This is a genomic window from Devosia lacusdianchii (assembly GCF_022429625.1).
Taxonomy (GTDB): Bacteria; Pseudomonadota; Alphaproteobacteria; order Rhizobiales; family Devosiaceae; genus Devosia; species Devosia lacusdianchii.
Genome location: NZ_CP092483.1, coordinates 1,819,913 through 2,267,772, shown reverse-complemented (window position 1 = coordinate 2,267,772; position 447,860 = coordinate 1,819,913). Strand labels below are relative to the sequence as shown.

The 447,860-nt window shown below is 62.6% G+C and carries 458 protein-coding genes, 6 tRNA genes and 4 pseudogenes (2 of these 468 running past the window's edge); 191 read left to right on the top strand and 277 right to left on the bottom strand.

The window, feature by feature from the left end; genetic code table 11:
- The 5 genes from cysW to rimO all read right to left on the bottom strand — a co-directional run.
- Positions 1–207: the 5' end (the start) of a sulfate ABC transporter permease subunit CysW gene (gene cysW / locus MF606_RS11045; protein WP_240229298.1), read on the bottom strand. It extends 609 nt beyond the left edge of the window; 207 of the gene's 816 nt are visible here — the first part of the coding sequence; it begins with the start codon at positions 205–207; its stop codon lies off the left edge, out of view.
- Positions 208–361: 154 nt separating this feature from the next.
- Positions 362–1,198, bottom strand: a complete 837-nt coding sequence (cysT, locus tag MF606_RS11040; protein ID WP_240229297.1) for a sulfate ABC transporter permease subunit CysT — start codon at positions 1,196–1,198, stop codon at positions 362–364.
- Positions 1,199–1,325: 127 nt separating this feature from the next.
- Complete coding sequence (locus MF606_RS11035; RefSeq protein ID WP_240229296.1) at positions 1,326–2,309, bottom strand: sulfate ABC transporter substrate-binding protein; 984 nt, start codon at positions 2,307–2,309, stop codon at positions 1,326–1,328.
- A 201-nt stretch (positions 2,310–2,510) separates the two neighbouring features.
- On the bottom strand, positions 2,511–2,762 hold the full coding sequence (locus tag MF606_RS11030; protein WP_240229295.1) for a GlsB/YeaQ/YmgE family stress response membrane protein: 252 nt from the start codon (positions 2,760–2,762) through the stop codon (positions 2,511–2,513).
- A gap of 148 nt (positions 2,763–2,910) precedes the next feature.
- Positions 2,911–4,242, bottom strand: a complete 1,332-nt coding sequence (gene rimO, locus MF606_RS11025) for a 30S ribosomal protein S12 methylthiotransferase RimO (protein ID WP_240229294.1) — start codon at positions 4,240–4,242, stop codon at positions 2,911–2,913.
- Between the two features lie 258 nt (positions 4,243–4,500).
- On the opposite strand from rimO, the gene MF606_RS11020 reads away from it, so the two are divergent.
- Positions 4,501–4,878, top strand: a complete 378-nt coding sequence (locus tag MF606_RS11020; RefSeq protein ID WP_240229293.1) for a DoxX family protein — start codon at positions 4,501–4,503, stop codon at positions 4,876–4,878.
- A 104-nt stretch (positions 4,879–4,982) separates the two neighbouring features.
- Here MF606_RS11020 and MF606_RS11015 read toward each other — a convergent pair whose 3' ends face one another.
- Both MF606_RS11015 and lipB read right to left on the bottom strand, forming a co-directional pair.
- Complete coding sequence (locus MF606_RS11015) at positions 4,983–5,516, bottom strand: DUF4282 domain-containing protein (protein WP_240229292.1); 534 nt, start codon at positions 5,514–5,516, stop codon at positions 4,983–4,985.
- A 27-nt stretch (positions 5,517–5,543) separates the two neighbouring features.
- Positions 5,544–6,308, bottom strand: coding sequence for a lipoyl(octanoyl) transferase LipB (gene lipB / locus MF606_RS11010; RefSeq protein ID WP_240229291.1), 765 nt, complete (start codon positions 6,306–6,308; stop codon positions 5,544–5,546).
- Between the two features lie 75 nt (positions 6,309–6,383).
- On the opposite strand from lipB, the gene MF606_RS11005 reads away from it, so the two are divergent.
- The 3 genes from MF606_RS11005 (at position 6,384) to MF606_RS10995 (ending at position 7,358) form a co-directional block, all read left to right on the top strand.
- Positions 6,384–6,617, top strand: a complete 234-nt coding sequence (locus tag MF606_RS11005) for a FliM/FliN family flagellar motor switch protein (protein ID WP_240229290.1) — start codon at positions 6,384–6,386, stop codon at positions 6,615–6,617.
- Between the two features lie 250 nt (positions 6,618–6,867).
- Positions 6,868–6,952 (top strand) — tRNA-Leu (locus tag MF606_RS11000).
- A 139-nt stretch (positions 6,953–7,091) separates the two neighbouring features.
- The gene (locus MF606_RS10995; protein WP_240229289.1) at positions 7,092–7,358 is read left to right on the top strand and encodes a hypothetical protein; all 267 of its coding nucleotides are present in this window, start codon (positions 7,092–7,094) and stop codon (positions 7,356–7,358) included.
- Positions 7,359–7,700: 342 nt separating this feature from the next.
- On the opposite strand, the gene MF606_RS10990 is transcribed toward MF606_RS10995, so the two are convergent.
- Entirely contained in the window at positions 7,701–8,081 is a 381-nt protein-coding gene (locus tag MF606_RS10990; protein WP_240229288.1) for an MmcQ/YjbR family DNA-binding protein, read from the bottom strand.
- Positions 8,082–8,214: 133 nt separating this feature from the next.
- Here MF606_RS10990 and mgtE point away from each other — a divergent pair, with 133 nt between their 5' ends.
- The 8 genes from mgtE (at position 8,215) to MF606_RS10950 (ending at position 15,312) form a co-directional block, all read left to right on the top strand.
- A complete protein-coding gene (gene mgtE / locus MF606_RS10985; RefSeq protein WP_240229287.1) occupies positions 8,215–9,630 on the top strand; it encodes a magnesium transporter in 1,416 nt (471 codons plus the stop codon).
- Between the two features lies 1 nt (position 9,631).
- Positions 9,632–10,192, top strand: coding sequence for a chloramphenicol phosphotransferase CPT family protein (locus MF606_RS10980; protein ID WP_240229286.1), 561 nt, complete (start codon positions 9,632–9,634; stop codon positions 10,190–10,192).
- 490 nt (positions 10,193–10,682) lie between these two features.
- Positions 10,683–11,360, top strand: coding sequence for a glutathione S-transferase family protein (locus MF606_RS10975; protein WP_240229285.1), 678 nt, complete (start codon positions 10,683–10,685; stop codon positions 11,358–11,360).
- A complete protein-coding gene (locus MF606_RS10970; protein ID WP_240229284.1) occupies positions 11,357–11,782 on the top strand; it encodes a DUF1489 family protein in 426 nt (141 codons plus the stop codon). The genes MF606_RS10975 and MF606_RS10970 overlap by 4 nt, the downstream gene beginning before the upstream one ends.
- A 68-nt stretch (positions 11,783–11,850) precedes the next feature.
- Positions 11,851–12,570 (top strand): VWA domain-containing protein, encoded by a 720-nt coding sequence (locus tag MF606_RS10965; protein WP_240229283.1) that lies wholly within the window; start codon positions 11,851–11,853, stop codon positions 12,568–12,570.
- Complete coding sequence (locus MF606_RS10960; RefSeq protein ID WP_240229282.1) at positions 12,567–13,265, top strand: DnaJ domain-containing protein; 699 nt, start codon at positions 12,567–12,569, stop codon at positions 13,263–13,265. The genes MF606_RS10965 and MF606_RS10960 overlap by 4 nt, the downstream gene beginning before the upstream one ends.
- A 196-nt stretch (positions 13,266–13,461) precedes the next feature.
- Positions 13,462–14,304: a division plane positioning ATPase MipZ gene (locus tag MF606_RS10955; protein WP_240229281.1), complete on the top strand. Its 843-nt coding sequence runs from the start codon at positions 13,462–13,464 to the stop codon at positions 14,302–14,304.
- Positions 14,305–14,409: 105 nt separating this feature from the next.
- Positions 14,410–15,312, top strand: a complete 903-nt coding sequence (locus tag MF606_RS10950; RefSeq protein WP_240229280.1) for a division plane positioning ATPase MipZ — start codon at positions 14,410–14,412, stop codon at positions 15,310–15,312.
- A gap of 39 nt (positions 15,313–15,351) precedes the next feature.
- Here the strand turns inward: MF606_RS10950 and MF606_RS10945 are convergent, their stop codons facing one another.
- The 3 genes from MF606_RS10945 to MF606_RS10935 all read right to left on the bottom strand — a co-directional run bounded on the left by MF606_RS10945 (position 15,352) and on the right by MF606_RS10935 (position 18,052).
- Positions 15,352–16,053 (bottom strand): hypothetical protein, encoded by a 702-nt coding sequence (locus MF606_RS10945; protein ID WP_240229279.1) that lies wholly within the window; start codon positions 16,051–16,053, stop codon positions 15,352–15,354.
- Positions 16,054–16,103: 50 nt separating this feature from the next.
- Positions 16,104–16,373, bottom strand: a complete 270-nt coding sequence (locus MF606_RS10940; RefSeq protein WP_240229278.1) for a hypothetical protein — start codon at positions 16,371–16,373, stop codon at positions 16,104–16,106.
- Between the two features lie 83 nt (positions 16,374–16,456).
- Positions 16,457–18,052, bottom strand: a complete 1,596-nt coding sequence (locus MF606_RS10935) for an SPOR domain-containing protein (protein ID WP_240229277.1) — start codon at positions 18,050–18,052, stop codon at positions 16,457–16,459.
- 718 nt (positions 18,053–18,770) lie between these two features.
- Between MF606_RS10935 and clpS the strand changes: the two genes are divergently transcribed.
- Entirely contained in the window at positions 18,771–19,187 is a 417-nt protein-coding gene (clpS, locus tag MF606_RS10930; RefSeq protein WP_240229276.1) for an ATP-dependent Clp protease adapter ClpS, read from the top strand.
- Positions 19,188–19,196: 9 nt separating this feature from the next.
- The gene (gene clpA / locus MF606_RS10925) at positions 19,197–21,536 is read left to right on the top strand and encodes an ATP-dependent Clp protease ATP-binding subunit ClpA (RefSeq protein ID WP_240229275.1); all 2,340 of its coding nucleotides are present in this window, start codon (positions 19,197–19,199) and stop codon (positions 21,534–21,536) included.
- A 79-nt stretch (positions 21,537–21,615) separates the two neighbouring features.
- Here clpA and MF606_RS10920 read toward each other — a convergent pair whose 3' ends face one another.
- Positions 21,616–22,560 carry an alpha/beta fold hydrolase gene (locus tag MF606_RS10920; protein ID WP_240229274.1) on the bottom strand — a complete coding sequence of 315 codons (945 nt, stop codon included), beginning with the start codon at positions 22,558–22,560 and terminating at the stop codon, positions 21,616–21,618.
- Between the two features lie 86 nt (positions 22,561–22,646).
- Here MF606_RS10920 and MF606_RS10915 point away from each other — a divergent pair, with 86 nt between their 5' ends.
- The 4 genes from MF606_RS10915 to dnaE all read left to right on the top strand — a co-directional run bounded on the left by MF606_RS10915 (position 22,647) and on the right by dnaE (position 28,867).
- The gene (locus tag MF606_RS10915; RefSeq protein ID WP_240229273.1) at positions 22,647–23,366 is read left to right on the top strand and encodes a helix-turn-helix transcriptional regulator; all 720 of its coding nucleotides are present in this window, start codon (positions 22,647–22,649) and stop codon (positions 23,364–23,366) included.
- Positions 23,367–23,498: 132 nt separating this feature from the next.
- Positions 23,499–24,236 (top strand): SDR family oxidoreductase, encoded by a 738-nt coding sequence (locus tag MF606_RS10910; protein WP_240229272.1) that lies wholly within the window; start codon positions 23,499–23,501, stop codon positions 24,234–24,236.
- Positions 24,237–24,386: 150 nt separating this feature from the next.
- Positions 24,387–25,079 (top strand): L,D-transpeptidase family protein, encoded by a 693-nt coding sequence (locus MF606_RS10905; RefSeq protein WP_240229271.1) that lies wholly within the window; start codon positions 24,387–24,389, stop codon positions 25,077–25,079.
- 332 nt (positions 25,080–25,411) lie between these two features.
- Complete coding sequence (gene dnaE / locus MF606_RS10900) at positions 25,412–28,867, top strand: DNA polymerase III subunit alpha (RefSeq protein WP_240229270.1); 3,456 nt, start codon at positions 25,412–25,414, stop codon at positions 28,865–28,867.
- A gap of 145 nt (positions 28,868–29,012) precedes the next feature.
- Here dnaE and MF606_RS10895 read toward each other — a convergent pair whose 3' ends face one another.
- Together MF606_RS10895 and MF606_RS10890 are read right to left on the bottom strand one after the other, a co-directional pair.
- On the bottom strand, positions 29,013–31,400 hold the full coding sequence (locus MF606_RS10895) for an autotransporter family protein (protein WP_240229269.1): 2,388 nt from the start codon (positions 31,398–31,400) through the stop codon (positions 29,013–29,015).
- A 348-nt stretch (positions 31,401–31,748) separates the two neighbouring features.
- Positions 31,749–32,086 (bottom strand): annotated as a pseudogene (locus MF606_RS10890) (FAD-binding oxidoreductase).
- 183 nt (positions 32,087–32,269) lie between these two features.
- Here MF606_RS10890 and MF606_RS10885 point away from each other — a divergent pair.
- The 3 genes from MF606_RS10885 (at position 32,270) to MF606_RS10875 (ending at position 34,063) form a co-directional block, all read left to right on the top strand.
- The gene (locus MF606_RS10885) at positions 32,270–32,632 is read left to right on the top strand and encodes an ArsR/SmtB family transcription factor (protein ID WP_240229268.1); all 363 of its coding nucleotides are present in this window, start codon (positions 32,270–32,272) and stop codon (positions 32,630–32,632) included.
- Positions 32,629–33,123 carry an SRPBCC domain-containing protein gene (locus tag MF606_RS10880; protein WP_240229267.1) on the top strand — a complete coding sequence of 165 codons (495 nt, stop codon included), beginning with the start codon at positions 32,629–32,631 and terminating at the stop codon, positions 33,121–33,123. Before MF606_RS10885 ends, MF606_RS10880 begins: the two co-directional genes overlap by 4 nt.
- Before the next feature lie 148 nt (positions 33,124–33,271).
- Entirely contained in the window at positions 33,272–34,063 is a 792-nt protein-coding gene (locus tag MF606_RS10875) for an alpha/beta fold hydrolase (protein WP_240229266.1), read from the top strand.
- A 24-nt stretch (positions 34,064–34,087) separates the two neighbouring features.
- On the opposite strand, the gene MF606_RS10870 is transcribed toward MF606_RS10875, so the two are convergent.
- Positions 34,088–35,107, bottom strand: coding sequence for a nitrilase family protein (locus MF606_RS10870; RefSeq protein ID WP_240229265.1), 1,020 nt, complete (start codon positions 35,105–35,107; stop codon positions 34,088–34,090).
- Between the two features lie 34 nt (positions 35,108–35,141).
- On the opposite strand from MF606_RS10870, the gene MF606_RS10865 reads away from it, so the two are divergent.
- The 15 genes from MF606_RS10865 (at position 35,142) to MF606_RS10795 (ending at position 50,051) form a co-directional block, all read left to right on the top strand.
- On the top strand, positions 35,142–36,014 hold the full coding sequence (locus tag MF606_RS10865) for a LysR family transcriptional regulator (protein ID WP_240229264.1): 873 nt from the start codon (positions 35,142–35,144) through the stop codon (positions 36,012–36,014).
- Between the two features lie 83 nt (positions 36,015–36,097).
- Positions 36,098–36,607, top strand: a complete 510-nt coding sequence (locus MF606_RS10860; protein WP_240229263.1) for a hypothetical protein — start codon at positions 36,098–36,100, stop codon at positions 36,605–36,607.
- 337 nt (positions 36,608–36,944) lie between these two features.
- Positions 36,945–37,718: a 30S ribosomal protein S2 gene (gene rpsB, locus MF606_RS10855; protein WP_240229262.1), complete on the top strand. Its 774-nt coding sequence runs from the start codon at positions 36,945–36,947 to the stop codon at positions 37,716–37,718.
- 72 nt (positions 37,719–37,790) lie between these two features.
- The gene (tsf, locus tag MF606_RS10850) at positions 37,791–38,717 is read left to right on the top strand and encodes a translation elongation factor Ts (protein ID WP_240229261.1); all 927 of its coding nucleotides are present in this window, start codon (positions 37,791–37,793) and stop codon (positions 38,715–38,717) included.
- 210 nt (positions 38,718–38,927) lie between these two features.
- Positions 38,928–39,647, top strand: coding sequence for a UMP kinase (gene pyrH / locus MF606_RS10845; RefSeq protein ID WP_420842204.1), 720 nt, complete (start codon positions 38,928–38,930; stop codon positions 39,645–39,647).
- Between the two features lie 120 nt (positions 39,648–39,767).
- The gene (frr, locus tag MF606_RS10840; RefSeq protein ID WP_240229259.1) at positions 39,768–40,322 is read left to right on the top strand and encodes a ribosome recycling factor; all 555 of its coding nucleotides are present in this window, start codon (positions 39,768–39,770) and stop codon (positions 40,320–40,322) included.
- Between the two features lie 28 nt (positions 40,323–40,350).
- A complete protein-coding gene (locus tag MF606_RS10835; RefSeq protein WP_240229258.1) occupies positions 40,351–41,112 on the top strand; it encodes an isoprenyl transferase in 762 nt (253 codons plus the stop codon).
- On the top strand, positions 41,109–41,969 hold the full coding sequence (locus MF606_RS10830) for a phosphatidate cytidylyltransferase (protein WP_240229257.1): 861 nt from the start codon (positions 41,109–41,111) through the stop codon (positions 41,967–41,969). The genes MF606_RS10835 and MF606_RS10830 overlap by 4 nt, the downstream gene beginning before the upstream one ends.
- Positions 41,970–42,002: 33 nt before the next feature.
- Positions 42,003–43,403 carry an RIP metalloprotease RseP gene (gene rseP / locus MF606_RS10825; protein ID WP_240229256.1) on the top strand — a complete coding sequence of 467 codons (1,401 nt, stop codon included), beginning with the start codon at positions 42,003–42,005 and terminating at the stop codon, positions 43,401–43,403.
- A gap of 139 nt (positions 43,404–43,542) precedes the next feature.
- The gene (gene bamA / locus MF606_RS10820; protein ID WP_240229255.1) at positions 43,543–45,726 is read left to right on the top strand and encodes an outer membrane protein assembly factor BamA; all 2,184 of its coding nucleotides are present in this window, start codon (positions 43,543–43,545) and stop codon (positions 45,724–45,726) included.
- 72 nt (positions 45,727–45,798) lie between these two features.
- Positions 45,799–46,827, top strand: a complete 1,029-nt coding sequence (gene lpxD / locus MF606_RS10815) for a UDP-3-O-(3-hydroxymyristoyl)glucosamine N-acyltransferase (protein WP_240229254.1) — start codon at positions 45,799–45,801, stop codon at positions 46,825–46,827.
- The gene (gene fabZ / locus MF606_RS10810) at positions 46,824–47,303 is read left to right on the top strand and encodes a 3-hydroxyacyl-ACP dehydratase FabZ (RefSeq protein WP_240229253.1); all 480 of its coding nucleotides are present in this window, start codon (positions 46,824–46,826) and stop codon (positions 47,301–47,303) included. The genes lpxD and fabZ overlap by 4 nt, the downstream gene beginning before the upstream one ends.
- Positions 47,300–48,109 carry an acyl-ACP--UDP-N-acetylglucosamine O-acyltransferase gene (gene lpxA, locus MF606_RS10805; protein WP_240229252.1) on the top strand — a complete coding sequence of 270 codons (810 nt, stop codon included), beginning with the start codon at positions 47,300–47,302 and terminating at the stop codon, positions 48,107–48,109. The genes fabZ and lpxA overlap by 4 nt, the downstream gene beginning before the upstream one ends.
- A complete protein-coding gene (lpxI, locus tag MF606_RS10800) occupies positions 48,110–48,928 on the top strand; it encodes a UDP-2,3-diacylglucosamine diphosphatase LpxI domain-containing protein (RefSeq protein WP_240229251.1) in 819 nt (272 codons plus the stop codon).
- Between the two features lie 7 nt (positions 48,929–48,935).
- On the top strand, positions 48,936–50,051 hold the full coding sequence (locus MF606_RS10795) for a lipid-A-disaccharide synthase (protein ID WP_240229250.1): 1,116 nt from the start codon (positions 48,936–48,938) through the stop codon (positions 50,049–50,051).
- 65 nt (positions 50,052–50,116) lie between these two features.
- Here the strand turns inward: MF606_RS10795 and gltA are convergent, their stop codons facing one another.
- Together gltA and gltX are read right to left on the bottom strand one after the other, a co-directional pair.
- Positions 50,117–51,406, bottom strand: coding sequence for a citrate synthase (gene gltA, locus MF606_RS10790; RefSeq protein ID WP_240229249.1), 1,290 nt, complete (start codon positions 51,404–51,406; stop codon positions 50,117–50,119).
- A gap of 155 nt (positions 51,407–51,561) precedes the next feature.
- Complete coding sequence (gene gltX / locus MF606_RS10785) at positions 51,562–52,980, bottom strand: glutamate--tRNA ligase (protein ID WP_420842203.1); 1,419 nt, start codon at positions 52,978–52,980, stop codon at positions 51,562–51,564.
- A 203-nt stretch (positions 52,981–53,183) separates the two neighbouring features.
- On the opposite strand from gltX, the gene MF606_RS10780 reads away from it, so the two are divergent.
- Positions 53,184–55,202 (top strand): ComEC/Rec2 family competence protein, encoded by a 2,019-nt coding sequence (locus MF606_RS10780; RefSeq protein WP_240229247.1) that lies wholly within the window; start codon positions 53,184–53,186, stop codon positions 55,200–55,202.
- Here the strand turns inward: MF606_RS10780 and MF606_RS10775 are convergent.
- From MF606_RS10775 to MF606_RS10760, 4 genes are read right to left on the bottom strand one after another with little or no spacing between them, the layout of a single operon-like run.
- A complete protein-coding gene (locus tag MF606_RS10775) occupies positions 55,171–57,132 on the bottom strand; it encodes a beta-galactosidase (RefSeq protein WP_240229246.1) in 1,962 nt (653 codons plus the stop codon). The genes MF606_RS10780 and MF606_RS10775 overlap by 32 nt on opposite strands.
- Before the next feature lie 10 nt (positions 57,133–57,142).
- On the bottom strand, positions 57,143–58,021 hold the full coding sequence (locus MF606_RS10770; RefSeq protein WP_240229245.1) for an SMP-30/gluconolactonase/LRE family protein: 879 nt from the start codon (positions 58,019–58,021) through the stop codon (positions 57,143–57,145).
- Complete coding sequence (locus tag MF606_RS10765; protein WP_240229244.1) at positions 58,018–58,629, bottom strand: 2-dehydro-3-deoxy-6-phosphogalactonate aldolase; 612 nt, start codon at positions 58,627–58,629, stop codon at positions 58,018–58,020. The genes MF606_RS10770 and MF606_RS10765 overlap by 4 nt, the downstream gene beginning before the upstream one ends.
- A gap of 12 nt (positions 58,630–58,641) precedes the next feature.
- Positions 58,642–59,562 (bottom strand): 2-dehydro-3-deoxygalactonokinase, encoded by a 921-nt coding sequence (locus MF606_RS10760; RefSeq protein WP_240229243.1) that lies wholly within the window; start codon positions 59,560–59,562, stop codon positions 58,642–58,644.
- Positions 59,563–59,856: 294 nt separating this feature from the next.
- Here MF606_RS10760 and MF606_RS10755 point away from each other — a divergent pair, with 294 nt between their 5' ends.
- Positions 59,857–61,668 carry an IlvD/Edd family dehydratase gene (locus MF606_RS10755; protein WP_240229242.1) on the top strand — a complete coding sequence of 604 codons (1,812 nt, stop codon included), beginning with the start codon at positions 59,857–59,859 and terminating at the stop codon, positions 61,666–61,668.
- Between the two features lie 389 nt (positions 61,669–62,057).
- Here the strand turns inward: MF606_RS10755 and MF606_RS21745 are convergent, their stop codons facing one another.
- The 10 genes from MF606_RS21745 to MF606_RS10700 all read right to left on the bottom strand — a co-directional run bounded on the left by MF606_RS21745 (position 62,058) and on the right by MF606_RS10700 (position 71,315).
- Complete coding sequence (locus tag MF606_RS21745; protein WP_476728692.1) at positions 62,058–62,477, bottom strand: nuclear transport factor 2 family protein; 420 nt, start codon at positions 62,475–62,477, stop codon at positions 62,058–62,060.
- A 17-nt stretch (positions 62,478–62,494) separates the two neighbouring features.
- On the bottom strand, positions 62,495–62,833 hold the full coding sequence (locus tag MF606_RS10740) for a hypothetical protein (RefSeq protein ID WP_240229241.1): 339 nt from the start codon (positions 62,831–62,833) through the stop codon (positions 62,495–62,497).
- On the bottom strand, positions 62,833–63,546 hold the full coding sequence (gene lexA / locus MF606_RS10735) for a transcriptional repressor LexA (RefSeq protein ID WP_240229240.1): 714 nt from the start codon (positions 63,544–63,546) through the stop codon (positions 62,833–62,835). The genes MF606_RS10740 and lexA overlap by 1 nt, the downstream gene beginning before the upstream one ends.
- A 107-nt stretch (positions 63,547–63,653) precedes the next feature.
- Positions 63,654–64,856 carry a molybdopterin molybdotransferase MoeA gene (locus MF606_RS10730; protein ID WP_240229239.1) on the bottom strand — a complete coding sequence of 401 codons (1,203 nt, stop codon included), beginning with the start codon at positions 64,854–64,856 and terminating at the stop codon, positions 63,654–63,656.
- Positions 64,853–65,329, bottom strand: a complete 477-nt coding sequence (gene moaC, locus MF606_RS10725) for a cyclic pyranopterin monophosphate synthase MoaC (RefSeq protein ID WP_240229238.1) — start codon at positions 65,327–65,329, stop codon at positions 64,853–64,855. The genes MF606_RS10730 and moaC overlap by 4 nt, the downstream gene beginning before the upstream one ends.
- A complete protein-coding gene (gene trpC, locus MF606_RS10720) occupies positions 65,329–66,141 on the bottom strand; it encodes an indole-3-glycerol phosphate synthase TrpC (protein WP_240229237.1) in 813 nt (270 codons plus the stop codon). Before trpC ends, moaC begins: the two co-directional genes overlap by 1 nt.
- Positions 66,138–67,160: an anthranilate phosphoribosyltransferase gene (trpD, locus tag MF606_RS10715; protein ID WP_420842202.1), complete on the bottom strand. Its 1,023-nt coding sequence runs from the start codon at positions 67,158–67,160 to the stop codon at positions 66,138–66,140. The genes trpC and trpD overlap by 4 nt, the downstream gene beginning before the upstream one ends.
- Positions 67,157–67,756, bottom strand: coding sequence for an anthranilate synthase component II (locus MF606_RS10710; RefSeq protein ID WP_240229235.1), 600 nt, complete (start codon positions 67,754–67,756; stop codon positions 67,157–67,159). Before MF606_RS10710 ends, trpD begins: the two co-directional genes overlap by 4 nt.
- A gap of 141 nt (positions 67,757–67,897) precedes the next feature.
- Positions 67,898–69,406, bottom strand: a complete 1,509-nt coding sequence (gene trpE / locus MF606_RS10705; RefSeq protein WP_240229234.1) for an anthranilate synthase component I — start codon at positions 69,404–69,406, stop codon at positions 67,898–67,900.
- A gap of 37 nt (positions 69,407–69,443) precedes the next feature.
- On the bottom strand, positions 69,444–71,315 hold the full coding sequence (locus tag MF606_RS10700; protein ID WP_240229233.1) for a peptidylprolyl isomerase: 1,872 nt from the start codon (positions 71,313–71,315) through the stop codon (positions 69,444–69,446).
- Positions 71,316–71,437: 122 nt separating this feature from the next.
- Between MF606_RS10700 and tpiA the strand changes: the two genes are divergently transcribed.
- The 7 genes from tpiA (at position 71,438) to MF606_RS10665 (ending at position 77,652) form a co-directional block, all read left to right on the top strand.
- Complete coding sequence (gene tpiA, locus MF606_RS10695; RefSeq protein ID WP_240229232.1) at positions 71,438–72,193, top strand: triose-phosphate isomerase; 756 nt, start codon at positions 71,438–71,440, stop codon at positions 72,191–72,193.
- A gap of 110 nt (positions 72,194–72,303) precedes the next feature.
- The gene (gene secG, locus MF606_RS10690; protein WP_240229231.1) at positions 72,304–72,798 is read left to right on the top strand and encodes a preprotein translocase subunit SecG; all 495 of its coding nucleotides are present in this window, start codon (positions 72,304–72,306) and stop codon (positions 72,796–72,798) included.
- Positions 72,799–72,909: 111 nt separating this feature from the next.
- A complete protein-coding gene (locus MF606_RS10685) occupies positions 72,910–74,538 on the top strand; it encodes a CTP synthase (protein WP_240229230.1) in 1,629 nt (542 codons plus the stop codon).
- A gap of 272 nt (positions 74,539–74,810) precedes the next feature.
- Complete coding sequence (locus MF606_RS10680; RefSeq protein WP_240229229.1) at positions 74,811–75,740, top strand: phytanoyl-CoA dioxygenase family protein; 930 nt, start codon at positions 74,811–74,813, stop codon at positions 75,738–75,740.
- Between the two features lie 133 nt (positions 75,741–75,873).
- Positions 75,874–76,746, top strand: coding sequence for a hypothetical protein (locus tag MF606_RS10675; protein WP_240229228.1), 873 nt, complete (start codon positions 75,874–75,876; stop codon positions 76,744–76,746).
- Positions 76,747–76,811: 65 nt separating this feature from the next.
- Positions 76,812–76,988 (top strand): DUF4169 family protein, encoded by a 177-nt coding sequence (locus MF606_RS10670; RefSeq protein WP_240229227.1) that lies wholly within the window; start codon positions 76,812–76,814, stop codon positions 76,986–76,988.
- A 64-nt stretch (positions 76,989–77,052) separates the two neighbouring features.
- Positions 77,053–77,652: a hypothetical protein gene (locus MF606_RS10665; protein WP_240229226.1), complete on the top strand. Its 600-nt coding sequence runs from the start codon at positions 77,053–77,055 to the stop codon at positions 77,650–77,652.
- Positions 77,653–77,655: 3 nt separating this feature from the next.
- On the opposite strand, the gene MF606_RS10660 is transcribed toward MF606_RS10665, so the two are convergent.
- A complete protein-coding gene (locus tag MF606_RS10660; protein ID WP_240229225.1) occupies positions 77,656–78,087 on the bottom strand; it encodes a VOC family protein in 432 nt (143 codons plus the stop codon).
- A gap of 175 nt (positions 78,088–78,262) precedes the next feature.
- Between MF606_RS10660 and eno the strand changes: the two genes are divergently transcribed.
- On the top strand, positions 78,263–79,540 hold the full coding sequence (gene eno / locus MF606_RS10655; protein ID WP_240229224.1) for a phosphopyruvate hydratase: 1,278 nt from the start codon (positions 78,263–78,265) through the stop codon (positions 79,538–79,540).
- Between the two features lie 189 nt (positions 79,541–79,729).
- Here eno and MF606_RS10650 read toward each other — a convergent pair whose 3' ends face one another.
- Positions 79,730–81,205, bottom strand: coding sequence for an AMP nucleosidase (locus MF606_RS10650; RefSeq protein WP_240229223.1), 1,476 nt, complete (start codon positions 81,203–81,205; stop codon positions 79,730–79,732).
- Between the two features lie 449 nt (positions 81,206–81,654).
- Between MF606_RS10650 and MF606_RS10645 the strand changes: the two genes are divergently transcribed.
- Together MF606_RS10645 and MF606_RS10640 are read left to right on the top strand one after the other, a co-directional pair.
- Positions 81,655–82,557 (top strand): bifunctional methylenetetrahydrofolate dehydrogenase/methenyltetrahydrofolate cyclohydrolase, encoded by a 903-nt coding sequence (locus MF606_RS10645; RefSeq protein WP_240229222.1) that lies wholly within the window; start codon positions 81,655–81,657, stop codon positions 82,555–82,557.
- A complete protein-coding gene (locus tag MF606_RS10640; protein ID WP_240229221.1) occupies positions 82,554–83,102 on the top strand; it encodes a DUF1643 domain-containing protein in 549 nt (182 codons plus the stop codon). The genes MF606_RS10645 and MF606_RS10640 overlap by 4 nt, the downstream gene beginning before the upstream one ends.
- Positions 83,103–83,174: 72 nt before the next feature.
- Here MF606_RS10640 and MF606_RS10635 read toward each other — a convergent pair whose 3' ends face one another.
- A complete protein-coding gene (locus tag MF606_RS10635) occupies positions 83,175–83,525 on the bottom strand; it encodes a hypothetical protein (RefSeq protein WP_240229220.1) in 351 nt (116 codons plus the stop codon).
- 4 nt (positions 83,526–83,529) lie between these two features.
- Entirely contained in the window at positions 83,530–87,303 is a 3,774-nt protein-coding gene (gene metH, locus MF606_RS10630) for a methionine synthase (RefSeq protein ID WP_240229219.1), read from the bottom strand.
- A 318-nt stretch (positions 87,304–87,621) separates the two neighbouring features.
- Here metH and MF606_RS10625 point away from each other — a divergent pair, with 318 nt between their 5' ends.
- From MF606_RS10625 to MF606_RS10595, 7 genes are all read left to right on the top strand, one after another.
- Complete coding sequence (locus MF606_RS10625; protein ID WP_240229218.1) at positions 87,622–88,665, top strand: septal ring lytic transglycosylase RlpA family protein; 1,044 nt, start codon at positions 87,622–87,624, stop codon at positions 88,663–88,665.
- Positions 88,666–88,723: 58 nt separating this feature from the next.
- On the top strand, positions 88,724–89,869 hold the full coding sequence (locus MF606_RS10620) for a D-alanyl-D-alanine carboxypeptidase family protein (protein ID WP_240229217.1): 1,146 nt from the start codon (positions 88,724–88,726) through the stop codon (positions 89,867–89,869).
- Positions 89,870–90,114: 245 nt separating this feature from the next.
- Positions 90,115–90,810, top strand: a complete 696-nt coding sequence (gene tmk, locus MF606_RS10615; protein ID WP_240233768.1) for a dTMP kinase — start codon at positions 90,115–90,117, stop codon at positions 90,808–90,810.
- Positions 90,807–91,835, top strand: a complete 1,029-nt coding sequence (locus tag MF606_RS10610) for an AAA family ATPase (protein WP_240233767.1) — start codon at positions 90,807–90,809, stop codon at positions 91,833–91,835. The genes tmk and MF606_RS10610 overlap by 4 nt, the downstream gene beginning before the upstream one ends.
- Entirely contained in the window at positions 91,832–93,382 is a 1,551-nt protein-coding gene (metG, locus tag MF606_RS10605; protein ID WP_240233766.1) for a methionine--tRNA ligase, read from the top strand. The genes MF606_RS10610 and metG overlap by 4 nt, the downstream gene beginning before the upstream one ends.
- 2 nt (positions 93,383–93,384) lie before the next feature.
- The gene (locus MF606_RS10600) at positions 93,385–94,164 is read left to right on the top strand and encodes a TatD family hydrolase (RefSeq protein WP_240233765.1); all 780 of its coding nucleotides are present in this window, start codon (positions 93,385–93,387) and stop codon (positions 94,162–94,164) included.
- Positions 94,165–94,167: 3 nt separating this feature from the next.
- The gene (locus MF606_RS10595; protein WP_240233764.1) at positions 94,168–95,004 is read left to right on the top strand and encodes an MBL fold metallo-hydrolase; all 837 of its coding nucleotides are present in this window, start codon (positions 94,168–94,170) and stop codon (positions 95,002–95,004) included.
- On the opposite strand, the gene MF606_RS10590 is transcribed toward MF606_RS10595, so the two are convergent.
- Entirely contained in the window at positions 94,994–95,680 is a 687-nt protein-coding gene (locus MF606_RS10590; RefSeq protein ID WP_240233763.1) for a phosphoribosyltransferase, read from the bottom strand. The genes MF606_RS10595 and MF606_RS10590 overlap by 11 nt on opposite strands.
- A 77-nt stretch (positions 95,681–95,757) precedes the next feature.
- On the opposite strand from MF606_RS10590, the gene MF606_RS10585 reads away from it, so the two are divergent.
- Positions 95,758–96,924 (top strand): M20 aminoacylase family protein, encoded by a 1,167-nt coding sequence (locus MF606_RS10585; RefSeq protein WP_240233762.1) that lies wholly within the window; start codon positions 95,758–95,760, stop codon positions 96,922–96,924.
- Here MF606_RS10585 and MF606_RS10580 read toward each other — a convergent pair.
- The 13 genes from MF606_RS10580 to MF606_RS10520 all read right to left on the bottom strand — a co-directional run bounded on the left by MF606_RS10580 (position 96,921) and on the right by MF606_RS10520 (position 112,185).
- On the bottom strand, positions 96,921–97,811 hold the full coding sequence (locus MF606_RS10580) for a nucleoside hydrolase (RefSeq protein ID WP_240233761.1): 891 nt from the start codon (positions 97,809–97,811) through the stop codon (positions 96,921–96,923). The two genes, MF606_RS10585 and MF606_RS10580, sit on opposite strands and share 4 nt — an antisense overlap.
- Before the next feature lie 92 nt (positions 97,812–97,903).
- Positions 97,904–99,238: an amidohydrolase family protein gene (locus tag MF606_RS10575; RefSeq protein WP_240233760.1), complete on the bottom strand. Its 1,335-nt coding sequence runs from the start codon at positions 99,236–99,238 to the stop codon at positions 97,904–97,906.
- Positions 99,235–100,296, bottom strand: coding sequence for an ABC transporter ATP-binding protein (locus MF606_RS10570; protein ID WP_240233759.1), 1,062 nt, complete (start codon positions 100,294–100,296; stop codon positions 99,235–99,237). Before MF606_RS10570 ends, MF606_RS10575 begins: the two co-directional genes overlap by 4 nt.
- 6 nt (positions 100,297–100,302) lie before the next feature.
- Positions 100,303–101,094, bottom strand: a complete 792-nt coding sequence (locus MF606_RS10565) for an ABC transporter permease (protein WP_420842254.1) — start codon at positions 101,092–101,094, stop codon at positions 100,303–100,305.
- Positions 101,091–101,915 carry an ABC transporter permease gene (locus tag MF606_RS10560; RefSeq protein WP_240233757.1) on the bottom strand — a complete coding sequence of 275 codons (825 nt, stop codon included), beginning with the start codon at positions 101,913–101,915 and terminating at the stop codon, positions 101,091–101,093. Before MF606_RS10560 ends, MF606_RS10565 begins: the two co-directional genes overlap by 4 nt.
- 177 nt (positions 101,916–102,092) lie before the next feature.
- The gene (locus MF606_RS10555; RefSeq protein ID WP_240233756.1) at positions 102,093–103,127 is read right to left on the bottom strand and encodes an ABC transporter substrate-binding protein; all 1,035 of its coding nucleotides are present in this window, start codon (positions 103,125–103,127) and stop codon (positions 102,093–102,095) included.
- 173 nt (positions 103,128–103,300) lie between these two features.
- Positions 103,301–105,163: an adenine deaminase gene (locus tag MF606_RS10550; protein WP_240233755.1), complete on the bottom strand. Its 1,863-nt coding sequence runs from the start codon at positions 105,161–105,163 to the stop codon at positions 103,301–103,303.
- Positions 105,163–106,110 carry an ABC transporter permease gene (locus MF606_RS10545; protein WP_240233754.1) on the bottom strand — a complete coding sequence of 316 codons (948 nt, stop codon included), beginning with the start codon at positions 106,108–106,110 and terminating at the stop codon, positions 105,163–105,165. Before MF606_RS10545 ends, MF606_RS10550 begins: the two co-directional genes overlap by 1 nt.
- Positions 106,107–107,222: an ABC transporter permease gene (locus MF606_RS10540; RefSeq protein ID WP_240233753.1), complete on the bottom strand. Its 1,116-nt coding sequence runs from the start codon at positions 107,220–107,222 to the stop codon at positions 106,107–106,109. The genes MF606_RS10545 and MF606_RS10540 overlap by 4 nt, the downstream gene beginning before the upstream one ends.
- Entirely contained in the window at positions 107,219–108,763 is a 1,545-nt protein-coding gene (locus MF606_RS10535; RefSeq protein WP_240233752.1) for an ABC transporter ATP-binding protein, read from the bottom strand. Before MF606_RS10535 ends, MF606_RS10540 begins: the two co-directional genes overlap by 4 nt.
- A gap of 57 nt (positions 108,764–108,820) precedes the next feature.
- A complete protein-coding gene (locus tag MF606_RS10530) occupies positions 108,821–109,864 on the bottom strand; it encodes a BMP family lipoprotein (protein ID WP_240233751.1) in 1,044 nt (347 codons plus the stop codon).
- Between the two features lie 19 nt (positions 109,865–109,883).
- Positions 109,884–110,840 carry a nucleoside hydrolase gene (locus tag MF606_RS10525; RefSeq protein ID WP_240233750.1) on the bottom strand — a complete coding sequence of 319 codons (957 nt, stop codon included), beginning with the start codon at positions 110,838–110,840 and terminating at the stop codon, positions 109,884–109,886.
- 1 nt (position 110,841) lies between these two features.
- Positions 110,842–112,185 (bottom strand): amidohydrolase family protein, encoded by a 1,344-nt coding sequence (locus tag MF606_RS10520; RefSeq protein ID WP_240233749.1) that lies wholly within the window; start codon positions 112,183–112,185, stop codon positions 110,842–110,844.
- Between the two features lie 175 nt (positions 112,186–112,360).
- On the opposite strand from MF606_RS10520, the gene MF606_RS10515 reads away from it, so the two are divergent.
- Genes MF606_RS10515 through MF606_RS10500 form a run of 4 tightly spaced genes read left to right on the top strand, consistent with a single transcriptional unit; the run spans position 112,361 to position 116,567 of the window.
- Positions 112,361–113,365 carry a LacI family DNA-binding transcriptional regulator gene (locus MF606_RS10515; protein ID WP_240233748.1) on the top strand — a complete coding sequence of 335 codons (1,005 nt, stop codon included), beginning with the start codon at positions 112,361–112,363 and terminating at the stop codon, positions 113,363–113,365.
- 3 nt (positions 113,366–113,368) lie between these two features.
- The gene (locus MF606_RS10510) at positions 113,369–114,124 is read left to right on the top strand and encodes a glutamine amidotransferase (RefSeq protein ID WP_240233747.1); all 756 of its coding nucleotides are present in this window, start codon (positions 113,369–113,371) and stop codon (positions 114,122–114,124) included.
- The gene (locus MF606_RS10505; RefSeq protein WP_240233746.1) at positions 114,124–114,705 is read left to right on the top strand and encodes an AAA family ATPase; all 582 of its coding nucleotides are present in this window, start codon (positions 114,124–114,126) and stop codon (positions 114,703–114,705) included. Before MF606_RS10510 ends, MF606_RS10505 begins: the two co-directional genes overlap by 1 nt.
- Before the next feature lie 5 nt (positions 114,706–114,710).
- Positions 114,711–116,567: an adenine deaminase gene (locus MF606_RS10500; protein ID WP_240233832.1), complete on the top strand. Its 1,857-nt coding sequence runs from the start codon at positions 114,711–114,713 to the stop codon at positions 116,565–116,567.
- Between the two features lie 164 nt (positions 116,568–116,731).
- Here the strand turns inward: MF606_RS10500 and MF606_RS10495 are convergent, their stop codons facing one another.
- The 6 genes from MF606_RS10495 to fgd all read right to left on the bottom strand — a co-directional run bounded on the left by MF606_RS10495 (position 116,732) and on the right by fgd (position 122,462).
- The gene (locus MF606_RS10495) at positions 116,732–117,733 is read right to left on the bottom strand and encodes a TIGR03842 family LLM class F420-dependent oxidoreductase (protein WP_240233745.1); all 1,002 of its coding nucleotides are present in this window, start codon (positions 117,731–117,733) and stop codon (positions 116,732–116,734) included.
- A 100-nt stretch (positions 117,734–117,833) separates the two neighbouring features.
- Complete coding sequence (locus tag MF606_RS10490; protein WP_240233744.1) at positions 117,834–118,619, bottom strand: ABC transporter ATP-binding protein; 786 nt, start codon at positions 118,617–118,619, stop codon at positions 117,834–117,836.
- Entirely contained in the window at positions 118,616–119,638 is a 1,023-nt protein-coding gene (locus tag MF606_RS10485) for a putative F420-0 ABC transporter permease subunit (RefSeq protein ID WP_240233743.1), read from the bottom strand. Before MF606_RS10485 ends, MF606_RS10490 begins: the two co-directional genes overlap by 4 nt.
- Positions 119,635–120,582: a putative F420-0 ABC transporter substrate-binding protein gene (locus MF606_RS10480; protein WP_240233742.1), complete on the bottom strand. Its 948-nt coding sequence runs from the start codon at positions 120,580–120,582 to the stop codon at positions 119,635–119,637. Before MF606_RS10480 ends, MF606_RS10485 begins: the two co-directional genes overlap by 4 nt.
- Before the next feature lie 3 nt (positions 120,583–120,585).
- Positions 120,586–121,422: a coenzyme F420-0:L-glutamate ligase gene (gene cofE / locus MF606_RS10475; RefSeq protein WP_240233741.1), complete on the bottom strand. Its 837-nt coding sequence runs from the start codon at positions 121,420–121,422 to the stop codon at positions 120,586–120,588.
- Between the two features lie 29 nt (positions 121,423–121,451).
- Positions 121,452–122,462: a glucose-6-phosphate dehydrogenase (coenzyme-F420) gene (gene fgd / locus MF606_RS10470; protein WP_240233740.1), complete on the bottom strand. Its 1,011-nt coding sequence runs from the start codon at positions 122,460–122,462 to the stop codon at positions 121,452–121,454.
- 193 nt (positions 122,463–122,655) lie between these two features.
- Here fgd and MF606_RS10465 point away from each other — a divergent pair.
- Positions 122,656–122,856, top strand: a pseudogene (locus MF606_RS10465) (hypothetical protein); the annotation flags it as partial.
- 145 nt (positions 122,857–123,001) lie between these two features.
- Here MF606_RS10465 and MF606_RS10460 read toward each other — a convergent pair.
- Positions 123,002–123,766 carry a phosphotransferase enzyme family protein gene (locus MF606_RS10460; protein ID WP_240233739.1) on the bottom strand — a complete coding sequence of 255 codons (765 nt, stop codon included), beginning with the start codon at positions 123,764–123,766 and terminating at the stop codon, positions 123,002–123,004.
- A gap of 35 nt (positions 123,767–123,801) precedes the next feature.
- Complete coding sequence (locus MF606_RS10455; RefSeq protein WP_240233738.1) at positions 123,802–124,059, bottom strand: hypothetical protein; 258 nt, start codon at positions 124,057–124,059, stop codon at positions 123,802–123,804.
- Positions 124,060–124,193: 134 nt separating this feature from the next.
- Between MF606_RS10455 and mazG the strand changes: the two genes are divergently transcribed.
- Positions 124,194–125,003, top strand: a complete 810-nt coding sequence (gene mazG, locus MF606_RS10450; protein WP_240233737.1) for a nucleoside triphosphate pyrophosphohydrolase — start codon at positions 124,194–124,196, stop codon at positions 125,001–125,003.
- Between the two features lie 20 nt (positions 125,004–125,023).
- Here mazG and hflX read toward each other — a convergent pair whose 3' ends face one another.
- The 4 genes from hflX to MF606_RS10430 form a co-directional block, all read right to left on the bottom strand.
- A complete protein-coding gene (hflX, locus tag MF606_RS10445; protein WP_240233736.1) occupies positions 125,024–126,397 on the bottom strand; it encodes a GTPase HflX in 1,374 nt (457 codons plus the stop codon).
- A gap of 9 nt (positions 126,398–126,406) precedes the next feature.
- The gene (gene hfq / locus MF606_RS10440) at positions 126,407–126,658 is read right to left on the bottom strand and encodes an RNA chaperone Hfq (protein WP_137151945.1); all 252 of its coding nucleotides are present in this window, start codon (positions 126,656–126,658) and stop codon (positions 126,407–126,409) included.
- Between the two features lie 185 nt (positions 126,659–126,843).
- Complete coding sequence (gene ntrX / locus MF606_RS10435) at positions 126,844–128,226, bottom strand: nitrogen assimilation response regulator NtrX (RefSeq protein WP_240233735.1); 1,383 nt, start codon at positions 128,224–128,226, stop codon at positions 126,844–126,846.
- Positions 128,226–130,562: a sensor histidine kinase gene (locus MF606_RS10430; protein ID WP_240233734.1), complete on the bottom strand. Its 2,337-nt coding sequence runs from the start codon at positions 130,560–130,562 to the stop codon at positions 128,226–128,228. Before MF606_RS10430 ends, ntrX begins: the two co-directional genes overlap by 1 nt.
- A 301-nt stretch (positions 130,563–130,863) precedes the next feature.
- On the opposite strand from MF606_RS10430, the gene MF606_RS10425 reads away from it, so the two are divergent.
- Entirely contained in the window at positions 130,864–131,766 is a 903-nt protein-coding gene (locus tag MF606_RS10425; protein WP_240233733.1) for a DMT family transporter, read from the top strand.
- Here MF606_RS10425 and MF606_RS10420 read toward each other — a convergent pair.
- From MF606_RS10420 to dusB, 4 genes are all read right to left on the bottom strand, one after another.
- Positions 131,763–132,197 (bottom strand): VOC family protein, encoded by a 435-nt coding sequence (locus MF606_RS10420; RefSeq protein ID WP_240233732.1) that lies wholly within the window; start codon positions 132,195–132,197, stop codon positions 131,763–131,765. The genes MF606_RS10425 and MF606_RS10420 overlap by 4 nt on opposite strands.
- Before the next feature lie 95 nt (positions 132,198–132,292).
- On the bottom strand, positions 132,293–133,741 hold the full coding sequence (gene ntrC, locus MF606_RS10415) for a nitrogen regulation protein NR(I) (protein WP_240233731.1): 1,449 nt from the start codon (positions 133,739–133,741) through the stop codon (positions 132,293–132,295).
- Complete coding sequence (locus tag MF606_RS10410; protein WP_240233730.1) at positions 133,738–134,874, bottom strand: two-component system sensor histidine kinase NtrB; 1,137 nt, start codon at positions 134,872–134,874, stop codon at positions 133,738–133,740. The genes ntrC and MF606_RS10410 overlap by 4 nt, the downstream gene beginning before the upstream one ends.
- A complete protein-coding gene (gene dusB / locus MF606_RS10405) occupies positions 134,871–135,872 on the bottom strand; it encodes a tRNA dihydrouridine synthase DusB (protein ID WP_240233729.1) in 1,002 nt (333 codons plus the stop codon). The genes MF606_RS10410 and dusB overlap by 4 nt, the downstream gene beginning before the upstream one ends.
- A 180-nt stretch (positions 135,873–136,052) precedes the next feature.
- Here dusB and MF606_RS10400 point away from each other — a divergent pair, with 180 nt between their 5' ends.
- Together MF606_RS10400 and MF606_RS10395 are read left to right on the top strand one after the other, a co-directional pair.
- Positions 136,053–137,243, top strand: a complete 1,191-nt coding sequence (locus tag MF606_RS10400) for a bifunctional 2-C-methyl-D-erythritol 4-phosphate cytidylyltransferase/2-C-methyl-D-erythritol 2,4-cyclodiphosphate synthase (protein ID WP_240233728.1) — start codon at positions 136,053–136,055, stop codon at positions 137,241–137,243.
- Positions 137,243–137,743, top strand: a complete 501-nt coding sequence (locus MF606_RS10395; RefSeq protein WP_240233727.1) for a CinA family protein — start codon at positions 137,243–137,245, stop codon at positions 137,741–137,743. The genes MF606_RS10400 and MF606_RS10395 overlap by 1 nt, the downstream gene beginning before the upstream one ends.
- A 123-nt stretch (positions 137,744–137,866) precedes the next feature.
- On the opposite strand, the gene MF606_RS10390 is transcribed toward MF606_RS10395, so the two are convergent.
- From MF606_RS10390 to aspS, 17 genes are all read right to left on the bottom strand, one after another.
- Entirely contained in the window at positions 137,867–138,310 is a 444-nt protein-coding gene (locus MF606_RS10390) for a type II toxin-antitoxin system RatA family toxin (RefSeq protein ID WP_240233726.1), read from the bottom strand.
- A gap of 149 nt (positions 138,311–138,459) precedes the next feature.
- Complete coding sequence (lipA, locus tag MF606_RS10385; protein ID WP_240233725.1) at positions 138,460–139,413, bottom strand: lipoyl synthase; 954 nt, start codon at positions 139,411–139,413, stop codon at positions 138,460–138,462.
- A gap of 15 nt (positions 139,414–139,428) precedes the next feature.
- Positions 139,429–139,686, bottom strand: coding sequence for a GlsB/YeaQ/YmgE family stress response membrane protein (locus MF606_RS10380; RefSeq protein ID WP_240233831.1), 258 nt, complete (start codon positions 139,684–139,686; stop codon positions 139,429–139,431).
- 110 nt (positions 139,687–139,796) lie between these two features.
- Positions 139,797–140,054, bottom strand: a complete 258-nt coding sequence (locus tag MF606_RS10375) for a GlsB/YeaQ/YmgE family stress response membrane protein (protein WP_240233724.1) — start codon at positions 140,052–140,054, stop codon at positions 139,797–139,799.
- Entirely contained in the window at positions 140,051–141,091 is a 1,041-nt protein-coding gene (locus MF606_RS10370; protein ID WP_240233723.1) for a Gfo/Idh/MocA family protein, read from the bottom strand. The genes MF606_RS10375 and MF606_RS10370 overlap by 4 nt, the downstream gene beginning before the upstream one ends.
- Positions 141,092–141,118: 27 nt before the next feature.
- Positions 141,119–141,382, bottom strand: coding sequence for a hypothetical protein (locus MF606_RS10365; RefSeq protein WP_240233722.1), 264 nt, complete (start codon positions 141,380–141,382; stop codon positions 141,119–141,121).
- Between the two features lie 20 nt (positions 141,383–141,402).
- On the bottom strand, positions 141,403–142,842 hold the full coding sequence (gene lpdA / locus MF606_RS10360) for a dihydrolipoyl dehydrogenase (protein WP_240233721.1): 1,440 nt from the start codon (positions 142,840–142,842) through the stop codon (positions 141,403–141,405).
- A 30-nt stretch (positions 142,843–142,872) separates the two neighbouring features.
- On the bottom strand, positions 142,873–143,523 hold the full coding sequence (locus tag MF606_RS10355; protein ID WP_240233720.1) for an SGNH/GDSL hydrolase family protein: 651 nt from the start codon (positions 143,521–143,523) through the stop codon (positions 142,873–142,875).
- A 12-nt stretch (positions 143,524–143,535) separates the two neighbouring features.
- A complete protein-coding gene (locus MF606_RS10350) occupies positions 143,536–144,900 on the bottom strand; it encodes a pyruvate dehydrogenase complex dihydrolipoamide acetyltransferase (RefSeq protein WP_240233719.1) in 1,365 nt (454 codons plus the stop codon).
- Positions 144,901–144,911: 11 nt separating this feature from the next.
- Positions 144,912–146,300, bottom strand: coding sequence for a pyruvate dehydrogenase complex E1 component subunit beta (locus tag MF606_RS10345; RefSeq protein ID WP_240233718.1), 1,389 nt, complete (start codon positions 146,298–146,300; stop codon positions 144,912–144,914).
- Position 146,301: 1 nt separating this feature from the next.
- The gene (locus MF606_RS10340) at positions 146,302–146,691 is read right to left on the bottom strand and encodes a hypothetical protein (RefSeq protein WP_240233717.1); all 390 of its coding nucleotides are present in this window, start codon (positions 146,689–146,691) and stop codon (positions 146,302–146,304) included.
- A 7-nt stretch (positions 146,692–146,698) separates the two neighbouring features.
- Positions 146,699–147,718: a pyruvate dehydrogenase (acetyl-transferring) E1 component subunit alpha gene (gene pdhA, locus MF606_RS10335; protein WP_240233716.1), complete on the bottom strand. Its 1,020-nt coding sequence runs from the start codon at positions 147,716–147,718 to the stop codon at positions 146,699–146,701.
- A 116-nt stretch (positions 147,719–147,834) separates the two neighbouring features.
- Positions 147,835–148,233 (bottom strand): FtsB family cell division protein, encoded by a 399-nt coding sequence (locus MF606_RS10330; RefSeq protein ID WP_240233715.1) that lies wholly within the window; start codon positions 148,231–148,233, stop codon positions 147,835–147,837.
- 238 nt (positions 148,234–148,471) lie between these two features.
- Entirely contained in the window at positions 148,472–148,762 is a 291-nt protein-coding gene (locus MF606_RS10325) for a Dabb family protein (protein ID WP_240233714.1), read from the bottom strand.
- On the bottom strand, positions 148,759–151,044 hold the full coding sequence (locus tag MF606_RS10320; RefSeq protein ID WP_240233713.1) for an NADP-dependent malic enzyme: 2,286 nt from the start codon (positions 151,042–151,044) through the stop codon (positions 148,759–148,761). Before MF606_RS10320 ends, MF606_RS10325 begins: the two co-directional genes overlap by 4 nt.
- Positions 151,045–151,173: 129 nt before the next feature.
- The gene (locus MF606_RS10315) at positions 151,174–152,775 is read right to left on the bottom strand and encodes an EAL domain-containing protein (RefSeq protein ID WP_240233712.1); all 1,602 of its coding nucleotides are present in this window, start codon (positions 152,773–152,775) and stop codon (positions 151,174–151,176) included.
- Positions 152,776–152,964: 189 nt separating this feature from the next.
- Positions 152,965–154,758: an aspartate--tRNA ligase gene (aspS, locus tag MF606_RS10310; RefSeq protein ID WP_240233711.1), complete on the bottom strand. Its 1,794-nt coding sequence runs from the start codon at positions 154,756–154,758 to the stop codon at positions 152,965–152,967.
- A gap of 199 nt (positions 154,759–154,957) precedes the next feature.
- Here aspS and rnd point away from each other — a divergent pair, with 199 nt between their 5' ends.
- Complete coding sequence (gene rnd, locus MF606_RS10305) at positions 154,958–156,127, top strand: ribonuclease D (RefSeq protein ID WP_240233710.1); 1,170 nt, start codon at positions 154,958–154,960, stop codon at positions 156,125–156,127.
- On the opposite strand, the gene MF606_RS10300 is transcribed toward rnd, so the two are convergent.
- From MF606_RS10300 to MF606_RS10285, 4 genes are read right to left on the bottom strand one after another with little or no spacing between them, the layout of a single operon-like run.
- The gene (locus MF606_RS10300; protein ID WP_240233709.1) at positions 156,124–157,659 is read right to left on the bottom strand and encodes a Ppx/GppA phosphatase family protein; all 1,536 of its coding nucleotides are present in this window, start codon (positions 157,657–157,659) and stop codon (positions 156,124–156,126) included. The two genes, rnd and MF606_RS10300, sit on opposite strands and share 4 nt — an antisense overlap.
- Complete coding sequence (locus MF606_RS10295) at positions 157,656–159,827, bottom strand: RNA degradosome polyphosphate kinase (RefSeq protein WP_240233708.1); 2,172 nt, start codon at positions 159,825–159,827, stop codon at positions 157,656–157,658. Before MF606_RS10295 ends, MF606_RS10300 begins: the two co-directional genes overlap by 4 nt.
- Positions 159,820–160,578, bottom strand: coding sequence for a P-loop NTPase family protein (locus MF606_RS10290; protein ID WP_240233707.1), 759 nt, complete (start codon positions 160,576–160,578; stop codon positions 159,820–159,822). Before MF606_RS10290 ends, MF606_RS10295 begins: the two co-directional genes overlap by 8 nt.
- Positions 160,544–161,635, bottom strand: a complete 1,092-nt coding sequence (locus MF606_RS10285) for an AI-2E family transporter (protein WP_240233706.1) — start codon at positions 161,633–161,635, stop codon at positions 160,544–160,546. Before MF606_RS10285 ends, MF606_RS10290 begins: the two co-directional genes overlap by 35 nt.
- Before the next feature lie 134 nt (positions 161,636–161,769).
- On the opposite strand from MF606_RS10285, the gene purM reads away from it, so the two are divergent.
- From purM to MF606_RS10260, 5 genes are all read left to right on the top strand, one after another.
- Positions 161,770–162,846 carry a phosphoribosylformylglycinamidine cyclo-ligase gene (purM, locus tag MF606_RS10280; RefSeq protein WP_240233705.1) on the top strand — a complete coding sequence of 359 codons (1,077 nt, stop codon included), beginning with the start codon at positions 161,770–161,772 and terminating at the stop codon, positions 162,844–162,846.
- Positions 162,843–163,451, top strand: coding sequence for a phosphoribosylglycinamide formyltransferase (gene purN, locus MF606_RS10275; protein WP_275693141.1), 609 nt, complete (start codon positions 162,843–162,845; stop codon positions 163,449–163,451). Before purM ends, purN begins: the two co-directional genes overlap by 4 nt.
- Before the next feature lie 106 nt (positions 163,452–163,557).
- On the top strand, positions 163,558–164,448 hold the full coding sequence (locus tag MF606_RS10270; RefSeq protein ID WP_240233704.1) for a DMT family transporter: 891 nt from the start codon (positions 163,558–163,560) through the stop codon (positions 164,446–164,448).
- 55 nt (positions 164,449–164,503) lie between these two features.
- Positions 164,504–164,695, top strand: coding sequence for a hypothetical protein (locus MF606_RS10265; protein WP_240233703.1), 192 nt, complete (start codon positions 164,504–164,506; stop codon positions 164,693–164,695).
- 77 nt (positions 164,696–164,772) lie between these two features.
- Entirely contained in the window at positions 164,773–165,357 is a 585-nt protein-coding gene (locus MF606_RS10260) for a carboxymuconolactone decarboxylase family protein (RefSeq protein ID WP_240233702.1), read from the top strand.
- A gap of 3 nt (positions 165,358–165,360) precedes the next feature.
- On the opposite strand, the gene gatB is transcribed toward MF606_RS10260, so the two are convergent.
- The 3 genes from gatB to MF606_RS10245 all read right to left on the bottom strand — a co-directional run bounded on the left by gatB (position 165,361) and on the right by MF606_RS10245 (position 167,881).
- Positions 165,361–166,860 (bottom strand): Asp-tRNA(Asn)/Glu-tRNA(Gln) amidotransferase subunit GatB, encoded by a 1,500-nt coding sequence (gene gatB, locus MF606_RS10255; RefSeq protein WP_240233701.1) that lies wholly within the window; start codon positions 166,858–166,860, stop codon positions 165,361–165,363.
- A gap of 184 nt (positions 166,861–167,044) precedes the next feature.
- Positions 167,045–167,557: a GNAT family N-acetyltransferase gene (locus tag MF606_RS10250; RefSeq protein ID WP_240233700.1), complete on the bottom strand. Its 513-nt coding sequence runs from the start codon at positions 167,555–167,557 to the stop codon at positions 167,045–167,047.
- Between the two features lie 12 nt (positions 167,558–167,569).
- Positions 167,570–167,881 (bottom strand): chorismate mutase, encoded by a 312-nt coding sequence (locus MF606_RS10245; protein ID WP_240233699.1) that lies wholly within the window; start codon positions 167,879–167,881, stop codon positions 167,570–167,572.
- A gap of 244 nt (positions 167,882–168,125) precedes the next feature.
- Here MF606_RS10245 and MF606_RS10240 point away from each other — a divergent pair, with 244 nt between their 5' ends.
- Positions 168,126–168,383 carry a YjhX family toxin gene (locus MF606_RS10240; RefSeq protein WP_240233698.1) on the top strand — a complete coding sequence of 86 codons (258 nt, stop codon included), beginning with the start codon at positions 168,126–168,128 and terminating at the stop codon, positions 168,381–168,383.
- Between the two features lie 36 nt (positions 168,384–168,419).
- Here the strand turns inward: MF606_RS10240 and MF606_RS10235 are convergent, their stop codons facing one another.
- The 6 genes from MF606_RS10235 to MF606_RS10210 all read right to left on the bottom strand — a co-directional run bounded on the left by MF606_RS10235 (position 168,420) and on the right by MF606_RS10210 (position 172,186).
- Positions 168,420–168,737 (bottom strand): hypothetical protein, encoded by a 318-nt coding sequence (locus MF606_RS10235; protein ID WP_240233697.1) that lies wholly within the window; start codon positions 168,735–168,737, stop codon positions 168,420–168,422.
- Between the two features lie 120 nt (positions 168,738–168,857).
- The gene (gatA, locus tag MF606_RS10230) at positions 168,858–170,342 is read right to left on the bottom strand and encodes an Asp-tRNA(Asn)/Glu-tRNA(Gln) amidotransferase subunit GatA (RefSeq protein WP_240233696.1); all 1,485 of its coding nucleotides are present in this window, start codon (positions 170,340–170,342) and stop codon (positions 168,858–168,860) included.
- Positions 170,335–170,799, bottom strand: coding sequence for a hypothetical protein (locus MF606_RS10225; RefSeq protein ID WP_240233695.1), 465 nt, complete (start codon positions 170,797–170,799; stop codon positions 170,335–170,337). Before MF606_RS10225 ends, gatA begins: the two co-directional genes overlap by 8 nt.
- Complete coding sequence (locus MF606_RS10220; RefSeq protein ID WP_240233694.1) at positions 170,796–171,278, bottom strand: GNAT family N-acetyltransferase; 483 nt, start codon at positions 171,276–171,278, stop codon at positions 170,796–170,798. The genes MF606_RS10225 and MF606_RS10220 overlap by 4 nt, the downstream gene beginning before the upstream one ends.
- Complete coding sequence (gene gatC / locus MF606_RS10215) at positions 171,278–171,565, bottom strand: Asp-tRNA(Asn)/Glu-tRNA(Gln) amidotransferase subunit GatC (protein WP_240233693.1); 288 nt, start codon at positions 171,563–171,565, stop codon at positions 171,278–171,280. The genes MF606_RS10220 and gatC overlap by 1 nt, the downstream gene beginning before the upstream one ends.
- A gap of 87 nt (positions 171,566–171,652) precedes the next feature.
- Positions 171,653–172,186 (bottom strand): hypothetical protein, encoded by a 534-nt coding sequence (locus tag MF606_RS10210; RefSeq protein WP_240233692.1) that lies wholly within the window; start codon positions 172,184–172,186, stop codon positions 171,653–171,655.
- Positions 172,187–172,255: 69 nt separating this feature from the next.
- On the opposite strand from MF606_RS10210, the gene ruvX reads away from it, so the two are divergent.
- Positions 172,256–172,717 carry a Holliday junction resolvase RuvX gene (gene ruvX / locus MF606_RS10205; RefSeq protein WP_240233691.1) on the top strand — a complete coding sequence of 154 codons (462 nt, stop codon included), beginning with the start codon at positions 172,256–172,258 and terminating at the stop codon, positions 172,715–172,717.
- Here the strand turns inward: ruvX and MF606_RS10200 are convergent.
- Entirely contained in the window at positions 172,703–173,662 is a 960-nt protein-coding gene (locus MF606_RS10200) for an AraC family transcriptional regulator (protein WP_240233690.1), read from the bottom strand. The two genes, ruvX and MF606_RS10200, sit on opposite strands and share 15 nt — an antisense overlap.
- 143 nt (positions 173,663–173,805) lie before the next feature.
- On the opposite strand from MF606_RS10200, the gene MF606_RS10195 reads away from it, so the two are divergent.
- The 7 genes from MF606_RS10195 (at position 173,806) to dprA (ending at position 179,752) form a co-directional block, all read left to right on the top strand.
- On the top strand, positions 173,806–174,630 hold the full coding sequence (locus tag MF606_RS10195) for an SDR family oxidoreductase (protein WP_240233689.1): 825 nt from the start codon (positions 173,806–173,808) through the stop codon (positions 174,628–174,630).
- A gap of 23 nt (positions 174,631–174,653) precedes the next feature.
- Positions 174,654–175,052 carry a DUF4345 domain-containing protein gene (locus MF606_RS10190; protein WP_240233688.1) on the top strand — a complete coding sequence of 133 codons (399 nt, stop codon included), beginning with the start codon at positions 174,654–174,656 and terminating at the stop codon, positions 175,050–175,052.
- An 11-nt stretch (positions 175,053–175,063) separates the two neighbouring features.
- Positions 175,064–175,558, top strand: a complete 495-nt coding sequence (locus tag MF606_RS10185) for an anthrone oxygenase family protein (RefSeq protein WP_240233687.1) — start codon at positions 175,064–175,066, stop codon at positions 175,556–175,558.
- A gap of 100 nt (positions 175,559–175,658) precedes the next feature.
- Entirely contained in the window at positions 175,659–176,645 is a 987-nt protein-coding gene (locus MF606_RS10180; protein WP_240233686.1) for an aspartate carbamoyltransferase catalytic subunit, read from the top strand.
- On the top strand, positions 176,642–177,940 hold the full coding sequence (gene pyrC, locus MF606_RS10175; protein ID WP_240233685.1) for a dihydroorotase: 1,299 nt from the start codon (positions 176,642–176,644) through the stop codon (positions 177,938–177,940). Before MF606_RS10180 ends, pyrC begins: the two co-directional genes overlap by 4 nt.
- A 54-nt stretch (positions 177,941–177,994) precedes the next feature.
- Positions 177,995–178,624: a glycerol-3-phosphate 1-O-acyltransferase PlsY gene (gene plsY / locus MF606_RS10170; protein WP_240233829.1), complete on the top strand. Its 630-nt coding sequence runs from the start codon at positions 177,995–177,997 to the stop codon at positions 178,622–178,624.
- A 48-nt stretch (positions 178,625–178,672) separates the two neighbouring features.
- Entirely contained in the window at positions 178,673–179,752 is a 1,080-nt protein-coding gene (gene dprA / locus MF606_RS10165; RefSeq protein ID WP_420842253.1) for a DNA-processing protein DprA, read from the top strand.
- A gap of 9 nt (positions 179,753–179,761) precedes the next feature.
- Here the strand turns inward: dprA and MF606_RS10160 are convergent, their stop codons facing one another.
- From MF606_RS10160 to MF606_RS10150, 3 genes are all read right to left on the bottom strand, one after another.
- Complete coding sequence (locus tag MF606_RS10160; protein WP_240233683.1) at positions 179,762–180,400, bottom strand: histidine phosphatase family protein; 639 nt, start codon at positions 180,398–180,400, stop codon at positions 179,762–179,764.
- 2 nt (positions 180,401–180,402) lie between these two features.
- Complete coding sequence (gene murB, locus MF606_RS10155) at positions 180,403–181,419, bottom strand: UDP-N-acetylmuramate dehydrogenase (RefSeq protein ID WP_240233682.1); 1,017 nt, start codon at positions 181,417–181,419, stop codon at positions 180,403–180,405.
- A 67-nt stretch (positions 181,420–181,486) separates the two neighbouring features.
- Complete coding sequence (locus tag MF606_RS10150; protein ID WP_240233681.1) at positions 181,487–182,518, bottom strand: aldo/keto reductase; 1,032 nt, start codon at positions 182,516–182,518, stop codon at positions 181,487–181,489.
- 292 nt (positions 182,519–182,810) lie between these two features.
- On the opposite strand from MF606_RS10150, the gene topA reads away from it, so the two are divergent.
- Together topA and MF606_RS10140 are read left to right on the top strand one after the other, a co-directional pair.
- Positions 182,811–185,429: a type I DNA topoisomerase gene (topA, locus tag MF606_RS10145; RefSeq protein ID WP_240233680.1), complete on the top strand. Its 2,619-nt coding sequence runs from the start codon at positions 182,811–182,813 to the stop codon at positions 185,427–185,429.
- A gap of 18 nt (positions 185,430–185,447) precedes the next feature.
- A complete protein-coding gene (locus tag MF606_RS10140) occupies positions 185,448–185,798 on the top strand; it encodes a VOC family protein (protein ID WP_240233679.1) in 351 nt (116 codons plus the stop codon).
- Between the two features lie 149 nt (positions 185,799–185,947).
- On the opposite strand, the gene MF606_RS10135 is transcribed toward MF606_RS10140, so the two are convergent.
- A complete protein-coding gene (locus tag MF606_RS10135) occupies positions 185,948–186,991 on the bottom strand; it encodes a dipeptidase (RefSeq protein ID WP_240233678.1) in 1,044 nt (347 codons plus the stop codon).
- Between the two features lie 242 nt (positions 186,992–187,233).
- On the opposite strand from MF606_RS10135, the gene rnr reads away from it, so the two are divergent.
- The 3 genes from rnr (at position 187,234) to rpmG (ending at position 190,175) form a co-directional block, all read left to right on the top strand.
- On the top strand, positions 187,234–189,519 hold the full coding sequence (gene rnr, locus MF606_RS10130; protein ID WP_240233677.1) for a ribonuclease R: 2,286 nt from the start codon (positions 187,234–187,236) through the stop codon (positions 189,517–189,519).
- 1 nt (position 189,520) lies between these two features.
- Entirely contained in the window at positions 189,521–189,913 is a 393-nt protein-coding gene (locus MF606_RS10125; protein ID WP_240233676.1) for a DUF983 domain-containing protein, read from the top strand.
- A 94-nt stretch (positions 189,914–190,007) separates the two neighbouring features.
- Positions 190,008–190,175 (top strand): 50S ribosomal protein L33, encoded by a 168-nt coding sequence (gene rpmG / locus MF606_RS10120; protein ID WP_056233989.1) that lies wholly within the window; start codon positions 190,008–190,010, stop codon positions 190,173–190,175.
- Between the two features lie 390 nt (positions 190,176–190,565).
- Here the strand turns inward: rpmG and MF606_RS10115 are convergent, their stop codons facing one another.
- A complete protein-coding gene (locus MF606_RS10115; RefSeq protein ID WP_240233675.1) occupies positions 190,566–191,936 on the bottom strand; it encodes a PleD family two-component system response regulator in 1,371 nt (456 codons plus the stop codon).
- A gap of 95 nt (positions 191,937–192,031) precedes the next feature.
- Entirely contained in the window at positions 192,032–192,403 is a 372-nt protein-coding gene (locus MF606_RS10110) for a response regulator (RefSeq protein WP_236897936.1), read from the bottom strand.
- Positions 192,404–192,502: 99 nt separating this feature from the next.
- Between MF606_RS10110 and MF606_RS10105 the strand changes: the two genes are divergently transcribed.
- The 7 genes from MF606_RS10105 (at position 192,503) to MF606_RS10075 (ending at position 198,161) form a co-directional block, all read left to right on the top strand.
- Positions 192,503–192,781 carry a DUF3572 family protein gene (locus MF606_RS10105; RefSeq protein WP_240233674.1) on the top strand — a complete coding sequence of 93 codons (279 nt, stop codon included), beginning with the start codon at positions 192,503–192,505 and terminating at the stop codon, positions 192,779–192,781.
- A 2-nt stretch (positions 192,782–192,783) separates the two neighbouring features.
- Positions 192,784–194,109 (top strand): DNA polymerase IV, encoded by a 1,326-nt coding sequence (locus MF606_RS10100; RefSeq protein ID WP_420842252.1) that lies wholly within the window; start codon positions 192,784–192,786, stop codon positions 194,107–194,109.
- Entirely contained in the window at positions 194,106–194,564 is a 459-nt protein-coding gene (locus MF606_RS10095) for a RidA family protein (RefSeq protein ID WP_240233673.1), read from the top strand. The genes MF606_RS10100 and MF606_RS10095 overlap by 4 nt, the downstream gene beginning before the upstream one ends.
- A gap of 63 nt (positions 194,565–194,627) precedes the next feature.
- A complete protein-coding gene (locus MF606_RS10090; RefSeq protein ID WP_240233672.1) occupies positions 194,628–195,389 on the top strand; it encodes a glycerophosphodiester phosphodiesterase family protein in 762 nt (253 codons plus the stop codon).
- On the top strand, positions 195,370–196,554 hold the full coding sequence (locus MF606_RS10085; RefSeq protein WP_420842260.1) for a GNAT family N-acetyltransferase: 1,185 nt from the start codon (positions 195,370–195,372) through the stop codon (positions 196,552–196,554). Before MF606_RS10090 ends, MF606_RS10085 begins: the two co-directional genes overlap by 20 nt.
- A 62-nt stretch (positions 196,555–196,616) precedes the next feature.
- Positions 196,617–197,741, top strand: a complete 1,125-nt coding sequence (locus MF606_RS10080; RefSeq protein WP_240233670.1) for a hypothetical protein — start codon at positions 196,617–196,619, stop codon at positions 197,739–197,741.
- Positions 197,742–197,744: 3 nt separating this feature from the next.
- The gene (locus MF606_RS10075; protein WP_240233669.1) at positions 197,745–198,161 is read left to right on the top strand and encodes an HIT family protein; all 417 of its coding nucleotides are present in this window, start codon (positions 197,745–197,747) and stop codon (positions 198,159–198,161) included.
- A gap of 118 nt (positions 198,162–198,279) precedes the next feature.
- On the opposite strand, the gene MF606_RS10070 is transcribed toward MF606_RS10075, so the two are convergent.
- From MF606_RS10070 to proS, 3 genes are read right to left on the bottom strand one after another with little or no spacing between them, the layout of a single operon-like run.
- Entirely contained in the window at positions 198,280–198,966 is a 687-nt protein-coding gene (locus tag MF606_RS10070; protein WP_240233668.1) for an ABC transporter ATP-binding protein, read from the bottom strand.
- Positions 198,959–200,344, bottom strand: a complete 1,386-nt coding sequence (locus MF606_RS10065; RefSeq protein WP_420842251.1) for an ABC transporter permease — start codon at positions 200,342–200,344, stop codon at positions 198,959–198,961. The genes MF606_RS10070 and MF606_RS10065 overlap by 8 nt, the downstream gene beginning before the upstream one ends.
- On the bottom strand, positions 200,341–201,690 hold the full coding sequence (proS, locus tag MF606_RS10060; protein WP_240233667.1) for a proline--tRNA ligase: 1,350 nt from the start codon (positions 201,688–201,690) through the stop codon (positions 200,341–200,343). The genes MF606_RS10065 and proS overlap by 4 nt, the downstream gene beginning before the upstream one ends.
- Before the next feature lie 327 nt (positions 201,691–202,017).
- Between proS and MF606_RS10055 the strand changes: the two genes are divergently transcribed.
- A complete protein-coding gene (locus MF606_RS10055) occupies positions 202,018–202,341 on the top strand; it encodes an MmcQ/YjbR family DNA-binding protein (RefSeq protein WP_240233666.1) in 324 nt (107 codons plus the stop codon).
- A 54-nt stretch (positions 202,342–202,395) separates the two neighbouring features.
- Here the strand turns inward: MF606_RS10055 and MF606_RS10050 are convergent, their stop codons facing one another.
- From MF606_RS10050 to MF606_RS09945, 22 genes are all read right to left on the bottom strand, one after another.
- Positions 202,396–202,644 carry a DUF1467 family protein gene (locus tag MF606_RS10050; protein ID WP_240233665.1) on the bottom strand — a complete coding sequence of 83 codons (249 nt, stop codon included), beginning with the start codon at positions 202,642–202,644 and terminating at the stop codon, positions 202,396–202,398.
- Positions 202,645–202,875: 231 nt separating this feature from the next.
- Positions 202,876–204,549, bottom strand: a complete 1,674-nt coding sequence (locus MF606_RS10045; RefSeq protein ID WP_240233664.1) for a ribonuclease J — start codon at positions 204,547–204,549, stop codon at positions 202,876–202,878.
- Positions 204,550–204,623: 74 nt separating this feature from the next.
- Entirely contained in the window at positions 204,624–205,454 is an 831-nt protein-coding gene (locus MF606_RS10040; RefSeq protein ID WP_240233663.1) for a biotin--[acetyl-CoA-carboxylase] ligase, read from the bottom strand.
- Entirely contained in the window at positions 205,455–206,906 is a 1,452-nt protein-coding gene (gene nuoN / locus MF606_RS10035; RefSeq protein WP_240233662.1) for an NADH-quinone oxidoreductase subunit NuoN, read from the bottom strand.
- A 4-nt stretch (positions 206,907–206,910) separates the two neighbouring features.
- On the bottom strand, positions 206,911–208,485 hold the full coding sequence (locus MF606_RS10030) for an NADH-quinone oxidoreductase subunit M (RefSeq protein WP_240233661.1): 1,575 nt from the start codon (positions 208,483–208,485) through the stop codon (positions 206,911–206,913).
- The gene (gene nuoL / locus MF606_RS10025; protein WP_240233660.1) at positions 208,485–210,536 is read right to left on the bottom strand and encodes an NADH-quinone oxidoreductase subunit L; all 2,052 of its coding nucleotides are present in this window, start codon (positions 210,534–210,536) and stop codon (positions 208,485–208,487) included. The genes MF606_RS10030 and nuoL overlap by 1 nt, the downstream gene beginning before the upstream one ends.
- A gap of 11 nt (positions 210,537–210,547) precedes the next feature.
- A complete protein-coding gene (nuoK, locus tag MF606_RS10020) occupies positions 210,548–210,856 on the bottom strand; it encodes an NADH-quinone oxidoreductase subunit NuoK (RefSeq protein ID WP_240233826.1) in 309 nt (102 codons plus the stop codon).
- Between the two features lie 15 nt (positions 210,857–210,871).
- On the bottom strand, positions 210,872–211,480 hold the full coding sequence (locus MF606_RS10015) for an NADH-quinone oxidoreductase subunit J (RefSeq protein ID WP_240233659.1): 609 nt from the start codon (positions 211,478–211,480) through the stop codon (positions 210,872–210,874).
- Between the two features lie 11 nt (positions 211,481–211,491).
- The gene (gene nuoI / locus MF606_RS10010; RefSeq protein WP_420842250.1) at positions 211,492–211,980 is read right to left on the bottom strand and encodes an NADH-quinone oxidoreductase subunit NuoI; all 489 of its coding nucleotides are present in this window, start codon (positions 211,978–211,980) and stop codon (positions 211,492–211,494) included.
- Positions 211,980–213,077: an NADH-quinone oxidoreductase subunit NuoH gene (gene nuoH, locus MF606_RS10005; protein ID WP_240233658.1), complete on the bottom strand. Its 1,098-nt coding sequence runs from the start codon at positions 213,075–213,077 to the stop codon at positions 211,980–211,982. Before nuoH ends, nuoI begins: the two co-directional genes overlap by 1 nt.
- A gap of 9 nt (positions 213,078–213,086) precedes the next feature.
- Positions 213,087–215,189 (bottom strand): NADH-quinone oxidoreductase subunit NuoG, encoded by a 2,103-nt coding sequence (gene nuoG / locus MF606_RS10000; RefSeq protein ID WP_240233657.1) that lies wholly within the window; start codon positions 215,187–215,189, stop codon positions 213,087–213,089.
- Positions 215,190–215,194: 5 nt separating this feature from the next.
- Complete coding sequence (gene nuoF, locus MF606_RS09995; protein ID WP_240233656.1) at positions 215,195–216,502, bottom strand: NADH-quinone oxidoreductase subunit NuoF; 1,308 nt, start codon at positions 216,500–216,502, stop codon at positions 215,195–215,197.
- Positions 216,503–216,511: 9 nt separating this feature from the next.
- The gene (gene nuoE / locus MF606_RS09990) at positions 216,512–217,822 is read right to left on the bottom strand and encodes an NADH-quinone oxidoreductase subunit NuoE (protein WP_240233655.1); all 1,311 of its coding nucleotides are present in this window, start codon (positions 217,820–217,822) and stop codon (positions 216,512–216,514) included.
- Positions 217,822–219,018 (bottom strand): NADH-quinone oxidoreductase subunit D, encoded by a 1,197-nt coding sequence (locus tag MF606_RS09985; protein WP_240233654.1) that lies wholly within the window; start codon positions 219,016–219,018, stop codon positions 217,822–217,824. The genes nuoE and MF606_RS09985 overlap by 1 nt, the downstream gene beginning before the upstream one ends.
- Positions 219,015–219,632, bottom strand: a complete 618-nt coding sequence (locus MF606_RS09980; RefSeq protein ID WP_240233653.1) for an NADH-quinone oxidoreductase subunit C — start codon at positions 219,630–219,632, stop codon at positions 219,015–219,017. The genes MF606_RS09985 and MF606_RS09980 overlap by 4 nt, the downstream gene beginning before the upstream one ends.
- A 12-nt stretch (positions 219,633–219,644) precedes the next feature.
- On the bottom strand, positions 219,645–220,226 hold the full coding sequence (locus MF606_RS09975; RefSeq protein ID WP_240233652.1) for a NuoB/complex I 20 kDa subunit family protein: 582 nt from the start codon (positions 220,224–220,226) through the stop codon (positions 219,645–219,647).
- Positions 220,217–220,582: an NADH-quinone oxidoreductase subunit A gene (locus tag MF606_RS09970; RefSeq protein ID WP_240233651.1), complete on the bottom strand. Its 366-nt coding sequence runs from the start codon at positions 220,580–220,582 to the stop codon at positions 220,217–220,219. The genes MF606_RS09975 and MF606_RS09970 overlap by 10 nt, the downstream gene beginning before the upstream one ends.
- Before the next feature lie 343 nt (positions 220,583–220,925).
- Positions 220,926–221,492, bottom strand: a complete 567-nt coding sequence (locus tag MF606_RS09965) for an outer membrane protein (protein ID WP_240233650.1) — start codon at positions 221,490–221,492, stop codon at positions 220,926–220,928.
- A 249-nt stretch (positions 221,493–221,741) separates the two neighbouring features.
- Positions 221,742–222,311 carry an outer membrane protein gene (locus MF606_RS09960; protein ID WP_240233649.1) on the bottom strand — a complete coding sequence of 190 codons (570 nt, stop codon included), beginning with the start codon at positions 222,309–222,311 and terminating at the stop codon, positions 221,742–221,744.
- Between the two features lie 312 nt (positions 222,312–222,623).
- Positions 222,624–223,172: an outer membrane protein gene (locus tag MF606_RS09955; RefSeq protein WP_240233648.1), complete on the bottom strand. Its 549-nt coding sequence runs from the start codon at positions 223,170–223,172 to the stop codon at positions 222,624–222,626.
- A 196-nt stretch (positions 223,173–223,368) separates the two neighbouring features.
- Positions 223,369–224,097 carry a peptide-methionine (S)-S-oxide reductase MsrA gene (gene msrA / locus MF606_RS09950; RefSeq protein WP_240233647.1) on the bottom strand — a complete coding sequence of 243 codons (729 nt, stop codon included), beginning with the start codon at positions 224,095–224,097 and terminating at the stop codon, positions 223,369–223,371.
- 113 nt (positions 224,098–224,210) lie between these two features.
- Positions 224,211–224,753, bottom strand: a complete 543-nt coding sequence (locus tag MF606_RS09945; RefSeq protein ID WP_420842249.1) for a flavin reductase family protein — start codon at positions 224,751–224,753, stop codon at positions 224,211–224,213.
- A 330-nt stretch (positions 224,754–225,083) separates the two neighbouring features.
- Between MF606_RS09945 and MF606_RS09940 the strand changes: the two genes are divergently transcribed.
- The gene (locus MF606_RS09940; RefSeq protein ID WP_240233646.1) at positions 225,084–225,638 is read left to right on the top strand and encodes a DUF1697 domain-containing protein; all 555 of its coding nucleotides are present in this window, start codon (positions 225,084–225,086) and stop codon (positions 225,636–225,638) included.
- 31 nt (positions 225,639–225,669) lie between these two features.
- On the opposite strand, the gene MF606_RS09935 is transcribed toward MF606_RS09940, so the two are convergent.
- The 5 genes from MF606_RS09935 to MF606_RS09915 all read right to left on the bottom strand — a co-directional run bounded on the left by MF606_RS09935 (position 225,670) and on the right by MF606_RS09915 (position 230,801).
- Positions 225,670–227,199 (bottom strand): tripartite tricarboxylate transporter permease, encoded by a 1,530-nt coding sequence (locus tag MF606_RS09935; protein ID WP_240233645.1) that lies wholly within the window; start codon positions 227,197–227,199, stop codon positions 225,670–225,672.
- Entirely contained in the window at positions 227,199–227,639 is a 441-nt protein-coding gene (locus MF606_RS09930; RefSeq protein ID WP_240233644.1) for a tripartite tricarboxylate transporter TctB family protein, read from the bottom strand. Before MF606_RS09930 ends, MF606_RS09935 begins: the two co-directional genes overlap by 1 nt.
- Before the next feature lie 9 nt (positions 227,640–227,648).
- The gene (locus MF606_RS09925) at positions 227,649–228,641 is read right to left on the bottom strand and encodes a Bug family tripartite tricarboxylate transporter substrate binding protein (protein ID WP_240233643.1); all 993 of its coding nucleotides are present in this window, start codon (positions 228,639–228,641) and stop codon (positions 227,649–227,651) included.
- Positions 228,642–228,717: 76 nt separating this feature from the next.
- The gene (locus MF606_RS09920; protein WP_240233642.1) at positions 228,718–230,091 is read right to left on the bottom strand and encodes a sensor histidine kinase; all 1,374 of its coding nucleotides are present in this window, start codon (positions 230,089–230,091) and stop codon (positions 228,718–228,720) included.
- 38 nt (positions 230,092–230,129) lie between these two features.
- Complete coding sequence (locus MF606_RS09915) at positions 230,130–230,801, bottom strand: response regulator (RefSeq protein WP_240233641.1); 672 nt, start codon at positions 230,799–230,801, stop codon at positions 230,130–230,132.
- 254 nt (positions 230,802–231,055) lie between these two features.
- Here MF606_RS09915 and MF606_RS09910 point away from each other — a divergent pair, with 254 nt between their 5' ends.
- The gene (locus MF606_RS09910) at positions 231,056–231,337 is read left to right on the top strand and encodes a hypothetical protein (RefSeq protein ID WP_240233640.1); all 282 of its coding nucleotides are present in this window, start codon (positions 231,056–231,058) and stop codon (positions 231,335–231,337) included.
- A 12-nt stretch (positions 231,338–231,349) separates the two neighbouring features.
- Positions 231,350–232,033 carry an SOS response-associated peptidase gene (locus tag MF606_RS09905; protein WP_240233639.1) on the top strand — a complete coding sequence of 228 codons (684 nt, stop codon included), beginning with the start codon at positions 231,350–231,352 and terminating at the stop codon, positions 232,031–232,033.
- A gap of 5 nt (positions 232,034–232,038) precedes the next feature.
- On the opposite strand, the gene MF606_RS09900 is transcribed toward MF606_RS09905, so the two are convergent.
- Positions 232,039–232,518: a hypothetical protein gene (locus MF606_RS09900; protein WP_240233638.1), complete on the bottom strand. Its 480-nt coding sequence runs from the start codon at positions 232,516–232,518 to the stop codon at positions 232,039–232,041.
- 3 nt (positions 232,519–232,521) lie between these two features.
- On the bottom strand, positions 232,522–232,719 hold the full coding sequence (locus MF606_RS09895; RefSeq protein ID WP_240233637.1) for a hypothetical protein: 198 nt from the start codon (positions 232,717–232,719) through the stop codon (positions 232,522–232,524).
- A gap of 77 nt (positions 232,720–232,796) precedes the next feature.
- On the opposite strand from MF606_RS09895, the gene MF606_RS09890 reads away from it, so the two are divergent.
- Positions 232,797–233,231, top strand: a complete 435-nt coding sequence (locus MF606_RS09890; protein WP_240233636.1) for a hypothetical protein — start codon at positions 232,797–232,799, stop codon at positions 233,229–233,231.
- A 162-nt stretch (positions 233,232–233,393) separates the two neighbouring features.
- Here MF606_RS09890 and MF606_RS09885 read toward each other — a convergent pair whose 3' ends face one another.
- The 5 genes from MF606_RS09885 to MF606_RS09865 form a co-directional block, all read right to left on the bottom strand.
- Positions 233,394–233,738 (bottom strand): hypothetical protein, encoded by a 345-nt coding sequence (locus tag MF606_RS09885; RefSeq protein ID WP_240233635.1) that lies wholly within the window; start codon positions 233,736–233,738, stop codon positions 233,394–233,396.
- Positions 233,722–234,096 carry a hypothetical protein gene (locus MF606_RS09880; protein ID WP_240233634.1) on the bottom strand — a complete coding sequence of 125 codons (375 nt, stop codon included), beginning with the start codon at positions 234,094–234,096 and terminating at the stop codon, positions 233,722–233,724. Before MF606_RS09880 ends, MF606_RS09885 begins: the two co-directional genes overlap by 17 nt.
- A gap of 89 nt (positions 234,097–234,185) precedes the next feature.
- The gene (locus MF606_RS09875; RefSeq protein WP_240233633.1) at positions 234,186–234,605 is read right to left on the bottom strand and encodes a hypothetical protein; all 420 of its coding nucleotides are present in this window, start codon (positions 234,603–234,605) and stop codon (positions 234,186–234,188) included.
- A complete protein-coding gene (locus tag MF606_RS09870) occupies positions 234,598–234,921 on the bottom strand; it encodes a type 2 periplasmic-binding domain-containing protein (RefSeq protein WP_240233632.1) in 324 nt (107 codons plus the stop codon). The genes MF606_RS09875 and MF606_RS09870 overlap by 8 nt, the downstream gene beginning before the upstream one ends.
- The gene (locus MF606_RS09865; protein WP_240233631.1) at positions 234,918–235,568 is read right to left on the bottom strand and encodes a phage tail tip lysozyme; all 651 of its coding nucleotides are present in this window, start codon (positions 235,566–235,568) and stop codon (positions 234,918–234,920) included. Before MF606_RS09865 ends, MF606_RS09870 begins: the two co-directional genes overlap by 4 nt.
- A gap of 603 nt (positions 235,569–236,171) precedes the next feature.
- Here MF606_RS09865 and MF606_RS09860 point away from each other — a divergent pair.
- Positions 236,172–236,378 (top strand): hypothetical protein, encoded by a 207-nt coding sequence (locus MF606_RS09860; protein ID WP_240233630.1) that lies wholly within the window; start codon positions 236,172–236,174, stop codon positions 236,376–236,378.
- An 88-nt stretch (positions 236,379–236,466) separates the two neighbouring features.
- Here the strand turns inward: MF606_RS09860 and MF606_RS09855 are convergent, their stop codons facing one another.
- On the bottom strand, positions 236,467–238,569 hold the full coding sequence (locus MF606_RS09855) for a hypothetical protein (protein WP_240233629.1): 2,103 nt from the start codon (positions 238,567–238,569) through the stop codon (positions 236,467–236,469).
- Positions 238,570–238,679: 110 nt separating this feature from the next.
- On the opposite strand from MF606_RS09855, the gene lptE reads away from it, so the two are divergent.
- Complete coding sequence (gene lptE, locus MF606_RS09850; protein WP_240233628.1) at positions 238,680–239,177, top strand: LPS assembly lipoprotein LptE; 498 nt, start codon at positions 238,680–238,682, stop codon at positions 239,175–239,177.
- On the opposite strand, the gene MF606_RS09845 is transcribed toward lptE, so the two are convergent.
- Genes MF606_RS09845 through MF606_RS09800 form a run of 11 tightly spaced genes read right to left on the bottom strand, consistent with a single transcriptional unit; the run spans position 239,174 to position 247,664 of the window.
- Positions 239,174–239,626 (bottom strand): hypothetical protein, encoded by a 453-nt coding sequence (locus MF606_RS09845; protein WP_240233627.1) that lies wholly within the window; start codon positions 239,624–239,626, stop codon positions 239,174–239,176. The genes lptE and MF606_RS09845 overlap by 4 nt on opposite strands.
- The gene (locus MF606_RS09840) at positions 239,627–240,004 is read right to left on the bottom strand and encodes a hypothetical protein (RefSeq protein WP_240233626.1); all 378 of its coding nucleotides are present in this window, start codon (positions 240,002–240,004) and stop codon (positions 239,627–239,629) included. It lies immediately after the preceding gene.
- Positions 240,004–240,426, bottom strand: a complete 423-nt coding sequence (locus MF606_RS09835) for a hypothetical protein (RefSeq protein ID WP_240233625.1) — start codon at positions 240,424–240,426, stop codon at positions 240,004–240,006. Before MF606_RS09835 ends, MF606_RS09840 begins: the two co-directional genes overlap by 1 nt.
- Positions 240,427–243,009, bottom strand: a complete 2,583-nt coding sequence (locus MF606_RS09830; protein ID WP_240233624.1) for a phage tail protein — start codon at positions 243,007–243,009, stop codon at positions 240,427–240,429. It lies immediately after the preceding gene.
- Complete coding sequence (locus MF606_RS09825) at positions 243,009–243,635, bottom strand: hypothetical protein (protein ID WP_240233623.1); 627 nt, start codon at positions 243,633–243,635, stop codon at positions 243,009–243,011. Before MF606_RS09825 ends, MF606_RS09830 begins: the two co-directional genes overlap by 1 nt.
- A gap of 6 nt (positions 243,636–243,641) precedes the next feature.
- Entirely contained in the window at positions 243,642–244,292 is a 651-nt protein-coding gene (locus tag MF606_RS09820; protein ID WP_240233622.1) for a hypothetical protein, read from the bottom strand.
- Positions 244,292–245,956 (bottom strand): phage tail length tape measure family protein, encoded by a 1,665-nt coding sequence (locus tag MF606_RS09815; RefSeq protein ID WP_240233621.1) that lies wholly within the window; start codon positions 245,954–245,956, stop codon positions 244,292–244,294. Before MF606_RS09815 ends, MF606_RS09820 begins: the two co-directional genes overlap by 1 nt.
- A gap of 12 nt (positions 245,957–245,968) precedes the next feature.
- Positions 245,969–246,244 (bottom strand): phage tail assembly chaperone, encoded by a 276-nt coding sequence (locus MF606_RS21710; RefSeq protein ID WP_420842248.1) that lies wholly within the window; start codon positions 246,242–246,244, stop codon positions 245,969–245,971.
- 59 nt (positions 246,245–246,303) lie between these two features.
- A complete protein-coding gene (locus MF606_RS09810; RefSeq protein WP_240233620.1) occupies positions 246,304–246,687 on the bottom strand; it encodes a hypothetical protein in 384 nt (127 codons plus the stop codon).
- 3 nt (positions 246,688–246,690) lie between these two features.
- The gene (locus MF606_RS09805; RefSeq protein WP_240233619.1) at positions 246,691–247,212 is read right to left on the bottom strand and encodes a phage tail protein; all 522 of its coding nucleotides are present in this window, start codon (positions 247,210–247,212) and stop codon (positions 246,691–246,693) included.
- A gap of 20 nt (positions 247,213–247,232) precedes the next feature.
- Positions 247,233–247,664 carry a phage tail terminator-like protein gene (locus MF606_RS09800; protein WP_240233618.1) on the bottom strand — a complete coding sequence of 144 codons (432 nt, stop codon included), beginning with the start codon at positions 247,662–247,664 and terminating at the stop codon, positions 247,233–247,235.
- Between the two features lie 18 nt (positions 247,665–247,682).
- Between MF606_RS09800 and MF606_RS09795 the strand changes: the two genes are divergently transcribed.
- The gene (locus tag MF606_RS09795; RefSeq protein ID WP_240233617.1) at positions 247,683–247,883 is read left to right on the top strand and encodes a hypothetical protein; all 201 of its coding nucleotides are present in this window, start codon (positions 247,683–247,685) and stop codon (positions 247,881–247,883) included.
- Here the strand turns inward: MF606_RS09795 and MF606_RS09790 are convergent.
- Genes MF606_RS09790 through MF606_RS09780 form a run of 3 tightly spaced genes read right to left on the bottom strand, consistent with a single transcriptional unit; the run spans position 247,861 to position 249,612 of the window.
- Positions 247,861–248,277, bottom strand: a complete 417-nt coding sequence (locus tag MF606_RS09790; RefSeq protein WP_240233616.1) for an HK97 gp10 family phage protein — start codon at positions 248,275–248,277, stop codon at positions 247,861–247,863. The genes MF606_RS09795 and MF606_RS09790 overlap by 23 nt on opposite strands.
- 12 nt (positions 248,278–248,289) lie before the next feature.
- On the bottom strand, positions 248,290–248,526 hold the full coding sequence (locus MF606_RS09785; RefSeq protein WP_240233615.1) for a hypothetical protein: 237 nt from the start codon (positions 248,524–248,526) through the stop codon (positions 248,290–248,292).
- Between the two features lie 54 nt (positions 248,527–248,580).
- Positions 248,581–249,612 (bottom strand): head morphogenesis protein, encoded by a 1,032-nt coding sequence (locus tag MF606_RS09780; protein WP_240233614.1) that lies wholly within the window; start codon positions 249,610–249,612, stop codon positions 248,581–248,583.
- Positions 249,613–249,669: 57 nt separating this feature from the next.
- Here MF606_RS09780 and MF606_RS09775 point away from each other — a divergent pair, with 57 nt between their 5' ends.
- A complete protein-coding gene (locus MF606_RS09775; protein ID WP_240233613.1) occupies positions 249,670–249,885 on the top strand; it encodes a hypothetical protein in 216 nt (71 codons plus the stop codon).
- Positions 249,886–249,896: 11 nt separating this feature from the next.
- Here MF606_RS09775 and MF606_RS09770 read toward each other — a convergent pair whose 3' ends face one another.
- The 10 genes from MF606_RS09770 to MF606_RS09725 all read right to left on the bottom strand — a co-directional run bounded on the left by MF606_RS09770 (position 249,897) and on the right by MF606_RS09725 (position 257,616).
- Positions 249,897–250,304 (bottom strand): hypothetical protein, encoded by a 408-nt coding sequence (locus MF606_RS09770; protein ID WP_240233612.1) that lies wholly within the window; start codon positions 250,302–250,304, stop codon positions 249,897–249,899.
- Positions 250,294–250,749 carry a hypothetical protein gene (locus MF606_RS09765; protein WP_240233611.1) on the bottom strand — a complete coding sequence of 152 codons (456 nt, stop codon included), beginning with the start codon at positions 250,747–250,749 and terminating at the stop codon, positions 250,294–250,296. The genes MF606_RS09770 and MF606_RS09765 overlap by 11 nt, the downstream gene beginning before the upstream one ends.
- Positions 250,750–250,772: 23 nt before the next feature.
- Positions 250,773–251,117 carry a hypothetical protein gene (locus tag MF606_RS09760; protein ID WP_240233610.1) on the bottom strand — a complete coding sequence of 115 codons (345 nt, stop codon included), beginning with the start codon at positions 251,115–251,117 and terminating at the stop codon, positions 250,773–250,775.
- Between the two features lie 80 nt (positions 251,118–251,197).
- Complete coding sequence (locus MF606_RS09755) at positions 251,198–252,289, bottom strand: major capsid protein (protein WP_240233609.1); 1,092 nt, start codon at positions 252,287–252,289, stop codon at positions 251,198–251,200.
- Between the two features lie 12 nt (positions 252,290–252,301).
- On the bottom strand, positions 252,302–252,790 hold the full coding sequence (locus MF606_RS09750; RefSeq protein ID WP_240233608.1) for a hypothetical protein: 489 nt from the start codon (positions 252,788–252,790) through the stop codon (positions 252,302–252,304).
- Positions 252,791–252,796: 6 nt separating this feature from the next.
- Positions 252,797–253,945 carry a hypothetical protein gene (locus MF606_RS09745; RefSeq protein WP_240233607.1) on the bottom strand — a complete coding sequence of 383 codons (1,149 nt, stop codon included), beginning with the start codon at positions 253,943–253,945 and terminating at the stop codon, positions 252,797–252,799.
- A gap of 13 nt (positions 253,946–253,958) precedes the next feature.
- Positions 253,959–254,345 (bottom strand): hypothetical protein, encoded by a 387-nt coding sequence (locus MF606_RS09740; protein ID WP_240233606.1) that lies wholly within the window; start codon positions 254,343–254,345, stop codon positions 253,959–253,961.
- Positions 254,346–254,356: 11 nt separating this feature from the next.
- Positions 254,357–255,763: an anti-CBASS protein Acb1 family protein gene (locus MF606_RS09735; protein WP_240233605.1), complete on the bottom strand. Its 1,407-nt coding sequence runs from the start codon at positions 255,761–255,763 to the stop codon at positions 254,357–254,359.
- Position 255,764: 1 nt separating this feature from the next.
- Positions 255,765–257,324 carry a phage terminase large subunit gene (gene terL, locus MF606_RS09730; RefSeq protein ID WP_240233604.1) on the bottom strand — a complete coding sequence of 520 codons (1,560 nt, stop codon included), beginning with the start codon at positions 257,322–257,324 and terminating at the stop codon, positions 255,765–255,767.
- Positions 257,218–257,616, bottom strand: a complete 399-nt coding sequence (locus tag MF606_RS09725) for a hypothetical protein (RefSeq protein WP_240233603.1) — start codon at positions 257,614–257,616, stop codon at positions 257,218–257,220. Before MF606_RS09725 ends, terL begins: the two co-directional genes overlap by 107 nt.
- 421 nt (positions 257,617–258,037) lie before the next feature.
- Here MF606_RS09725 and MF606_RS09720 point away from each other — a divergent pair, with 421 nt between their 5' ends.
- A complete protein-coding gene (locus tag MF606_RS09720) occupies positions 258,038–258,490 on the top strand; it encodes a DUF4145 domain-containing protein (RefSeq protein WP_240233602.1) in 453 nt (150 codons plus the stop codon).
- A gap of 184 nt (positions 258,491–258,674) precedes the next feature.
- Here MF606_RS09720 and MF606_RS09715 read toward each other — a convergent pair whose 3' ends face one another.
- The 19 genes from MF606_RS09715 to MF606_RS09625 all read right to left on the bottom strand — a co-directional run bounded on the left by MF606_RS09715 (position 258,675) and on the right by MF606_RS09625 (position 272,390).
- Positions 258,675–258,983 carry a hypothetical protein gene (locus MF606_RS09715; RefSeq protein ID WP_240233601.1) on the bottom strand — a complete coding sequence of 103 codons (309 nt, stop codon included), beginning with the start codon at positions 258,981–258,983 and terminating at the stop codon, positions 258,675–258,677.
- Between the two features lie 808 nt (positions 258,984–259,791).
- Complete coding sequence (locus MF606_RS09710) at positions 259,792–260,460, bottom strand: hypothetical protein (RefSeq protein ID WP_240233600.1); 669 nt, start codon at positions 260,458–260,460, stop codon at positions 259,792–259,794.
- 128 nt (positions 260,461–260,588) lie between these two features.
- A complete protein-coding gene (locus MF606_RS09705; protein ID WP_240233599.1) occupies positions 260,589–261,149 on the bottom strand; it encodes a hypothetical protein in 561 nt (186 codons plus the stop codon).
- Positions 261,149–261,502 carry a hypothetical protein gene (locus MF606_RS09700; RefSeq protein WP_240233598.1) on the bottom strand — a complete coding sequence of 118 codons (354 nt, stop codon included), beginning with the start codon at positions 261,500–261,502 and terminating at the stop codon, positions 261,149–261,151. Before MF606_RS09700 ends, MF606_RS09705 begins: the two co-directional genes overlap by 1 nt.
- Complete coding sequence (locus MF606_RS09695) at positions 261,499–263,886, bottom strand: AAA family ATPase (protein WP_240233597.1); 2,388 nt, start codon at positions 263,884–263,886, stop codon at positions 261,499–261,501. Before MF606_RS09695 ends, MF606_RS09700 begins: the two co-directional genes overlap by 4 nt.
- A complete protein-coding gene (locus tag MF606_RS09690) occupies positions 263,883–264,200 on the bottom strand; it encodes a hypothetical protein (RefSeq protein ID WP_240233596.1) in 318 nt (105 codons plus the stop codon). The genes MF606_RS09695 and MF606_RS09690 overlap by 4 nt, the downstream gene beginning before the upstream one ends.
- Positions 264,197–264,742 carry a GcrA family cell cycle regulator gene (locus tag MF606_RS09685; protein WP_240233595.1) on the bottom strand — a complete coding sequence of 182 codons (546 nt, stop codon included), beginning with the start codon at positions 264,740–264,742 and terminating at the stop codon, positions 264,197–264,199. Before MF606_RS09685 ends, MF606_RS09690 begins: the two co-directional genes overlap by 4 nt.
- Positions 264,739–264,927 (bottom strand): hypothetical protein, encoded by a 189-nt coding sequence (locus tag MF606_RS09680; protein WP_240233594.1) that lies wholly within the window; start codon positions 264,925–264,927, stop codon positions 264,739–264,741. The genes MF606_RS09685 and MF606_RS09680 overlap by 4 nt, the downstream gene beginning before the upstream one ends.
- Positions 264,920–265,606 carry a hypothetical protein gene (locus MF606_RS09675; protein ID WP_240233593.1) on the bottom strand — a complete coding sequence of 229 codons (687 nt, stop codon included), beginning with the start codon at positions 265,604–265,606 and terminating at the stop codon, positions 264,920–264,922. The genes MF606_RS09680 and MF606_RS09675 overlap by 8 nt, the downstream gene beginning before the upstream one ends.
- Complete coding sequence (locus MF606_RS09670) at positions 265,603–266,412, bottom strand: hypothetical protein (protein WP_240233592.1); 810 nt, start codon at positions 266,410–266,412, stop codon at positions 265,603–265,605. The genes MF606_RS09675 and MF606_RS09670 overlap by 4 nt, the downstream gene beginning before the upstream one ends.
- Positions 266,409–268,448 carry a DNA cytosine methyltransferase gene (locus MF606_RS09665; RefSeq protein ID WP_240233591.1) on the bottom strand — a complete coding sequence of 680 codons (2,040 nt, stop codon included), beginning with the start codon at positions 268,446–268,448 and terminating at the stop codon, positions 266,409–266,411. The genes MF606_RS09670 and MF606_RS09665 overlap by 4 nt, the downstream gene beginning before the upstream one ends.
- A gap of 199 nt (positions 268,449–268,647) precedes the next feature.
- Positions 268,648–269,181, bottom strand: coding sequence for a hypothetical protein (locus MF606_RS09660; RefSeq protein WP_240233590.1), 534 nt, complete (start codon positions 269,179–269,181; stop codon positions 268,648–268,650).
- A gap of 3 nt (positions 269,182–269,184) precedes the next feature.
- The gene (locus MF606_RS09655) at positions 269,185–269,637 is read right to left on the bottom strand and encodes a hypothetical protein (RefSeq protein WP_240233589.1); all 453 of its coding nucleotides are present in this window, start codon (positions 269,635–269,637) and stop codon (positions 269,185–269,187) included.
- Positions 269,634–269,780, bottom strand: coding sequence for a hypothetical protein (locus MF606_RS09650; protein ID WP_240233588.1), 147 nt, complete (start codon positions 269,778–269,780; stop codon positions 269,634–269,636). The genes MF606_RS09655 and MF606_RS09650 overlap by 4 nt, the downstream gene beginning before the upstream one ends.
- Before the next feature lie 14 nt (positions 269,781–269,794).
- Positions 269,795–270,163, bottom strand: coding sequence for a LexA family protein (locus MF606_RS09645; protein ID WP_240233587.1), 369 nt, complete (start codon positions 270,161–270,163; stop codon positions 269,795–269,797).
- On the bottom strand, positions 270,160–271,530 hold the full coding sequence (locus MF606_RS09640) for a DUF4942 domain-containing protein (protein ID WP_240233586.1): 1,371 nt from the start codon (positions 271,528–271,530) through the stop codon (positions 270,160–270,162). The genes MF606_RS09645 and MF606_RS09640 overlap by 4 nt, the downstream gene beginning before the upstream one ends.
- Positions 271,527–271,820 carry a hypothetical protein gene (locus MF606_RS09635; protein ID WP_240233585.1) on the bottom strand — a complete coding sequence of 98 codons (294 nt, stop codon included), beginning with the start codon at positions 271,818–271,820 and terminating at the stop codon, positions 271,527–271,529. The genes MF606_RS09640 and MF606_RS09635 overlap by 4 nt, the downstream gene beginning before the upstream one ends.
- On the bottom strand, positions 271,817–272,035 hold the full coding sequence (locus MF606_RS09630) for a hypothetical protein (protein ID WP_240233584.1): 219 nt from the start codon (positions 272,033–272,035) through the stop codon (positions 271,817–271,819). Before MF606_RS09630 ends, MF606_RS09635 begins: the two co-directional genes overlap by 4 nt.
- A 76-nt stretch (positions 272,036–272,111) precedes the next feature.
- Positions 272,112–272,390 carry a hypothetical protein gene (locus MF606_RS09625; RefSeq protein ID WP_240233583.1) on the bottom strand — a complete coding sequence of 93 codons (279 nt, stop codon included), beginning with the start codon at positions 272,388–272,390 and terminating at the stop codon, positions 272,112–272,114.
- Between the two features lie 92 nt (positions 272,391–272,482).
- Here MF606_RS09625 and MF606_RS09620 point away from each other — a divergent pair, with 92 nt between their 5' ends.
- The 17 genes from MF606_RS09620 to MF606_RS09540 all read left to right on the top strand — a co-directional run bounded on the left by MF606_RS09620 (position 272,483) and on the right by MF606_RS09540 (position 280,938).
- Entirely contained in the window at positions 272,483–273,145 is a 663-nt protein-coding gene (locus MF606_RS09620) for a LexA family protein (RefSeq protein ID WP_240233582.1), read from the top strand.
- Positions 273,145–273,552: a hypothetical protein gene (locus MF606_RS09615; protein WP_240233581.1), complete on the top strand. Its 408-nt coding sequence runs from the start codon at positions 273,145–273,147 to the stop codon at positions 273,550–273,552. Before MF606_RS09620 ends, MF606_RS09615 begins: the two co-directional genes overlap by 1 nt.
- Positions 273,549–273,995 (top strand): helix-turn-helix domain-containing protein, encoded by a 447-nt coding sequence (locus MF606_RS09610; RefSeq protein WP_240233580.1) that lies wholly within the window; start codon positions 273,549–273,551, stop codon positions 273,993–273,995. Before MF606_RS09615 ends, MF606_RS09610 begins: the two co-directional genes overlap by 4 nt.
- A complete protein-coding gene (locus tag MF606_RS09605; protein WP_240233579.1) occupies positions 273,992–274,312 on the top strand; it encodes a hypothetical protein in 321 nt (106 codons plus the stop codon). Before MF606_RS09610 ends, MF606_RS09605 begins: the two co-directional genes overlap by 4 nt.
- Before the next feature lie 343 nt (positions 274,313–274,655).
- Positions 274,656–275,012: a hypothetical protein gene (locus MF606_RS09600; RefSeq protein WP_240233578.1), complete on the top strand. Its 357-nt coding sequence runs from the start codon at positions 274,656–274,658 to the stop codon at positions 275,010–275,012.
- A 5-nt stretch (positions 275,013–275,017) separates the two neighbouring features.
- Entirely contained in the window at positions 275,018–275,383 is a 366-nt protein-coding gene (locus MF606_RS09595) for a hypothetical protein (protein ID WP_240233577.1), read from the top strand.
- On the top strand, positions 275,383–275,583 hold the full coding sequence (locus MF606_RS09590) for a hypothetical protein (RefSeq protein ID WP_240233576.1): 201 nt from the start codon (positions 275,383–275,385) through the stop codon (positions 275,581–275,583). The genes MF606_RS09595 and MF606_RS09590 overlap by 1 nt, the downstream gene beginning before the upstream one ends.
- Entirely contained in the window at positions 275,583–275,975 is a 393-nt protein-coding gene (locus MF606_RS09585) for a hypothetical protein (protein ID WP_240233575.1), read from the top strand. The genes MF606_RS09590 and MF606_RS09585 overlap by 1 nt, the downstream gene beginning before the upstream one ends.
- A complete protein-coding gene (locus MF606_RS09580; protein WP_240233574.1) occupies positions 275,972–276,685 on the top strand; it encodes a hypothetical protein in 714 nt (237 codons plus the stop codon). Before MF606_RS09585 ends, MF606_RS09580 begins: the two co-directional genes overlap by 4 nt.
- Positions 276,686–276,687: 2 nt before the next feature.
- Positions 276,688–277,563, top strand: a complete 876-nt coding sequence (gene bet, locus MF606_RS09575; RefSeq protein ID WP_240233573.1) for a phage recombination protein Bet — start codon at positions 276,688–276,690, stop codon at positions 277,561–277,563.
- Between the two features lie 5 nt (positions 277,564–277,568).
- Positions 277,569–277,955 (top strand): single-stranded DNA-binding protein, encoded by a 387-nt coding sequence (locus tag MF606_RS09570; protein ID WP_240233572.1) that lies wholly within the window; start codon positions 277,569–277,571, stop codon positions 277,953–277,955.
- An 11-nt stretch (positions 277,956–277,966) separates the two neighbouring features.
- Positions 277,967–278,431, top strand: coding sequence for a recombination protein NinB (locus MF606_RS09565; RefSeq protein WP_240233571.1), 465 nt, complete (start codon positions 277,967–277,969; stop codon positions 278,429–278,431).
- Positions 278,428–278,655 (top strand): hypothetical protein, encoded by a 228-nt coding sequence (locus MF606_RS09560; protein WP_240233570.1) that lies wholly within the window; start codon positions 278,428–278,430, stop codon positions 278,653–278,655. The genes MF606_RS09565 and MF606_RS09560 overlap by 4 nt, the downstream gene beginning before the upstream one ends.
- A complete protein-coding gene (locus MF606_RS09555) occupies positions 278,652–279,320 on the top strand; it encodes a hypothetical protein (RefSeq protein WP_240233569.1) in 669 nt (222 codons plus the stop codon). Before MF606_RS09560 ends, MF606_RS09555 begins: the two co-directional genes overlap by 4 nt.
- Positions 279,321–279,695: 375 nt before the next feature.
- Complete coding sequence (locus MF606_RS09550; protein ID WP_240233568.1) at positions 279,696–280,148, top strand: nuclease domain-containing protein; 453 nt, start codon at positions 279,696–279,698, stop codon at positions 280,146–280,148.
- Entirely contained in the window at positions 280,145–280,471 is a 327-nt protein-coding gene (locus MF606_RS09545) for a hypothetical protein (protein WP_240233567.1), read from the top strand. Before MF606_RS09550 ends, MF606_RS09545 begins: the two co-directional genes overlap by 4 nt.
- Before the next feature lie 2 nt (positions 280,472–280,473).
- The gene (locus tag MF606_RS09540) at positions 280,474–280,938 is read left to right on the top strand and encodes a hypothetical protein (RefSeq protein ID WP_240233566.1); all 465 of its coding nucleotides are present in this window, start codon (positions 280,474–280,476) and stop codon (positions 280,936–280,938) included.
- 2 nt (positions 280,939–280,940) lie between these two features.
- Here MF606_RS09540 and MF606_RS09535 read toward each other — a convergent pair whose 3' ends face one another.
- Positions 280,941–281,177 carry a hypothetical protein gene (locus MF606_RS09535; protein ID WP_240233565.1) on the bottom strand — a complete coding sequence of 79 codons (237 nt, stop codon included), beginning with the start codon at positions 281,175–281,177 and terminating at the stop codon, positions 280,941–280,943.
- 10 nt (positions 281,178–281,187) lie between these two features.
- On the opposite strand from MF606_RS09535, the gene MF606_RS09530 reads away from it, so the two are divergent.
- The 4 genes from MF606_RS09530 to MF606_RS09515 all read left to right on the top strand — a co-directional run bounded on the left by MF606_RS09530 (position 281,188) and on the right by MF606_RS09515 (position 283,647).
- Positions 281,188–281,481, top strand: coding sequence for a hypothetical protein (locus MF606_RS09530; RefSeq protein WP_240233564.1), 294 nt, complete (start codon positions 281,188–281,190; stop codon positions 281,479–281,481).
- The gene (locus MF606_RS09525; RefSeq protein ID WP_240233563.1) at positions 281,478–281,681 is read left to right on the top strand and encodes a hypothetical protein; all 204 of its coding nucleotides are present in this window, start codon (positions 281,478–281,480) and stop codon (positions 281,679–281,681) included. Before MF606_RS09530 ends, MF606_RS09525 begins: the two co-directional genes overlap by 4 nt.
- Positions 281,678–282,193: a MazG-like family protein gene (locus MF606_RS09520; protein WP_240233562.1), complete on the top strand. Its 516-nt coding sequence runs from the start codon at positions 281,678–281,680 to the stop codon at positions 282,191–282,193. Before MF606_RS09525 ends, MF606_RS09520 begins: the two co-directional genes overlap by 4 nt.
- Positions 282,194–282,372: 179 nt before the next feature.
- Entirely contained in the window at positions 282,373–283,647 is a 1,275-nt protein-coding gene (locus MF606_RS09515) for a hypothetical protein (protein WP_240233561.1), read from the top strand.
- 39 nt (positions 283,648–283,686) lie between these two features.
- On the opposite strand, the gene MF606_RS09510 is transcribed toward MF606_RS09515, so the two are convergent.
- The 6 genes and pseudogenes from MF606_RS09510 to MF606_RS09485 form a co-directional block, all read right to left on the bottom strand.
- Positions 283,687–283,763 (bottom strand) — tRNA-Asp (locus MF606_RS09510).
- 251 nt (positions 283,764–284,014) lie between these two features.
- A tRNA-Val gene (locus MF606_RS09505) sits at positions 284,015–284,090 on the bottom strand.
- Positions 284,091–284,217: 127 nt separating this feature from the next.
- Positions 284,218–284,490 (bottom strand): HU family DNA-binding protein, encoded by a 273-nt coding sequence (locus tag MF606_RS09500; protein WP_240233560.1) that lies wholly within the window; start codon positions 284,488–284,490, stop codon positions 284,218–284,220.
- Positions 284,491–284,694: 204 nt separating this feature from the next.
- Positions 284,695–285,894 (bottom strand): Tet(A)/Tet(B)/Tet(C) family tetracycline efflux MFS transporter, encoded by a 1,200-nt coding sequence (gene tet, locus MF606_RS09495; RefSeq protein ID WP_240233559.1) that lies wholly within the window; start codon positions 285,892–285,894, stop codon positions 284,695–284,697.
- A 191-nt stretch (positions 285,895–286,085) separates the two neighbouring features.
- Positions 286,086–286,364, bottom strand: a pseudogene (locus MF606_RS09490) (tetracycline resistance MFS efflux pump); the annotation flags it as partial.
- Between the two features lie 102 nt (positions 286,365–286,466).
- Complete coding sequence (locus MF606_RS09485) at positions 286,467–286,871, bottom strand: helix-turn-helix domain-containing protein (protein WP_240233558.1); 405 nt, start codon at positions 286,869–286,871, stop codon at positions 286,467–286,469.
- A gap of 66 nt (positions 286,872–286,937) precedes the next feature.
- On the opposite strand from MF606_RS09485, the gene MF606_RS09480 reads away from it, so the two are divergent.
- Positions 286,938–288,341 (top strand): MFS transporter, encoded by a 1,404-nt coding sequence (locus MF606_RS09480; protein ID WP_240233557.1) that lies wholly within the window; start codon positions 286,938–286,940, stop codon positions 288,339–288,341.
- A gap of 99 nt (positions 288,342–288,440) precedes the next feature.
- Here the strand turns inward: MF606_RS09480 and MF606_RS09475 are convergent, their stop codons facing one another.
- From MF606_RS09475 to MF606_RS09465, 3 genes are all read right to left on the bottom strand, one after another.
- Positions 288,441–289,202: a glutaredoxin family protein gene (locus MF606_RS09475; RefSeq protein WP_240233556.1), complete on the bottom strand. Its 762-nt coding sequence runs from the start codon at positions 289,200–289,202 to the stop codon at positions 288,441–288,443.
- Positions 289,203–289,420: 218 nt separating this feature from the next.
- On the bottom strand, positions 289,421–291,859 hold the full coding sequence (gene lon, locus MF606_RS09470) for an endopeptidase La (RefSeq protein ID WP_240233554.1): 2,439 nt from the start codon (positions 291,857–291,859) through the stop codon (positions 289,421–289,423).
- Positions 291,860–292,237: 378 nt separating this feature from the next.
- Positions 292,238–292,663 carry an Lrp/AsnC family transcriptional regulator gene (locus MF606_RS09465; protein ID WP_240233823.1) on the bottom strand — a complete coding sequence of 142 codons (426 nt, stop codon included), beginning with the start codon at positions 292,661–292,663 and terminating at the stop codon, positions 292,238–292,240.
- Between the two features lie 122 nt (positions 292,664–292,785).
- Here MF606_RS09465 and rocF point away from each other — a divergent pair, with 122 nt between their 5' ends.
- Together rocF and MF606_RS09455 are read left to right on the top strand one after the other, a co-directional pair.
- Positions 292,786–293,757 (top strand): arginase, encoded by a 972-nt coding sequence (gene rocF, locus MF606_RS09460; protein ID WP_240233549.1) that lies wholly within the window; start codon positions 292,786–292,788, stop codon positions 293,755–293,757.
- Positions 293,758–293,768: 11 nt separating this feature from the next.
- Entirely contained in the window at positions 293,769–294,809 is a 1,041-nt protein-coding gene (locus MF606_RS09455; protein WP_275693140.1) for an ornithine cyclodeaminase, read from the top strand.
- Positions 294,810–294,990: 181 nt separating this feature from the next.
- On the opposite strand, the gene MF606_RS09450 is transcribed toward MF606_RS09455, so the two are convergent.
- Positions 294,991–296,106 carry a citrate synthase gene (locus MF606_RS09450; RefSeq protein WP_240233821.1) on the bottom strand — a complete coding sequence of 372 codons (1,116 nt, stop codon included), beginning with the start codon at positions 296,104–296,106 and terminating at the stop codon, positions 294,991–294,993.
- A gap of 82 nt (positions 296,107–296,188) precedes the next feature.
- Here MF606_RS09450 and MF606_RS09445 point away from each other — a divergent pair, with 82 nt between their 5' ends.
- Both MF606_RS09445 and MF606_RS09440 read left to right on the top strand, forming a co-directional pair.
- Entirely contained in the window at positions 296,189–297,271 is a 1,083-nt protein-coding gene (locus MF606_RS09445; RefSeq protein ID WP_240233547.1) for a citrate synthase/methylcitrate synthase, read from the top strand.
- 52 nt (positions 297,272–297,323) lie between these two features.
- On the top strand, positions 297,324–297,725 hold the full coding sequence (locus MF606_RS09440) for an SMI1/KNR4 family protein (protein ID WP_240233546.1): 402 nt from the start codon (positions 297,324–297,326) through the stop codon (positions 297,723–297,725).
- Here the strand turns inward: MF606_RS09440 and MF606_RS09435 are convergent.
- The 4 genes from MF606_RS09435 to MF606_RS09420 form a co-directional block, all read right to left on the bottom strand.
- A complete protein-coding gene (locus MF606_RS09435) occupies positions 297,722–297,952 on the bottom strand; it encodes a hypothetical protein (RefSeq protein WP_240233545.1) in 231 nt (76 codons plus the stop codon). The genes MF606_RS09440 and MF606_RS09435 overlap by 4 nt on opposite strands.
- A gap of 71 nt (positions 297,953–298,023) precedes the next feature.
- Entirely contained in the window at positions 298,024–299,301 is a 1,278-nt protein-coding gene (clpX, locus tag MF606_RS09430) for an ATP-dependent Clp protease ATP-binding subunit ClpX (protein WP_240233544.1), read from the bottom strand.
- 171 nt (positions 299,302–299,472) lie between these two features.
- Positions 299,473–300,102: an ATP-dependent Clp protease proteolytic subunit gene (locus MF606_RS09425; protein ID WP_240233543.1), complete on the bottom strand. Its 630-nt coding sequence runs from the start codon at positions 300,100–300,102 to the stop codon at positions 299,473–299,475.
- 273 nt (positions 300,103–300,375) lie between these two features.
- On the bottom strand, positions 300,376–300,606 hold the full coding sequence (locus MF606_RS09420; RefSeq protein WP_240233541.1) for a hypothetical protein: 231 nt from the start codon (positions 300,604–300,606) through the stop codon (positions 300,376–300,378).
- A gap of 85 nt (positions 300,607–300,691) precedes the next feature.
- On the opposite strand from MF606_RS09420, the gene MF606_RS09415 reads away from it, so the two are divergent.
- The 3 genes from MF606_RS09415 (at position 300,692) to MF606_RS09405 (ending at position 302,749) form a co-directional block, all read left to right on the top strand.
- Positions 300,692–301,243 carry a GNAT family N-acetyltransferase gene (locus MF606_RS09415; RefSeq protein WP_240233539.1) on the top strand — a complete coding sequence of 184 codons (552 nt, stop codon included), beginning with the start codon at positions 300,692–300,694 and terminating at the stop codon, positions 301,241–301,243.
- Between the two features lie 69 nt (positions 301,244–301,312).
- Positions 301,313–302,569 (top strand): cytochrome P450, encoded by a 1,257-nt coding sequence (locus MF606_RS09410; protein ID WP_240233538.1) that lies wholly within the window; start codon positions 301,313–301,315, stop codon positions 302,567–302,569.
- 9 nt (positions 302,570–302,578) lie between these two features.
- Positions 302,579–302,749 (top strand): hypothetical protein, encoded by a 171-nt coding sequence (locus tag MF606_RS09405; RefSeq protein ID WP_240233536.1) that lies wholly within the window; start codon positions 302,579–302,581, stop codon positions 302,747–302,749.
- Between the two features lie 219 nt (positions 302,750–302,968).
- On the opposite strand, the gene MF606_RS09400 is transcribed toward MF606_RS09405, so the two are convergent.
- The 5 genes from MF606_RS09400 to MF606_RS09380 form a co-directional block, all read right to left on the bottom strand.
- Positions 302,969–303,925: a hypothetical protein gene (locus MF606_RS09400; RefSeq protein ID WP_240233535.1), complete on the bottom strand. Its 957-nt coding sequence runs from the start codon at positions 303,923–303,925 to the stop codon at positions 302,969–302,971.
- A 74-nt stretch (positions 303,926–303,999) separates the two neighbouring features.
- The gene (locus MF606_RS09395; protein WP_240233534.1) at positions 304,000–305,475 is read right to left on the bottom strand and encodes an NAD(P)H-hydrate epimerase; all 1,476 of its coding nucleotides are present in this window, start codon (positions 305,473–305,475) and stop codon (positions 304,000–304,002) included.
- A gap of 86 nt (positions 305,476–305,561) precedes the next feature.
- Entirely contained in the window at positions 305,562–306,941 is a 1,380-nt protein-coding gene (gene tig / locus MF606_RS09390) for a trigger factor (protein ID WP_240233533.1), read from the bottom strand.
- 45 nt (positions 306,942–306,986) lie between these two features.
- Positions 306,987–307,071 (bottom strand) — tRNA-Leu (locus MF606_RS09385).
- A gap of 321 nt (positions 307,072–307,392) precedes the next feature.
- The gene (locus tag MF606_RS09380; RefSeq protein WP_240233532.1) at positions 307,393–307,530 is read right to left on the bottom strand and encodes a hypothetical protein; all 138 of its coding nucleotides are present in this window, start codon (positions 307,528–307,530) and stop codon (positions 307,393–307,395) included.
- Positions 307,531–307,618: 88 nt separating this feature from the next.
- Between MF606_RS09380 and MF606_RS09375 the strand changes: the two genes are divergently transcribed.
- Entirely contained in the window at positions 307,619–308,383 is a 765-nt protein-coding gene (locus tag MF606_RS09375) for a Stf0 family sulfotransferase (RefSeq protein ID WP_240233531.1), read from the top strand.
- Positions 308,384–308,556: 173 nt separating this feature from the next.
- On the opposite strand, the gene MF606_RS09370 is transcribed toward MF606_RS09375, so the two are convergent.
- Complete coding sequence (locus MF606_RS09370) at positions 308,557–308,904, bottom strand: nuclear transport factor 2 family protein (RefSeq protein WP_240233530.1); 348 nt, start codon at positions 308,902–308,904, stop codon at positions 308,557–308,559.
- Positions 308,905–309,120: 216 nt separating this feature from the next.
- Here MF606_RS09370 and MF606_RS09365 point away from each other — a divergent pair, with 216 nt between their 5' ends.
- A complete protein-coding gene (locus MF606_RS09365; RefSeq protein ID WP_035079039.1) occupies positions 309,121–309,459 on the top strand; it encodes a P-II family nitrogen regulator in 339 nt (112 codons plus the stop codon).
- A gap of 54 nt (positions 309,460–309,513) precedes the next feature.
- Positions 309,514–310,923 (top strand): type I glutamate--ammonia ligase, encoded by a 1,410-nt coding sequence (gene glnA / locus MF606_RS09360; RefSeq protein ID WP_240233529.1) that lies wholly within the window; start codon positions 309,514–309,516, stop codon positions 310,921–310,923.
- Between the two features lie 66 nt (positions 310,924–310,989).
- On the opposite strand, the gene MF606_RS09355 is transcribed toward glnA, so the two are convergent.
- The 5 genes from MF606_RS09355 to MF606_RS09335 form a co-directional block, all read right to left on the bottom strand.
- Positions 310,990–311,685, bottom strand: a complete 696-nt coding sequence (locus tag MF606_RS09355; RefSeq protein ID WP_240233528.1) for a hypothetical protein — start codon at positions 311,683–311,685, stop codon at positions 310,990–310,992.
- Positions 311,686–311,804: 119 nt separating this feature from the next.
- Positions 311,805–312,452, bottom strand: a complete 648-nt coding sequence (locus MF606_RS09350; protein WP_240233526.1) for a PilZ domain-containing protein — start codon at positions 312,450–312,452, stop codon at positions 311,805–311,807.
- Positions 312,453–312,583: 131 nt separating this feature from the next.
- Positions 312,584–313,258, bottom strand: coding sequence for a glutathione S-transferase family protein (locus tag MF606_RS09345; protein ID WP_240233525.1), 675 nt, complete (start codon positions 313,256–313,258; stop codon positions 312,584–312,586).
- A gap of 92 nt (positions 313,259–313,350) precedes the next feature.
- On the bottom strand, positions 313,351–313,920 hold the full coding sequence (locus tag MF606_RS09340; RefSeq protein ID WP_240233523.1) for a PilZ domain-containing protein: 570 nt from the start codon (positions 313,918–313,920) through the stop codon (positions 313,351–313,353).
- A gap of 172 nt (positions 313,921–314,092) precedes the next feature.
- On the bottom strand, positions 314,093–315,613 hold the full coding sequence (locus MF606_RS09335) for an ATP-binding cassette domain-containing protein (protein ID WP_240233522.1): 1,521 nt from the start codon (positions 315,611–315,613) through the stop codon (positions 314,093–314,095).
- 340 nt (positions 315,614–315,953) lie between these two features.
- Between MF606_RS09335 and MF606_RS09330 the strand changes: the two genes are divergently transcribed.
- Both MF606_RS09330 and MF606_RS09325 read left to right on the top strand, forming a co-directional pair.
- A complete protein-coding gene (locus tag MF606_RS09330) occupies positions 315,954–317,336 on the top strand; it encodes a hypothetical protein (RefSeq protein ID WP_240233520.1) in 1,383 nt (460 codons plus the stop codon).
- Positions 317,336–317,941 (top strand): hypothetical protein, encoded by a 606-nt coding sequence (locus tag MF606_RS09325; RefSeq protein WP_240233519.1) that lies wholly within the window; start codon positions 317,336–317,338, stop codon positions 317,939–317,941. Before MF606_RS09330 ends, MF606_RS09325 begins: the two co-directional genes overlap by 1 nt.
- A gap of 297 nt (positions 317,942–318,238) precedes the next feature.
- On the opposite strand, the gene MF606_RS09320 is transcribed toward MF606_RS09325, so the two are convergent.
- Together MF606_RS09320 and MF606_RS09315 are read right to left on the bottom strand one after the other, a co-directional pair.
- The gene (locus MF606_RS09320) at positions 318,239–318,571 is read right to left on the bottom strand and encodes a hypothetical protein (RefSeq protein WP_240233518.1); all 333 of its coding nucleotides are present in this window, start codon (positions 318,569–318,571) and stop codon (positions 318,239–318,241) included.
- Positions 318,572–318,599: 28 nt separating this feature from the next.
- Positions 318,600–319,070 (bottom strand): hypothetical protein, encoded by a 471-nt coding sequence (locus tag MF606_RS09315; protein WP_240233517.1) that lies wholly within the window; start codon positions 319,068–319,070, stop codon positions 318,600–318,602.
- A 215-nt stretch (positions 319,071–319,285) separates the two neighbouring features.
- Here MF606_RS09315 and parE point away from each other — a divergent pair, with 215 nt between their 5' ends.
- The 4 genes from parE (at position 319,286) to MF606_RS09295 (ending at position 325,247) form a co-directional block, all read left to right on the top strand.
- Positions 319,286–321,307 (top strand): DNA topoisomerase IV subunit B, encoded by a 2,022-nt coding sequence (gene parE / locus MF606_RS09310; RefSeq protein WP_240233516.1) that lies wholly within the window; start codon positions 319,286–319,288, stop codon positions 321,305–321,307.
- A gap of 44 nt (positions 321,308–321,351) precedes the next feature.
- Positions 321,352–322,260 (top strand): metallophosphoesterase, encoded by a 909-nt coding sequence (locus MF606_RS09305; RefSeq protein ID WP_240233515.1) that lies wholly within the window; start codon positions 321,352–321,354, stop codon positions 322,258–322,260.
- A 305-nt stretch (positions 322,261–322,565) separates the two neighbouring features.
- The gene (locus MF606_RS09300; protein WP_240233514.1) at positions 322,566–324,032 is read left to right on the top strand and encodes a DEAD/DEAH box helicase; all 1,467 of its coding nucleotides are present in this window, start codon (positions 322,566–322,568) and stop codon (positions 324,030–324,032) included.
- A 147-nt stretch (positions 324,033–324,179) separates the two neighbouring features.
- The gene (locus MF606_RS09295; RefSeq protein WP_240233513.1) at positions 324,180–325,247 is read left to right on the top strand and encodes a GGDEF domain-containing protein; all 1,068 of its coding nucleotides are present in this window, start codon (positions 324,180–324,182) and stop codon (positions 325,245–325,247) included.
- Positions 325,248–325,338: 91 nt separating this feature from the next.
- Here the strand turns inward: MF606_RS09295 and MF606_RS09290 are convergent, their stop codons facing one another.
- The 9 genes from MF606_RS09290 to MF606_RS09250 all read right to left on the bottom strand — a co-directional run bounded on the left by MF606_RS09290 (position 325,339) and on the right by MF606_RS09250 (position 334,178).
- The gene (locus tag MF606_RS09290; protein ID WP_240233512.1) at positions 325,339–326,619 is read right to left on the bottom strand and encodes a 3-phosphoshikimate 1-carboxyvinyltransferase; all 1,281 of its coding nucleotides are present in this window, start codon (positions 326,617–326,619) and stop codon (positions 325,339–325,341) included.
- A 114-nt stretch (positions 326,620–326,733) separates the two neighbouring features.
- Entirely contained in the window at positions 326,734–327,114 is a 381-nt protein-coding gene (locus MF606_RS09285) for a HesB/IscA family protein (RefSeq protein WP_240233510.1), read from the bottom strand.
- Between the two features lie 51 nt (positions 327,115–327,165).
- Positions 327,166–327,561, bottom strand: coding sequence for an SUF system Fe-S cluster assembly protein (locus tag MF606_RS09280; RefSeq protein ID WP_240233509.1), 396 nt, complete (start codon positions 327,559–327,561; stop codon positions 327,166–327,168).
- Positions 327,562–327,576: 15 nt separating this feature from the next.
- Complete coding sequence (locus tag MF606_RS09275) at positions 327,577–328,797, bottom strand: cysteine desulfurase (RefSeq protein ID WP_240233508.1); 1,221 nt, start codon at positions 328,795–328,797, stop codon at positions 327,577–327,579.
- 155 nt (positions 328,798–328,952) lie between these two features.
- Positions 328,953–330,161: a Fe-S cluster assembly protein SufD gene (gene sufD, locus MF606_RS09270; protein WP_240233507.1), complete on the bottom strand. Its 1,209-nt coding sequence runs from the start codon at positions 330,159–330,161 to the stop codon at positions 328,953–328,955.
- 3 nt (positions 330,162–330,164) lie between these two features.
- On the bottom strand, positions 330,165–330,914 hold the full coding sequence (sufC, locus tag MF606_RS09265; RefSeq protein ID WP_240233820.1) for a Fe-S cluster assembly ATPase SufC: 750 nt from the start codon (positions 330,912–330,914) through the stop codon (positions 330,165–330,167).
- 53 nt (positions 330,915–330,967) lie between these two features.
- Positions 330,968–331,477: a cupin domain-containing protein gene (locus MF606_RS09260; protein WP_240233506.1), complete on the bottom strand. Its 510-nt coding sequence runs from the start codon at positions 331,475–331,477 to the stop codon at positions 330,968–330,970.
- Entirely contained in the window at positions 331,474–332,979 is a 1,506-nt protein-coding gene (gene sufB, locus MF606_RS09255; RefSeq protein WP_240233505.1) for a Fe-S cluster assembly protein SufB, read from the bottom strand. Before sufB ends, MF606_RS09260 begins: the two co-directional genes overlap by 4 nt.
- A gap of 50 nt (positions 332,980–333,029) precedes the next feature.
- Entirely contained in the window at positions 333,030–334,178 is a 1,149-nt protein-coding gene (locus MF606_RS09250; protein ID WP_240233504.1) for a cysteine desulfurase family protein, read from the bottom strand.
- Positions 334,179–334,465: 287 nt separating this feature from the next.
- On the opposite strand from MF606_RS09250, the gene MF606_RS09245 reads away from it, so the two are divergent.
- Positions 334,466–335,128: an alpha/beta hydrolase gene (locus MF606_RS09245; RefSeq protein ID WP_240233503.1), complete on the top strand. Its 663-nt coding sequence runs from the start codon at positions 334,466–334,468 to the stop codon at positions 335,126–335,128.
- A 133-nt stretch (positions 335,129–335,261) separates the two neighbouring features.
- Entirely contained in the window at positions 335,262–336,509 is a 1,248-nt protein-coding gene (gene tyrS, locus MF606_RS09240) for a tyrosine--tRNA ligase (protein ID WP_240233502.1), read from the top strand.
- Positions 336,510–336,674: 165 nt separating this feature from the next.
- Here the strand turns inward: tyrS and MF606_RS09235 are convergent, their stop codons facing one another.
- Complete coding sequence (locus tag MF606_RS09235; RefSeq protein WP_240233501.1) at positions 336,675–340,076, bottom strand: AsmA-like C-terminal domain-containing protein; 3,402 nt, start codon at positions 340,074–340,076, stop codon at positions 336,675–336,677.
- 232 nt (positions 340,077–340,308) lie between these two features.
- Here MF606_RS09235 and MF606_RS09230 point away from each other — a divergent pair, with 232 nt between their 5' ends.
- Both MF606_RS09230 and MF606_RS09225 read left to right on the top strand, forming a co-directional pair.
- Entirely contained in the window at positions 340,309–340,788 is a 480-nt protein-coding gene (locus MF606_RS09230; RefSeq protein ID WP_240233500.1) for a peroxiredoxin, read from the top strand.
- A 73-nt stretch (positions 340,789–340,861) separates the two neighbouring features.
- Complete coding sequence (locus MF606_RS09225; protein ID WP_240233499.1) at positions 340,862–342,010, top strand: M23 family metallopeptidase; 1,149 nt, start codon at positions 340,862–340,864, stop codon at positions 342,008–342,010.
- Positions 342,011–342,013: 3 nt separating this feature from the next.
- Here MF606_RS09225 and prfB read toward each other — a convergent pair.
- The 5 genes and pseudogenes from prfB to MF606_RS09200 all read right to left on the bottom strand — a co-directional run bounded on the left by prfB (position 342,014) and on the right by MF606_RS09200 (position 348,032).
- A protein-coding gene (gene prfB, locus MF606_RS09220) for a peptide chain release factor 2 (protein ID WP_240233498.1) occupies positions 342,014–343,139 on the bottom strand; the annotation gives its coding sequence in 2 pieces (ribosomal slippage) (positions 342,014–343,069 and positions 343,071–343,139; 1,125 coding nt in all).
- Positions 343,140–343,226: 87 nt separating this feature from the next.
- Complete coding sequence (locus tag MF606_RS09215; protein WP_240233497.1) at positions 343,227–343,541, bottom strand: hypothetical protein; 315 nt, start codon at positions 343,539–343,541, stop codon at positions 343,227–343,229.
- A 79-nt stretch (positions 343,542–343,620) separates the two neighbouring features.
- Complete coding sequence (locus MF606_RS09210; protein ID WP_240233496.1) at positions 343,621–344,118, bottom strand: peptide deformylase; 498 nt, start codon at positions 344,116–344,118, stop codon at positions 343,621–343,623.
- A 153-nt stretch (positions 344,119–344,271) separates the two neighbouring features.
- A pseudogene (locus MF606_RS09205) lies at positions 344,272–346,617 on the bottom strand (penicillin-binding protein 1A); the annotation flags it as partial.
- A gap of 173 nt (positions 346,618–346,790) precedes the next feature.
- Complete coding sequence (locus MF606_RS09200; protein WP_240233495.1) at positions 346,791–348,032, bottom strand: N-acetylmuramoyl-L-alanine amidase; 1,242 nt, start codon at positions 348,030–348,032, stop codon at positions 346,791–346,793.
- A 609-nt stretch (positions 348,033–348,641) separates the two neighbouring features.
- On the opposite strand from MF606_RS09200, the gene MF606_RS09195 reads away from it, so the two are divergent.
- Complete coding sequence (locus MF606_RS09195) at positions 348,642–351,329, top strand: Rne/Rng family ribonuclease (protein WP_240233494.1); 2,688 nt, start codon at positions 348,642–348,644, stop codon at positions 351,327–351,329.
- A 59-nt stretch (positions 351,330–351,388) separates the two neighbouring features.
- Here MF606_RS09195 and MF606_RS09190 read toward each other — a convergent pair whose 3' ends face one another.
- From MF606_RS09190 to MF606_RS09180, 3 genes are all read right to left on the bottom strand, one after another.
- Positions 351,389–352,153: an isocitrate lyase/PEP mutase family protein gene (locus tag MF606_RS09190; protein ID WP_240233493.1), complete on the bottom strand. Its 765-nt coding sequence runs from the start codon at positions 352,151–352,153 to the stop codon at positions 351,389–351,391.
- Positions 352,154–352,250: 97 nt separating this feature from the next.
- The gene (locus MF606_RS09185) at positions 352,251–352,853 is read right to left on the bottom strand and encodes a hypothetical protein (protein ID WP_240233492.1); all 603 of its coding nucleotides are present in this window, start codon (positions 352,851–352,853) and stop codon (positions 352,251–352,253) included.
- 75 nt (positions 352,854–352,928) lie between these two features.
- Complete coding sequence (locus tag MF606_RS09180; RefSeq protein ID WP_240233491.1) at positions 352,929–354,077, bottom strand: pyridoxal phosphate-dependent aminotransferase; 1,149 nt, start codon at positions 354,075–354,077, stop codon at positions 352,929–352,931.
- A 156-nt stretch (positions 354,078–354,233) separates the two neighbouring features.
- On the opposite strand from MF606_RS09180, the gene MF606_RS09175 reads away from it, so the two are divergent.
- The 5 genes from MF606_RS09175 to aat all read left to right on the top strand — a co-directional run bounded on the left by MF606_RS09175 (position 354,234) and on the right by aat (position 358,331).
- Entirely contained in the window at positions 354,234–355,106 is an 873-nt protein-coding gene (locus MF606_RS09175) for a DsbA family protein (protein WP_240233490.1), read from the top strand.
- 92 nt (positions 355,107–355,198) lie between these two features.
- Positions 355,199–355,636 (top strand): type II 3-dehydroquinate dehydratase, encoded by a 438-nt coding sequence (aroQ, locus tag MF606_RS09170; protein ID WP_240233489.1) that lies wholly within the window; start codon positions 355,199–355,201, stop codon positions 355,634–355,636.
- 34 nt (positions 355,637–355,670) lie between these two features.
- Positions 355,671–356,165, top strand: coding sequence for an acetyl-CoA carboxylase biotin carboxyl carrier protein (accB, locus tag MF606_RS09165; RefSeq protein WP_240233488.1), 495 nt, complete (start codon positions 355,671–355,673; stop codon positions 356,163–356,165).
- Positions 356,166–356,175: 10 nt separating this feature from the next.
- Complete coding sequence (gene accC / locus MF606_RS09160) at positions 356,176–357,522, top strand: acetyl-CoA carboxylase biotin carboxylase subunit (protein WP_240233487.1); 1,347 nt, start codon at positions 356,176–356,178, stop codon at positions 357,520–357,522.
- Between the two features lie 167 nt (positions 357,523–357,689).
- Entirely contained in the window at positions 357,690–358,331 is a 642-nt protein-coding gene (gene aat, locus MF606_RS09155) for a leucyl/phenylalanyl-tRNA--protein transferase (protein WP_240233486.1), read from the top strand.
- Here the strand turns inward: aat and MF606_RS09150 are convergent.
- The 4 genes from MF606_RS09150 to MF606_RS09135 form a co-directional block, all read right to left on the bottom strand.
- Positions 358,315–358,809 carry a GyrI-like domain-containing protein gene (locus MF606_RS09150; RefSeq protein WP_240233484.1) on the bottom strand — a complete coding sequence of 165 codons (495 nt, stop codon included), beginning with the start codon at positions 358,807–358,809 and terminating at the stop codon, positions 358,315–358,317. The genes aat and MF606_RS09150 overlap by 17 nt on opposite strands.
- Positions 358,810–358,871: 62 nt before the next feature.
- Positions 358,872–359,675, bottom strand: coding sequence for an SDR family NAD(P)-dependent oxidoreductase (locus tag MF606_RS09145; protein WP_240233483.1), 804 nt, complete (start codon positions 359,673–359,675; stop codon positions 358,872–358,874).
- A 75-nt stretch (positions 359,676–359,750) separates the two neighbouring features.
- Positions 359,751–360,155: a DUF2155 domain-containing protein gene (locus tag MF606_RS09140; protein ID WP_240233482.1), complete on the bottom strand. Its 405-nt coding sequence runs from the start codon at positions 360,153–360,155 to the stop codon at positions 359,751–359,753.
- 40 nt (positions 360,156–360,195) lie between these two features.
- Positions 360,196–360,579, bottom strand: coding sequence for an NADH:ubiquinone oxidoreductase subunit NDUFA12 (locus MF606_RS09135; protein WP_240233819.1), 384 nt, complete (start codon positions 360,577–360,579; stop codon positions 360,196–360,198).
- A gap of 134 nt (positions 360,580–360,713) precedes the next feature.
- Between MF606_RS09135 and MF606_RS09130 the strand changes: the two genes are divergently transcribed.
- Positions 360,714–361,655 (top strand): phosphotransferase family protein, encoded by a 942-nt coding sequence (locus tag MF606_RS09130; protein ID WP_240233481.1) that lies wholly within the window; start codon positions 360,714–360,716, stop codon positions 361,653–361,655.
- Here the strand turns inward: MF606_RS09130 and MF606_RS09125 are convergent.
- Positions 361,652–362,233 carry a TetR/AcrR family transcriptional regulator gene (locus MF606_RS09125; protein ID WP_240233479.1) on the bottom strand — a complete coding sequence of 194 codons (582 nt, stop codon included), beginning with the start codon at positions 362,231–362,233 and terminating at the stop codon, positions 361,652–361,654. The two genes, MF606_RS09130 and MF606_RS09125, sit on opposite strands and share 4 nt — an antisense overlap.
- A gap of 84 nt (positions 362,234–362,317) precedes the next feature.
- On the opposite strand from MF606_RS09125, the gene MF606_RS09120 reads away from it, so the two are divergent.
- From MF606_RS09120 to MF606_RS09105, 4 genes are all read left to right on the top strand, one after another.
- Complete coding sequence (locus MF606_RS09120) at positions 362,318–363,097, top strand: APH(3') family aminoglycoside O-phosphotransferase (RefSeq protein WP_240233478.1); 780 nt, start codon at positions 362,318–362,320, stop codon at positions 363,095–363,097.
- Positions 363,097–364,281, top strand: a complete 1,185-nt coding sequence (locus MF606_RS09115) for an MFS transporter (protein ID WP_240233477.1) — start codon at positions 363,097–363,099, stop codon at positions 364,279–364,281. Before MF606_RS09120 ends, MF606_RS09115 begins: the two co-directional genes overlap by 1 nt.
- 567 nt (positions 364,282–364,848) lie before the next feature.
- On the top strand, positions 364,849–368,574 hold the full coding sequence (locus MF606_RS09110) for a vitamin B12-dependent ribonucleotide reductase (RefSeq protein ID WP_240233476.1): 3,726 nt from the start codon (positions 364,849–364,851) through the stop codon (positions 368,572–368,574).
- A 118-nt stretch (positions 368,575–368,692) separates the two neighbouring features.
- The gene (locus tag MF606_RS09105; RefSeq protein ID WP_240233475.1) at positions 368,693–370,309 is read left to right on the top strand and encodes a winged helix-turn-helix domain-containing protein; all 1,617 of its coding nucleotides are present in this window, start codon (positions 368,693–368,695) and stop codon (positions 370,307–370,309) included.
- Positions 370,310–370,434: 125 nt separating this feature from the next.
- Here MF606_RS09105 and MF606_RS09100 read toward each other — a convergent pair whose 3' ends face one another.
- Positions 370,435–371,046, bottom strand: coding sequence for a hypothetical protein (locus tag MF606_RS09100; RefSeq protein ID WP_240233818.1), 612 nt, complete (start codon positions 371,044–371,046; stop codon positions 370,435–370,437).
- Positions 371,047–371,152: 106 nt separating this feature from the next.
- Here MF606_RS09100 and MF606_RS09095 point away from each other — a divergent pair, with 106 nt between their 5' ends.
- Together MF606_RS09095 and MF606_RS09090 are read left to right on the top strand one after the other, a co-directional pair.
- A complete protein-coding gene (locus MF606_RS09095; RefSeq protein WP_240233474.1) occupies positions 371,153–371,656 on the top strand; it encodes a nucleoside kinase in 504 nt (167 codons plus the stop codon).
- A 219-nt stretch (positions 371,657–371,875) separates the two neighbouring features.
- Positions 371,876–372,235, top strand: a complete 360-nt coding sequence (locus MF606_RS09090) for a hypothetical protein (protein ID WP_240233473.1) — start codon at positions 371,876–371,878, stop codon at positions 372,233–372,235.
- A gap of 317 nt (positions 372,236–372,552) precedes the next feature.
- On the opposite strand, the gene MF606_RS09085 is transcribed toward MF606_RS09090, so the two are convergent.
- The 6 genes from MF606_RS09085 to MF606_RS09060 all read right to left on the bottom strand — a co-directional run bounded on the left by MF606_RS09085 (position 372,553) and on the right by MF606_RS09060 (position 379,111).
- Positions 372,553–373,452 (bottom strand): carbohydrate kinase family protein, encoded by a 900-nt coding sequence (locus MF606_RS09085; RefSeq protein WP_240233472.1) that lies wholly within the window; start codon positions 373,450–373,452, stop codon positions 372,553–372,555.
- Positions 373,449–374,516: an ABC transporter ATP-binding protein gene (locus tag MF606_RS09080; protein ID WP_240233471.1), complete on the bottom strand. Its 1,068-nt coding sequence runs from the start codon at positions 374,514–374,516 to the stop codon at positions 373,449–373,451. Before MF606_RS09080 ends, MF606_RS09085 begins: the two co-directional genes overlap by 4 nt.
- The gene (gene argH, locus MF606_RS09075; RefSeq protein WP_240233469.1) at positions 374,516–376,024 is read right to left on the bottom strand and encodes an argininosuccinate lyase; all 1,509 of its coding nucleotides are present in this window, start codon (positions 376,022–376,024) and stop codon (positions 374,516–374,518) included. Before argH ends, MF606_RS09080 begins: the two co-directional genes overlap by 1 nt.
- Positions 376,025–376,026: 2 nt before the next feature.
- A complete protein-coding gene (locus tag MF606_RS09070; protein ID WP_240233468.1) occupies positions 376,027–376,875 on the bottom strand; it encodes a carbohydrate ABC transporter permease in 849 nt (282 codons plus the stop codon).
- Entirely contained in the window at positions 376,872–377,804 is a 933-nt protein-coding gene (locus MF606_RS09065; protein ID WP_240233467.1) for a carbohydrate ABC transporter permease, read from the bottom strand. The genes MF606_RS09070 and MF606_RS09065 overlap by 4 nt, the downstream gene beginning before the upstream one ends.
- Before the next feature lie 71 nt (positions 377,805–377,875).
- A complete protein-coding gene (locus MF606_RS09060; RefSeq protein WP_240233817.1) occupies positions 377,876–379,111 on the bottom strand; it encodes an extracellular solute-binding protein in 1,236 nt (411 codons plus the stop codon).
- A gap of 176 nt (positions 379,112–379,287) precedes the next feature.
- Between MF606_RS09060 and MF606_RS09055 the strand changes: the two genes are divergently transcribed.
- Genes MF606_RS09055 through MF606_RS09045 form a run of 3 tightly spaced genes read left to right on the top strand, consistent with a single transcriptional unit; the run spans position 379,288 to position 383,747 of the window.
- A complete protein-coding gene (locus MF606_RS09055; RefSeq protein WP_240233466.1) occupies positions 379,288–380,511 on the top strand; it encodes an ROK family protein in 1,224 nt (407 codons plus the stop codon).
- Between the two features lie 25 nt (positions 380,512–380,536).
- Entirely contained in the window at positions 380,537–382,891 is a 2,355-nt protein-coding gene (locus tag MF606_RS09050) for a PIG-L family deacetylase (protein ID WP_240233465.1), read from the top strand.
- 1 nt (position 382,892) lies between these two features.
- Positions 382,893–383,747, top strand: a complete 855-nt coding sequence (locus MF606_RS09045) for a DMT family transporter (RefSeq protein WP_275693139.1) — start codon at positions 382,893–382,895, stop codon at positions 383,745–383,747.
- A gap of 212 nt (positions 383,748–383,959) precedes the next feature.
- On the opposite strand, the gene MF606_RS09040 is transcribed toward MF606_RS09045, so the two are convergent.
- Positions 383,960–386,464: a PIG-L family deacetylase gene (locus MF606_RS09040; RefSeq protein ID WP_240233463.1), complete on the bottom strand. Its 2,505-nt coding sequence runs from the start codon at positions 386,462–386,464 to the stop codon at positions 383,960–383,962.
- A gap of 324 nt (positions 386,465–386,788) precedes the next feature.
- On the opposite strand from MF606_RS09040, the gene MF606_RS09035 reads away from it, so the two are divergent.
- The 7 genes from MF606_RS09035 to MF606_RS09005 all read left to right on the top strand — a co-directional run bounded on the left by MF606_RS09035 (position 386,789) and on the right by MF606_RS09005 (position 393,656).
- Positions 386,789–387,280 (top strand): GNAT family N-acetyltransferase, encoded by a 492-nt coding sequence (locus tag MF606_RS09035; RefSeq protein ID WP_240233816.1) that lies wholly within the window; start codon positions 386,789–386,791, stop codon positions 387,278–387,280.
- Positions 387,280–388,305 carry a beta-N-acetylhexosaminidase gene (gene nagZ, locus MF606_RS09030; RefSeq protein WP_240233462.1) on the top strand — a complete coding sequence of 342 codons (1,026 nt, stop codon included), beginning with the start codon at positions 387,280–387,282 and terminating at the stop codon, positions 388,303–388,305. Before MF606_RS09035 ends, nagZ begins: the two co-directional genes overlap by 1 nt.
- A 65-nt stretch (positions 388,306–388,370) precedes the next feature.
- A complete protein-coding gene (locus tag MF606_RS09025; protein WP_420842259.1) occupies positions 388,371–389,996 on the top strand; it encodes an ABC transporter substrate-binding protein in 1,626 nt (541 codons plus the stop codon).
- 86 nt (positions 389,997–390,082) lie between these two features.
- Positions 390,083–391,060 (top strand): ABC transporter permease, encoded by a 978-nt coding sequence (locus tag MF606_RS09020; RefSeq protein ID WP_240233461.1) that lies wholly within the window; start codon positions 390,083–390,085, stop codon positions 391,058–391,060.
- A 3-nt stretch (positions 391,061–391,063) separates the two neighbouring features.
- Positions 391,064–391,951: an ABC transporter permease gene (locus MF606_RS09015; RefSeq protein ID WP_240233460.1), complete on the top strand. Its 888-nt coding sequence runs from the start codon at positions 391,064–391,066 to the stop codon at positions 391,949–391,951.
- Positions 391,948–392,760, top strand: a complete 813-nt coding sequence (locus MF606_RS09010; RefSeq protein ID WP_240233459.1) for an ABC transporter ATP-binding protein — start codon at positions 391,948–391,950, stop codon at positions 392,758–392,760. The genes MF606_RS09015 and MF606_RS09010 overlap by 4 nt, the downstream gene beginning before the upstream one ends.
- Positions 392,757–393,656, top strand: a complete 900-nt coding sequence (locus MF606_RS09005; protein ID WP_240233458.1) for an ABC transporter ATP-binding protein — start codon at positions 392,757–392,759, stop codon at positions 393,654–393,656. Before MF606_RS09010 ends, MF606_RS09005 begins: the two co-directional genes overlap by 4 nt.
- 12 nt (positions 393,657–393,668) lie before the next feature.
- Here MF606_RS09005 and MF606_RS09000 read toward each other — a convergent pair whose 3' ends face one another.
- Together MF606_RS09000 and MF606_RS08995 are read right to left on the bottom strand one after the other, a co-directional pair.
- Positions 393,669–394,490 (bottom strand): C40 family peptidase, encoded by an 822-nt coding sequence (locus MF606_RS09000; RefSeq protein WP_240233457.1) that lies wholly within the window; start codon positions 394,488–394,490, stop codon positions 393,669–393,671.
- Positions 394,491–394,578: 88 nt separating this feature from the next.
- Complete coding sequence (locus tag MF606_RS08995; RefSeq protein WP_240233456.1) at positions 394,579–394,971, bottom strand: GFA family protein; 393 nt, start codon at positions 394,969–394,971, stop codon at positions 394,579–394,581.
- A gap of 405 nt (positions 394,972–395,376) precedes the next feature.
- Here MF606_RS08995 and MF606_RS08990 point away from each other — a divergent pair, with 405 nt between their 5' ends.
- The 5 genes from MF606_RS08990 (at position 395,377) to MF606_RS08970 (ending at position 399,788) form a co-directional block, all read left to right on the top strand.
- The gene (locus tag MF606_RS08990; RefSeq protein WP_240233455.1) at positions 395,377–396,168 is read left to right on the top strand and encodes a cytochrome c oxidase subunit II; all 792 of its coding nucleotides are present in this window, start codon (positions 395,377–395,379) and stop codon (positions 396,166–396,168) included.
- Between the two features lie 71 nt (positions 396,169–396,239).
- Positions 396,240–398,009, top strand: a complete 1,770-nt coding sequence (locus tag MF606_RS08985) for a cbb3-type cytochrome c oxidase subunit I (protein WP_240233454.1) — start codon at positions 396,240–396,242, stop codon at positions 398,007–398,009.
- Positions 398,006–398,725: a cytochrome c oxidase subunit 3 gene (locus tag MF606_RS08980; RefSeq protein WP_240233453.1), complete on the top strand. Its 720-nt coding sequence runs from the start codon at positions 398,006–398,008 to the stop codon at positions 398,723–398,725. The genes MF606_RS08985 and MF606_RS08980 overlap by 4 nt, the downstream gene beginning before the upstream one ends.
- The gene (locus MF606_RS08975) at positions 398,722–399,426 is read left to right on the top strand and encodes a heme-copper oxidase subunit III family protein (RefSeq protein ID WP_240233452.1); all 705 of its coding nucleotides are present in this window, start codon (positions 398,722–398,724) and stop codon (positions 399,424–399,426) included. The genes MF606_RS08980 and MF606_RS08975 overlap by 4 nt, the downstream gene beginning before the upstream one ends.
- Positions 399,427–399,431: 5 nt before the next feature.
- Positions 399,432–399,788 (top strand): cytochrome C oxidase subunit IV family protein, encoded by a 357-nt coding sequence (locus MF606_RS08970; RefSeq protein ID WP_240233451.1) that lies wholly within the window; start codon positions 399,432–399,434, stop codon positions 399,786–399,788.
- A 34-nt stretch (positions 399,789–399,822) separates the two neighbouring features.
- On the opposite strand, the gene MF606_RS08965 is transcribed toward MF606_RS08970, so the two are convergent.
- Positions 399,823–400,695: a DUF2189 domain-containing protein gene (locus MF606_RS08965; protein WP_240233450.1), complete on the bottom strand. Its 873-nt coding sequence runs from the start codon at positions 400,693–400,695 to the stop codon at positions 399,823–399,825.
- Positions 400,696–400,922: 227 nt separating this feature from the next.
- Here MF606_RS08965 and MF606_RS08960 point away from each other — a divergent pair, with 227 nt between their 5' ends.
- The gene (locus MF606_RS08960; protein ID WP_240233449.1) at positions 400,923–402,143 is read left to right on the top strand and encodes an MFS transporter; all 1,221 of its coding nucleotides are present in this window, start codon (positions 400,923–400,925) and stop codon (positions 402,141–402,143) included.
- A gap of 20 nt (positions 402,144–402,163) precedes the next feature.
- Here the strand turns inward: MF606_RS08960 and MF606_RS08955 are convergent, their stop codons facing one another.
- The 4 genes from MF606_RS08955 to MF606_RS08940 all read right to left on the bottom strand — a co-directional run bounded on the left by MF606_RS08955 (position 402,164) and on the right by MF606_RS08940 (position 405,304).
- The gene (locus MF606_RS08955; RefSeq protein ID WP_240233448.1) at positions 402,164–403,516 is read right to left on the bottom strand and encodes an MFS transporter; all 1,353 of its coding nucleotides are present in this window, start codon (positions 403,514–403,516) and stop codon (positions 402,164–402,166) included.
- 288 nt (positions 403,517–403,804) lie between these two features.
- The gene (locus MF606_RS08950) at positions 403,805–404,182 is read right to left on the bottom strand and encodes a YybH family protein (protein WP_240233447.1); all 378 of its coding nucleotides are present in this window, start codon (positions 404,180–404,182) and stop codon (positions 403,805–403,807) included.
- A 127-nt stretch (positions 404,183–404,309) separates the two neighbouring features.
- On the bottom strand, positions 404,310–404,897 hold the full coding sequence (locus MF606_RS08945) for an SOS response-associated peptidase (RefSeq protein ID WP_240233446.1): 588 nt from the start codon (positions 404,895–404,897) through the stop codon (positions 404,310–404,312).
- 56 nt (positions 404,898–404,953) lie between these two features.
- Complete coding sequence (locus MF606_RS08940) at positions 404,954–405,304, bottom strand: hypothetical protein (RefSeq protein ID WP_240233445.1); 351 nt, start codon at positions 405,302–405,304, stop codon at positions 404,954–404,956.
- A 77-nt stretch (positions 405,305–405,381) separates the two neighbouring features.
- Between MF606_RS08940 and MF606_RS08935 the strand changes: the two genes are divergently transcribed.
- On the top strand, positions 405,382–405,972 hold the full coding sequence (locus tag MF606_RS08935) for a 5'-methylthioadenosine/S-adenosylhomocysteine nucleosidase (protein WP_240233444.1): 591 nt from the start codon (positions 405,382–405,384) through the stop codon (positions 405,970–405,972).
- On the opposite strand, the gene MF606_RS08930 is transcribed toward MF606_RS08935, so the two are convergent.
- Complete coding sequence (locus tag MF606_RS08930) at positions 405,969–406,295, bottom strand: hypothetical protein (protein WP_240233443.1); 327 nt, start codon at positions 406,293–406,295, stop codon at positions 405,969–405,971. The genes MF606_RS08935 and MF606_RS08930 overlap by 4 nt on opposite strands.
- 182 nt (positions 406,296–406,477) lie before the next feature.
- Between MF606_RS08930 and MF606_RS08925 the strand changes: the two genes are divergently transcribed.
- Positions 406,478–406,810: a hypothetical protein gene (locus MF606_RS08925; RefSeq protein ID WP_240233442.1), complete on the top strand. Its 333-nt coding sequence runs from the start codon at positions 406,478–406,480 to the stop codon at positions 406,808–406,810.
- A 110-nt stretch (positions 406,811–406,920) separates the two neighbouring features.
- Positions 406,921–407,400, top strand: a complete 480-nt coding sequence (locus MF606_RS08920; protein WP_420842247.1) for a cell wall hydrolase — start codon at positions 406,921–406,923, stop codon at positions 407,398–407,400.
- A 3-nt stretch (positions 407,401–407,403) separates the two neighbouring features.
- Here MF606_RS08920 and MF606_RS08915 read toward each other — a convergent pair whose 3' ends face one another.
- Together MF606_RS08915 and MF606_RS08910 are read right to left on the bottom strand one after the other, a co-directional pair.
- Positions 407,404–407,877: a hypothetical protein gene (locus tag MF606_RS08915; protein ID WP_240233441.1), complete on the bottom strand. Its 474-nt coding sequence runs from the start codon at positions 407,875–407,877 to the stop codon at positions 407,404–407,406.
- A gap of 94 nt (positions 407,878–407,971) precedes the next feature.
- The gene (locus MF606_RS08910) at positions 407,972–408,526 is read right to left on the bottom strand and encodes a DUF2076 domain-containing protein (RefSeq protein WP_240233440.1); all 555 of its coding nucleotides are present in this window, start codon (positions 408,524–408,526) and stop codon (positions 407,972–407,974) included.
- A gap of 199 nt (positions 408,527–408,725) precedes the next feature.
- On the opposite strand from MF606_RS08910, the gene MF606_RS08905 reads away from it, so the two are divergent.
- Positions 408,726–409,118: a hypothetical protein gene (locus MF606_RS08905; protein WP_240233439.1), complete on the top strand. Its 393-nt coding sequence runs from the start codon at positions 408,726–408,728 to the stop codon at positions 409,116–409,118.
- A 52-nt stretch (positions 409,119–409,170) separates the two neighbouring features.
- Here the strand turns inward: MF606_RS08905 and MF606_RS08900 are convergent, their stop codons facing one another.
- The 4 genes from MF606_RS08900 to MF606_RS08885 form a co-directional block, all read right to left on the bottom strand.
- Positions 409,171–409,443, bottom strand: a complete 273-nt coding sequence (locus MF606_RS08900) for an EscU/YscU/HrcU family type III secretion system export apparatus switch protein (protein ID WP_240233438.1) — start codon at positions 409,441–409,443, stop codon at positions 409,171–409,173.
- On the bottom strand, positions 409,440–411,134 hold the full coding sequence (gene fliK / locus MF606_RS08895; RefSeq protein ID WP_240233437.1) for a flagellar hook-length control protein FliK: 1,695 nt from the start codon (positions 411,132–411,134) through the stop codon (positions 409,440–409,442). Before fliK ends, MF606_RS08900 begins: the two co-directional genes overlap by 4 nt.
- Before the next feature lie 93 nt (positions 411,135–411,227).
- The gene (locus tag MF606_RS08890) at positions 411,228–411,899 is read right to left on the bottom strand and encodes an exopolysaccharide biosynthesis protein (protein ID WP_240233436.1); all 672 of its coding nucleotides are present in this window, start codon (positions 411,897–411,899) and stop codon (positions 411,228–411,230) included.
- A gap of 105 nt (positions 411,900–412,004) precedes the next feature.
- Positions 412,005–412,748, bottom strand: coding sequence for a glycosyltransferase family 2 protein (locus MF606_RS08885; RefSeq protein ID WP_240233435.1), 744 nt, complete (start codon positions 412,746–412,748; stop codon positions 412,005–412,007).
- A gap of 92 nt (positions 412,749–412,840) precedes the next feature.
- On the opposite strand from MF606_RS08885, the gene MF606_RS08880 reads away from it, so the two are divergent.
- On the top strand, positions 412,841–413,782 hold the full coding sequence (locus MF606_RS08880; RefSeq protein ID WP_240233434.1) for a FecR family protein: 942 nt from the start codon (positions 412,841–412,843) through the stop codon (positions 413,780–413,782).
- A gap of 2 nt (positions 413,783–413,784) precedes the next feature.
- Here MF606_RS08880 and MF606_RS08875 read toward each other — a convergent pair whose 3' ends face one another.
- Positions 413,785–414,285 (bottom strand): DUF1993 domain-containing protein, encoded by a 501-nt coding sequence (locus MF606_RS08875; RefSeq protein WP_240233433.1) that lies wholly within the window; start codon positions 414,283–414,285, stop codon positions 413,785–413,787.
- 82 nt (positions 414,286–414,367) lie between these two features.
- On the opposite strand from MF606_RS08875, the gene MF606_RS08870 reads away from it, so the two are divergent.
- A complete protein-coding gene (locus MF606_RS08870; RefSeq protein WP_240233432.1) occupies positions 414,368–415,186 on the top strand; it encodes a potassium channel family protein in 819 nt (272 codons plus the stop codon).
- On the opposite strand, the gene MF606_RS08865 is transcribed toward MF606_RS08870, so the two are convergent.
- From MF606_RS08865 to MF606_RS08850, 4 genes are read right to left on the bottom strand one after another with little or no spacing between them, the layout of a single operon-like run.
- Positions 415,183–417,888 (bottom strand): sensor histidine kinase, encoded by a 2,706-nt coding sequence (locus MF606_RS08865; RefSeq protein ID WP_240233431.1) that lies wholly within the window; start codon positions 417,886–417,888, stop codon positions 415,183–415,185. The two genes, MF606_RS08870 and MF606_RS08865, sit on opposite strands and share 4 nt — an antisense overlap.
- Positions 417,888–418,115, bottom strand: coding sequence for a hypothetical protein (locus MF606_RS08860; protein ID WP_240233430.1), 228 nt, complete (start codon positions 418,113–418,115; stop codon positions 417,888–417,890). Before MF606_RS08860 ends, MF606_RS08865 begins: the two co-directional genes overlap by 1 nt.
- On the bottom strand, positions 418,099–418,482 hold the full coding sequence (locus MF606_RS08855; RefSeq protein WP_240233429.1) for a response regulator transcription factor: 384 nt from the start codon (positions 418,480–418,482) through the stop codon (positions 418,099–418,101). The genes MF606_RS08860 and MF606_RS08855 overlap by 17 nt, the downstream gene beginning before the upstream one ends.
- A 60-nt stretch (positions 418,483–418,542) precedes the next feature.
- A complete protein-coding gene (locus MF606_RS08850) occupies positions 418,543–420,165 on the bottom strand; it encodes a helix-turn-helix domain-containing protein (protein WP_240233428.1) in 1,623 nt (540 codons plus the stop codon).
- A 190-nt stretch (positions 420,166–420,355) separates the two neighbouring features.
- Between MF606_RS08850 and MF606_RS08845 the strand changes: the two genes are divergently transcribed.
- From MF606_RS08845 to MF606_RS08825, 5 genes are all read left to right on the top strand, one after another.
- A complete protein-coding gene (locus tag MF606_RS08845; protein ID WP_240233427.1) occupies positions 420,356–421,711 on the top strand; it encodes a substrate-binding protein in 1,356 nt (451 codons plus the stop codon).
- 164 nt (positions 421,712–421,875) lie between these two features.
- On the top strand, positions 421,876–422,907 hold the full coding sequence (locus tag MF606_RS08840; protein WP_240233426.1) for a branched-chain amino acid ABC transporter permease: 1,032 nt from the start codon (positions 421,876–421,878) through the stop codon (positions 422,905–422,907).
- Between the two features lies 1 nt (position 422,908).
- Positions 422,909–424,051 carry a branched-chain amino acid ABC transporter permease gene (locus MF606_RS08835; RefSeq protein WP_240233425.1) on the top strand — a complete coding sequence of 381 codons (1,143 nt, stop codon included), beginning with the start codon at positions 422,909–422,911 and terminating at the stop codon, positions 424,049–424,051.
- A gap of 10 nt (positions 424,052–424,061) precedes the next feature.
- Positions 424,062–424,826 carry an ABC transporter ATP-binding protein gene (locus MF606_RS08830; protein ID WP_240233424.1) on the top strand — a complete coding sequence of 255 codons (765 nt, stop codon included), beginning with the start codon at positions 424,062–424,064 and terminating at the stop codon, positions 424,824–424,826.
- Between the two features lie 14 nt (positions 424,827–424,840).
- On the top strand, positions 424,841–425,596 hold the full coding sequence (locus tag MF606_RS08825) for an ABC transporter ATP-binding protein (protein WP_240233814.1): 756 nt from the start codon (positions 424,841–424,843) through the stop codon (positions 425,594–425,596).
- 225 nt (positions 425,597–425,821) lie between these two features.
- Here MF606_RS08825 and MF606_RS08820 read toward each other — a convergent pair whose 3' ends face one another.
- The 10 genes from MF606_RS08820 to MF606_RS08775 all read right to left on the bottom strand — a co-directional run bounded on the left by MF606_RS08820 (position 425,822) and on the right by MF606_RS08775 (position 432,853).
- Entirely contained in the window at positions 425,822–426,592 is a 771-nt protein-coding gene (locus tag MF606_RS08820; RefSeq protein ID WP_240233423.1) for a 5-oxoprolinase subunit PxpA, read from the bottom strand.
- The gene (locus tag MF606_RS08815; RefSeq protein ID WP_240233422.1) at positions 426,589–427,488 is read right to left on the bottom strand and encodes a 5-oxoprolinase subunit C family protein; all 900 of its coding nucleotides are present in this window, start codon (positions 427,486–427,488) and stop codon (positions 426,589–426,591) included. Before MF606_RS08815 ends, MF606_RS08820 begins: the two co-directional genes overlap by 4 nt.
- Entirely contained in the window at positions 427,485–428,120 is a 636-nt protein-coding gene (locus MF606_RS08810; RefSeq protein WP_240233421.1) for a 5-oxoprolinase subunit B family protein, read from the bottom strand. Before MF606_RS08810 ends, MF606_RS08815 begins: the two co-directional genes overlap by 4 nt.
- A gap of 204 nt (positions 428,121–428,324) precedes the next feature.
- Positions 428,325–428,501, bottom strand: coding sequence for a hypothetical protein (locus tag MF606_RS08805; RefSeq protein WP_236897807.1), 177 nt, complete (start codon positions 428,499–428,501; stop codon positions 428,325–428,327).
- Positions 428,502–428,683: 182 nt separating this feature from the next.
- Entirely contained in the window at positions 428,684–429,679 is a 996-nt protein-coding gene (locus MF606_RS08800; protein WP_240233420.1) for a saccharopine dehydrogenase family protein, read from the bottom strand.
- A gap of 128 nt (positions 429,680–429,807) precedes the next feature.
- Positions 429,808–430,044 (bottom strand): G5P family DNA-binding protein, encoded by a 237-nt coding sequence (locus MF606_RS08795; RefSeq protein ID WP_240233419.1) that lies wholly within the window; start codon positions 430,042–430,044, stop codon positions 429,808–429,810.
- A gap of 163 nt (positions 430,045–430,207) precedes the next feature.
- The gene (locus MF606_RS08790; protein WP_240233418.1) at positions 430,208–430,654 is read right to left on the bottom strand and encodes a hypothetical protein; all 447 of its coding nucleotides are present in this window, start codon (positions 430,652–430,654) and stop codon (positions 430,208–430,210) included.
- Between the two features lie 200 nt (positions 430,655–430,854).
- Positions 430,855–430,944, bottom strand: a tRNA-Ser gene (locus tag MF606_RS08785).
- Positions 430,945–430,988: 44 nt separating this feature from the next.
- The gene (locus MF606_RS08780) at positions 430,989–431,960 is read right to left on the bottom strand and encodes a quinone oxidoreductase family protein (RefSeq protein WP_240233417.1); all 972 of its coding nucleotides are present in this window, start codon (positions 431,958–431,960) and stop codon (positions 430,989–430,991) included.
- A complete protein-coding gene (locus MF606_RS08775) occupies positions 431,957–432,853 on the bottom strand; it encodes a TerC family protein (RefSeq protein WP_338084439.1) in 897 nt (298 codons plus the stop codon). Before MF606_RS08775 ends, MF606_RS08780 begins: the two co-directional genes overlap by 4 nt.
- Positions 432,854–433,002: 149 nt before the next feature.
- On the opposite strand from MF606_RS08775, the gene MF606_RS08770 reads away from it, so the two are divergent.
- From MF606_RS08770 to MF606_RS08760, 3 genes are read left to right on the top strand one after another with little or no spacing between them, the layout of a single operon-like run.
- A complete protein-coding gene (locus MF606_RS08770; protein WP_476728695.1) occupies positions 433,003–433,491 on the top strand; it encodes a YeeE/YedE family protein in 489 nt (162 codons plus the stop codon).
- A complete protein-coding gene (locus MF606_RS08765) occupies positions 433,491–433,961 on the top strand; it encodes a DUF6691 family protein (protein ID WP_240233415.1) in 471 nt (156 codons plus the stop codon). Before MF606_RS08770 ends, MF606_RS08765 begins: the two co-directional genes overlap by 1 nt.
- On the top strand, positions 433,958–435,118 hold the full coding sequence (locus MF606_RS08760) for an FAD-dependent monooxygenase (RefSeq protein WP_240233414.1): 1,161 nt from the start codon (positions 433,958–433,960) through the stop codon (positions 435,116–435,118). Before MF606_RS08765 ends, MF606_RS08760 begins: the two co-directional genes overlap by 4 nt.
- A gap of 57 nt (positions 435,119–435,175) precedes the next feature.
- On the opposite strand, the gene MF606_RS08755 is transcribed toward MF606_RS08760, so the two are convergent.
- The 4 genes from MF606_RS08755 to MF606_RS08740 form a co-directional block, all read right to left on the bottom strand.
- A complete protein-coding gene (locus MF606_RS08755; RefSeq protein WP_240233413.1) occupies positions 435,176–435,919 on the bottom strand; it encodes an invasion associated locus B family protein in 744 nt (247 codons plus the stop codon).
- A 144-nt stretch (positions 435,920–436,063) separates the two neighbouring features.
- Positions 436,064–439,549, bottom strand: coding sequence for a transcription-repair coupling factor (gene mfd, locus MF606_RS08750; RefSeq protein ID WP_240233412.1), 3,486 nt, complete (start codon positions 439,547–439,549; stop codon positions 436,064–436,066).
- Positions 439,546–439,824 carry an FAD assembly factor SdhE gene (locus MF606_RS08745; RefSeq protein ID WP_240233411.1) on the bottom strand — a complete coding sequence of 93 codons (279 nt, stop codon included), beginning with the start codon at positions 439,822–439,824 and terminating at the stop codon, positions 439,546–439,548. Before MF606_RS08745 ends, mfd begins: the two co-directional genes overlap by 4 nt.
- Before the next feature lie 86 nt (positions 439,825–439,910).
- On the bottom strand, positions 439,911–441,038 hold the full coding sequence (locus MF606_RS08740) for a hypothetical protein (RefSeq protein ID WP_240233410.1): 1,128 nt from the start codon (positions 441,036–441,038) through the stop codon (positions 439,911–439,913).
- 92 nt (positions 441,039–441,130) lie between these two features.
- Here MF606_RS08740 and recG point away from each other — a divergent pair, with 92 nt between their 5' ends.
- Positions 441,131–443,239: an ATP-dependent DNA helicase RecG gene (gene recG / locus MF606_RS08735; RefSeq protein ID WP_240233409.1), complete on the top strand. Its 2,109-nt coding sequence runs from the start codon at positions 441,131–441,133 to the stop codon at positions 443,237–443,239.
- Positions 443,240–443,280: 41 nt separating this feature from the next.
- On the opposite strand, the gene glmS is transcribed toward recG, so the two are convergent.
- A complete protein-coding gene (gene glmS, locus MF606_RS08730; RefSeq protein ID WP_240233408.1) occupies positions 443,281–445,107 on the bottom strand; it encodes a glutamine--fructose-6-phosphate transaminase (isomerizing) in 1,827 nt (608 codons plus the stop codon).
- A 1-nt stretch (position 445,108) separates the two neighbouring features.
- Positions 445,109–446,461, bottom strand: coding sequence for a bifunctional UDP-N-acetylglucosamine diphosphorylase/glucosamine-1-phosphate N-acetyltransferase GlmU (gene glmU, locus MF606_RS08725; protein ID WP_240233407.1), 1,353 nt, complete (start codon positions 446,459–446,461; stop codon positions 445,109–445,111).
- A 141-nt stretch (positions 446,462–446,602) separates the two neighbouring features.
- Between glmU and MF606_RS08720 the strand changes: the two genes are divergently transcribed.
- From MF606_RS08720 to MF606_RS08710, 3 genes are all read left to right on the top strand, one after another.
- Positions 446,603–447,379, top strand: a complete 777-nt coding sequence (locus MF606_RS08720) for a hypothetical protein (RefSeq protein ID WP_240233406.1) — start codon at positions 446,603–446,605, stop codon at positions 447,377–447,379.
- Positions 447,380–447,455: 76 nt separating this feature from the next.
- Positions 447,456–447,530 (top strand) — tRNA-Lys (locus tag MF606_RS08715).
- Between the two features lie 29 nt (positions 447,531–447,559).
- On the top strand, positions 447,560–447,860 hold the 5' portion of the coding sequence (locus MF606_RS08710) for a hypothetical protein (protein WP_240233405.1). 227 nt of this gene lie beyond the right edge of the window; 301 of the gene's 528 nt are visible here — the first part of the coding sequence; it begins with the start codon at positions 447,560–447,562; its stop codon lies off the right edge, out of view.

The following is a 447,860-nucleotide window of genomic DNA, read 5'->3' as shown; positions in this document are numbered from 1 at the left end:
CACGACGATCAGCGCGGTGAGCACGGTGAGGCCGATGGCGTGGAGGGTCGTGGGCTCGGCGATGTTGGCGAGATAGGTGCCCACACCCTCGCGCAGGGCGAAGGCGAAGATGACCGCAAGCGGCACGACCAGCATCAGGCCGGAGAGGATGAAGGCCAGGGCGATGAGGGCGATTTCGGACGGGGAGCGAGCGAGCTTTGTGGTCATGGCGAGATACCCCCACCCTCATTCCCTCCCCACAAGGGGGAGGGAAGCCTGGCCAGTGACTGCGGCTGCATGGTGCCACCGAGCGATGCCCCATCGCCTCCCTCCCCCTTGTGGGGAGGGAATGAGGGTGGGGGTGCTTCGGTAACCCACCGCATCACCGGCTCCGATCCGCGTAGCGCACTTGCCAGGCTTGCAGTGCGTTGGTGATGGCCAGGGTGATGAAGGCGGCGAGGAGCAGGACGAAGGCGAGGGCGGCGGCGCCTTCGTAATTGTATTCGTCGAGGCGGATGAAGATCAGTAGCGACACGATCTCGGTCAGACCGGGCAGGTTGCCGGCGATGAAGACGACGGCGCCGAACTCACCCAGTGAACGGGCGAAAGACAGCACGCAGCCAGCCATGAAGGCGGGGAGGATGGTGGGCCAGATGACGCGGGCGAAAATCTGCCAGCGGGTGGCGCCGAGGGTACGCGCGGCTTCCTCCAGATCGATCTGGATGTCTTCGAGCACGGGCTGAACGGCCCGCACGACGAAGGGGATCGAGGTGAAGGTCATGGCGATAATGATGCCAATCTGGGTGTAGTTGACCTTTAGCCCGTTAGGCTCGAGGAACTGGCCATACCAGCCGGTCTTGGCGAACAGGGTGACGAGCACCAGGCCAGCCACGGCGGTGGGCAGCGCGAAGGGCAGGTCGACCAGGGCGTCGAGGATGCGCTTGCCGGGAAAACTGTAGCGCGTCAGCACCCAGGCCAGCAGCAGGCCGAAGGCGCCGTTGAAGGCGGTGGCCGCCAGCGCCGAGGTGAAGGTGATGCGATAGGCTGCGAGGGAGCGGTTGGAGGCGACGATTCGCCAGAATTCCTCCCAACCCATGCCGGCGACCTTGAGCAGCATGGCCAGCAAGGGCAGGGCGATGATCACCGTCAGATAGAGCATGGAGATGCCAAGCGTCAGCCCGAAGCCGGGCAACAGATGCTTGCTGCGTTTCGATGCCATCAGGTTTCCTCGAGATGCCTATTCAAAACGTCATTGCCCGGCTGGTCCGGGCAATCCATGGTCAACAATGGATCACCGGGACAAGCCCGGTGATGGCGAGGGTTAGGAGCGGTCGGCTCGCGGCCACCTACTGATTGAGAAAAACCTTGTCGAGCAGGCCGCCGTCGGCGAAGTGCTCCTCGGAGGCCTTCTTCCAGCCACCATAAGCGTCTTCCACCGTCACGAGGCGAACCTCGGGGAAGTCGGCGGCGTGGGCGGCGAGGACGGCGGCGTCCTGGGGACGGTGGAAATTGGCGGCTGCGACTTCCTGGCCTTCCGGCGTGAAGAGGAAATCGAGATAGGCCTTGGCCAGATCGCGGCTCCCGCGGCTATCGACGACCTTGTCGACGATGGCGACCGGGAATTCGGACAAGAAGCTCACGGACGGAATGACGGCATCATATTTGTCAGCGCCGAGCTGCTTGCGCACGCTTAGTACTTCGGCCTCGAAGGTGACCAGCACGTCGCCCAGTTCACGCTCGGTGAAGGCGGTGGTGGCAGCGCGACCGCCGGTCTCGAAGACCGGAACGTTCGAGAACAGCTTGGTGAGGAATTCCTCGATCTTGGCCTCGTCGCCGGCATATTCCTCGGTCGCCCAGGCGCGGGCCGCCAGATAGGTGTAGCGGCCATTGCCCGAGGTCTTGGGGTTGGGGAAGATCACCTGCACGCCATCGGCGGCCAGATCGCCCCAGTCGCTGATGCCCTTGGGATTGCCCGACCGAACCAGGAAGGCCGGGAAGGAGTAGAAGGGCGCGGCGTTATTGGGGAACTGCGTGGACCAGTCGGCTGCGACGAAGCCGCCTTCGACCAGCTTGTCGATATCGGTAACCTGATTGAAGGTCACGACGTCGGCGGCCAGGCCTTCGAGCACGGCGCGGGCCTGCGCGGACGAGCCGGCATGGGACTGGTTGATGGTCACCGTCGCGCCTGACGCGGCATAGGCCGCGTTCTCGGCTTCGAACAGCTCACGGGCAATGTCATAGGAGGCGTTGAGGATATCGGTCGGCTGGGCGAAGGCCGGGGTGCCGCCGAGGGCGAGGGCCGCAACGGCGGCGGCGAGGAGCTTGTTCATTGACGCTGGTATCCAACGATTGAAAGAGACGTTGGTGGTCAGATGCAATGGCAGTTCTACAGGCGTCCAGCGGTAAAGCACTGTTTCGGATGAGTAATTTACGGGTGGCTGGGCGGTCGAAAAGAGATTGCCTAAACCAGCCCGGCGGCGCGATTTCGTTTCCGAAGACGGGCGGCCACGTGGAGGTGGCCGCCCGGCACGCTAACGCGCTACGGCGCGCCCGACAAAGATGATAATGCAGGCGCCAATGAAGCCGGCAATCAGGTAGCCAATCCAGCCGCCGAATGAGATGCCGAGCAGACCGAAGACCAGGCTCGCCAGGACGGCGCCGACGATACCCAGAATAACATTCTTGAGCACGCCGCCACCGGCATTCATGAACATGCTGGCCAACCACCCGGCAAGACCGCCGATGATGATGGCTGCCAGCCAACCTACGCCGTCAAAAGCCATATTCCATTCTCCTCAAAATGGACTCGCAACACGAGGAGCGTGTCACAGGTCCGGTGGAATGCAAAATGGCAGGGCCGGACAGGCAAAAGGCGCCGCGAGCGGCGCCTTCAAAATGATTCCGAAAATAGCCGTAAGGCGTTGGAAACGCTTAGTTCAGCGCCTTCGCGGGCTCGGCAAACAGGTCGTATTCGTCGCTGTCGGTGACGACGACGTCGAGCATGTCGCCGGGCTTGATGCCATCGGCGTTGCTGATGATGACCTGGCCGTCGATCTCGGGCGCGTCCCACTTGGAGCGGGCGATGGCCTTGTTGGCTTCGGGCTGGACGTCGTCGACCAGGACCTGAATGGTGCGGCCGACCTTCTTGGCGAGTTGGCCGGTGGAGACGTTCTGGGCGACTTCCATCAGGCGCTCGAAGCGGTCCTGCATGACGTCATCAGGGACGATGCCTTCCAACTCATTGGCCGGGGCGCCAGTGACGGGCTCGTATTTGAAGCAGCCGGCGCGATCGATCTCGGCTTCCTCGATGAAGTCGAGCATCATCTCGAAATCTTCCTCGGTCTCGCCGGGGAAGCCGACGATGAAGTTGGATCGTACAGTCAGATCAGGGACTTGGCGCTTCCAGTCGAGAATTCGATTCAGGGTCTTTTCCTGATGGGCCGGGCGGCGCATGGCCTTCAGCACCTTCGGGGAGGCGTGCTGGAAGGGGATGTCGAGGTAGGGCAGCACCAGGCCATCGGCCATCAGCTCCATCACCGCGTCGACATGCGGGTAGGGGTAGACATAGTGCAGGCGCACCCAGGCGCCGAGCTGGCCCAGTTCCTTGGCGAGATCGTAGAACTTCGCCTTGACCGGCCGTCCGCGATAATTGCTCTCGGCATATTTGATGTCGACGCCATAGGCCGACGTGTCCTGGCTGATGACCAGCAGCTCCTTGACGCCGGAGCGGATCAGGCCTTCGGCTTCGCCGAGGACGCCCGCGGCGGGGCGGGAGGCGAGATCGCCGCGGATCTGGGGGATGATGCAGAAGGAGCAGCGATTGTTGCAGCCTTCGGAAATCTTCAGATAGGCATAGTGGCGCGGCGTCAGCTTGAGGCCGGTCTCGGGCACGAGATCGACGAACTTGTTCGGCACCGGCGGCAGATGCTCGTGAACGGCGCTGACGACGTTCTCGTATTGATGCGGGCCGGAAATGGCGAGCACGGAAGGATGGGTCTTGCGGATCAGTTCTTCTTCGACGCCCAGGCAACCGGTGACGATGACCCGGCCGTTCTCGTTGAGGGCTTCGCCGATGGCTTCGAGCGATTCCTGCTTGGCAGAATCGAGGAAACCGCAGGTGTTGACGAGGACGATATCGGCGCCGGCATAGTCGCGGCTGAACGAATAGCCCTGCGACCGGAGCGTCGACATGATGCGTTCGCTATCGACGAGGGCTTTGGGGCAGCCGAGGCTGACGAGGCCAATTTTTGGCGCTTGGCTCATGTGAGCGAAAATATCCGATGTGGGAATTGTTGCGCGCGTCATACAGAAAGTTTGACGGTTACGCAATGTGACTGCCTCCCGCATGGGGCAAAGCAGGCCTTCCAATTATGGCGAACACGCAGACTTGAATGTTCACAATGGCGAACAGTGCGTCCGCTGTTTGTCCGGTATTGGCCCGCAATCTATTGCTTTAGTGGGCTTTTGTCCGATGCGCCGGTTGGGGTGGCGCGGATCTCAAAGCTCAAAGGAGCACACAACATGTTCGATCGTCTCTCCGCCTATGCGCCGCAGGCCCTCGCCGTGCTGCGGATCGTCACCGCCCTGCTGTTCATTGCGCACGGCACGCAGAAGCTGCTGGGCTTCCCCGCCACAGACATGCAGCCGCCGCTGATAAGCATGTTTGGCGCAGCCAGCATTATCGAGATCGTCGCCGGTCTAATGATCCTGGTCGGGTTCTTCACCCGTCCGGCAGCGTTTATTGCCTCGGGCACCATGGCTGTGGCCTATTGGATGATCCACGCGCCGATGAACACCTTCCCAGTGAACAATGGTGGCGACGCCGCCATCCTGTTCTGCTTCGTGTTCCTTTACCTGGTCTTCGCCGGCCCGGGCGCCTGGAGCGTCAACAAGCAGTAGATTGGTTCGCAGAAATGAGAAGGCCGCCGTGATGGATGTCACGGCGGCCTTTTTGTTTGTAGGTGGTTTGGGTGTGGCGGTGGATGGGGTGTGGCGCAGAACGCTCAGCTCACATCCTTGGGCGGAGGCGTGCGGCGGGCGGTGCGGCGGGGCTTGAACACTTCGCCGGGGCCGGTGGCCGGAGTGCGGATGGTTTCGCCAGATGGAGAGACATATGGCGCCGGATCGGTTGCAGGGGTGATGTATTCGTCGGCCTCGGCATAGTCGACGCCGTCGCTGCCTTCCTCGGCGAGGTCGCGGATGGCGTCGCGGACTTCATCGAGCAGCGAGGCCGAATAGCGCGAGCGATTGACGGTCTCACCACTCTGCTCGTGGGTCTTGAACCAGACCAGCAGACCCTCGCAGGTGATGCGCAACGCTACCAGCGACAGCAGGCCGAACACGGCGATTTCGAGCAGGCCCCAGAGGCCGTTGCCGAAGCCGAAGCCGAAACTCCAGAAGAAGTGGCTGACGGCCCAGAGCAGTATGCCCGCCAGTCCGAGCGCATAGAGGATGGGCACCAGCTTGGGCGACAGGATGGCGTCGAGCCGGAACAGGGTTTGCCGGGTGAAAAGGCGCTTCAGGTCATCCAGGGTCATGTCGTCCTCCAGAGGGCGATTCGATCTTTACGCAACTTGGCCATGCGGGGCAGTGCTGACAAGGCCTTGCTCGCTTGCGGCAATGGTGGGGCCGAAGCGGCGTTCGAAGGTGGCGCGCAGCACCGAATCGACTTCGGGCATGGAGACGAGCTGCCCCAGATCCTCGAAGCTGGTGACGCCCTGGTCGGTGATGCCGCAGGGGACGATGCCGTCATAATGGGTCAGGTCTGGCGCAACGTTGAGTGAAATGCCGTGGAAGGTGACCCATTTGGAGACCCGGACGCCGATGGCGGCGATCTTGTCTTCCTTCTGCGGGCCCTTGTCCGGACGCTGTACCCAGACGCCGATGCGGCCGTCGCGACGTTCGCCGGTGACATTGTGCGCCGCCAGCGTGTCAATCACCCAGCCTTCGAGGCCCTGGACCAGGCAGCGGATATCGCGGCCGCGCTGGGTCAGGTCGAGCATGACGTAGGCCACACGCTGGCCGGGGCCGTGATAGGTGTATTGGCCACCGCGCCCGGCATCGTAGACCGGGAAGCGGTCGGACAGCAGGTCCTCGGGCACAGCCGAGGTGCCAGCGGTGTAAAGTGGTGGGTGCTCAATGAGCCAGATGGCCTCTTCGGCTTCGCCGGCCGCGATGGCGGCCGCACGCGCCCGCATGGCCTCAAGGGCAACGGGGTAGGGCACCGGGGTGGATGAAATGATCCACTGCACCGGGCGGCGATCGCTCCGTGCCAGTTTGTTACTGGTTTCGCAGCCGATCGGCTCTTGCGTTAACGCTTCCATAACCATGCTTGCCAGACAGTTACCCTTGAGAGATTCAGCGGCCGCACTCTTGCGTGCCGGGCCGAGGTTGCAGACTTATCTATGAGCACATTAGACAATATTGAAGTGGACATCACGGTCGAACTCGGCGCGACGACCATGCCGATCCACCATTTGCTGCGCATGGGCCGCGGCGCGGTGATCGAGCTGGACGCGAACGAGAACGATCCGCTGAACGTCTACGCCAACAATACGCTGATCGCGCATGGCGAAGTCAGCGTCGAAGACGGGCATTTGCGCGTGCAGATTACCGAAAAGGTTCTCCGCCGCGGCTAGGGGCACCGCCTTTCCGGTAATGCCGGCCTGCAAGACGCGGTGTGCTGCGCTTCCGGCCTCACGTACTTGGGCACGCTCCGCTCCGGTTCTCGCACACCACGCCTTTTGACTCGGCCTGACCGGAAACTCGACGTCCCTAGTGCTCCTTCCGACCATCGAATGGGAAATCTCGATTTAAGCGCTTGAGGTTGTGGGAGACCTTTGCTACATCCCCACTCGCTTCGCCCCCGGGCGTGGCTCTACCAAGCGTGCGGTCGTGGCGGAATTGGTAGACGCGCAGCGTTGAGGTCGCTGTGTCGCAAGACGTGGAAGTTCGAGTCTTCTCGACCGCACCAATAATCGAAAAAGCCGTGCAATCCCTGGGATTGCGCGGCTTTTCGTTTTCGGGCCAGTTGCCGAGCATTGATGGGCCTTGCGAACTCTTGCGATGGGGTGTTCCATCGGCCGCTGGCACTGTCTTGTGCGGAGGTGGTTATGAGCAGCAGGCACTTTGTGGTTTCGCAGCGGGAATCCTGGCAGTTCAGCTACAAAGGCGAGATCGAAGCGCCTTTCCCGTCCAAGAAAGCGGCCATCACCGCTGCTATTGCGGCCGCTCGGGAGTTGGGCGAGGACGATGTCGAGGTTCTGGTCCGCGATGGCGAGATGAAGACCGAGACGGTCTGGCGCCCCGGCTCGGGAGCGATATCAGAGGCGGAGAGCGCCGAGCTGGCGACCGAAATCGAGAGAGAACGCGACGCCTGAAGGCACATCGCCCCCAGCAAAAGGCCGCCCTTTCGGACGGCCTTTTGTTTATGGAGTGGTCGTTGGAGCCGCGGGGGCCGCGGTATCTGCCGGTGGGGCTGCGGTGTCGGTGGCCGGAGCCGCAGAATCGGCAGGGGGTGCGTCCGCGCTATCGGCCGGAGCGCTGCCGCCACAGGCGGCCAGCGCCAGGGCGAGAACAATCGCGACGGGGGCGAGCAAAGTCTTCGACATGAGATTACCTCGGTTTGGTTCTTTGCGTTATTGCGGTCTTCAAACGTCCGTGAAGCTAGGGTCGCAATGGGGCAAAGATGGGGAGGCGAAGTTTCGGAGGACGCCGGCTGGCTAGTCGTCCAATCCCGGCGTGACCAGAGGGCGCTGGGCGGCCAGGGTTTTCGGTGCCTTGAAGCGCCAGGCATCCTCGAGACGCAGCGCGAGTTCCTCGTCAGCTATGGCGGCAAGGCGGATGAGTACTGCGGGCCAGCCGACATAGTGGTCGGTCTCGAAATAGGTATCGGGCGAGATCTCCATCAACAGTGTCTTCTGCTCGGACGGGCAGAGCAGCACCAGGGTCTGGGCATCCTTGAGGCGGACGAAGGATTTGTCCTTCACCTTGAGGGCCGGCGTGCCGTAGCTGGTCGAACGGGACACGCCGGGCAGACCGCGTATCTCCGCGAGCGTTTCGATGCGAGTAAACACCTGGTCGAGATCGGGATCGGCGCTCATGGCTCGCATCCTCCACACGGTTGCGAAGTTTTCCGGGTAACCACCTCAAATCGCGCTTCTTAGTCTGGCGCATCGCCAAGCGATTGGCTACAGCTTGATTGCCCCCGAAACCCGGACACACAAAGGGCTCCCAATGAGCATAGACGTCGAGACCGAGCCCGGTGCTGTTCCGGGGATTGATCCCAATGCGCTTCGCGACAGCGAAGATCGCATCAGTCCGCTCTGGCTTGAACGTCTGCGCGCCTATTTGGCTGCCGGACGGAACGACGACGTCGCGACGGTCATGGAGCCGCTGCATGCGGCCGACGTGGGCGACGTGCTGGAATCGCTCGACGCGGATGAGCGCGTAGAACTGGTGCGCGTGCTCGGCGACCGGTTCGACTATTCGGCGCTGACCGAGGTCGACGAAAGCGTTCGCGTCGACCTTATGGACGCGCTGCCCAATGCGGAAATCGCGCGCGGCGTGACCGGCCTCGATAGCGACGACGCCGTGGCCATTCTCGAAGACCTGGAGCAGGAGGATCGCGACGAGGTTCTGGCCAAGCTGCCGACCTTCGAGCGGTTGAGCCTCAAGCGCAGCCTCGATTTTCCTGAAGAATCCGCTGGCCGGCGGATGCAAACCGACTTCATCGCCATTCCGCCATTCTGGACGGTGGGGCAGACGATCGACTACCTGCGCCGCGAGAAGGACCTGCCGGACGAATTCTACCAGATCTACGTGGTCGACGCATCCTACCAGGTGCTGGGGACGATCCCGCTGGACCGGTTCCTGCGCTCGCAGCGCGCGACGGCGATCGAAGCGCTGATGAACACCAACTTCGTGCTCGTCGACGCCGACGAGGACCAGGAAGAGGCGGCCCGCGACTTCGAGCGCTACGACCTTGTCGAAGTCGGTGTGGTGGACGAGAGCAAGCGGCTGGTCGGCGTGCTCACCATCGACGATATCGTGGACGTGATCCACGAGGAGGCCGACGAGGATATCAAGCTGCTCGCCGGCGTGGGCGACGAGGATATTTCCGACTCCACCATCGACACCGTGCGCAGCCGCGTGCCGTGGCTGGTGGTCAATCTTTTCACCGCGCTGGCCGTATCCTTCGTCATCGGCCTGTTCGGCGCCACGATCGACCAGATGGTGGCGCTGGCGGTGCTGATGCCGATCGTCGCCTCGATGGGCGGCAATGCCGGCACCCAGACCATGACGGTGACCGTGCGCGCGCTGGCCATGCGCGAACTCGACGGGCGGCGACTGCGCCGGCTGATCGGGCGTGAAATGGTCGTGGGCTGGGCCAATGGCGTGATTTTCGCCATACTGATCGGTATTATCACCTGGCTGCGATTCAACGACATGCAACTGGGCATCGTCATTGCGCTGGCGATGATCATTAACCTGGTGGTGGCCGGCACGGCCGGCATCCTTATCCCGCTCACTCTCGACAAGTTCAAGGCCGACCCGGCCATCGCGTCCGCTGTATTCGTGACCACCGTCACCGACATGGTGGGCTTCTTCGCCTTCCTCGGCATTGCGGGGCTGTGGTTCGGGCTGTTCTAAGGTGACGGAAGCCAAGATCATCTTTGTCCACGGCGCGTCGAGCAGTGGCAAATCCACCATCGCACGCGGCCTGCAGGCTCGTTTGCCCGAGCCGTTCTGGCATATCTCGATCGACCATTTGCGCGATTCCGGGGTGTTGCCGATGGCGCGGTTCAAAAGCCGCGAGTTTGCCTGGCGCGAGGCGCGGAAACCGTTCTTCGACGGGTTTCATCGCTCGCTGGCGGCTTATGCCGGGGCCGGGAACAATCTGGTGCTCGAGCACATACTCGACACGCCGGGCTGGCTCGAAGAACTGGCGGTGCTGTTCGCGCCGTTCGATGTGTTCTTCGTGGGCGTGCATTGCAGCCTGCCGGAGCTGATCCGGCGCGAGGCAGCGCGCAAGGACCGGCCGGCAGGGAGCGCCGAACAGGACTTCCACACGATACACCGCGACATGCGCTACGATTTCGAGGTGCAGTCCGAGCTAGATGCCGATGAAAACGTGGGGCGGATCATCGCGGCGTGGCAGGGGCGGCAGGCGCCTTCGGCTTTTGCGCAGTTGCGGGCGGAGCGAGGCTTCTAGCAAGTTGCTGTGGATTGTCCGTGGTTGCAGAAAATGCCGCCTTTTACGCACAGGTCCCTTTAACCCTCGCGGTCCAGTGTGGGCGCGTCATTGGGCTTTGCCTGCGGCGGGGCTATGCCATTTGGGCGTAGCCCTCATGGCCTCCGCAGCAAAATCGCTCCGCGGAGCGATTTTGCCGATGGCCGCTGTGGAGTGTGGCAACTTCGCCGCTTGCAAAGCATTTATGACACGGTTAACGATTTGATACCGGGTGCAGCAGGTGCACAACACTAGCGGGTGCCCGGAGTGAACGGCTGACAAGGAGCGATCATGCGAAGTCAACCGAAGGCCACTATCTGGCGAGCAGCGACCTGGACTCTGGTCTGCCTGCTCTCAATGGGACTGGTTTTCTCCGTCGTTGCTGGCGTCTAGCGCTAGAGTTCTTCACTCACCAATTTAGAAGGGCGCCCGGGCCACTGGGGCGCCCTTCTTCTTTCCAGGGGTATTCACGATGAAGCTGCTGATCGGCAATCGCAACTATTCGAGCTGGTCGATGCGGCCCTGGCTGGTGCTGAAGCATTTCGACATTCCGTTCGAGGATGAGGTGCTGCAGCTTTCGGGCGAAGGGTTCCGCGATGTGCTGGCCCAGCGTTCGCCGACGGGCAAGGTGCCGGTGCTGTTCGACGGGGGCGTGGTGATCCCCGAGACTATCGCCATCATCGAGTACGCGGCCGACCTCTATCCGGAGCGAGGCATCTGGCCTCAAGATATCGGGCTGCGGGCGCAGGCGCGGGCGGCGGCCGCCGAGATGCACTCCGCTTTCCAGGCGCTGCGCAGCCATGCGCCGATGAACCTGCGGGCCTCGCATCCCGGCAAGGTGGCGATCGACACAGTGGCGCGCGACCTGCACCGGCTGGAAACGCTGTGGGGCGGGTTGCTGGCAGCTTCTGGCGGGCCTTTTCTGTTCGGAGCTTTCACTGGCGCCGATGCGATGTTTGCGCCGGTAGCGACGCGGATACGCACTTATGGATTGCCAGTGTCGGATCTGCTTGGCGAGTATGTCGAAGCGATCTATGCCCTGCCGGCCTTCCAGGAGTGGCGGGCGATGGCGTTGAAGGAGCCGTGGGTGGTGGACGACGACGAGATCGATGTGATCCAGGGCCGGGTAAAGCCGGGGACGCTGGCATGATCCACATGATCAAACTCTGCGTGGGGGTTTCGAGCTTCGAGGAGCTGGAAGGCTACCGCGACGAGCGGGCACATTGGTGGGACGCTGACTATGGCGAGGATGTGCATGTGCATCGCACGCGCATGATGCCCAAGCGCGCCGAGGAGATGGAGGGGCAATCCTCGATCTATTGGGTGATCTCGGGGCAGGTGGTCTGCCGGCAGCCTATCCTGCGGCTGGCCAAGTATACCGATGCCGAGGGCAAGGATTACTGCGACATCATCATGGCGCCTGACCTAGTGCGGACGGTGCCCTATCCCAAGCGACCGTTCCAGGGCTGGCGCTACCTGCGCCCGGAAGATGCGCCACCCGATATCGGCGCCAACGAGAATGCCGATTCCCTAGCCTTGGCTGCCGATCTGGCAAAGCTTGGCCTGATCTGAGGATCACGTCTACGCGCGGCGGGCAGGGTGGCCTTGCGGCCCTGTCGGCCCGGCCACATATTAGGCGCATGGCAGAGAAAGTCCCAAGCGCGACGCCCAAACCGGGAGTGCCGCAACAAGGCAAGGTCAGTGGCGATGTCGCGGCTTTCGTCGAGAAAGTCGGCGCGATGGCGCGGCCGAATGCTGCGCAGGATGGTCGGCTGCTGTTCGCGCTGGACGCGACGATGAGCCGCCAGCCGACCTGGGACCTGGCTTGCTCGCTGCAGGGCGAGATGTTCAAGGCCATTCCCAAGGCGAGCGCCTTGCAGGTGCAGTTGCTGTATTTCCGCGGGTTCGGCGAGTGTCGGGCCTCGAAATGGGTGGTGGATGCCGGAGCTCTGGCAAAGCTGATGACCGGCATCGACTGCCGTGGCGGCAATACCCAGATTTCCAAGGTTTTCGCGCATGCGCGGGCCGAGCATGCCAAGCGGCGGATCAATGCCGTGGTCTTTGTCGGCGACGCGATCGAGGAGAATGTGGACGAACTGGCGGACAAGGCCGGGCAACTCGGCCTGCTCGGGTGCCCGTTGTTCATTTTCCAGGAAGGGCGGGACAGTCGGGTCGAGGCGGCGTTCCGCGAGTTTGCCCGGCTGACCAAGGGCGCCTATGCCCGTTTCGATGCGTCGGCACCGCAGGAGCTGGCGGCACTCCTCAAGGCCGTTGCGGCCTATGCCAGCGGTGGCAAGGACCTGCTGAAATTGCAGGGGAGCAGCCACGCTCAGGTCCTGCTCGCGCAGTTGCCCAAATGACTTATGTGTTCGTTGGCGCGGCGGTGCTGCTGGCGGGGCTGGCGGCCTATCAATATCTTCGCCAGTTCGACCGACACAGTCTGATGCAGGGGATGCGCTGGGTGGTGGGCGGCGGCGCGGCACTCTTGGCCGCGGGGCTGCTGTTTGCGCGGCGCATCGATATCGCCGTATTCGTCGGGGCGGCGGCGTTCTCGATCTTGCGCACCGGGCGACTGGGGCCGTTCTCGTTCGACGGCGGGGCGGTGGACGCGGGCAATATCTCGAGGGTCAAGAGCCGCTATTTCGCGATGGAACTGGACCACGATACCGGCGCGGTGGCCGGTCGCGTGGTTACGGGCAAATTCTCGGGCGCTGATCTGATGGCGCTGGGAGAGCAGGATACCCGTGCTCTCATTGCCGAGGTTGAGTGGGACCCAGATAGTCTCAGCCTGCTCGAAAGCTGGCTCGACGCCAACAGAAGCGGTTGGCGGGAGTATTTTGCCGAGACCGCCGCCGGCGAGGCTGCAGCGGCTGAGGCGGCGACCGACCCGCTGGCAGAGGCGTACGCCGTGCTCGGCCTGGAGCCCGGCGCATCCGACGAGGATATCAGAGCGGCACATCGCGAGCTGATGAAAGGGGTGCATCCCGATCATGGCGGATCGAGCTATCTGGCGTCCAAGATCAACGAAGCACGGGACCGACTGCTGAAGCGCTAGGCCCTTGGACCAATCGGTTCAGATGGCGGCTATGTTGCCGCGACCTCGTGGTTCGACAAGCTCACCATGAGGCCCAGTGCGTGACAGCCCACGATCACCTATCCAGGCAGTTCGGACTACCGATGTTAACGCCCTGTTAACCATGCGAGCCGTTGGTAGCACGGGGCGTGATGCACACTGATTTGGGGGGGCAGCGATGGCGCGTGATGGTGCGCATGTCATTGTAGTGGGGAACGAAAAGGGCGGGTCGGGCAAATCGACCACGGCGTTTCACCTTGCCATCTACCTGCTGCATGCGGGCTATCGGGTTGCCACTGTCGATGTCGACAGCCGGCAACAGACGTTCACGCACTATGTGCGCAATCGGCGCGCCCATATCCAGGAGCGCGGGCTGAGCCTGCCCAATCCCAAGCATTTTCATCTGCCATCAGCCTGGGGCGACTCCATCGCCGATAACCACAAGGCTGAGTTCGAGGTCTTCCGTCGTGCCGTGGGCGAAGTCGAGGACAGCGTCGATTTCCTCGTTATCGATACGCCAGGCTTCGATACGAACCTGACGCGGCTGGCGCATTCGCTGGCCGATACGCTGGTGACGCCGGTCAATGACAGCCTGATCGACATCAATGTGCTGACGCGGATCGATCCGGAGAGCGGACTGCCGATCGAAACCGGCCATTACGCCCGATTGGTGCAGCGTGCCCGTTCGGAACGTCTCGCGATCGATGGCGAGAGCGTCGATTGGGTGCTGGTGCGGAATCGCATATCGATGCTGGCCTCGCGCAATGCGCGACAGGTGCAAACGACGCTGGACGCCATCGCGACCCGCTTCGGCTGCCGGGTGGCGGACGGCATAGCCGAGCGCGTGATCTTCCGCTCGCTGTTTTCGACGGGAATGACCGTGTTCGATCCGCTCGATGACGATGGTGGCGCTGAGAGTGCGACGGTGTCGCATGTGAGTGCGCGGCAGGAATATCGCAATCTGGTGGCGGCGCTGAACCTGCCGCTGGACCGCCTGGAACCGGTGCGGTTATCGGCCTAGGACGGCCGCGCCACGCGTTAAGCGTTTAACCATTATTCACCATTCCCGCCTTGCCAGCGTCACGTGGAGGCCGGACAATCCACGTAGTTGTACTGGAGTCCGCTCGTGGCCGGGCAAGGCGTGCATGTTATCGTGGTCGGCAATGAGAAGGGCGGGTCGGGCAAGTCCACGACGGCCTTCCACTTGGCCATTTTCCTGCTGCACCAGGGATTCAAGGTCGCTTCCATCGATGTGGACAGCCGCCAGCAGACGCTGACGCATTATGTGCGCAACCGGCGCGATTGGGCCAAGGCGCGCGGTCTCGCCGTGCCGCACACAACCCATTTTCATCTGCCGCTGACGCGAGGAGACTCGGTCAAGGAAAACCACCGGGTTGAGTTCGACCTGTTCCGGCAGGCGATCGGAGAGGTCGAGCACGATGCCGACTTCCTCGTCATCGATACGCCGGGCTTCGATACCAACCTCACGCGGCTGGCGCATTCGCTGGCCGATACGCTGGTGACGCCGGTCAATGACAGCCTGATCGATCTCAACGTCATGGCGCAGATCGATCCGGTGACGGGCGAGCCGCGCGAGATGAGCCATTATGCCCGGCTGGTGCAGCGCGCCCGCTCCGAGCGCCTGCAGATCGATGGGCGCACGATCGACTGGGTGCTGGTGCGCAACCGCATCTCCATGCTGTCATCGCGCAATATGCGGCAGGTGCAGACCATGCTGGAGCGGATCGCCGTCCGCCTGGGGTGCCGGGTGGTCGAAGGGATTGCCGAGCGCGTGATCTTCCGGTCGTTGTTTCCCACGGGAATGACGGTGTTCGATCCGCTGGATGACGAGCTGCTGGGCGGGTTGCCGTCGATGTCCCACATGAGTGCGCGGCAGGAGTATCGAAGCCTCGTTTCGGCGCTCAACCTGCCGATCAGCCGGAAAGCAGCGGCGCGCAAGGCACTGGAGGCGTCGCGGGCGGCCAAGGACAAGGCTCCGCATTTCGAGCACATGGCGGACGGCGACTAGCTCAAATCGCGTGCGGGCTGGGTGCGAAGGTTGTGGGATTTACGGGCTGGTTCCGGGCTGGCGAGCATAGACGCCGGTGAAGCTCACGTTCATCCCACCGCAGAGGTCATTGTCCGCGGCAAGCAGAAATTCTCCGGCGAGCCAGAGTTGGACGCTGCAGTCGGTGGATGCTGGGTCGAAGGGCAACGTGTTCCACTCGTCGTCGAAGCTGAAGGCCAGCCGGTTGGTCTTGGGTTTGGCCACGGCGCCGAAATTGCCGACATTGATCGCACCCTTGGCGACCCGCTCCGGATCGGACATACCCCAAGTGGCGGTTCCGCTCAGGCTGACCATCCCGTTGCCCTTGTGAATGGCGATGAATTGCTCGCTGCCTGATTGCCAACTGCCGCTCCAATCGGTGGCGATCTCCCGGTCCGGCTCGACGAGGTCCGTGAGGACATTGCCGCTTTCCATCGCGTAGCCGGGCGCCGGGCCGATGCGGACCGCGCAGGCGAGGCGCCGGTCGAGGCCGGAGGTGATGACGATGCGATCGCCGGTCCGCAGCGGTTCACTGTCAGGGCATTTGCCGCCCGCAGAGCACTCATTGATGAGGTGGAAGGGGGCCGGCGTATTCACGGTGGCGGCGACCGGAGAAAATCCGGGGGCCATCATATCCACCCGCGGATCGCACTCGGCAGCAAGGCTGGTTGCGAGCGGAAGCGCGAGGCAGGCGGCAAGGGCGAGGGCGGCGCGTCTGGGCATGGGACCTCCGGGACCGAAGCTCTAACCCGGTGTGGCGCCGCGAGGAAGCCTTAGCGCCTGCCGAAGCTCATGCGGAGGGCGCGGGCGCCGCCGGGGGCAAAGACGTCGATATCGATGCTGACCGGCTCCTGCACCATGCGGCGGGTGCGGGCCGAAAGCGCCAGGACGACGCCGAGCAGGTCGCCGACCGAGCGCTTGCGCGGGAGCATGCGCTGGGTCATGCCTGATAGCACGCGGTTGCGCGCGGCCATGTCAGCTGACGAGAGCGGTGAGCGGCCGACGAAGTTGGCCAGCTCGGTGAGGGCAGTACGTTCGCTCATTGGGCTACTCCAAACACAGGCACCAATTTGCTTCCCCGGGGCGGCCGGTGGTCACGTGGACCCCGGCTCATGTTGTCGTCGCGTTAGCTCTGCATCGCCAGGCAGGAGAGGTTCTGCTGCTTGAGCTGGTTGCACATGGCGGTGGCATCGTCGCGTCCGCCGAAGCCGACGAAGCGGGCGCGGTAGAACACCTGGCCGTTCTTTTCGAAGCGCTCGACATAGGAGCGGAAGTCGCTGAGGTTGCCGGCCTTGCCGGCGGCATCGGCCAGCATGGCGCGGGCGCTGTCTTCCGACGGACCGGCGCCGATCTGCACGACCCAGCCGCCCGGCATGACGCTGGTATCGGCCGTTTGCACGGAGCCCGAAGTCATCAGGTCGACCGGCTGTTCCGCATTGCCATTGACGGCGGCGGGCGGCTCGAAGCCGAGCGGGGTGGACGGCGCGGTCTGGCCAAGGGCGGATGGCGGGGCGCCCAGATTGTAGCTTTCGCTGAGCCACGCGCCGATGACGTCCTGGCTCGGATAAGCCGGCTGCGGCGCCTGCGATGGGGCGGCGAGGATATTGGCGGCCTGCACGGCCGGCTGCAGGCCCAGATCGGCCGGCATGGGCGCAGGGACTGGTGCGGCGCTAGCCACGACGGCTGCGGGCATCTGCTGGAGCGGCGCCTGAGGTTGCGCGCCATTGGCGGCCACGAGCTGGGCGAGGCGGAAGCCGGGAAGGGGCATCGGCATAACAAAGACGGGTGTCGACGACGGCGACTGCGCTACCGCGACCTGGACATTGCCCTGGCGGCCCGGCTGCGGAATCATGGCGGTCTGCAGATAATCGCCGCGACGGCCTTTGGGCAGGTAGTTGGCGACCAGCTGGCGAACCTTCTCGTCGCGGGCGCCGGCCGAGTTGAAGCCGAAGGCGACGACGACGATGTGGCGGCCATCTTTGCGGGCAGCAGTCAGCAGGTTGGAGCCGGCGGCGTTGATATAGCCGGTCTTGATGCCGTCGACGGCGCCCATATAGCCCAGCACGCGGTTGTGGTTGCCGTAGGTGTTGCGGCCGTAGCTGAAGCTGCGGGTCTGGAAGAATTCGTAATAGCTCGGGAAGTGCTGGTAGATGGCGATGCCGAGGATCGCCTGGTCGCGCACGGTGGTGATCTGGCCACCATCAGGCAGGCCCGAGGCATTGCGGTAGGTGGTGTTGCGCATGCCCAGGGCGCGGGCCGTGGCCGTCATGCGTTCGGCGAATTTTTCTTCTGAGCCGGAAATGTGCTCGGCGATCACGCGGGCCATATCGTTGGCCGACAGGGTGACCAGCGACTTGATGGCGTCTTCGACGGTGATTTCAGCACCGGCGCGCAGGCCGAGCTTGGTCGGCACAGCGGCAGCCGCGTGACGCGACACGGTCATCTTGGTCGAGAGGCGGATATTACCGGCGCTCAGCTCCTGGAACAGGACATAGAGCGTCATCACCTTGGCCACCGATGCTGGGTAGCGGCGGCTATCGGCAGCTTCTTCGTAAAGAACCTGGCCGGATTTGGCATCGACGACGATGCCTGCATACTTGCGTAGATTTTCAATGGCCTGGGCGGGCGCTGCCGTGTGGGCGCTGACCGCGAGGGCGACAAGGACTGCGGCAAAGGCGCGAATGAACACTACGCGCCATGGGGTTTTCGCCTGAGAAGCCACCCGGTACTCCAACTCTTACTCTCGGACGCTTCTGCGGCCGTACGCAACAACACTGGGAGGATGGTTTCGGGGAGCCCCACGCGCCCGGATCATCCAGTAACGCGATGAGCTTACGTCCAGCCCGTTACCATTCCGTAAAATGCAAACGATTTTGGCGTGGGTGTGGAGATGGGGTGACGGATGAGGGGCGGGGCTCTTGCGGCGCTGTTTCCTAGACCTCTTGGTGAGCCTGTCGAACCACGAGGTCGCGGGCACCGATGGTCTTCACCGTCTACATTCTGGAATGCTCCGATGGGTAGTATTACACCGGTTTGACCAGGCGGTCCGTGGAGGAGCGGGTGTGGGGGCACATTGCGGGTGTTGTCGAAGAGGACATCACTCGCGACGCCCTGTGGTCCTGAAATGCACGGAGGGTATTCGAGCGGGTGACCGCTGCCATAGTGCGGGAGCAGCAGATCAAGAAATGGTCTCGACGCAAGAAAGAAGCGCTGATTGCCGGTGACTACGAGCCGCGGTTCACGGATGAGTGAGGAAATGGCCCATCACCCCGGGAAACCCCGCCATTCGGGCATAGCCCTCATGGCCTCCCCGCCTAAAATCGCTCCACCGGAGCGATTTTGCCTGCGGTCGGCTTGGAGCCCCTTAACAGTGACGATCTTTTGCCTACATAATGGTCCTCACCATGCTGCTTCGTTTTCTCTACGACAGATGTTTGCCCATGATTGCCACTGACCTCCTCGCTTTGACCGATGAGGCCCCAGCCGCGCTGCGTCTGGAGCCTGTGCCCGCCCATGCGGGGCCAAAGGAGGACGACGCCGACAAGGGTGGCGGGAAGGGTGGAACCGAAACCGGGACCATCACCAAGACCCGCCCCAAGACCAAGCGCCCGAACCTCTATCGGGTGCTGCTTCTCAATGACGACTACACGCCGATGGAGTTCGTCATTCTCGTTCTGCAGGACGTCTTCAACAAATCGCGTGAAGAGGCCGTGCAGATCATGCTGCATGTTCACCAAAAGGGGGTGGGTGAGTGCGGCGTATATCCATACGAAGTGGCCGAGACCAAGGTCACACGGGTCATGGATACGGCACGCAAGAACCAGCATCCGCTGCAATGCGTGATGGAAAAGCAATAGGAACATCATATGCCCTCATTTTCTCGCGGACTTGAAAAGGCTCTGCATCAGGCGATGAACCTGGCGCGTGAGCGCAACCATGAGTTCGCAACGCTCGAGCACCTGCTGCTGGCCCTGACCGACGACCGCGAAACGATCGCCGTGCTCACCGGCTGCGATGTCGATATCGACGCGCTCAAGAGCGACCTCGAAGATTTCATCAATGAAGAGCTGGACAGCCTGATCGTGGCCAATGGCCAGGATGCGCGGCCGACCGCCGCGTTCCAGCGCGTCATCCAGCGTGCCGTGATCCACGTCCAGTCATCTGGCCGCGAAGAGGTCACCGGTGCCAATGTGCTCGTAGCGATCTTCGCCGAGCGCGAAAGCCATGCCGCCTATTTCCTCGAACAGCAGGATATGAGCCGGCTCGACGCGGTCAATTTCATCAGCCACGGGATCACCAAGTCCGGTCCCAGCGAGGAGCGCAAGGTGCGGGGTGCCGAGGATGGCGAGAGCCATGGCGAAGGCGGCGCAGAAGCCAAGAAGAGCTCTGCTCTGGCCGATTTCTGCGTCAACCTCAACGAGAAGGCGCGGGCCGGCAAGATCGACCCGCTGATCGGGCGCGATGCCGAGCTGCGCCGGACCATCCAGGTGCTGTGCCGCCGCTCGAAGAACAATCCGATCTATGTCGGTGATGCCGGCGTGGGTAAGACCGCGATTGCCGAAGGCCTGGCTCGCAAGATCATCGAGGGCGACGTGCCCGAAGTGCTCAAGGAAGCGGTGATCTACGCGCTCGACATGGGCTCGCTGCTGGCCGGCACCCGCTATCGCGGCGACTTCGAGGAACGCCTCAAGGCCGTGATGAAGGAGCTCGAAAAGCTCCCGAACTCGGTGCTGTTCATCGACGAAATCCACACCATGATCGGCGCTGGCGCAACCTCCGGCGGTGCGCTCGATGCGTCGAACCTGCTCAAGCCGGCTTTGGCTTCGGGCGCGATCCGCTGCATCGGCTCGACTACCTACAAGGAATATCGCCAGTTCTTCGAGAAGGATCGGGCGCTGGTCCGCCGGTTCCAGAAGATCGACGTCAACGAGCCGTCGATCCCTGATGCCATCGAGATCATCAAGGGCCTGCGGCCGTATTACGAAGAGTTCCACAAAATCAAGTTCACCGACGATGCCCTCAAGGCGGCGGTGGAGTTGAGCGCGCGGTATATCAATGACCGCAAGCTGCCGGACAAGGCGATCGACGTGCTCGACGAAACGGGTGCCAGCCAGATGCTGGTGACCGAGGACAAGCGCAAGAAGGTGATCGACGTCGAGGATATCGAGGCGACCATCGCCACGATCGCGCGCATTCCGCCAAAATCGGTCTCCAAGTCCGATGCCGAGCTGCTGTCGAGCCTTGAGCAGAGCCTCAAGACCGTAGTGTTCGGTCAGGATGCGGCCATCACGGCGCTGTCGTCGGCCATCAAGCTGGCGCGTGCCGGCCTGCGCGAACCGGAAAAGCCGATCGGCTCGTATCTCTTCACCGGCCCGACCGGTGTCGGTAAGACCGAAGTGGCCAAGCAGCTCGCCGATACGCTCGGCGTGGAACTGCTGCGCTTCGACATGTCCGAATATATGGAGCGCCACACGGTCAGCCGCCTGATCGGTGCCCCGCCGGGCTATGTCGGGTTCGACCAGGGCGGCCTGCTGACCGATGGCGTGGACCAGCATCCGCACTGCGTGGTGCTGCTCGACGAAATCGAGAAGGCGCATCCGGACCTCTACAACATCCTGTTGCAGGTGATGGACCACGGCAAGCTGACCGATCACAACGGCAAGTCGGTGGATTTCCGCAACGTCATCCTGATCATGACGTCGAATGTCGGCGCCATGGAGCTGGCCAAGAGCCCGATCGGGTTCGGACGCAAGCGCGAGCAAGGCGATGACGAAGAGGCGATCAACCGCCTGTTCACGCCGGAATTCCGCAACAGGCTCGACGCGATCATCTCGTTTGCCCCGCTACCGCGCGAAGTCGTGCGCCGCGTGGTCGAGAAGTTCGTGCTGCAGCTCGAAGGCCAGTTGGCCGAGCGTGGCGTGACGATCGTGCTGCAGCCTGAGGCCGCTGATTGGCTGGCCGAACGCGGTTACGACGAACGCATGGGCGCGCGCCCACTGGGTCGCGTGATCCAGGAGCACATCAAGAAGCCGCTGGCCGATCAGGTGCTGTTCGGCGAATTGGTCAATGGTGGCACGGTGACCGTCGCCGTGGTTGGCGAAGGCAGCGAGGCCAAGCTGGAGCTGATCGCGGTACCACCGCGCCCAGCCAAGCCCAAGGCCTTGCCCAAGCCCAAGAAGCCAAAGGCAACCGCCGACAAGAGCTAATGAAAGGGCCCGGAGCGATCCGGGCCTTTTTTTGTTGGTGGCAGTCTGTGGCTGTTGGAAACGGCTGCGTGCTGCGGAGCTAGGCGGTGGCCTGCCGCTCCAGCCATGCGAGGATTGCGCCGTTCGTTTCCTCCGGCTTTTCTTCCTGAATCCAATGGCCTGTATCCAGCGTGACCACGTCCGCATTCGGAACAAAGGTCGTCAGTCGTTCGGATGGCGGGATGGTGTCGCGCGCGCCATAGATCATGAGCGTGGGGTGCTTGATGACGGGGTCTGCGTCCGCCAGCAGGTGCCAGTTGCGGTCAAGATTGCGGTACCAGTTGATGCCGCCCGTGAACCCGGATTTCTCGAAGGCCGAGACGAACACGGCCAACTCGTCGTCGCTCATCAGGGGCTCGCCGAGCGGCGTGTCCGTCTGGGCAAGGTTGATCATCATCATGCCCGGTTCGGGCGCCCGCTGGGGCTCGTTTTTGCGGTAGAGGTTGCGCAGGAAGCGGGCCGTATTCTGGTCTAGCATGGTGTCGGCCACGCCCGGCTGCCGATTGAAGTGGACGAAGTAGTAGTCGCTACCGAGTAGCTGCTCCAGGAACTCGATCCAGGGTATTTCACCGCGTTCCTGGTAGGGCAGGCTCAGGTTCACGATCTTGGTGACCCGGCTCGGATGCAGCAGTGCCAGCCCCCAGACGACCGAGGCACCCCAGTCATGGCCGACAAAGGTGGCATTGTGGTAGCCGTAGTGATCCAACAGTGCGACGAGATCGCCTGACAGGTGCTCGATATCATAAGCCGCCACTTCGGCTGGACGCGATGAATTGCCGTAGCCCCGCTGGTTCGGAACGATCACGTGATAGCCTGCCGCGGCCAAGGCTGGCACCTGATGACGCCACGAAAAGGCGTGCTCGGGCCAGCCGTGACAGAGCACGACTGGTTTTCCGTGGTTCTCCCGGCCTGCCTCGAAGACTTCGAGTTCAACGCCATTGACCGCGACAAGGATGGGGTTGGGAAAGTCGAGTGAATTGAGCATCGTGTCTCACCTTGCTGATTTGTGTGACCGCTGCCTAAAGTTGAATGGTGCCAAACTTTGTCACCATTCAACTTCATCATCACCAAATGACAGCTCGCCTCCGACAAGACGCCATCGTTCGCAGCCTCCGCCGGAATGGCACGTCGACCATCGCGGAACTAGCGGAGGGCGTTGGCGCGTCCCGACGCACTGTTCTGCGCGACATCAGCGCCTTGCGTTATGAGGGATTTGTCATTCATTCCGAGGCAGGGCGCGGGGGCGGCCTGCAACTGGATCCGCAATCGGTCCAGGCCACGGCGCGATTGTCAGTTGCCGAGGTCTTTGCTCTGCTTATCAGCGTTGCATCCATGCGCGCAGCCGGAAACTTGCCGTTCTGGACCTTCGCTGATGCCGGGCTTGCCAAGATCGAGAAAGCCTTGCCCGCCGACAAGCTGCGTGACCTGCGCCGGTTCCTCGATTGCCTCCATGTCGGGCGGCTGTCGCCGCAGGTCGACATTACCAATATGGGGACGATGGACCCCGCGCTGCTCCCGGCATTCGAGACCGCATTTCTCGGCCGACGACAGTTGCGCTTTCAATACCGGGACGTAAAGGGGGCGATGACCGACCGGCTCGTCGAGCCTCAGGCCATGCTGATCCTGCCGCCTCTGTGGTACCTGGTGGCCTGGGACCCGGCGCGCAACGCCTTTCGCCATTTTCGGATGGACCGGATCAGGGCACCGGAAGTCGATGAGGGCACGACATTCCAACGCCGGCATGTGCCGTTTGAAGATCACGTCCGCCCGGTTCGCGATCTATCCCGCTAAGGCAGCAGCAAGCTGACATAGCGAGCTGCAAGCGCGACGCGATGGGAGGTGGTCTCATTATGAGAGCCGTGCCAGAGAGTGCCGGCGACTTCCTGATTTTGCTAGATTCCGCCGCGACACGAGGGCCACACCATGCTGAACGACAAAACGATCGCGATCACGGGTGCCGCGCGCGGGCTTGGTGCGGCGCTGGCCATAATAGCGGCTGACCAAGGTATGCGCCCCATATTGCTGGGCCGAAACGCTTCGGCGCTGGAGGGGGTCGCCGGCCTCATCGAGCAGCGCGTGGGACGACGGCCCGTCTGGGTGCCGTGCGACCTCGTCGATCCTGCCTCGATCGCCGCAGCGGTCGCAACAATCGAGCGCGTTTCGCCCGAACTCGATATTCTGATCAATTCGGGTTCGCAGTGGACGGGCGGTGATTTCGCCAGCCAGAGCGACGAGCAGATCGCATCGGTCGTCAATTCCACCGTCACCGGCACCATGATGCTGAGCCGTCGGCTTTTGCCGCTGCTCAGGGCGCGTCCGCGGGCCGATATCCATACCATCGTGTCGATGAATGGCCTGCCTTATGCGCGCCTGCGCACTTCGTCGGTACCATTCATGGCGGCCAAGGCGGCGCAGAGCGGCTTTGTGCAGGCGCTGACGGAAGAACTGGTCGGTACCAATATTCGCGTGACTTCGGTCTTTCCCGGCATCATCGAGGATGTCATGCCCACCGAGTCCGGATGGTCGGAGGAGCGAGGAAGCGCCGATATGCTCAGCAATCGGAATGTGGTGGAAGCCATCCTTCATATATTGAGTCAGCCGGCAAACGTGGCGATCCGTTCGCTGGTCATCGAGCGGGCAAAGACGGATTTCCTCAATTAGGCACTGGCGACTCCGCGGAAGCTGCAAGCCGGTAGGGCGATGAAAGCGCCCGAGCTGAGGGTGTCACGTCCGAACTTGCTAATTGTGCCCCCTGAGGTCAATGTCTGCTGACAAGAGGGTGGGCCGCTTCAGGCTCCGGGACAGTCAGACATGACCACAGAACGTTCTATCGGTGTCGGTAAGGCGGACGCATTCGATCGGTGCGGAGGCATGAACAGGCGGTCGTTTCTGGTGGGGTCGGCTGCCGTTATTAGCGCGATCGGTCTTGCGGGTTGCACAAGCGGTGGTATGAGCCGTGCTGAAGCGGAGCGGGTTTACGGAGCGCTACCCGATGAGCGTTTTCCCGTTCCCGCCGTAAATATCAATAAAGTCGATCCGAAATATCTTCGCCGCACCGTGCGGTACGACTCCGATGAGGCCGTTGGCACGATTATCGTCGATCCCCGCCGCTATTATGTCTACCGAATCGAAGGTGGCGGACAGGCAACCAGGTACGGTGCCAATGTTGGCCGTGCCGGGTTTCTGTGGAGCGGCGATGCCTACATTGGACGTAAGGCCGAATGGCCGGTCTGGACGCCGCCCAGGGAGATGATCCTGCGGCAGCCAGAGGCTGCGCCCTACGCCAATGGCATGCCGCCGGGCCTGGATAATCCGCTCGGCGCCCGCACGCTCTACCTCTATCAGAATGGCGCGTACACGCTGTACACCATCTACAGCACGATCATGCCCGAGACGATCGGACGTGGTGTGTCCAGCGGCTGCGTCGGTCTGCTGACCCAGGATATGGTGGACCTCTACGAAAAGACGCCGGTCAATACGAAGGTCATTGTTCTGCCGGCCTAGGCCGCACTGGCGCCATGGCCCCGTATGGCTCGGAATCGTCAATCCCCCGGCAATCTTTCCTAACACTTCGCTAACCAGTTCACTCCAATCCCCGGTGTTCACGCTGCTCACGCTGGACAAGAACAAACAAGGAACTTATAAGAACATTATAGCAACACGGGAGATGCAGATGCTCACTTTCATCAAGGACTTCGCCGCATTCGTCACGCTCGGCGCCTTCACCATCGGCTCGCTCACCTGGATGGATGTGCTCACGCGACTCGTGTGATGGTCCTGTGGATTGCGGCACCGGTGATTTGAGGATCACACGGCGCCGGTGATAAAGGTCCAGCATGAGCGGTCCAGGTTTTATCCATCTTCACGTCCATTCTGCCTATTCGCTGCTCGAGGGCGCATTGCAGCTTGAGAACATTCTCAAGCTCGCTGCCGCCGACAACCAGCCGGCGCTAGGCATTGCCGACACGGGCAATCTGTTCGGTGCGCTGGAGTTCTCGGAGAAGGCCAGCAAGAAGGGCATTCAGCCGCTGACCGGGGTGGAGCTGGCGATCGATTTCGCCGCCGCCGAGGAGCGGATCAGTGAACGCGGTCATGTCGCGTGGGCCGGCAAATCCAGCGTCGTGCTGATGGCGCAGACGCAGGAGGGTTTCGAGAACCTGTCGCGGCTGGTCTCCAAGGCGTACCTGTTGAGCGCCGATGGCATCGCCAGGGCCAAGCTCGACTGGCTGAGCCGGGAAGGCCTCGAAGGCCTGATTTGCCTGACGGGTGGTCCGGAAGGCGCCATCGACATGGCGTTCGCGCAGGGGCAGGACGCCAATGCCGTGCGCCGGCTGGATACGCTGGCAGAGCTGTTCGGCGACCGCCTCTACATGGAATTGCAGCGCCACGGCCGGCCGCAGGAAGCCGCGGTCGAACCGCGCCTGATCGATTATGCCTATCGCAAGGGCATTCCGCTGGTGGCGACCAACGAACCGTTCTTCAAATCGGTCAAGGAATTCGAGGCGCATGATGCGCTGCTGGCGATTGCCGGCGGCACCGTGCTGGCCCAGACCGAGCGGCGCAAGCTCAACGACCAGTATTATTTCAAGACCCGCGCCGAGATGGAGGCGCTGTTCTCGGACATTCCCGAGGCGCTGGATTCGACGATCGAGATTGCGCAGCGCACCTCGTATCGGCCGCGCACGCGCAGTCCGATCCTGCCGAAATTCGCGGCGGCTCCGGGGCTAAGCGAAGCCGATGCGGTTGCGGCGGAGGCGGCCGCGTTGCGCGCCATGGCGGAGGAGGGGCTTGCCAAGCGCCTCGCCAGCCCCGGCCCCGCACCGGGCAAGACAGCGGCCGAATACTGGGAACGGCTGGAATTCGAGCTGGGTATCATCCAGTCCATGAAATTTCCCGGCTACTTCCTCATCGTGGCGGACTTCATCCGCTGGTCGAAGTCGCAGGGCATTCCGGTGGGGCCGGGACGTGGTTCGGGTGCCGGGTCGCTGGTGGCGTATGCCACGACCATTACCGACCTTGATCCGCTGGCCTACAATCTGCTGTTCGAGCGCTTCCTCAATCCGGAACGCGTGTCGATGCCCGACTTCGACATCGATTTCTGCCAGGACCGCCGCGAAGAGGTGATCCATTACGTACAGCAGAAGTACGGCACCGAGCAGGTAGCGCAGATCATCACCTTCGGAACGTTGCAGGCGCGCGCCGTGCTACGCGACGTCGGGCGCGTGCTGCAGATGCCGTACGGGCAGGTGGACCGCATCTGCAAGCTGGTGCCGGCCAATCCGGCCGATCCGTGGTCCATCGAGCGCACGCTCAACGAGGTGCCGCAGTTCAAGCAGATGGTGGATGAAGACGAGACGGTAGCCGATCTCGTCGCCATCGCCCGCAATCTCGAAGGCCTGTTCCGTCACGCCTCGACGCACGCCGCCGGCATTATCATCGGCGACCGGCCGCTACAGGATCTGGCGCCGCTCTATCGCGATCCGCGCTCGGATATGCCGGTCTGCCAGTACAATATGAAATGGAGCGAGGCTGCGGGCCTCGTGAAGTTCGACTTTCTTGGCCTCAAGACGCTGACCACGGTTCAGTACGCCGTCAACATGGTCAACCTCGATGGCGGCAACTTCCGCATCGAAGATATCCCGATCGACGACAAGCCGACCTACGATCTCTACACGCGTGGCGACACGTTCGGCGTGTTCCAGGTGGAAGGCGCGGGCATGCGACGCGCGCTGGTCGACATGAAGCCCGACCGCTTCGAAGACATCATCGCTATCGTGGCCCTGTATCGCCCGGGCCCGATGGACAATATTCCGCTGTTCTGCGACCGCAAGCATGGGCGCGAGGACGTGGAGTACCCGCATCCCGACCTCTCCAAGGTGCTGGACGAGACCTATGGCGTCATCGTCTACCAGGAACAGGTGATGCAGATCGCCCAGCTGCTGTCGGGCTATTCGCTCGGCGAAGCCGATATGCTGCGCCGCGCCATGGGCAAGAAGATCAAGGCCGAGATGGACGCGCAGCGCGAGCGCTTCCGCAAGGGCTGCATCGAATACGGCCTCAAGCAGGGCCAGGCCGACACGATCTTCGACCTCCTGGCCAAGTTCGCCAATTACGGCTTCAACAAGAGCCACGCGGCCACCTATGCGCTGGTGAGCTACCAGACGGCCTTTCTCAAGGCGCACTATCCGCACGAATTCCTGGCCGCGTCGATGACGTTGGATATGGGCAATACCGACAAGCTGGCGGAGTTCCGCGGCGAGGCCAAGCGGCATCGGATCGAGCTGGTGCCGCCCTGCATCAACCGCTCCGAAGTGGTGTTCTCGGTCAAGGACAAGCGCATCCTCTATGGGTTGTGCGCGGTCAAGGGCGTGGGCCGGCAGGTTGCCGAGCATATCGTCGAGGCACGCGGCAATACGCCGTTCAAGGATCTTGGCGATTTCGCCCGCCGGGTCGATCCGCGCATCTTGAGCAAGCGCACGCTGGAAACGTTGGCCAATGCCGGGGCTTTCGACGATATCGTACCGAGTCGCGAGCAGGCCTTTGCCGCCATCGAAGCCGTCATGGGCATGGCGCAGTCGCTGACGGCGGAGCGCAATGAGGGCCAGTGGAACATGTTCGACATGGGCGAGCCCGAGCCCATCCGCATCCCGGCTGGGGTCGAGGCCTGGTCGACCACCGAGCGGGCCGACCGCGAGCTGTCGGCGATCGGCTTCCATCTATCGGCCCACCCGCTCGATGCCTATTCGGACCTGTTCGACAAGCTGCGGGTGCAACGCTGGGGTGATTTCGAGCGCGCGGTGAAGGACGGCGCCTCGGCGGGCCGGCTGGCGGGCACGATCAGTGGGCGGCAGGACCGGCGTACGCGCAAGGGCACGCCGATGATGATTCTGACCCTCAGCGACCAGACCGGAAGCTATGAGGTCATCGCCTTTTCCGAGCAGATCAACGAGTTCGGCGCGATGTTGCAGCCGGGCAAGTCGGTGATCCTGCAGGTGGGTGCGGACGAGCGTGCCGAGGGCATCAGCCTGCGGCTGCTATCGGCCCAGCCGATCGACGGCATTGAAGACAAGATCGATCGTCGCCTGACGGTATTTGCCGCCGACGCCAAGGCGCTCGGTTCCATCAGTGCCCAGCTCAAGCGGGGCGGGGAGGGGAGCGTCAACTTCATCGTCATCCGCGACGGTGGCGCACGGGAATACGAGATCGAGCTGCCGGGGACATATCGGCTCACCGCAGAAGTAGCGGGCGGCATCAAGGCGCTCGAAGGCGTGACGGATGTGCGGTTCCACTAGGTACGGCGCTGAGCGCTGTCGACCCCATTTCGGTCGTTCGATAGACAATATGCGGCGGCCGGCAGGGACGGCAGTGGTCGGGCACGACGTCATGTGAATTCCAGACGAGAAGATGGCCCGCCGAGCTAAGGCGGGCCATCTGGCTTTAGAACTTGCCCTTGATCCCGGCCGTCACGCCAAGGCTGTAGCTGTTGCCGAAGTTGTTCAGGCTGGTGGCGAAGTCCGCCTCGCCAAAAAGCGAGACCTTGTCATCCGCCCAGTTAAGCGAACCGCCGATACCGATGCCGCCCCAGAGCGGATCGTTCTTGCTGCTGACGCTATCGCCGCCGATCAGCGTTGAAGTGCCTTCAAGGAACTCGTAGCTGGCGCTTGCCACGCTATAGAAGTGGGTGCTGCCGGCCTGGCCGTTCGTATCCTTCCAATCGGCTTTGTAGTCGGCCGAAATGCCAAGGCGCCCGACAAGACTGTCGCCGCGATCGAGCCTGACGGTGTTCCCGAACGGATCCTGGAAATCCGTGAACCCCACATGCGAATAGGAAAGCTGCGCCTGCGGCGTGACCGACCATTTGTCATCGATGGCAAACTGCCGGCCGCCCTCGAGGCTGAAGGCGTAGCCAAAACCGTCGTTTCCGGAGACGATGGAGCGGCCGAGCGTGTTGGAATAGAGACTCGTGTCGAACCAGGTGAGCTTTCCCTGGGCATCAAGATAAAGGCCGCTATCGGCAAACCAGGTGAGTCCGCCGCCAAGACCGACGGCGGTGCCCGCGACTTTACCACTGCCGGATGCCGAGCCGATATCGGCAGAGATACTGCCAATCTGCATATTGACGCCGCCCACGACCGTACCGTCGCCAGGTTGCAGGATCACACCATCAACGCCACCCTGTAACTGCAGGGTGTCCACCGTGTGGGTCGCGCCAGTGGTCGACGATCCCGGCGCGTTTACCGCGTGCTTTCCCTCGATGCGCCCCCAGAGCCCTCGGCTTTGGGCGCTACCCTCAGATCGCCAGCCGTTGCCGAGGCGCTGTCGCAGTGTATCCATCTCATTGAAAGATTGCAGCGCCGCGGCAATGTAAGCCTCGACAACGGGCGCGGCGGGCTGGAAAATCGGTGTGCCCGGGTCAGACGGGTTGACGAGGCTGCGCAGATACCAGTCACCATCGGCACTGGTCGGCGTGCCCTCGTAGAGGCCGTAGAGATAGGCGCCACCCGCAACGGCCTGCTCTCCATTGACCACCATGTCGCCAAGCAAGGTGAAGGTGCCTGCTGAGGCGCCGCCCACATCGACGATCTTGATGCCGTTGACCGTGGCCCCGCTGCTGCCACCCACCTTGGTCACGGCAACGTTGGTGGTGCCGGTGCTGTTACCGGTGATGACGAGGAGGTCCGTCGCAGCGCCGTCGCCGGCCAAGTTGGACTGGATCTCCAGCAATGTGCCGGTGCCCACATAGTTGCCATCGATGGTGAGCGTGCCCAAGCCGACGCCGCCCGGTGCGATCTGGCCTACTGTCAAAGCCTTGCCGCCCAGCGCCATCGTGCCCACGCCCTCGAGGCGCGGAATCGCAATGCCGGCGGCCGCCATGGCCGAGACATCGAACGTACCATCGGCGACCACCCGGTTCGACGCGATCGCGCCGGCGCCGGAAAGCGCCAGCGTGCTGCCGCTGCCAATGATCGTGTCGCCGCTATAAGTGCTGACATCAGTCAATGTCAGGGTGCCGGTGCCCGTGGTCGTCAGGCTGCCGGTGCCGCTGAAACCGGGGGCGCCGATCGAAAAGCCGTTGGTGTCGACAGTCAGCCCGCCGGCGGTGATGGTGAGCTCCGAAACGGTCAACGTGCCCAGGAAGCTCGGATTGCTGGCGAGGGCGCGCAGCGTTGCGTCGTCGAAGTTGACCTGGCCGCTGCCGGTCCCCTTGGTGAGGCTCGTCGTTTCGAGTGTCCCGCCACCGGTTATGTTGATGACGCCAATGCCCGTCGCGTTAAAGCCAAGGCGTACCACGCCTTGCGCACTGACAAGGCCACCGTCCAGAATGTTGAGCGTCGCGCTACCCATGCCGCCAACATTCAGGGCGCCACCAATTAGCCACTGCGACCCCTCTCCGGTCACGGAGATTGTGTTCACCCGGCCAGCAGATGAAGAGACGACGCCACCCGTCGAGTTCAAAACGCTGCCGTTCTGGACCGTTAGTGAACCTGAGGCCGAATTCATGATTAAACCAGTGGTGCGGCCGGTGGCCGCTCCGTTGACGCCCAGGACGATCGATGCGGACGGGGTGTTAATCGTGACTCCGACACTCCCGGAGGGCGGCGCGTTACTGGTCCAATTCTGGCCATCGTTCCAGTCATTGCTGGAGCTACCGTCCCAGGTTTGCGCCGTCGCTGCTGTCGTGGCGCCGAGCATCATCGCCCCAATCGACCCGCCGGTCAAAAAAGCCTGGCGCCATTTTCTTGAAGAAACTCTGTTGAACTTTTGCCCGACTGGGCGTGAACAAGCATTGGGGCACTCGCGGGGAGCGCTAATGAGAATGGTCATATCAACTCTCTAGTCGGCGAGTGGCATCGCCGGTGGTCCGCCTGAGGGTAATGCCGGCGTTCTGAGATTCTGAATCGCTCAATTAAAATGGGCGGTTACCAGCAACAGGGCGAAACTAGCCGACGCTTCCCATCATGCAAATGAAACAACCGCAATTTCACTCGTGCATTCGGATAAGGGATTGATCAAAAGTTAACGCGCCCTCTCCCTTGGCAGCGCCGGCAATGATCATGAGGGAATGAACCTGCGGTCGGACCAGATCGGCGCCCAAAAGCAGGCGGCCCGCTTCCCAAACCACCGAGGCATGGCAGGCGACGCTCTGGCGCGCCTCTTGCAGCGTCTCGAGGTCTAGCCAAAACCACCGCCCAGCGCCAATCCGGCGACGCCGGTGGCCGAGATGATGCCGGAGGGCACGACGATGCCCTGCTCCTGGGTTGCAGCATCCACTTCCTTCCATGTGGCGCCCGCTTCGACCCGCACCAGCATGGTGTGCGGATCCACGGTGACGGCGCGACGCTGGGTCATGTCGATGGTGATACCGCCATCGCTCAGGGCTGCGCCCGCCACGTTGTGCCACCACCGCGCACCGAGACTGGCAGGTTATGATCCCTGGCGAAGGCGGTCGCCGCCGAGATATCGGCCTCGCTGGCAGGCCGCAGCACCAAGGCGGGGCGCTTGTCGATCATGCCGTTCCAGATGGCGCAGCAGGATTCGTAGGCTGGGTCGTCCGGCAGGTGGCAGGTGCCGGTGAGCCGTTCTGCCAAGTCGGCGACATCGCCGCCGCGACGAAAGTACTCGGCCTGCATTGACCTCGCTCCTCCGGCGTTGTACCTAACCAATAGGTTAGATAACTTGGTAGTTAGTTTCCAATGGCGAGAGATCAGTTGAGCGCTACGCTTTCGGCGCTTGCCGATCCGACGCGGAGAGCGATCCTCGCGCGGCTGATGATGGGCGATGCACCGGTCAAGGATTTGGCCGCGCCCTTCGACATGAGCATTCCGGCGATTTGTAAGCATCTGAAGGTGCTTGAAGATGCGGGGCTGGTCAGCCGGGGGCGGAATGCGCAAATGCGCCCATGCCGATTGGAGACGGCGGCACTCAGGGACGTGATGAGCTGGCTCGAGATTTATCGCCAGCATTGGGACCAGAGCCTCGACCGGCTTGATGGCTTGCTGGAGCGACTGCAAGCGATCGACCCCGCGGGGACGACAAGCGGCGGAGCAAAGCAGTGACGGATGGCCGGACAAAAATCGATGCCGAGAGCAAGACGCTGACCTTTTCCCGCTGGTTCAGAGCGCCTCGACTGCTGGTGTGGAAGTCGTTTGAAGATCCTTATCTGCTGGCGCAATGGTGGGGCCCGGAGGGGTTTACCTGTCCGATCGCCAAGCTCGATTTCCGGGTCGGTGGCGAATGGCACACGGTAATCCGCTCGCCGGACGGCATCGAAATTCCCAGCGTCCGTGTCTTTACCGACATCCGCAGACCGGAGCGGATCGCTTACCGCAGCGTCCCCCGGGACGACGCCTTCTGGAACGGGAATCCGCCTCCGGCCTATTCGACCGTCCTCAGCTTCTTCGAACGCGACGGCGGAACAGAGTTGGTGATGAAGACCGAATTCGAAACCGAGCAACAGGCGCAGGACGCCATGGTGCGCGGCTTTGCGGAGGGAGTAGGGCAGACGCTTGATAAGCTGGGGCGTTTGCTGTTGGCGCAGACCGGGTAGGGCTGATGCCGGGCCGCCGCCCCAGAAGTCCGGAGAGCTCCGGCGCATAGGGAGGAACTCGATGCTGAGACGATCTATCGGGGGGCTTATGGTCTTTGTCGCTCTGGCGACCACAAACGTCCTGGCCCAATCACAAGGAGGAGACACCATGTCGCGAGCTATCGAGAGCGGATACGCGCCGGTTGAGGGAACAGAGCTCTATTATGAAATTCATGGAGAGGGAGCGCCGCTGGTCCTCTTACATGGTGGCGTGAACCCTTCCACAATGTTTGGTGCGCCGCTTGCGGAAATGGCGAAGAGCTTCAAAGTGATCGCCATCCACGCCCGCGGGCATGGCCTGAGCAAAGACAGTGATGCGCCCTGGTCTGTCGAGCAGTTCGCCGATGATGTCGCCGCGGTGCTCGATGATCGCCGAATCGAGAGGGCCAGCGTCATGGGCTATTCGTTTGGCGGCAAGATCGCGCTGCAATTTGCGCTTCGGCACCCCGATATGCTCGACAAGCTCGTGGTGATATCGGCCGCGTATTCCCAAGGCGGTGTATACCCGGAAGTCCAGGCTGCTTTCGAGCAAATGCCTGGCACGGCCGATGCGATTGGCAACAGTATCGCCCAATCGCCGCTGGCCCAGCTCTATCCGGACGTCGATTGGCCCAGGCTCATGCGCAGGTCTGGCGAGCTCGGCATGCAGGGCCATGACTGGTCCGATGGGATCAAGGACATCAAATCGCAGACCCTTCTGGTCTTCGCGGACGCCGATTCCATCCGGCCGGAGCATATGGTCGAGTTCTACAAGCTGCTGGGCGGAGGGCAAAGGAACGCTGGAATGGATGGGTCTTTGCGCTCTTCCAATCGGCTGGCGATCATTCCGGGAGTCACGCATTATACCATTATAGGGTCACCGGCGGTGACCCAGTTCGCAACCGAATTCCTGCAGGATTAGGCGGTCGGATGCGTCGCCGAAAGGTTACTCCTTCAGCTTGAACCGCACATCTCGCGGTGATCGCTCGTCGCCACGCCACTCCGTTAGAACGGCGTATAGATCAGGGCGCCTGCCGGTCATCCAGCGCTGTCCGCTGCTGTCTGCAATGAGGGACAGGTCGAGCTCGGCAATCACCATGTCCTCTTCTATCGCGGTACTTTCAGCGATGATACGCCCGTACGGGTCGAGTATCATGGCATTGCCGGTTCGAAGCTCGTCCTCATCCCGGCCGACGCCGTTGCTGAAGATCAGAAACATGCCGTTGTCATGTGCTCGGGCGGGCAGCCAGCGCATCAGCCAGCCCCGTCCATTGGGACCAGCGAACGCGTCGCGCAGGGCTTGCGGATCGTCGTGTCTGTTCTCCCAAAGATAAACGGGGATGGGCTTCATCCCGTGAGGGCTGCGCGACCTCGTTCCCCCTGTTTGATGCGGCGCGATGAGAACTTGCGCCCCTAACAATGCGCAGGCCCGGCCATTCTCGATGAGATTGTTGTCGAAACAGATGAGGATAGCCATGCGGACACCCCAGGGCGTGTCGAACACGGTATATCGGTCACCGCTCTGGATCAGTTCGTGCTCGAAGGCGTGCAGTTTGCGGTGGGTGTGACCCGAGCCATCCGGAAAGCACACGCGGTATGCGTTGAAGAACCGGCCGTCCTCGTCCCGTTCCACCCAACCTACGCCAATGGCGATGCCCAAGCTCGCCGCCAGGGCCGCTACCGAGGTGATGGATGGACCCGTCACGCTCTCAGCCAGGTCCGCTACACCCTCAGCATCTAGGTTTGGCACGTGCCAATAGCCGCTGACGCACATCTCCGGCAGCACGACGATCTGGGCACCGGCCCGGCTGGCTTTCCGCGCGAAAGCCTCGAGGCGTGAGAGGTTATAGGGTTTGTCGCCCGCCCTATGTTGGAACTGGACGGTTGCGACGCGTAGGGTTTTTGCGGTCATCGGCGGCTCCTGCTTGGCAAGCGCAGAATGCGCGCCATTGACGATGATCGCCAATGAAAGCTGGGGTGCGGTGTGATAACCTGTGGGAATGGATATCGCCCAAATACGCGCCTTTGTGGTGCTTGCCGAGTTGAAGCATTTCGGTCGTGCCGCCGATCGCCTTCACATCACGCAACCGGCCCTGACCAAGCGCCTGCATTCGCTGGAAGCAACGATAGGTGCTTCGCTGTTCCAACGAGATCGGACCGGTACGGTATTGACGCCAGTCGGGCGGTCGCTTTTGGGTGATGCTGCCCGGCTCATCAGCGATGCCGATGCCTTTCACGTACGCGCCAGGCGCGTGGCTCAGGGCGCTCAAGGCAAGCTCGATGTCGGCTTCGGACTGTCAACCATCGACATGGCCCCCAGGATGGTCGGGCAGTTCCAACGGGCGTTCCCTGACGTTGCCGTGTCATTGGACGACTTTTCGTCATCGGAGCAGGCCGATCGCCTACTCGATGGGCGGCTTGATGTCGGCTTCGTGCGCCTCCCTGTCGGCTCATTCCGGCTTACGTCTCGTGTACTGGCGACCGACAGACTCGCCTTGGCCTACTCGCCACTTTTCTTTGATCTAGATGGCGCCGCAGTGCCGCAAGGGATCGTGGATGCCGGCTTCGTTTTTCTCCATCCCCACCGCGGTCCGGGTCTGGCCAGTCAGATCAATCGATGGTGCAAAGCGGTTGGTTTCGAACCTCGTATCATCCAGGTCGCAAGCGATATTCAGACCGTCCTGGCACTCGTAGCGGCGGGCGTCGGCTTGTCCATTGTGCCGTTGCAGGCGACCCAATTGATGAAGGTGGGCCTTGAGCTCAGGGCTCTGGAGGGGCCTGACGCCGAATGGGAGACGGGGATCAGCTGGCGTCAGGATCACGACAATCCGGCACTTTCGAACTTTCTGAAGATGCTGGAGAGCGGTCCGTAATAGCGCCGGCCCTGGCGGTGCATGGGCGCTGGACGGCGAGGAGAATGTGGAGTTCCATTGGACTCCAGTAGGAGGAGCGTCAAATGCGGGGGCAGAAAATCGAATGGAAGCGTATCGCGGGAAGTTTTGCCGTGATGGCGGGTTGTGCCTTCCTTCTCTTCGTTTTGGCGGCGCTGCTGAATTTTCTTGCTTCGGCGGTGGGGCTTTCGACGCCGGAGCGCCTGACGGCGATTATTACCTCGCTCAGCAGTTCTGGCACGCTCCAGGCCATCATGGCGATCTGGCTGCTCACCGCGGCTCTGGCCATCGCGGCGCCGGGGCTGTGGCGCGTGCTGTCGATCGCGACGGCACTGCTGTTTGATGTTGGGTATGGCGTGCTTGGCGCGCTCACGGGGTTTGGGCTCGCCATCGGGATATTCGGCGGCAACTGGTACGTGCTGATGTGGGCCGCCATCTACAGCGCGGTCGTGGCGGCGGGGTATTTTGCGGTGAAGCGCTGGTTGGTCGGCGACGTGCGGGCCATGGGGCAGGCCCGCTGGATCGTCGCCGCAGTGCTCGCGATTGCCGCGCCCGTCCTGCTTTTGTGGCTTTAGCTTACTCCTCGCAGGCGACCAGTGGGAAGGTGCCGATCTCGGCCTTGACCCTGCATGGTGCCGTCATCGCACTACGTTGAAATATCTCCTCGGCTTGGGATCAATTTGCCAAGGACAACGCGCCCCGGCGTCCTCCAGACGAACGAGCGCCGTGCGCAATCTGCGGGCGGCTTGCGTTTGCCGGCATCTTCCCCTATATCGCCCATGCGTTTGACTGCGCGTCAGCGCGATTTCACACACGAAGCAGGCTTTTCGGGCAACCGAGAATCCATCCGGTGACGGGAGACCGTCGCAAGGCTTCGTGGCGGCATCAACCGGTAAACAAGGAGCAGCCATCATGGCACTGCCCGATTTTTCTATGCGTCAACTGCTCGAAGCAGGCGTTCACTTTGGTCACCAGAAGCACCGCTGGAACCCGAAGATGGAGCGTTACATTTTCGGCGTTCGCAACGACATCCACATTCTCGACCTGTCGCAGACCGTCCCGGCCCTGAGCCGTGCGCTGCAGCTCGTCAGCGACACTGTTGCTGATGGCGGCCGCGTGCTGTTCGTCGGCACCAAGCGCCAGGCCGCTCCGCTGGTGGCTGACGCCGCCAAGCAGTCGGCTCAGTACTATGTGAACTCCCGCTGGCTCGGCGGCACGCTGACCAACTGGCAGACGATCTCGAACTCGATCTCGCGCCTGCGCGAACTCGAGTCGATGAGCGAAGACGATCTCGCGCTGCGCACCAAGAAGGAACGCCTGATGATGAGCCGTGAGCAGGAACGCCTTGAGCGTGACCTGGGCGGCATCAAGGACATGGGCAACCTGCCGTCGCTCCTGTTCGTCATCGACACCAACAAGGAAGCGAATGCGATCAAGGAAGCCCGCCGTCTGGGTATCCCGGTCGTGGCCATCGTCGACACCAATTGCGATCCCGACACCGTCGATTACGCAATTCCTGGCAACGACGACGCGTCGCGCGCTCTCGAGCTCTACGTCTCGCTGATCTCGAAGGCCGCTATCGACGGCATCGGCCGCTCGTCGTCGGCTCTCGGTGCCGATCTCGGCGCCCAGGACCGCGCTCCGGTCGAAGAGCTGCCGAGCGAAGAAGCACCAACCGTCAATTAAGTCGCTTAAGCGTACTTCGTTCTGATTTGAACCAATGCGGCCCCTGGAATGGGGCCGCCAAGAGGTGAACCCATGGAAATCACTGCAGGAATGGTCAAGCAGCTCCGCGACTCGACCGGCGTCGGGATGATGGACTGCAAGAAGGCTCTGGCCGAAACCAATGGCGACATGGAAGCAGCGGTCGATTGGCTGCGCACCCGTGGCCTGGCCAAGGCTGCCAAGAAGGCTGACCGCGTTGCGGCCGAAGGCCTCGTCGGTGTTGCTACATCCGGCACCAAGGCTGCCGTTGTCGAAGTGAACTCGGAAACCGACTTCGTTGCCCGCAACGAGCAGTTCCAGGCGATCGTCGCCAATGTTGCCAAGCTCGCCCTCGACGCCGATGGCGACGTGGTCAAGCTCGGCGAAATGCCGTTCCCCGGCTCGGGCCACTCGGTTTCGGCCGAGCTGACCGAAGCCATCGCCAAGATCGGCGAGAACATGAACCTGCGCCGCACCGAGACCGTTTCGGTCAGCGACGGCGTGGTGGAAAGCTACGTGCACAATGCCGTCAAGGGCGGCCTTGGCCGCATGGGCATCCTCGTGGCTCTCGAGTCGACCGGCGACAAGGCTGCCCTGTCGGCTCTCGGCAAGCAGCTGGCCATGCACATCGCAGCGACCAATCCGCTGTCGATCGACCCGGCGGACCTCGACCAGAACGTGGTGGCTCGCGAGCGCGCCATCATTCTCGAGCAGGTCAAGGAATCGGGCAAGTCGGCCGAAATCGCCGAGAAGATGGTCGATGGCCGCATGCGCAAGTACTTCGAAGAAGTCACGCTCCTGGCACAGACCTTCGTGATCGATGGCGAGACCAAGGTCGGCGTCGCGATCAAGAATGCCGAAAAGGACGTTGGTGCGCCGATCAAGCTGACCAAGTTCGTGCGTTACGCACTGGGCGAGGGCATCGAGAAGGTCGAGACCGACTTCGCTGCCGAAGTCGCCGCCACTGCCGGCGTGAAGTAATCACGCGCAGACTATTTGCGAACGGGCCCACGGGCCCGTTCGCTGCTCTCCCAAGCTGGTCATCTTTTGGCCGGGATCGAGCGTAAAACCCCGCCGTAATCTTATTTCGATTGGCACGGCGCTTTCTTTTGAAGGCGCTTCTGCCCTAATGTCTGTCGGGTGTCGCCGGATTCGGTGCCCCGCCGCTTGTTTCAAAGAGGGGTTTTGCCGATGGCGCCTGCCTACAAACGCATTTTGCTCAAGGTATCGGGCGAAGCGCTGTCTGGCGACCAGCAGTTCGGTATCCAGCCCGAGTTTCTCGACGGCGTAGCCCAGCAAATCGCGGGCGTGGCACGCACTGGCATCGAGATTGCCGTCGTCACGGGTGGCGGCAACATCTTCCGCGGCATGGCCGTTGCCGCCAATGGTGGCGACCGCGTGACTGCCGATATGATGGGTACGCTTGGTACCGTCATCAACGCGCTGGCGCTGGCCGGTGCTCTCACCAATGCCGGTGTCAAAGCCAAGGTTTTCAGCGCGACGACCATGCCGTCGGTCGCCGACACCTATACCGCTCGCGCTGCCAAGGCGGCGCTCGAGGACGGTTATGTGGTGGTGCTGGGCGGCGGCATCGGCAATCCATTCTTCACCACCGATACCGCGGCGGCCTTGCGTGGTATCGAGCTGCAATGCGATGTCGTGCTCAAGGGCACCAATGTCGACGGCGTCTATTCAGCCGATCCCAAGAAGGATCCGAATGCCACGCGGTATGACCAGATCAGCCATGACGACGTCATCAGGCAGAATTTGCGGGTTATGGATACGGCCGCCTTTGCGCTTGCCCGCGACAACAACCTGCCGATAATCGTGTATTCGCTGGATGACAAGGAAGGTTTGTCCGGCGTACTTGCCGGGCGGGTTCGCAGCACCCGTGTTGGCGAGCCGCTCTAGTCCGGCGCAATTTGATTGCATCAGAGCGCCGGCTCTAGTTTCTTGTTGCCGCAAGGTTATCCGCGAAAAGCCGGGCTTCACCGCTTCGCACCTTGCTTCTAGCCTGGAAGGACGAACACAATGGCCTACAACCTCGCCGATCTCAAAACCCGCATGCAGAAGTCGATCACGTCGCTGCGTGACGAACTGGCGGGCCTCAGAACGGGCCGCGCCAGCGCCAGCCTGCTCGAGCCGGTGACGGTGGAAGCCTATGGCTCGCGCATGCCGCTGAACCAGGTGGCCACGGTGACCGTGCCGGAGCCGCGCATGTTGAGCGTGCAGGTGTGGGACCGCGGCATGGCCAATGCCGTCGAGAAGGCAATTCGCGACAGCGGGCTGGGCCTCAACCCAATGGGGGAGGGCCAGATCATCCGCGTGCCACTGCCCGAACTCAACGAAGAGCGTCGCCGCGACCTCACCAAGGTTGCCCACAATTACGCTGAGGCAGCCCGTGTCGCCGTGCGCCATATCCGCCGCGATGGCATGGATGCGCTCAAGAAGGCCGAGAAGGATGGCGACCTGGCGCAGGATGATGCGCGCGCTCAGTCCGACCTGGTCCAGAAGGCGACCGATGCGGCTGTCGCCGAGATCGATGTGGTCGTGGCGACCAAAGAAGCGGAAATCATGCAGGTTTAGCCGGCACGAACTGCGCTGGAGGGCGTAGATGTCCATCGATCCTGCCATCACCGCCGAGCTTGCGCAGCGCCCGCGTCTGCGCATCCCCGCGCATCTTGGCGTGATCATGGACGGCAATGGCCGCTGGGCCAAGGCCAGGGGCAAACGCCGTACCGAAGGGCATATCGAGGGCGTCAAGTCGCTGCGCAATCTCGTCGAGTTGTGCATCAATTATGGCGTCGGACACCTGACGGTATTCAGCTTCTCGTCGGAGAACTGGACACGTCCGCGCGAGGAAGTCGCTTTTATTTTCAACCTGTTACGCAGGTTTGTTGCGTCTGACCTTCAGAAACTGATCCGCAATAACGTTCGGGTGCGTATCATCGGGACGCGCGAGGGCCTGGAGCCCTCGCTGGTGCGGCTGATCGACGATGTCGAGGCCAAGACATCAGGCAATACCGGATTGGTCCTGGTTGTGGCGTTCAACTATGGCGGCAAGGCCGAAATCGCCGAAGCCACCCGTCGCCTGGCGCGCGAGGTGGCGGCGGGCCGGCTGTCGCCGGAGGCGATTACAGAGCAGACAATCGAATCCGCTCTCTATACCGCGGGTATGCCGGACCCCGACCTCATCATCCGAACCAGCGGCGAACAGCGGATTTCCAACTTCCTGTTGTGGCAGGCGGCCTATTCGGAATTCGTGTTTGTCGACGAGAATTGGCCTGATTTCGACGAGCAGAGCTTCCTGCGCGTGCTCGAGATTTTCTCGATGCGCGACAGACGGTTTGGCGGCATCGAGGTTGCACGACCTTGACCAATCCCGGCGATCAGCTGCCAGAGCCTGCGCCCAGTCGCCGCCGCCTTTGGTCCGATCTCGGGCCTCGCTTTGCCTCCGCCATGGTGCTGATCGCGCTCACCGCGACGGCCCTCTATATCGGCAGTTACTTCTTTGCGGCCGTGGTTGGCGCGGTGTTTGCGGGTGCCTATCGCGAGTGGGAAACCATGGTGTCGCGGGCGCCTTTGACGCCCGGTGGTATTGCGCTGATTGGTCTTGTGGCTCTGTCGGGGCTGGTGTTTCCGATATTCGGCCCACTGGGCACCTTTGTGGTCATCGCCGTCGCCTGCGCGGTCGCCATCGGCATGGGCGGCGAGGGCATCTGGTGGCGGGCGCTGGGTCTTTGCATCTATGGCGCGATCATCGTCGCAGCGCTTGCCATGCGAGGCGACACGATGGCCGGCGTCTGGGCCGGCGTCTATCTGGGCACCGTGGTGTGGATGACCGATTCCGCCGCCTTCTTTACCGGACGCCAGATTGGCGGCGAGAAGCTGGCACCCGAGATTTCTCCGTCCAAGACCTGGTCTGGCGCTCTGGGCGGGTTGGCGCTTGGCACCGGGGCAGGGCTGCTGGTCTGGACCGTGGCAACGGACTCGCCCTGGTGGATCGGCCTGCTGTTATCAGCAACAATCAGCGTGCTGGGCCAGTTGGGCGATCTCAGCGAGAGTGCGATCAAGCGGCACTTCCGCATCAAGGATAGTGGCGATCTCATCCCGGGTCATGGCGGGCTGATGGACCGGCTGGACAGCCTCACATTCGGCGTGTTGCTGGTGCTGGTCGTCGGCACGCTGCATCTGGGCTTTGCTTCGGTCGCCGAAGGCCTGCTCTACTGGTAAGTCCGTCGCCTCGCGCGGCGCATAAGGAAGACCATGTTCGATTTCATCTACTGGCTGCTGTCCTATGTCGTGCCGTTCCTAGCGGTGCTGACTGTCATCGTGTTCGTGCACGAAATGGGCCATTACCTGGTGGCCAGATGGAATGGCGTGGCGATCCAGACCTTTTCGATCGGCTTCGGGCGCGAGCTTGTCGGCTGGGACGACCGCCACGGCACGCGCTGGCGGGTTTCGGCGATACCGCTGGGTGGTTACGTGCGTTTCGTGGGCGACATGAATGCTGCGAGCACGCCCGATAACGATGTGATCGCCAATGCCTCGCCGGAGCTGGCGCCGCGGCTGTTTGCCAACAAGAATGTGTGGCAGCGCATCGCCGTTGTCGTGGCCGGACCGGTGGCCAACATCATCCTGACCTTTGTCATTCTCTATGCGCTGCTGCTGGGCTACGGCCGCTACACCACCGCGCCGGTCGTCCGCGAGGTGGTGGCGGGATCGGTGGCCGAGGAGGCGGGCATCAGGGTGGGCGATATCTTTACGTCGGTGGATGGCTACACCGTTCGGGGGTTTGAGGATTTCGACCGCCTGGTGGCCACCAGCCCCCAGCGCTCGGTTTCAATCGAGCTTGAGCGCGACAGCCAAAGGCAGACCATCGTGCTGGTGCCGGACGCGGTGGAGGCCGAGGACCGCTTCGGCAACAGTCAGCGCATCGGCAATATTGGCGTCTACCCCTATGTCCTTCCGGCGACCGTCGGCAACGTGATCGCGGATTCGGTGGCAGAGAAGGCCGGAATTGAAGCGGGTGACACCGTTATCTCGGTGGACGGACATGCGGTTAGCAATTTCCAGGATTTCCAGCAACTTATCGTTGTTCGCCCCGAGCAGCCGGTGAGCATTCTGCTCGAAAGGGCGGGGCAGGCGATGACGATCGAGCTTGCACCGGAGGCCGTGGAGGTCGAGGGCCAGACGATTGGCAGAATCGGCATCAGCCCTGGCGCTCCCGAAGCACCTGAGATGACCCTCTATCGCCCGGGTCCGGTTGAAGCCGTGGGCATGACGTTCGAGGAAATCCGCTTCATCGTGCAGCGCACGGCAGCGTTTCTTGGCGACTTTTTCGTTGGTCGCGGTGACGTCGAACAACTGGGTGGGCCGGTCAAAGTAGCCAAGGTTTCCGGGCAGGTGGCGACTCTGGGCATTGTCGCACTCATAAATCTGACCGCCTTGCTCTCTCTAAATATCGGAATCTTCAACCTTTTGCCGGTTCCGATGCTCGACGGCGGGCATCTCATGTATTATCTGGTCGAAGCTGTGAGGGGGCGTCCGCTCAGCATGAAGGTTCAGGAAATAGGCTTCCGCATCGGATTTGCCCTTGTCCTGAGTCTCATGGTGTTCACGCTCTTCAACGATACGATTTTCGACCACCTGGGAATTTTGCGTTAGCTTCTGGTTAACCTTGGTTCGCAAGGTGTTGCAGGAATACAAGAGCACCAAGCATTTGCTAACCGCGTCGAGGCTTACGCCTTGTCCTTGGTTAAAAAGGCGGTAAAACGGTGCAATGGAGTTAGCTTGGGGGAGCGCTATGCATGGCGATTCCTCGGGCCTGGTCGCAGAAGGCAATAACAATATGATCCATCCCACCAAGCTGATGCGCGGCGCGTTCCTTGCGCTTGCGATTCTGGGTGCCGCACCACTGGCTGGCCCCAGTATTCCGCTTCTTGGCGTTGCCACGGCTCAGGCTCAAGACCAGCTCGTGGGCTCGGTGTTGTTCGAGGGCAATCGTCGCTTCTCTGATAGCCAGTTGCTCGCGATGGTCGACGTGTCGGCATCCGGCATCTACACCCAGCAGCGCATCGCGTCGGACGTCGAGAGCATCCGTCAGGCCTACGATCGCGATGGGTTCCTTTCCGTCTCGGTGACCACCCGCACCGAAGCGACGGCCGATGGCCGCGTTCGCGTGATCTTCGTGGTGAACGAAGGCAATCGCGCCGGCATCGCCGCGATCAACTTCACTGGCAACAACGCGATCAGCGCCGGTAACCTCAAGGGCACGATGCTGACCAAGGAAACCGGCTTCCTCAGCTGGTTGTTCAAGGATGACGGCTACGACGAGCAGAAGATCGCTGTCGACCGCGAGCGCATCCGTCTCTACTACGCCAACCGCGGCTATCCTGACGCACAGATCAACTCGGTCGGCGAGTATGATGCCACCCGCAATGCCTACTTCATCAACTTCACCATCAATGAAGGCCAGAAGTACGAGTTTGCCGGCGTTGGTATCGAAACCAGCATTCCTGGCCTCAACACCGATGCCCTGAAGGGCACCGTGCAGACGGGTGAAGGCAGCAACTACTCGATCAGCGATCTGCAGGGCACGATCGAGGACATGACCTATGAGGCAACGACCCAGGGTTATTCCTTCGCCGACGTCCGCGCTCGCCTCGATCGTAATGTGACCAATGGCACGTTCAATGTGACCTATCTGGTCGATGAAGGTCCGCGCGTCTACGTCGAGCGCATCAACATCACCGGCAACGTCAAGACCCGCGATTTCGTGATCCGTCGTGAGCTGGAGTTCGCTGAAGGCGACCCCTTCAACCGTGCGCTGGTTATTCGTGGCCGTACCGCCATCAATGCGCTGGGTTATTTCTCCGCCGTTGAAATGGGCACGGCTCAGGGTTCCGCACCGGACAAGGTCGTTATCAACATCAACGTGACGGAATCGTCGACCGGTGAATATGGCGCGACCGCTGGTTACTCGACCGTCGATGGCGTGCTGGGCGAAATCTCGCTGACCGAGCGCAACTTCCTTGGTCGTGGTCAGTATCTGCGTGCCGCTATCGGTGCGTCGCAGTCTGGCCGCACCTTCGACTTCTCGTTCACCGAACCGCGCTTCATGGGTCTCAAGGTCTCGGCCGGCGTCGATGCGTATCACCGCATCAGCGACGAAACGACGACCAGCTTCTATGGCTCGCAGTCGACCGGTGGCCAGCTGCGTGCCGGTATTCCGATTACGTCGGACCTGTCGGCCACGGTGTTTGCCGGTGTCGATCGCAAGGTGATCGCCGACGTTAAGGACAACCCCGCCTACCAGTCGTCCTTGGTCGTGGATGGTCAGGAGTTCTACAAGGCGTTTGTCGGCTACACGCTGACCTGGGCTGGTGTCGACGACGTCAAGAAGCCGACCGAAGGCCTCTATGCAACCTTCACCCAGCAGTACATCGGTTGGGACCATAGCCTGATCAAGTCGGAAGCCCGCGCACGCTACTTCGTGCCTCTGCTCGAGGACAGCGGGATCGTGGCGAGCGTCCGTGGCCAGGCCGGCATCATCAATGACCTGAGCGGCAATGGCGTCCATGCTGTCGAGGCCTTTTCGCCCGGCACGCAGCTGATCCGTGGCTTCCAGGGACGTGGCTTCGGCCCGCGCCTGATGAGCGGGGAATATCTCGGTGCCACCATGTATGCTGGTGTGTCCGCCGAAATCACCTTCCCGATCCCGGCTCTGCCGGAGAGCTATGGCTTAAGCGGCGCTATCTGGGCCGATGCGGCCTGGGTTGATGGCTTGCCGCGCATGGGCACTGGCGCTGCCGCAAATCCGGGCCTTGATCCGGGCAGCATCGACCAGCCGTGGCGTACGTCGATCGGCGCCTCGATCATCTGGGACTCGCCGTTTGGTCCGCTGCGTGGCGACTTCGCCCACGTGCTGAACCAGGCAACGTCGGACCGGACCCAGGTCTTCCAGCTGACGATGCAGACCTTGCTCTAGCCGATATAGCGTGAAACAGTTCATTGAGCCGCGGGGCGGTAGCGCCGCGGCTCAATGCTTTTAAGTGACATCATGGTCGACACCCGCTTTCACCGTTTCGCCGGCCCGTCCTCCATCGGTGCCATTCTGACGCAGCTCAAGCGCGTCGACCTGTTGCCAACGGTTTCCGAACTGGACACCGTCATTTCTGGCGTCACCGATCTGGATCTTGCCGGCGCCGGTGATCTCGCCTTGGCGGCGCATACTAACTATACGGAAGAGCTGCGCAGCACGGCTGCTGGTGCAGTCATCGTCCTGCCGGCGCTGCGTGACGTGGTGCCACCGGGCAGCGTGCCGATCTATAGTGATCGACCGCACCAGCTATTCGCCGACATTCTCGATCTGCTCTATCCCTCCAGCACGCGATCCATCATCGTGGCGGGCCGGGATGACCTGGGCGCGCCGGTTTTCGAGCGCGACGTTTCGGTCGGCTCCAACGTGGTGATCGGCAGCGGGGTCGAGATTGGCCGGGGTACCGTCATTGGTGCCAACACGGTCATTGGTGCCGGCGTCACGATCGGCCGCAATTGTACGATCGCTGCCAATTGCACAATCGACTGCGCCCATATCGGCAATGACGTTGTGATCCATTCGGGTGTTCGAATTGGCACCGAAGGCTTCGGCTGGCTGGATTTCGGTCAATCGAACCGCAAGGTGCCACAACTAGGGCGCGTGCTGATTCAGGACCGGGTGGAGATCGGCGCCAACTCGACGATCGACCGCGGCGCCTTGGGCGATACGATGGTCGGGGAAGGCACCAAGATCGATAATCTCGTCCAGATCGGACACAATTGCCGCATCGGGCGCAACTGTCTGATCGCCGCCATGTCCGGCCTTTCCGGCTCCACGATAGTGGGGGATGGCGTGCTGATGGGGGGTGGTGTGGGCACTTCTGGCCACCTGACAATCGGCGCCGGTTCGGTCGTTCACGGACGGGCCGCGGTGACCAAGAACTGGCCCCCTGGTTCCAAACTTGCGGGTGCCCCGGCGCAGGATATAAGAGACTTTTGGCGAGAGATCGCCGTAATGCGTAAACTGGCCAAGGGGGACAAGCGCGGATGAACGACAGCGCGAACCAGAGCACCGAGCTTGCAGCGATGGATATCGCTGAGATTCTCAAGGCCTTGCCACATCGCTACCCTTTCCTGATGATCGACAGGATCATCAATATCAATGGCGATGAGACCGCGGTTGGTATCAAGAACGTCACGTTCAACGAACCGATCTTCCAGGGTCACTTTCCTGAGAACCCGATCTTCCCGGGCGTCCTGATCATCGAGGCCATGGCGCAGACCGCCGGCGCCATCGTGATCAAGCACGATTCTGCGGGCAATGACCGCAAGAACGTCGTGCTGATGCTCGGCGTGGACAAGGCGAAGTTCCGCAAGCCGGCTGGGCCCGGCGATAGGATCGAATTTCACATCGCCAAGATTCAGCGTCGGCGCAATGTCGGCCGCTACAAGGCCGATGCGATCGTCGATGGGGTGGTTATCGCCGAGGCGGAGATCACGGCCATGATTATCGAGGCGACTTCGTGAGCCACACCGAGGTCCATCCGACCGCTATCGTTGGTGCGGGCGCGCGGCTCGGTAATGGGGTCAAGATCGGTCCATACTGCGTCGTCGGCAGCGATGTTGTCTTGCACGACAATGTCGAGTTGATCTCGCATGTGTCGCTGGACGGTCATACCGAGATTGGCGCGGGTTCGCGTATCTTTCCGTTCGCCTCTATCAGCCGACAGCCACAGGATCGAAAGTACCACGGTGAGGCCTCGCGGGTGGTGATTGGCGAGCGCTGCGACATTCGCGAGACGGTGACCATCAATCCGGGCACCGAAGCTGGTGGCATGGAGACCCGGATCGGCAATGACTGCCTGATTATGGCGGGCGCCCATGTCGCGCACGACGCGATCCTGGGCAACAACGTCATTCTGGCCAACTATGTGGGTATCGCCGGCCATTGCCAAATTGGCGACTATGTTTCGTTCGGGGGCATGTGCGCAGTCCATCAATTTGTGCGTATTGGGGCCCACGCCTTCATTGGCGCACAGAGCATGGTCGATAGTGACGTCATTCCCTATGGTATGGCGGTCGGTAACCGCGCCCGCCTGGCCGGTCTCAATCTGGTCGGCCTCAAGCGCCGCGGCTTTGACCGCGAGTCGATCCATACGCTGCGCGCTGCCTATCGCATGGTGTTTTCGACCGAAGGCACATTGCGCGAGCGCGTGGAAGACGCTGCCGGCATGTTCAAGGACGAGCCGCTGGTGCAGGATGTGGTGCGATTTATCGCCAGTGTCAGCGACCGGCCGCTTTGCCTGCCGCGCAGCACGCGGGACGAAGAGTAGGTGCAGGAGCGGCTTGCCCTGATCGCGGGGTCGGGCGCGCTCGTGCCCGAAGTGATCGCGGCGGCCCGAAGCAAAGGCTTTGAGCTCAAGCTGTTGACCATCGGCAAGCGGCGCGACCTGAGTGCCCTCGAGCCGGTGCGTTTTAGTCTGTCACGGCCGCAGGAGGCCGTCGAAGTCATTCGCAATTTTGGCGCGACGCGATTCACGCTCGCCGGCGGGGTGAGCCTGTCCGACGTGGTTCGCGAGGGGCTAGCTGGATTCTTCAGCGGCGCGAGCGTGCATCACTCCATCGGCGATACGAGCATTTCAGACCTGGTGGCCCGCCTCGAAGACATGACCGGCGCCAAGCCTATGGGCGTTCACGAGATTGCGCCTGAATTGCTGGCTCCGGCCGGATTGATCGGCGGTCCGGAATTGACGCCGGCCCAGCATGACGCGGCGCAATATGGACTGGAGCTCGCCCGCGAGGCCGGACGACTGGACCTGGGCCAGGCCGTGGTCGTCGCCGGAAGGCGAGCGGTGGCAGCTGAGGATATTGGCGGAACCGACGCATTGCTGCGTCGGGTGCGCTGGCTCCGCTGGCGGCGGCTCGTGGCCGACGGGACATCGCCGCTGGTCCTGGCCAAATGCCCAAAGCCCGACCAACCGCTGTTTGTCGACCTGCCAGCCGTCGGGCCGCGCACCGTCGAGATGGCGGCGAAGGCCGGTGTGGTGGCGATCGCGGTGGAGGCGAGCGGCACACTGGTCATCCAGCGCCAGCGCGTAGCCGAGACGGCAAATCGATTGGGTGTGCCGGTGATCGGGCTGGCGCATGGCTAGGCAATCGATGAAACTCTTCATTCTTGCCGGGGAGCCTTCCGGCGATCGCATCGCGGCCGATCTGGTTGAGCGGTTGCAGCAGCGCGTGGCGCTCGAACTCGACGGCGTGGGCGGCGACGCCTTGGCTCAGGTCGGGCTAACATCCCTGTTCGACATGAACGAACTCGCGGTCATGGGCTGGGCCGATGTGCTGCCTCGGCTGCCGAAACTGCTGTGGCGGGCACGGCAGGTGGCGCGAGCCATCGTGCGGACGCGGCCCGATGTAGCGGTTCTGGTCGATGCGCAGGTCTTTTCCGCTATCGTCGCCAAGCAGGTGCATGCGCGCGCGCCGGACATTCCGGTTGTCCTTTGTGTGGCGCCGGCGGTCTGGGCCTGGAAGCCGGAGAGGGCCAAGGAACTGACGCCGCGATTCCGCGAGGTCTTGGCAGTACTGCCGTTCGAGCCGGCCTTCATGCGCAAGGTTGGCGGACCAGAGACAAGTTATATCGGGCATCCGGCCCTGCAGCGTTTTCCGCTGCGCCAAGATGTGCCGGAGCGTGGGCCCATGCTGTTGCTGCCCGGCAGCCGCGAGGGGGAACTGCGCCGGCACCTGCCACTGATGCAGGCGGTAGCCGAGCGCTTAAAGGGCCATGAGCGCGTGAGCGGGTTTATCCTGCCGACACCACGGCGGTTGCAGGAGCGCGTGGCGCGGACTGTGGCATCCTGGGACGCGCCGGTCGAGGTGATCGTCGGTGAAGAGAGCAAGGCGGCGGCGTTCAGCAATGCCGTGGCGGCCGTGGCGGTAACCGGTACAGTGACGCTCGAGCTGGCTCTTGCCGGCATGCCGATGGTGACGACCTATGTGGCCGACAAGGGTCAGGCCAAACGCTGGGTGCACTACAAGGTCAAGTATGCGTCGCTGCCCAATGCCATTCTTGACCGCACGCTGGTCCCCGAGATTCTTCAGCTCGAGCCTGACGCCGAGGCGTTGATCGCCGAAGTAAAGCGTCTGCTCGATGAGCGCGGAGCGGCGGCGGAGCAGGTGGCGGGATTCGCCGAGATCCGGCAGCTAATGGAGGCAGGTACGGCCGAGGCGCCGCGAGTGGACCCGGCGGAGCGGGTGCTGCGATACCTGGTTACGTAAAGCACGCGTTCGCAATATAGCCGAGAAAGAACAGCCCCGCACTTGGCGGGGCTGTTTGCATTTGGTCAGCGGCTGGCGAGCCCGACATAGTCGCGGGCGGGCGATCCGTCGTAGAGCTGGCGAGGACGGCCGATCTTCTTCTGCGGGTCGGCAATCATTTCCTTCCACTGGCTGATCCAGCCAACGGTGCGAGCGACCGAGAACAGCACGGTGAACATCGAAGTGGGGAAGCCGATCGCCTCGAGGATGATACCCGAATAGAAATCGACGTTCGGATACAGCTTGCGATCGATGAAGTAAGGGTCTTCGAGCGCGATCTTCTCGAGTTCCTGGGCGACCTGCAGCGTTGGATTGTTGTGCACGCCGAGCAGGTCCAGCACTTCCTTGGCGGTCTTCTGCATCACGGTCGCGCGCGGGTCGAAGTTCTTGTAGACGCGGTGGCCGAAGCCCATGAGCTTGAAGCTGTCGGACTTGTCCTTGGCGCGGGCGATGAATTCAGGGATGCGGTCGACCGTGCCGATTTCCTTCAGCATGTTGAGCGCCGCTTCATTGGCACCGCCATGAGCCGGGCCCCAGAGGCAGGCTACGCCGGCCGCGATACAGGCGAATGGGTTGGCGTCGGATGAACCGGCGAGGCGCACGGTCGAGGTCGAGGCGTTCTGCTCGTGGTCGGCATGCAGGGTGAAGATCAGGTCCATTGCCCTGGCAATGGTTGGGTTCACCTGGTAGTTTTCGGCCGGAACCGAGAAGCACATGTGCAGGAAGTTGGACGCGTAATCGAGATCGTTGCGCGGGTAAACGAAGGGCTGGCCAACCGAATATTTGTAGGCCATGGCGGCGATCGTCGGCATCTTGGCGATCATGCGGATCGAGGCGATTTCGCGCTGCTGGGAATCCGAGATGTCGGTGGAGTCGTGATAGAACGCAGCCATGGCGCCGACCACCCCGGTCATGACGGCCATCGGATGCGCGTCGCGACGGAAGCCGCGATAGAAGTAGTGCATCTGCTCGTGCACCATGGTGTGGCGCGTCACCAGCTCGCTGAACTCTTCCAGCTGGGTCTTGCTGGGCAGCTCGCCGTAGAGCAGCAGGTAGCAGACTTCGATATAGGAGCTCTTCTCGGAGAGCTGCTCGATGGGGTAGCCGCGATAGAGGAGCTGGCCCTTGTCGCCATCGATATAGGTGATGGCGCTGTCGCAAGCCGCCGTCGAGGTGAAGCCCGGGTCGTAGGTAAACATCCCGGTCTTGGCGTAGAGCGATCGGATATCGATCACGTCCGGCCCAACAGATCCGGACAAAACCGGAAATTCGTGGGTATGGTCCCCGATGACGAGTTTGGCGACTTTGTCGGTCATTTAGCTCTCCTCGAAGGCCCCTGAACCCCGAAAAGAAGGGAGTTTCGGTGGGGTGGGGCCATAAACTTGGCAGTCAAGCGTTTGCCGGGATTGGTACCAGCTTTTGCTGGCCAGAGGCAACTAATGGGTAAGCAAGGCTTACCCTCCTATTAGCACTAGACAGCGGCGATCTGGTCCTCCAGGCGCGCCATGGTCTCTTCGCGTCCGATCAGCACCATGACCTCGAAAATCCCCGGGGAAACGGTGCGCCCGGTCAAGGCGGCGCGCAGCGGTTGCGCCAGCTTGCCGAGCTTGAGGCCCTTGGCCTCAGCCAGCGCACGCATGGCGCCGTCGATTGATGGTACCGACCAGTCGTTGAGACCGCGCAGGAGTTCCGCCATATCGCCCAACACGGCGCGGCTGTCCGGCGTCAGCAGGGCCGACGCCGCGGCATCGATAGCAAGCGGACGTGACGCATAGATGAACTGCGCCAGATCGATCAGTTCGAGCACCGTCTTGGCGCGCGGCTGCAATTCGGGCAGGGCGGCAAGCACGGTTTCCCTATTGGCATTGAGACCGTCGAGATCGGCCAGGCGGCCGACTTCCTCAGCGGTCGTCAGCATGACGCCGTAGAGATAATCGGGTTTGGCCTCGCGGATGTAGTGGCCGTTCAGATTGTCGAGCTTGACGAAGTCGAAGCGCGCCGCGCCCTTGTTCAGGCCCTCAAGGCTGAACCACTCGACCATTTGCTGGGTTGAGAAGATCTCGTCGTCGCCATGGCTCCAGCCCAGGCGGGCGAGATAGTTGCGCATTGCCTCAGGGAGGTAGCCCATCTGGCGGTAGAATTCGACGCCGACCGCGCCATGGCGCTTGGACATCTTGGCACCGTCAGCGCCGTGGATCAGCGGGATATGCGCCATCTCGGGCACGGTCCAGCCCATGGCGTTGTAGATGACGATCTGGCGGGCGGCATTGGTCAGGTGGTCGTCGCCGCGAATGATATGGGTGACGCCCATGTCGTGATCGTCGACAACCACGGCATGCATGTAGGTCGGCGTGCCGTCGGAGCGCAGGATGATGAAATCGTCTAGGTTTTCGGTCTTGAACACGACCTTGCCCTGCACGTGATCGTTCACGACGATATCGCCCGAAAGCGGCGCCTTGATGCGGATGACGGGCGCGACACCGGCCGGCGCCTCACTCTGGTCGCGGTCACGCCAATAGCCATTGTAGCGCGGCGGCTTGCCGGCAGCGCGGGCCTCCTCGCGCATCTGGTCGAGCTCGGCGGGCGAACAATAGCAATAATAGGCGTGGCCCATCTTGACCAGTTCGTGGGCCACTTCGGCGTGGCGCGCGGCGCGGCCGAACTGGCTGATCGGCTCGCCATCCCAATCCAGCCCGAGCCACCTGAGCCCATCGATCAGTGCAACGACGGCTGCTTCGGTAGAACGTTCGCGGTCGGTGTCCTCGATGCGCAACAGCATCTTGCCGCCCTTGTTTTGGGCATAGGCCCAGTTGAAGAGCGCGGTGCGGGCGCCACCGATATGAAGATAGCCGGTGGGCGAGGGGGCGAAGCGGGTGACGACCTGGGACATGAGACCGGAATGCTTGGATAGTTTCGGAGCCGTGTGTAGCATAGAGGGGCACGAGCGCAAGGGCGGGGCTGGGGCCGGTGCAGGGGGCAGATTTACTCGATCATAAGCCGGGCGCCGAACTGGTCGCGCGCAAACAGCCGGCATTGCCCCAGGCCGCGGGCGGACGGCTTCCGCCTGCACGCGCACTAGGGCGATTTGCCCTTGTGGCGACGATAGCCGAGGCCATCGAGGCGCGTCGGCTGTTTGTCCTGCTGCCCTTTGCGATGATTGCCGGTCTGATCGGCTATGCCCAATTGCCGTTCGAGCCGCAAGGCTGGGCGCTGGCAGCGGCAGCGCTCGTGATTGTCGGCCTTGTGCTGATGCTTCTTAGATCACCATTGCTGCCGCTGGCGAGCCTACTTGCGGCTTTCTGGATTGGGGCCTGTCTGCTGCCGCTGCATGGCGCGTGGTTCGGCACCGCCATGCTCGCGCGGCCGGCCTATGGGGCGTTCGAGGGGCGGGTTGATGAGATCGTATCCGCGACTGCCGATGCACGGCGCGTTATTGTGTCGGGGCTTGTGCCGATTGCGGGCGATCGGCCGGTCAGCATCGCCAAGGCTCGTCTCGTCGTGCCGCCCGAGCCGCCGTTGGCGCCCGGCGATATTATCCGCGGGCAGATGCGGCTGGCACCGGTTCCGGGGCCGATTCTGCCTGGGGCGTTCGACGGGCAATTTCACGCCTATTTCTCTGGGATTGGTGCCTATGGCACCGTCACGGGTGAGTTTGCGCTGGTCGCGAGCGGCACGGGTCTGGACCCCACGCGCGCCATCGAAGGGCTGCGCATGGCGATCGGGGCGCGGATCGACGCGGTGCTCGACGGTACATCGGCGGCCATTGGTCGGGCCATGGTGATGGGCGACCAGAGCGCCATTACCGATGAAACGCGCGAGGTCATGGCCAATTCAGGCCTGGCGCATATCTATTCGATCTCCGGCTTGCATCTGTCGATCGTGGCCGGTGGGGTGTTTTGGCTACTACGGCTGGTGCTGGCCGCCATTCCGGTGGCTGCCTCGCGTTGGCCGATCAAGCAGATTGCGGCCGTGGCCGGATTGGTTGCCGCTGCTGGCTACATGCTGCTTGCCGGTGGCATTGGCAACCTGCCGGCCCTGCGCTCAGCCATCATGCTGGGGCTGATCTTTGGGGCGGTGCTAGCGGGGCGACGTGCGCTGACAATGCGCAATGTGGCGATCGCGGCGCTGGCGATCATCCTGATCGATCCGGCCAGTGTGTTCCGGGCGAGCTTCCAGTTGTCTTTTGCTGCTGTCGTGGCGCTGATCGGCATCTATGAGATGCCCCGCAAAGTGCGCGAACGGGATCGAAAGTGGTTGGCGCGGCTGGGCGCGACGATCTGGGCGACGGCGTTCACCAGCCTGATTGCCGGCACCGCGACGCTGCTGTTTTCGGCCTACCACTTCCAGCAAACTGCACCGCTCGGCGTGCTCGGCAATGTGCTGGTGCTGCCAGTGGTCAGCATCGTCATCATGCCTTTTGCGCTGCTTTCAGTGCTGGCCATGCCGTTCGGCATCGAAGCGCCGTTCGTTGTTGTCATGGGCTGGGGCATCGATCGCATGGTCGATGGCGCCACCCTCGTGGCGGGATGGAGCGAAGGGCTGACGGGCAATCCGCTGTTGACCGGGACGGCGCTGGTCATCGGCCTCTTGGCGCTGGCCTGGTTTGCTTTCTTCAACACGTGGTGGAGGCTGCTGGGCCCGGCTCTGGCCGTGCCGCTGATCCTGCTGGTTGGACTGGACCAACGGCCCGACGTGCTGATCGCAGATTCCACGCAGGCGGTCGCCATGCGGTCAGGGGTTGAAATGGGGCTCATCACTGGGCGCATCGGCAGTTTTGCCGTCGACGTCTGGAGCGAGCACTACCAGGAAGAGATTTCGGCGACCGCTCCCGGCGTGAAATGCGACAGCCTGGGATGCATCGCCGAAACGGAGCAATTCTCGATTGCGGTGATCCGCAACGCCGCGGCCTTCGCCGAGGATTGCGGCCAGCATGACCTGCTGATTGCCCGCATGGCGATACCGGCGTCATGCGTTGGCGGGCAGGTGATCGACGCCGGTGATCTGGCGGCCGGCGGCGTGCATTGGTTGCGCTGGAATGAAGCGGCGGCGGGGTTCGATACCCGCACCGCCATTCCCAATCTCACCCGACCGTGGCGAGTCGTGCCACCGTGACGCCGGCGGCCGGCATCTCGGATGAGCCCAGCACATAACCCGCCTCATCCTTGGCAGGGGTGAGTGTCGCTGCGCCGGCATTGTAGTTCACGTAAACGCGGAAACCGTCACGGGTGCGGCAGCGGACGCCGGCCGGCAGTGCCAGCGTCGGCAGGTCTGCTTCGGCGATGAGGTAGTCGGCAACGCGCTGGATCAGCGCCTTGGTGCCGCTGGCGCCGAGATAGTAGAGCTTGCCCTGGTTGACCAGCACCGGCCAGCCCTCGACATCTTCCATGACCACGTTGGCTTTGGTTTCGATGCGTTCGCGCCAATGCCGCACGGCGCCGCCACCGCCCTTGACCTCGACTTCCACGCTCGGGTCGGCGCTATCAATGCGTAGCACCTTGAGATCGAGCAGATTGGTCGGCAGATCGGGCGCCAGCTTGTTGGGGATCGAGAAGTTCTCGGTCTTGGAGCCGGAGCGCGGGCCGATCAGCAGATGCCCTTCGAACTCGGTGATGGCGGTGCGCAAGGCGTCGTTCCAGGCGAATAGCGCCGGGATGGCGACAATGTCGTAGCCGGCAAAGCTGGTGGTGCTGGGCGAGACGATGTCGATATCGACGCCATGCTTGCGGAACGCTGCGTAGAGAGCGCGGACGTGTGCGCCGTGGGTAAAGCCCTTGGCCTGCGGCTGCACGTCCCAGGCCCATTCGCTTTCATAGTCATAGACCAGGGCGACGCGGCCTTTGGCAGCCTTACCGGCAATGCCGACGGCCGTCAGCTCTTCGGCGACCCGCATGGCCTCGTGGTAGGCCGGCGCGGGCTCACTATCGGGGCGGAGTAGGCCGGCATGCATCTGTTCCTGCGCGAACGGCGCCTGCCGCCAGCGGAAGTAGGAGACGACCTCGGCGCCATGGGCAAAGGCTTCCCAGGCCCAGAGGCGCGCCATGCCGGGTAACGGATCGGGGTTGAAGTTGCCCCAGTTCACAGGGCCCGGCTGCTGCTCCATGATCCACCAGCGGCCATGTCCCACGGCGCGGTAGAGGTCGTGGTGGAAGGCCTGATAGTCAGGCTCGCCTTGGCGCATGTACTGGCGCTTCACGTCGTCGGGTTCGTCGCTGACCGCCAGATGCCCGATGGGGTAGGCGTCCCAGCTCGCCACATCGAGCGTTTCGGCCACGTCATAGTGGTCGAACTCGGTGTAGCGGCCCATGAAGTTATGGATGACCGGCAGGTCAGGGCGCTTGGTCTTGAGGATGTCGAACTGCACCTTGTTGAAGGCGGCGACCTGGTCGGAGGCATAGCGGCGGAAATCGAGATCGTGCGCGGGAGCCGGCTCGCAGACGAGCAGGTTCGGTAGCTCGACCTGATCGAAACGATTGTACTCCATCGACCAGAAGACATTGCCCCAGGCCTGGTTCAATGCGTCCGCGGTTCCGTACTTTTCCGCCAGCCAGCGCTGAAATCCTTGCTTGGCGGCTGGCGAGTAGGAATAGGTTGTGCCGTGGCAGCCATACTCGTTGTCGGTTTGCCAGGCGCCAAGGGCCGGATGGTCGCCCACCGCGTCTGCCAGCAGCCGCGTAATGCGAGCACATTCCTCGCGGTAGCCGAGGTGGCTGAAATCATAGTGGCGGCGCGAGCCGAAGCCCTTTTTACGGCCCTGAGCGTCGACCGCCAGCATGTCGGGATGCTTGTCGATCATCCAGCGCGGCGGGGTCGCGGTAGGCGTGCCGAACACGATCTTGAGCCCATGCCGCCCCAGCACGTCCATGGCCCGGATGATCCAGTCGAATTGCAGGTTGCCCGGCGTAGGCTCGAGCCTCGACCAGGCGAACTCGCCGATGCGGACGAACTTGATGCCGACTTCGGCCATGCGGGCCGCGTCGCGGTCCCACCAGTCCTCGGGCCAATGTTCGGGATAGTAGCAGACGCCGAGGGCAGGGGTGGTCATGGCTGGTAACTCAGAGAGTGATGATCGGTTCGGGCTGGCCGGCCACATCGACGTCGATGGCGAACAGGCCACCGGCGACCTGTTCGGCGGCAAGTTGCTCGGAGCTGAGGTTCTTGGCGGCGGTGGTGATGAAGAGCGTCTTGAGGTCGGGCCCGCCAAAAGCTGGGCAGGAGACCTGGCTCACCGGAACTTCGATGACGCGATCGATCGAGCCGTCCGGCGCATGGCGGACGACGCAGGAACCACCCCAGCGGGCGTTCCACAGGTAGCCTTCGCTATCGACCACGGCGCCATCCGGCCAGCCGCGATGGTCGGACACGTCGGCGAACAGCGTCCAGTCGCCAATCGGCAGGCCGGTCGCCGGATTGGTAGGGCACTGCATGATCTGCTTGGTCGGCGTATCGGTCCAATAGGCGATGCGGCCATCGGGCGAAAAGCAGGTGGCGTTCGGAATCTTGACGCCGGATTTCAGCGTGGTCAGCTCGCCGGCGCGATAATGATAGACCGAGCCGACCGGCAATTCCTCTTCGGTGCGGTTCATGGTGCCAATCCAGAATGCACCCGATGGGTGGACGCGGCTGTCATTGGTGCGCGTTTCCGGCCGATCGGCTTCGATCTCGTTGATGCGATTCATGCCGCCGGTTGCAAGATCGAACTGCTTGAGGCCGGTATCAGTAGCGAGAACCAGCGTATGGTCATCAACCACGGCGGCAGCGGCCACGGTCTCGTTGAATAGCCAGCTGTCGGCAATCTCTCCATCAGCCGTTACCGCGAACAGCGTCTGTTCGTTGATATCGAAGAAGAACAGTTGCTGCCGCCCGGCATGCCAGATCGGGCCTTCGCCGAGTTCGCACTTGCTGTCGAAAATGAGTCTCGCCGTCTGCGTCATGCCGATTTCCCCGCATCGTAGGCGGCAACGGCGGTGGCTCCACGCTCGGCGACCTGGGCGGCGTCCATGCCGGGCTTGTAAATATAGGTCCCGAGGCCAAAGCCGGTGCAGCCCGCAGCAAAGTACTCGTCGAAATTATCGGGGTTGGCGCCGCCGACGGCATAAACAGGCATTTCGGGCGGCAGCACCGCCTTCATCGCCTTGATGCCCTTGGGACCAAGCACTTCGGCTGGGAAGAACTTGAGGCCGGTGGCGCCGGCGCGGATGGCGCGGAAGGCGTCGGTGGGGGTGAATACGCCGGGATAGGACAGAAGCTGCAGGCGCGCGGTTTCTTCGATCACCTGCTTGTTGGCGTCGGGCGAAACGATGAACGTGCCGCCGGCGTCGGAAACGGCCCAAACCTGCTTCTTGGTCAGTACGGTGCCGGCGCCGATGGCGGCCTTCTCGCCGAGCGCGTTGGAGGCCAGCGCAATGGAGGTGAGCGCATCGGGCGAGTTGAGCGGCACCTCGATCATGGTGATGCCGGAAGCAATCAGCGCCTCACAAACTGCGATGGTTTCGCCGGGGGTAATGCCACGCAGGATGGCGATCAGGTGACGATGGTTCATGAAGAACTCCTACTAAGCGGCAAAGCTGCGCGCGGCCTTGAGGCCGGCCAACACGATTTGGGTGGCATCCTGCGGCTCGCCGCTGGCGCCGATCATCGCCAGCACCTGCGCATAAAGCGCGCATAGTGCGGGAGAGCCGATCAGTGGCACGGCTTGCCCGCCGATCAGATGACGGTTGCTGCCGATTTCGGTGCCGATGAGCAGGCCCGAGAGATAACCGGCGCACCAATCGGGCTGCCGGCCCGAGAGCAGCGATCCTGCGCGGACCTGGAACAGGGTGCCGAGCAATTGCTCGGGCCGTTCGAGGCCGGCGGCGGCGCCCGCGGCAAAGCCCTCCGCGCGCCCGGGGCCATCGAGGTCGCCGGTGAGGGAGTGGCGCAGCACGGAATGGGTGCGGAGCACCTCGAACATTTCGCCCGTCATCGCGGTCGAGAAACGCTCGATACGCGTGCCAGAGAGCTGCGCCCACTTGGAATGCGTGCCGGGCATGCAGACCACGCCCGAAAAGCCGGGCCGCAGGGCCGCGAGACCCAGCAATTGAGTTTCTTCCCCGCGCATCACGTTATCGGCGCCGGCCTTCTGGCAAACGCCGGGCAGGATTGCCGGGGCAATGCGGCCATCGACTATATCGGGGCGTACGGCGCCGTCGAGCAGGCCACGCAAATCCGTTGGCGCTTCGAGGTAGGGGGCTTCGAGCCAGCCCTGGCGCGCGCCGGCCATGCCACAGATCAGCACGTCAAGGGTACCGCCGTGCGCTGGTGTGACACCGGCCAGCAGTTCGGACAGCGCGGCCGGGAACTCGTCGCGCGCCAGCTTGCCCATGCCCTTGGCGGAATTACGCTCCAGCGCCACCGAGCCGTCGGACGCGATGCCCCAGGCCCGCAAATTGGAGGTGCCCCAATCGACGGCGATCCAGTCCACTATATCAGTCACGAAACCCTCTCCGCCGCCCCTGTTTTCGGGCGCGACCCTAATCGCGAAACGCCGTTTCAGCCAGACCGATTCTCGTTGATCGCGATCGCTCACAACAAGCCCGATCACGCTCGTTTCGTCTGCTCGATTGGTAAGCCGCTCCAGCCGTTCCGACACATAGAGCGGCCAATATTCGGTGGCGAGTCAAAAGTATGATTTTTTCTGCGGAAACCCATTCACTCTGGCGCCAGCCATGTTAGAACGAGTCCAAACGTGGCCTCACGGCAGCGTCCACGGATGCAAGAGGAAGATGATATGACGGCAGGTAATGGCGAGGGCGCCGCGCCCAAGAAACTGCGTTCGCGGGCCTGGTTCGACAACCCCGATAATCCTGACATGACCGCGCTCTATCTTGAGCGCTACATGAATTTCGGCGTATCGCGTGAGGAACTGCAGTCCAACAAGCCGATCATCGGCATTGCCCAGACCGGTTCCGACCTGTCGCCGTGCAACCGTCATCACATCGTTCTGGCCGAGCGCGTGCGCGAAGGCATCCGGGAGGCCGGTGGCATTGCCATCGAATTCCCTGTGCACCCGATCCAGGAAACCGGCAAGCGCCCGACCGCCGGCCTCGACCGCAACCTGGCCTATCTCGGCTTGGTCGAGGTGCTCTACGGCTACCCACTGGACGGCGTGGTTCTGACCATCGGTTGCGACAAGACCACCCCGGCCATGCTTATGGGTGCTGCGACGGTCAATATTCCGGCAATCGCGCTGTCGGTTGGGCCGATGCTAAACGGCTGGCACAAGGGCGAGCGCACCGGGTCGGGCACCATTGTGTGGAAGGCCCGCCAGATGATGGCCGCGGGCGAGATCGACTATGCCCAGTTCATCGAACTGGTCGCGTCGTCGGCGCCGTCCACCGGCTATTGCAACACCATGGGCACGGCAACGACGATGAACTCGCTGGCCGAGTCTCTGGGCATGCAGTTGCCCGGTTCGGCGGCCATTCCCGCGCCGTATCGCGATCGCCAGGAAATGGCCTATCGCACCGGCAAGCGTATCGTCGACATGGTACATGAAGATCTCAAGCCATCCGACATCCTGACCAAGGACAATTTCATCAATACGATCGTGGTCAATTCCGCCATTGGTGGGTCGACCAATGCGCCGATCCACATCCAGGCCATTGCCCGCCACATCGGCGTCGAGCTGGAGTTGCAGGATTTCCAGACCCATGGCCACAAGGTGCCGCTGCTGGTGAACCTGCAGCCGGCCGGGGAGTATCTGGGCGAGGACTACTATCATGCCGGTGGCGTGCCGGCGGTGGTCAACGAACTGATGACCCAGGGCCTGATCCGCGAGAACGCACCGACCGTCAACGGCAAGACCATTGGCGAGAACTGCCGCAATACGCCGATTCAGGACGACAAGGTCATCCGTCACTTCGACAACCCGCTCAAGACCGATGCGGGCTTCCTCGTGCTGCGCGGTAATCTCTTCGACAACGCCATCATGAAGACATCAGTGATCTCGTCGGAATTCCGCGAGCGCTACCTCAACAACCCCGAACATCCGGGCATGTTCGAAGGCAAGGCGGTGGTGTTCGACGGGCCGGAGGACTACCACCACCGGATCGACGATCCGTCGCTCGAAATCGACGAAAACACGCTGCTGTTCATGCGCGGTGCCGGCCCTATCGGCTATCCGGGTGCTGCCGAGGTCGTGAACATGCGGCCGCCATCCTACCTGATCAAGAAGGGCATTCACGCCCTGGCCTGTATCGGCGACGGCCGGCAGTCGGGCACGTCGGGCTCGCCCTCGATCCTCAACGCTTCGCCGGAAGCGGCGGCCGGTGGCAATCTCGCTATCCTGCGTACCGGCGACCGGGTGCGGATTGACCTTAACAAGGGCCAGGCCAATATCCTGATCTCTGACGAGGAAATCGCGACCCGCCGGGCCGACCTGGAAGCCACCGGCGGTTACAAGTTCCCCAAGCACCAGACGCCGTGGCAGGAAATCCAGCGCGGCATTGTCGACCAGCTCGGCAATGGCGCAGTGCTCAAGCCCGCTGTGGCCTATCAGCGCATCGCCCAGACCAACGGCGTACCGCGGGATAATCACTAAGGTTCGCGGGTCGGCAAACCAAAAGGCCCGCTCTTCGGCGGGCCTTTTTCTTGCCGGCTACTGTGAATTCGCGTCGATGCGCTGCCTAAGACATGGCGCGCTCTGTCGCGTTCGCCGCAGCCTGTCGAACCACGAGGTCGTGGCACCCAAGCCTCCACTCGCTCGATCTCGTGGTTCGATAAGCGCGCCGTGAGGTCTCCGATAGTGAGGCGGATCAACCGCGACGCGCCTCGAACCGCCCTTCGGTTCCATCCTCATCGCCCGGCTTGTCCGGGTGATCGATGCTTCAGCACGTGCGGAGAAATGGACTGCTTGGCCAGGCCGGGCAATGACGATCCACAAATGGATCGCTCAGTCCAGCGCCTTAGGCCGGTCCGACATCCTACCACCTAGCGAAGCCGGGCATTGGTCACCGGGGTGGGCTGAGATGTTCGTGCACGATCTTCCAGCCGTCCGGCCGCTTCGCCAAAACCGAGGTTCCGCGACCTGAGCCGGCTTCGCGCTTGCCATTGACGGTGGCCTGCCAATGAAAGGTGTATGCAACTGGCTGCACCGTCGCCTGCCGCGATCCAGCGTAGCGCCTCGATTCGATAGATTTCTTCGGTCAGAACAGCCCAAGTTGCCTCGAAGGCCGCCCGGATCGCCGCCAGGCCGCTATGGGAGCCGTCGCTAAACCAGAACACTGCATCATCAGCGATTAGCGGCGCGACATCACCGAAATCGTGATGGTTGATCCGCTCGGCATATTCGGCCATCACCGCCGCCGCTTCCGCAGCAATATGCTCTGGGTTGGAGGCCCCATCGCTCAAAGCCCGGCCTCCTGAACTCAGTCGCCGGCAAGGCGCGTGTTCACCGTAGTCCAGCGGCCGCTGGGGTCGCATTGCAGCAGCAGGCTGTCGTTGTTGCGTATGCCAACCACGGCACCGATCGAGGAAAACTTGTCCTCGAGCACGCAACCGACCACTGGGGTATCGGGCTCGCCCGCTTCCCAGCCGGTTCCGGCGCGGCAGACGGCGACACCGCCGCCTGCATTGATACCGACGCCCGCCGTGAAGGCCACGTCGCCGACCCAGCAGCGAGTCTCGCGTGCGGACACTTCCTGCGCAAGCGACGGGCCGCCCTGCGCTGCAACCAGCATCAGGGCCAGAAGCAGCGCGGCGCGCATCAGTACTTCCTCAACAGGCCAACAAGGCGTCCCTGAACCTTGACGCGATCAGGCGGGAAAATGCGTGTTTCGTAAGCCGGGTTGGCGGCTTCGAGAGCGATGGTATTTCCCTTGCGACGCAAGCGCTTGAGGGTCGCTTCTTCATCATCCACGAGAGCAACGATGATCTCGCCTGTGCTGGCGGCATCCTGCTTCTTGATCAGCACGGTATCGCCATCGAAAATGCCGGCCTCGATCATCGAGTCACCGCGCACTTCGAGTGCATAATGTTCGCCGGCGCCGAGCATTTCGGGCGGCACCATGATGGTGTGGGAATGGGTCTGAATCGCCTCGATCGGCGTGCCGGCCGCGATCCGTCCCATAACAGGAATGGAAATTGGTCGCGCATAGTCCTCGCCAGAGGATACGCGCGCGGGAGGCGACGCCACCTTGCCCAGATTGCCTTCGATAACCGATGGCTCGAAGCGCGCCTTGCGGCCGCCGAGCGAGGGGTTCATCGAATCGGGGAGCTTGACCACCTCCAGTGCGCGGGCCCGATTGGGCAGGCGGCGGATGAAGCCGCGTTCTTCGAGCGCGGTGATCAGCCGATGGATGCCAGACTTGGACGCCAGATCGAGCGCATCCTTCATCTCATCGAACGATGGCGGGATGCCGCTTTCCTTCATCCTCTCGTGGATGAACATCAGCAGCTCGTGTTGTTTGCGCGTCAGCATTGGCCCCTCGGAAACAGAATCGGAACATAGGCAGAACGACTATACGTGTTCCAGTTATGTTCTGCAATATGCTGATATGCTCATCAGTCTTGCGGGCGCCAAGACAATCAGAACGCGTCGATGGCGAGCGCTTCGACAATCGTTCCTGCGTCTTGCCCCGGATCGAATTCAGGTTGGACAATCAGCATTTCTGCCTGGGCCAAAGACGAAGTATGGCCGCTGTCGGTCTGCGATATCGGGAAAAGCTCTGGTCCGGTCGGCGTATGGATGAGCTGTGCGCGCATGAAGTGGCGGCGCGCTGTATTGGCTGGCGTCGGGCCGGCCAGCGGAAGATACCATTTGCTGAGGCCCGTATATCCAACCCAGCGGCGCAGGGCGGGTTTAATGAAGACGATGGCCGTGACCATGGCCGACACGGGATTGCCTGGTAGGCCGAAGATCAGTGTCTTGCCGCGGGTGCCGAACATCAGCGGCTTGCCGGGGCGCATGTTGATCTTCCAGAAGTCGAGGGTTACGCCGAGTTCGACGAGGATCTCCTGGACGATGTCATGATCGCCGACGCTGGCGCCGCCAGTCGTGATCAGGATGTCGGGCTCGGCTGCGAAGATGGTCTCCAGCGTTTGCCGGAGGGCGGCGCGATCGTCGCGGGCTATGCCGTAGTCGGTGACTGTTTCGGCATAAGGATGGAGCAAGGGGCGGAGGCCGAAGCTATTAGAGGCGACGATCTGGTCGGGGCCCAGCGCGGTGCCGGGCAAAACCAGTTCGTCGCCGGTGGCCAGCAGGGCAATGGCCGGGCGCCGAGCTACGACAAGGCTATCGGCATTGGCGGCAGCGGCCACGGCCAGTTGCACCGGTGCCAGGCGGACGCCGGGATCGATGAGTTGGTCCCCGGTGGCGAAGTCGTTGCCGAGCGGGCGGACACTGTGGCCCTGGCGCGGGCGGGTGTTGAAGCGGACCATGCCGCCCTCGGCCTCGGCTTCTTCCTGCATGATCACCGTATCAGCGCCCGGAGGGACTGGGGCGCCGGTGAAGATGCGGACAGTCTGACCGGCCTCTATCGATCCGCCATAAGCAGCGCCGGCTTGCGAGGTTCCGACCATGGTGAGGCGGTGGCCGTCGACAATGTCCGCTGCGCGGACGGCGTAGCCGTCCATGGCGCTGGCATTGAAAGGCGGCTGATCGTGCCGCGCAACCACCGGTTCCAGCAGAACCCGCCCCGCGGCGTCCGCCAGGCGGACGCTCTTACCCACGGGGGCGGGGACCCGCTTGAGGATGGCCGCAATGGCGTCGTCGACGGGGAGCAGGCTCATGGCCGGGTGAAGTCACCGGATTTGCCGCCGGATTTTTCCATGAGGCAGATGTCTGATATGACCATGGCCCGGTCGATGGCCTTGGCCATGTCGTAAAGGGTGAGCGCTGCTGTCGAGGCGGCAACGAGCGCTTCCATTTCGACGCCCGTCTGGCCGGTGGTTTCCGCCGTCGCGCGGACCTGGATGGCGTCGGCGCCATCAGCCTCAATGTCGACGCTGACCTTGGTCAGCGGGATGGGGTGGCAGAGCGGGATCAGGTCGCTGGTCTTTTTGGCGGCCATGATGCCGGCGATGCGGGCAACGGCAAGCGCGTCACCCTTCTTGAGAGCGCCGCCCATGATCGCCGTTACCGTTTCAGGCTGGGCGATGATCCGCGCCTGGGCCACCGCGCGGCGCTTGGTGCTCGCCTTGTCGCCGATGTCGACGATATGCGCTTCGCCCTTGGCGTTGAGATGGGTCAGGCCTGCGGCCATCAGCGGACCGCCTGCGGTGCGCCCATCAGCAGGGCGCGGGTTGCCGCGACGACATCGTCCTGCCGCATCAGGCTCTCGCCGACCAGGAAGGTGCCGATATTGGCGTCGCGATCGAGCTTAAGGATATGCTCGTGGGTGACGATGCCGCTTTCGCTCACCAGCAGGGTGCCCTTGGGCACGCCGACGGCGAGGTTGATGGAGGTATCGAGCGTGGTCTCGAAGGTGCGCAGATTGCGGTTGTTGATGCCGATGAACCCGGCGCCCAGCCCGAGCGCGCGATCGAGCTCAAGCTGGTCGTGCACTTCCACCAAGGCATCCATGCCCCATTCTTCGGCGGCATCGAGCAGGTAGCGGGCGACGTCGTCACCCACCGCCGCGAGGATGATGAGGATGCAGTCAGCGCCCCAGGCGCGCGCCTCGGCGACCTGGTAGGTCTCGAACAAGAAGTCCTTGCGCAGCACGGGAAGGCGGGTCGCCGCGCGGGCCTCGATCAGGTAGCTCGGCGAACCCTGGAAGCTGGGGCGGTCGGTGAGGACGGATAGGCAGGCGGCGCCGGCAGTTTCGTAGCTACGGGCGATTTCGGCCGGGTTGAAGTCGGCGCGGATGAGGCCCTTGGAGGGGCTGGCCTTCTTGACCTCGGCAATGAGCGCGTACTGACCTGCCGCGCGCTTGGCCTTGATGGCCTTGATGAAACCGCGCGGCGCCGGCTGATCGTGGGCTTGCGCCACGACTTCCGCCCACGGCCGCATCGCCTTGGCGGCAGCGATTTCCTCGCGTTTATAGGCTTCGATCTGCTGGAGAATATCGGTCATCGGTCTCGTCCGTTCGATACCGCCACGAGGCGGGCGAGTGTTTCCTTGGCCTTGCCGCTGTCGATGGTTTCCCGCGCCAGGGCTATGCCATCTTCGATGGTCTCGACCCTATCGGCAACGAGCAGGGCGGCACCGGCATTGAGCAGCACTGTATCACGATAGGCACCCGATGCCCCGTCGAACAGTGCCTGCATGGCCGCCGCGTTTTCGGCGGGTTCGCCGCCGAGCAGATCCTTGGGGTCGGTCAGCCGGAGGCCCACCTGCTCGGGATGCAGTTCGAAGCTGCGCAGGTCGCCCTTGGCGATCTGGGCGACGAAATTGGGCCCAGAGGTCGACAATTCGTCCAGCCCCTCACTGGAATGGACCACCCAGGCCTTGATGGCGCGATTTGCCAGCAGGGCAGCCGCTACCGGCTCCACCCATTGTTGCGAATAGACGCCGAGCAGATAGCGCCGAACGCCGGCGGGGTTGGATTGCGGCCCCAGGAGATTGAACAGCGTACGTACGCCCATTTCGGCGCGCGACGGGCCGACATGGCGCATGGCCGGGTGATGGCTTGGCGCGAACATGAAGCCGATGCCGGCATTGGCGATGGTGTGGCCGATCTCTTCCGGAGTCAGGTCGAGCTTGACGCCCAGTGCTTCCAATACTTGCGAAGCGCCCGAGCGCGACGACAGCGCCTTGTTACCGTGCTTGGCTACCGGCACGCCGGCCGCCGCGACCACGAGCGCCGTAGTGGTGGAGATGTTGAGGCTGCCCAAGCCGTCGCCGCCGGTGCCGACGATGTCGATGGCATTTTCGGGAGCGATAACGGGCACCATTTGCTCGCGCAGGATCGACACGGCGGCGGCGATTTCGCCGACGGTCTCGCCCTTGATGCGCATACCCATGAGGAAGGCGCCGATCTGGCTCTGCGTCGCTTCCCCGGCCATGATGGTTCGCATGACGCCCCGCATTTCCTCGCCGGTCAGGTCTTTCCGATCGGCGATCTTGTTGAGTGCTGCCTTGATATCCATCACGCGGCTCGCTTCTGGTTGAAGTCGCGTGCCATGTTCAGGAAGTTCTGCAGCAAAGCGTGGCCGTTTTCCGAGGCGATGCTCTCGGGGTGGAACTGCACGCCATGCAGAGGCAGCGAACGATGCTGCATGCCCATGATCAGCCCGTCATCGGTCGTGGCGGTGACTTCCAGCGACTGGGGCAGGGTGTCCTGCTTGACGATCAGCGAATGATAGCGCGTTGCCTCGAAGTCGTTATTGAGGCCGCGGAACAGGCCTTTGCCGGTATGGTGGATCTTGCTGGTCTTGCCGTGCACTAGGTGCGGTGCGCGGATCACGTCGCCGCCCATGGCCTGGCCGATGGCCTGGTGGCCCAGGCAGACGCCGAGAATCGGCATATCGGCCTTGAAGCGATCGATCAGATCAAGGCAGATGCCGGCCTCGTTCGGCGTGCAGGGACCGGGCGACAGCACGATCGCCTCGGGCGCCATCGCGGCTATTTCGTCGAGCGTGATCTTGTCGTTGCGGTGCACGGTGATATCGGCGCCGAGTTCGCCTAGGAAGTGGACGAGGTTGTAGGTAAAGCTGTCGTAGTTATCGATGACGAGAGTGCGGGTCATTGGTGCGTTTCCGGCTCAGGGACTTTTCTAAACACGGAGTCATTCCCGCGAAAGCGGGAATCTCCTTTCAGAGCCAGTCCCGCCATCGCGAAAGGGGGATTCCCGCTTTCGCGGGCATGACGCCGTAGTTGTGTTGAGCGCTCATTGCCCGATCCTTGCCTCGCCGGCATAGCGTAGCGCTTCCTCGGCGGCGCTGAAAAGGGCGCGGGCCTTGTTTTCGCATTCCATCTGCTCGAGTTCGGGCTTGCTGTCGGCGACGATGCCGGCGCCGGACTGCACATAAAGCTTGCCGTCCTTGAGGATCGCCGTTCGCAGCACGATGCAGGTGTCCATGGTGCCGTCAGCGCCGAAATAGCCGACGCAGCCGCCATAAATGCCGCGGCGCGACTTCTCCAGCTCGTCGATGATCTCCATGGCTCGCACCTTCGGCGCGCCTGACACCGTGCCGGCGGGGAAGCCGGCCGAGAGCGCGTCGACGAAGTCGTATTTCGGGTCGAGCACGCCGACGACATTCGAAACGATGTGCATGACGTGCGAATAGTATTCGAGGAAGAACTTGTCGGTGACCTTGACCGTGCCGGTCTTGGCGACGCGGCCGACATCGTTGCGGCCCAGATCGAGCAGCATCAGGTGTTCGGCCAGTTCCTTGGGATCGGCCAGCAGTTCCGCTGCCAGTTCCTGGTCCCGCGTCGGCGTCGAGCCGCGCTTGCGGGTGCCGGCGATGGGGCGGATGGTGACTTCGCCATCCTGCACGCGGACCAGGATTTCCGGGCTCGATCCGGCGACGGCAAAGCCGCCAAAATCGAGGAAGTACATGTAGGGGCTGGGATTGGTGCGGCGCAGCGCGCGGTATAGCGCGGTGGGGGGCAGGGTGAAGTCGGCCGAGAAGCGCTGGCTCAGCACGACCTGGAAAATATCGCCAGCCGTGATGTAGTCCTTGGCCCGGGCGACCATGCCGAAATACTCGTCCTTCGAGGTGTTGCTGGTCACCGCGATGGATTCAAGGTCAGGCAGAGCGGGCGTGGTCGGCAGCGCCCGACCGAGACGGCCTATGGCGTCGTCGATCCGCGCTTCGGCGGCCTCATAGGCCTGCCGGGCCGAAACGCCCTTGCGGACATAGACCGGCGCCGTCAGATACAGTTCGTCCTTGAGCGTATCGAAAATCGCCAGCAGCGACGGTCGCATCAGGATCGCCTCGGGCGTTTGCAGATGGTCCGGATTGCTGTTGGGCAGCACTTCCATGTAGCGGACCATCTCGTAGCCGAGATAGCCGTAGACACCGGCGGATTGCGGCGGCAAGCCCTGCGGCACGTCGATCTTACTGTCGGCAACCAGGTTGCGCAGCGCATCGAGCGGCAGGTGGGGCAGGGGCTCGAAGGCCGTCTCGTCGATCTGTGCCGAGCGGTTGATTGTGGCCGTTCCAGCCTCGACCTTGAGGATAACGTCCGGCTGCGTGCCGATGATGGAATACCGGCCGCGTACTGCCGCGTCCTGCACGGATTCGAGCAGGAACGTGTTCTTGCGCCCCTCGGCGAGCTTCAGATAGGTGCCAACGGGCGTCTCGAGGTCGGCCACGATGCGACGCCAGACGATCTGCGACTTTCCAGCGTCGTATTGCTCGGAGAAGCGCTGAAAGACGTCGTCGCCCATCGGAATAGTGTCCAGTTGGAGGTGGGGCCGGCTGAGATTACTGGCCGGTATTGAGTGCAAGTACCTGCTGAAGCGCCTGCTGATTGATGGTCATGCGCGCTTCGTCGCGAACCGCGGTGATGAAGTCGCCATACATCCCAATGCGTACTTCGCTCTCCAGGCTGGCATTGGCCGCTTCTTCCAGCGGGCCTTCGGCGGGCACCAAATCCACGACCTGGAACACCACGAATTCACCGGTCTGGCTGACGGCGGTGCCGTGGTGATCAGCGCCGCCGGCAAAGACGGCGGAGGCCACGGTGCCATCGATGCTGCCGTCAGCCGCACCAAACCGGGTGAACGGCGAGCTCAGCTGCGGGAACACATTGTATGATGCGGCGACGTCGGCCAGTGCTTCGCCACTGTCGAGACGACCAACGGCCTCCTCGGTTGCCGCCAGCAGCGCGTCATTGACGCGCTCGGCGGTGAACGCGGCAGCAACCTCGTCGCGAACCTCATCTAGCGTCTGGTCGCGGGCAGGCTCGATCTTGCTGAGATCGAAATAAAGATTGCCATTGCCGGCGAGCGGGATAGCAGCCGTCAGCTGGCCTTCGGTCGCCTTGAAGATTGCTTGGCTGACGCGCTGGCTGTCCTCGGGCGCCAGATCGGGCACCACGCTCAACTCGGTGCCGGCTGCCGTCACATTGGCCTCGTAGAGATCGAGGCCGAAACGCTCGGCAATCTCGGGCAGGGGGCGGAAAGCTGCGCGCAGCTCTTCGACCTGATCCTGCACGTCGGCGATTTCGTTGCGGGCTTCAGATAGCGCCAGGTTCTGCGTGATCTGGTCACGCGCTTCTTCGAGCGTCGGCACGCCGCCGGCTTCGATTGCCGAGACGTGGACCGCGCGCTTGCCAGCCACGCCATCAATGACCACAAAGCCACCCTGGGCCAGGCCGAAAGCAGCCGCGGCCAGGTTGGCATCGGTGATGTCGGTCTGCGCAAGCGTACCCAGGTCGGTCGGGGTCAGGCCGGCATCGGCTATTAGCGTTTCGAACGGGGTACCGGCAGTGAGGCCGGCTTCGAAGGCGGCGACCTGCTCGTCATTCAGCACGACCTGCTGAATGGTGCGGCGTTCGGCCTTGGTCAGGTTCGCCTTGGTGCGCTCGTACTCCGCTGACACGGCGTCGTCGGCGATGGTCTTGGTATTAGCCAGGTCCTGGGGCGACAGGCGCAGCATCTGCACGGTTCGGGTTTCGACGGTGCGGAACTCGGTCTGGTGCTCGGTGAGGTAGGTGGCGAGATCGGCCTCGGTCGGCTCGGCCGGCGTTTCGATATTGGTTTCGCCCAGAACGAAATAGTCGATCGTGCGCTGGTCAGCCACATAGCGGTTGACCAGGTTCGAGGCTGCGGCCGGCAGTTCGGTGTCGCCAAAAAGGCTGAGGATCAACTGCTCGCGACGGGAGGCGTCGGATTGATCGGAGAAGTATTCGGCTTCGGTCAGGCCGCTGCGCTGCATTACTTGCGTAAAGGCGGTGGGATCAAAGGTCCCCAGCGTGCCCTGGAAGGACGGATCGTCCCGCAGCATCTCGCTCAGTTTCTGGTCCGACACACCCAGGCCGAACGTATCCGCCATCTGATCGAGCGCGGCATTCTGCGCGAGGTTCTGCAGAACCTGGCCGGGAATGCCGATGTTCATGGCGTCCTGCGCAGTCGGCAGGGTGCCGAACTGCTGGGCGTAATTGTTCATCGCGCTCTGATAGGCCCGGAGGAACTGGCGGGAGTTGATCTCCTTGCTGCCCACGCGTGCCACGGTATTGCTGCCGAGGTCGGTGATCACATTGTTGATGCCGAAGCCTGCGACACCCACCAGGAGGAATGCACCCATGACCTTGCCGGGCCAGGATTTTGCAAAAACGCGCAAACTATCGAGCATCTCAGACGTTCCGTTCAACGACTTAGGCTTTACCGCGCGTGCGGCGGGGCACTAGTAATCCATTTCGACAGCCGGGGTTAGGGCAAACCCAATTCCGGTGCAAGAGGCAGGAGTAGCAAAGAGTGACGACGACAATCTCACCACTGATCGCGGGCAACTGGAAAATGAACGGCACGAGGGGCGCTCTCGACGAGCTTCAGGCGCTTGCCGACATGCTGACCACAGGGGAAGCGCCACGCGCCATCGTCGTCGTCTGCCCGCCTGCAACCATGCTCGCTGCGGTCGCACGACAGGGCGCAACATCAGGTATTCAGGCCGGCGGGCAGGATTGCCACGCGGCTGCCTCGGGTGCGCATACAGGCGATATCGCGGCCGGCATGCTGGCTGACGCCGGTGCCCAATATGTGATTGTCGGCCATTCCGAGCGCCGTGCCGATCATGGCGAAACCGACGATCAAGTGCGCGCAAAGGCCGAAGCCGCCATTGGGGCAGGGCTAAAGCCGATCATCTGCGTCGGCGAAACCGAAGCGCAGCGCGATAGCGGCCAGGCTGATTCCGTCGTGGCCAGCCAGTTGGCGGGCTCAGTGCCTGATGCCGCCGGTCAGCATGAGGTCATCGTCGCCTATGAGCCGGTCTGGGCCATCGGCACCGGTCGTACGCCGACCAATGACGATATTGCGAGCATGCATGCCTCGATCCGCCGCCAGCTCGTCGATCGCTTCGGCGATAAAGGCCAAGTGATCCGAATTCTTTATGGTGGTTCGTTGAAGCCGCAGAATGCGCGCGAAATTCTGGCGGTAGAACACGTCAATGGCGGCCTGGTTGGCGGCGCCAGCCTCTTGGCAAAGGACTTCTACACCATTATCTCCGCCGTGTAGTTCAACCCCACGCCCGAGGCTGGTCGGAAAATCCGCCCGGCCTCTGGTGTTTGCGAAGCGAGGCGTGTAAGACGCGCCATCTTTTGCATCGACATTTAGACTGAGACAGAATGGCAAACGTCCTGATTGTGGCCTATCTGCTGATCGTTCTGGCGCTGATTGCGGTTATCCTGCTGCAGCGTTCCGAGGGCGGCGCACTGGGCATTGGTGGCGGTGGCGGCGGCTTCATGACCGCGCGCGGCTCGGCAAACCTGCTGACCCGGACCACGGCGATCCTGGCGACCCTGTTCTTCGCCACGGCGATTGGCCTGACAATTCTCAGTGAACTCGATCGCGGCACATCGGGTATTCTCGATCGCGCGACCGCGACCGAAGACGGTAGTGCGCCCACCAGCGTGCTCGATGCCTTGAATGCCACACAAAGCGGCACGCCATCAGATCTGCCAGTTCCGGCGACCGACCCTGTTGCCCCCGCTGGTACCGACCCGGTTACCGAGAACACGACCCCGGCGCCTGCCCCGGCAACGACAGACGCGGCTCCCGCCAGCGAACTGCCGGTACCCGAGGTCCCGGCCGAAACACCGGCCGCTCCGGCGACCAACTAACCGCCGCAAGGCGAGACCAAAGAGGGGGATGGAAACATCCCCTTCTTCTTTTTGTGTAGAGCCGCTTGCCCGCTCTACGAATCGACGTTGATGTGATTAAGGTGAACGCCCATGGCTCGGTACGTATTCATCACCGGAGGCGTGGTCTCCTCATTGGGTAAAGGTCTTGCATCGGCGGCGCTTGGCGCGGTCCTGCAAGCGCGTGGCTACAAGGTCCGCATGAGGAAACTCGACCCCTATCTCAACATCGATCCGGGCACGATGTCGCCCACCCAGCACGGCGAAGTGTTCGTCACCGATGACGGTGCCGAGACCGACCTTGATCTGGGGCACTATGAGCGCTTCACCGGGCGGGCCGCCAACAAGCGCGACAACATCACCACCGGCCGCATCTATTCCGACATTCTCGCCAAGGAGCGGAAGGGCGAATATCTCGGCGCTACCGTCCAGGTCATTCCGCATGTGACCGACGCCATCAAGAATTTCGTCATTGAAGGCAATGACGAGTTCGATTTCGTGCTGGTCGAGGTGGGTGGCACCGTTGGCGATATCGAGGGGCTGCCGTTTTTCGAGGCCATCCGCCAGCTTGGCAACGACCTGCCGCGCGGCCATACCTGCTACCTGCATCTGACGCTGATGCCGTACATTCCTTCGGCCGGCGAACTTAAGACCAAGCCAACGCAGCATTCGGTGCGCGAACTGCGCTCGATCGGCATTGCGCCGGACGTGTTGCTGGTGCGTTGCGACCGCCCCATTCCCGAGGGCGAGAAGAAGAAGCTGAGCCTGTTCTGCAACGTGCGCGAAAGCGCCGTGATCCAGGGCCTCGACGTCGGCTCGATCTACGACGTGCCGCTGGCCTATCACAAGGAAGGCCTCGACCGCGAAATCCTGGCCGCCTTCGGCATTACTGACGCGCCAGAGCCCGACCTCAAGGCCTGGGACGACGTGTCGGCCCGCCTGCATAACCCCGAGGGCGAGGTCAACATCGCCATCGTCGGCAAGTATACCGGCCTCAAGGACGCGTACAAATCCCTGTCGGAAGCCCTGACCCATGGCGGCATCGCCAACAAGGTCAAGGTCAACCTGCAATGGATCGATTCGGAAGTGTTCGAGCGCGATGACCCCGCGCCGTACCTGGAGCATGTCCACGGCATCCTAGTGCCCGGTGGCTTCGGTGAGCGCGGTTCCGCCGGCAAGATCGAGGCGGCTCGCTTCGCCCGCGTCAAGGACGTGCCCTATTTCGGTATCTGCTTCGGCATGCAGATGGCCTGCATCGAGGCCGCCCGCAACACCGCCGGCATCAAGAATGCCTCGTCGACCGAATTCGGCCCGACCAAGGAACCGATCGTCGGCATGATGACCGAGTGGACCAAAGGCAATGAGAAGGAACAGCGCGTCGCCGAGGGCGATCTTGGCGGCACGATGCGGCTCGGCGCCTATCCGGCCCAGCTCACCCGTGGCTCGCGAGTGGCCGACATCTATGGCTCGACGCGAATCTCCGAGCGCCACCGTCACCGCTATGAAGTGAACATGGACTACCGCAAGCTGCTGGAAAAGAACGGGCTGCTGTTCTCCGGCGTGTCGCCCGATGGCAAGTTGCCAGAGATTGTCGAGCGTACCGACCATCCGTGGTTCATTGGCGTGCAGTTCCACCCGGAGCTGAAGTCCAAGCCCTTCGAACCACACCCGCTGTTCGCCAGCTTCATCGCTGCGGCCATGGATCAAAGCCGGCTGGTCTAGGCCCGCCGTTCGGGTGTTTCAGTTCAGTTGTCGTACCCAGTGTCATTCCGGCGAAGGCCGGAGTGAATCTTGCGGCGGCGTGGCATGCGGTGGACGGTGAAAAACCTCAGGATGGATCCAGGCCTGCGCCGGCATGACACCGCGCCTAAACAGCGCTAACCACCTAGATAATTCCTGCTATCTCCTGAGCGAAAAGTCCATCTGCTGCTTTCGTCCATTCACCCTTTCCCCAGCCTGTGAAACAAATTCGACAGGACAAGGGAGCCGGATTGATGAGCGAAATTTCAGAAATGGTTCGAACAGGCGCTGCGATGCCGCGGTTGTTTGCCGACGGCAAGGTGCTGTCGACCGCACCAAACCGAATGGGCGGCCTGACCCCCACCGATCCAAATCTCCCGATGTCCGAATTGACGGCGCGCTTCCGCAAGGATGGCTATCTTTGGCTCAAGGGGTTCTTCGATCGCCGCGCTGTGCTCGATTTCCGCCGCTTCACTTTTGCGCATCTGGCGGAGTCGGGCCTGATCGCGCGGGGGTCTGATCCGGTTGACGGGGTGATGGCCGATGACTTCACCGATCGCAATCTGGCCGACAAGCTGCTTATGGAGTTCGCGCGCTCGGCTGCCTTCGAGTCCTTCTGCATGACGCCGCGGCTGTGGCAGTTCATGGACAGCTTCCTCGGCGGACTGTCCTACCTGCACAAGCGCAAGATCATTCGCTACACCATGCCCCGGCAGCCGGCCTCCACGCCAGCGCATTACGACCTGACCTATCTGCGTGGCGGCACCGAAAAGATCGTCACGGCATGGATACCGATCGGCGATATTGCGACGGCCATGGGCGGTCTGACCTATCTGGAAGGGTCGCACGAGATTGGCGTGCGCATGGAACGCGAGTTTACGGCGGCTGCCGCCGATATGACGCCGGAAGAGCGTGTCAGTGCCTTCAACAAGAACATGACGGCAGGCGGCTGGGTCTCCAAGGACCTGCCCGACATGGCGAACAAGTTCGACACGCGCTGGCTGATTGCCGATTATGAAGCGGGTGATGTCATGCTGCACAGCCCCTACATGATCCACGCTGCGACCACCAACGAAGACCCTCGAGGCCGTCTGCGGCTATCGACCGACATCCGCTACCAGAATGTGCGCGATGAGATCGATGTGCGCTGGAACAATCACTGGTCACTGGGCGACATGCTCTAGAGCAACGGCATCGGGGCGGCACGCGCTCTCGTTATGCGGCCCTATCGGGGGCAGGCCAAGTGAGGCTACTCTGCCACCCCGAGTACGTGGTCGAATCGACGCCGTTCGACCTCCCGAATCCTGGAATTCCTTCATGTCCGAATCCCGCTTCGTCGCCGCGCTCAATCTCGGCACCGTCCAGGGCTTGCCGTCTTGGTCGACCGCTCCGACAGGCAATGCCGACGCTATCGCTGCTGGATTGTGGGCTGCGGGCTATAGGGGCGTGCAGGGGACGGAAGATCCCGCCTATGGCCGCGCTGGGTTCGTCACCTACGGCTCTGGACGAGTAGTGTTTCCGCATGAGGCCCAGGAGGTACTGCAGCGCCAACAGCAGGCCGGTCACGCCTGCACGACGCTTCACGTCGGCACCGGTTTTGAGAGCGACAGCGAAGCCCTCCGGCTGATCGAGGCTATCCTGGGCGCAAGCGCACGGCTGGGGCATCCCGCGCATGTCGAGACACACCGCGCCACCATCACGCAGGATATCTGGCGCACCATGCGCTGGGTGCAGTTGATGCCGGAGATCACCTTTAACGCCGACCTCTCGCACTGGTATACCGGGCTGGAGATGCCATATGGCGACTTCGCGGCTAAAATGGCGTTCATGCAGCCGTTCTTCGACCGGGTTCGCTTCGTCCATGGCCGTATCGGCAGCGGTGGGGCGATCCAGATTGCGGTCAGCGTCGGCGGGCATGACGAACCGCATGTGTCGCGCTTCAAGCAGATGTGGCAGCACTGCTTTGCCGGTTTCCTGGCAAATGCGCCGGCCGAGGAAAGCATTGTATTCGCGCCCGAGCTGCTGCCTGAAGCCGTCGACACCGCCAATAGGCCGCTATTCATCGACTACGCGCTGACGACAAAGGGTGATGATGGCGCTTTCCACGAAGGCAGCGATCGCTGGGAGCAGGGGCTGCGGCTAACGGAGATGGCCAGGGCTGCCTTTGCCGCCGCTTTGCCGCCGGCCTGATCCGCCTCCCATTGGCTCCACTCGGCACCGCTGCTATGGTGGCGTGACCCATAGCGAGACGCCTCATGGCCGAGATCATCAACCTCCGCACCGTCCGCAAGCAAAAGGCCCGCGCCGAAAAGGAAGCACAGGCCTCGCAAAACCGCGTCCTGTTTGGCCGCACCAAGGCCGAAAAGCTGAAGCAATCCTCGGAAAAAGCGCTCGCGGACAAGCATATCGACGGTCACAAGAAGGACGATTGATCGGCTGCCCAGATGCTGCCCTCTTGGCGCGGCTTTATGAGCCGCCCAATTGAGGTTGCTCGCCATGAATCGTACGATCCTTCCAACTATCCTATCAGCACTGCTGCTCACGTCCGTGGCCCAGGCCGATGAAAGCCTTGCTCAGCAGATCGACGCCGTCGCCCCTATCGTCAATGCCGGCGATCTGGATGATCTTGGCGGCCCTTCGACGGCTGCCGAATTGCTTCAGGACATCGATGGCCGCTGGTTCACGCTGGCGAATACGGTGCGAAACTGGGGCAGGGATGGCGACGACACGAGGGCGACGCTCGAGCGTGCCATCGAGCGGCTATGCAGCGACGAGTGGGAGAATCTGGTGACCTACCAGGCCTTGGGGGTCGATCGGTTCCGGATCGAACAAGTATCGCCCACGGGTGAAGACCAAGGCACGTTCGAAATGGTCTCTACCGATCCGGCAACCCGCGTTTTTTCCACTATAGTGGATGAAGACTACCTGCTGGCGATCTCTGGCCTGACCGAAGCCGAGCCGGCGCAGCAAAAGGAACTGCTCGACGACTTCAAGGCAGTCGCCGAGCAGGGTGTCGAAGTCTGGCGTCCGGGCCCCGACCTCTGGGTGAATCGCAATGCGGCCGAGATCGAAGTCTGGGGCCGTTGTCCGCGCTGATCGTTACCAGTTGACCTCGCAGACGCCGCCATGCGGGCCGAATTGCAGGCTGTCCTTCGTGTATTCGAAGATTTCGAGTTTCACGCCATTGGGGTCGTTGGTCCAAGCCTGCCAGGTACCGTCAGCGCCGAGCTTCTTGTCGGTAATGGTGACGCCATGGCCCCGCACATGGGCGATCAGCTCATCGAGATTCTCGGTTTCGAGGCAGATGTGATTGATCTGGTTGGTCTCGGCGAAGCTGGACTCGGCCTTGCGGAAGACCTCGACAAAGGTGCGTGCCCCGAAATCGAGATAATAGCCGATCCGGTCGCCGCCGCGTTGGAAGTTGAACGCGGTGGGTATACCAAGCACGTCGCGGTAGAAGGTCTCGGTCTTGTCGAGGTCGTGGGCAAAAATGCAGGTGTGGGCAACCTGCTTGATCAACGGCTTTGGCATAGATTCCTCCAGAACTGGCCCTGTATGAACGATAATACGAGCTGCCAGCAAGCCCAATCCGGCCGGTGGGCGGGTCAAACTGTCATTTTTTTGAGGTGCCCTCTTTTCCTTGTCACAAGGCGCGTCTAGGAGAGGCCCATAAAACGACAGAACCCCAGCTGGGAAGGGCTATCCGATGTCTTCAATCATCCACGTCACGGGCCGTCAGATCTATGACAGCCGCGGCAACCCCACGGTCGAAGTCGATGTGGTGCTGGACGATGGCAGCTTCGGCCGCGCGGCCGTTCCCTCGGGCGCGTCCACCGGCGCGCACGAAGCCGTCGAGTTGCGCGACGGCGGCAAGAAGTATTCGGGCAAGGGCGTGACCCAGGCCATCGAGAACGTCAACACCGCCATCTTCGACGAGATCCAGGGCATGGACGCGCTTGACCAGCTCGGCGTCGATCAGGCCATGATCGACCTCGATGGTACGCCGAACAAGGGCCGCCTGGGCGCTAACGCCATTCTGGGCGTGTCGCTGGCCGTCGCCAAGGCCGCCGCGGAATCGAGCGAATTGCCGTTCTACCGCTATATCGGCGGCCCAAATGCCCACATTCTGCCGGTGCCGATGATGAACATCATCAATGGCGGCCAGCATGCCGACAACCCAATCGACATGCAGGAATTCATGATCCTGCCGGCCGGCGCTGAAAGCCTGGCGGACGCAGTGCGCATCGGTTCGGAAATCTTCCACACCCTCAAGAAGGGTCTGGCCGCCGAGGGCCACAACACGGCCGTCGGCGACGAAGGCGGTTTCGCGCCGAACCTCAAGTCCGCCGATGACGCGCTGGGCTTCATCATGCGTTCGATCGAGAAGGCCGGTTACCGCCCGGGCGAGGACATTTTCCTCGGTCTCGATTGCGCCGCGACCGAGTACTACAAGGGCGGCAAATACGCCATGGAAGGCGAGGGCAAGTCGCTGTCTTCAGACGACAACGTGCGCTTCCTCGAAGACCTCGCCAATCGCTATCCGATCATCTCGATCGAAGACGGCATGGCCGAGGACGACTGGGATGGCTGGAAGGCCCTGACCGACGCCATCGGCAAGAAGGTGCAGCTGGTGGGCGACGACCTGTTCGTCACCAATACCCAGCGTCTCGTTTCCGGCATCAAGATGGGCGTTGCCAACTCGATCCTGGTCAAGGTCAACCAGATCGGCTCGCTCTCCGAGACGCTGAATGCCGTCGATACCGCCCACCGCGCCGGCTACACCTCGGTGATGTCGCACCGCTCGGGCGAAACGGAAGATTCCACCATTGCCGACCTCGCCGTGGCGCTGAACTGCGGTCAGATCAAGACCGGCTCGCTGAGCCGCTCGGATCGCCTGGCCAAGTACAATCAGCTCATCCGCATCGAAGAGCAGCTCGGCACGTCGGCCAAATATGCCGGCTACTCGGTGGTCAAGGGCCGCTAAGCGGGTTGCATCAATGCAAAAAAAGCCCGGTGGTGACACCGGGCTTTTTGTTGTCCAAGCGCGGTGTCATTCCGGCGAAGGCCGGAATCCAAGTCCGAATACCGCCACAGGCGCAAGTGCTGGTGGAAGGCTCCGCCGCATGGATCCCGGCCTTCGCCGGGATGACATCGCGCGGGAGGCGGGATTTGCTTACTGGAACGCCGTCTCGGCAAAACTGCGCAGCTTCCGCGAGTGCAGCCGCTCCGCCGGTTGATCGCGCAGAATCTCCATCGCCCGCAGACCGATCTGCAAATGCCGGTTGACCTGCGTGCGGTAGAAGTCCGAGGCCATGCCGGGGAGCTTCAACTCGCCATGCAGCGGCTTGTCCGAGACGCAGAGCAGGGTGCCATACGGCACCCTGAACCGGAAACCGTTCGCTGCAATCGTGGCGCTTTCCATGTCCAGCGCCACCGCGCGCGACTGGCTCAACCGCTGGGTGATTTCGGCCTGGTCGCGCAATTCCCAATTGCGGTTATCGAAGGTTGCCACCGTGCCGGTGCGCATGATCTTCTTGGTCTCGATGCCCTCGGTCTGGGTGATCTCCTCCACCGCCTGCTCCAACGCCACCTGCACTTCGGCCAAAGCCGGCACCGGCACGGTCAGCGGCAGGTCGGCGTCGAGCACGTGGTCCTCGCGCACATAGGCATGGGCCAGCACATAGTCGCCCAGTTCCTGGGAGTTGCGCAGGCCGGCGCAATGGCCAAGCATGATCCAGGCATGCGGGCGCAGCACGGCGATGTGGTCGGTGATGGTTTTGGCGTTGGATGGGCCGACGCCGATATTGACCATGGTGATGCCGCGGCCGCGATCGGCCGTCAGGTGATAGGCTGGCATTTGCGGCGCACGCACCGGCGCCGTGCCGGCGACATTGCCGCCCTTGAGCATGTTGTCGGTCACCACGTTGCCCGGCTCGATGAAGCTATCGTAATGCGCATGGCCCGAGCGCATGTACTCCTTGGCCACGCGGCAGAACTCGTCGATGTAGAAGGCGTAGTTGGTGAAGATCACGAAATTCTGGAAATGCCCCGCGTCGGTGCCGGTATAGTGGCTGAGCCGGAACAGCGAGTAATCCACGCGCGGCGCGGTGAAGGCCGATAGCGGGTAGGGCCCACCCTTGGGCGGAACGAAGGTGCCGTTGGCGATTTCGTCGTCGGTATTGCCCAGGTCCGGCGCGTCGAACATGTCGCGCAGCGGGATGTTCAGGGCATTCAGCGCCTCGCCGTCGATCCGCTCACTCGGATTGACCGCGAAATGCAGCGGGATCGGCGTATCGGACTCGGTGATGTCGATCGTGCCGCCATGATTGCGCAGAATGACGGTGAATTGCTCCTGGAAATACCCCTTGAACAGGTCCGGCGCAGTCACCGTCGTGCGATAGAGCCCCGGGGTGTGCAAGAAACCATAGGGCAGGGTGCTCTCGTGCCGGCTGTAGCTGGTGGAGCGCACTTCGATCTGTGGGTAGCAGGCCCGCACCCGCCCCTCAGGAATGATGCCCTTGGCCAGATCGGCGAGGTGTCCGCGAATGAAGCCGGTATTGCGATGATAGAGCTCGGCCAGATACGCCCACGCTTCCTCTGGATCGGTAAAGGATCGTTTGTCGAGGCGGGGCGGGCTGATCGTGGTCATGTTGCTCTTTCAGATCGCTGGCTCCGGATTGAGCCAGCCGTGTGCGGAATCGCGCTGCATATCCGGCAGCGGTCTAGCCTTTTCAAATGACAGCTTCTCGACGGTGCTTCAACTGTGCGGTCCTCCACGGGCCAATTTCACATCGTGGTGATGGCCTCTTTTATTGCCGCAATTCGATACCATCTTGATAGCCAAGTTCACTGGCACGGCAAGCGACCCATGCAAACCGGTGAGCGAGGAGTGCTGCGCCGGCCGCTTGTCCCCCAAGCCCTCAACAGCGCGGTAGGCCGGCATTCCCAGGGCCGCAGTGGCAGAGATGTCGCTGCGGCCCTTTCTATTGTGCGATCAGCCGCAGGCGGCGTCAAAACGATAGACGAACACGGCGGGGTTTTCTATTGCTGCGGCGCGCGGCAGGCACACGCGATCATCACATTCCAGATGGAGGTCCCATGACGGCTAAGATCATTGACGGCAAGAGCTTTGCCGAGGGTCTGCGGGGCCGTATTGCCGGCCATGTGGCGCGCCTCAAAACCGAGCATGGCATTACGCCGGGGCTGGCCGTGGTGATCGTCGGGCATGATCCGGGCAGCCAGGTCTACGTGGCGCAAAAGGCCAAGCAGACCGTGGAACTCGGCATGCACTCGGAAAAGTACGAGTTGCCGGAAACGGCCAGTGAGACCGAGGTGCTGGCGCTGGTCGAAAAGCTCAATGCCGATCCGGCGATCCACGGCATCCTGGTGCAGTTGCCGGTGCCGAAGCAGATCGATCCGCTGAAGATCATCGAGACCATCTCGCCTGACAAGGACGTGGATTGCTTCACGCCGGCGAGCGTCGGCAAGCTGGCGATCGGCCTGTCGGGGCCGGTCTCGTGCACGCCCTTGGGGTGCCTGATGCTGCTGCGCGATACGCTGGGCGACCTGTCGGGCCTGCACGCGGTGGTGGTCGGCCGTTCCAATCTCGTTGGCAAGCCGATGGCGCAGCTTCTGCTGCGCGAGAATTGCACCGTGACCATGGCGCATTCGCGCACGCGCGATCTGGCCGGCATGGTCCGGCAGGCCGATATCGTCATTGCCGCTGTCGGCCGCCCTGAAATGATCAAGGGCGATTGGATCAAGCCGGGCGCAACGGTGATCGATGTCGGCATCAACCGCATCGATGCGCCGGAGCGTGGCGAGGGCAAGACGCGCCTGCTGGGTGACGTGCACTTTGCCTCGGCCAAGGACGTCGCCGGGGCGATTACGCCGGTGCCAGGTGGTGTTGGCCCGATGACCATTGCCTGTCTCCTCGCCAATACCGTCACTACGGCCTCGCTCATCAATGGCCTGGTCCCACCCAGCGATCTGACGGCGTGAGTGCAGCCAGCCACGATCCGGGCGGTAAGGTGCGCCTGGCGCTGATGCCGGGCGTCAAGGGCGACGCCACGTTCAGCGCCGACGGGCGCTACCGCCAGCTCATGCGGCGCTGGACCGGGGACACCTTTCCCGATCGCTACATTATGTTTATCGGCATGAACCCGTCGACCGCCGACGCGACAGTCAACGACCCCACCTGCGCCCGCGAATGGACCTTTGCAAATCGTGAGGGTTTCTCGGCCATGGTCAAAGCCAATGTCGGCGATTATCGCGCGACCGATCCAAAAATGCTGCTGGCGCCGGGCGTAGCGGCTGTTTCCAGCGAGAATCTGCCCACGATCCGCCGGGCCGCCAAAGCGGCATCTCTGGTGGTGGTGTGCCACGGCAAGCTCAACAAGGCGCTGGCGCCTGCCGGCAAGGCCCTCGTTGAGGCACTACGGTCCGACTGTATCGAGATGTGGTGCTTCGGCACCAATGGCGATGGCTCGCCCAAGCACCCGCTATATCTGCGCACGGATACGCCACTGGTGCGGTTCGAGGGGTAGGGTCACCACTATTTACATGCTCGGTGTCATTCCGGCCTGCACCGGGATGACACCGGGATCGTGGGGGGCCGGCTAAGCCGCCCCAGCCAGATAAAACAGCCGCGCCACGGTGTGATCCCGCAACGCCTGCGCCGGTAGCTTGCCCGTCAACGCTGCGATCACCTGGGCCTTATCCGGCACCGCGCTCGCGTCCACCACGACCTTCTTGAAGCTCGGGCGCAGGCCCAGCTTGGCGCCTTCCAGCATGTCGTAAAGCAGCGCCCGCACATCCGTGCGCATGGCGCAGGCAATGCACTGGGCGCCGTCTTCGTGGCCGTGTCCGGAATTGGCCGGCAGGCGAAGCAGGGCGGTGTCGGCGTCCAGCGCCAACAGCCGCCCGGGCTCCGTCACCACCGTCACCGGGATGGGTTCCACGCGGCCCATGATCTCACTCCGCCGCCACGATAGCTGGGCCGGGAATGTAGTTGAGGATCGGGCCGAGCCAGCGCTCGACCGCCTCCACGCTCATGCCCTTGCGTTGGGCGTAATCAATCACCTGGTCGCGCTCGACCTTGGCCACGCCGAAATAATAGGCGTCCGGATGCGAGAAGTAGATGCCCGAAACCGATGACCCCGGCCACATGGCGTAGCTCTCGGTCAGCGTTACGCCGGCGTTCTTTTCGGCGTCGAGCAGGCGGAACAGCGTCGTTTTCTCGGTATGGTCCGGTTGCGCGGGGTAGCCGGGAGCCGGGCGAATGCCGCGATAGGTTTCCTGCAACAGCTCGTCGTTGCTCAGGTTCTCATCGGCGGCGTAGCCCCAGAACTCCTTGCGGACGCGCAGGTGCATAAACTCCGCCATGGCCTCGGCGAAGCGGTCGGCCAAGGCTTTCACCAGAATGGATGAGTAGTCGTCATTCTGCTTCTCGAACCGCTCGGCGATCGCCACTTCCTCGATACCCGCGGTGACGACGAAACCGCCCATATAGTCGGGCTTGCCGCTGTCTGATGGTGCAACAAAATCGCTCAGCGCCATGTTGGGCTTGCCGTCGCGTTTGGTGAGCTGCTGGCGAAGTGTGAACAGCGTCGCCAGTTCCTCGGCACGACCTTCGTTAGTGTAGAGCCGGATGTCGTCGCCCACGGCATTGGCCGGCCAGAAGCCCACCACGGCGCGCGGCTTGAACCACGTTTCGTCGATGATCTGGGCGAGCATGCGCTTGGCGTCGGCAAAGAGCTGCCGCGCAGCCTCGCCCTGGCGCTCGTCCTCGAGGATAGCCGGATAGCGGCCCTTGAGCTCCCAGGTCTGGAAGAATGGCGTCCAGTCGATGAACTCGGCCAGTTCCGCCAGGTCGAAGTCCTCGAACACCTTGGTGCCAAGGAAGGACGGCTTGGGCGGGGTGTAGCCCTCCCAGTCCGCCTTGAAGGCATTGGCACGGGCCTTGGCCAGCGGAATGCGCTGCTTTTCGTCCTCGGCGCGCAGATGCGCCGCCGCAGCTTTGGCATATTCGGCGCGGATGTCCTCGATGAAGCTGACCTTGGTGTCAGCAGACAGCAAGTTGCCGACCACACCTACGGCGCGGCTGGCGTCGTTGACATAGACAGTCTGGCCGCGCTCGTAGCGCGGGTGGATCTTGACCGCTGTGTGCACGCGGCTGGTGGTGGCGCCGCCGATCAGCAGCGGGATGTCGAAGCCTTCGCGCTCCATTTCGGCTGCCACATGCACCATCTCGTCCAGCGACGGCGTGATCAGCCCGGAAAGGCCGATAATGTCGACTTTCTCGCGCTTGGCCGTTTCCAGGATCTTGGCGGTCGGCACCATCACCCCGAGATCGATGATCTCGTAATTGTTGCAACTCAGCACGACGCCGACGATGTTCTTGCCAATATCGTGCACATCGCCCTTGACCGTGGCCATCAGCACCTTGCCAGCGCTCTGGCGGCCTGCGGCGTTGCCATCAGCATTCTTCTCGGCTTCCATATAAGGCAGCAGCAGGGCCACGGCCTGCTTCATCACGCGGGCCGATTTCACCACCTGTGGCAGGAACATCTTGCCCGAGCCGAACAGGTCGCCAACGATGCTCATGCCGGCCATCAGCGGGCCTTCGATCACATGCAGCGGTCGCGCCGACTTGAGGCGGGCCTCATCGGTATCGGCGTCGATATACTCAGTGATGCCGTTGACCAGCGCGTGGGCGATGCGGTCTTCGACCGACTTTTCGCGCCAGCTCAAATCCTTACCGGCGACTTCCTTGCCGGCCGTACCGCGATAGCGTTCCGCCAGTTCGAGCAGCCGGTCGGTGGCGTCTGGCCGGCGGTTGAGGATCACGTCCTCGCAGGCGTCGCGCAGTTCCGGATCGATGGACTCGTAGACCGCAAGCTGGCCGGCATTGACGATGCCCATGTCCATGCCGTTCTGGATGGCGTAGTAGAGGAACACGGCGTGCATCGCCTCGCGCACCGGCTCGTTGCCGCGGAACGAGAAGCTGAGGTTCGAGATGCCGCCCGAAATGTGGACATGGGGCAGGGTGTCGGTGATCTGCTTGGTCGCCTCGATGAAGGCCACGCCATAGCCGTTATGCTCTTCGATGCCGGTGGCAACGGCGAAGACATTGGGATCAAAAACAATGTCTTCCGGCGGGAAGCCAACCTTTTCGGTGAGGAGCTTGTAGGCGCGCGTGCAGATCTCGACCTTGCGCTCCAGCGTATCGGCCTGGCCCTGCTCGTCAAAGGCCATCACGACAACGGCGGCGCCATAGGCGCGCACGAGACGGGCGTGATGCAGGAAGGCTTCTTCGCCCTCCTTCATCGAAATCGAGTTGACCAACGCCTTGCCCTGAACGCACTTCAGGCCCGCCTCGATCACCTCCCACTTGGAACTGTCGATCATCAGCGGCACTTTGGCGATGTCGGGTTCGGCGGCCAGCAGGTTGAGGTAATCGATCATCACCTGCTTACTGTCGATCAGCCCCTCGTCCATGTTGATGTCGATGACCTGGGCGCCATTGGCCACCTGGTCGCGGGCCACATCGAGCGCGGCGGTATAGTCGCCCGCCGTGATCAGCTTGCGGAAACGGGCCGAGCCGGTGACGTTGGTCCGCTCGCCCACGTTCACGAACGGGATTTCCGGCGTTAGCGTGAAGCCTTCGAGGCCGGAAAGGCGCAGCAGACGCTCGACCTCGGGAACCACGCGCGGCGGATACTTGGCCGCGACCTCGGCGATGGCGCGGATATGGTCGGGCGTCGAGCCGCAGCAGCCGCCGACGATGTTGAGCAGGCCTTCGCTGGCGAAGGTTTCCAACTGCGACGCCATCGATTCCGGCGTCTCGTCATAGCCGCCGAATTCGTTGGGCAGGCCGGCATTGGGGTAGGCGCAGATGAAGGTATCCGCCACGCCTGAGAGCTCGGCGATGTGGTCGCGCATCAGGTCGGCGCCCAGGGCGCAGTTCAGCCCGATGGTCAGCGGATTGGCATGGCGCACGGAATACCAGAACGCCGTCGGCGTCTGGCCGGACAGCGTGCGGCCGGAAAGATCGGTGATCGTGCCCGAGATCATGATCGGCACGTCGATGCCGCGTTCCTCAAACAGACGCTGGGCCGCGAAGATGCCAGCCTTGGTGTTGAGCGTGTCGGTGATGGTCTCGAATAGCAGCAGGTCGGCGCCGGCATCCACCAGCCCGCGGATGGCCTCGCCATAAGCGATGACCAGTTCGTCGAAGGTGATGGCGCGGTGGCCAGGGCTGTTGACGTCGGTTGACATGGACGACGTCTTGTTCGTGGGTCCAAGCGCGCCGGCGACATAGCGGCGACGGCCGTCCGTGGCCTCAGCGCGCAGCGCTGCGCGCCGCGCCACGACCACGCCCTGATAGTTGATGTCGTAGACCGCGCTTTCGCAGGCATAATCGGCCTGCGCCACCGAGGTGGCCGAGAACGTGTTGGTCTCGGCGATATCGGCGCCGGCCATGTAGTACTCGTAATGAATGTCCTCGATCCGCTTGGGCTCGGTCAGCACCAGCAGGTCGTTATTGCCCTGCAGCGGCAGCTTCCAATCCTTGAAGCGCTCGCCCCGGAAGTTCTCCTCGCCGAGCTTGAGCCGCTGGATCATGGTGCCCATGGCGCCGTCGAGGATCAGGATGCGCTCACTCGCTGCCTGGGCCAATGCGGAACGGACTTCGTTCCAGTCGGGGATATGGGGCGTCTGTTGGGCTTGATTCTCAGTGGGGCTCATCGCCGTCCTGCCTGTTCGATCAGAATGCGATCGGGAAAACCGATCACATAAAGATATCTTTATATCAGCAAATGCGCAAGCTTCTCGCCGGCCGAAGGCAAAATCACTCCAGTGGAGTGATTTTAGGCGGGAAGGCCATAAGGGCTATGCCCGATCGCAGTACTCTATTCCTCTTATTCGCTGCAAATGCGGCGCTCAATGCTAACAGTCTGTTGCCCTTAACCTCACCTAAACCAGAATGGCGTTCCATGCGCGATGAGCCGGGCTGAGTGCGTTATTGTGCCCGCGGATCCTGTATTGCGTATGAGTTCAAGTCCCTTGACCCCCACGTGGCGCCACGCCGTTCGTTCTTTGGCCCTGGCCGCGCTGATCGCGCCGATGATCGCTGCCTGCGCTGGCGGCGGCCTTGGCGCAACCGTCAAACGCGCCGCCTTCTCCTCCTCCGAGTATGGTGTCGGCGTATCGCCGCGCGTGACCACCAATCCCAATCCGCCCAAGGGCGGCGGTCGTTATCAGGTGGGCAAGCCCTACACGGTGCGCGGTCGGGTCTATACGCCGGCCGAACAGCCTGATTATGCCGCCACGGGCGAAGCCTCCTGGTACGGCTCGGACTTCCATGGCCGCCGCACGGCCAATGGTGAAATCTTCTCGGCCAACGCCATCACCGGCGCGCATCCGACGTTGCCACTGCCGTCCTATGTCCGCGTGACCAATCAGGAAAATGGCCGCTCGGTCATCGTGCGCGTCAATGATCGCGGTCCTTACATGCCGGGCCGCATCATGGACCTGTCGCACCGCGCTGCCGAAATGCTCGGCTACGTCAACGCCGGCAGCACCCAGATCAAGGCCGAGTATGTGGGCCCGGCGCCGCTCGAAGGCGACGACACGCGCATGCTGGTGGCCAGCTATTCCGGTCCGGCCGATTTCGGCGGCGGCAGCAACACGCGCTACGCCTACAATGACAACACCAATAGCCTGGCCGATATGGCGGGCAATTTCTTTGGCGGCCTGTTCTCCTATGCCGATACGACGCCTGAGGAGCAGGATATCGCCATCGGCACGGCGCACGCCGCCGTCAATGCCATGGCGACCCGCACCAACGATCTCGATGATTGGGTACAGTCGGTCGATATCGACGCGCGCGACATCAAGCTTGGCCTCGGCATTTTCAGCGATCAGGCCAATGCCATCGCGCTCGCCGAGCAGTTCGCCCTTCTGGGTGCGGTCGACGAGGAGCAGGTGACTGTCAATGGCCGCGCCGCGACGCGGCTGACCCTGACGCATCTCAAGGCCGGTGTTTCAAGAGTTGATGCACTGGATATGGCGCGTGAACTTGGTTTGAACGACATAGTTGTTTATTAGAGTTTCACGGGATTTGGCTGACGCATAGGCGAACACAAACAACGCCAAAGGCAAGATTGTGAAAAGGTTCTGGTCGATCGCTGCGATTGTTGTAGCCCTTGCTTCACCGGCATTTGCGCAGGCCGAATTCGACACGAAAGCCAAGTTCGCCATTCTGATGGACGAAGACTCCGGCACGGTGATCTTCCAGAAGGACGCCGACCTGCCGATGGAGCCGGCCAGCATGGCCAAGCTGATGACCATCGCCGTGGTCTTCAACGAAATTCGCGGCGAACGCGTCAAGATGACCGATGAGTTCTTCGTGTCGGAACACGCCTGGCGCACCGGCGGGGCATCATCGGGCGGCTCGACGATGTTTGCCGAGCTCAACTCCAAGATCAAGGTCGAGGACCTGATCCGGTCCGTCATCATCCAGTCCGGCAACGACGCGGCCATCGTGCTCGCCGAGGGTATTGCGGGGTCTGAGGGCAGCTTTGCGGCAATGATGAACGAGTTGGCCGAAGAGCTCGGGCTGACCGATTCTCATTTCACCAACCCAACGGGCCTGCCGGACCCGGACATGTTTGTGACCGCCCGCGACCTGGCCGACCTGGCGCGCTACCTCATCAGCGAGTTCCCCGAATACTATCACTACTTCTCAGAGCCCGAGATGGAGTGGAACGGCATCAAGCAGCCGAACCGCAATTCGCTGGTTGAACTGGGCATCGGCGTCGATGGCCTCAAGACCGGGCATACCGAGGCGGCTGGCTATGGGTCGGTGATTTCCACGGATGAGGGCGGGCGACGTCTTGTGGCGGTAATCCATGGCCTTACCTCCATGGCTGAGCGCACAGAAGAGGGGCGCAAACTCATTACGTGGGGCGCCCGCGCGTTCGAGCGAGTGGCGGCCTATCCGGATGGTGCGGTTGTTGCCTATGCCAACGTCTATGGCGGGGTCAGCGGCAGCGTTGGCCTGGTCGGTGATGGCGAGGTTGCGCTCTACCTGCCCAGAGGGTCGCGCAAGTGCCTCAATGCGCAGGTCGTCTATACCGGGCCACTGTTGCCGCCGGTGACACAGGGCGACGAGGTCGCAGAGCTCCGGGTATTCTGCGATGAACAACTGGTGCAGGTCGCACCGCTTTTTGCCGCCGAAACGGTGGAGGAAGGCGATATCGTCCGCAAGGCTACCGACGCGCTGAAGCAGCTCGCTCTTGGCTGGCTTTGAGCCGTCCCGTAGGGCAAATCGCTGCAGTGGAGCGATTTGAGGCGAAAAGGCCATGAAGGCTATGCCCGAATGGCGAGTGGGTTGCTTACCTCGCCGTCGCTGCTTTTTCCCACCGGCCGTCACGTCAGGGCTTGACCCGAGGGCTCTTTACTTGACGAGCGCTTCTCAAGTGCATAGCCCTCGGGTCAAGCCCGAGGGTGACGACCGGTGGGCGTCGTTCGATCGGAACAAGTGAGCCGGAAGACATGTTGCAGCAAGCACCGACTTCCAAAGCCAATCGTGCCCGCTTCATAACCTTTGAGGGTGGTGAAGGCGTCGGCAAGTCTACGCAGGTGAAACGGCTGCTGCAAAACCTGCAGCGGCACGCCATCGAGGCGGTGCGCACGCGCGAGCCGGGCGGCACGCCGCGGGCCGAGGCTATCCGATCGTTTATCCTGCAAGGGCGCTCCGAAAGCTGGGGGGCAGGGGCGGAAGCGGTGCTTTTCGCCGCTGCGCGGCTCGACCACGTCAATCAGCTCATCGCGCCAAATCTGCGCAATGGCGTCTGGGTGCTATCCGACCGCTTTCACGATTCGACCCGCGCCTATCAGGGCCTGACGGGCGGTGTCGACGACAAGCTGATCTCTGCGCTCGAAACACTGGCGCTTGATGGGCATACGCCCGACCTGACCATCGTGCTCGATATGGACCCCGAAGCCGCGTTCAAGCGCGTGGAGGCCCGCGCCGTCGAGGATGGGCTGGCTTTGACCGGCGACCGCTTCGAGAAGGAAGAGATAGACTGGCACAAGCGGCTGCGGGACGGCTTTCTGGCCATTGCCAAGGAAAACCCGGATCGCTGCGTGGTCATTTCTGCGGCGCAGTCCGAGGACGCACTTGAAGCCGCCATTTGGGGCGCGGTGAGCCAGCGCTTTCCCGAGCTGCTGCGCGGTTCACAGGCGTGAGCGATCCCGACGCATTGGAGGACGTGGCGCTGCCGGAACGCCGGCAGAGGGCGCGAGGGCACGATGCGGCGCGTGCCGCAATTTTGAGTCAGGTCGCGGAACGGCGCTTGCCCGGTGCGATCCTGCTGCATGGTCCGCAAGGGATCGGCAAGGCAACCTTCGCCTTCGAGATTGCTGCGGCCATCCTCACCGCGACCGGCGACGAGGACGGCCACCGCGTCGGGGAACAGGTCGGTGCGCTGTCGCATCCCAACCTGTTCGTGCTGCGTCGGCGGCCGAAGGACGGCAAGGGCTATTACACGGTCATTCGCGTTGAAGATGTGCGCGACGTGCGCGATTCCTTGCATCACACCAGGGGACGCGCCGGCCACCGTGTTGCCGTCATCGACAGCATCGACGACGCCAATCCCTCGGCCGCCAATGCGCTGCTGAAGACGCTCGAAGAGCCGCCCGCCGACACCACATTCCTGTTGATTTCGCATCGGCCGGGACAGTTATTGCCAACCATCAAGTCGCGTTGCCATAACCTGGCCTTGCGGCCGATCGAGGCTGGACTGGTGCGCGCGGTTCTGGCCGAACACGACGCGGCGCTGACTGATGCGGATCTGGACCGGGCGGTGGCGCTCGCTGGCGGACGACCACGGCGCGCGTTCGAGACGCTGGCGCTGGAGCCCGAGTCCGCACTGGGCGCCCTGCAGGCCTGGCTGTCCAATCCTGCACAGCATTCGACAGCGGCGGCGCTGCAACTGGCGGAGGTGCTGGGCGCCAATACGCAGAGCACCGAGTTGTCGTTCGCGCGCGAAATGCTGGACGACTGGATGGCCGACGAGGCCCGCAATGCCGCCATGCAGGGGGGCAATCGGATGCGCCTTGCCTCCGCCAACGAGCTATGGGACAAGGCACACGCCCTCTTCGCGGAGGCTGACGACATCAATCTGGACATGAAACAGACCCTCGTCGCCATTTTCGACGCGATCAGGAAGCATGTTTCGACGACCGCCCCAGCTCCTGCCGAGTTCCAATGACCGACAAGCCCTTCTACGTGACGACCGCGATCTCCTATCCCAATGGCGCGCCTCATATCGGGCACGCCTATGAGATGATCGCGACCGACGCTATCGCCCGGTTCAAGCGGCTTGAAGGCAAGGAAGTGTACTTCCTGACCGGCACCGACGAGCACGGCATCAAGATGGTGCAGACGGCCGCCGCGCAAGGCGTGACCCCGCGCGAACTGGCCGACAAGAACTCGGCCGAGTTTCGTCGCCTGGCGGATGCGCTCAACATTTCCAACGACGACTTCATCCGGACGACCGAGCAGCGCCACCATGAGGCCAGCCAGGCGATCTGGAAGAAGATGGCCGCCAGCAACAATGGCGACATCTTCCAGTCGACCTACAAGGGCTGGTACTCCGTCCGCGACGAGGCCTATTTCGATGAAGACGAGCTGACGGATAAGGACGGCAAGAAGTTTGCGCCGTCAGGCGCCGAGGTGAGCTGGGTCGAAGAGCCGACCTACTTCTTCCGTTTGTCCGCCTATCAGCAGAAGCTGCTCGATCTCTACGAGTCCAATCCCGACTTCATCGCCCCCAAGGAACGCCGCAACGAGATCATCTCGTTCGTGAAGGGCGGCCTGCAGGATCTCTCGATCTCGCGCACCACGTTCGATTGGGGCATTCGGGTTCCCGGCGCGCCCGGCCACGTCATGTATGTGTGGGTCGACGCGCTCACCAATTACATCACCGGCGTCGGCTTTCCGGATGAAGCAAGCGAGCTGTTCCGCAAGTTCTGGCCGGCTGACCTGCATGTCATCGGCAAGGACATCATCCGCTTTCACACCGTCTACTGGCCTGCCTTCCTGATGAGCGCCGGCATCGAGGTGCAGCATCGCGTGTTCGCGCATGGCTTCCTGACGGTCGACGGCCAGAAGATGAGCAAGTCGCTCGGCAATGTCATCGATCCGTTTGAGCTGGTCGATGAGTTCGGCGTCGATGCCGTACGCTACTTCTTCCTGCGCGAGGTTTCGTTCGGGCAGGACGGCGATTACAGCAACGACAAGCTGGTGCTGCGCGTCAACGCTGATCTCGCCAACAATCTCGGCAATCTGGCGCAGCGCTCGCTGTCGATGATCAACAAGAACTGCGACGGTAAGGTGCCGCAGCCCGGCCCGCTGACCGAAGCCGATCAGGCGATCATTGCCGAGGTGGGTGAGGCCATCGATGCCGCGCAAAGGGCCATGGACGAGCAGCTCGTCCATGAAGCGACCGGCGCGCTCATCGCGGCGCTGAGCTCGGCTAACAACTACTTTGCCGCTCAGGAACCCTGGGCGCTGAAGAAGACCGATCCGGACCGCATGGCGACCGTACTCTACGTTACGGCCGATACGGTTCGTCGCCTGACCATTCCCATGCTGGCTTTCGTGCCCGCGTCGGCGGCTCGATTGCTCGACCAGCTCGCGGTTCCGCAAGAAAACCGCCAGCTTGCTGACAGCAAAGCCCCAGGCATGCTGGCAGCAGGCACCGAGCTTCCGGTGCCGCAAGGCGTCTTCGCCCGCCTCGAACGCAAGGCCGAATAGCCATGCTGATCGACAGCCACTGCCACCTCGATTTCGAGGCGCTTGCCAACGACATCGATGGTGTCATGGCGCGCGCAGCGGCGGTTGGCGTGACCGGCATGGTGACGATATCCACACATGTGGAGAAGTTTTCCACATACGCCGCCATCGCGGAACGTTTTACGAACGTCTGGTGCTCGGTTGGCACGCATCCGCACCATGCCGACCAGGAATTGCACATCCAGACCGACGACCTGGTCCGGCTTTCGGCCCATCCACGCTGCGTTGCCATCGGCGAAGCTGGCCTCGACTATTTCTACGACAACGCTCCGCGCGAGGCGCAGGCGACGGGTCTGCGCCGCCACATCGCCGCATCGCGGATCACCGGTCTTCCCCTGGTTATCCACAGCCGCAAATGCGACGACGACATGGCTGCGATCCTGGTGGAGGAGAGCGGCCAGGGCAGCTTCCCGTTTGTTCTGCACTGCTTCACCGCCGGCGAAAGCTTGGCGCGCACGGCGCTCGACTTGGGCGGCTACATCTCGTTCTCAGGCATTGTCACTTTCAAAAATGCCCAGGAAATACAGGATGTTGCCAAGTTTGTTCCGGGCGATCGCTATCTGGTCGAAACCGATGCGCCCTATCTTGCGCCCATCCCGCATCGCGGCCAGTCCAATGAACCCAGTTTCGTCCGCTATACGGCCGAGAAGGTTGCCGAACTGCGCGGCCTCAGCCTTGAGCAGCTTGGGCAGGAGACTACGGCGAACTTCGCGAGGCTGTTCTCGAAAACGGGGTTGGCTTGAACCATGCCTGCGGCCCAGCGGATCGTTGCGACCATATTGGGCTGCGGTTCGTCGGGCGGCGTGCCGCGCATTGGCAATGTCTGGGGCAATTGTGACCCCAGCGAGCCACGCAACCGCCGCCTGCGGTGTTCGCTGCTGATCGAGGGCTGGAGCGACGGTAGCGAAGGCCCGACGCGCATCGTCATCGATACTGGCTGCGACCTGCGCGAGCAAATGCTTGCTGCGGAAGTCGATCGCGTCGACGCAGTGCTCTACACGCATGAGCATGCGGACCATACGCATGGCATCGACGATTTGCGCGTCCTGGCGCTGCATAATCGCAGGCGGGTGGATGTCTATTTCTCGGCCGAGACCGGGCACCGCGTCCGGGAGGCTTTTCGCTATTGCTTCGAGGCGCCCAAGGGTAGCGACTATCCGCCGATACTCAACGCCCACGAGATTGTTGCGGGCGACGTGCTCGAGGTCGACGGCCCCGGCGGTCTGTTGACCGTTACTGTGTTTGACCAGGAGCACGGCAATATCCGCTCGCTTGGCTTCCGGGTCGGCAATGTTGCCTATTCCTGCGATCTGTCGGGGTTCCCCGAGGCGTCATACCCGGCGATCTCTGGTCTGGACCTCTGGATTATCGACGCCTTGCGACCGACGCCGCATCCAAGCCACCTGAGCCTTCCGGAGACGCTGAACTGGATCGAGCGCTTCTCGCCGAAGCAGGCGGTGCTCACCAACATGCATATCGATCTCGACTATGTGCGCACCGAGGCGGAGACGCCTGGCAATGTGACCCCGGCTTTCGACGGAATGCGGATTGACGTGCAGACCGGCGAAATTCTCAATCGTTAGGCGCCCAGGCACCATTCTCCATCTTTCGCAAACGCGGCGAGCTCAGTGGTGCGAGGATGCGATCCCGCCAGCCGGCAAGCGGCTGGTGCCAGCGCGTTCCCTGCAACATGGCCGCGCCGACAGCGACCGGCTCGATGTCCGCCTGAGCGAGCAGACCAAGCACTGCGACCATCGAGGTACCCGAACTGATCACATCATCGATGACGGCGACGCGCCGGCCGGTCAGCAATGGCAGCGAGCGGGGGTCGAGGAATATCGTCTTCTGGTGGGTTGGACTGGTGATGGATGACAGCGGCGCCGACAGGTCGTCGCGATACCAGAACTTGCGCGAGGTTCCCAACGCCACCATGCGTCCATGACCAAGCCGTCGGGCCACATTGTTGGCCAAGGGCAAGCCCAGGGTCGGCACGCCGATGATCACCGCGGGGTTGTAGGGGGAGAGCAGGTCAGCCAGCGCTTGGGATAGCCCATCCTCGACCGCAAAGCTGGCCTGATTGATGATTAGCGACGCAACGGCTGAATTGCCATCGCCGGGGAGGACCCTGATCGGCAGCAGCAGCTGCGAGCCGTCACGCAAGCTGACTGGCAAGCCGTCCCGATAGCCGGCGTCCGGGGTGATCTCATAGGTGCCGGGGGCAGCGAAGCTTTGCCAGAATTGATGCGGCTCGAAAGACAAAGGGTACTGCTTCCTTGCTGGTGGGCGGCAAATGATGGATGTTGCCGCAACGTGGATTTTCAAGAGCTTAGCAACCGATGCCCCATGGAGACAACGACCCGTTCGAGCTGGAAGCGATGATTGCATTGCGCCGCGATCTGCATGCACATCCAGAACTGGGCTTCGAGGAATTTCGCACCAGCGACATTGTCGTCCGCCAACTCGAAGAGGCCGGTATTGCAGTCACGCGAGGCGTGGGCAAAACTGGGGTGGTGGGCAGCCTGCGTGTAGGGGATGGCGCGCGCGCGATCGCATTGCGGGCGGATATGGATGCGCTGGCCATGCCCGAGCAGGGCGATGCCGCCTACAAGTCGACCATACCGAACACGATGCATGCCTGCGGTCACGATGGACATACGGTGATGCTGTTGGCAGCAGCGCGCCACCTGGCGCGAACACGGGACTTTTCCGGGACGGTGCATTTCGTTTTCCAGCCAGCGGAAGAGGGACGGGGCGGGGCGAAAGCCATGGTCGGCGACGGATTTTTCGACCGCTTTCCGGTGGACGCTGTCTATGGCCTCCACAACATGCCCGGCCTTGCCACCGATGAGATGGCCGTGGTCGCGGGTCCGCAACTCGCGTCATCGGATAGTTGGGAGGTGATCTTCTACGGGGTCGGCACTCATGGCGCCAAGCCACATCTTGGACGGGATTCGATGACGGCGGCCGCGCACTTTCTGACGGCGGTTCACACGATCGTCGCGCGCCGGGTCGATCCGCTGCAGCCCGCTGTCGTCAGCGCTTGTGCGATTTCCGGGGGTGACTTTCGGGCGCTCAATGTCATTCCGGACGACGTTCGGATTGGCGGAACGGCCCGGGCCTATTCATCTGCGGTGCGCGACCAGCTCGAAGCCGAGATCGGAGCATTGGCAGAGGGCGTTGGGACGACATTCGGGATAACCAACAGCTATGCCTTCAGCCGCCGTATTTCGCCTGTCATAAACGACGCCACCGCCACCGCGGCCGCATTGGCAGCGGCGCATAGCGTGACCGGTCGGTCGGTGATCACCGATTTCCCGCCCTCGACGGCAGGCGATGACTTTGCCGAATTCAGTTCGCGGGTGCCGGGATGCTATGTCTGGCTTGGCAATGGGCCGGCCGTGGATGGCGCGCTGCACCACAACTCCCGCTACGACTTCAATGACGCGGCTATTGTCACCGGCGCGCGCTACTGGACAGCGCTGGTCGAGCAGCAGCTGCGCTAGCGGAAGCCGCTGGCCAAAAGGTCGAGCGCGCGTTGGGCTTGTACCCGCATGGCGATGGCCACGGGCTGGCCGGCTTCACGCTTAGTCAGGGTGCCCGCGTCGGGACCATCGCGCAGGTCCACTGACAGGCGGTGCATCTCGATGTCGAACAGGTCCGGCGCCAGGGCGAGCAGCATGACGCATGGGTCATGCAGCGGGCGGCTCACCTTGCCGTCCGTCATGTAGGCGATGAGCAGGTCGGCCGCCGTGTCGCCCAATAGCGTCCCGCGCAGTCCGTCAACGTAAGCAACGTCCGCCCGTAACCGCCTCGTTACGTCCAGCGGGATGATCGTGGTCTTGAGGGCGGCACGGAAAACGATCGCGGTGGCCTCGGGATCGCTGGCGAAATTGAATTCGGACGCCGGGCCGGCATTGCCCGGCTCGTTGATGGCGCCCCCCATGGCGATGAGACGCCCGATTCGCGCCGCCGCGTCGGGGTGGTCATTGATCAGCTTGCCGATGTTGGTCAGTGGTCCCAGCGCCAATAGGTCGATCGAGCCGATCGGGGCACTGCGCAAGGTGTCGGCGAGCCAGGTGACGGCGTCGTCCTTGGCCGGCGAGACCGGATCGGGAAGGGTGACGCCGCGCAGGCCATCGCTGCCGTGGACGACCAGCGCGTCGATATTGGTCCGCAGCATGGCCTCGGCGGCGCCGGCGATGACGGGAATATCGCCGCGTCCCGCCAGGGCGAGCAAGCCGCCGGCGTTGCGTGTGCTCCGCTCCAGCCCGATATTGCCGGCCACAGTCGTCAGGCCGAGAATATCAAACCGGCCGGAGCCCAGGGCGAAAAGGATCGCCACGGCATCGTCCAGCCCCGGATCGGTATCGATGATTACCTGTCTGTTCATGTGAACGGAGCGAGCATGATATTGGCGACCTTCACGATGGCTTTGTCAGACATTTGAGGCTTTGGGATAACCGAGATGAGGTTCAAGGGTAGCTAAGCTTGGGTGCTGTTCCGGTCAATCTGGCGCATCTCAGCCTTGAACGTCGCCGCGATTTGGAGTGCGTCCCGGGTCGCCTTGATGGGATCGAGTGTTTGCATTTGCCGGTCCCGCATCAGCCAACGTCCGGCGACCATGGAGTGGGTTACGTCCGACGGCATGGCGGCAAAGACGAGCGCCGAATAGATGTCGTAGATTGGATGGAGGCGCGGCGCGGCCAGGCTGACGCGGATCAGGTCGGCCTGCTTGCCGGGCTCAAGGGAGCCGACCTTGAGATTGAGACTCAGGGCGCGTGCCCCTTCGATGGTTGCCATTTGCACGACTTCGCGGGCCGGCAGCGGTTTGCGCGAGCCGCCGAGCAGTTTGGCGAACATCGACACCGGGGCGAACTGGCTGAACAGATCGAGTGTATTGCCGCTCATGGCGCCGTCGCTGCCGATCCCCACCGGCAGGCCAGCATGACGCAGTTTTTCGACGGGGGCGATGCCGCGACCGGCTTTGCCGTTTGACCGCGGATTGGTGGCGACACAGACCTGCGCTTCCGACATCATGGTGATATCGGCGTCATCGAGCTGCAGGCAATGCGCGCAGATGAGGTTTGGCTTGAGCAGTCCGGCATCGCGGGTGACGGCGACGGTGCTCTGGTTATGGGTTTTGCGGGCCCATTCAACCTCCAGCGTGCTTTCCGCCAGATGCATTTGCACTGGGACGAGGGGATGGTCAGCCGACCACTGGGCGATGCGCTCCATTACGGCACGGCCGGTGGAGTAGGGTGCGTGCGGGGCGATGGACGGGGTGACCAGGGGGTGGTCGGCGTAAGCGTCCGTCAGTTCCTCAACGCGGGCAAAGCCCTCATCGAAATTGCGGTGGTCGGGTGGGTCGAAATCAGCCAGGGTCTGGCCAACGATGGCGCGGAGGCCGGCCTGGTCGCAGACTTTGGCGACTTCGGTTTCGAAGTAATACATGTCAGCGACGGTGGTGACGCCGCCCTGGATCAGTTCGAGCGCAGAGAGGGTGGTGCCGACACGCACCATGTCTGCCGTGACGAACTTGCGTTCGAGCGGAAGGATATAGCGGTAGAGTCGGTCATCGACGTCTTCGGCGAGGCCGCGGAAGACGGACATGCCCATGTGGCAGTGCGCATTGACCATGCCGGGCATGACGACATCGCCGCCGCAGTCGATGATCTCGGCGCCGGGGACTGAGGGCGGGGCTCCGGAGCCGAGAGCGGTGATAGTGCTACCGTCGATCTGCACCCAGCCGGGATTGTACTCGGTGAGGGCTTCGTCGAGCGTCAGCACCCAGGCATTGGTGAGAAGGGTGGTGCTCATTCTGGCGTGAGAATGGTGCATTGCTCCGGCACGGGAACCAGTTTGGCGGACGTGCCAAGCTCCAGTGGCCGGGTCAGCGGACCATTCGCGACCAATGCGCCAGCCGGCGTTTCGGCCTGATATTGGTAGGCACGGCCGAGATAGGTGCGCAGGCCCAGCGTCGCCGGGATGCCTTCCATGCCAGCATTATCGGTGACGGCGAGGCCATCGGCGCGGCAGGCCAGCACGAAGCGATCGGGGATTTCGCCGAAATGCTCGAGCGACAGCGTGAGCGTCACGCCACCGGCGGCTTCAGCGGTGATCTTGGCACCATCGCGGGCGATGACACTCATCGAAATCAGATTCTCGAAGCCGACGAAGCGCGCCACGAAGGCATTGGCCGGGCGCTGATAGAGGCGCTCGGGCGTATCGAGCTGCATGATGCGGCCCTGGTGCATGATGGCGACGCGATCAGAGATGGAGAACGCCTCCTCCTGATCGTGCGTCACATAGACCGAGGTGGTGCCGTTGGCGCGCTGGAGTTGGCGGATCTCGACCCGCATATCGACGCGCAGCTTGGCGTCGAGGTTGGATAGGGGCTCGTCGAACATCAGCAGCGGCGGCTCAATCACCAGGGCCCGGGCCAGGGCGACGCGCTGCTTCTGGCCGCCGGAGAGGGCGGCGGGCAGACGGTCGGCCAGATGGGCCAGACCGACGCGTTCGAGCATAGCGTTGACACGCTTGTCGCGCTCGGCGCCCGAAATCCCGCGCTGCTTGAGGCCGAAGCCGACATTGTCGGCGACAGACAGGTGCGGGAACAGCGCGTAGTTCTGGAAGACAAGGCCGATGTCGCGCTGATGCGGCGGCAGACCGGTGAGGTCGCGACCACCAAGGCTGATCTTGCCCGAAGTCGGCTGCAGGAAGCCGGCGACCAGGCGAAGGGTGGTGGTCTTGCCGCAGCCGCTGGCGCCGAGCAACGAAACGAGTTCGCCTTCGGCGACGTTGAGGGACAGGTTTTCCAACACCTGGGTGGTGCCGTAATGCGCCGTGATCGACTGGAGGGAGAGGGCTTGGGTCATCGATCTCTACTTGGCTAGGAAGGTCAGGCCGAGCGTGCGCTCGACGATGGCCATGACAGCGACGGTCAGCAGCATCAGCAGCACGGAGACCGAGGCGACGGTGGGGTCGAAGAACTGCTCCATATGCGCAAGCAGTTGGATAGGCAGGGTGGAGAGACCCGGCCCAGTAAGGAAAATCGAGATCGAGACGTCGTTGATCGAGGTGATGAAGGCTAGGATGAAGGCAGCGATCACGCCGGAGCGGACGTTGGGCAGAAGGATCGTGAAGAAGGTCTTCAGCGGCGGTGAGCCAAGGCTGATGGCCGCCTCCTCGATCGAAAAATCGAACGAGGCCAGCGACGCGCTGATCACCCGCACCACATAGGGCAGGACCAGCAGGGCGTGGCCGAACAGCAGTGCGACATAGATCGGTGAGTTGAACTGAACGGCCAGATTCTTGAGCAGCGAGAAGCCCAGCACCAGCTCGGGCACCAGCACCGGCAGCACGAACAGCGTCGAGAGCCAGCCCGGCAATTGGATGCGGTAACGGTTGAGCGCGTAGGCGGCGGGAATCCCGATGATCAGCGCGATCACGGTGGAGAGCAGCGCGATCTGGAGGCTCGTCAGGATGGTGCGACGGAAGGCGTCGATAGCGAAGATGTTCTCGAACCAGCGCAGCGACAGGCCCTGCGGCGGGAAGGTCAGGTAGGTGGTGTCGCTGAGCGCGGCGCCGAGCACGATGATCAGCGGGCCGACCAGGAACATGAAGACCAGGACGGTGCCGGCGATGAGGAGGGGATGGATTTTCTGGGTCATCACACGGCCATCGGATTGAGGCGGCGGGCGACGCGGGTCATCAGCAGCACAATGGCGATGGTGATGACCACCATGACCGCAGCGATGGTGGACGCCGCGACCCAGTCGAAGACGACCATGGCTTGCTGGTACATGAGCGTGCCCATCATCATCACCTGCTCCCCACCGAGAAGCTGCGGCGTGGCGTAGGAGGTGAAACTGCCGGTGAAGACCAGCACGGCGCCGACAATCAGGCCGGGAACTGCCAGGGGCAGGGTGACCTGCATGAAAGTGGCGGTCGGCTTGGCCCCGAGCGAGGCGGAGGCCTGGATCAGGTCATCGGGGATGGCTTCGAGCACGCCGACGAGGGTGAGGATCATCAACGGCACGAAGAGGTAGACCATGGCAATGATGACCGCGCCCTGGGTGTACAGCATCGTCAACGGCTCGCCGATCACGCCGAGATTGAGCAGAGTGGTATTGAGGATGCCGTTCTTGCCCAAGATGATCAGCCAGGCAAACGAGCGCACGACGACGCCAGTCAGTAGCGGGAAAACCGCAGCGACGATGAGGATGGATTTGAGCCAGCCGGGCGAACGCGACACCACGTAGGCCGTCAGGAAGCCGATCACAAGGGCAATGACCGTGGTTGCCAGCGACACCTGGATGGTACGCCACAGCACGGTGCGACGGAAGCCGCTGCCGAAGAACGCTGCGTAGGTCGAGAATGGACCGCCTGGCGTAGTGAAGGTCGTGACGATTGTCGCGAGCACCGGCAGTACAAGGAAGACCACGACAAGCAAAGTCGCGGGGGAGGCCAGAGTCCAGCCGGCGAAGCGTTTCATTCTTTTGGCCTTATCAACCGTGTCATCACATCCCACCGGGTCATCCCGGCAAAAGCCGGAATCCATCCTGAGATGGCGCCATCAAGATCGATCTCAGGATGGACCCCGGCCTTCGCCGGGGTGACATCGTGGATGGGAGGCCGCGCGGACAAGCAACGTCCTGCGCGGCGATACGTCTTACATGCCGAAGATTTCGTTCCAGCGGTCAACCCAGCCACTCTTGGCGGCGTTCATCTTGACGTAGTCGATGCGCTGCAGACCGGCGATCAGATCGGCGCCATAGGTCCAGAGCGCAGCCTGTTCGGGCGTCAGCGTTACCGAGGTATTGACCGGGGCGTCGACACCCTGTTCTGCCAGCTGCTGCTGGATTTCCGGGGACAGGATGAGGTTGATGAACTGGTAGGCCAGTTCGGGTTCAGCCGCACCCGTAGGAATGTTGACGGTGTTGAGCGTGGCGATCGAGCCTTCGCCCAGTTCGGCCCAGACGACCGAGGGAACGGCCGCCTGGATCTGACCCAGGGTGAAGTCCTGGGCGATGGCGGCCGAGATTTCGCCGGTCGAGAACAGATTGATCATCTCGGAGCCGGTATTGTAGTTCTTGACCACGTTGGGCTTGAGCGCTTCGACGCCAGCAAAGGCGCCGTCGGCATCGGCAAAGGCGTCAACGCCTTGATGTTCTCCGGCCTTCATCACCACCATCGGACCGGCCGTGGTGGTGATGCCCGGCAGGGACAGTGAGGCGGCGAGATCTTCGCGCCACAGATCGTTCCACGACGCGATGGGCGTGGTCACCTTGGCCGAGTCATAGACGATGCCGACGCGGCCGATGGTGTAGGCCGGGCCGTAGCCGCCCTGCGGGTCGCGGGCGAGCTCGTAGATGCCGGCCAGGTTCGGCAGCTTGGCTGGATCGATCTTCTGGAACAGGCCGGCTTCGATGCCCTGCTGGCTGAAACTGTCGGAGAAATAGGCCACGTCGACGCCGGCGCCGTTGCGGATCTGAATCTTGTTCAGGCGCTCCCCGTTATTGCCGGTCTCGAACACGATCTCGCAGCCGCATTGTTCGCGGAACGGCGCTAGAACGATGGCTTCCAGCTTTTCGCCGTTGAAGCCCCACCATGAGATGGTCAGCGTTTTGCCCTGCGCCATGGCAGGCGCGGCAGAGAGCAGTGCGGTGGCCGATAGGGCCAGCGCTGTAGCAGCAAGTTTCTTCATGGTTGGGTTCCTTTGCACCGGACGCGACCTGCCAGCCGACGTCTATCTCTAGCGGCGTGCTGATATATCGAAGCCTATTTTTGCGGCGATGGCTCTGCAAGCCCAATCTTTGAGCTTGAAGCTTTGTGAAGCGCTTTATCAACGCAAAGATCGGATCTCAGCGGTACGCGATTCTACCAGACAATCGCGTGCGTTTCGCCGGTCTGGACGTTGACGAAGCCATTGGGCGCCAGCTTCGACGGCGCGACGAGCACCCAGCGCCAGGGAGAGCAGGTGAGGGTGGCGAAGATCAGGAATTCGGGGAAGCCGGGTTTCCAGCGGTTCATGGCGGCAGGCTGGTACATCCACGTAACCTGCTCGGCCCGGCGCAGGAAAGCCTGCATCTCCGCATCGAGGGCTTCGGCCGGGCGCGCGGTCATCAAGCCAGCAATTTCGAAGCGAACCTCGGCGACGACCTCGCCCCGATGTACGAGGACCCAGCCGCCATCGATAGACTGCAGATGATTGACTGCCTTGGCCATGGCGACGTCGGACGAGCCGATGCACCAGACATTGTGGCTGTCATGGGCGACGGAGCAGGCGAGGGCGGTTTCTGGGTCCTCCGGGCCGCAGCCGGTCCAGAACATGGAAGCGACGGCGCCGTCGCCACGATAGCGGTCGATCATCGACCACTTGGTGATGGTGCGGGAAGGGTCACGCTGAACCATACCGTCGACGACCGGCAGCTCCTCGACCATGAAATCCTCGTTCCAGTGGAAGGGGCGCAGGACGGCTGCCTTCATGGTTTGGCGACCGGGTTCCGCGCTGATGGCGAAATCGATGGCTGACAGCGTGCGGCCGATGTTCATGGTGTTGCTGGCCCAGTCGGGCCAATCAAGCCGTGGCATAGGACCGGTGAATGTGGTGCCGGTCGAGGCAAGCTGTCCGTCGGCATAGACGTGAGCGATGGAAATGGACGGAACGTCGTCGAGTAGCACAATATCGGCATAGCGGCCCGGGGCGATCGAGCCGACCCACTGGTCGATGCGCATGTGGCGCGCCGGGTTGATCGTGGCGCATTGGATGGCGATTTCGGGCGTCATGCCGTAATGGATAGCAAGGCGCACATTGTGGTCAGTGGCGCCATCCTTGAGGGTGTCCCAGGCGCTGCGATCGTCAGTGGTGAAGGCTATGTTGGACCAGTCCTTGAGCCCGCGCTCGACGAGCCCAGGGATGATGGCGTCGTAGGAAAAGGGCCGCAGCTCGGTGAATAGCCCGAGCATGATACGGTCCCAGGTCTCCTGGAACGCCCACACTTCGTGGTCGGAGCTCAGGCCGGCAGCGGCAAAAGCTGAGATGTCGTGCAAGTCGGTGAGGCCATTGCCGTGGCCCTCGACGACGCCGCGCATTTCGAACGTGGCGCGGATCATGCCCCACATGCGCTCGTAGCCGGGATTGGCGGGGTCCCAGACTGAGGGCCAATCCATCACTTCGTCGAGCCCGGTCACCGACAGTTCGTCACGCAGGAATTTCTTCTGCTCGTCGTAGCCGTAATAGCCGCCGCTTTCCTCCCAGGCGCTGGGTGGCACGGCAGAGCCCGGTTGGATGAAGACCTTCAGTGGCGAGCCGGCGCGGCGGGCCTTCTGCCAGAATTCGGTGTTGCGGGCGCCGCTGACATTGGCGAACTCATGGCTGGCTTCGCAGGTCCAGGTATTGCCACGCGGGATGACAAGAGCGGCTTCGAACTCTGGCGTCAGGTGGGTGGATTCGATGTGCTTGTGCACCTCGCCGAAGCCCGGCACGGCGGACAGGTGTGGGTATTTGATCCGCTCAGCCACCTCGCCGCGATGGGAGCCGATCGGCCCCACATAGGCGATGCGACGGCCGGAGATGACGATCTCCTGGTTTTCCAGCCAGTGATTGGCATGGACGGCCAAGAGGCGTCCAACTTCTATCGCGCGGTCTGCAGGCTTCTTGCCAAGCGAGACCAGCAGCAGGTGCTGCCGGATCGCCACGTCGTCGGCAGCATTGAGGATCAGGTCATTGGGCAGGGCCATCAGTGGCCTGCCGAACGGAGGCGCTGCGCCTGCATGGCGCGGTAGCTAAAGAGGAACAGGGCTAGGATGGTGACGACGAAAGGGATCATGCGGATCAGCTCTGCGGGTATCCAGTTGAAGAGCCCGGGCATGACCACGGCGAGCGCTTCGAAGACCCCGAACAGCAGCGCCGCCATTAGCGCACCCACCGGATGGCGCGCGCCCAGCAACACGGCACCGAGAGCGATGAAGCCGCGTCCGGCCGTCATGTCGCGGGTGAAACCGATATAGTTGAACATGGCCAGTTGCGCGCCGCCAAGGGCGGCGAGGCCACCGGAGACGAGCAGGCTCCAGGTGCGGATGGCGTTGACGGGAATACCCGCGGCCTCGGGCGCTGCAGGGTATTCACCGACACCCCGCAGCCACAGGCCCCACGGCGTGCGGTAGAGGAAGTACCAGATCGCAAAGACCAGCAAGGCGGCGAGCCAGGATAGCAGCGAGTGCCCGGAGAGCATGCGCACGAGGAAATTGCCGATGCCGGGGATAAGGCCGAGGAAGGACAGATCGACGGCCGGCACAGCTTTGGAGGTCAGATTGATCGAGGTGCCCTTGTCGCCACCCGTGGCCATGGTTAGGGCGAAGACGGTGCCGCCGGCCGCCAGGATGTTGATGGCGAAGCCAACGAGGATGATGTCGGCTTTGAGCCGCAGGTGGAAGAACGCCATGATGGCGCCGAGCAGGGCGCCGGCCAGGATTGCGGCCAGCACGGCCACGTACCAGGGCGCGAAGACCGAGACGATGACCGCCGTCAGACAGCCGACAAGCATCATGCCTTCGAGCGCAACGTTGAGCGCGCCTGACAGATCCGCGATCAGCCCGCCTAGCGTTGCGAGCAACAGAGGCGTCGAGGTGCGGATGACGGTGACGAAAAAGGTGGTGGAGAAGACTGTGACCAGAAGTTCGATCATTTGTGTGTCTCCATGGCCCCTGCGGGTATGGCAGAGCGCCCAGTTACCTTGGCCCAGAGCTTGCGGCCGGGCAGGGAGAAGGACGAGGCAACGAGCAGGATGATGATGGCGGTGACCACGCCGATCACTTCTGATGGCACGTCGGTACGCAGGTTCATCAATTGCGCGCCCTGTCGGAGGTAGCCGTAGAAGAGCGCGACCACGGGCACGGCAAGCGGTCGGCTGCGAGCAACGATGGCGACGAGGATACCCTCGAAAGCCAGGTTGCCCTCGAACAGCACGGTCAGATAGCCGTAGGTCTGTCCCTGTACGAACATTGAGCCGAGCAACCCGCCGAGGGCACCGGCAGCGGTCATAGCGGACACCATGATGGCGGTTGACCGGATGCCGGAATACTCGGCGAAGCTGGCATTGTGGCCGACGAGCCGGAGCTTAAGGCCCCAGCTGGTGCGATAGAGGGCGAACCACACGGCGAGTACCGCGACGATGGCGAAGAGCAGGCCGATATCGATTCGCGTTCCGGGCACCAGGGCCGGAAAGACGGCGGTTTCGGGGAAGTTGTTGCTGGTCAGCACCCCAGCCTGAGGCTTGGGCAGGTTGGTGCGGACGAGGAAGTTGCAGAGCTCGATGGCGATGTAATTCAGCATCAGCGACGAGACGATCTCGTTAGCGCCGAACTTGACCTTGGCAATGCCGGGGATGAAGCCCCACAACGCTCCGGCGAGCATGGCGGCTGCAAGTCCGAGCGGAATGCCGGCCCAAGTCGCGCCAAGTGGAGACAGCGCCACATAGCTGGCGGCAAGAGCGCCCACATAGACCTGGCCCTGCACGCCCATGGAGAACTGGCGGGCCTGGAACACCAGGCTGAAGGCAAGGCCGGTAACGGTGAGCTTGGCGACGTCGTCGATCCACAAGCCGATGGTGCGTGGCCGCGACATCGGCGCGGTCAGGAGGACGTTGAAGGCCTCGAGCGGCGCTTCGGACGTGAACAGCACGATGACGAAGGCGATGCCGAGCGCGATCAGGGCGGCGCTGATCGCCCGTCCTGCCTCTCGGCGGATGGTCTTGAAGCGCGCCTGGCGACCAAGTTCGGCCGTGGTGGTCATGCTCATCGCAGGCCCCCCTGCATTTCTTCCGGGGTCTGCCGGGCAATGCCGAGCATGTATGTGCCCAATGTTTCGGGTGTCAGCTCGTGGGAATTCAGAAAGGCAGCGACCACTTTGCCGCGGTAGAAGACGACGAGGCGGTCGGACAGGGCCAAGAGTTCCGAGAGGTCGGCCGAGCTCAGCAACACGGCAGCGCCGGCGTCCCTGGCCTCGGTGAGGGACTTCCAGATGAACTGCGTCGCACCAAGGTCGACGCCGCGTGTGGGCTGATTGACCAGCAGCAATTTGGGTTGCTCGGCCAGCTCGCGAGCGACCACGACCTTCTGCATGTTGCCGCCGGACAGCGTGCCCACCGCAGCGCCAGGGCCGCCGACACGGATCGAAAACCGTTCGATCAGCTTTTCTGCGTTGGTCTTGATGGCCTTGAGGTCGAGCAGGCCATTGCGAACATATCTCACGTCATCGAGCCGCGTGGCGACGAGGTTATCGGCCACGCTGGCGCCGGTGGCGAGGCCGCGTGCTAACCGATCCTCGGGAATGCTGGCGAGGCCCTTGGCCCGCCGCTCCAGAACGGAGAGTGGTGCGAGGTCGGTGCCGTCGAGATAGGCCACACCTTCGGCGATCGGGCGCAGGCCGGCGATCGCTTCAAGCAATTCGGACTGTCCGTTGCCCTCGACGCCCACAAGACCGACGATTTCTCCGGCGTGTACGCGCAGGTTGAGGTCGTCCACCAAAATGCCACCGGCTTCGCTGGCGACCTTCAACGCCTTGATCTCGCAGGCCATCGGCCCGTCGTTCCTGGCGCGATCGACACGTAGAGCCACTTCGCGGCCGACCATCATCGTGGCGAGACTGGTTTCAGTGACGTCCTTCGCAGCGATCTCTCCAACCGTCTTGCCGGCGCGCATGACGGTGATACGATCAGATATTTCAAGAACTTCTGGCAGTTTGTGCGCGATGAAGATTACCGTGCGTCCTTGCGCAACCAGGGCACGGACGGCGACGAACAGTTCTTCGACTTCCTGCGGCGCCAGGACGGCGGTGGGCTCGTCGAGAATGAGGATGCGGGCGTCGCGATACAGCGCCTTGAGGATCTCCACGCGCTGCTGCTGGCCGACGGGGAGCCGGCCAACGGGCGGCAGGGGGTCGACTGACAGGCGGAATTTGTCCGAGAGACTGCGCACGGCGTCGATCGCCTGCTGGCGGTCAAAGCGGATGCCGGAATGGGGCTCGGAGCCGAGCACGACGTTTTCATAGACCGAGAAAGACGGCACCAGCGAAAAGTGCTGGAACACCATGCCAATGCCGTTGTCGATGGCTTCGCGCGGATTGGCAAAACTGACCGGCTTGCCATCAAGCCTGAGTTCGCCCCGATCTGCCCGTTCGATCCCAAACAGTATCTTCATCAGCGTCGACTTGCCGGCGCCGTTTTCGCCCACCACGGCATGGACTTCGCCGGCATTGATCGAGAGATTGACGCCGTCATTGGCGACAACGCCGCCCGGGTAGGTCTTGCCGATGCCGATGGCTTCCAGAAGCGCGGTCATGGACGTCTTTCCGGTTGGAATTGAAGCGGCGGCGCCTTGGGAGCGCCGCCGGCCGGACTACTTCATGTCGGTCGCGGGAACGAGCGTGCCGGCGTTGATCTCGGCCTCGAGGGCGTCAACCTCGGTGCGGACCTCGGCGGGGACCAGCTTTTCGTAATAGGCGTTCTTGGAGATGCCGACGGCGCCCTCGGGCAGGCCGAGCAAGACGGAGGAGCCGTACGCGGCGGCACCGTCAATGGTTTGCTGCAGTGCGAGGAAGAGGGAGTCGCCCACCTTCTTTTCAACCGAGGTGAAGATCACGTCGGCTTGGGCCTGGTCGGTCGCGGCGAAGATGGTCGCCTGGTCGCTGTCGACGCCGACGGCAAGCTTGCCGGCATCGCGAACGGCTTGCAGGGCGCCAATGCCGGTGCCACCGGCGATCGGGAAGATCACGTCGGCGCCCTGGGCAAGCTGGGCCAGAGCCATTTCCTTGCCCTTGGCCGGGTCACTGAAGGTGCCGGCGACGGCGTTCAGGATCTGGACATCGGGGTTGGCCGCCTTGGCACCCTCATCGAAACCGACCTTGAAGTCGGTCACGGTGGGGAATTCCATGCCGATAATAGTGCCCAATATGCCCGAAGTGGAGAGTTTGGCAGCGGCGTAGCCGGCGAGGTAACCCGCCGACGACGTCTGATACTGCAAGGCCAATACGTTGGCGCAGCAGCCGGTGGAGAAATCCGGGGTGTCGTCGAAAACGATGAACTTGGTGTCCGGATATTCCGGCGCCAGTTCGACGACGAAGCCCGTCATATCGAAGGTTCCGACGATGACCACGTCGTAGCCGGTATCGGTGGCGTCCGCGAGAGCCGGCTGCCAACGGCTGCGGTCATAGCCGGCCTCGATGATCTTCACTTCGACCGGAAGCTCAGCCACAGCCCGTTCAACACCGGCGGCCGCGCTATCGAAGAAGCTCTTGTCGCCGAGCGTGCCGTGCAGCACCAGCGCGACGCTGAGCGGGTTGTCCTCAGTGTATTCCTGGGCAATTGCGGCGGCTGAGGTCATCAGCCCCGCTGCGAGGGCCAGACCGGCGAAGGCCCGGCGAGACAGCAATTGCAGCGACATGAGCGGCACTCCTGTGGGTTCAGTGCTTGTTGGGGGTGTAGGCTATGGAGGCGGCGTAGAGGGCGACCAGGCGGTCGGTCTTGGCTTCTTCGACGAGTGTAACCATCGGCGTGCCGAGGCGACCGGACGGGTCGACGACGGTCATGCCGCGGGTGATGCCGGGGGCGAGCGCCACGTCCACGGAGGCGCGCACGGATTTCGTGATGATGGAGGGATCGATCACGACGGCAGCGGCCAGCGGATCGACGAAGCGGAACACGTCGCCGCCGCCGTAGCTCTCATTGGTGCGGCGGGCGTGGTGGGCCAGGGCCTCGGAGAAGGCCCGTTCAGCGCCCTCGGCCACTTTGCCGAAGGCCTTGTCGACGTCGACACCGCTCATATTGTGGGTGACGCAGGGTTCCCATGGCACCACGACGATCTCGATATCGGCGGAGAACACGACTGCGGCCGCCTCAGGGTCGGCGTAGATGTTGAACTCGGCAGCCGGCGTGGTGTTGCCACGACCATAGACGGTGCCGCCCATGATGGTGAGCTGGCCGATGCCGTTGATGATGGCCGGCTCTAGCCGCAGGGCCAGCGCCAGGTTGGTCAGTGGGCCTATCATCAGGATATCGACCTTCTCGCCGCGGTTACCGGCTTCGCGGAAGGTGGTGCGCAGGAAGCCGATGGCGTCTTCGCTGGTGGCGGTGCCAGTCTCGAGCGGGCGCGGAGCACCGCCGAGCCCGTCTTCGCCATGAATGTACTTGGCGTCGATGATCGCCTGCGTCAGGGGGCGGCCAGCGCCCTTGTGCACGGGCGACTTGGCGCCTGCGACGGCCAGCGTGGCCAAGATATTGCGCGTGGCGGCTTCAAGCCCCACATTGCCGAACACCGTGGTGATGGCATCCGGCGTGCGACCGGCGGCAATCAGCATCAGCAGGGCCTGCGCATCGTCTACGCCGCCATCGGTGTCCAGGATCAGTTTCGGATTAGTCAACTCAAGCTACCTTTCGTGCCGCTTCAACGCGGGACCAGAAGTCTTTGTATGTTATGGAATATTCTTCTCGAATATCGCGGAGTTCGCGACGGAGCAAAGCGCGGTCGCGAACAATGGCCTCACCGGCCACCCAGGCATGTCGCACATCCCGGCCGCTGCCGGAATAGACCAGGACTGTCTCTACATCCGGAGTTTCGGAATAGCCGGCGCCATTCATGTCGATCGCGATGATATCGGCCGATTTGCCGACCTCCAGCGAGCCGATCTCGTGCTCAAGGCCGAGCGCGCGGGCGCCATCGATGGTCGCCATGCGAATGAGTTCGCGGCTGGAAATGGGCTGGGCCCGGCCTTCGCGGTGCGAGGCAACAAGACCGGCCACCCGCATCTCGGCGATCATGTCGTAGGAATTGTTGGCGGCAACATTGTCGGTGCCGAGCGCGACGACAACGCTGGCCGCGCGCAGCTTCACTGCCGGGCACATGTCCGCGCGACCGGAACGCAGGCCGGCAGTCGCGCAGTAGGCGACTGAAGCGGCGGGCGCGGCGGCGAAGATCGCAATGTCCTCATCACTGAGATCGAGGCAATGCGCGGCATGAACCCTGCCGGCAAAGAACCCGTCGCGGTCAAGCGCCTGGGTGGCGGTCAGTCCGTAAAGCGCCAGCGTCTGCTCGTTGTCCTCCGGTCCGGCCGCCATGTGAAGGTGCATGCCTGAGCCGTATTTGACCGCCATGGCCACCTCGGCCCGAACGAGATCTTCGGAATTGTCGACATAGGGCGCGTGCGGGCCGAACCAGGGAATGATACGGCCATCGGCCGAACGCTGGCGCTCGATAAAGGCGGCGGCCTTGGCCAGTTCTTCTTCGCCACGCGCGGTGTCGCCGAGTTGGACGATGCCGTAGGCAATCACGGCGCGCAGGCCGCTTTCGCCAGCGGCGGCGGCAATCTCGTCGGCGAAGAAATACTGGTCGCAGAATGTCGTGGTGCCCGACAAAGCCATCTCGGCGCAGGAGAGGGCGACAGCAGGGCCGATATCCGATGAGAGCAGGGAGAGCTCGGGCTCGCGGATGGAATTGTACCAGCCGTCCATGGTCAGCAGGCTTTGGCCCTCGGAGCGGCCGCGAAACAGCACCATGGCGGAATGGGTATGGGCGTTGACGAGGCCGGGCATCACCAGATGGCCGGGCAAGGACAGGATCTCGTCGAACTGCGCTACGTCGGGAACGCTCGACATCGGACCAGCGCCAGCAATGCGTCCATCGATGACGCTGACCCAACCATCGGTGAATTGGGTATCCGAGGCGTCGACTGTCAGGACGGTGGTATCGCGGAGCAGGAACGAGGTCATTTGCCTACAGAGTTAGTAAAGCGGTTTACAAGGCAATCTAACGCCATCTATGCTGGTGTTGTCAAATGCAATCACAACGCGTTTGCTCAAACCATATGCTAGTGAAAAAAATGCACAAGATAGCAGCAAGTGGAAAGCGCAGGGTGATGGCGGTCCACAGCATCGGGGAGCGATCATGGCAACACTGAGCGACGTTGCCGAGGAGGCGGGCGTTTCGCCAACGGCGGTGTCCCGATACCTCAACAACCGGATTGAGTTGCCCCTGGCGACCCGAGAGCGCATCGACGCGGCTATCGCCAAGCTCAACTATCGGCCAAACCTGCTGGCCAAGCGGCTGTCCACCGGCAAGGCCGAGGCTATCAGCCTGGTGACGCCCGAGATCGCCAATCCGTTCTTCGCCGAGCTTGCCGGCGCGGTCGAGGCCGAGGCTCAGCGCCACGGCTATGCTGTCTACATGTCGTCCACGCAGGGGCATCGTGACCGCGAGATCGACGCCATCCAGCGCTTGCAGGATCAGCATGTCGATGGCCTGATCATGATGACCAACCGCCCGGACGACGGCACGCTGGCAACGTTGCTGCAGCAGCATCACAACGTGGTGTTGCTGGACGAAGACATTCCCGGCGTCGCCGTGCCACGCGTGTTCGTCGAGAACGAGCAGGGGGCCTATCTGGGCACGCGGCATCTGATCGAGGCCGGTCACCGCGACATAGCCCTGATTTCGGGTCCGCCAGGGCTTATGAGTGTGCGCGAGCGCCTTGCGGGCTTCGAGCGGGCCATGGCGGAGGCGGGCCTGAGCGTTCCGCCGGACTGGATCATGCTGGGCGAGTACTCGCGCGCCTATGGCAGCGCGGCCGCGACCCAATTGCTCGCCGGTTCCCGGCGCCCGACGGCGGTGTTGGCGTGCTCGGACTACATCGCCATCGGGGTGCTGCAGGCGACACGGCAGGCTGGCCTTTCCGTGCCTGAGGACCTCTCGCTGGTCGGCTTCGACGACATGCCGCTCGTCGAACTGGTGGATCCGCCGCTGACCACCATCCACCAGCCCATCGCCGAGATGGGCCGCATCGCATTCGAGCGCCTGCTGGCGCTGATCAACAAGACCGAGGCCGAGCCGCAGACGCGTCTGCCGGTAAGCCTGGTCATCCGCAAATCCGTACGAAACCTTGGGGAGAGCTGATCGATGAGCAAGCGTCGCGTTCTAATTGCCGGGGAGTCGTGGACGGTTCACTCTATCCACCAGAAGGGCTTCGACAGCTTCACCACCACGGAATATGCCGAAGGCGTTCGCTGGCTGAAGTCGGCGCTCGAGGCTGCGGATTGGGAGGTGGTCTACCAGCCCTCGCATGTGGCGGCTCGCGATTTTCCGCATACGGCTGAGGAGCTCGCGGCGTATGACTGCGTGATCCTGTCCGATATCGGTGCCAATACGCTCCTGTTACACCCCGACACCTTTGTGCGCTCCAAGCCGCTGCCGAACAGGCTGCATGCCATCCGCGACTACGTGAGCAATGGTGGCGGCTTCGTCATGGTGGGCGGCTATCTGACGTTCCAAGGCATCGACGCCAAGGGACAATATGCCGGCTCTGCTATCGAGGAAGCGATGCCGGTCACGCTTTATCGCCACGATGACCGGGTGGAGTGCCCGCAGGGCGTGACGCCCAAAGTCAGCGACACAAACCATCCTATCGTTGCGGGACTGACCGGCGTCTGGCCGGGCTTGCTGGGCTATAATCAACTCGTCGCCAAGGGCGGCGCGGCTTTGGTGGCCAGCGTTGGCGATGATCCGTTGATCGTGGCCGGTGGTTTCGGTAAGGGCAGGGCAGTGGCGTTCGCCTCGGACTGCGGCCCCCATTGGGCGCCGCCGGCATTCGTCGAGTGGGACGGCTACGATCGGCTTTGGGGACAGATCGTTAATTGGGCAGCGGGAGCAATCTGATGGTAAAGGTGCAGCAGCCGCCCGATCCGTGGCGGCGGACCACGACGGAAAATGGCTTTGCGGCCGACGAAGTCATTTCCGCGCTGCAGAAGTCGCTACGGCGCGGCATGCTCGACAATGTGCTGCTGCTGGGCTGGGAGATGTATATCACCAGCCCGGAGATGGAAGAAAAGTTGTGGTCGCGCCTGTGCGTGATCGCCGTGGAGGATGTCGGCCTCGGCAATCCGCAAGCGCCTGTTTTGGTTGAGACGCTCTACCAGCAGCACCTGCGCTATGACCGCCCAACTGGCGACCGGTTCCTGTTCGCGGCGCATGCCATTCGCGTGCTGACGACATCGGTGAAGGACCGGACCACGGACGACATGGTCAACTGGGCCATGCGCGGGACCGGGCTCGGCGAGCTCTCGCCGGAGATCCCCGACGTGGCGCTCGATATGCATACCGGGCGCGGGCAGCAGATGGGCCGAGACTATCGCTTCTTCATGGAAGAGGCGTCGCGCGTGGTCCCTGAAATCAACGACAAGGACCAGCGTTATCGCGACTGGATCATCAAGGCACTGGATGAGGGCCGGCTAACGTGAGTGACATGCCTGCCGACCTGCTGATCAATGCTGACGACGAAATCCGCATTCGCCAGCATCTGGCACTGGTGGCGCTGGGCAAACGTCCGGCGACGCGCGCTATCCGCCTCGGGCGGGTGCTCGATGTTCACGGCCGGCGCTGGCATGACGATCAGGAGATCGTTGTCTCGGGACGCCGCATTGCCTGGGTCGGCCCGGCAGGCAAGTATCCGGGCGATGTTGACGAGCACGTTGATCGTTCTCAGCTGGCGGCAGTGCCGGGCTTCGGCGAAGTGCATAAGCACATTGAATCCAGCCATTTGACACCGGAATGGGAAGCCGCGCTGGTGCTGCCGCATGGTTGCACCTGGACCTGCGAGGCGAGCCACGAGTTCTCCAACGTCAACGGTCCTCGCAATCTCGAGTTCTGGCTGACGGCGCGCCTGGCGGGCTCGCCGATGAAAATCTTCCCGCTGCCCGGTTCCGCCGTGCCGCCAACGGCCTATGAATGGGGCGGTGGACATTTCGGCTATGACGAGCAGCGCGAATTCCTGACCAGCCAGATGATGGTCGCCGGCCTCGACGAGGTAATGGACTGGCCGGCGGTGTGGAACCCCGAGAACCCGTCTTACGAGCGGTTATGGGGCATGATCCGCGCCACGTTCGAGCAGCGCGGTGTGGTCGAAGGCCATGCAGCCGGCATGCGTGCGATCGACGACATCAACGCCTTCGCGGCCGCCGGCATGGCGTCGGATCATGAGGCCTGGACGCCGGAAGAGGTGGCCGACAAGCTGCGGCGCGGGCTGTTCATGGAAATCCGACCGCATTCGCTCAAGGAGATCGTCACGGGCCTGCTCGCGTGGGGCCAAGAGGATTGGTCGCAGTTTGCGCTTTGCACCGATGACCGTTCGTGTTCGGACACGATGAAACTGGGCGCTACTGACCGCAATGTGCGGCTTGCGATCGAGGCCGGGCTATCGCCCGAAATCGCCATCCAGTTGGTCACGATCAATCCAGCGCGGCATATGCGGCTGACGCCGTGGGTCGGCTCGATCGCCCCCGGTAGGTTTGCCGATCTGGTGCTGCTGGACGATGTTCAGAGCCTCTCTATCGCTGAAGTCTGGGCAGATGGCGAGCAGGTGTCGAAGGACAGGGGCTACATCAAGCCGGTGCCACAAATCGCCTGGCCGGATTGGGCGACGCAGACAGTCAAGATCGATCGCGAACTGACGGCCGCCGATTTCGCTATCGCTGCTCCCGCTGGACGAAACCAGGTCAGTGCGGCGCTGTTGCGCCCGTTCCATTGGTCCGATGACTTCATTACCACCGAACTGCCCGTGGTTGACGGGCTTGTGCAGCGTGACGCGGCGCGCAACATCACCAAGTTCGCCATCGTCGATCGCTTCTCGGGCGAGGGTAAGACCTCGCGCATGTTTTGGTTGGGTACTGGCCCGAAGACAGAGGATACGGCGTTGGCCTGTTCGATGGGCCACGACAAGCATAACATCTGGGTGGTGGGGTCGTCGGACGGCGCCATGGCCAAGGCGGCTAATGCCTTACGCAAAACCCAGGGCGGTTGGGCATTGGTACGCCGTGGCGAACTGGTCGCGACCGTTCGCTACGAGGTCGGTGGCCTCATGACCTGCCGGCCCGCACCGGAACTCGACGCCGAGATGCAGGCGCTCTACCGCGAGGGCGAGAGCATCGAGTGGATGTACGAGCCGACCTTCTCGCCGCGCTGGTGGCCCGGCTTCCCGGAACGGCTGGCTTTCGCCACACTCACCTGCGCGCCCTGGCGCTGGGTGCTGGTTGCGCCGTCACCGCTTGCGCCAGAGGGCTTTGTGAATGTAGCGACGGGGGACACGCACCCGATCGTGTGGTGAGGTCCAAAGCACCCGATTGCTTGCCTGATCTATCCCCACCCACCACGTTCCCTCGGGCTTGACCCGGGGGTCACTCGCCGCTTGTGCCGTGCTGAAAGAGGCCCTCGGGTCAAGCCTGAGGGAAAGCGGTGGGGCGGAGCCCACTCGCGGAGCGGTGTACCCCTCTACCGAAACGCCGGGATCACATGGCGGCCATAACCGGCAATGATTTCTTCCTCGTCGCCGCTATCGAGATAAATGTTGAACTGCGTAATGCCCGCCGCCTTCAGCGCGTGCATCTTGGCGATATGCTCATCCGGCTCGCCGAGCACGCAGAAGTTCTCCACCACGTCGGGCGTGATGAAGTCGAGGAACGGATTGTCGGCCTGGCCGTGCTTTGAATAGTCGTAGCCGCGGCGCTTTTCGATGTAGCTGGTGAGGCTGGCCGGCACCTTGTCGCTGTCGGCGCCGTACTTCTCGACGATATCGGCAACGTGGTTGCCCACCATGGCCGGGAACCACTTGGTGGCCTCGATGGCGCGAGCCTTGTCACCGAAATAGGCGGGCGCAGCGGCCATGGAACGATAGTTCGACATGTCGCGGCCAGCGGCCTTGCCCGCATCGATGCATTGGTCGGTGAACCACTTGCAGAGGCCTGGATCGGCGAGTTGCAGCACGACGCCGTCGGCATGCTCGCCGGCGGTCTTGAGCGCGAGCGGGCCGTAGGCAGCGATCCAGCTCGGCATGTCGTGTCCGACGGCCCAGGGAAATTTCACCGGCTCGTCGATCTCGCCATAGGTGACTTCCTCGCCGCGCACCATGGCCTTGGTTTTGTGGATGAACTCGGCGACACGCGCCAGGGTGGCGGGCTTCTTGCCCATGACGCGGCGGGAGCTATCGCCGCGGCCAACGGCCAGATCGAAGCGGCCGCCGCTCTGCTTGGACAGCGAGCCGAACAGCGAAGCGGCAACCGACCAATCGCGGACGTCGGGGTTGGTCACCAGCGGGCCGAAGCGCATGTTGGTGGTGTGTTCCATGCACATGGCGATGGCTGCGTAGCAATCGCGCCAGAGAATGTGGGAATCGTAGAACCAGCAATAGCTGAAGCCGGCATATTCGGCGGCGCGGACAAGATAGCGCGCGCGCTCGGCCTCGATAAAGCCCTTGAAGGTGATGCCGAATTCCATGTTGCCCCTCCGCCTAGCGCGATCGGAAATTTGACCAGTCGATCAAATTTTTGAGTTGCCGCCGCTGGAATGTCAATCGCAATTGCGACGACGACCGGATTTAGGCCGGCAGGTCATAGGCGATCATGGGGCGGCCGGTTCGCGGGTGCTGCAGAAGCGTTGCCTCGACGTCGTAGACGCGGCGCAGCAGGGCAGGGGTCAAGACCTGCTCCGGCGACCCTTCCGCCACTTGTCGGCCCTCATGCAGCACCACCAGGGAGTCGCAGAAGGCGGCCGCCAGATTGAGGTCATGCAAAGCCAGCAGCACAGTCGCGCCCGCCCGCGCGCGGGCCTGTAGCAGGTTGAGAATAGTCAGCTGTGCGTGGACGTCGAGGTGGTTCGTTGGTTCGTCCAGCAGCAGCAATTTCGGCTGCTGCGCCAGAGCGCGGGCGATGTGCAGGCGCTGCTGCTCGCCACCGGAGAGCGTGTGGTAGAGCCGGTCGGCAAACTGAATCATGCCGACGGCGGCGAGCGCGCCATCCGCCAGTTTCTCGTCGTCGGGGGAGGGGGCCGACTGCCATATCGACTGGAACGGAATGCGGCCAAGCATGACCACTTCGCGGGCGGAAAGGTAGACTTCGCTGCTCCCGGTCTGCTCGACAAAGGCGCTCATTTGAGCTCGGCTGCGCCGTGGCATGGTGGGCAAGTCCGTGCCCGCGAATGTCACGCTGCCGGTATCGAGTGGCACGACGCCGATGACGGCGCGCATCAGTGTCGATTTGCCAGCGCCATTCGGGCCGATGAGCCCGGTCAGTTTGCCCGGTCCGGCGCGAAGGTCGACACCGTCAAGGATGGGGCGACCGCCGGCGATAACCGAAGCGTTGGTGACGGCGAGACCGGTGCTCATGTCATCCGCCGATAGCGCAAAAGCACCAGCAGGAAGATCGGCGCGCCGATCAGGGCGGTGATAATGCCAACGGGCAGCTCACGCGGCTCGAACAGGCTGCGCGCCGCCGTGTCGGTCCACACCATGAAGCTGGCGCCGAGCAGCATCGCGACCGGCAGGAGCGTCCGGTGCCGAGACCCCGTCGCCAGCCGCACGACGTGTGGGATGATCAAGCCGACGAAGCCGATCGCGCCGCCGATCGATACTAAGGCGCCAGTCAGGAGGGCCGTGGCGCCAAGCAGGATCCAGCGTATGCGGGCCACATCGACACCCAGCGCCGTCGCCGCGGTGTCGCCAAAAGCGAAAGCGTCGAGCGCGCGACCAGACAAGAGGACGGGCAGGCCGATCAGCAGCACAGCGCCGAGTACGATCCAGGCATCCGCCCAGACGACGCCGCTCAGCGAGCCCATCAGCCAGCTCAGGATTTCACGGTAAGAGTCGCCGGTCGCCGACCAGAAGATCAGAAACGACGTCGCGGCTGCGGCCAGCGCAGAGACGGAAATGCCAGCGAGGATGGCGCGGGCGGGCGTGGCGCCGCCCAGCAGGCGTGTGACGAGCAGGGTCAGCGCCATAGCCGCGCCCGCGCCGAGGAAAGCGCCGATCGGCATGAGCAGTGCGGCGCCTGCGAGCAAGAAGATCACTGCGCCGAGCGAGGCTCCCGAGGAGAGACCCAATAGGTAGGGGTCGGCCAGCGGATTGCGGGTCAACGCCTGCATGACAGCGCCGCACAATGCTAGTCCTGCGCCAACACCGGCAGCGACCAGCACACGGGGCAGGCGCAGTTCCCAGATGATGGCGTCTCGCAGTCGGCCTACCGGGCTTTCGGCGACGAAGCCGAGATGGTGGGCGATGGTCTGCCAAACCTCGGCGGGCGCGATATCGGCCGGACCGAAGGCCACCGCGATTACCAGGCTGGCCAGCAGAAGGAGCCAGAGGGCCGCGCCTAATGTGATCAGCGTGGGACGGCGCCCGGTACTCATGGTGAAAAGCTAAGACCCGCCAATTGTTCGGCCATATCGGCCGTTGCGCCTACATTGCGTATGCCGGCTTCCGAGGCTGGGAACGGAATAACGAGATAGCGCTGGTTCACCACGGCGTCGAGCTGACTGGTAATCGGGTTCTCGGCGAGCAATTTCTTTTTCTGCGCGGCCGAGTTCCAGGCGGCATCGACGAGGATGATGACATCGGGATTGGCATCGACAATGGCTTCCCAGCTTGCCGATATCCAGCCGTCGTCAACGGTATTCATGATGTTGTCGAGGCCGAGGGCTTCCATCATCATGGCGGGCGCATTGCTGCCGGCGCCGACGTAAGGTGTCTTGGTGCCCGAGGAGTACCAGACGGCAGTCAGTCCCCGCGCGTCTGGGGCGATGGTGGCGAGCACGGCCTTCTGGTCGGCGATGACCTGATCCGCCGTGGCGCCGACGTCGAAGATGGTCCCGACCTCAGCAATCTCGGCAAACAGCTCGTCGAAGGTGAGCTTGGCCGGTTTGACCGAGCGGCAGGCAGCGGGTGACACGTAGCTGGCCACGCCCAATTCGGCCAGCGTCGTGCGCTCACCAGCGCCATCGGCGGCAAAGTTGCTTTCCCAGCCCCCATAGACCAGGTCGGGCTCGACCCCGAGCACGACTTCTTGCGAGGGGAGCTTTTCGGCCAGAACATTGAGCCCGGCCGCTTGGGCCGTCCACGCCTCCGGCACCGGACCGTCCTGGAAGCCGATGCCTACGATCCTGCTCTCGAGGCCCAGGGCTAGCAGCATTTCGGTCGCGGTCGACTTGATGGTGACGACGCGGGCAGGGGCGGCCGGCAATTCGACCGCGAACCCGCAATTGTCGAGTGCAAGCGGGTAGCTCGTCTGCGACATCGCAAGGTTGGGCGTCGCAGCAACAAGGGCAAGGCCGAGGAGGTAGCGAAGGGGACGCATGGATCAATCCTGCTGCTGTTTGGCGCGCTTTGGAGGGGTCTGGCCGCCATCGCGCAATTCGGCCAGAGCGGCGTGATAGCCAAGACGGTAGGCTTCGGCAGAGCCGAAGCGAAACATGTCATCGTCGACCGAGCGGACCAGGGAGCGAGCGCCCGGCGCATCGAGCCCGACCACGAGGCGCCCCAACCCACGAACCACGGCGACCGGAATGCCGCTGGCCTTGCCTTTGACCAGGTCCGCTGCGCCCGCCAGCTCGTCGGCGAGCACCGTGATGGTAACTTGCAGCGGTCGACCATTGGCATCGACGCCCCCCCTCAGATCGTCGGTGACGACCATGCCCGCGGCGCCGATGGCGACATCGGTCTGTCCAACGCGCCACGGCCGGCCAAGTGTGTCGGTAATGATGACACCCACGGAAACCCCGAAACGATCGCGCAGCCCCTGGCACAGGGCCCGCGCCGACTTGTCTGGGTCTTCCGGCAGCCGCAGCGCAACCCCATCAGGCACATTGGACGTGTCTATGCCCGCAGCTGCCATGATCAGACCATGCCGCGTCTCGACGATCTGGGTTACCCCGCCGGGGTGGACACGCTCCGCCACGACGCGGACCGTATCTTCGGCTATAGCCTTTTCGCGATCGGCAACCGGCACCTGGCGGCCTTCGGCCTTGGAAACGATCTTGCTGGTGACCACCAAGATGTCGCCATCAACCAGGGTCGCTTCCGCATCGTCCGACGACTGGGCGGCAATGGCGCGAGCGATTATTGCAACGAGATCATCGCCCTGCACAATTTCGGGCAGACCGGTAACGCCCCAGATCGTGTATCGCGGCATCGGCATGATCATGCTCCGTCGTATGGGGCAGGGGGCTATCGGCGATCGGCGGCAAGGGCACGCAATCGCGGCAGGATTTCCTTGGCATAGAGCGACAAGAACCGGCTCTGGTCGTCGCCTGGCGCATGGAAAACCAGGTGATCGAAGCCGTAATCCATATAAGTCTTGATCGCCTGCACGTGCTGTTCGGGATCGCTCGAAACGATCCAGCGCTTGGCGATCCGCTCGATGGGTAGTTTAGCGGCGAGCCGCTCCATCTCCAGGGGATCCTCGACCGAGTGCTTTTCCTCGGCTGTCAGCGACAGCGCCGCCCAGCCGCGCGTATTGTTGAGCGCGCGTTCCGCATCCGGATCGAACGACACCTTCACCTCGATCATGCGCTCGAACGGTCGATCGGCCAGCGCCGATTCCGCGCGCCCGAGCGCGACGTTCGGCAAGAGGGTCTCGACATACAACTCTTCGCCTTTGCCTGACGTACAGATAAACCCGTCGCCGGCACGCCCGGCATACTTGGCATTGAGCGGCCCGGCACCCGCGATATAGATGGGCACCATCTGGTCGGGCTTGTCGTAGATCGTGGCATTCTGGGTGCGATAGAACTCGCCCTCGAAGCTGACCCGATCCTGGCTCCACAGGGTGCGGATCAGGGTAACCGCTTCGCGCAGGCGCGCCGAGCGCTCTTTGAGTTCCGGCCAGACCATGCCTGTCGAGGGCACTTCATTGAGCGATTCACCGGTACCGACGCCGAGAATGACGCGGCCGGGAAACATGGCACCCATGGTGCCGAAGGCTTGCGCCACGACGGAGGGATGGAGGCGGAATGTGGGGGTGAGCACCGAGGTTCCGACGACCAGCTTTTCAGTGCGGGCAAGCGCCGCTGCCATCCATGACGGCGCAAACGGGGCATGCCCGTCTGTATGCTTCCAGGGCTGGAAGTGGTCGCTGATGAAGGCCGAGTCGAATCCGGCTTGCTCGGCTTCGACCGCGAAATTGAGCAATTGAGTTGGGCCGAACTGCTCCGCTGACGCCTTGTATCCGAAGCGCACATCATCCTCCCATGCCAGGCACAATGGTAGTTTTGACCAATTGGTCAAAATTGTCCATCAGATTCGTGCGCTTCAAACCGCAGGCCGTCGGCTTCTAGCCGAGTTCGGACAAGGTTTCACGCGCTCATCAGCAGGGCGCGTTTTCGGCTTGATCTTGTCATGGTTGGAAGGTCCAGACTTACTCCTTTCGTATGGCGATAGCGTCAACGACGCGCCGGCCTTGGCCGCCGCTGATGTCGGCAACGCATGGGCACTGGGACGGACGTCGCGATTCGCCAAAACCGGTTCTTTGCCTTTGCCCACAACGCGGCCGGCGTTCACAACGCGGCCGGCGTTACCCGTGGCCGCAGGCGTGCTTTATCCGTTCTTCGGGCTGACATTGTCGCCGGCGATTTGCCGCTGCTTTACGCTGGTCGTGAACGAATGACGGAGAAGTGGCGATTTCTAAGCGTTGCGCCAGCGAAACCAACGCCCAAAACGCCATGCGATAGTTCCATAATATATATTATGCGAATGATGGATGGGCGCTCTGACCCGGTTCAGGTTGCTGCTTGTGCGCCTTTGCCCTCTTCGGCTGGTCGAACTTCCGCGAGCCGCTTGACGGCATACTCGTCCTTCCAGCAGACGGCGGCTTCCCAGGCGGCTGAGGCTTGTTCAGCGATGTCGCGTGTGCGGCCAGTCAGGCCGGCAGCATTGTGCGGCAGCACCAGATCGAGTTCCGGCACGTCGACATGCGTCTCGTCCCAGTCGATCAGCGCGACCTGATTGGCGGTCATCCGGACATTGCCTGGGCTGTTTGGGTTGCCGTGGACGACGCATGGTTCTCGCTCGGCGAGCCGTGACCACGCTGCGCGGCACCGGGCGACGGCTTCGGCCGGCATGGCCGTCAAATCAATCCTAGTCCCCTTCTCGGCCTGCAGAAGGTCGATCGACGATCGCCAGCCTGGACGTTGGGGCCAGCCACGAGTTAGCCGATGCAACTGCCGGACCGTGTCGGCAACGCGGCGCCAGTCGGCTGCGGTCTCCGGCGGCCCACCGTCCATGAACTTCATCACCACCAGGCCGTCGACGAACAGCCTGCCATCCATGGTCGGGATCGGCACAGGCACGCTCATGCCGTGTCGGTCCAGGTGTAGCAGCAGCGCGGCTTCCCAGGCGAGATCAGCGTCGCCGCGCGTGCCAAGACGGCCAACGGCGCTTTGCCCGTCGATGCGCACGCTCCAGACATCATTGGCTACGCCGCCAGTGAGCCGTTCGATGCGCTTGGCATCGGGACCCCACTGCGCCAGTGCTTCCCATCCCACCGATCGTGTCCTTTATCCGTTGAGCGCCATGGGGCTCAGTTGATGTAAGCGAAGCTGCCGTCCAGCCCGAACCAGCAGTTGAAGAAGGTCGTGCTGCCGTCACGGTCGAAATAGCCCCGTACGACGTAGTTGTTGCCGCTTTGGAATGCGGCATTGGTCGTGATCGCCATCGTCGTGCCCGACGTCCCGCGTGGAAACCGGACGTCGACATTGCGGGTGTCCTGGGCAAAGGCCGGCAGCGCGGCAGAGGCGGTGGCAAATACCAGTGCGATCACGATTCGGATGGATGACATGGTTTGCGCCCCTTTCATCTCAGGAGTTTAGCTCAGCGCGACCATCGATTGAACCCCCGGCCCAGTCAGCCGGCGGGCGTGGCGTGCCAAAGGCTGATAGGCTCCCCTGCCGATTCCCAGCTTCGAGCCCAGCCATGCAGCCCTCTCGCGATATTTCCCGCCTCATCGAGATTATGTCCGCTTTGCGCAATCCGGTCGGTGGTTGCCCGTGGGATCTGGAGCAGGATTTCTCGACCATTCGGCACTATACGATAGAGGAAGCCTATGAGGTAGCTGACGCGATCGAACGCCAGGATTTTGGCGATTTGCGCGAGGAGCTGGGCGACCTGCTGCTACAGCCGATCTACCACGCCCAAATGGCGAGCGAGGCTGGGCACTTCGATATTGGCGACGTGATCTATGGCATCACGGAGAAACTGATCCGGCGACATCCGCATGTGTTTGGCGAGGTGAAGGCCGATGATTCCGACATGGCGAAGGGCCGCTGGGAGGCCATCAAGGTCGAGGAGCGTGCCGCCAAAGCTGCCCGCAAGGGTGAGACCGAGCCGTCGCTGCTGGACGATGTTCCCAACGTGCTCCCTGCCCTGGCTCGGGCAGAAAAGCTGACCAAACGGGCAGCCAAGGTTGGCTTCGACTGGCCGGATTTCGCGGCGGTGAAGGAAAAGGTCGATGAAGAGCTGAGCGAGGTCGCCGAGGCGCAGGCTTCTGGCGACAAGGCGGCCGTGCATGAAGAGATTGGCGACCTGCTGTTCGCCGTCGCCAATCTGGCGCGCCATGCCGGCGTCGATGCCGAGGCGGCGCTGCGCGACGCGAACTTCAAGTTCACCCGCCGCTTCCACCATGTCGAGGCGCGCTGCCGCGAAGACGGCGTGGAGCCTAAGGATGCCGGACTGGAGCGCCTGGATGCCTACTGGAACGAGGTTCGGACGGCGGACAAGGCCTAGCAGGCCCCTGTCCGTTCATCCTAAGCGTCTGAGCTTTCGATGCGACCGTTGAAGCGTTCGAGGAAGGCGGCCTTGTGCCGGGGTTCGACGCGGACGACGAAGCCGGAGCCGATTTCGGTCGGCTCATCGCGCGAGATGATTTCCGAGTGTGCGTGCAACCAGCCGATATCAGCGCCGGCCGTGTGTGGCACGTGTACGTGGTAGGTGCGGCTCTTTTCTCCGAGCGCTGTTTCTATGGCCAGCTTCAGGGCGTCAAGCCCCTGCCCCGTGACGGCAGACACTGGCACCACGCCGGCGACTTTGCCCGCCGGTGCTATGCCGGCGAGCATGTCCTCGACCGGCAGATCGGCCTGGCCAAGCAGGTCGATCTTGTTCCAGACTTCGATGATCGGTGTCTTTTCGGCTGAAACGCCGAGTTCGCCCAGAACCTTAAGCACGTCGAGCGCTTGGGCCGAGTGATCGGGGTTGGAAATGTCGCGCGCATGCAGGATCACGTCGGCGTCCAGCACTTCCTCGAGCGTGGCGCGGAAGGCCGCAACCAGATCGGTGGGCAGATCGGCGACGAAGCCGACCGTGTCGCTAAGCATGATTTCGCGGCCATGCGGCAGTTCGAGCTTGCGCACGGTCGTGTCGAGGGTGGCGAACAGCAGGTCCTTGGCGAAGACTTCCGAGCCGGTCATGGCGTTGAACAGGCTCGACTTGCCCGCATTGGTGTAGCCGACCAGAGCTACGATCGGCGTGCCGCTGCGCTGCTGCCGCTGCTGGGCGCGGGTCTTCTTAACCTTTTCCAGCCGGTCTTCGAGCAGCACGATGCGGTCCATGATCTGGCGGCGGTCGCTCTCGATCTGCGTCTCGCCGGGGCCACCCATGAAGCCATAGCCGCCGCTGCCGCGCTGGCGCTCGAGGTGGGTCCAGGAGCGGACGAGCCGCCCCTTCTGGTAGTTGAGGTGAGCCAGTTCGACCTGTAATACGCCTTCGCGCGTCGCTGCGCGTTCGCCGAAGATTTCGAGGATCAGCGCCGTGCGGTCCAGCACCTTGGCGCCGGTTTCCTTTTCCAGATTGCGCTGCTGGATGGCCGTGAGCGACGCGTCGACGAGCAGCAGATCCAGGTCGTCGGCCTTGACCCGTGCGGCGAAAGTCTCGGTGTGGCCGCCGCCGATGAAGGTCGCTGGCTTGATTTCACGGACCTTGATGACCTCGGAGAACACCACGTCCAGGCGGATAGCCTCGGCCAGCCCTTCGAATTCGGATTTGCGGGCTTCGATCGAGTGCTGGGAAATTTGGCCGCGTACGTCGGGAATGACCAGGCCGGCGCGGGCAAGCTGCTCGCGTCGGTCGATAAACGCCTTCGGGCCGCCCTTTTGGACGGCCTCTTCGTCGTCGAATTCGTTCATGAAGGTCCGTTAGTCGCTATCGTGGTTCTGCTCAGGATCGAACAACTGGATCGGCGCGCCGGGCATGATGGTCGAAATGGCGTGCTTATAGACCAACTGCGACTGCGCATCGCGGCGCAGCAGCAGGCAGAAATTGTCGAACCAGGTAATCACGCCCTGCAGTTTTACACCGTTCACGAGAAAGATCGTGACCGGAACTTTCTGCTTGCGCACGTGATTGAGGAAGGAGTCTTGGAGATTTTGTTGTTTTTCGCTGGGCATTTAGGCCTCTTTTTCGCGGCATTGCTTGTCGCTGTTGTCTTGCGCTTGCCTGCCAGTCAGCCGCAGGACTGCCGCCCAGTCCGCGCCGGCATGAAATTCATCATACGCTAAGCATTATGGCACAGTTGGCTTTTCGTGCCTACCCGCGCCAAGTGCATGGCACACCAGAAATTTTCAAACCATTTTCAGAGGCCTAGGGACTTGATCTTGCGATGGAGAGCACTGCGCTCCATGCCGACGAATTCCGCCGTCTTCGAAATGTTGCCGCCGAACCGCTCGATCTGCGCCAGCAGATATTGCCGCTCGAACACCTCGCGGGCGTCGCGCAGCGGCAGGCTCATCAGGTGCGCGGAGGCATCGGTGTCGCCGACCGTGGGCAGCACCTCGCCGATGTCCGAAGGCAGCATCGCGGCGGTGATGACGCCGTCGTCGGGCTGCTGATCCTTCATCAGAATCAAAAGCCGCTCGATGGAGTTGCGCAACTGCCGGGCATTGCCCGGCCATTCCTGCGCCTGCAGCACAGCAATAGCATCCTCGCCCACGGTCATGCGCTGCAAGTTGTGCATGCGGCATACCTGTTCGATGAAGACGCTGACCAAAGGCGGTACGTCTTCGCGGCGCTCCTTGAGCGGCGTCATCGGTAGCGGCACGATCGACAGGCGGTGGAACAGGTCCGAGCGGAACTCGCCAGCGTCGATCTGGGCCGCGACATTCTGCGAGCTGGCAGAGATGATCCGCACGTCGATCGGCACGGCCTGGGTGCCGCCTACGCGGTTGAAGCGGTTCTCGACCAGGGTGCGCAGCAAAGCTGCCTGTGTCGCCTGCGGCAGGGTCGTCACCTCCGACAGGTAGAGCGTGCCGCCATGCGCCTTTTCCAGTGCACCGACCTCAACCTTGAGGATGCCGGTCTTCTCGCGTGCCTCGCGGCCGAACAGCACCACCGGGACTTCCTCAGGCGCGTAGAGCGAGGCGTTGATTTCGACGAAGGGTGCCTCCGCGCGCGGGCTGCGCTGATGGATCAGGCGGGCGACCAATCCCTTCCCTGCCCCTGATGGGCCGGAAATAAAGATACGCGAGTTTGTCGGCGCTGATTTTTCGATGATGCCGCGGATTTGCTGCAGGGCCGGGGAGGTGCCGACCATGTCGGCGCTCTTGGTCGCAGAACGTTCCTTGAGTTCGGCTACTTCGTTGCGCAGCCGCGTGGCTTCCATGGCCCGCTGGGTGATGTGCAGCAGCCGGTCGATCTTGAAGGGCTTTTCGATGTAATCATAGGCGCCGCGCCGGATGGCCGAAACGGCGGTTTCGACATTGCCGTGGCCAGAGATCATCACCACGGGCATATCCGGGTGCTGGCTCTGGAACACGTCGAGCAACTGTAGCCCGTCGAGACGTGAGCCCTGCATCCAGATGTCCAGGAACACCAGGCTGGGGCGGCGTCGCGCGATTTCGTTGAGCCCGCTATCGGCATCGTGCGCCTGACGAGTTTCGAAACCTTCGTCTTCCAGGATGCCGGCAATCAGGTCGCGGATGTCGTCTTCGTCGTCGATTATGAGAATGTCGAGTGCCATTACTTGTGAACCGCGGCCTGAGCCAACGGTTCCTCCTGTTTGACGGATTGGGTCTCCGGCTCAGCCGAGTCCTTCGTATCCGACGTCTTGTTCGGTGATTGCAAAGGCAGTGTGAAGGTCACGCAAGCGCCCACCCTGCCCGTTTCGTCAGGTTCGGCATCGACCAGCTCCACGATGCCGCCATGCTGCTCGATGATCTTTGCGACGATTGCGAGGCCAAGGCCCGTGCCCTTCTCCCGCGTCGTCATATAGGGCTCCAGCAGGCGCTGCCGGTTCTCCTTGGGCCAACCCTTGCCGTTATCCGAGACGGAAATGCGGGCGTGAGCGCCCTCGATCTGTCCCTGGACGAGGATTTTGGGCTTCCAATCTTCGGATATATGAATTGATTCAAATGCTTCAACTGCGTTTTTAATCAGATTTGTGAGTGATTGCGAAATCAGGCGGCTGTCGAACCACGCATATATGGCATCCGCGGGCAAATCGGTATGGATGCTGATCTCCGGAAGCCTGACGCTTTCAAGAAATACAGCCTGCCGGACCGTATCGGACAGGTCGGCCATTTCGGGCGCTGCCTCTGGCATGCGGGCGAAGGCAGAGAATTCGTCGACCATGCGACCGATGTCGCCGACTTGGCGGACGATGGTATTGATGCACTTGTCGAAGACGTCGCGGTCGTCTTCCAGCCGCGCGCCGTAACGCCGGCGCAGGCGTTCGGCCGAAAGCTGGATTGGCGTCAGCGGGTTCTTGATCTCGTGGGCGATACGCCGCGCCACGTCGGCCCAGGCGCTGGTGCGCTGGGCGGACTCGAGATCGGTGATGTCATCGAAGGTCAGCACATAACCCTTGGATTCGGTAATGGACCCTTCGCGGGTCAACTGCACCTGGTAGGTACGGCGATCGGTTTCGTTGCCGAGCTGGATCTGGTCGCGCACCTGGCCCCTTCGGGCCGAGCGCGCGCGCTCCAGCGTCGGCGCCAGCTGCGGCATGACCTTCTCGATGGGCTCACCCATCAGGTCGATTTCATCGCGGTCGAGCATTTCGCAGGCGCGCGCATTGACCAGTGTCACCGCGCCATAGGGGTCTAGTCCGATAATGCCGGCCGACACGCCCTCCACCACCGCTTCGGTGAACTGGCGGCGCTTTTCGTTCATCTCGCTGGCGGTGAGCAGAGCCTCACGTTGATTTTTAAGTTGCAGCGTCATACGGTTGAAACCGTTGGACAAATCACGCAGGTCGCCCCTGCCCTCCTGCACCGGAACCTGCACATCCAGATCGCCGCTGCTGACGCGGTTGGAGGCGATCATGAGGTTTCTGATGGGGTCGACGAAGCGATTGGCCAATGCGATGCCGATCCACAGAGCCGCCAGCAGCAGCACCACCGCCAAGCCCACATACATGATGGTAAAGGTGATCTGGAACACCAGCCGGTTGGACGCATACTCGCGATACTCGGTGATGTTCTCGTCGGTCAGCCGCATATATTCGAGCACTTCGGCTTCCATCGGCCGAGCCACGAACAGATAGGTATCCTCGTAGCCACGCAGCTTGATGACCGAGCCGACCAGGTTGATGCGCCCGGGCGAAATGGCCGCGGGGATACCTTCCACCAGTCCCTGGGTGATGCCGTCCGGCAGCTTCGGGTAGGCCCCCTGCACGGCGATCTGGGCGCGCATCAGCGTTTCGCCCTCGGCATTGACCAGCGAAGTGAAGGGCAGCGACCGCGTCACCGCCAGCGCGGTCAGGATGCGCTGGAAGCGGTCGCGGTCTTCCTCGAACGTGCCATGGGCCTGCTCGAGTTCGGTGGCCACCCAGATTACGTCGTCGCGCAGCACCTGGGCGTGCTCCTGCATGTAGGAGCGCGCGACGAGGCGCGAGCTATCCACCATCTGGCGGGTGCGCTCGGAGAACCATTGGTCTAACCCCTGGTTCAGGGCGATGGTCGCGACCACGGCCACAATCGCCGCGGGAATAGCGGCCACCAGGGCAAACATGGTGACCATACGGATCTGCATGCCCGCGCCGGCCTGCTTCTGGGCGCGGGCCTGGATCAGCAGCGCTGCTTCGGTCACGACTAGCGCGATCATCAACAGCACGAGGACGCCGGTGACGATCCAGATCACGGTCCACACTGTCGTGGATGGTTCGATATTGGTGGTGCCGGACAGGATCAGGAACGAGATCGAGGACATCAGCACGGAGGCGAAGACCACGATAAAGCCCAGCACGCGCAGTGGCCGATTCGTCCGCCCGGAAAAGAACGAGGCGCGCTGAGGCTTCGCCGTTTCGGTCGCTTTCGAGGGTCCGAGATCTACGCCGATACTAGCTGCTTCGCTCATCCAATGCCGAATGGCACTCCATCTCCGCCGCGGGAGGCAGAGCCTGACCCAATTCGGCAGACCCTTCAAGATAAATGTTGCCAAAATGTGACACTGATCGCTGGCCGCCGTAAAACGGCGGTCAAAACGCGCCAATGGCGCGTGTTGAGGCGATCAGGTCCGGAGAGCTGCGCTCGCAGGGCCCGGACGCATTGCAAACGAGGCGCAAAAGGCCGTCAGGGAGCACCACAAACGCAGTGCTGGACAACCCCCGCGCCTACAGGCACATCACTGCCTATCCCACCTCGCTCCCGAGTCCCCCGTGTCCTCCCCCGCATCAGCCCGTGTTGAAACCGCAAGCCTTGCCGGCATGGCCTTGGGCGTGGGGGCCTACACACTGTTCGCGGTGCATGATGCGATGATCAAGGGAGTCATCACCGCCTTGCCCGCGCCGCAAATCCTGTTCGTGCGCGGCATGGTCATCGTTTTGCTCTGTCTCGCCATCAGCCGCGGTACCGTCGTCCGAGACCTCTGGCAGTCCAGGAACCGAACGCTGATCCTGGGGCGCGGCCTCATGACGCTCGCCGCCTGGGTCATGTACTACAGTTCCGGACGCGAGCTTCAGCTCGCCGAGATGACCACGCTCTATTACGTCGCGCCGGTGCTTACTACAGTTCTGGCCGTGATCTTTCTCAAGGAGCAGCTAACGCTGGCCCGAATAGGCGGGGCAGCGATCGGCTTTTTCGGCATTGTCGTGGCCGCTAATCCCACGGGCTTCACCATTGGCTGGCCGGTCATCATGGTTCTGGGTGCGGCCCTGTTCTGGGCCGTCGCAATGATCCTCATGCGCACCATATCCAAGAGTGACCGCACCATCGTGCAGGTCTTTGCGCAAAACCTGATCCACGTGGTGCTCATGGGCGTGGTGGCGCTACCATTCTGGCAGGGCATGGAGCTGCGCGAGATCGTGCTCTGCGTGGCCGCCGGCCTGATCGGCGGCCTGGCGCAATACATGCTGGTCGAGTCCGCAAGGGCGGTCCCGGCAAGCGTGCTCGGCACCGTGGAATACGGAGCGCTGATCTGGAGCTTCGTGTTTGGTTACCTGTTCTGGGCCGAAGTCCCCCCGACCACAGTCTATGTCGGCGCTTTCCTTGTCGTCGCCGCTGGCCTGACACTGGCGTTAAGCGAACACCGCAATCGCCGCGAGATCGTCGATACGCCTTAGAGTTCCTGGGCGAGGCCTATGAGAAGTCCTTCGGGGCCGCGGATGTAGCAAAGCCGATACGAGTCTTGATATTGTACCAGCTCGCCAACGAGCTGCGCGCCGTGCCTGCTGAGCCTTTCAACCGTCTCGTCGATGTCGTCCACCGTGAACATGACGCGGAGGTAGCCCAGGGCGTTGACCGGAGCGTTCCGGTGATCCGCGACGACCTCGGGCCTGAGGAAGCGGGAAAGCTCAAGCCGGCTATGGCCGTCGGGCGTACGCATCATGGCAATCTCGACATGCTGATCGCCAAGTCCGGTGACGCGGCCAGCCCATTCGCCTTCGACCGCGCCCTGCCCTTCGAGCTCGAGGCCGAGTTCGCGGAAGAAGTCGATCGCTAACGCAAGATCCTCAACGACGATCCCGACATTGTCCATCCGCTTGAGCGCCATGTTGCAACCTCCGAGTTCTTGCCCAGACCAGAGCTCAAGTCACGGAACGCCTCAACGGCCACTCCGTTTCAAATCGCTCCGAATGTCCGCGCGGCCTAGCCGTTGCGGCGGCTGTGCTTGACGATTTCGATGCTGTGGGTGCGGATTTTCTTGCGCAGGGTATTGCGGTTGAGGCCCAGCAGGTCGGCGGCCTTGATCTGGTTGCCGCCGCAGGCATTGAGCGCCATGGCGATCAGCGGCGCTTCGACGCGGTCGATTACGCGCTGATAAAGCCCCGCCGGCGGCAGGTTAGGCTCGTATTCGCGCAGCAGCTGGCCCACATGGGTCTCCACCGCCATGGATACGTCGACCGGCCCCGCAGTCCCGGGCACCGACGGGCGTTCAGCGATGTTGAGCTCGTTCTGGACGATCTCTGCCGAGATGGATTCATCGGCATAGAGCGCCGACAGTCGCCGCACGAGGTTTTCCAGCTCGCGGACGTTGCCCGGCCAGGAGTAGTTCTGCATCAGCCTGATGGCTTCAGGCGAGATGGACTTTACCGGCTCGCCCTCGCGTTGGGCCGCCTTGAGGAAGTGGATCGCCAGGTCGCCAACGTCGTCCACACGCTCCCGCAGCGGCGGCAGGCGGATCGGCACGACGTTGAGGCGGTAGTACAGGTCCTCGCGGAACAGGCCCTGACGGATCATCTGGCTGAGATCACGATGGGTCGCGGCGACGATGCGGACATTGGTCTTGATCGAGGATCGGCCCCCGACCATTGTGTACTCGCCTTCCTGCAAGACGCGCAGCAGGCGCGTCTGGGCATCCATCGGCATGTCGCCGATTTCGTCGAGGAACAGCGTGCCGCCCTCGGCCTGCTCGAAGCGGCCGGATGAACGGGTATTGGCGCCGGTGAACGCGCCCTTCTCGTGCCCGAACAGCTCCGCTTCGATCAGGTCGCGAGGAATGGCAGCCATGTTGATGGCGACGAATGGGCCATTGCGGCGCTTGCCGAAGTCGTGCAGCGCCCGGGCGACCAGCTCCTTGCCGGTGCCGCTCTCGCCGGTGATCATGACAGTGAGGTCGGTCTGCATCAGTCGCGCCAGGGCGCGGTAGATGTCCTGCATGGCCGTCGAGCGGCCGACCAGCGGCATGGTCTCGCCCGGTTCCTCGGCCTTCCGGTCGGCGCTCGTGGGCTTCTTTGCATCCGCCAAAGCTCGTGCCACCACCGACAGCACCTCGGTGATGTCGAAAGGCTTGGGCAGATATTCGTAGGCGCCGACCTCGGAGGCGCGAATGGCCGTCATGAAGGTATTCTGCGCGCTCATGACGATCATCGGCAGGTCGGGCCGCAGTTTCTTGATCTTGGGCATCACCTCAAAGGCGTTGCCATCGGGCATGGCGACGTCGGTGATGAGGATATCGCCCTCGCCCCGGCTCACCCAATTCCACATGGTCGAGATATTGCCTGTTGGGCGCACTTCGTAGCCGGCGCGAGTCAGCGCCTGGTTGAGCACCATGCGGATGGCGGCATCATCATCGGCGAGCAGGACGACATGGCTCATTTCGCCATTTCCTCTTCAAAAGGCATCTGGAAGGCCCCGCTCGCGACGGGAAGGAGAATGCGGAACTTGGTGCGGCCCGGGCGGCTGTCGCAGTCGATGACGCCGCCATGGTCGCCGACGATCTTGGCCACCAGTGCCAGGCCCAGGCCCGAGCCATTCTGCTTGGTGGTGACGAAGGGGTCGAACAGGAAGGGCAGAATGTCCGGCGGCACGCCCGGGCCGTTGTCCTCGATGATGATTTCGAGCGGCAGCGAGATGCGTTCGGAAACGCCCATCACGCTGATGCGAATGCCCGGACGGAAGGCCGTCGAGAACTTGATCTCTGGTTTCTGCGTACGCTCAAGGGCTTCGGAGGCGTTCTTCACCAGGTTGAGGAAGACCTGAATGAGCTGGTCACGGTTGCCGAAGACGGGTGGCAGTGACGGATCGTACTCCTCTGAGAAGGCAATGCCGCGTGCAACGCCGTTGCGGGCGAGCAGCTTAACGCGATCGAGCACGACGTGAATGTTGATCGGCTCGCGTTCCATGGGGCGCTCGTCACCGAACACTTCAACCCGGTCGATCAGGTGCACGATGCGGTCGGTTTCTTCGCGAATGAGCCGGGCCAGCGGGATTTCGTCGCTGTTGACGGTCTGCTCGAGCAATTGGGCAGCGCCACGGATGCCTGAGAGCGGGTTCTTGATCTCATGCGCCAGCATAGAAGCGAGACCCGTCACCGAGCGCGCTGCGCCGCGCGACACCATCTGCCGGTCGATCTTGTCGGCCATGGTGCGCTCCTGGATCAGCAGGGCAACGCGGCCGTCGCTATCCGATAGCGGGCTGGCGAACACATCAGCCACACGCTCATCGCCAAAGCGCGACGAGCCGACGCGGACGCGATATTCGGTCATCGGCGCACGCCGCAGGGCCACAGTTTCGACCAGCCCGATGATGGGTGAGCCGAAGGCGATCAGGTCATCCAGCCGCTGGCGGGTCAGCACGCTCAGCGATGCACCGAAAAAAGCCTCGGCGGCGTAGTTGACGAAGACAATCTGGCGCTCTTCGCCACAGACGATGATGGGCTGGGGTAGCGCCTGCAAGACGGCCGTTGATGGAATGGTTTCGGCGGCTGCAGCCTGCGGGATCGCGTTCATGCTGCTGCCTTCCACTCGCCCGAGAATATGGTGCCGATCATGCTGAGAACGTCCGCCGGCGTTTCGCTGTTGAGGAAGGCCGTGCGGGTGGGCTTGTCCAGCGCGATGCCGGCTGCCTCGGCGTACCAGTCGAGGTGCTTGCGGGCTGCGCGGAGCCCCACCGCGGTGCCGTAGTCGATCAGCATGCCTTCGTACTGCTCCGAGATCAGCGCCACGAGTTCAGCACCTTCAGGTGTTTCCGGGCCAGTTTCACCGGCCAGCGCCGCGCCGATCTGTCCAACGGCCCAGGGCCTGCCCTGTGCACCACGGCCGAGCATCACCGCCGCCGCGCCGGATTGCGCCAGCGCTTCGCGCGCAGCGGCCAGGTCGACGATGTCGCCATTGACGATAACAGGCACGTTCACGGCCTCGACAACCGCCCGCACCAGCTCCCAGCGAGCCGTACCCTTGTAGAATTGCTGCCGGGTCCGGCCGTGGACGGTGATCATCTTGACCCCGGCATCGACGGCTCGGCGCGCCATTTCTGGCGCATTGAGGCTGTCGTCGTCCCAGCCCAGGCGCATCTTGACCGTGACCGGCAGCGGCGTCGCCGCGACAACCGCATCGATCAAGGTCATCGCGTGGTCAGGAACGCGCATCAGCGCCGAACCGGCGAAGCCGTTGGTGACGCGCTTGGACGGGCAGCCGAAATTGATGTCGATGATGTCGGCGCCGGCATCGTGGGCGATCTGTGCGCCACGCCGCATCCACTCGGCCTCACAGCCAGCGAGCTGAACCATGTGCGGCAACACGGCCGGCTTGCCGAGGCGGCGGGCCATCTCGTGATTGCCGACGGCCAGCGCGTTGCTGGCAATCATCTCGGACACGACCATGCCGGCCCCAAAGCGCTCGGCGATCTTGCGAAAAGGGCGGTCGGTGATTCCGGCCATCGGCGCCAGAAAAGCACTGTTGCGAACCGTGTGGTTGCCGATGCTCAACTTGCAGGCACTTTCAGACACAAACTGCCCCAGAAATGGTCATTTTCAAATTGGTGCCTGCACAATAGTCAAAACAGCTGGCCGCGCAACACCTTATATGGTTGCTGTGACGGTTCGGCAGCCCTGCACTTGCCGCATGCCGGAGCGGGCGCTAGACCACGACTATGTGACGGTTTCAAGCCCATCGAGTGCCCGCCTGCCATGCGTCAAAAGTCTATTGCCGTCATCGTCGTAGCTGCTGGAAAGGGTGAGCGCGCCAGCGCCGCTGGATCGTCCGATCCCAAGCAGTATCGCATGGTTGGTGGCGTGCCGGTTCTGACCCGAACCATCCAGGCTTTCCTCGATATCCCCTATATCGAGAGGGTGCTGCCGGTCATCCACCCGGATCATGCGGATCGCTATGCCGCACTCGGCCTCGGTGACGATCGGCTTATGCCGCCGGTTGTCGGCGGCGCGTCACGGCAAGCCTCCGTTCTCGAAGGGCTCAAGGCTCTTGCCCCACTTCGCCCGGACCTCGTGTTGATCCAGGACGCTGCTCGTCCGTTTGCCGCGCCTGATGTGATTGGGGACGTCGTGGTCGTGCTGGAACAGTATGACGGCGCCCTGCCCGGTCTGCCCGTGACCGACACCATCAAGCGCACGCTGGATGGACGTCATGTCGCGGCAACGGAAGATCGCAGTCAGCTCGTCGCTGCACAGACGCCGCAGGGCTTCCGCTTCGGCCAGATATTTTCCGCCCATATGCGCGCCTCGACCATTCGCCGCCAGTTCACCGATGACGCCGAGATCGCCGAATGGGCCGGCCTCAGGGTCGCAATGGTCATGGGCGACCCGAGCAACATCAAGATCACCCATCCCGAAGACTTCGCCCGGGCGGAGCGGATCATCCACGGAGACCAGATCATGGAAACCCGCGTCGGCACCGGCTTTGACGTCCATCAGTTCGAGCCCGGTGACGCAGTATGGCTGGGTGGCGTCCGCATTCCTCACCGGGCCAAGCTCAAGGGCCATTCGGACGCTGACGTGGCCCTGCACGCCCTGACTGATGCCATTCTCGGCGCCATCGGCGAGGGCGATATCGGGGTGCACTTTCCGCCGTCCGATATGCAGTGGCGTGGCGTGGCGTCCACGGTCTTTCTCAAGCATGCCGGTGATCTTGTCGCTAAAGCGCGGGGACGTATCGTCAATCTGGACGTGACAATCGTCTGCGAAGCGCCGAGGATCGCTCAACACGTGCCGGCGATGCGGGGGGTAATCGCCGAAACGTTGGGGATCGCGGCCTCGCGGATCGCGATCAAGGCAACGACAAGCGAGACACTCGGGTTTACCGGGCGGGAGGAAGGTATCGTGGCGATGGCGAGCGCAAGTGTAGAAGTGCCGAGGGTCGACTAATGGCAGCCAAGGCAGTCCTCGATCCGGGCAAACAAATCATCAAAATTCTCACCGAAACCCAGAAGACGATCGTCACGGCGGAAAGCTGTACCGGGGGGATGATCGCCGCAGCCCTCACCGATATTCCGGGCGCCTCGGCCGCGGTTTATGGTGGGTATGTCACCTATGCCAATGCCGCTAAATCGCGGATGATCCACGTGCAGGCGCGCCTGATCCGTGACTACGGCGCCGTGAGCAACCAGGTGGCTCGCGCCATGGCCGATGGCGCGCGCAATACCGCTCGCGCTGACTTCGCGGTGGCCGTCACCGGCATTGCCGGTCCCGATGGCGGTAGCGACAAGAAGCCCGTCGGCCTCGTCTATGTCGCGGTATCTTCGGAACTGGCGACAGTCGTCATTGAACACAAGTTCGGCGACCTGGGCCGGGACGAGGTCCGCAAGGCCAGCGTCAAGGCCGCGCTCGATTTGGTCCTGCAGGTGCTGACCAGCGATCGGGATTAGCCCCTACCTCTCCCCCAAAGGGAGAGGTCGACCCTCTTGGGTCGGGTGAGGGGCCTTCCCCTTGCACCTCACCCACCCGGCGCTGCGCGCCGACCTCTCCCCCAAAGGGAGAGGTAAGATCCCTCAATTCCCAAATCGCCTATCAGCCTCGTCTGCAAAGGCCCGGATGATCTCTTCCTGTTTCGCCGCGAAGGCCGGTTCGGCCACGGCGGCGATGAAGGGGTTGGAGATCTTGAAGTCGATCTCGAACCGCACGCGCGTGCCCATGCCTTCGGGTTCGAACGTCCAGACGCTATCGAGATAGGCGAAAGGGCCGTCCACCGCCTTGGCGCGGATGGTCAGTGCAACCGGATCGATGGTGACCCGGCTGGTATAGGCCTGCGTGATCGGACCGAAAAACAGCGTCATCTTGGCCAGCAGAACATTAGCTCCATTGGCGGCCGGGTCCGGCCGCACTTCCATCGCCTTGCAGTTGGGAATGAAGCGCGGATAGTCGCTGAGATCCGAAACGATCTCGAACATGCGCTGCGGCAGATGGGAGACGTGGTGCTCGAAAAAACGCTTCATCGGGTTCTGACGGCTTTGTTTGTTGCTGACCAATGCATAACCACTGCGTCATTCCCGCGAAAGCGGGAATCCCCCCGCGGCGCGGCATAGTGGACGTGAGCTTACTGCCTTCGCGGGAATGACGCGGTGGATGGTATTGTGCGGCGCGCCTAATGCCCCAGCTTGGCCATCCGCGCCGCCTTGAGCGCGGCGAAGTCTTCGCCGGCATGGTGCGACGAGCGGGTCAGCGGGCTGGACGACACCAGCGAGAAGCCCTTGGCCGTCGCCACGGTGGCAAACGACTTGAACTCTTCCGGGGTCACGAAACGCTGCAGCGGATAGTGCTTCTTGGTCGGCTGCAGGTACTGGCCGATGGTGAGGAAATCGACATCGGCCGAGCGCAGGTCGTCCATCAGCTGGAGGACTTCGTTCCGCTCTTCGCCCAGGCCGACCATGATGCCGGATTTGGTGAACATGGTCGGGTCGAGTTCCTTGACCTTCTGCAGCAGTCGGATCGAGTGGAAATAGCGGGCGCCCGGACGGACCTTGAGATACTTGGACGGCACCGTCTCGAGGTTGTGGTTGAATACGTCGGGCTTGGCGGCCACGACGATCTCCAGCGCGCCGTCCTTGCGCAGGAAGTCCGGCGTCAGGATTTCGATAGTGGTCTTGGGGTTGCGGGCGCGGATGGCGAGGATCACGTCGGCAAAGTGCTGCGCGCCGCCATCCGCCAGGTCGTCGCGATCGACCGAGGTGATGACAACATGCTCGAGGCCGAGCTTCTGGACGGCGCTGGCGACCTTCTCGGGCTCGCTCGCATCCAGTGGGCCGGGCATGCCGGTGCGCACGTTGCAGAAGGCGCAGGCGCGGGTGCAGATTTCGCCCATGATCATCATGGTGGCATGCTTCTTGGACCAGCATTCCCCGATATTGGGGCAGCCGGCCTCTTCGCAGACCGTCACCAGCCCGTGCTCGCGCACGATCTGCTGGGTTTCCTTATAGACCGGCGATCCGGGCGCCTTGACGCGGATCCAATCCGGCTTTCGCAGCACCACGCTGTCGGGCCGGTTGGCCTTTTCGGGGTGACGGGGCTTGAGCGCGGAATTGTCGATCAGAGTGACCAAGGGATGTCCTGACTTCTAAGCAATCAGCCGTGCCAGTAGCACGACAATGATGGCACCGACCGTGGAGGTCACGATCTGGCGGACCAGATCGTTGCGGATACCGAGATCGATCCGCAGCGCCGTGAACAGATACCCTCCCACGAACGAACCGATCACCCCGCTGATGAGGAATGTGATCAGCCCGCCGCCTCCAACGATCAGACTGGCGAGAAAGCCCGCCAGAATGCCGATGCCGAGAAACACCAGGATGGCGCGATTATTGTTGCCGCCCATGGTGAAGCCTCCGCCCGTATTTTGCCGCTCTGGTAATGCCATGATCCGCCCTCTGAAACTCTCCGCGAGAGATTGCCTTTCGTGGCCGAAGTTTCAAGGCTCCCCTGCCCTTATCGCGCGATGACCCGAGCGACGGCAATTACGACAATAGCACCAATCGTGGCCGTGATGATCTGGCTGACCAGCACATTACCGATCGGCAGCGAGATATTGGCCATCGACAGCAGCCAGCCACCGACGAAGGCGCCGATGACGCCGACGATCAGGTTGCGCAGCAAGCCACCACCGCCCAGCACGAGGCCGGCGAGCCAGCCCGCGACCAGGCCGATGGCGAGAAAAATCACAAGTTCTTGTACGCCGACGCTCATTGCATGACCTCCGCGATCTCGACCCATTCCCCGCCTCGCGAGGCGGACATAATGGTTGCCTGCACCAGCGCAAGCGAGTGAAGGTTATCTTCTCCCGAACTGAAGCGCGCGGGAATTGAGCCCGTCTCGATGACTTTTGCGATGGCGCCCAGCGTACCGGTGCGATCGGCCAAGTCGATCGTTCCCAGGTCGAACGGTACCGGCTCCTTGTCGCGCTCGCGCAGGCTGAGCTTGTCGGGGCCTGCCTTGCCCATGAAATGGTCGCGCGAGCTCCAGATGATCTCGCCTTCCGAGCAATCCATCGTCCATTCGCCTGACCACGGCGTTACCGGACCACTGCTCATCCATGAGCCCCGATAGGACACGATAGTGCCCTTCTCGAATTCAAGAGTGGCAACGCCGATCGGGTGGTGGCCGAAGGGACTCGAATCCGGATTCCAGGTGCGGCACGACACGCGCTTGGGCTCGTCGCCCAACACCATGCGCATCAGGTCGAAATGGTGAATCGACATATCCGCCAGCAGCGGATCGGGCATGTCCCAATAGCGATAGCCCTGGCTCGGCGCGTGGCGGCGGAAATCGATCGACACCAGGTTCACCGGCCCGAATTTCTGCGCGCCGATCAATTCGGCTGCCGCGATCGGCGCCGGCTGAAAGCGGTAGTTCTGGCTGACCATCAGCACGCGGCCGCTGGCCTTGGCCAGGGCAACGAGTTCCTTGGCCTGGGCGATGGTCGAGGCGAAGGGCTTTTCGACGATGACGTTGAAGCCAAGCTCCAGGCAGCGCTTGACCACCGGATAGTGTGCCTCGGTACGCAGCGTGCAGATGGCCAGGTCGGCTTCGACACCCTTGGCGGCCTCTTCGAGACTCAGGAAGCAGCGCTTCTCGTCGATGCCGAGCTCGCTCTGCACCCGCTTGATGGCATCCGGGTTGCTATCCACATAGCCCACCATGTGAATGTTGGGAACTTTGGGGATAACTTCCTTAGTCCAGCTAAACCCCCAGTGTCCGAGGCCGACTTGGATCGCCTTGACCATGTGGATAACTCCTTGTTCGTGTCCCGCTTATTGCCCCCGGATGACCTCTGCAACGACGACTGCGAGGAATGCAGAGGCAGTTGCTCCCGCCAGATGGATGAAGGTCATGTCGGGCAGTCCTATGTTCAGCAGCGACAAAACCCAGACACCGACGCCATAAAGGACGATACCAACTAGTCCAAGAACGACATTCTCCACCGGGTTGTCGTCTGGCCGGCCGAGCATGATGTTCGAGAACCGGCCAACTCCAGCGCCGATGATGAGGACGAGCAACAGTATCAGGATTTCCATCAAGCGCTCCTGGTTGCGCCTTAGATATTCAGGGCGCGACCATATGCATCCAACACGCTTTCCTTCATCGTTTCGCTCAATGTCGGATGCGGGAAGATCGTGTGGATCAGCTCTTCCTCTGTCGTTTCGAGGTTCATCGCGATGACGAACCCCTGGATCAGTTCCGTCACTTCAGCGCCGACCATGTGCGCCCCCAGCAACTCACCCGTCTTGGCGTCGAAGATGGTCTTGACCAGGCCATCGGGTTCGCCCAGCGCAATCGCCTTACCATTGCCGACGAATGGGAAGCGGCCAACCTTGATTTCGCGACCGGCCTCCTTGGCCTTGGCCTCGGTCAGCCCGACACTGGCTACCTGCGGCTCGCAGTAAGTGCAGCCGGGCACTTTGGTCTTGTCGAGGCCGTGCACCTTGAGACCCGCGATCTTCTCGACCGTTATGACCGCCTCGTGCTCGGCCTTGTGGGCCAGCATCGGCGGTCCGGCGACGTCGCCGATAGCCCAGATGCCGTCGACATTGGTCTTGCCATAACCATCGATGACGATGGCGCCGCGCTCGGTCTTCACCCCCACCGTCTCCAGCCCAAGGCCCTCGATATTGCACTGCACGCCGACCGCAGAGATCAGCTTGTCGCCGGTAACCTGCAGCTTGCTGCCATCTTTCTGCAAGACATGTGCAAGCACGCCGCCAGCATTCTTCTCGACTTTCTCGACCTTGGCGTCGGTCAAAACCTTGATGCCTCGCTTCTCGAGACGCTTGCGGGCCAGGCCCGCGATTTCCGCATCTTCCACCGGCATAATCTGCGGAAGCAGTTCGATGATGGTCACCTCAGCGCCCATCGAGCGGTAGAACGAGGCAAACTCGACCCCGATGGCGCCCGAACCCATCACCACCAGCGACTTCGGCATGGTGGCAGGCTTCATGGCCTCGAAATAGGTCCAGATCTTGTCACCATCGGGCTCGATGCCCGGCAGCACGCGCGGGCGGGCGCCGGTGGCGATGATGATGTGTTTGGCCTTGTAAGTGCCTTCGCCCAAAGCGTTTTTCGGCACCGGACCCTGCGGCTGCACGATTGCCTTCTTGGTCGGCGCGACCTTGACCTCACCTGGCTTGGTAATGACGGCTTCGCCCCAGATGATATCGACCTTGTTCTTCTTCATGAGGAACTGGACGCCATTGTTCATCTGCGCCGCGATGGCACGCGAGCGCTTCACCACGCCGTCGATATCGACGCCGAACTTCTCGACGGTCAGGCCGTAATCCTTGGCGTGGCTCATATGGCCGTAGATCTCGGCCGAGCGCAGCAGCGCCTTGGTGGGGATACAGCCCCAGTTGGAGCAGATGCCAGCCATGTGCTCGCGCTCGATAATGCCCACCTTCATGCCGAGCTGCGCGCCGCGGATAGCGGCAACATAGCCGCCGGGGCCGGCGCCGATGACGAGAAGATCGTATTGGTCAGCCATTTGGGCCTCCAGAATAGTCGATTGAGCGGGCTAAATGCCCAGCATGGATTTGACGACCGGCACGAGCCCCTCGCCGATCGCACTTGTATTGGCAGCGTCGAGGTGAACCCCATCGAGAGGGTCGGCCCTGGCTACCGTCGAAGCGTCGAAGAAGCCGGTATTCCACTCCTGCGCGCGCCGCGCATAGTGCACGGCGAACTGGCCGGATTGATCGATGGCATGCTGAATGCCGCCGAAATGGCCGATCATGTCGGCATTCTCGGTGTCGCAGATCAGTGGCGGCGCTACGAGGATGATCTGTGGCGCGGTTTCGCCTTTGCCGGCATAGTGGCCACGGATGATCTGCACAAGGCGCCGCATGCCGAACGAGGCCTCAAGCGCCGAACCACAAATGGCCGGTTTGAGATCATTGGTGCCCAGCATGATGATAACAAGATCAAGCGGGCTATGGCTTTCGAGCAGAGTTGGCAGGATGCGCGCGCCATTGCGGTCAGCGGCGGCGTACCAGTCGTCCGAGGCTGTCGTGCGACCGCCGAGACCTTCGGCAATCACCCGAGCCGCGCCGCCCAACCCGGCCTCGAGTCGGGTCGGCCAGCGGTCCTCATAGGCGTGACGAGGACCGCCCGGCATGGGATTGGCGCCGTAGGTGAGGCTGTCGCCAAAGGCGAGAATGGTTTTCATCCGTCCTGCCCCTTAGGCCAGCATCATCACTGGGTTTTCGATCAGCCCCTTGAATACGCCGAGCACTTCCGCACCCAGCGCACCATCGACAGCGCGATGGTCGCAGGACAGCGTGCAGGTCATGAAATTGGCGATCTTGACCTGACCGGCTTCGGCATAGACGCGTTCTTCACCCACGCCGACGGCCAGGATGGTGCCATGCGGCGGGTTGATGACGGCGGCGAATTCGCGAATGCCGAACATGCCCAGGTTGGATACGGAGGAGGCCCCGCCCTGGTATTCATGCGGCGCCAGCTTCTTGTTGCGGGCGCGGCCGGCGAGATCCTTGACCTCTTCGGAGATTTCCCGAAGCGTCTTGGTATCGCAGGACTTGACCACCGGGGTGAACAGGCCCCCCGGCACCGCCACGGCAACCGCAACGTCGCTGCGCTTGTGGTAGAGGATCGAGTCACCGGCCCAGGTGGCGTTGGCCGTCGGTACGCGCTGCAGCGCCACGGCCCAGGCCTTCATCACGAAGTCATTGACCGAAAGCTTGTAGCTCGGCTTACCGTCCTTGCCCTTGGGGGCCTGAGCATTAATCTGCTCCCGGGCGGCCAGCAGCGCATCGATCTTGCAATCGAGCGTCAGGTAGAAATGGGGCACGGTCTGCTTGGACTCGGTGAGGCGTGCTGCCACCACCTTGCGCATGCCATCGTTCGGCACGAGCTCGTAAGAGCCTTCGGGGTAGAGCGCCAGCACCTGGGCCTTGGTCATGCCTGCAGCGGCCACACCGCCAGCAACGGATGCAGCGGCCGCCGCTGGCGCCGCCGCCTTGAGCGGGGTCTTGCCGGATTTGGCGGCTTCGACGTCGGACTTGACCACGCGCCCCTTGGGGCCGGAGCCGGAAATCGCGGAAACGTCGATCCCGGCATCCTTTGCCAGACGACGGGCCAGCGGCGAAGCAAACACCTTGCCACCCTCGGCCTTCGCCGGCGCGGGCGCAACCTTGGCTGGCGCGCTGGAGCCAGTATTGCTGTTGGTCGCGGCCGGCGCAGGCGCTGCGGCTGGCTTGGGGGCCTCAGCCGTAGGAGCCTCCGCAGCGGGAGCCGCCTTTGGCGCCTCAGCTTTCGGTGCTGCCGCTGCATCGGCGCTTTCGCCTTCCTGCAGCAGCACGGCGATCACCGCGTTGACCTTCACGTTCTCGGTGCCTTCAGCGACCATGATCTTGCCGATCTTGCCCTCGTCGACGGCCTCGACTTCCATCGTGGCCTTGTCGGTTTCGATCTCGGCGATCACGTCACCGGAAGAGACGCTGTCGCCTTCCTTGACGTGCCACTTGGCAAGCTTGCCCTCTTCCATCGTCGGAGAGAGCGCCGGCATGGTGATATCAATTGGCATCCCGGTTCTCCTTACGAGCGGTAGGTCACGGCATTGACCGCCGCGATCACTTCATCGACGTTGGGCAAAGCCAGCTTTTCGAGGTTGGCGGCGTAGGGCATCGGCACGTCCTTGCCGGTGATACGCATCACCGGGGCGTCGAGATAATCGAAAGCCTGTTCCATGACGCGGGCCGAGATTTCGGCTCCGATACCGCCCTGCGGCCAGCCCTCTTCCACTGTCACCAAGCGGCCGGTCTTCTTGACCGACTCGATGACCGTGTCGCTGTCGAGCGGGCGCAGGGTGCGCAGGTCGATAAGCTCCACGTCGACGCCGGCAGCGACCAGCTTTTCGGTAGCCTGGGTGGCGTATCGCATGCCCATCGAGAACGACACGATGGTCACGTCAGCACCCTTGCGCGCAATGCGGGCCTTGCCGATCGGCAGCACGAAGTCATCGACCTTGGGCACGAGGCCGGTCGAGCCGTAGAGGATTTCGTTTTCGAGGAAGACAACCGGGTTGGGCGAGCGGATCGCCGCCTTAAGCAGGCCCTTGGCGTCGGCAGCGCAATAGGGCGCGATGACGGTGAGGCCGGGAACGTGGCTATACCAGGCCGAATAGTCCTGGCTGTGCTGGGCGCCGACGCGCGCGGCAGCGCCGTTGGGGCCGCGGAACACCATGGGCGCCTTGACCTGACCGCCCGACATATAGAGCTGCTTGGCGGCCGAGTTGATGATCTGGTCGATGGCCTGCATGGCGAAGTTCCAGGTCATGAACTCGACGATTGGCTTGAGGCCGGCAAAGGCGGCGCCGACGGCGAGACCGGCAAAGCCATGCTCGGTGATCGGGGTATCGATGATGCGCTCGGGGCCGAATTCCTGCAGCAGGTTCTGGGTGATCTTGTAGGCGCCCTGATACTCGGCGACTTCCTCGCCCATGACGAAGACGTCTTTGTCGCGACGCAGCTCTTCGGCCATCGCCTCGTTCAGCGCCTGGCGCACGGTCATTTCGACCATTTCAACACCGGCTGGCAGATCGGGATCGCTGTGGGCTTCAAACTTGGGCGCGGCAGGGGCAGCAGCAACCGACGGCGCGGCTTCAGCGGCCTTTTCCGCGGCCACAACAGGAGCTTCGGCCGGCTCGGGAGCGGTCTTGGCGACAGGCGCTGCCGTGGCGGTCTCGCCTTCGGCCAGAATGAGCGCGATCGGGGTGTTCACCAGAACGCCCTCGGTGCCCTCGGCGATAAGCAATTCCTTGACCACCCCTTCATCGACCGACTCGACTTCCATCGTCGCCTTGTCGGTCTCGATCTCGGCCAGTACGTCTCCGGACTTGACGGTGTCGCCGACCTTGACCAGCCATTTGGAGAGCTTGCCCTCTTCCATGGTGGGCGACAGCGCGGGCATCAGGATTTGGGGCATATCAGCTCTCCAGAATTGGGGCGCCGGGCATCGTGGCCACGCGGCGAAGGTCGGTATTGAAAGCGAAATCCGCAGGAATGACGCGCGGATCGTTGATCAGTGAGACGGTAGTGGCGGCCGGTCGCTGGTTGATGGCCCAGCCGCTCAGCGTGATGCCGAGCACGACGAACACGAGGAAGGCGATGACGGCGCGCTTGTAGATATTGAGGTTCTGCGCGGCCGCCGGGCCGGCCTTGGCCTCGAGCTGGCCGAATTTCCACCAACCAAGGAACATGAACGAGCCGAGCTTTTCACCGGCTGGCGCCAGCCGCACTATCGCAGCGGCCTGAATGGCCGCAGCAACCAGAGACAGGATGGCAAAGAGCGCAATTACGCCCAGCAGCACGTTCATCGAGGCCTCAGGCGCTGATGGTGATGTCGGTCCAGAGCTCGGCGGCATCCGGCTCCGGATCGTTGGTGGCAAAATCGGCTGCTTCCGTGACGATGGCGCGAATGTCGTTCTCGATGGCCTTGAGCGATTCCTCGGTCTGGGCACCCGACTCGATCAGGCGGGCCTTCACCTGCTCGATCGGATCGCGCTCCTGGCGATACTTGGTCACTTCGTCCTTGGTGCGATACTTCGCTGGATCGGACATGGAATGACCGCGGTAGCGATAGGTCAGCATTTCCAAGATGAACGGGCCCTTGCCCGAGCGGGCATGCTCGATCGCGCGCTGGGCGGCGTCATAGACCATGCGAACGTCCATGCCGTCGACCTGCTCGCCCGGAATGTCGAACGATGCGCCACGCTGGGAGAAATCGGTGGTTGCCGAAGAGCGCTCGATTGAGGTGCCCATGGCGTATTTGTTGTTTTCGATAATGAACACGACCGGCAGCTTCCACAGCTTGGCCATGTTGAAGCTCTCATAGACCTGGCCCTGGTTGGCCGCACCGTCGCCGAAATAGGCAATCGAAACCGAGCCGTCGCCCTTGTACTTGGCCGCAAAGCCCAGGCCCGTCCCAAGCGACGCCTGTGCGCCGACGATGCCGTTGCCGCCATAGAAGCGATGCTCGTTGGAGAACATATGCATCGAGCCGCCCTTGCCGCGGCTGAGACCACCCTGGCGACCAGTCAGCTCGGCCATAACGCCCTTGGGGTCGAGTCCCATGACCAGCATGTGGCCGTGGTCGCGATAGCCAGTGATCTGGGCATCCTTGCCCTTCTCGCTGGCCATGGTGATGCCGGTAACGACCGCTTCCTGGCCAATATAGAGGTGGCAGAAGCCGCCGATCAGGCCCATGCCATACATCTGGCCGGCCTTTTCCTCGAAGCGACGGATCAGCAGCATCTCGCGATAGGCTTCGAGATCCTGTTCCTTGGTGAACTGAGGGACGTTGGATTGCGTCTTGGCCTTGGTGGCCACAGCCTTACGCGCCATGGGGGTACGCTCCGCATCGAAATGGATTTGCCGCTTGGCCCGAGTTGGCCACACTTGCGCATCATAGTGCAAGCGATCGGGGGAAAGCAATGCTCGTGGGATGCGTAGCGGCGCTGCTAGAGCGTTGAATCAGCTTGAATAAGTTGCATTAACTCATCTGAGGCTAATTCTTCAAATTTACCGGAAAGTGGTTCACCCGTTTGCGGGTCGACCATGATGATGACGTCGTCGGCATTGGCCATATTAAGCAAGGCTCGTGCACGTTCCGTGACAATGTCGGGATCGAGCCGGCGCGTGTCCATCAGCGTGGCGCGGTGCCGGTAAGCGTCAATTTCGGCCTGCAATGCAGCCGACTTGCCCTTGAGCTGGTCGATGTCGATCAGGATCTGCGTGCGGCTTTCCCAACCGAACTGGCCGCCAATGGCCGAGAACCCGAGATAGCCCTGAAACCCCAGCAGCGCCACGGTTAGCGCCAGGGGACGCCAGATAGCAGGACGTTTGAGACGGGTGGGCATGGGCTAACCAGATTGGAACCCAGCCACTATGGCTGACAAGGGCTTAACGCGGGGTTGCCAAGTCGATGGCTGTAACGCTCGCGATGAGTCACCACCCACAGTCGTTCCAGCGGGCTTGATCCGCGGGTTTCTCGCCGCTTGTGCCGTGCTAATGGCGACCGCGGATCAAGTCTGCGGGAAGCGACTGTGGTCGGGGACTGAGTACTCCATACGCCTGGACGTGCGCCGCCATACCCCATCAAACCGGCACGTAGTCGATCTCCAGGAACTTCGCGACTTCCGGAACCCAGCGATCCCGCACGAAAGCCACGTGGTCGGGGTGCTGGTCGTAGCCGGAATAGGCCGACTGGTCCGCGAACTCCATGGAGAAGCCGAAGGCGTAGTCGTTCTTTGCACTCACCTGACGCAATTGTTCGAATTTTTTGACGCCCGGGATCGTCGCCAATATCTTTGCATCGCGAAGGAAAGCGCCCTCCTCCGCAGATCCTGCCGGATGCTTCAGCGTGAAAACGACCGTGTGGCGGATCATGCCTCGGCTCCGATGGATTCGGTCGCAGCAATCGCCGCCATGTTGACGATGCCTCGGCTCGTGGTCGACGGCGCCAGGATATGCGCCGGCGACTTGGTGCCCATCAGGATCGGGCCAACCGACAGAGCGTTGTTCATCTCCTTGAGCAGCGTCATTGAGAGGTTTGCCGCGTCCAGATTGGGGAAGATCAGCAGGTTCGCCTCGCCGCTCAGCACGCTGTCCGGGATATAGCGGTCGCGCAGTTCCTGGTTCAGCGCCAGGTCACCCTGCATTTCGCCTTCGACGATCAGGTTCGGCGCGGTGGCCTTCAGCTTGTTGTAGGCGTCGCGCATCTTGTAGGCGCTATCGCCGTCGCGCGAGCCGAAGTTGGAATAGCTCAGCAGCGCCACCTTGGCCTCGATATTGAAGCGCTTGAGATGGTTGCTTGCCTGCAGCGCGATGCCGACGATCTCGTCGGGCGTCGGGTCCGGGTTCACATAGGTATCGGCAAGGAAGAATGCGCCGCGCGGCATGATCAGCATGGACAGCGCCGAGACGTCGGAAACGCCATCCTGCAGGCCGATGATCGAGCGGATGTCGCGCACGTGCTTGATATAACGACCCTGGAGGCCACAGATCAGCGCGTCGGCTTCGCCGCGCTTGACGGCCAGGCCGCCGATGACGGTCGTGTTGGTGCGCACCACTTGCCGAGCTGTGTCAGGCGTCACGCCGTCGCGGCCCACAAGCGAGTGGAACAGGCTCACATAGTCGCGATAGCGCGGGTCGTCTTCGGGGTTGATGACTTCGAAGTCGGTGCCGGGGCGCAGGTTGAGGCCGAAGCGCTCGATGCGGGCCTCGATCACTGAAGGGCGGCCGATCAGGATAGGTCGGGCGATCCGCTCCTCGAGCAGCACCTGGGTGGCGCGCAGAACGCGCTCGTCTTCGCCGTCGGCAAAGGCGATGCGCTTGTTCTGGCCCTGCGCTCGGTCGATGATCGGCTTCATCACCAGGCCAGAGCGGAACACGAAGCGGTTCAGCGTGTCGAGATAGGCGGTCCAGTCGGTGATCGGCTTCTTGGCGACGCCCGATTCCATGGCGGCACGCGCCACAGCCGGTGCGATGCGCAGGATCAGGCGCTGGTCGAACGGGTTGGGGATGATGTGGTCGGGCCCGAACACGGCCGGCGCGCCGGACGGCGACACTTCGAGCCCAGGTTCATGTGCCAGCTTGGCGATAGCGCGGACCGCCGCCAGCTTCATCTCTTCATTGATCGTGGTGGCGCCCACGTCGAGAGCGCCGCGGAAGATGAAGGGGAAGCATAGGACATTGTTGACCTGGTTGGGATAGTCCGACCGGCCGGTGCAGACCATCGCGTCCAGGCGGGTCGCCTTGGCGACCTCGGGCATGATCTCGGGATTGGGGTTGGCCAGCGCCAGGATCAGCGGCTTGGGCGCCATCTTCTCCAGCATTTCCGGCTTCAGCGCGCCGGCCGCCGACAGGCCGAGGAAAATGTCGGCTCCCTCGATGACCTCGGCGAGCGTAGTCGCATCACTGGTCCGGCGGAATTGGCCGCGCCACTTGTCATTGACGTCGTTGCGCTTGTGGGTGACGAGGCCATCCTTGTCGGCGACCCAGATATTCTCGTGCTTGGCACCGAGGGCCACCAGCACATTGAGGCAGGCGATAGCCGCGGCCCCTGCCCCCGAGGCGCAAATCTTGACGTCCTCGATCTTCTTGCCCTTGAGCTCCAGCCCGTTGAGCACGGCCGCGCCCACGATGATGGCCGTGCCATGCTGGTCGTCGTGGAAGACGGGGATCGGCATGCGCTCGCGCAGCGTTTCCTCGATCTCGAAGCAGTCTGGCGCGCGGATATCCTCAAGGTTGATGCCACCAAAGGTGGGCCAGAGCGGTGCCACGGCATCGATGAATTTCTGCGGCTCGATCTCGTCGATTTCGAGGTCGAACACGTCGATGCCGGCGAATTTCTTGAACAGGACGGCCTTGCCTTCCATCACCGGCTTCGAAGCCAGCGCGCCGATATTGCCCAGGCCGAGCACGGCGGTGCCGTTGGAAATCACGGCCACGAGATTCTGGCGCGAGGTATAGCGCGATACGGTGTCGGGGTCGGCGGCGATCTCCTCGCATGGCGCAGCCACGCCGGGCGAATAGGCCAGTGCCAGGTCGCGCTGGTTGCCGAGGGGCTTGGTCGCCTGGATTTCGAGCTTGCCGGGCTTGGGGAACTCGTGGAAATGCAGCGCTGCCTCGCGGAGAGCCTTCCGCTGTTCATTGACGTCAGTCGACACGCAATCCTCCTCGCTCACATTCAACGATGGTGTTGAACGCTCAACCGTGAGCACGCGTTGGTGCCACCAATTGCTGGCGATGAAAAGGGTCAATGGCAGTGGTTGGGTTCAACTAAAGTCGAACCCGGCTCAGGCGGCGCTGGCGACGATGCCCTCGATGCGGCTGCGCGGCGTTTGCGTGGCGTGCAGGGCCAAAGCAAGCTCCTTGAACGCGCCGATCTTGAGTGCGGGAGCAAAGATGAAGCCCTGGGCGAAGATCACGCCGCGAGCCCGCAGGTAGAGGGCCTGCGCCTCGGTCTCCACACCTTCGGCGACAATTTCGCAATCGAGATCCTTGGCCATGGCGATGAGCCCGTCCAGTACCGCAACCTGCGTGGTGCCTGGCTTGATCATGTCCACGAACACGCGGTCGATCTTGATCACGTCCACACCCAGCGTACCAAGATAGGCCAGATTGGAGTGCCCGGTGCCCGCGTCATCGAGTGCGAGGCGGGAGCCAAGGGCATGCAGGCCCGCAATGACACTATTGGCGATCGCCGAATTGGCCAGCGGATGGCGTTCGGTGATCTCGAAGACGAGTTGATGGAACTCGACCAGAGAATTGCCAAAGATCGCCTGCACGTCCTCGACGATGCTACCGTCGCGGAAATGGCCCTCGAAGAGATTGATCGAGACCTTGATGCCCGGCATCTGCCGGCAGATTTCGCCCAGGTCGTACTTGACCTGCTGCATCAGCGAGAGTGTCATGGGGATGGCAAGGCCGGTGACCTCGGCATAGTCGATGAACGCTCCTGGCGGTATGACCTTGCCGTTCTTCTTCTCCCAACGGCATAGCACTTCGCAGCCGGCGAGTTCTCCGGTGCGCAGGTTGATGACCGGCTGGTAGTAGGGCTTGATTTCGCCCCGCGCGATAGCGCGCTCGAGATCGAAGGCGGGCACGCGTGAGCGGCGTACATAATGCAGCGACAGGACCAGGAAGGCCGCGCTCATCAGGCAGGCAATGACCGTGAAGCCTACATCGAGATCGGTATAGCCTGCCCGCGCCATGGCAAAAGGCAGCGCATATTCTACCTTGAGCGGAAGTTCGCCGGCGAAGCCCTGCGAATAAATGAACTCGGTAGCCGATGAACGCCGGTCGAAACCGGTCGGATCGCCGATGGTCAGCACCGACGTCCCATTGGTCAGCAATACGCGCAGCATGGCGGCGCCCTGCAGACCCTCGGTCAGCGCGGCCTGGCTTTGTCCTAACAACGGCACGAATGCCGATACGCGGCGCGTATCCCCGAAGGATTGGGTGATCTTGAGCGCGGGCATCGCCATGCCGCCAAGTGACACGATGCTGATGGTCTCGGTATGGCCCGGCACAGGCAGGCTTTCGGACAGCGGCGAATAGCTGACGGCGCGGCCGAAGGCGTCGCAATATTGAACGCCATCGGCGTTCTCGACCAACACCTGCTTCATATTGATACTGGACTCGATCGCCTGCTGCACATTGGCGATGAAGGTCGGCGTGCAGAGCGACGGGCTATCGGCCAGAATGCGGCGCAGCGATGAAATGGCGTCGTTCGTACCGGTTTCTATTTGGGAGGCAATGGCAGCAACATATTGTTGCGTAACATCCTTTTCGCGCATGCGGACGTAGGCGTCGAGCAGGTAATCCACCGCCATGATGGGCAGGAACGCCAGGATAGCGCCCATGAGCATCAGGATATGGGAGTAGCGCGATTTCACTGCACGAATCCGGAAACAGGATCATTCGGTACTTCACCGGTACCAATCAGCGTTTAACGGATCATTAATGCTGGTTAATTGATGGAAACCATAACGACCTGCCGCAACCGCCTGCCCACTAACAAAAAAGGCGGCCATCCCGAGTCCGGATGGCCGCCTGCAATAGGTATCAATAGGTATTGCCGAACCTTACTTGTCCTGGACGTTCAGACGGATGCTCAGCTCACGCAATTGCTTGGGCGCAGCGGGGCTCGGAGCGCCCATCAACAGGTCTTCGGCCTGCTGGTTCATCGGGAAGGCAGTGATCTCGCGCAGGTTCTGCACGCCGCAGAGCAGCATGACGATGCGATCCACGCCGAACGCTGCGCCGCCATGCGGTGGTGCGCCGTACTGGAAGGCGCGGTATAGGCCGCCGAACTGTTCTTCGACCTCGTCGCGGCTCTTGCCGGTCAGCTCGAAGGCGCGGACCATAGTCTCGGGCAACTGGTTACGGATCGACCCGGAGGCGATTTCGTAGCCGTTGCAGACGGCGTCATACTGATACGCCTTGATGGTCAGCGGGTCCTGGCCGTTGAGCGCCTCGATGCCGCCCTGGGGCATGGAGAACGGGTTGTGGGCGAAGTCCACGCGCTTTTCTTCCTCGTCCCACTCGTAGAACGGGAAGTCGACGATCCAGCACAGTGCGAACTGCTCGGTGTCGACGAGGCCAAGATCGGTGCCAGCCTTGGTGCGGGCCTCGCCGGCGAACTTGTAGAACTTCTCCGGGCGGCCGCAGACGAAGAACACGGCGTCGCCGTCATCCAGGCCAAGCTGCACCTTGAGGGCGGCCGTGCGCTCCTCGCCGATATTCTTGGCGATGGGGCCGGAGCCCTGCCCGTCCTTGAAGAAGATGTAGCCGAGGCCCGGCTGGCCCTCGCCTTGCGCCCAGGCGTTCATGCGATCGCAGAAGGCGCGACCAATGGGCTCTGCCCCGGCCTTGTTCTTGGCCGGAATGGCCCAGACTTCGACCTTGGAATCAGCTTCGATCTGGCTGGCAAAGACCTTGAAACCCGAACCGGCAAAGTGCTCCGTCACGGCCTGCATCTCGATCGGGTTGCGCAGGTCGGGCTTATCCGAACCGTATTTGCGGATGGCAGTGTCGTAGGGAATGCGCGGCCATTCCTTGTTGACGCGCTTGCCGTCGGCAAACTGCTCGAAGATGCCGGTGATGACGGGCGTCATGGTGTTCCAGACGTCTTCCTGCGTAACGAAGCTCATCTCCAAGTCGAGCTGGTAGAATTCGCCCGGCAGGCGATCGGCGCGCGGGTCTTCGTCGCGGAAGCACGGCGCGATCTGGAAATAGCGGTCAAAGCCCGCCACCATCAACAATTGCTTATACTGCTGTGGAGCCTGCGGCAGCGCGAAGAACTTGCCGGGATGAATGCGTGACGGCACGAGGAAGTCGCGTGCGCCTTCCGGCGACGAGGCCGTCAGGATCGGGGTCGAATACTCCGCGAAGCCGGCATCGGCCATGCTGTTGCGCATTGCCGAGATCACCTTGGTGCGGCGGACGATGTTGGCATGCAGCTTTTCGCGGCGCAGGTCGAGAAAGCGGTACTTCAGCCGCACATCCTCAGGATACTCCTGATCGCCGAACACGGGCAGCGGCAGTTCCTTGGCGGCCGAGAGCACTTCGATCTCGCGAATGAAAACTTCGATCGTGCCGGTGGGCAGGTTCGGGTTCACGGCTGCAGCGTCGCGCGGCTTCACTTCGCCATCGATGCGGATGACCCACTCCGAGCGCACCTTTTCAGCGGCCGCAAAGGCGGGAGAATCAGGATCGATAACGGCCTGGGTCAGCCCGTAATGGTCGCGCAAATCCATGAACAGCAGCCCGCCATGGTCGCGAATGCGGTGAACCCAGCCACTGAGACGAACAGTTTGACCGGCATCCTTGGCGGTGAGAGCCCCGCAAGTGTGCGAGCGGTAGCGATGTGAAGTCATTTGAAAGCTCTGGGAAAAGGCCGGAATCTTGGGCGGGAAAAGCGCATGGGAGCCCCCGCTTGTCAAGCTGGATGGGCCTATCCGCTCCAGCCCGAAGCGCGCCGCGCTAACCTTGGCCGAGTACTCAACAAATGCTGTCTGGAGTGGACCTGATTCACCTGCTAGTAACAATCTTGACGAATTTGAGACGGACGCCGGTATGGACCTCATTGTTTCCACAGATGTGCTCGCCGCTTTTTGCGAGCGCGCTGCGAAGTTCGATTTTGTGACTGTTGATACCGAGTTCCTGCGCGAAACGACTTACTGGCCCAAACTCTGTCTCATCCAGGTCGCCACTGATGATGAGGCTGTGCTGATCGATCCGCTGACTCCCGGATTCGATCTCACGCCGTTCTTCGATCTCCTGGCCAATCCCAACGTCACCAAGGTGTTCCATGCCGCCCGGCAGGACATAGAAATTTTTGTCAAACTGACGGGCAAGGTGCCCGTCAACATCTTCGACACCCAGGTTGCGGCTAGCGTCTGCGGCTTTGGCGATAGTGTCTCCTACGACAATCTGGTCCGCTCAATTACCAATGTGGAGCTCGACAAGTCGTCTCGCTTCACCGATTGGTCGGCCCGCCCGCTCTCAGAAAAGCAGCGCCTTTATGCACTCGCCGACGTCACGCATCTGCGCGACATCTATCGCGAACTGCGCAAGCAGGTGGACGCCACCAAGCGGTGGGACTGGGTCGAGGACGAACTGGGCGTGCTACGCAGCATCGATACCTATGTCGTCCAGCCTGATCAGGCCTGGGAACGCCTCAAGATGAAGATCAATCGCCCGCGCGACCTGGCGGCGATGAAGAAACTCGCGGAATGGCGCGAGCGGCGGGCACAGGATAGCGACCAGCCGCGCAGCCGCGTGCTGAAGGATGACGTATTGTTCGAGTTGGCGCAGCAGCGTCCTTTGACACCTGATGCATTCGAGAAGCTGCGCGCAGTGCCGCGTGGTTTCGGCCGCAGCTCGGCCGCTGCCGAGATCATGGGCCTGCTCAAGGAAGTAGAAGCGCTCACCAAGGCAGAGCTGCCGGCCATGCCCGAACGCTACCGGGGCCCCTCGCCCAAAGGCGCAGTGGGCGATCTCGTTCGCGTGCTGCTGAAATCGGTGGCCGAACAGCATGGCGTTGCCGCCCGCATCATCGCGACGTCCGACGAAATCGACGCTTTGGTGCTCGATGACGATGCCGACGTCCCTGCCCTCAAAGGCTGGCGGCGGAAGCTGTTTGGTGACAAAGCGCTTGATATCAAGCACGGTCGCATCGGCCTGGTCGCCACACGCAAGGGCGTCGTCGAGTTCTCGGTGCAGGAAGCCGTCGCCGCCGACTAGTCGACCCGAACCTTAGCGGACTTGATGCCGGCCACACCGGCAAATTGCTCGAGCCGCCCTTGCAGGTGTTCCCCGTCGAGGAAAGCCAGGTCACTGGGCAGGATCAGCGACAGCGTATTGCCGCTCATCTCGAAGCGGATGCGCGGCAGGATGCCCGGCATGGCTGCAGTCATCGGATAAGCCACCCGGAATAGCGCTCCGACCAACCGAGCGCGGCTGGTGATCTCAGCCGATCCCAGCACCGCCAGCGGAGCGGCCGCCTTGCTCTTGAGCCCGTCATAGCGGATGGCCATAACCTGGGCGAGGAAGGCGCGGCCCGGATGGTCGACGCCGCTCAGCGAGCCATAGGCCACGGCGTCCACGCTCTGCAGGCCGCGATAATCGGGATGAGCGCGCCAACTAATATCAGCCAACAGGCATGCCACCGTGCGCAGCCGGGCCTGTTCTGCGGTTTCCGGTGTCCCCGACACCGCAAGAAACTGTCCGGTGAACTCGACGAGATCGCTGGCATGCGCCGGCGACCGCGAGCGCAGCACCGAAAGCTCCTCTGCGCCCTGTATCAGTGGATCGATGGCCTGCTCGCGCTTGTCCAGCATGCCGTAAAGGTAGCCCTCGCGCACGCCCAGCGCGGAAAACACCACATTGGCGAATTGTCCGGCCTTTAGCACTTCGCTCAGCACGGCCGCACCAAACGGGACCAGCTCGCGCCGCGACGAGCTCACATGCTCCGATCCGGTATAGGACTTAAGAGAAGCGCCACCCATAATGTCGTTGCAGAAGCGGATCATGTCCTCGGCGGGGACGATGTAGTGCTGCACCATGTGCAGCGGATAACCACTGACGATCTGATGCAGTTTGGCCAGCGAACGCCACGTGCCGCCAATCGCAGCGAACGAAGCGCCCTTGCGAATCTTGGTCAGCGAAGACTTCTGCAGGCGCTCGCGAACGATCGCCGCGGCCCGTACCGCAGAGCCATTACTGTCGTCCTGAAGGCGGATGACGCCTAATTCATACGATTGCCCGTCCGTATCGGAACCGTGGAGAATGGCCGAGAGCTCAAGGCTGCCGCCCCCCAGGTCGCCGACAATGCCGTCGAATTCGGGAATGCCAGCGACCGCGCCAAGCGCGGCGTAATGCGCTTCCTGCTCGCCGCTCAGCACCTGCACCTTGCTATCCATCAGCGCCTCGACGGCGTCGACGAATTCCTGGCGGTTGGCGGCGTCGCGCACGGCCGAGGTGGCGAGCACGCAGACTTTGCCCACGCGCATCATCCGGGCGACCAGCGCAAAGCGCTGGATGGCATTGAGCGCCTGGGCGACGTTGGCGTCGGCCAGCCGGCCGGTTTGGCCCACGCCGCGGCCGAGGGCGCAGGCCGATTTTTCGTTGTAGAGCGGCGTCAGGGCCCGCGCATGTCGCTCATAGACGACGAGGCGGACCGAGTTGGAGCCGATATCCAGCACCGCCACGGGCTTGGCGCCCTTGATGCGGCCCTGCGCGGTCGGATCGGCATCGACGCCCCAGAATTGATTCAAGCCAGGCCCTCGTCACCCTCGACCAGGCCGGCGCTGCCGCGTCCAGACAGCGAAGGATTGGTCATGAAATAGTCGTGCGCGTTGAAGGGTTCTTCGCCTTCTGCCACGCGCACTCGATGGGAACTGCCATCCGGCAGCACTTCCCAGCTCTGCTGGTTGTCGCGCTGATAGGCAACCAGTATTCGGTCGAGGATTTGCTTATGCACGGTGTTGTTGAGAATCGGCACCATCACCTCGACGCGGCCATCCAGGTTCCTGCCCATCAGGTCCGCGGACGAAATATACACCTTGGCGCGCGGATTGGGCATCGTCTCGCCATTGCCGAAGCAATAAATGCGGCTGTGCTCGAGGAAGCGGCCAACCACCGATTTCACACGGATATTCTCGGAGAACCCCGGAATGCCAGGACGCAGGCAGCAGATGCCGCGCACGATCAGGTCGACCTTCACGCCCGCCTGGCTGGCGTCGTAGAGCGCGTCGATGATCTGTGGGTCGACCAGCGAGTTCATCTTGAGCAGGATGCTCGCGGCTTGACCGCTGCGCGCGAATTCTATTTCGCGGCTGATGCTATCGAGCAGCGTCTGGCGCAGGTTGACCGGCGAGACAGCGATGGTCTCGAGCTCGGTCGGGCGGGCATAGCCGGTGATGAAGTTGAACACCCGCGCCACGTCGCGCGTGATGGCCGGATCGATCGTGAAGTAGCTCAGGTCGGTGTAAATCTTGGCAGTGATCGGGTGGTAGTTGCCGGTGCCGATATGGCAATAGCTCACCAGTTTGCCCTTTTCGCGCCTCACGACCTGGCTGAGCTTGGCGTGGGTCTTGAGTTCGATGAAACCGAACACGACCTGCGCCCCCGCCCGCTCCAGATCGCGGGCCCAGCGAATATTGGCCTCTTCGTCGAAACGCGCCTTGAGTTCGACAAGGCATGTCACCGACTTGCCCGCCTCGGCGGCCAGCACGAGCGCCTTGATGATCGGGCTGTCGGCCGAGGTGCGGTAGAGCGTCTGCTTGATGGCGACCACATCAGGGTCGCGCGCCGCCTGCATCAGGAACTGCGCCACCACGTCGAAGCTCTCGAACGGGTGGTGCACCAGGATGTCCTTGGCGCGAATGGCGGCGAAGCTGTCGCCGTTGTAATCGCGGATACGCTCCGGGAAACGGGCGTGATAGGGCGTGAACTTGAGGTCGGCGCGGTCGACGTCGCAGATCTTGCGGGCGTCGGCAAGGCCGAGGAAGCCGTGCACCTCGAAGACGTCGCCGTCCTTGACGCCGAGCTGCTCGGCGATCTGGCGCTTGAGTGCCCGTGGCATGGAGCTTTCGATCTCGAGGCGGATCACCTGGCCGCGACGGCGCTGACGCAGGGCGGACTCGAACTCCACCACCAGGTCGGCGGCTTCGTCGTCGATTTCGATTTCGCTGTCACGGATGACGCGGAAGGCCCCCGAGCCGACCACTTCATGGCCGGGGAACATCTTGTGGAAGAACAGCTTGACCAGCGTGTCAATGGTCACGACTTCGCTCCGGCCCTCGGAGACCAGCCCGCTAGGCAGGTTGATGAAGCGGTCGAGATTGCCGGGGATACGGACAAGCGCGGTCAGCGGCAGGTCATTGTCGGGACGCTTCAGCTCGAAGGCTAGCGCCAACCCAAGATTTGGGATGAACGGAAATGGGTGGGCCGGATCGACGGCGATCGGCGTCAGCACCGGGAAGATTTCTTCGCGGAACAGCTTCTGCAGATAGTTGATCTGATCGGTGGTGAGATCGTCTTCCTCGTGGATCACCACGTTTTGCGCGAACAGTTCTTCGCGCAGGTTCTGCCAATGGTCCTGCTGCTCCAGCTGCAGGTGCTGGGCCAGCGTGGCGATTTCCTCGAGCTGCTCGGCGGGGGTCAGCCCATCTGCGCTCTGCTTGCTCAGGCCGGCGCGAAGCTGGCCTTTGAGGCCGGCCACGCGGACCATGTAGAACTCGTCGAGATTGTTGGCCGAGATGGAGACGAAGCGCAGACGCTCGAGCAGCGGGTGGTTCACATTGCCGGCTTCCTCTAGCACACGCATGTTGAACTGAAGCCAGCTCACCTCGCGATTGACGAAGCGTGCCGGGCTCCTACGCAGGGCCTCGATATCGGGAACCGTGCCGTCGGACTCGGCGAACTCGCTCATTTCATTCATCGTCTTGGGTATCCCAGTCCTGTTCGTTGCTCGCCTCGCCGCGGGCTTCTCGGCGGCGATCGAGAGCTGCGGCGGCGATGCTGCGGGTAATGGCAGTTCCCCTGGCCAGTGCCAGCCTGTCCATCAGGTCGGCAAGAAGCGCGACTTCCTCGGTGGACCGCTCCATGCGTGCAACCAAGTAGCCGACGACCTTCGGATCGACCTTGATCTGCCGATCTCCGAACAGTTTCACGAACATATGTGACAGTTGAATGTCATCCGTCAGTTCCAATGTGAACGCCGTCGCTCGCCTTGCCCGAGAGCGTACATCATCGGTCGCCAGCGGCCAGTTCGCAACGTCTTCCCGCGCCGTCAGCAGCAAAGGGCGCGTTTCGCGCATCGACTGATTCAGCAAGTGGAACAAGCCGGCCTCGTCATAGGCCAGCCGGTCGACATCCTCGACGATCAATGGTGACTGCCCGCCCTCTGTCGCGAAGGCTTCGAGGTCCGCCACACCGGCAAAGCGGGCGCCGCTCCGATCGGCAAAAATCCGCGCAAGGTGGGACTTGCCGGAGCTGACCGGGCCGATCAGCAAGGTGATCGGGTCGGGCCAATGCGGAAAGGCCAGCAAACGGCCATGCGCCAGCACATTGCCCTCGCCTACCAGGAAGTCGGCTTCGCCCTGTGCGGGCGTGTGGCCGAGTTCGAGCGCGAGCTGGCCCTTGCCGGTCGATGGATCAGGGGGCGGAGGTATCGCCACCGGCTCCACCATTCTGCCCGAGATAGAGAGTACTAGCCTTGTACTTTGACACGCCGTAGCGGACGAGGACGCCGCCGATCGCTGCCAGCGGTACGGCCAGCAGCAGGCCGACGAAACCGAACAGCGCGCCGAAAGCCAGCAGGGCGAACATCAGCCAGACCGGGTTGATGTTGATGCTAGAGCCAACCAGCTTGGGGTAGAGAATATTGCCTTCCACAAACTGCCACCCCATGAAAATGGCGCAGACGGCGACCACCATCCAGTAATTGGGCCAGAACTGGACGATGGCGATGCCCACCGAAAGGGCGAAGCCAACGGCAAAGCCGACGAACGGGATAAAGCTGAGCAGGCCGCCGATGAGCCCAACGGCAAGGCCGAAATTCAGTCCGATGAGGCTTAGCGCCGTGGCGTAGAACGCCGCATCGATCAGCAGCACACCGCCCTGCCCGCGAATAACGCCGGCCATGGACTTGTCGATGTCTCCGAGGATGCCATTGATCTCCGGGCGATAGATCGGCGGAATCAGGGCCTGCAGACCGCGGACCATGCTTTCCCAGTCCAGCAGCAGGTAGAAAGCCACGACCGGGGTCAGCAGAGTGAAGCCGATGACGCCGGCGCCTGTCAGCCCGATATTGACCAGTTCCGCCGGCAAAGCCGCAATAAAGCCCAGCACCTGCGTGGTCATGGCACTGATGCTCGTCTGGAGCTGCGCGGCGCGCTCCGGCCCCAGCCATTCGTTGATTTCAGGCGACCACTTGGTAATCAGTGCCTGCAAGTCGCTGACATAGCCCGGCAGGCGCTGGATCAGACCGATAATCTGCTGACCGATCAGCGGGACCAGCATGAAGAACAGGCTGAGGAAGATGGTGATGACGCTCAGCAGCACCACCGTGGTCGCCCAGCCGCGGCTGAAATGCCAGCGCTGCAATTGGTTGACCAATGGGTTGAGCAGGTAGGCGAGTGCCGCCCCGACAACGAAGGGCAGCAGGATTCCGCGGAACAGCCACAGCAGCAGGATGAGCACCACGAGGAAGGTGACCCAGACGAGGACTTGATTTCTAAGGGTCATGGTGCCGGGCGGGCCTTGCGTCGGTGTGGTGGAGAAGCTATCAGGCCGTCTAGCTTCCGGCTCCGGAGTTGGCAACCGCCTTGGTCTTCCGGTAACGGCTTTGCGCACGCTTTCCCCACTATGGTCCGAGGCCAATGTCCGATCCGCAAAACCTGACATCAAACGGGCTCTCATACAAGCAGGCCGGCGTCGACATCGATGCGGGTAACGCCCTTGTAGAAGCGATCAAGCCGGCGGTTCGTTCCACCCGCCGCCCTGGCGCCGATGGAGAGATTGGCGGCTTTGGTGGCCTGTTTGACCTCAAGGCCGCCGGTTTCACCGATCCGGTTCTGGTTGCAGCCAATGACGGCGTGGGCACCAAGCTCAAGATCGCCATCGATACCGGCAATCACTCCACCATCGGGCAAGACCTGGTGGCCATGTGCGTAAACGACATCATTGTGCAAGGCGCCGAGCCGCTGTTCTTCCTCGATTACTTCGCTACCGGCAAGCTCGACGTTGAACAGGGCACCGCCATTGTTACCGGCATTGCCGAAGGCTGCCGCCTCGCCGGCTGTGCGTTGCTGGGTGGTGAAACCGCCGAAATGCCGGGCATGTATCACGGCAAGGACTATGACTTGGCGGGCTTTGCCGTCGGTGCCGCCGAGCGCGGCGCCCTCCTGCCCCGCCCTGACATTGCCGAGGGCGACACTCTGGTCGCCATCGCATCATCGGGCGTCCATTCCAATGGCTATTCGCTGGTCCGAAAGATCGTCGAGCTCTCGGTAATCGACTGGTTCATGGATGCGCCGTTTGCGCCCGGGCAGTCGCTGTCCGAAGCCCTGCTGACGCCGACCCGGATCTATGTGAAGCCGCTTTTGTCTGCGCTCAAGGCTGGCATCGGCATCAAGGCGCTGGCTCACATCACAGGCGGCGGATTCATCGACAATATTCCGCGCGTTCTGCCCGACCATCTGGCGGCGCATGTCGATCTCAATGCGGTCACGGTACCAAAGGTCTTCGGCTGGCTCAGCCATGTCGGCGGCATGAACGAGCGCGAAATGCTGCGCACATTCAATTGCGGCGTGGGCATGCTGGTCGCCGTGGCGCCTGATGATGCCGGCCGGTTGGTCGAGCATCTCAACGTTGCCGGCGAGACGGCCTCCATTGTCGGCAAGCTCACCGGCCGCACCGGCGAAGCGGTGACGTTCGACGGCAAGCTCGCACTGTGAACCTGCGCCGCATCGATCCGGGCAAGAAGCGTGTCGCCATCCTGATCTCGGGGCGCGGCTCCAACATGCAGGCGCTTATCCAGGCAGCGAAGGCTGCCGGGTACCCTGCTGAGATCGTTGGTGTTTTCTCCAACAAGCTGGACGCGCCGGGTCTCGATTATGCCCGAGCCAATGGCGTGCCCACGGCCGCCCGATCGCACAAGCACTTTGCCTCTCGCGAGGACTTCGACGCGTGGATCGACGCGGTCCTCGAGGACTGGCAGGTGGACTATGTCTGCCTGGCCGGCTTCATGCGCATCTTTTCCAATGGCTTTGCTCGCAAGTGGAGCGGACGGATGCTCAACATCCATCCGTCCCTGCTGCCGCTTCATAAGGGCCTGAAGCCGCAACAGCAGGCGCTCGATGCGGGCGATGCAGAGAGCGGCTGCACGGTGCATTGGGTGATTCCGGACCTCGATGACGGTCCGACTATCCTGCAGGCCCGGGTGCCGATCCTGCCTGGTGACGACGCTGACTCGCTCGCGGCGCGCATTTTGGTGCAGGAGCACAGGGCCTATCCCCAGGCGCTGGCCATGGTCGCCCGCGGCGAGGCCGTGTTTCCCTAGGTTTCTACCGTATTACTCATCACGCGAATTCATCGACCCCATCGTCAAAATCGGTTCGACGCGACTCTGCGGCTGTAATAACGTCGGGACAAATGGAGAACACCCTATGCCCTTGCGATACTGGCTACTGATTATCCTCTTGGGCGCCGTGTGGGGATGTTCGTTCCTCTTCAACGCCATCCTGATCCGCGAAATCAGCCCGCTCTGGGTGTCGGCGGGACGCGTCACCATCGGCGCGGCGATCTGCTGGGTGTATTTCCTGGCCATGCGCAAAACGTTGCCCAATGACTGGCGCCTTTATGCTCAACTCCTGGTACTCGGCATTCTCAATTATGCGATCCCATTCACGCTTTTTCCGTTCGCCGAACAGACCGTCGCGAGCAGTATTGTTGGCGTTATCAATGGCCTGACGCCAATGAGCACGGTCATCGTCTCGCAACTCTGGATCGGCGGCGAGAAAGCCACATGGAACAAGGTAGTGGGCGTGGTCATCGGCTTTGTCGGGGCCTTCATCCTCGCCCTGCCCTCGCTGGGGGTTGGCGCATCGGCCCAAGTGCTTGGCCTGCTGGCTGCCATGGGTGCCACGCTGTGCTACGCTCTCACCCTCAACTATGCCCGCCGGTTCAAAAGCATCGACTCGGCTGCCGTGGCGACGTGTTCGCTGACCGCGGCCGCTCTCGTGACCGTTCCGGTGGCGCTGTTCTTCAGTGGCGTTCCGGTCATCACCCGTGCCGAAACCTGGGGCGCGCTGTTCGGTATTGCCGCGTTCTCCACCAGCTTCAGCTTTCTGCTGGTCTATTGGCTGCTACCCAAGGTTGGCGCGACCAATCTGTCGCTCAACACGTTCATCACGCCGATCTCGGCAATCCTGCTCGGCGTGCTGGTGCTGCACGAGCGGTTCGAGCTGTTGCACGTGGTCGGCATCCTGGTGATCTTCATCGGCCTGATCTTCATGGATGGCCGGCTTGTCAGGCGCAGGGCGCCTGCTGCTGCTTAGCGCAGGGGAACTGGGGCTGGGTTCATGCCGTTGGGCTTCCGACAAGGAGTCCCGCATGAACCAGCCCAAGCCGGATATCGATCCACGCCCCATTCCGGAAATCGTGCCGCAACCGGAGCCATCGCCACCGCAGCCGGTAGATCCCGTGCCACCGCACCCCCAGGAAGTGCCCGATACGCCGCAGCCGGTCGAAGACCCCACCCCGGGCCAGCCGGCACCGGAGCCCAACCAGCCGACGCGTAGCTAAAATTATCTGCACTGCCCGAGGCTAGGAATTGCCGTCGCCCGCGCTAAGCTACTGGCTTTGGCGGCGGAGAGCGAAGCATGTTCCTCAAGACAGTTGGCCCGGACGAGGCTACCGGCGAGGTGGCGGAAATATACCAAGCCGAGATCGCGCGGATCGGTTTTCTGATGGAGGCTACGGCCTGCTGGACGACACGACCGGAAGTGCTGCCCCTGTTCGAGCAATTTTCCGAAGGCGTCAAAGCCAATTTCTCGCTGGGCATGCGTGGCTGGCGGCTCATCACCTTCATCGCGGCCAAGCAGGCACCCTCAACCTACTGCACGCATGTCTACGCCCGCTCGCTGATCAAGGAGCTCGGCTCCAAGGCGCAGGTGTTGGCGCTGCAGCGCGACTTCCGCCGCGCCGGTCTCAGCGACAAGGAAGTGGCCATGCTCGCTTTCGCCGAGCAGGTGGCGCGCGATGCGTCCAAGACCACACAAGGTCACATCGATGCATTGCGGGAGGTCGGTTTCAGCGATGTCGAAATCTCCGACATCGCCCTGTGCGCCTCGATCCGCAGCTTTGTGAGCCGATTCTTCGACGCCACCGGGGCAACGCCCGAGCCTGTGTTCTTCGACGACGACCTGGAGTTTCGCGAGGCGATGACGGTGGGTAAGGCGATCTAGTGGCTAGTCGATCCCGAGCTTCTTCTTCATCAAGTCGTTCAGGGCCTGCGGGTTGGCCTTGCCGCCGGAAGCCTTCATGGCCTGGCCGACGAACCAGCCGATCATGGTGGGCTTGGCGATAACCTTGGCCACCTGATCGGGGTTGGCGGCGATGATCTCATCGACGATCGCCTCGATCGCGCCCATGTCGGTGACCTGCTTGAGGCCGCGGCGCTCGACGATCTCGGCCGGGTCGCCCTCGGGCTCTTCGGCGATGACGATCTGCAGCAAGTCCTTGGCGCCCTTGGATGAAATCGTGCCAGCGGCAACGAGATCGACAATGCCGGCGATCTGTGCAGGCTTGAGGTGGGTTTCCCACACGGCCAGGCCCTGACTATTGGCATAGGCGGCGACGTCGGCGTTGAGCATGTTGGCCACGGCCTTGCCGTCGCGCTTGGTGCCACCGAAGGCGACCACGGATTCGAAATAGTCTGCCGTCTCGCGATCTAGCGTCAACACCATGGAATCATAGGCGGTCACGCCATAATCAGCGACGAAGCGTGCCTTCTTTTCGTCTGGCAGTTCTGGCAAGCCTTCTGCCAGCATGCTGATGAACTTCTCGTCGAATTCGAGCGGCAGCAGGTCGGGGTCGGGGAAGTAGCGATAGTCGTGCGCTTCTTCCTTGGATCGCATCGAGCGGGTCTCGCCGGTCTTGGGATCGTAGAGCCGCGTTTCCTGGTCGATCTTGCCGCCGTCCTCCAGAATGTCGATCTGGCGGCGAGCCTCGTATTCGATGGCTTGGCCGGCGAAGCGAATCGAGTTGACGTTCTTGATTTCGCAGCGTGTACCGAACTCACCGCCCGGCTTGCGCACGGAGACGTTGACGTCGGCGCGCATGGAGCCCTGCTCCATGTTGCCGTCGCAGGTACCGAGATAGCGCAGGATGGTGCGCAGCTTGCCGAGATATTCCTTGGCTTCTTCGGACGAACGCAGGTCAGGCTTGCTGACGATTTCCATCAGTGCCACGCCCGAGCGGTTGAGGTCGACAAAGCTCATGTTGGGATGCTGGTCGTGGATCGACTTGCCGGCATCCTGCTCCAGGTGCAGGCGCTCGATGCCGATTTCGATCTGCCCGTCGTGCATGTCGAGCAGTACCTTGCCTTCGCCGACGATCGGGTCCTTGAACTGGCTAATCTGATAGCCCTGCGGGAGATCGGGATAGAAATAGTTCTTCCGGTCAAACACGCTGCGCTTGTTGATCTGGGCCTTGAGGCCGAGGCCAGTGCGAACGGCCTGGCGCACGCATTCTTCGTTGATGGTGGGCAGCATGCCGGGCATGGCTGCGTCGACGAAGGACACGTTGGCATTGGGCGGGTTACCGAACTCGGTCGACGACCCCGAGAACAGCTTGCTCTCGGACGTCACCTGCGCATGCACTTCCATGCCGATGATGACTTCCCAGTCACCGGTGGAGCCAGAAATGAAGCTCTTGGGGTTTGGCGTGCGCGTATCGATGAGGGTCAATTGGGCGTCCTGAGGCGAAGGCGAGAGTTGGGTACGTGCTTACTTATCCCCGTGCGCCGATGCAATGCCCAACCACCAATCGTCACCCTCGGGCTTGACCCGAGGGGTCTGTGTTTTGGCGCGCCGGCTCAGTGAAGAGCCCTCGGGTCAAGCCCGAGGGTGACGATCCAGTTTGGGAGCGCCCTCAATCCTCGTCGTCGATATCGCCCTCGAATGGCGTGAGGCGTTTTTCGAGGTGGACGCTCATGAAGGGCTCATGGGCGGTGCGGCCATCCGGACGCAGGGCGAGGATGCGGTAGCCCTGCTTTTCGTAGAAGCGCACTGCGCGGACATTGTCGGCGGGGGTTTCGAGATGCACCCGGTCGGCGCCTTCGAGCTCCAGCATGGATTCCATGCGCCGCAGCAGCATGGAGCCCAAGCCATGGCCCTGCAATTCGGGCATGACGAAGAGATAGGGGATGTAGGCGCGGCGCGCCGAACGCGAGCACCAGGCGACGGCGATGCCATCCACTTCGGCAACGATTATGCGCGAGAGGGTTTCGGAGACGGCCTGGGCCAGCCGGCGCTGCTCGGCCTCGCGCATGCCCGGCTGCTCGGTCAGCAGCGGCAGGATACCGCTTTCCCAGGCGCGATAGGCAATATCGGCCAATCGGCGGGCGTCTGCGGTCTCGGCCTTGCGAATGCTGATGCCTGCCATAGTGACCTCCTGCTAGCCGCGACGCCGCGCGGCGATGATGCCCTTTTCGTAGTTGATGTTCCAATCAATCAGGGTCCGCCACACAAGTTCGGCCTGATCCTCGTCAAGATCAAGGGCCAAACTGCGGTCGCGGACCTTGGCAATCACTGCCTCGATGCGGACAGGGTCGCGTGCCTCATGCGGATCGGTCTTGATCTGAGCCATGCGCGTCACATAGCGATGCCGCTCTGCAAACAGATGGAGAAGGGCCTGATCGACACGATCGATCTCGGCGCGGACGTCTTCCTTGGTCTGGCAGTCGTCAGGTGATTTGGCAGCGGTCACGGCGGGTTCCAGTCATAGTTGCTGTTGCTGGTTTGCACCGCTCCGGCGACGATTTCAACCGCCCAACTTGCGCAATTGGCCTTCGTGGCGTTATCAAACCCGCATGTTTAGTCAGTCTGAAACCCTCTGAGGCCCCGTCTCTTCGCGACGGGGCAGAATGAACCGATCGACCGCCGCGCGTGATGCCGGCCGCCGATAACGTTTGTTCGCGGGTTTGCCCGCCGTTTCAGGCACTAGACTTTCAATGGATATCTCGAAAAGCGAACAGCGGGTGCTGCATGCCCTCGCTCAGGGCGGCCGCATCGCGCTCGTCCGCAACGACGCCGGCAAGGTGACCGGTCTCGAATTCTTCAACCGCGAAGGCTGGCTGCTCAGCACCTGCAGCATGACGCTGTTCAAAAAGCTGAAAGCCAAGAAGGCGATCAAATCTTCCGGCGGCCAGCCCTACCGCATCACCAAACGCGGTCTGGAGCTGGTCCGAAGCGAGTATGATAACCGGTAGCCACTGTTTCCTCTCCCCGACGGGGAGAGGAAAAACCTAGTGCCTGGTCACTTCGCTCAGCGCGGCGGCGATATGCTCCCATTCGCTGGCGACGCTGGCCGTGGCGCGGCGCTTGCCGGCGCGGCGATACCAGTAATCGGCATTGCCCATGTCGGCCTCGATCCAGTGCATCAGCGCATGAACCCAGTCGAAGGCCTGAACGCCTTCCATCGCCTGCACGATATTGTGCGCCTGCTCCCATTCGGGGCCAACGCGCAGCTCGCCCTTCTTGAGCCACCACAGCGCCTGCAGCGGCTTGCTCATGTCCTTGGGTGGCTCGGACCAATCGAGCGAGGTAAAAATATCAGCGGCCATCGGTGAAACCCTTGTCGGCCCGGACGCCGCCCGTGGGGGCGTCACAACCAATTTCAATTTGTGCATTGGGGCCAAATAAGGCGGATCGACGCCACGATCAAGTGGCGCCGTCCAAAGCGGTTACCACCAGCGCTTGGGCGAGAAGTCCATATCGGCGCTTTTCTCGATGACGCGCGCGGCCGCAAACAGTGTTTCTTCGTCGAAAGGCTTGCCGATGAGCTGCAGGCCCAGCGGCAGCCCTGCCCCGTCCTTGCCGGCGGGCACGGCGATGCCCGGCAGGCCCGCCATGTTCACCGTCACGGTGAAGATGTCATTGAGATACATGGCCACCGGATCAGCCGCCAAGGCCTCGTCGCCGATGCCGAAGGCGGCCGATGGTGTTGCCGGCGTCAGGATGGCATCGACGCCAGCGTGAAATGCGTCTTCGAAGTCCTTCTTGATCAGCGTACGGACCTTCTGCGCCTTGACGTAATAGGCGTCGAAATATCCGGCCGACAGCACATAGGTGCCGATCATGATGCGACGCTTCACCTCGCGGCCGAAACCGGCGGCGCGGGTGAGTTCGTACATGTCAGTGATGTCCTTGCCGGAAACCCGCAGGCCATACTTTACGCCGTCATAGCGGGCGAGGTTGGACGAGGCTTCGGCCGGCGCGACGATGTAGTAGGCCGGTAGCGCGTATTTCGTGTGCGGCAGGCTGATGTCCTTGACCGTGGCGCCCTCGGCCTTGAGCCAGTCGAGGCCCTGGCTCCAGAGCTTTTCGATCTCGGCAGGCATGCCATCCATGCGGTATTCCTTGGGAACGCCGATGGTGAGACCCTTCACACCGCGCTCAACGGCGGCAGCGAAATCCGGCACGGCCATATCGACGCTGGTCGAGTCCTTGGGATCAAAACCGGACATGGAGGTCATCAGCAGTGCTGCGTCTTCCACCGTGCGGGCGATCGGACCGGCCTGGTCGAGCGAGGAGGCGAATGCCACAACGCCCCAGCGTGAGCAGCGGCCATAGGTCGGCTTGATACCCACAGTGCCGGTGAAGGCCGCGGGCTGGCGGATCGAGCCGCCGGTGTCGGTTGCCGTCGCCCCGGCGCAAAGCCATGCCGAAACCGCCGCGGCCGAGCCGCCGGACGAACCGCCGGGCACCAGATTGGCATTGCTGCCTTCGGCGCGGAACGGGCTGACGACCGGGCCGTAATAGCTGGTCTCGTTGGACGAGCCCATGGCGAACTCGTCCATGTTGAGCTTGCCCAGCATGACGGCGCCGTCGCGCCAGAGGTTGCTCGTCACGGTCGACTCATACTCGGGCTTGAAGCCGTCGAGGATGTGGCTCGCCGCCTGCGTGTGCACGCCCTTGGTGCCGAACAGATCCTTGATGCCGAGCGGAATGCCTTCGAGGGAACCGCCCTGCCCCTTGGCCAGCTTGTCGTCGCTGGCCTTAGCCATGTTGAGTGCCTGTTCGCCGGTCACCGCTACATAGGCGTTGAGGCTGGGATTGGCCGCATCGATCGCCTTGAGGTAAGCGCCGGTCAGCTCGGTGGCGGTGAAGCTCTTGGCCTTCAGGCCCTTGCGGGCGTCGGCCAGGCTGAGTTTGGTCAGGTCAGTCAAAGGGAATCTCGCTCAGATTGTCGCAGCGGTGATAGATCGTCGTTCCCGCAGGATAGGGGCTCTCCGGGTTCGGTTCGGCATCGCCGAGCATGCCCAGCATCGCATCGTTGTTGGACGACACGCGGATAGCGCCGGCATCGTGCGGCGCAATGGCCAGCATGTCGGGATAGAGGTCGCCTGGGATTTCGCAGACGGCGTCGACGAGCAGAACCGGCGTACTCGGCCGGCTCTTGACGTCATAGAAATTGCAGTGGAATTCCATCGACTGGATGCCACCTTCGAACGTGAGGCTCAGGAAATCCATCTCCATGAAGGCATCGACGCCTTGCTTTTCCACCGCCTGGCAAGCCGCCGGGTCGGTGACGTAAAGCTTGGTCTGGTCGATGACCATGTCTTCCTGCGCGAAGGCCGTCCCGGCCAGCAGAGCCAGGACCGCCATGGTCAGCATCGTCCTCACGCCGTCTGCTCCTGCTTGAGGGGCAGCTCGAAGAAGGCCGACCATTCGCTGTCGGGATAGTCGAGAAACGGTCCACGCGTCACGAAGCCGCTACGGGTGTAGAGCCGATGCGCCTCGGCCATGCCGTCGCCGGTGCCGGTTTCGAGCATCAGCGTTGGCAGGCCTTTGTCGCGCGCCAGGGCCACGATGGCGTCGAGTAGTGCCGAACCGATGCGCTTGCCGCGCACTTCAGGGTCGGTGAACATGCGCTTGACCTCGCCAAGCTCGGCCGAATGCACCTTGAGCGCGCCCATGCCGACCGCCCTGCCCGTCTCGTCGCGGGCCACGAACAGCGTGGTGTTGCTCTCCGCCATCTGCTCGACGGTCATCTTGAACTGGAATTCCAGCGGCGACAGCGGCAGCAAATGGTCGTTGAGCTTGGCGACAAGCCCGCGCACATCGTCCTGCAATGGGGTTTCGATGGCGATGCTGACCACCATTATTCGATCACCTTGGGCACCATGAAGAAGTTGTCTTCGCTCAGCGGGGCGTTGCTGACGATCTTCTCAGGGTAGCCGCCATCACTAATCACGTCGTCGCGGCGGCGCAGCGTCATCGGCGTCACCGACGTCATTGGCTCGACCCCGTCGACATTCACTTCCGAGAGCTGTTCGACGAAGCCCAGGATGGCGTTCAGCTCGCCCTGATAGGCGGCAACCTCGTCCTCTTCGATGCGGATACGCGCCAGGCGCCCGATGCGCTTTACGGTTGCAGCGTCGACAGACATGGGAAACTCCAGAAACAGCGGCTTTGTTTGCGGCGTTATTAGCAACCGCGCGGCACAAAAGACAATGAAAATGGCTGATGAGCCGGATCAGATTTCCAGTGCCAACCCGGCTTCGAGCGAGACGAGGCCGCTGCCATCCAGTCGCGGCGCCAGCGCCGGGATCGCGATATCCATGGCCGCCTCGTCGCCCGCAAGCGCTAGAAGGCGGGGCGCCGAAGCGGCAAGCACCGCCGCGCCGAGTTCGATAAGCCGTTCACCATGGCCAAAAAGTGTAATGACGGCGCTGTCGGCCCAGCGTCCCAGCGGCGGCGCATTCGCTGCCAGCAACAGCAAAGGTGGTTCGCCGGTAGCGGCGATGAGCACTCCTCCCGCACCCACCGACCAGGCCTCGACCTTGGGCAGGTCATCGCCCTCGTCGACTAGCCGCAGCGGCCTGCGCGGCTTCCAACTCGCAGCGTCAACGGCCTCAAGCCCGGCCCCGAACCCGGCAATCACCAGATCAGCGCCCGAAACCAGCTCGGCCGCATCGATTCCTTGGGGCGCCGCATCGGCGTCGACCACCAGAATCGCGCCGCCGATATGAATGCGGATCGTCGTCCCGCCGAACCAGGTGAGTTTCATCGCCGCTTTCCTGTCGCCAAACCGTGCCGCAGCCTATAGGACGGCAGACGACTGGCAAGCGAGCCCCCAATGACCGAAGACTTCGCCAACCCGCTGGAATCGATTCCCGCCACCGGCAGGATTCTGGGCCTCGATCTGGGTACCAAGACCATTGGTGTCGCAGTGTCCGATGCCATGCGGTATTCGGCGTCGCCGCTCGAGACCATCAAGCGTACCAAGTTTACGCAGGACGCGATCAGGCTCGATGAGTTGATCGCGCAAAATCAGGTCGTCGCCATTATCCTCGGGCTGCCGCTTAATATGGACGGGTCCGAGGGCCCGCGCGTGCAGTCGACGCGCGCTTTCGCCCGTAGCCTTGCTCAGCGTATTGCGCTGCCGATTGCCTTCTGGGACGAACGCCTTTCCACCAGCGCCGTAACGCGCATGATGATCGAGGCTGACCTGCGGCGCGATCGGCGGGCCGAAGTCGTGGACAAACTCGCTGCCAGCTACATCCTGCAGGGCGCGCTGGACCGGCTACGCCGCGGCTAGCTTGCGAATGGCGCCCGGTGGTACGCCGAAGAACTGCTTGAAGGCGCGCCCGAAGGCTGCCTCGGACTGGTAGCCGGCGCGGGCGGCGATCGTGCCTACCGCTTCGCGCGTGTCGAGCAGATCGGAGCGCGCCAGATGCAGCCGCCATTGCGCCAGGTATTGCATGACCGGCTGGCTCACCAGCTCAGTAAACCGGGCCGAGAAGGCCGAGCGCGACATCCCGGCTTCGCTCGCCAGTTCGGCGACGCTCCAGTCGTGTTCGGGACGGCGGTGGATCAAAGCCAGCGTGCGGCCGATCTGCTTGTCGCGTAGGGCCGCCAGCCACCCGAGATTGGCCTCTGGCGCCCGGTCGAGCCAGGTCCGGATCGCCTGGATCACCAAGATATCGGCCAATCGCGTCATCACCGTTTCGCCGCCCGGTCGCAGCATGCTGGCCTCGCGGGCGATCAGGGCCAGCGTGCTTTGCAGCCAACTGCCGATTTCATCTTCCCAGGCATCGATGCGCAAGACATCCGGCAGCAGCGTCACCAGGCGTTTGGCCGCGACATGGTCGAACTGCACCACGCCCGACGTGGCGCGAGTCATTTCGCCGCCACCCCCGTGCGTCATGATCTCGTAGCGGTTGCCGATCCTTTCGACCGGGATATCGAACAGCGGTGTCGGCGTGGCGTCGACCGCGCTCAGCAGGTCGTAATTGGTGCCATGCGGCAGCAAGACCATGCTGCCCTGATGGAGCATGACCGGCTCCTGCCCGGGCATTTTCAGCCAGCAGCGGCCCGCGGTCACGATGACGAACATCATCGAGTCGATCAGCCGCGGCATGGTTATGCCCCAAGGCGCGGTCATCTCGGCGCGACAATACAGGGTGCCGGTGAGATGGAGCATATGCAGCACCTCACCCAGCGGATCGGACAATGGCGGTGGTTGAAAGGAAGGATCACTCATGACGCGTTCATAGCATCGCTATTGTCGTATCGTCCACTTGTCTGGACGATCTGCATAAAACAGCGGCGTCCAGAATATTGATGATCCAAGGTTGTCGACGCATCTTCCACGGCGTCGCAACGCACAACATGGATCAAACGCAAATGACCTCCCCCATCCTCGTCATCGGCGCCACCGGCAAGGTCGGCAGCCGGATCGTCTCCCGGCTCGAAGCCCTGGGGCAGCCTGTGCGCGGCGCCTCGCGCAAGTCCTCGCCATCCTTCGATTGGGAGGACCAGTCCACCTGGGCTGCGACGCTGGCCGGCGCCGAGACCGCCTTCGTGGCTTTTGTTCCCGATCTCGCCGCCAAGGGCGCGCCTGAGGCGATCCGGAAATTCACCGAGATCGCCAAAGAGACCGGCCTCAAGCGCCTCGTTTTGCTCTCGGGCCGTGGTGAGCACAATGCGCAGGCCAGCGAGGCCATCGTGCAGGCATCGGGCCTCGACTACACCATTGTTCGTGCCAGCTGGTTCAACCAGAATTTCAGCGAAGGCGTCCTGCTGGGGTCGCTGCTCGAGGGTTATGTCGCCCTGCCCGCCCACGACCGCAAGGAGCCCTTCATCGATGTCGATGACATCGCCGATGTCGCCACCGCGGCCCTGATCGACGAGCGCCACAATGGCCAGCTCTACGAAGTCACCGGGCCACGCCTGCTGAGCTTTGCCGACGCCGTGGCCGAGATCAATGCGGCCTCGGGACTCAGCGCGCAGTACAGCCACATCTCCCTCGAGGAGTTTCACGCCGCCTTGCTGCCAGAGGTGGGTGCGCCGACTGCTGACTTCCTTCACGATCTCTGTGCCGAGGTCTTTGACGGCCGCAATGAAAGCATCGGCAATGGCGTGCAACGTGCGCTTGGCCGCGAGCAGCGCGATTTTGGCGACTTCGTCAAGCGGATTGCCGCTACCGGCGTCTGGTCGGCCCAGGCCTAACCGGCCACAACGGGAGCCTTGCCATGCTCGTCAAAGCTTTCCTCGTCCTGGCCGGTGTCATCGGCATCGGCCTCGGCGGCACCATCCTCCTGGCGCCGCTGTCGTTCTACGCGGGCTATGGTCTCGACCTGACCGGTCAGATCACGTTGCTCAATGAAATGCGCTCGCATGGGCTGTCATTGATGGCTCTCGGCGGGATCATCGTCGGCGGGGTTTTCGTGCCGCGCCTTGCAAATCTCTCACTGCTGGCTGCGACCGGACTTTATCTCAGCTACGGCGTGTCACGGCTCATTGCCGTGGCACTCGATGGGCGCCCCGCCGATGGCCTTCTGGTGGCGACCGCCATCGAACTTGCCATCGGCAGCCTTGGCCTCGTGCTCTATCTTCGTCACCGCAACCGCACCGCGCTCGCCGCGGCCTAAGAGGACCTGTCATGCACACCTCAGCGCAAATCGTCGGCTTCGCTGCGCTCCTCGCCAGCGGCATCATGGCCGGCTTTTTCTGGACCTATTCCTTCACCGTGATGTGGGGGCTCGACCGAGCCGATCCGCGCAGCGCCATCGACAGTATGCAGGGCATCAACATCGCCGTGCCCAACCCGATCTTCCTCGCGTTTTTCGCGGGCCTGCCGCTACTGCTGATCGCTGCCGCCGTGCTGTCCTGGCAAGGCGGACAGACCGCATCCCTCTGGCTCTTCGCCGGCTCGGCACTGATCTATCTTGTGGGCGGAATCGGCATAACCGGGGCGATCAACATTCCGCTGAACGATGGACTCGCCCGGGCCTCGATCCCCGCTGACCTCACCGCTGCGCGCGACGTGTGGACCACCTACACCACGGCGTGGATGCCTTGGACCCACCTCCGCACGGCCGCCTCTGCCCTGGCCTTCGCCCTGGCCGGTCTCGGCTTCTTCTTCTCCGCTACCTGAGCGCAACGGCCGTGCAGCCGGCCGTTGATTCTGCCGCCTTGGGGCTTGCTCCTCCTGCCCCCCTCCGCTAGACCCCATCCAACATCAGGGATGGGAGCGCATGGCCCAAGTTCGCGCCAGCAAAACCGCAACGCAAGCCGGCCCGTCCGGCGACTTTCCCCCTTTCAGCCAGAAGCATCTGCTGTCCATCGCCGATCTCAAGCAGCACGAGATCGTGGACCTGCTCGACAGAGCCGAGCGCATGGTGCCGGTTTCCCGGCAGGAGCGGAAAAGTCATCCGACGCTGACAGGCAAGACGCAGATCAACCTGTTCTTCGAATCGTCTACCCGCACCCAAGGGTCGTTCGAGATTGCCGGCAAGCGGCTCGGCGCCCTGGTCATGAACATGTCCGTCAAGACCAGTTCCGTCTCCAAGGGCGAAACGCTGGTCGATACTGCCGCGACACTCAATGCCATGCGGCCCGACGTCATCGTCGTGCGCCACTCGGCGGCCGGCGCGGTTGAATTGCTCAGCCAGAAAGTCGGCTGCTCGGTGATCAACGCCGGTGACGGCGCACACGAGCATCCGACGCAGGCCCTGCTCGACGCCCTCACTATCCGCAACCACAAGGGCCGCATCTCGGGGCTGACCGTTGCGATTTGCGGCGATATCGCCAATTCCCGCGTGGTCCGCTCCAACCTGTTGTTGCTCGGCGCGCTCAACGTCCGCACCCGCGTCATCGCTCCGCGCAATCTGCTTCCGGCAGGCATCGAGCACCTCGCCACCGAGGTGTTCACAGATATGCGCGAAGGGCTGAGGGACGTCGATGTGGTGATGATGCTGCGCCTGCAGCATGAGCGCGCCAGTGGCAAGATGATACCTTCGGTTCGCGAATATTATCGCTTCTACGGCCTCGACGCTGAAAAGCTCAGCTATGCCAAGCCAGACGCCATCGTCATGCATCCCGGCCCGATGAATCGCGGCGTCGAGATCGACCCGGCCATTGCCGATGGTCCGGCCTCAGTGATCACCGACCAGGTGGAAATGGGCGTGGCGGTACGCATGGCCGTGCTCGATGCGCTGCTGCCGGCGAGGAATGCGCCATGACCGCCCCTCTCCTCATCGAAAATGCCCGCATCGTCGATCCGGCGACCAATACAGACAAGCCCGGCGCGGTGCTGATCGAGAACGGTCTCATCGCCGAAGTGGCGTTCGGCGCCCCGATCGGCGTGCCAGAGGGCGCCGAGGTCATCAACGCCGACGGCCTGGTGCTGGCGCCCGGCCTGATCGACATGCGCGTCTTTACCGGCGAGCCCGGCAAGGAATATCGCGAGACCCTGCAATCGGCCGGCGAAGCCGCCGCTGCTGGTGGTGTCACCAGCTTCGTCATGATGCCGGATACCGCCCCTGTGGTCGATGATGGCGCGCTGGTGGATTTTCTCATCCGCCGGGCCAAGGCCACGTCCAAGGTCAACGTATTGCCTGCCGCCGCGATCACCAAGGGCCTCGGCGGGCAGGAGCTGACCGAGTTCGGCCTGTTGCAGGAGGCCGGCGCCGTCTGCCTGACCGACGGCCGCAACGCCATCCAGTCAAGCGCCATGCTGCGTACGGCGATGAGCTACGCCGCCAATTACGGCATGACCATCGTCCACCATCTCTCCGACAGGAGTCTCACTGGCGACGGGGTGATGAACGAGGGCCTATTCGCTACCGTACTCGGCCTCAAGGGTATTCCCCGCGAAGCCGAGACCGTCCCGCTGGCCCGCGATCTCCAGCTCGCCATGCTCACCGGCGTCAAATACCACGCGGCACAAATCTCCTGCGCCGCCTCGGTCGAGCTCGTGGCTGCGGCGAAGAAGCGTAACGGCCACGTTACGTCAGGTATCTCGATCAATAACCTGGCGCTGAACGAGAACGACATCGGCCGCTACCGCACCTTCTTTAAGCTTTCGACGCCACTGCGCTCGGAAGATGACCGGCAGGCAGTGATCGAGGGTCTGCGCAACGGCACCATCGACACGATCCATTCCGACCACGACCCGCAGGATACCGAGGTCAAGCGCCAACCCTTCGCCGAGGCTTCGGACGGCGCCATCGGCCTCGAAACCCTGCTCGCTGCGGCGCTGAGGTTGGTTCATTCCGGGGATGCCGACCTGCTGACCGTGCTCCGCGCCATGACCAGTCGGCCCGCCGATATTCTCGGCCTGCCCTCCGGCCGCATTGCACAAGGTGCGCCGGCCGACCTCATCCTGGTGGATCTCGACTACCCCTGGCAGGTGACCGAACGCCAAATCCGGTCGAGATCGCGCAATACCAGCTTTGAAGGCGCGCGGCTTGCTGGCAAGGTGATGCGCACAATCGTGGCGGGAGAAACCGTCCATCTGCATACCGAGGAGAACTAGGCCGTGACCGATTCCTACGTCCCCATGTTCGCGCCCTGGCTGTTTGGCGGGGCGATGATCCCCGGCCTGATCGCCGTGTTTGTCGTCGGCTATCTGCTGGGTTCGATCCCGTTTGGCCTGTTTCTGACGCGGGCGGCCGGGCTGGGCGACATCCGCCAGATCGGCTCGGGCAATATTGGCGCCACCAATGTGCTGCGCACCGGCAACCGAAGCATTGCCGCTGCGACGCTCATTCTGGACGCCGGCAAGGCCGCGGCCGCCGTGCTGCTGGCGCGCGCCATGCTCTACACGCCCGATCTGCCCATCGGCGGCGACCGGGTTTTGCCGCTCTATCTCGCCGCAGTGGGAGCCTTCCTCGGCCACTGCTTCCCTGCCTGGCTCAACTTCAAGGGCGGCAAGGGCGTGGCGGTGATGATCGGCTCGTTGCTGGCCCTGTCCTGGCCGGTAGGGCTAATTTTCTGTGCGGTCTGGCTACTCATCGCCGTTACGCGCAAATTCTCCTCGCTGGCCGCGCTCACGGCCGCCGCCACAGCGCCGATTTTTGCCTATGTCATTGTCGATGAATGGCTGGCGGCTACAGCCGCCCTGCTGGCCATTCTGCTGTTTTATCAGCACCGCGAGAATATCGCGCGGCTGATCCGTGGCACCGAGCCAAAGATCGGCTCCGAGAAGAAAGCCTCCTAAGCCTTGGCGCCTCGGTCGGGTGGCGCAAATCTGACGAATTCTCAGCGCGTGGCGTGGCTGCGCCTGCTGCGTACCGACAATGTCGGGCCAGCCACGTTCCGGCAATTGCTCAACCGTTTCGGTTCGGCCGAGGCGGCCTTGGCCGCCCTGCCCGACCTGGTCAAGCGCACCGGCAAGCCGGTCCGCGTCATCAGCCAATCAGCCGCCGAAGACGAAATCGCCGGTCTCTCGCGCTACGGCGCCCGTCTGGTCGCTGCCGGTGAGGCCGACTATCCGCAACTGCTCAGTTACATTCCGGCGTCGCCGCCACTGATCACCATGGCGGGCGGTGCGAACCTTAGCTGGCAGCGCACCGTTGGCGTGGTTGGCGCGCGCAACGCTTCCGCTGCCGGCATCAAGATGACCCGCATGCTGTCCTCCGAGTTGGGCGAGCGCGGCTACACCGTCGTGTCCGGACTGGCCCGTGGCATCGACACTGCCGCGCACAAGGCGACGCTGACCACGGGCACCATTGCCGTGCTCGCCGGCGGCTTTGACAAAATCTACCCCGACGAGAACATCCCGCTGGCGCACGATATTCTCGACAGTGGCGGCGCTCTGCTCACGGAAATGCCGCTGGGCTGGGAGCCACGTGCCCGCGATTTCCCGAGGCGTAACCGACTGGTTTCCGGTCTCTCGCTTGGCATCGTGGTGGTGGAAGCGGCCAAACGCAGCGGTTCCCTCATCACTGCACGCCTTGCGCTCGAGCAAAACCGTGACGTCTTCGCGGTGCCTGGATCGCCGCTCGATCCACGGTCCGAGGGCGGCAATGCCCTGATCCAGCAAGGCGCCAAGCTGATCACCAATGCGCAGGACATCATCGAGACGCTGGGCAGCGCCGACCCGTCGCGCGCCGCGCTGTTCGATCGCGATTGGGAGCCGGACCTGGCACCCGACGAGCCTCCACCGAGCGACGACGACAAGTCCCGGCTTGTGGCCTCGCTCAATGCCACGCCCGTCGAGGTCGACGAGTTGGTACGGCAGTCCGGCCTCTCAGTATCTGCAATCCAGATGCTGTTACTGGAGCTTGATCTGGCCGGTGAGATCGAATGGTCGAGCGGGCAGTTGGTGGCGCGGAAATATAGTTAGGTAAGATTCTCAGCCAGGAAGGTCCGTCCGCGTCAGGTGGGCCGTGTCAGCAAGGCGAATGACCCCACGGTTTCGCCAATAATCATCTTGCTGCAAATGTGTGATACTGCCCGAGCGCGCGGGAAACGCTACAAAACCGGCCGCATCGATAGGCATCTTGATCCACGCGGCGACCACGAAGGTCAGCGCAAATCCGTGGGTGACGATGATCTGGGTCGTGCAGGGCCGCGAAATGATGGCGTGCACAGATCGATAGACCCGCTCGGCAAGTTCGCGTCGCGTTTCACCGTCGGCTATGCCGCCGCGATGGTCCAAACGGTTGTCATCGGGAGCCGTCTCCTGGCGGGCAGCAAGCCATTCCTCTGGTTTTCCTCCGGCCGTGCCATAGCTGATTTCTCGCAAGTCGCCAGTTGCTTCAAACGATGAGCGAAGGCGCTCGGCGATTATTGCGGCAGTTTGCGACGCCCGAAGAAGGTCGGAACTGTAAATTTCCACCGGAGCCTCTCCGATGGTCTTCGACAATTGCTCCGCCACCGACGCAGCGTCCAATCTGCCCTGTGGGGTTAGTCCGGTATCATACCAACCGCCAACCTTGTTCTCGATGTGATGCACAGACTGAGTATGCGTGACGACAAAGAGGTTTTTCATGCCTACAAGAACACCGGCTCCTCGTGCAGTTGCACGCCGAACCGCTGCCTCACGGTCTGCTTCACATGCTCCGCCAGCGCTGCGACGTCATCGGCTGTAGCGCCGCCGCGGTTGATCACGACCAAAGCATGCCGATCCGAGATACCCGCCGGGCCCAGTTGGAAGCCCTTGAGCCCGCTCTTTTCGATCAGCCAGCCCGCCGAAAGCTTCAACCGGCCATCGGGCTGCGGAAACGCGGGAGCTGTCGGGAATTCGTTCAGTACGGGTTGCGCTTCGGATGCTGGCAGGATGGGATTCTGGAAAAATGAGCCCGCATTGGGCGTAACGCGCCAGTCGGGCAGTTTCGAGCCACGAAGTGCCAGCACCCTATCCATCACCGTCCGCGGCGTGATTTCGCTGCTGTCGCCGAGATCGGACAGTCCGGCGAAACCCAGATTTGGCGTCCAGGGCTTTGGCAGGCGTAACCGCAGTGAGAGCACCACGAAGCGGCCTGCCTCGCGCTTGAACAGGCTGTCGCGATAGGCAAAAGCGCATTCGGCGCGCGCAAAAACCCGCTCGACGCCGTCCCGACGATCGTAGGCGACCAGAGTTTCAAGGACGTCAGCCACTTCGACGCCATAGGCGCCGATATTCTGCACCGGGGCCGCGCCGACGGTTCCTGGAATGCCGGCCAGGTTTTCGACGCCGCCGAGCCCCTGCTCCACCGTCCAGGTCACCATCTGGTGCCAGTCTTCACCGGCAGCGATTTCGATGAGCGTACTTTGATCGGTGCTCTCGACAATGCGGCGACCGGTAATCGCCATGATCGCGGTGATCCCGTCAAAATGCGGTGCCAGGACCACATTGCTGCCGCCGCCGAGAATGCGTAGCGCCGCGCCTTCGGCGGTGGCCATGGCAATGAGTTGGGGAACCATGGCCGGTTCCGTGATCAACATGCCGAGGCGCGACGTGGCGCGCAAAGCAAGAGTGTTGCGCGCCGAAAGGTCGAAGTCGGGAATCAATGCGAGGCTCGGTTTCATGAGGCCCAAACACCATTCTTGGGGATGATAGGGCAATGCCCATTCATCCCCAACTAGCATTGCGCCCTTAACGACCGCCTTCGATCTTGCGGTTCCGCTGCCCGATGCCGCCGGCTCCGTAAGGATAGTCGCCGACGATCGGCTTGCTGACGCCGCCGAGCTTTTCCAGTTCTTCGGTGGTCAACGTCAGACTGACGGCACCCAGATTGTCCTGCAACTGCTCCGTCGTCCGCGCGCCTAGGATCACCGAGGTCACGGCCGGCTGCACGGCGACCCAGGCCAGCGCAATCTGCGCCATGCTGACGCCTCGGGCCTTGGCGACGTCTTCCACGGCACCAATAATATCCCACGTCGCCGACTTGGCATTGCGCGGCTCGAATGCCTCCTGGCCGCGCCTGGGGTTTTCACCCAGCCGCGTTGCTCCAACCGGCATCTGGTCGCGCTTGTATTTGCCTGACAGCCAGCCGCCACCGAGCGGCGACCATGGCAGCAGGCCTATATTGGCATCCAGCGCGGCCGGTACGATCTCGTGCTCGATGTCGCGCACCAGCAGGTTGTATTGCGGTTGCAGGGTCACCGGCGGCGCATAACCATTGGCCTTGGCCAGCCAGACGGCCTTGGTCAATTGCCAGCCGAGGAAGTTGGAGAAGCCATAATAGGCAATCTTGCCGTTACGGATGGAGTCATCGAGGAAGCGCAGCGTCTCTTCCAAAGGGGTCAGCGCGTCCCAGGCGTGCATCTGGTAGAGGTCGATATGCTCGACGCCCAGGCGTTTGAGGGAGGCGTCCAACGCTTCGTTGAGGTGCTTGCGCGACAGGCCGAGGTGGTTCGGCCCGTCCCCCATCGGGAAACGGCCCTTCGTGGTGATGACTAGGTCGCGCAGGATACCCGGCTTGCTCTTGAGCCAGCGCCCAACAATTTCCTCGGAAACGCCGGCGCTATAGACATCGGCTGTATCGATGAAATTGCCGCCGGCGGCGACATAGTCGTCCATCAACCGGAACGAAGTGGCCTCATCGGACTCCGCGCCAAAGGTCATGGTGCCGAGGCAATAGGCCGAAACAATAGCGCCGCTATTACCGAGCTTGCGATATTCCATATCAAATTCCTCCTGAAGCGCCCCGGCGAAGCTCGGCGGACGGCGGTACGCTACGGGGCGAACCGGTCAATCGGGGAGCAATGCACAGAAGGGGCGAAGCGCAGAACGCGCTATGGCAATTCTGCACATCTTGTATGGCAGATGCAAGGCGGTCTGAGCAGATTAGACGGTGCCGCAAATTTTCCTCTCTCTAAGAGAGAGTGCGGCTCGGGCCATTTTGCCTACATTGACACCGTCCGTTGGCTTCACCATGTTGCGCCACTTCTTACCAAGCGTTGCGGAACGGGTCTCCATGAAGGTCGTCATCGTCGAAAGTCCGGCCAAGATCAAAAAGATCAGCTCGTATCTGGGCAAGGATTTCGAAGTCCTGGCCAGCTTCGGGCACGTCCGCGATTTGCCGGCCAAGGACGGTTCGGTGCGGCCGGAAGAAGACTTCGCCATGTCGTGGGAAGTTGGCGCCAAGGCCAACAAGCACATTGCCGACATCGCCCGCGCCGTCAAAAACGCCGACGAATTGATCCTCGCGACCGACCCTGACCGCGAAGGCGAAGCCATTTCCTGGCACGTGCTCGACGTGCTGCGGAAGAAGAAGGCGATCAAGAAGGACCTGCCGGTGCGCCGCGTGGTGTTCAACTCGATCACCAAGGACGCGATCCTGGAAGCCATGGCCAAGTCACGGCAGATCGACGAGCCGCTGGTCGATGCCTATCTGGCGCGCCGCGCGCTCGACTATCTGGTCGGCTTCACACTTTCCCCCATTCTCTGGCGCAAGTTGCCCGGCTCCAGGTCGGCTGGCCGCGTGCAGTCGGTGACGTTGCGCCTCGTCTGTGACCGCGAAGCCGAAATCGAGAAGTTCCGCGCCGATGAATACTGGTCCGTCGAGGCCAAGCTGGCGCAGAAGGGTAAGTCTTTCCTGGCCCGTCTCTATTCGGTCGACGGCAAGAAGACCGACAAGCTCGATATCAAGACCGGCGAAAATGCTGCCGAGTTGAAGAAGATCATCGAGGCGGGCAATTTCAACGTGTCGTCGGTGGAAAAGAAGCCGACCAAGCGCAATCCCTACGCACCCTTCACCACGTCCAGCCTGCAGCAGGACGCTTCGTCGCGCCTCGGCTTTTCGCCGTCTCGCACCATGCAGATCGCCCAGCGTCTCTACGAAGATGGCGTGATCACCTATATGCGTACCGACGCGGTGCAGATGTCGCCCGAGGGTATTGCCAATGCCCGCAGCGCCATCGGCAAGATCTACGGTGATGCCTACCTGCCCGAAAAGGCGCGCATCTATCAGAGCAAAGCCAAGAACGCCCAGGAGGCGCACGAGGCCATCCGCCCGACGGATATGTTCAAAAAGCCGGAAGACCTGCATATCGATGCCGATCAGCAGAAGCTCTACGGTCTGATCTGGCGCCGCACCCTGGCCAGCCAAATGCGCTCGGCCGAGATCGATCGTACCACGGTGGATATCCTCGTGAACGTCCCTGGCCGCGCCGTCGAACTGCGCGCTGTTGGTTCGGTGGTCACCTTCCCGGGCTTCCTCACTCTCTATGGCATCGAGGCCAAATCGGACGAGGATGAGGACGACGAGGACAGCCGCGAATTGCCGGCCCTGGCGGTCGGCGACAAGCCAGACCTGCAGTCGGTCGATATCGAGCAGCACTTCACTCAGCCGCCGGCCCGCTATACCGAAGCCAGCCTGATCAAGAAGATGGAAGAGCTCGGTATCGGCCGTCCCTCGACCTATGCAACGACGGTCACCACGCTGGTCGAGCGCGACTATGTGCGCCTCGAAGGCAAGGCCCTGCATCCCGAGGATCGCGGTCGCATCGTCACGGCCTTCCTCGAGAGCTTCTTCACCCGCTACGTCGAATACGGCTTCACCGCTGGCCTCGAAGAACAGCTCGACGAGATTTCGGCCGGCGTGCTTGATTACAAGCAGGTGCTGCGCGATTTCTGGAAGGATTTCACTGGCGCTACCGAAGAGATCAAGGATCTTCGCGTCTCCGAAGTGCTCGACGCGCTCAATGACCTGCTCGCCAGCCACATCTTCCCGCCCAAGGAAGACGGCTCCGATCCCCGCAAGTGCCCCACCTGCGGCACTGGCCAGCTGTCGCTGAAGCTGGGCAAGTTCGGTGCCTTCATCGGCTGTTCCAACTACCCAGAGTGCAAGCACACCATGCAGCTCTCCGATGCGGCCACCGGCCAGTCCTCGGAAGCCGCAGCCGGCGACGGCGTCCTCGGCACCGATCCGGAAACGGGCGAAGAGGTTCACCTCAAGTCCGGCCGTTTCGGCCCCTATGTGCAGCTCGGCGAGGGCAAGGAGCCCAAGCGCTCGTCCCTGCCCAAGGGCTGGGAGGCCGCATCGCTGACGCTTGAGGCGGCGCTCAAGCTGCTGTCGCTGCCGCGCGAAGTGGGCTTGCATCCGGAGACCGGGCTGCCCATATCCGCGGGCATCGGCCGCTATGGCCCCTTCGTCCTGCATGATGGCAAATATGCCAACCTGCCCGATGTCGAGGAGGTCTGGCAGGTCGGTCTCAACCGCGCTGTCGATCTCATCGCCCAGAAAGCCGCTGGCGGCTTCAAGCGTGGCGGTGGCGCTACCGTCGCTGCCATCCAGACCTTCGAGCACGACAACGGCCCCATCACTGTCCGGGCTGGCCGCTATGGCCCCTATGTCAACCAGGGCAAGGTCAACGCCACTATTCCCAAGGATATCAAGCCGGAGGATGTGACGCTGGAACAGGCGGTCGAATGGATCGCCGCCCGCGCCGAGGCAACAGGCACCAAGGTCAAGAAGTCTCCGGCGAAGAAGGCTGCAGCCAAGAAGCCGGCGGCAAAGACTGCTGCCAAAAAGCCTGCCGCCAAGAAGGCCGCGCCGAAAAGGACCGTGAAGGCCGAAGACGTACCGTTCTAGGCAAGGCGGGAGATCTGCATGGTCGTCAAACGCGTCGTGGCCAACATCAAGACCGCCCGCCCCGCTGATGCGAAGTCATTCTATGGCGATATCCTCGGCATGGATGTCGCCATGGACCACGGCTGGATCGTGACCTTCGCCAGCGACGCCAAGGCCATGGCTCAAGTCAGCTTTGCCTCGGAGGGCGGTTCGGGCACAGACGTGCCGGATCTGTCGATCGAGGTCGACAATCTCGACGAGGTTCTCGCCAAGGTGAGACAGGCGGGGATTGCCGTCGAATACGGCCCGGCCACCGAGCCGTGGGGCGTGCGCCGCTTCTACGTGCGCGATCCCTTCGGCCGCCTGGTGAACATCCTCGGCCACGAATAGCCGGTAGAGGTGGGTCACCCGGTGCAGCCTGGGCTTCGGGTCCGATTGGGCGATCGCATCCAATGTCGGCAGCATGCTCTCATAGGCGAATTCCACATTCTCTGGCGTGTCCGGAAAGGCCAGGTTACGCAGCGCCCGGCGGCTGCCCCTTAGCCGATGGTCGTTTCGATCATTCGCAGCCAGTTGCCCAGCGCAATCTTGCCCACCAGCTCTTCCCCATAGCCCTTGTCCAGCAGCGCCTGCAGCAATTTTGGCACGCCGGTGACGTCTCCCATCACTGCAGGGATCATCGCTCCGTCAAAGTCGCTCCCTAGCGCCACGCCGTCTTCGCCCAGGGCGTCCACCAGCGCATCAACATGGCGAACCATCAGCTCCAGCGGAGTGTCGGCGCGGAACACGCCGTCGGGCTGCAGGAACCCCACCGCATAGTTGAGGCCAACCACGCCCTTGCTCTCGGCGATGGCGGCAAGCTGCCAGTCCACCAGATTACGCGAGCTCGGGCTGATGGCATGAACATTGGAATGCGTGGCAACCAAAGGCTTGTCGCTGATCGCAGCGACGTCACGGAAACCGGCCGCATTGAGATGCGACAGATCGAGCATAATGCCCATGCGGTTGCTGACGCGGACCAGTTCCTTGCCCGCGTCGGTCAGGCCGGGTCCGATATCCGGATCGACATTGTGGCGGAAGGGTACGCCGGTGCCGAAGGCATTGGCGCGGCTCCAGACGATGCCGATAGAGCGCAGCCCGGCGGCGTACAGCACGTCGAGCGACCGGAAATCCGTATCGATCGCCTCGGCGCCCTCGATATGGAAGATTGCTGCCAATACCTGCCGGTCAATAGCGGCCCGGACGTCGCTGGCACTACGACAGACCGCCAGGGCCCCCGCCCGCTCCAGCCGCAACAGGATCGACGCCATGCCATTGGTAACCAGCTGAGCATCGGCCAGAGCCAATTCCGGCGGCAGGTTCGGGCTAAGCGCAGGGCCGCCTGCGACGGTGGCGAGACCGGTCTTCAGCGGTGGCGGAAACATCGCGAGGAACCCGCCTGCCATGCCAGCCGCCTTTGCCCTCGGAAGATCAAGCTGCGCCGACGGCATGCCCTCGATAAACGGCCGCTCCTTATCGGCTCCATCGGCCTCCAGCAATTTCAACAGGGTGTCGTTATGGCCGTCGAAGAAGGGAATGGTCATGAGATGGTCCGGAGAATCGGAAGGTGCTTGGAGCACCTTATCACCGACCCACACCACCGCCCGTCACCCTCGGGCTTGACCCGAGAGCGTTACACTTTCGGACGTTCGGGTAGTGAAGAGCCCTCGGGGCAAGCCCGAGGGTGACGCGCGGTGGGTGGGCCATTCGATCTCCCCCCCCAATCCAAATTGGCAATCCACCCCGGATTGCCCTATCTATCCAATACATTTTCAGAAACGACCCAATGGCCAAGCCACCAATTACCAAACCCAAAAATCTCTCCGGTCCGAAGCGCGCGCGGAAACCCGCAGCTTATGAGCTTCCGACCCGCGAACAGCTTCTCGAGGCGCTCGCCCAACAATCCGACATCAAGGGCAAGCGCGATCTTGCCAAGGTCTTCGGTATCAGGGGCGACATGCGCCGACCGTTCAAGGCCATGCTCGCTGAGCTGGAAGGCGAAGGCGTTATCACGCGCACAAGGAAGGCCCTGCGGCGCACTGCCGCCCTGCCCCATGTGACTGTGCTCGATATTCCCAGCGACGCCGATCCGGATAATCTCCACGCCTACCCGGCGCAGTGGAACGAGGAAGAAGGCGACAAGCCTCGCGTTTCCGTGTTGCAGGGCCGCGACGCTCGCGTCGTGCCCGCTCCCGGCGATCGCATCCTTGCGCGCATCGATGCCGGCGAAGCCGATATTCCGGTCTACACCGCCAAGGCGATGAAGATCCTCGACAAACCGCGCCGCGGCCAGATCGGCATCGTCCGTATGGACGACGACGGCGCGCGCCTGATCCCCGTCGATCGCAAGAACAAGGAAATGCGCATTCCGCTCGGCGACCTTTTGACCGCGTCCGACGGCGATCTCGTCGAGGTCGAAGTCAAGCTTTCCGGCCGGCTGATGATCCCGCGCGCGAAGGTCATCGCCGTCATCGGCAATCCGATGTCGGAAGGGGCCGTCAGCCTCATTGCCATCCACAACCTCGAAATCCCGTATCGCTTCCCCGCCAGCGTCATCCGCGAGGCCGACGAAGCCAGGGAGGCGGTGCTCAAGGGCCGCGAGGACTGGCGCGACGTGCCGCTGATTACGATCGACCCGTTCGACGCCAAGGATCACGACGACGCCGTCTATGCCGAGCCCGATACCGACCCAGCCAACCCCAAGGGCCATATCGTCACCGTCGCCATTGCCGACGTTGCCGCTTACGTGCGGCCGGGCACGGCGCTCGACCGCGAGGCCTATCTGCGCGGCAATTCGGTCTACTTCCCCGACCGCGTCGTGCCCATGCTGCCCGAGCGCATTTCCAACGAGCTGTGCTCGCTCAAGGAGGGTGAGCCGCGTGCAGCGCTAGCCGTCCGCATGGTCTTCGGCGCCGACGGCAAGAAGCGCAGCCATAGTTTCCATCGCATCCTGATGCGCTCGGCAGCCAAGCTGAGCTACCAGCAGGCCCAGGCGGCGATCGATGGCAATGCAGACGACAAGACCGGCCCGATCCTCGAACCCATCCTGCGGCCGCTCTACGCTGCCTATGACGCCATGGCCAAGGCGCGCGACCAGCGCGGGCCGCTCGATCTCGACCTGCCCGAGCGCAAGATCGTTCTCGACGACAAGGGCATGGTCAAGGATATCCGCATCCCCGAAAGGCTCGATGCGCATCGCCTCATCGAGGAAATGATGATCGCTGCCAACGTGGCGGCAGCCGAGACGCTGGAAGCGAAGCAGTCGCCCCTGCTCTATCGCGTGCACGATGAGCCTTCGTCGGAAAAGCTTCAGGCGCTGCGCGACTTTCTGGGCTCGCTCGATATTTCGATCAAGAAGTCGGACAGCGTCCGCGCCAGCGACTTCAATGGCATTCTCGGGCAGGCGCGCAAGGCCGGCAATATCGAGCAGGTCAGCGAGATGGTGCTGCGCAGCCAGGCGCAGGCGGTGTACGACAACGAGAATCTCGGCCATTTCGGCCTCAATCTCAACCGCTACGCGCACTTCACTTCGCCCATCCGCCGCTATGCCGACCTCATCGTCCATCGGGCGCTGATCAAGGCTCTGGGCCTCGGTGACGACGGCCTCAGCGAGAACGAGGCTCTCCGGCTTGCCGGCATCGCCCAGCACATCTCGGCCACGGAGCGCCGGGCCATGATGGCCGAGCGCGAGACGGCCGACCGTCTGCTGGCGCAGTTTCTCGCAGCACAGATCGGTGCCCGCTTCGAGGGCCGTATCTCGGGTGTTACCCGATCCGGGCTGTTCGTGCGACTGCTCGAGACCGGCGCCGACGGATTCATTCCCGCCTCCTCGCTCGGCCAGGACTATTATCGCTATGTCGAGGAACGGCAGGCGATGATCGGGGATCGTACCGGCGAGAAGTTCGCGCTCGGCGATCGCGTAACTGTGCGGCTACTGGAGGCTGCGCCGGTCGCCGGCGCCCTGCGGTTCGAGCTTCTGTCCGAGGGCGCACGCGTCAATCCGTCATCTGTTCGTCGTGAGAAGAAGCGCCCATCTAAGTCTTACGGTCCGAAGGGCCGGAGAAAGAGGTGATATGATGGTCGCGCAGGGTCTTGAGCAACGCAGCGTAGGGCAGGCAATCTGGCGCGGGACGCTATGCAAGTGCCCCCATTGCGGCCAGGGCAAGATGTTCCGCGCCTATCTCAAGGTCGTCGACCATTGCGACGCCTGTGGTGAGCAGCTCAACCTGCACCGCGCCGACGACATGCCTCCCTATATCGCCATCACCATTGTCGGCCACATCCTGATCCTGATCATGATGCACATGGAGATGGTGTGGCACGTCAGCCCCGTCACCTATCTCTACACCATGGTGCCGCTGGCGGTGATCATGCCGCTCGCCATGCTGCCCTCGATCAAGGGCGCTATCGTCGGCATGCAATGGGCTAACCGCATGCACGGCTTCGATCCGGCCAATCGGGACTAAGCCACTCTTGACAATCGGCGGTAAATCCGTAGGTTGCGCCCAAATTCCGGCGCCGGGGAATCCGCGGCGCTTTTCGTTTTGTAAGGACTGACAAATGGCCAAAGCCGCTTCCGTCAAGATCAAGCTCGTGTCGACGGCTGATACTGGCTACTACTACGTCACCAAGAAGAACGCCCGTACCCAGACCGAGAAGCTCTCGTACAACAAGTACGACCCGGTTGTGCGCAAGCATGTCGAGTTCAAGGAAGCCAAGATCAAGTAATCTGGCGCCTGCTCGATCCGAGAATCAAAAAACCCCGCATCATCGATGCGGGGTTTTTTGTTGCCCTGTGACGTGAGCCCGGATGGGGTCGGTTACATCAAAGGGTAACAGTCCGTTACCCAATTCGGTGATGAGTGGCTGGTCCGGAGCGGCATGTCGAAGAGGCCACTCTGTCCGCGTCCGGACCAACCGCCCCACGGGACTCAGGAGTTGCGGCGGACCTGAGAGAGCCGTAGGGAACCCTCAGCGGCCGGCCCGTCCGGGTGGCTCGCTGGTGTTGAGGGCAACCTACTCGCCGCTGTTGAAAACTCAAGGAATACCCGTACAGGGAGCCGGGCAAACCTTTGTTAATTATAACGAATAACCCTAATAGGTCGAATTGCGCGCAGCTCAGGCGGCGTCGAAAACTACCCGGTTGCGGCCTTCGCGCTTGGCCCGATAGAGCGCCACGTCAGCTCGCTTGATCAGCGATTCCGGCGTGTCAGAAGCCGTCTCGTTGAGCGCGACGCCGGCGGAAACCGTCACCGATAGCGGCCGACCCGCACTCACCTCGAATGTCCGCTCGGAAATCGAGTGCCGCACCCGCTCCGCCACGATCTCGGCCTGGCGGTAGTCGGTATCGGGCATCAGCACCACGAATTCCTCGCCGCCGAATCTGCAAGCCAGATCAACGCCGCGGATGTTTCTCTTCAAGCGGGCCGCGAACTCGCGGAGCACCGCGTCGCCAATGTCGTGGCCATAGGTGTCGTTGACGGCCTTGAAGTGGTCGATGTCCAGGATCATCAGCGCCATATCGCGCTCCTGGCTCTGTGCCTTGCTCAGCATCACGCCCAGATGGCGGTCGAAGTAGCGGCGGTTATAGAGGCCCGTCATGTCGTCGGTGACGGCCAAGGCCATAGTATTTGTTACGCTTTGGCGGAGCTCGAGGGCATAACGCTGCCGCCGGACCTGTGTCCGCACCCGCGCCGCAAGCTCATTGCGCTCTACGGGGCGCATGATGAAGTCGTTGACGCCAAGATCGAGCGCCCGCACCACTCTGGGCTTGTCGCTCTCATCGGCCACCAGAATGATCGGCAGGTTGCGGGTATGGTCGAGAGTCCGGATTTGCGAGCAGACGCGCAATGGGTCGAAGTCGGTCAGTGACATCGTGACCAGCGCCAATTCATAGTTTGCGCCAGTGACTTGGAACACTGCATCGGACGGTTGGGTCAGAATATCCACGTCGTGCTCAGGCGTAAGATAAGACTTGATGCGCTCGGCGTGGCGCTCATCGCTGTCGACAAGCAGAATGGAGCCGCCATTGGTGGTTATCCGGTCCATCGCCCGCAAAGCGTCTTCGATGGCGATCTGCTGCCCGGTCATTGCTCGGGCGCGCAATTCGTCGGTTAGGGATTTAAGCCGCACCAGGCTTTTGACGCGGGCCATCAACTGCATGTCGTCGACGGGCTTGGTCAGAAAATCGTCAGCGCCAACCTCGAGCCCCCGCACGCGATCGGACGGCTGGTCCAGCGCCGTGACCATCAGCACCGGCACGTGATGGGTCCTGGGATCGGCCTTGAGCCGCTGGCAAACCTCGAAGCCATCCATTTCGGGCATCATCACGTCCAGGAGGACGATGTCGATATCGGAGGCATGGCAGATAGCCAGTGCCTCGGCCCCTGAGGATGCGGTGACGACCTCGTAGTATTCCGCAATCAGCCGCGCTTCGAGCAGCCTGACATTGGTGGGAATATCATCGACGATCAGTACGCGAGCGGTCACTTTCGGCCTCAGAAACATCTATTCGCCGGCCCGTGGCGTCCACCACGAGCGTCGAGCGGGCCGATCAGGCAGCAGACATAGCCGGCTCTGCGCGATCAGGCCGGTCCAATGTAGCGGGCAATAGTTTCCAGAAAGTGTGGCACGGAGATCGGCTTGCTGATGTAACCTTCGCAGCCGCCTTGCAAAATCCGCTCTTCGTCACCCTTCATAGCAAAGGCTGTGACAGCGATGACCGGGATATGCGCCAGCTCGTCGTCATCCTTCAGCCACTTGGTGACGACCAGGCCCGAAACCTCAGGCAGCTGGATATCCATCAGGATCAGGTCGGGATGATGGGCGCGTGCGAGATCGAGCGCCTCCATACCGTTGCGGGTCTGGATGACGGAATAGCCGCGCGATTCGAGAAGATCGTTGAAGAGCTTCATGTTGAGCTCATTGTCTTCCACGATCATTACAGTCTTGGGCATCTGTCCTTCCTCGCGCCGTTCGGGCGCTGGCAACGCTTCGCATTGTTGCCCGGTTCAGCTAACATTGAATCTCTTACAAAACATCAAATGAGACCGCCCGTGCCCCGCTCAGAAGCCGTCGAGATTTCAGTCGCATCGCTGGCCGATGCCTGCCTCGGCTACCTGGCGGAAAATCCCGAGGAACTGCTGGCTTTCATGCAGTTCGCCGGTCTTGATCCCGCTTCGCTTCGCGGCTCCGTGGGCTCCCCTGCCCTGCAACGCGGTCTTGTCGACTACTTTGCCTCAAACGAACCGATTCTGCTCGCCCTCTGCGCAAATGCCGGCATGTCGCCGGAACAGTTCATGCGGGTCTGGCACCGGCTCAACCCGTCGGGGTAGGCGTGGCGATCGATTGGCTATGTCGCGATTGTCTCGCGTATGATTCTTTCGCTGTAGCGCCGGTTCGGTGTCCCAAATGCGGTTCGCCCCGCCTGCGGAGCCACGAAGAGCTGTTCGGACTTTCGATAGCCCATGTCGATTGCGATGCCTTCTATGCCTCCGTCGAAAAGCGGGACGATCCGAGCCTGCGTGACAAGCCGCTGATCATCGGCGGCGGGGTGCGTGGCGTTGTCTCGACCTGCTGCTACATTGCCCGGCAATCGGGCGTTCGTTCGGCCATGCCGATGTTCAAGGCGCGGCAGCTCTGCCCGGACGCCATCATCATCAAGCCAAACATGGCCAAGTATGTCGGTGTGAGCCGGCAGATCCGCAAGTACATGGACGCCTTGACGCCCATGGTCGAGCCGCTCTCGATCGATGAGGCTTTTCTGGACCTCGCTGGCACGCAGGCTCTGCACAAGGCGCCACCGGCGCTCGTGCTGGCCCGTTTCGCCAAGACGATCGAGGCGGATATCGGCGTCACCATATCGGTCGGCCTCAGCCACAATAAGTTCCTCGCCAAGGTAGCCTCTGACCTCGACAAGCCGCGCGGCTTTGCTGTCATCGGCCGGGCGGAAACGATCGCTTTCCTCGCGCCCAAGCCGATCAGCCTGATCTACGGCGTGGGCAAGGTCTTCGCCGAGACGCTGCGCAAGGATGGTCTCACCACGATAGGCCAGTTGCAGCAGGAAGCGCCCGAAAACCTGATGCGCCGTTACGGGGAGACCGGCGCGCGTCTCGCCCGACTGGCGCGCGGCGAGGATAGCCGCCGGATCTCGACCGACGCCGAGATGAAGACGGTTTCGTCGGAAACGACCTTCAATACCGATATAGCTTCGCTTGATGCGCTCTCCACGGAGCTGCTCAATGTCACCGAACGGCTGTCCGAACGTCTCAAGGCCAAGGGCATTGTCGGCGATACCGTGACGCTCAAGCTCAAATCGGCTGGTTTCCGCTTGCGCACACGCGCTCGGCACTTAATGATCCCCACGCAGCTTGCCAACGTGATCTACGAAACTGGCCTGTCGCTGCTCGAGCGAGAAATCGACGGCACTGCTTTCCGGCTGATCGGGATCGGTGTTTCGGGTATCGATACCGCCGATGGCAGCGATCCGGCGGATTTGCTGGAACCGGCCATTGCCCGCAAGGCAGCGGCGGAACGTGCCATGGACCGTGTCCGCGACCGCTTCGGCCGTGAGGCCGTTGTGCGTGGTAAGCTCTACAAACAAAGCCCGGCCCCTACGCGGCCGGAACTCGACGACGACCAAAACGAAGGCAAGACCAGATGACCAGCCCGATCGAAAAGCTCCGCGAATATGGCTATGAACTTCCCGCACCAAAGGCGCCGGTCGCCAGCTATGTGCCGGTTACCCGTAGTGGCAATCTGCTTTACGTATCTGGCCAGATATCGAGCAATGAACAAGGTGTGGTCACAGGCTTGCTTGGCGACAACATGAATGTGGTCCAGGGCGGCAACGCCGCCGAGCTGGCCGCTCTCAACGTGCTGTCGCAGATCGTCAACATGGGCGGCGTGCCCCTGGAAGACATCAAGCGTATCCTTAAAGTTACCGTTCTGGTTGCATCGACCCCCGACTTCACCGAGCAACATTTGGTCGCCAATGGCTGCTCGAACCTGCTGGTCGGCGTACTGGGTGACAAGGGCAAGCATGCCCGCGCGGCCTTTGGCGTGGCCTCCCTGCCCTTCGGCGCCGCTGTGGAAATCGACGCCGTTGTCGAAGTCTAGGTGTAACACCATCGTCACATCGCGGTGCCACTGAGGCACGCTAAAAGCGACGAGGCCGATAATATGACCGAAGCTCTCTTCCCACGCCCGATCGCGCATCGGGGCCTGCACAATCGCGCCGGTGGCGTCATCGAGAACAGCGCTAGCGCGTTCGAGGCCGCGATATCGGGCAATTTCGCCATCGAATGCGACGTGCAATTGACGAGCGACGGCGTGCCAGTGGTGTTCCATGATGATGTCATGGATCGCCTGCTCGGCAAGCCGGGTAGTGTCGCCGACACTCTGGCCGCCGACATTACGGGCAGCGTGCTGCTCGGCAGCAGCGCCGGCGACAGGCCACAGCGATTCGTCGAATTTCTGGCGCAGGTTGCCGGGCGCACCATGCTCCAGATTGAGCTCAAGCGGCAGCGCGACAATGCCGGTACGCAATTGCTGGCGCGGGCGGTGGCCGAGGCGCTTAAGGCCTATGAGGGACCGGTCACGATCGAATCGTTCGACCCCAACCTGCTCACCTCGATCCGCCAGTTCGGATTTGCCGGCCAGCGCGGCATCATCACTTACGATTATGCCGATGCCAGCGAGGATATGGGCTTGAGCGAGGAGCAGCGCTTCACCCTGCGGCATCTGCTGCATTGGCACGACACGCAGTTCGATTTCATTTCCTGTGACAAGGGCGCACTGGAACTGCCGGCCATCAAGTTCTGGCGAGCCCTTGGAAAGCCCGTGACCGCGTGGACGATACGGTCCAAGGTTGAAGCAGACGCGGCCCAACCCCATATCGACCAGATCGTTTTCGAAGGTTTCGATCCCGACATTGCCCCTTAGCGGTTACACGGCAACAATTCATCCCTCGACTGCCAGTATCCCGGCTGCCGTGTGGAACAGTCTTGTGCCGTCAACCGGGGGAAGAACGGACAACCCGTTCCTCGATCACGCGTTTTTCCTCGCGCTGGAAGAGTCGGGCTGTGCGAGCGGACGGACGGGCTGGCAACCGCAGCATATCGTCATCAGCGACGACACCGGGCAACCGCTCGGGCTGATGCCGCTATTCCTCAAATCGCATTCTATGGGCGAGTATGTCTTCGACCATGGCTGGGCCAATGCCCTGGAACGGGCCGGCGGCAGCTACTACCCGAAACTGCAATGCTCGGTGCCCTTTACCCCCGCCACGGCGCCCAAGCTGCTCGTCCCGTCCGGTGACGAGGCAGTTCGGGCGGCGCTGCTGTCGACGGTCCAGCAACTGGCCGTACAGCGCAAAGCTTCCTCGGTGCACGCCACCTTCGTGCCCTCAAGCGAAGCCGACGAAATCGAGGCTGACGGTTGGCTGAAGCGCGTCGACACGCAATTTCATTGGCACAATGACGGCTTCGGGAGCTTTGACGATTTCCTTGAGACCCTGTCCTCGCGCAAGCGCAAGACCATCCGTCGCGAGCGGCGCGATGCCCTGGCTGACGGTTTGAGCGTGCAATGGCTCAGTGGCAGCGACTTGCGAGAGCATCACTGGGACGCCTTCTATGACTTTTATGAGGATACCGGTTCGCGCAAATGGGGCCGCCCCTACCTCAATCGCGAGTTCTTCTCGCGCCTCAACGCCACCATGGCGGACCGGATCGTGTTGATGCTGGCCTATGATGGTCCGACGCCGATTGCCGGGGCGATCAATTTCGTCGGCAGCGACCGCATTTTTGGCCGCAACTGGGGCTGCACGCGCGACGTGCCGTTTTTGCATTTCGAACTCTGCTACTATCAGGCCATCGACTACGCGATTCAGCACAAGCTCGCTGTGGTGGAGGCCGGGGCCCAGGGCGAGCACAAGCTGGCGCGCGGCTATGCGCCGGCCTCCACCTATTCGGTGCATTGGATTGCCCATCCCGGCCTGCGCGAAGCGGTCGCGGACTTCCTAGAGCACGAGCGGGTATCGGTGGAGCACAATCAGGAACTGCTCGATCAGTTCACGCCGTTCCGCAAGGGCGAGCGGACGGACCGATAGCGTCACGGGCGTGGCACTATCGCCTCTTTCGCCCCTGCCCCATCGGCTTTATGTAAAGACCCATGATCTGGGACATTCTCATCTTCCTGCTGCAAGCCGCCCTCGTCTTTGTGATGTCGACAGCATTGTTCGACGCCCTGCATTGGACCCTGCATAAGTGGGAAGGCTCAAGCATTCCGCTGCTGCGGAAGTTCTCGTCGTGGCACTGGGTGCATCACAAGTTCCTAGGCCTCGATATGCAGATCAATCCGGCATATGCGAGGGCCAATATCTGGTTCCACATCCTGCCCGAATACCTGACCTCGATGGCGGGTACGCTTCCATTTCTGCTGCTCTTCCCCTGGCAGCCGATCGCGCTTGTCGCCGTTATCCGCACCGTCATGCTGGTGCTGACGCTGCGTGAGGAAGGGCTGGATTACAATCACATGTCGATGGATCGGGTGGGCGGTCAGCAGGGCCTGCTCTGGGTGGATAACAACTACCACGCCATGCACCACGTCTATCCGCACAACTTCTTCTCTTCCTTTGCCAACGTGTTTGACCTGATCGCCGGCACGACCTGTCAGATCGAGGGCCGGCGGTTTCTGGTCACCGGCGCCAGTGGCGCGTTTGGATCGGCCATGGTGGACAGGCTGACACAGCTTGGTGCTGTCGTTGAGACCGCCAAGTCTGGCGTCGATTTCTCAGCCGGCAGCTATGCGGCTATGCGCGAAAAACTTGAGCGAACCGATGTTCTGGTGCTGGCCCACGGCGCCAAGAGCGAGGACTGCTGGAACGCCAATTACGTGACGTTCCGGGAGCTGACGGAGCTTTTTACAGATATCGGCCGGAGCCGGCTGGCGCCACCGGAGGTTTGGGCGCTGGGCTCCGAGGTGGAGTTTCACGGCGATATGGGCATGGACGAGCTCAAGGCCTATTCTGCATCAAAGCGGGCCTATGCCGTGCGGGCCCGGGACTTCTACCGCTCTGACGCGCTGATCTACCGCCACATCGTGCCATCGTCGTTCACATCGGCCATGGGCAAGGGCGCGATGAGCGCCGGGACCGCGGTCAGCATCGCGCTGTTCTTCATCCGGCGGGGCTTTCGCTACGTGCCGGTTACACTAACCGGCCTCGCCGTGCTCAACTACTTCCGTTTCCGATTCTTCCAGAAGGGCCAGCCGGACGATTTGCAGCCGGCGGAGTGAACCATGAGCTACGATCCGTCCAACATATTCGGCAAGATCCTGCGCGGCGAGATACCGGCCCACAAGGTCTATGAGGACGATACGGCGCTGGTAATGATGGACATCTTCCCGCAGTCGCGCGGGCACACGCTGATCATCCCCAAGTCCCCTTCCCGTAATCTCCTCGATGCTGATCCCTCAGCCTTGGCAGCAGTCATTCCGCTGGTGCAGAAGGTGGCTAACGCTGTCAAAGCGGCCACGAACGCGGATGGAATCAGGGTGGCCCAGTTTAACGAGGCGCCGGCGGGCCAGACGGTGTTCCACCTGCACTTCCACGTCATTCCTGCTTACGAGGGTGTGGCCCTCGGGACGCATGGCGCCGGTCAGGCCGACGATACGGAGCTGGCGGCGCTCGCCAAGGATATCGCCGGGCGCCTCTAGTGCGTCCGGGCCTTGAGCGTCAGTACAGCCACGATTGCCATAGTCCCGATGATCATCAGCAGTGTCATTGCCGTTTCTCCTTGGACAGAAGAACTCAGTATGCGCCTATCTGGTTCGATCACAAAGTGTGATCGACGACCAATCCGCCCTTGAGCGTCACCACGCGGTCGGCCCGACGCGCCAGATCGTGATTGTGCGTGGCGATAAGGGCGGCGGCGCCTTCATTCTTGATCAGATTGGCCAGTGCGCCGAACACCAGGTCGCTGGTTTCGGGGTCGAGATTGCCCGTCGGCTCGTCGGCGAGGATGACCTTCGGGTGGTTGGCTGCAGCCCGGGCAATGGCTACACGCTGTTGCTCGCCGCCCGAGAGTTCGGCCGGCCTATGGGTGGCGCGGGCGCTGATGCCCAAAAGATCCAGCAGCTCCATTGAGCGCTTCTCTGCCTCGGCCGGCGACTTGCCGGCGATCAACTGCGGCATCGAGACATTCTCGAGCGCCGTAAACTCCGGCAGCAGGTGATGGAACTGGTAGACGTAGCCAACCGTCGAGCGCCGCAATTGGGTGCGGCCGCGATCGCTGAGTTTGCTGGTCTTGATCCCAACGATCTCGACCTCGCCGCCCTGCGGGCTCTCAAGCAGGCCTGAAAGGTGCAGGAGCGTCGATTTGCCGGCACCTGAAGGCGCGACAAGGGCAACCAGCTCGCCGCTTTTCACGGTCAGACTGGCAGCTTCAAGCACGCGGACAATCTGCGCGCCCTCGCCATAATGCCGGTGGACACCATCGAGAACCAGATGCGGCTTACTCATAACGCAGGGCCTCTACTGGATCATACTGGGCGGCGCGCCAGGCGGGATAGAGCGTGGCGAGGAAGCTGAGGCCCAGCGCAAGCCCGACCACCACCGTCACCTCGATGGGATCGGTCTTGGACGGGAGCGAGGACAGGAAGAATATCTCTGGCGGGAAAATCGCGACACCCACCGTGTTGGATACGAAGGCGCGGAGGGTCTCGGCATTGGACGCCACGATCAGGCCCAATACTAGACCCGATAGGGTGCCGACGACGCCGATAGTCGTGCCGGTGATCGAGAAGATGCGCATGATCGCTCCACGGGTCGCGCCCATGGTGCGGAGTACGGCGATATCGGAGCTCTTGTCCTTCACCAGCATGATCAGGCTGGAGATGATATTGAATGCCGCTACGAGGATGATCATGGACAGAATTGTGAACATTACCACCCGCTCTACCTGCAGGGCCGAGAAGAACGTCTCGTTGCGCTGCCGCCAATCAGTCAGAACAAGCGGGCGCGTCGACGGATCGGCTTGCAGCCGCTCGCGCATGACGGTGATATTGTCCGGGTCGTCGATGAAGATTTCGGCGGCCGTTGCCTGTCCGATGCTGTCGTAGGCCGCATCGATTTCCGCATTGGTGGGCGGTGGGTCGAGTGGACCGGTGCCCGGCGGCTCCATGCCGGGTTTCAGGACTTCTTCGACCATATTGAAGTAGTCTTGGGCCGGCTCAAGCGGCATATACATGAAGAAGCTGTCGAACTCGACCATGCCAAGATCGAAGATGACGTTCACCGGATAGGATTTGATCTGGGGCGTCGAGCCGAATGGCGTCATCGTGCCTTTGGGCGTGATGATCTGCACCTGGTCGCCCAGGGATACACCGAGCGTCTGCGCCAGTCGGTAGCCAATGGCGATGCCCTTGGACTCATCCCACTGGTCCCAGCCGCCCTGCTCTGCCGCGCCATATAACAACTTGAGCTTTTTGATGTTTTCCTCGTCCATGCCGCGCACGGTAGCAGCACTGGAGCTGCCATTGCCCGATGCCAGCACCTGCCCCTCGACGAAATAGACAGCAAAACTAACGCCGTCGATCTGCTCGAGCGCTGCGACCGTCTCTTTGTAGTCGGTGAATTCGCGCTCGATGGGAAAGGCTGTGAAGTGGCCGTTGAGGCCCAGGATCTTGGTGAGAAGCTCGGCGCGGAAGCCGTTCATGACCGACATGACGACGATGAGCGTCGCCACGCCGATCGCCACCCCGACCATGGTCAGGCTGGCGATGACGGAGATGAACGCCTCCTTGCGGCGCGCGCGCAAGTAGCGCCCCGCGACCATCCACTCGAAGCGCGAGAAGGCGCGCGTGCCCTTGTTCAGAAGCGGCGGCGCCGTATCGGTCAAATGTCGGTCTTTCTCTGCGGTTCGATCAGGCCCTTGAGGCGCGCCACGGCATCGCCGATCGGCAGCGTTTCGCGCTCGCCCGTCTTGCGATGCTTGATTTCGGCCTCGCCGGATTTGAGGCCGCGCGGCCCCAGAATGATCTGGTAGGGAATGCCGATCAGGTCGGCCGTGGTGAACTTGGCCCCTGCCCCCTGGTCGCGGTCGTCATAGAGCATGTCGAGGCCCGCGGCGGTCAGCTCGGCATAGAGCTTGTCGCACGCTGCGTCGCATTCGGCGTCACCGGCCTTGAGGTTGATCAAGACGGCCTCGAACGGCGCAACGCTCACCGGCCAGACGATGCCCGCATCATCGTGGAAGGCCTCGATGAGAGCGGGGACAAGACGCGTGGGGCCGACGCCGTAAGAACCACCATGCACGAGGATTTCCTTACCGTCGGGACCGGTCACGGTCGCCTTCATGGGCTCGGAATACTTGGTCCCGAAGTAGAAAATATGGCCGACTTCGATACCGCGCGCAGAAACCCGATGTTCTTCGGGAACGGTAGATTCGTACTCCGCCATATCGACCATGTCCTCGGTCGCGGCATAGAGCGACGTCCAGTCATTGAAGATCGGCTTGAGGTCGCCGCGGAAGTCGGTATCCGGGCCAGGAATGGGCTTGTCGAGCAGGCGGCGGTCGCAGAACACCGCGCTTTCGCCGGTTTCGGCCAGAACGATCCATTCATGGCTGAGGTCACCGCCGATGGGGCCGGTATCGGCACGCATCGGAATGGCGGTCAGGCCCATGCGGGCATAGGTGCGCAGATACGCCACGAACATACGCTCGTAGGCCTTCACCGCATCTTCTTTGGTGAGGTCAAAGGAGTAGGCGTCCTTCATCAGGAATTCGCGGCTACGCATGGTGCCGAAGCGGGGACGCACCTCGTCGCGGAACTTCCACTGGATGTGGTAGAGGTTCAGCGGCAAGTCCTTGTAGGATTTGACATAGCTGCGGAAGATGTCGGTGATCATCTCCTCATTGGTCGGGCCATAGAGGAATTCGCGCTCGTGGCGATCCTCGATGCGCAGCATCTCCTTGCCATAGGCGTCATAGCGCCCCGACTCGCGCCACAGGTCGGCCGACTGGATAGTCGGCATCAGCAGTTGCACCGCGCCGGAGCGGTTCTGCTCCTCCTCGATGATCTTCTGCACCTTCATCAGCACCTTGTAGCCGAGCGGCAGCCAGGAATAGAGGCCGGAGGCCTGCTGACGGATCATGCCGGCGCGCAGCATCAGACGATGCGAAACGATCTCGGCTTCCTTCGGAACGTCGCGCAGCACAGGCAAAAAGTAGCGAGACAAGCGCATGTGAAACTCCCGAAAACGACCGTCGACTCAAGACTTTTGTAGGTGCCCACTCAAATCCTACTCGTCCATCCGATGCAAGCATGGAAGGCATGCAGAATCTGCGTGACAGGCCTGATTCTTGTTGTTAGGTTCCCTGCCAATAAAGCAAAGGCGGTCCAAACCGCCGGACGTCGACAACGTCAAGGGAGGAGCGTTGGCTGCCGCTGTATAGCGTGCCTAAGACCAGCGTATTGTCGAACAAACTCAATTCAGCGGGGCCTAGTGCCCCGCTTTTTTGTTTCCGATGCCGAGTTTAAGCTGATTGGATCAACGACGGGAGGGCCTGCGATGGCAGATGCGGCAGACCTGAGGCGCATGGCTCTGGCCCTCGCGGGCACAAGCGAAGCTCCGCATTTCGATCGCGCGGCCTTCAAAGTCGATCGCATCTATATGACGCTGGCGTCGGACGGCACAGCCAATTTCAAGTTCACGCCCGACGAGCAAGAATTCAAATGCCAGCTCGCGCCAGAGGTGTTCACGCCGATCGATAATGCCTGGGGCCGGCAGGGCTGGACGACGGCGAAGCTGGCAGCGGCCAGTTCCGACGATCTACAAGCGGCGCTTGATATGGCCTATGCGCATGCCGTAGGGAAGCCGAAACGAAAGCGGTAGCGTCAGGGCGCGCTCATCCCTCACAATGAGGTCTGACATTGGCCGGTTCCGGCCCTAGCGGTTCCAGTAGTGGTGCAGCGTCTCGTTGGTGAGGCCCCACAGCAGGAGCGCGGTGAAGATCACCCCCAGTACCGTTGCCAGCAGCACCTTGCGGCCGAGCTGGGGGGCGGCAGGAGCGCCGGGATCAGTCCCGGCGGTCACTTCACCCATCTCGGCCTGGCTCTTGTGCCCTATCGGCAGCACGGCGACGAAGCACAGCCACCAGATGACGAAGAATACGGCGAGTATGGAGCCGATCTGCATGGGCTTTCCCTAGCGTCTGATGTGATGTGCCCCTCAAATACTCCCGCAAGTACTCCGGCGAAAGGGGAAGCACCGTTTCCTATTGCCGCAGCTGCCCAGCCGCTCGCTCTCTTCGTCATTGCCCGGCTTGTCCGGGCAAATCCAGCGATGGCCTCACGTCCCGTGGACCACCCGAACAAGTCGGGCGGTGACGGCGTGGAGGGGCCGGGATGAGACCGACGGTTCGCTCTGTTACACCCGGTGCACGAAGACCGAGACGTTCGGCTTACGGCCCCAATAGGCGTTGACCTCGTTGCGGATGGCCTTGAACAGAGCGGAGTTCAGCACCTCTGTATCGCTGCGGCGTTTGGGCGGCATCGACTTGAGCACGCCCGCAACGGTGTCTTCCACCAGCTCGGTCAACGACTCGTCCTCGGTTTCCGGCAAACCTTCGATGACCAGATCCGGTCCGGAAACCACCTGCCCGCCGCCATTGACGCAGAGGCTCACCACAACGTGGCCGCCAAACGACAGACGCCGCCGACCCTTGACGCCCGACTCCTCCGGCGTGCACAGCACGAGGCCATCGAGATAGAGCTCGCCGGTGCGCACTTCCGCCGGGAACGCCATGGGTTCTGGGAACAGACGCACGAGATCGCCATTGCGGGCTTCGCAGACGTTGGGAATGCCGGACTCACGGCCCAGCTTGGCATGTGCCTCGAGGTGAACAGCTTCGCCATGAACCGGGATCAGCACTTCGGGCTTCACCCAGCTATAGAGCTTGCGCAGCTCATCGCGGCGCGGGTGGCCGGTGACATGGACCAGACCATCGTTCTGGGTGATGACCTCGACGCCCTTGTCGATCAGCAGGTTCTGGATATCGATGACCTCGCGCTCATTGCCGGGAATCGCCCAGGACGAAAAGATCATCCGGTCGCCGGCATTGAGATCGATCACCGGGTGGTCGCCGCGGGCGATACGAGCGATGGCAGCGCGCGCCTCGCCCTGCGAGCCGGTGCAGATCAGCACGATCTTGTTGCGAGCGATAGTCTTGTACGCATCCTGGTCGAGCAGTGGCGGCAGGCCCTCGAGCATGCCCAGTTCCTTGGCGATGCCCATGATGCGGTGCAACGAACGCCCCGACATCACCACCTGGCGACCGGCCTTCTCAGCGGCACGGACGATGGAGATGACGCGGCCTACATTCGACGCGAAGGTGGTCACTGCGACGCGGTTGGGCGACTCCGCGATCATCGCTGCCAGATTGGCGGCCACTTCGGCCTCACTGGGGCTCTCACCGTCCTTCAGCGCATTGGTCGAGTCGCAGATCAGCGCCAGCGGGGTGGAGGTGTCCTCGCCGATCTTCTGCAGGCGGGCCACATCGGTGGGCGCATTGCCGACCGGGGTGGGGTCGAGCTTCCAGTCGCCGGTATGCAGCACGCGACCGATCGGCGTGGTGATCAGCAGCGCATTCGACTCCGGGATGGAGTGGGCGACGTTGATCGCTTCGATCGTGAAGGGGCCGACCGCGAAGGGCTTGCCCGGGCGCATGATGGTGACGTCGACGTTTTCGACGATGCCGTCCCCTGCCCGCTTCGCCGCCAGCATGGCCGCGGTGAAGGGCGTGCAGAACACCGGCTTCTCGAAGCCAGGCCACAGGTCGAGCACGGCGCCGTAGTGGTCTTCGTGGCTGTGCGTCAGGATCAGCGCCAGCACGTCATCGGCGCGCTCCTCGAGAAATTCGGGATTGGCCATGATGAGCTCGATGCCCGGCAGGTCGGGCCCGCCAAAGGTCACGCCGCAATCGACGACGATCCACTTGCGCGAGCGCTCGGGGCCGAAGCCGTAAGCACCCATATTCATGCCGATCTCGCCGACGCCGCCAAGTGGCACGAAGACGAGTTCATCCCTTTGGTTTTTAGCCATGGGTCAGTTCAGTCCTTTCAAAGCGCAACGCCTGAGCGATCATTGGTCGCCGGTCGCCTGCGCAACTATTGTGGTCAGCTTCGGGCGCTGGCCGTTGCCCCAAAATGTACATCGCCCGCCGTGATAGCGATGCGACGGTCGTCTTCGGCGCGGACGATCAATCGTCCGGCGTCGTCGATGGTTTCAAAGATGCCGCGCAGAACATCTCCGTTCTGGTTGACCGCGACGGGTGCGCCTATGCCTGCTGCCGAAGCGCGCCAGCGTTGCAGCACCGCGCTGATGCCACGGCCCTCGTCCCACAGGCCAAACACATCCACCCAGGCGTCGCTCAGGGCCTCGAAGACGTCAGCGGCACTGCGGGTGACGCCCAACTGGGCCAGGCTTGTCGCCGGATAGGGTAGATCGGTCGGCGCAGCAACGATGTTGACGCCAATGCCGATGGCAACGGCATGGCGCCCGTCGTCGCGCTTGGTCGCCTCAAGGCCAATGCCAACCAGTTTGGCGCCGTCGGCGAGCACGTCATTAGGCCATTTCAGCGCCACGCGGCTTCTGCCATCCAGGCCATCCGCGCCGTCGAGACCGATTTTGACAGTTCCGGGAGGCAGGATCGTATCGAGTGCCGTACCAATGGCGACACCAGCCACGAAGCCAAGCGTTGCCGCTAGTGCAGGCTCGGCCTCTGGCACAATCAACAGCGTTGCTGCCAGGTTGCCCGGCGTATGAAGCCAAACCCTGCCCCGCCGGCCGCGGCCCGCGGTTTGCTCGGTGGCGACGAACCAGATGCCGCCGGGATCGCCCGACGCTCCGGCAGCGACTGCCTCCGTCGTGGTCGACCCGATCGTGTCATAGGCGCGCAGCCGGTATCCGGCCGCGCGCGCCTTGGGTCCGAGCGAGAAGCCCGTCACCTAGAACAGGCTTCCTGCGGCATTATGGGCGAAGCTCGCAAGCGGGCTGCCGACCGTGAAGTAGTAGGTCACGACGAGAAAGCCGCTGACGCCCATGATGATGTTGAGCTCGGCCGGTACGGTCTCGAACTTGCGAACCGGTTCGTCGAAATACATCACCTTGACCACGCGCAGGTAGTAGAAGGCGCTCACTGCGGAAGCCAGAACGCCGATCACAGCCAGCACATAGAGCTGCGCGTCGATGGCGGCCAGGAAGGCGTGCCACTTGGCGAAGAACCCAGCGAGCGGCGGCATGCCGATCAGCGAGAACATGATGATCGCCATGATGGCGGCCACGAAAGGCCGGTCCTGCGCTGCTCCGGCGAGGTCGTCGATGTTCTCGACGTAGCCGGCATCCGTCCGGAGGGACAGGATGCAAGCAAAGAGGCCGACGGTCATAGCGACATAGATCGCCATATAGATCGCCACGCCCTCGACGCCAACCTGCGTACCCGACGACAGGCCCACCAGCGCGAAGCCGACGTGACCGATCGACGAATAGGCGATCAGTCGCTTGATCGACTTCTGGCCGATGGCGGCGAACGCAGCCAGCACCATGGAGGCGATGGAGAGGAAGATGACGATCTGCTGCCAGTCGTTGCTGATGCCCTGGAACGTATCCATCACCAACCGCACCATCAGCGTCATCGCCGCGACCTTGGGGGCCGTGGCGAAGAAGGCAGTAACCGGGGTCGGCGCGCCTTCGTAAACGTCGGGCGTCCACATGTGGAACGGTACGGCCGAAATCTTGAAGGCAATGCCGGCCAGCAGGAACACCACGCCGAAGATCAGCCCGATCGAGCGACCTTCGCTGGCGATGGCCAAGACGATTTCCTGCAGATTGGTGTGGCCAGTGAAGCCATAGATCAGCGAAGCGCCGTAGAGCAGCATGCCGGAGCTGAGCGCGCCGAGCACGAAGTACTTGAGGCCTGCTTCGGTCGCCTTGCTGTCATCGCGCTTGATGGCGGCGAGCACGTAGAGCGACAGCGACTGCAGTTCGAGGCCGACATAGAGGCTCATGAGGTCGTTAGCCGACACCATGGCCATCATGCCGAGCGTCGCCAGCAGAACCAGGATGGCATATTCGAACTTGTGCGTGCCGTTCTCTTCGGCGCGCGGCAGGGCCAGCAGCAGCGAGAATGCCGAGCCGCCCAGCACCAGCACCTTCATGTAGCGAGCGAAGCTGTCGGCGATGTAGACACCGTTGAACAGCACACCCTCGGACGGTGCGAACAGAATAATGGCGCCAACAACCAGAAGCAGCAGCACAGCACCATAGGAGACGAGGAGCGAGCGCTCCTTGTTGATCACCACGCCGACGAGGAGCAGCACGATGGCGCCGACGGCCAGCAGCATTTCCGGATAGGCGGGAGCCAGGCTCGCGAAATCGGTAACGTCTGAGTTCACGGGCATTCTCCTAGTGGGACGCCGCTGGGGCGGCCGGCTCTTCAGCCGTCGCTTCGCCTTCCGGCGCGGCGACGGCTTCGCCCAGCAGCGGATTCGGCGCATTCAGGTCGATACCGACCGAGGCCGAATAGTGGGCAACCAGATTGTCAACGGCGGCTGCTGTCGTATCGAGGATCGGCGCGGGGTAGAACCCGAACACGATCGTCAGCACGATCAGCGGATAGAGGATGATCTTTTCACGCAGGTCGAGATCGAGGATGCCCTTGAGGCCTTCCTTGGTCAGCGCACCAAAGATCACGCGGCGATAGGCCCACAGCGCATAGCCGGCCGAGAAGATCACGCCGAAGGCCGCACCGAACGCTACCCAGGTATTGACCTGGAACACGCCAATCATGGTGAGGAACTCGCCGACGAAACCCGATGTGCCTGGTAAGCCGACATTGGCCATGGTGAACACCATGAAGGCGAAGGCATAGCGCGGCATGCGCTCGACCAGACCGCCATAGGCCGCGATCTCGCGGGTGTGCATGCGGTCATAGATGACGCCGACGCAGAGGAACAGCGCGCCGGACACGATGCCGTGCGAGATCATCTGGAACATGGCGCCCTGGATGCCCAGGGCATTGCCCGCGAAGATACCCATGGTCACAAAGCCCATGTGCGCGACGGACGAATAGGCGATCAGCTTCTTGATGTCGGTCTGCACCAGCGCGACCAGAGAGGTCACGATGATGGCAGCGACGGAGAGGAAGAAGATGATGTTGGCGAATTGCAGCGAGGCATCGGGGAACATCGGCAGGCTGAAGCGCAGGAAGCCGTAGCCGCCGAGCTTGAGCAGGATGGCGGCCAGGATCACCGAGCCGGCGGTCGGCGCCTGCACGTGCGCTTCCGGCAGCCAGCGATGGAACGGCCACATCGGCATCTTGACGGCGAGCGAGGCGAAGAACGCCCACCACAGCCAGGGCTGCCAATCCTTGGGGAAGTCGTGGGTCAGGAGCTTGGAAATGTCGGTGGTGCCGCCATTCCAGTACATGGCCATGATGGCCAGCAGCATCAGCACCGAGCCGACGAAGGTATAGAAGAAGAACTTATAGCTGGCCTGGATACGAGCCGAGCCGCCCCAGATGCCGATGATGAGGAACATCGGCAGCAGCGTGCCTTCGAAGAAGACATAGAACATCGCCAGATCGAGCGTGGTGAACACGCCGATCATCAGGGTTTCGAGGATCAGGAATACGATCATGTATTCCTTGACCTTGGTGTCGACGCTCTCCCAACTCGCAAGGATCGCAAAGGGCATCAGCAGCGCCGTCAGCACCACGAACAGCACCGAGATGCCATCGACGCCGACGCGGTAGCCGATGGTGTCGCCGATCCAGGCATAGTTCACCACGAACTGGAAGCCGGCATTATCAGGATCGAATGCCTGCCACATGGCGAGTGACAGCGCGAAGGTGACGAGCGTGACGATCAGCGCAATCCAGCGGATGGCGTTGAGCGAGGTCTTGGGCGTGAACAGCAGCACCGCGGCCCCCAGGACGGGCAGCCAGGTGAGGACCGTAAGGATGGTATTGGCGAAGGTCATCAGATCAGTCCCCCGGCCGCGATGGCCCAGGTCAACAGCGCCGCGATGCCGATCAGCATGGCGAAGGCATAGTGATAGAGATAGCCGGACTGCAGCTTGGTGACCCAGGCTGTTACGGCCTGAACACGGCGGCCGAGGCCCTCGGCGATCTTGTCGTCGATCAGCCAGTCATCGAAGCCCTTCCAGAAGGCGCGCCCGATCCACAAAGCCGGCTTGACGAAGATGCGGTCGTAGAGCTCGTCGAAGTACCACTTGTTGAGCAGGAACTGGTAGAGGCCAGGATTCTGCTCGGCGAGGCGCTTCGGGGTCTCCGGCGCACGAATGTACATGTACCAGGCCGTGATGAAACCAAGAACCATGGCCACCGTGGCGCTCCATTTGACCCAGGTCGGGACGTGGTGCGCGGCCTCGATGATTTCGTGGTCGACCACGAGCGCACCGGCGAAGAAGTGTTCGATGTGCTCCACGTCGTGGAACAACATGCTGTAGAACACCGCGCCGGCGATCACCGCGCCAACGGCGAGCACATAGAGCGGCACCAGCATGACGTTGGGCGCTTCATGGGCGTGGTCATAGGCCGAACCATGGTGGTCGTCGTGACCATGGTCGTCATGCGCGTGAGCTGCGTGATCATCATGGCCGTGACCGGCCGAGCGCGGTGCGCCGTGGAAGGTCAGGTGGATCAGGCGCCACGAGTAGAAGCTCGTGAACAAAGCTGCGACCACCAGCATCCAGAAGGCGAACATGCCGGTATTGCCGCCGACGGCATACGCTGCCTCGATGATCGAGTCCTTGGAGAAGAACCCGGCAAAGCCGAGGAATTGCGAGCCCGGAATACCGACACCGGTCAGTGCCAGCGTGCCGATCAGCATCATGGCATAGGTGATCGGGATCTTCTTGCGCAGGCCGCCCATGTTCCGCATGTCCTGCTCATGGTGCATGGCGTGGATAACCGCGCCGGCGCCCAGGAACAGCAGAGCCTTGAAGAAGGCGTGGGTGAACAGGTGGAAAATGCCGGCCGAGTAGGCCCCTGCCCCCAGCGCCACGAACATGTAGCCGAGCTGCGAACAGGTCGAATAGGCGATGACGCGCTTGATGTCGTTCTGCACCAGGCCAACGGTCGCCGCGAAGAAGGCGGTGATGGCGCCGATGATCAGCACGACCGTCATGGCAGTGGGAGATGCCTCGAACAGCGGCGACAGCCGAGCGACCATGAAGACGCCGGCGGTGACCATGGTGGCGGCATGGATGAGCGCCGACACGGGGGTCGGGCCTTCCATGGCGTCCGGCAACCAGGTGTGCAGCAGGAACTGCGCTGACTTACCCATGGCGCCCATGAAGAGCAGCAAGCAAACCACCGTCATCGCATCGAGGTCCCAGGCGAGGAACCGCATAGTGACACCCGCCACGTCGGGCACTGCCTCGAACGCACCGTCGAAGGTGATCTGACCGAGCAGCATGAAGGCGCCGAAAATACCCAGTGCGAAGCCGAAGTCGCCGACACGGTTGACGATGAAAGCCTTCATCGCGGCCGCCGTTGCGGACGGCTTGGTGTACCAGAAGCCGATCAGCAGGTACGAAGCGAGGCCCACGCCTTCCCAGCCGAAGAACATCTGCAGGAAGTTATCGGCCGTCACCAGCATCAGCATGGCGAAGGTGAACAGCGAGAGATAGGCGAAGAAGCGGTTCCGATGCGGATCGTCGGCCATGTAGCCGATCGAGTAGACGTGCACGAGCGCGGACACGGTATTGACCACGACCAGCATGATCGCGGTCAGCGTATCGACGCGCAGGACCCAGCGCAGATCCATGTCGCCGACCTGGATCCAGCGCATGATCTCGACCTTGAGCACGGCGGTATGGCCGACGATTTCAGCGCCAGCCAACCCGCCGCCAAAGGCGACTGGAATGAAGACGACCCAGCTTAGCACCGCTGCGATCAGCAGCAGGCCAGTGGTAATATACTCACTGGGCCGGTGGCCGATGGTGCGGCCCAGCAAACCGGCGATCAACGCGCCGATGAGGGGTAGGAAAACAATCGCTTGAATCATAGCGGTGGTTCTTAGCCCTTCATCATGTTGACGTCTTCAACCGCGATCGAGCCGCGGTTGCGGTAGAAAGTAACCAGGATCGCCAGGCCGATGGCGGCCTCGGCGGCAGCCACGGTCAGGATCAGCAGCGCGAAGACCTGCCCCTGCAGATCGTTGAGCTGGGCGGAGAACGCCACGAAGTTCAGATTGACCGCGAGAAGGATCAATTCCACCGACATCAGGATGACGATGATATTCTTGCGGTTGAGGAAAATACCGAACACGCCAAGCGTGAACAGGATTGCCGCTACGGTCAGGTAGTGACCGAGCCCGATACCCAAGCCCATATTTGCCTCCTACAATCCTTGACCGCTTTTGACTTTGACGACTTCCAGCGTTTCGGAAACCTTTCGACCCACCTGCGCGACAGGATCCTGCCGCTTGACGTTCGGCTTATGGCGCAGCGTCAGCACGATGGCGCCGATCATGGCCACCAGCAGTACGGCGCCGGCACCCTGGAACAGGTAGACGTAGCGGGTGTAGAGCGCCAGGCCGAGAGCCGTGGTGTTGTCCACTGCTCCATCGATCGGCAGCGCGGACGCGCCCGCGATTTCCGGCGAAACCACGAAGCTGCCTGCGACCAGCAGCAGCTCAAGCAGCAGCACGAGGCCAACCACCACGCCAATCGGCGCGTATTGCAGCATGCCCGTTCGCAGCGAGGCAAAGTCGACGTCCAGCATCATGACGACGAACAGGAACAGCACGGCGACGGCGCCGACATAGACCACGATCAGGATCAGCGCGAGGAACTCGGCTCCGGCCAGCATGAACAGGCCCGCGGCGTTGAAAAACACCAGGATCAGGAACAGCACGGCGTGCACCGGATTGCGCGCCGACACGACCATGACGGCCGAGGCAATCGCAACTGCCGAAAACAGGTAGAAGAAGAACAGCGGTAGGGTCATGCTCTTCCCTCTTAGCGATACGGAGCGTCGGCAGCGAGGTTGGCAGCGATTTCACGCTCCCAGCGATCACCGTTGTCGAGGAGCTTTTCCTTGGAGAAGTAGAGCTCTTCGCGCGTTTCGGTGGCGAATTCGAAGTTCGGGCCTTCCACGATTGCGTCGACGGGGCAAGCCTCCTGGCAGAAGCCGCAATAGATGCACTTCACCATGTCGATGTCGTAGCGCACCGTACGGCGCGTGCCGTCGTTCTGGCGCGGGCCGGCCTCGATGGTGATGGCCTGGGCCGGGCAGATGGCTTCGCACAGCTTGCAGGCAATGCAGCGCTCTTCGCCATTGGGATAACGGCGCAGGGCATGCTCGCCACGGAAGCGCGGGCTCACGTGCCCCTTTTCGAAGGGGTAGTTGATGGTCGGTTTTGGCGAGAAGAAATAGCGCATTGCCAGGAAAAACGTCGAAACGAATTCCCGCAGCAGCAGCGTGTTGACGAATTGGGCGGCGCGCATCAGGCAACCCCTCCGTGCCAGCCCCAGCCGGTGAGCTGAAGAATGAAAGCAAGAACGATGACGCAGAGCAGCGACAGCGGCAGGAACACCTTCCAGCCAATGCGCATGAGCTGATCATAACGGTAACGCGGCACAATCGCCTTCGCCATGGCGAAGAAGAAGAACATGAAGCTCACCTTGAGGAAGAACCAGATGAGCCCTGGAATCCAGGTGAACGGTGCCACGTCGATCGGACTGGTCCAGCCGCCGAGAAACAGCACGGTGGCCATGGCACACATCAGCAGGATCGAGATGTATTCGCCCAGCATGAACAACAGATACGGCGTCGAGGAATACTCGGTCATGAAACCGGCGACGAGTTCGGATTCACCTTCCGCCAAATCGAATGGCGGGCGGTTGGTTTCGGCCAGGGCCGAAACGTAGAACACCACGAACATCGGGAAGAGCGGCAGCCAGAACCAGTTGAGGAAGGTCAGCTGCGGCAGGCCGATCATATGGGCCAGGCCCATTTCATACTGCGCTTTGACGATATCATTGAGGTTCAGCGAGCCGACGCAGAGCAGCACGGTGATGATGACGAGGCCGATCGAGACTTCGTAGGACACCATCTGCGCGGCAGAGCGGAGCGAGCCAAGGAACGGATATTTCGAGTTGGAGGCCCAGCCGCCAATGATCACGCCATAGACGCCCAGCGAGGAAATGCCGAGGATGTAGAGGATGCCGATATTGAGGTCGGCCATGGCCCAGCCGTCGTTCACAGGAACCACGGCCCAGCCGGCCAGAGCCAGCGTTGCGGTTAGCAGCGGCGCGAAGATGAACAGCACCTTGTCGGCGCCGGCCGGGATCACGGCTTCCTTGAGCGCGAACTTCAGCAGATCGGCGAAGCTCTGCAGCAGGCCGAACGGGCCAACCACGTTGGGACCGCGGCGCAGTTGCACGGCAGCCCAGATCTTGCGGTCACCCAGGAGGATGAACGCGGTGAAGATCAGCAGGCCAACCAGCAGCGCCAGGGCCTTGTAGACAAAACCGATCTGCACGCCCCATCCGAGGAAGGGGATGCCGAGCAGGTAGTCCAGAGCGGAGAGAATAAAGTCCATAATGCTCCCCTACTCCGCTGCCTGCCGCAAACCAGCGGCAGTGGCGGCGCATTCACCCATCACGGCCGAGGCACGCGCGATCGGATTGCTGAGATAGAACTCGGCAACGGCCGAACCGAACGGTGCCGACTTGGTCTTGATGGCGGCCTTGGCCAGCTTGGCGATGTCGCCGACCGAACCGGCCGCGATCTGGTCGATGCGGGCCAGATGCGGGAATTCGGCGTAGATGGCGGCACGCAACTGGGACAGCGAATTGAACGGCAGCGGCTTGCCCATGGCGCCCGAGAGCGCCCGGATGATGGCCCAGTCTTCCTTGGCCTCGCCCGGCGGGAACACCGCGCGGCTCGTGACCTGCACGCGGCCCTCGGTGTTGACATAGGTGCCGGACTTTTCCGTGTAGGTCGCCGCCGGCAGGATTACGTCGGCACGATGTGCGCCGGCATCGCCGTGGCTGCCGATATAGACCACAAAGGCCTTGCCCATGGCAGAGGTGTCGTATTCGTCGGCGCCGAGCAGGAACAGAACGTCGAGCTCGCCCTTGCCGGCGAGAGCAATCTGGTCAGCCGAGCAGACGCCGCCGTCATGCGGCACAAAGCCGATGTCGATACCGCCAACGCGGCTGGCGGCATTGTGCAGCAGTGCGAAGCCATTCCAACCCTCGGCAACATTAGCGCCGGTGGCCAGCTTGGCGGCCAGAGCGATCACGTCGCGGCCGGCCTGCTTGCCGAGCTTGGCATGCGAGACAGCACCCTCGCCGACAATGATCAGCGGGTTCTTGGCATTGCCGAGGATCTCGGCGAATGAGCCCTTGCCTGCGGCCAGGTCTGCCAGGGATTCAAAGCCTTCACCCAGGTAGGAATAGGTGTAGGTCAGGTCGGCCTGCTCGCCGATGACGGCAATCGGCAGACCCTTGGCGCGCCAGGTCTTGCGGATGCGCGCATTGATCAGCGACGCTTCCTTGCGCGGGTTAGCGCCGATGATCACGATGGCGTCGGCTTCTTCGATGCCCGCAATGGTGGGATTGAACAGGTAGGCCGAGCGCGGCATGGACGGGTCAATGCCGGACATAGCCGGCCGCACGTCGGTCATGCCAGAGCCGACCGAAGCCAGCAGCGCCTTGAGGGCATACATTTCCTCAACGGCGGCTAGGTCACCGGCGATGGCGCCGACCTTGTTGCCAGCCTTCTTGACGCGCGCCGCAACGGCCGAAAGGGCTTCGTCCCAGCTTGTGGGCTGCAGCTTGCCGCCCTTGCGGACATAGGGGCGGTCCAGCCGCTGGCTCTTGAGGCCATCCCAGATGAATCGGGTCTTGTCGGAAATCCACTCTTCGTTGATCGCTTCGTTGATGCGCGGCAGAATGCGCATCACTTCGCGGCCACGGCTGTCGACGCGGATGTTCGACCCAACGGCGTCCATCACGTCGATAGATTCGGTCTTGGTGAGTTCCCACGGACGGGCGTTGAAGGCGTATGGCTTGGAGGTCAGCGCGCCGACCGGGCAAAGGTCAATCACATTGCCCTGCAACTCGCTGGTCAGCGCCTGCTCCAGATACGTGGTGATCTCGGCGTCTTCGCCGCGACCCAGCAGGCCCATTTCGGCAATGCCGGCGACTTCGGTGGTGAAACGGACGCAACGCGTGCAGTGAATGCAGCGGTTCATCGAGGTCTTGACCAGCGGGCCAATGTACTTGTCCTCGACGGCGCGCTTGTTCTCGGCGAAGCGATTCTTGTCCACGCCATAGGCCATGGCCTGGTCCTGAAGATCGCACTCGCCGCCCTGATCGCAGATCGGGCAATCGAGCGGGTGGTTGATCAGCAGGAACTCCATCACGCCTTCGCGGGCCTTCTTGACCATCGGCGTGTTGGTGAACATTTCGGGCGGCTCGCCATTCGGGCCCGGACGCAAGTCCTTGACCGACATGGCGCAAGAGGCCTGGGGCTTGGGCGGACCGCCTTTGACCTCGACAAGGCACATGCGGCAATTGCCCGCGACCGAAAGGCGCTCGTGATAGCAGAAGCGCGGAATTTCAGCGCCAGCCGCCTCAGCGGCCTGCATCAGCGTGTAGTAGTCCGGAACTTCGACGAGTTGGCCGTCGACTTTGATATTTGCCATCAGCCCTACTCCGCCGCGATCGACGGCACAGCGCCGTCGGAGGTGGACGAATATGTGTACTGGTCGATCCGCTCTTCGATGACGTGACGGAAGTTGCGGATCAGGCCCTGGATCGGCCACGCGGCAGCGTCGCCGAGTGCGCAGATGGTGTGGCCTTCGATCTGCTTGGTCACTTCGAACAGCATGTCAATTTCGCGCTTCTGGGCGCGGCCCTCGACCATGCGCGCCATGACACGCATCATCCAGCCGGTACCTTCGCGGCACGGCGTGCACTGGCCACAGCTCTCATGCTTGTAGAAAGCCGAGAGGCGCCAGATGGCCTTGATGATGTCGGTCTGCTTGTCCATGACGATCACGGCAGCCGTACCCAGCGAAGATCCGACTTCACGGAGTCCGTCGAAGTCCATCACCGCGTTGCGAATTTTCTCGCCGGGGACGCAGGGCACCGAGGCCCCGCCGGGGATCACCGCAAGCAGGTTGTCCCAACCGCCGCGAATGCCGCCGCAGTGCTTCTCGATGATTTCCTCGAAGGTAACGCCCATCGACTCTTCGAAAGTGGATGGATTATTCACGTGGCCCGACACACACATCAGCTTGGTGCCGGTGTTGTTGGCGCGCCCGATCGAGGCGAACCAGGCGCCCGAACGGCGCAGGATTTCCGGCACGACGGCGATTGACTCGACGTTGTTCACCGTGGTCGGGTTGCCGTAGACACCCATGCCAGCCGGGAACGGCGGCTTGAGGCGGGGCTGGCCCTTCTTGCCTTCGAGCGATTCCATCAGCGCAGTTTCTTCACCGCAGATGTAAGCGCCGGCGCCGTGATGGACGATGATATCCAGGTCCCAGCCATGGATATTGTCCTTGCCGATCAGCTTGGCCTCGTAGGCCTCTTCGACCGCGCGCTCCAAATGCTGGCGCTCGCGGATGAATTCGCCGCGAACGTAGATAAAGGCTAGATGCGCGTCCATGGCGCGGGCAGCCAGCAGGCAGCCCTCGACCAGATGGTGCGGATCGTGCCGCAGAATTTCGCGGTCCTTGCAGGTGCCGGGCTCGGATTCGTCGGCGTTGACAAGCAGGTAATGCGGGCGGCCGTCATTGACCTTGGGCATGAAGGTCCATTTGAGCGCGGTCGGGAACCCTGCCCCGCCGCGGCCGCGCAGACCCGAGGCCTTGACCTCGTTGGTGATCCAGTCGCGGCCGGAGTCGATGAACTCCTTGGTGCCGACCCAGGCGCCGCGTTCGCGCGCGCCAGCCAGCGTCCAGTCGTGACGACCGTAGAGATTGGTGAAAATGCGGTCTTTATCAGCGAGCATCGTTCACTCCTACCGCGGCTTCTTGCCGAAGACGCGGACATATTCGGCCTCGCCACCCTTGGCGAGTGCGGCGGCCTGTGCGAGCCAGTTGTCGCGGGCGACACGGCCCTTGAAGCTCAGCGAGTCTTCCACCTTGGCGATATCGTCGGCGCTAAACGCCGCGACCTGGCTCCACTTGGTGATGCCCAGGGCATTGAGGCGCCCCTCGAGCACCGGACCAACGCCGGAGATCAGCTTGAGATCGTCGGCGGCGCCGGCGGGCGCGCTGAACAGCGGCGCTGAGCCGCCCTTCTCTGCGACCGGGTTTACCTCGGCCGGGTTGGCCCGGGGTGCGATGATCGTCCGGGTCTTCTTGGTCCCAGCTGCCGCTGCGCCATCGGCGGGAGCGTCGGCCTTGGCCTTACCCGATGCCTTGCCGCCATCAACCTTGGCAGCCTTCGACTCGGCTCCAACCGCGTCTTCGCGCATCGCCTTGTTGGGCTTGCCATTGGCCTTGGCGGAGGCGTTCGCGGCCTTACGTTCGCCTTCTGCTTTGGCCTCGGAGACCTTGGCCTCCTTGGGCGTGCCCTTGATTGCCGGGGCGGACTCTGCGCTCACATCCTTCGGCTTTGCGGCCGTGGTCGGCGCCTGCGGAGCGGCTGCAGCCGGTGCCGCCGCTGCAGCTTCCGGCGGCGGAGCCGGCGGAACGAACTTCGTGCGCTTGGCGGAGGGCTTTTCGAGCAGCGTCGTCGGGCCCGCCGCGGCAGCGGAGTAGACGCGGTCGATCTGCGGGCCCGGCTTGATCGTATCACCCTTGCCGGCGGCAAAGGCATCGACGATCTCTTCGAAGCGTTCTGGCGTCAGGTCTTCGTAGGTGTCGTGATAGATCGTCACCATCGGCGCGTTGACGCAGGCGCCGGCACATTCGACCTCTTCCCAGCTCATAGTGCCATCGGCATTGAGGTGGTGCGGGTCGTGGTGGATCTTGGACTTGCAGATATCGATGAGCGCTTCGGCGCCGCGCAACTGGCACGGCGTGGTCCCGCACACCTGGATATGGGCGCGGCTGCCGACAGGCTGCAACTGAAACTGCGTGTAGAACGTCGCGACTTCCAGCACGCGAATATAGGCCATGCCAAGCATATCAGCGATCGTTTCGATCGTGGCGCGGCTGACCCAGCCGTCCTGATCCTGGGCGCGCATAAGCAGCGGAATCACAGCCGATTGCTGACGTCCGGCCGGGTAAAGCCCGATCTTCCATTCCGCCCACTTGGCGTTTTCAGCGGTAAAGGCGAACGCGGCCGGTTGAACCGACTCGTCCGCAAGGCGACGCGCAACCATTAGCGATCAACCTCTCCGAACACGATATCGAGCGAGCCAAGAATGGCCGAGACGTCGGCCAGCATGTGGCCGCGACACAGGAAATCCATGGCCGACAAATGTGCGAAACCCGGCGCGCGGATCTTGCAGCGATACGGCTTGTTGGTGCCGTCGCTGACCAGATAGACGCCGAATTCGCCCTTGGGTGCTTCCACAGCGGCGTAAACTTCGCCGGCCGGAACCTTGTAGCCCTCGGTGTAGAGCTTGAAGTGATGAATCAGGGCTTCCATCGACTTCTTCATCTCGCCGCGTTTGGGCGGAACGACCTTGCCGTCCAGCGAGGACACTGGGCCCTTGCCGTCAGCGGCATTCAGCTTGGCGACGCATTGCTGCATGATGCGGGTCGACTGGCGCATCTCTTCCATGCGGATAAGGTAGCGGTCGTAGCAGTCGCCGTTCTTGCCGATCGGAATGTCGAAATCCATCTCGGCATAGCATTCGTAGGGCTGGCTCTTGCGCAGGTCCCAGGCTGCGCCCGAACCGCGCACCATGACGCCCGAGAAACCCATGTTCCAGGCGTCTTCGAGCTTCACGACGCCGATATCGACGTTGCGCTGCTTGAAGATGCGGTTCTCGGTCAGCAGACTATCGAGATCGACCATGAACTTGAGGAAATCGGCGCAGAACACATCGATGTCGTCGACCAGCGCCTGCGGCAAATCCTGGTGGACGCCGCCGGGACGGAAATAGGTCGCGTGCATGCGTGCGCCGGAGGCGCGCTCATAGAAGATCATCAGCTTTTCGCGCCACTCGAAGCCCCAGACCGGCGGCGTCAGCGCGCCGACGTCCATGGCTTGCGTGGTGACGTTCATCAGGTGCGCGAGCAGGCGCCCGATTTCGGAATAGAGCACGCGGATGAGCTGGCCACGGCGGGGTACTTCGAGGCCCAGCAGCTTCTCGACGGCCAGGGCAAAGGCATGCTCCTGGTTCATTGGGGCCACATAGTCGAGGCGGTCGAAATAGGGCACGGCCTGCAGATAGGTCTTTGACTCGATCAGCTTCTCAGTGCCGCGATGCAGCAGGCCGATATGCGGATCGACGCGTTCGACGATTTCGCCGTCAAGCTCGAGGATCAGCCGCAGCACGCCGTGCGCTGACGGGTGGACCGGGCCGAAGTTGATGGTGAAGTTGCGGACTTCGGTTTCAGCTACGCTCATTGCTTGGCCTTCTCGTCGCCGGGCAGCACGTAATCCGTACCCTCCCACGGTGACAAATAATCGAACGACCGGAATTCCTGGGCCAGCTTCACCGGCTCATAAACCACACGCTTGCGCTCTTCGTCGTAGCGAACCTCGACGAAACCGGTGGTCGGGAAGTCCTTGCGCAGCGGATGGCCGTCGAACCCGTAGTCCGTCAGGATGCGACGCAGGTCCGGATGGCCCGAGAACAACACGCCATAGAGGTCATAAGCTTCACGCTCGAACCAGTTGGCGCCCACGAAAACGCCGGTGATCGAGGGAACCGGCGTTTCGTCGTCTGCCGAAACCTTGACGCGGACGCGTTGGTTCAGGTGCGGGCTCATGAAGTGATAGACGACGTCGAAACGCTCATCGCGTTCCGGATAGTCGACGCCACATACGTCGACGATCGAAATGAAGCGGCAGCGTGGATCATCGCGCAGGAAGGTTGCCACAGAAACGATCGATTCCCGGTCCACCGTCAGCGTCAGTTCGCCATAGGCAACCGAGCTTTCCAGAACTGCACCGCCAAGCGTGGTGGCAATGTGCTGGCCGAGGTCCTCGAGCGGATCAACCTGGATTACTTCATCCATCTTCGTGCGATCCTAACGTTCGATAGTGCCGGTGCGGCGGATTTTCTTCTGCAGCAACAGGATGCCGTAAAGAAGCGCCTCAGCGGTCGGAGGGCAGCCGGGAACATAGATGTCCACCGGCAGCACGCGGTCGCAACCACGGACCACCGAATATGAGTAGTGGTAATAGCCGCCGCCATTGGCGCAGCTACCCATCGAGATGACGTAGCGCGGCTCGGGCATCTGGTCGTAGACCTTGCGCAGCGCCGGCGCCATCTTGTTGGTCAGCGTACCCGCAACGATCAGCACGTCCGACTGGCGCGGGGACGCGCGCGGCGCGGTGCCGAAACGCTCGATGTCGTAGCGTGGCATCGACATCTGCATCATTTCGACGGCGCAGCAGGCGAGACCAGTCTGCATCCACATCAGTGAGCCCGTCCGGGCCCAGTTGATCAGCTGTGCGGCGGTCGACACCAGGAAGCCCTTGTCGGCCAGCTCGTCCGTCACATCCGTGAAGAACGGGTCAGTGGCGCCCGCTGGTTTGTTGGTCCGTGGATCGATCAGGCCAGTTGGGCGCGGCGCGACCAGGGTGCCGGTTGGTTCGCTCAATCCCATTCGAGAGCCCCTTTCCGCCATTCGTAGATAAAGCCGACGGTCAAAACGCCGAGGAAGATCATTACCGACCAGAAGCCGAACCAGCCGACTTCACGGAAAGCCACGGCCCAGGGGAAGAGAAACGCCACTTCCAGATCGAAGATGATGAACAAAATCGACACGAGGTAGAATCGGACGTCGAACTTCATGCGCGCATCGTCAAAGGCGTCGAAGCCGGCCTCGAAGGCGGAAACCTTCTCGGGGTCGGGACGCCTCACGGCGATCAGGAAAGGTGCAACCAGCAGGGCCAGCCCAATAACCGCGGCAAGGCCAATGAAGAGGACGATCGGAAGATAGTCGCTGAGCAAATCAGTCATGCGGCAGCCTGTGTTCTAGGCCGGTCGGGCGACCGGTGTCACGAGAGCAACGCAGGCAATTTGGGCGAGCGAACCAACGCGACAGTTGATGGCTTGGGCTTAGACCTTTGCCTATCGCGTTTCAAGGGAAAGAAAATATGATCAGAATAATCATATATCGGTTTGCGCGCCAGCGGCAACAGGTGTGCGCCGACGACCGAACAGACGCGAGACCATTGCGCTAATTGGCGCAATGGTAGAAGGCGAGCGAGACACAAACCAGAAACGGCGGACCGACATATGTCGATCCGCCGTTTCTGAACTCAGAGAATCACTGCCGAACGAGAACGTCCGGCTGGCGATCTTAGAAGTGGTAGAAGACGCCAACGGTTGCCTTGGCGTTCTCGAAGAAGTCGTCGCCGCCATCGAAGTCACCGAGGCCGAGCACTTCACCACGAACCGACACGGAGTCGGTCACGGCGAACTCAACGCCACCGCCGAGGGCATAGATGCCCGAGCTAGCAGCGCCCGAACGGGACGAAACGCCAACACCGCCAGCGGCATAGACGAGGACCTGGTCGGTCACGACGGCACCAACGCGAGCCAGAGCCAGGAAGAGACCGGCGTCATCGCCGTCCTGGAACACGTAGTCGCCCTGGACTTCGAGGCCGAGCAGGATCGGGTCAGCAACGATGAAGTTCACGCCGACGGCACCGCCGATCGAGAACTGGCTGGTGCCGGGCTGGAGGTTGTTCACGCCGTTACCGGAGAACACGCCACCGACGTTCACGCCAGCATAGAGGCCTTCCCAGTCGAAACCAGCAGGCTCATAAATCGCGACCGGAGTGGTCGGGACGATGAGGTCAGCGGCCTGAGCAGCGCCACCGAGAACAGCAACGGCGGTTGCGCCGAGGAGAATAGAACGAAGCATTGAAGCCCCCTTGGTTTGAAACTGCACGCCTTTTGGCTGATCCGGCGGCGCTAGCCAAGTTAAATCTTGACTGAACGTGGCCTCAATGGGCGAGCGTGACTTATTTGCGTCACCCCGCATAGCAGCCCTGCAAAAACTGCAGTGGCACCCGAAAACCAAAACGGCGAACCGGGAGGACCGGTTCGCCGAATTGGGTTTTGCAAGACGCTAGGTCGGGAGGGCGGTGACCGCCCTGCCCGATTGCAAATCTTAGAAGTGGTAGAAAACGCCGACGGTTGCCTTGGCGTTTTCGAAGAAGTCGTCGCCGCCGTCGAAGTCACCGAGGCCGAGCACTTCACCACGAACCGACACGGAGTCGGTCACGGCGAACTCAACGCCACCGCCGAGGGCATAGATGCCCGAGCTAGCAGCGCCCGAACGGGACGAAACGCCAACACCGCCAGCGGCATAGACGAGGACCTGGTCGGTCACGACGGCACCAACGCGAGCCAGAGCCAGGAAGAGACCGGCGTCATCGCCGTCCTGGAACACGTAGTCGCCCTGGACTTCCAGGCCGAGCAGGATCGGGTCAGCAACGATAAAGTTCACGCCGACGGCGCCGCCGATCGAGAACTGGCTGGTGCCGGGCTGGAGGTTGTTCACGCCGTTACCGGAGAACACGCCACCGACATTCACGCCAGCATAGAGACCTTCCCAGTCGAAACCAGCAGGCTCATAGATCGCGACCGGAGTGGTCGGGATGATGAGATCGGCGGCCTGAGCACCACCAACGAGCAGCGCGGCAGCAGCCACACCGAGAGAAAGCGAACGTACAAACATATCTTGCACTCCCATAGAGTTAACCGTAGTCGAGCGATTAGATGCATCAGCCGAACGCGCGTGACAACCCTTTGGTCGCCGAAATTGGGTGGTGCGGATAAAATTCGATGACCATTTGCGGGCAGGTGTTGCGCCAAAGCAGCGAAATTGGCCCAATTTGACACAAATGCGATCTATCGACGGCCGCAATAGGGCGACGGGGTGTCGCAATCTGCGCAGGTGTGAGTCGCTTCGTCAAGCTGGGCGGAATGCAGAAGCAGCCCCGCCATGGGCGGAGCTGCTTGCCATGCGTGAGTCGCGATCGAGGCGAAACTAGAAGTGGAAGTTGGCGCCCACCGTTACCTGATCCTTGCCGTTGCCGCCGCTGATCGGGAAGCCGTGCAGATACTGCGCTTCGACAGAGATGTTGTCGGTCACCGCGAACTCGACACCGCCACCAAGTAGGGCATCGTCTTCCTCAGGCGCCCCGAGGTCGATGCCGTAACCGCCGGCCGCATAGACCAGGACATTGTCGGTCACGACGAGGCCGGCGCGGCCCAGGATCTGGCCATAAGTGGTGTTGCCGACATTGCCGCCGGTCAAACCGTGCACGGAGACTTCCGCGCCCAAAAGGTAGAAGTCGAATTGGGCGTTCACACCGGCCTGTACGCCCAGGCCATATTGCGTGCCGCTCACGCTGCCATTCTGCGCACCGCCATAGACACCGGCATAAAAGCCATTCCAGTCGAAACCCGGTTCCTCATAGACAGGCACCTCAACCGGGGTGCTGGTGGGAACCGTAATCAGATCGGCCGCAAAGGCGGCGCCCATCGGCAGGGTGGTGGCGAGCGCCGCAAGCGCCAACTTTTTGAACAAGCTCATGGCTGTTCTCCTTGCTACTGGACCTTCGACGTTGGAAACGCCGCCGAGTTGCGCCGGTTCCGTCGAGGGTCGTGGGGCTGCGTCCATATATAGGGACAACGAAAGCAACCTACGAGTTTGCTTGTGCGGGCCTTAGCTGGCGAAAACCGGTCCTTCGGCCGGCGAAAATAGGGCATGCCCAGACGTTGCGAATGTGTCACAGCGTGCCGACTAGAACCGGCTCCTCACGATAGGCCTCGGGAAAGATGCTCTTGAGCGCCGCGATCTTGGGCAGATCATGCATGACGATGTATGGCCAGGTCGGGTTGAGCGTCAGGAAATCCTGGTGGTACTGCTCGGCCGGGTAGAAAGCCTTGAAGGGCTCGATCGTGGTTGCGATGGGGCCTTCAAACAGATCGGTTTCGTCGAGCTGGGCAATATACGCCCTGGCGGTTTCGGCCTGTTGCTCGCTCATCGGGAAGATGGTGGAGCGATACTGCGTGCCACGATCCGGGCCCTGGTAATTCAGCTGGGTCGGGTTGTGCGCCACCGAGAAGTAGATCTGCAACAGGTCGCCGTAGCTGACCACGGACGGATCGTAAGTCACCTGCACGCTCTCGGCGTGGCCGGTGGTGCCGCTGCCGGTCTGCTCGTAGGTTGCGGTCTCGGCAGCGCCGCCCGAATAGCCTGACACGGCCATGGTGACGCCCTTGACGTGCTGGAACACCCCCTGCACGCCCCAGAAGCAACCGCCGGCGAAAACCGCCGTGGCCGTTGCGCCTGTCTCAGTCAGGTCCGAGGCCGGCGCCGGAATGACCACCGGAGCCTCCTGCCCCAGCGTCGGATGACTCCACAGGCCAACGGCCAGGGCCGGTAGCAGCAGAATGCAAGCGATGGCGGCGCGCCAGGCGTGGGGGTGAGCAGCAGAAATGGCAGAACTGGACATGTTGCGAACCTTGGTTGGAGCTATCTGCCCAACAATTCGCTCAGTATGCGCTCCCGGTTACGCCGGAGCAGCCGGTTCACGCCGAAATGAACTCAGCTGCCGATGCGGCGCGCCTAGCCCCCGAGCGGCGCGCTGATGTGGCGATAGGCGCCGTGCCAATAAAGCAGCGGCTGCGCCTCCCCCCGGACGGTGATGGCCCTGACCCGACCGATCAGGATCGAATGAGAGTGACGCTCGATCGCCTCGTCCAACTCGCAATCCAGCACGGTAAGGGCGCCCGACAAGGACGGAGTGCCGGTCACCAGTTCGGACCAGTCGGCCCCGTCATAGCGGTGCACCCCCTTGATGCCCCCTCGCCCCGCAAAGCGGTCGGCTATGTGTTGCTGGTCATCGGCGAGAACATTGACGGCAAAGCTGCCATATCGCTGCAGCACCGGCCAGGATGACGAGCTGCGATTGAGGTTGACCACAACCGAGGGTGGCTCGACCGACAGTGACGATACCGACGTCGCGGTAAAGCCGGTGCGGTCATCGCCCCGCCCGACGGTGATGACGCTGACCGCGCCGGCGAGGTGGCGCATCGAATCCCTGAAGTGATGCGTATCCACGGCCAGTTCTTCCTTGGGTGCGAAACTGGCAAAATCCAGTACAGTCATTGGCTCGACCTCTCGATTCTCGGCAACGGCGATAGGGGGCGACCAACGCTGTTTTACGCCGGCAGCCACGTCAGCGCTTGCGGCTGGGCGAGCTGCGATAGAATGGCGAAAAAGCGGCTGGTTGGTCATGACGCAATAGCATCATAACCGGCGGGCGGGCGGCGAGAGCGGGCTTTGCGAATGCTCCGAAGCGTGTGACAAATTTCTATGCGGCAGGTCACCTGGTTAGAAAGAAATCCTGCAAATTCATAATGTCTATAAATTCAGTATATTTATGAGCGCCGATGGTTGCGGTCCGCCTTGCTGCGCCGCTGGAGGAGGTGAACGGCGATGACGGCATACGCAGTGCTTTTGCGGGGCATCAATGTCGGCGGTAAGAACAAGGTGCTGATGGGGGAGCTGAAGAAGCGTCTCGACGCGCACGGTTTTGACGCCGTCGCGACGTATGCTCAGAGTGGCAACGTGATTTTGCGATCGGAGCTCAGTGCCGAGGCGGTTGCAGAAAGCATCGAACAGCTGTTGCCCGCCGCATTCCAGCTGGGCAGCACCGTCGTCAAGGTCATCGCCCTGTCGCAGGCTAAGCTTCGGGCCGTTGTCGACGACCGCCCCAAGGGTTTCGGCGATCAGCCCCAGAAGTACCACAGCGATGCCATCTTCCTGATGGGGATCGACATTGACCAAGCCCTGACCGCTTTTGATCCGAGGGAGGGCGTTGACACGATCTGGCCGGGAGACGGCGTCATTTACTCGCAACGCCTTAGCGCCATGCGGACAAAGACACGCCTGAACAAGATGATGACATCGCCGCTTTACAAGTCGATGACCATACGAAGCTGGAGCACGACCCTGGGGTTGCTCGACTTCTTGGGCGAGCGCGATCGCTGACGGTCCCGCATCCGCCCTATCCTCTGCTGGGTCAGTCCGCCTCAATCGCATTCGCATTTCGCCGGCGCGCGATGCGTGGGACAATCAGCGGAACCAAGAGCACCACGATCGCCAGGGTCCACAGGGTTACCGAAATCGGGCTCCACCAGAGTACCGTGATATCGCCGCCCGAGAGCGAGAGTGAGCGCCGCAGGTTCTGCTCCAATATCTTGCCCAGCACCAGGCCCAGTATGAGGGGCGCCATCGGTACGCCTTGTCGCCGAAGCAGATAGGCGCCCACCCCGAGCGCGACCATGAGCACGAGGTCAAAGGTGGTGGACTTGCCCGAATAGACGCCGATGGCGCTAACGACGACAATGAAGGGTACGAGGAACCATGCCGGAACGGACAGTAGCCGGGCGAAAATGCCCACCAGTGGAATGTTGATGGCGAGCAGGATCACGTTGCCGATGAAAAGCGAGGCGATGAGACCCCAGACCAGTGTGGGTTGCGAGTTGAATAAGGCCGGACCCGGCGTGAGATTGTAGAGCGTCAGCACCCCCAGCATGACGGCCGTGGTGCCGGAACTGGGAATGCCGAGGGTCAGCATTGGAATGAAGTTGCTGTTCGAGGCGCTGTTGTTCGCCGCCTCCACCGAGGCCAGGCCGCGCAAATCGCCCCGGCCGAAACGGCTGTCGGCCGTGCCGCGGCGTTCGACAACGCGCTTCTCGGTGGTATAGGCCAGCGCTGAGGCAACCGTGCCGCCCGCGCCGGGCAGGATGCCAACCAGAAAGCCGATGATGGAACCGCGCAGGGTCGCCATATTGGTGAATGTCAGGTCGGCCCAACTGAACAGCGGCTTGCCCATCTGCTCGATGCGCGACGCCGCTCCGCCTCGGATGCCTTCCAGCATGATCAGCAATTCGCTGATGGCGAAGAGGCCGATCACCACCGTGGCGAACTGGACGCCGTCGACAAGATTGGGCGAGCCGAAGGTGTATCTGTAGACGCCGGAATTAGCGTCGATCCCTATGGTGGAAATGCCGAGCCCGATCATGATCGCCAGCAGCGCCTTGACGGGGCTATCGGTCAGTAGGCCGGTGAGACACGCAAAGGCAAAGACCATGAGGCCGACATATTCGGTCGGGCCGAAAGCCAGTGCCCATTTGGCCAGCAGCGGCGCGGCGATGACGATGCCGATGGTGGCAATCGCCGATCCGACAAACGAGGTCCAGGCCGAAAGCGACAGGGCGATACCTGCCCGGCCTTCGCGCGCCAGCGGATAGCCTTCGAGCGCTGTCATCACCGCTGAGGCTTCGCCGGGCACGTTGAGAAGAATGGCGCTGATGCGGCCGCCATACTCGGAGCCGATATAGATCGCCGCCATCAGGATCAGCGAGGATTCAGGTGGCAATCCCAGGGCGAAGACAACCGGCACCAGCATGGCGACGGCATTGATGGGGCCCAGGCCCGGCAACACGCCGACCATGGTTCCGATCACCGAGCCGAGCGCCGCCAGGAGCAGATTGGTTGGATTGAGCGCAACGCCAAAGCCGGTGGCGAGGTAGGATAGAGTTTCCATCAGATTATCCCCGCGAGCACGCCGGCCGGCAGCACAACGGCCAGTGCGCGCTCGAATAGAAGGTAGGAGCCCATGGCGATGGATCCGCCCGCGAGCAGCCCCTGCCACCACCGCGCACCGAAGATCGCGGCGATCGGCACCATCACCAGAGTGGTGCTGACGAGGAAGCCAAGTGGTTGAAACAGTAGCGCGTAAGCAAGAAGGCTTGCCGCGAGGGACAGCAGGGCCCGGTTCACACCGGGTCCTGCGGGAACGACCGCACCCCCGCCCCTGATCACTAGAATGGCGCCGCACAGGGCAATGATTGCGGCGGCGATAAGGGGAAAGGTCTTCGGGCCAACGGGTTCATAGGCGAACGGCGCTTCAAGACCGTAGCCAAAGGCCAGCATGATGGCCGCAAGGATCAGCGCAGCCACCCCGAGGGTGCGATCATTAGACATGTGTTCGGCCTACTGCGTTGCCAGACCGAATTCGGTGGCGAGCGCCTTATAGAACTCGACCTGTTCGGCGACGAATGCCTCTGTTTCCTCGCCGACCATCGGCATCAGGTACAGATTGCGTTCGGCCAAAGCGTCTTGGTAGCCCGGCCACTCCATCGTCGTACGGAACGCGTCTACCCACCATTGATAGTCGGCGTCGCTGACATCGGGGCCGACATAGAACCCGCGCGCGATCGACCAGCGGATGTCGTAACCCTCCTCAGCAGCAGTGGGAATGTCGCTTAGCTTGCCCGGCAGGCGGTTTTCCGAGAGCACGGCCAGCAATTTGAGCGGTGCGCCGCCATCGATGGCAGCCTGGCTGTCGCCGACGTCGTTCATGCAAACATGAACGTGACCGCCCTGTAGTGCCGTCGCACAATCACCGCCGCCTTCGAACGCTACGAAGCGCATCGTCTTGTAGTCGATGCCGGCTACCCGGGCGAGCATTGCTGCCTTCATCCAGTCCTGGCTGCCGATGGTGCCACCAGCGCCGATGATGACCGAGGTAGGATCAGCCTTGATGGCGGTGACGAGTTCTTCGAGGGTCGAGTATTTTCCCTCTTGTTGGACGACCACCGCGCCATAGTCCGCGCCGACGACGGCGACCCAGCGCACATCGGCCTCGGTATACTCGCCGAACTTGCGCTGCGCGAGGTTGAGTAGGGAACCGGCCGAGAAGGCCACGATGGTGCCCGGCTCGGCGCGTCGCTGGCCGACAATGGCGTTGTAGGCCACTGCGCCGATGCCACCGGGCATGTAGGATACGCGAACGGGCGCCGAAACCGCGCCAGAACCGGCCAGGGTCGCCTGGGCCAGCTTGCAGGTGATATCGAAGCCGCCGCCCGGCTGGGCCGGCGCGATGCATTCGGGATTTGCGGGCTCGGCGAAAGCGGTTGACGGCAGCGACAGACTGGCCGCGGATATGGCCGCGCCGACAGCGAGCGTACAGAGCAAGCTCTTCATGTGGTTCCTCCCATGTGGTTTTGTGGGCGGGTCCTCCAACCCGCGTCCACATGACTTATCGCCCTCTAGCTTTCATCTAGCTTTCAACGGCCAAGGGGATCGAGAAGGTCACGACAAGCCCCGATCTATCCACACGATTGCTCACCGTCACCTGCCCTCCGCTGGATTTGGCTGCGGCCACGGCGATCGCCATGCCCAGGCCGGAACCAAGCTTGCCCTCGGCGGCAGCGCCGCGGCGGAAGCGGATGCCAGACTGGGCGATATCCTCATCCGACATGCCGGGGCCTTCGTCCGAGATCGAGACCTGCGCCATGCTCCCGTCTCTTTCGGCATGGACCGAGATCAGCGTGCCCGCCCGCGCATAGCTGATGGCGTTGTCGAGGATATTGTTGATCGCCTCACCCAGAAGCGCCTCATTGGCTCGGACCGGCAACACATCCTCGCTTCCCTCGAGCGTGCAATCCATCTTGCGCCGCCGCAATTGCGACCAGTGGGCGCGGATCGCTTCAGCAACCAGTTCCCGCAGATCGATGAGCGATTGCGGATAGATATCGGTGCCCTCAGACGTCTGCGCCCGGGCCAATGTCAGCAATTGATTGATTGTACGACTGGATCGGTCGAGCACGCCGCGCGACGAGCGCAACGTTTCGTGGATCGTTTCGACATCTGTCTCATGCAGCGCCACGTCGATTTGCGTCCTGAGGACAGCCATCGGCGTGCGCAATTGATGGGACGCGTCGTCGAGGAAGCGACGCTGCTGGTCGGCTCGCGACAGGTTTCGCTGCATCAGCCGGTTCACGGCCTCCACGAGCGGGCGCACTTCGGCCGGCAGGCCCTCGCCGTTGATCGGGGTCAAGTCATCCGACTCCCGGCGGTCGATCGCATCCCGCAGCCGGCGAAGCGGCCGCACGGCAAAATAGACACCGATCGCCAGCATGGCGGCCATGGCCAGCACAACCGCCACATCTCGAGTGATCGACCGCTCGAGCAAGGTGTTCTGGAAGGCGTTGCGCGACCCCTTGGTCTCGGCCACTTGTATCGTGACACTCGGACCATCCTCATCATTGGCATGCAGTAGCCGCTTGAGCGCCCCAATCCGAACGGGGTCGCCCAGATAGGTTGCGTCCTCAAACCGCAATTCCTCCAGTTCCAGGTTTTCGGTTGGCGGCAGCAGTACATCGCCGATCTGCACCAGCCCGTCATCGGTGGAAACGTTGAAATAGACCCGCCCTTGCGCCGTCAGCTCGAAGAATTCGAAGAGATTGTAGGGCAGCTCGACGCCAACGCCGCCACTTTCGGTCGAGATATTGGAATCGATGGCGCGGATGGCGCCGGCCAGCGAGCGGTCATAGGCGCTGTCGGATAGCTCGATGATCGACGTCGCGCTCATCCATAGGCTGGTCGCCATGGTCACCGCGACAGCCGGCAGAATCCACAGTGCCAGGATCACCGCGAGCCGCCTGCCGCGAGGCGCGCTGACGCTGCTCGTCACGTGGATACGAGCTCGAGCACATAGCCCAGTCCGCGCAGGGTGCGGATGCTGACGCCCTCCGTTACCTTCTTGCGGAGACGATGCGCGATGACCTCGATCGCTTCCAGCTGGATATCGGCATCATAGGCGAACATACGGTCCATGATCTTCTGCTTGGACATGGGTTGGCCGGCATGCTGGATCAGGATGCGGAGCATCGTGTGCTCGCGCGGCGTCAGTTCCAGACGCTCGCCGTTGATCGTGAAGGACTGCTCGACGGAATGGTAGGTCAGCGCTCCGCAGGAGAAGCTCCCCGCATTCCGTCCATGGGCTCTTCGAACGAGAGCGGTTAGCCTCGCCTCCAGCTCCTCGATCGCGAAGGGCTTGGAGAGAAAGTCATCTGCGCCGGCATGGAGCGTTTCGATCCGGTCGGTCAGCGAGTCGCGGGCGGTGAGGATAAGGGTCGGGGTTACGTCGCCGCGCGCCCTGACCTTCGCGAGCAGCGAGCGGCCATCGAGTTCGGGCAGTCCGAGATCAAGAACAACGGCGTCGAAATCATCTTGGCGCAGAAGGCGCTCGCCCGCGTCGCCGTCCTCTGCCCATTCGACGACAAAGCCATACCGATGGGTGAGCGCCTTGCCTGTCCACTCCGCCAGCTCAATGTCGTCTTCGACCAAGAGGATGCGCATCGCCCAACCTGTTCCCGCAGGGAAGACTCGTACGGCCGCGGGCGGATTAGTCAATCCTCCGGAGGCAGGCTCAAATTCTGGGGAGAGGTGCGCAAACCCTGAGGAAAGGGTGGCGCGAGAGACGGGGCTCGAACCCGCGACCTCCGGCGTGACAGGCCGGGAAATATGCAATTCCGGCCAGCGAGCGTTTCAACTTTGCTCAGGTCGGTATGGTGTGCAAGATCGACGAAAGTTGAAACTGCACGGACATCGACATGAGCCGGGTACCGAACACCGAATCACTCGCCTTCCTGTTTGGTGGCGATATCCAGGCGCCGACCTATGCCGACCTGTCCGAAGCCGAGATCGATCGGCTCATCATCAAATGCCGTCGCGCCATCGCCAGCCACAGGCGCGATAGCCTTTCCCGCAACGTGGACACGGCGGAGACCGCTTTGGTGGCAATCGACGACGTGAAGGCAGTCTTGAGAAACCTTCTGGCGATATCGCCCATTGAGAAGCGTGCAAAGATCGAAGCGCTGATCGAGAAAGGATGAGAGGGACCAAGGATGTGCGGACGCTTCACCAACGAGATGACCTGGTCAGAGCTTCACGCGCTCTACAGCATCAACGATGAGGGCCCACCAACTTCGAACATGCGGCCGGGCTTCAATATCGCGCCAACTCAGGAAGTGCCGTTCGCCCACCTCGACCGAGCGGGCAACATCGAGTTGAACTCGGGACGGTGGTGGCTGGTGCCCCACTGGGCAAAAGAATTGCCGAAGGCCGCCATGTTCAACGCTCGCATCGAAACCGCCGACACTACCGCGGCATTCCGCGACGCCTGGCGGTATCGCCGCTGCCTCATCCCTGCCGATGGCTATTTCGAGTGGACCGTCTCGGCCGAGGACGGCAAGAAGGATCCTTGGCTCTTGCAGATGCCGGATGGCGCCGGCTTCAGCTTCGCGGGCCTGTGGGCACACAATGACAATCTGGGCGTAACGAGCTGCACCATCATCACCGCGCCGGCCGTGCCTGAGATCGCCCACATCCATGAGCGTATGCCGGTCATTCTGAACCCGGAAGTCTATGGCGCCTGGCTCGATACGAACCTGAAGGGCGATGACGCCAAAACCCTCTTGCTGGGCAGCCAGATCGATTCCCTGCTGACCTATCACCGCGTTGCTCGCGACGTGAACAACAGTCGCTACGAAGGCACCGACACCAAGAAGCCCCTGATCAACTCGCTCTAGGTCGACTAGAGCCATCGCCCACGCTTGCGATGCGCCCATGGATTAGGAGGCCCAATAAAGTCGGTCCCAGCTTTCTCAGCGCGCTTCTGAGCTTTGCGCCTGGCGTTGGACTCGGCATTCATCTCGGCATTCGACTTGATGCCCAGCCGTTTCTGCTCTGCTTCGAACGCATGATGCCGGCGCGTGGCTTCCTCGATCGAGACGTATGCTGCCGCCGAACTGTGTCCCTGCCCTTTGTCGACGCCCAGAACGCCCCGTCCTAGGGTAAGCCGAACGGTCGCTAGCCGACCGCCGCAGGCCTCGCAAACGAAACGCGCCAGGAACTCGGCGCGATGCGCGCTGATCTCATAGTCGACGCCGAAATACTGAATCAGCTGGTCAATGTTCGGCGTCTGGCTATGCAGGCACCAGCGAAGGCCGACAATGTTCTCGCAATACAGGATGATCCCATGCCCGTGCTCCTTCATCTCCCCCAGGGTCGACATGGCTCATGGCTGGGTAATTGTCAGTTCGTCCCGCAGCGGCATGATCAGCACCTGATAAGGTCGCGATAGCTGAAGTTCGCCTTCCTCTGGCCGGTAAATCGAGAAGCGAAACCCTTTCGCATACATGGCCTCACCTTCCTCAGGCGTGAGGTTGAGGCCCTTGCTTTGGCGCCCGGCGAGCTTGGTGGTGTGGCTCAGCATGGTTGACTCTCGCTCCGTTTGTTCTCATTCTGTTCTCATGCCGAGCGACAGTCGAAGTCAATACGGAGAGTGATCAAATGAGCGGAGAGTGGAAGCCGACCACCGTGCGTTACGAAGGTCTCAACCTCTGGCCTGGCCAGGAGGATGGGTTTGTTTATCGGGGGTTGCTATTGTTGCCGGCAGTCACGGTGGAAGAAGGCGGATGCCTCGATGACCAATGGGCGATCTGGCACCTGTCGTCGGGTCTCGATCTTGTCGAGATACACGCTCCACTCGATCGGGCAATGGTGATCGCCGGGCGGCTTGCCGAAAGCGCTGAATGGCAGGACATGGCGGCGCCAGACTGGGTGGAGAACGATCTGCTGCGCATGAAGCTGCAGGCCTTTGCTGCTGGCTATCCATTGGAGATGGGTGATTGCAACCTTGGCCTGTGGGCGCCGAGCGAGCTCGATCTGATCGTCCCATACGGTCTTTTTTCCAGCAGGTCGGGCGATAGTTTTACCTGGCCTTAGAACGCCCCATGAGCTGGTGCGTCCGTAGCGCCCCCCTCATTTTGAGGGGGTGACGACAGCAGCCCTACCCGGCTACCCATGTCGCCGAGGGCCTGGCCAAGCCACTGTTAAGACCACGCGGCAACGAAGATCGGGATGTAAGAGTGGCGCGACCGATCTCCCTCACTTCAGCTTCGCGGCAGCGTCGATCACCTTGTCGGTGAGCCGGTCGATGCGCTTGGCGAGATCATCGACGTTGTCGGCGAGCTGGTCGGTGGCCTCCGTATGCGCCCTGCCAATGACATTGGCCTCAGTGACCGCAAGCGTCAGTCCCTCAACGGCTGCCGCAGCGGCGTTCAGCGCAGTCGGATCAACGATGACCGCGGCGACCTGTGCCGAGCCAGCGGACGCGCCTGGGCTGGCATTCTGCCCCTGCCACAGGCCGAGGTAGCGAACGCCGAAGATCAGCGCCAAAACCGCGCCGAAGGTGATAATCGCCAACGGCGGCAGTTCAAGCAGCTTTTCCATTCCGCGTTTCCCCTTGATCGTGAGCGGCCCGATGGATGTTGACCAACTCGCCTATTCCAAAAAGCGGGTAGATGGCCAACCAGGTGCTGACGACGCCTGAGGATGCAAACCCATAAACGATACCGAACCAGATCATGCAGCCGATGGCGGCCGAGACCTGCCGGATGAGAGGCGTGACGTGCTTCCGCGCGCCGTTGACGACCAGCCCGCCGATGCGGGCACTGCCGAGCACGAGCATCAACCAGCCAAGCATTGCCTCGGTGACGCCTAGGCTCCTAAACCCGGCCCATGACGGTTGGTCGAATATGTCCGGAACCATCACAAGGACGAGCCCGAACAGCGTGGTGTGGAAGGCCATGAACCATTCCATCATGCGAGGCCCGAACCGGTGCTGGATGCGAATCCAGAGGCCGGGGCCGGCGTGCGAGGTAGATGGGTCGAAAAGCATCAGCGCCTCCCAACGTCGCGATAAGCAATGGCCCCGGCCACGGCCTTGATGCCGGAGCCGACTACGCTGACTCCGAAGAACGAGAGGAGGATTGCTCCCTCCCATTCGTCGAACGGTGGGGGCAGCTTTTCGACCGTCCATGGCTGTGGCCAATAGGTGTCCCAGGCCACCAGCCAGAGGTGGACCAGGAACGGCAGGGCGATGAGGAAGGTGAGCAGTCGCATTTCCCAGAAGCCCGCCGTGGCCAGCCGGATATCTTTGGCCGCGGCCCTGGCCGACAGCCTGTCCTCGTGGGCGCGCTGTTGTTCGCTGTTCAGCGCAGCCAGTTTCTGAGCCTCCCGACGCTCGACAAAGCCGAGCAGCTTGTCGAGAAGTCCGCCGCTAACCCAGTTGAGCACAGCGCGCGCAAGGCTACCCATGGATCACCGCCTTGGTCTTCCCGTTCTCGATGACCTTAATCGTTGAGGGATCGGCGGTTTCCTCAATCGCCTTCTTCACCTGAACCTCAGGGTCGGCGGCGCGCGTTGCGGGCCGCCAGCGGGACCAGACGGTGAAGATCAGCGCAGCGACTGCAGCGTAGCTCTTCCACGACTCCGGCAAGACGGCCACGAGATCGGGAGAGTTGAGCAGTTCGGCCGCGATCACTAGCAGGTCAGGCAGCATCACGAGGATGATGCCCATACCACCGATAATCCACGTGCGGAGACGGATGAGGAAATCCCAGATGCGGTTCATGGCACGAGCCCTTGGCTTTTGAGGAAGGTGTATGCCGCACCGAGCACGGCGATGATTATGGCGAGGGCAGCGGCAGCGGGGCCCTTGGACGGGCGTTTGCCCTCGCCCTTGCCTTGGGGCGCAGGTGGGGCCTTCCCCGGCTCCGGCTCAGTCGGCGACGGGATTGGCACGCCCTGCGGAAGCACCTTGCGCCACTCGTCCAGCGCGATCTTTGCCCACTGCTGGCGGCTCGGGTAATGCTTCACGCCCGCGCGGAGGAACGCCTTCTCGAAAGCGATGACCTTGGCATTCAGATCAGCCGCGGCTGTGGTCTTGCCGATGGCCCTGCCCTCAGTGCCCTCGACGCCTTTGAGCTCGAGGAAGAGCCAGGCGTAGTTCGCGTCGTCGCTGGCTGGGTTCTTGCCGGTGCGTGCGCAATAAGCCTCAAACGCTTTCCTGCGCGGCCCCGTCCATTGCATCCAGCCCCAGCCGCCGCGCGAGCCCGCTACAGTCGGCTTGAACTCTTGCAGCGCAGTGAAGCCTAGGCTCTCATGGCCTGCATTGCCGACGATCGCAGCGGCGTCGGTGGGCGTGATTGGGAAGTCGCGAAGAAGCTGAGCCATAATGCCAGGCGCCTTCGCGCGGAAGGTGGCTTCCGCGTTTGCCATGATAGTCTCCATCGATGTTGGAAAGAAAAGGCACCGCAAAAAGCGGGGCCGGGATCAGCGGTCAGGGAACCGCATTCAGATTTGATCGTTCATAGGCCCGAGCGCCTGGCGCGGGTTTCTGACGCTGTCCCGTGCTGGGTGCTCACCACAAGCCGCCGCCTGCCCCAATAGAGGTCAGGACAGGCGGCTTTTTCTGCGCCCCAACCACATCTTTGGAACCGCCAGCACGGGTAAAAAGGTTATCGACTCTGTCCGGTCTGAGGGGGCCGGATTTGACCGTCCAACTGGCCCAGGCTTCGCCCCGACCTGGGCCCTTTCTTGAGAATGCCTATGCCTACAAGCTATCGCGTGATCGACCTTCGAACGACATCCGTCGCGAGTGGCGAAACGATCGTAGAGGCCAGTTCACCCGAGGACGCTGTCAGACAGACACTCGGCATAGACGTGGTTCGCAGCGGGCGCGGGGCAGAGCTTCAAGCCCGCGTTTATTTCCAGCATCCTGGCCAGCCCGTTTCGATGGTCCGGCTATACGCGAAAGTCGCGAGCCCATAACGTTGGGGCTTTCGCGGGCATCCGTTTTCCCGCACGGTCGGGAGATGCATCATGACCCTGTTGCTGACCACAGATAGCGAAGCCGAGTTCGTGATCGAAATGACCGAGCTATGGCTGCACACCCACCAGGGCGATCACTTCCCGGCGACGGAGGCTAAGAGAGCGAACCTCGCCGACATCAGGCGCAAGCTGGCCGGCAAGTACACCAAGGACGAACGCCAGGAGATCGGTCAGACCGCATTGGACCTGATGGACTAAACCCGCCGCCGCCCTGCGACTGGGGATAGAGGTTCGACCATATTTCCTTGTTACCCAGCGGTCACGCGGAGAGATAGAGGCGCTCCCATTAGAACCACCGCCCAATCGCCATTGCCCTAAACGCTCGTGTTCCAGACGCGCTCGCGTACGAGAACGCCTGCAAACTGGCCGTTGTAGCTGAGGCGACACATCCCACCCACACGACGGTCGAACCCGTGTCGCTGGCCTGGCACACGGTCTCGGTCGCGTTAACGAACGCGATCGGATAAGTCCACGTCACAGCAGCCGCGAGGAAGATCGCACCCGCCGCAGTGGTGATGTTCGAATAGTTGATTGTGCCCCAACAGATTTGCGTCCCATCGGCAAATCGCACATAGGACCCGTTGGAATTGGAGCCGCGCTCGATTATCGCGCCCGTCGGCAGGCCAGCCGATTGCGAGACCGTTCCGACGATCTTGCTCCGATCATCGTAAGCGCCACTCATCAACTCGCCCGCCGTGCTGCCCGGAAAGTATGTTGGCGACAGATTGTTGGCCCAAAGGACGCCGCCGTTGTCCACCAGGAACCGCCTACCTGTGGCCGACCCGGTAAAGGTCATTTCAGCGGCCTCTAGAATGCCGCCGCGGGTGGCACATGCAAATGCGGAGGAGAAGGCTGGTGTGCCGGTTATGGTGACTGTGCGCCCGCTAGCAGCAATAAAACCGCCCGTATGAGCTAGGAAATGGAAGGGAGCCGCCCCAGAAATTTTGTAGCCGTCCGTGCAGACGATCTGTCCTTCATTGTCACAGAAGTGGTGCGCTTCCGAGCACGCCCCAAAGTCTATGTCCTCACCTAGAGTCACAACGCCGCCCCGATAAGCATGAACTGCCGACCCGTTGGAGTTGGTCATCTTAAAATGGGCGATCGTGACTTCGCTCTGACTGATTTCGATGCAGTCGTTGCCCGCCATGGCGATAGTCGTGCTAGCCGAACCCGCCCCTCGAATAATCCCTTTGCCTCCAACCAGCGGCTTTCCAGCGTCTCGGACGCCTGCAAATGAGCCGGCGCCAAGAAAGAAACTAACGGTATAGCCGGAAAGGTCGAGGCCGTTCGCCACCTTGTTCCAAGCACCTTGCAGAGTGAGGAAGGCGCCGCCCGCCGTATTGGCTAGCCCGTCATTGGAGTCGTTGCCGTCCGACCGGATGAAAATGGCCCGGTCGGCAGCGAGCCGCTCCCTTCCGGTGGCAGCGATAACCGGGTTTGTCGGGTCCGTGAGGTCGATCGATATACCCGGCCCCTCGGTAAGAGTCGTCACGGTCCCCGCGCCATCGGTTCCCTGTCGAGCTAGAAGTTGCCAATAGGCATTGCTGGTCGTTGGAAGCGTCGGCGGGGCATTGCCAGTCGATGTTGCGACGGTGAGTATCCAAGATGATCCGGCGTCCTGAGTAACGTCGCCCAGCACGTAGTCGGCGGCGCCACTATAGGCCCCACGGAACACGAAGCCTTCGCCGGCGGGAATCCCTAAGTCCAAGTCATAGCCGCCCGCGACAGGGTTGAGCGCTGCGGTTGCCGCTGACCCCGGATCAAGGGTCGTGACGGTCCCGGCTTCAATGGTGACGATAGGGCCAACCGGACCGGTCACATAGGCAGGATCGGTCCAATCGCCCGACGTTGCCGAATCCTTCGTATAGACGGCAGCGCGCCCATCACCGACGTCCGCCACCAGGACGCTGAACCCCTCCGCTTGCCCATCATACGCATCCCGATCAGCGAGGTTGTCCACCTGCACATCATAGGCAACGCCGGTTACCAACTCGGTCTTCGGCACCAAAGTCATTGCGCCGGGGCCCGTGAACATCGGCACTTGGTTCGCAGAGCCCGAAAGCCCAGCCAGGGCTAAGACGTTGCCATTACCCAGCAGCTCGATCAGATTGCGCGCCTGGGCCGACACTCGGGCGCCGTCAGGCTGATAACGCATACGGTAGGCCACATCGATCAAAGTCGGGCCTTCCCACGGCTTGGTGAGCGTGCCTGCACCATTGGCATCGATCGTCGCCACGACGCCCATGAACTCAGTGGCCCCGGTGATATCGATGATCGTATCGCCCTCTTTGAAGCCGGCCAGCAGCCAGCCAGTGGACGTGCCGGTGAACTCGACAGCACCGTTCGTCAGGCTGATTGTGCCGTTCACATAGTCGGAAAGCGCGGGCATGGATGCTCCAAAGAAAAACCCGGCTCATGGCCGGGTGCGTTGTGGTCTGCGTTGACAAGGGCATCTGACCGCCTACAAGGTGCGGCGCTCAGTTTTGGTGGTAGTAGAAGATGATCCGACAGACGATTGCAGCCGCATTGCTCGCATCCCTGCTGGGAGCAGGGTGTTCGTTCTCGCCCGTCTACAGTGACGGCAGCCCGATCAATGCGATGAGCTTGGCCTTCAACCTCGGTTCGCCAAGCTCCAGAATCGAGCAGATCATCTACGAGGACCTGTCGTTCCGCTTCGCTACTTCGACGGCACCGAAGACACCTAAACTGACGGTCATCGCCTCGACCACGTCTCGGACCATCGCAATGGCCACGAACGGACCGGTTTCCGACCCGTACCGCGCGACTGTGACTGCGACGGCCACCGCAACTTACGAGGGCAAGGTGATCTTCGAGGCGCGCCGTTCAGCGTCAGCCGATTACACCGCCTCTGGTCAGGTCCTGGCCGACAACTCAGCAGCCATCGACGCTCAAGAACGCGCAGCGAAGGCTGTCGCTGAATCCCTGCGTCTCGCGATCTTCGCTCAGTTCCCAACGCATGTGCTGACTGCCAACTAGATGTTGTACTCAAATACCCGGTAGTTGAACGTGATACTCGGTGCCGGCCAGCCAGACGTTTTCTTGTCGTAGTATCCCGTGACGATGATGCCGGTAGTGGTCACCTGCGCGATGACGCCAAAAGTCCGCGGCGGCGTTCCTGTGCCGTCTGAGCCAGAAAGAGAGAAGCCGGCCGCGTTGCCGATGGGGACGAGGCCCCCACTCGACTGCAGATAAAACCAGACTGCAGGTTTGGTGGCGAATGTCTTGCCGAATGAGATCGAGCCGTCGTGCCGACCAGTTTCACCGGATCCAGGCGTCCATCCGACCCCGTAGGAGCCGCTGGAATACTCCCCAAAAGCCGACCAATCTGACGAGAACTGGAGACCACCGGGCCCCGTTGTTGTCACCTCAACTCCCGGCTTTGAAACCTTGAGTCCGGATGCGTTGAGAAGAACACGTCCGGTCACTTAGGGCCTCGGGATGTTGAGGATGATATAGCGGATTTCGTCTGGGATCGTCGGCGGCGTGCCGACGTTCCATGACGTGACCAGCGGGTTTGTCGCGCCTCGCGTCACGCTGATGGAAGACGTCGACGTATAGGTGAAACTCGACCGATAGCGTTCAGAGCCGAGAATGACCCAGGGGTAATAGCCTAGATCGGTCCAGCTTATGCCGAAGCTGCTCCCGGGGGACGAAACCACGCCGGAAGCAATGGCATGGACGTTCCCGATGTCAGTCGACATCATCAGTTGCTCGGCGCTTGCCGAAACCACGTCAATGCCTGGCTTTGAGACCCACGCGCCGTAGACGCCGCCGCGCCGCCCCATGATGACCCGGTTCACCATCAGCCCGGCCTCATCACGAGATAGCAATATTCCCGGCTGCCGCCGAAGGTGGGGTGGGCCAGTTCGATGCGATCGGTGTAGATCCTCGCCGGCTCGAAAATACCACCAGACGGGAGCCAGGAATCGTTGCGCGATCCGTCGACTGGCTGCCAGTCCGATCCTGCCGTGCTGCGTTGAATGATAATGACAGGCGGCACAGACGCGAAGGTCGTTCCGAAGCTCACCGTGTAATATGCCAGCGGGAAAACGACACCAATGGTCACGGTGCCATTGAGAAACATGCGGGCCGTTGCCGGCCATCTACTGTCAAATGCAAGCTGCCGCCCAGTTAGCCCGGTACTGGTGACGTCATACCCCGGGCGAGAAACGCGCAGGCCGCGCCCGCCCCCGGGCAGCGCCCCCACAATTACGCGATTGGTCATTTAGTCGCTTACCAGAATGCGGACATTTGGCCCGTCGATCAGCAGAGCACCGGAGCCGAGAGAGATCGTGCCAGCGGTCACCGTGCCGAGATTGGCAGAGACCGCCGATAGCGCCGTGACATTGAGCCGATCGGCCGTGATCGAACCCGCCTGTATGTTTGCCGCGGTCAAGTTGGCAATGAAGGCGTTGGCCACCCGGAGGTTGCCGCTCTCGAAAATGAAGGGCTGAAAAACGGCAGCTGCCGCGCTCTCGGCGATTACGAACTGCTGAGCGATTTCCACACGACGCGTTGGCAACGATGCGTTATTTGGTGTGTCCCAATAGCTGCCGGCTAGGCGGTAGTCGCCACTATCGAGAGGATCGAACCGGGTTTCGATGCCAATGCGGCTATAGCCAGACGGGCCGCTCATCGCCGTGAAGCGAATACGCGCAGTGTTTACATCCCCTTCGTTAGCCGCCGAAAGCTCCGTCAGCGCGTCAGCGAGCGCCACCAGTTGCCCCTGCATCGGGACTATGGCGACAGTGATTGTCTCCGAGAACGAAGCGGAGAGGTCGCCGGTTACCACAGACAGGCTGCGACGCATTTCATCGAACTGCATCGCGTTCGCGAGTTCTTGGTCAGCGCCCGCTAGGTCCTGTTCTTGCGCCTTCTCGATGACATCGCGGATATTGCCACCAATCCAGTCGAAGTAGCCTTCAATCTGGCCGCCGAGTTCATCCAGATCGATATCGCCGTAGACGACATCGAGGGGGCCGAGCCTGACGTTCGGGGCCCTCACCGCAAACAAATCGCTGGCCACCGTAGCGCGACCAGATTCTGACAGGTACTGGATTTGGATGATGTAATAGACATTCGGGATCACGGCCTGGGTAAGGCGTGCCGAGCCTAGGGAGGGCGGAACATCGCCTTGCCACGCCAGTTCTCCCACAACCGGATCATCCACCTCCGGATCGGCCGCTGCGTTGACCCACATCGTGATCCGAACAGCTCGCGTGTCGATCGCGACCGATGCTGAAGACCAAAACACGTCAAATGCCGGACGACGCTCATTGCCCTCGTTGTCCAGCGCGATCGCTGGCTCCACGAAGAACCCGGATACCTCCTGCGGCGCCGGCCGATTGGTCACCACTGGCGCAAAGCTCAGCGGCTGTTCGTCGGTACCTGGGGTCCAATTATGGTCGGCAGGGTTGATCTCCTGCAGGCCGAACACAACAAATCCGAACGAGCGGGTGCGAGCAGTGATCAGGAACCACTTAGCCTCGTATCCATATCGCTCCGAGGTCCACGCCCCTACATGCAGAGGCCGGAACTGCGAATACTCTGGCGGCAAAGCAGGTACGTGGGTGCGGAACCGCCGTCCCTCATCAATGACGGCTTTGATGACACGCTGCGCCTGCGTCCCGGAAAAGGTGGTACCCAGGTCCAGGCCTTCAAGCTGCTGGCGGCCATCGTCCTCGGCCTCAAGGTCGCTGCGCAGGTATGGAGCGGTTTCCTTGTCTTCCCACGCCTGCGACGGCTCGCGATACGTCGCCGTGGCGCCGTTAATGATACCGTCAAGGTTCGGGAACGGGATTGAGCCGAGCGGCTCGCTGGCCAGCACATCGGCATCGGTAAAGGCAAAGTCGGGCGCAGCCGGCAGACCGACCAGCACATAGATCGTGCCGTCGCTAGCATGAGCGATGCGGCCATTGCAGCCGATCAGCAGTTCCTTGATCACATCGGCCGGGCGCTCATTGAGGCTGATACGACGGCCGGCGCGGAAACGCTTCTCCGTCCCGCCCGCATCGAGCGACACCAGTTCATCGCAGGCATCCATTGCCGCAGCCCACACGTCATATGGCAACTGCGCAGCCGTAGCCGACCCACCCCACACCCGCGCGCCACCGTAATGGATGCCGCGCTCGATGTTGTAGATGATGACCATGTTGTTGTCGGAGAAAGCCCAAGTCGACGTGTCTGCCCAACGCTGTGAGCCGCTACCGCCTACCGTGCTGTCCTGGCGGGGGTCATAGAGCCGGATGCCCTGAAACTCGCCTACGAAGCTCGGGAAGCCCGTCCAGAGCGTCTCCGACCATAGAGCCGTGGTGATCAGGTACGGAACGCCACGGCCAACCATGTCGGACGCCCAGGCCCGATCAGCATCTCCGCCAAACTTGTCGATTAGGTAGCTGTCGGCGGCCGTCTGGCTTCCGTCGAAGAACTTCCACCACAGATTGCCGCTGTACTCCGGTACAGGGTAACCCTGCGCGACGACACCGGCTTCCGAGAGTGTGACGCGTACGCCGTTGACAAAGAGCCCGACCATGTCGGCGATCGGCAGGTCTCCGAAGGACCGGACGCTGGTCAGATAGGCATTCGGAACTTGGCCGTCATTGCCCCAGGCGTTCTGATATTCGAGCTTCCCCGGCTCGCCTACGGTGCCCACCAGGAAGTACTGCGGGACCTTGCCGCCGATCTGAGCGGAACCGCGAGTGCCGGTCTGACGCTGCTGCTCTGCTGGTTTCGGCGCGAAAGCCTGCTGCAGCAACGTCGAGGCAAGTGAAAGAACCAGCCCCAGGACGATGTTGATCAAGAAGCCCATCAGCTGGCGCTCTTTGCTTGGCCCCACCAGGTCTCAACCTGGCCGGCAGTATCGCCATAACGGCGGAAGCGATCGCCAGAACGGCGCCGCTGCTGCTCGTCCGATTCCATGGCCGGATTGGTCTTCGTCAGGTCGATCGCACTGCTAATCGCATCGAGGGACAGACCGCCCTCCCCGCCTGCCGCCGCGTCATCAACTGAAGCGCCGTCAACGCGGCCCGCGAACAGGATGTGAGGGGTGGAGACGAGGTTCCACGTAGCAGGGTCGAAAAGCGCACGATGCAGCTCGACGCGCGCAACGCGGACATTATTGCCGTAGACCATGTCCATTGGTGAGCCGACGACATCGCTGATGTGATCGAGACCGAAGGCGACAGACCGGGCTTCAAGGCCGATCGCGTCTACAATGGCCGGCACATCGAGCAGCGTGCCGCCGCCGACGAAGTTACGGCTGACCGGCGACATGGCGCCGGCCGGCACGACATTGATCGCGACGTTATCTTCGCCGGTCCAATAAGCGAACGTCGCCGCCGACCCGCCAAGGGTCTTGCCCTGAACGGTCAGCAAGTCGCGCACGACTATCGCCCCGCTCTCCAGAGCGGCGACCGTATCGACGTCATAGGACATGGATGATTACCGGGAGTAGGTCTGTTCGGCGCTGAACTTGATGGTCGAGTGCAGCCCTCCCTCCTTGGACAGGAAGGCGGAGCCAGGCTCGATCCTGAACTTGGCGGGCGGTTTGACGATTACGACGTCAGGCGTGCCTGAGATCGACGCCGGAAGCGGCGGCCATACCTCCGTCGCCCCGACCGTGCCGGTGATCGGGTTGGCGGTGCGAGCTTCGGCGAACTGGCCCAGATAAAACCGACTGGTGTCGAACTGGATAGAAAAGTAGGTGCCCAGCGGGATCAAATAGCCCGCAGGGAAGCCGGTGAAGGCCACATGCAGGCGATCCGTGATAACCCCGAGCTTCGGCACGGTAGCGCCGATGATCTGGCCCTTGGGGTCGCTGGATGGATAGGGCAACCGGCTATTGTACAGCAGCACCGTCTTGAGCCCGCCACCACGCGAGTTGATCAACGCCATGATGCCTTCGGCCTCGGCATTAAGCAGTGGCTGAGTGGTGACGTCTGCCTTCCACAACGACGGCGCGCGATCTGCATAGCGGGTTTCGCCGCCACCAGTGGCCGAGCGCTGTTGCTGGGGTCCCTGCACAAAGGTCACATCCTGCACCCGGAACCGGTCGTAAAAGTCCGCGATCGCCAGAGGGTTGGCTAAAGCCATCAGCCAGTCCTCCGGAGCGGATTGCGGTTATGACGCTCGATCGCGTCGGGAAGCTGCCGGCGCAGCTCCTTCGTTACTTCCCGTGCGATTGCCGGGGCGGTCTCAGGACTGGTGCCGCCCGGGACGTTGATCACGTTGTTGATGATCAGGTCGCCACCGTTCTGGTTTGCCGCCATGGCCGTGGATGGGCCATTCGGAATGACCTGCGCGCCGGTGGGCAGCCGAAGCAGCTCTGGGCCCTTCTCACCAACCCAAGACAGCCCTGCCCGGCCCACGGTGCCACCCGAGGCCATGCCGGGTATGCCGAAGATGCCGCTGAAGCCCGAGAACCCACCGGCAACGCCCCAAGTGCCGCCCCCGAACATGCCGCCGAGTGCACCGAGCCCGGCATTCAACAGGCCGTTAAGGCCGTTGTTCAACAGGGTCTCGCCGAACTGCCCCACCTTGTCCATGAGCATGTCGAGCACATTCGAGGCGATGTCTCCGCCCTTCTGAAACGCATCGACTATGCCGGTACCGAGATTGGAGAATGCGGACTTGGCAGCCTCGCCAAACGATTCCGTCCAGTGAACGAGACCGCCCAGCCCCTGATCAACCAGCTTGCCGAAATTGTCGTTTGCCGCCGCCGCTGCGCCCCCAAGTTCCTCGGTTTCCTTGCGAGCGGCAGCTATCGCCTGTGCGCGCTGTCCAATATCGCTCATCCAGTTGCCGAAGTAGTTAGTACCCGCGACCTCTTGCTGGTTCCGCGTCGCGGCATCTGCGAACCCGCCGAGGCTGCCGGCATACGGGTTTGCCAGTCCGCCAAACTCGACCCCACCGAACGTCGGCAACGTCCTCTGGCCCATTGCGGCCAGCCCCTCATTGTACTTGTTGATGAAGCCGTTCAGGAACTCGGCGGCCTTGTTGATCGACCACTCGACACCTTTGACGATGACATTGGCCGTCGTAATCATCACGTCGCCCATCGCTGCCGGCAACATCGACCAGATGGAAATGATGTTCTTGAAGCCGAGGTGGAAGCCACCAATGATCGCGTTGACCGTGATCTCCAGGCCGCTCAGCAGCATGGGGCTGAGCCAACTCCATATTCCTCCAAGCCAATCGAAAGCAGGGCCGAGCAGAGTCCTAATGCCGTCCGCCATGGACTGGAACACGGCCAGAGCAGTATCGAGCATCGACACATTGGCGCCGTCGACGGCGTTGATCTCGTCCGTCATGGCTTGCAGGGCAGCGGAAACAACGCCGATCACGACTGCAAGGGGCCAGAACTTCGTTACCAGCCCGACCGTCAGATCGCTAATCGTCTTGAGGGCTGGCGCGAAACCGCCCTGCAGTATCTGCGAACCCTGCTGCATGGCCACCATGGCCGGGTTCATGCCTGAAGCGAGCGACACAGCAACGTCGTTCAACTGGTAGATCATCATGGTCCGCTGCTGCATGCTCGACCGGATGACGGTGTTCTGAGCCATCAGGGCAGCATTGTGGACTTGAGCAGCCGCAGCGGCGGCCCTGTGGCCCGCAGCCTCTACATTCGTGGCCCCAGCGAGACGCTGAGCAGCAGCAGATGCTTGGCCGGCAGCGCCAGTCAACTGGTGAAGGGTGACCGTGCCCTTCTCGACCTGTGAAGAGTCGACCGCGAGGCCGAGACGCGCGACATCGACCATTGCTGTACCTCGTCAAAACAGGGCGTCGAATAGTTCAGGGGTGAGCAGACGTCCGGATGTCGCTGCGTCGGGGGGCGGAGCATTGCCCTTGTCACGAACAGCAGCGAGGAACGCCGCGTCCATGGCTCGGAGCACCCGCCATTCATCGCTACGGGGCGCACAGCGGGTCAGGGACGCCCATTCGGCCATATCCCGCCATGACAGCGCCATGGGGCCGTTAAGCCCGTCCTGACGCCCCTGCGACAATTCCACGAACCAGCGCCAGAGGTATTCCTGCCCCCATGGCACGATTGGATCGAAACTCGGGGCAAGGACGGCAGATCGAACAACGCCGCAAAGTTCGTCCGTCAGCTCCGCGTAAAATTTGCGATGTTGCGCGCAGCCCCCGCGATCTGAGCATAGAGCCAGCCTTCCTTGGTCAGGATGGCCTTGATTGTCGCCGGATCGCTGTCGGGCACCTTGCCGTCATAGGTGTTGGCGCCCCAATCCCATGAAGCGACATAAGAGACGGCCTGGTCGATCTCATTGGCCTCGACTGCCTCGGCATGGATAAGCTTGCGCTTTTGCTGCTTGACCAGGATGTCGTCGGTCTGCTTGCGCACGACCTCCATGGCCGCATCAGAGCCGGCTGAGCGCACCTTGATCGTGATGCCCATCGGCTTTCCCGTGGCGGGGTGCTCGACATCGAGCTCGAAAAGCTGCTCGGTGGAGACAAGGCCGGAGATTTCCATGCGTTAGCCTCCAACCGGGCCGCCAGTGCCAGCGGCGGGCACGCGGACGCTGTTCTTGAACTTGACCAGGTCGACGGTCATCATGCCCATGGTGTTGGCCTCGCCGCCCTGTTCCACAGGCTCTTTCACGTACGCCGCGAAGAGACGGATGCTGCCGTGGGGAGTGGCACCGGTGGGCGCATCTGGGAACTCGATCAGGAACGCGCGGAGCTTCTTATCCCCGGCCGCTGCATACAGCGCGATCTGGCCGGGATCAGCCGGCAGCACCCCGAAGGTATTCGACATGACCCCAGGGTTCTTTGTTCCCATCTGAACGTCGTCGTATTCCTCGTTGAGAAAGGCCTGTGTGATCGTTGCCTGGTCCCCGCCCAACGACCCCATGGTGCTCCACTTGCCAATGGCTCCCCAATCTTCGTCGGTGATTGCTGGAAAGTCCGCAGCGTCGAACAGACCATCGACTGGCGGCACGAGCACATCGGCGTGCATATAGATTTTCCGGCCCGCGACCGGGAAGGACTGGCTCATTGGAAGCTCCTGTTGAGGTTTTAGGCCCAGCACTCGAAGGGGATGAGCAGAGGCACGACCACGCCGGGCGGCGTGGTTTCGATAAGCGCCGAACCCGGTGACGGGTCGGAAGTGATGCGGACCACAATCCCGCCACCGAATGCGTTGGACAGCTTCAGGTCAGCTGGGAAATGTGCAGCGACCGCGCCTGCAATGTCGTCGATGCGCGTGCCCTGGTTCAGGGCGTCACGGACATTGACCTGCAGGAAGCCGAGACGCTGATGCGGCTCGTTGCTGCCGATGAACACGCGGCCGACGGTGTTCGGCACGACCTTCGGCTCGAGATATCGGTTTCCAGCCGGCGGCGTAAACGACAGGTTCGGCCAAGCCACGGGATGGACCGGAGCAAGCACCAGCGTTGCCAGCCGGGCAAACAAGGCTTCTTTGATCGCCCCTTCCACGGTTGTGGCCATGCTGATACCTTTCGGCCAATGGCCAAGAAACTGAACGACACCGAAGTGTGGGACCGCCTGCACGCCGCGCTCGAAGCGCTTGGCGAGGATGATGGCCTGACCACGGCCGGCGGTACGGCTATCCGATCAGCCCGCCGAACCCTGATCCTGCTGCAAATGGCCGTCCTGAAGTCTCAGGAAGCCGAGCAGGAGCCGTTCATGGGCCAAGACGAGACCTGACCTCGGACGCCTGCTCATTGACGATCTGTTGCCAGCGCTGCGCCACCATGGCCACCCATGGACGCCCCGCCCGACCGTTTGCCCCATAGTGGATGTAGGCACCATAGTTGGCCGTGTAGCCGAGGTAGATTGTGTCGCCGATATCGGCGCCTGCGATCACCAGCGAAATTTCCCCGACGTCAACGTTGAAAGCCCCTGCCCCTGGATTGTCCAGCGACATGACCGGCATGGCCGCAGTCGAAGCCCGAAGGCTGGATCGCAAGAAGCCGGTATCGACAGGAGTGAGCGCCGTCAGTTGAGAAACGAGCTCCTGAGCGGACTCTTGAAAGATCAGCAGCTCGGCGCCCTGGACCTTGCGAGCCCATTCGGCCACCTCTGCTTCAAAGGTGGCCATGGCGCTTGTCGTTTAGCCAGCGGAACCTTTCCACTCGGGATAGCAATAGATCAGTTCCATCTGCCCCGAAGGTGTTATGAATTCGTAGAAGCAACCATTCACCTCGTCATAGTATAGCGCTCGACCGCCATTTTCCTTGATGGTCAGAACCTGAATATCGTCCGACCATTTGAACTCTGGCTTCAACCGCACCAAGCTCTTGGCACGCTCCACTATCTCGTCACTTGCAGGTACAATTTTGTCGCTCATATCGGACGTCCTCCACTTTGCTGGCTCTATGTGGAGGCCAGTCTGTGAGGAGCGTCAAGCCGCGCGTCGGGCTATGAATTGGCCGGTATAGTCGACGCGGTACTCGGTGTGGCACCTGCAGCCCGATGTCTCGCCGATCGGCGCCGACGGATCGCCCGGATACTGCAACGTCACGCCCGATGGGCTCTGGAAGCCCTCATAGTAGCCCGCAGCCCGACCGTTCAGCGCCCGATGCGTATGCCGCACCCGGCTATCGCCGGCCGTGCGCCAGGTCTTGGTCACGAAGGACGCATCCACCTTGCCCGACAGGATCGCCTGACGCATGGCGTCATCGCGAGCTTTGCCGATGGCCGCCATGGTTTCGGAACGCGACAGCATTTCCCCGCGCAGATCGAGCAGCCGGTCGCTGTAGCGCCCGATGATGCGATCGATCATGGCCCGGTCTAGGCCCTTACCCGACTTGATCGCGGCAAGGATGGTCCGGTCGAACCGACGATCCCGACGCTCGCGCGCCAGATAGGCCCGCAGATTGCCAGAAACAAGCTCCTGACGGGCGGAAGCGACGAAGCGCTCCTGTGGCCCAGTCAGCCCAATAATGCCGCCCTCGCGTTTGCCTGTGACACGCGACACGCGGCCCACGACATCCAGAGCAGTGCGGCGCGGGTTATCGCCGCGCGCCAGCCCCTCGCTCAGCGCCAAGCGGATGCTCTGCTGCTGATCCCCGACGATCCGCGTGACCATCGTAGCCGAGTGCTCGGCCAGCCATGCCTCGGCTTCAGGATTGCGCACACCGAACCGGAACACGATGCGCTGGCCTTGCGGATCGCACAGCTTCAGTCCGTTCGCCAAGTCAACGCCGCCGGCATTGTAAGCCTCGGCGAATGCGAGCTCGAAAGCGCCGAACGCCTCGCGCTCGATGCCCAGTACCTCAATTGCGCCGGCCACGTCGCCGCGCTCCAAGCGCTCGATCAGCAGCTTCAGCGTCACCTGGCTGCGGATATCGACAATGGCGTCGAGGAATGCGGCCTTCAGGATCGGCTCGTATTTGTCGAGCAACTGGTCGAATGGAGTGCGGTTCGATGCCATTGGTTTCCGCCAATCTCTATGCGACCTTGCCGCTGTTCAGTCTCAGGAGAATCAAGCATGGCGCTATCCGTAACGCCTCAGGTCACCTTCAATCAGATCGTCGGTAAGCGCTCAGCCAGCGTCATGTTTCGCGACAACACCCGCCCTGCTGACGCTAGGTTGGTAGTCAGCTTCGACGATCCTCCGAATCCGGATGAAACCAACGCTTCCGAGAATGCCCGGGTGACGGCGAAGGCAATCCAGATGCTTAAGGATTTGGCCGCCGCGCTCTAAGGAGTCTGCGCTTAGCCGGCCAGGTCGATCTCATAGAGGATGGCGATCCCAGCCGGCGCCAACGGCCTCACGGCCATGATCTCTTCGAACACCGTGTCGTCTGTCACGTCGGCAACCCCAACGCCAACCGCGATGGTCCAGTCATCACTGGGCACAACACCAGTTGCCGAGCACATCAACGTCCGCACGGTCTGCCCGATCAGCGTGCCGTTGACGTCCTTCAATTCGCGGGTGTCCTGAACGACAACGAGCTCGGCATAGGTCGGCAAGTCGCTTGGCGGCTCCCATGGGTTGGCCGGCGGTCCACCTGGCGGGATGCGCAGCGTTGCCGGATATCCGCCTGGCTGACTTGTGTCGGCAACAGAGCGCAGAGCATCAGTGACCTCGGCTGCGATACTGGACCAGTCCTCAGGCAACATCGCACGACCTCGGGCCCACCGATCGGAACATGAAGCCCGCGGCATCAGGATCGCTGACATACGGCCAGAACAGCGCGTCGATCAGCGTCGAGACGGGCATCGAGGCGTAGACGCCGGAGGATTCCCCGACGACGGTCCACTTGATGCCCTTCACTTCGGTCAAGACCTTCTGTTCTGCCGCGGTATAGGTCTTGCTGAAGAAGCCGGGCGTCTTGAGTTCGATCGAGGCGGCGATATAGGCAGCCTCCTCGACCAGAGGCATATCCGAACCGGGCGGCACGAAGTCGATGCCATAGCCAGGCAGGAAGTTCGGCACGTAGCGGAGCCGGATCATGTCCGACCCACGCACCAGCGCAGCCGTCGCAGCCTCATTGGTGGCGTCCGTGGGGGCGCTATCGCCCCGCGCCAGGGCGTAGGCGCGGAAGCCTGCAAGTGATCCGTACATGACTTTCTCTGGGGCTTGGGGACTTACTGAGCGCCAGCGGCGTCTTCAGCAGCGGCAAGCTCGGTCAGCTTGGCGACGATGGCTTCCTTGTTGGCGTCAGTCGGTACCTTGTCGCCCAGGAATTTGGCGGCCATGGCCTTGGCCTTGTTCGGATGAACGCCCTCGGCGGAGAACAGCGCGAGCGCTTCCTTGGCCGTCGAGGGTTCGGTCACGGTGTTGTTGACCGGCGTCTTATCCTTGCCATCGGCGAGGACCCGATAGCGCCCGGCCCAGGCGGTGGGCTCGCTTTTCACGGTCAGTTCGGTGCCGACAGCGATAGCCTTGCCCTCAGCGTTGAAGATGCCGGGCTGTGTGATCTCAATGCGCATGGAGCGCTCCTTTGGGTTGGAGATGGGCACATAAAAAGGGCTGGGATTGCTCCCAGCCCTTCAAAGCGACCACCGGCCGATTAGTCGACGTCGGTCGAGTAGAACACGCCGGCCTTGCCGTTCCAGTCGGAGCGAATATCGAGGCCCATCGCGCCCATGACGAGGAAGTTGTAGTCGTCCACCGGGTTGAGGCGGACGGCAGCAGTGGTGTTGACCGCCATGCCGACGAGCGGGCGGATGTAGTTCGAGTTCGGCACGAAGCCGAAGAACTGGTTGCCGGAGAGCTTCCAGGTGACCTTGATCGACTTGATGCGACGGTTGGTCAGGAGGAAGTCCATAATGCGGCCGCCCTTGAAGCCGGCAGAGCCGGAATACTGGCGATCCCAGTTGCGGGCGATCTCGGGCGAGATGTAGAGGTTCACCGCCTCGGTGATCAGGTTGGCGTCCAGCATGGCGCCGAAGGCACCGGTGAAGAACGCATCGATCTGGTCGGCCGTGGTCGAGGACGAGGACAGATCGATGTTAGCACCGCCGCCGGCCGAGCCCAGATTGATGGCCTTGGACGCCGGATGGTTGCGGATGCCGTAGCCGACAGAGCCCTGGAAGGTGATGGTGGTGTCACCATCAAGGGCATAACTGGCCATGTCCTCGCGGATCGCGGCGGTGTGCGATTCCTGATCGTCCGACAGAGCGTCGAAGTTCTCACTCTGCAGCGTGTTCCATTCACGCCAAGAACGGCCGTAGCCAGTGTTGAAGATCGGCACGAGGGTCTGGCGATAGTCGTAGTCGGTCTTGCCGAGCACTTCCGGCACCTGGCCGGAGAGCGAACGACGTACCGTGCCGGCATCGCTGGACACGCGGTAGCCAAAGGCGATCTTGCCGATATTGACCGGTCGAGCGAGCGCCATCAGGTCAGCCATATAGGCCTGGCCTTCGTCGTCGCGCATAACGCGGCGGGTGATGGTGTCCATTTCCAGCCAGGCATCACGCGGAAGGACCGCCGCCGAGTTGGCCAGCATCGTCGAGCCGAGTGCGGCGGCCATCGCCTCACGGTGATTGCCGATCAGGGCATCTTCCGCGAGGTGGAAGGTTTCACGCTGCATGCCGACTTCGCCCCACCAGGAGGCGTGAGGGCGGGAATTACCCACCAGTTGGGTATCAAAGTAGCGCATCTGGTCGCCCCCTTACGATGCGGCCGACAGATAGCTCGCCGAGGCCGCGGGGCGGATACGGAGAAGCTGATCAGTGCCGGTGTTGTTGTTGTAGATCTCGTCGCTGTAGGCGACGATCAGGTCGGAGGTTGCCGCGATACCCAGCATGCCATTGGCTGCGGGGGTGAGAGGCGTGCCGACGGCGGTGATGTTCACGCCAGTGGCGATGCGGGCGGCGTAGTGGGTATCGTCCTCAAGCTCGAGGCCGAGGACACGATCGCCACGAACTTCGGGCGGGCCAGCGGCATAGGCAGCATAGGACGTATCGACGCCCTTCTGAGCCAGGTAGTTCTCCTCGGCCAGCCAGACCTTACCGACGGTGGTTGCTCCTGCCGGCACGAAGCGGCCAGACGACAGGACGATGAGTGTGCCGGGCTTGATAGCGGCGCCGGCTTCTGCTTCGCGAGCCTGAGGGTCATTGCGACGAGCAGGCCCGAGGTGAATGCGGGAATAGCGGCCCATGGTGGGTTACTCCTTCTTGTCGCCGGCAGGCAGCTTGAAGCCACCGCCTTCAGCGGTTTTGCCGACCGCGGCGTTGAGCGGCGCGGCCTTGCCCGGCACGGTCTTGGGCGCCAGGGCGCGCAGGGTGTTGAGCGGGGTTGCCTTCGCCGTGGCTTCATCGAGCAGGTTGGCCTTAACCACCTTCTCGACCAGGCCAGCGTGCTCGGCATCCTCGGTCGCCTTGGCATTGGCGACAGCCGTTGCATTGGCATCGACCAGCGGCCTGATGGCCGTGGTGATGGCATTCCCGATGGCCGTAGCCAGCGCATCGGGCTTCATCGCTTCCGAGAGGGCGTCAACCTTCTTGGAAAGCGCGTCGAACTGGACCTGGTCCATATCGTCGTCCTTCATGGTGTTGGTGGGGGTTGCCCGCTCGGAGAGGCCGACGGCCTCAAGCAATGCGGCTTTGATGCGATCCCATGTCCCGATGCTTTCGCGACGGCGGAGCGCTTCGACTAGGCGGGTGCCCGCCCAGTCGATCTCGCGGTCAGCCTCTTCCACGAGCGTGGAGTTGACGACCTCGATTTCTTCCTCCTGACCGGAGGAGTTGACCAGCATGCCGACGCCCTTCTCTGGGCTAGCAGCGCCTTGCTCGTTCAGGAGGATGGCGTCGTGGTCGAAGATCATGGAGCGGGCGACGTGCTTGTGCTTCGACGACGCGTCATTGACCGCTTCCAGCGTGCACAGCAGGCCCGTAGAGGTGTGGATTGGGCCGCCGGCCTCGATGGCAGCCAGAACGGCCTTACCGCCTGCGCTGCGGTTCGCCACCTCGACGTCTATGACTTTGTCCAGCAGGACACGCCCGCCTTCCTGACGAACGTTCTCGTTCCACGCCCCAATGTGGCCGATATTGATGCCCTCGGGATCGCTGGCGCTGACAAACTTGCCATTGATGGTCGGGTGCCCGAGTGGCGCAGGCGTGCGTTCCAGTCCCTTGAACGACTTCTTGATCTCATCGGCCGGGTACAGGATCGGGCCGAGACTGCCGTTCATGACGATGTCGTCGGGCAGCGTGGCGCTCGGCACAATGATCACGTCACGGCCATTGCGCTTCTCTTTGCGCACAGCCTTAGCGTTCGCGACCGAGGTCACGTTGACACGAATTGTCTTTGTCACTGGATTGCTCCGGTTATTCGGCAGGGGGCAGCATCTGCCCAAGATCAGGCGCACCGAGTACGCTGATCTGATACATGCGCAGCGCCTGACGCATCACGCCGATGGCACTCAAGTCCTGCCGGCGCGAAAGGTCATTGATCGCGGCGACCTCCTCATCCGTGAAGTCGAAAGTCAGAGGCAACGGGGCTTCACAAGACAGCTCCATGTGCGGGAATCCGGTGATACCACCGAGAAACCGCTGCGCATCAAGGCAGTCCTGCGCCTCTTCCGGGCTTGCGTGGTCATGTTCGCATCCGGCGTAGAAGCCGCCACCTTCGTCGCTTTCCGCACACAGGCGCCAAAGACCAGAGGGGTTGCCACACGTATCCTTGCGTTGAAGGGGCTGCACGAACCAAGCCATAAGGGTTTCCTTTATTCCTCGCCCGCAGGCTCATTGCCGGGCTTGGGGAGCCCATGGGCGGCGTCTTCGTCTTCATCCGAGATATGGTCGCGGACAGCCTCAGACGGGCTCAGCGGCTCGCGCCCAGTTTCCTTGCGCATCTCTTCCGGCGTGAACACCAGTTCCCCAGTGTCCTTCATCTTGTCGTTGACGTTGGCCATGCGCTCGACGCGCTCCAGCACCTCGTTAGGGCCGGGATTGACCAGGCTTGCCCAGTCCACAAACCAGTCCTTCTTGGGCAGCATGCCGAAGGTCACGAGGCGCCCCACCAGCACCATGATGTTGGGCACGGCGATGTTCTTGCGGCGGGACATGTTGAAGAGCGCCCAGTCCTCATTGTCCTCCGACGAGGCGCGCTCACCGGTCTGGTTGCCCACCAGCACCTTGAGAGGCATCGACACCGAGGCCGCAAACGACTGCAGGGTAATGCCGAAGAAATGCTCCGGACTGGGCAACGTGACGCCGAGCGTCTTTGCCTGCATGCCCATGACCATCAGCATCTGGTCGAAGCCCTTTTGATAGGCTTCCACCTGCTCGTCCATCTTGTTGGCCAGTTCCTCGCCGTTGGCGGCGCCCATGGCCTTCATCATCTGGTCGAGCTTGGCGTCCTTGTCGATCTCGAAGACCGGCGCAGACTTGGCGTTCTTCCAGAACCCCTCGCCCCCGGCACCGACGATCTTCTCCATGGTCAGGAGGTCGTTGTAGCCCGGCTCCAGCGCACTCTCGCCGTGCACGGTGCCATCTTCGGACCAGATGACAACACGGTCAGGATGGACCGAGAAGGCCCTGTGGTTGGCCTTCCCGGTGGCTACATTGGCCTCGTTGAACTGGAACATCTTCGGCTGACCATAGGTCTCCGAAGTCTCGTCATCGTCCCACTGGGAGACCGTTAGCTGGCCTTCCCATGCAGGGATGATTTCGACCAGCCCTTCAAGGCCGCCGGGCACGCGATCGACGGGCTCTGCAAACTTCTTGCTGTCGGCCAGGCGCAGGATCACCGCGGCATACTTGCCGACCATGCTGCGACCGTCTGCCTTGGCCAGGTTCTGCCAGAGGCGGAGCTTGTCGAAGTGGATGCGGATTTGCTCTTCGAGCGTCGTCTCGTCCGTAGTGCCGCCTTGGCTGCCGTCGCGCTCCTTTTCGAGGAGGAACGGGTTATCCTGCCAAGTCTTCGCCACGGTTTTCTTGATCGCCGCACGGGCGATGCCGTTGCGTCGATAGGTACCGTGGAGCTGGGTGAAATCCAGGACGACGGGAAAGCCGTAGTCAGCGTAGTGATTGTGCTTGGCACCACCGAACCAGCCCGGAAAGAAACCGGGGAACATGGACGACAGGCTGCGTGTGGCATTGTTCGCCACCAGCCGGAGCGGATTGTTCATGTCAACTCCGGTTTCTGGTGGTCATGAACATCATCACCTGTGGCGGCTCGACCAATGCGAGCTCATTCAGGGCATCGGCGAAGGCATCGACCTGGTCGTCGAACTGAGCATTGGGGAACGAGCACACCTCCTCGAGGAAGGTGTCGTTCCAAGGCCCTTTGACCAGCTTCACGTTGCCAGCTTCCGCCTGCGCTGATGCAGGCTTGGCGCGGGTGGCCTTGTCACCCGTAGGACGCTCTGTCGTGACCGCATAACCAGCCAGCAGCTTGATCTTTGTCGCTGCATCGGCCTTGCCGGCGGCGCCAGGGTCTTCAGGCAATCGGATGCGCACGTCCTGCCCATCCTGCGTTGCCGTGTTCTTCAGATTCTTCTCGACATCGCCGGGCGACCACCGGTCGCGCTTCACGTCCCTGACATAGAAAATGCCATCGACGTATTTCATCCGCAGGCCGACAGTCCAGTCAGGCGACCGACCAGGCACTGCCTTCGATGCCGCGAAGTCCCACGCCCTGCATTCCTGCCCGCCTGCTGGCACGGCATCGACGATCTCGAAGTCGCCGCGCTGGAACATGCCCCCCGATCGGGGCGCCGGCCGCTGCTGGTACTGCCCTGAATAGGCGTATGAGCCCTTGGCCTTCTTGAGCCGATCGATCTCCTGGGCCGGGAAACGCTCGGGAAAGAGCAATTCGCCCTCGACCGTGCGCGGATCCTCGAAGAACAGTTCGCCCTTCACATAGGTTCGGCACGCCCTGTCGGGCTCGAACTCCATGGGCAGGTTCAGATGAGTGAACCCGATGTCCAATTGCATGGCCACGGCAGCGATGTCCTGCTCGTGCAGGCGCTGCATGATGATTACAATCGCCGACGTCGTGACGTCGTTCAGTCGATCCGAGATACCCTCTCGGAAGATGCGGACCGCAGTATCGCGCTCGGTGTCGCTCTCCGCTGTCTCGGTCGAGTGCGGATCGTCTATCTTTACCCGGTCGCCACGCCCGCCGGTCATAGAACTGAACGGCCGGGCCTCGCTGAACCCGTTGCCGGTGTTCTCGAACTTGCCCTTGGCGTTTTGGTCGTCGCGCAGTTTGAGCGGCCAGAGGGCCTGGTACTTGTCGCTCTCGATCAGCCGGCGCAGCTTGACGTTGTCGCGCAGCACGTTGGGCTGGCTATACGAAGTGGCCAGCACCTGAATGTCCGAGCGCCCCAGCGGCCCCCACTCCCATGCGGTCCAGAAGACCAGCAGCAGGGATTTCATCATCCCCGGCGGCACGGTCATCAACAGGAACTGGATCAGCCCCTCGCTCACCGCTGTGAGATGCCGGCACATGGCCAGCAATGCCCATCCGAACTTCAGCTCGCGCTTCGGCTCGAGGATGGACCAGAATTCTTCGATGAAGCCATCCAGGGTCTGGCACCGGGCCTTGATGCGTTCGGCATCGACCGCGATGCGCTGCCGCTCAGCCTCCTTCGCCCGCCTCTCCTTCTCCGCCCTGATCTGCTTCAGCATCGTCGCCGGCGGCACCGGCAAGCGGACCGAAGAGAGCTTCGAGGCGGTTGAGGTCATCGTCGCTCATGTTGGTCAGGTCGACGGTTGGTATCGGGCCGCCACCAGGGCCAGCCACTTCATGAGACTGCTTCGGCTTGCCATACCCCCGATCGAGGATGGCGTTTGCAGCTGCGACACGGGCGCTTTCGCTCTCGCCTTTCTGGGCGACGGAGACGAGCACGTTGAGCGCCGTGGTCGTGTAGGCACGGGCCAGCTCGCTCAGTGTAGCCTTCGCTTGCTTGGTCGCGCGAGACTTACCGCCTTGCGGTCTACCCGCCCCCGGACGTATCCCGCCCCGGTTTGATTTCATTTGATTTCCGATTGATAATTAAGGGTATGAGCCCGAAGTCAATTGTCATCTACGTCGCCGCGGCGGTGGCCCTATTCATCTTGATTTCCGCGTTGACCAGCGGAGGCTCTTGGGAGCTGGGCTATCTCTAGCCCAATGTCGCGCTCTTGCCCTTTGCCAGCGCCTAGGCGAAGGCTTCATGACCAGGGTTTGGGAGGACGGGCATTTGACTGGTATCACCGCAAAGATCGATAAAAACCGCAACCACCAGACTATCTTGGGACCGGAGCTTGCTGGCGTTGGGCGGTGCCCACATTGCGGTGTAAAAGACCCGCGGATGGAACTTGAGTGGTCCAGCTCATCTCCCACAATACGAGCCGATGGCAAGCAATCGTTCTATTGGGCGGCCTATAGGTGCGCGACATGCGGTTCGATAACCGCCGTGAAGGCCAAGCCTATCTCCAATGAAAAGTTCAGTGTGCTTGAACTGTTTCCTCATGCAAAATCCGCGCACGATGATCTCCCCCTGCGGGTGCGAACCTACCTGCAGCAGGCGTACGATACCCTGCATTCACCCGACGCGGCGGCAGTGATGGCCGGGAGCGCAGTGGACGCGATGCTAAAGGAACGGGGTCTCGAGGACGGGAGCTTGTACAAGCGCATCGACCAAGCCCTCAAGGCCAACATTCTCACCCAAGGGATGGCAGACTGGGCGCATGAGGTGCGCCTCGGGTCTAACCGCCCACGCCATTCGGACGCCGAGAACCCGCACGTCTCGCCAGCCGAAGCGCAACAGGCGGTGGACTTTGCAGAAGCCCTAGGCAATTTCATGTTCGTTCTGACAGCTCGAATCGAGCGCGGGATAGTAGAGGCCAAGGGCGCCGATGCGGATTAGGCCGCAGCCTTCAACGCCGCATTATGATATTCTGAGGCGGGCCGGGCGCCCATCTGCCCGACTGCTGGGTTGCTGCCGTTCGGCAGAGGCAAACCGCCAATGATGCCTGCTGATCGAGACCGCCTCAGCGGTCCGGATCAACAGGCCGAGCGCGTAAGCGCCCGACCGAGGATCAATAAATGGGTTAGGTCAGGCAGCGGCCGGGGTCTTCGTGCTGGCGATGGCCGGCAAAGTCGAGGACAGACGAAATGGAATTCTCGCAGGACCAAGCGGCAACGTCCTGGTCGCCGCCCATAATATGCACGGCAGAGGCAACGTCGACGGCCATCGCAGCGCAGGAAGGCGCGGCGATATCGAGGCCATAGTCGGCGGTCGCTGGCTGGGAGAGGTCGAGGACACAGATGTTGGGCGCCGGATCGGCCATGGCTACAGGCGCGAAGGCCAGCATGCCAAGGGCGAGCAGAGCGGCACCCACAAACGCACGAATGTGCATGGGGCAGTCCTTTCAGGATGGTGGAGAGCTTGGGCCATCTGGCCCCGTTCAGTGACAGCAATCTCAGGCTATCAATCGCAGGGGCACTATTCGCCGATTTGCTGCCAAGCAGCAAACGGGGGCTAGAGTCCGTCTCGGGCCAAACTATTTTCGAGATGAAGAACCCCTGACAAGTCTATGCGAAGTCATCCGAAATTCGCACCGTGATTATCTGCTCGATCCTCGCCAACACCAAATCCGCATAAATCGTGTTGACTGCCGATCTCTCCTGACGCATCTATCTCGTCAACGGTCCTAGACCGCCAGGCGATTGTGCCGCCCACGACAGGAGTAGTCACCAATGGCCCCAGTGCCAGCCCGCGCCTCGGCGCATCATCCCCACATCCTCAGTCTCCCACCACGGCTTGCCGGCATGGCCTCCCTTGCCATGACAGCGACATTCACGGCCGGGCTTCTCCTCGGCCTATTGATCGAGCCACCACCATCTGTGCAGCGCTGTGGAAGCGCGCCGGATGCCATCGGTTGCTTGATCCTCTCCCTCGACTAGCCGCGGGACCGAGACTATGACCATGTGGACGCATGCGCGTGGGCCACCATGCGAAGGAGATCGCCTTGCCACCAGTCGGCGGGAACACTTATCGGTTTACGAGACTGACGCCGGCGGAGTTCTCCGCCGCTCTAGAGACCCACCAGCTTTCGCCGAACCAGTTTCGGCGAATTTATGGGCCAGGAAGCGCCACGGTGGCAAAGTGGCTAGATGGGGTCGAGGATATACCACCATGGGTCGCGGCTGTTGTCGCGACCTGGTCTATACCGAGCGTTCTTGAGGCGGCCCGGGAAGAGGCTGAACGTCGTCTTCTCGAGTAGCGCTATCGGTGCCACGCAGAGCCTCTTCCCACCATTTCGGTGCGTTGGGGTCTGGCTTCGGCATTCGCTTCCACAAGAAGCCCTCCCACTGAATGCGTTCTTCCGGCTCAAAGCCGCCAATTCGAATGGTCTCTTCGATATATGCCTGCAGCCATGCCGATGCCTCTTTGGCGACCTCTATGGCCAAACGCCCGTCGTATGGGCCTCCCTGCAGTCGCAGCTCTTTGTCAGCCATCATTGCAGAAAGCAGCGATGGCAGGTCCTTGCCCTCATTGGACGGGTCTTGGATCATCGCTTCATACGCCGAGAACTGGTATTCCTTGAGGACATTGTGGCGCTCTCGGTCGATAAAGTACCAAAATATGGGGTGATCCGCTTTTGTCTTCCCGAGATGGTCATATCGCGACTTAAGAGCGTCGCGAAGTTCCGTCGAAAAGCAACTTTTTGCATCTACCCTCATCAGGTGAATTGACGTCTTCATGACTGCGCAAATGCCCGCCCACTGGATCTTCCAGTTTGAGAGCGAAATCTTCTGCTCGCCAAGCGTTGCGATCGCTCGGTCCGCATCTCCCCAAGCTCGATAGCAGCTCAGGTAATGCTTCACCTCCATGGTGAAGCTTCGAGTTCCATCGGGTAGCAATATGGCCTCCGCGTGTGGCTACCACCATTCTACCTCAGAATCACCGAGTCGCACGGATGTGGCCGACCGACCACAGATTCTCGCACTGCCCTGCAGAATCAGACCCGATCCACCCTTGCCGCATTCAAAGACTTGGCGATCTGCTCGGCGGCCCCCAGCACGTAGCGATGGAACGTCCGCGGCGGCAATCCCGCCGATGCCGCAATCTCTTTCATGGTCCGCTTCTCCGAGCCTAGGCGGCGTCCCGCCACCTGCCTGCCCCATGCCTCGAAGCTCTCTCGCGTGACACTGTTGGCGATGATACCCGATGTCCATGGCCCAACCTTGGCGCTGCCGTGGAACGAGCCGCCGCATAGGACGAACGTCGCCCATTCGATCTGCTCCGGCGTGTACCTTACCCGGACCTTGTTACCCCGCTGCGGCATGATGATGTGCTGCGCACGGCCTCGTCGGTCCTTGACCCTGCTGTCCAAGCCGTAACGATCCGCCTGACCGGCGATGTCGTCGGCTGTATAGATGGCCCCATAGTTCGATCTTGCCAACGCAGGGCCATCACCAGGTACGGTGCGCTCGATGACGATCAGCGCCTCGACGTAGGCAGCTTTGACGGCTTCAGGCGTCCATAACTCAACATTGGAAGCGGCTTCAACAACGGCCATCAGTCGTACCTTCCGTCTGTCACGGCGTCGTAGAGGTCATCGAGCACCAGGCCCGAGGCGATCATGCGGTAGAGCAATTGGTGAACCGTCAGCCCGCGCTCGTCGGCGTGGCGCTGCAGAATGTCCCGCTGCCAATATTCGAAGCTCACCGGCACCACAGTCATGCGTGCACCGGGGCTGGGCAGATCGGCGCCTTGGATCATGGTGCGAACCGTCGCCGGGCCAGTGCCGTCGCCCAGCAGCTCGGCGATCTTGACCGAGGACAGGCCCTGTCCGTGATGGAAGCCGAGACGGATATTCCATGTAGCGGTGCGACGCGGTTCGAACATGTGTGGCTGGCGAATGAAGCTCAAAACGGCACGTCCTCTTCCTTGAGTTCCTTCATGACGGCTGGTGATATGCCGGCGCCGGGTTTCTCGACCGGCTTTGGCTGGCGCGGTGGTCGATCGCTCTTGCCGGTCCACCAAATCAACCCGGTGTCGTTGTGGCGCTCGACATAGCCGTGGGCGACCAGGCGCTTGCCAGCGGCACCGACCTGAGTGCTGAATTCCTTCTTCCGCTTCTCGACCTCGTGCTCGGGCGCGGTGAAGGGCCATTTGTTCCATAGCCGGGCGGCAAAGGCCTTGTACTGGACGACACGTTTGCCGCGCGGGACGCCTGTCACGCCCAACGGGGCGTCCTCGCCCTCGATGTCGATGGAGTCGCGCAGCGTCTGTAGGAACAGCGTTTGGTTGAGGGACAGCTTGCCCTCTGCGACCAGGGCCTCGTCGTCACCATTGGGTCGGTCGACCACGCAGGTGGTGCGCGGCTTGCCGTTCTCTTCCTCACCCAGCACGATCTGGCGCAGGACGAAGCGCATCGGGTGACCGCCCTCCCCGTCCTTGTTTTTGTCCAGCGAGACGGTGCGTATCTGTCGGCCGTTGCCGTCCCTGATTTCGAGCTTGGTCACGTTGAGGACGTTGGATGCGTCGCCCATGAGCGATGTATGCCCCCGCATGTCGCCCTGCTTTGACTTGTGCATTGGTACCAGCACGGCGCAGTCCAGCGCTTCCGATATCCGCTCGAGGCGAGAGAGCACGCGACCCATGTCCTGGCCGGCGTTCTCGTTGGCGCCGGTGATTGCCTTGTTGAAGGTGTCGATGATCATCAACCGGACGGGCTGCTCGTAGTACTCGGACCAGGCCTTACCCTCTTCGATCAGGTCGTCGGTGTCCTTGTCGTCGACGAACAGGTTGACCTTTCGCGGTAGAACCTTGAATGGCACTTCGGCCGATGGTGGCACGTCCCGGTCGAGCAGCCAGCCGTCGATGCGCTTGGTCACACCCTCCTTGCCCTCGCCTGCCTGGTACAGCACGAGCCCCGGCTTCACCTGCATTCCCCAGAAGTCGCGGTTCAGGGCGATGCACATGCCCATTTCGAGAGTGAGGAAAGTCTTTGCGGATCCGGAGGCGCCGGGCATCATTGCGACGCCGCGGCGATCGAGAAAGCCGTCGATCAGGAACTCATGCTTCAGGTGTGGCTGGTGAAGCTGGTCGAGGCCGATCGCGCCAAATTTGGACTGTGGTGGTCGTGGTCGCCATGGCGGGCAATGGTCGATCAGCGCCTGTAACTGCTCAATGGTCCCGCCCGCAGCGATCCACTCAAAAATATCGCCTTTCAGCGGCAGGCCCGGCAGTTCGAGCAGGCCCACGAAGGCGGCCTTCTTCCGCGCCATTGCACAGAATTGCTCGGCATGATCCTTGCCCTTGAACGAGGGCCGCCCGTCGGGGTGGAACACGAGCTCGCCGTCATTGTCCCGGCGCTGCGGGTCATTGTCCGGAGAAGCCACGACGCGGGCACCGCGAAATATCGCAATTATGCTCTCATCGAAGTTTTCCCCGCCGCCGCTGTTGCAGGTCGCCGGCTGGCCGAGCGCCCATGACGCGTCAACGGCCTTCTCGCCTTCCAGAAATAGGATGGTCCGGCCCTGCTCAATGGCAAGTTCGACCTCCGTCCGGCGGTAGATGCCGTGCGGGACATCATCCTTGAGTGTCAGGCGCTCGCCGCTGCCCCATTCGGCTAGGACGGTTTCGTCGAGCTTGCGCCAGTCTTCCCCCGCCCTGCGGCGCATGAAGGTGCCGGCCTTGAGCCCCCATACCCACGAACCATCCGGGAGGCCCGATGGTCGGCGCTGGCGAAAGTCCTTGTCCGGCTTTCCAGAGTCCGGGTCCAACTCCCATGACCCGTCCGGCATTTTGAACTGGATGCGGACGTTCTGGTATTGCACCACCCCGTCGATCTCATAGTCATAGGCCTTGAATATCGTCCATTGCCCCTCGCGCTTGCGCTTGGGCCCCTTCGGCTCCTTGGCTGGGCGTTGGCTCGCCTTTGCGGGCGGAAGCGCTGGACGAGGCGCGCCGGCGGTTTGCTGGGCATTTGGCTGGTCGGTGTCGATGCCCGCCATTCCGGCCACGACCTTCACGGCCTCAACGAACGAGATGCCGCTGATCTGGACGAGAAAGTCGAACACATCGCCGGCCGAATCCGAGCAGACGAAACACTTGTAGATGCCTTCCTGATCCAGAACGTGGAAGCTCGGGTCGCGCTCAGCATGGAATGGGCAGCAGGCCCAGAGGTCACCACGACCTGGCTGCGACTTGCCATTATCCCAGCTCACATATTGGCTCACCACCTCCGAGATCGGCACAGCGTCGCGGATACGGTCAAGGAGAGCGTCGGGGAAACGTAGATCGCTCACGCTGCAACCGCCTCCGGCTTCCGCGCGAGCTCGATGTCGACCAGCACCATGATGGCGTCGAAAGCCGACCGATCCTTGCGCCTCAATTCCATGACCTTGCCAAACTGATCTGGGTCCGCCGCAACGGCCATGACCGCCTTGCTGGCCAGGTCGAGTGCGGCAACATCATCCTGCTTCGATGCGAAGATCGCCCTCTTGTCGGGATGGAGCATGGGATCGTCCATCTTCGACCGTGGCCAGTCGGATTCGATCTCACGCTTGCAGCGATCGACGGCTTCAGAGGCGCGGACCAACTTGGCTTGGCGTGGGGTCACCGACGCACCTCCGACTTGGCGGTGTGTTCTGGGCAGTATGGACCGGCATGACGGCTCTTCCGGCATCCGCAGAAGCCGAATCCCGGCTCGCCAGGGTCGCCGAACGGCCAGCGGCACGTGCGATCTGTCAGGTCGAGCAGACCGATCAACTGGCGGTCGGTGGGGACGGCATCGCCGAGACCGTCGACGCGCGGTTGGCCAAGCACCGCTGCCATGCCCTCTTCGACCGAAAGGCCGTCCTTGCGGGCCTGGGCCAGTTTGAAAGCAAGGCCGCCATTTTCATTTGCGGCCTTGCGCTTCGCGGCGATGAAGTTCGCCTTGGGCCGGCCCTTGTTGCCGTGAGGACGCGTTGACCCCGTAGTGGAAGCGCGTGCGGGGAGCTTCAGTCGCGTCACCTTGCCAATGACCGCCGATCGGGACAGCCCTCCACCGAGTTCTCTGGCGATCTCCGAACAGGACGCACCCTCTGCCCACCGATTGCGGAGCAGGCTCACTGCATCATCGGTCCAGTCAAATAGTCTGGTCTGCTGTGCTGCGGTCATTGGCCCATCTCCTTTGCTTTCTGGACGAGGTCGGCCATGCAGGCAGACGCCGGCCGTCCGCGCAGGTATTCAGCCACGACCTGAACGGTGGTGTTGGCGATGGCCTCGTTGCGCTTGTGCTTTCCGGCCGTGCGCTGACGGAGGCGGTCATGGTCGGCGCGGGAAGTGATCTGAAGGTCAGGCATTGGCCGCCTCCGCAAACAACTCGTGCTGGCGAGCGTCCTTCCGGTCCAGCATTCGCAGGACGGTTTCGCCCTGGTACTGCTTGTCCCAAACGAACCAGGCATTGAGCATCGGAGGGGCGCCCTGCCCGGTGAAGTCGATCTTCCACCTCATCAGGTAGACACGTGCCGGCGGATACTCCGCCCAGAATGGCGCAAGACCACCAGCACCGGGCCAGCCCCAATTCATCAGCAATGCCATATACTCGAGGCCCAGCACGTCGAGGCCGTGCTTCAGCCAGCAGGCCTTGCCATTGCCCCAGCCGCATTCACTGAAGGGTGGGTTCTGAACGGTTGCGAGCGATGGCGCGCGGCGGAAGCCGTAATAGTCTGAGACGGGAAGGCCTACGCCACGGTCAACGAGATCCGAGGGGATCACCTTGAAGCCGACCGCCTCCATTTCGCGGACGAGCGCGCCATCGCCGGCTGATGGCTCCCAGATCGCATCAAAGTCACGAAGACGTTTGCCTTCTGCGTGCAGCAGGGCGCGGATGGGTTCGGCCGGCGTGGGGTAGAAGTCGTCCTTCTCCCGCTCCAGACCGTCGCCTGATTTGGCGAGCGTTCCGTCGAGCAGTTGCACGACCGTCGGTTTGCTGGTTTTCCCTGTGGCGCGGAACAGGCCGCGTGCAGATGGTGCGGTCATGCCTTACCTCCCAGCCGTGCCTTGCGCGCAGCTGCATCAGCCTTCAGCCGGGCTTCGATGGAGCCCGCTGGCTGGTTTGGGAGGATGTTGGCTGGTGTGGGCGCTGGAACCGACTCAACGTCCTGCCCTGCCTCTTCCTTGCGGACGGTAGCGAGTACCGCGCTGACAATGCCGGGGTTTGCGCCGAGCTCATTGGCGATCATTCGCGCGGTGTGTGTTGGGTGCTGCCGATATCGTGTCCGGATGCGCTCTTTCAGGGTGAACCCGGATGGCGCCGGCAGCGGCTTGGCTTTCGCCTTCTCCCTTGGTGGATCTGGCATGACGCGCGTGGTCGGTACGTCAAGGTCCATCTCGCGGACTGCCGCGGTGACATAGCTGTGCGACTTGCCGAGGCGCGCGGCGAGTTCGGGCCTGGTGAGTTCTGGCTCGGATTGATGGAGCGAGCGCAGCTGATCGCGGAAGGATGCCGGAGCGGCAGGCGATTGCTCGCCCACCGACTTACCCGTTTCAACGATGATCGCCTTCTCCGCCTCTTCAAGATCGGCATCGACGGCAGCCTGAGGATGTGGGGCCCGGTCTACGGCGCCATCGGCACCGGGCAGCGATGTGGGACGTTCGTCGGCGACGTCGGAGGCGTCGGCAACGATGTGCGCCTGCACAGCCGGTGTTGAGGTCGGCCGTGGTTCTGGAATGAGTAGAGCGAGGATGTCGGAGACCTCGCAGGATTCGTCTGCCGCAATCAGGTGCAGCACGCCCATGGAGCGGTTGCGGATGCGGCTGGAGTGGGTGGTAGAAAGGATGGTCATGCTGCGGCCCTCTCGGATGGTGCCGAAGAAGCGAATAGCCAGCCTTGGTCATTGTTGACGACCAGGCGGGGCTTCGGCCGATAGTTCTGGCGGAACAGCGCGTAGGCCATGTCGGGGCAGACCGAATTGCCGATCTTGTGGCGCTGGTCGGTCTCGGTCAGAAAGCCGCCATTGTAGGGCGCGGCCAGGATGTAGGTTTCGCGGAAGCCTTGGGCGCGGGCGAGCTCGCGGGGCGTCAGCATCCGCATGCCAATATCGATGATGATGTATTGGACGCCACGAATGGTCAGCGTCACGAACTCGCGGTCATCCCAACAATCGTATTTGCGAAGGAAGGCGGCGACCTTGCGAGCGCTGTCGAGTTGGGCGTCGGTCAGCGGTAGCGCCCCTGCCTCCGCCTCGACATGCGAGAACCGATCCTTCGTGGTCACGGTGTGGACCGAGTCGGTGACCGGCGTGTCCTGGTCGACGCCATAGTAGGCTTGGAGGAACGGCATCACGACGCCTGTGTGCTGGCCTTGGGCCGTCGCGGCGGTTGCCGGGACTTCGACTGACGAGGCGCGGCGATCGCTACCCTTCATCGAAATCATGTGAGCCGAGACGACTTGCGATTTCCCGCCTCCGCCTGCCGTCACTGTGCCGTTGGATTCGGTCGCGTCGTGACCGACCGACTTGCCGAACTGGCGGCCCAGGTAGACCGACACTGCCTGCTGTTGCGAACCTTCGACCGTGAGGGTGGAAAGCGGCTCATCAGCGGCGCGGCCGATCGGTGCGCGGGAGCCGCCGTTGTGCTGGGCGATGTAGACCGCTGCGACCTGGTTGGTGTCCTTGGTGCTCGCTGCAATGGTGTGCGCTGGCTCAGTTGCCGGGCGGCTGCGTCCGCCCTGCTGGCCATGAGAAAGGAAGGGCGCGATGGTCGCCTCGACCTCGCTCAGCCCTGCCCCTCCCGCCGTTATGGTGTGCGTCGGCTCGTCCGCTCCGGTGAAGGGCTTGGCGGCGTTCCGCATGGTCATCAGATGCGGCACGACCAGGCCGTGGGCGTCACGCGCCCTGGTGACGGTGTCGAAGCTCTCGCCGATACCCTGCCCTCTGAAGCCTGTCCCGCTGTGGTTGCAGAGCACGACAAAGGCATCGTCGCCCTTGTCGATCACATAGCGCTTGGTGCCCTTGGCGATCCGCTCTTCGCTGTTGAATGCCAGCGGGCGAATGATCTTGATGCCGGTGGCCTTGGTGTAGGCCTTGGCCTCTTCCTTGGTCATCAGGATCGACGGGCACGGACGGTCGAAGTCGAGGATATCGGCAGCGACGGGCCATGCTTGCTTCGAGCCGTTCGCCACGGCTTCGGACTTCGGATCGGCATGGGTCTCAGCAGGCCAGAAGATCGGCTCGCCGTCGCATCGCATCATGATGTAGAGGCGCTTGCGAATGGTCGGAGCACCGAAGAAGTTCGCCCGCAGCACGCGCCACTCCACGCGGTAGCCGAGGCGACGGAACCGAGCGACCCAGCGTTTAAATTCCTTGCCCTTCAGGTTCTTGTCGGGGCGGCTGGTCGGATCGAGGTCGCACCAGTCCTGAAACTCCTCGACGTTCTCCATGTAGATTTCGCGCGGCCGCACCTGGTCGGCCCAATGGGCGACAACCCATGCGAGGGATCGAACGGACTTGCTGACTGGAGCTCCACCCTTGGCCTTGCTGAAGCCGCGGCAGTCCGGCGATGCCCAGAGAGCCCCAACCGCAATGCCGCCAGTGACCGTGAGCGGATCGGCGGTCCAGATGTCGGCCGTGAGGTGCATCGTCCGCGGGTGGTTCGCAGCGTGCATCGCTATCGCCTTCGGATCATGGTTGATCGCGATATCGACGGCGCACCGATGATCTTCCGGTAGCTGGCCAGCCAAGCGCATGTCGCGCATGGCCATCTCCATGCCTTCGCTCGCTCCGCCACCACCGGCAAAGCAGTCGATCACCAGCTCGTGCGTCGTGTCGAAGCCGTGGGCATCGGCGAAAGACAAGAAGGAGTCGTGGAGGATCGCGTTCATTTGGCGACTTCCAATGCGGTGGGGCGACGAGCGGGGCGCGAGTAGGAGATGCACGGCGGTGACTCGTGCAGAATCTCGACTGAGAGCCCTGCGGCGACGGCCACAGCGGCATCAATCGCGGGTTCGCTCCATCCATTCGGCATCTGCTTCATGGGAACTGGTTCGAGGTCGCAGTGGATCAAGAGACTGATATTCATCGCTACGCCCTCGCCTTGCGGGGTTGATGGAATGCGAGTTCGGGATTGGTGCGGGCGGCGATATGCGCCCAGACGCACAGGGCATCGGCCCGGTCAGCCTGAAGCGTTTCGAGGTCGAGCCAGCCGACTTCTAGGCACCGACGCTGGACGGCGGGCTTGGCCTCGCCCTTGGCGTACCCTGCCCTGCCCGTGAACGTGCGGCGGGCGTCGCCAACCTTGATCAACTCGGGCTGGCGCTTGGTGCGCAGCAGCGCAGCGGCCGCGACCGTGAATTGCAGCCCGAGCAGCAGGGCTGAGGTCTGGGCCGAATGCCCGCCGTTGCCTTCCCACGCCGCCTCGATCGCCACGACGTCGGGAACCCCGCCCAAGATGATCGGCATGTCCTTGCTGAGCCAGACGATCGCCTTCGCACCGACATCGGCGTCGGTGTGCTGGGCGGTGCCGAACTGGACGGAGCCAGAGCGCGGCACTTCATCAGGACGCCCGTAGGCAAAACCGGTGCTGGACTTGCTGAGATCGAGGGCGAGGATCAGCATGGGTCAGTGCTTCGTCAGCTCGTCGAGCACTTCCGCGCCCTGCTGCTTCTCTGCTTCGGTGACCTTGTCGATTTCGGCCTGGCGCTGGCGGGCCGCGACCTGCGCGGCATTGTCCTGTGGGTGCGCCTCGTCCGGCTTCAGGAACGAGAACTGGCCCGCAGCATCGACATAGACCTCGACCAGATCGTCGGGCACGCCTGCGGTGAGCTTGGCGATTTGGCGCTCGAGGCCGCGCTGTTTCAACACTGTCTTGAGCACGTCGGTCGGGATGCCGAGCTCCTGTTTGGCGATCTTGATGCGGTTCGCCTTGCGGGTCTTCACCCCGCCGATCTTGCCGGCGGCTGTGGCCTGGATGGTGGCGATCTCCTCGTCCATCTCCTCGATTTCGGCGAGGACTTGAGCGAAGTCGGAGTCTTCGTAGCTGTTGCGGCGCTGCTCTGGTGGGCGCTTGGTCATGCGAACGCTCCGAAGATGATGAGTGCGGCAATGCCGAAGACGATGGCCAGCGTGGCTGCGGCCCATGACGCCATGCGCAGATCGGCGCGGGTCTCGTCGATGCCGAAGTCATCAGGCAGGTTGATGGGTGTGCGTGGGTCCATAGTCTTCGGCTCCTTCACGATGACGGGGTTGAGATGATGGTGATGGCGCGGGACTGGTTGGCCGGTCGCAGGATGCGGCCTCGGCTTTCCAGCCAGTGCAGCAGGCGGGACACGCCGCTCTTGCTGGCGAGCCCCAAGGCGACGCGCAATTCGTCGTGGGTTGGGGATAGCCCGGTGCGGGCCTGGTGCTCGGCAATGGCCTTGAGGCATGCCGCCTGCTGGGTCGTCAGGCCCGTGACGTTGATGCGCTGGCAGCGGTCGGCCACGATGGCGCGGGCGATGATGACCCCAAGGTTGTCGCTGCACTGGCTGCTGGCGAACTCGGCATGCGCCTTCGATGCCGCTGCCTGCACATCTGGTGGGAAGTCGGAGAGGCTGGTCATGCCGTCGCCCTCGGTGCACGGATGCGGAGCAGCCCGGTGGGCACGTTCGTGCCGGCCTCGGCGAAGCTGCCGACCGGAAGATCGCGCCATTCGCCTTCAAGCTCCTGATGGTCGTAGTGAGCCGTCGCCGGCAGGATCGAGACGAGCGTACCGCCCGGCTTCAGGAACTTGAGCGCATGGCGGACATGCTTGACGTAGTGCCGACCGTAGAACGGCGGGTTCATCACGACTGCGTCGAACTCGGCGCGCGGCGGGCATTCGAGGAAATTGGCGGTGACGACGTTGTGGCCCTTGGCCTTGGCCTGGGCGGCGCGCCCGTGGTGGTATTCGATGCCCAGAGCGTTCTGGCGCCGGGCGCGGATCGCGTCGAGAATGCGACCATCACCGCACGATGGCTCCAGCACGCGGATCGGTGCCGGCGGGTTATGGCTCCATTGGGTCAGGTCGTGGACACCAGCCAGCTCCAGAGCGGCGGCAATGACGGACGGTGGTGACCAGTAGAACTGCAAGTCCTTGGCAACGGCGGTGCTCGGTGAGCGCTCTGGGTCGACGGGATCAACGTCTGGCAGCACGTCGCCATAGAACTCGGCGAGCCCTCGATTGATGTCCAGCAGCGCGTCGGGGCCGAAGTACAGATGGCCGTTACCGTTGTCGTAGCGCTTGAGCCAGATGTCGCGTCCGACGATCGTTTCCGTCTCGGTGGCGTTCTCGCGGTCTCGCCTGGTGTCGCCCTTGGGCACCTCGCGCGTGACGCGCAACGCATCGCCGTCTTTCATGAGCAGCGAGAGGTCTCGGTAATCGACCAGTGGTTTGCCCTGGTAGAGCGCGAGAGCATTGAGTATGTCGCGGATACGGTCGCGCCCGTAACTGCCGTAGTCGCCGCAACCCGACAGGATCACTCGCTTCGGCAAGCCCTTCACGCCGATCTTGACCTTGGCGTGAGACTTGTAGGCGGGGTCCAGCCCAACGAAGGCTTCGGCCAGGCCGCGCAGGATGTGCATGCGCGGATTGGCGTAATAGTGCGCGAAGGTGGAGCGGACGATATCGACGGTGAGCGGCGGCGGGTCGGCCAAGGTGCGCTCGAACAGCCGCTTGTCGTTGGCCGACGCGATCATGTCGATGTTCAAGCGGTTGTAGATCGCCTTCCAGCCCGACTTGAGCAGGTTCTTGCGCATGTCGCTGGCGTGGACATAGGCCCTGCCCCGCAGCACTGGCTCGACATAGGTGCCCATGATGCAGCCGGCGCCCTGTATGTCAGTGCAGGCGTCCTCATAGGCCTTGATAGCGGTTTCGACGCCTTCCGACTTCTGGTCGTACTCGTCGATCAGGTCCAGGACAGTGCGTGGGGTTGCGAGTGCCGTGCTCATGCCGCCCTCACTTCGGAGAGGCATGGAAGGCGCACCAGGGCGTTGTCGTTGGCGCTCATGGTGCGCGAGCGAGCCCGAGCCCAATCCATGTGGCGGCTATCGACGCCCCCAAGATCGTCGTGCTGGGCATTCCACCAGCGAACGATGGTGCCGGACGAAACCGCTCGACCCGATTCGGCGCTCATCTTTCGAGCGAACCAGAATGCTTTCTGCTCGTCGGACAGGTGGGGAATGACCTTGAGAGCGATGCTGCGAAGCATGGCGCGCATTTCGATGCGAGGCGGGGTCATTCTTCCTCACCCGCCGCGACCGCTTCTTCTCGGCGCACGTCATCGTCGCAATCGTCCCAACCTGCCTGACCGCCTTCCCAAGTCACGTTGTCTCGCGTGACACCGTTGAAGCGCGCCCAGTAGCCGCGATCATAAGGATGATCCTCGACGACGATCCCCAGCGCGTCGGTACGCAGCGCCTGCCCTTCGCATATCTGCTCGGTCTTTTCGCACATGTGCATCGATCCTTCGGCAATAAGGAGCCATCGGCGCTCAAGGCGCGGGAGATGGCGGTGATGTTGAAATCGGTGGTTAGGCTGCTTCAGGCTCTGCCGGCTGGGCAGTCGAAGGCGGCCCCTGGTCGACCATGAAGAAGTGAGCGGCCGTGAGCGGAATGTTGTTATCGCTCGCGTGCTTCAGCAGCTTCGTGGCGTCCTCGTGCGGGATCACCCCACCAGTTCCACCCTTTTCCTTCGGATAGGTCCAACGGTAGATGCGCGACACGTGCTTCCCGGTGACCTCAGAGGCGACGTCAACGCCGCCGACAAGGGCTAGGACAGTGCTGGCGGGTTCAAGATTCCGATCACTCATGGCGCTATATTTGCGATAGTCGCAAACATAAGTCAAGGGACATTTGCGATCATCGCAGTAGCTTTCTTTGCGATCATCGCGAAAGTGACGCCATGACGGACCGCCAGCACCAACTAAAGCTCTGGTTTCGCGAGCTAACCAACCCGCACGGGGCCAAGAAAGCCCTGAGCGATGCGACGGGCTTAACCTCATCTCAGATCAGCCGCATGCGCAACTTGGACGCATCCTCGCCCAAGAACTATCAGCGCATCACTGACGACGATCTCCCCTCGGTCGCGCGGTTCTTCAATGCCCTCCCGCCCGGCTACGAGGAAATGACAAGCTGGCTGGCTCGACGACCCGACCCCGCCGACCCGGAGGACGTCGAGGAGCATACTGTTCCTGTGGTTGGCTATGTCGGCGCCGGAGCGGAAGCACATTTCTATGCGCTGAGTGATGGCGAGCTCGATCGTGTTCCCGCGCCCGATGGCGCCACTTCGGACACCGTGGCCGTCGAAATCCGCGGTGAGAGCCTTGGCCCGCTCTTCGAACGCTGGCTGGTCCACTACGACGAGGTGCGTTCGCCGATCACCCCTGACCTCCACGGGCAACTTTGCGTGGTCGGCCTGGCGAACGACAAGGTGCTGGTCAAGAAGGTTCGCCCCGCGAAATCCAAGGGACGCGGCCTCTATGACCTGTTGTCCAACAACGAGGATCCGTTGCCGGACCAGGTGATTGTCTGGGCTGCGAAGGTCAAGAGCATGGTGCCGAGATGATGAAACGCGCGCTCGCATTGGCGTTCACGTTAGTCAGTTCCTCGGTGAATGCCGACGATATTGGAGCCTTTAACAACCAAGTCTCATGGTGCTACTCCACAGATGGCGTCGCCCCTGGGACGTGGGCAGAAATAGCCGTGACGTTCGATGCAGGTGGCAAGCCCACTGCGATAAACGTCCTGCGATACCAGCCGGACTCCGACGCCGGCAGGAGCCACGCTCGGACCGTCGCCGAGGCCATCGATGAGTGCGGACCTTATCTCGCAGGGATCTCCGACATGACCGTCGTGATAGGCCCGCAGGCTGCGCCGAAGCCTGCCGCGCCTCTCATCACCATGCCCGACAACGCCGACGGCACAAGCAATTCTCTGGCAAACGAAATCCAGAAGATCATTGAGGGACAATGACCCCCGGAGAGCGCCTGCGCGCAGCTCGGCTCAATGCAGGCTACAAGTCAGTCGCAAAGGCGGCCGCCTCTCTAGGCATGTCAGAATCGTCCTACCGCGCCCACGAGAACGGGCAGAACCAGTTCACGCCGGCACAGGCCCAGAAGTATGCCGAGGCGTTTGGTGCTGATGCGGCTTGGCTGCTCTATGGCGATGCCGAGGGTCATGATGGCCCGTCCGACTTCATTGCAGCCGTAACCCTGTCGTCGTCGGCTATCCTCGCCGCCTTGGTCCAGTCCCTGCACGACAAGGGCTTGCTCAATGGCGAAGAGACGGTCGAGGTGTATGAGCAGGCACTGATGCTGCTGGAGATGCAACAGGCCAAGGCGGATGAGAACCCGGCATTCGGTCAGGTTGTAGAGATGGCGCGTGAGTTAATCGAGCAGCATTTGAGGCCGCAATGACCGTCAAGCTTGTTTCTGCCTTCGTCCCGCTGCTGATGCTTGCGGCCCCACTCGACACAGTTTGGGCCGGCGAAGCCTTTGTGCTCAGCCCCCTCGCATGGCCCAGGGGTTCCTGCCCACCACCAGAAGCAGCTACGGCCTTGAACGCATATCAGATGTACCTGTCCTGCGATCGAATTTGGCGCGAGATTGGCGAGGGCATTCGCGAGCTCGCCTTTGAAGAGTGCCTTGTCGAACAGAAATCCAGGGGCGTTGCTGAATTTGACCAGCAAATGACGAACTGCAACGAGATTTATGAGATTTTAGAACGCGAGTAGCGCTCGCGCGCATACTCTATCCAGATATCTCAATCTGCTGAGAGTTCAGTGATTTTCTATCACTGATCCTGGTGAAGCGCCGCGCCTAGCGGCGCGCTTCCAACCAGATCGTAAGAGGGTGTTTCATTACCCGTTCGGCGTCGCCGCTACCGCGTCGACTCCTCACTGATCACCCCATTATGTTTCCGCGTGTAGCGCGCGCAGGAAAGGTTCGTCAAGAAGATTTTTGCGATTGTCGCAATTTCACACTTGACCAATCTTTGCGATTGCCGCAAATATAGCTCCATCAACCGGAACGAAGAAGCGCTTAGCGCCGATCTTCCGGGCCCAGATGGAGCCGCAGATGACCACCAACCAGATCAGCATCGAACTCGTCACCAACGGCACGTGGATCAAGCTGCCCCGGTTCGACTTCTCGGTTCAGGTCGAGGAAGTCGAGTTCGACGGCCAGTACTACAACCTGACGGTCATCGATCAGGACTGGCGCTATGTCGGTGAGAATAGCTGGCGCGAACTGGTCTGCATCTGCGCCGGTGAAACCGTAGAGGCGTCGGATGACGCGCCGGTTCTGCGCGATGCCAAGCACGTCACATTCGAGGAATGGCAGGCCAAGGCCGATGCCCAGATGGAAGCTTTGGACCGGTCGCTTGTTGCAGTGGTTGCCGATGCTCTGAGCGTCCCTGCCATGGCGGCGGAGTGATGGCGATGAAGTCAATCACCCTCACGCTTCACGGGGCAGCAGCCCGCCAGATGATCAGATCGATGGCGCAGAGCTATGCTCTGCTGGCGATAAAATCCACCCTGCCCGATGACACCGTAAACGCCCCATGGAACGCCACAGGCTTGCCCCGCAGCAAGTGGATGCGGGAGGTGGACAGCGAGCGCGCCGACTATCGGAAGAGCTTGCTTTCGATCATCCGCGAATTGCCCGAGTTCCCCAAGGTCGAGTGGCGCCCGTACAGGTCGCCCACCACCGGGAAAACCCACTCAGCAATCTACAGCGGTCCCCGCGCGATCGAGGCGGCGAGGGCTTTCGGCAACGCCTTCATCGCCAGGGCGGAGGGCAAGTGATGCCCGTCATCGGTTACGACCCCGCCCGCCCCTATGTCCGCTCTACCGAGCGCACCGATCCCCTCACCACCGAGATAGCCGAATACCTGGCTGCCGAGGCCGACGATGACATGTGCCGGCTCTACGTGATCCGGGCCGAGGAAATCTTGGCGATGGTTCGCGAGAGCGACCGTGCCGCTGCAATGGCGGAGGGCCGCTGATGTTTGACCTGATCACCGTTCTCAGCCGCTCACGCCACCTCCGCATAGCCTGCGAGGCCCGCAGCGGTCAGCCAGACAACTACGAAGCCGAAGAAGCCGCTCGCACCGCTCTGGTCGAATTGGCGCGCGGCATGGACATGCATCTCGATCCCGCCCGCCCCGCCCGCTGGTCGGACTGCGCCGGGCTCGCGGCCAAGGTCGAGACCGCTGCGTTCGCACTTGCCGATCTGCGCGAAGGATCATTCGACCAAGCCGGTGCCGTGGCTGCGCTGTCGCTGCACTTCGGCATGATCGCAGGCCGCATGGGCTACGACGCCGAGACGATAGCCCGCTCCGGTGACGAAGCCGCCCGCTCTCGTGTCGAAGGCGACCAGATGGAGGCGGCGGAATGAGCGCGTTATCCGTAACCGCGAACGATCGCATCGTCGACGGCGGCAACAACCCGCCCGCGTTCGATGCCCACAAAGCCAATATCGACGACCTCCGCGACGAGGCGAAGGTCTGGCTCGACGGGAAAGCCGTGACCAGTGCCGAGGAAGCCGAGGCGCTTAACAACCTTCTGGACCTAGCCCGCACCGCCGGCAAGGCAGCTGACGATCAGCGGTCGATCGAGAAGAAGCCGCACCTCGACGCCGGCAAGGCCGTCGACAAGCAGTGGAAGCCGCTGATCGACGGCGCCGAGGTGATCGCCAACCTTTGCAAGAAGGTTCTGACGCCCTGGAACATCGCCGAGGCGGCCCGAAAGGCCGAGGTCGCACGTCAGGCCCAGGCAGCGGCCGATGAGGAAAAGCGCCTTGCGCTTCAAGCCGAGCGCTCGGCAGCGACGATCGAGGACGCCGAGCAGGCAGACCAGCTCGAGTCATCGGCAAAGCAGGCCACCCGCATCGCAAAGACCGCGGCGAAGGAGGCTAGCACCGGCCTTGGCCTGCGGACGGTCTATCGCGCCGAGATCACCGACTTCGCCGCTGCTGCCCGGTTCTTCTGGCAGCCGCACCATCACCGCTTCGAGGAACTGGTTTTCCAGATCGCCAACGAGCAGGCCCGCATCGTCAAGGCAGACATGCCGGGCATCAAAGTCATCGCCGAACAGAAGGCATTCTGACCATGACCCGCGCATCCGCCGTCGCCAAGATCGACGATCACCGCCAGCAGTCCCCATCGACCGTGTTCGACAATGACCAGATCGACCTGATCAAGCGCACGATCGCCAAAGGCTCGACCGACGACGAGCTGCAGCTTTTCCTAAACCAGTGCAAGCGCACCGGTCTCGATCCGTTCGCCCGCCAGATTTACGCGGTGAAGCGCTGGGACAGTCGCGAGCGCCGCGAAGTCATGGCCGTGCAGACCAGCATCGACGGCTTCCGCCTTATCGCCGAGCGAAGCGGCAAGTATGCCGGTCAGACCGGGCCGTTCTGGTGCGGCGAGGATGGCGAGTGGGTCGATGCATGGTTGTCCAGCACCCCACCGGTCGCTGCCAAGGTCGGCGTGCTGCGTCAGGATTTCAGCGAACCGTGCTTTGGCGTCGCCCGCTTCGAATCCTATGCCCAGCGGAAGAAGGACGGCGGCTTGACCAGCATGTGGGGCAACATGCCCGACGTGATGATTGCCAAGTGCGCCGAAGCGCTCGCGCTACGCAAGGCGTTCCCGCAGGAGCTTTCCGGGCTCTACACCGGGGACGAGATGGCCCAGGCCAGCAATGGCGCTCCTGAGGCTCCGCAGGAGGCCCAGCAGCCCCGCCAGATCGAGGGCAAGGTCAGTGACGTCACCATCGTGACGCGCGAAATGTTCGACCGCATCACCCGAGCCCTTGCCGACAAGGCGACGCCCGATCAGGTCGAGGCCCTCTTCAGCCACCCCGCCACCGTCAAGGCGCTCGCCGACATGCCGGAGGACTGGCGCGCCAAGCTGAACACCGCCAAGACGGACCGCCTCGCAGCCATCACCGGCAGCGATGACGACTTCCCCGGCGACGCGGAGTAAGGCCGATGCAGATCGCACACGTGGCCGGCAACGTTGGCAAGGACGCCGTCATCAAGACCCTGCAGAACGGCGACAAGGTTCTGTCGTTCTCGGTCGCAGTGGACAACGGTAAGGACAAAGACGCGACCTGGTACGATTGTTCTCTGTTCGGCAAGCGCGGCGAATCCTTGGAGCGCTACATCACCAAGGGCAGCAAGGTCACGGCCATGGGCCGCCTGTCCGTGCGCGTCCATGAGGGCAAAGCGTACCTGAGTATCAATGTCTCGGAGATCACGCTTCAGGGCAGCAGCCAGTCGCGCGGCGATGATCGTGGTGAGAGCCGGCCATCCGGCGGCGCAAGCCAGTCCCAATCCGGTGGCTATCAGCCATCCGATGACGACATTCCGTTCTAGGCACCGCAGCAATGGCCCGCCAGATCATCACCCTCGCCAATGAGCGCCTCGTGGATCGGGCCATCGTTCTGGTCCGCGAGGCCTTCGCCAAGCGCCCCGGCAGCCGCGTCGAGATTAAGGGGCCGAAGCGCTCCAACGATCAGAACGCAGCCATGTGGGCCATGCTTGGCGATTTGGCCGACCAGCTTCGGTGGGGTGGTCAGCAGATGTCCGCCGAGGACTTCAAACTGGTGATGCTCGATGCGCTGCGCCGGGAGCGCCGCGATGAAATGCGGATCGTGCCGAGCTTCGACCGCACCGGCTTCGTGAACATCAGCCCGACCTCATCGTCCGACCTGACCCACGACGAAATGCGGGACTTGCTGACGATCACGAGGGCCTTCGGCGATCAGCACGGCGTCGAATGGACCGAGCCGGCGCCGAAGGACAAGCGACCAACCCCACCAATCGAAGCCTACGAGGAGCAATCCCGATGATCGTTCCACCATACATCGCCCGCGCCCTGAAGGGCTGGCACGACTGGCGCGAAGCCCGCCAGCGGCAGAAGCGCCGCGAGATGATGCTGAGGGCCAGCCCAACGCTCAGGGCCGCTGCTGAGCTTCATGACAAGCATCTGCGCCAGCACCGTCCGACCAGGTCCGACATGGCCATGATGCGTGATGCCACCGCCGACATGCTGCGCAGGAGCAAAGCGCGATGAGCTACCACGTCTTCTTCAATTTCTCGGCTGGCCTTGCGAAGCCCATCACCGCCCCGAAAGGCACGCTGGCGAACATCGTTCGGCATGTCGAAGACATCGAGGAGCGCCTAGGTCTTGAACGCCACCAGTACGGTGAGAACCCGGTGCACTGGTCGCACCACGGGTGGCCTGCCGCCGATCTAGACGACAAGGAGCTTTGCACCGGAGTTGAAGAGCACAACCAGTGGGTGCGGTGGCTATACGATCGCCTTGCTGAGTGGGCCGAAACTCCAGTTGCCGACGGCGAGGTCATCACCCCGGACGACGCCAAGGGCTTTTGGCACGGGCTCCGCACCTTGGATGTGCCCGCACGCCGCTGGACTGGCGGCTATTACCGCGCCCGGATGGAAGCACTCTACGAGGCAATGCGTGGACGGCCCGCAGAGGGCATCAGCTTTGACGAGAAGGCGCTGACAGCAAAGCAGGCTGGCGCGGTGATCCGGCTTTTCGAGCAATACCTTGACCCGCAGGACCTGCGTCTTGAGGTGCCGAAGGGCTGCGACTTCCTCGCGTCGAGCTATCACGGCGAATACGACTGGTGTGAGCGATGCGGCGCAGTCCTGCCCGAAACTGCCGAAGCCTGCTCAAGGCGTAAGTGCCCCGTCAAAGAAGGTTGGGGCGAGTGATGCTCATCGCCTCCACACCCAATCCCCGCGCCAGAAATAACCCACCAGCGGCCGCGATGGGCCGTTCGGTATCGATGCGTCAAGCGCTCGCCCACCTCGCTCAGCAGCGTCCCGCTGCCGTGGTGCTGCGCAAGCGGAGGGTGAAATGATGGGCCGCCGTCCAATCCGCGTTCCTGTGCCGCCTCCTGGCCCGCTCACTATGGAGTTGGCTATTCGCCTGTCCGACGGCTCATTCGAGACGAAGGTCATCGTTCCACTCGACGCGACTACAGAGGAGCGCAACAGCGCGATCCAGCGATGGTTGGCACTTGCTGGACAGGCCGTTGCACTGGGCGTCGAAAATATGTCCGCCACCCTGCCGAGGGACGGGCGATGATGATCCGCTCTCAAGCCGTGCTCGATAGCTCCCGCGGTCAGCCATGCTCGGCCAACTTCGCCGGCATCTGCTGCGCCGATCCGGCCACGACCGTCTGGGCGCACCTCAATGGACATCGCTTCGGCAAGGGCGCCGGCATTAAGGCCCATGACATTCTTGGCTTCCACGCCTGCTTTGCCTGCCACGCCTACTACGACGTAGGCCACGGCACGAAGTCCCTGATGACCGATGCCGAACTGGCGTGGGCCGTGCTGGGTGCCGTGACCACGACATGGGTGCGCCTCATCGCCGCCGGCATCGTCAAAGTGCCGATGGACAAGCCCAAGGCAAGCCACGAGCGTCCGGTTGCCCCTCGCAAGGCCAAGGCCGACCGCCAGACCATCCCTGCCCATGTCGATCCCTGGCCAAAGGGCCGGGCAATCCCATCCCGCCCCATGAGGTCAAAGCCATGACGGACCCACTCCCACCATTTGTCTACTCGATCCACTTCGAAGGCGCGCCGATCACCTGCCGGGCAACCGTCGAGGAAATCCGCGAATGGCTTGCCGACGTCATGCTCGACGATGCCGAGAGCTATCAGATCTGGGCGCTGGATACCGTCGGCGAGGCCAGCAGTGACCGCACAGGGCCGTTTGTCGAGGAATGGGCATCGCTCTTCGACATGGGCGACGGCGACGATCCTGACGAACTTCTAGCGCCCTATCCGCCCTTCATCATCGCCTTCATCGGCGACAAGCTCATTGCGGCCTACCGCGCCGCGCAGGAGGCAGCATAGCCATGGCCTACGCCATCAACACTAGCGTCTCGGTCGAGCGAACCGAGGGCGAAATCAAGGGCACGCTCCGCCGTTATGGCGCGACAGCTATGGCCGTGTTCGAGAACGCCGAGCACGCAATTATCGCCTTCGAGATGCGCGGACGGCGCGTCACCATGAAGCTCCCGCTGCCCGATCGGACCAGCAAGGAATTCACCGAGACGCCTTCGGGCAAATGGGCCAGGTCGGAAGCCGATGCCTATAAGGCATGGGAACAGGCGTGCCGCGGCAAGTGGCGGGCGATGCTCCTGTGCATCAAAGCCAAACTCGAAAGCGTCGAGAGCGGCATCGAGACCTTCGAGGAATCGTTCCTGGCTCATATCCAAATGCCCGACGGGCTGACGGTCGGGGAGTACACCAAGCCCGCAATCGCTCGCGCCTATGAGACCGGCAACATGCAGCCGCTGTTGCCGGGGCCAGCGCGATGACCTCAGTGCAGCTTCGCCTTCAATCCATCCAAGAACGCAACCCACTCGCTCACCAGCCGGGCCAGCTTCTCAGCCTTGCTAGGGTAGTCCTCGGCGATGGCTTCGAGGAACCTGATTTCGTCGGCGATCAACGTCCGGTCCAAGGGGCCGGCCCCTTCGCCGATGGCGGCCAGGGAGAGATAGTCCCGCAGGGTTTGACGGGACAGGATGATGCGCTGATCGGCTTCGTCGGATGTCATGGGTGCCCGCATGATTGAGCGCCCAGTTATCCCCACGGTCCTCGTCGTGGTCAACAAAGACAGCCGCGTCGAGCTATTTCAGGACGAAGGCGTTCAGGTCGCCTTCGCCGACGAGCGGGTCGATATCCATTCGGTCACGCTTCTCCCGCGCCAGAACCAGGCCATCGAACTCTACGACCGGCTTGACGGGAAGATCGTCGTTTCCCCGGCCGAGGATCATGCCGGCACTGCGGCCAACGCGATCCGCCAACTCACCAATCTGCAAACCATCACCACCGGCCTCGCGGCCAAGGAGGCCTCATGAAGCTCGCTCCCGACGACGAATGGCAGTGCGACCTGTCCCTATTCATGACCAAGGACGGTCCAGAGTTCCGGTTCAAGGATGGCAGGGCCAGCCTGACCGAGGGCGCCGATGCGGCGAAGAACCAGTCGGCCATCGCAGGCATGGCGCTGACGGCCGCCACGAAGGCCATGGCCGAAGCCGATGGGGTCAAGGCGTCATGAGCGAGCGCGCAGAGGCGTACTACTGGACGCGCTTTGGGACCAATCCGCATTGGGACGCCATGTATTGGCGGGATGGCTATTTCTGGGACAGTTCGGACTGCGGTTACACGCCGGATAAGTTCGAGGTCGGCCCAGGCATCACCCCGCCCGATGCCGGCCACTCGCTGTCGTTCAACGCGCTGCGCGAGGCCAATGCGGCCCGCCAGATTGAATGGGACGCTGACAATCAACTGACGCTTGCCTATCGCGGCAACGAGTTCGCTGGCGAAGCCGGTGAGGTCTGCAACGTCATCAAGAAACTGGAGCCGGAACGGCTCGGCATTCGAGGGTCACGCGATACCGTCGAGCACCTGGCCGAGGAGCTTGCCGACGCGGTGATGACGGCTGACCTCATTGCCAATCAGGCCGGCATCGATCTCGCCGCGGCGATAGTCCGCAAGTTCAACCAGACGTCGTTGCAGCACGGATTGTCTTCCCGGCTATGGGAGGTGGACGGCACCAAGCCGTCCTGACGCCATGACGATGCGCTTCCACGTTCAGCCGAGATGTGTGCCGCCGGCAGTTGCCGCGCGCCGGATCGGTGTGACCGTGGCGCGGTTTGTCGAGATTGGTGCCGAACTTCGCCGCCAGGGTTTCCCCGCAGCGGATGGGATTACCGGGAATTACGATCTACTGGCCATCGACGCATGGCTTGACCGGCGCTCAGGTCTCGCGAAGAATCAGCCGGTCGCCGGCGATCCCGCCGACGGGTTCGCGGAAAGACTGGCTCGCCTTGGGTAGCATCAAGATCAAGCACTACGTCGTCCGCAAGGGCAAGCATGGCTATTGGCTGCCGACGCCTGCCATGAAGCGCATGGGTTTTCAGATCGTGCCATGCGGCCACGATGGCCCAGATGCGTGGAAGATCGCCAGCGAATGGGAGGAGCGCTACCAGCGCGCCCGCAAGGGCTTGGAACCCACCCCGGCGCGCTTCTATCCGACCGGCAGCATGGGCGACGGCTTCACCCGTTTCCGTCTATCCAACGAGTGGCAAAAGAAACCCCCTCGCACCCGCGAGGACTGGGAGCGCGGGTGGAAGTACATCGATCCTGTGTTTGGCGATACGGCGCCAAGCCTCGCCACCTTCGAGCAGATCGACCAGTGGTATCATCATCTGCTCAGGCTGAAGGGGCCCGGCGAGGCCGGGCGTGCTCTCAAGACTTGGCGCGCGCTCTATCGCGTCCTCGCCAGCATGAAGCTCTGCACGCCTGACCACGACCCGTCGCAGGCCATTCGCAAGGAGGGCGTCGCTGGGCGCACGGAGACTTGGCGCGAGGGTGAAGTCGTGCGGATGGTCAAAGGGGCGCTACGGGCCGGCTATGGCGGTTTGGCATGCATCATAGCTGTGGCGTGGGACACCCAGTTCGCGCCGGTCGACACCCGGACGCTAACTCCCGCCCAGGCGGTCACCAGCGGGGCGGACATGGCATTCGCAATCGAACGCACCAAGACTACTGAGGCAGCCTTCGGCATCCTGTCCAAGCGCACCCAGCGCCTGGTCGAGGGGTATATCGCCGGCCTAGCCTTCGCCCTGCATGATGACGCGCCGATGTTCTGGACACGAGGCTTCACCCCGTCCGGTAAAGGAGGGCGTCCGCGCAACCCCGCGCCCTACACCAAGGACTCGCTGGTCGACGACTTCGCCGATATCCGGCGCATGGTGTTTGGGAAGGACGAAAAGCGCAAGCTGATGGACATGCGCCGCACAGGCGCGGTCGAGGCCAATGCCGGCGGCGCATCGGTCGAATCGATCGCGGCCAAAATGGGCAACTCGATCGACCAGAACCGGAAGCTGCAAAAGACCTATATGCCAGTGAACATCGCTGCCGTGCGCGAGGCCGATCAGGCGCGCAAAATTGGCCGCAGCCGACTGGCCTCGGAACAGAACGAGTTCAGAAAGTTGAAACTGGTAAAGGGCGGAAGTTGAAACTTCCAAGCCACATTTCCCGGATATCCTAGGAAGAGGTGGCGCGAGAGACGGGGCTCGAACCCGCGACCTCCGGCGTGACAGGCCGGCGCTCTAACCAACTGAGCTACTCCCGCAGCGGCAAACAGCTCGTTTGCGCAACGTGGCGTCCGTTTACCGAGCACCCATGGGCAAGTCAAGCGAGCATCTGCGGATTGATGCGACATTTTCAAGAACGCGCGACGCTGCTGTGGAAAAGTACCGTTGCCTCAGCCGCTAGCGGGCCAGTCTTGATGTCGAATGTGAGGATAGCAGGCCATTCGATGCGGGGCGGCACTTTGGGTGAAGTGTTGGCATGGTGCTCCGCCATACCACCGCCAAAGGCGATTGGTGGGCGATGACGGACTCGAACCGCCGACATCCTCGGTGTAAACGAGGCGCTCTACCAACTGAGCTAATCGCCCGCTCCGACCTATGGCCTCGCGAATGCGCCCTGATTAGGGCCCCTGCCCCCGATCGTCAACCGTCAAAAAGAAACGGCCCCGGCGCGAGGCGCTCGGGGCCGATAACTATGACGATCAGAGATCGATCTTAGTTGATCGCATCCTTCAGGCCCTTGCCGGGCTTGAACTTGGCCTGGTTGGAGGCCGGGATCTGAATCTCGGCGCCGGTGGCCGGATTGCGGCCGGTCGAAGCCTTGCGCTTCGAAACGGCGAAAGTGCCGAAGCCCACGAGACGGACTTCGTCGCCAGCCTTCAGAGAGCCGGTGATGGCCTCGAACACTGCGTCAACCGCTTCGGCGGCCTGTGCCTTGGTGATCGTCGCTTTGTCGGCGACGACGCCAACCAGATCGTTTTTGTTCATAGCGTTTCCTCACGGTGAATGCCCGCCCTCGCTGGCGAACCTAAAGCGCGGCAACCCTTGGTCGATTCTTGATGAAACGCAAGGATTTCCGGGCTTCTTACGAGGCCGGACGGTGCGAACTGTTAATGGACCGGAAAATCTGCTCCGGCAAGTCCGCAATGTGCATTTTTCCCAGTTTTCCGGGGCTTTCTGCGTCTTTTGGCCTCACTCGCCCACGGCTGGAGCCATGATCGGGCTGCGCCTGATTCCCAGCATAAGCGGTAGTGCCAACAGGTAGATTCCGGCCCCGATGATCCAGATCAGACCCGGCCAGGAGCCGCGGATGCCAAAATAGACGAAGCTGAAAAACAACGGTCCAAAAACCGCCGCAAGGCTTACAAGGCTCGCCAGAACGCCCTGCAACTGCCCCTGTTTGTCAGGCCCGACCTGAGTCGTGGTCAGTGACTGCAGCGCCGGCATGCCAATGCCGCCCAAGGCGAAGAGCGGCGCAAGGGCGAAAAGTATCCAGCCTTGCGTGGCGAAGCCGAGGATGACCAGCGCCGTCAATTCACAGGCCATGCCGACCACGAGAGCCCAGCGTTCGCCGAGGCGGGCCACGGCCGGACCGGTCAGGAATGCCTGTGCCCCGGCGTGGAATACGCCGAAGGCGCCCAGCGAAAGGCCGATCATCATGCCGTTCCACTGGAAGCTGTCTTCGCTGAACAGCGCCCAGATGGTGCCGTACATGGTGCCGACGAAATTCATGATGACGAAAATGGCCATCATCGGAATCAGCGCAGCGAAAGTCAGCGCCCATTTTAGCGGCTTGAACGGGTTCAATGTATCCCAGGTGAACTTGGCATCGGACTTCCCGGGCCGCGATTCCGGAAGCACGAACAGAGCCAGGGCGAAGTTGACGCCGTTGAGCAGGGCCGCGGCGATGAATGGTGCGCGAACCCAGAAGTCGCCGAGCAGCCCACCCAGCACCGGGCCGATGATGAAGCCGATGCCGAACATAGCGTGGAACAGGCCAAAGCGCTTGGCGCGCTCGTCCTCGGTGGAGATGTCGGTGATGTAGGCCGTGGCGACCGCCATGTTGGCGCTGGTGATGCCTGCAATGGCCCGGCCCAGAACGAGCAGCCAAAGCTGCGGCGCGAAGGCCATGATGAGATAGTCGATGGCCGCTCCGGCCAGCGAAACCAGCAGCACCGGGCGCCGGCCAAACCGGTCGCTGAGCACGCCCAGGATGGGCGAGAACAAAAACTGGCAGGCCGAGTACAGCGCCAACATGACCCCCAGAAGCGTCGCCACCTCGGTGATATGGCCTACGTCGCGTAGCAAGGCGGGCAGGATCGGGAAGATCAGGCCGATGCCGACGGCGTCGAGCGTAACGGCAGCGAGAATGACGACGAGTGCCTTGTTCAAGGTCCTGACTCCTGTGAGTGCCACCGGCAAAGGGACGTAGGGCGTTCACGGACGCGTTACAAGCCCGCCGCCCTTATGACCGTTGGTGCTGACAGAATGCGACAGGAGCAGTTGGACTTTCTTGGACGAGGCCCAGCTCTCTGAACAGCTCGGCGATCTGCGATGCCTATGCGGTCGCCACTTTCGGTTGCCGTGGTAAATAATGGAGTGGCAAGCAGGTACAGCGCGGCGCCGGCGATCCACACCGTACCGATCCAGAAGCTCTTGGTGGAAAAGAACACGGCCGTTGTCAGCACCGGACCGACAATGCCGGCGAGGCTCATCAGGCTGGCCATCACGCCTTGCAACTGGCCCTGCTGATTGTCGTTGACGCGGCTGGTCAGCAGCGATTGGGCCGGCGTGGCCACGCCACCGAGTGCGAACAGCGGAGCGACGGCATAGCCTATCCAACTCTCATAGGCGAACGCCATCCGAGGCCGTATTCGAACGCGGGCTGCGCTATGTGATCGACGGCATGCAGGCGAGCCTTGCCGCCAAGAGCGGCGCCTGACAAACGGCGGCCGATTTCGGCGTCAGCGGCGGCGGGCCTTCTGCGAGGCCACGCGGAGCAGTTGCTGGAACTTGGGACAGGTCATGTGGTTTTCCGCCTGACATTCAGCGACGTGCCGCAGCGCATCCCGAAGCGTCATCAGGCCGCGAATCTGCTCGTCGATGGCGTCGGCGCGCTTGTGGAGATCGAGGCGCGGCAGTTCCGGCGTGCCATTCTCCCCGAACATGCCCTTGATCTGGTCCAGCGAAAAACCGGCCGACTTGCCGAGCGCGATCAGCGAAAGCTGGGTCAGCACATAGGGATCGTATTGCCGCCGAAGGCCCCGGCGCGCCACCGACTCGATGAGGCCGATCGCCTCGTAATGACGCAGCGCCGATGGGGGCATCCCCGAGCGTTCGGACAGAACGCCGATATCGAGCAGATTCACTCTTGACCTCAAGCTGACTTGAAGTGGGAGTGTAGCGCCCGCTTCATTCTGTCTCAAGAGGAACTCATGAAATCCGGGCCCAATCCGACCGCGTCTACATCCGCACTTTCCGTGCTAGCGGGCGCTACCCTGCTAGCGTCGCTGGGTATCAGCATCGCCACGATCGCGCTGCCGACGCTGGCGCGATCCTTCCCAGTCACACTCGGCGAACTGCAATGGGTGATCCTCGCCTACCTGCTGGCGATGACGGTGACGATCGTGTCAGCGGGACGCCTGGGGGATCTCTACGGCCACCGACGCATGCTGGTGGCCGGGCTGGTGCTGTTTGCGATTGCCTCAGGTCTCTGTGCGATCAGTCCGAACCTTGGTCTGTTGATCGCGGCCCGGGCCCTGCAGGGAATTGGTGGGGCGATACTGGTGGCGCTGCCGATGTCGATCGCGCGGGACGCCGTGCCGGAGGCGCAAATGGGCGCCGTCATGGGCCTGCTCGGCACCATGTCCGCCGCCGGAACCGCACTGGGGCCGTCCCTGGGCGGCGTGGTGATGGCCAACCTCGGTTGGCAAGCGGCCTTTGGGCTGCTGGCCTTTGGCGGAGCATTGGTGCTGGCGTTGGCCTTACGGGCATTGCCGATGACGGAGCGGTCTGGAATCGGGGCGGCTGCACGCATGGACTGGACCGGGACGCTGCTCCTGACCGTGGCATTGGGGCTGTTTTCGCTCGCCACCACCGGCGCCGGAGTTGCCGTGCCGTGGGGCGCGGGCATGCTGTTGTTGCCGGCGGCTCTGGCGCTCGCGATTTTCGTGCGAGTCCAGATGCGTTCGTCGTCGCCCTTGATCCCCCTGCCATTGCTCGGCAACCGCTCTATCGCAGCGGGCCTGAGCATGAACCTGCTCCTGGGTACGGTGATGATGTCCACACTGGTGGTAGGCTCGTTCTTTCTGAGCTTCGCCTTGGGTTTGGATGAGACAACGACCGGCCTCGTGATGGCGGTCGGGCCAGTGACTGCGGCGCTGGCGGGTGCTCCCGCCGGACGCCTGGCGGACAGGCTGGGGGTCGACCGTGCGCTGATGCTCGGCCTCGCCGAAACCGTGCTCGGCTTTGTCTGCCTTGCTTTGCTGCCGCGATGGTTCGGCGTGGTCGGCTATGTCGGGGCGCTGATCGTGCTGACCCCCGGCTTCCAGCTCTTCCTCGCGGCCAACAATGCCTCCGTGATGATGGCCGCGTCGAAGGCTGAGCGCGGGGTATTGTCGGGCCTGCTCGGCCTGTCGCGCAACTTGGGCCTGCTGGCCGGTGCGTCGCTGATGGCGGCCATATTCACGGCGCTGGTGGGTACGGGGCAAATTGCGCAGGCGTCGGCGTCGAGCATTGCTGACGCGTTCACCGTGAGCTTCCTGATCTCGGCGGCGCTGACGGCGCTGGCGATGGTGCTGGCCGTTCTGGGTCGGCGCCGGTTTGCGCCCGTTGCGTAGGAGCAGCGCGGCCTACGGCTTGAATGCTCGACCTCGTGGTTTGCTCAGCTCACCACGAGGTCTCAGGCACAAACGGGGCGTCGGCGGCGATCTTCGTTCTCAGTGTCCGACGCCCACAGCCATGCTGGCGGGTTTCAGCACCATCCAGATGGCCATACCGACCATCATGAGGTTCTCGGTCAGCGAGACGAAGCCCAGAGGGACATTGCTGTCGCCGCCGACGCAGGCGCACTTGAGTTCGCGCTTGTCGATATAGACCGCCTTGAACACCGAGACCGCGCCGATGGTGCCGATGAACAGGGCCACCGGCACGGAGAGCCACATCAGGGCGCCGGCGATCATCAGCACGCCGGCCAGGGCCTCGGCGAACGGATAGATGAAGGCATAGGGCACCCAGCGCTGCGCCAGCAGGTCATAGTTGAGGAACATGGAGGCAAAGCCGTCCACGTCCTTGAGCTTCTGCAACGCCAGCAGCGACATGGCGAAGGCGATGAACCATTCGGCCGCAGCAACGGTAAGAACGTTGCCATACACCGCCCAGCTCGCCGCGAGCGCCATGGCAGCGGCCATGCCGAATAGGGCGATCACCGGCGTATAGGTCAGCGCCTTCTTGTCCTTGACGCGCAGCCCGAAATGGCGCCGCAGATCGTCGTAACCGCCCACCCGCTTGCCATCGATGAAGGTCTGCGGCGTCGTCTGGACGCCGTGTTCGGCCTTGAAGGCGTCAATTTCGGCACGGGTGGTGAGGTGGTGGTCTTGCACCTTGAGGCCCTTGCGCTTCAGAAGGTCGACGGCACGCAGGCCCCAGGGGCAAGTGTGCTCCGGCGTGACCATGCGATAGATAATTGCTGTCTGGGACATCTGGATCTCCTGGCGCGCGAATGTCCGCCGCGCTGCCTCTGATAGTGAGTGGGTGGAGCAAATAACTCCTGTCAGCACCCTTATGAACCCTCCCATCATGGGAAGGTCAATAGGCTTCCCACATGGAATAGGTTGGGGACTGGCGAGAACCATTAGGTCGGCCGGAAAGCAAAACGGCGGCCCTTGCGGACCGCCGTTTCATTCAATGCATGGGCTGCCTAGTGCGGCAGGCCGGCTGTGGCGTCGTCGGCCGGGCCGGTGTCCACGGTGGTCGAAACCGCTGCCGGCGCCTCGTCGAAATTCCACTCGATGGGCTCGGGCTTGCGCACCAGCGCCCGCTCGATGACCTGGTCCATGCGGCTGACCGGCACGATTTCCATGCCGTCCTTGACGATATCGGGGATCTCGGCGAGGTCGCGGACATTCTCCTCCGGGATCAGCACGGTCTTGATGCCACCACGGAGGGCTGCAAGCAGCTTCTCCTTGAGGCCGCCGATGGGCAGCACCCTACCCCGCAGCGTGATCTCGCCCGTCATGGCGACATCATTGCGAACCGGGATGCCGGTCATGACCGACACGATCGCCGTGGCGAGGCCGATACCAGCCGACGGACCATCCTTGGGGGTGGCGCCTTCGGGCAGATGGACGTGGATGTCGCGCGTGTCGAACATCGGCGGCTTGATGCCGAAATCGATCGAGCGCGAGCGGACATAAGCCGTCGCCGCAGTCAGCGATTCCTTCATCACTTCCTTGATGTTGCCGGTGACCGTCATCCGGCCCTTGCCCGGCGTCATCACGCCTTCGATGGTCAGCAGCTCACCGCCCACCGAGGTCCAGGCCAGGCCCGTCACCAGGCCAACCTGTGCTTCGGCTTCGATCTCGCCATGCTTGTAGATATCGGCGCCGAGATACTTGGTGAGCTTCTCTTCGTCGATAACGACAGTCTTGACCTTGGTCTTCACGATCTCGGTCACTGCCTTGCGCATCAGCTTGCCGATTTCGCGCTTGAGGTTACGCACGCCCGCTTCGCGGGTATAGCGCTGGATCAAGGCGGTCAGCATCGCGTCGGAGAGCTCGAACTCGCCATGGGCGAGGCCGTTCTCCTTGAGCGTCTCCGGGATCAGGTGCTGCTTGGCGATCGCGTGCTTCTCCTGCTCGGTGTAGCCGGACAGGCGAATGATCTCCATGCGGTCCATCAGCGGGCCCGGGATGTTGAGCGTGTTGGACGTGGTGACGAACATCACGTCGGAAAGGTCGTAATCGACTTCGAGATAGTGGTCGGCAAAGGTGTGATTCTGCTCGGGGTCGAGAACCTCAAGCAATGCCGAACTCGGATCGCCACGGAAGTCCTGGCCCATCTTGTCGATTTCGTCGAGCAGGAAGAGCGGGTTGGACTTGCCGACCTTCTTGAGCGACTGGATCACCTTGCCGGGCATGGAGCCGATGTAGGTGCGGCGATGGCCGCGGATCTCGGCTTCGTCGCGCACGCCACCGAGGGCCATGCGCACGAATTCGCGGCCGGTCGCCTTGGCGATCGACTTGCCCAGCGAGGTCTTGCCGACGCCCGGAGGGCCGACGAGGCAGAGGATGGGGCCCTTGAGCGTGCCGGTACGACCCTGCACGGCCAGGTATTCCAGGATCCGTTCCTTGACCTTCTCGAGGCCGTAGTGATCCTCATCCAGCACCTTTTCGGCGAGGATCAGGTCACGCTTGACCTTGCTCTTCTTGCCCCAGGGCAGCCCGAGCAGCGTATCGAGATAGTTGCGCACCACCGTGGCCTCGGCCGACATCGGGCTCATGGACTTGAGCTTCTTGAGCTCGGCCTCTGCCTTCAGCTTGGCTTCCTTGCTGAGCTTGGTCTTGGCGATGCGCTCCTCGATCTCGGCGATCTCGTTAGAGCCCTCTTCACCGTCACCCAGTTCCTTCTGGATCGCTTTCATCTGCTCGTTGAGGTAGTATTCGCGCTGCGTCTTCTCCATCTGCCGCTTGACGCGGCTGCGGATGCGCTTTTCCACCTGCAGGACGCCGATTTCACCTTCCATCAGGCCAAGAATTTTCTGGAAGCGCTCGGCGACCGAAACGGTCGAAAGCAGGTCTTCCTTCTCGTGGATCTTGATGACCAGGTGGCTGGCAATGGTGTCAGCAAGCTTGCTGTGGTTTTCGATCTGGCCGACGGCCGCGACGACCTCGGCCGAAATCTTCTTGTTGAGCTTCACATAGCTTTCGAACTCGGTGGTGGCCGAGCGCGACAAGGCCTCGATCTCGGTGGCGTCTTCCTCGGGCTCTGGCAACACGGATGCCTCGGCCTCGAAATAGTCGACGGTTTGCAGGTAGCGATCGATGGTGGCGCGGTTGAGCCCTTCCACGAGGACCTTCACGGTGCCATCTGGAAGCTTGAGCAACTGCAGGACGGTAGCGATGGTGCCGGTGTCGTAGATCTGATCCGGCGCTGGATCGTCGTCCTGCGCATTCTTCTGGGTCACGACGAGAATGTGCTTGTCGTCGCGCATCACTTCTTCGAGCGCCTTGACCGATTTCTCACGGCCGACGAACAGCGGCACGATCATGCCGGGGAAAACGACGATATCGCGCAGCGGGAGAACTGGGTAAACGCGATCCCGGCTTGCATCGCCGCCCGTGGGATTGACGTCCGTCATCTCGTATCCTTTCCGGGGCGCGCGGGAGGAAGGGAGATGGTGCGCGCCCGTAGTAGTAGACAGCTCCAGATCGTTAGGCTGGGCTGATTCCGGTTAATAAATAGGTTCGCCTATGGGGGGCACAAGTCAACCTTAGCCGAAATATGACAGTTAATTGGCGAGCACACAGGAGATATGCGCGGGCGGGCAGGAACAGTGGTGTGGCTTGCATGCGGGATGGATGTGGGGCCATTTGAGCGGAGCAGCCCGCGCCACAGATGGTCACCCTCGGGCTTGACCCGAGGGCTCCGCACTTTCACGATTGGGTGCGTTGAAGAGCGCAATCCGGAATAGTGCGATCTCTGGGTGACGATCTGGAGTGGGCGAATCCTCTTAAGCCTACCCCACACTCCGTCGCGCTTTCAGCAAAATACTCGTGTCCGTCGACGCAATCCCATCGATCTGCCGTATCTGCCGCAGCAGGTCGTCAAACGCTTCCACGTCCGGCGCTTCCAGCTCCGCCACCATGTCCCAGCGGCCATTGGTATTGTGGAGCTGGCGCACCTCGGGCATGCCCAGCAGGCGTTTCATCACGGCGGCTTCGTGCTTGCCGTCGACCTCCACCATGGTGATGGCCCGAATACCCTGGCTGGGCGCCGCGGCCAGGACGACTGTAAAGCCGGCGATGGCGCCACCCTGTACCAGCCGGTCGATCCGCGCCTTGGCGGTTGCGCGCGAGACCTTGAGGTCAAGCGCAAGCTTAGCCACTGGCGTGCGGGCATTGGTGCGCAGCAGCGAGATCAGGCGGTAGTCGAGGTCGTCCAATATCATTTTGTGCGCTCGTGCTTATCAGAATGAGAAATTGGCTACGCGAATCTATCACTATTCCGGCTATTCGTACACACGGCGCACCTGCACAATCTTCTGACAGCAGGAGACTCCGACCAATGAACCATGCCACGCCCGCCATCGATTTGTTCGGCATTCCCAGCGATGCGGGCGCGTCGTGTCGGGGCACCGGCATGGGACCGGATGCCCTGCGCGTGGCCGGCCTGCTCGAGACGCTGGCGACGCTCGGCTATACCGCCAGCGATCACGGCGACATCGTCTGGACCGACCGCGCTGCCGGTGGCACGCCATGGCGGCTGTCCGGCGAGCGCAAGGCGGAAGTGCTCGCTATCGCGCGCCAGAGCAGCGACCTTGCCCTGGCTAGCCTTAGCGCGGGCCGCTTGCCGGCTTTTGTCGGCGGCGACCATTCCCTCTCGATGGGCACTATTTCGGGTGTCGCACGCCACTGCGCAGCCATTGGCAAGCCGTTGTTCGTGCTGTGGGTCGATGCCCATGGTGATTTCAACACTCCGGCGACCTCCGAGACCGGTAATATCCACGGCATGCCGTTAGCCCTGCTCTGCGGCGAGCCGGACTTCGGCCCGGAATATGACGGCGATTGGCGTGGTCGCGTCGATCCGCGCAATGTGACCATTTTCGGCGCCCGGTCGATTGATCGGCCCGAGCGGCAATTGCTCGAGCTGCGCGGGGTCAACGTCGTCGACATGCGCCGGATCGACGAAATGGGCGTCGTCGCCTTGATGCGCGAAGTGCTGGCACGCGTCGAAGCCGTTGGCGGGCACCTGCATGTCAGCTTCGACGTGGATGTAATCGAGCCGGCCATCGCACCGGGTACCGGGACTCCAGTCGCCGGTGGCCTGACCTTCCGTGAAGCGCACCTGGTCATGGAGATGATCCATGACTGCGGCCATATGGGCTCGCTCGATATCGTCGAACTCAATCCTTATCTCGACCACGCGGGCATGAGCGCCCGGCTGCTGGTCGACCTGGCGGCGAGCCTGTTCGGCCGCCAGATCATGCCGCGGCAGACCGCGCGCATGTCTATCAACGAAGCGGCAACCAGCATCTAGGAGCGCCAAAAGTGACGCAATTCATCGGGGTCGAAGACATGAGGAGGCTAGTCCGGTCCACCGGTACAAAGGCATTCCTCACCCAACTCGCCGGCTATGTCCGGTCCGATTTCTCGCGCTGGGCGGAGTTCGAAAAGTCCGCCCGCGTCGCCAGCCACTCCAGGGATGGCGTGATCGAGCTGATGCCCACCTCGGATGGCAAGCTCTACACCTTCAAATATGTCAACGGACACCCGTCCAACCCCAAGATCGGTAAGCTGACGGTCACGGCATTTGGCGTGCTCGCCGACGTGGCCACCGGCTACCCGCTGCTGATCAGCGAGATGACGCTGCTCACCGCTTTGCGCACCGCCGCAACCTCGGCCTTTGCCGCCTCCCTGCTGGCCCGCCCGAATAGCCGCGTCATGGCGTTGATAGGCGCTGGAGCGCAATCGGAGTTCCAGGCCCTCGCCTTCCAGGCCATGCTCGGCATCGAGGAGATCCGGGTCCACGATCCAGATGTCCTGGCGGTCGACAAGTTCATGACCAATGCCGCCGGCTTCGGCATGAATCTCGTGCGCTCGCCATCTGTCGCATCAGCCGTCGCTGGCGCCGATATCGTAACGGTCTGCACTGCCGTCAAAGGCAAGGTGGCGGTGATCGATGCCGCGATGTTGAGCCCCGGCACGCATATCAATGCCATCGGCGGCGACTGCCCCGGCAAGACCGAACTGGCCGCCGACATCCTCGCTATCGGCAAGTATTTCGTCGAGTTCACGCCCCAGACCCGTATCGAAGGCGAAATCCAGCAGGCAGCCCCCGACTATCCTGTGGCAGAACTGTGGGAAGTGCTGGCAGGCGTCAAGGATGGCCGGACCGGCGACGACGACATCACCGTATTCGACTCAGTTGGCTTCGCCATCGAGGATTTTTCGGCCCTGCGGCTGGTGCACGACCTGACAGACGACCGACGCAAGCTGCTCGACCTCGTGCCTGATGTGGCCGACCCGAAGAACCTCTATGGCGAATTGATCGCCGGGCCGGTCTTGGCGAGGACGCTCGAACTGGCTTGAGGTGGGTCCACCCACGGCTCGTCACCCTTGGGCGGACCGAGGGCTCTTCACGTACCAAGCGCAGAAAAGTGCAACGTCCTCGGGTCAAGCCCGAGGGTAACGGGCCGTGGTGTTGCGACCTGCCGGCCGCCGTCATAGTCGAGTGCTTCGGTGATGAGTTCTCCTGCCGCCACGATCCATCCTATCCCTCCACGTATCGCGCTCTCGGCCGGATTAACTGGCCGGTAGCGGCCTGCTCCAGCATGTGAGCAAGCCAGCCGACGGAGCGCGCCAGAGCGAACAGCATGAGCGGTGCGTCCTTGGGCAGATCATAGGCGGCAACGAGCGCGGCGAGTGCGAAATCGACGTTGGCGGTCTCGCCGGTGATGCGTTCCGCGACCAGTCGGAACGACGCGAATTGCGGGGGCAAGGAAAACTGCTCCAGCAGCGCCGCCGCACGGACGTCGCCGTCAGGATAGAGCCGGTGGCCCATGCCCGGAACGTCCCTGCCCTCGCCCAGCCAATCCCGCAGCTCTGCCTCCGCCATTTCGGGCCGGTGCCCGATATCGTCTGCCAGAGCGGCGATCTCGCGCGACGCGAGGCCATGCCGCGGTCCGTTCAGTGCAGCGAGCGCCGCCAGCGTGCCTGCCCAGAGCGACGCGCCAGTCGACACCGTCACCCTGGCAACAAAGGTGGAGGTGTTGAGCTCATGATCGGCCAGCACGACCATGGCGCGCCGGATGATGTCGGCTGCCGCGGGACGCTTCCATGCCTCGGCTAGGCGTGCGTGCAGCAGGTCGCCATCGTCAGCACCGGTCAGCGCTTGCGCCAGCGTTCCCAGGACTGCGCCGGCTTCCTGGGCCAGAGTGATCGGCGAACGATTGCCGGGCGGGTTCGCGGCGCGCTCGGCCAATGCGGCGAAGGCTGCCGGTAGACCCTGCCCCAAGCTGGGCTCCGCGGTGCGAAGGTGCACCGGCATTTGCCAGAGCAGCATCGCTATGTCTTCCAGACTGGCCGTGGTCGCCAGCGTGCATGCATCCTGCCCGCGATACAGCAGCCGCCCCGCTGCAATGGTGGAGATGCCGGTGCGCAAGACCGGCTCGCCCCACTGCATTGCCCCGGTCGCAACCGCCTCCTGCTTGCGCCGACCCACACCGCGCTGCAGGAGGCGCCGTACGTCGTCACCTCGATAGAGGCTGCGGCGGCTGTCGTCGGGATCGGGCTTGGCCTTGATCCGCCCACGGCTGACATTGGCGTACAGAGTCTGCCGCTGCGTACCCAGAAGTCGGAGCGCGTCGTCCGCCGTCAGCCAGTCCACGTTGACATTGATCCTTTTAATCAAGATTGACGTCAATCTAAAGCCTCCTACCTTGTGCGGCAACAAGCACAGGAGAAACGAGATGAAGTCTGGTCTCGAAGATGTCGTTGCCGCCGAGACGGTGCTGTCCGATGTCGATGGCAAGAATGGGCGGCTGATCGTCCGCGGCGTGTCGTTGGACGATCTGGTGGCGGGCAGCCGCTACGAAGATGTGCTGGAACTTCTGTTCGACGGGTTCTTTGCAGGGGCCGCGCCATTGGCGGCGCAACTGGGCGCGGCGCGGGTCGAGGTGTTCGCGCACCTGGCCTCGGCCGACGCTGCGTTGCTGCGGCTCCCGCCCGTCGAAGCGATGCGCGCGCTGCTGGCCCGCGTGGGTGACGGGGACGACCTTGCGTCGGCGCTGCGCCTGGTGGCGGCGCCGGCGGTGTTCACGGCCGGACTATTGCGCCTGAAGGATGGCCGCGCGCCTCTCGCACCCGATCCGGCGCTCAGCCATGCCGCCGATACGCTGCGCATGGTGACGGGCAGCATGCCGAGCGCGCAGCAGGTGGCGGCGCTGGATCGCTATCTGGTAACGGTGGCCGATCACGGCCTCAATGCCTCGACCTTCGCGGCGCGGGTGGTGGCTTCGACCCAGGCGGGACTGACGTCCTCGGTGCTGGCGGCGCTCAGCGCCCTCAAGGGGCCGCTGCATGGCGGCGCGCCCGGTCCGGTGCTCGATATGCTCGACGCAGCGGGTAGTCCTGCTAGCGCCCCGGCCTGGCTGGAAGGCGCGCTGGCCAATGGCGAGCGGCTGATGGGGTTCGGCCACCGAGTTTATCGCGTGCGCGATCCACGGGCCGATGCGCTTAAGGGGGCCGTGCGCGGCTTGGCGAGCTCAGGAGCGATCGACCCTGCCCGGCTGGCATTGGCCGAGGCTGTCGAGGCCGCTGCGCTTGACCTGCTCAAGCGCAAGAAGCCGGATCGGCCGCTCGATACCAATGTGGAGTTTTATACGGCGCTGCTGCTGGAAGCGCTGGGCTTCCCGCGCGAGGCGTTTACCTGCGTCTTCGCCATGGGCCGTGTTGGTGGCTGGATCGCCCATGCGCGCGAGCAGGCGCTGGACGGCCGGCTGATCCGCCCAATGTCGATCTATGTCGGGCCTAGGGCCGACGTGGCGGCTTGAAATCGCCACGCTTTCAGTCGACCTCTCCGGCCACGCGGACGTGGAGAGATCGATGGATCGAGAAGCACTGAAACGGACTTACAGCCTGAATGAGCCGGCGTCCCCGGACGACATTGCATCCCATCAGGCCGAAGCCTCATACAGGCTGCCTTCCGACTACGAGGCCTTTCTTCGCGTCTCCAACGGCCTCTACACAGATGGACGCCTCGCGCTTCTCGAACTCGAGGCGATATACGGACGCAATGCCGATTATGAGGTGCAGGAGTATCTGCCAGGCTATGTCATGATCGGCGATGACAGCGGCGGGACTGCGCTGGTGATGAAGGCGGGAGATAGCGCCGTTTACGAGGTCGGCATGGGAAGCATGGACATCGAGTCGATGGAGAAATCGGCCGCCTCGCTCGAACAGCTTCTCGTTGAATGCGGCGGAAAGACCTTGCGGGAGAGACGCTAGGCCTGTTCGCGGCTTCGTGGCGCGGCGAGGTAAATGAACGCACCAACGCCCGCAAGCAGCGTGGCGGCTCCCAGGCTGGCCCAAAACTGATTGGGTCCCGTATCAAACGGGTTGCACGCGTCAAAACATGCGAGGCCTCCTAGCTGGATGTAGTCGAATCCGAAGCCAAGCCAGATCGTGCCCAGGCCGATCGCCAGAACTCCGAACGTGGCGACTAGGTTACGCATGTCCTCTCCAGCAGCTGTCCAAACAAAAGCGCCGGGCTCGTCGCCCGGCGCTTTCAATTCGTCGCCAAATGTTACGCCGTTGCGGGCGCGTCGTCCTTCTTGCGCTCGGAGTAGATGTAGAGCGGGCGAATATCCTTGCCGCGCACCACTTCTTCCGAGATCACCACTTCCTCGACGCCTTCGAGCGACGGGAGGTCATACATGGTGTCCAGCAGGATGGCTTCCATGATCGAGCGGAGGCCGCGGGCGCCGGTCTTGCGCTCGATGGCCTTTTCCGCGATCGCCTTGAGAGCGTCCTCGTGGAAGGTCAGTTCGACTTCTTCCATCTGGAACAGGCGCTGGTACTGACGCACCAGGGCGTTCTTGGGGGCGGTCAGGATTTCGATCAGCGCGGCGATATCGAGGTCTTCAAGGGTCGCCAGCACTGGCAGGCGGCCGATGAATTCCGGGATCAGGCCGAAGCGGACCAGATCTTCCGGCGCGACATCAGCAAGGATCTGGCCGACGCGACGGTCGTTGGGGTCCTTGACGGTGGCGCCAAAGCCGATGCCCGAGCCCTCGCCGCGTGCCGAGATGATCTTCTCGAGACCGGCAAAGGCACCGCCGCAGATGAACAAGATATTGGTCGTGTCCACCTGCAGGAATTCCTGCTGCGGGTGCTTGCGGCCGCCCTGGGGCGGAACGGAAGCCACGGTGCCTTCCATGATCTTCAGCAGGGCCTGCTGCACGCCTTCGCCCGAGACGTCGCGGGTGATCGACGGATTGTCGGACTTGCGGGAAATCTTGTCGACTTCGTCGATGTAGACGATGCCGCGCTGAGCCTTTTCCACGTTGTAGTCAGCAGACTGCAACAATTTCAGGATAATGTTTTCCACGTCCTCGCCGACATAGCCGGCTTCGGTCAACGTGGTCGCATCGGCCATGGTGAAAGGCACGTCGAGAATGCGGGCCAGGGTCTGGGCCAGCAGCGTCTTGCCCGAACCGGTCGGCCCGATCAGCAGGATATTCGACTTGGAAAGTTCGATATCCTGGTTCTTGGACGAGTGGTGCAGGCGCTTGTAGTGGTTGTGGACGGCCACGGACAGCACGCGCTTGGCGCGGAACTGGCCGATGACGTAGTCGTCGAGCACCTTGCAGATCTCGGCAGGTGTCGGCACGCCATCGGAGGACTTGACCATAGAGGTCTTGTTCTCTTCGCGGATGATGTCCATGCACAGTTCGACGCATTCATCACAGATGAACACGGTCGGACCGGCGATCAGCTTGCGAACCTCGTGCTGGGATTTCCCGCAGAACGAGCAGTAAAGCGTGTTCTTTGAGGTTTCGCCGTTCGTTGTCTCTTTGGACATCCTGTCACTCCCGGGGGCAGAGCGCCCCCAAACCAAGCGTATCCTTAACGGTAAACGCTCGAGCCTAAAGAAAGTCTAAGCCGCACCGATCCTAAAGACCGATGCGGCTAGGTGCAATTGCGTGGACATCACAGTCCACGGCGCATCTGCAATGTGCTTAACGCCGGTCAATCAGCTCGTCGCATCGGGGACAACACGCTTGTCCCAGACATTGTCGATGAGGCCAAAGGTCTTGGCTTCTTCGGCGGAGAGGAAATTGTCACGCTCCAGGGCGCGCTCGATTTCCTCGTAGGTACGGCCCGTATGCTTCTCATAAATCTGATTAAGACGCCGCTTCAAACCCTCGACTTCCTTGGCATGAATCAGGATATCGGTAACCTGACCCTGGAAGCCGCCGGAAGGCTGGTGAACCATGACGCGCGAGTTGGGAAGGGCCGTGCGCATGCCCGCCTCACCCGATGCCAGCAGCAGCGAACCCATCGAGGCCGCCTGCCCCATGACCATGGTGCCGACCGGTGCGCGGATGAACTGCATGGTGTCGTAGATGCTGAGACCTGCTGTCACCACGCCGCCGGGCGAGTTGATGTAGAGGGAGATTTCCTTTTTCGGATTCTCCGATTCGAGAAACAGCAACTGCGCCACGATGAGCGAGGCCATGTTGTCCTCGACCACACCGGTGACGAAAATGATGCGCTCGCGCAAAAGGCGCGAATAGATGTCGAAAGCGCGTTCACCGCGGTTGGATTGCTCCACCACCATCGGAACGAGCGTGTTCATGTAAACTTCGTGCGGATCCCGCATGTGATGCCCCTTTGCTGCCGGGTCGGACCGGGCTAGCCGTAGTCGGTTGAAACATGCTTCCCGCACTCGGACATCCGGAGCCCGGGACCATGTCGAAAATCGAATCGGCAACTGGCCGATTGCAGACGATGCCGCCTTAACGCGCGGTAAAGCCACAGATAGGCGGCATTGGGGCGGGCTTCAATAGCTGCCTTGCGCCATGTGACGGAAGGGTGAATGACGCTTTGCCACGTCTACCCACCGTCGCCCGCGTGCGGAGGGCGATGTCCGGTGCTAGGCCGAGAAGCTGACCGCTACGCCCTTCTTCTTGAAATAGGACTGCATGATCTTGCGGCCCTGGCGGTTGGACTGAGCCAGCTTGGCCGGCTCGAACACGGCTTCCTTGGCGCCTTCCCGGGTCATCGCGGCCTTGAGGGCGGCGATGTGGAGATCAAGGTCTTCGTTATCGTTCTTGATCGACGTGTAGATGTTGTCGATGGCTTGGCTCAGGGTCAGGTCGCTCATGCAAAAATCCTCAGTCGCGTCTTGCCGCCTTCAAGACATCATTGATAGGCACTTGCCAAGCCCCTTTGCCAGTTGCGGTGCCGCCATGACCATCACGATCCGCCCTGCCCGCCCCGACGACCGCGACGAGATCACGCGTCTGCACGTGACGCTGAGCCAGTCGACCTATGCCCACATCCTGCCCGCCACCTTCCTGGCCGACGTGATGCCGGGCGAGAAGGTCGCGCTATGGTCGGAGCGCCTCGCCACGGCGCCCGATCCCGAAAAGCTCTCGATCATGGTTGCCGAGGAGCCCGGTGCCGGGCGACTGGCCGGGTTTGCGTGTTTCGTATTCGACGCCGAGGACCAGTGGGGCGCCTATCTGCACAACCTCTACGTATCGGCGGATTACCAGGGCCGGGGTCTGGCGCGCCGGCTGCTGCAGGCGGCGCTGGCGACGTTCCCGCCGAGCTTTGCGCACGGACCTCTGTCGCTCTGCGCGCTGGAAGACAACAAACCGGCGCGGCGGCTCTATGATCGGCTCGGCGGTACGGTCTCCGAGCGTGACCTCACCGACGGTTCCGGCCATCCGCCCGTCGGCTTCGTCCGCTACACCTGGCTGAACCGGCAGGCGCTTGAGGCGGCACTAGGGCTGTGATCGGGGCCCCTTGCACGCCTTGGCCAAAGCCTTATTGGTTGAACTGATTTTCATTTCAGTCCGACGATTATGGCCGCCATTATCCAGCTCAAGCCGATCACCGATGTTCCCGACCACCGCCGCGCCAGCGCCGACCCGCGCGATCCGGTGTTCTTCCAGAACCCTTACGCCTTCTATGACCGTTTGCATGCGACGGATCCGACCTTCTTCTGGGAAGAGTATGGCCATTGGTGCTTTGCCGGCTTCAAGGAGGTCAGCGCCCTGCTCCGCGACAAGCGGTTCGGCCGCGAGATTCTGCATGTGGCGACGCGCGAAGAGCTCGGCATGCCCGAGCCCAAGGCGCATACGGCAGCGTTCGACCTGACCGAGAAGTATTCGCTGCTCAACCTCGAGCCGCCCGGTCACACGCGGCTGCGCATGCTGGTCAACCGGGCCTTCGTGTCGCGGCATGTCGAGCAATTGCGACCGCGCATAGTCAAGCTTGCCAACGAGATGATCGATCAGTTCGAGGGCCAGGATAGCGTCGATCTCATCAAGGCTTTCGCCGCCCCTATTCCTGCCATCGTCATTGCCGAAATGATCGGCTTGCCGTCCGAGAGCGCCCCGCAATTGCTGGCCTGGTCGAACCGCATGGTGGCCATGTATATGTTCGGCGTCAGCCACGAGACCGAGCTCGACGCCAACCAGGCGTCGCAGGACTTCATGGACTATCTGCGTTCGGTCATCGCCGAGCGCCGCAAGCAGCCGCGCGAAGACCTGCTCACCCACATGCTGACTTCCGAGCAAGGCGGCGAGCGGCTGAGCGACGATGAAGTCATGTCCACGGCCATCCTGCTGCTCAATGCCGGGCACGAAGCGACGGTCCACACCACCGGCAATGGCGTCAAATCCATCCTCGAAAGCGGTATCGATCCGGTTACGCTTTTTGCCAGCGAGGAGCAGACGGCGGCCACGGCCGAGGAATGCCTGCGCTTCGATGCGCCGCTGCATATGTTCACGCGCTACGCGCTTTCCGACCTGGAATTCGGGGGCGTGCAGCTACGCAAGGGCGACGTGGTCGGGATGCTGCTGGGCGCGGCCAACCGCGATCCGTCGCGCTTCGCCAATGCCAACACATTCGACCCGTTCCGGACCGACGGGGCCAATGTGAGCTTTGGCGCCGGCATCCATTTCTGCATCGGCGCACCGCTGGCGCGGATCGAGTTGCAGGTGGCGTTCAGCGAGTTGTTCCGGCGGCTGCCCAAGCTGAGGCTGGCCGAGCAGCCAAGGTACAATGACGTGTACCACTTCCACGGGCTGGAGCGGCTGATGGTGAGCTGGAGCTAGGAGGAGGCCTTGGGTCGAGACGTCCGAGCACTCTTCTTCTGGTGCGCCTTGCTGGCTGGCCTGGCTGGCGGCGCCTTCTGGTATTGGTCGAACCCCGCCCTGACATGCGCGCGCATCGGCGGCGAGTGGATGGCCGCGACGTCGCTGTGCTGGTGCGACGGCATTCCGGCCGCAATCTGAGCCAGCACGCGGCCTAACAGTGCGGAGAGCTCGCTGGCGCACCGCCCGCCGCGCGTCACCTTCGGGTCGAAGCCTGCCCCACCCTGCCGGACGTCACCCTCGGGCTTGACCCGAGGGGTCTTCACTTGACGATTTCAGAAGGAAGTACAGAGCCCTCGGGTCAAGCCCGAGGGTGACGATCGCGGGAAGCGTAGACGTCGGCGGCTGACTGCCCGCCCTTCAACCCGTCTGCCAGGTTGCGTGGCTGAGAAAGCTCAGCCGATAGCCATCCTGTGCGCAGGACGCGTTGTAGATGGTGAAGCCAGCCAGCGTGTTGTACGTCCATTCCTGCCGATAGTTGCCGCGCTTGGGACGGTAGGCGGCTACGGCATGGCCGTTATGGCCCATGGCGCGCACCTCAAGACCCTGGCGCTCGTATTTGTGCACCAGGAACTTGGCGGGCTGACCAAAGTAGACATTGGTGCCGCCAGGGGCCTCGATGATCTGCTCGCCGTCGCCCGGCTGCCAGGTTGCGGCATAGCTATCGCCGGAGGCGCCATAGCGGTCGATGGCCACGATCCTCAGGCCCAGGTCCCGATAATAGCGGTTCCACGACAGCAAGCCGAACCAGTCCATGCTCCAGCGGCTGTACTGTGCGCCGGTATCGCCGGTCCAGGTCCAGGTCGCATTGAAGTTGCCATGACGGCGGTTGAACGAGGTGACGCGGAAGCCGGCATGAAACAGCTCGGTATCCTTGGCGATGAATTCCTGTTCACTGGACGTAATCTGCCAGTAGTAGCCTGCACGCATCGGCGCGAAGACCACCGACCACGGCTCCAGCAGGCGCCCTGAGCCCATCAGGTCGATCGGCCGGTATTTGAGTTCGCTGCGGCCGGCGATCAGGGCGGCGAGTTGCTCGTATGAAGCGATGTTGGTGTAGAAGTGCGTATCGCCGTCGTCCTTGATCCACAGACCATGCAGCGCCGTCGCCACACCGAAACTGCGGGGCTGCATGGCGTGGTCTTTCGCATCGGCAACGGCTTGAGCGATATCTGCCGCGGCGGCCTCGACGTGGCGCTCCAATTGTTCGGCGGTGATTGTTCCCTTGGCCTCGGTGCCGGTTCCGAGCATGGGTTGCATATCGGCGCGACTGAGCTTGCCGCCAGCGTTCGTCTTACCTTCGACCTTGCGGGCCATCGCATTCCTCCTTGTGTGGAGGAGAAAGTGTAGGCCGCCCCCGGCCGGCGGCCATCGTTCAAATGGATGAGCCGCTAGAGACTTGCCAGCACGCCCGGCACCAGCAGCGGCAGGTCTTCGCTGATCAGTCCCGGCCCGCCAAAACGGTTGGCGGCTTCGGCGTGGAGCCAGACGGCGGCGCAGGCGGCTTCCCAACCGGGCATGCCCTGCCCCGCCAGACCCGCAATCATGCCGGCGAGGACATCGCCAGAGCCAGCGGTGCCCAGCCACGCCGGGGCATTGGCATTGATGGCGATGCGGCCATCGGGGCTGGCGATGACGGTATCGCTGCCCTTGAGCACGATGATGGCCCCTGAATGCTGGGCGGCGGCGAGGGCCTTGTCCGGTTTGCCGCCGGGGACATCGCCGAACAGGCGCTGAAACTCGCCCTCATGTGGGGTCATAACCACAGGACGTGCCGGACTGGCCTTGATGACGTCGAACAGTTCAGTCGCCCTGCCGGCGAAGCTGGTGAGTGCGTCGGCGTCGAGCACGGTTGCGGCGCCCGATGCCAGCACGGCGAGCACGCTCTGCCGCGTCTGGTCGCCGACGCCGGCGGCCGGGCCGATGACCGCCGCATTCATCCGCTTGTCTGACAGCAATTCGGCGAGCGCAGCGGTGTCTTCGGCCGGTTTGAGCATGACGGCGGTGACATGCGCCGCGTGCACTGCCAGTGCCGCCTCGGAGCCCGTCAGCGATACGACGCCCGCGCCAACCCGGAATGCGCCCATGGCGGCGAGGCGGGCAGCGCCGGTCTGCAGCGGCCCGCCCGAGACGACTACGACATGGCCGCGATCGAACTTGTTGCCGGCATTGCTCGCCACCGGCACCGACCAGAGCGTGGGCGTATTCTGCCAGGCTTTGGCGTCGATGACGTCGAGCACGGCGGCGGAAATGCCGATATCGGCCAGGACCACTTCACCGCACTGGTCGCGGCCGGGCTGCAGCAGGTGTCCGGGTTTGAGGCGGAAGAAGGTCACGGTCATATCGGCGATCATGGCCGTACCGCGGACGGCACCCGTGGCGCCATCGATGCCGCTGGGCGTATCGATGCTGACAACGGGGCGCGTGCTGGAATTGACTGCATTGATGATGGCAGCGTAGTCGCCCTCGACATCGCGATCGAGCCCGGCGCCGAGCAGCGCATCGACCACCAGATCGGCATCCTCGATGTCCTGCTGGGTCGGCGCGGCGACGCGGCCGGTCCATTGCTCGGCCATGGCGGCGGCGTCGCCCTTGAGGGTGGCGCGGTCGCCAATCAGGCGCAGCTGCACCGGCCAGCCCTTCTGCTTGAGCAGGCGGGCGACCACGAAACCGTCGCCGCCATTATTGCCCGGGCCGCACAGCACCAGCACCGAGCGCTGGTAGTAGCGCTCCATGATGGCCTCGGCCACGGCTTTGCCGGCCGCCTCCATCAGCTTGAGCGACTTGGTACCCGCCTGAACGGCAAGACGGTCGGCCTCGCCCATTTGGCGCGGGGTGAGCAGGATATCGGCATTGGCGGCGGTCATGGGTGATCCTGGTCAGCGTAGAGCGAACATCCACAAACAAAAAGCCGCCCATTTCTGGGCGGCTTCAAAGCTTTGGTCAGAACACCTTAGTGGTGGTGCTCTTCCGGAACCTCATCCTCGTCAGCCTGGATCAGCTTGGCGAGTTCGGCGCGGGTCATCTTCTTGTCGGTGATCTTGCCCTGCTCGGCGACAAAGTCGACAACCTTGTTCTCAAAGATGGGGGCGCGGAGACCGGCGAGAGCCTGCGGGTTCTTGCGGTAGTAGTCGTAGACCTGCTGTTCCTGGCCGGGGAAGCGGCGCACTTCGGCGATCAGCGCCTGCTGGTGCTCTTCCTCGGTCACGTTCACGTCGTTCTTGTTGCCGATCTCGGCGACCACGAGGCCCAGGCGCACGCGGCGCTCGGCAATCTTGCGGTACTGTTCCTTGGCGGCTTCCTCGGTGGTGCCTTCGTCTTCGAAGGAACGGCCGTGGCTTTCGACTTCGTGCTGCACGCGGCTCCAGATGGTCGCGAATTCGGCCTCGACCAGCTGAGCCGGGACGTCGAACTTGTGCCCATCGTCGAGCGCGTCCAGGATCTGGCGCTTCATGTGCTGGCGGCTCATCGAGGCAAGAGCGGCTTCCATCTGGGTCTTGACGGCGCCGCGCATGGCTTCGACGTTCTCGACACCGAGGCGCTTGGCGAACTCGTCGTCCAGCTCGCCCTGGTTCGGGCCATCGACATGCAGGATGGTGACTTCGAACTGGGCCTTTTTACCGGCCAGCTCTTCGCTCTGGTAATCCTTGGGGAAGGTGACGTCGATCTCGCGGGTCTCGCCCTTCTTCATGCCGACGAGCTGCTCTTCGAAGCCCGGGATGAACTCGCCCGAGCCAACGGTCAGGTGAGCGTGGTCGGAGGTGCCGCCATCGAAGGGCTTGCCCTTGATCTTGCCAACAAAGCTCAGGCCGAGACGGTCGCCGGTCTCGACGACGCCTTCGTCGCCCTTGTCGGTATAGCCGCGGTTCTGGGCGAACACGCGGTTGACTTCGGCGTCCAGCTCTTCGTCGGAGACTTCGACGACAGGCTTGTTCAGCTTGATGCCATCGAGCTTCATCAGCTCGACCGGCGGCAGCACTTCATATTCGACTTCGAAGGCCAGGTCGGCCTTGCCGTCGAGCACGTCGTTGATCACGGCCTGATCGTCGGGCAGATCGACCTTGGGCTGGGCGGCGGCGCGCTCGTTGCGGCCATCGAGCGTGTCGGAGACGGTGGAGTTGATGGCGTCGGTCATGACTTCCGACATGGCCGAGCGGCCGAACATCTTCTTGATGTGCGCCAGCGGCACTTTACCGGGACGGAAGCCCTTGATGTTGGCCTGGCCCTTGAGCTCTTCGAGCTTGGCGCCAAGGCGCTCGTTGAGGGCGGCGGCCGGAATGGTGACGCTCAACTTGCGCTTCAGGCCTTCGTTGAGGGTTTCGGTAACCTGCATTCGGTTCAATCCCGTATTCATTGATCTAAGGGCCAAGTCCTGTAGTGGTGCGGGTGAGAGGACTCGAACCTCCACGCCTTGCGGCGCTGGAACCTAAATCCAGTGCGTCTACCAGTTCCGCCACACCCGCAAAAGGACCCGTTGGCCGGGTTGGCGTTGCATCTATATGAAGAAGGAAAGCCAGTCAAAGCCTAGCTTGGCGATTTGAGTGGTATTGGAAGGGCGGCTGCATCAATCCGTCGGCGCTGAGATCAACAAGACTGGGAGGCATGAAGTGGATTCCGGTTTGAGGTGGCAGAGGGTCTGGAACGCCATGCATGTGACTTACCGGGTCCTGAAGCCCGTCATGTTCCTGCTGAAGGCCTCTATCTTTGTTGGCTTGCTAGCTGTCGCGGGATTTGTGGTCATGCTCTTTCACTCAGCGCCGACCTGACAGGCGCCGGACCGACCGCTAGCTCGGCGATTTGGAGGGAATGGCGAACACCGTCGTGATCAGCCCCTCCACCACCACGAACAGCACTGCCGTCTCGAATGGCTCTGGCCCCAGCCCATGGATCAGCTCGTGGTCGATGACCTTGTAGCCGTCCACGATCCGGTTCAGCAGCTCCTAGCTTGGCGATTTGAGTGGTATTAGGAAGCCCCTGCCCTGAGGCCGTAACACGTTTGAAGGTGTGCGCATGAGCCAACCCTTTTCCGCGTATGTGATTTGCGGCACGCCGCGCTCGGGCAGTACGCTGTTGTGCGAGATGCTGGCGGCGAGCGGCGTGGCCGGTCGTCCGCATTCGTTCTATCGTCAGCAGAGCATCACCCATTGGGCGGATCGATGGGGTGTCGACTATGCCGGTGGCGTCGATACGCGAGACTTCGATCAACGCTATCTGACCGCCATGCTGCGGGAGGGTACGACTAGGACGGGTGTCTTTGGTATTCGGATCATGTGGGGCAGCGTTGCCGAGGCGTCGATGCGGTTGGAGCGAGCCCAGGGTGGGAATACGGATGTTGCCGAACGATTTGCACAGGCATTCGGCCCGACGCTCTACATTCACCTGACCCGTAACAATAAGGTTGCGCAAGCCGTGTCGCTGCTGCGGGCTGAGCGAAGCGGGCTTTGGCACCTGTCAGCGGATGGATCGGTGCTTGAGGGTGCCGACAAGCCCGAGGCGGTTGCCTATGATGCGGATCGGTTGGCGGCGATCGTGGCGGAGCTGGAGAGCGATGATGCGGCGTGGGAGGGATTCTTCGCCGAGCGCCAGATCAAGCCGCTTCGCCTCGTTTATGAGACGATGACCGCCGATCCGCAGAATGCGCTGGCGTCGATCCTCTCAGCGCTCGGGCGCGATCCGGCCATTGCCAGCACCGTGCCGGTCAAGACAGCGAAAATGGGTGATGCGACGAACACGGAATGGGCGGAGCGTTTCGAGCGCGAGAGACGGCCCGCCTAAGCACAAGTCTGTCTAATCCCACCGGCGTTCCCTCGGGCTTGACCGAGGGTCCCCCAGCACGGCACACGTGGCGAGAGGCCCTCGGATCAAGTCCGAGGGAAAGACAGTGGGTGTGTCGAGAAGTGGGACGCCCATTCAAATGGATGACCCACCTTACTGCTACGGCCGGTCGTCTAGCTCGCCGATTTGAACGGAATCGAAAACACCGTCTTGATCAGCCCCTGCTCCACCACGAACATGATCGCGGTTTCCACCGGCGCGTCGCTCAGGCCATGAATCAGCTCGTGGTCGATGACCGTGTTTCCCATGACGATGCGGCTGACCAGTTCGGCGCGGAGGCCGGCGTGGTTGAAGCGCTGGGTGGTGTAGAACTCGCCATAGGCGGCCTTGCCTGACAGCAGCGGTGTCATATCAGGCAGGCGGAAGCTGCGCACTTCGTCGGCAAAACAGGCGAGAAAGCGCTTCAGGTCCCGGGCATTGTAGGCGGCGAATTGCTCTTCTGCACATTCTAGTGGCGACACGGCGACCTCCAACACATGGGACTGCTAGTCTAATGCGCAAAACTTGTGCATTCTGCTTTCGAATTGATCAAATCCCGGCAACCAGCGTCGGCAACTTACCTCATCTTTGCGTGGTAACACCCTAAATTTGTTGGGTTTTCCGGGAGAATTTCGAGGTGGCACAGACCGTGCATACCGGTTGGCGGTATCCGCCCAGATAGGCAAGTGGAGGCTCAAATGAAAAAGATCGAGGCTATCGTAAAGCCGTTCAAGCTCGACGAAGTCAAAGAGGCGCTGCAGGAGGTTGGCCTGCAGGGCATCACCGTGACCGAAGCCAAGGGTTTCGGCCGGCAGAAGGGCCACACTGAACTCTATCGCGGCGCCGAATACGTCGTGGATTTCCTGCCCAAGGTGAAGGTCGAGGTCGTGTGCCCCGACGAGCTCGCCGAAAAGGCAATCGAGGCGATCCGTAACGCTGCGCAAACCGGTCGCATCGGCGATGGCAAGATCTTCGTTTACTCGATCGAGCAGGCCATCCGTATCCGCACCGGCGAATTTGGCGACGACGCGCTGTAAGAGCGTCGCGCCCGAACCTTCAACAAGCATCCGATTTAGACAGGGGAAGACCTAATGACCACCGGAGCTGACCTCCTCAAGAAGATCAAGGACGAGAACATCAAGTATCTCGACCTGCGCTTCACCGACCCGCGCGGCAAGCTGCAGCACGTCACGCTAGACGTCTCCATCGTCGATGAAGACCTGTTCGAGGAAGGTACCATGTTCGACGGTTCCTCGATCGGTGGCTGGAAGGCCATCAACGAGTCTGACATGGTGCTGATGCCAGATCCGAATTCGCACTACATGGACCCCTTCTTCGGCGCGTCCACCCTGGTTGTGAACTGCGATATTCTCGAGCCTCTGACCTACCAGCCCTACTCGCGCGATCCGCGCACCACGGCCAAGAAGGCCGAGGCCTTCCTTAACGCATCGGGCATTGGCGACACGGTCGTGTTCGGCGCCGAGCCGGAATTCTTCATGTTCGACGACGTGAAGTACTCCAACACCCCGTTCAAGGTTGGCTTCGAGGTCGACCATCCGGAACTGCCGTCCAACAACGACACCGCCTATGAAGCCGGCAATAATGGCCACCATATCGGTCTCAAGAAGGGCTACTTCCCGGTTCCGCCGCTGGATAGCGCGCAGGACATCCGTGGCGAAATGCTGGCTGCCATGGCCGATATGGGCGTGGTCGTCGAAAAGCACCACCACGAAGTGGCTTCGGCCCAGCACGAACTCGGCATCAAGTTTGCGCCGATGATCAAGGCTGCCGACGACGTACAGATCTACAAGTACGTTATCCACCAGGTCGCCAATGCCTATGGCAAGACCGTGACCTTCATGCCGAAGCCGATCTTCGGCGACAACGGCTCGGGCATGCACTGCCACCAGTCGATCTGGAAGGACGGCAAGCCGCTGTTCGCCGGCGACCAGTATGCAGGCCTGTCGATGGACGCGCTGTACTACATCGGCGGTATCATCAAGCATGCCAAGGCGATCAACGCCTTCACCAACCCGACCACCAACAGCTACAAGCGCCTGGTGCCCGGCTTCGAAGCCCCGGTTCTGCTGGCCTACTCGGCTCGTAACCGTTCGGCCTCCTGCCGTATCCCCTTCGGCCAGTCGCCGAAGTCCAAGCGCATCGAGATCCGTTTCCCCGATCCGCTGGCGAACCCCTACCTGTCGTTCTCGGCCATGCTGATGGCTGGCCTCGACGGCATCAAGAACAAGATCCACCCCGGCGATCCGATGGACAAGGATCTGTACGAGCTGCCGCGCCAGGAACTGATGCAGATCCCGCATGTTTGCGGCTCGCTGCGCGAAGCCCTGGGCGCACTCGACGCCGACCGCGAGTTCCTGCTCGCCGGCGGTGTGTTCGATAACGACCAGATCGACAGCTATATCGAGCTGAAGATGACCGAGGTCGTGAAGTTCGAGCAGACCCCGCACCCGGTCGAATACGAAATGTACTACTCGGCCTGATCGCCGGTAGACGTGAATGCGAAGGGCCCCCACCGGGGCCCTTTCTTTCTTATTCGGCGAGACATCCTAGTCGCCGTAGTCGGTCAGGGCGAAGAGCTCATCGGGATCGTCGGTGTCGATTTTGCGGGCCTTGAGCACGGCGACCGCGTCCTGCCACTCGGCGGGGGCGGCCAGCAATTCCTCGATCTCGTCCTGGCTCTGGGGCGCATCGAAGCGGACGGCGAAGCCGACATCGAACAGGCGCACGACGTGACCCGGCACATGGCCGATGGTGATCCTGGCGCCAACCGCGGGATGGGTATCGGCGGAAACCGCCGCGCCGGCGATCGAATAATCGACCACCAGGCACGGCACCACCATGCCGTCTTCGGTGATCAGCACCGAGCGTGGTTCGCCAGGCATGAGGCGCCGTTCGGCGCGCTTGTCGGCGACGCCGGTCCAGACGCGGTCGCGAAAGGCCTCGATCCGCATGGCGAGCGCGGTGCGTTCCATCTCGGTAGCGTCGAGATCGACCACGAAGCCATCGACCACATGGCGCGAGATGCGGCCATGCAGGGTGCCGAACGGACTGAAGGACGCGGTGACCTCGTCGCCCACGCGGCCCACGACGGGCGCGGCGGCGACGAATGAAGTTGGTGACACCGATCGCAACCGGCAGGCGAAGACGTTGATGCCCAGCATGCTGGTGCGGCTGCCCAGAACGTAGCGTCCGGTCACGGCGCCGACATGAAGTTCTTTGCTGTTCGCATCACCTATAGTCACTACTACCCCCTCAGATTGTGGCAACCATCGCCCCAGAATAATAGATCGACATGAATGCCGCGTTTATATTCCCGCGGAGAATTTTATCGTTTCTGTAAAGAAGCCTTCAGCGCCCGCCTTTACTCCAGCGGTGGCGCCATCAGCGCCTCCAGTTGATCGAACGGCTGGATCTGGATGAATTGCATGGCAAAGCCCACATCGAGGCATCGCACCACCCGGCCGACCAGCTTGCCGACGGCAAGGGCCGTGCCGGGCGCCGGCCAGTACTGCGCGGAGACGGCAATGCCGGACTGCGAGATGTCGATGACGAAGCATGGCAGACGCAGGCCGTCGGCAGTTGTGATCACCGTCCTCGGATCGCGTGGCAGGATGCGTTTGTGCTCGCGCCGGTCCGGAACCTGGTCATGCACGCGCTTCTTCTGCCAGGAAATCTTGCCGCCCAGCTTGTCGCGCTCCGCGTTGGAAAGCATGAGGTCCATGGCAAAGCCGGAATTGAGGGTCCGCAGGATGCGCCCGCGCAGGATGCCGAACTCGTCGAAATGGGCGGTGACGATCTCGCCGGCCTTGCCAATCGCCGGGCCGACCACCACCGCCAGCCGCGTGGAAATCGAACAGAGCCGGCAGGCATAGACCGCCACCTTGCCGTCTGCGTCTTCACGTCTGTCGGATAATGCGTATCGCCCGGGTACCGCTCCGATGAAGCGCACGTCGTGCCAGTCATAGGCTGAGCGCGGCGAAGCTTCGCCTGCAATGAAGTCCAGCGACACGGGTCCCCCCACCCATTTCGTTCGGATCGCGCAGGAAAGATACGGAGCAAGGTCTTAAGGATTTCTTCTTGGCCGGGAGGACGGTGCTGAAGCCGCAATCGGGCGGCCTCAGCCTTTTCGTAAGGAGAGATTCAGGCCGTCACTCCTGCCAGCGGAAGTTTGTTGGTCTGGCCCGCGAGCGGGAGCGCGCGTTCGTCGAGCCCGGCGAATGGCTCGCGCCATGCCGCCAGCTCATTCAAGCGCCCGTGCCACTTGACGATATTTTCGTAACCTACGACGGGTAACAGAGCGGGCCCAGCGAATGGAAGCACCGTAGCCACGCGGAAGTCGGCATAGGTCAGCCCTCCTCCCACCAGCCAATCCCGCTGCGCAAGGACATTGTCGAGGATGCGGGCCAAGCGATGGAAGTCATCTTCAGCAGACGCCAAGGCGCGCTGATCGGGAGCACGGTCCATATAGCGCCGCACGATTATGTTCTCGAAATAGAAGGTGTCGCCTGCGCGGGTGAAATGATGGGCGCTCCAGCTGACCCACTGCATTATCGCCGCGGCATGTTCATCCGGCCAGAAGCCGGAATCGGCCAGTTTTGCGAGCCGCAGCACGATGGCGTCGGTCTCCCAAAGGCTGTTGCCATTCTCCACCAGTATCGGCGCAAGGGTGTTGGGGTTCATGGGCCGGCAAGCTTCGCGATCGGCTCCCATCGGCTCAAACCGCACATAGCGCATCGGCAAGGCCAGATGGCGGGCGGCGGCAACGGCGACGCGGGGATTGAGGTTGTGCGTGTAATAGAGGGTCAGGTCGGTCATGACAGTTCTCCAGTGATGGGTACCGGATGGTCGAAGCGGCGATACCGTTTTCGACAGAGCGACTCGACTTTTTCGGTAACCGCGGACCGAGTTCAGCCCGGCTGCATCGCCAGACGCTGTTCCAGACCTTCCAGAGGCTGGATGCTGGTGAATTCCACAGCGAAGCCCACATCGAGCCGGCGAACCACGCGACCGACGAGCGCGCCGACCGCAAGGGGGGTACCCCTGCCCGGCAGGACTGCTGCCGAGACGGCTGCGCCCGATTGGGAGATATCGATGACAAAGCAGGAATGCAGGGTGCCGTCCGCCATGGTCAGCACCGACCGCGGCTGGCGCGGCAGGATGCGAGGATACTCGCGCTTGTCGGGCGCCTGCTTCTGGGTATTGGTCTTCTTCCAGCGGATCTTGGCCGCCAGCTTGCCGCGGCTATCATCGTCGAGGAGCAGGTCGACGGCAAAGCCCGTGGGTAGTGCTCGGGCCACCTGGGCCCGCAGGATGCCGAAATCCTTAAAATGCATCACCACGATCTCGCCCTCCTGGGCGAGGACCGGAGCGACGACAACGGCCTGCACGGTCGAAATGGACACCAGCCGGCAGGCGTAGACGGGAATGGCCTCGCCATCCTCGCCACGCCGCTCCGACAGGGCATAACAGCCGTTCAACGCCCCGATGTACCGGACATCGTCGGGGCGTCGGCTTTTCGGTGCCGCTGCTGGCTGTTGCATAATCACGGAAATGACTAGAGCCCTCCACCGGCTCTAATGATTAGCGCTAACTCCTAAATACTTTCTCTATCGGCAAGACTACGGACATTCTCAACAGTAGAGTTTTCGATCATGTCTGTTCTTCGGCCATGGTGACAAAGAAACCTTCGGGATTGTCGACCTCCTTGATGCGCTTGCCGTCGATCAGCAGGAACCGGTTGCCCAGCCCCCGGACGAAACTGCGATCATGTGAGACCAGAATACAGGTCGCACCATGCGCCAGGATTTCGTCCTCCAGCCGTTCCTGGCCGGGAATGTCGACATGGTTGGTGGGCTCGTCGAGCAGGTAGAAATTGGGCTCGAGCAAGCGAAGCGCCAGCAGGCCGAGCCGGGCGCGCTGGCCGAAGGACAGCTCCGATATCGGCCGCTCCTGCTTTTCCACGGCAAAACCGGCCGCCGCCAGCAGGCTCTTGCTGCGTTGATCGCCCTCGTCGAACTCCCCGGTGATGTAATCGAGTGGCGAGCGCTTGTCGGGCAGGAAGCTCATGGCTTGGTCGATATAGCCGGGCACAACCTGCGGACTGACGCGAATGCCGGGCGTGTCCGTGCCGGTCATGGCGCGATGCAGCAACCCCATGAACTGCGACTTGCCGGTACCATTGCGGCCCAGGATCACCAGGCGGTCACCCTGGAAGATGTGCAGCTTGTCGATGCGGAACAGCTTGTCGCCGGCAGGCGTCGTCACGTCGCGGTTCTCGATCGCCACCAACACTTTCGCCTGGGCCCCGCTATTGCCGAGCCTGATCTCGCCACTGCGCTCCTTGTGGACGGAGAGCACCGCCGTCTCGATTTTCTCGGCCCGCTCACGCAGGTATTTCGACTTCACCACCAGCAGGTCGCTGCCTGAATTGATGCCGATATTGGTCAGCTTGGCAGCCTGTTTGCGCAGGCGGCTGACCTCCTTGAGGTCTTTCTCACGCTTGGCCTCTGCGGCCTCGTCAGCCTCTTTCAGCGCCACCCGCGCCTTGCTGTAGGGCAGCGCGAAATAGTGTGAGGTATCGGGTCGCAGGAACAGCGTGCGATTGGTGGTGGCGTCGAGGAACTGCCGATCGTGGCTGGCGATGACCACCGGAATGTTCCGAGCGGCCTGGTTGATCCAGTTTTCGAGCTGGTAGAGCTTGCCGAGATCGAGGTGGTTGGTTGGCTCGTCCAGCAGCAGGGCATCGGGTTGCAGCACCCAGCAGCGCGCGATGAGCGCAATGCGTTGCCAGCCGCCGCTGAGTTCGGTCAGCTTGCGGTTACGCATCGCATCGGGCGTCTCGAACTCATCGAGCACGACATCGACACGCCAGCTATCGGTTTCGCGGTCGGCTATCGGAAGGGCCTCGAGCACCGCGTCGTAGAGCGTCAGGCCCATGCTTTTGGGCGGCATGTCTTGCTCGACATAACCGACCTGGAGGCCGCGCGAGCGGATGATGTCGCCCGAAGTTAGTTCCCCCTGCCCGGCCATGGCGCGCAATAGCGTGGTCTTGCCACGGCCATTGCCGGCGACCAGGCCGACGCGGTCGCCGTAGCCGATAACGAAGTTGAGGTTGGAAAAGAGCGTGTCGGTGGCCACAAGGCCGGCATTACGGAGGCTGATCGAGCCCATTTTGATCTCACTGGTACGGCGCCGAATCGCGGGCGCCAAATGCCATCAGACGGCGGTCAGGGACCGCCACGAAGGGCAAACCAGAATGGGGGATAGCGAGAAGCGTCCGTACCAGTACCTGGTCAGCCCTGCAGCTTGTGCCGCAGGGCCTGGACGGGGCCACACTGACGATGATGTTCGAACACGATCATGCAGCCCTCCTCTCAGCCTGGTGTTTTTGGGCTGACGGCAGGCATAGCCAAAGCCAGCAACAAAATCAATTCGCTGCCATCCATATGAATGATGTGCGTCGCGCGATCGCAAGGCAGTTTGGCTGCGGACCCACGTTTTCGGTGATTGCATGTCAAACGGACTAAAGTGCTCGTTCGGCGCAGGGGCCACGCTCCTGCATCTATTTGTGGCCTCGGTGTTTGTCGGATTGGCCAGCCAGCCCGCCATTGCGCAGGCCGTGAACTGCACGACGAACGACTATCCAGGCGGCCCCATAGTTTCCCAGGCGTGGCTCACATGCGGCACCAATGCCCAGGCTGGACCAGGCAGTGTCTCGGTCGGGCCCTATGCCGGCTACATTCTTGGCGGTCAAACGGGCGAGAACAGCGCCTATTTCGGCAGCAGCGCCGGTTCCCAGAGCACGGGAAACTTCAATACGGCGACAGGTTTTGATGCCTTTCGGAGTTCTGCCGGCAACGGCAACACAGCCACCGGGCACCAGGCCGGCGTGGATGTCAGCGGCGACGGCAACACCGCCAGTGGCAATATGGCCGGGCAGGACGTGACCGGCCACAACAATACCGCCACCGGCTCCCTCGCCGGCAACGTGGTGACCGGCAATAACAATGTGGCGGTCGGCGTTGCCGCCGGCCAGGTCGTGAATGGCAACGATAATGTCGGCGTCGGCGCGACCGCGGGTGCAGCAGTGACCGGCAGTAACAATGCTGCCTTTGGCAAGGAAAGCGGGTTCAGCGTCACCGGCGACAATAATGCAGCTTATGGCGCCAATGCCGGGAAGTCCGTGACCGGCAGCAACAACGTGGCGATGGGCAGCGCCGCCGGACTCAACGTGACCGGCAGCGGCAACACGGCCATTGGTGCCGGGGCGGGCCAGGCATTCTCGGTGAACAATACCACTTCGCTCGGCGCCGGCGCCCAGGCCGTCCGCGACAATCAGATGGCGCTGGGTACGACCGCCAACACCTACACGATGGCCGGCATCAAAAGTGCGGCGAGCACGGCGGCGCAGTCCGGCCCGACGTACCTAGCGACCACCGACGCCAACGGTAACATGGCCGCTACGGCTTTCAGCACGGAAGAGCTTGTCGCCACCGTTGGGCAGAGCACGGCCACCAACATCGCGCAGGACGCGAGCATCGCCATTCTTGCCGATGGACTTGTCGACAACACCAATGCCATCGCCGACCTCGACGGCCGTGTCGGTGCCCTCGAGAATAACAGTGCGGCCTTGTCCAACCAGATCTCGGAGGTCCGCACCGAGGCCCGCCAGGGCATCGCGGCGGCCATCGCGATGGCCAATCCCGGCATGCCGTCGGCGCCCGGCAAGACGAGTTGGGCGACCAATGTCGGCTACTTCAAGGGCGCCGTGGCGTTCGGTGGATCGCTCATGTACCGGTTCGACACCCCTGCCCCGACAGCGCTGAGCTTGGGATATTCCTATGGCGGCGGCGATTCCCACGCCGCGCGGATGGGGCTGCAGGGCGAGTTCTGATGCGGTTTGGCGTGTCCATCGCCGCTGCCGCCCTGGTCATTACTGGCGGTTGGTTGCTGCCGTCGGAGCTCGGCCGCGTTTGGGCGCAGACCGAAGAAGCCGCGCCGCCTGCCGATCCGGTTCCAGCCGATATCGATCGCAATGGGGTGCTGATCCTAGTGCGCACTGCGCTGCTGGCGCTCGACCAGGCCAACAAGACCGGCAATTACACCGTGTTGCGGGACCTAGGCTCACCCGGCTTTCAGGCCAACTCGGCAGCGCAATTGGGTGAAATATTCGCCAGCCAACGCGCCAGCGGTCTCGATCTGGCCGGCGTGGCCGTGCTGGAGCCGCAATTGACAGTGCTGCCGCAAGTTCGAGCGGATGGCATGCTGCGTATGGCAGGGTTCTTCCCGTCGGTGCCGACGCAGGTCAATTTCGACCTGCTGTTCGCTCCCACCAACCGGCAATGGCGGCTATTCGGCATTTCGATCAATCTGACACAGGGTGGCCCGATTGCGCCCGAAAGCGCTGCTGGGCCCGTCGAACCGGTAGCCGAGGAGCCACCGGTCGCACCGACGCCGATGGTGCGCGCGCGACCGCCCGAAGAAATCACGCAGCCCTAGGCGAGATAGAAGAAAGCGGAGACCAGGAGAAGCGCCCCAATACGCGGGACGGAGAGCTTGGCCAGCCGGTACGCAATACCTGAAAACCCGGCTTGCGGCCAAACACCGTTAGCAACCGAACCGGCCGGGACCTGATACGCAGAACGAAGATCCCTGACGGCTCGCATACGGCAACTCCAGACAAAAACCGTATGTCACTGGTTCTAACAGCGCGCGTTTAAGAAAGTGCTTTCAAGAAGCAAACGGAACGTAAATGCAGCGCCCGAACTTGGGACGGTTTTGTCTCGATCAGGCCCGCTAATTGGCGGCGCGGAGCCTCTGGCGGCCTTCGATCTCGCCCGTGCAGTAGTTGAAATCGAGCAGATAGACCCAGCCGTCGCGGCTGGCGCGGACCTGGATGTGCTTCTCGTTGGGCACGTTGAGCGCGATATCGGCGTAGCCGCGGCTGGCGATGGTGTCGCGGATCTGGCGATCCGTCATGCAGAGAAACGGCTCGGGATTGTCAGGGTAGAAGTCGGACCGTTCATCACCGAAGAAGATGCCGAAATTGAGCGACTGAGACTGCGCGGGCGCCGTGGCGCCCGCTCCGATCAGCAACGCCGCCAGCAGGACGGCTGCGAACTTTGTCATAGTTCACTCCTTGGACGCTGGAGCGTCACTAGTTCCCGAAATTGAACTCGAGGCCAAACCCGCCATCCCATCCGCCGTTGACGCGACGGATCGGGCGAATACGGTTGACCTCACCGCTGCACTTGTCAACGCGCATGGAATAGAGCCAGTTGCGATAGACGGCGCGGACTTCGACGCGGTCGCGGCCCAGGTCGCGGGTGATCTCCACGCGGCTCCAGCCATAGGCGGCGATGCCGCGGCGGACTTCGCGATTGGTCAGGCAGCGATAGTAGTAGTCGTCATCCCAGCCGCCATCGGGGTAATATTCGCCCGGCGCAAACGTGCCGGAACGTTCGGCGCCGGCTCCTGGGGCGGCAGCCGCGCCGGGAACGTCGAGGCTGAAGCCGCTCGGTGCGTCCTGCGCCATGGCAGGCGCAGCGCTCAGCGCGGTGGCGCCGAGGGCGAGAGCAATAACGGCCGCACGCGTAACGGTCTTGATCTGTGTGCTGATGAGGTTCATTGCGAGAGGTCCTTGGCAAAGAGGGTGGCTGAATGTCGCCTTTGCACCATTGATATCGCGCGCGAGTTGAACCGGGCCGCAACCGGCCGTTCAGCTGCCGTTCAGGTTTGTGGGGAAACCAAGGCTCGCGCGCTTGTCCTGCCCCGTGCCGGACGGCGCGTCGGGTATGATACAAGGCGGAATCGCCCGATTCGGGCGTTAGAAACGGAACGTGGATGTCACAGGCAGAAGACCTTTTCGGCGGCGGGGATCAGCCCGAGCGCCCGCGCCCTCAGCCGGAGGCGCCCAAATCCGCCGCCAAGGCCGCGAGCGTGCCCGGGTCATATTCGGCTGCGGATATCGAGGTGCTGGAGGGGCTCGAGCCCGTTCGTCGACGGCCCGGCATGTATATCGGCGGCACCGATTCCAATGCGCTGCATCACCTGTTCGCCGAAGTCATCGACAATTCCATGGACGAGGCCATAGCCGGCCACGCCACCCGCATCGAGGTGCATCTTGGCGCGGACGGTTTCATCACAGTGTCCGACAATGGCCGCGGCATTCCAGTAGAGAACCACCCCAAATATCCGGGGCGATCGACGCTCGAAATCGTCCATACCGTGCTTCATGCCGGTGGCAAGTTCGACTCCAAGGCCTACGAGACCTCGGGCGGTCTTCATGGCGTAGGCGTTTCGGTGGTGAATGCGCTGTCAGATAGCCTCATCGTCGAAGTGGCGCGTGAACAGCAGCTTCACCGCCTGACCTTCTCGCGCGGCAAGCCGCTGGGCGAGATCGAGGCGCTGGGCCGGGTGCAGAACCGCCGCGGCACCACCACCCGCTTCCATCCCGACCCGCAGATTTTCGGCGAGCTCGCGCATTTCTCGGCGGCCCGCCTTTACCGCATGACGCGGGCCAAGGCGTACCTCTTCGCCGGCGTCGAACTACGCTGGAGCTGCGACGAGTCGCTGGTGACGGAAGATGCGCCGGCCAAGGCGGTGTTCCACTATCCCGACGGCCTCAAGGACTTCCTGACGGCGCGTGTCGAGGGCGAAACGCGCATCGTCGATGAGCTGTTTACCGGCAGCCACGGCAAGGCCGGCACCCATGGTGCGGTCGAATGGGCGATCGGTTGGACGCTGGGCGATGGCGGCGTTTCGTCATACTGCAATACCGTGCCGACGCCGGATGGAGGCACCCATGAAGCGGGTTTGCGCACCGCCCTGCTCCGCGGACTCAAAAACTATGCCGAGCTGACCAAGAACAAGCAGGCGGCGATCCTGACCGCCGACGACGTCTTCGCCCATTGCAGCGCCATGCTGTCCGTCTTCGTGCGCGAGCCGGAATTCGTGGGCCAGACCAAGGACAAGCTGGCCTCGGGCGAAGCGACACGCATCGTCGATACCGCCTTGCGCGATGCGTTCGACCACTGGCTGGCCGCCTCGCCCAACCAGGCAGGCAAGCTCATGGATTGGGCGATCGAGCGTGCCGAGGAACGGCTGCGCCGTCGCAAGGAAAAGGAAATCGACCGCGCCAGCGCCACGCGCAAGCTGCGCCTGCCCGGCAAGCTGGCGGACTGCACGCAGACGGCGGCACAGGGCGCTGAACTGTTCATCGTCGAGGGCGACTCGGCCGGTGGCAGCGCCAAGCAGGCGCGCAACCGCTCCAGCCAGGCCGTGTTGCCGCTGCGCGGCAAGATCCTCAACGTAGCCGGCGCCAGCCGCGAGAAGATGCAGGCGAGTCAGCTGATCTCCGACCTGATCCAGGCGCTGGGCTGCGGCACGCGCGACCGCTATCGCGAAGATGACCTGCGCTACGACAAGATCATTATCATGACCGACGCCGACGTGGACGGTGCCCATATCGCATCGCTGCTGATGACCTTCTTCTTCCAGGAAATGCCCAAGCTGATCGATGGCGGGCATCTCTATCTGGCGCTGCCGCCGCTCTATCGCATTACCCAGGGCGGCAAGACGCTCTACGCACGCGATGATGCCCACAAGGAAGAACTGATGGCGACCGAGTTCACCGGCAAGGGCAAGGTCGACATGACCCGCTTCAAGGGCCTTGGCGAAATGCCGTTCGCGCATCTGCGTGAAACCACCATGTCGCCCAAGAGCCGGACGCTGCTGCAGGTGAAGGTCCGCGATGACCTCGATGCGACCCGGGTCAGCGTCGATCGCCTTATGGGTACCAAGCCCGAGGCGCGCTTCGATTTCATCCAGGAAAATGCCGCATTCGTGACTGATCTGGATATCTGACGCATGCGGGACCCCCTGCCTGACTGTCAGGCGGGGTGGTGACGATGATTACTAGGCGAGGCGTACTGAAGCTTCTTGGCGCCGGCCTGATGGCAGGGCTTGCCGCCGTCGCCTATCCGTTCGTCGAAGTGTTCGGGCGCCCGCGCATCACGCGCTATGCCTTCACGCCGCGCAACTGGACGCCGGGACTTAATCTCCGCATTGCCGTGATCGCCGATCTGCACGCTTGCGAACCCTGGATGGACGCTGCACGGATCGAGGGCATCTGTGGCGACGCGCAGGCGCTTGGCGCCGACCTGATCCTCCTGCTCGGCGACTACATCACTGGCATGGACCGTGCGGCCGACGAGATACCTGCATCCGACTGGGCAACTGCCCTGGCAAGGCTGAGCGCTCCCCTGGGCTTACACGCCATCGCCGGCAACCACGACTATTGGGAGGATGACCGCTTCCAGCGTGGCGAAACGAGTGAGCCCGCGGCGCTCGAAGCGCTCCGCAATGCCGGCATTCCCGTCTATCGCAACCAATCGATCCGTCTTGAAAAGGACGGCCATGCCTTTTGGCTCGCCGGTCTCGACGACCAGCTCGCGTTCCTGCCGGGCAGCCGCTACGGCCGTGCCCGCTTGTCCGGGCTCGATGATATCGATGCGACGCTGGCAACGGTCACGGACTCGGCACCTATCCTGTTGATGGCTCACGAGCCTGACGCCTTTGCCTTTGGCGTTGTGCCCGACCGCGTCAGCCTCACTCTCTCCGGTCACACCCATGGCGGCCAGATCAGCCTTTTCGGCTGGCGCCCATGGGCGGCGTCGGCCGGGTCTCGGCATTACCCTGCCGGATACTACAACGTCGACGGCCGCGAATTGATCGTTTCTCGCGGGCTGGGGTGTTCCGTCGTTCCGGTCCGGCTTGGCAACTGGCCGGAGGTCGTACTCCTCGAACTTGGCGCCTGAGACAAGCGGCCCAATTAAGCCTATCAACCGCAAGACCGTTGACAGACAAGGCCTTTAGGCTATGGTCCGCGCCGCTGGAGCATTTCCGGTTGGACGGCTGGGTATCGACAAGCCGCCTCTGCTGAATGTGCCTCAGGGCTGCACTGTCGTTCCTGCACTTGCTGCATCCCGTCAGGTGGCCGCTCCGGTTGTGGACGCGTTTGCGTGTTTGCCTTCCCAGTCCACACCCGACGATCCCGGCGCACCGTTCGAATGTCTCGAACCGGAACTGGCCCCGGTAGCACTATTCATGTGGATTTGCAGATTTGACTGACGATTTTTCCGGGCTTGGCCTTTCAACCAAAGTAACCGACGCGGTGACATCCGCCGGATACACCAAGCCGACCGAGATCCAGGCGCAGGCGATCCCCCACCTTCTGCAAAAGAAGGACCTGATCGGCATTGCCCAGACAGGTACAGGCAAGACGGCATCGTTTGTGCTGCCCATGCTGACGCTTCTCGAAAACGGACGCGCCCGCGCGCGCATGCCACGCACGCTCATTCTTGAGCCGACGCGCGAACTCGCAGCGCAGGTGTCCGAGAACTTCGAGAAGTACGGCAAGAACCATCGCATCACCATGGCGCTGATCATCGGCGGCGTGTCGTTCGAAGACCAGAACAAGAAGCTCGATCGCGGCGTTGACGTGCTGATCGCGACTCCAGGCCGTCTGCTTGATCAGATCGACCGTGGCAAGATCATGCTGAATGGCGTCGAAATCCTCGTCATCGACGAAGCCGACCGCATGCTGGACATGGGCTTTATCGACGATATCGAGAAGATTTGCTCGCGCCTGCCGCCCCGCCGCCAGACCATGCTGTTCTCGGCGACCATGGACGCCCAGATCGAGCGGCTCACCAAGAAGTTCCTCAAGGACCCGGTGCATGTGCAGGTTTCGCGCGCCGCATCGACTGCCGACACGATCGACCAGAAGCTGATCAAGGTGTCGTCGAAGCCCGAGGACAAGCGCGCCGCCTTGCGCGACCACATTCGTGGCGCGACCGGGCTGACCAACGCGATCATCTTCTGCAACCGCAAGCGCGATGTTGCCACCCTGGCACGCTCGCTGGAGCGTCACGGCTTCAGCGCCGGTGCGCTGCATGGCGATATGGACCAGAAGAGCCGCACGGAGACGCTCGACGCGTTCAAGAACAATCGGCTGACTCTGCTTGTTGCGAGCGACGTGGCTGCCCGCGGCCTCGATATTCCGGCCGTGAGCCATGTGTTCAACTTCGACGTTCCGGTGCATGCCGAAGATTACGTGCACCGCATTGGCCGCACCGGCCGCGCGGGTCGCTTGGGCGTGGCCTATACGCTGGTTGGGCCAGCCGATGGCAAGCATCTCGATGCGATCCTGAAGCTGACGCAGAAGCCGATCGAATATCTGGAAACCAGCGCTCGGCCAGCCGCTCCAGCGACTGCCGACGCCGGTGAAGAGCGCCCTGCCCGTCCAGCGCGCAGCCGTCGCGGTGGCGCCCGCACGCGGCCCCAGGCCGAGACGGCTGCCGTTGCCGTTGAAGCCGCAGAGCCCGCCAGCGAAGCACCGGTGGCACCCAAGCCGCAGCGTCAAAGCGAGCCACGCCAACCGCGTGACGAGGCTAAGCCGCAGCGTAGCCGGTCGCGCCGTCCAGCCGAAACCAGGGAGCCCGAATCGGAGGAGGTCAGCAATTCGCCATTCGGCAATGACGGTCCGATCCCCGCGTTTCTACTACGTCCAACGCGCATCGCCAGCTAACCCAAAGTCAATTTGGCTGTGAAGCCAGTCGCTTTATTGCAGCCTCGTAGTTGTGTTCATTAACTATGGGGCTGTATCTAAGGATTGGTTGGTCTGTGCTGGACAAAGCACGATCGATTCTGGCGCAACGGCGCGCGAGGGAAGCAATTGTCCGAGCAGGAATTCAAACGCGCCCTGGGTTATGCCAATTCGGCATTTGATCTGCTGAAGCGCAGTGGGATTCCTCCCTATCCGCAATTTTACGAGTTGCTCTATACGTATGCGACAGGCGTCAACCCGACGCTGAACAACCGCATAAATGCGCTGTTCCGGAGTGGCGGTTCGCCGTCCATGGACTTGGCGGAAACCCTCTATAACGAGTTCCTGAAATCCGACGTCAACGATCGCATGTCGAACGTGTCGGAGCGCATGCATGCGCGCATCGAAGCGGTTCACAGTGCCATCGACACGGCCATGACCACGGCGAATGCCTATTCAGGCTCGTTGCAGTCGGCCAGCGGGGACCTGGAGCGCGAGATTTCCATTGCCGACTTGCGGGCGCTGGCGGGCCGATTGCTGACGGAAACCCGTCGGATGCAGGAGACCAACCGGTCGCTCGAAGAAAAGCTGGTGGCCTCGCGCGACGATATCGCGCTGCTGCAGCGCGATCTCGACGACGTTCGCCGCGAGTCCATGCTCGATCCGCTGACCAAGATCGCCAATCGCAAGAGCTTCGATGAGGGCATGGAGACGGCGATCGCTGAGGCCGCAGCGAGCAACGACCCGCTCTGCCTGATGCTGGTTGATATCGATCATTTCAAGAATTTCAACGACACCTATGGCCACCAGACCGGTGACCAGGTGTTGCGCCTTGTGGCCATGACGCTCAAATCGAACATCAAGGGCAAGGATTTGGCCGCGCGTTATGGTGGTGAGGAGTTCGTTGCTATCCTGCCGTCTACCGATATCGAGGGTGCGGTGATCGTCGCCGAGAATATCCGCAAGGCTATCCAGGCCAAGGAATTGCTCAAGCGGTCGACCAACGAGAAGCTGGGGCGCATCACCGCCTCGTTTGGCGTGGCCGCGTTCCGTCCGGACGACACAGCCGCGACGCTGATCGAGCGCGCGGACCGCTGCCTCTATGCCGCCAAGCGCGCCGGCCGCAATCGCGTCATCACCGAGGTCGATCTGGTGAACCTGGATACGCCAGCCGCAGCAGGCGCCTCCGCGGCATAGGCCTGTTGGGCGTCAGGCCGAAGCTGCCTAAGCACCCAAGCCCCGCCACGACGTCATTCGCGCAGATACTGGCCAGGTCCTGCTACCGGCACTAACCGGAGGGCGTCAGTTCCACGCCAAGGCCTTCGAGCATGTCCCAGTAGGCGGGATAGGTCTTGCCGCTGCATGCGGGGTCGAGAATGGTGATGCCTGGTAGCTTGAGGCCCGCCAAGGCGAAGCTCATGGCGATGCGGTGGTCGTGGTAGGTCTCGATCCGGGTGCGCGTATTGCGACCCGCCAGCTTCTGCGGCAGGTGCGGGTCGGAAGCGACCAGAAGGTCGTCGCCTTCTTCTGTGGCGAGGCCGGGCAGAATGCGGTTGAGTTCATTGGCCACGGCGCGGATGCGGTCGGTTTCCTTGACGCGCAGGTTGGCGATGCCGACGAAGCGGACCGGACGGTTGTTGAATGCGGCGAGTACCGCAATAGTCGGCACCGCGTCCTGCATCTGCGAGCCATCGATGACGTCAGGCATATCAGGAAACTGGGCGATCACCGCCTGCGCCGCAGCGTCTGGCTGGGTGAAGGCATCAGGCGCGACGCCAAGGTCGATCCGGCCACCGGTCAACACCTCTGCGCCCCAGAGATAGGTGGCGGCGGAGGCGTCGGGTTCGACGAGAAGGTCGGCGGCAACATATCCGGTGGGCTGCACCAGCCACGTCCCGGCATCAAGCTGCTCCACTGTCGCGCCGAAGCTGCGCATGGCGGCAAGCGTAAGGTCTACATAGCCGCGTGCGCCGATATCGCTGCCAGTCAGCGCCACGGTGATGGGCCCATCGCCAAGCGGCGCGGCCATCAACAGAGCGGAGACGTATTGGCTCGATAGGCCGGCGTCGATCTCGACGCGCCCCTGGCCGAAGCTGCCCTTGCCCCGAATGGTAACCGGCGGGCAACCAGTGGGGCTGGTGGCGTGGATGCCGAGCGACTGCAACGCCGTGACCAGCGGACCGATCGGGCGCAGGCGCATTTCGTCGTCGCCATCGACAATCACCTCACCATCGACCGTGGCGACGGCGGCGGTGAGAAAGCGCGTCGCCGTGCCAGCATTGCCGAGGAAGAGCGGCCCCTCGGGCCGCTGCAGGCGGCCGGTGCTGGTGACGACGAAGCTCGTCGCGTCCGGTTCTTCGACAGTCACGCCCATCTGCCGCAAAGCGGCGGCCATCAGCGTCGTGTCCTTGCTCTTCAGCGCGCCGGTCAGGCGGCTGGTGCCGTTGGCAAGCGCCGCCAGCAGCAGTGCACGATTGGTGATGGACTTCGATCCGGGAGGCGAAACGCGGCCGATCAGCGGGCGATTGGGCGGAACGATGGTGAGGGCGGGCGGGAGCGGGCTGGGCATGATGCCGTGGTGTTAGGGCATCGGCGAGCGGGATGCAATCGCCGCTCGACACCTGTCGCATCAGCGTCATTCCCACGAGAGCGGGACATCATGGGTTGAAACTTGTGTAGGGAACTAGGCCCCGGCCCGTGCCTCGGCGATGGCCTTGAGGTCGGCGGCTTTGAGGGTGATGCTTTCGCCGCAGCCGCAGGCGCCCGTCTGGTTCGGGTTCTTGAAGGTGAAGCCGGAGCTCATCTTGGCCGTCTCGAAATCCATCACCGTACCGAGCAGGTACATGGTCGCCTTGGGGTCGACCCAGACGTCGACGCCCTTGTCGGTGATGTGGTCATCGCCCTTCACGGGCTCGGACACGTAGTCCATGGTGTAGGACACGCCGGCGCAGCCCGCATTCTTGATGCCGACGCGCAGGCCGATCACCGGCTTGTCGGAATCTTCCATGATCTCGGTGATGCGCTCGGCGGCAGCATCGGTCAGGGACATGATCTTGAAGGCCATGGGCGAACTTTCTATCGGCGTTTCACGATATATAGGACAAAACGCGTCAGATTACCACCAGTTCAACGCGACTTGAGCCTCTTCGCTCATGCGTGACGCGTCCCATGGAGGATCGAACACCATGTTGACGGTCACGTCCTGAATACCCTCGACACCGCGAGCGGCGTTCTCCACCCAGCCCGGCATTTCGCCGGCCACCGGGCAGCCTGGCGCGGTCAGCGTCATGTCGATGACCAGGTTGCGATCGTCGTCCAGGTCGACCTTGTAGATCAGGCCCAGCTCATAGATATCGACCGGGATTTCCGGGTCATAGACGGTCTTGAGCGCGCCGATCAGATCGGTGGTGATGCGCTCGACCTCTGCCTCCGGCAGTTCGCCGGACACGTTGGGCGTGATGCGGTTTTCCGGAATAGTCGGCGCGGGCGCGATTTCGGGTTCGTCGGTCATAAAGTCTGTCCTCGCTTACGCGAAAAATTTCTGGGCGCGTTCGATGCCGTCCACCAGCGCGTCCACATCGTCTTTGCCGTTATATAGGGCGAGCGAGGCGCGGCAGGTAGAGGTGACACCGAAACGTTTGAGCAGCGGCATGGCGCAATGCGTGCCAGCGCGGACGGCGATGCCGTAGCGGTCGAGAATGGTGGCAATGTCGTGGGCGTGGGCGCCGGCCATCTCGAACGAGAAGATACCGCCCTTGCCTGGCGCTGAGCCGATCAGGCGCAGCGAATTGATGCGGCTCAGCCGCTCATGGGCATAGGCTGCAACCTCGGCCTCATGCTCGGCAATGGCGTCGCGCCCAAGCTCGTTGATGTATTTGAGCGCCGCACCAAGGCCGATGGCCTGGACGATGGGCGGCGTGCCGGCTTCGAAGCGATGCGGCGGCTCGTTGTAGGTGACGGTGTCCATGGTCACCACGTCGATCATCTCACCGCCGCCCTGATAGGGCTGCATCTCGGCCAGCAGGTCGTATTTGCCATAGAGAACGCCGATGCCGGTGGGGCCGTAGAGCTTGTGGCCGGTCATGACGTAGAAGTCGGCGTCGAGGTCCTGCACATCGACTGTCGTGTGCACCGCGCCTTGGCTGCCGTCGATCAGCACCGGAATGCCGCGGGCATGGGCGATCTCGATAATCTGCTTAATTGGTGCCACAGTGCCCAAAACGTTGGACATATGCGTAACCGCAACGATACGGGTGCGATCACTCAGCGCAGCGGCAAAGGCGTCGAGATCGAAGCTGCCATCATCGCGCACATCGACCCATTTGATCACCGCGCCCTTGCGCTCGCGATGGAAGTGCCAGGGCACGATGTTGGAGTGGTGCTCCATGATGGAGAGCACGATCTCGTCGCCCTCCCCGATGCGCGGCCCGGCGAAGGACTGCGCGACCAGGTTGATGGCTTCGGTGGCCGAGCGGGTGAAGATGATCTCCTCGGGCTGCGCCGCATTGAGGAAGGCCTGAGCGGCGTGGCGGCCGCCCTCATAGGCTTCGGTGGCGCGGTTGGCGAGCGTGTGGAGGCCCCGGTGCACATTGGCGTATTCGTGCCGGAAAGCATAATCCATCCGGTCCAGCACCTGCACCGGCTTCTGCGCCGATGCGCCGCTATCGAGATAGACCAGCCTGTTCCCATGGATAACCTCGGAGAGGATCGGGAAATCGGCACGGACTTTGGCTAGGTCGAAGGTCATTGTTTCTCTTCCTGACCTCTCCCTTCGGGGGAGAGGTCGACCCTCTTGGGTCGGGTGAGGGGGCCCTCCCCCACACTGGATCTCGTACAGAGGCCCCCTCACCCGGCGCTGCGCGCCGACCTCTCCCCAAGGGAGAGGTTTAAGAGGCCTCGGCCCTACTTCCCCAGCAGCCACCCATCGATAACCCCGCGCAGGGCCTCGGCCAGCGCTTCGTCTTCGATCGGGTCGACGAGCTCTTCGAGGAAGCCGCGGACCAGCATGGTCTCGGCCTCTTCCTTGGCGATGCCGCGGCTCATCAGGTAGAACATGCTGTCTTCGTCGAGCTTGCCGCAAGTCGAACCGTGGCCGCAGACGACGTCGTCGGCGTAAATTTCCAGCTCCGGCTTGCTGAGGATTTCCGCCTCGTCCGACAGCATCAGGCCCTGATGCATGAATTTGGCATCGGTCTTCTGCGCGTCGCGCGCCACGACCAGCCGGCCCTGTACCACCGACTTGCCGCGCCCGCGGGCGATCGACTTGAACAGCGGCTGCGATGATGTCTGCGGCACGGCATGGCTCGCATCCATGGTGATGTCGGCGTGCTGGCCGTTCGATACGAGATTGAGGCCAGTGATATCGCCGTGAGCGCCAGCGCCTTCATAGCGCGGGAACAGCTGCGTACGGCTGAGTCCGGCGCCGGCGTTGATCACCAGCGTGCGCAGCTTGGCGCCCTCACCGACGTGGTACTCGTTGGTCGCGAAGTGGCTCGTCGCGCGAGACGACAGGTCGACCGTGATGTGGGTCACGACGGCATTCTTGCCGAGCGCGATATAGGTCGCGTGGTTGCCGACATGGGCAACATCGGAGCCCGAGAAGGTTTCGAGGATGACCGCCGAGGCGTTATCGGCCACGAAGATCTTCAGCGAATCCGCCACGTGGGCGGCCTCGCCCTCGGTACGCCGATCGATCTGGATCACCGGATCGACGCTGCTTTCGAGCGTCAGCGTCAGGCTTTCCTTGGCGAGGGCGCCGTTGAGATGCACCAGCACGTCGTCGCGGGACGAGAGCGCTCCGCCCTCGGCCTTACCGACGATGACGCCGGCCGGGGCCGTCGATGCGCCCTGGATGACGCCATTGGCGATCATCAACTGGTAGGCGCCGGCGACGCGCAGCGCCGGGGCGCTGGCTTCATTGGCGGCCTGTGCCAGCGGCGGCACGGCCCGCAACAGGGTCTTGAGGTCGGTATAGTGATAGCTCTCGACGCGGCGCGTCGGCAGGCCGGCGACGGTGATGCGTTCGGCCGTTGCGTCGGCGCCCACGCTCTTGAGCTGGTCGATCAGGGTATTCTCGGCTGCTCCGAGCCGAACGGGGATGGGAAGTGCCATGGGTCAGGCCGCCGCGTCGTCGAAGTCGGCATAGCCCTTGGCTTCGAGCTGGAGTGCCAGGTCCTTGTCGCCACTCTCGACGATCCGGCCATCGCTGAACACATGCACCACGTCAGGCACGATGTGGTTCAGCAGGCGCTGGTAGTGGGTGATGACCAGCATGGAGCGATTGTCCGAACGCAGGGCGTTCACGCCGCGCGACACCACCTGGAGCGCATCGATATCGAGGCCGGAATCGGTCTCGTCGAGCACGCAGAGGGCCGGCTTGAGCAGCGCCATCTGCAGGATTTCGGCGCGCTTCTTCTCACCGCCGGAAAAACCGACATTGAGCGGCCGCTTCAGCATATCGGTATCGATATTGAGCTGGGTGCCGGCTTCCTTGACGGCCCGCATGAAATCGGGCGTCGACATTTCGCCCTCACCGCGCGCCTTGCGCTGGGCGTTGATGGCGGCCTTGAGGAAGGTCATGGTGGCAACGCCGGGGATTTCGATCGGGTACTGGAAGGCGAGGAACACGCCGGCAACGGCACGTTCGGACGGCTCCATCTCGAGGATGTTTTCGCCGTTCAGCAGGATTTCGCCCTCGGTGACTTCATAGTCTTCCTTGCCGGCAAGCACATAGCTCAGCGTCGACTTGCCCGAACCGTTGCGGCCCATGATGGCATGGACCTGGCCGGCCGGAATGGTGAGGTTCACGCCCTTGAGGATTTCGCGCTCTTCGATGCGCGCATGCAGGTTGCGGATTTCAAGGATCGGGGTGGTCATCGTTCAGTCTCCAGTCATTCGGTTTAGACAGCGGCGGCGCCTCAGGCACCCGGCTCGCCGTCCCAGTAATTTTCAATGTGATGTTGGCCCGGGCGCCCCATATGGCGCATGCTGGGTTCGGTGCCGCCGGCGCGGCTCGATACCGCGAACTTCCCGGAGTCCGGATATTCGGTGACCTCGGTGGTCGATTTGTTCGAGATCGCCAGGTATTTCAGCGTAACGGCACCGGTGTTGATGATCTGGTGGGCGGTGTCCCGACCGCCGGCCGGCGCGACCAGCACATCACCCGCCTTGAAGGCATGGCGCGCATCGCCGAAGCGGTAGGTGCCCTCGCCTTCCAGCACCACGAACATCTCGTCCTCGACGTGATGGTTGTGGAATGGGCAGCTGCTCTTGCCCGGCGCGACTTCCGAATAGCCGAAACCCAGCGACTTCAACCCGGCACGGTCGCCGAGATAGCCCGCATCGTCCGATCCATAAAACGTGCCCTGCGTCCAGCTCTCCAGCGGCAGTTCGGAGAGGCGGACCACAGGCGAAAGCTCTTCGGTCATCCCACGCTGCCTTCGAGGCTGATGGCAATGAGCTTCTGCGTCTCGACCATGAATTCCATCGGCAGATGCTGCAGCACGTCGCGGACGAAGCCATTGACGATCAACGCCACGGCGTCTTCCTCGGAAAGGCCGCGCTGCTGGCAGTAGAACATCTGGTCATCGGAAATCTTGGACGTGGTGGCTTCGTGCTCGAAGACAGCCGTGCCGTTGCGGCTCTCGATATAGGGCACGGTATGGGCGCCGCACTTGTCGCCGATCAGCAGCGAGTCACACTGGGTGAAGTTGCGGGCGTTCTTGGCCTTAGCATGGGCCGAGACCTGGCCGCGGTAGGTATTGTCCGAGAAGCCGGCGGCGATACCCTTGGCGATGATGCGGCTGGACGTGTTCTTGCCCAGATGCAGCATCTTGGTGCCGCTATCCACCTGCTGGTGGCCGTTGGAAATGGCGATCGAGTAGAACTCGCCGCGCGAACCATCGCCGCGCAGGATGCAGCTCGGATACTTCCAGGTTATGGCCGAGCCGGTTTCGACCTGGGTCCAGGAGATCTTGGAATTGTCGCCACGGCAATCGCCACGCTTGGTGACGAAGTTGTAGATGCCGCCCTTGCCGTCCTTGTCGCCGGGGTACCAGTTCTGAACGGTGGAATACTTGATCTCGGCGTTTTCGAGAGCCACGAGCTCGACGACCGCTGCGTGCAACTGGTTCTCGTCGCGCATTGGGGCCGTGCAGCCTTCGAGGTAGCTCACATACGAGTCAGCTTCGGCGATGATCAGCGTGCGCTCGAACTGGCCGGTCTTCTTCTCGTTGATGCGGAAATAGGTCGACAGCTCCATCGGGCAGCGGACGCCCTTGGGGATATAGACGAAGGAGCCGTCGGTGAAGACAGCCGAATTCAGCGTGGCATAATAGTTGTCCGAGACCGGGACCACCGAAGCCAGGTACTTCTGCACCAGCTCGGAATGCTCGCGAATGGCTTCGGAGATCGAGCAGAAGATGATGCCGACCTTGGCCAGTTCCTCGCGGAACGTGGTGACCACGGAGACGGAGTCCATCACCGCATCGACGGCCACTTTCGGGCGCTCGACGCCGGCCAGGATCTCGCGTTCCTTCAGCGGCACGCCGAGCTTGTCGTACATGGCGATCAGCGCCGGATCGACCTCGTCGAGGCTCTTGGGCGCCGGCGACGACTTGGGCGCGGCGTAATAGTACATGTCCTGCAGATCGATCTGCGGATAATGCACCTTGGCCCAGGTCGGCTCGGTCATGGTCAGGAAGCGGTTATAGGCGTCCAGGCGCCAATCGAGCATCCACTGCGGCTCGTTCTTCTTGGCAGAGATGAAACGGACGGTATCCTCGCTCAGGCCCTTAGGGGCCATGTCGGATTCGATATCGGTCTCGAAACCGTACTTGTACTTGTCCACGTCGAGCGAACGCACCGAGTCAACGGTGGCGCGGTCGATGTTTTCCTTGAGCGTCGGGATATCGGCGTAATCGTCAGCCATCGTGGCTTCTCCTAATTGCCCGGTGGCGATTCAAGGTCGCCGCGAGCCGTCTAAAACTGTTGCTGGCGGTCAGGCCGCCTGCCTTGTCGCGCCCGATGACGCTCAAGGATGGATCGGTAACCAGCGACGAACGCGTCGACCTCGTCGGTCGTGGAATTCCAGCCTAAACTGACACGCAGCGCGCATTCAGCCAGCGCGTCGGCAATACCCATTGCCGCCAGGACATGGCTCGGTCCGACCTTGCCCGATGAACAGGCCGAACCCGACGAGACGGACAGGCCCAGCAGGTCCAACCCCATCATCGCCGTCGCATTCTTGATGCCGGGCACCGCGAAATTCGTCACATTGCCCAGCCGCTCGCCACCAAACACCACGGCATCTGGCGGCAAAGCCGCCTCAAGCCGCGCGGTCAGCGCTGGTACACCGGCCGCCGCATAGCGTCCCGCGATAGCAGCTGCCGCCGCACCAAATGCTGCGATCAATGCCGTCGCCTCAGTGCCGCCACGACGCCCCTGCTCCTGGCCACCGCCGGGAATAAGACGAACGACGTCGGCATGCGCCTTGACCAGCAGCGCGCCAATGCCCGCCGGCGCACCAATCTTGTGACCGCTCACCGCCATCATATCGGGAGCCGAGGCGGCGAAATCGAGGGGCAGCTTGCCGAAAGCCTGCACGGCATCGATGAACAGCGTATGCGGCGTCGGGCCGACCAGGGCGTTGATGCGGGCGATGTTCTGCACCACCCCGGTCTCGTTGTTCACCCAATGCAGGCAGACCAGCAGGTTGCCGGCAGCATGCTGCAAGACTTCTGCCAGTTGATCGAGATCAATGCTGCCGTCCCGCAGAAGCCCGATGGTGACGACAGGCAAGCCCGTCGCCTCGGCAGCCTTGGCGACCGCCGCATGCTCGCCCGCGCTGATAACGATGGTGCTTGCCGCAAAGGCCTTGGCGCCGCCGACGACGGCCTGGGTGATGGCCTCGGTTGCGGAACCGGTGAACACGACCTGCTTGCGTTCTGCGCCGGCTAGGGCAGCCACCTGCCCCCGCGCGGTGTCGAGCAGGTTGCGCAGGGCTCGGCCGTGGGCGTGAACCGACGATGGGTTGCCGACCAGATCGAGGGCGGCGACGAGCGCCGACCGCGCCTCCGGCAGAAGCGGGGACGCGGCATTATGATCAAGATAGATCGCCGGTCTCGTCATCGGTTTCCCAGGTGGCGCATGCGCGCCGGTCATACCATCCATGCCTAGGGCCGAGCGCCATAGCGCCCTCGACTCCAAACACTTCTTGAAATTTGACGCCCAACTTCATTACAAGGGGCGCTCTTGCTGGCCGCAGAGCGGCTGAAAACCGAGTTTCGAACAATTCTAAACTAGATTTTGCGACCCATGTTTTAGGCAGCGGCACGCCCATAGTCAAGCCGCAACGCCGTCGCATGGGGTCCCGCAGAACCGCACCAACAGAGCCGAACGGCCGGAAGAACAAGACCATGCCAGAAGTGATTTTCAACGGGCCGGAAGGCCGTCTGGAAGGCCGGTACCAGCCGGGTAGAGAGCCGAATGCGCCGATCGCGATCGTGCTTCATCCCCATCCGCAGTTCGGCGGGACGATGAATAATCAGATCGTCTACAACCTCTTCTACATGTTCGCCGAGCGCGGCTTTGCCGTGTTGCGTTTCAATTCGCGCGGCGTCGGCCGCAGCCAGGGCATGTTCGACCACGGTATCGGCGAGCTTTCCGACGCCGCCGCAGCGCTCGATTGGCTGCAGGTCATCAACCGCGAGTCGCGCGGCTGCTGGATCGCCGGCTTCTCGTTCGGCGCCTGGATCGGCATGCAGCTGCTAATGCGCCGCCCGGAAGTTGAAGGCTTCATTTCGGTGTCGCCGCCGGAAAATCTCTACGATTTCTCGTTCCTCGCCCCCTGCCCGTCTTCCGGCCTGATCATCCATGGCGACAAGGACCGTGTCGCGCCGCCGACTTCCGTGCAGAAGCTGGTCGACAAGCTCAAGACTCAGAAGGGCATCACCATCGAACAGCAGATCGTCGAAGGTGCGAACCACTTCTACGAAGGCAAGATCGACGAATTGACCACCCGCTGCGCTGACTATCTCGACCGTCGCCGGCAGGAGATCGCCGCCGGCGGCGGGCGCTAACTAGCAGCGCGAAAACTGCGATCTGTTGGAAGGGACCTCATCCTGAGCCTGTCGAAGGACGGGGTCCCGCATGCACCGACCTCGTGGTTCGACAAGCTCACCATGAGGTCTCCATAACCTCAGTGGTTTTCAGATGACCAAGTTCAAATCCGACTTCCTGCGCGTTCTCGACGAGCGCGGCTTCATCCACCAGATTTCCGATCCAGAGGGCCTGGATGCCCTCGCCCTCAAGGGGCCGATATCAGGCTATGTCGGCTACGATGCCACGGCCACCTCGATCCATATCGGCAACCTGATCACCGTCACCATGCTCTACTGGCTGCAGGAAACCGGCCACAAGGCGATCAGCCTGATGGGCGGCGGCACCTCCATGGTGGGCGATCCATCGTTCCGCGATGATCAGCGCAAGCTGCTGACGGTTGAGCAGATCGAGACCAACATCGAGAGCATCAAGCGCGTCTACGGCAACATCCTCAACTATGGCGGGTCCAACCCGGCCATGATGGTCAACAACGCCGATTGGCTGCTGAAGCTCAACTATGTTGAGTTCCTGCGCGATGTCGGCCGGCACTTCTCGGTCAACCGCATGCTGAGCTTCGACTCGGTCAAGCTGCGGCTCGATCGCGAGCAGTCGCTGAGCTTCCTCGAATTCAACTACATGATCATGCAGGGCTACGACTTCACCGAGCTCAACCGGCGCTACGGCACCGTGTTGCAGATGGGCGGATCGGACCAGTGGGGCAACATCATCAACGGTGTGGACCTCAACCATCGCATGGGCGGCGAGCAGCTTTATGCCCTCACCACGCCGCTGCTGACCAAGGCGTCGGGCGAGAAGATGGGCAAGTCTGCCTCCGGCGCCGTCTGGCTCAATGGCGACCTCTTCAGCCCCTATGATTTCTGGCAGTATTTCCGCAATACCGAAGACGCCGACGTCACCAAGTTCCTCAAGATCTTCACCCGCCTGCCGCTGAGCGAGATCGAAAAGCTCGGCGCTCTGGGCGGCAACGAGATCAACGAGGCCAAGAAGGTGCTGGCGACCGAGGTTACGGCGATTGTCCATGGCCGTGCGGCGGCCGAGCAGGCCGCCGAAACCGCTCGTGCCACGTTTGAGGCGGGATCGATCGACCTGTCGCTGCCCACGATCCACGTCGTCGGCGCCAGTCTGTCGGGTACGGGTGTTCTAGAAGCCTTGGTCAATGTCGGCCTTGCGGCATCGAAAGGCGAGGCCCGCCGACACGTCCAATCGGGCGCGGTACGGATAAACGACGCACTCGTGGAAGACGACAAACTGACGCTGAATGCCGACAATGTGCTCCCCGAAGGCGTGATCAAGCTCTCCGTCGGCAAAAAGCGGCATGCGCTGATCAAGCCAGTTTAGCATAGGGACCGATCCCATCCACAATCGCTTCCCGCGGACTTGATCCGCGGGTCGCTTTCAACACGGCGCCAGCTGCTGGAGACCCTCGGATCAAGCCCGAGGGAGGCGCCGGTGTTGGGGGGGAATTCCGTTCTCAGTACCCCGCACCCGAAGGGTCAAGAGGCCCTACTGTGCCGGTGGCTGTTCCTTGGCCCGGAACTCGAACAGTTCTCTGAACGCGCCCGGCAGTAACACGGACAGCGGATTGATCTTGAAGTCAGGCTTGTCGAGCGGGCCTTGGACCGCAAAGGTCACCCCGACCAGACCCTCGCCTTCCCGGCCACCAAGTAGCGGACCAAGGATCGGGATCTTCTGGAAGGCGCTGTTGAGGCCAAACAGCGGCACATAGGTGCCCGTGAGGTCGTACTGGCGCTGATCGGTGTAGATGAAACCGCGCATGGTGCCGCCCACGGAATCGCCGGTCAGCATGGCATTGGTGACTTCCACGCGGTCGGAGCGGCGCTGGAAATCGACCTGGGCGCGATCGAAATCCAGCCGGTTCTGGGCAGCGATGGCGGCGCGGGAATCGGAGTGATTGCCCAGGATCTGGGCCACGTTCGCCTCGTCGACAATGGCAAAGTCCCGCATCACCAATTGTCCCGCTTCCGCGTCAAGGTCGCGATCGGTGGTGAGCACTAGGCTGCCCGAGCCCCCGGCCAGTTGCGAATAGACGCCGAGCAGGCGCAGGATGGTGCCGGCATCGTTGAACGCTACCGAGAGCGTGCGGCCCTTCGGCGCTGGGTTGGTTGTGACCGAGATGCCATTGCCATCGCTGAACTGGGCGGTGAGGTTGGCCCGCCGCATATCGGTGCCGCGCAACAGCAGGCTGAGGTCGAGGTTGAAGGCCGTGGTGGCATAGTAGCCCAAGGCGCGATCGAGTTTGACGTCGAGCGAAATGGTCTGGTCAAACTGGGATGACTGCACGCCGCCGGCGCCCTGGCCAAGCCCGAAGAACTGCCGCAGCATCGGCTTGAGATCGAACTGAGCGCCGCGAACCTGAACGGCGTAGCCGCCATCGATCGGCGTCAGCGCCATCCGGGCGCTATCGCCCTCGCTCAGACCGAACTGACTGAACTCTGCCGATTGCAGACCCTTGGCGGCATCATACTTTATGGCCCCCAGCGCGCGTACGGTGCCGAACGACAGATCGATGCCACTCAGCTGCGTCAAATCGCCCTGTTGGCGGATGGTGGCGCTCAGCGTGCCCGACGCGCCGGCCGCCTTGGTGATGCCGATATCCTTGATGGTCAGCGCCGCGTCCTTTAGGTCGACCGCCATTTGCAGCGCGCCATCCGGCATGGGCTGCGCCACGAACCGCACCTTGCCGGTGAGAAATTCGGACGCGTCGAACCCCATCTTGGCGAGGTCGGCAACATCGATGGTGGATGCAAGGCGGAAGGTCGGGTCGGTGGTGGGCGTGCCCGCGATTTCGACTTCTGCCGCCATGCCGTCGATCTCGGCCGTGCCGCCCAACTGGTAGCCGTCCTGCGAGGCGCTGAACGCCAGTTGTCCATTGCCGATCTTACGCTCCTGGATGGGCGCGGTGCTGGCGAAGTCCTTGACCGTGCCATTGAGCACATAGTCAAGGTCCAACTCCCGGCCTGTCGCCTCATCAGGCAGGCGGATGGTCGTCACCAGGCCGACATCGACGGTGCCGGTCAGGGCGTCCAGATCGATGGGCAATTGAGCGTTAGCAACAAGGTCAGGCTGTTGCTCGCTGGCTAGCGCCAGCAGCGCGGGAATGGAGCCGGTGACATCGCCGGATATCTCCATGATGCTGTCAGACGGCGTCGAATTGTCCATGATCAGCGCCGGGTTGGCGACGGTAATCTCGCCCGCTGCGGTCTCAAGACGTCCGCCCCCCGCCGAGATGGTGACATTGGCGTCGTCCACCTGCAGGCGCGTTTCGCCTTCGATGGCGATGGGCGCCATTTCGGCAGTGGGCTTGATCGCGACCCCCATACCGATCATGTCGATCTGCATCGCCCCATCGGGGATCGGTTTGTCTTCGCCCTCAAGGCCCATCGAGCCGACCGGGAACTTGAAATCCATGCGCGAACGAGCCACCGTGCCCTGGGTGACGTTGGCAACGAACCAGTCGCGGCTCTCTCCCCCCATAACATAAGGCCACAGGCGCTTGAGATCGTCGGCGCTGACGCCTTGCCCGGCCACCGTCATGTCGATGCCGAGCCCGGCGCGCAACATATCGACCCGGCCGGTAGTCTCGACGGTGGCATTGCCCTTGCGCGCCAGGAGCCGATCGATGCCCAACGCGCCATAGAGCGGCGCCGACCAGCCGGAGAATTCCATGGTTTCGAACGGCGCCTCGGGCGCCGCCATGTCGTTGGGGTGCAGGAAGACATCCCTTGCCTTTAGCGAAATGCCCATGGTTGGCCCATAGATCGGGTCGAGCCCCATGGCGAAGATCCCGGAAATCCGGGCTGAGCTTTGCCCGATCTGCAGCGCCGCATCTTCGAGCACGAACTGCCCGTCCTTGGGCGACCAGGTGATGTCCATGATCGAGCTGGCTACGGGGAAGTAGGCGTCGGCAATGCGCAGATCGAGACCGGTGAGGTCGATCTTGAAGCGCCCGTCCACGAGCTTGCCGCCCGCCGGCTGGAAGTTGACGTCGATGGACAGCGCCCCGGCCCCACGCATGGCGGCGAGGCTCGTCGCGTCGTCGATGAATGGTAGGAAGGCGGCGAAGTCGATATTGGTGACGTCGGCCTCGAGCCGGGAATTGCCGGCATCGTCGACCGTCCGCGACAGGCTGCCCGTCATGGTGCGTCCGCCCAGCGTGGCCGAGAAGGTGCCGTTGGTGTTGCGGCGGTCCGGTGTCGGGCCAATCTCGAGATTGATGTCCTCGAAGCGCCGGAACAGGCCGTAGACCGAGTCGTTCATATCGATCGTGCCGTCGCGCACGACCAGTTTGGAGAACCGCCCCTGCGCTGCCTGCGCCACGATTTCGGCAATGCCCTGTTCGCTGGCCTCCAGGTTGTAGATCAGCCAGTCATTGTCGGAGCGCATGGCGATTGGAGCTGGGCTGCCGCGCAGATCGATACCGTTGGAGGAAATATCGACGGACGGAAACGCGTCGTCCCCTTCCTGCACTCGGACCGTCGGCTGGCCGCCCTCGGGGTCTTCGATGAGCTCGAAACTGGTGACGCGCGGCCCGAACAGGTCCTGCACGATCTGAATATGCGGTTTGACGATGGTGACGGTGGCACCGGGCTGCCCGAAGAGCGCGCGCGCGGGCGAAAAGCCGACTTCAAGGGCCTCCATGGCGACCTTGGCGCCGGTCTTGCTGTCGGTCAGCACCACTGGCGAAAACTGGATAACCGGCCAGACGCCCTTTTCGAGCGCCAGTGCCATATGCCCCAGCTGCAATTGGCTGGTGGATGGCAGTGCCGATCGGGCAATAGCCTGCGCCGCCTCGCTGCCGAAGGGCAGCCGGATCGGCGTAACCAGCAGAACCAGGTAGAGCAGCACGAGCAGAACGGCGGGAACACCGAGCACCCAAACGGCCAATTTGGCCGCATGCCGCGCAGGGGGGCGCTTCCGTTGCGCAGACGGCAAAACGGGCGTGTCTGCGGATAAGGTTGACGCGCTCACTTGCTTCCAGAACGAGGCTTTGCCGTAATCTGCTGACACCCCCGAGAATCAACCGCAGAATGCGGTCTCTTGCCCAATGATACCGGCTGGAATATGGCACCGACACCCCGGATTTTAGGGCATTGCAAGCAAGATGAGGAGCCGTCACATGACCGAACTTAGGGAAGGCGATATCGCCCCCGACTTCACGGTTCCGCTCGACGATGGAACATCGTTCAGTCTCGCGTCGGCCAAGGGACAGCCAGTCGTGCTGTATTTCTACCCGGAAGACGATTCTGGCGGCTGCGTCGACGAGAACAAGGAGTTCTCGGAGCGCGCCACGGCATTCCACAAGCTAGGGGCCAAGCTGGTTGGCGTTTCTCCCGATAGCATTGAAAGTCATATCAAATTTCGTAAGAAGTATGGCCTCGTCGTGCCGCTGGCGGCCGATCCTGAGCATGTCGCGATCGAGGCGTTCGGGCTGTGGAAGCTCAAAAAGCTCTATGGCCGCGAGTTCATGGGGCTGATCCGCACCTCGTTCATCATCGACGCCGACGGCAAGGTCAGCCGGATCATCCGCGCTACGCGTATCCTCGGCCATGCGCAGAAAATGCTGGAAGCGCTTGAGGCGCATGTGGCGCGAAAGTGACGAAACAGGCTTTGTTAACCATGCGCGGTCATAATCCGGACACCATGTTATTTGGCGTCGTGGAGTATGTTGCGTGCGTAACCAAGCCAGTTTTGGGCGGACCGACAAGGCGTTAGCCCAACAAGCGAGACGGCCGCGCCATCGTGTACATGCCGGCCTGTTCTACGGCATGTTCACCGTGCTGCTCTCGGGCAATGCTCTGCTCGGCACCGCCTTCCTGCTCTCCCCCGATATTGCAAAGCTGCTTAACGGACAAACCGAGCAGCTTGTTGAGGCCTATGAAGACCGGATCGCACAGCTCCGCGTCGAAGTGGACCGACTCCAGTCGCGCAGCTATGCACAAACTGGCGACATCAACCTGCAATTGCAGGAACTGGCCCAGCAGCAGGAAGTGCTGATCGAGCAGCATCAACTGGTGAAGGTGTTGGTCGACAAGGCCGGCGAGCTCGGCATCGAGGCAGCAGCCATCCCTGCCCCGGTAATCGACGACATGACCGTGTCGACGACCGCTACCGGCAACCCCGATATCGACGCGACGGCAGTCGCCGTGGCGCAGATGATGGGCGAAACTCAGTTCGCCATGACCTCGATCGCTGAAACCGCCGCGGCACGGACAGACAGCATCGTCACCGAACTGGCCGATCTCGGCATCCGTGTTGACCTGCCTCCGGACCTAGACGGCGTGGGGGGGCCCCTGCTCGCGGCCAGCGATGATATCGAGGCATCGCCGATGATCGACGACGCCAATGCGGTCATGGCTGCGCTGGTTCGCTACAAGGCGGCACGGGAGAGCTTTGACGGCGCACCGATCCACATGCCGATCACAGGCAATTTTCGCCAGAGCTCAGGCTTCGGCAATCGCACCGATCCATTCACCGGAGGCCGGGCATTCCACTCTGGCCTCGATTTCGCCGCGCCAAAGGGTACGACCGTCTTCAGCGCCGGCCGGGGCGTGGTGAGCTTTGTGGGCACCAAGTCAGGCTATGGCAATGTGGTGGAGGTCACCCATCCCAGCGGCCTCGTGACCCGCTATGCCCACCTGTCGGGCTTTCTGAGTGAAGAAGGCCAACCGGTGAACACCGGCACACCGATCGCCAAAGTCGGCTCAACCGGACGCTCCACCGGCCCGCATCTGCACTTCGAAGTGCGCAAGGGCGACGACGCCATTAATCCCAAGGCTTTCATCGAAGCCGGCAAGCGCCTGCTGGCGACGCTCGGCTGAGGACTAATCCTCAGCCGCGACGTCCGTTGCCACGCCGACGCGCTGCGCCAATGCGGCTTCCATGAACTCGTCGAGATCGCCATCCAGCACCACTGACGGCTGGCCGCTTTCGACGCCGGTGCGCAGGTCCTTGACCATCTGGTAAGGCTGCAGCACGTAGCTGCGGATCTGGTGACCCCAGCCGATATCGGTCTTGCTCGCGGCCTGGGCGTTGGCCGCCTCTTCGCGCTTCTGCAGCTCGGCCTCATAGAGGCGCGATTTCAGCATGGCCATGGCCGTCGCACGGTTCTTGTGCTGGCTGCGTTCCTGCTGACACGCCACGATAATGCCCGAAGGCACGTGGGTGATGCGGATGGCAGAGTCGGTCGTGTTCACGTGCTGCCCACCGGCACCCGAGGCGCGGTAGGTGTCGACCTTAAGGTCGGATTCGCGGATTTCGATGTCGATGGAGTCATCGACCACAGGGTAAACCCAGCAGCTCGAGAAGCTGGTGTGGCGGCGTGCTGCCGAATCGTAGGGGCTGATGCGGACGAGACGATGCACGCCGCTCTCGGTCTTGAGCCATCCATAGGCATTGTGCCCGGAAACCTGGATAGTCGCCGATTTGATGCCGGCTTCTTCGCCGTCATGCATTTCGAGCACCTGGACCTTCATCTTCCGGCGCTCGGCCCAGCGGGTATACATGCGCAAGAGCATGTTGGCCCAATCCTGGCTCTCGGTGCCGCCGGCGCCGGAGTGGATTTCGACATAGCAGTCGTTGGCGTCCACTTCACCCGAGAGCAGCGTCTCGATCTGGCGGCGGCGCGCGGTCTGCTTGAGCTCGATGAGCGTGCTCTCGGCGTCCTTAACCACCTCGGCGTCGCCTTCAGCGTCGCCCAGCTCGATCAGTTCGACATTATCGCGGATGCCGGCCTCGAGTTCGCGCACGGCTTTCACCGCCACATCGAGCTCATCGCGCTCGCGCATGGTGACGCGAGCCTTTTCGGGGTCGTTCCAGAAATCGGGGGATTCGGTTTGCGCCGTCAGCGCGTCGAGGCGGACTTCAGCAGTATCCCAGTCAAAGATGCCTCCTCAGCAGGGTCAGAACCTGCTCGATTTCGGCGACGGTCTTTTCGATTTCCGCACGCATTTGGTCAATTCCTTCAATAGCGGGCCTCATGTAGCGGAGGCAGTGGCCGGGATCAACCCTCCCGGCCCCATCGACCGCCCAAGGTCGCTATTGCAGGCGGCGCAGCGTTGCCGGATCGTAGAACTCCATCACCTGGCCGCCCTCTGGCTGGGTGACATAGGCGCGGATGCAGCCGTTCCAACGCTCGGTGGAGGTCGCGACCACGCCGACTTCGCGGAGCCGCTGCTTGTCGAGCCGGGCCTGGCCTTCGACGTCCTTCACCATGCGGCTTTTGCCGTTGTCCTCGACAACGATGTATCCGGCGCTCGGCCCTTCATTGGAACAGAACAGCGCCCATGCCGGCGTTGGCAGGGCTACCAGGGCGGCCATCGTCGCCATCATTGCCAATCGTGCTGGTTTCATCGTCATCGTCTCCAATTGATGTCTTTATTAAACGCGGAACGCGTGCCGGGTCGCGTTAACTTCTCGTAACAAGTCGCGGTCAGCGCCGCTGGCTCTTCTCAAATTTGCGGATCGCCGTGTCCCGCTTGAGGCGTGACACCCGCGTCAGGAAAAATACGCCGTTCACCTGGTCAATTTCATGTTGCGCCACCCGCGCCACGAAGCCCTCGAACCGCGCGGTTTCGCGAGCGCCGTCGGCATTGTCATACGCCACTTCCACCCAGATAGGGCGTTCGACGGGCACTTCAATGCCAGGAAGCGACACGGAACCCTCGGGGCCTGACAAAATTTCCTCAGCCGCGAGAACAATTTCGGGATTGTAGAGCAGCCGATAGTCCCGCTGGCCGATATCCGCTGCGACGCTGATGACCGCGATCGGCTCGTCGCTGCCCAGATGGGCAGCCGCCAAGCCATAGGCCTGCACGTCGCGCGCCGCATCGATCAGCGCTTCGCCAACCTGCAGCATTCGGGCATCGACGGGCCGCGAGACGGCCTTCCTGCCGAGCGCCGCGTCGGGATAGGTAACGAAGGCGGCCACCTAGAACAGCCCGCCTCGCGTGATCCACTGGTTGGTATCGGCATCGAAGACCCGCTGACCGGGGGCGGCTGTCGGTGCCGGCTGGTCGGCGAAGCCGCCGCCATACTGCTGCTGCATCTGCTGCTGGCGCTGGATCGCGTCAAAGGCATTGACGTCGACGCCGATGACCGAGGTCATCAGGTTTGGACCGGTACCAGGCTTGAACGCCTCTTCGATGCCCGCTTCGCCCTCGAACGCCTGCACGCCTGAATTGGGATTGATCCAGGCATTGGTCATGCCGGGCGGCTCGGTGAAGGGTGTCGCCGGCTTGCCTTCCAGCGCCTTCTGCATGAATTCGGTGAAGATCGGCACGGCAAAGGTGCCGCCGGTTATCGAGCTGCCCATCGAGCGCGGCTGGTCGTAGCCGACATAGACGCCAACAGCTAGTTCAGGCGTGAAGCCGACGAACCAGGCGTCCTTGTAGTCGTTGGTGGTGCCGGTCTTGCCGGCTACCGGGCGGTTGAGCACCTTGGCGGCCGTGCCGGTGCCGCGCTGCACCACGCCTTCCATCATCGACGTGATCTGATAGGCCGTCATCGGGTCGAGCACCTGCTCGCGGTTATCGACGATGACAGGTTCGCCCTGCCCGTGCCAATCGGCGGCCTCGCAGCCCTCGCACAGGCGCTGGTCGTGCCGGTAGACGGTGACGCCATAGCGATCCTGTACGCGGTCAATCAACGTGGGGACGATCTTGCGCCCGCCATTGGCGATGGTGGCATAGGCCGCCGTCATGCGCATATCAGTGGTTTCGCCAGCGCCTAGCGCCATGGCGAGAACCGGCTGCATCGAGTCGTAGACGCCGAACAGCCGCGCATATTCGGCGACCAGAGGCATGCCGATGTCCTTGGCGAGCCGCACCGTCATGACATTGCGGCTGCGCTCGATGCCGCGCCGCAGGGTCTGCGGGCCATAAAACTCCTGCGCGTAGTTCTCCGGCCGCCAGATCGAGCCGTCGCCATTGCGGATTTCCACGGGCGCATCGAGCACGACCGAGGCCGGCGTATAGCCATTGTCCAGGGCCGCGGCGTAGACGATCGGCTTGAACGAGGAGCCGGGTTGGCGCAGGGCTTGGGTGGCGCGGTTGAACTCGCTCGCCGAATAAGAGAAGCCGCCCACCATCGCCAGGACACGCCCGGTGCGGGGATCCATGGCAACCAGCGCGCCTTCAATCTCGGGGACCTGCTCCAGCGTGAAAACGCCGGCCTTGCCGGAAACCGGAGAGACGTAGACCACATCCCCTACTTTAAGGATGTCCTGCAAAGGCTTGGAGATCCACTTGATCTCGGGGCCAGACAGAATGCCCTCCTCGCGATCGGCAGCCACGCCGCCGTCAGCAATGGCGTCCGGACGCAATCCGATACGGGCCTCGTTGCCGTTCATTTCGAGCACGACCGCGAGCTGCCATTCCGGCACGTCGCTCAGGGGCAATATCTTGGCGACGTCGAGGCCCCAGTCCTCGCCAATTTCGATGCTGGCTACGGGCGTGCGGAAGCCTTTGGTGTGGTCGTAAGCGATCAGACCGTCCATCAAAGCCCTGCGGGCATATTCCTGCAGCTTGGGTTCGAGCGTCGTGCGTACCGACAAACCGCCGCCATAGAGCTGGTCTTCGCCATAGAGCTTGGCCAGCTCACGACGTACTTCCTCGGTGAAATACTCGGCCGAATAGAGCTGGCTACCGCCGGCACGTGGGATGACGTTGAGCGGCTCTTCCTTGGCCAACTCGGCCTCTTCGAGGCCCACATAGCCGTTCTCGACCATGCGATCGATCACCCAGTTGCGGCGCTCAATGGCCGCTTCGACCCGGCGGAACGGGTGATAGTTGTTTGGCCCCTTGGGCAAAGCGGCGATGTAGGCGGCCTCGCTCAGGGTGAGCTGGTACAGCGCCTTGTCGAAGTAGTTCAGTGCGGCAGCCGCGACGCCATAGGAGTTCAGCCCGAGGAAAATCTCGTTCAGATAGAGCTCGAGGATACGATCCTTGGAGAAGGTCGATTCAATGCGGATCGCCAGCAGCGCTTCCTGAATCTTGCGGTCCCAGGTCTGTTCGGAGCTCAAAAGGAAGTTCTTGGCGACCTGCTGGGTAATGGAGGAACCACCGCCCTGGATCGACGAATTGCCATCCATGCGGGCAACGAGGTTGTCGCGGACAGCGCGAAACACGCCGTCGATGGCGATGCCGCCATGGCTATAAAAATCCTTGTCCTCGGCAGAAAGAAACGCCTGCACCAGCAGCGGCGGCACGGTTTCGATGGGTTGGAACAGCCGGCGTTCGCGGGCGAACTCGGCAAGCAGCGTACCGTCAGCGGCATGCACGCGCGTCGTCACCGGCGGTTGGTAGTCTTTGAGAACGGTGTAGTCAGGCAGTGCGGCCGACACGCTGGTCAGGTAGATGGCGCCGGCGCCAATGGCGGCCAGGGCGATAAACATACCAAAACCAAACAGCCAGCCGATCAAACGCAGCATATAGACGAGTTCTCCGAGGGACGGCGTTCGTCATCCCTGATTTGCAGCCGGAATCATAGCAGACCGAGCCATGAAAGTGGATCATATCGGCGCCGGGTCACAGTCCGCCGCGCCCGTGTGGCGCAAATGCGACGGGATGCCACGATAGTGGCGCGGCTTACGCAGCGACTGCCCTATTCCTCCGGCGTGATGCTGTCGAAATAGGTCGAAATACCGCGTGCCAGGGCGTCGGCCGTCCGGTCCTGCCAGTCGCCCTGCATCAGATTGGCCATGTCGTCGGCATTCGACAGGAAGCCAAGCTCCACCAGCACCGATGGTACGTCGGGGGCCTGCAAGACGAAGAAATCGGCCTGCCGCACCGGAAAGCGCCGCAGCTCAACGCTGGGTTCGAGTTGGTGCACGATCGCTTGGGCCAGGGTGAACGACTGATGGCGCATCTCGCGGCGCATCAGATCGAGCAGGATATCGACGACTTCGGGCGCCATTTGCGGCATGGCGAAACCGGCAATGATGTCGGTCTTGTTCTCGCTGTCGGCCAGCACTTTGTCGAGGACGTCGGTGGCGTTCTCGTCGCGGGTATAGACGCTGGCGCCACGGATTTCCGGCTGCTGGAAGCTGTCGGCGTGGATGGAAATGAAGATGTCGGCCTTATTGGTACGCGCCAGCGCCACCCGCTCCTCAAGCCGCAGGAAGGTGTCGTCCTCACGCGTCAGCGCCACGTCGAACCGGCCGGATGCCACCAACAGCTCCTGGAGCCTTAGGGCAAAGGCGAGGACAATGTCTTTCTCCTTGATGCCGCCGGGGGTCTCTGCCCCGCTGTCTATGCCGCCATGGCCGGGGTCGATGACGACGAGCGGGCGCGTTGCGATTGGCAGCTCCGACCCGCCTGCCGGCGTCGAGCTTGCGGCAACCGGCGGCGCGGCAGTGCCGGACGCCGCTAGATCGCGGGCGACATTGGCCGCGAATTCCTCTGGCGTCGCCGGGATGATGTCGACCACGAGCCGCGCCGGCTGGTCCTCGAAGGCTTCCAGCATATAGGCCTGCTGCACCTGCGCGGCGCCGGACAGCGTCAGTGTGGTCCGCACACGGTCGGGCGCGGCTTGCTCGACCAGATAGTCGGAAACCATGCCCTCGCCCGAGGGTTTGCCAGAAGGTTCGGGCACCGAGAACGTGGCGGCGCGGACATCGATGGCGAGGCGGTTGGGCTCTGCCAGTGACACCAGGGCAAATTCGGTGCGGCCAGCCAGGTCGATGACCAGGCGCGCCCGCTCCGGCGTGGCGGACACGCGGACATCCATGACGTTGGGCAGCGCCACGGACACCGGTTCGGCTGGCGCTTCTTGCGCCTGCGCAGACGCAACCAGCAGGAGCACGGCCCCGAACATCGACAAGAAGAACGTGTGGAAGGATTTCAAGCGCAGACCGATCCCAAAACTCGCGTCCGCCGCGTTTGTCATCAGGTTCTGGCGATTCTGCGGCGCGAGCGCTCTTATGCGATGATTTGCGGGTTCGGCCAATAACGGCATGCTAAAAGCCTGTCAGTAGCGCTTTTCGACTTTCCTGTTGCCATTCGGACGCAACATCCCTACACGCTAGTGGTGAGGCGCAAGCTTCCTGCAGAACCAGTTTGCGTGGCCACAAGGCCAACTACAGCGGTGCAGGAAGTGGCCGGGTAAGGGGGTACGAAGAGACCCTCCGAACCCGGTTCAGAAGCGGCAATCCTGCGCTTCGCTACGAATTTCGGTCCCCCTTGGACCGGACGGCTGTCGGCAAATCTTCGGATGCGGACAGCTCAATAGGAAGAGGTCAGATGGCCCGCAGGCGGACAGAACGCGACGCGATCGAACATGACGATTGCCGTTTTGCCACGCTGCATCTTTCGGCCATGACCACCCATATCGGCGCGCTAAAGGCAGAGCTTGTGCGCGCAACCACCCCCAAACCATTCGCCTCGCACTGCGCTACCAGAAGGATTCCGGCTTTCCGGCGCCCTCTTGTCGGCGCGCGAGCGCGCGGAGTTAACTATGGCTACCAAGAGAATGCTGGTGGATGCCATCCACCCGGAAGAAACACGGATCGTCGTTACAGCAGGTAACAGGCTCGAGGAGTTCGATTTCGAATCGGCGACCCGTCGCCAGTTGCGCGGGAACATCTACCTCGCCAAGGTCACGCGCGTTGAGCCGTCCCTGCAGGCGGCGTTTGTGGAATATGGCGGCAACCGCCATGGCTTCCTCGCCTTCAGCGAAATCCACCCTGACTATTACCAGATCCCGGTTGCCGACCGCGAGGCCCTGCTGCGCGATGAGGAGGCCGAGGACCATCACGACGAGGCAGACGAGAACATCTCGCTGCCCGAAGGTGTAACCGAGCCCGACGCCGAGGCCGATCCGCAGGAAACCGAAGACGCCAGCCATATCGAGCAGGCGCCGGCCAATTCCGAGCCGGTCGAGTCAATCGGCGGCGCCGATGCGCTTGAGGAAGTGCCGGAGCGTCGCCGCTCGAGCAACAATCGTCGTCATTACAAGATTCAGGAAGTGATCAAGCGCCGGCAGGTCATGCTGGTGCAGGTGGTCAAGGAAGAGCGCGGCAACAAGGGCGCGGCTCTAACCACCTATCTGTCGCTGGCTGGTCGCTACTCCGTGCTGATGCCCAATACCGCCCGGGGGGGCGGCATTTCGCGCAAGATCACCAATGCTGCGGACCGCAAGCGTCTCAAGGAAATCACGTCCGACCTGGAAGTGCCTCAAGGCATGGGCGTCATCCTGCGCACGGCCGGTGCGTCCCGCACCAAGGCCGAAGTCAAGCGCGACTTCGAATACCTGATGCGGCTGTGGGAGAGCGTGCGTTCGCTCACCCTCAAGAGCCAGGCACCGTGCCTGGTCTATGAGGAAGGCTCGCTGATCAAGCGGACCATTCGCGATCTCTACAACAAGGACATCGATGAAGTGTTCGTGGCGGGCGACGACGCCTACCGCGAGGCCAAGGACTTCATGCGCATGATCATGCCGAGCCACGCCAAGAACGTGCAGCTCTACAAGGATGATCAGCCGCTGTTCTCCAAGTATGGCATCGAAGCCCAGCTCGACTCGATGTTCTCGCCGACGGTCACCCTGCCCTCCGGTGGCTATATCGTCATCAACCCGACCGAAGCGCTCGTATCCATCGACGTGAACTCGGGCCGCTCCACCAAGGAGCACAATATCGAGGACACCGCGCTCCAGACCAATCTGGAAGCCGCCGAGGAAGTCAGCCGCCAGCTCCGCCTGCGCGACCTGGCCGGCCTCATCGTCATCGACTTCATCGACATGATGGAGAACCGCTCCAACCGGGCCGTCGAGCGCAAGCTCAAGGATTGCCTCAAGGACGATCGTGCCCGCATCCAGGTCGGCCGCATCAGCCATTTCGGCCTGATGGAAATGAGCCGCCAGCGCATCCGCTTCGGCGTCGTCGAAAGTTCGACCCACAAGTGCCCGATCTGTGACGGCACGGGCCTGGTGCGTTCGGTCGAGTCGCTGGCGCTGATGATCATGCGCCATATCGAGGACCACGTGCTGCGCCGCCAGGGCCAGTCGATCAACGTCCGCGTGCCCGTGGAAGTCGCGCTCTATATCCTGAACTTCAAGCGCGAAACCCTGACGTCTCTCGAAATCCGCAACCGCCTGTCGATCACCATCACCGCCGATGGCAAGATGACCGGCCACCAGTTCGCGATCGAGAAGGGCGAAGCCCGTGTGATCGCCTATGCCGAGCAGCGCACGGCCGAGCATGTGCGCGTCGATAGCGCCGTTATCGAGGACGATGCCGACGAGGATATCGTCGATGAGGTCGAGGACGAGGAAGTCGAAGAGCGCCCGGCTGCGTCCGCCACCGAGGGTGGTGAGGGCGAAGGTGGTCGCCGTCGCCGTCGCCGCCGCCGTCGTGGCGGCGCCGATCGTGGCGACGAAGGCGGCCAGCGTCCGCAGCAGCAGCGCGCCGCGCAGCCGCCGCGTGTCGAGGCCGACGCAGACGCCAGCGATGAATCCGAAGATGGCGAGGATGCGGACGAGAACAGTGCTCGCCCGTCCGGCGAGGAAAGCCAGGCCGATGGCGAGGCCCGCAAGCGCCGCCGTCGTGGCCGTCGTGGTGGCCGCCGCAATCGTCGTGACGGCGAAGAGGGCGTCGAGAAGGCCCCCTCGCCCGCTGGTGAGGATGGGTTGAGCCCGGACGCCTCCGATGCGGTTGCCCAGGAATTGCTGGCGCAGGAGGCCGTTGCAGCGGCGCCCGAGCCGGTCGCCGAAGCTCCAGCCGAGAAGCCCAAGCGCTCGCGCCGCAAGAAGGTCGAGGAAACTGCTGAATCGGCTCCGCTCGAAGCGGCGCCCGTCGAGGCCGCTCCTGTGGCCGAAGCTGCCGAGCACGAAAAGCCAAAGCGCAAGCCGCGGACCCGCAAGCCCAAGGCAGAAGCGGCGGAAGCTGCTCCCGTAGCCGAAGTGAGCGCCCGTGCGCGCAAGCCGAAGGCAGCACCAAAGGCCGAACCCGCGCCGGAAGTCGTGCCAGCGCCAACGGCAGAAGCCGCTCCGGCCGAGGATGCGCCCAAGCCGCGCCGCGCCAAGAAGGAGCTACCGGCCGAAGGCATTGTCGTGTCATCGAGCGCGCCCAAGGCGGAAGCTGAAGGCGGTGAACCTGAGCCGAAGAAGAAAGCCGGTTGGTGGCAGCGCCGCCTCGGCCTCGGCTAGAACGACAAAAGGCGGCCTCCGGGCCGCCTTTTTCTTTGCTACACCCAGCGACGAGAGGGTCAGGCGAATATCTCCGTCGCACGCTTGGTCAGCTCGGCCATGGCCGTCCGGAACGGGCCGGGGCCGTGGCTGACGCGGGCAACGCCGAGCGCCGCAAGTTCCCCGACCGCCGGCACGCCGGCGAACATCATGATATTGATCGGCAGCGCGACCTCGGCGCAGACGCGGGCAATCAGGCCGGCATCGGCCAGACCCGGCACGAAGAAGCCGCTGGCGCCTGCAGCAGCATACGCCTTACCGCGCGCGATTGCCTCGTCCACCAACCCGCCATGCTGGTCGGCGGCCGCCTGCAAGAACAGGTCAGTTCGAGCATTGATGAAGAAGCCCGGCAGGCTTGCATCTGCGGTCCGGCGGATCGCGGCGATCCGCGCCTGCTGCTGCTCGATGCCGTAGATCGCGTCCCCCTTGCCGACGACCTGATCCTCGAAATTGATCCCGACCACGCCCAGCGATATCAACCGTCCGACATTGGCAGCGGCGGCATCCGGCGCTTCGGCATAGGCGCCTTCGAAATCGACGCTCACCGGCAGGTCGATGCTGGCCACGATGCGGCCGGCGATCAGCTCAAGGGTCGCCAGTGGCAACGCCTGACCATCCTCGTAGCCTTGGGCAGCGGCCACCGACCAGCTACCCGTGCCGATGGCCCTGGCGCCGCCAGCCGCAATGGCCGCCGCACTGCCGGCATCCCAGGCATTGTAGATAACCAGCGGATTGCCCGGGATATGGAGCGTGGCGAACTGGCTGGCCTTAGCGGTTTGCGACATCGGTTGTCCTCGTATGCGTGGTGATCGATGGCATCGCAAAGCACAGCGAGTCGCCACCCGGTTTTGACGCTCTTGGGGGCGCTGTCCAGCCGTGAGCTCAGGCCGTTCGTCTTCCGGTCAGCGCGTGTTTGGGCGCCTCGTGGTTCTGCTTGAGAAACAATTGCGTGCGCACGATTTGCGGGCCGCTGTCGACCTTGCGCAAGACCGTCAGGCGCTTGTGCTCAAAGCTGCCAGATCCCCGATTCGGATGGGTATGGCCGGGAAGCTCCATGCGGCGGCGATCGGGCCCCAGATAACTGCCGGTCTCGATGTAGATGTGCTCCTGATCCACTTGCGCCGCAAGTCTCGCAGCCAGAACGTGGCGCTTCTCGGGCAGGAAGATCACGTCGTCAAAGCCCATCTCGATATACTCGAGAAGGCGATCGTATGGCCCGTCCGGCGCGAAGAGAATGATCGGGGCAAGCTGCACCAGCGGCGATGCCGTCGCGCGGATTTGCTGGATCAGTTTTTCCTTTGCTGCCCGGCCAATACCGAAATGGACCAAAAAGAACATCAGTGGGTATAGCGGCTCCGACGCGGTCGTGACCTGACCGAAGCCAACCCGCTGTGCAAGACTCAGCAATGTTGTGCTTGTCGTTTCGTCATGGGCGACGATGATGGCAGTGCAATCACCAAGCGGCCCAGGTTCAAGCGACGGCATCGTCAGCGCTCCTCCGCCCTGAACGTGGTCCTACCTATAGGCCGAAACGATATCCGGTTCCTTAATCGGGCTCCGCTATTTGCTTAGGAACGTCCGCATCCGCTCCAGCGCAATCTCGATCGTCTCGCGCTTCCCAGCATACGAGAACCGGACGTAGCGATGCCCGCCGGTACGATCGAAGTCGATGCCCGGCGTAATCGCGACGCCGGCTTCGTCCAGCATCGTCTCGCAAAAGCTGGTTGCGTCGTTGGAGAAACTGCCGATCCCCGCATAGGCGTAGAAGGCCCCGTCTGACGGGTCGCCGATGTCGAAACCCAGCGCGTGGAGACCGTCGTTCAGCAGCGCCCGATTGGCGGCGTAGCTGTCCTTCTGCGCTTCGGAATAGTCGCGCTCGCCGAGCGCCACGGTCGCGGCGATCTGGCTCAGCGTGGGCGCTGAGATAAACAGGTTCTGCTGCAGGATTTCCGCCCGGCGGATCAGGTCCTCGGGGAGCGCCATCCAACCGATGCGCCAGCCGGTCATGCAATAGTATTTGGAAAAGCTGTTGATGACGATGGCATCCCGCGTCAGTTCAAGCGCACTGACCGACGGGCCGCGATAATCCAGTCCATGGTAGATCTCGTCCGAGATCAGCCGTACGCCCAGGCGCCGGCAGGCATCGATGATATCGGCCAGTTGCGCGCGATCGACGGCGGCCCCGGTGGGGTTCGCCGGACTGGCGAAAAGCAAGCCATCGAACGGATTGTCGGCGTGGGCCGCCTCGATATCAGCGCCGGTCAGCCGCCATCCATTGGCCGCCGTCAGCGGTATTTCGGCGATACCGAAACCCAGGCCGAGCAGCGTATTGACATAGGCCGGATAGCCCGGCCGCGTGATGGCGATACGGGCGCCCGGCCGGAACGCCGTGTGGAAGGCGATGATGAAGCCGGCCGACGAGCCCATGGTGCTGACGATGAGATCGGGATCGACCGCGACGCCGTGCTGGTCCGCGTAATATCCCGCCAAAGCCTCGCGCAGCTCGCTCATGCCCTTGGCATTGGTATAGCCCTGTGCCTGCGGCAGCGCTCGCGCGACGGCCTCGATGACCTTGGGCGCTGGCGGCGAACCCGGTTCGCCGACTTCAAGATGGCAAACCGTGCGGCCGCTCGCCTCGATGGCCTTTGCCCGTTTCAGAATCTCCATGGCATGGAAGGGCATCAATCCATCGGCGGGCTGTTCGGTCATTGGCGCTTTCCCTGGCTACACCCTCCGCCTAACCGGTTCGGCTGGGCCTCTCAACAACAATTGATATCAACGCGGAAGCGGGCGTTCACTACCGGCTGCTAATCTGCGTTTGGTCTGCTAGAAGCAGCTCTCGATTTCTGTTGGAGCCCGTTGCCCATGTCGCGCGTTACTCTCGCCCTTGTCGCCGTTACAGGCATCCTGGCCGGGGCCTTGGGCTATTCGGCCTTCAACAAACCCGCCCTGCAGACCGACAGTGTCGCCGTACAGGCGATGATCGACGAGGCCCTGACGGCCTATGATGCCAAGCGCCTTGCCGAGACCGCCGCCACGCCAGTTCAGGCTACAGCAGCCATCACGCCGGACACGATCAACCCGCTGATCGAATCCTACCTCATGAGCGACCCCAAGATCTTGCAGCGCATGTCCGTCGCCCTGGACGCGACGCTGCAGTCGGAAGAGCGCGACAAGGCGACGACGGCGATAGCCTCCATGCAGGACGCGATCTTCAACGATCCCGGTCAGGTCGTGCTCGGCAATCCGGATGGCGACGTCACCCTGGTCGAGTTCTTCGACTACAATTGCGGTTATTGCCGCTCGGCCCTGCCCGACATGGCGACCCTGCTGGCCGAGGATCCGAACCTGCGTGTGATCCTCAAGGAATTCCCCATCCTCTCCAACGAATCGATCGATGCGGCGCGCGTCGCCGTTCTGGTTGGCGATGCCGACGTGGACTATTGGGCGTTCCACGAAGCCCTCTTCACCAGCCGCGGCCAGGTGGACAAGAAGGTGGCGCTCGACGCTGCTGCCGCATTGGGCCTGAGCCCGGTTAGCCTCGAACTCGACATGGGTACGGAGGCCGTATCGCAGACTATCCAGACCTCCTACGAGATCGCCAAGGCGCTCAACATCACCGGCACGCCCACCTATATCATCGGCAACGAGATCATTCCCGGAGCCATCGGCCTCGATGAGTTGCGGACGCGGATCGCCAATATGCGCGAATGCGGTGAGACGCAATGCGAGGGCTAAGCCCCACTTTTGCCGCGTTCTTTGCCTTTTCGGTGCATTTCGTATAACCGGGCTTGCGCCGGTCCAAGGGGCCGGTGCACAAGGCAAAAATCATGGCAAAGCGCGTTCTCGTCCTCAACGGCCCGAACCTCAATCTGCTCGGCACCCGCGAGCCTGACATCTATGGCGCGCACACGCTCAAGGACGTGGAAGTCTTGTGCAAGACGTCCGGCGACGAGCTGGGCCTCCATGTCGATTTTCGCCAGTCCAACCACGAAGGTGAACTGGTGACCTGGATTCAGGACGCGCGGAAAACCGCCGACGCGATCCTCATCAATCCTGCTGCCTATTCGCACACCTCGGTCGCGATCCATGACGCTCTCAAGGCGGTTGGCTTGCCCGTGGCCGAAGTGCATCTCAGCAATATCCACCAGCGCGAACCGTTCCGGCACCATTCCTATGTGTCGTCGGTAGCGCTTGGTGTCATTTGCGGCTTTGGTATCACCGGGTATAGACTAGCCCTTGTGGCCTTGGCCGAAAAACTCAAATAACGATCAACGCGTAACGCGCGGGAGACCGACAAGAATGACCAAGTCATCGCAGGACGATCAGGACCTGATCCGAGCCATTGCCGAATTGCTCAATAAGGAAAATCTCGCCGAGATCGAGATCGAGAAGGAAGATTTCCGGGTCCGCGTCACGCGCTCCTACGCCAATGAAGGCGTAACCTACGCTGCGCCACCGCAATACATCCAGGCGCCGCAGCAGGCTGCCCCGGCCTCGATCGCTCCGGCCGGTTCGGTTCCCGCCGCTGCCCCGGTCGCCGCCGAAGACCTTGCTTCCAACCCAGGCACCCTCACCTCCCCCATGGTCGGCACGGCCTATCGGTCGCCCGAGCCCGGCAAGCCGGCTTTCGTCGATGTCGGCGCCAAGGTCAGTGAAGGCCAGACGCTGCTGATCATCGAAGCCATGAAGACGATGAACCAGATCCCGGCGCACCGCTCCGGCACCGTCACGCGCATCCTCGTCCAGGATGCCCAGCCGGTGGAATACGGCGAGCCGCTCGTCGTCATCGAGTAAGGGGGACTCCATGTTCCAGAAGGTCCTCATCGCCAACAGAGGCGAAATCGCCCTGCGCATCCTGCGTGCCTGCAAGGAACTCGGCATTCAGACCGTGGCGGTGCACTCCACCGCCGACGCCAACGCGATGCATGTGCGCCTCGCCGACGAAAGCGTTTGCATCGGGCCGAACGCCGCCAAGGACAGCTATCTCAATATCCCGTCCATCCTGGCTGCCTGTGAAATCACCGGCGCTGATGCGGTCCATCCCGGTTACGGGTTCCTGTCCGAGAACGCCCGCTTCGCCAAGATTTTGAGCGAGCACAAGGTGACGTTCATCGGCCCGTCGGCCCATCACATTGAGATCATGGGCGACAAGATCACGGCCAAGAAGACGGCCGTGGAGCTGGGCATTCCCGTGGTGCCCGGCTCGGCTGGCGCGGTGGAGAGCGACGAAGACGCACTGCGGACCGCCAAGGAAATCGGCTACCCGGTGCTGATCAAGGCGACTGCCGGTGGCGGTGGCCGCGGCATGAAGGTCGCCAAGACCGAGAAAGACGTTCTCGAAGCCTGGTCGACCGCTCGCACCGAGGCCAAGGCCGCTTTCGGCAACGACAGCGTCTATATGGAAAAGTACCTCGGCAAGCCGCGCCACATCGAAGTCCAGGTGATGGGCGACGGCCAGGGCAATGCGGTGCATCTTGGCGTGCGCGACTGCTCGCTACAGCGCCGCCACCAGAAGGTCTGGGAAGAGGCCGGCGGCCCGACCATCAAGCCGGAAGAGCGCGACAAGATCGGCGAGATTTGCGCCGCCGCCATGCGCAAGCTCAAATATTCGGGCGCCGGCACGATCGAGTTCCTGTACGAGAACGGCGAGTTCTATTTCATCGAAATGAACACGCGCCTGCAGGTGGAGCATCCGGTCACCGAGCGCATCACCGGCATAGACATCGTCTATGAGCAGATCCGCGTCGCCTCGGGCGAAAAGCTGTCGATGACGCAGGATCAGGTGCAGTTCTATGGCCATGCCATCGAAGTGCGCATCAACGCCGAGGATCCGCAGACCTTCGCACCCTCACCCGGTACGATCACCTTCTACCACCCGGCCGGTGGCGTTGGCGTGCGCGTCGATTCCGCAGTCTATCAAGGCTACAAGATCCCGCCCTATTATGACTCGCTGATCGGCAAGCTCATTGTCTACGGTCGCACCCGTGAAGAGTGCCTGCAGCGCCTGCGCCGTGCGATCGACGAATTCGTCGTCGATGGCATCAAGACGACGCTGCCACTGTTCCAGCGCCTGATCCGCGAACCCGATATCCTGGCCGGAAATTACGACATCCACTGGCTAGAAAAGTACCTAGCCGAGAACAAGGTCTGAGGCCCAGTTCCAACCACGCCCACCGCGCGGCTCCTCCCCTCGACGGGGGAGGTTGGGAGGGGGTGTTGAGAGCCCCGATATCGCGGCTAACCGCCCCCACCCTTGATCCCTCCCCGCAAGGGGGAGGGAGACGACTGAGGCATCTCACCTCGAAGGAAGGGAGCACGATGGCCCACCGGCAAGACCCCTTCGATATCGAAATCACCCCTGAACTGATCATCCGCGCCTATCGCGCCGGGATCTTCCCGATGTCGGAGGACGCCGAGGACGAGGACCTGTTCTGGGTCAGCCCGGAAATGCGGGGCATCATTCCGCTTGATGGCTTTCACCTCTCCACAAGCCTGCGCAAGGCCATCCGCAAGTCGGGTTTCGTGGTGAAGGTCGATACCGATTTCGAGGCCATCATCGAGGGCTGCGCCACCGTAGGCGATGATCGGGACTCGACCTGGATCAACAGCACCATCCGCAACGTCTATGGCGAACTGTTCCGCCGCGGCGTGGCGCATACGGTCGAGGTATGGGACGGCACCGAGCTGGTCGGCGGCCTCTATGGGCTCGCCATAGGGGGCGCGTTCTTTGGCGAATCCATGTTCCACCGCAAGACCAATGCCAGCAAGATGGCGATGGCTCACCTGGTCGAGCGACTCAAGGCCGGCGGCTTCGTTCTGCTCGATACGCAATTCGTTACGCCGCACCTGGCCTCACTTGGCGGGATAGAAATTCCGCGCGAGCTCTATGAGGAGCGCCTAGCCGAAGCGCTCCCCCTCAATGGCGACTGGTCCGCGTGGGACGCTACTGCGCGAGCCTGAATGCGATCTCGGTCACGGGGTGGCCGGACGGGTCTTCACCCGGGTCCTTGTGGTAGATTTCCATCCTGACAGCATTGATGAAGCGGTCACCGTCTTCGGTGCCGTCAAGCTTATGCCCCTGCGCCTTCGCCCAGGTGTCGAGCTTCATGTTGGCATCGTGCAGCTCGTGATAGGGAGCGGTGGCGGTGAGCGACGCATACCTGCCGCCCGGCAGCGTGCCGGTGGCGAAACGCCCATCGGCCTTGAGCACGCTTTTGGTCGGCATGCCGACCTGCATTTCCATCGTGCCGCCGGGAAAGAAGTTGACGTAGTTGAAGAATGGCGCCCCGGCGAGCGCCCCGCCCTGCGCCTTTACCCAGGTGATAACATCCTCGACCAGCGGCGGGGCTTGCTGGGCGATTTCCGGCTGACGCAGGGTCAGCAGGATGGCGGCATAGGGTTGGGGAGCCTTTTCGACGATTTTTGGTTCGGTCAGCATGTGATCCTCCTTGTGATGCCTCCACGCTATCGGCTTGCGGGAGCCGCGCTTGATCGGGCTTGCTAATCGACCTGCGCGCCGCCGGTGGCATTGGCCAATGTCGCCGTCATGCCCGCCGCCAGGTCGCTCGACAGCAGCACAGCCGCATCGGCTACCTGGGCGAGAGCCGTCACCCGGCGCAGTGGCGTATCCTTGGCGAATTCGCGATGCACCTCCTCGAAGGTCACCCCGAGCTCATTGGCGCGTAGCTGCCACGCTTCGCGGACGCCCGGCGCGTCGGGCGAGCCCGGCGAGCGCACCCAGCAGACGCGTACGCCCTGGGGCCCGTTCTCCATCCCGAGTTGCCGCAGATAGTTCTCGACCGCCGCACAGGCCACGCCAAAGCCGCCGACATAGGGCACCGGCCAGCGGGCCACATTCGCGGTGATGCCGACAATGACGCCGCCGCCATTCTCGCCCATGTGGCGGGCCACAGCCGTGCCGGTGTGGAACCAGGTGGTCAAGGCATGGGTGACCGGCGTCAGCATGCGATCGAAGCGCATATTGGTCAGCAGTTCGCCCTGGGTGTCGTCCCAGGAGACGCCGTTGAACATCACCTTGATCGGCCCAGCCTTGGCGACCACGTCAGCCAGGTGCGCGTCGACAGCAGCTTTGTCCTTGGCGTCAACCGGCAGCACCTCGGCATGCCCGCCCGCGGCCCGAATTTCTTCGGCGACCGCATTGAGGCCGGCCATGCCGCGAGCCGCCAGAAATACCCGGGCGCCTTCACGCGCATAGGCCTTGGCCACAGCCCCGCCCACCGCGCCGCTCGCCCCATAAACGATCGCGGCCTTATCCCTCAGCAACATCGAAACCTCCCGGGTCATGCCCCACATCCTCCGGCTGCGTCGCAGCAGGGTCAAGGACGGTCCGGCATTGGAGATTCCGACAGCGGCCGGGCTTTATTCCCGCTCGTCGGGCGGCGGGACATCCGAGCTGGTTTTGCACTCGACGAGCCACACGTCGTAAACGGCGTGGTCCACGGCATTGAGCGCCGGGCTATCGGCAAACATCCAGCCGGTGAAGATGCGCTTGCTGGTGCCCGTCAGGCTGCGCTGGTCGACTTCGAGAAAAGCGGACGTGCGCTGCGCTTCCGAGGGTGGCCGGTCGTAACAAGCGCGGGGCGTGATTTCGAGCGCGCCGAACAGCACGGTCTCATCGATATACACATCGAAGCGCGTGATGCGTCCGGTAATCTTGTCGAGCCCGGCAAAGGTGGCCACCGGGTTGGCAATGGGCTGCGCCATTGCCGGAACCGCCAAGCCAAAAAACGCCAGCACCATCAGCGGCGCCAGCGTCTCGATCATTTTGCGACGTGTGTGGACGTTCCGGCGCAATGCGCCAGCCTTATTCAGGCGACCAGGCGTCGTAGTCGCCGGTCACGCGGGGGCGCTCGCCCTTGCCAAGCAAGCTGCCATCCGGACGGTAAGCCGCGGCCGTACCGGTGAGATTGGCCTCGTGCGGCTTTTCCCATGAGTGCGCGACATACTTGGCTTGGCTCGGGGCAACGTCCGTCCGGTAGTGCATCCAGCCGTGCCAGCCGGCGCCGATCGACGACGCGTCGGCGTAACCGTTGTAGGTCACGTAGCGGCGGTTCGCCTTCTTGTCCTGGTAGTAGCGGTTACCCGCTTCGTCGCTGCCGACATACTCGCCGAACCGCCAGATCCACAGGCGCGTTCCCCAGGTCTGGCCGCTCCACCAGGAGAAGATTTCAGTGAGGAACTGCTTGATACCGGATTTGGCCAATTGTCGATTCCGCCGTCGAGATATGCGAGTTGGCCGGGTGTAACATGGGTATGGGCGTGAGCCTAGCCCTTGCCGGTGGCTGTGATACAGCATTTCGCCACACCAAGCGGAGAACGCCGATGCCCACCACGCTCCCGTCCGAAAGCCTCGCGCGCGACGTGGCCCGCGCGGTATTGGGATGGCCCGAAGCGGACGCCAGCCGCTTCACCACCGGCATGGCGTTTTTCGTCTACGACGTCAGCCACGGCAGCGATCGTGCCGTGGTGCGCATGGGCCGGCCGGAACAGTCCGGCGCCTTGCGGCAGGGCCAGGAGCTCATGGAAACGCTCCGGCCCCTTGGCGTCCCCCTGCCCGCGATTTTCGCCACCGGCGAGCAGCAGGGCGTGCCCTATATCGTCATGGAGCGGCTGGCGGGCACCGATCTCGGCCATGTCCTTCACGAGCTCTCACCGGCCGGCAACCGCCGCGTGGCGGAAGCGGTCGCCGATGCCCAGCTTGCGACCGCCCGCTCGGGACAGTCCACTCGCTTCGGCTATGCGGCGACGCCGGAACAGGCGCCGCATGATGGTTGGGCTGGCGTCATCGCGGCCCATATCGATCGTTCGCGCCGCCTAATCACCGCCAATGGCTTGTTTCCTCTGGAGGTCATCACGGACACGGAGCGCCTGTTTGCCGGCCATCGCGCCGCCATTGACGCCGTCGCGCCCACGCCCTTCCTGCATGACACGACGACGAAAAACGTCATCGTGTCGCCAGCGGGGACGCTTTCCGGCATCGTCGATGTCGATGACCTCTGCTACGGCGACCCGCGCTACGCGGCGGCGCTTACGGCCACGGCCATGTTGGGTTGGGACGGAGCGGAGGATTATGTCGCGGCCTGGTTGGCCCGCATCGGGCTGACACGTGACGCGCTCTTCGAATTCTACGTCGCGACATTCCTGCTCGACTTCATGGCCGAGCACGGCACACGCTTCAACGGCAACGAGGTGGCATCGACGCCCGAGGCGCGCGAGCGGCTATCACGACTCTACCAGGAGGCACTGCGGCGCGCCGCAGTCTAGGCGACGCCCGTCCGCAGGCCAGCCATCACTGCGCTGATCACCCGATCCTTCTGGGCGTCACTGGTGCCCGCGAGTCCCTGGATATGCAGGCCCTGGTCCAGTGTCTGCAGCATCTTACCCAGCCCGGCGACATTGCTGCCGCTGGCGATCTGGCCGCGCGCCATGGCGCTGACCAGGTTGCCGAAATACAGCGCCTCGATTTCGTCGGCGCCGGCAAGCGCCTTGGCGTAGGCGCCCTCCGGCACGGTGTCCCGCTGGGTGAGCGTGTTGATCATAAAGCAGCCGTAGTATTCGCTGCCATATTGGAGCGAGCGCAACACTGCCTCGATATTCTCCAGGCCCAGCGGCTGCACCGTCAGAATGTCCCGATACTGCCCCAGCAGGTAGCCGAGAAACTTCTCGAGCGCCGCCTCGTAAAGTCCCGCCTTGCCACCGAATTCCTTGTAGAGGCTGAAGCGATTGAGGCCGGTATGGGTAACCAGCGCGCTCAGATGGGCGCCCTCGTAGCCCAGCCGCCAGAACAGGCTCATCGCCTTGTCGAGCACCGTGTCACGATCATAGGTTCTGGGGCGCGCCATTTCTAACCGATCGTTCTGTAACGCATTGACCTACCGACCCTGCGGGGTTATCCACCTATCGTTCTGAAACAGGAATCGTGCGTAATGTCCACCTCTTTCCCCCAAAACCTTCCACCGCAGTTCGCCGCTTTTGGCGATCGGGAATGGACCGAGGTGACGTTGGGCGAGTCGGGCGCCGGGGTCTGGCGGATCCATGGCGGTGGCGAGACGCTGTTCCTCAAACATGCGCCGGTTCATCCCCTGAGTGAGATGCCGGGCGAGGTGGCGCGCCTCAACTGGCTTGCTTCGACCCCGGTTCCGGCGCCCCGGGTTCGCGAATATGTCGAGATCGACGACACTTCCTGGCTATTGATGACCGCCCTGCCCGGCCGTGATCTCACTGAGCTCACCGACGACCCTGCCAGGCTTTGCCAGGTCCTCGCCTCCGGCCTGCGCGCCGTGCACGCGCTCGATCCGGGCAACTGCGCCTTCGATCAGCGGCTGACCGCCAAGCTACGCGAGGGCTCGGCCAATGTTGCAGCCGGACTGGTCGACGAGACTGACTTTGACGATGCCTATGACGGCTGGACCGCCTCGGCCGTGCTGGATTGGCTGTTGGCCCATCAGCCAAGCAACGAGGACCTGGTTGTCGCCCATGGCGATGCCAGCCTGCCCAACATCATGGCCGAGAATGGCAATTTCTCCGGCATCATCGACTGCGGCCGCCTCGGCGTCGCCGATCCCTGGCAGGATCTGGCCATTGCGTGCCGCAGCATCATCTTCAATTGCGGCGAGGCGCACGTGCCGACATTTCTGGCCGCCTACGGTGCCGATTGGGACGAAGAGCGCTTCCGCTACTACTGCGCGCTCGACGAACTCTTCTGATGGGCGGCCTGCGGCGGTTCCTGCGCGCCTACTATGCCTATGTCTTCCTGTTCGACTTCATGCTGGCCTATGCCATCTATACGGCCCTGTTTGAGCTGGAGGGCATAGCCGTTGGCGAGATCGGCGTGCTGCTGGCATTCTGGTCGGCCTCGGCCATCGTGCTCGAAATGCCCTCAGGCGCGCTGTCGGACCATTTCGACCGGCGGGTATTGCTGGTGCTGGCGCCGCTGCTCAAAGCGCTGACCTTCGTGTGTTGGGGCGTCGCCAACGGCAATTTCTGGCTCTACGGGCTTGGCTTCCTGTTCTGGAGCGCCGGCCAGGCGCTGCAATCGGGTACGCGTGAGGCCCTGCTCTATGAGCGACTTGCCGCCGAGGGCCGTAGCGACGATTTCGATAAAGTCCTGGGTCGCGACGCCGCCGCAGAGGGCCTTGGCATCGGAGCCGGTGCGCTGGTTGGCGGGTTCGTCGCGCAGCTCAACATGGATTGGGCCGTCTGGCTGTCGATCCCGCCGCTGTTGGTCGGGGCCGTGCTGGCTCTGGCGTTGCGCGACAACCGCCCGATGCGTGGCGGCGAGGGTGACGAAACGCCGGCCACCTACCTCTCGCATTTTGCCGATGCCTTCGGCGAATTTCGCCGCCACGCCGACCTGCGCTTCGTCACGGTCTATATGGCGGTGGGTCTGATCACCTTCGAACTGCTGGAAGAGTTCGACCAGCTCTATTACCTCGCCGTTTCGGTGCCGATCTGGGCCTGGGGCGTCCTGGCTGGCACTGTCGAGCTGTTCTACGCCTATGCCAGCGTCGCCGCCCACCGGCTGTCCGGCCGCCCCTGGCTGGCTTGGGCACTGCCTTTGCTTGGCGGCGCCCTGCTCATCGCGGCCTCGTTCGGCAACAATCAGTGGTATGTGCTGCTGCTCGAGCTGGCCTATGTCGCCATCGCACCGGTCGCCGTGCTTGCCGAAGCCCGATTCCACCGCATCATGGATGGCCGCAGCCGTGCCACCACGACTTCGGCCCTTGTAGCGGCTGAGAACGTCGCCGGCATTGCCGCCACCCTGCTGTTTGGTTTCATCGCGCAATGGCTGGGCATTCTGCCCGCCTATGGCTGGGCCGGCGTGGTAATGATCCCGGTCGCCATCTGGGTCTTTGTCGGCCAACGCCGTGGCATGCGCGCGATCGACTGACCACTACTACTGGTGGTCAAAGCCACATTGGCCACTATCTCGCCAAAATTTCTGCGCTTGACAGCTTTTGGCCCAACCGATTCTACCGAGCTCCGGCATGGTTAGCGCGCGGTTAACGCGCGCTGGCGAGGCACGATCATCAAGGAATCCCGTGGCTTTAGCGGCACTTCCTCGGCTCACGTTTCGGGTCTTCGTGTAACGGTTCAGGGCACATAAATCTTGCGGCGCAACACCGCGTTTTCCTTGCAGTTTGTCCCCGCAATCCACATATTACCCCTACTAGTGGTTGTCTTTCTGCCCACCCCAACCACTAGCGCTTGTGATTTCTGACGTTGACGCGTCATCTGAATCGGCAGAGTGTTTTCGACGGCCCCAAGCACTCCCGCTGCGGGCAAGTCCTCGGTAGCGAGCGCTGGCACAAGACCGGCGCCGAGCCTTGGCACAGGCAAGATTTCGGGTCCGCCAGAACGGGCCCGGTTGGTGAAGCGTCAACACAGATTTGGATGAGAAGCCGGGTTTCGGCTCGCGGGCACCTGTGTGCCTGTCACATTGGGGAATACGACGACTATGCGCATTGAACGCCGGTTCACGACCGCCAACCAAGACCGTTATGGGTCAATCGAATTCCGCTCGGCCACGAGCGAGATTCGTAACCCCGACGGTTCGGTGGTCTTCAAACTCGAAGACATCGCCATCCCCTCGACCTGGAGCCAGGTCGCGGCCGATATCATCGCGCAGAAATACTTCCGCAAGGCCGGCGTCGCCAAGGTCCTCAAGAAGGTCGAAGAAAACTCCGTACCGTCCTGGCTGTGGCGCTCCGTCCCCGACGAAGCGGCGCTCGCCAAGCTGCCGGAAGGCGAGCGGTATGGTTCGGAAATGGATAGTCGCCAGGTGTTCGACCGCTTGGCCGGCACCTGGACCTATTGGGGCTGGAAGGGCGGCTATTTTGCCTCCGAAGAAGACGCCCTCGCCTTCCGCGATGAGCTTGCCTACATGCTCGCCACCCAGCGCGTTGCCCCCAACAGCCCGCAATGGTTCAACACCGGCCTGCACTGGGCCTATGGCATTGACGGCCCCGGCCAGGGCCACTTCTATGTCGACCCCTTCACTCACAAGCTGGTTTCGTCCAAGAGCTCGTACGAGCATCCGCAGCCGCATGCCTGCTTCATTCAGTCGGTCAATGACGACCTGGTCAACGAAAACGGCATTATGGACCTCTGGGTTCGCGAAGCGCGCCTGTTCAAGTATGGCTCCGGCACCGGCACCAACTTTTCCGCACTTCGCGGCTCGGGCGAAAAACTCTCGGGCGGCGGTAAGTCCAGCGGCCTGATGAGCTTCCTCAAGATCGGCGACCGGGCTGCCGGCGCCATCAAGTCGGGCGGCACCACCCGCCGCGCCGCCAAGATGGTCGTGCTCGATATCGATCACCCCGACGTGGAAGAATACATCAACTGGAAGGTCAAGGAGGAGCAGAAGGTCGCCGCGCTCGTGACCGGCTCAAAGGTCGTCAGCAAGCACCTCAAGGCCATCATGAAGGCCGCCGTGAACTGCGAAGGTTCGGGCGACGATTGCTTCGACGTGGCCAAGAACCCCGCCCTCAAGCGCGAAGTCCGCGCTGCCAAGAAGGCGCTGGTGCCGGAGAACTACATTTTCCGCGTCATCCAGTTCGCCAAGCAGGGCTATACCGATATCGAATTCCCGGTCTACGACACCGATTGGGACAGCGAAGCCTACCTCACCGTGTCCGGCCAGAATTCCAACAATTCCGTCCGCGTCACCGATGACTTCCTGCGCGCCGTCGAAGGTGACGGCGATTGGCAGCTCAAGGCGCGTCAGTCCGGCAAGGTCACCAAGACCCTCAAGGCTCGTGATTTGTGGGAACAGGTCGGTTATGCCGCCTGGGCCTCGGCCGATCCCGGCATCCAGTACCACACCACGATCAACGAGTGGCACACCAGCCCCGAGGCCGGTCCGATCAACGCATCGAACCCCTGCTCGGAATACATGTTCCTCGACGACACCGCCTGCAACCTGGCTTCGGTCAACCTGCTGCCCTATCGCAATGCCGACGGCTCGTTCAACACCGCTGCCTATGAGCACACCGTCCGCCTCTGGACCATTGTGCTCGAAATCTCGGTGATGATGGCGCAGTTCCCGTCCAAGGCGATTGCCGAGCGTTCGTTCGAATACCGCACCCTCGGCATCGGCTATGCCAATATCGGCGGGTTCCTCATGACCTCGGGCATTCCCTACGACTCGGCCGAAGGCCGCGCCATTGCCGGTGCCGTCACCGCCATCATGACCGGCGTCAGCTACGCCACCTCGGCCGAAATGGCCAAGGAGCTCGGCGCGTTCAAGGATTACAAGCGCAACGCCAAGCACATGCTGCGCGTCATCCGCAACCATCGCAACGCCGCCCATGGCAATGCGACCGGCTACGAAGCCCTCAGCATCACCCCAGTGCCGCTCGACCACGGCTCGCTGATCGATGCCAACCTCTCCGAACGCGCCAAGGTGGCGTGGGACAATGCCCTCGCCCTCGGCGAGAAGCATGGCTACCGCAATGCCCAGGTTTCGGTGATCGCCCCGACCGGCACGATCGGCCTGGTCATGGATTGCGACACCACCGGCATCGAGCCCGATTTCGCCCTGGTCAAGTTCAAGAAGCTCGCCGGTGGCGGTTACTTCAAGATCATCAACCGCGCCGTGCCCCCGGCTCTGCGCACCCTGGGCTATTCGGAATCTGACATTGCCGAAATGGAGGCCTATGCCGTCGGCCATGGCAACCTGAACCAGGCCCCTGGCGTCAATCCCTCGACCCTCAAGGCCAAGGGCTTTACCGACGACAAGATCGCTGCGCTCAATGCCGCGACCGCCTCGGCCTTCGACATCAAGTTCATCTTCAACCAGTGGACACTGGGCGTCGATTTCCTCAAGTCGCTGGGCGTCACCGACGAGCAGATGAACGACTTCTCCTTCGAGCTGCTGCCGTTCCTCGGCTTCTCCAAGAAGGACATCGAGGCCGCCAACCTGCACGTCGTCGGTGCCATGACGCTGGAAGGCGCCCCGCACCTGAAGGATGAGCATCTGCCGGTGTTCGATTGCGCCACCCCCTGCGGCAAGATCGGCAAGCGTTACCTGTCGGTTGAATCGCACATCCTGATGATGGCTGCCGCGCAGCCCTTCATCTCGGGCGCGATCTCCAAGACCATCAACATGCCCAACGACGCCACCGTCGAAGAGGCCAAGGAGGCCTACATGCTGTCCTGGCGCCTGGCCCTCAAGGCCAATGCGCTTTATCGCGACGGCTCCAAGCTGTCCCAGCCGCTGAATTCTTCTGTCCTCGCCGCTGCTGACGAAGACGACGAAGAGGACCACGTCGAAGAGTTGATGAGCATGAACGCCGCCGCCCGCGTTCCCGCCATTGCCGAAAAGATCGTCGAGCGCATCATCGAGCGCGAAGTGGAAGTCCGCAGCCGCGAAAAGATGCCGCATCGCCGCAAGGGCTATACCCAGAAGGCCGTCGTCGGCGGTCACAAGGTCTATGTCCGCACCGGCGAATATGACGATGGTCGCCTCGGCGAGATCTTCATCGACATGCACAAGGAAGGCGCTGCCTTCCGCGCGATGATGAACAATTTCGCCATCGCCATCTCGCTTGGCCTGCAATATGGCGTGCCGCTGGACGAGTATGTGGAGGCCTTCACCTTCACCCGCTTCGAGCCCGCAGGCATGGTCATGGGCAATGATCGCATCAAGTCCGCCACGTCGATCCTCGACTACGTGTTCCGCGAACTGGCCGTTTCCTACCTCGACCGGGATGACCTCGCCCATGTCAATCCCGATAGCCCGACTTCGCTCGGCAAGGGCGTTGCCGAGGAGCAAGGCGCGCGCGGCTCTGCTGCGTCCGCCCCTGCCCCGGTGCCCGCCGAGCGCTTTGTCTCCCGCGGCATGACCCGCGGCCGCGTCGCCAACAAGAACCTGATGATCGTCTCGGGCGATACCCATCTGGTCAACCCGGTCCAGGCGATGCAGACCTCCACCGTGACAGCCCTCCGCTCCGCCACGGCCCTCAAGCAGGAAACCCAACTCGCCCCGGCCGCTTTTGCTCCCGCCGAACTGAACCCGATCCCAAGCCCGCCGCCGTCAAAGGACGCGGGATTGCTGCGGGCCGAGGCGCAGATGAAGGGTTACACGGGCGACCAGTGCACCGAGTGCCACAACTTCACCATGGTGCGGAATGGCACGTGCCTGAAGTGCGATACGTGCGGGACGACGACTGGGTGTAGCTGAAGTAAGCCGCCGTCGTAGTAGTAACAACAGTAGTTGCAGGGCGGCGTCACGGAGTTGCGCGAGGAGTTCAAGGTGGTCGCTCAGGGTAGCGACCACCTTTTAGTTGTTGGAGGGAACGGTGGACCGATCATTGTTAGGCTTACCCCCGCGCGAAGATTACTATCCCGCTACGGTAGCCGTTATCAGGGCGAATGGCGGCGCAGCCAGTATAGTAGAAATTGAAGAAGGCGTAGCCACGGCTCTCGGACTGACGGAAGAAGCACTCGCGGTTCCCCATGGTGACGACAGGAGAACCAAGTTTCAATACGACTTGGCTTGGGTGAGAACCTACCTAAAATGGGGAGGAGTTGTCACGAACCCGGAGCGCGGGGTTTGGGAACTTACTGAGACCGGCCGCTTCATGTCCGATGAGGAATTGCGAACCCTATGGCGCAGACTGATAAAAGAGCGAAGGTCTGCAACAAAGGGTCCAGGAAAGCTACCCAATCAAGTTCCGGGACCCCAGTTCACCCTAGAAGAAGGCCAACTAACGTTCTCTTCGACTAGCACTGCTAAAGCAGACAACACGAAACGCCTGGTGGCGTTGAAACCCGCTCTCATAGATGCATGCATGCAACTTGAAAGGTCCCTAGCGCGAGAAGATGGCGTTTGGCCGCATCTTCAACTCGCCATAGCAAACTATCTAGGTCTGATAGACAAAGATGTGCGAGACATCGACTTCGGCAGGTTGTTTGGGCAGGGGCTGATCCTGTCGTCGCTTGTTGATCGCGCCCGCAATCCTCGGCAAAGCGACAGCAATTTGTTCCCGCTCACTACCGAACCGGACTCCATCGCGGATGCCGTTCTGGGACTACATGGTGCCTTCCTCATGTGCTCAGAGGATGGTCAATCCCTGCTAACGGACGCACATGAGTTCGATGCGACAGGGAAGGAAATCCAGGAGCTGCGCGATCACGAGCAGGCGTTAGCTTATGCTCTCCTAGACCCTACCGCTCCAGTATCCTCCCAAGTCCAGTCGCACGTAGAAGAAATAGTTGCTCTTCGCGATTCATCCCGCCCTGACAAGTATCACGCCTATGTAGGGGGCCTAGTTCGCAACGCGGCGATCGTGCTTGCAGGAGGAGCGGTTCTAGTCACGCTCGCCGGTCTGACCATTCCTGGTGCTACAATACCGGCAGCCTCAGCATACCTAGCGGTCTTGTTTGGCGGGGAAGCACTGAAAAAGTCCAAGGCGGGTCAAGGAGTCACTCAGGGAATGATCGGCCTCATTGACAGGACTACCGTCGATTTTGTCCTAGGCAACAAAAAGCCGCTTGAGGGCATTGCCAAGCTTGCAGAGTTGAAATGGCTCAGAGACGCGATGGCATGGCTTCCAACCTATGCCAAGACAGATCAAGACGAGTTTGAGAGGCTAGAGCCGAGGATTGACGGTTCGCAAGTTGATCAGAGAGCGCAGGCTTGGTCGAAGGTAGAGTACGCGCTGAATATTCACGCAATTGAATCGGGATACCTTCTCAAAAGCTTTGAAACGCCGATGGACGTACTATCAGCCATTCAGCTATCTAAACGGGCCCTACCTGTCGCGCTGGAAAACGATATACGGGAGCTCTATGTCGAAGCTCAGGCAGCGGGTGTCGTAGAGGTAAATGCCATCTCTAGTAACGCTGAAGCGTATATAGCAACGTCACAAAGCGTGGTTTCCGCATTCAACGAGCTCAACAGGCGTAGAGCCTAAATTGAAGCTGCAAGTTCATGACGGGAGCGGGCCTCAGGATGGATCCCGGCCTGCGAGAAGATGACGTAGTGATTGTAATGAGGTAGAGGGCGGCAACAGCCACACCAAGCACCGTCCAACGCGCCCTACCGCAGAAACCCGTCCCGCTCAAACTCCGCCCAGCCCACCAGTTCCACGCGCTCGCCGTCACCCTCCGGTGCCGCCTTGCCCGCTTTCGCCAGCTTCCGTTGCCACGCCGCCCGGCGGCGGTTTTCCCGTGCCGTTTCGGCATCCTGTTCGCGCCAGTCGTCGATCACGCCGCTGTCGAGCAGGTCTTCCACATGGCGTGGGTCGAACACATGGAAGGTGATTTTGCGCGCCCGGCCGCGCAGCTTGATCGTGCGCGTGCCGGCGCTGATCAGCCGCCCGTCCTTCAGCCACCGATGCCTCTCGGCGGTCTTGATGCCAAGAATATCCTCGATCTCGCGCGGGATGACCTTCTGGTCCTCGGCGCCAGCGAGCACAGTCTCCACGATGCTAGCCGCATTGGCGAACTCCGCTGCGGCGCTTTCGGGCATGCTGAGCACAATCGCCCCGGCCCGGACGTCGACCGCCTTGCGCAGCGCCAGCGGCATTTTTGCGCGGGTCTCCAGCATGATGCCCTTGGCCCGCACCGACGAGCCCAGCGTCGCAGCCGCTGGCAGCAGCCACTCCCGGGTCAGCCTGGGTTCGTTATCGTCCTTTTTCGCGCGCGCCATGCAGCGGAGATAGGTGAGTTGCGCCCGCGCAGCAATGCACCGGCAACCGGATCGCGCCGGTTTGATGCCGGTTGATGCCACCGGCAAACGCCGCTAGGAGCAAAACATGGCCATCAAAAACTACCTCATCGAAGGCAGCTCCGGCGCTGGGAAGACCACCATCGCCACCGAGCTGGAGCGCCGTGGCCATCACGTCGTGCATGGCGATCGCGTGCTGGCCTATCAGGGCGATCCGGAGACCGGGGCGCGTCTCACGCCGCCGCCTGGCGATCTCGATTTCATCAGCGATCACCACATCTGGGACCTCGACCAGGTCCTCGCCATCATTGCCGACAAGACCCACGAGAAGACCTTCTTCTGCGGCGGCTCGCGCAACTGGCACAAGTTCATCCACCGGATGGACGCCGTCTTCCTGCTCCGACTGGACCGGGAAACGCTGGAGCGCCGCATCGATACGCGCGTCAACGAATGGGGCTCCGAGCCGGCAGAACGCGCCCTGATCATCGCCCTGCATGAAAGCGGCAAGAACCAGCCCAAAGACGGCATTCGCATAGACGCCACCAGGCCCCTCGCCGAGGTCGTCGACACCATCCTCGGCCATTGCCGCTAGGACACGACGGGCCCAGCGCGGGCTGAAGCCAGGCTTGGTCCACCGAACCTTTCCGCCCTGAGGCGCCGCGCAGACCGGAACCATCTCCGCGCCCATCGACCTCACCCAGCTTGAGGGCCTGCCTGCGCCGGGATCACGCGCGTCCGGCCAGCCTCGGGTGTTTATCCCCGCCCCTATCCCTCGCGTCTATGCTTGGCGGTTTCACTGGGGAACCTCAGCATGCAAGCCAAACCCAAGCTCGGCCCTCGCGCCATCGCTGCCTATAATCGCTTCTCGAAAGACCTGGCGGCACTCAATTATGTGCTGCGGGTTGCCAAGCCGTCCGGCATGGTCGGCGACCTGTCGCTGCGCAGCCTCAATCGCATCATCCACACCGCCAATCGTCTGTTCCGTCGCGCGCCCGATATTCCGCATTTCGTCTGGCTCGATCTGGAGCGGCCGCTGACCGTGGCCGATTTCGCCATCCTGGTGACGCGGCTGACGGCGGCCGCGCTCGCCTTCGAGGAGCGCTATGCTCACCTCACCGAAGCGGGGCTGCGCCGCTCGCGCACCGATACTCTGCCGCCGCCATCGGATTGAGCCTGCAGGCCACAAACTTATCCCCGCCCCCAAACCCCGTGCCATCATGCCCCCATTCCTGCCAGTCACAGGCTTCACGCAAAGCCGGGTGGGGAGACCGTGGGATGGGGGCGCCCGTCCAGTGGGGGGAAACTCGGCAGCCGGACCTGCAATAATGGTGCCGCCTGAACCCGGACCCTGCCCAAAGAGCGGTTCGTGACGGGCGGCCTTTGCCTCCCATTTGTCTACAAGGTCGAGTCAAAGGCCGCCCGTTACCGTGAAACCGCGACGCCTCCGGGCCGGGCGGCGTTTCGGCACAACCAGATGTCCAAATCGTCCTAGCTGGCCGCGCGCAGGCTGCCGGTACCGCCGGAGGCCTGGACCGAGCTGGTGCCGGCTTCGATGGCGGCGGCAAGGGCGGTTCCGGCGCCGGCGCCGTTGAGCCAGGTGTGGAGGAACCCGGCATTGAAGGCGTCGCCGGCCCCGGTCGTGTCGATAACGTCGACACGCGGGCTGGGCCGGCGCAGGGTTTCGCCGCCGGCGCTGACCATGGCGCCGTCACCACCCAGCTTGAGTGCGACGAGCGGGAAATGCCGCGCCAGAATGGACATGGCGGCGGCCGGGTCGGTTTCGCCGGTCAGGGCCTGCGCTTCCTCGGCATTGGGCAGGAAGATATCGACGCCCGCAGCCCGCTCGAAAAAAGCGGGATCGCGGATCAGGTCGTCGTCCCAGCTCGGGTCGAGCGACACGGTGAGCCCGTGCCGTTTGGCAGCCGCGATGGCGTCGGTCATTTCGTGCAGCGTGGCATATTCGGCGATGTGCAGATGCGCGGCCTGCGGCCAGGCGATCGCCGCTTCGAAACTCGCCGGCCTGGCGTGCCCGGCACGGCGCGAGAGGAAGGCGCGGTCGTTGTTGTTGACCATCACCACGGTCAATTGCGGACCGGCCAATTCGTCGCGATCGAGGAATTGCAGATCGAGGCCCAGGGCGTCGATCTGGCCAGCCATGGCGGTTGAGAGCAGATCGGTGCCGAACCGGGCCAGCAGCGCCGAGGGCCGTCCTAGCGCCGCCACATGCGCCGCGGTGATCAGCGCGCCGCCGCCCGGCGTGATGGCAAAATCGCGGGCAAACAGCTCGCGACCGAGCTGGGGCATGTCGTCGAGCCCGCGAAACACCATGTCGCAATAGATGCGTCCGAGGCTCAGTACCGCCCCTGCCCTGTTTGGCGAAGAAGTCATGCGCGCCCCAGGGCCTTTTCGCTCGCTGCGTCAAACAGATAAAGCGCGCCGGTATCGGCATGAACCGAAACGGTGCTGCCGATGGCGGGCACGACGCGGCCCGGCGCGGTCGCCGTCACCAGCGTCTTGCCGATCTGCGCGTGCACCAGCGTCTCGGATCCCAGCGGTTCAACGGCCTCCACAATCCCCGAAGCCGACAGGCCCGCGCCAGTCGCGTCGCCGACCTTCAGATCATGTGGGCGCAGTCCGACCAGTACCCTACCCTCATGGGCCGGCAGCTTGAGGCCCGAGGCCGTGACGCCCTCAACACCAAGCAGGCCGCCAGCAATATTGCCCTCGAGCATGTTCATCGACGGGCTGCCGATGAAGCGCGCCGTGAACACATCGACCGGGTTTTCGTAGAGGTCTGTGGGCGATCCCACTTGCAGGATATTGCCGTCGCGCATCACCACGATTTTGTCGGCCATGGTCATGGCTTCAACCTGGTCATGCGTCACATAGACGATCGTGGTGCCCAGGCGCCGGTGCAGGCCCTTGATCTCCATGCGCATCTGCGAGCGCAACTGGGCATCGAGGTTGGACAGCGGCTCGTCGAAGAGGAACGCCACGGGGTCGCGCACCATGGCGCGGCCGATGGCGACGCGCTGGCGCTGGCCACCCGACAGGGCTGCCGGACGGCGGCCGAGCAGCTTTTCGAGACCGAGGATCTTGCCTGTCTCCTCGATGCGCTTTTGCTTTTCGGCCTTGGAGAGCTTGGAGGTGTAGAGCCCGAAGCCGATATTCTGACCCACGGTCATATGCGGATAGATGGCGTAGTTCTGGAAGACCATGGCGATGTTGCGCTGCTTGGGTTCGCGCTGGTTGACCACCTCGTCGCCGATCAGCAGCTTGCCGCCCGAAATATCCTCGAGGCCGGCAATCATGCGCAGCGTCGTGGATTTGCCGCAGCCGGATGGACCGACGAAGACGACGAACTCGCCATCCTCGATGGTCAGGTCGATGCCATGCACGGCGCGGGTATTGCCATAGGCCTTTTCGAGGCCCTGCAGTTCGATCTTGGCCATCAGGCTTTATCCTTCAATGCGTCGAAGCGGGTTTTGAGCATGCGCGCGGCATCAGCCTGGCGGCGCAGCAGGTTTTCGTATTGTTCGGCGAGGCGTGAAGCCTCCTGCCGGTAGCTGGCAATGGCGGCCGCCAGTGGTTCGGGCGCCGGACCGCCGAAACGGGTCCGCACCGAGACAAAATATTCGGGCGACACCAGTTCGGCGAAGGTCGTCGCATCCAGCGTGGACGCCCGGCCGGTCGCCTTAGCAAAGGCCTCGGTGAACGGGCCGTAGCCGTCGCTGACGAGGTCTCCACCCTTGGCGACGACCGACTTTGCCACGGCGGCGGCGATCTCGTGCCCCTCGCGGAATGACAGGCCCTCGCGGCGAACCAGGCTATCGGCCAGTTCGGTGATGGTAATGCAGGAGCGGCGGATGTTCTGCATAACTCGCGCCGGATCGATGCGAATCTGGCTGACCAAAGCCGCAAGCAGGTCGAGCACGCGGTAGGCGCTCTCGAAAGCCTGGTAGCCCATAGACTGCGTTTCGCCTTCGCTGTCGTTCATATCGGTGAAGGGGGTATTGTGCATCACCGTGAGCATCGCCTGGGCGCGGCCATAGGTTTGGCTGGCCAAGTGGCGCAGGTGTTCGATCGGCACCGGGTTGCGCTTCTGCGGCATGATGGAGGAAATCTGCACCAGGCTATTGGGCACGTAAATCTGTCCCACTTCGAAACTGGTCCAAACCTGGAAATCCTGGATGGAGCGACCGAGATGGAGGAACATCAGTTCGATGGCGCTATAGGTGGCGGTGATGTAATCGACGCCCGCGATGCAGGAGTAGGAATTCTGCAGCGGCGCGGCGAAGCCCAGCAGTTCGGCGACCCGGGCCCGGTCGGTGGGGAAGCCGGTGGTGGTGATCGCGGCCGCGCCCATGGGCGACAGATCGACGATGCGATAGGCCTCGAGCAGGCGCTCGATATCGCGGCCGACGAACTCGATGATCGCCGCGAGATAATGCCCGAAAGTGGTCGGCTGGGCCGGCTGGCCATGGGTGTAAGCGACGATCAGCGTTGCTTTTTCGCGCTCGGCGGCATCGGTCAGCGTCCGATGCAGCGTCAGGGCTTTGCCGATCAGCATGTTCAGCCGCTCGCGCAGGCCGAGCTTGAACAGCGTGTGGTCGATGTCGTTGCGCGACCGTGCCGTGTGAAGACGGCCGCCCAGATCGGGGCCAACCCGCTTTTTCAATTCCTTCTCGATGAGAAAGAAGAAGTCCTCCACCTCGCCCGTATAGACGAGCTTGGTTGGGTCGACTTCGGCGTCGATGCTGTCGAGGGCCTGAGCAATGTCCCTGCCCTGCTCAGCATTCAGAATGCCGGTCTCGACCAGCATGACGAGGTGGGCCCGGTCGATGGCGCGGAAACCGGCGACGTGGTGGTCCTTGGCGCCGTCAAACAGCGGCGCCAGCACGGTCTGCTTGTAGACCGGGTCGGGGAAGACCGAATTATCGGAAAGGCGAGGATCGGTCATGACTATCCCTTGAGGCCGGCCAGCATCACGCCGCGCACGATGAAGCGCTGCAGGGCCAGGAAAACGAGAAGCGTGGGAATGGTGCCGATGGCGGCCCCGGTCATGATCAGCTCCCATTGGATGGAAGATTCCGCCGAGAAGCTCGATATGCCGACGGGCAGCGTATAGAGCTCCTTGGAGGTCGTGACGATCAGCGGCCAGAAGAAGGCTGTCCAATTCCCCAGGAAGGTGAAGATGGCGAGGGCCGAGATGGCCGGCACGACCATGGGCATGGCGATCTTCCACCAGATCGTGAACTCGTTGAGTCCATCGACGCGTGCGGCTTCCAGAAAGTCGTTCGGGACGCCTTCGAAGAACTGCTTCATCAGGAAAGTGCCGAAGGCCGTCATCATGCCGGGGAACATGATGCCCCAGTAGGAATTGATCCAGCCGAGCTGGCTCGACATCAGATACCACGGGATGACCAGCATTTCGGTGGGGATCATCAGGGTCGAGAGAATGGCAAGGAAGATGAAATAGCGGCCGCGGAACTCGAACTTGGCCAGCGTGTAACCTACGAGGCTGTCGAAGAATACGTTGGAGAGCGTCACCGTCAGCGCGATGAAGGTCGAGTTGAAGAACCACTGCATGAAGCGGCCATCGCCCAGAACCTTGATGTAGTTGTCGAAGGTCGGCGCAGCCGGGATCAGGCGCAGGTCATAGACCTGCCCGGAGGTCTTGAGCGAGGTCGAAAACATGTAGAGCAGCGGCGTGATCATGATCAGCCCGCCGATCAGCAGCAGGGTCCAGGTGATGATGCGGCCGGGGCGGATATCGCGGCGATTGGCCGCCAGCTCGGTGGTCGAAGTCATTTCTTTTCCCTCAACACATAGAGCTGCAGCAGGGACACAATGAGCAGGATGGTGAAGAGCACCACGGTCTGCGCGGCGGCGTAGCCCATCTGGTAGGACGAGAACGCAGTCTGATAGATCATGAGCACGAGGGGCTTGGTCGAATTGAGCGGCCCGCCGGGATCGTTCGAGGTCATGTTGTAGACCTGATCGAAAATGCGGAGGAAGCCGATAGATGAGAACACGACCAGGAAGACGGTTGTGGGCTTGAGCAGCGGAATGGTGATCTTGCGCAGGATGGCCCACTCACCCAGCCCGTCGATGCGGGCGGCTTCGTAGAACGTGTTCGGAATAGCGCGCAGGCCGGCCATGAAGATGATGATCTGGAAGCCCAGACCCGCCCAGATCGCCGGGATCAGGATGGAAAACAGTGCCTGATCGACCGAGCGCAGGAAGGGCTGCTGGGCGATGCCTATCGTGCCGAGAAAGCCGTTGATGACGCCGATCGGAACGGGCTGATAGAACCAGCGCCAGACCCAGCCCATGGCGGCGGCCGTGGTCAGGAACGGCAGGAAATACAGCGCACGGATGAAGCCGTGCATCAGCTTAACGCGATCGAGATAGTAGGCGATGACGAAGGAGATCGCCAGGCTGAGCGGCGTGCCGATGATGAGATAGAGGAAGGTGTTGTTGAAGACCTTCCAGAACGTGGGATCGGCGAACATCTTCTGATAGTTCGCAAAACCGATGAACTGGGCCGGTCGCAGCAGATCCCAATTGGTCAGCGACAACCAGAATGCCTGGAAGGTCGGATAGAAGCGGATGGCTGCATAGAAAATGATTGGCAGGGCGAGAAAGGCCCAGGCCCAGATGACACGCTTCGTGCCGATATTCAGGCGGTTCCAGAGGCGGACCCGGCCCGATTGTGGAATTGCGTTCACCGACGCCATGGCTCACCCCCGCGTTCAAGACGGCCGGCAGCGAGGGTTCGCTGCCGGCCGCATTTCAGTCCAACCAGATGTTACTGGCGACCCTGGTCGATAATCGCCTGCTCGGCTTCAGCGGCCTGCTTCAGCGAGTCTTCGATCGGCTGGTTTTCCAGCAACACGCGATTGACCATGTCGATCGCGGTCTGGCGCTGGGCGGCCTCGTCGTAGAACTTGGTCGTGTGGGCGTATTCAAGGCCCTTGAGAAACGGCCCAAGGATCGGGTCGGCCAGGTTGGTCTCGGTCAGAGCCACGTCGCGGCGGGCGGGGAGTTCACCCACAACGTCCAGCCAGATCTGCATCGCTTCGGGCGAGGAGATGTACTGGAGGAACTTCTGGGCTGCGACGAGTTCTTCACCCTCGGCAGTTGCGCCGATGGCATTGGCGAAATAGCTCGAATAGTTCGAGCGCAGGCCATTGGCATCGGCCGGCAGTTCAACCACGCCCCACTCGAAGGGGTTGGCTTCGAAGGCGCCGAGACGGAAGGTGCCGTCGATGGTCATTGCCGCCATGCCGGCACGGAAGGCCGCCTGGCCTTCGTCCATGAAGCCGACGAGGCCGACGTTCTTCTCGGTCTGCAGGTCGGTATAAAACTTCAGCGCGGCCGCACCGGCTTCGCTGTCATAGGCCACATTGCCTTCGGCATCGTAGGGCTCGCCGCCATTCTGACGGATCAGAACTTCGCGCCACCAGTGATGGTCCTGGCCCGCCATGTCCATGGTGATGCCGGCGGTGGTGATGTTGCCGGCGCCGTCACGCTTGGTGGTGGCTTCAGCGGCCGCGAGGAATTCCTCGAGGTTGGTCGGCGGCTGCAGGCCGGCTTCGTCGAACAGGGCCTTGTTGTAGAACAGAGCCAGCGAACGCACGGCGGTCGGCAGGCCATAATAGTCTTCGCCGCGCTTCATCGCCGAGACGATGGGGAAGAAGTCGGACTCGATTTCCGCATGCGGGAACACAGCCGGATCGAGCGGCTTGATCAGCCCGCCATTCACAAACTGGTCGGTCCAGCCGTAGAACAGCTGCACGACATCGGGACCCTGCCCAGCCACTTTCGCGGCGACGACGCGGGTCTGATAGTCCGCATAGGGGAAAGTCGTGTGCTTGACCGTAATGTCCGGATTGGCTTCCTGGAACTTGGCGATCAGCTGGTCCATTGCCTGGACACGGCTATCAAAAACATACTGCCAGTATTCGATCTCGACTGCCTGGGCGGCGTTGACAGCCATCACGCTGACGCCGGCTGCAAGCCCGGCGAAAATTGCCTTGCGCATCATTCGTAGTCCTCCGTTGGAGCGTCGATCCCCGACAGCTCCTCTCCTTGTGGTGAAGGCGAAAAGGCGCCTCACTGGGTGCTAACGTCGAACATGTGACGGATCGTTGTCAATAAAATAATCTACTTGAGTTATTTTGTTCACCGGCTAGTTTTGGCGCAAAGGGGAGATCAGGATTGAACGGTCGTACCAACAAGGACCTTCGCCAGCGTGTTACCATCGGGTCCAACCCCGAGCGCAACCGTGCCCACAATCGTCGCGTGGTGCTGGAAGTCATCCGCATGCACGAGCATCTGGGGCGCACCGAGATCGCACGCCGCGCCCAGCTGACGCCCCAGGCTGTGGCCAACATCGTCGATGAGCTGCTTGAAGAGGGACTGCTCATCGAGCTGGGGCGCTTGCGCTCTGGGCGCGGCCAGCCGCCGATCCAGTTCGCCGTCAACCCGAATGGCCCGTTGACCGCCGGCGTCGAAATTGCCGCCGATCACATGGTCACGGCCCTGCTCGACCTTTCAGGCGGCGTACGGGCCCAGTCAATCCAGCCGCTCGGCGAAACCGGGCCTGACTCGGTACCCGGCAAGGTTGCCGCCGAAGTCCGCAAGCTGGAGGCTTCGCTCGGCGCGGATCGCACCAAGCTCTTGGGGATCGGCGTGGTGATGCCTGGTCCGTTCGAGATCGAGGGCATGAGTTCGGTGGGTCCGGCCACCCTGCCCGGCTGGACCGGCGTCGATGCCGCCGCCTTGTTCGCTAAGGCCACCGGGCAGCATGTGGTGGTCGAGAACGACGCCACCGCCGCGGTGGTGGGCGAACGCCTTTATGGCGCCGGACGGCAGCTCGGCAGTTTCTGCTACCTCTATTTTGGCGTCGGCCTCGGCCTTGGCGTCATCCAGGATGGGCGACCGATGCGCGGCGCCTTCGGCAATGCCGGCGAAATCGGCCATGTCGGCCTCGTGCCGCGCGCTGGTAGGGTCAGCCACGGACCGGCCGGCGCATTGGAACGCTTCGTCTCCGTTTTCGCCCTGCGCGAACGGCTGGCCCTGGCCGGCACGTACGTCGCGACTGTGGAGGACATTAAGAAGCTGCACGACGCGGCCGATCCTACCTTGCGCGACTGGATCATCATGGCTGCCGACTATCTCGCACCCACCGTCGCCATGCTCGAAAACATCTTCGATCCAGAGACGGTGATCTTCGGCGGTGGCCTTCCCGACTCGGTCCTCGAGGCGGTTATCGCGGCGCTCGATCCGCTGCCGGTTTCGGTGGCGACGCGCGACAAGCGCCCGCTGCCGCGCGTCATCCGCGGGCAGACCGGGCAATTGACTGCCGCTCTCGGCGCCGCTGCCCTGCCGCTGCTCGATACCGTTTCTCCCCATCTCAGCGTCTCCGACCCCGTCGCCTGACGCGTTCAAACTGCTGGACCTTGCCATGCTTACCGATCGCGAACGCCTGCGCCGCCGCGCAGCCCAGCCCCGACTCGTTAGCCTCTATCGTGCCTTGAGCCGACTGCGCTCCACCGTCACGGTAATGAATGCGGGGGCGCATCCCGACGACGAACAAAGCGGCATGCTGGCCGTTATGCGCCATCAGATGGGCATGAGGGTCGTCGTCGCATGCTCAACGCGCGGCGAAGGCGGGCAGAACACTCTGGGGCCAGAACGCGGCGGTGCGCTGGGCGTGTTGCGCTCGCGCGAGATGGAGGAAGCGGCGCGTACGCTCGACGCCGATATCGCCTGGCTCGGCTATGGTCCGGATGATTCGGTGCATGATTTCGGCTTCTCCAAGTCCGGCCCCGACACGCTGGCGCGTTGGGACGAGGCGCGGACGATTGACCGCCTTGTTCGCGCCTACCGGCAGTTCCGGCCCGATATCGTCATTCCGACCTTCCTCGATGTGCCCGGTCAGCATGGTCACCACCGTGCCATGACACAGGCAGCCGAGCGGGCCCTGAACCTGGCCGCGGATCCCCTTTACGTCACCGATGGCTTAGCACCGTGGCGCGTCGCCAAATTCTATCTGCCGGCCTGGTCCGGCGGCGGCGACACCTATGACGACGAAGTTCCGCCACCGCCCGCGACCACCTATGTCGAGGCGGCGGGTTTCGATATCGCCACTGGCATGTCCTATGATCGACTGGGGGAGACTTCCCGTACCTTCCACGCCAGCCAGAATATGGGCCATTGGCGTGACCCTGCGCAGAGCCGTTGGGCATTGCATCATGTCGGAGGCTCTGACGAAGCCAGCATCGGCGACGGCCTGCCCGCTGGCCTCGCCGACCTCGGTCCATCGGCACACCTCGCTGCGGCCGATGTCGCGATTGCCGAGGCTCTGGCGGCTTTCCCCGATAGCGATGCCATCCGTAGGGCGTTGAGCGGAGCGCGGCGCTCTATTCGCGCCGCCGCGCACGAAATGGGCGCGGACGCGCGCGATCTGCACGGGCACCGTCTGACTCGCAAACTGGCCGAAATCGACGTTGCCATCGCCCAGGCCGGGGGCATTGAGGTTCTGGCATCCATCTCTGCGGCCACTGTTGCCCCCGGTGGCACGATCGACCTGATCGTCGAAGCCGAGCGTGGCCCGGCGGACAACCTGAGCATCACTCCGATAATCAATGCCGAGATTCTCGACGCCGCCGACACCCTCCGGCTGACTGAGGATCGCACCACGATTCCGCTCACCACCCGTGTCGGCGCGCCGATCAGAAACGCTTACCGCGATGATTGGCAGAGCCTCGGCGGAAATGGCGATCTGTCGTTACTTGTCGAAGCCACTATTGACGATGAAACGATTCGGTTCCTTCTCGACACCGAGGAAGACCTGCAACTGGCGCCGCCCTATCAGGTCACGATCAGCCCCGACGCTATCATCCTGCCACTGTCCGCAACCGGTAGCCGGACCGTTACGGTAAAAGCCGATATTGACCTAGGCCGGATCGCGGTCGGCCCAGCCGCGGGCCTGGCGATCGAGCAGACGGATGGCGCCCTGACACTCACTCCAAATGCCGGGCTGCTTCCTGGCAAATACACCCTGCCCGTACAGGTCGATGGCGCGAACGCCTATGCTGCCGACCCGATCGCCTACCGCCATATCGGCCGCACGCGGTTCATTCGTCCGCTCGCTCTTAGCCTTCTGGCACTCGATCTCGTCGTTCCCGACGCCCGTGTCGGTTATATCGGCGGCGGCTCGGATAGAGTCGGGCTGTGGCTCGAGCGCATGGGTGCCAAGGTTACCGAGCTGGACGCGGCGGCACTTTCGGGCGACCTGTCGGGCTTCGATACGATCGTGGTCGGCATTTTTGCCTTCGGCACCCGTCCCGACCTGGCGGCCGCGACGCGCAAGCTGCACGCCTGGGTCGAGACTGGCGGCCATCTGGTGACGCTCTATCACCGCCCCGGCGATGGCTGGACGCCAACGAGTACCCCGCCCCGCCCGATCACCATTGGCAGCCCGTCGCTGCGCTGGCGTGTCACCAATCCCGGGGCTCCCGTGACTTTCCTCCGGCCCGACCACCCGCTGTTTGCCGGCCCGAACCGGATCACGGCGGACGACTTCGCGGCCTGGGACAAGGAACGGGGGCTCTACTTTGCATCGGCGTGGGATCAGGCCTACGAGCCCCTGCTCGCGATGAGCGATGCAGGCGAAGCGCCGCTCAACGGCTCGCTATTGTCGGGCCGTATCGGCAAGGGCCGACATACGCATACCAGTCTCGTACTGCACCATCAGCTCGACAAGCTGGCCCCCGGCGCCTTCCGCCTGATGGCCAACCTGCTGCAATCGGCCTGAAATGCCGGCCACCTCATCGCGAGCCGGGTACGCCTGGCTCGCGGGCGATATGGTGCTCGTCACCCTGATGACGGTGTTGGTCAAGCTCGGCGGAGCCAGTTATCCCGCCGTGCAGATGGTCTTCATCCGCTCGCTGATCGGCCTCGTCAGCGTCCTCCCCCTCGCCTGGCGCCACCGCCGGGCGCTGCGGGAAACCAAGCAATGGGGCGGCCACACCTTCCGAGTGCTCTGCAACACCCTGGCCCTCAACACCAATTTCGCTGCGCTCACCGCCCTGCCTTTGGCCCTCGCCAATGCTATCGGCTTCATGCGCCCGCTGGTCGTCCTGGCGCTTGCCACCATTCTCCTCGGTGAACGCTCCGGCCCCTGGCGCTGGATCGGCGCCGCCGTCGGTTTTCTCGGCGTCCTCGTCATGGTCGCACCCGGCGAGATTTCGTGGAACATGGGCATCCTCGCCGCCCTCGGCTCGGTTCTCTTCGGCTCGCTCGCCACGGTCCAGACCCGCGCCCTGGCAAAAGAAAACACCACCGTCCTGATGGTCTTTTACACAGTCGGCCTCACCATCTTCACGGCCCTTCCCGCCGCCTTCTCCTGGCAGCCGGTCGCGGCTTCCGACTGGCCCCTGCTCCTCGCCATCGGCGTTCTCGCCCAGATTGGCCAATACTGCTTCCTCAGAGCGTATCAATCGACCCCGGCCAATCTCCTCGCGCCGATTGGCTATCTTTCCATCGTTCTCGCCAGCCTCGCCGGTTTCCTGGCCTTTGGCGAAATACCCGCTCCGACGACGATCATCGGCACCGCTATCATCATCGGCGCCCTTCTCCTCACCACCCGTCTCGACCGACCGAAGCGCTAGCGACCATCGCCATTGCGCGGGGCCTGTCCCGGCAGTCCTTCGCGCCCCCGCGTGGACCACCGGGACAAGCCCTGTGGTGACGACACATTGGAAATCTGCGTACCCCAAAAAAGCAAAACCCCCGGCCTGGGAATGGCCGGGGGCGTAGCCACCGCAACGAGGGGCGGTGACGGCTCGCGCTGGGAGGTCGCGCGAGCCGGATGGTCTCGGGCCTAGCGTTTCGCGGGCTGGATCAGGTTAGCCATGATGCGGAAGGCACCAGGCGTCAGCTTGTCGAGCTGATGATGCAGCACGAGGCTAGTGTGGGTGTGCCGGCCCTCGCCGATTTGCGCCGAGAGCAGCGAACCGGTCAGCGGCTCTTCCCCGGCATCGCTCATGGCCAGCAGGGGCACATAGGCCTCGTCCCATTCGGACGCGAAGTAGAGCCCACGCTCCTTGTCCCAATTTGCCCAATCATCCTCAGAAATGGTGTTGGGGTAGTTGAGTAGCGGGTGGTCGGGCGCGAGCACGTTCACCGCCGATTTGGCATCAGTCACGCGATAGCGGATCGAAGGCGAGCCGATCTTGAGGAAGGCCAGCGGCACGGTCTCCGGGTCCCAGCCGTCCGACGGACGGTGGTAGAGCGTCACGAGATGGCCGCCCTTCTTGACCCATTCATGCACGCCCGGCAGCGCGGCCACGAGATCAGGCCGGCGACCGAAGGAGAAGATGCCTACGACCAGGGTATCGAGATCGCGATAGGCACCCGCTTCCATATCGCCCGGCGTCAGCTCGGTGAGCGCAACACCCAGGCGCTTGAGCCATGTGGCGACGTTGTCGTTGCCACCACCGATATAGCCGATCTTGCCTTCCGGAATGATCGCACCGACCGACTGCACCGGTACCGCCACCTCAGTCGGCACCACTGATCGCCCGATATGGGGATAAGTGAAGACGTTGATGGCGTAGGCCTCTTTGCCGAGAAGCTTGGGCGCAATGGTGATGCGTTCCGTGCCGAGCTCAGCCGGCGGCGTCAGGTCGAACTCGCCTGCTTCGGCGCCCGTTTCGCCCTTGGCGGCCATCAACCAGCCTTCGGGCAGGTTGAAGTCGAGGTCAGCCGTCGTGCCGCCCGAAACCACGGCGGTAAACGCCACCGGCGAGATTTCGCTCTCAGTATTGAACACCACCGCATCCGGCTTCAGTTCGAGCGAGGCTTCCGGCAACACGCGCAGTGCGTCCTCGAGGTCCACGTCGAGCACGGCCTTGTGGCCCGCAATCGTCGCCGTCAGACGCACAAAGGCATCGCCATTGCCGCCGAGCGGGTCGAACTGCTCGGTCAGCGGGTTGGTCAGCGCTGCATCATCGGCCACGCTTACCTTGACGCCATCTTCGGCCGTTTCGCCGGTGATGCCAGCGCGGGCGATCACCTCGACAGAGTCCACGGTAATGCTATCGGGCGCATCGACCAGCGCCTTGACGATGATGTCTTCGCCAGGACGCAGATCAGCACCATCGGTAAAGGCACGCACGCGCATACCAGCCGCAGTCGCCAGCGCCAGGTCTACTTCCTTGATCTTGCGATCGAGGCGGTGAGCCACCTGGTCTTCCAGCTCAGCCGGCAGGGTCGAGCGGGCTTCCGAAACAGCCTTGCCGATTTCGACCAGTCGGCTCAACACTTCGACCGGATCGCCATAGTCGGCGAGGGCTTCATCGATCAGCCCCTGCGCATTGCGCAGCGCATCGGCCGCAGCCGCAGGCATGCCGTCGAGTTCGGCAATGTGGCCGACCGTGGCAATGAGACCATCGCGGATGTCGTCTTCGGCCTTGCCGGCTTCGCCATTGGCGGCCCAGGACAGGTTGATCGGCCATTCCGTCTGCGGATCGGGCTGCCAGCGGCCCATGCCCTGCGTCAGGTGGCAGGAACGGGACCATTCGCCCATCTGTGGGAAGGTCGCGCCGGAAATCGGATCGCGCTCGGGTGCACGCACCACCAGCGTCGTCGGCGGGGGCGGAGTTTCGTCGTCATAGACGCCGCCACCACCACCCCATGCCGGCTGGTAGATCTTGGGCACGGTCCAGGTCTTCAGTCCGCCAGCGATCTGGTCCGGGAATTCTTCGGCATTGCCGGAAATGCCGGCAACGATGAAGGTCGCCACGTTCGCGGCACGATGGTGACCATGCTGCCCGCCCACGTCGAGGAAGCAGTTCATGATCACGTCAGGCCGGTACTGACGTACGGCCCAGGTCATGCGCTCGATCACGCGGTCACGGCCCCAGCGGTCGATCGTCTGGTTGGGGTCCTTGGAGAAACCGAAGTCGTGCATGTTGTCGTGGTGGCCCTGGCTACCAAAGGCCAGCGATGCATCGAGGGAGCGCGACGCCTCAGTGATTTCGCGGGTACGCAGCACGCCCAGCACCGAACCGCGTTCCGGCCCGATGGCGTTCTGGCCGCCTTCACCGCGCGTGATGCAATAGAGCACGGGACAAATGCCGTAGACATGGCGCAGGGCCGCCAGCATGCCGCTGGGCTCGTCGTCCGGATGCGCGCCCGTCGTCATCAGCGTCACGGTCGAAGTCAGGCGCTCCAACTGACGATAGAGTTTGACGATAGCCGGCTCGCCCTTCTGTGCGGCGATCAAATCCAGGTCCGATGCGGGCGCAGCCCAAGCGGGAATCTGCGTCGCCGCCAGCAGTGGCGGAACGGATGCAATAAAGGTGCGTCGAGTAAGACGAGTCATGAAATTTCCTCTCCTAGACTGCCCAGGACCCACCCTATCCGGCTCGGCCATGTGACAGCTTCACGACGAACTATGAGAGGCCGAATAACTTAACTCAAGTGTGTTAATCAGGAAAAATACGCATATCGTCGTGATGTGCAGATCGCCCAAAATTTGCCCCGCCGGAACTTGCAGCGAAGGTTGCGATGAAGCGTCGCGCATCCAGGCGCCAAAAGTGATCGTTCAGCAAAATCGTGATCACTCAATAGGAAGGGGTCTTTGCGAGCGCTGGATATGGTCGAAAGTGCGTGGACCCTTCGCATTGGCTCGCGTATCGTTGAGTCTATGGATTGCCTGGTAAACCTCTACTCTCAGCGGATGGCCGCGCTGGCGGCGCAGGTCGAGACTGTCGAGGCAACGATTCGCGTTGCTCTCCCGCCAGAACTGCACATCATCCAGGCGTGGGTGCGGAAGAATTTCAGCGAGTATTGGGTCAGCGAGGTGACGGTCGCGATGTCGCACCAGCCGCCCGGCTGCCTCGTTGCTGTCGTGGACGGCCAGCTCGTCGGCTTCGCCTGCTACGACGCCACGGCGCGGGGCTTTTTCGGACCGACTGGGGTCGCCGAAGACCAGCGTGGCCGCAAGATCGGCCTGGCACTGTTCTATCGCACGCTGACCGCGATGAAGGCGCAGGGCTACGCCTATGCGATCATCGGTTCGGCCGGCCCGGTGGAATTTTACGTCAAGGCAGCAGGGGCCATGCCTATCCAGGCGGACAAGGAAGACATCTATCAGGGGCTGCTGCGCGTCCCACCCAGTTCTCAGGCGGGCCAGTAATGCCGTCGTCAACGCCACTTGCGCTATTCGTCGGTATGCCGGGCTTGGAGCTCTCGGCCGACGAGATTGCCTTCTTCCGCGAGGCCAATCCGTTCGGGCTGTTCCTGTTCCGGCGCAATCTGGACAATAGCGAGCAGGTGCGACACCTCTGCGCCCAGTTCCGTGAGGCCGTGGGCCGCCCCGATGCGCCCGTCTTCATTGATCAGGAAGGCGGACGAGTCCAGCGTCTCAACAATGGCAATTGGCCGAGCTTTCGCAGCCTGGGCGAATTCGGCGCGCTGGCGCGCAAAGACCTGGAGCTGGGCAAGCGCGCCATGCGGCTATCGAGCCAGGCGATGGCGACGTTGATGGCCGAACTGACCATCGACAGCGGCACGACGCCGGTCCTCGACCTTGCCCGCAAGGGCACGCATGACGTGATCGGCCAACGGTCCTTCGGTGATGACCCGGACCTGGTCATCACCATGGCACGGGAAGTCGTCGCGGCCATGCTGGAAGCTGGAGAACTGCCGGTCATCAAACACATTCCGGGCTATGGGCGGGTCACCGTCGATCCGCATTTCGACCTTCCCGTTGTCGATGCTGCGCCTGAGGACTTGCGCGACACCGACTTCCGTCCATTCGTCGCCCTTAGGGACGCGCCATGGGCCATGGTGGCCCATCTCGTCTTCACACGGATCGACCCCGAGCGCGCCGCGTCGGTTTCCCCTGTCGTCTGCGATCTCATCCGCCGTAACATCGGTTATGATGGCGTGATCATCACCGATTGTCTCACCATGGACGCGCTCAAGGGCAGTTGGGCCGAGCGCGTTACCGCGGCGCTCGACGCGGGCTACGATATTGCGCTCCATAGCCAGGGCGATCTGGCAGCCAGCCAGGCTGCGGCAGGAGCAGCGCGTCCGCTCAGCGAGCAAAGTCTCGCGCGGATTGCCCGCGCCCAAGCCAAACGCGGTGCCACGCGCAGCGATGTTGCCGCCCTACACGCCGAAGTCGAGCAGATCTTCAAGGAGAATGGCATCGCCTGAGCGATGCTCAGATGCAGAGGAGAAAAGTAGTGCTGAAGAATAATGTGATCCTGGCGGCTTCCGCCATGGCTCTGGCAATGGCCACCGCGCCGGCCAGCGCCCAGGCGGTACTGACCGTCAGCTCCGAGCAGACCACGACCTGGGTTCGCAACTTCAATCCGTTCAACCAGACCTCTGCCCGCGCCACGACCAAGGACTTCATCTACGAGCCGCTGGCGATCTTCAACCGCTTGGCGGGCAACAAGTGGGAATACCGCCTAGCCGAGAGCTTCGAGCTGGCGGACGACCTCAAGTCGATCAGTTTCACGCTCCGCGACGGGCTCAAATGGTCTGATGGCGAGCCCATCACCGTCGACGACGTGGTGTTCACCTACGACTTCCTCAAGAAGTTCCCTGCCCTCGATTTCAACTCGGTGTCGGCCCTGATGGAGTCGGTGGAAAAGGTCGACGACAGGACCGTCCGCTTCAACCTCATCACGCCCAACTCCTTGATCGCGACCACTATCGTTGCCATGCCGATCGTGCCCGAGCATGTCTGGAAGGACATTGCCGATCCGGTGGCGTTCGCCAACGAAACCCCCGTCGGCTCGGGGCCGCTGACCGAGATCACCCGCTTTACGCCACAGGTCTACGAGCAATGCCGCAACCCCAACTATTGGGACGCGGATAGCCTCAAGGTCGATTGCATCCGCCTGCCGCAGCTTGCCGATAACCCACAGGTTCTGGCAGCGCTGGCCGATGGGACGTTGGACTGGGCGACCAGCTTCGTCCCCGATATCGACAATACTTTCGTGGCCAAGGATCCCGAACACAACAAGTACTGGTTCCTGCCCTCGAGCCTCGTTGCGTTCACGCTGAATTTCGAAGCGCCCGATGAGAACAACAAGAAGGCCTTCACCGACGTGAACTTCCGCCGTGCGGTCAGCATGCTGATCGACCGACAGTCCATCATCGACATTGCCGGCTATGGCTACCCTGTCATCAACGAGGACCCGTCTATGCTGGGCGAGTTCTACAAGGCCTTCGGTAACCCGGAAGTGGCAACCCAGTTCGGCCAATACGGCAAGTTCGACCTCGAAGCCGGCACTGCCCTGCTCGATAGCTCGGGCTATGTCGATGCGGACGGCGATGGCTTCCGCGATAATCCGGACGGGACACCGATCGCCATCGACATCGAGATCCCCAACGGCTGGACCGACTGGATCGATGCGGTGCAGATCGCCATGGAAACCCTCAAGGAAGCCGGACTCAACGTCAAGATGAGCACGCCGGAGGAATCGGTGTGGGCATCCGACCTGATCGACGCCAAGTACTCGATGTCGCTTAACGCGATCGGATCGGCGGCTAACCCCTACTTCCCTTACATTCGCTCGTTCAATCCGGCGGATTTCGGCAAGAGCCGGACCTCGGCACAGCGCTGGACCGATCCTGAAGTGGTTGAGATGCTCAACAAATACACTCAGGTGAAGGACCCGGCCGAACAGAAGTCGATCATGGATGCAATCCAGCTCAAGGTGGCGGAGGCCATGCCGGTGATCCCGGTCTACAATAGCCCCTCGTTCTATCAGTACAGCACGAAGCGCTTTACTGGCTGGGCCAATGCCGACAACCCCATCACCTCGCCGGTGGTTTCCAATGCCAATCCGGGTCGCCTGATCCAGTTGCTGGCGCTGGAACCGGTTGCCCAATAGGCCCGACTGAACTCACGTGAGGACGCGCCCCGGCGCGCCCTCACCCCTCGGCAACCGGATGCCGACCTCGGAGGAACACGTATCCAATGGCCTTTCTGCTCCGGCGACTGGTGTTTTACCTGGCGGCATTCGTCGCTGCGGCGACCATCAATTTCTTCCTGCCACGGCTCATGCCGGGCGATCCGATCCAGATCATGTTTTCCGGCGCAGGCTCCAACCTGACGATGGAAAATCTCAACGCCCTCAAGCTGACTTTTGGCTTCGTCGACGCACCGATGGGCCAGCAATATCTCACCTACATGCAGAGCGTTTTCACCGGCGATCTCGGGCGCTCGGTCAAGTATTTCCCGCTGCCGGTCACTGAATTGCTGGCGCGGGCGCTGATCTGGACCATCGGCCTCGTCGGCAGCGCCACGATAGTCAGTTTCACCCTGGGCACGCTGGTCGGCGTGATGGCGGCCTGGCGCCGCGGCACCGTCTTCGATGCAGTGGTATCGCTGCTCGCGATCTTTTCCAGTTCGGTTCCGGCCGTGGTCATCTCGCTGACCATGCTGTTCGTCTTCGGCTACAGCCTGGGCTGGTTTCCCAACGGCTACGCCGCCGATCCCATGCTCGATCCGGCCTTTAGCTGGGGCTACATTTCGAGCGTGCTTCATCATGGCGCGCTCCCCATGTTCACCATGGTCATCGTGCTCACCGGCGGCTTCGCGGTGACCATGCGCAACAACATGATCAACCTGCTGGGCGAAGACTATATCGTCATGGGCCGCGCCAAGGGGCTCAGCGAAAACCGCGTCATGCTCTGGTACGCAGCCCGCAATGCCCTGCTGCCCACGGTGTCGAGCCTGGCCATTTCCATCGGCACGATACTGGGTGGCTCGCTAGTGACCGAGGTCGTGTTCAACTATCCGGGCCTCGGCAATACGCTTTACCAGGCCATCCTCGCCCGCGACTACCCGGTCATCCAGGGGCAGTTGCTGATCATGACCGCGGCCATGCTCGTGTCCAACTTTGTCGTCGATCTGAGCTATGTGCTGCTCGATCCGCGCCTGAAGAAGGCCTGACCGATGCAGCTCTTCTCTCAATTTCTGCAGAACAAGAAGGCCCTGGTGGGCGTGATCATCCTGGCCCTCATCATTCTTGTCGCCATCTTCGCGCCGTTCCTGAGCGAGCACAGTCCCACTCAACGGGTCGGTCGTCCGCATCAGCCGCCGTCACCAGAGCACTGGCTTGGCACCACGCGCCTCGGCCATGACGTCTTCACCCGCCTGATCCACGGCGCGCGCATCTCGCTCGCAGTCGGCTTTGGCGCAGGATTGATGATCACGCTGATCGGTACGGTTCTGGGCATCATTGCCGGCTACAAGGGCGGCGTGATCGACGAAGTCATCAACTTCTTCACCAACCTGGTGCTCGTCATTCCCAACCTGCCGCTGCTGCTGGTGATCGCGGCCTTCGTGGGTCAGGCAAGCCCGCTGATCATTGCGGTGATCCTGGGTCTGACGTCCTGGGCATGGGGCGTGCGCGTCACCCGCTCGGAGACGCTATCAATCCGCCAGCGTGACTATGTCAAATCGGCGGAGATGCTGGGCGAGCCAAGTTGGCGGATCATGGCTTTCGAGATTTTCCCGAACCTCATTTCCATTGTCGGCATCAATTTCATCGGCAGCGTGATCTTTGCCGTCATCACCGAGGCCACGCTCGAATTCCTCGGCTTGGGCGACCCCAATACGGTCTCCTGGGGCATCATGCTCTACAATGCGCAGAACGCGTCGGCGCTGTCGGTCGGCGCCTGGTGGGATCTGCTATCGCCCTGCTTCGCACTGGCTTTGTTGGGCCTCGGTCTCGCCCTGATCAACTTCGCCATCGACGAGGTCGCCAATCCGCGGCTGCGCACCGGCGGCATGCTCGGTCGCTGGGTTGGCCTGGTCCGCGCTGGGGAGGGCAAGCTGTGAACGTTCTCTCGGTCAGCAATCTCTCCATCGACTATGTCGGCGCACGAACCACGTTCCACGCGGTCAAGAACGTGAGCTTCGATATCGCCCCGGGCGAGTTCTTCGGCCTGGCCGGGGAATCGGGCTGTGGCAAGAGCACCATCGCCTTTGCGATCAGCCGCCTGCATCGCCCGCCGGCGCTGATCCGTTCAGGCAGCAAAATCCTGCTCGACGGGCGCGATGTGCTTGAGCTCGACGATGCCGAACTCCGCAGCTTCCGCTGGCGCGAAGTGGCCATGGTGTTCCAGAGCGCGATGAATTCGCTCAATCCGGTGCTGACCATCGAAGACCAGTTCTACGACGTGCTCAACACCCATACCGGCATGTCGCGATCGGCGGCGAGAGAACGCGCTGCCGAACTGCTAGGACTGGTGGACATTCCGACCGACCGCCTGTCGGCCTACCCGCATCAGCTATCGGGCGGCATGCGCCAGCGCATCGTCATCGCCATTTGCCTGGCGCTCAGTCCCAAGCTCATCATCATGGATGAGCCGACCACGGCACTGGACGTCGTGGTGCAGCGCGAAATTCTGCAGCGTATCCACAAGTTGCGCCAGACGCTGGGTTTCTCGGTGCTGTTCATCACCCACGACCTGGCGCTGATGGTCCAGGTCAGCGACCGCATCGGCATCATGCTTGAGGGCGAACTGGTCGAGGTCAACGCCGCCAAGGAGATCTACCGCTCGCCACGGCACGACTATACGCGAAAACTCTGGGCCTCGATGCCGCGCCTCACCGGCCAGCAGATCGCGCAGGAGGGCGTGCGATGAGCGAGAGCGCACCCGTCATCGCCCTCGACAATGTCTCGAAATTCTTCGGTCGTGCCGAGGCGCGGGTCTATGCGGCGCGCTCGGTGTCGTTTGCCCTCCATCCCGGCCGCACCCTGGCGCTGGTCGGAGAATCCGGCTCAGGCAAAACCACGGCCGCCCGCCTGATCATGCGCGAATACCAACCCGACGAGGGTCGCCTGCTGTTCCGCGGCTCACCGGTCGAGGGCAGTTTGAGAGACTATCGACGCGCGGTCCAGATGGTGTTTCAGGACCCGTTTTCGTCGCTCAATCCAGCCCATACCATCCGCTATCACCTGGAGCGGCCGCTGCGACTGCATCAACCCGCGCTCAGCGGGGCGGAGCGGCGGGCGGCTATCGGCGAACTGCTCACGCGGGTAAACCTCGACCCTGTCTTGATCGTCCCGAAATATCCTCATGAACTGTCCGGCGGACAGCGCCAACGCATCAGCATTGCGCGCGCCCTGGCAGTCAATCCAGAGGTCATCATCGCCGACGAACCGACTTCCATGCTCGATGTCTCGGTGCGCCTGGGCATCCTCAACCTGCTGAACGACATGAAGCGCCAGCTCAAGCTGGCCGTGCTCTACATCACTCACGATATCGCCACCGCCCGCTATGTGGCCGAGGACATCATGGTCATGTATGCCGGGCAGATCGTCGAATGGGGCGAGACGGACAGCGTGCTCGGCAATCCGCAGCACCCGTACACGCGCCTGCTGCTGTCGGCGGTTCCCGACCCAGACCGGCCCTTCACGGATACGCGATTCAACGATGAACTCAGCCGCATCGACGTGATCCGTCGCCAGTCCGCGATCGGTCAGCCTGAAACGCGCGAGGTTGGAAAGAACCACTTCATCCGCCCGATGCCGGCGTAGTCAACGGCGCAATCAGATGCGGCGAAAGGCCGTGGGTTCGCCGCCGCCCCGGCTGATCGTGCGCGCGACGGCCTCCGCAAGCGGCTCGACGACTACGGCCATGTAGTAGGCATTGGCGTGGATGATGTCGGTCTCGCTGGTCATCATCGCCACGTGACCGCGCCAAAATACCAGGTCGCCGCGTCGCAGAGTCTCGACCGGTTCTCCCATCGCGGCCTGCTGGTCACTATCGCGCGGACAGGTCCGGCCGCTGGCATAGAGCGCCTGCTGCACCAACCCAGAACAATCGAGCCCCAGACTCTCGCGCCCGCCCCATTGATACGGCGTGCCGACGAACCGCTCGGCAACCGCCACATAATCCGGTTCAGCCTGCCCGATCGGAGCAAGATGCTCCTCGACAAACCAGCCGCCGGCCGTCTTCACAAAGCGCCCTTCCTGCCCCTCGGCGGCGACCAGGGCGTTCATAGAATAAAGCCCGGTCGGCGGTGCCTTGATGCTGGGCGTGCTGAACGCATAGGTGCGGAGCGCGCGAACCGTATGGGTCGGCGTCGTCGGCGAGCCACCCAACGCGGCGGCGTCAACATAGCCGACATACCCGTCGCGCACGGCCTGACCGAAGGCCCATCCATCGGCCTCGTCCAGCACCTCGAAGCGCTCACCAAACAGCAGTTGATCCAGCTGTTCGCCGCTCGACGAGGGTTCTCGGCGCACCGCGGTGGAAGCGACCACCGTCTGGCGGGGCCAAGTGTCCTGATAGCGATCCGCGGGGATAATCCCCTCCAGGGACCGGGCTGCAAGGCCGTCGCGTATCAGGGTAAGCCGCGGGTCAAACAAGATAGGCCTTCGGAATGGTGCTGCACATGCAGCGACGCTAGCCCATCAGCCGGACTCTGTCACCCAACGGCAGGCCGCCAGGCGCGTGCTAATCTTCGTGCCGTCCCGAGCCGTTGCGCGCCCGCTCGAAGCGCGTCATCCCCGGAAATTCCGGCAACCAGCCCTCTCGTCGCACAGTCCAGCCTTCGTAACGCGGCGTGAACTGGTCGGGCGCATCGAGCGAGCCCAGATGCACCTCGACCTCGTCGTCGCTGCGGGCAAAGACCGACGAGCCGCAGCGGGGGCAGAAGTGACGGCCTTGGTAATTATGCGTCTCGCCCGTTATCTCCACCGCGTCCTGCGGGAAGATGGCTGCGGCGTAGAAGAGTGCGCCATGATGCTTGCGGCAGTCCAGGCAGTGACAAATCCCGACGCGGTATGGGCGTCCGGTTGCCACGACACGCACATCGCCGCAAAGGCATCCGCCAGTGACTTGCTCCATGCCGTACCTCCCAAAACCAGCAACGGCTGGGAGATTACAGCTTGGCCGACGCAGTGCACAGCACACTTGATGACATCATTCACTCTCTTGCTTCGCGTCGGTACTGCCATTACGGCGAACCTGCGCCCTCAACTCGACGACACAACGGCCTCTACACGAGAAGTTGACTTTCTCACCGGTCAATGACAGCCTCCGCCTGAGCGGAGTGTGCCGAAAAATCTTGCCGCTCATTGTCTTGCGTCGAGTCTGTTCCTGCACTGAGTCACCAAAGGGGTGATGCGAGGAGCGTGGCCGTGCGAACGACCCTACTACGGCATGACGGCCGCAAGGGCCGGCTGGGACATCACCTGATCGGGCTGGTCCCAGCGCCTCAAGCTCCCCTACCGGATGGGAGGTGAGAGCGCGATGGTCGTTGCTGTCATGTTGGTCCTGATTGTCGTTGGATCCATCGTGTTTCATTTCGTCAGCCCGTGGTGGTTCTCGCCGCTGGCATCGAATTGGGGCTATATCGACGACACTACCGTGCTTACCTTCTGGATCACCAGCCTGGTATTTTCAGCGGTGCTGCTGTTTGTCGCCTACTGCCTGTTCCGATTCCGCCATAAGCCGGGCCGCAAGGCTGCCTATGAACCGGAGAACAAGCGGCTTGAGGGGTGGCTGACCGCCCTCACCGCGGGCGGCGTCATCGCGATGCTGACGCCCGGGCTGTTCGTCTGGGCCCAGTTCGTCGAGGTCCCCGAAGAAGCGACGGATGTGGAGGTAATCGGCCAGCAATGGCTGTGGAGCTTCCGGCTGCCGGGCGCCGATGGCAAGCTCGGTGCTGCCGACAACCGCCTTGTGAACTTCGAGAACACCCTGGGCGTGAGCCCAGACGATCCCAATGGTCAGGACGATGTGCTGATCGAGGGTGGCGAGCTCATCATTCCCGTCGATCGCCCGGTCCGTTTCCTGCTGCGCTCGATCGATGTGCTGCACGACTTCTATGTCCCGGAATTCCGGGCGAAGATGGACATGATCCCGGGCTCGGTCACCTATTTCTGGGTGACGCCGACCCAGACCGGAACCTACGAAATCCTTTGCGCGGAACTATGCGGGGTCGGGCATTCCTATATGCGCGGCGTCGTGACCGTTGTCACCGACGAGGAATATCAGGAATGGCTGACGTCGCAGGTGACGTTTGCCGGCCTTTCGTCCTGAGCGCACGCGGAGGAGCTTGAATACCAGGCCGCATCAAGACGGCCACGAAGAGGAGTATTGAGGAGGAGCGCATGGCCGACATCCCGCATGACGCGAGCGACACCGTCCCGCCCGCCGAAATCGAGGATATGGAGCTCTACCACCCGCACAGCTGGTGGACGAAGTATGTCTTCTCGCAAGATGCCAAGGTCATCGCCGTGCAATACTCGGCGACGGCACTGGCCATCGGCGCTGTGGCGCTGGTCCTCTCCTGGCTGATCCGCCTGCAGCTCGGTTTTCCTGGTGTGTTCGAATTCATCGACGCCGAGCGCTACTACCAGATCATCACCATGCACGGCATGATCATGGTGGTGTACTTGCTGACTGCGCTGTTCCTGGGCGGTTTCGGCAATTACCTCATTCCGCTGATGGTGGGCGCCCGGGACATGGTCTTCCCCTACGCCAACATGCTCAGCTACTGGCTATACCTGCTTGCCGTGTTGCTGCTGGTGGTCAGCTTCTTCGTGCCGGGCGGTCCGACGGGCGCCGGCTGGACGCTCTATCCGCCGCAGGCGATCCTCTCCAATACGCCCGGGCAGCAATGGGGCATCATGCTGATGCTGGTGTCGCTGATCCTCTTCATCATCGGCTTCACCATGGGTGGGCTCAACTACACGGTGACGGTGCTGCAGGCCCGCACGCGCGGCATGACGCTGATGCGGTTGCCGCTGACGATCTGGGGTATCTTCGTTGCCACCATCATGGCGCTGCTCGCCTTTCCGGCGCTATTCGTGGCCTCGGTGATGATGTTGTTCGACAAGTATCTGGGCACCAGCTTCTTCATGCCGACGCTGGTCGAGATGGGCGAACAGCTGAGCTATGGCGGTGGCAGCCCGATCCTGTTTCAGCATCTGTTCTGGTTCTTCGGTCACCCCGAAGTCTACATCGTCGCCCTGCCCGCCTTCGGCATCGTGTCCGATCTCATCAGCACCCATGCCCGGCGCAACATCTTCGGTTATCGCATGATGGTGTGGGCCATTGTCGGCATCGGGGCGCTGAGTTTCATCGTGTGGGCGCACCACATGTATGTGAGCGGCATGAACCCCTATTTCGGGTTCTTCTTTGCCACGACGACGTTGATCATCGCGGTGCCAACGGCGATCAAGGTCTACAATTGGGTGCTGACGCTGTGGCGCGGCGACATCCATTTCAACCCGCCCATGCTGTTCGCCCTCGGCTTCATCGTCACCTTTGTCAATGGTGGGCTGTCGGGCCTGTTCCTGGGCAATGTGGTGGTCGACGTGCCGCTATCGGACACGATGTTCGTGGTGGCGCACTTTCACATGGTGATGGGTGTGGCGCCGATCCTGGTCATCTTCGGCGCCATCTACCATTGGTACCCCAAGGTCACCGGCCGGATGCTTGGCGACGCTATGGCCAAGTTCCACTTCTGGGTCACGTTCCTCGGCGCCTATCTCATCTTCTTCCCCATGCATTATCTGGGGCTGATGGGGGCGCCGCGGCGTTACTTCGAGTCTTCAGACATCCTGATCATGCCGCCCTCGGCCGCAACGCTGAACGCCTTTATCTCGGTCATGGCGTTCATCGTGGGCTTCGCGCAAATCGTCTTCGTGTTCAACCTCATCTGGAGCCTGCGCCACGGCAAGGAATCCGGACCCAATCCCTGGCGCGCCACGACGCTGGAATGGCAGACCCCGCAGACCCCGCCGGTGCACGGCAATTGGGGCGACACGCTGCCGATGGTCTATCGCTGGGCTTATGACTACAGCGTGCCTGGCGCCAAGGAGGATTTCATCCCCCAGAACGAGCCTGGCACCCTCACCAAGGGGGGCGCGGCATGAGCGCTATCCTGGGTTTCATTGCGGTCCTGACGCTTATCGCCGGCTGGTGGCTGTCGCGGCAGGGCCTGTTCGCCAAGCCGTGGCTGCAGGGCGATCAGGCCGGCGACGTGGTCCATTCCGGTGCCCCGCCCCACTCGTCGGCGCAGGTAGGTCTCGGCGTGTTCCTGGCGGTCGTTGGCTCGCTGTTCGCGCTGCTGATCACCGGCTATCTGCTGCGCGCGGAGGGGACGGATTGGCGAGCGATGCCCCTGCCCTGGATCGTCTGGCCCAATACCCTGACATTGCTGGGCACCAGCCTAGCGCTCGAATGGTCTCTGAGAGCGGCCAATCGCGGTGACCGCGCAACGGTGCAGACCGGCGTCCTAATCGCCAGCGGCGGCGCGCTATTGTTTCTGGCGGGCCAGTTCGCCGCCTGGCGCATGCTGGCCGCGAGCGGCAACTTCGTCAATTCCGGCCCGGCGGACAGCTTCTTTTATCTAATGACCGCGGCGCATGGTCTGCACGTCATCGGCGGCATGTTCGCACTCGCCCGTAGCTTCGAGCGGATCCGACGCGGCGAACACCGCGAGCGGATACGGGTCAGCGTCGAGCTGGCCGCTACCTACTGGCTGTTCATGCTGTTCGTCTGGGCGGTACTGCTGGCGGTCCTTTCGGGATCGGCCGCCGAGTTCCTCACCCTGTGCAGCCAGATTCTGACCCAGGGAGGCCTGCCATGAGCGATCCCGCAGTTCCGCAACGGGCGTCCGGCTGGAGCGGCATTGTTGCCGATTGGTCGTCCGACCAACGCTCGTTCAAGACGGCGTCCTGGGGCAAGGTGATGATGTGGGTGTTCCTGCTCAGCGACACCTTCATCTTCGGCTGCTTCCTGCTCTCTTACATGACGGCCCGAATGTCGACGACAGTGCCGTGGCCCAATGCCAGCGAGGTCTTCTCGCTGGAAATCGCCGGCAACCACATGCCGCTCCTGCTCATCGCCATCATGACTTTTGTGCTCATCACCTCGAGTGGCACCATGGCGATGGCAGTCAATTTCGGCTACCGCCGCGACCGCGCCAAGACCGCTATCCTGATGCTGCTGACCGCAGCGTTCGGGCTAATGTTCGTGGGCATGCAGGCCTTCGAGTGGAGCAAGTTGATCTCGGAGGGCGTGCGCCCGTGGGAAAATCCATGGGGCGCCCAGCAGTTCGGCGCTATCTTCTTCATGATCACCGGCTTTCACGGCACCCATGTCAGCATCGGCGTCATCTTCCTGCTGATCGTGGCCCGCAAGGTCTGGCGCGGCGACTTCGATACCGGGCGCCCTGGCTTCTTCACCTCCCGCAAGGGCCGCTACGAGATCGTCGAGATCATGGGCCTCTATTGGCACTTCGTCGATCTGGTGTGGGTCTTCATTTTCGCCTTGTTCTACCTGTGGTGAGCCAGATGAATCATACCGTGACAGACGCCGTACCGGTCGCAACGCATGACGAGAGCCAGCAGCATCCTATTCGCCTCTATCTGGTGGTCTGGGTGTGGCTGTTCGTCCTCAGCGTCGGCTCCTACATGGTGGATATCCTGCAATTCCAGGGCTTCCTGCGCTGGGGGCTGATCCTGGTGCTGATGGCGCTCAAGGCCGGACTGATCGTCTCGATCTTCATGCATATGCGCTGGGAGCGGCTGGCGCTGAGCTACGCCATCCTGGTGCCACCTGTGGTGATCCTGGTCTTCGTGGCGATGATGGCGCTGGAGGCCAACTACACTCAACTCACCCGAGTCTTGTTCCTCAACGCGGGGACGTGAGGCTCCGGGCCACGAGGTACCGGAGCCCCACAAATCACGTGGCCCTGCGCGAGCGCATGGCCCGCGCCGGGTTGGTACTGGGCGCGCGGCTGCGCACCTGCCGACCCGTCTGCGGCACGATGAGCTTGCGATAGAGATGCCAAGTGGCATGCCCAAGCACCGGCATGACGATGACAAGGCCGACGAAAAACGTTGCTATGCCCGCCGCCAGCAAGACCGCTACGATCAGGCCCCATAGCGCCACCGGCACGGGATTGGCCAGGGTCGCCTTGATCGAGGCTGCGATGGCGACACTGGGGCTGACGTGCCGATCAAGCATCAGTGGAAACGACACAACCGAGATAGAGAGAACCTCGATGGCGAACAGGAAGCCAATGAGGTTGCCGGCGACGATCAGCAGCCAGCCATTTGACGTGGTGAAGACCTCAGTGAACAACGCTGGCAACGAGGTTGGCGCAACGCCGCCAAACAGGCCCACGAACAAAACCTGTGCGGCAATGAGCCAAGTCACGAACAGAACGCCCAGAACCACGCCCACCGTCGCGATGGCGAGAAGGCCGGGCGATCGCAGGACCTCGAAACCATGGCTCCATGACGTGTCCAGCCCCAGCTCCTGGCGTCGGCTGATCTCGTAGAAGAACAGGGCCACGAAGGGGCCGAGCAGAGCGAAACCTGTCGCGAGCGGATAGAGCAGCGGCAATACGTTCTCACCCGACACCCAGAATGCCAGCACGGTCATCACGATCGGGTAGATGAACCCGGCCAAGACATAGTGCGACGGATGCGCCCAAAAATCCTCTAAGCCATGCCTTAGGGCATCTAACACATCGCTCGTACTGATCTTGCGAATTTCGGGGATTGCCATTTGCCCGGCGGCAGCGCCGGTATGCACGCGAGTTTGCAGCATGTCGTCCTCCCAAACACGCCATCAACTGGCGCCGGCTGCGTCTGTCGCAAGGACGAAGTGCTTGGCCACGCACTCGCGACCCACTGCCGGCACAATACTCCCAATCGGCGCCCCTGTCGCGAGTCGCATTCTCCAGGACGGCGCCACGGAAATAATTCGCGCACACACGTCGACCCAGCCTCACGCCGATCGTCTATAGTTTGAAACCTCAGGAGGAGAGCTGAGACATGGAACGACACTATGGCTGGGTCATCGTCGCCACCGGCGCGGTGATCACCTGCGTGGCGGCAGGCTCGATGTTCGCGCTGCCGGTCTACCTGCAGCCGATATCTGACGATACCGGCTGGTCGCGCGCCGGCATTTCGATGGCCATGACGGTCGGCTTCATCGTCATGGGCATTGGCGGATTCTTCTGGGGCACGCTCAGCGATCGTATCGGCGCCCGCCCCGTGGTGCTGATCGCCTCAGTGATGCTGGGGCTGGGCCTTGCCATCGCCAGCCGCGCGCCAAACCTGCTGGTCTTCCAGATCGCCTATGGCGGGCTGGTGGGTGGAGCCGGTGGCGCCTTCTTTGCCCCGCTGATGGCCACAACAATCGGCTGGTTCAACAAGCACCGCAGCCTGGCCGTATCGCTGGTCTCGATCGGCGGTGGCGTAGCGCCCATGGTAGTCACCCCATTCGCCAGCGTGCTCATCAGCATGTATGGCTGGCGGCCGGCCATGCTGATGATCGCCGCTGGCGCGACGCTTATCATCATTCCGATCACCTTCCTCATCCGCCGGGCTCCGGCCGCTTTGGCGGCTGCCGGGCCAAGCGACCAGCAGGTGGAGATGCCCTCACGGGCAAAATCGTCCGTTGGCGCCGTAATGCGCAAACCGCAGTTCATCGTCCTCGCGGCCGTGTTCTTCCTCTGCTGCGCCGCCCATTCCGGCCCGATCTTCCACACGGTGAGCTATGCCATGCTCTGCGGCGCCTCGGCGCTCGCGGCCGCCAGCATCTACAGCGTCGAGGGCGTCGCCGGCCTGTTCGGTCGCGTGATCTTCGGCGTTCTCGCCGATCGCTTAGGCGTCAAGCGCGTCATTATCGGCGGCCTGTTACTGCAGGCTGCCGGCATTTACACCTACATCTATGTTGGCGAACTGACCCAGTTCTACATGCTCGCCGCCGTGCTGGGCCTCGCCTATGGCGGTGTCATGCCACTCTATGCCGTGCTGGCGCGCGATTACTTCCCGGCCCACGTGATGGGTACGGTGCTGGGCGGCATCACCATGACCTCGGCCATCGGCATGGCCTTCGGCCCGGTCGGTGGCGGCTTTATCTTCGATACGTTTGGCGACTACCACTGGCTCTATGTCAGCTCTGCTGGCATCGGTATCGCCGCGGCCCTGGTCGCGCTGACATTCCCCAAGCCCGGTCAGTCGAGCGACGCCAAGCTGCAGCCGGCCTGACCAGACCAGCCGCAATAACCTCAGGTGGCGGCCGGGCTCGTCTCGGCCGCTTCGTCAGGCTCCGGGTCCGGTGCCTTGGCATAGGCGGCCGAGAGGTCCCGATACTGCCGCGAGTTGAGCGCCAGGATCGTCACGAGTACGCCAATCACCCCGGCAATCGTGAATACCAGTGCGATGCCGCGAGCTGGACCGGTGCCGAACCAGCTGCCAATCGTCATCGCTCCAGCGCCGTCGGTCATGAACGGAATGACGATGAACTGCGTCAGTGGGCCGATCAGGAAGGCCGTCAACGGCGACGCGGACTGTTCGATCGATTGAGCAAAGCCGAAGACGCGCCCCTGGCGTTCCATCGGCACAACCTTTTGCAGGGTCGTGTGCTCGGCGGCCTCGGCATAGGGCCCCAGCAGCATCCAGATGAAACATCCCCCCGCCAGCAGCCAGAACGAGGGCTGGATGGTGAAAATGCAGCATACCGACCAGGTGATGAGGTTGACGAGCAACAGCGTGCGCAGCGGGTTCTTGCCGAGCCCCGTCTTGGCGATGACCAGGCCGCTCAGAATGAAGGCCGTCGACAATATGCCGAATGTCAGGCCCCAGACCTGCACCGAGACCAGCGACAGGCCATAGGCGTCGAGCAGCGCCATGAAGACGCCGCCGAGGAAATTGTTGAAGGTGGCAAAGAAGATCAGCGCGAACAGCCCAGGCACCGCTGCGATGACGCGGATCGTGCCCTTGATGTCGACGGTCTTGGGTGCGGCCGGTTCGCCGGGCTCGGCCACGGCACGCTTCTCGTCGATCTGGACGAAGGTCAGGTGGGCGAAGACCAGCAGCGTCAGGATCAGAGCCATGATAAGCGTCGCCAGCATGCCGCCCCAGGCGACCAGGAAGCCGCTGATCACCGACGTGGTCAGAAACCCGATGCCGCCAACCATGCCAACCAGACCGTTCGCCTTGTCGCGGCGGTCCTCGGGAATGAGAATGGTCACCAGCGTCGGCAGGGCGATGGATCGGATATTGCCAGCGATAACGCCGAGCATGATCAGAAACACGAAAGTCCACAGATAAGGCCCGTACGGGTCGGTGAACGCCCCTTCCGGCTCCAGCCAGACCATGGCCAGCGACAGCGTGTAGAACACGACCGACGTGGCGCTCGAGCCGAGCATCGCCAGTTTCTTGGGGTTGTGGTCGACGATGCTACCGAACCAGAAGCCGAATGCCGCCGTGAATATCAGGTACACGCCGGCGATCATTCCCGTCGCGAACACAGATTGCGTCTCGATATAGACCCAGAAGGTCAGCGCGAACCAGACAGTGTAGTTCGTGATGTTGGCGACGAGATTGTTGCCAAGGATCTGATAGAACGGGTTTGTCATCGCGTCACCTGAGTGGTTCGCCGGCATGGAGACCATGCCCGCTATGGCAAGGGCGGAGTGGACTAGATCGTGGGCAGTCTTGGTCTGCTATGAGCGCCGCGCCGGCATCTTCTTGCCGCACAGGCAATTTCCAAGGACTGACTTTGAAAACCTCTGTAGGGGATATGTCAAGCTAGAACTTGGAATATTCCGATACCCGGAATAGATCCGAAAGCACTCCGCCCCTAGCGCTTCCGGGGCGGCGAGGCTAGCGGGGTATTGCCGAATGCTCAACCCGTCACGAGGGTCTCATCCGATCTCTTGCGGATAGGAATGGTGCTCATGGGCGATACGCCATTGTCCGTTCTGCTTGCGCAAGCCGACCGTCAAACGCAATCGCGTCTGCTCGATACCCAGTATGCCATGGGCGAATGCGACATCGTCTCCCGCGCTTATCTCGATCTCGATGAGATTGAACGAGTCCGGACCGCCCTTGCTATACTTAAAGAACAAGTCCCAGGTCTTGCGGTACGCGTCCATGCCACGACTTTGCAGCGGTACCGGTACATCGAACATCACCATGTCTTCGGTATGGTTGGCGAGGATACCATCCATGTCGATATCGCGCACCGCCTGCGCCCATGCCTCCAGCATCGATCGTATCTGGGTTTCATCGATCTGGCTCATTTCCATCTCCCGCGTCCATTTGGGCCAGGACGCGCGCGCCGGAGCCAAGCCGACATTTCGCGGTGAAATTATCGCGTTGGTGTCTCGGCGGTGATTGGGACCGATCAAGCCAGCGGCTTGCCGAAGCTCAGTCGGAACCTTCGCGCACGGTTTCCACCACGAGCGTCCCAGCTGGCAGTGGCGCCAGCAATTCGGCCTCGGGGCGGGTGAGAAACAGCCAATGCGCCCAATCCCTTGGATGCAGCACACAGACTTGTCGATCATGGATCGGCGCAATATCCGGTCCTGGTGCCGTTGTCAGCATGGTGAAGCTTAGTGCGCCGTCCTTGTCCTCGCTCCACAGCCCGGCAATGCCCATGACCGGCGAGTCCTTCAACACAAAGCGATGCTTGGTCTTGGGGTATTTGGTGCCAGTGAACTCGAAAAAGCCCGACAGCACGATCACGCAGCGGCGCGAGTCCGCAAAGTTGCGACCATCCGATTTGAAGTTGAAGATCGGTCCGGCCTTTGGCCGGGGCGGTGGAAAGCCGAAGCGCATCGCGATTAGTTCAACGCCGTTGCCGGCCGCGCGCAGTACCGGCCCGCTATCGCCAATACGAATATCGTCAGCGGCAATCAGGGCCGACGCATCAGCGTCAGAACCCGACAGCTCCAACGCCCGTATAGCCTTGGAATACTCGGCATGGCTGACATGCTGCTCGTAGTCGTTGCACATGCGCCGATGCAACCAGTTCAGCGACCGGCGGGCAAGTCCTCAATCGCGCGGACGGATCACAGACCCCAGAGGCGGGGCCAGTAGACATCGCTGTCGAAATCTTCGGGAATGGGAGACAGCCGGGAAATCGCCTGTGCGGCGAACTCGACCTGCAAGGCAAAGTGCCTGACATCGGCGGGCATGGGGTTGCCTGTGATGAATTCGCGCGTGCGCCACTCATCGAGCTTGATCGCGCGCAGACGGCGGCGGGCCTCAGCTTCGACATCCTCGACGAGCACCGTAACTGGCACAACATGGGGGGAGCGCCGTCCTGGCTCCGTCCACTCCCTGCTTTCCTCAATCACCGCGAAACGCACTTTGGTCCCCTGAACTGGCGCGCCGGCCATTCCGGCGCCGCCGATGTTCATCAGATTGTCATGTTCTCATTACCGAACCCGTAACGACGTCTCTTGGCAAGCAGTCGGGCCATGCTAGCTTTGCGGGCATGACCATCCTTTATGTCATGGCCGCTGAGGCCGAATACGGCCCGCACCTGCGCCGGCGCATCGATCCGCTGATGACCGGCGTCGGGCCGGTCGAAGCAGCCGTGGCGGTTACGCGCTCGCTGGCCGGCGCAAGCACCCTGCCCCGGCTGGTGGTGTCGCTGGGGTCCGCTGGCTCGCGCAGTCTTGAGCAATGCGGCGTCCACCAGGCCAGCGCTGTGTCCTATCGCGACATGGATGCCTCGGCTCTTGGTTTTGCGAAAGGACAGACACCCTTCCTCAACATGCCGCCAGTACTGCCGCTGACGACGATCGCCGGACTACCGACAGCGACCCTGTCGACCGGCGCCAATATCGTATCGGGCCGCGCCTATGACGGCATCGCGGCGGACATGGTCGATATGGAGACCTACGCTGTGCTGCGCGCCTGCCAGGCCTTTGGCGTGCCCTTGTTGGCATTGCGGGGCATTTCGGATGGGGCGTCGGAGCTCGGCCACGTCGACGACTGGACGCAGTACCTGCACATCATCGACGAAAAGCTTGCGGCCGCGGTCGATTTGGTGGAGGCAGCGGTAGCCGAAGGTCGGCTTTAGCGCTGCTGAGCAGCTTTCTTGTCGCGGCGCGCCCGGCTCCAGGTGCTCCACTTGCGCGTGCCGCGAACGATGGCGTTGTTCACCGGGCCCTGCAGGAATACGAGGTCCAGCGCCAGTAGCAGCAGGCCGAGCGGCAGCATCCAGATGCCGAGCACCGGCAAGAAGCTGAAAATACCGCCCAGGATCAGCAGAAAACCGAGCGGAATCCGTACCCAGCGCGCCTCCGGGCGGCGCAGCCGCTCGAGCATCCGAGCGGCAAAATTCGGGATGCGGCTCTGAAGGCGGTCGAACTGGCGGTTAAGTCGGGCGTGGCTCTTTGCCATGGCGGTCCCCTCGGATCGCGTGAACGTCAAAGCTGCATTTAGTGATGCGAGGTCGCCGGGCCAAGGTCTGCGGTGGTCACAATTGCGCGGGGCCCGCCCTTGAACTGGTGGCTGCCGCGTTGCAAGGAACTTTCTGGGGCAAAGCCGAGTTCACCAACGACAACAGTGAACGGAGCGTCGCCATGGCAACATCAGCAAGACGAGTTATCAAGCAGGTCGAGGATAGCGGCGAGGAGCTTTCGGGCAATATCGCGCAGCAGATTGCTTCCCTGCGCAAGGAGATTGCGGCGATCGCCGATGCCGTCAGCGACTATGGCGGGAGCAGCCTCGGCGACGTGCAGCACAACGCGCTGGCTCTTGCGAAGGAAGTTCGCCACCAAGGCACGGTCGTGGCGCGCCAGGTCGGCCGGCAGGCCAATGCGGCCAGCAAGGTCGTGCAGGAAAACCCGGTGCCGGTCATCGTCGCGCTTGGCACGATTGCCCTCATTTCCGCGCTAATCTTCAGCCGCGACTAGCATGTTGCGAAGGTTAGCGATTTGCTAACCTTCCGGGTCAGACTTTCCTTAAGTCTGTTGGGTCATTTTCGGTCTCAATTGCACAATTGCAACAGACCGGAGATGGCCCAATGCGTTTTTCGACCAAAGCGATGCTGCGCGCAGCCGCCCTTGTCGTTGCCGCCTCAAGCCTGGGTGGCTGCAGCTTCATGGGCCTCAACTTCGGCATGGCTCAGCTCAGCGAAAAAGAATGCCTGATGCGGGCCATGTATTTTGAGTCCAATCGCTCAAGCGCCGAAGGCATGCTGGCCGTTGGTACTGTGGTCATGAACCGGGTTGCCGACTCTCGCTATCCCAAATCGGTCTGCGGCGTGGTCGGTCAGAAGAACCAGTTCGCGCAGGGCGTGCTGACCAAGAAGATGACCGATAGCGGTGCCGTTCTCGCAGCGCAGGTTGCCGACCAGGTTTTGCGCGGCGCGCGGCATCCCGGCGTGCAGAATGCCCAGCATTTCCACACGGCCGGCCTGCGCTTCCCCTACAACAACATGTATTACGTGCTCGAAGCGGGCGGCAACGAGTTCTACGAGAAGCGGACTCCAGGAACGTTCTGAGCGCTACTTCGCCTGAACCAGCGCGCGGCTCAGGAAGAAGCCGTGCCCATCCTCGCGTGCGCAGGTCAGCCCGTTGCGGGCCGACAGGCACTGGAACGGTCCAAGCTCGACGATGTGATCGTATTGGAATGTCTGGCCGAGCGAACAGCAGCTCGGGTCGCCCACATCTTCGACCACATAGCCTTCGCCCGCCCCGCCTAGAATGGCGCGGACATAATCGGGCTCGACGCGGTCGCATTGGATTTCGGCCAGACCATTGTAGCTCTCATAGACCGATGTGCCGCCCTCAGGCGTGTAGATGCAGCCGATATTGCCCGAGGGCATGACGAACTCTACCTGCCCCTCGTCATTGCCGTAGAGCTGCTGGATCTCATAGGCCCTGGCGGGCACGCCGAAGAGCACGACAAGTGCGGCAACGCCGGCGATGAACACCGACCTCTGGATTGCGATACGACGATGACGAGCAGTGGTGAGCATGGCCAACCCTCAATGGCATTGCGATGAGGATTGCTTATCGGCCGTGCGCTGAACGGGCTCTGGGAGGCCCGTTCAGAATGCGTTTAGAAACCGTTCAGAAATCGCCGCCTATATCGAAGTCACCGCCGCCAAAATCGCCGCCGTCACCACCTGCATCGTAGTCGTCCGCGCCCTGATCGGCGCTGCTATCGGGCGAAGCTTCTTGGGCTTGGGCGCCACCCGTCAGCATGCCGGCGATAGCGCTACCGAGTAGCACGCCACCGGTAACGCCAAGCGCGGTCTGAGCTGCGCCGGCAAGAAAGCCGCCGCCCTGCCCGCGGCGATCTTCAAAATCCTGCTGACGATCCCATGGGCCGCGACTGCGTGCCGGCCGCCTTTGCGGTTCGTCATCGCCAAACAGGCCGCCGAGAAAACCACCACGCGGCTGCGCCTGGGCCTCGAGCTGCTCGATGCGCTCCTGCGCCTGCCGCAACGCCTGCTCCTGGATCAGGATGGTTTGTGCCATGTAGTAGGGCGCTGGCGGAAACTCGCGCAGCCGCTGCTGGATCAACGCCTCGGCATCGCGATCTCGCGAGGCGCTGTTGCGGGCGACATCTTCGATGCGGTCGAACAGGCCATCGATAGCCTCGCGGTCTTGTTGGTTCGGCATGGCTCCACTCCGTGCGCATTAGTCACCCAGTTGAAATGGTGGTGTGCGACAGGTGTTGCAATCCCGTTCGGCCAATTTGCTGGGCCTTAGGCATTTGTGCCGCGAAAAAGCCGTAAACTGGCCAAAACTTTGCCGGATGTCCCGGTGTAACGAAGTAGTGATCGGTAACTAAATCACCGCCGCCACAGGAAAAATCAAGATGAACACCAAGCTCCTCCTGCCACTCGTCGCCGTCTCGATGCTGGCCCTTGCTGCCTGCAGCAATCCGGAAACTCCGGCTGAGCCCGCAGCGACCACCGAGACCACGGCCCCGGCCGCTGAGACCCCGGCTGCTCCTGCTGCTGAGACCGCTCCGGCCGCCGCTGCCCCGGCTGCTGCCGCTCCGGGCGCTGCCGTGACGCCCGAGCAAGCGATGCAGGCTGTGCAAGCCCAGGCCGCCAACATGACCGAAGCGCAGAAGACCGAGACCATCGCCGCCGCCCGTAAGGCCGCTGAAGATGCCGGCAAGGCCCAAGGCCTCACCGCCGACCAGATCAAGCAGGCTGGCGACCTCGCCGAGCAGGCTGCCAAGCAGATGCTCGGCGTTCAGTAATCCTGGCGTCACGCCGGAACGACTTCAGTCCCGCAGCCCACAAGCTGCGGGACTATCTATTTGTACTGACCTTCAGCACGTAGCCGATGACGATGGCGACCGCTTCGTAGAGTTCAATAGGAATCGTCTCGTCGATCTCAATGCCGCTCAACGCTTCTGCCAGCACCGGGTTGGCCTCGATCACCACACCACTCTCCTCGGCTAGCGCAACGATCTGTTCGGCGACGAGCCCCCGCCCCTTAGCAACAACGCGTGGCGCGTCGCGGCTGCCCTTCTCGTACTGAAGGGCAACGGCTAGCGCGCGTTCTTTCGGCGAATCTGTCATGTGCGCGCATCCAGGAAATGACCGGAAGGCGCAGCCGCCGACACCGGGGGCTCCCCGCGACGCACGATGACGGCACCCGGCTTCAATCCCGCGCTCACAAGCGCCTCGCGCAGTTCACCAAGCCCGGCCTCCAACGCCTCGGACGTCGCGCTTTCCGTTGCCCAAAGCATGATGCCGGTGGCAGTGCCGCGCAGCGACACTTGCGCCCCGACCTCGCCCAGGTCGGGCAGGTTTAGTGCGAATCGCATCTGCCAGCCCCGCTCGCCGCTGTCGTCCGAGCTGCCCTGCTGGTCGCGGTGGATCTGAATTTGTAGAAGCGTCTGGTGCTGGCCCACCAGCATCGGCAGGTCCATGCTCCAGTCTCCACCAGTTCTGGCAGCGGCGTCCGGCAGCGAGGCATGCTGGTGCAAGCGCAGCCGGGAGAGTGCGGACTCCGTGCGTTCCAGCAATTGTTTGCCCACCTCGTCGGGCGCTGTCGCAGGGTCGATTGGCGGCGCATCCGCTGTCTTGGCGCGGGGCGCACTGCCGCGCATGGGCGGCGCAACATGGGTGGGCGGCGCGATGGGGGCCTGAGGGCCAAGCCAGGTCGTCAGTGTCTGTCGCAGTACCAGCAAGGCCGACTTCATGTCCGACTGCGCGGGGGAACTACCTCCTTGCGCCAGCGTGGCCTCCTGAAATACGCCGGATGTCTGCACCGCCCGCTGCAGCGTCGTCGCCTCGATCTTCCCATTCGGAGCGGCGAGCTGCCCCGCGAGTACCTGCTGGGCGGCGCGAGCCACCGGCTCTGGCAGCGCAACCTTGCCGGCAATGCTGGTCAGCGCGCTGGTCAGGCTGGTGATCGGCCCCTGCCGCGGGACCGAGGCTTGCACCATCTGTGCCAGCGCAGCCTGCGGGGTCGTCGGTAACGGCGCGGTATGCTGCCCGACCGGCGCGGGCTGAGCCAAGGGCGCAGCGGACTGCGGCGCCTGACCTATGAGGAGCGGCGAAGGCACTGTGCCGCCTGGCGCAGGCAAAACCTGGGCGGTCTGGGAATAGACCTGCGGCGTAGCCTGCGGTGCCCAGCCGGTCGGCGCAGGTTGCACGGGCATCGGCTGTGGCGAACCGGCTGCCAGCGTGCTTGGCGATACCGTGGCGGTAGGTGGCGACTGAGGCATCACCGCCATCTGTGGCTGTGGAGACGAGCTAGCCGGAAGCGGCAAGGGAGCAGTCGTGGCGCCTGGCAATTGCTGCGTCACTGGCACCGGGGGCGCCGATGAAGTAGCAGGCGATGGCGTTGCAAGTGCAGCTGGCGGTGGCGGCACTGATACCGAGGTCGTCAGCGGTGGCGGTGCGTTCGACAACGGTACCTGCGCAGGCGCCTGGGTGTGCGGCAATGGCAGGGTTACGGATTGTGCCGGAGCGGGCTGCGCAGCGGGCAGGCCAGTTGTGGTGGGCACTACAGCCGGGTGCAGGGCCAGGCGCAGTTGAGCGCCAGTGCCTTGCACTTCCATCTTCAGCGTCTCCCCCGCCTTGGCTAGTGTGGGCAGGATGAGGTTCAGCATCTGCCCGGCGATCTTCACCTGGGTGCCGCCATTGGGCGCGGGACCGATCACGGTCGCTTCGAGCGTTTGCCCGGCCTGCAAGGCGAGCGCTTGCAGAGCTCCCGAGCGGCCGGCGGTGACGATCTGGGGGAGCTGCGACGAAATCGACATGCCTAATCGGCCCTGGCCGCACCATGCGGCAGACTAGTCTAGCGCGTTCACAGCATCCGATGATTCTCGACCCTTTGGGAAACTTAACGTCAGCTAACCAAAGGGCAGCGTAATCCCAAGAAGATTGCTGAGCACATAGATGGCGCCCCAGAGCAGCGCCAGCATGACGCCCCAGACGATGACCACTGCGGCCAGCGCGCTGGCAAGGCCCAGCGCGATCCAGACCCCGTCCCGTTCCAGCACGCCGAGCGCCAGCACGCAGATGGTGAAGGCTGGCAGCATGTTGCCCAGGGGAATCGGCAGAAAGAGGATGATCGACAGCAGCAGACAGACGGCCCCGACGAGATACTCAGCCGGTGGTTTGGCGAGAAATTCGAAACGCGGACGCATCAGCCGCTCGGCCTTCGCCAGCCACGGCGCGGCCAGGTCCACGACCTTTTCGAAATCCACGCGCGACAGGGAACGATCGGTGATGATCTTGGGCAGCCAAGGCCGCCGGCCGATCATGAGCTGGAACGACAGGAAAATCAGCGGCGCGCCAAGCACAGCCGATACGCCAGGCGGCACTGGAATGGCATTGGGCACGGCAAAAATGAACATCAATGCCCCGATGGCACGGTGTTCGAGGGCGTGCAGCAAATCGGCGATCGATATGCGCTCGCGATGCTGCCCCTTGGCGATTGCGGTCAATATCTCGGATAGGCGATCTGCGCCTTCAGACGGCGGCACGTGGCCTAGGCTGATGGTCGGTTCTTCTTCGGCCATGCATTCGGTCCCGTTCTGTCGTTATGCTTTCCCTAGATAGGGCGACTAAGGCTCCGAGGCTACGCAAAGGAAAGTTATCAAAACCGATACGCGGCCGGTCACAGATTAGTCAGGACGGATATCGGTATAGTCCTTGGTGGCCGGCTTGCCCCGGAATGTTACCCAGAAAAAGTTGAGCGTGTAGGTCCCGGCGGTGCGGAAGACACCCTCCTTCTCAAGACGGCGCCCGGAGGTCTTCATCTTCAGGGCAAACGTCCATTTGACGCCGCCGACCTTGGACAAACGCACGGCAACGTCGGTGTCTTCACCAAAGAATTGGATTGAGCGATCGTAGCCGCCGACCTGCTGCCAGGCCGCCCGCTTGAAGACGAAATTGCCCCCCTGCACCACCGAGCCGACGCGCAGCACGAAGCGGTTCACGACATAGATCAGGTAGGTGAGGCCATAGAACATGCTCACCAGAAACCGGCTCCAGGCGCTCATGTCATAGTACACATAAGGGCCGCTCAGGCAGACCAGCTTGGGGTCACGCCCGAATTCGGAGAAGACCGTGTCGAGCCAGCCGGGCGGAACGATGGTGTCGCTGTCGATATTGGCGATCAGCTCAAAACCCTCGCTCGCGGCAAAGCCGGCATCGCGCGCATTGACCAGGCCCTTCTTGGGCTCGTCCACCACCCGCACTGTGGGAAAGCTGCGGGCGATTTCGCCGGTGCGATCGGTGGAGGCGTTATTGACCACGATGATCTCGGCATCGGCACCCGAGCGGGCGATTTCCGCCACCACAGATTCAAGGCACTTCCCGATTAGCGCCTCTTCGTTGTACGCCGGGATAACGAAAGCCAGTTTCATAGATGCCTCTTGCTGGGCCGGGGCATTTGCTCCCGTGTGCTGCAAATAGCGTCAACCCACCACGACGGCAACAGAGGCCATGGCTTTATTGTGTGTTTGCTGCGGCGTTTCCGCGCCCGCCGGCCTATACACGCAGCTTCTTGTTTGCCTTGATGTCTGCTAGATTTCGACAACTGCCAATTTGGTTCATCTCGCGTTCAAACAGTTATTGTCAAAAGCAGGGCATGATGAAAAACCACCTCTTCGCCCCCTTACTTGCTCTTGGACTGACCTGCTTTGTGCCCGCGGCCTTCGCGGCGGGTGAAGGGACTGCCGTCGGCGTCAAGCCGGACGCGCTGGCTCGCATCAACTCGCAGGATCGCATGCTCGTCGCAGGCACCGACGTTTCGGTGGGCGAGTTGATCGTCACCGGGCCGGCCGGCCAGGTGCAGGTGGTGTTTCAGGACAATACGCGACTGGTGGTCGGCCCGGGCAGTTCGCTGCTGATCGAAACCTATTTGATGGCCAGCAACAACACCGCTCAAAAGCTGGCGATCAATGCGCTGGGCGGCTCGTTCCGCTTCATCACCGGCAATAGCCCCAAGCCGGCCTATTCGATCACCACGCCCACCGCTGCGATCGCCGTGCGCGGAACGGAGTTTGACCTCATCGTCTCGAGAAGCGGCACTTATGTCATGCTCTATGAAGGCGCGCTCCAGATCTGCAACAGCGCCGGTGATTGCCAGCAGGTTGTTGATCGGTGCGATATCGGCGTGGCCTCGCCGCGAGATGCGATTCTGTATCAACGCAGTAATCCTGACCGGGCGGCGCTGAGCGAGGAATTCCGCTACGCCCGCGTCCAGGCACAATTGCTGCCGCCTTTCCGCGTCAGCGGCGTCAGCAACTGTGTGGGGGCACCCGTCGATCCCGGCCCGGCCCAATCGCTAAATTCGATGACCGGAGGCGGCCCGAACCAAACGTTCACCACCACCGGCAATGGAACGCCAACGACTGGCAACCAGCCACCTACGACCGGTGGGCCGACCGTTCCCTGACGTCAGCCGATATAGTCGCGCTTGCCGATCGGTACCCCGCTGTGGCGGAGGATCGCGTATGCGGTCGTCACGTGGAAGAAGAAGTTCGGCAGTGCCCGCTGCGTTAGATAGTCGAGGCCGGTCATCGGCACGTCCTTGCCGCCAAGTTGCAGCACGATCTCGCGCGTGTCGCCGCCTTCGAGATCTTCCGGTTTGATCGTGGCAAGCAGGTCGAGGGCCTTGTTGATGCGAGCACGCAGCTCGTCAAAGGTCTGTTCGGTGTCGGGCCACGCCGGAACCGGCTGACCAGCCAGTCGCGAAACGCAACCTTTGACGTGGTCGGTGGCGATCATGATCTGGCCGCGAAACGGGATCATGTCCGGTGACAGTCGGGCATTCGACAGCACCAGCGTGTCGAATTTGCGCGCCTCGGCATCGGCCTCGGCCTTGTCCATGATGGCGAGCAGGTTGGTGAGCATGCGCTTGAAGATCGGCACAGTCATGCCGTAAACGGAGATGGTCATCGCAATGGTACCTTGATTGTCGTGTCCCGAACGGGAACAGTCTTCTTGCGCCGGCAATTATATGCTGACAAGCGGGTTGAGTATGGACAGCGAACACGACAAGCCAAAGGGCGCCGCCGAAACAGAGACGGGATTCCAGCGGCTTCGTTCAAAGCTGCGGCTGCTCTACCACAGCCAGTCACCCAAGGCGCAGCGCTTCCAGTTTTCGGTTTTGGTCGTCGATCTGGCCATCATCGCCTTCTTCATCGCCACACCTCTTTTGCGCGGCAACGCCACTTTTCTCTGGATAGACTACTCGATCGCGGCGTTGTTGGCCGTCGACCTTCTCGCGCGGGCGCTGGCTTCGACCGACATCGTGCGCTGGCTCAAACAGCTGCCCGTCATCATCGACATCTTCATCCTGGCGACGCTCCTGGCTCCGACGATTTTCTTCAACCTGGGTTTCCTGCGCATCCTGCGCCTCTGGACTCTGACGCGCAGCAGCACATTCTGGCGGCCGCTGCGCAAGCGTGGTCTCGGCGGCTACCAGGAGACGGTTCAGTCGGTCATTAACCTTCTGGTCTTCCTCTTTGTTGTCACCGGCTTCGTCTACACAGCCTTCGCCAATCGCGGCGACGACGGCATAGCGGGCTACGTCGATGCGCTCTACTTCACAGTAGCGACCGTCACGACCACCGGGTTCGGCGACATTACGCTGCCCGGCACAGGCGGCAAACTCGCCTCCATCGTCATCATGATCATCGGCATTTCACTGTTCGTGCGGCTGGCGCAATCAATCTTCCGGCCCAACAAAGTGCAGTTCCCCTGCCCGCAATGCGGTCTGCAAAAGCATGACCCCGATGCCGTGCATTGCAAAGCCTGCGGTCACATCCTCAACATTCCCGATCACGGCCACGACTAGCGCTTCACCGCCAGGCGCACGCGGAAGCACGCGCCCGGGAGCGGGCCCTGCACCAGTTCGAGTGATCCATTCATCCGCGCTACAATCTGGCGCGAGATGGCCAGCCCCAAGCCAGCACCGCTCTGCTCGGCGGCGCCGCGTTGGCCGCGCGAGAACTTTTCGAAGATCAGCTTGCGCTCGCCCTTGGGAATTCCCGGCCCATTGTCGGCAATTTCGACCACATACATGCCCGCCTTGACTGCGGAGGTCACCCGCATCACCGGGCGCCCCGTGTCGTTGTATTTCACAGCGTTCGAAATGAGGTTGATGAACACCTGGCAGAGCCGGTCGGCGTCGCCTTCCACCATGGTCGGCCGCGCCCGCTCGCCAAGCTCAACCCGCATGCCGCGCTGACGTAGCAACGCATCGCAAACGGTCAGTGCCCGGTCCAGGGCCGCCTCGGCATCGGTGGGGACGTTGTCCCAAGTCCGCTCGCCGCGTTCGAGCGCAGAAAGGTCGAGGATTTCGTCGAGCAGCTTGGTCAGCCGCAGGCTTTCCTGATGGATAGTCGACACGAAATGCTGACGCTGGCGGGCATCGATGGCATCGGGATCAAGTAATATCTCGGAGAACGAGCGGATCGATGTCATCGGCGTCCGCACTTCGTGGCTGACCTGGCTCAGGAACTCGTCCTTCTGGCTGTCGAGCTCGCGCAATTGGGTGTTGGCGTCTTCGAGCTTCTGCGCTGTCGAACGAAGCTCGGCCGAGGTCTTCTCCAACTGTTGGGAATATTCAATGACCTGCTGGGTCTCATCGGCCATCTGCAGCACTTCTTCGAGCGACACGTCGCTGCCGGAAACCACCTTCGACAACATTACGTGGGCCGACGCAGCGCCGATGGAGCCGGCCAGTTCGCGCTCCAGCTTGGCGATGAATTCGGGCGAGGGCTCGAGCATGTCAGGGTCGACGCCGTCCTCGCGGGCAGCCGTTTCGAACAGCGCGGCCGCACGGCGCTCGCCAAGCACGCGCTCGGCGACGAAGAAGAGATCGTTGGCAGTCGCCGAGCCACGCACGAAATTGCCTTGCGCAACTTTGCTGCGCCGGAAAACGTCGACGAACAGCGTCGCCTGAATGCGCTCCAGGGCCGACTGGGTCGTCAGCAAGGAAACGACCACCAGAAATACAGTGTTGAGGAACAGGCTCCAGAACACTGAATGAACCAGCGGATCGAGATTATCCAAGCCGAACAGGTGTTCCGGTCGCAAGAAGGCGATGCCCCACGGACCGTCGTTCATCAGGCCGGCCACGGTGGGGCTGACGGTCTCGAAGCTGGGCAAGAACATCGTCCAGGCCCAGATGACGAATCCCACAAACACCCCTGCGGCCGCCCCCTTGAGCGACGCCTCACGCCAGTAAAGGCCCGCCAGGATGGCCGGCAGAAACTGCGCCACGCCGGCGAAGGAGATGAGCCCGATCGGCGCCAGCGCGTCGCTGTCGCCCGTCAACGAGAAATAGAAGAAGCCCAGCGTCAGGATGAGCGCGATCGAGATGCGGCGGCTGGTCAGCAGCAGGCGCGTAACGCCGCGACCGTCGCCCTGCCCTGTACCGCTCGATGTGCGCAGCACAATCGGCATGATGATGTGGTTGGAGACCATGATTGAGAGCGCGATCGACGCCACGATGATCATCGAGGTTGCCGACGAGAAGCCGCCGATGAAGGCAAAGAGGGCCAGCCCGTCCTGCCCGGCAGCTAGTGGCAGTGTCAGCACGAACATGTCCGGATTCGAGCCGACGGGCATCGTCGTCAGGCCATAGAGCGCGATGGGCATGGTGAAGACGCTCATCAGCAGCAGGTAAGCCGGAAAGGCCCAGCCGGCGGTACGCAGATGGTTTTCGTTGGAGTTCTCGACCACGGTGATCTGGAACTGTCGCGGCAGGCAGATGATGGCGGCGGCGGATAGCAGCGTCATCGCCAGCCAGCGTGGGCCAAAGGTATCCTCAGCATAGATCTCGATCCCGGCGTCCACGGCGCGATCGTAGATCGCCTCGAAGCCGCCACCGAGTCCGAAGGTCACAAAGACGCCGACCGCGACGAGCGCCGCCAGCTTCACCACCGCCTCGAAGGCGATGGCGGCCACCACGCCATGGTGCTGCTCCTTGGCGTCGACATTGCGCGTGCCAAAGAGGATGGTGAACAGCGCCATGCCCGCCGCTATGCCAAAGGCGAGCGCTCCATCATCGACGCCAGCGAGGCTCCCTCTGGCCCCCTCATAGGACGACGCAACCGCCTGGATCGACGAGGTGATCGCCTTGAGCTGCAGCGCGATGTACGGCGTGATGCCGATCACGGCGATCAGGGTGATCAAGACGGCCAGCCGGTTGGACTTGCCGTAGCGGGACGACAGCAGATCGGCGATGGAGGTGATGGCCTGCGTGCGGCCAATGCGGACCAGCTTGCGCAACACGAACCACCAGCCGACGAAGACCACGGTTGGCCCCAGGTAGATCGTTAGGAATTCCAAACCGTTACGGGCGGCATTTCCCACGGCACCGTAGAAGGTCCAGCTCGTGCAGTAGACTGAGATCGACAGTGTATAAACCGCCGGCGAGTGCAGGAACGAGCGCTTGTTGGCGCGAGCCCGCCGGTCGCCAAAATAGGCGAGCACAAACAACAGCCCGACATAGGCCACCGCCGTCGCAATGACGAAGTCGGCCGACAGCATCAGCCGTCTCCGTCGCTGGGATCGGGGTCACGCGGCAGCCGGTGGGTCAGCCAGGCGGTGCCGGCGATCATCACGATCCACCAGGCAAACAGATAGAGCACCACTTGCGGCACGCCGAAGTGGCTGATGGGCCGGTTGAACAGGTAGACGAGCGGCGGCACGATCAACATGGCGCCGAACACCGCCAGCACCAGCATGCCGCCTTCGAGCTTACGCCGGTCCGCCATTTTCGCCCAGCAATTGCCGCACCGCGCCCACCACATCCGCATTGGCATAGGGCTTGGTCACGAAGGCGTCGGCGCCCAGCTCCTCGGCGATGCGCCGGTCCTGCAACTGCCCTTTTGCAGTCAGGATCAGCACGGGCATAGCGCGCGTGGCGATCCCGGCACGAATGTGCTTCAGCACATCGAAGCCGCTGCGTTTGGGCAGCATGACATCGAGCACCACCATGCGCGGATTGAGCCGCCGCACCGCCTCCAGCGCCGCGTCACCGTCAGTGACCGAGCTGACGTGCCAGCCGGCGCGCCGCAGAATGAAGTCGAGCGATTCAAGAATGCTCGGTTCATCCTCGGCGATGAGAATATCGATTGCCAAAGCTCCCCCTCGAAACACCGGCGGTCTCCCCTCCGCAAGCGTTGATGCACTAAAGCGCAATCACGCCGGATCGCCAAGCGCTAATGCGGATGGTAGCAGCGGCGTCCGCGTTGCCGACCCTCCCCCGCCCGGCGACAGGGTCTCCTCCTGCCGGCTGGCGCAGTCGCGGCGTGTACAGAGGCGGCAGCTTGGTCCCACCGGGATGTCGGAGGCGGGATCGGAGAGGTCCAGGCCCGCGGCATAGACCGTACGATCGGCGTGGAGCACGTCGCACGCCAGCATGACCGAGGACATTGCCGCCTGCTGGTGAAACGAGGCTGTCCGCCGCTGCACCGTTCGCGCCAGGAACAGGTAGCGCGAGCCATCCGAAAATCGAACCACCTGCCGCAGCGGCGTATCGGGAGTCCGGAACGCCCCATAGATGGCCCAGAGCGGGCAGGCATGCCCACTATTGGGCAGGAGCAGGCCCGGCAGAGGAAAGTGCTTGGTCAGCCTGCCCGCAGGATCGGAGCGCAGAAAGCCGAAGGGAATGCCCTCCTCCCCCGGCCGCCGCAGCGTTACCAGCCGATGCGCCACCTGCTCGAAGCTGGCATTGTATGCCTGCCGCAGATGATCGATGTCGTAGGCCGACGCCTCGGCGTCCGCGAGAAAGCGGGTGTAGGGGAACACCATGGCTCCCGCCAGGTACGAGCCAACTGCGCGCGAGGCCAAGCGCCGCGACGTAGCTGTCGAGAGCACTGTGCTGCGCAGGATGTCTTCGATCACATCGGCGGCCGCCAGCTCGCCAAACAGCCTCGCCAGCTGGAATTGGCGGCTGGCCATAGTGCTCGCCCCGTGGAACCACATCGAGCGGCTGGACGGGTCGAACCGATACTGACCGGGAAAGTCCGCATCAGCAGGCGGGCCGCCGATGGTCACATCGACGCCGAACTTGCGTCCCAGCAGCTCGGTCAGTGTGGCGATGCCGAAGGGTCCGATCGTCGCCAACTCGTGGCGCAATGCCTCTGCCGCGGCTTCCAGCGTCGGAAAATGGTTCTCGCGCTCGATGATGAGGTCATCGATCTCACGGGCCGGTGATACGCCGCGCCGGCTCTGGCTCGACGTGTCGAACTGGCCGATGAGATTGCGCGCGACGTCGGACAGTGCCCGGGTTTCGCGCCCGATCGCGGCCAGGAAGCGCTGTCGTTCCGCGTCGTCGAGATCGGTTACATCCTCCAGAATTTCGGCGCTGGAGCGAATAGCCGTCACGCCCGACAGAATCTGGTGCAGCAGCTGGCTCAGCAGCGGATCGGATCGCAGCCGGTCGGCGTAGGCGTCGGCACTGGCCACCGCCCCGGCATAGGCCCGATGCATCCGGGCCAGCGCCGCCGCACTGGCTGGATACTGCGCTACCAGTTCGCGCCTTTCGTCAGGTCGAAACGCCAGCGACTCGACCATGGGGTCGGCGAAGGCTTCTTCGAGGTCTTGCAGCAGCTTCTGCTCGGCGCGACCGGCCAGTTCATCGACATCGATATCAAGATGCTGGGCCACGCGTGCCAATAATGAACCGGCAATGTCGCGCTTGTTGTTTTCGATTAGGTTCAGATAGCTCGGCGAAATACCGACCAGACGCGCCAGCGCAGCTTGGGAAATCTTGAGCGATTTCCGCCTGTTGCTGATGCGAAAACCAATTGGCGCGCGCATCCAAATCCTCCTCATCGCGGCCACCGAGTCAATGAATTGACTTCTGTTGCGACCCAAGAGAACAACAATTTACAGAATATCTCTGCAATTACAACGGACTATTGCATCCGTTTTCACACAGGAGGAATAATCACGGTGCGGTGAGCTGCTGGCTATGTATCGGTCGCCCCGCGCCAAAAGGAGGAAATCGATGACACTTTTGAAGCGTGGCCTAAGCCGCCGCCGCCTGCTGCAAACCGGCATGGCCGGCATTATCGGCTCGGGCGTCGCCCCGCTGATGTTCACCAAGGGCGCCTGGGCGCAGGAATTCTGTAACAACCCGACCGGCGATACCGTGACCTTCGGGCTCAATCTTCCACTCACCGGCGCTTATGCCGAAGAAGGTGCCGACGAGCAGAAGGCCTATGAGCTCGCCGTCAAGCACCTCAACGGCGAAGGCGACGGCGGCCTGATCAATGTCCTGACGCCGACCGCGCTCAAGGGCAATGGCATCCTGGGCAAGAAGGTGGCCTTCGTCACCTCCGACAGCCAGACCAAGGCCGATGTGGCGCGTGCCGGCGCCACCCGCATGATCGAGCGCGATGGCGCTATCATGGTTTCGGGCGGTTCTTCCTCGGCTGAGGCGATTGCCGTGCAGGGTCTGTGCCAGGAAATGGGCGTCATCTTCATGGCGGGCCTCACCCACTCCAACGACACGACCGGCAAGGACAAGCGTCGCTACGGCTTCCGCCACTTCTTCAACGCCTACCAGTCCGGCATCGGCCTCGCGCCGGCCATCGTCAACGCCTACGGCGCCGATCGCAAGGCCTATCACCTCACCGCTGACTACACCTGGGGCTGGACTCAGGAAGAGTCGATGAAGGCAGCCACCGAAGGCCTGGGCTGGCAAACCGTGCAAGCTGTCCGCACACCACTGGGCGCAGCCGACTTCAGCCAGTACCTGACGCCGGTGCTGAATTCTGGCGCCGACGTGCTGATCCTCAATCACTACGGCAATGACATGGTCAATTCGCTGACCCAGGCTGTGCAGTTCGGCATGCGCGACCGCCAAGCCAACGGCAAGGACTTCCAGATCGTCGTTCCGCTATTTTCCGAACTCATGGCCAAGGGCGCCGGCGCCAATATCAAGGGCATCTACGGCACGTCCAACTGGCACTGGAACCTGCAGGATCCGGGCACGATCGCTTTCACCAAGTCGTTCGGCGCCGCCTACGGCGCTCCGCCGTCCCAGGCTGCCCACACCGCCTATGTCCAAGCCCTGCTCTATGCCGATGCCTGCGAACGCGCCGGCACCTTCTATCCACCCGAAGTCATCAAGGCGCTGGAAGGCTTCGAGTTCGACGGTATGGGCAATGGTCCGACGCTCTACCGCGCCGAAGACCACCAGTGCATCAAGAACGTGCTCGTCGTGCAGGGCAACGAGAGCCCGACCAGCGAATATGACGTGCTCAACATCGTCGAGGAAATCCCACGGGACAAGGTCGCCTACGACCCGACGATCTTCGGTGGCGAGCTTGGACCGGCCGAGCCGGTTCCAATGTGCTGATGTACTGCACGCCCTGGCGTTCAGGGCGGGCACTCCCACAGTAGACCTCATCCTGAGCTCGTCGAAGGACGAGGTCGTGCCTCCGCAGCCTGTCGTGCCACGCCTCGTGGTTCGACAGGCTCACCATGAGGCTACTGGTCACTTACCCGGCCGGAGCACGGTTCATGTTCGAAGTCATCTTCCTGCAGTTTCTCAACGGCCTCGACAAAGGCGGTGCTTACGCGCTGATAGCGCTGGGCCTAACCCTGGTGTTCGGCACGTTGGGCGTCGTCAACTTCGCGCACGGCGCGCTGTTCATGCTCGGCTCCTTCTGTGCCGTGCTGTTTCGGCAATTGATCACGCTGGAAACCGTTACCACCGATCCCGAGAAACTTTCCCCCTGGGGCGCGCCGCTCGAAATCCGGGCACCGCTGGTGCAAACCTGGTTCGGCGATTTCGGTACGGTGCTGGTCAATTATTCCGTGCCCTTCTCGATCCTGCTCACCATCCCGGTCATGCTGCTCGTCGGGATCGGGCTTGAGCGCGGCATCATCAAACACTTTTACAAACGCCCGCATGCCGAACAGATTCTTGTGACTTTCGGCCTGGCGATCGTGGCTCAGGAGGTCATCAAGTCCTTCTTCGGGCCCAATCCTATTCCCCAGCCCATGCCCGAAGACTTCCGCGGCGCAGCCGATATCGGCGCCTGGCTCGGCATGCAGGCCAATGTCATCACCTATCCGATCTGGCGCCTGGTCTACTTCCTGTTCGCTGCGGTGATCATTGGTGGCGTGTTCGCATTCCTGCAGTTCACCACCTTCGGCATGGTCGTTCGCGCCGGCATGGCCGATCGTGAGACAGTGGGACTGCTTGGCATCAATATCGACCGGCGTTTCACCATAATGTTTGGTCTGGCCGCCGTCGTCGCGGGGCTGGCCGGCGTGATGTACACGCCCTTGCTGCCGCCCAACTACCATATGGGCATGGACTTCCTGGTGCTGAGCTTCGTCGTGGTCGTGGTGGGCGGCATGGGTTCCCTGCCCGGCGCCGTCGCGGCGGGGTTCTTGCTCGGCATCCTGCAGTCCTTCGCGTCGATGACGCAGGTGAAAGCCCTCATTCCCGGCATCGACCAGATCATCATCTATCTCGTCGCCGTCGTCATTCTACTGGTTCTGCCGCGTGGCCTGTTTGGCCGGCGTGGCGTGATGGAGGCCTGAGATGCGCGCCATGTCCCGCAACGACCTTCTGCTTTTCCTGGGCTTCACCATCGTGGTGCTGGCCATGCCGATCTGGCTCCACCCCTTCGGCGCCGCCTATCCCGATCTGTTGCAACGCTTCATGATCTACGGAATCTTCGCTGTCGGCTTCAACATCCTCTTCGGGCTCACCGGTTACCTCAGCTTCGGCCATGCCGCTTTCTTCGGCGTTGGCTCCTATGCCGCCGTCTGGTCGTTCAAGCTGCTCAGCCTCGACGCGATCCCGGCCATGATCTTCGCGATCGTCATCTCCGGCGTCTTCGCGCTGATCATCGGCTATGTCAGCCTGCGCCGCTCGGGCATCTACTTCTCGATCCTGACGCTGGCCTTCGCGCAGATGAGCTACAACCTGGCCTATTCAGTGCTGACACCCATCACCAATGGTGAAACCGGCCTGCAGCTGACGCTCAACGATCCGCGCTATCTTGATACCGCCATGGGCAGTGTGCAAGCCGGTCAGCCGGTGCCCACACTGCTGGGGCAATCGCTGGGTGGTTTTGCCGGCTTCTATTTCTGCGCGGGCTTCCTGATCCTGGCTTTCTTTATCGCCCAGCGCATTACGGCGTCGCCTTTCGGCATGATGCTCAAGGGAATCAAGTCAAACCAGACCCGCATGAACTACACCGGCTTCAATACGAAGCCCTATACGCTGGCGGCCTTCGTCATATCAGGCATGTATGCCGGGCTGGCCGGCGCCCTGCTCGCCGTCACCGACCCGCTGGCCGGTGCCGAGCGCATGCAATGGACCGCCTCAGGCGAGGTGGTGCTGATGACCATTCTCGGCGGCGCTGGCACACTTGTCGGCCCAGTGATCGGCGCCTGGCTGATCAAGTACTTCGAGAACATTTTCTCGGCCATCAACGAGACCATCCTGCACCGGTTCTGGGACTTCCTGCCTGATGGCCTCGATAGCGCCATGGTCACGATTTCCAGCAAGTTTGTCGGCGAGGGCTGGTTCCTCACCCTTGGCCTGGTCTTCGTACTAATCGTCGTGTTCCTGCCGGGCGGCATCATGGAGGGCGTGCGTCGCATCGCCCACATGTTCAATCGCTCCAAGCCATCGCCAAAGGCGCCGGTCGCGCCGCAACCGCAACCCGCTGAATAGGACGAGCACCATGACCACACCCAATGTCGTCCTGCACGTTGCCGACGTCCACAAACGGTTCGGAGGGCTTCATGCCCTGGCCGATATCGATCTCCAGGTTGAGGAAGGCCAGACCCACGCGATCATCGGCCCCAACGGCGCCGGCAAATCCACCTTGCTCAATGTCATCATTGGCAAGCTGGCCCCAACCAGCGGCCAGGTGGTATTTGATGGCGCTATTCTCACCGGCCGCAAGCCCTATGAGATCAACCAGCTCGGCATCGCCCGCGTGTTCCAGACGCCCGAGATTTTCGCTGACCTGTCCGTGCTCCACAACGTGATGATCCCTGCCCTCGCCAAGCGCGATGGCGCCTTCAAGCTCAATATGCTTCGCTCGCTGGACAGTGAGACCGGCATCCGCCAGGAAGCCGAAAGCATGCTGGAAGATGTCGGCATGCTCGGCCGCCGTGAAAGCCCGGCGGGGAGCCTCAGCCGTGGCGACAAGCGTCGCATGGAACTGGCCATGTGCCTCATCCAGCATCCGCGTTTGTTGCTGCTCGATGAACCCACTGCGGGCATGTCGCGCCACGACACCAATACGACCATCGAGCTGCTCAAGAAGATCAAGAGTCGCGGCATGACCAAGGTCATTATCGAGCACGACATGCACGTGGTATTCTCCCTGGCCGACAAGATTTCGGTCCTGGCCCAGGGACGCATCATCGCCGACGGGACGCCCGACCAGGTTCGCGGCAATCCCAAGGTGCAGGAAGCCTATCTAGGAGGGACCCATTGATGAGCGCGATCGCCATGGAAACCCAAATCGTCTCCGACAGCCACGCCGTCAGCATGGAGGCGACGCGACCGTTCTTCTCGGTGCGCGACATGCATGCCTATTACGGCGAGAGCTACATCGTGCAGGGCGTCTCGCTCGATATCCGCCAGGGCGAAATCCTGGCGCTGCTCGGTCGCAACGGCGCCGGCAAGACGTCGACGCTGCGCACCATTGCCCGCACCGACGATCCGCAAATGCGGCAGGGCGAAATCTGGCTCGACGGCAAGCCGATCCACCAGATGAAATCCTTCGAGGCGGCGCGCGCCGGTATTCAGCTGGTGCCGGAGGATCGGCGCATCATCGCTGGCCTAACGGTCGAAGAGAATATTACCCTCGCCAAAGTCGCGCCGGGCAATGGCTGGAGCCTCGAGCAGATCTACCAAAGTTTTCCGCGCTTGGCCGAACGCCGGAAGCAGGAGGGCGTGACGCTCTCCGGCGGCGAGCAGCAGATGCTGGCTATCGCGCGTGCCCTTGCGCGCGATCTCAAGCTTCTGTTGCTCGACGAGCCCTACGAGGGCTTGGCGCCGGTTATCGTGCACGAAATCGAGCGCATCCTGCACTCGATCAAGCCGCTGGGCATCACCACCATCATCGTCGAACAGAACGCTGTAGCGGCCCTGAAACTGGCCGATCGCGCCGTCATCCTCGATACCGGCGAGGTCGCCTTTGCCGGTTCGGCCAAGGATGTCCTCGACAATACCGAACTTCGCCACGAGTACCTGGCGATCTAGTTTTCGGCCGCGCGGCCGACACCCTCTACCCTGGGCCTTTCGAACCAAAGGCATTCCGCCGATCTCACCCTCTCCCATTCGAGAGGCTCAGGGTAAGTCCTTCCGCGTGAGCACCACGTGCGCACCCAGCAGCGTTCCCTCGGGCCCGACCTGAGGGCCCCTCAAAGCACGGCGCAAGCTTGGAAGGTCCTCGGATCAAAGTGCGAGGGAAGCGTGGTGGGAAACCTATCCCTCCGCTTCAAACTCCATCTCAGGCGCCTCGGCCTTGATAGCGATCCCCTCGCCCTCCAGTGCGTCGCGCACCTCGCGCGCCAGATCGACCGCGCCCGGCGTATCGCCGTGCAGGCAGATCGAGCGCGCTGAGGATTTGAGCACCGTGCCGTCGATCGCGACCAACTCCCCCGACTTTGCCAGCCGCAGGCAGCGCTCGATGACGGCATCGACGTCGTGGATCACGGCGCCGTCCTGCGCCCGTGGCACCAGCAGGCCGTCGGAGGTGTAGGCCCGATCAGCATAGGCTTCGCGGATCAGCGGCATGCCGACGGCATTGGCGGCGCGAACCTGCTGGCTGTTGTCGAGAGCCAGGACGGCCATTCGCCGATCCATGGCCTGTATCGTCGCAAAAATTCCGACGGCGAAGGCGAGTTCCTCGGCGGTCTGGTTGGCCAGCGCTCCGTGCAGCTTCACATAGGCCAGCGGCACGCCCACCTCGTCGGCGATGAAGCGGACGAGAAACAGTTGGCTGCGGATTTGCCCGAGCAATTGATCGAGCGGCATGACCACGCGAAAGCGGCCAAATCGTTTGGGGTCAGCATAGCCGGGGTGGGCGCCGGCGCGAACACCGCGCGCCTTGCAGAACTTGAGGATGTGCCGGATGGTCGCCGCATCGCCGGCATGTCCACCGCAGGCGATCGATGCGCTGGAGACGATCTCGAGCAGGTCCTCATCAGTCCCCATGCCTTCACCAAGATCGGCGTTGAGGTCGATCGAAATCATGGCCCGCTCCGCAACACATGGTGGGCATGTTCCACAGTGACGGGTTGGAAGGCAACCGTGCTACCGGGTCGCATCTGCGCGAACCGGTCGAGGTCAGCGGTGATGATCGTGGCGATGCGCGGATAGCCCCCGGTCGGCTGATGGTCGCGCATCAAGACGATCGGCGTGCCGTCCCCGAGTATCTGAATATCCCCTGGTGTCACAGCGTCCGAAACCAGAGACAGGATCGTCGCATCGGAGAACACACCGCTCCCATCCGTCAGACGCACGCCCATGCGGTCGAGCCGCGTGGACACGACAAACTCGGCGCGCAGGAAGTGATCCTTGATCGCACTTGGGAACGCGTCTGCGTGCAGCCCCCAGACCACCCTGAAGGGTCCGTCTTGGCCAGTGGGGGGCTGCCGCGCTTCTCGGGCGGAGCGCCCGTGGCCGGTCAGCGCTACCACGTCGCCTGTTCGCAGGGCGCGGCCGTCCAGCCCGCCGAGGCGGACGCGGCTATTGGTGGCGATGCTCCCCAGCACCGGCGCAATATCGATGTCGGCATCAAACCGCAGGTAGCCGTAATTGCCTGATGAACCCGGCGTTATGGCGAGAACGTCGCCAACCTCAAGGGCAGAGGTTCCCGGCCAGTCTGCAACCCGCCCATTCACCCGCACCGTGAAATGGCCGCCCGCAAAGCCGACGAGACACTCGCCGCTGGTGACTTTGAACTCTGCGCCCGCGGCGGTTATTTCAATGCCGCCTAAACCAGCGCCGACCACCGTCCCCGCCAGCTCGTAGGCGCGCCGATCCATCGGACCGGAGGCGCTGATGCCGCTGCGCAGCATTCCATGGCGCCCCAGGTCCTGAATGGTCGTCAACGGTCCGGCGCGCTGCACGCTGAGGACGGCACTCAAGATGCGACCTCGAATGTGATGCTATCGCCGGCGTTTAGCCGCGTCGGCGGATTGCGTACTGGATCGAAATTGATGAAGCCGGTGCGGCCTATCACGTGCCAGCCGGTGGGCATTTCAGTTGCGGCAATAGCGGTCTGGCCCGCGGCAAACAGCACACTGCCTGCGGGCACCAGGGATCGAACGCTCGATCGTCGCGGCACCAGCAGCCGGTCTGGATGGAGACCGCAATAAACGAAACCGGGCGCAAAGCCGGTCGCCAGCACACGCAATGCCGACGCGTTGTGTGCGGCCACGAAGGCCGCGGGCGACACACTCAGGGAAGCAGCCACCTCGTCCAGATCAGGGCCATCGAACGCCGTCGGGATTACCCACTCGGTCCTATTCGTTTGCTCCCCCGCCAGGCCATTGAGTCGCAGGCCAACCTCACCAGCAATGCCTGCAGGCGCCGTCGTCAGGGGATCATAGCGAAGCAGTACCGAGACCAGGTTCGGCACGACCTCGACCACGCCGCTTATCGGCTCGCGTTCCAGCGTCAGCGCAAAGGCAGTGGCCGCCCGATTTGATGGGTCGGTCAGCGTCGTTCCAAACCGCACTAGTAAGCCGCTGTCCCCCAGCGGCAGGATGGTCGGCATTGGAAATGTGTCGGGGGTGGACGGGCCTGCCATGGCGCAGCCTCCTCGGCTGAAGCATGGAGCTAGTCCTGTCGGACCCGCCCGGATCAGTCAACCCGGTCCATAAGCGCAGGAACTCTGCCTCGCTCGGAAGACCGTTCGTATACACCGCGCCTCAGCGAAGGGCAGCGGCCGGATTTGACCTGCCGGGACGGTAGCGTCCGGTCAGTTCGGGTCTTTGCCGTCCTGTTCGACCACGGCATCGAACAACTGCCTGACCTGCCCGGCACCGATCGCCTCGATGGCGACCGCTGCGATGGCAGCAAACAATTCTGCGATTTCCTGGGGATCGGTGATTTCGGCGTCGTCGTCTTCGGCGTCGGCGTTGATCAGAGTGAACACAATAACGCGCCTCCAAGTAAGCCAATGGACCGATTGTGCGGCGATTCCCGTTACGGAATAAATAATGTAAATTTGTGGGCGACCAGCCGGAGGCCAATTGCCATGTAGGTCAGCTGCTCTTACTCTTCCGCAGCTCGTGCTTATCGAGATAAGATTCGATGTCTTCCAGGCACATCGCGGTACTATAAGTGCTCGAATGTGCCCAGGCCCGCCGCCTGACCGGCACCCATCAGGCGCTCGGCGTCGATGACTTGGTGCGAGTGAAACACCCCGCCACGCCGGTCGGTCCGCATGATGTCATGCGCCATCAAAGCCGCCAGTTCGGCTGTCGTGCGCGTTTCTTCGCTGCCGATGAAACGCAGCCGGTGAGTCCGCTTGCCATCGCTGACCTCGGCTAGAATGCCGCAGACCTTGCTGCCCAGACCGATGGGATGAGACGCTGCGGCCACCAAGCGCCGCACGACTGAATTATCGCCGAACATACTGGCTGCGGCGAAGGCCGCTGCAGTAGCTATCCGCGAGTCGAAGCCTATATAGGTGGTCGCCGACAGGCCGGGATGGGTGCGCGCCAACGCGAACTGGTCGGCGAATCCTACGCCGTACATGCGGCGACGGCCCCATGGCCTGCCCCAGTCCAACTCGGCCACAGGGCGGTCCCGGGCTCCCGCAAAGATGGCGCCCAGCGTCCAGTCCACCCCCGCGGCGCCATGCTGGTCGTTGATGCCGAAGAGCAATCCTAGTCGGAGCGTGCTGGCGTGCTCGACGCTTCCGATCAGGCGCGCCGCCATCAGGTTGCTCAGGCCCGGCGCGAATCCCAGCGACAAAAACGCCCCAGCATTCGCGGGGATCGCGAGCGTCTCCACCCGGCGGAAATGCGCGTCATCGGCCGATATGTCCATGTACAGGAGCCCACGCGCCAGCACATATTCGACAAAGGAGGTATCCCGCTGGTCAATGCAGACGATGACCACGTCGATCCCGGCCAGCGCCGCGTCCCAGCCATCGCGCGACTCGACATCCACCTGGCGCCATTCCAGGCCCAGTCCCTCGACAATGGCGCGCCCAGGGTCCGCCCTGCGTCCGCCGGCGGCCACGGCATATCCAAGCTGAACCAGTCGGAGACCGAGAATTTTGCCGACCGCGCCGTAGCCGCCAACGACCAGAACCTTGCCAGACACCTTCGCCCCCGCCTTCGCCTGGCGCGACTGTGCGACCTTCCAGCATGGCAAGGTCAAGCTGCCGTGTCAGAGCCGAAGCGCCATTGCGGCGTGAACCAGCATGGCGACCGCCGATAGATCAGTCGCCCTTAGTCTTCCGCAGCTTCGAGCTTGTCGAGGTAAGCTTCGATATCTTCCAGCGTTGCGGTAAATGGCAGCGGGTGGTGGCCATAGACCACTTTGAAGCTCTCGTCGTCACGCAATGCATGCCCACCCTTGCCCTGCTTGGCCGTGAGCTTTTCGGCGGTGAGGATGGTCAAGCCATGCCGCCCAGCAACCCGCCTCATGCGGCGCATCCGCGATGCTTCGAATTCCTTGCGGCTCACAGGGCTTCTCCGTTGGTTGGTGGCGCTCGCGTACTACGCCAAACCGAGGGAAATCAAAACGGCTTTGTCGCGCGTTGGAATGACCAAACGGGCTAAGGCAACGAGGTATCGTAGTTTTGCGGCGATGTAGTCGAAGCGGACCAACTCAGAACTCTGCCAACGATCACTTTTCCAGTTGCGTCTTGATCGCCACGAACTGAGTCTGAACGTTGTCGCCTTCAGGGTTGTTGGTGATGTCTGTCGGCCGCTCGAATGCCGACCCCGGATTGGTGACGAGCGCCGCCCGCCACGTCACCTGTGTAGGGTTGTCGCCAATGAAGGTCACCGACACCCTCGTTTCGACGCGGCCGTCGTACCTTGAACTCAGTAGTAACGTCGCCATGAAGTTCTGCGTGTTCGTGGCGAAGTCCATGACAAAGTCCGTGTCACGCTGGATCTGATAGCCTCGGGAAACCATAAGCGCGGCCACAGCCTCTTTCACCTTCATCTTTGGTGCTGCGATCGTGAGTTGGCGCTCCGGCGCCAGTCGAGGTCCGCTGGTTGTTGAACAAGCTGAAAGCATTGCCGCCGTCATGACGACAGCGGCACTCAAAAATGCGCGACGTTTCATTTGTCCCCCCAGACCTTTACATGCCGACTAAACACCAATGAAAGGCGAATAGCCAGACCCTCGGTCGCCTCGTCTTTCAAGGCCCGTGTGGCAAGCTTGAGGCGCTGCGATCTGTGAAGAAATGGACATGGGCCAACATCGACGGCCTGCCCACGCGCGCAAGCGCGGCTTCGTACCGCAAATCTCTGACCTTTTGAAAATGGCGGGTAGAGAGGGATTCGAACCCCCGGAACGCTTTCACGTTCGCCGGTTTTCAAGACCGGAGCAATCAACCGCTCTGCCATCTACCCGTTGGCTGTGCCTTTACCGGCAGAAGGACAAACTGTCCAGACCGCTAGGGGATGAGGATCACCGACCCAGTCGTTTCGCGGCCCTCCAGGGCCCGATGCGCAGCGCCCGCCTCCGCCAGCGCGAAGGTCTCGTTGATCCGAACCTTGATGACGCCTGTGGCGACAGCTTCGAATAGCGAAGCCGCACCCTCGAGCAGATCCTCGCGGCGGTTGAGATAATGTGCGCCTGTGGGCCGCGTAACGTAGAGCGAGCCCTTGCGCGAGAGCACGGTGATGTCGGGTATCGTCACGACACCTGATGCATTGCCGAAGCTAACCATGAGCCCGCGCGGCCGCAGGCAATCAAGCGAGCCCTCAAACGTCGACTTGCCGACGCCGTCAAAGACGACATCCACACCGCGCCCCTCGGTCAGGGCACGGACGCGGGTGGCGAAGTCTTCCGTCTTGTAGTTGATGACGTGATTGCAGCCATGGTCGAGCGCAAGCTGAACCTTTTCGTCGCTGCCGGCGGTGCCGATCACGGTCGCGCCGAGCGAGCGGGCCCATTGCGTAGCAATGAGCCCGGTGCCACCCGCTGCGGCATGCCAGAGGATGGTTTCGCCGCGGGTCAGCGGCCAGGTCTTGAACAGGAGGTAGTAGGCCGTCAGCCCCTTCAACATGATCGCGGCGGCGGTTTGATCGTCGATTCCATCCGGAATCGGCACCAGGCGGTCAGCCGCGGCCAGGCGTTCGGTCGCATAAGCGCCGATCTGCCCCTGATAGGCTACCCGTTGGCCAATTTCGAGACCGGTCACGCCATCGCCGATCGCGGTGATGACGCCTGCTCCCTCATTGCCGGCAACGAACGGCATGTTGACCGGGTAGAGCCCGGAGCGCTGGTAGGTGTCGATGAAATTCAGGCCGATCGCCGTCTGGCGTAGCGCCACCTGGCCGGCGCCAGGACTGGCCAGTGGCCAGTCCTCGTAGCTCAAGACTTCGGGGCCACCGGCCTGCCGGACGACGACAGCCTTGCTCACGACTTCGGCGTCCGCGGCTTGCGGGGGGCCGATTTCGGACGCGCCTGGGCGCGAGCCGTCGGCGTGGACTTGGCTCCAACCTTCTTGCCGGTCACCGCAGCGACTCCGGCCTCGGCCGAGATCGAGCCGGTGTCGCCAGTGAAGGGCGTCATCTTGACCGGCGCGGCGGCCTTGCCGCTCGCCAGTTTGCGCTGCTTGGCGATGATGTTGATCGCCTCCACCAGCACCGAGAAGCCCATGGCAGCGTAGATGTAGCCCTTCGGAATATGGAAGCCGAGACCATCGGCCACCAGCGACACGCCGATCAGGAGTAGGAAGGCGAGCGCCAGCATCTTGGTGGTGGGGTGGTCGGCCACGAACTTGGCAACCGGGCCGGACGCCACGAACATGACGCCTACGGCGACGATCACAGCCGCGATCATCACTTCGACGTCGTCTGCCATGCCGACGGCGGTGACGATCGAGTCGATGGAGAACACCATGTCGATGACGATGATCTGGCCGATGATCGCGGCGAAGACCGCGGTAGCACCCTTGGCAAGGCCCGTCTCATGCGGTTCTTCGATGGCCGCATGCATTTCGTGGGTCGCCTTGTAGACGAGGAAGGCGCCGCCGGCGATCAGGATCAGGTCCTTCCAGGAGAGATCAAGCCCAAAAACGGAAATCGCCGGCTGGGTCAGGCTGATGATCCAGCTGATCACCAGCAGCAGCAGGATGCGGAATATCAGCGCGAGGGCCAGGCCAATCTGGCGGGCGCGGTCGGCCTGCTCTTTCGGCAGCCGCGACACGAGAACTGAGATGAAGACGATATTGTCGATGCCCAGCACGATTTCCATCACCGTGAGGGTACCAAAGGCGATCCAGGCATTCGGATCAGCCAATAGCTCTAGCATTGTCGGCTCCATTTCGAATTTGCGCGTTGCATCTATCTAAGCGGTGCACCGCGTGCGGGAAAGCCTTGCTGGCAGAGTTTTCCTCGGCCTGCGGCGTTCCGCAGCACAAACTAGCCGTGGCAAAGCTGGCTTCGCTCCGCCGGCGGGTGATAGCTTCGCCGCCGACGCAACTCGCGAGTGATAAGATGGAATCGTTTACCCCCCTTACGGCCGCTCTAGGCGGCAGCCTCATCGGCCTGGCGACGGCCGTCTTGTGGCTGGGCAATGGCCGGATCGCCGGCATATCTGGCATATTCGGCCAATTGCTGCCTCCGGCGCAGACGGTCGTGTGGCGGCTGGTCTTCCTCGTCGCGCTGGTTCTGGCGACATTCGTCACGGCCAAGCTCTTTCCGGGGCTTGGTGTCGGTGGTGTCGAGCCTGCAAGACTGGTCGAGGCTCCCGCGTCATGGGGGGTGCCCACACCGGTCTGGCTTGGGATAGCGGGGCTGCTGACCGGCCTCGGCACCAAGATTGGCAATGGTTGCACATCCGGGCACGGCGTTTGCGGGCTTGCCCGGCTTTCGGTCCGCTCGCTGGTCGCTGTCGCCGTGTTCTTCGGCGTCGCTATCATTACCGTCGCCGTGACGGGAGTGGTGTGATGGCCAGCCTCAAGCTCCCCTATCTCGCCACCGCCGCCCTGAGCGGAGCGCTGTTCGGCGCTGGCCTTTATGTCTCGCAGATGGTCGACCCGCTGAAGGTTCTGCACTTTCTCGATTTCACGGCTATCCCGTCCGGCGGCTGGGACCCAAGCCTGGCGTTTGTCATGGTGCCGGCCGTCATCGTGATGTTCATCGCCGTCCGGCTCGGCAAACGCCGGCAGGCGCCCCTCTTCGACACGGCTTTCCACGAGCCGGAATACAAGCGCATCGACAAGCGCCTTGTCGGCGGCGCAGCCCTGTTCGGCATTGGCTGGGGCATGGCGGGCATTTGCCCCGGCCCCGCCATTTCCCTGATCGCCTTCGTACCCGACAATCTCTGGATATTCCTCGTCACCATGCTGATCGGCTCACTCGCCGGCAGTCTGGTGATCCCCAGCGGCCATTCCAAACGCCTGGTGGATGCCCAATGACCCAGGATGCAGACGCCATCATTGTCGGCGGCGGACTGGTCGGCATGGCCGCGGCGGTCGCGGTGGCCAAGGCTGGCCTCAAGACCGTTCATCTGGCGCCGGCTGGCCCGGTGGACCGCCGCACATCCGCCCTCATGATGCCGAGCGTGGATTACCTGACAAGCGCGGGCCTCATTGGCGGTCCGGATGCTGTCGGCCATCCGCTGACGCAAATTCGCATCGTCGATGCGACCAACCGGCTTATCCGTGCGCCCGAAACTCTGTTCGACGCACAGGAGGTAGGTCTCGACGCATTCGGCTGGAATTTCGCCAATCTGCGGCTCATGGAAAGTTTCCAGACGGCGGCGCGCGCGCTGCCCAATCTCGAAACCCGTAACGTTGGCGTTACCGAATTCTCGGGTGACGGCGGCGTTCCGCGTCTGACCTTAGCCGATGGAAGCGTTCTGACGGCACTGCTGGTGGTCGGCGCCGACGGCAAGAAGTCGCTGATCCGCTCCGCCGCCGGCTTTCGGGTGCGTGAAAGCGTGTTTGCCCAAGCGGCCCTGGTCTGCGACCTGGAGCTGGGTCGTCCGATTGGCGGCACGTCGATCGAGTTTCACTACCCGCAGGGCCCATTCACGCTGGTTCCGGCCGGCGGCAACCGCGCCAACCTGGTCTGGATCGACGATGAAGCGGTGCTGCGCGAGGCGCTTGCCAGCGGCAAGGAGGGGCTGGTGCCGACGTTCCTCTCCAAATCGCAGCGCCTGTTTGGCAGCGTGGCCATGCTCACGCCGGCGCATGTCTTTCCGCTCAGCACCCTCACTGTCGATGCGGCTGGCGCGGATGGCGTCGTGTTGGTGGGGGAATCCGCTCATGCCTTCCCGCCGATCGGGGCGCAGGGGCTCAACCTGGGCCTGCGCGATGTCGCCGACCTGGCCGATGCGTTGAGCGCCGCCGACCTGTCACAACCTGGTTGGGCCGTGTCGGCGAGCGAGGACTACTCCCGCCGCCGCGCCGCCGACCTGGCCCGCACTGGCGGCATGGTCGATACCCTGTTCCGTTCCCTGCTTGCCGAGATGATCCCGGCCCAGGCATTGCGTGCTGGCGGGCTCTGGGCCCTCAAGCTGGTGCCCGGCCTGCGCCGGCAGGCCTTCGGCATCGGCATGGGCGAACGCTAGGCAAGGAAAAAGGGCGCGGTCTCCCGCGCCCTTTTCAAATTTCCAATGCGCCCGGTGCTACTGAGCCGGAGCTTCAGCGCCTTCTGCGGGAGCCTCGGCGCCTTCGGCCGGAGCGGCTTCGCCATCGAGCTGCCGACGGAGTTCTTCGGCGCGGTCCTGCAGGACCTGCTCGAGGGCGTTCTCGCCCGAGGTTTCCTGACGGAACTCGTCGAAGGTCAGGGCAGCTTCGCCATCATAGGTGGCGGTGAAGCCGGCCAGGTTGATCTCGATGGTCAGATCCTGGTTCTGGCGGTTCTTGGCAGTGAGCTTGAGCACGCTGCCGCGCTTGAGCGAATTGACATACTGTTCGTTGATGACGAGCTGGGTCGCGCACGACGTGGGGTCGCAGAGCATGTAGGGCACGCGAACCGGCTTGGAGCCGTCGATCTGCCAGGTCAGGCCGAAGGGCAGCAGCACACCGAGCGGCACAGCGGCGACGGCGAGCAGGCGGCTTTCCTGACCCGGGTCATCGCGCAGCAGGAACGAGCCCAGGAACTGACCATTAGCCAGGACGACCTGGCGCATGATGCAGGCCTTCTGGCCGTCTTCCAGCGGATCGCAGACCTTCAACCAGTTCTGGCCGGGCGTAGCGGCAGCACCTTCCGCCGCAGCGGCAGTCGGCGCAGCGGCCGGAGCCGCAGGCGTTTCGGCAGCGGGTGCTTCGGCGGGTGCCGCCGGGGTTTCCTGAGCGTAAGCCGACAGCGGGGACAGCATGAGCGCAGCCACCGCAAATCCGGCGACGAGGGGTTTCCTGAAGTTCATAGAATTTCCTTGGCTTCTTTGGCGGTCCCGGCGACGTCCTGTCACCTTGAGAATGAACTGCCCTTCAAGTGCTGAAATCGGGCAATAACATGACCGATACCCGTTGCCAAAGCATTATGGCACAAAGGGTATGTTACATGGCGACTAGGCCGCATTTTCGGCCAATTTTGCTAGACGCGACAGGATTGCGGCCGCCCCCTTGAGGCGATCATTGGGTGTCGGCCAGTTGCGGGCGAACACGAGTTTCTGATCGGGCTTGATCCGGACCTGATTGGCGGGATCGCTGACCAGCCGCACCAGCGAGGCCGGGTTCGGGAACTCGTTGTTGCGCAGGGAAATCACCGCCCCCTTGGGGCCCGCGTCGACCTTTTCAACGTTGGCCTGGCGGCAGAGTGCCTTGACCAAAATCACCTTCAGCAACGCCTCGACCTCTTCCGGCAGCGGGCCGAAACGGTCGATCAATTCTGCGCCAGCAGCGTCGATATCGCGGATATCGGTGAGGTCGCCCAACCGGCGATAGAGCTGCATACGCAATTGCAGATCGGGCACATAGTGCTCGGGGATCATCACCGGCATGCCCAGCGATATCTGCGGGCTCCATTCGTTCTTGTCTTCATAATCCTCGTCGCCATTCTTGAGGTTAGCTACAGCCTCCTCCAGCATGGCCTGGTACAATTCGTACCCCACTTCGCGGATGTGGCCCGACTGCTCGTCGCCGAGCAGGTTGCCTGCCCCGCGGATGTCGAGATCGTGACTGGCAAGCTGGAAGCCGGCACCGAGGCTTTCAAGCGATTGCAGGACGCCGAGACGGCGTTCGGCCGTGTCGGTCAATTTTCTGTCAGGTGGCACTGTGAACAGGGCATAGGCGCGAGCCTTGGCCCGGCCAATGCGTCCGCGGATCTGATAGAGCTGCGCCAGGCCAAAATGGTCGGCGCGGTGCACGATCAGCGTATTGGCATTAGGAATATCGAGGCCGGACTCAACGATGGTCGTCGCCACCAGCACGTCGAACTTGTTGTCATAGAAGGCGTTCATGATGTCATCGAGTTCGCCCGGCGGCATCTGGCCGTTGGCGATGACGAAGGAGACTTCCGGCACCTGCGCCTTGAGGAATTCGGCGATCTCGACCTGGTCCTTGATGCGCGGCACGACATAGAAACTCTGGCCGCCACGATATTTTTCGCGCAACAGCGCCTCGCGGATCGACAATGCGTCGAAAGGCGAAATGAACGTGCGGATAGCCAGACGATCCACTGGCGGCGTGGCCAGCAGGCTCAGGTCGCGCACGCCTGTCAGCGCCAGTTGCAGCGTACGCGGGATCGGCGTCGCCGTCAGCGTCAGCACGTGCACGTTGGCCTTGAGCTCCTTGAGGCGCTCCTTGTGGCCCACGCCGAAATGCTGCTCTTCGTCGATGATGAGCAGGCCGAGGTCCTTGAATTTGATGGTCTTGCTGAGCAGCGCATGAGTGCCGACCACGATGTCGACCTGACCATCTGCCAACCCATCCTTGGTGGCCTTGAGCTCTGCTGACCCAACCATGCGCGAAGCCTGACGCACGCGTACCGGCAGGCCGGCAAAGCGCTCGGCAAAGGTCTTGAAGTGCTGACGCGACAGCAGCGTCGTCGGCACCACCACCGCGACCTGTTTGCCCGAGAGCGCCACGGCAAAGGCGGCGCGCAAAGCCACTTCGGTTTTGCCAAAGCCCACATCGCCGCAGACCAGCCGGTCCATCACGCGGCCCGAGGTCACGTCGTCGAACACCGCCTCGATGGCGGCCATCTGGTCCTCGGTCTCTTCATAGGGGAAGCGCGCCGCGAACTCGTCGTAGGCGCCGGCATTGATCTCGACCACATCGGCCCGCGTCAGCAAGCGCGCTGCCGCGATCTTGATGAGCTGCTCCGCCATTTCGCGGATGCGCTTCTTGAGCTTGCCCTTCTTGGCCTGCCAGGCGACGCCGCCCAGCTTGTCGAGCGTGACATTGCCCTCGTCGGAGCCGTAGCGGGTCAGCAGCTCGATATTCTCGACCGGCAGGTAGAGCTTGGTATCGCCGCCATATTCGAGCTCGACGCATTCGTGCGGCGCCCCGCCTGCCTCGATCACCTTGAGCCCGAGGAAGCGGCCGATACCGTGATCGACGTGAACCACGAGGTCACCCGCGGCGAGGCTGGCCGCTTCGGTGAGGGCGTCGCTGGCCTTCTTCTTGCGCTGGGGCCGCAGGATGCGCTCGCCCAGAATGTCCTGCTCGCTGAGGACCAGCAGGTCCTTAGTCTCGAAACCGGTTTCGAGCGGCAGCACAACCAGCGAGGTGGTCGCGGCGCTGGTGGTTTCGGCGTCACGCCAGTTTTCCGCCAGACGTGGATTGGTCAGCCCATGGTCTTTGAGCACCTGCACCATGCGATCGCGGGTGCCCGTGCTCCAGCACGCGACAACGGCGCGCCGGCCATTGCGGCGCTCGGCCAGCAGCCGGTCCACGACGGACTGGAACAGGTTGGTATCGGTTGCCTGCCGTTCGGCGGCGAAGCTTGGCGCAATATGGCCGCCAGCGTCGTCAGCTGCCTTCGTGCCCGGGGCCATGAACTGGCTGAGCTGCACCACCGATGCGCCGGAAAGCGCGTACGGATGGCTATCGACGGCATAGAGCAGTTCCGGCTTTATCGGCTTGTAAGGCGCCCCTGCCCCGGCCACCACCGGCGCCAGTCGCGCTGCCTCGCGTGCTTCGTAATAGTCCCGCACCTGCGTCGCGCGATCCGCATAAGCCTCCGCCGCCTGCTCATCGAAGATGAACGGCGCGTCCCCGACATAGTCGGCCAGCGTATCGAGATGCTCGTAGAAGAACGGCAGCCAGTGCTCGGTCCCCGAATAGCGCGATCCGCCACTGACCGACGCATAGAGCGTGTCGTCGACGGTGTTGCCGCCGAACGTCGCCGTATAGTTCTGCCGGAACCGCTTTATGGTTTCCTCGGTCAGCACGACCTCGCTCATTGGCGTCAGGTCGACACGCTTGAGCGTACCGGTCGTCCGCTGGCTGTCGGGATCGAACGCTCGGATCGATTCGAGCTGGCTGCCGAAGAAGTCGAAACGCAGCGGCGCTTCGGCGCTCGCCGGGAACAGGTCCACCAGCCCGCCACGCACGGCATATTCACCGCTCTCACGCACGGTCGGCACGCGCAGGTAGCCGTTTTTAGCCGCCCAGCCGATCAGCTTCTCGCTATCGACAATCCGCCCGGTCGCGGCCGAGAACGACATGGTCTCTACCACATCGCGCGGCGGCAGCTTCTGGATCAGTGCATTGACTGCCGTCAGCACGACGGCGCCCTTGGCACCGCTGGTCAACGCCGCGAGCGTGTTCATTCGCGCCGCGATCGTTACGTTGTTCGGCGACACCCGGTCGTAAGGCAAACAGTCCCAGGCTGGCAGCGTCAGAATGGTATGCCCCGGCAACAGCGCCGTCAGGATATCTGCCATCCTCTGCAGCCGGCGCCCGTCGCGCGCCACGAAGACTATGCTTGCGGCGTCCTCCGGGGCTGCTTCGATGCGCTGCTGCACCAGGCGCGCCAGCACCATGGGCTGCATGCCATCGGGCACATTGGCGATGGTGCGCGTTGGGCGCTGGGCAACCACTTCGTTCATTTGGCGATCCGGGCCTTATGGTCGGCAATCACCTCGGCGAGGAAGGCCGTATCGACATTGGCAGGCGGCGCCTCCTGACCCATGACCCATTTGAGCAATGGCGGATCTTCCTCGCTCATCAGCGCCTCGAGTCTGTCGAGTTGAGCATGATCCATGGCATCGGTATGCGCGTCGGCATAGGGCCCGAGAACCAGGTCCATTTCGCGCGTGCCGCGATGCCAGGCGCGGTAGCGCAGCTTCTTGCGGCGCATAGCAATGTCTTCACCGGCTGTCATTTGACGCGCCATGATCCCGAATGGTGGTTGATTTGGACGCCCTGTGTAGCCCCATTCGTTCGGTGTGTCAGCCCTTGCGCAACGCGCTAGAAATCGCGCGACCCATCAAACCAGGCCAAGGCTTCCTCCGGCTTGGCCAAGTCAGGCTTGACCCGTGCGAGCAGCACTACCGCGTTGCCGGTATCCTCACGCTCACTGGTTTCGATGCCTGGCAAGGCATTGATGGCTTGCACGAATGCAATGATCACAGCCTTCGCTTCGGCTTGAGTAGTCGCGATCGTCAGTGCCTTGCTGGCCAATTTGTAAGCCTTGCTGGCCGCTTTTTCATTCTTGCTGGGCCAGGCCCCGAACGGCAATCCGTATTCTTCGACAAACCATTGGCGGCTGCGCAATTGGCTGACGCCGGCATAATTATCCTCGCCTGACGGGAGTCGCTTGATCGCCTGCTTCAGTGCCCTGCCGGCTGTTTCTTCCACATTCCAGGCGACGAAATAGCCCAATTCCGGCCAGATCGAGAGATCGGGCAGGCCATCGAGATTGGGGATGAAGCGCAGCTCCAGCCCCCGCAAGTTCATTCCGGCCAGCGCGTCGAGATTGGCCATGGCCCCATGCAGGCGCACACGCCGCAGGTCGCCTAGCGCCAGCAGGCTGCGGCAATCGAAGGGCGTATCGAGCACGGCATTGTGGATGCCGAGCGACTTCACGCTCCGAAGATAGTGAAGCCCCTCGACACTGCCCAACGTACCCTTGTCGGGGGCAACCAGCGTGATGTCGGGCAAGGTTTCAGGACTGTTCAGCTCGACCCTGTTCGGATCGCCCATAATGCTCAGATGATCGAGGGCGGTCGGAAGCGTGATGGTGATGCAATGCGCGCCGGGCGAAAGCGTCAGGCTGCCGAGCTTGGCGTCACGTGCGTCGATGGTCACATCGGCGCGAGCCAGGAAGGTCACCTGCTCGGTCTCCCGCTGCCGCATCCAGGCAAAGAGCGCGGTATCGTTGCCTTCGTAATGGATATGACGCGGCCAATTATAGCCTGCGCCGGTTTGCATCTGGTCGAAGACCTGCCAATGGATGGTCTGGTCGGGCGCAACCACCAGGTCCGGTCGCCTCTGGCCATCCCCAGGCCCAAGTATCAGGCTTCCAACACCCGGCTCGCGTTTGAGACGATGGCTATCGGGGCCAGTCAGCGAGAGCGTAAAGATTTCCGCGTCCAAATGCGTTTTCCTCGGGTGGTTTGCTACGGCAGCAATAGCAAGAATTCCTGCCCGGCCAAACTTGGGTAAGCTCGCCGGGAGGAGAATCACACTTGTCGCGCCCCGAATCTCTCTCGCCGCTCTTCCGTTCGCTGCATTCCATCAAGGGTGTCGGTGACAAGCTGGCCGCCCTGCTGACGCGCTACTTCGGCGCGCCTGAGGGGCAAGAGGCGATCGCCCTCGACATCCTCATGCACATGCCCTCGGGCGTGGTGGACAGGCGCCGCCAGGTGGGTATTGCCGAGGCCTATCTCAACCAGATCGTCACCCTGCGCCTACACATAGACCGCCATCAGCCGCCACCCCGTGGCAAGCCGCATGTTCCGCACCGCGTCTTCGCGCATGACGATACCGGCGACGTGCAGCTGGTCTTCTTCCGCGCGCAAGGCGGTTGGGTGGAAAAGGCTCTGCCCATCGGCGAGGAGCGCTTCGTCTCGGGCCAGATCGGCTTCTTCAACGGTGAGAAGCAAATCACCCATCCCGACTACGTCGTCGAGCCAGACAAATTCGCCACCCTGCCGCTGGTCGAGCCTGTCTATCCGCTAACGCAGGGCCTGAGCTCCAAGGCACTCGGCAAACTGGTGCGGCAGGTGCTTGAGAGCTTACCCGAGCTGCCCGAATGGATCGACCCGGCGACCATAGGCGAGCGCAAATGGCCGAGCTTTGATGACGCCATGCGGATGGTCCACCTTCCCGCCAATCCCGATGAGGCGCAGCTTTGGGCACCTGCCCGCATGCGTCTGGCCTATGACGAGTATTTTGCCGGCCAGCTCACCTTGCAGCTCATTCGGTCAACCATGGTGGCAGCGCGCGGCATTGCTCGCAACTTCACCGGCGAAATCACACAACGCGTCGCGGCGGCCCTGCCATTCTCGCTGACCACTGGGCAGCAACAGGCCGTGGATGAAATCCGGGCCGACCTCGCCTCGCCCGACCGCATGTCTCGTCTGCTGCAGGGCGATGTCGGGGCCGGCAAGACCGTCGTCGCATTGATGGCGATGGCTGCCTTGGCGGAGAGCGGCGCCCAATCGGCGATGATGGCGCCCACCGAACTGCTCGCCGCCCAGCATTTCAAGACCCTCAAGCCGCTCTGCGACGCCGCCGGCCTGGGCTGTGAGCTTCTCACCGGCAAGATGCCGGCCGCCGAACGCCGCGCCAAGCTGGCCGGCATTGCCGACGGCGAGATAATGATCATCGTGGGCACGCATGCGCTGTTCCAGTCCGGTGTCGAATTTCGCAATCTTGGCCTGACGGTCGTCGACGAACAGCATCGCTTCGGCGTGCATCAGCGCCTGGCCCTGTCCGACAAGGGCAAGCACACGGACCTGCTTGTCATGACCGCCACGCCGATCCCGCGCACGCTGGTTCTTACCCATTTCGGCGATATGGCCGTGAGCGTGCTCCGCGAGAAGCCGCGCGGTCGCCAGCCGATTGACACCGCAGTGCTATCCATCGGCGATTATGGCCGGGTCATCTCGCGTTTGCAGGCGCGCCTGGGCGAAGGCGCGCAAGCATTCTGGGTTTGTCCGCTGGTCGAGGAAAGCGAACATCTCGATGTCGTGGCCGCCGAAGACCGCTTCGCCGAGTTGCAAAAGGTGTTTGGCGATCAGGTGGCGTTGGTGCACGGCCGCATGAGCGCCGCCGCCAAGCAGGAGGTGATGCAGCGCTTCGCCGCCAACGAGCTCAAACTGCTGGTCGCCACAACGGTGATCGAGGTCGGCGTTGACGTCCCCAATGCCTCGATCATGATCATCGAGCATGCCGAGCGCTTTGGTCTGGCCCAGCTCCACCAGCTTCGCGGCCGCGTCGGTCGCGGTTCGCAGCGCTCGGCCTGCCTGTTGCTCTACAAAGAGCCATTGAGCGAAACCGCCAAGGCTCGGCTCGAAACCATCAAATCCACCGAGGATGGCTTCGAGATCGCCGAACGCGACCTGGAGCTACGTGGACAGGGCGACGTCCTCGGCACCCGCCAATCCGGCATGCCCGGCTACCGGCTCGCCGTTCCTGACGTGCACCGCCACCTGCTCGACTTTGCCCACGATGACGCCAAAGCATTGCTGGCCGCCAATCCGGGGCTGACCGGCGCTGACGGTGAAGCAGCGCGCACGGCGCTGTATCTGTTCCGCAAGGACCTGGCGATCCCGCTGATCCGGGCGGGGTAGCCGATAGCTAGCACACTCCCGCGACATTACCGGCGCTTCCTCTACTCGACCGTCACCGACTTCGCCAAATTGCGAGGCTGATCCACGTCGGTGCCCATGAATACCGCCGTATGATAGGCCAGCAACTGCACAGGTATCGTCGCCAAAATCGGTGCGACAAAGCTCGAGACATGCGGGATGACAATGATATCGGCAACGCCGTGGCCAACCGTCTCGGCGCCCTCGGCATCGGTGATGAGGATGATCTTGCCGCCGCGTGCCGCCACTTCCTGCATGTTGGACAGAGTCTTGTCGACCAGCTCGTCCGAAGGCGCCACGACGATGACAGGCATGTCTTCGTCGACCAGCGCGATCGGGCCATGCTTCAGCTCACCTGCCGCATAACCTTCTGCGTGGATATAGCTGATTTCCTTCAGCTTCAATGCGCCTTCCATGGCGATCGGGAACATCGGACCACGGCCGAGATAGAGCACGTCCTTGGCCTTGGACAGGCGTTTGGCGATATCCATGATCTGCCGTTCAGTCGCCAATGCCTCGGAAACGGCAGTCGGCAGACCTATCAGCGACCGCACGAATTCGCTTTCCTGCTCGACGCTCAGCACACCGCGCGCGCGGCCCGCCGCGATGGCGAGGCTGGCCAACGCCGTCAATTGTGCCGTCAACGCCTTGGTCGAGGCCACGCCGATTTCTGGTCCGCAGAGGATCGGAAACACGACGCTCGATTCCCGGGCAATGGTCGATTCCAGTGTATTGACCAGCGAAGCGACATGCTGCCCCTGCCCCGCGCAATAGCGCAAGGCCGCCAGCGTGTCGGCGGTCTCACCCGACTGCGAGATAAAGAGCGAAAGACCACCCTTCTCCAACGGCGGTTCGCGATAACGGAACTCGGATGCCACATCGATATCAACAGGAAGGCGCGCATAGCGCTCGAACCAGTATTTTGCCACCGCGCCGGCGAGATAGGCCGTGCCGCAGGCGCTGATAGTCAGCCGGCTCAGGTCGGCGAAGTCGAAGGGCAAGGTCTCGCGCAGCGCCACCTTCTCGGCACCCATGTCCACATAGTGGCTCAAAGTATGCGAGATGGTTTCAGGTTGCTCGTAGATCTCCTTGGCCATGAAGTGGCGATGGTTGCCCTTGTCCACCATCAGAGCCGATGCCTGCGAAAGCTGCTGTTCGCGATGCACGATCGCGTCCTGACCATCGCGGATGGTGACGCCGGCCGGCGTGATCACCGCCCAATCGCCGTCCTCGAGATAGGTCAGGCGCGAGGTGAACGGAGCCAGCGCCATGGCGTCCGAGCCCAGATACATCTCGGTCGTGCCATAGCCGATGGCGAGCGGCGCACCATGACGCGCGGCGATCAGCAAGCCTTCTTCACCCCTGAACAGGAAGGCCAGGGCAAAGGCGCCCTTGAGCTTCTTGAGGGTGCGCGCGACGGCCAGTTCCGGATCGGCGCCGGTGGCCAATTCGCGACTGACCCACAGCGCGACGGATTCGGTATCCGTCTGCGTCTTGGGCAGGTAGCCGTCCTTGGCGAGGTCGGCCAGCATCTCGCGATAGTTCTCGATGATACCGTTATGCACGACGGCAACGCGGTCGGTGGCATGGGGATGCGCGTTCTGCTCGGTGGGGGCGCCGTGGGTTGCCCAGCGCGTGTGGCCGATGCCGATGCGGCCATCCAGCGGCTCGAAGGCCAGCTTCTGCGCCAGGTTGCCGAGCTTGCCCTCGGCCCGACGGCGGCTGATGTCTCCACCCTCGAGCGTCGCCACGCCGGCGCTGTCATAGCCCCGATACTCCAGGCGCTTCAGCGCGTCGACCAGCCGGGTCGCGACCGGTTCACTGCCAACAATCCCGACAATGCCGCACATGCTACTTCCCCTTGGCTGCTTTTTTGGCGAGGGCCTTCTCGCGCAATTTGGGCGCGTAGCCCGGTTTGTTTTCCTGACGGGCCCGGCCGAAGGCCACTGCATCCGCCGGCACGTCCTCGGTGATCACGCTACCTGAAGCCGTATAGGCGCCATCGCCAATGGCCACCGGCGCCACCAGGGAGGCGTTCGAGCCGATGAAGACATTGTCGCCGATGACGGTCTTGTCCTTGTTCACGCCATCGTAATTACAGGTGATAGTGCCCGCGCCGATATTGGTCTTACTGCCGATCTCGGCATCGCCAAGATAGCTCAGATGTCCGGCCTTTGTGCCGGCGCCGATCCTCGACTTCTTGACCTCGACGAAATTGCCAAGATGGACGTCCCGCTCCAGTTCCGCCCCGCCTCGAATGCGCGCAAAGGGGCCGATCGACGAGCCCTCCCCGATCGTGGCGTCTTCAATGTCGCAGAAAGCGCGGATTTCGACGTTGTCGGCGATTTTGACCCCAGCGCCGAACACGACATTTGGGAAGATCGTCACATCGCGGCCGATCTCGGTGTCGTAGGAGAACCAGACGCTCGACGGATCCTTGAGCGTTACACCGGCCTTCATGAAATCCTCGCGCCTCAAGGCCTGGAACTGCGCTTCGGCCGCTGCCAACCGAGTCCGATCGTCGACGCCCATGACTTCGTCCGCGTCGGCTTCGATGTATTCGACACGGCGGCCGTCACTATTGGCCAGCTCGACCGCGTCGGTCAGGTAATACTCGCCCTTGGCGTTCTTGTTGCCGATCCGGTCGATGATGCTGCGCAGCGCCTCGGCGCGGAAGCCCATAATGCCGGAATTGGCCAACCCGATCTTGCGCTCTTCCTCGGTGGCATCGCGATGTTCGCGAATGGCCAGCAGCCGTCCATCCTGGGTCAGCAGGCGCCCTAGATTGGTGGGGTCGGCAGGACGATAGCCGACGACGACAATGTCGGCGCCGTCGTCGAGCCGGGCGGTGATGGCGTCGACAGTGCCGCTCGATACCAGGGGATTGTCCGCATAGAGCACCACGACATTGCCGGCGGTACCGTCAAAGGCTTCGCGGGCCTGGCGCACCGCGTGACCTGTGCCGAGGCGTTCGAGTTGGCTGAAAATGCGGGTGTCAGCACCATGGCGGGCGACTTCGGCCTGCACGGCCTCATGATTGGGGCCGACGACGACGCTGATGCTGGTGGAACCGGATTTGAGGGCGGTGCGCACGACGTGGCCGACCATCGGCAGTCCGCCAACCGGATGCAGAACCTTGGGCGTCGCCGACCGCATGCGCGTACCCTCGCCCGCGGCAAGAATGATCGACAACAGTTCAGTCATGGGGCTTCTCCGGTACACGCCCGTTATTGGCGTGCATTTTCACAGATTTATGGCAGGCAAGAGTTGGCGAACCGCTAATCACAACGGCATGGTTACTGTCGAGCGCAAAGCCTGATTCGATTGCGCATAGGGATTGCTGCATTGGCTAAGGCATCGGAACAATTCCGGCAATCGGATGTCGCCGTTTGGGGCATAGTGGCCCTGGTTTTTGGCGGCATTGCTGTCCTGGGTGCCAATATCTCGGCTGCCATTCCATCAAGCATACTTGGTGGCCTCCATAAAACACGCATCGAAGGCGCCTCGCTCGAGCAATTGCGCCTGCAAGTCGCCGACCTGCGCGAGGAGACCCTGCAGCTCAAGCGCGAGAATGGTCTGCTGGCCACCCGGTTCGCGCTCGAAGAGCGGCAGGGCAATGAGATAACCCAGCGCGTCGGCGCGCTCGAAGTCAGCCTGCCGAAGCTGCTGGAGGCCCTACCCAGCGGTGCCGAGATCGATCGCTCGGCCTTCACCGCTTCGATTGGCGAAGGCGAGGCGCTGATTTACGACGCCGATGGCGGTTCGGTCATGGTTCGCCAGAGCCCCATGGCCGAAGCGCAACCGGCGCAGCCGCTGCCTGCCCTTGTCGAGCAAACCGCAGCCTTGGCCGTGCCCAACGAAGCTGCGTTTGGCATCGCATTGGGCCCGTCGATCGCATTCGAGCAAGCTCCCGAGACCTGGAAAGACCTCTCAATCAAGCTCGGTCCGCTGCTGTTCGGGCTGGCGCCGCTGCTGGTCGACGAGGCCAATAGCGATGACAAGCGCATCGTCGTGGGTCCGATTACACAGCTTACCGAGGCCACTTCGCTGTGTGCCCGCCTCGAGCGCGTATCGATTTCGTGCATGCCCATGCCCTTTACCGGAACGCCACTCAGCTATTGAGAGCGGCGCAATTGCGGTTGACAGCGGGGGCTACGTGGCTATGTTCCGCCGCGACGCCACCAGCGTCAGCAAGTGCGTGCCGGTAGCTCAGTGGTAGAGCATTCGACTTTTAATCGAATGGTCGAGGGTTCGACCCCCTCCCGGCATACCACTCCTCCCATTCTGATCGGGGTTCCCGCGGTGTCACAGGATACCATCGATCTCCTCAAGGTGCTCGCGGCCACGGCCATCGTGTTCGCGATCGGCACGTTGACCATGCTCTACGTCATCTACCTGCTAGCCCAATACGGCGCTGACCTGCCCATGGTCGGGTCGCTGCCCCTGACCGCCCCGCCTGAAATGGTACCGCTCCTGGCCGATGGAAGGCTGTTTTCCACCTTGGCCGCGGTGCTGGTCACGGCCACGGGCCTCGCACTGATCATTGCCAGTAACACTGTCGATATGGCGCTGCTGATAACGGCCAAGGCCGTCGCTGTGGTCA

Excerpts from the sequence above, each read along its gene's own strand:
- MF606_RS10960 (WP_240229282.1), top strand. The coding sequence starts at position 12,567 with ATGACTTATGTGTTCGTTGGCGCGGCGGTGCTGCTGGCGGGGCTGGCG.
- MF606_RS08960 (WP_240233449.1), top strand. The coding sequence starts at position 400,923 with ATGGAACGACACTATGGCTGGGTCATCGTCGCCACCGGCGCGGTGATC.
- MF606_RS08865 (WP_240233431.1), bottom strand. The coding sequence starts at position 417,888 with ATGCTGTCGGCCGACTTCGTCATTGCGACGGCGGTGGCCTATGTCGGG.
- MF606_RS10795 (WP_240229250.1), top strand. The coding sequence starts at position 48,936 with ATGAAACTCTTCATTCTTGCCGGGGAGCCTTCCGGCGATCGCATCGCG.
- mazG (WP_240233737.1), top strand. The coding sequence starts at position 124,194 with ATGCAGCCCTCTCGCGATATTTCCCGCCTCATCGAGATTATGTCCGCT.
- MF606_RS09605 (WP_240233579.1), top strand. The coding sequence starts at position 273,992 with ATGACCGTCAAGCTTGTTTCTGCCTTCGTCCCGCTGCTGATGCTTGCG.
- MF606_RS09685 (WP_240233595.1), bottom strand. The coding sequence starts at position 264,742 with ATGACCGCAGCACAGCAGACCAGACTATTTGACTGGACCGATGATGCA.
- rnr (WP_240233677.1), top strand. The coding sequence starts at position 187,234 with ATGGCCAAGCCACCAATTACCAAACCCAAAAATCTCTCCGGTCCGAAG.
- MF606_RS09005 (WP_240233458.1), top strand. The coding sequence starts at position 392,757 with ATGAGCGAGAGCGCACCCGTCATCGCCCTCGACAATGTCTCGAAATTC.
- MF606_RS10395 (WP_240233727.1), top strand. The coding sequence starts at position 137,243 with ATGGCAGCCAAGGCAGTCCTCGATCCGGGCAAACAAATCATCAAAATT.
- aspS (WP_240233711.1), bottom strand. The coding sequence starts at position 154,758 with ATGACTTCACATCGCTACCGCTCGCACACTTGCGGGGCTCTCACCGCC.
- MF606_RS09910 (WP_240233640.1), top strand. The coding sequence starts at position 231,056 with ATGAGCCGGGTACCGAACACCGAATCACTCGCCTTCCTGTTTGGTGGC.
- metH (WP_240229219.1), bottom strand. The coding sequence starts at position 87,303 with ATGAGCCCCACTGAGAATCAAGCCCAACAGACGCCCCATATCCCCGAC.
- fabZ (WP_240229253.1), top strand. The coding sequence starts at position 46,824 with ATGAACGACAGCGCGAACCAGAGCACCGAGCTTGCAGCGATGGATATC.
- MF606_RS10420 (WP_240233732.1), bottom strand. The coding sequence starts at position 132,197 with ATGGCGCTCAAGCGGATGGACAATGTCGGGATCGTCGTTGAGGATCTT.
- trpE (WP_240229234.1), bottom strand. The coding sequence starts at position 69,406 with ATGGGCGACGACGTCTTTCAGCGCTTCTCCGAGCAATACGACGCTGGA.
- MF606_RS08835 (WP_240233425.1), top strand. The coding sequence starts at position 422,909 with ATGCGCGCCATGTCCCGCAACGACCTTCTGCTTTTCCTGGGCTTCACC.
- MF606_RS09475 (WP_240233556.1), bottom strand. The coding sequence starts at position 289,202 with ATGTCCCAGACAGCAATTATCTATCGCATGGTCACGCCGGAGCACACT.
- gltA (WP_240229249.1), bottom strand. The coding sequence starts at position 51,406 with ATGACCGACAAAGTCGCCAAACTCGTCATCGGGGACCATACCCACGAA.
- MF606_RS10140 (WP_240233679.1), top strand. The coding sequence starts at position 185,448 with ATGGTCGTCAAACGCGTCGTGGCCAACATCAAGACCGCCCGCCCCGCT.
- MF606_RS08875 (WP_240233433.1), bottom strand. The coding sequence starts at position 414,285 with ATGACCATCTCCGTTTACGGCATGACTGTGCCGATCTTCAAGCGCATG.
- MF606_RS09770 (WP_240233612.1), bottom strand. The coding sequence starts at position 250,304 with ATGTTGCCTGAGGACTGGTCCAGTATCGCAGCCGAGGTCACTGATGCT.
- MF606_RS08870 (WP_240233432.1), top strand. The coding sequence starts at position 414,368 with ATGGACAGCGAACACGACAAGCCAAAGGGCGCCGCCGAAACAGAGACG.
- MF606_RS09085 (WP_240233472.1), bottom strand. The coding sequence starts at position 373,452 with ATGACTTCTTCGCCAAACAGGGCAGGGGCGGTACTGAGCCTCGGACGC.
- MF606_RS10270 (WP_240233704.1), top strand. The coding sequence starts at position 163,558 with ATGCCCTTGCGATACTGGCTACTGATTATCCTCTTGGGCGCCGTGTGG.
- lpdA (WP_240233721.1), bottom strand. The coding sequence starts at position 142,842 with ATGGCTGACCAATACGATCTTCTCGTCATCGGCGCCGGCCCCGGCGGC.
- MF606_RS10580 (WP_240233761.1), bottom strand. The coding sequence starts at position 97,811 with ATGAACAGACAGGTAATCATCGATACCGATCCGGGGCTGGACGATGCC.
- MF606_RS09185 (WP_240233492.1), bottom strand. The coding sequence starts at position 352,853 with ATGCCGTCGCTTGAACCTGGGCCGCTTGGTGATTGCACTGCCATCATC.
- MF606_RS09985 (WP_240233654.1), bottom strand. The coding sequence starts at position 219,018 with ATGAGCGTAGCTGAAACCGAAGTCCGCAACTTCACCATCAACTTCGGC.
- secG (WP_240229231.1), top strand. The coding sequence starts at position 72,304 with ATGGCAAACGTCCTGATTGTGGCCTATCTGCTGATCGTTCTGGCGCTG.
- gatC (WP_240233693.1), bottom strand. The coding sequence starts at position 171,565 with ATGTCTGTCGACGCTGCAACCGTAAAGCGCATCGGGCGCCTGGCGCGT.
- MF606_RS09130 (WP_240233481.1), top strand. The coding sequence starts at position 360,714 with ATGCCCACCACGCTCCCGTCCGAAAGCCTCGCGCGCGACGTGGCCCGC.
- MF606_RS09365 (WP_035079039.1), top strand. The coding sequence starts at position 309,121 with ATGAAAAAGATCGAGGCTATCGTAAAGCCGTTCAAGCTCGACGAAGTC.
- MF606_RS10505 (WP_240233746.1), top strand. The coding sequence starts at position 114,124 with ATGGTAAAGGTGCAGCAGCCGCCCGATCCGTGGCGGCGGACCACGACG.
- sufD (WP_240233507.1), bottom strand. The coding sequence starts at position 330,161 with ATGGCACTTCCCATCCCCGTTCGGCTCGGAGCAGCCGAGAATACCCTG.
- MF606_RS09145 (WP_240233483.1), bottom strand. The coding sequence starts at position 359,675 with ATGACCCGGGAGGTTTCGATGTTGCTGAGGGATAAGGCCGCGATCGTT.
- MF606_RS09935 (WP_240233645.1), bottom strand. The coding sequence starts at position 227,199 with ATGGAAACTCTATCCTACCTCGCCACCGGCTTTGGCGTTGCGCTCAAT.
- clpS (WP_240229276.1), top strand. The coding sequence starts at position 18,771 with ATGATTGCCACTGACCTCCTCGCTTTGACCGATGAGGCCCCAGCCGCG.
- MF606_RS10055 (WP_240233666.1), top strand. The coding sequence starts at position 202,018 with ATGGCAGATGCGGCAGACCTGAGGCGCATGGCTCTGGCCCTCGCGGGC.
- MF606_RS10910 (WP_240229272.1), top strand. The coding sequence starts at position 23,499 with ATGCTGAACGACAAAACGATCGCGATCACGGGTGCCGCGCGCGGGCTT.
- gltX (WP_420842203.1), bottom strand. The coding sequence starts at position 52,980 with ATGTCCCAGGTCGTCACCCGCTTCGCCCCCTCGCCCACCGGCTATCTT.
- MF606_RS10635 (WP_240229220.1), bottom strand. The coding sequence starts at position 83,525 with ATGGGCCGCGTGGAACCCATCCCGGTGACGGTGGTGACGGAGCCCGGG.
- MF606_RS10160 (WP_240233683.1), bottom strand. The coding sequence starts at position 180,400 with ATGAAAAACCTCTTTGTCGTCACGCATACTCAGTCTGTGCATCACATC.
- MF606_RS10670 (WP_240229227.1), top strand. The coding sequence starts at position 76,812 with ATGGCCGAGATCATCAACCTCCGCACCGTCCGCAAGCAAAAGGCCCGC.
- MF606_RS10195 (WP_240233689.1), top strand. The coding sequence starts at position 173,806 with ATGACCTCCCCCATCCTCGTCATCGGCGCCACCGGCAAGGTCGGCAGC.
- MF606_RS08820 (WP_240233423.1), bottom strand. The coding sequence starts at position 426,592 with ATGATTTCGATCGACCTCAACGCCGATCTTGGTGAAGGCATGGGGACT.
- MF606_RS09890 (WP_240233636.1), top strand. The coding sequence starts at position 232,797 with ATGAGCGGAGAGTGGAAGCCGACCACCGTGCGTTACGAAGGTCTCAAC.
- tmk (WP_240233768.1), top strand. The coding sequence starts at position 90,115 with ATGTTGCAGCAAGCACCGACTTCCAAAGCCAATCGTGCCCGCTTCATA.
- MF606_RS09245 (WP_240233503.1), top strand. The coding sequence starts at position 334,466 with ATGCCAGAAGTGATTTTCAACGGGCCGGAAGGCCGTCTGGAAGGCCGG.
- MF606_RS10340 (WP_240233717.1), bottom strand. The coding sequence starts at position 146,691 with ATGAACGTGCTGCTGGGCGTAATTGCGCTCTTTGCCATCCTGTCTCTG.
- MF606_RS10530 (WP_240233751.1), bottom strand. The coding sequence starts at position 109,864 with ATGTCGCTGCAATTGCTGTCTCGCCGGGCCTTCGCCGGTCTGGCCCTC.
- MF606_RS10680 (WP_240229229.1), top strand. The coding sequence starts at position 74,811 with ATGAGCGAAATTTCAGAAATGGTTCGAACAGGCGCTGCGATGCCGCGG.
- MF606_RS09940 (WP_240233646.1), top strand. The coding sequence starts at position 225,084 with ATGACGGCATACGCAGTGCTTTTGCGGGGCATCAATGTCGGCGGTAAG.
- MF606_RS08940 (WP_240233445.1), bottom strand. The coding sequence starts at position 405,304 with ATGAACATCGGCGGCGCCGGAATGGCCGGCGCGCCAGTTCAGGGGACC.
- MF606_RS09410 (WP_240233538.1), top strand. The coding sequence starts at position 301,313 with ATGGCCGCCATTATCCAGCTCAAGCCGATCACCGATGTTCCCGACCAC.
- MF606_RS10110 (WP_236897936.1), bottom strand. The coding sequence starts at position 192,403 with ATGCCCAAGACTGTAATGATCGTGGAAGACAATGAGCTCAACATGAAG.
- MF606_RS08915 (WP_240233441.1), bottom strand. The coding sequence starts at position 407,877 with ATGCTCACCACTGCTCGTCATCGTCGTATCGCAATCCAGAGGTCGGTG.
- MF606_RS10240 (WP_240233698.1), top strand. The coding sequence starts at position 168,126 with ATGGATATCTCGAAAAGCGAACAGCGGGTGCTGCATGCCCTCGCTCAG.
- MF606_RS08810 (WP_240233421.1), bottom strand. The coding sequence starts at position 428,120 with ATGCCGACCATCCTGCCGCTGGGGGACAGCGGCTTACTAGTGCGGTTT.
- MF606_RS10905 (WP_240229271.1), top strand. The coding sequence starts at position 24,387 with ATGACCACAGAACGTTCTATCGGTGTCGGTAAGGCGGACGCATTCGAT.
- MF606_RS08890 (WP_240233436.1), bottom strand. The coding sequence starts at position 411,899 with ATGGCCGAAGAAGAACCGACCATCAGCCTAGGCCACGTGCCGCCGTCT.
- MF606_RS10295 (WP_240233708.1), bottom strand. The coding sequence starts at position 159,827 with ATGAATGAAATGAGCGAGTTCGCCGAGTCCGACGGCACGGTTCCCGAT.
- MF606_RS10250 (WP_240233700.1), bottom strand. The coding sequence starts at position 167,557 with ATGGCAGGCATCAGCATTCGCAAGGCCGAGACCGCAGACGCCCGCCGA.
- MF606_RS09400 (WP_240233535.1), bottom strand. The coding sequence starts at position 303,925 with ATGGCCCGCAAGGTCGAAGGTAAGACGAACGCTGGCGGCAAGCTCAGT.
- MF606_RS09330 (WP_240233520.1), top strand. The coding sequence starts at position 315,954 with ATGTCAAACGGACTAAAGTGCTCGTTCGGCGCAGGGGCCACGCTCCTG.
- MF606_RS10865 (WP_240229264.1), top strand. The coding sequence starts at position 35,142 with ATGGATATCGCCCAAATACGCGCCTTTGTGGTGCTTGCCGAGTTGAAG.
- MF606_RS08910 (WP_240233440.1), bottom strand. The coding sequence starts at position 408,526 with ATGCCGAACCAACAAGACCGCGAGGCTATCGATGGCCTGTTCGACCGC.
- MF606_RS10545 (WP_240233754.1), bottom strand. The coding sequence starts at position 106,110 with ATGATCGAACTTCTGGTCACAGTCTTCTCCACCACCTTTTTCGTCACC.
- lexA (WP_240229240.1), bottom strand. The coding sequence starts at position 63,546 with ATGCTGACGCGCAAACAACACGAGCTGCTGATGTTCATCCACGAGAGG.
- MF606_RS08755 (WP_240233413.1), bottom strand. The coding sequence starts at position 435,919 with ATGAACTTCAGGAAACCCCTCGTCGCCGGATTTGCGGTGGCTGCGCTC.
- MF606_RS09955 (WP_240233648.1), bottom strand. The coding sequence starts at position 223,172 with ATGAGCTTGTTCAAAAAGTTGGCGCTTGCGGCGCTCGCCACCACCCTG.
- MF606_RS10345 (WP_240233718.1), bottom strand. The coding sequence starts at position 146,300 with ATGCCCCAAATCCTGATGCCCGCGCTGTCGCCCACCATGGAAGAGGGC.
- MF606_RS09815 (WP_240233621.1), bottom strand. The coding sequence starts at position 245,956 with ATGGTCGATGTCGCGCGTCTCGGCCTCGCGGTCGACTCTTCACAGGTC.
- MF606_RS09195 (WP_240233494.1), top strand. The coding sequence starts at position 348,642 with ATGGCTACCAAGAGAATGCTGGTGGATGCCATCCACCCGGAAGAAACA.
- MF606_RS09535 (WP_240233565.1), bottom strand. The coding sequence starts at position 281,177 with ATGACATCCGACGAAGCCGATCAGCGCATCATCCTGTCCCGTCAAACC.
- MF606_RS08775 (WP_338084439.1), bottom strand. The coding sequence starts at position 432,853 with ATGCTAGAGCTATTGGCTGATCCGAATGCCTGGATCGCCTTTGGTACC.
- MF606_RS08995 (WP_240233456.1), bottom strand. The coding sequence starts at position 394,971 with ATGGAGCAAGTCACTGGCGGATGCCTTTGCGGCGATGTGCGTGTCGTG.
- MF606_RS09305 (WP_240233515.1), top strand. The coding sequence starts at position 321,352 with ATGATTACTAGGCGAGGCGTACTGAAGCTTCTTGGCGCCGGCCTGATG.
- MF606_RS09800 (WP_240233618.1), bottom strand. The coding sequence starts at position 247,664 with ATGGCCACAACCGTGGAAGGGGCGATCAAAGAAGCCTTGTTTGCCCGG.
- MF606_RS09870 (WP_240233632.1), bottom strand. The coding sequence starts at position 234,921 with ATGAACCGCATCTGGGATTTCCTCATCCGTCTCCGCACGTGGATTATC.
- MF606_RS08955 (WP_240233448.1), bottom strand. The coding sequence starts at position 403,516 with ATGACAAACCCGTTCTATCAGATCCTTGGCAACAATCTCGTCGCCAAC.
- MF606_RS09930 (WP_240233644.1), bottom strand. The coding sequence starts at position 227,639 with ATGTCTAATGATCGCACCCTCGGGGTGGCTGCGCTGATCCTTGCGGCC.
- MF606_RS10535 (WP_240233752.1), bottom strand. The coding sequence starts at position 108,763 with ATGACCGCGCTTCTGGAAGCCATCGGCATCGGCAAGACCTACCCGGGC.
- MF606_RS10265 (WP_240233703.1), top strand. The coding sequence starts at position 164,504 with ATGAACCAGCCCAAGCCGGATATCGATCCACGCCCCATTCCGGAAATC.
- MF606_RS08970 (WP_240233451.1), top strand. The coding sequence starts at position 399,432 with ATGAATCATACCGTGACAGACGCCGTACCGGTCGCAACGCATGACGAG.
- MF606_RS09595 (WP_240233577.1), top strand. The coding sequence starts at position 275,018 with ATGAAGTCAATCACCCTCACGCTTCACGGGGCAGCAGCCCGCCAGATG.
- MF606_RS10485 (WP_240233743.1), bottom strand. The coding sequence starts at position 119,638 with ATGAGTACCGGGCGCCGTCCCACGCTGATCACATTAGGCGCGGCCCTC.
- ruvX (WP_240233691.1), top strand. The coding sequence starts at position 172,256 with ATGACCGAAGACTTCGCCAACCCGCTGGAATCGATTCCCGCCACCGGC.
- MF606_RS10710 (WP_240229235.1), bottom strand. The coding sequence starts at position 67,756 with ATGACCCGCACTCTCGTCATCGATAACTACGACAGCTTTACCTACAAC.
- MF606_RS09040 (WP_240233463.1), bottom strand. The coding sequence starts at position 386,464 with ATGACTCGTCTTACTCGACGCACCTTTATTGCATCCGTTCCGCCACTG.
- MF606_RS08985 (WP_240233454.1), top strand. The coding sequence starts at position 396,240 with ATGGCCGACATCCCGCATGACGCGAGCGACACCGTCCCGCCCGCCGAA.
- MF606_RS09600 (WP_240233578.1), top strand. The coding sequence starts at position 274,656 with ATGACCACCAACCAGATCAGCATCGAACTCGTCACCAACGGCACGTGG.
- clpX (WP_240233544.1), bottom strand. The coding sequence starts at position 299,301 with ATGTCCAAAGAGACAACGAACGGCGAAACCTCAAAGAACACGCTTTAC.
- pyrC (WP_240233685.1), top strand. The coding sequence starts at position 176,642 with ATGACCGCCCCTCTCCTCATCGAAAATGCCCGCATCGTCGATCCGGCG.
- tyrS (WP_240233502.1), top strand. The coding sequence starts at position 335,262 with ATGACCAAGTTCAAATCCGACTTCCTGCGCGTTCTCGACGAGCGCGGC.
- hflX (WP_240233736.1), bottom strand. The coding sequence starts at position 126,397 with ATGAACGAATTCGACGACGAAGAGGCCGTCCAAAAGGGCGGCCCGAAG.
- MF606_RS09590 (WP_240233576.1), top strand. The coding sequence starts at position 275,383 with ATGCCCGTCATCGGTTACGACCCCGCCCGCCCCTATGTCCGCTCTACC.
- MF606_RS09825 (WP_240233623.1), bottom strand. The coding sequence starts at position 243,635 with ATGTCCTATGACGTCGATACGGTCGCCGCTCTGGAGAGCGGGGCGATA.
- MF606_RS09140 (WP_240233482.1), bottom strand. The coding sequence starts at position 360,155 with ATGATCGAGACGCTGGCGCCGCTGATGGTGCTGGCGTTTTTTGGCTTG.
- MF606_RS09445 (WP_240233547.1), top strand. The coding sequence starts at position 296,189 with ATGAAGTCTGGTCTCGAAGATGTCGTTGCCGCCGAGACGGTGCTGTCC.
- MF606_RS10765 (WP_240229244.1), bottom strand. The coding sequence starts at position 58,629 with ATGAACCATCGTCACCTGATCGCCATCCTGCGTGGCATTACCCCCGGC.
- MF606_RS09970 (WP_240233651.1), bottom strand. The coding sequence starts at position 220,582 with ATGACTGATTTGCTCAGCGACTATCTTCCGATCGTCCTCTTCATTGGC.
- MF606_RS09110 (WP_240233476.1), top strand. The coding sequence starts at position 364,849 with ATGCGCATTGAACGCCGGTTCACGACCGCCAACCAAGACCGTTATGGG.
- nuoF (WP_240233656.1), bottom strand. The coding sequence starts at position 216,502 with ATGCTCGCTGATAAAGACCGCATTTTCACCAATCTCTACGGTCGTCAC.
- proS (WP_240233667.1), bottom strand. The coding sequence starts at position 201,690 with ATGCGCTTGTCTCGCTACTTTTTGCCTGTGCTGCGCGACGTTCCGAAG.
- MF606_RS09855 (WP_240233629.1), bottom strand. The coding sequence starts at position 238,569 with ATGCCCGCGCTTTCCGACTATGTGAACGGCACAATCAGCCTGACGAAC.
- glmS (WP_240233408.1), bottom strand. The coding sequence starts at position 445,107 with ATGTGCGGCATTGTCGGGATTGTTGGCAGTGAACCGGTCGCGACCCGG.
- cysT (WP_240229297.1), bottom strand. The coding sequence starts at position 1,198 with ATGGCATCGAAACGCAGCAAGCATCTGTTGCCCGGCTTCGGGCTGACG.
- MF606_RS10555 (WP_240233756.1), bottom strand. The coding sequence starts at position 103,127 with ATGAAGAAACTTGCTGCTACAGCGCTGGCCCTATCGGCCACCGCACTG.
- MF606_RS09435 (WP_240233545.1), bottom strand. The coding sequence starts at position 297,952 with ATGCGTAACCTAGTCGCCACGTTCGGAGTTCTGGCGATCGGCCTGGGC.
- MF606_RS10895 (WP_240229269.1), bottom strand. The coding sequence starts at position 31,400 with ATGACCATTCTCATTAGCGCTCCCCGCGAGTGCCCCAATGCTTGTTCA.
- MF606_RS08935 (WP_240233444.1), top strand. The coding sequence starts at position 405,382 with ATGACCATCCTTTATGTCATGGCCGCTGAGGCCGAATACGGCCCGCAC.
- MF606_RS09540 (WP_240233566.1), top strand. The coding sequence starts at position 280,474 with ATGGCCTACGCCATCAACACTAGCGTCTCGGTCGAGCGAACCGAGGGC.
- nuoN (WP_240233662.1), bottom strand. The coding sequence starts at position 206,906 with ATGCCCGTGAACTCAGACGTTACCGATTTCGCGAGCCTGGCTCCCGCC.
- MF606_RS10410 (WP_240233730.1), bottom strand. The coding sequence starts at position 134,874 with ATGAACGCGATCCCGCAGGCTGCAGCCGCCGAAACCATTCCATCAACG.
- MF606_RS09215 (WP_240233497.1), bottom strand. The coding sequence starts at position 343,541 with ATGAAACCAGCACGATTGGCAATGATGGCGACGATGGCCGCCCTGGTA.
- MF606_RS09960 (WP_240233649.1), bottom strand. The coding sequence starts at position 222,311 with ATGTTTGTACGTTCGCTTTCTCTCGGTGTGGCTGCTGCCGCGCTGCTC.
- aat (WP_240233486.1), top strand. The coding sequence starts at position 357,690 with ATGGCCCACCGGCAAGACCCCTTCGATATCGAAATCACCCCTGAACTG.
- MF606_RS10135 (WP_240233678.1), bottom strand. The coding sequence starts at position 186,991 with ATGACCATTCCCTTCTTCGACGGCCATAACGACACCCTGTTGAAATTG.
- MF606_RS09530 (WP_240233564.1), top strand. The coding sequence starts at position 281,188 with ATGATTGAGCGCCCAGTTATCCCCACGGTCCTCGTCGTGGTCAACAAA.
- MF606_RS08825 (WP_240233814.1), top strand. The coding sequence starts at position 424,841 with ATGGAAACCCAAATCGTCTCCGACAGCCACGCCGTCAGCATGGAGGCG.
- MF606_RS09090 (WP_240233473.1), top strand. The coding sequence starts at position 371,876 with ATGCAAGCCAAACCCAAGCTCGGCCCTCGCGCCATCGCTGCCTATAAT.
- MF606_RS09885 (WP_240233635.1), bottom strand. The coding sequence starts at position 233,738 with ATGGAAAAGCTGCTTGAACTGCCGCCGTTGGCGATTATCACCTTCGGC.
- MF606_RS09315 (WP_240233517.1), bottom strand. The coding sequence starts at position 319,070 with ATGAACCTCATCAGCACACAGATCAAGACCGTTACGCGTGCGGCCGTT.
- clpA (WP_240229275.1), top strand. The coding sequence starts at position 19,197 with ATGCCCTCATTTTCTCGCGGACTTGAAAAGGCTCTGCATCAGGCGATG.
- MF606_RS10560 (WP_240233757.1), bottom strand. The coding sequence starts at position 101,915 with ATGAAACGCTTCGCCGGCTGGACTCTGGCCTCCCCCGCGACTTTGCTT.
- MF606_RS09345 (WP_240233525.1), bottom strand. The coding sequence starts at position 313,258 with ATGACCGACCTGACCCTCTATTACACGCACAACCTCAATCCCCGCGTC.
- MF606_RS09615 (WP_240233581.1), top strand. The coding sequence starts at position 273,145 with ATGAAACGCGCGCTCGCATTGGCGTTCACGTTAGTCAGTTCCTCGGTG.
- MF606_RS10940 (WP_240229278.1), bottom strand. The coding sequence starts at position 16,373 with ATGAGCGAACGTACTGCCCTCACCGAGCTGGCCAACTTCGTCGGCCGC.
- MF606_RS10490 (WP_240233744.1), bottom strand. The coding sequence starts at position 118,619 with ATGAGCACCGGTCTCGCCGTCACCAACGCTTCGGTTATCGCCGGCGGT.
- MF606_RS09740 (WP_240233606.1), bottom strand. The coding sequence starts at position 254,345 with ATGGCTTGGTTCGTGCAGCCCCTTCAACGCAAGGATACGTGTGGCAAC.
- MF606_RS10495 (WP_240233745.1), bottom strand. The coding sequence starts at position 117,733 with ATGGAATTCGGCATCACCTTCAAGGGCTTTATCGAGGCCGAGCGCGCG.
- lon (WP_240233554.1), bottom strand. The coding sequence starts at position 291,859 with ATGACGGACGTCAATCCCACGGGCGGCGATGCAAGCCGGGATCGCGTT.
- MF606_RS10380 (WP_240233831.1), bottom strand. The coding sequence starts at position 139,686 with ATGGGCGGCAACAATAATCGCGCCATCCTGGTGTTTCTCGGCATCGGC.
- MF606_RS09070 (WP_240233468.1), bottom strand. The coding sequence starts at position 376,875 with ATGACTTCGACCACCGAGCTGGCGGCCAATCGCCGCGATATCCGCCCC.
- MF606_RS09095 (WP_240233474.1), top strand. The coding sequence starts at position 371,153 with ATGGCCATCAAAAACTACCTCATCGAAGGCAGCTCCGGCGCTGGGAAG.
- MF606_RS09035 (WP_240233816.1), top strand. The coding sequence starts at position 386,789 with ATGGATTGCCTGGTAAACCTCTACTCTCAGCGGATGGCCGCGCTGGCG.
- metG (WP_240233766.1), top strand. The coding sequence starts at position 91,832 with ATGACCGACAAGCCCTTCTACGTGACGACCGCGATCTCCTATCCCAAT.
- MF606_RS10975 (WP_240229285.1), top strand. The coding sequence starts at position 10,683 with ATGAAGCTGCTGATCGGCAATCGCAACTATTCGAGCTGGTCGATGCGG.
- MF606_RS09625 (WP_240233583.1), bottom strand. The coding sequence starts at position 272,390 with ATGAGTGATCGGAATCTTGAACCCGCCAGCACTGTCCTAGCCCTTGTC.
- MF606_RS09895 (WP_240233637.1), bottom strand. The coding sequence starts at position 232,719 with ATGCTGAGCCACACCACCAAGCTCGCCGGGCGCCAAAGCAAGGGCCTC.
- argH (WP_240233469.1), bottom strand. The coding sequence starts at position 376,024 with ATGACCGATCCTCGCCTTTCCGATAATTCGGTCTTCCCCGACCCGGTC.
- MF606_RS10595 (WP_240233764.1), top strand. The coding sequence starts at position 94,168 with ATGCCTGCGGCCCAGCGGATCGTTGCGACCATATTGGGCTGCGGTTCG.
- MF606_RS09230 (WP_240233500.1), top strand. The coding sequence starts at position 340,309 with ATGACCGAACTTAGGGAAGGCGATATCGCCCCCGACTTCACGGTTCCG.
- MF606_RS09440 (WP_240233546.1), top strand. The coding sequence starts at position 297,324 with ATGGATCGAGAAGCACTGAAACGGACTTACAGCCTGAATGAGCCGGCG.
- MF606_RS09480 (WP_240233557.1), top strand. The coding sequence starts at position 286,938 with ATGAAATCCGGGCCCAATCCGACCGCGTCTACATCCGCACTTTCCGTG.
- fliK (WP_240233437.1), bottom strand. The coding sequence starts at position 411,134 with ATGTCGATTTCGTCGCAGCTCCCCCAGATCGTCACCGCCGGCCGCTCG.
- MF606_RS09555 (WP_240233569.1), top strand. The coding sequence starts at position 278,652 with ATGAGCTACCACGTCTTCTTCAATTTCTCGGCTGGCCTTGCGAAGCCC.
- MF606_RS08980 (WP_240233453.1), top strand. The coding sequence starts at position 398,006 with ATGAGCGCTATCCTGGGTTTCATTGCGGTCCTGACGCTTATCGCCGGC.
- MF606_RS10685 (WP_240229230.1), top strand. The coding sequence starts at position 72,910 with ATGGCTCGGTACGTATTCATCACCGGAGGCGTGGTCTCCTCATTGGGT.
- MF606_RS09525 (WP_240233563.1), top strand. The coding sequence starts at position 281,478 with ATGAAGCTCGCTCCCGACGACGAATGGCAGTGCGACCTGTCCCTATTC.
- eno (WP_240229224.1), top strand. The coding sequence starts at position 78,263 with ATGTCTTCAATCATCCACGTCACGGGCCGTCAGATCTATGACAGCCGC.
- MF606_RS10075 (WP_240233669.1), top strand. The coding sequence starts at position 197,745 with ATGAGCTACGATCCGTCCAACATATTCGGCAAGATCCTGCGCGGCGAG.
- MF606_RS09375 (WP_240233531.1), top strand. The coding sequence starts at position 307,619 with ATGAGCCAACCCTTTTCCGCGTATGTGATTTGCGGCACGCCGCGCTCG.
- MF606_RS09190 (WP_240233493.1), bottom strand. The coding sequence starts at position 352,153 with ATGTCGCAAACCGCTAAGGCCAGCCAGTTCGCCACGCTCCATATCCCG.
- MF606_RS10540 (WP_240233753.1), bottom strand. The coding sequence starts at position 107,222 with ATGAGCATGACCACCACGGCCGAACTTGGTCGCCAGGCGCGCTTCAAG.
- MF606_RS09025 (WP_420842259.1), top strand. The coding sequence starts at position 388,371 with ATGGCTCTGGCAATGGCCACCGCGCCGGCCAGCGCCCAGGCGGTACTG.
- MF606_RS10500 (WP_240233832.1), top strand. The coding sequence starts at position 114,711 with ATGCCTGCCGACCTGCTGATCAATGCTGACGACGAAATCCGCATTCGC.
- trpC (WP_240229237.1), bottom strand. The coding sequence starts at position 66,141 with ATGACCGATATTCTCCAGCAGATCGAAGCCTATAAACGCGAGGAAATC.
- MF606_RS11030 (WP_240229295.1), bottom strand. The coding sequence starts at position 2,762 with ATGGCTTTTGACGGCGTAGGTTGGCTGGCAGCCATCATCATCGGCGGT.
- MF606_RS09710 (WP_240233600.1), bottom strand. The coding sequence starts at position 260,460 with ATGGAGGTGAAGCATTACCTGAGCTGCTATCGAGCTTGGGGAGATGCG.
- murB (WP_240233682.1), bottom strand. The coding sequence starts at position 181,419 with ATGAAACCGAGCCTCGCATTGATTCCCGACTTCGACCTTTCGGCGCGC.
- MF606_RS10185 (WP_240233687.1), top strand. The coding sequence starts at position 175,064 with ATGCACACCTCAGCGCAAATCGTCGGCTTCGCTGCGCTCCTCGCCAGC.
- MF606_RS10290 (WP_240233707.1), bottom strand. The coding sequence starts at position 160,578 with ATGGTGGAGCCGGTGGCGATACCTCCGCCCCCTGATCCATCGACCGGC.
- MF606_RS10665 (WP_240229226.1), top strand. The coding sequence starts at position 77,053 with ATGAATCGTACGATCCTTCCAACTATCCTATCAGCACTGCTGCTCACG.
- MF606_RS09840 (WP_240233626.1), bottom strand. The coding sequence starts at position 240,004 with ATGGTGAACCGGGTCATCATGGGGCGGCGCGGCGGCGTCTACGGCGCG.
- nuoI (WP_420842250.1), bottom strand. The coding sequence starts at position 211,980 with ATGCGCGCCGCCCAATTCGTCAACACGCTGCTGCTGCGGGAATTCGTT.
- MF606_RS10920 (WP_240229274.1), bottom strand. The coding sequence starts at position 22,560 with ATGCTCAATTCACTCGACTTTCCCAACCCCATCCTTGTCGCGGTCAAT.
- lpxD (WP_240229254.1), top strand. The coding sequence starts at position 45,799 with ATGGTCGACACCCGCTTTCACCGTTTCGCCGGCCCGTCCTCCATCGGT.
- cofE (WP_240233741.1), bottom strand. The coding sequence starts at position 121,422 with ATGCCGATGCCGCGATACACGATCTGGGGCGTTACCGGTCTGCCCGAA.
- MF606_RS11015 (WP_240229292.1), bottom strand. The coding sequence starts at position 5,516 with ATGACCCTGGATGACCTGAAGCGCCTTTTCACCCGGCAAACCCTGTTC.
- glmU (WP_240233407.1), bottom strand. The coding sequence starts at position 446,461 with ATGACTGAACTGTTGTCGATCATTCTTGCCGCGGGCGAGGGTACGCGC.
- rnd (WP_240233710.1), top strand. The coding sequence starts at position 154,958 with ATGGACCTCATTGTTTCCACAGATGTGCTCGCCGCTTTTTGCGAGCGC.
- MF606_RS10650 (WP_240229223.1), bottom strand. The coding sequence starts at position 81,205 with ATGACCACGATCAGCCCGCCCCGCCTCGACAAACGATCCTTTACCGAT.
- MF606_RS10480 (WP_240233742.1), bottom strand. The coding sequence starts at position 120,582 with ATGCGTCCCCTTCGCTACCTCCTCGGCCTTGCCCTTGTTGCTGCGACG.
- MF606_RS09100 (WP_240233818.1), bottom strand. The coding sequence starts at position 371,046 with ATGGCGCGCGCGAAAAAGGACGATAACGAACCCAGGCTGACCCGGGAG.
- MF606_RS10995 (WP_240229289.1), top strand. The coding sequence starts at position 7,092 with ATGAGCAGCAGGCACTTTGTGGTTTCGCAGCGGGAATCCTGGCAGTTC.
- MF606_RS09725 (WP_240233603.1), bottom strand. The coding sequence starts at position 257,616 with ATGAAATCAAACCGGGGCGGGATACGTCCGGGGGCGGGTAGACCGCAA.
- MF606_RS10045 (WP_240233664.1), bottom strand. The coding sequence starts at position 204,549 with ATGGCTAAAAACCAAAGGGATGAACTCGTCTTCGTGCCACTTGGCGGC.
- rpmG (WP_056233989.1), top strand. The coding sequence starts at position 190,008 with ATGGCCAAAGCCGCTTCCGTCAAGATCAAGCTCGTGTCGACGGCTGAT.
- MF606_RS09500 (WP_240233560.1), bottom strand. The coding sequence starts at position 284,490 with ATGAACAAAAACGATCTGGTTGGCGTCGTCGCCGACAAAGCGACGATC.
- MF606_RS09175 (WP_240233490.1), top strand. The coding sequence starts at position 354,234 with ATGTCGCGCGTTACTCTCGCCCTTGTCGCCGTTACAGGCATCCTGGCC.
- MF606_RS10965 (WP_240229283.1), top strand. The coding sequence starts at position 11,851 with ATGGCAGAGAAAGTCCCAAGCGCGACGCCCAAACCGGGAGTGCCGCAA.
- MF606_RS09250 (WP_240233504.1), bottom strand. The coding sequence starts at position 334,178 with ATGACGAGACCGGCGATCTATCTTGATCATAATGCCGCGTCCCCGCTT.
- purM (WP_240233705.1), top strand. The coding sequence starts at position 161,770 with ATGTCCGATCCGCAAAACCTGACATCAAACGGGCTCTCATACAAGCAG.
- MF606_RS09905 (WP_240233639.1), top strand. The coding sequence starts at position 231,350 with ATGTGCGGACGCTTCACCAACGAGATGACCTGGTCAGAGCTTCACGCG.
- tig (WP_240233533.1), bottom strand. The coding sequence starts at position 306,941 with ATGCAGGTTACCGAAACCCTCAACGAAGGCCTGAAGCGCAAGTTGAGC.
- MF606_RS08860 (WP_240233430.1), bottom strand. The coding sequence starts at position 418,115 with ATGGCGGACCGGCGTAAGCTCGAAGGCGGCATGCTGGTGCTGGCGGTG.
- MF606_RS10050 (WP_240233665.1), bottom strand. The coding sequence starts at position 202,644 with ATGCAGATCGGCTCCATACTCGCCGTATTCTTCGTCATCTGGTGGCTG.
- MF606_RS11005 (WP_240229290.1), top strand. The coding sequence starts at position 6,384 with ATGAGCACATTAGACAATATTGAAGTGGACATCACGGTCGAACTCGGC.
- MF606_RS10675 (WP_240229228.1), top strand. The coding sequence starts at position 75,874 with ATGTCCGAATCCCGCTTCGTCGCCGCGCTCAATCTCGGCACCGTCCAG.
- MF606_RS09790 (WP_240233616.1), bottom strand. The coding sequence starts at position 248,277 with ATGGCCACCTTTGAAGCAGAGGTGGCCGAATGGGCTCGCAAGGTCCAG.
- MF606_RS10990 (WP_240229288.1), bottom strand. The coding sequence starts at position 8,081 with ATGAGCGCCGATCCCGATCTCGACCAGGTGTTTACTCGCATCGAAACG.
- MF606_RS10740 (WP_240229241.1), bottom strand. The coding sequence starts at position 62,833 with ATGCGCGCCGCGCTGCTTCTGGCCCTGATGCTGGTTGCAGCGCAGGGC.
- terL (WP_240233604.1), bottom strand. The coding sequence starts at position 257,324 with ATGACCTCAACCGCCTCGAAGCTCTCTTCGGTCCGCTTGCCGGTGCCG.
- MF606_RS09585 (WP_240233575.1), top strand. The coding sequence starts at position 275,583 with ATGTTTGACCTGATCACCGTTCTCAGCCGCTCACGCCACCTCCGCATA.
- MF606_RS09810 (WP_240233620.1), bottom strand. The coding sequence starts at position 246,687 with ATGGAAATCTCCGGCCTTGTCTCCACCGAGCAGCTTTTCGAGCTCGAT.
- MF606_RS09830 (WP_240233624.1), bottom strand. The coding sequence starts at position 243,009 with ATGGGCTTCTTGATCAACATCGTCCTGGGGCTGGTTCTTTCACTTGCC.
- MF606_RS10070 (WP_240233668.1), bottom strand. The coding sequence starts at position 198,966 with ATGAGTAAGCCGCATCTGGTTCTCGATGGTGTCCACCGGCATTATGGC.
- MF606_RS09060 (WP_240233817.1), bottom strand. The coding sequence starts at position 379,111 with ATGCGCAAGGCAATTTTCGCCGGGCTTGCAGCCGGCGTCAGCGTGATG.
- MF606_RS08925 (WP_240233442.1), top strand. The coding sequence starts at position 406,478 with ATGGCAACATCAGCAAGACGAGTTATCAAGCAGGTCGAGGATAGCGGC.
- MF606_RS09125 (WP_240233479.1), bottom strand. The coding sequence starts at position 362,233 with ATGGCGCGCCCCAGAACCTATGATCGTGACACGGTGCTCGACAAGGCG.
- ntrC (WP_240233731.1), bottom strand. The coding sequence starts at position 133,741 with ATGAGCCATGTCGTCCTGCTCGCCGATGATGATGCCGCCATCCGCATG.
- MF606_RS09635 (WP_240233585.1), bottom strand. The coding sequence starts at position 271,820 with ATGACCCCGCCTCGCATCGAAATGCGCGCCATGCTTCGCAGCATCGCT.
- MF606_RS10235 (WP_240233697.1), bottom strand. The coding sequence starts at position 168,737 with ATGGCCGCTGATATTTTTACCTCGCTCGATTGGTCCGAGCCACCCAAG.
- MF606_RS08950 (WP_240233447.1), bottom strand. The coding sequence starts at position 404,182 with ATGAGCCAGATCGATGAAACCCAGATACGATCGATGCTGGAGGCATGG.
- MF606_RS09835 (WP_240233625.1), bottom strand. The coding sequence starts at position 240,426 with ATGACCAATCGCGTAATTGTGGGGGCGCTGCCCGGGGGCGGGCGCGGC.
- nuoL (WP_240233660.1), bottom strand. The coding sequence starts at position 210,536 with ATGATTCAAGCGATTGTTTTCCTACCCCTCATCGGCGCGTTGATCGCC.
- MF606_RS10430 (WP_240233734.1), bottom strand. The coding sequence starts at position 130,562 with ATGAGCGAAGCAGCTAGTATCGGCGTAGATCTCGGACCCTCGAAAGCG.
- nagZ (WP_240233462.1), top strand. The coding sequence starts at position 387,280 with ATGCCGTCGTCAACGCCACTTGCGCTATTCGTCGGTATGCCGGGCTTG.
- MF606_RS09765 (WP_240233611.1), bottom strand. The coding sequence starts at position 250,749 with ATGTACGGATCACTTGCAGGCTTCCGCGCCTACGCCCTGGCGCGGGGC.
- MF606_RS10400 (WP_240233728.1), top strand. The coding sequence starts at position 136,053 with ATGCGTCAAAAGTCTATTGCCGTCATCGTCGTAGCTGCTGGAAAGGGT.
- dnaE (WP_240229270.1), top strand. The coding sequence starts at position 25,412 with ATGAGCGGTCCAGGTTTTATCCATCTTCACGTCCATTCTGCCTATTCG.
- MF606_RS09675 (WP_240233593.1), bottom strand. The coding sequence starts at position 265,606 with ATGACCGCACCATCTGCACGCGGCCTGTTCCGCGCCACAGGGAAAACC.
- tsf (WP_240229261.1), top strand. The coding sequence starts at position 37,791 with ATGGAAATCACTGCAGGAATGGTCAAGCAGCTCCGCGACTCGACCGGC.
- MF606_RS10875 (WP_240229266.1), top strand. The coding sequence starts at position 33,272 with ATGTCGCGAGCTATCGAGAGCGGATACGCGCCGGTTGAGGGAACAGAG.
- MF606_RS09805 (WP_240233619.1), bottom strand. The coding sequence starts at position 247,212 with ATGAGCCAGTCCTTCCCGGTCGCGGGCCGGAAAATCTATATGCACGCC.
- MF606_RS11020 (WP_240229293.1), top strand. The coding sequence starts at position 4,501 with ATGTTCGATCGTCTCTCCGCCTATGCGCCGCAGGCCCTCGCCGTGCTG.
- MF606_RS10365 (WP_240233722.1), bottom strand. The coding sequence starts at position 141,382 with ATGGAAATCCTGATACTGTTGCTCGTCCTCATCATCGGCGCTGGAGTT.
- MF606_RS10095 (WP_240233673.1), top strand. The coding sequence starts at position 194,106 with ATGACCAGCCCGATCGAAAAGCTCCGCGAATATGGCTATGAACTTCCC.
- MF606_RS10970 (WP_240229284.1), top strand. The coding sequence starts at position 11,357 with ATGATCCACATGATCAAACTCTGCGTGGGGGTTTCGAGCTTCGAGGAG.
- aroQ (WP_240233489.1), top strand. The coding sequence starts at position 355,199 with ATGGCAAAGCGCGTTCTCGTCCTCAACGGCCCGAACCTCAATCTGCTC.
- MF606_RS09715 (WP_240233601.1), bottom strand. The coding sequence starts at position 258,983 with ATGCACATTCGTGCGTTTGTGGGTGCCGCTCTGCTCGCCCTTGGCATG.
- MF606_RS09120 (WP_240233478.1), top strand. The coding sequence starts at position 362,318 with ATGTCCACCTCTTTCCCCCAAAACCTTCCACCGCAGTTCGCCGCTTTT.
- MF606_RS10200 (WP_240233690.1), bottom strand. The coding sequence starts at position 173,662 with ATGAGTGATCCTTCCTTTCAACCACCGCCATTGTCCGATCCGCTGGGT.
- MF606_RS09785 (WP_240233615.1), bottom strand. The coding sequence starts at position 248,526 with ATGAGCGACAAAATTGTACCTGCAAGTGACGAGATAGTGGAGCGTGCC.
- MF606_RS09775 (WP_240233613.1), top strand. The coding sequence starts at position 249,670 with ATGGCGCTATCCGTAACGCCTCAGGTCACCTTCAATCAGATCGTCGGT.
- MF606_RS11035 (WP_240229296.1), bottom strand. The coding sequence starts at position 2,309 with ATGAACAAGCTCCTCGCCGCCGCCGTTGCGGCCCTCGCCCTCGGCGGC.
- MF606_RS08840 (WP_240233426.1), top strand. The coding sequence starts at position 421,876 with ATGTTCGAAGTCATCTTCCTGCAGTTTCTCAACGGCCTCGACAAAGGC.
- MF606_RS10190 (WP_240233688.1), top strand. The coding sequence starts at position 174,654 with ATGCTCGTCAAAGCTTTCCTCGTCCTGGCCGGTGTCATCGGCATCGGC.
- MF606_RS09395 (WP_240233534.1), bottom strand. The coding sequence starts at position 305,475 with ATGACCGCCGCCAATGCCGATATCCTGCTCACCCCGCGCCAAATGGGC.
- MF606_RS09880 (WP_240233634.1), bottom strand. The coding sequence starts at position 234,096 with ATGGCCTTCCACACCACGCTGTTCGGGCTCGTCCTTGTGATGGTTCCG.
- bet (WP_240233573.1), top strand. The coding sequence starts at position 276,688 with ATGACCCGCGCATCCGCCGTCGCCAAGATCGACGATCACCGCCAGCAG.
- MF606_RS09945 (WP_420842249.1), bottom strand. The coding sequence starts at position 224,753 with ATGACTGTACTGGATTTTGCCAGTTTCGCACCCAAGGAAGAACTGGCC.
- MF606_RS09645 (WP_240233587.1), bottom strand. The coding sequence starts at position 270,163 with ATGACCAGCCTCTCCGACTTCCCACCAGATGTGCAGGCAGCGGCATCG.
- MF606_RS09760 (WP_240233610.1), bottom strand. The coding sequence starts at position 251,117 with ATGCGCATTGAGATCACACAGCCCGGCATCTTCAACGCTGAGGGCAAG.
- frr (WP_240229259.1), top strand. The coding sequence starts at position 39,768 with ATGGCCTACAACCTCGCCGATCTCAAAACCCGCATGCAGAAGTCGATC.
- MF606_RS10585 (WP_240233762.1), top strand. The coding sequence starts at position 95,758 with ATGCCCCATGGAGACAACGACCCGTTCGAGCTGGAAGCGATGATTGCA.
- MF606_RS09655 (WP_240233589.1), bottom strand. The coding sequence starts at position 269,637 with ATGACCAAGCGCCCACCAGAGCAGCGCCGCAACAGCTACGAAGACTCC.
- MF606_RS10125 (WP_240233676.1), top strand. The coding sequence starts at position 189,521 with ATGATGGTCGCGCAGGGTCTTGAGCAACGCAGCGTAGGGCAGGCAATC.
- MF606_RS09705 (WP_240233599.1), bottom strand. The coding sequence starts at position 261,149 with ATGGCCGTTGTTGAAGCCGCTTCCAATGTTGAGTTATGGACGCCTGAA.
- MF606_RS10600 (WP_240233765.1), top strand. The coding sequence starts at position 93,385 with ATGCTGATCGACAGCCACTGCCACCTCGATTTCGAGGCGCTTGCCAAC.
- MF606_RS10455 (WP_240233738.1), bottom strand. The coding sequence starts at position 124,059 with ATGTCATCCATCCGAATCGTGATCGCACTGGTATTTGCCACCGCCTCT.
- lptE (WP_240233628.1), top strand. The coding sequence starts at position 238,680 with ATGATCCGACAGACGATTGCAGCCGCATTGCTCGCATCCCTGCTGGGA.
- MF606_RS10370 (WP_240233723.1), bottom strand. The coding sequence starts at position 141,091 with ATGGTCAAGGCGATCCAAGTCGGCCTCGGACACTGGGGGTTTAGCTGG.
- MF606_RS09580 (WP_240233574.1), top strand. The coding sequence starts at position 275,972 with ATGAGCGCGTTATCCGTAACCGCGAACGATCGCATCGTCGACGGCGGC.
- MF606_RS10775 (WP_240229246.1), bottom strand. The coding sequence starts at position 57,132 with ATGACCACCCCTGCCCTCGGCGTCTGCTACTATCCCGAACATTGGCCC.
- MF606_RS09795 (WP_240233617.1), top strand. The coding sequence starts at position 247,683 with ATGGCCAAGAAACTGAACGACACCGAAGTGTGGGACCGCCTGCACGCC.
- MF606_RS10350 (WP_240233719.1), bottom strand. The coding sequence starts at position 144,900 with ATGCCAATTGATATCACCATGCCGGCGCTCTCTCCGACGATGGAAGAG.
- MF606_RS09050 (WP_240233465.1), top strand. The coding sequence starts at position 380,537 with ATGCTTACCGATCGCGAACGCCTGCGCCGCCGCGCAGCCCAGCCCCGA.
- MF606_RS09965 (WP_240233650.1), bottom strand. The coding sequence starts at position 221,492 with ATGCTTCGTTCTATTCTCCTCGGCGCAACCGCCGTTGCTGTTCTCGGT.
- MF606_RS08920 (WP_420842247.1), top strand. The coding sequence starts at position 406,921 with ATGCGTTTTTCGACCAAAGCGATGCTGCGCGCAGCCGCCCTTGTCGTT.
- MF606_RS09520 (WP_240233562.1), top strand. The coding sequence starts at position 281,678 with ATGAGCGAGCGCGCAGAGGCGTACTACTGGACGCGCTTTGGGACCAAT.
- MF606_RS09180 (WP_240233491.1), bottom strand. The coding sequence starts at position 354,077 with ATGACCGAACAGCCCGCCGATGGATTGATGCCCTTCCATGCCATGGAG.
- MF606_RS09640 (WP_240233586.1), bottom strand. The coding sequence starts at position 271,530 with ATGAGCACGGCACTCGCAACCCCACGCACTGTCCTGGACCTGATCGAC.
- MF606_RS09150 (WP_240233484.1), bottom strand. The coding sequence starts at position 358,809 with ATGCTGACCGAACCAAAAATCGTCGAAAAGGCTCCCCAACCCTATGCC.
- MF606_RS08885 (WP_240233435.1), bottom strand. The coding sequence starts at position 412,748 with ATGAAACTGGCTTTCGTTATCCCGGCGTACAACGAAGAGGCGCTAATC.
- MF606_RS10700 (WP_240229233.1), bottom strand. The coding sequence starts at position 71,315 with ATGCTCGATAGTTTGCGCGTTTTTGCAAAATCCTGGCCCGGCAAGGTC.
- MF606_RS08765 (WP_240233415.1), top strand. The coding sequence starts at position 433,491 with ATGGCCAGCCTCAAGCTCCCCTATCTCGCCACCGCCGCCCTGAGCGGA.
- MF606_RS09420 (WP_240233541.1), bottom strand. The coding sequence starts at position 300,606 with ATGAGCGACCTGACCCTGAGCCAAGCCATCGACAACATCTACACGTCG.
- MF606_RS09560 (WP_240233570.1), top strand. The coding sequence starts at position 278,428 with ATGATCGTTCCACCATACATCGCCCGCGCCCTGAAGGGCTGGCACGAC.
- MF606_RS10575 (WP_240233760.1), bottom strand. The coding sequence starts at position 99,238 with ATGAGCACCACCCTTCTCACCAATGCCTGGGTGCTGACGCTCGACGAA.
- MF606_RS10260 (WP_240233702.1), top strand. The coding sequence starts at position 164,773 with ATGTTCCTCAAGACAGTTGGCCCGGACGAGGCTACCGGCGAGGTGGCG.
- MF606_RS09280 (WP_240233509.1), bottom strand. The coding sequence starts at position 327,561 with ATGACCGACGAACCCGAAATCGCGCCCGCGCCGACTATTCCGGAAAAC.
- nuoH (WP_240233658.1), bottom strand. The coding sequence starts at position 213,077 with ATGGACTTTATTCTCTCCGCTCTGGACTACCTGCTCGGCATCCCCTTC.
- topA (WP_240233680.1), top strand. The coding sequence starts at position 182,811 with ATGAAGGTCGTCATCGTCGAAAGTCCGGCCAAGATCAAAAAGATCAGC.
- mfd (WP_240233412.1), bottom strand. The coding sequence starts at position 439,549 with ATGAACGAAGTGGTTGCCCAGCGCCCAACGCGCACCATCGCCAATGTG.
- MF606_RS08900 (WP_240233438.1), bottom strand. The coding sequence starts at position 409,443 with ATGACAGATTCGCCGAAAGAACGCGCGCTAGCCGTTGCCCTTCAGTAC.
- MF606_RS09750 (WP_240233608.1), bottom strand. The coding sequence starts at position 252,790 with ATGGGCCGCTATTCCCGCATTCACCTCGGGCCTGCTCGTCGCAATGAC.
- MF606_RS10080 (WP_240233670.1), top strand. The coding sequence starts at position 196,617 with ATGATCTGGGACATTCTCATCTTCCTGCTGCAAGCCGCCCTCGTCTTT.
- MF606_RS09065 (WP_240233467.1), bottom strand. The coding sequence starts at position 377,804 with ATGGCGTCGGTGAACGCAATTCCACAATCGGGCCGGGTCCGCCTCTGG.
- MF606_RS08990 (WP_240233455.1), top strand. The coding sequence starts at position 395,377 with ATGGTCGTTGCTGTCATGTTGGTCCTGATTGTCGTTGGATCCATCGTG.
- MF606_RS10730 (WP_240229239.1), bottom strand. The coding sequence starts at position 64,856 with ATGAGCCTGCTCCCCGTCGACGACGCCATTGCGGCCATCCTCAAGCGG.
- MF606_RS08965 (WP_240233450.1), bottom strand. The coding sequence starts at position 400,695 with ATGCTGCAAACTCGCGTGCATACCGGCGCTGCCGCCGGGCAAATGGCA.
- MF606_RS09565 (WP_240233571.1), top strand. The coding sequence starts at position 277,967 with ATGGCCCGCCAGATCATCACCCTCGCCAATGAGCGCCTCGTGGATCGG.
- pdhA (WP_240233716.1), bottom strand. The coding sequence starts at position 147,718 with ATGGCGCGTAAGGCTGTGGCCACCAAGGCCAAGACGCAATCCAACGTC.
- MF606_RS09630 (WP_240233584.1), bottom strand. The coding sequence starts at position 272,035 with ATGTGCGAAAAGACCGAGCAGATATGCGAAGGGCAGGCGCTGCGTACC.
- MF606_RS09650 (WP_240233588.1), bottom strand. The coding sequence starts at position 269,780 with ATGGACCCACGCACACCCATCAACCTGCCTGATGACTTCGGCATCGAC.
- plsY (WP_240233829.1), top strand. The coding sequence starts at position 177,995 with ATGATCCCCGGCCTGATCGCCGTGTTTGTCGTCGGCTATCTGCTGGGT.
- MF606_RS10090 (WP_240233672.1), top strand. The coding sequence starts at position 194,628 with ATGACCGAAGCTCTCTTCCCACGCCCGATCGCGCATCGGGGCCTGCAC.
- rpsB (WP_240229262.1), top strand. The coding sequence starts at position 36,945 with ATGGCACTGCCCGATTTTTCTATGCGTCAACTGCTCGAAGCAGGCGTT.
- MF606_RS09335 (WP_240233522.1), bottom strand. The coding sequence starts at position 315,613 with ATGGGCTCGATCAGCCTCCGTAATGCCGGCCTTGTGGCCACCGACACG.
- moaC (WP_240229238.1), bottom strand. The coding sequence starts at position 65,329 with ATGGCCGCAGGCCTGACCCATCTCAACGCCAAGGGCGAAGCGCATATC.
- rocF (WP_240233549.1), top strand. The coding sequence starts at position 292,786 with ATGAACCATGCCACGCCCGCCATCGATTTGTTCGGCATTCCCAGCGAT.
- MF606_RS10570 (WP_240233759.1), bottom strand. The coding sequence starts at position 100,296 with ATGACCCAAGCCCTCTCCCTCCAGTCGATCACGGCGCATTACGGCACC.
- MF606_RS09735 (WP_240233605.1), bottom strand. The coding sequence starts at position 255,763 with ATGAACAATCCGCTCCGGCTGGTGGCGAACAATGCCACACGCAGCCTG.
- accC (WP_240233487.1), top strand. The coding sequence starts at position 356,176 with ATGTTCCAGAAGGTCCTCATCGCCAACAGAGGCGAAATCGCCCTGCGC.
- MF606_RS08905 (WP_240233439.1), top strand. The coding sequence starts at position 408,726 with ATGAACACCAAGCTCCTCCTGCCACTCGTCGCCGTCTCGATGCTGGCC.
- accB (WP_240233488.1), top strand. The coding sequence starts at position 355,671 with ATGACCAAGTCATCGCAGGACGATCAGGACCTGATCCGAGCCATTGCC.
- bamA (WP_240229255.1), top strand. The coding sequence starts at position 43,543 with ATGCATGGCGATTCCTCGGGCCTGGTCGCAGAAGGCAATAACAATATG.
- MF606_RS09545 (WP_240233567.1), top strand. The coding sequence starts at position 280,145 with ATGACGGACCCACTCCCACCATTTGTCTACTCGATCCACTTCGAAGGC.
- MF606_RS10550 (WP_240233755.1), bottom strand. The coding sequence starts at position 105,163 with ATGGCCCTGCCCAATGACCTGATCCTCAATGCTGCCGACGACGTGGCG.
- nuoG (WP_240233657.1), bottom strand. The coding sequence starts at position 215,189 with ATGGCAAATATCAAAGTCGACGGCCAACTCGTCGAAGTTCCGGACTAC.
- MF606_RS09425 (WP_240233543.1), bottom strand. The coding sequence starts at position 300,102 with ATGCGGGATCCGCACGAAGTTTACATGAACACGCTCGTTCCGATGGTG.
- MF606_RS10180 (WP_240233686.1), top strand. The coding sequence starts at position 175,659 with ATGGCCCAAGTTCGCGCCAGCAAAACCGCAACGCAAGCCGGCCCGTCC.
- MF606_RS09290 (WP_240233512.1), bottom strand. The coding sequence starts at position 326,619 with ATGCCCAGCCCGCTCCCGCCCGCCCTCACCATCGTTCCGCCCAATCGC.
- MF606_RS10355 (WP_240233720.1), bottom strand. The coding sequence starts at position 143,523 with ATGAAAACCATTCTCGCCTTTGGCGACAGCCTCACCTACGGCGCCAAT.
- MF606_RS09015 (WP_240233460.1), top strand. The coding sequence starts at position 391,064 with ATGCAGCTCTTCTCTCAATTTCTGCAGAACAAGAAGGCCCTGGTGGGC.
- MF606_RS10330 (WP_240233715.1), bottom strand. The coding sequence starts at position 148,233 with ATGCCCACCCGTCTCAAACGTCCTGCTATCTGGCGTCCCCTGGCGCTA.
- MF606_RS10955 (WP_240229281.1), top strand. The coding sequence starts at position 13,462 with ATGGCGCGTGATGGTGCGCATGTCATTGTAGTGGGGAACGAAAAGGGC.
- MF606_RS10220 (WP_240233694.1), bottom strand. The coding sequence starts at position 171,278 with ATGGTGGTCAGCATCGCCATCGAAACCCCATTGCAGGACGATGTGCGC.
- MF606_RS10945 (WP_240229279.1), bottom strand. The coding sequence starts at position 16,053 with ATGCCCAGACGCGCCGCCCTCGCCCTTGCCGCCTGCCTCGCGCTTCCG.
- MF606_RS09755 (WP_240233609.1), bottom strand. The coding sequence starts at position 252,289 with ATGCGCTACTTTGATACCCAACTGGTGGGTAATTCCCGCCCTCACGCC.
- MF606_RS10515 (WP_240233748.1), top strand. The coding sequence starts at position 112,361 with ATGGCAACACTGAGCGACGTTGCCGAGGAGGCGGGCGTTTCGCCAACG.
- hfq (WP_137151945.1), bottom strand. The coding sequence starts at position 126,658 with ATGCCCAGCGAAAAACAACAAAATCTCCAAGACTCCTTCCTCAATCAC.
- MF606_RS09550 (WP_240233568.1), top strand. The coding sequence starts at position 279,696 with ATGATCCGCTCTCAAGCCGTGCTCGATAGCTCCCGCGGTCAGCCATGC.
- MF606_RS08850 (WP_240233428.1), bottom strand. The coding sequence starts at position 420,165 with ATGCGCGCGCCAATTGGTTTTCGCATCAGCAACAGGCGGAAATCGCTC.
- MF606_RS09980 (WP_240233653.1), bottom strand. The coding sequence starts at position 219,632 with ATGGATGAAGTAATCCAGGTTGATCCGCTCGAGGACCTCGGCCAGCAC.
- MF606_RS09660 (WP_240233590.1), bottom strand. The coding sequence starts at position 269,181 with ATGCTGATCCTCGCCCTCGATCTCAGCAAGTCCAGCACCGGTTTTGCC.
- MF606_RS09865 (WP_240233631.1), bottom strand. The coding sequence starts at position 235,568 with ATGGCAAACGCGGAAGCCACCTTCCGCGCGAAGGCGCCTGGCATTATG.
- MF606_RS09415 (WP_240233539.1), top strand. The coding sequence starts at position 300,692 with ATGACCATCACGATCCGCCCTGCCCGCCCCGACGACCGCGACGAGATC.
- MF606_RS09285 (WP_240233510.1), bottom strand. The coding sequence starts at position 327,114 with ATGGCCTTCAAGATCATGTCCCTGACCGATGCTGCCGCCGAGCGCATC.
- MF606_RS10835 (WP_240229258.1), top strand. The coding sequence starts at position 40,351 with ATGTCCATCGATCCTGCCATCACCGCCGAGCTTGCGCAGCGCCCGCGT.
- MF606_RS09780 (WP_240233614.1), bottom strand. The coding sequence starts at position 249,612 with ATGGCATCGAACCGCACTCCATTCGACCAGTTGCTCGACAAATACGAG.
- MF606_RS10860 (WP_240229263.1), top strand. The coding sequence starts at position 36,098 with ATGCGGGGGCAGAAAATCGAATGGAAGCGTATCGCGGGAAGTTTTGCC.
- MF606_RS09260 (WP_240233506.1), bottom strand. The coding sequence starts at position 331,477 with ATGACCGAAGAGCTTTCGCCTGTGGTCCGCCTCTCCGAACTGCCGCTG.
- msrA (WP_240233647.1), bottom strand. The coding sequence starts at position 224,097 with ATGTCCAGTTCTGCCATTTCTGCTGCTCACCCCCACGCCTGGCGCGCC.
- MF606_RS10150 (WP_240233681.1), bottom strand. The coding sequence starts at position 182,518 with ATGGAATATCGCAAGCTCGGTAATAGCGGCGCTATTGTTTCGGCCTAT.
- MF606_RS10770 (WP_240229245.1), bottom strand. The coding sequence starts at position 58,021 with ATGACGCAGACGGCGAGACTCATTTTCGACAGCAAGTGCGAACTCGGC.
- MF606_RS09900 (WP_240233638.1), bottom strand. The coding sequence starts at position 232,518 with ATGTCGACCCTGGGGGAGATGAAGGAGCACGGGCATGGGATCATCCTG.
- pyrH (WP_420842204.1), top strand. The coding sequence starts at position 38,928 with ATGGCGCCTGCCTACAAACGCATTTTGCTCAAGGTATCGGGCGAAGCG.
- lipB (WP_240229291.1), bottom strand. The coding sequence starts at position 6,308 with ATGGTTATGGAAGCGTTAACGCAAGAGCCGATCGGCTGCGAAACCAGT.
- MF606_RS09820 (WP_240233622.1), bottom strand. The coding sequence starts at position 244,292 with ATGGCTTTAGCCAACCCTCTGGCGATCGCGGACTTTTACGACCGGTTC.
- MF606_RS09860 (WP_240233630.1), top strand. The coding sequence starts at position 236,172 with ATGACCCTGTTGCTGACCACAGATAGCGAAGCCGAGTTCGTGATCGAA.
- MF606_RS09620 (WP_240233582.1), top strand. The coding sequence starts at position 272,483 with ATGACGGACCGCCAGCACCAACTAAAGCTCTGGTTTCGCGAGCTAACC.
- MF606_RS09020 (WP_240233461.1), top strand. The coding sequence starts at position 390,083 with ATGGCCTTTCTGCTCCGGCGACTGGTGTTTTACCTGGCGGCATTCGTC.
- MF606_RS10520 (WP_240233749.1), bottom strand. The coding sequence starts at position 112,185 with ATGACCTCGTTCCTGCTCCGCGATACCACCGTCCTGACAGTCGACGCC.
- rimO (WP_240229294.1), bottom strand. The coding sequence starts at position 4,242 with ATGAGCCAAGCGCCAAAAATTGGCCTCGTCAGCCTCGGCTGCCCCAAA.
- mgtE (WP_240229287.1), top strand. The coding sequence starts at position 8,215 with ATGAGCATAGACGTCGAGACCGAGCCCGGTGCTGTTCCGGGGATTGAT.
- MF606_RS08790 (WP_240233418.1), bottom strand. The coding sequence starts at position 430,654 with ATGAAACGTCGCGCATTTTTGAGTGCCGCTGTCGTCATGACGGCGGCA.
- MF606_RS09115 (WP_240233477.1), top strand. The coding sequence starts at position 363,097 with ATGGGCGGCCTGCGGCGGTTCCTGCGCGCCTACTATGCCTATGTCTTC.
- nuoE (WP_240233655.1), bottom strand. The coding sequence starts at position 217,822 with ATGGTTGCGCGTCGCCTTGCGGACGAGTCGGTTCAACCGGCCGCGTTC.
- MF606_RS09325 (WP_240233519.1), top strand. The coding sequence starts at position 317,336 with ATGCGGTTTGGCGTGTCCATCGCCGCTGCCGCCCTGGTCATTACTGGC.
- MF606_RS09080 (WP_240233471.1), bottom strand. The coding sequence starts at position 374,516 with ATGGCCAAGATCGAACTGCAGGGCCTCGAAAAGGCCTATGGCAATACC.
- MF606_RS09875 (WP_240233633.1), bottom strand. The coding sequence starts at position 234,605 with ATGGGTAGCCTTGCGCGCGCTGTGCTCAACTGGGTTAGCGGCGGACTT.
- MF606_RS10285 (WP_240233706.1), bottom strand. The coding sequence starts at position 161,635 with ATGACCCTTAGAAATCAAGTCCTCGTCTGGGTCACCTTCCTCGTGGTG.
- MF606_RS09610 (WP_240233580.1), top strand. The coding sequence starts at position 273,549 with ATGACCCCCGGAGAGCGCCTGCGCGCAGCTCGGCTCAATGCAGGCTAC.
- MF606_RS08975 (WP_240233452.1), top strand. The coding sequence starts at position 398,722 with ATGAGCGATCCCGCAGTTCCGCAACGGGCGTCCGGCTGGAGCGGCATT.
- glnA (WP_240233529.1), top strand. The coding sequence starts at position 309,514 with ATGACCACCGGAGCTGACCTCCTCAAGAAGATCAAGGACGAGAACATC.
- MF606_RS10390 (WP_240233726.1), bottom strand. The coding sequence starts at position 138,310 with ATGAAGCGTTTTTTCGAGCACCACGTCTCCCATCTGCCGCAGCGCATG.
- MF606_RS09320 (WP_240233518.1), bottom strand. The coding sequence starts at position 318,571 with ATGACAAAGTTCGCAGCCGTCCTGCTGGCGGCGTTGCTGATCGGAGCG.
- MF606_RS09975 (WP_240233652.1), bottom strand. The coding sequence starts at position 220,226 with ATGGGATTGAGCGAACCAACCGGCACCCTGGTCGCGCCGCGCCCAACT.
- MF606_RS09925 (WP_240233643.1), bottom strand. The coding sequence starts at position 228,641 with ATGAAGAGCTTGCTCTGTACGCTCGCTGTCGGCGCGGCCATATCCGCG.
- MF606_RS10660 (WP_240229225.1), bottom strand. The coding sequence starts at position 78,087 with ATGCCAAAGCCGTTGATCAAGCAGGTTGCCCACACCTGCATTTTTGCC.
- MF606_RS10885 (WP_240229268.1), top strand. The coding sequence starts at position 32,270 with ATGGCGAGAGATCAGTTGAGCGCTACGCTTTCGGCGCTTGCCGATCCG.
- MF606_RS08845 (WP_240233427.1), top strand. The coding sequence starts at position 420,356 with ATGACACTTTTGAAGCGTGGCCTAAGCCGCCGCCGCCTGCTGCAAACC.
- MF606_RS08830 (WP_240233424.1), top strand. The coding sequence starts at position 424,062 with ATGACCACACCCAATGTCGTCCTGCACGTTGCCGACGTCCACAAACGG.
- MF606_RS09680 (WP_240233594.1), bottom strand. The coding sequence starts at position 264,927 with ATGCCTGACCTTCAGATCACTTCCCGCGCCGACCATGACCGCCTCCGT.
- MF606_RS09670 (WP_240233592.1), bottom strand. The coding sequence starts at position 266,412 with ATGACCATCCTTTCTACCACCCACTCCAGCCGCATCCGCAACCGCTCC.
- MF606_RS10755 (WP_240229242.1), top strand. The coding sequence starts at position 59,857 with ATGACGGCAGGTAATGGCGAGGGCGCCGCGCCCAAGAAACTGCGTTCG.
- MF606_RS10915 (WP_240229273.1), top strand. The coding sequence starts at position 22,647 with ATGACAGCTCGCCTCCGACAAGACGCCATCGTTCGCAGCCTCCGCCGG.
- MF606_RS10645 (WP_240229222.1), top strand. The coding sequence starts at position 81,655 with ATGACGGCTAAGATCATTGACGGCAAGAGCTTTGCCGAGGGTCTGCGG.
- MF606_RS10510 (WP_240233747.1), top strand. The coding sequence starts at position 113,369 with ATGAGCAAGCGTCGCGTTCTAATTGCCGGGGAGTCGTGGACGGTTCAC.
- MF606_RS10210 (WP_240233692.1), bottom strand. The coding sequence starts at position 172,186 with ATGAAACTCACCTGGTTCGGCGGGACGACGATCCGCATTCATATCGGC.
- ntrX (WP_240233735.1), bottom strand. The coding sequence starts at position 128,226 with ATGGCACTCGACATTCTCATAATCGACGACGAAGACGACATCCGCGAC.
- MF606_RS08930 (WP_240233443.1), bottom strand. The coding sequence starts at position 406,295 with ATGGCAAAGAGCCACGCCCGACTTAACCGCCAGTTCGACCGCCTTCAG.
- MF606_RS09665 (WP_240233591.1), bottom strand. The coding sequence starts at position 268,448 with ATGAACGCGATCCTCCACGACTCCTTCTTGTCTTTCGCCGATGCCCAC.
- rseP (WP_240229256.1), top strand. The coding sequence starts at position 42,003 with ATGTTCGATTTCATCTACTGGCTGCTGTCCTATGTCGTGCCGTTCCTA.
- parE (WP_240233516.1), top strand. The coding sequence starts at position 319,286 with ATGTCACAGGCAGAAGACCTTTTCGGCGGCGGGGATCAGCCCGAGCGC.
- sufB (WP_240233505.1), bottom strand. The coding sequence starts at position 332,979 with ATGGCTGACGATTACGCCGATATCCCGACGCTCAAGGAAAACATCGAC.
- MF606_RS08945 (WP_240233446.1), bottom strand. The coding sequence starts at position 404,897 with ATGTGCAACGACTACGAGCAGCATGTCAGCCATGCCGAGTATTCCAAG.
- MF606_RS08760 (WP_240233414.1), top strand. The coding sequence starts at position 433,958 with ATGACCCAGGATGCAGACGCCATCATTGTCGGCGGCGGACTGGTCGGC.
- MF606_RS09045 (WP_275693139.1), top strand. The coding sequence starts at position 382,893 with ATGCCGGCCACCTCATCGCGAGCCGGGTACGCCTGGCTCGCGGGCGAT.
- MF606_RS09915 (WP_240233641.1), bottom strand. The coding sequence starts at position 230,801 with ATGCGCATCCTCTTGGTCGAAGACGACATTGAGCTGGCGGAGTGGACA.
- MF606_RS09275 (WP_240233508.1), bottom strand. The coding sequence starts at position 328,797 with ATGACCTTCGACCTAGCCAAAGTCCGTGCCGATTTCCCGATCCTCTCC.
- MF606_RS10030 (WP_240233661.1), bottom strand. The coding sequence starts at position 208,485 with ATGACCTTCGCCAATACCATCCTTACGGTCCTCACCTGGCTGCCCGTC.
- MF606_RS10015 (WP_240233659.1), bottom strand. The coding sequence starts at position 211,480 with ATGACCCTACCGCTGTTCTTCTTCTACCTGTTTTCGGCAGTTGCGATT.
- MF606_RS08745 (WP_240233411.1), bottom strand. The coding sequence starts at position 439,824 with ATGACAGCCGGTGAAGACATTGCTATGCGCCGCAAGAAGCTGCGCTAC.
- MF606_RS10375 (WP_240233724.1), bottom strand. The coding sequence starts at position 140,054 with ATGAGCGTCGGCGTACAAGAACTTGTGATTTTTCTCGCCATCGGCCTG.
- MF606_RS09570 (WP_240233572.1), top strand. The coding sequence starts at position 277,569 with ATGCAGATCGCACACGTGGCCGGCAACGTTGGCAAGGACGCCGTCATC.
- MF606_RS10325 (WP_240233714.1), bottom strand. The coding sequence starts at position 148,762 with ATGATCCGCCACACGGTCGTTTTCACGCTGAAGCATCCGGCAGGATCT.